The organism is Bacillus sp. 3a, assembly GCF_017161885.1.
GTDB classification, from domain to species: Bacteria; Bacillota; Bacilli; order Bacillales; family Bacillaceae; genus Bacillus; species Bacillus safensis.
Genome location: NZ_CP067376.1, coordinates 2,013,196 through 2,474,568 on the forward strand (window position 1 = coordinate 2,013,196; position 461,373 = coordinate 2,474,568).

The window sequence follows — 461,373 nt, forward strand, 5'->3', positions numbered from 1 at the left end:
TATCAACTGCTTAAACAAAAAGAAATGACGGCCTTTCATCTTTGCCGCAAGCTATTTCCTGTGATGTATGAAGAGGCCTTGTTTTTAACGATGTCTGAGACAGTCGGGCAGCTGGATGTGCTCTTAGAGGCTGGGCGAATTGAAGAAATGCAAAAAGACGGAATCGTCTATTACAGAGCAAACTAAGGAGTGAGACACATGGGGCGATTGACAGGAAAAAGGATTTGGATTACTGGCGCATCTGGGGGCATTGGTAAAAAAATGGCGTACTTGGCAGCAGAAGAAGGCGCAGAAGTCATTATTTCAGCAAGACGAGTGGAAAAGCTTACTAGTGTGAAAGAAAAAATTATGAGTGCTGGCGGGGTGTGTCACATCGCTCAGCTTGATGTCAGCCAGCTTGAGGACATTGATCGCGCGTATGAAGAAGTGGGGCCGGTCGATATTTTGGTCAACAATGCCGGCTTTGGCGTATTCGATCTCGTCGAAGATGCCTCCATAGAGGAAATGGTGTCGATGTTTGAGGTGAATGTGTTTGGCTTAATTGCCTGCACGAAAAAAGTCATCCCTGAGATGAAGCAAAGAGGGCAGGGACATATTATCAATATCGCATCCCAGGCAGGAAAGATTGCGACTCCCAAATCAGCTATTTATTCCGCATCAAAGCATGCCGTTCTTGGATTTTCAAACAGCCTCAGAATGGAGCTGGCAGACTCAGGCATTCACGTGACGACGGTCAACCCAGGACCAATTGCCACAGACTTCTTTACCATCGCTGACCGCAGCGGTGAATATGTGAAGAACGTTGATTTTATGATGCTGAGTGCGGACAAGGTGGCAGGGAAGGTCGTATCTGCCATGATGACGAAAAAGAGAGAGATTAATCTGCCTGGCTGGATGAACGCTGGCAGCAAATTGTATCAGTTATTCCCATTTTTATTTGAAAAAGCAGCACGAAAAGCGATGATGAAAAAATAACAAAAAAGAAACCGGTGTTGAACTGGTTTCTTTTTTTGAGGTATGGCTTCATTGTGACACTTTCTATATCCGTCTTGCCGCTTGCTGAAGCGGGTCCCATACACTGTTAAACGGCGGTGCATAGCTAATATCTAAATCTTCAAGATCTGTTATGGTCAGCTCTTGGTAAAGGGCAGTCGCCACGATATCGATCCGTTTATCTACACCGTTTCTGCCGATGATTTGGGCACCAAGCAAGGTATGGTCATCGCTTCTGTAAATCAGTTTCACTTTCATTTTCTCCGCTTCTGGGTAATACTTCGCGTGATCTGTACTATCAATGGTGATGACGGAGAAAGGAATGTCCGCCTCTTTTGCTTCTTTTTCTGATAAGCCTGTTCGTCCCGCTGTCACGTCCATAAATTTCATGACGGCTGTTCCAGTCACGCCTTGAAACGCCCGGTTTGTCCCTGTCATATGAAATCCTGCGATTCTCCCTTGTTTATTCGCAGTTGTGCCGAGCGGAATATAATCCAGTGATTTTTTGATGCGGTGATAGGTTGCTGCGCAATCACCGGCAGCATAAATGTCTTTTATATTGGTTTGCATGTATTGATTTACTGCAATAGCGCCATTTTGAAGACGCTTGATTCCGGTATGATGTAAAAAGGAGGTTTGCGGAGTGACACCGATGGCCATGATGACCATATCTGTTTGTATGGTTTGTTTGTCTGTGATAACAGCTGTGACATGTGACTTGCCTTCTAATTGCTGTACCGTTTCTCCAAGCGATACGTTAATGCCCTTGGCGTCAGCCTCTTCTTTAAGGTATTTTGCCATATCGGAGTCAAAGCCCGGGCCGAGTGCTGCTCCCCGCTGAATGATATGTACGTTTTTTCCGAGCGCTTTTAAATTTTCAGCCATTTCAAGGCCGATATATCCACCGCCAATGATCGTGACATGTGTGATGTCCTTTTTTAAATGGTCTAAAATGGACAGCGCATGCGGGATGGTTTTTAATACGTGTACGCCTTCTAATGGCTGTCTGTCTAAATCCAGTGTGACAGGGCTTGCTCCTGTCGCAATTAAGAGGCGGTCGTAGCTTTCTGTAAAGGGTTCTTTTGTTTTCGTATGATGACCCGACACTGTTTTTTGCTCTGGGTCAATGGAGGTCACTTCGTGTAAGCATCTGGCGTCAATTCCATATTTCTCACGAAAGGTTTCAGCACTGCGTGCGATCAGCTTTCTGTGATCATCAATGAGACCGCCGATCAAGTAGGGGAGTCCGCACTGTCCATATGAGAAAATCTCTCCTTTTTCAAAAGCAACAATGTATGCATTTGGATCCTCTCTATATATTTGCATAGCGCAGCTCATTCCAGCTGCATCTCCGCCAATCATCACATATTTCATTTAGTGTGCTCCCTTCTATCTATCGTACTGAATACTCTTATTTACCCTCATTTTCCTTTTTTTAATGCTTTTTTTTTTGCAAAACAAGCAAACTTTCGCTGAAAAATAAAGACAGCGCCTTCATTTTAAGCTACAATCGGATTATCGTCTTTTTGGGTTACGAGTTTAGTGAAGATTGGTGGGAAAGACTTTGAGTGACACGCGACTAGATTTTAATACGCTATACACGCGCCATACGAGAGAGGCCTGGGCAGCTCTTGGAGAATATATGCCGGTATCTGTTTCAGAAGAGGAAGCAAGAGCGCTGCAAGGGTTAAATGACTATTTATCGCTTGAAGAAGTTCGAGATATTTACATACCGCTTATTCGTTTTCTGACATTACATGTCTTTGCAGAAAAACAAAAAAACCAGCATGTGAATGCCTTTTTAAACTACCCGCATCATGCCAAAATTCCCTTTTTAATTGGAATTGCTGGAAGTGTAGCTGTCGGAAAAAGCACAACGGCTCGTATCATTGAAACGCTTTTATCGAGGCTTGGAGATGGGCTGAAGGTGAGTCTTGTGACAACAGATGGCTTTTTATATCCTCAAAAAGAATTAAAGGATCGAGGGCTGATGGAAAAGAAAGGCTTCCCGGAAAGCTATGATGTCAAAGCCCTGCTGTCTTTTTTGAATGAATTAAAATCAGGTAAACAAACTGTGCATGCCCCGGTATATTCGCATCTGACCTATGACCGGCTTGAAGGGGTGTATGAAACAGTAGAGGATGCGGATATTGTCATTATTGAAGGAATCAATGTGCTCCAATCACCAGCGCTGGATGATTTGAAGGATGAACCGCGTGTGTTTGTATCAGATTTCTTTGATTTTTCGATTTATGTAGACGCCGCTGAAACGCAAATTCAATCATGGTATAAAGAACGATTTCGTTTGCTAAGAGAAACAGCCTTCCAAGACCCTGAATCCTTCTTTCATCAATATAAAGATTTGACGGATGAAGAGGCAGATCAAATGGCAAGCACCATTTGGAATACCGTGAACCGCCCTAATTTATATCAAAATATTTTACCGACAAAATATCGGGCTGATCTCATTTTGAAAAAAGGGGATCAGCACAAGGTGGAAGAGATCGCCATCCGCCGGGTATAAAGAAAAAACCGCTCAAACGAGAGAGCGGTTTTTTTAATGATCTCCACTTACTTTAACAGCTATGGCTGCTGCCGATCGCTTTTTTAGACGGTAATATCCAATGAGCAAGAACGGAACGCCTGCGATGGTGATGATCGACAAGACCGTAAAAATGGAGAGGGGATGAGCTGCGCCAAAATAGTCAATGCACAGTCCGCCGACAAATGGTCCGATGACACTGCCGAGCTGAGAAAATCCCATCGCCCCAAAGTACGATCCCTTCACTTCAGGTTTTGCAATATTGTCTACAAAAAGATCCATCATCGCAAACAGCAGAACCTCCCCAATCGTAAACACGACAATGATGAAAGCAAGCATGCCGAGACTTTGTGAAAAAGCAATGGCAAACAAACTGCCGGCAAGAAGAATATTCCCGGTGGTCAGCGACAAAATGGTGGAGTAGCGCTTCGCAATCATGATGAGCGGATATTGTACGACAATGACAACCACTGCATTTAAAGATAAAAGATATCCAAACAGTTTAGGACCATCCTCAATCATAGGTGACGCTGATAAGTATTGAGGCAGCGTTGAGCTTAAATGCGAATACCCGAACGAACATAAGGTAACGCCGATGAGGATGATGCTAAAGACCGTATCTTTTTGGATAATGGAAAGGGCTTTTTTGACGCTGATTTGTTTCGTACTTTCTGGAGCAGCAACTGGATGCTTCTGAAATTGCCAGGCCAGTGTTAATCCATATAACAAATAAATGAAGGCAGCGACAAGAAATGGAAATGTTGTTTTCGATGATCCTAGATATAAGCCAAGCAGCGGGCCGAAGATCACCCCGATATTAATGGCCGTATACCGTAAATTAAAAACAAACAACCGAATACTTGATGGGGTGACATCGGATAAGAGTGCCTTAGACGTCGGTTCAAACAGTGCCCGGCACAGTCCATTTAAAGCGTTCATGAGAAAGAAGACCCAAATGGCATCTGCAAACGCAAAGCCAACAAAAACAAGTGTCCAGCCGAAGATGGATAGAAGCATGACCTTTTTCCTGCCGATTCGGTCAGAAACATAGCCGCCGTAAAAACTCGCCACGATCCCAATAAGGGAGCTGACGGCAATGATTAACCCAGCTGAAGAAGCTGAAGCCCCTTTGACTTGTGTCAAATAAACGGCCAAAAAAGGAATGCTCATGGACGTCGCCATTCGGCCGAATATGGTGCCGATGATGATCGTCCAACTAAGTGGATGTAAAGTACGTAAGTTATTTTTCATGATGTTTCTCCCCTGAGTGTTAAGATGTTCCAATCATACATGAAAAATTGTGCAAATTAAATACACAATTTGATGGAGGAGACATCCGTCATATGGCAGAGGAGCCTTTAATGGCCCCGCAAATTCGAAGTCTTGTTTTTTTCTCCCGGTGCTTCTATGTCTTTTAGTATGCTGATTCGTACGATCACTTAAAGACAATTTAATCAAGATCAATCGCGACAATTTGCTGCAAGGACAGGTGGAGAACATCTTCATCATTGACGATTTTTATGCGCTGCGTTTCATAATGAATGGTTTTCACCCAGCCCCAAAACTGCTGTTTCATACCTGCTGCAGCATATGTCACGCAAATCGCTTGATCCTCTGTAATCGACTGTGTGATCAAAAAATTCATTTCCTCTAACTGGTCAGGACTCAGCGAAGGAGGCGTGTATTCTTTTTTCTTCCGTTTTTGAGCAAGCAGCTGTTCACGGTGCTCTGGGAGCATCATTCGGCTTGATTCCCACATGATGTTGTATCCAGGTGTTAATTTATTGGGATTCATGGCTGTTCGCCTCCGTTATTTGTAATGTCCACCAATTTTTTCGGCGCGGTGATACGCCTGCCCTGCGCTTGTTAGTGACGAGGCGTGCAAGAGTGCAGCAGGTCCATACTTCATATGGATGGCATCAAATACTTTGCTGAGTCTGTCTTTTTTGAAATGGTGATCAAATAAACTCAGCTGATAGTGGCTGTCAGGCTGCAGCTGCGAGAGAGTAATACCTACACTGCGAATGGGCTGGCCGTCCCAGTGCTGCTGACATAGCTGAATAGCTGCGTCTGCAATATCTGTCCCGTATTGTGTGGGGGAATGGAGCTTGATTTGTCTATGAAATCCAGTCGGATGAGAAAAATCAGCGCCTCTTACGCCAACAGACACCGTTTGCCCAACATAATGCTTAAAGCGCGCACGTCTTGCCACTTCTTCACTCAATTCAAGAAGGGCGACTTTGATGTCCTCAAAGGACGCATAATCATGGGGAAGGGTCATATGATGCCCAACCGCTTTTTGCTGATCATGTGTGTGAAGAGTGACCGGGGAGGGATCGTGTCCTAAAGCTGTTCGCTGCAGAAGCTCCCCGTTGATTCCCCAGCGTTTTTTTAGCCGGTCTAACGGATAAGCAGCAAGCGTCCCGATGGTACTGATGCCCATTCGTTTTAAGTGGTGCTCCATCCGTTTGCCGACGCCAAATAATTTTCCAATCGGAAGCGGCCATAAATCAGCCGCAACCCGGTCTGCACGAAGTTCATAGATGCCAGATTTGTTTTTTTTAGCAAAATGGTCACAGGCCATTTTAGCGAGCACTTTATTAGGACCAATGCCAACACGTGCGTAAATGCCTGTCTGGTTCATAATGGTCGTTTGTATATTTTGAGCGATCTCGCGGGGTGAACCGAGAAGTGTCACACTTCCCGTAATATCGAGAAACTGTTCATCAATTGAATAGGGTTCGACAAGATCCGTGTATTGTTCAAGCAGTTCTGTCATCATGACAGAGACATCAAGGTAGCGCTGCATACGTGGACGTACGACGACGGCTTCAGGGCATTTCTCCTGTGCTTCCCATAATCTTGATGCATTTTGTACGCCCCGTTTTTTAGCGAGCGGGCAGGCCGCAAGTACGACCCCGCTTCGCCGCTCGGGATCTCCTGAGACGATGAGCGGCACATCCTTCAAATGGGGAGCCTCCACTTTTTCGACTGACGCATAAAACGACTGCATATCCACAAGCAGAATGGCTCGTTCATTCATGATTTTCACCTCTTAGAACATATGTTCTGTATACATTTTAACCGCCAGAAGGTGAAATTGATACTGGTAAATCATTCAAAGAGAAGAGTGTAAATCCATACAAAAAAGACGAAGTGTCTCCACTTCGTCTCATCTGGGTAAAATGAGCCATTTTAAGCATGTGCTAAGTTATTGGATGTTTGAAGCGGCTCAGAACGCAAACGATAGGCCGTTAGTTTTTTCTTAGGCTTATGGGTAAACTGCCGCACCACATCCACGTGGTCATCGTAATGATACAGATAAAGGGTTACATCATGCTTGCCAAGCTTTGTTTGCATGGTAAGCGGCGCCGGCCCTTCCTGCGGATGAAGAAAACGCTCTTCGTCACCAGGATAAATATAATAGCGTTCAATAAAGATCGCATCATTAAAATGTTGAATAATTTCGGATGTTTGCTGATCATCGAGTGGACGTCCTTGAAACGTCATCGTTGTTTGATCACTTGTTACTTTTGCATGCACCGCATAACGACTAAAAAGGCGTTCAACAACACCCGAAGGCAGCGAAGTGACAAGCAGCTTTAAAAGACTAAACACAACAAGTGAAGTAACAATCCAAACCAATATCATCATCTCCAATAAACGTTTGTTCCATTTCCTATATGAACCATCTTAACATAACAAAAGAATAAAACTTTCGCACAAAAAGTGAACTTTTTGAAATAAGTGTGAAGATTTAAAAGGAGATGACAGCGAAAGAACGAAGAACCAACAAAGCTGAAAGGAAAAAAGGCTGATACATCACCTTTACAAACAATTGATCAGACAGGTAGACTATTGAAACAGTTGATTTTTTGTGAAAAAAGAGCGGTACAGCTAAAAATGAAAAGGGGCGAGGCCATCATGATACGTCAAGTGAAGCCGTCAGATTTTTATGCGGTCACATCCGTCATTCAAAGCTGGTGGGGAGGCAGAGATTTACGAGCGAAATTGCCAAAGCTATTTTTCGAACATTTTCAGCAAACAAGTTTTGTCGTTGTTGAAAAAGGTGAACTGATCGGCTTTTTAGTCGGTTTTTTATCGCAATCGCATTCAGATGAAGCGTATATTCACTTTGTTGGGGTACATCCAGACCACCGGAAATTGAAGATTGGCAAAATTCTCTATCAAGCGTTTTATGAAGCGGCTGAAAAGGAAGGAAGAACAACGATTAAGGCTATTACAGCTCCTGTCAATAAAGTCTCGATTGCTTACCATACAAAGCTCGGTTTTCAGATAGAAAAGGGAGATAAAACAGTGGATGGTATTTCAGTTTTTTCAGATTACGACGGCATTCATGAAGACCGGGTGCTATTTGTGAAAAAGCTGGAGGCGAAAGCATGATCATCAGACTGGATCAAAAAAATGAAGAACAAGCGAAAGAGCTGTTACATATCCAATTGGCTGCATATCAGCGGGAGGCAGAACAAATTGGCTATCAAGATTTACCGCCCTTAAAAGAAACGGTTCAAGACATAATAGAAACAGATGAGATTTTCATAGGCTTTGAAAAAGAGGGGCATTTGTTAGGAATCGCTTCATATGAACTGCATGATGATCGGATCATCCTCAGCCGGTTAGCTGTGCACCCACAACATGTCAATCAAGGAATCGGGACAGCGCTCCTGCAATCCATTATCCAGTATCAAAAAACAATCGAGCTCACAACAGCAGAGGCAAATACACCAGCAATCAAGCTTTATGAAAAACTAGGGTTTAAACAGAAGGCCCGTTTGCAGGTGGAAAACAATCTGATGTTAACAAAGATGGAACGTTTGATGCTTCGAAAGGTGGAAGTGATTGAATACCAATCGAGCTGGCCAAAACAATTTCAAGATGAGCATGACAAGCTGAAAAAGATAGTCGGCGACAACTGGGTATATGGCCACCATATTGGCAGTACGTCAGTCATAGGAATGGCGGCTAAGCCAATTATTGATATCTTGCTAGAGGTGAAGCATATCAGCACCTTAGATGAGTGTAACCACCTGTTTCGCCAGCTTGGATATGAACCGCTCGGAGAAAATGGACTCAAGGGAAGACGTTTTTTTAGAAAAGGCGGCTTGAACCGAACACATCACGTTCACGCCTATGAAGCCGGACATGATGATGTAAAAAGGCATTTGGTGTTCCGAGATTATTTAAAAGCTGCACCTGATCGTGCCAAAGCCTATGCAGATAAAAAGCGTCAATTGGCAAAAGCCTATCCTGAAGATATGGCAAGTTATATCAAAGGAAAAGATGAGCTCATTAAAGAAATTGAACAAGAAGCGTACAATTGGTCAGACCAGTTAAAGACAAATGATCAGACATAAGAGCTAACAGGGCGTGAACATGTTTAATTGATGACTGATATGTTACAATGTAACAATCAACGAAAAAAGGATGTTCGGCATGTATATTCATATAACAGAACCAGCAGCAGCGTTCCTTACAAAACAACAAGCAGGGCATGAAACAAAAGAACTGCTCCTTCGATATGATTCAGATGGGTGCGGCTGTGCGGTAAGCGGTGTCCCAATGATTTGGCTCACAGGTGAAAGAACAGGCGAATGGGAAGAACTCAAGCATAATCAGCTCTTTAAGCTGTACATACACACAGCACAAAAGGTCTTTTTTGACGAGGAAATGACGATTGATTTTAACGAAAAAGCCAACACACTCATGTTGAAAAGTCCTCAACAAATACTCAGCCCGAGAATGGGTATACTTGTAAAGTAAGGTGGAAATGTAGTGGATCAAAAGCTAAAAGTGATACAAAATACGGCACAAAATAAAACATGGGTGTCGTTTTTAAATAACAATCATCCCTATAGCCTTTTGCACTGGTCAATAGGTGGAATGGATTCGGTGAAAAAGGACGTTTGGCTTCTTCAGGATGAAGTCACATTTGAAACAGAAGAATTTCCAACGCTCGAATTAGCAGTCAATTGGATCAAAGAGAATATGGACCAAGTAACAGATGTATTATAAAAGCCCTTTTTCGGAAGGGTTTTTTTCGTGCGTTCATCATCTCATCAAACCGCATGGCTGTCTAATCCGGAAAATGATCTTTTGGGAACGGAAAAAGCCGTTTTTCAACAAACAATTCGACAAAATGAGCAAGCTGGAAATAAAAAAATAATGGCTGTAAATGCCGAAAAATAGGCATTTGTAGCGTTAATTGCGGGATACCGAAAACTTTGCGAAAAATGACATTTCATATTTCTTCCATTCGAGGAAATGTGATAGAATACAACATGTATCGTATATGAGAAGGGAGGTGCTAAAGTGAATTGAAGCTCAAGCTGTCATCGCCTCAGGTTGGAATCAAAATAAACGAATGGTATAGGCAGATTTGCGGATTTCATGTGATGAAAGCAGAGAAGCTGAAGGCGGAGATCGAGCAGGAAATCCTGGAGATGGAGCAGGATCAAAACTTGTTATTGTTTTACCAGCTGATGGATTTTCGTCACAAGGTGATGCTTGAATATTTTGAACCGGCAAAGAAAGCCTCGAATGATGAAGAGATTAAGAATTTGCTAGAAACGATTGAACATTCACAAACGAAATTAACGGATATGCTTGAATACTATGTTCATTTTTTCACAGGAATGTTTGAATTTGAACAGAGAAACTATTTAAGTGCCATTGCTTATTACCGCTCAGCAGAAAAAAAGCTCAATCTCATATCAGATGATATAGAAAGAGCAGAATTTTACTTTAAATTAGCAGAAATTTACTACCACATGAAACAAACCCACTTTTCGATGCACTATGCCTTGCAAGCGTTAGATACGTATTCTGCTTACAGAACGTACACGCTGAGAATCATCCACTGTGAATTTGTCATTGGTGCAAACTATGATGATTTGAAATGCTATGAACATGCATTGCCCTACTTTAAAAATGCTCTAAAGCGAGCACGCTCAATTGGAAACCCTCGAGTCATAGGTTCGGCCCTTTTCAACTTAGGTAACTGTTATTATCAAATGAACGATCTTGCGGAAGCAAGCCGTTATCTGAAAGACTCTATTGAAGTGTTTGAAAAGGAGAATTTAACCCATCTTAATCGCTCTCTAGACCCACTATTTATGCTGACACAAATCCTGTTTAAACAAAAACAAATAGAAGAGTCGTTAACCCTCTATCAACAAGGTATTATGAAGGCCTGTGAATTAGAAGATGAAATTTACATCTGCAAATTTCAGTTCTTAAAAGCATTATACGTTGATGCAGACATAACAATCATAGACGATACATTAGACCTGCTCGAGGACAAGCGCTTATACCCAGATATTGAGGAATTGGCACTTGATGCGGCTCATTATTACAATGAGCTTGGACTGTTTGAAGTATCTACCCGGTTTTACGAAAGGAAAATTCAAGCCATATCAAAAATCCAAAATGGGGGTCATTTATATGAAAACGAGTTTGATAGTTCTTTTATTGGCAGCAACTGCAGGATTATCGGTCATGAGTCAGCAGCAATCGGAAGAGAGCCATATGGAGCTTGCGGGCAGACACCATACAACAGTGGTGACTATCGTATAAGTTAGCTCAAAAAGAGGGGACGAACTGCTGTTCATTCTCCTCTTTTATTTTCATTCAATTCAAATCTTTGAAGAAATGCTTGAATTTCTTGCTCATAAGCTTCCTTATTTTCGCTAAAAGACATTGCATGCGCACCGTGTGGCGCAATAAATAACTGTTTGTCGCCCTTTTTTCGTGCATATAACTGCTGACTTTGCTCACAGGGGATATAGTCGTCATGGCGGCTATGAATAAAAAGTACAGGTTCTTTCACCTGATCAATCACATCAAGAGGGGAAACTTGCCGGATGCGGTATCCGTCCCGCCATTTTAACACTTGATCACTTAGTGGAAGAATCCACTCTCCTGAAAGGCGAAAATCTGTTTTTAATCGATAAAGAAGCTGGTCCTCAAAAGAAGCAAAAGGGCAGTCTGCTATGTAAAAATTGGCGTTTGCTTCCGGCTTTGCAGCATATAACAAGGTCGTGACTGCACCCATTGATTCCCCGTGTATCCCAATGATGGCACTTTCTCCGAGTTTTTGTCTGAGCCACTTTACGATCTTTGCTAGATCTTCTTTTTCATAATATCCATAACTCGTGGTTTTTCCGCCGCTCATCCCATGTCTTCTATGATCATAAAGCATCACATTCCATCCGAGCTTTTGGAATAATTTCATATACTTAACGGAGTTAATCAAACTGACTGTAACACCGTGGCAAAGGACGATTGTGCGTGTTGTATGTGGATACGGCACAAAATAGCCATGGAGATCATAACCAAATGCTGAAGGAATACACACTTTCTCTTTTTTAAGCTGTTGAAATTCCTCATGATGATAATGGCCTCCATCTGATTCTCGTTTGATGAGCTCTTCAACCGTTAATTTTCGAATATACATCATTTTATTGGTGAAAAAAATGCCGACTGCAGCGAGTGGACATAATATGAAGGCAAATATAGCGATCCATTTCTTCATCTAGCCGATTCTTCCTTTCCGGAGTTTTTTCTATGACGATCATACCACATCTTGGGAGATTGGCGTGCCTCTTGCTCAGAAAATAAAACGGATGATACACTAAGTCAAAAGGAGAGAGGCACAATGAAAAAGACCAAACAAGATCAAGCGAAATTAAAGGATGGCATAAACGATGATGTCAAACAGCAGCTTCTTCAAATGAAGCAGAACCTTGCCGTCGAAACAGAAAAAAGAGAAGAACAAAAACGACAAGACCTCCTTCGGCAGCAGAAAGAAAAAGAAAAAAACAAAAGCTTTTCAGAGCTGCTAGATGAAAGCCATTTAGACTGGCGAAAGTATAAAAGCTAAAAAAGGGAGCAATGAAGCTCTCTTTTTTCAGTTCATCATCATTGAGATAGATCCACAGCAGAAACATAAGTGCTTAAAAGAAAAACACTTATGCCCTCTTCTCTTTTTATGAGAGAAAAATCCACTTTATCAGATGAACTGATCAAATAAGCTACAATCAGCTCCAGAAAAAAGGTGCATAAACGGAGCTGTGCAATAGAGGCTTCTCCACAGCCTGTTGAGCATCATACATACGCTAAAATAAAAAAATGTAGAAAAACGTAAGTTTTTCTACAATCTCAGAGATGATCTTTTTTCTTATTTGAACCGGTGCGCCTCATACACAAATGATTTTGTATAGTATGTCAATGCTTTGATTTCTTGATCACCTAAAGAACGTGCATTTGCTGCTGCTATATTTTCTTTTAACTGATCCACTGAGCTTGCACCAAATACAACGGAACTGACCGCAGAATGTTTCAGTATATACTGAATGGACAATTCAGTGAGTGATAGGTCATAAGCGACTTTCTTTAAAGAAGGAATGATCTGCTGAAGCTCTTCAAATGAATATTGAAGATAGCCGTTTTTTTGAATCGCTGCACTTGCTTGAGAAAGTGGCTTTTCAGTTAATAATCCTTTCGCTAAAGGACCTCTTGCGACGACACTAATGCTTTGTTCTTCAAGTAGAGAGAACCATTCTTCTGGGCGGCGGTCGAGTAAACTATATTGCATCATCACGCTTACGATATTGGACTTTTTGGCATATTCTTTAATGACATTTGGACGGATAGATGAAATGCCATAATAGCGAATTACGCCTTCCTCTACTAACTCTTCAAAAGCCTCAATCGTTTCATCAATGGGGTCATCAATCGTGCCTCCGTGCAATTGATATAAATCAATATAATCTGTTTGAAGCCGCTTGAGGCTTTGTTTTACTGCTTCCTTTATGTACGCTTTTGAAGGGTCCCAGTCCCAGCCCGGTTTGCCTTTTTCAAAGCGGTTGCCGCCTTTTGTCGCCAAAATCAAATCCTGCCGTCTGTTTTTAATGGCTTCCCCGACAATTTCCTCATTTGTCCCAAAATCATATAAATCGGCTGTATCCAAATAGTTAATTCCGAGATCAATGGCCTCATCTAATAAAGAGAGCGCTTTTTCTTTTTCCGTCCCAAGAGACATGCACCCTAGTGCCGCCTCGCTCACTAAGAGATCTGAGGTGCCAATTCGTCTTTTTTTCAATTCCATCACACTCCTATCCTTTCACATTAAGTGAAAAAAATCAGGAATTCAAGCTAGGTGATTTCAAATGGCGCATTGAAGCAAGCGTTTCGCTTTTCGCTTCTCTTAAATCATCTATGTTAAAATAAATGAAGTAAAAAGTGAAAGTAGAACGAGGAGCTGACAAAATTGAAGGACTTTGAAGAAAAAACATTATCGTCGAAAGAATTATACAGCGGAAAAATCATTGATTTGGTTCTTGAAGATGTAGAATTGCCTAATGGAAAACAAGGCAAACGCGAAATCATTAAACATCCTGGTGCAGTAGCCGTCATTGCACGTACAGACGAAAATAAAATCATCTTGGTCAAACAATACCGTAAAGCCCTAGAGAGAGCCATCGTTGAAATTCCGGCCGGAAAACTAGAAAAAGGGGAAGAGCCCGCACATACAGCATTAAGAGAATTAGAAGAAGAAACAGGATATACAACTCAGCAGCTTCAAAAGCTGACGGCCTTTTATACATCACCTGGTTTTGCAGATGAAATTGTTCACATCTATCTAGCAGATCAGCTAGTTCCGCTTGAAGAAAAAAGAGAGCTGGATGAAGATGAATTTGTCGAAGTCATGGAAGTTTCATTAGAAGAAGCCTTGCACCTCATTGAAGAGCAGCATATTTATGATGCAAAAACAGCCTATGCCATTCAGTACTTACAACTGCAAGAGGTACTTGAGTCAACAAAATGAAGGAATTTTTTGCAGACATCCATATCCATATTGGCAGAACAAGAACAGGCAGAGCTGTCAAAATTACAGGTGCAAGGTCACTGACAATTGATCAAATTCTTATTGAAGCAGCAGAAAGTAAAGGGATGGGGATGATTGGTGTGATTGATGCACAATCTCCAGAAGTCCTAGAAGAATTAATAGAAGGTGTAGAGGAAGGCAGGTACACTGAACTAAATGACGGCGGTTTATCATTTGGACAGACAGTGCTGCTTTTGGGCAGTGAATTAGAAATCAATGATGACCATTCAAAGGGTCCAATTCATGTGCTGGCATTTATGCCCACACTACACAAAATGTCTGAGTTTTCCGCATGGCTTTCGCTTCATATGAAAAATGTGCATTTGAGTTCACAGCGTCTCTATGTTGATGGGAAAACACTTCAGCGCAAGGTTAAGGAGCTGGGAGGTTTGTTTATTCCTGCTCATATTTTTACGCCGCATAAAAGTCTATACGGCAAAGGGGTCAACACTTCTTTAACGGAAGTATTTGATCCTGACCTTATTGATGCTGTTGAGCTTGGTCTTAGCTGTGATACGTCAATGGCGTCCCAGTTGAGTGAGCTGAACCGATATCCCTTTTTAACGAATTCAGATGCTCATTCTTTAGGGAAAATCGCGCGAGAATATACAAAAATCAAAATGGATCATGCCTCTTTTGCCGAATTCAAGCTAGCCCTTGAAGAAAAAGATGGCCGAGCTGTCACAGGAAATTATGGACTTGCTCCGCGGCTTGGGAAGTATTATCATACGACCTGCGAGAAATGCGGGGTTAGACCTCACGCACCAGATCAAAAAGAGTGCCATGTATGCGGACATACACGGATGACAAAAGGAGTAAGTGAACGTTTAGAAGAGCTTGCTGACCAAGAAAGTGAAAAAAGAACGAGACCTCCTTATGTTCATCAGCTTCCGCTTCAGTTTATTCCGGGAGTTGGACCTAAAACACTGGAGAAGCTAAAAGCCGTGTTTCACACAGAGATGAATATTTTACATCAAGCAACAGAACAAGAACTAAAAGCCGTTCTGCCAGAAAAGACAGCGGGCTACATCATCAAAGCAAGGAAGGGCGAAGTCGGACTCATCGCTGGTGGAGGCGGAGTGTACGGTAAGGTGGATATCAATCATGAGTCACATTAAATGGACATGTCACACATTTGAACAATTGTCAAAAGAGGATCTTTACTTGATTCTCATGGAAAGAGTCAACGTGTTTGTTGTTGAACAAACATGCCCTTACCCTGAAATTGATCACAGGGACCAAGAAGCGCTTCATCTCATCGCAAAAGAGAACGGCGTCATTGTGGCGTATTGCCGAATTTTCCAAAACGGGATCATGTACAAAGAGGCGTCCATCGGCCGCGTTCTTGTGACGCAGGCCGGCCGGAAAAAAGGCTATGGAAAGCTGCTGCTCATCAAGGCTTTAGAAAAGCTTAGTGAATTAGGTGAAACAAGTATCAAAATACAGGCGCAAGCCTACCTGAAGTCATTTTACGAATCATTTGGTTTCAAGGCCGTCTCAGATGTTTATGATGAAGATGGGATTCCGCATCTTGATATGGTGAAAACAGAAAGATAGACGTGTATACGTCTATCTTTTTTATGGAACATCGTGTATCATAACGTCAACGAAAGGGGTTTTGCCAAATGGGAAAAAGCAGAGCAAAGAAAACACGAGAGCATATCCAAAGGCAGCACAGCCGAAATCCAGAACTGTCGAGAGGAAACATGCCGCATTTTAGCACACACGAAAGGAAGACAAAAACAAAACGAGAAGCCTTGCAGCATATGATGAAAAAACATAAAGGACGAAATGCTTATGATCACTATCAAGAGGATCATAAGCATTTTTATTTTGCTTTTTTGTGACAACTAGATCAAATAAATGGAAAATTTTAAAAAATAGGACAAACGGTCGTTTCTTTTTGTCTAAAAATGTAGTTAAATGACAAAAAGAAACGAAAGGGAGAGTGAGTATCGTGAACGTCAAGTCATTTGGAGCAGGGCTTTGTATGGCAAGTGTGCTTGTGGCATCGGTCATGTTTGGCACGTCAGATATTTCTGCAAAGGAGCAAGCAAAAAAAGAGTACATGATCGGCTTTTCTTCTTCCGTTCAAGATAAAACACAAAAACAGCTTGTAGAAGAAGCTGGCGGGCATGTGAAAGAATCCATAGAGCAAATAGATATGATGAAAGTGTCATTGAATGAGACTTCGAAAAAGAAACTGAATGAAGCAAAAGAAGTGACCTTCATCGAGGAAGACCAAAAAGCAAAAACTAGCGGTCAAACTGTTCCATACGGCATCAAAAGCATCAAAGCACAAAAGGTACATAAACAAGGATACGCTGGACAGAATGTCAAAGTAGCCGTTCTTGACAGCGGCATCGACGGTAAACATGAGGATTTACATGTCACCGGCGGGGTGAGCTTTGTACCGGCAGAGTCTGATCCGCTTGTTGATCCCCATGAACATGGAACGCATGTGGCAGGCACAATTGCCGCATTAGATAATAAGGTAGGTGTCGTTGGTGTTGCGCCAAAAGCTTCTATCTATGCTGTCAAGGTGGCAGATGAAAATGGTGATGGCTACTATAGCTGGATCATAAAAGGGATTGAATGGGCCATTGAGAATGACATGGATGTCATCAATATTAGTATGGGGGGAGCAAGTGAATCTGAGGCGCTGAAAGAAGCGGTAGATCGAGCGTATGATAAAGGGATTCTCATTGTGGCTTCTGCAGGGAATGAAGGAAGCTATGGCTCTCTCAATACGATTGACTATCCGGCTAAATACAGCTCAGTGATGGCGGTTGCCTCTGTTGACCAAAAAAAGCAAAGAGCCTTTGATTCATCTGTTGGCGAGGAAATCGAAGTCTCAGCACCAGGCGTTTCAACGCTGAGCACCATTCCTCATAACGAATACGGCTACATGAGCGGAACGTCAATGGCATCACCGCATGTAGCGGGCGCTGCGGCTGTCATTCTATCAAAACATCCGAATCTGACAAACGATGAAGTACGCGAGAGATTGTCAAAAACGGCGACAAAGCTTGGAGAACCTTTTTATTATGGTGCCGGGCTTGTGAATGTACAAAAAGCCGCTCGATAAATGAAAAAGAGAAAGCAGTGAGCAGGCTGCTTTCTCTTTTTTCTTTCGATAAAACTGTCATGTTTCGTAATCTCTCTCATAGAATCTAGTAACCTTACTATTTGGGAGGAAGACACATGCGGAAAAAGTCTTGGAAGGAGCATCTTCTTCAGCACGTAAAAGATCATCTCTCGATTTATTTATTTGTCTCTGTACTCTTTTTAATGGGTGTGATCTTCGGGGCCATCATTGTCAATAGCATGACATTCAGCCAGAAAGAGGATTTATTCTATTATTTAAATCAATTTTTTGGTCAGCTGACAAATGAGAAAGCAGCAGAATCAAAAGAAATGTTTTTACAAAGCTTCCTGCATCATATGAAATATTTAGGCCTTATGTGGATTCTGGGAATCTCCATCGTTGGTCTGCCGCTTATCTTTCTTATGATCTTTTTAAAAGGAATTGTTGTTGGGTTTACTGTTGGTTTTCTCGTGAATCAAATGGGGCTGAGTGGATTTTTTCTCTCGTTCGTATCGGTGCTTCCGCAAAACATTTTGCTCATTCCAGCCTATTTAGTAATTGGCACTTGTGCGATTGCGTTTTCCATCCGTCTCATTGGACAGCTCTTCATGAAAAAAACCATCAGTCAAGCACCCGTCCAGTGGTTTGGCCGGTATGCATCTGTTCTGCTGATGATTTTAGCGCTTGCTGCACTTTCGTCTTTTTTTGAATCGTACATATCATTCATGCTGATGAAAAAGCTGGCAGGTGTTCTTTTATAATTGTTATTAATTAATAATCAATTTATTTATCAATTTAAAATGATTATAGTTGGCTCTCAGCACATCATTTGATATAATGATCAAGTAATGTGGCGTAGGAGGGAAAGTCAATGGAAAATAGGATTGATCGAATTAAGAAACAGCTTCATTCTTCCAGCTACAAGCTCACGCCACAGCGTGAAGCCACAGTAAGAGTACTGCTTGAGAATGAAGAAGACCATTTAAGTGCAGAAGATGTATACCTCCTCGTAAAAGAGAAGTCTCCTGAAATTGGTCTTGCTACTGTTTATCGGACGTTAGAATTGCTCACTGAACTGAAAGTTGTTGATAAAATTAACTTTGGAGACGGCGTTTCGCGATATGATCTTCGCAAAGAAGGAGCCGCTCACTTCCATCATCATCTTGTCTGCATGGAATGCGGAACAGTCGATGAGATAGAAGAAGATTTATTAGAAGATGTCGAAGAGATTATTGAACGTGACTGGAAATTTAAAATTAAGGATCATAGATTGACATTTCACGGCATTTGCCACCGGTGTCATGATGATGAATCCGGCAAATAATCCGAATTGGAACCTTTTCATTTAAGATGAAGAGGTTTTTTGCATTTTCGTTGTATATTCCTTGTCCCACCTGGCATATGCTGAAGTAATGAGAAGGTGAGAAAGGACTTGAGAATCATGGGAAAATGGCTCAAAACAACAGGTGAAGTGATCAAGGTATTTATCTTGTTCACTGGTTTTACCGTCCTGTTCTATTATGCTATGATATGGATAAATTCAGAATATGAAAGCTACCATCGTTATGATAAACCAGAGGGTGCAGCAATTAAAGTGATGGAAATGGATCAGCCGAATCAAGACAACTGGCAAGATCGATTGATTTATTTTTATCAAAACGGGGAGTAGAAATCATTGAACGATCAATTATCCGACTTTATTCATTTTATGACCGTAGAGAGAGGACTCTCTGAAAATACCATTGTTTCTTATAAAAGAGATTTACAGAACTACTTGTCTTTTTTAATGACACATGAACAGCTGACGGATATCAATGATGTCACGCGCCTGCATATCATTCATTATTTAAAGCAGCTAAAAGAGGAAGGGAAATCGAGCAAAACATCTGTACGGCATCTATCATCGATCCGTTCCTTTCATCAATTTCTGCTTCGGGAAAAAGTGACAACGGATGACCCGTCCTGGAATATTGAAACGCAAAAAACAGAGCGGACTTTACCGAAAGTTTTATCATTAGGGGAGGTCGAAAAGCTGCTTGATACACCAAATCAGCACACTCCCTTTGACTACCGAGACAAAGCGATGCTTGAGCTCTTATATGCAACAGGCATTCGCGTCAGTGAAATGCTGGATCTGACCCTTGCCGATGTACACCTCACAATGGGCTTTGTCCGCTGTTTTGGAAAAGGAAGAAAAGAGCGTATTGTGCCAATCGGTGAAGCTGCTGCAAGCGCGATTGAAGAATATCTTGAAAAGGGAAGAAGCAAGCTGTTAAAAAAACAGCCGTCCGATGCCCTATTTCTCAATCATCACGGGAAAAAAATGTCGCGCCAGGGCTTCTGGAAGAACTTAAAAAAACGAGCCATCGAAGCAGGGATTCAAAAGGAACTGACGCCTCATACGCTCAGACATTCATTTGCTACACACCTGCTTGAAAACGGTGCGGACTTAAGAGCCGTACAAGAGATGCTCGGACATGCCGATATCTCAACAACACAAATTTACACACATGTGACGAAAACAAGACTGAAAGATGTGTATCACAAATTCCATCCAAGGGCATAAGTAAAGCATGACACAGTGAACGGGTGTCATGCTTTTTCATGTTTACACCGTTTATGGTTGTCAACTGGCTTGTAAACGGTTTATACTTGAGATGTCTGACCTCTCACTGTTTGTAAGGTCAAAAGACAAGAATATTGAAGGAGGCGCTTTTTAATGCCTGATTATCAGTATAAACGTATTTTCCTCGTCGTCATGGATTCAGTAGGAATTGGGGAAGCACCAGATGCTGCTGATTTTAATGATGTAGGTGCAGATACACTTGGACATATTGCTGAAAAAATGAACGGGCTTCATATGCCGAATATGGCGAAGCTTGGGCTGAGTCATATTAAAGAAATCAAAGGAATTCCAGCGGATGAAAAACCGCTTGCGTATTATGGAAAAATGCAAGAAGCATCAAATGGTAAAGACACAATGACAGGACACTGGGAAATCATGGGTCTTTACATAGACACACCGTTCAAAGTCTTTCCAGACGGATTCCCAGATGAACTATTAAATGAACTAAAAGAAAAAACAGGCCGAGGTATTATTGGAAATAAACCTGCGTCTGGTACGGAAATTTTAGATGAGCTTGGCGAAGAGCACATGAAAACAGGTGATTTTATCGTTTATACATCTGCGGATTCTGTGCTGCAAATTGCTGCGCACGAAGAAGTTGTGCCATTAGATGAGCTTTACCGTATTTGTGAAATTGCCCGTGAACTTACATTAGATGAAAAATATATGGTTGGACGGATTATCGCTCGTCCGTTTGTCGGAGAGCCTGGCGCATTTGTTAGAACGCCAAACCGTCATGACTATGCGTTAAAACCATTTGACCGTACAGTCATGAATGAACTGAAAGATGATGGACTCGATGTCATTGCGATCGGAAAAATCTCTGATATTTATGACGGCGAGGGGATCACATCATCTCTTAGAACAAAATCAAACATGGATGGAATGGACAAGCTGGTCGATACACTTAAAACAGACTTTACAGGACTCAGCTTTTTAAACCTTGTTGATTTTGACGCTCTTTACGGACATAGAAGAGATCCAGAGGGTTATGGAAAAGCACTAGAGGAATTTGACGCACGTCTTCCTGAAGTGTTTGACCTGTTGAAAGAGGATGATCTTCTTGTGATCACAGCAGATCATGGAAATGACCCTGTTCATCACGGAACAGATCATACAAGAGAATATGTTCCGCTCATTGCTTACAGCAAAAAGCATCAGGAAGCAAATGAACTGCCAACAGCAAAAACGTTTGCTGATCTTGGGGCAACCGTTGCAGATAATTTCAAGATAGCGATGCCAAAATACGGAACAAGCTTTTTATCTAAACTCAAATAGGGGGAAATCTCGTGGGAGCACAGTTTTCAGAAGCGGCGGCATACATTAAACAAGCATCGACATATGTACCAACAGTTGGATTGATTTTAGGATCAGGGCTTGGCATTTTAGCAGATGAGATTGAAAATCCAATCAAAATAAAATATGAAGATATTCCTGGATTCCCTGTTTCAACAGTAGAGGGACATGCAGGGCAGCTCGTGATCGGAACGCTGAAAGGCACTGTCGTTTGCGCGATGCAAGGACGTTTTCATTTCTATGAAGGATATGATATGAAGCAAGTGACGTTTCCTGTCCGTGTGATGAAAGAAATTGGCATTGACACATGCATTGTCACAAATGCAGCCGGCGGAGTGAATACGTCATTCCGTCCAGGAGATCTCATGCTAATCACAGATCATATCAATATGATGGGGACCAATCCATTAATTGGCCCAAATGACAGTCAAGGCGTTCGTTTCCCTGATATGTCTGCACCGTACGATAAAGAATTGCTGGCACTTGCAGAAGAAACAGCCCAGCGTTTAGGCATATCTGTACAGCAAGGGGTTTATGCAGGGATGACAGGCCCTTCATATGAAACACCTGCTGAAGTTCGTTTCTTAAGAACACTTGGAGCAGATGCTGTTGGCATGTCGACTGTTCCAGAAGTTATTGTTGCGCGTCATGCAGGAATGAAAGTGCTTGGTATTTCATGCATTTCCAATGCGGCATCTGGTATTTTGGATCAGCCGCTGTCTCATGATGAAGTGATCGAAGTAACGGAAAAAGTGAAAGCAAGTTTTCTTGATTTAGTAAAAGATATTGTCAAACAACTTTCATAGCATGTGTCCAGAAGCCTTCTGCTACCCAAGCAGAAGGCTTTTTTATTTGTAATCATACGATCTCTGAATAAAACAGCCTGTATGAGGAAAAAATAGAAAGGATTACGATAATGGAGGTCTGCCACTTGAAACGTCATATATGTGCATTGTTTATTTTAATGATCCTTATCTCAATGGTTTCACCATCAGCGATAGCAAAAGAAAAGATTGAAAAACCAGGAGAAAAACAAACATCAGAATTGGCACACGAAGCCAAATCAGCGATCTTAATAGAACGAGACACGGGAAAGGTGCTTTACAACAAAAACAGCGATGAAAAGCTTGCACCCGCAAGTATGACCAAAATCATGACGATGCTTCTCATCATGGAAGCCATTGATCAGGGTAAACTGAAAATGACAGACAAGGTCAGAACGAGCGACTATGCAGCGTCCATGGGAGGGTCACAAATCTTCCTTGAACCAGGAGAAGAAATGACCGTGAAAGAAATGCTGAAAGGCATTGCGATTGCTTCAGGAAATGATGCTTCAGTTGCCATGGCAGAGCATATTGCAGGATCTGAAGAACAGTTCGTAGAGCAGATGAACAAAAGAGCGAAAGAGCTTGGCCTCACCTCAACAGTCTTTCAAAACCCAACAGGACTTCCTGAAAAAGACCATTACAGCACAGCTCACGATATGGCAATAATGGCAAAAGAGCTGTTGAAATACGAACAAATCACCAAATTCACAGGTGTCTACGAAGACTATCTCCGGCAAAACACAGATAAAAAATTCTGGCTTGTCAACACAAACCGTCTGATTAAATTTTATCCAGGTGTCGATGGGGTGAAAACAGGTTTTACAGGTGAAGCGAAATACTGTTTAACTGCATCTGCTAAAAAAGGTAACATGCGCGTCATTGCGGTTGTCTTCGGCGCAAGCACTCCGAAAGACAGAAACGCTCAGGTAGTCAAAATGTTAGATTACGCATTTAGTCAATATACGACTCATCCGCTTTACAAAAGAGGGCAAGATGTGGCGGAGGTCAAAGTGAGCAAAGGGAAAAAGAAAAACATTCAGCTCGTTACTTCTGAACCGATCTCCCTTTTAACGAAAAAAGGCGAAAATGTGGATCAGATCAAAAAAGAAATCAAATTGTCTCATGATGTCAAGGCTCCATTTTCAAAAGGAACGGAACTTGGTACGATCGTCTTGAAAAAAGATGGAAAAGTGCTGCATGAAAGTCCTGTAGAAGCAAAAGAAGGAATGGAAAAGGCAAGCGTTTGGACTTTCTTCAAACGGGCGATGGCTGATTTTGTAAAATGGAAATAAAAGGCGAAAGGCTGCTGTAATTGGCAGTCTTTTTGCTATGAGGAAAAAGAAAAGAACATCTAAATGTGACGAATGGTCACTAGTTTTGTCATGGTGAAGGATTTACTTCATACAAAAGAGAAACATTCATTATCCGAAATTAGAGCAAGGAGGAATAAAAAATGAGCCTTGGTATTGATTTTCAAGTAAAAGAGAGCGTACTTTGCATTCGGTTAACAGGAGAGCTCGATCATCACTCCGCAGAAACATTGAGACAAAAGGTGACGAATTATTTGGAAACAGAGGACATTCGCCACATTGTGCTGAATCTGGCTGATTTATCGTTTATGGACAGCTCTGGACTCGGAGTGATTTTAGGAAGATATAAAGAAATTAAGCAGCTTGGCGGGGAAATGGTCGTCTGTGCCATCTCGCCAGCAGTGAACCGGTTATTTGATATGTCTGGCTTGTTTAAAATTATTCGGATGGAGCCTTCTGAGCAAACGGCTTTGCAAACATTGGGGGTGGCATCATGAGAAATGAAATGAACCTGACTTTTTCGGCATTAAGCCAAAATGAATCGTTTGCGAGGGTGACAGTCGCGGCGTTTATCGCTCAGCTTGATCCGACTTTAGATGAATTAACAGAAATCAAGACCGTCGTATCTGAGGCAGTGACAAACTCCATCATCCATGGCTATGATGGGAATCCAGATGGCAAGGTGCACATCCATGTCACATTAGATGATCATGTCGTTTACCTCACCATCCGTGACGAAGGGATGGGTATTACAGATCTTGAGGAAGCAAGACAGCCGCTTTTCACCACAAAACCAGACTTAGAGCGCTCTGGAATGGGCTTTACCATCATGGAGAATTTTATGGATGATGTCATGGTGGACTCATCTCCAGAAATGGGCACGACCATCCGTTTAACAAAGCATCTATCAAAAAGCAAAGCGCTTTGTAATTAAAGGAGCTGCTCATATGGATGTGGAGGTAAAAAAGCAAGCTAAAAAAGCCCAGCTGTCAAATGATGAAGTCAAAGAGCTCATCAAAAAAAGCCAAGACGGTGATCAGCAAGCAAGAGACCTCCTCGTAGAAAAAAACATGCGTCTTGTTTGGTCCGTTGTTCAGCGCTTTTTAAATAGGGGATATGAACCAGATGATCTATTTCAGATTGGCTGTATTGGACTGCTGAAATCTGTTGATAAATTTGATTTGTCATATGATGTAAAATTTTCAACGTACGCCGTCCCCATGATCATTGGAGAAATTCAGCGATTCATTCGGGATGATGGAACGGTCAAAGTCAGCCGGTCATTAAAGGAACTCGGAAATAAAATTCGGCGGGCAAGGGATGAATTGTCTAAGTCTCATGGAAGAATGCCGACTGTTCAGGAAATTGCCGAATATCTTGATATCACACCAGAGGATGTCGTCCTCGCACAAGAAGCGGTGCGCTCCCCTTCATCCATTCATGAAACGGTGTATGAAAATGATGGGGATCCGATTACATTGCTTGATCAAATTGCCGATCATTCTGAGGAAAGATGGTTTGACAAAATCGCACTGAAAGAAGCGATCAAGGAATTAGAAGAACGGGAAAAACTCATTGTGTATTTAAGGTATTATAAAGACCAGACACAATCTGAGGTTGCAGAGAGACTTGGCATTTCACAAGTACAAGTCTCACGGCTTGAAAAGAAAATTTTAAAACAAATCCAAATGCAAATGGATCAAAAAGACAGCTAGCCAATTCGGCTGGCTTTTTTTGTGTGGTAATTACCGGTAAATCAAGTTCTATCAGTATGAGAACCATTTTTCACCACATACTATTTTTAACCCATCGTATAGGAAGTGACTTGGATGGACGGACAAATCTTTATTCGGCTGCGCCATCGAATCAAGACCGGTATTGATCAGCTCATTTATTTAGAGGATATCGCCCAAATCACTGGTGATGAGTTTGCTGTGCAAAAGCTTAGTAAAATGCCGGTGTATCATGTCAGCAAAAAGGATCGTCACATCGCCGTTCTTGATATCATGCATGTCGTCAAAACGATCAAAAAAACGTGGCCAGATATCGACATTCAAACCGTTGGCGGCTCTGAGGCCATTGTTGAAATTGATACAGGCAAACGCCAGCTTTCTCCCGTTTTATTTGTGTTTGTATGGCTCCTATTATTTGTTGGAGCGGCGCTTGCCATTATGAATTTCCACGAGGATGTCAGTATGCGGCTCGTTCATATCCGCCTATATGAAATGATCACAGGGAAAACGGTTGAGCATCCGTATTTATTACAAATTCCATATAGCTTTGGACTCGGTTTTGGCATGATTTTGTTTTTCAATCATGTATTTAAAAAGCGTTTAAATGAAGAACCAAGTCCGCTCGAAGTGGAAATGTTTAAATATCAGCTCGATCTCGATCATTATGTCGCACTCAATGAAAATAAAGAAACATTGAAGGATATCCATGATCGGTAAGTGGCTTTTTGTCGTACTCGTTGGACTTGGCGGCGGTTTAACGGTCGGAGCAGGATTTGTGGCTTTTCTTACAGTGCTTGGCATCATTCCCCGCTTAATGCAATTAACCAAAACGCAGCGCTTCATACAAGGATACGAGGCGGCTGTTATTAGCGGGGCGGTAGTTGGCGGCTGGGCCACCTTAAGTCAAATACATCTTCATTTAACCAAATGGCTGGCGATGCCGGTCGGTCTTTTATCAGGCATCTTCGTCGGCATGCTTGCAGCTGCACTCACTGAAGTATTAAATGTACTTCCTATATTAACGAAAAGAATTGGAATGGACGGGAAAATTGTTTTGCTGCTCATGGCCATCGTCTTAGGAAAGGTATTTGGATCACTATTTCATTGGCTTATTTATATTTAATCAATTGGAGGGAACAACACGTGTCGAGTTTAAAAGAGAACTATCCATCTAAGGTGAAAACATATCAGCCCAAACCTCCTTATGTCCTCAACTGCATTAAGGCGTTTTTAGTTGGCGGTTTAATCTGTCTGATAGGTGAGGGGCTGCAACATTTCTATATCCATTTTTTTGATTTTAACGAAAAGACAGCAGGGAACCCGACAGTGGCGACCCTCATTTTAATTTCTTCTCTATTAACGGGTATCGGTATTTACGATAGAATCGGCCAGTTTGCTGGAGCCGGATCAGCTGTCCCGGTGACAGGCTTTGCTAACAGTATGACAAGTGCTGCCCTTGAGCATAAAAGTGAAGGGCTTGTTTTAGGTGTTGCCACAAATATGTTTAAACTCGCTGGGAACGTTATTGTATTTGGTGTCGTTTCGGCATATGTCGTAGGGATCATTCGATACGTCTTGGAAAAGATGTTTTCGTAGGAGGAATGAAAGGTGAAACTAACAGGTAAACAATCTTGGGTATTTGAACACAAGCTTTATGTCAATGCAGAAGGAACTGCTGCAGGACCAAAAGAAAAAGAAGGCCCGATTGGTCATTTAATTGATAAAACGTACGATGAAATGCACTGTGATCAAAAGAACTGGGAAATGGCTGAAAGGAAGCTCATGGATGATGCGATATCAACCGCTTTATCAAAAGCAAATTTGCAAAAAAGCGATATTGATCTTTTGCTGGCTGGAGATTTACTCAACCAGAACGTCACAGCAAACTATGTGGCAAGAGAGCTGAAGATCCCGTTTCTCTGCTTGTTTGGGGCATGCTCGACTTCAATGGAATCGGTCGCCATTGCGTCAGCACTCATTGATGGCGGCTTTGCAAATAGAGCCATCGCAGCAACAAGCAGTCACAATGCGACGGCAGAACGCCAATTTCGTAATCCGACAGAATACGGGGGACAAAAGCCAGATACAGCAACAAGTACAGTAACTGGTGGCGGAGCCGTTATTATCAGCCAAGAACCCTCTCAAATTCAAATTACGAGCGCAACGGTAGGCAGGGTCATGGATCTTGGCATTACAGATCCATTTGATATGGGATCGGCCATGGCACCAGCAGCGGCAGACACCATCAAGCAGCATTTAGAAGACTTAGGCAGAACAGTAGATGATTACGATTTGATTCTAACTGGAGATTTATCAGGCATTGGTTCACCGATCTTAAAGGATCTCTTGAAAGAAGAAGGCATTCAGCTTGGGCGAAAGCACGATGATTGCGGTTTAATCATCTATACACCCGACCAAAACGTATTCGCTGGAGGCAGCGGCTGTGCTTGTTCAGCGGTTGTGACATTTAGTCATATTTTTCAAGAAATGAAAGCAGGGAATATGCAAAGAGTACTCGTTGTGGCAACCGGGGCGTTACTCAGCCCAATGATGGTTCAGCAAAAAGAGACCATTCCAACCATTGCGCACGGTGTCGTATTTGAACGTGCAGGAGGAGAGAGCTAATGGATTATCTTATCGCTTTTGTGGCAGGCGGACTTATTTGCGTCATTGGCCAGCTTTTGCTAGATGTACTCAAACTCACGCCTGCACATGTCATGACTACTTTTGTTGTGGCAGGTACTATTTTAGACGGATTCGGTATTTATGATAAATTTATTGAATTTGCAGGTGCGGGCGCAACCGTACCAATCGTCAGCTTTGGTCATAGCTTGCTTCATGGGGCCATGCATCAGGCAGACGTGCACGGATTCATTGGCATCGGTATCGGTATTTTTGAATTAACCTCTGCTGGAATATCAGCTGCGATTTTATTCTCATTTATTGTCGCACTTATCTTTAAACCGAAAGGATAACCGAATATGGGGCAAAGACGGAAAGTCATTTTAGTGACAGACGGAGATATATATGCTGCCAAAACCATTGAGCTTGCCGCTAAAAACGTCGGCGGACGATGTATTTCCAGCTCAAAAGGAAATCCAAGCAAACGGACAGGACCTGAACTTGTTCAGATGATTTTAAAAACGCCGTATGATCCAGTCTTTGTGATGTTTGATGATTCTGGTTTGACAGGTGAAGGAACAGGGGAGACGGCGATGAAACATGTGGCGCGCCACCCTGAAATCGAAGTCATTGGAGCGATTGCAGTTGCATCCAAAACGCACCAAGCCGAATGGACAAAGGTCCATGTCTCCATTGACAGGGAAGGTGAACTGACAGAATACGGTGTCGACAAACACGGTCTTCCCGAAATGGAGCCCCATAAAATGAGCGGTGATACAGTGTATTGTCTTGACTCCCTCAATCTTCCATTAGTTGTCGGTATTGGAGATATTGGCAAGATGGGACGGAAAGATGATCTGAGCAAGGGATCTCCAATCACGATGAAAGCAGTGGAATTAATATTAGAAAGGAGTGGTTTCCATGAAGAAAGACAAGGTAAACGTGTACCGAGACCCGAAGAAAAATGAAGATTACTTCAAGGAAAATGTCGGAATGGGTCTCAGCTTTGACCTTGGTGTTCGGAAAATTTATATACACGATCAGGAAATCCAGCTTTACTATGTAAACGGATTGTGTGATACACAGTATATTATCTACTTATTAAAAGAGCTAATCGAAATCAATGACAACGAACCTGAATCCGATGATCTTGCACATGTAGTCGAGAACCGCCTCGTCAATCAGCAGGTCTCCAAGGTAGAAACGTTGGATGAAGCAGTGGATCAAGTACTGTCTGGGCTTGTAGCAGTCGTTGTAGAAGGTGAAAACTACGCCTTTATCATTGATGTTAGAAGCTATCCTGGCAGAATGCCTGAGGAGCCGGATACAGAAAAGGTGGTCAGGGGAGCAAGGGACGGATTTGTTGAGAACATTATTGTGAATACAGCACTTATTCGAAGAAGAGTGCGGGATGAAAAGCTGAGATACAAAATGCTCAAAGTAGGCGAACGTTCAAAAGCGGATGTTTGTGTTTGCTATATTGAAGATATTGCAGACCCTGACTTAGTAGATATTATAGAAAAAGAAGTATCAGGAATCAAAGTCGATGGGCTGACGATGTCTGATAAAACGATTGAAGAATTTATAATTAAGCAAGGATATAATCCCTTTCCGCTAGTGCGTTACACCGAGCGTCCGGATGTCGCTGCTAACCACATATTAGAAGGGCATGTCATCATCATTACGGATACATCCCCTAGTGTCATCATTACACCAACCACTATTTTTCACCACGTTCAGCATGCAGAAGAATACCGCCAGGCGCCTGCCGTTGGTACGTTCCTAAGATGGGTACGCTTTTTAGGCATTTTATGTTCTACCTTTCTTTTGCCGATTTGGTTTCTTTTTATTCTCGAACCAAATCTCCTGCCTGACAATTTAAGCTATATTGGGTTTAACAAACCTTCTCATATCCCTGTCATTCTCCAAGTATTTCTTGCTGATTTCGGGGTGGAGTTTTTAAGGATGGCAGCCATTCATACGCCAACCGCATTGTCGACCGCCATGGGGTTGATAGCAGCTGTTTTAATTGGACAAATCGCTATTGATGTCGGTTTATTTACACCAGAGGTCATCTTATACGTCTCGCTGGCAGCGATCGGTACCTTTACAACGCCAAGCTATGAGCTGAGTGTCGCCAATAAAATTGTAAGACTCATCATCCTAGCACTAGTGGCGATCTTTAAGCTGAATGGACTCATCATTGGTTTTACGTTGTTAATCATTTATTTAACATCCATTCGTTCATTACAGACGCCTTATATGTGGCCGTTCATTCCTTTCAATGGAAAGGCTTTGTGGCAAGTGCTGATTCGGACGTCTGTTCCTGGCTCAAAAGTAAGGCCGAGCATCGTTCACCCTCAAAACAGATCAAAAATTCCGCCAAATTCTTAACGCTCATTGAAAGTGGCTGAAGATTGTGATATTGTATTTTTAACTTTGAGACACGGCAAAAGGCAGCTCACGCAGCTGCCTTTTTTCAGCCGAAGTGGAGAAAGAGGGAATGACATTGTATTTACACGGCACTTGCAGACAAAATGAACTCGGTCATTTAGAAATTGGTGGTGTTGATGCTGTTTCTTTAGCTGAAACGTATGGGACACCACTTTATGTATATGATGTGGCTTTAATACGGGAGCGCGCAAAAAGCTTTCAAAAAGCATTTATAGAAGAAGAATTAACGGCACAGGTAGCATATGCGAGTAAAGCATTTTCCTCCATCGCCATGTTTCAGCTTGCCAAAGAAGAAGGATTATCTCTTGATGTCGTATCAGGCGGTGAGCTTCACACAGCCATTTGCGCTGGATTCCCAGTAGAAAAAATTCATTTCCATGGCAATAATAAAAGCAGAGAAGAATTAAAAATGGCTTTAGAGCATGGGATCGGCTGTATTGTTGTGGATAATTTCTATGAAATGAAGCTCATTGAACAGCTTGGTCAAGAGCTGTCAAAAAAAGTGAAAGTATTGCTCCGCATCACGCCTGGTGTCGAAGCGCATACGCATGATTACATTACGACAGGTCAAGAGGATTCAAAATTTGGCTTTGATCTTCACAATGGACAAGCAGATGAAGCGGTGAAACAAGTGCTTGGGTCAGAAGTGATCGAGCTTTTAGGTGTTCATTGTCATATCGGTTCACAAATTTTTGATACGGCTGGTTTTGTCCTTGCAGCCGATAAAATCTTTTTGAAGCTGGATGAATGGAGAGAATCATTTGGTTTTATTTCTACGGTATTAAACTTAGGCGGCGGCTTTGGGATTCGTTATACAGAAGAGGATGAACCACTTCCTGCGACAGAATATGTCGAAAAAATTATCCAAGCTGTGAAAGAGAACGTGGCCCGCTACCAGTTCGATATGCCAGAGATTTGGATAGAACCAGGCCGTTCTCTTGTTGGAGATGCAGGGACGACTCTTTATACGATCGGATCATCAAAACATGTACCTGGCATCCGTGATTATGTAGCGATAGATGGCGGAATGAGTGATAACATTCGTCCAGCTTTATATCAAGCGAAATATGAAGCCGCAAGTGCCAACAAAATGAGCCAAACGCATGATCAAACGGTTTCAATTGCCGGGAAATGCTGTGAAAGCGGAGATATGCTCATTTGGGATATCGATCTGCCAGAATTATCACAAGGGGATTTATTAGCTGTCTTTTGTACCGGAGCTTACGGCTATAGTATGTCAAACAACTATAACCGTATCCCGCGCCCAGCTGTTGTGTTTGTAGAAGACGGGGAAGCGCAGCTTGTGGTTGAGCGTGAAACATATGAGGACATTGTGAAACTTGATTTACCGTATCAATCAAAAGTGAAATCATCTACTTAAAAAAAGCCGCCTGGAGTTCAGGCAGCTTTTTTTCATGAATTATTTTCCTCCAGTGAATACAGAAACGATCGCATTCCAAATGGAGACAAAGAAATCCCAAATCTTTTGAAGAAGGTTTTTCCCTTCATCCGATTCTATGAATTTAGTAATCTTGTCTTTTGCTTTATCAATTTGAGATCCTACTTGATTCCAATCGATATTGATGTTTTTCATTTTATCAAATAGCGAGACAAGCTGATCTTTTTGATCCTGCGTCAGATTTAAGTTCAAATCAGAAGCAGCCTGATCCACTTTTTCTTCTACTTCTTTTGTGGTTTTAGGGACACCGTTTTTTGCAATGTCATCTTTGATTTTTGCAATAAGGGCAGAAGCGTTATCTTTCCCGATAGAGTCACCCAATTTAGAAGTTGTCACAAGCTCTTCGTTTGCCACCTGCTTCACATCTTCTGGAATGGCTTTGTCGCTTGACACCTCATACGCTTTTAGTAAGCCCGTCAGAGCGGCTGTACCAGATACTTCAAATGGAGCAGTCACGACAACCTTGGCATCCTTGACACCTGCTGTCATTAAAGCATTTAAATACATCTCATCTGTAATGGTCTTGATGTTGTGTGTATCCACAGTGAGACCAGTACCTGATTTTTCAATAGTGATCGATGAAGATGATAATGCTCTCGTCCCGATAGAAGAACGAGGGATATACTTTCCTAAATATTCGTGCTCTTCTTTATTGGTTACTTCAATTTTTGTCGCATTTTCAGGTGGATTCAACTCGTCAAGCACCTTCTGGCGATCAGCCGGTGTTAAGTCTTGCCCGAGTGTGACGATGACATCGCCGACAGCTGCATCCGCTAAGCTGACTTTTGGCGCACCAATAAGGAAAAGGAGCGCTGCCATCATACCAAGCATCATTTTTTTAAACATGTTGACCTCCTTCAAGTCGAAAGCGTTCCTCTTTCAAGAGAAACTTTAGCTTTTGAGTACACGTAAAGTAGTGCACTCCATCATATAGACGTAACAAATCGGCTTGACGTTTCAATTTTCTTTTTAAGATGTGTTTCTGTTCCGATAAATGAAGACATGTCATTTAGTCAAATATCATTTTATTAGGAAAAAAGAATCAAGCAACCCTATTTTATCAATCATCAGCTAAGAGGTAAATGACAATCGAAGAGCAGGGGATGTTTAACATCACCGAAAATGTGCTATAATGAGCGTTGTTTAACTTGAAAGGAGAATGTGAAAAATGGCGAAAAAAGGATACATACAATTAACGAATGGAAAGAAAATTGAGTTTGAACTTTACCCAGAGGCTGCTCCAGGTACAGTAGCAAACTTTGAAAAATTAGCGAATGAAGGCTTCTACGATGGATTAAAATTCCACCGCGTGATCCCAGGCTTCGTCAGCCAAGGCGGCGACCCAAACGGTAATGGAACGGGTGGTCCTGGTTACACAATTAAATGTGAAACAGAAGGAAATCCACATCAGCACGAAAGAGGTTCATTATCAATGGCACATGCTGGTAAAGACACAGGCGGCAGCCAATTCTTTATCGTACATGACCCGCAGCCGCACTTAAACGGTGTTCACACGGTTTTTGGCAAGGTAACATCTGGTATCGAGGCTGTACTTGATATGGAGCAAGGGCAAGGCATGGAAAAAGTTGAAGTTGTAGATGCTTAATCTAAAACACCGCTTAATCGCGGTGTTTCAGCGTGTAGACAAACCCTTGCATTCGGTGTCAGGTCTGCGCTCCGGTACTCACGAATGTTAAATTCGCTCCGTTCCAGTGCTCGCCCTTCCTAGACTTCAAAGGTTTTCAAACACGCTGAAAAGAAGACAAAGGGCTAAAATCAAGTTCATTTTAGCCCTTTGTCAACAATAAAAGACACCGCTTAATCGCGGTGTTTTTTTATTTTGTTTGTGAGACGACTGTGATTTGTTTCGTTAGGCGGTAGGTGATGAACCAATACAAAATGGCTAAAGCGCTGATAGAGGCACCAAAGAGACATACTCCGCCCCAGCCATAGGTCGCGTATATACTGGTTGAAACAATTGAACCGGTCGCACTGCCGATGGAGTAAAAAATCATGTAAGCCGCAGTAAGCCGGCTTCTCGCCTCAGCCCGTACTGTAAAAATCATACTCTGGTTGGTCACATGAACTGCCTGCACAGATAGGTCAAGAATGATAATGCCAATGACTAATGCAATAAGTGAATGTTCAGTGAAACTGATGAAAAACCATGAAATGAATAATAGGACAAGGGCTATACCAGTTGTGAACTGTCCAAAACCTCGATCAGCAAGGCTGCCAGCCCGAGCAGCCCCTAACGCTCCGGCTGCTCCAGCAAGACCAAATGCGCCAATTGCAGTATGTGAAAGAGAGTATGGCGGAGTACTGAGAGGCAGTACGAGTGAAGTCCATAACGTACCAAAGACGATAAAAATCAGAAGAGCCAAAATCCCACGGATGCGCAGGATTCGTTCTTGTATGAACAATATAAACATTGAACGAAGCAGATGAACATAGGATAATGACTCTCTTTTGCTGTCATCACGCGGGAGCACTCGGAACAATACGCCAGTTAGGATAAGCATGATGACGGCAGAAACAAGATAAACAGACCTCCAGCCAGCAAAATCGGTTAATACACCAGCAAAGGTTCGAGCGAGAAGAATGCCGGTTACGATTCCACTTTGCACCAAGCCGACTATACGGCCGCGTTCTTCTGGAGCAGCCCAACTTGCTGCAAACGCAACGAGTACCTGAGTGACTACAGCGAGCAGTCCGACCACTGCTAATCCTAGAAATAGGACGGTGACGATAGGAGCGATGCCGACTAGAATGAGGGCAAGCACAGATAAAAGCATCTGACCAATGATGAGCCGGCGTCGATTCAACAGATCACCAAGCGGTACGATCAGTAGCAGCCCCGCCGCATAACAAAGCTGAGTAATCGTAATGACAATACCAATGGATGAATACGTGATACCGAACTCGTCTGCCAGTGAATCTAGTAACGGTTGTGCGAAGTATATGTTTGCCACAGCCATCCCGCACGCTGCTGCAAAAAGTAGTGCCATATAGTGACTCATCTTTGATTCAGGTTTTAATCGAAAATTCATATTAGGATGATCTCTTGTAGTCATTTTATCTTTAACCATTCATTGCATCCTCTCCTTTTTATACTAAAAAGTATAATATACCGATAAGTATAAAATGATTCCTGTTAAGGATAACCAACAAAATGTTTTGAAGTCAAGAGTTTAATCCAGTCATTCTAAGTTGATCTTGAAAGCAGAAAGACAGTTTGACAATTTTACATAAATAAAATAAAATTATAATGTACTGATTGGTAATAAAAAATGATATCCTTACAAATAAATGAATAATTGTTTTGGTGAAATGATTTTATTGTTGAAAAGAGGAATTGAGGATGGTTCGACAGCGTGAGTTTGATGAGGAAAAAGCGTTGGATGATGCAATGGTGCTTTTTTGGAAAAAGGGGTATAGAGCTACAACGTTAAGCGATTTGACTGCAAAAATGGGAATACAGCGGCCAAGCTTATACTCAGCCTTTGGAGATAAAGAGGAGTTATTTGAGGCTGCATTACGTAAATATACAAAGCAGCATGCAGCCCATATTCGAACAAAACTTCAAAACAATCAATCTGTAAAGGAAGCATTTCATACATTATTTACAGATGTAGTGGAAGAGGAATATAGAGATGGCCCGAGTAAAGGCTGTTTTTGCATTAATACGATAGTGGAGCTTGCTCCACACGAAGAGAAATTTGAAATTCTGACAAGAGAGCATCAGATGTATCTTTCGGTCATATTTGAAGAAAAGATTGTGCAAGGTATTCGCTCGGGTGAGCTTGAAAGCAGCTTGAATGCTAAAGCCTTAGCACAGACACTGGTCGTTTCTTTCATCGGGCTTACCGTCCTCATGAAGTCACGTCCAGAGCGTTCATTTGTAGATCATTCTGTAGCGACGATCCTATCCATTTTAAAATAAAATGGACAACACGCCATGACAGCTTCCGTGAAAAAATCATACAGCATAGTGAAAGCGTATTTGATCCATTACATCAAAATACGCTTTTTCTTATAGGGCAGTCATGCGCAGAATGTATTTTTATGATATGATAGGAGAACAAACATTCGATTTTCGGGGCGCCAGCACATCAGATGCAAATGAAGAAATCGGAAAGAAAGAAGGGGATACTTTGAAACCACTCACAAAAGAAGAGAAAAATCAAATGACGATGGCCATTCAGCGTTATTTTGCCGAAGAACGAGAAGAAGAGATTGGTGAATTAGCAGCCATTAATATACTAGAATTTATCACAAAAAACCTTGGAAGCTACTACTATAATCAAGGGGTTCGCGACAGCCGCAGCATCGCTGTTCAGCGGTCACAATTGTTAGAGGAAGACTTATTTGCACTCGAAAAAAGAATATAATGAAAAGCTTGCAGTATGGTGTGTGACGAACTAATAAACAGGAAAAAGACCCCCTTAATAAAGAACACATATTCGTATCATATGTAATGATTAAGAGGTGGAACCAAAAGGCCATCTGAATCGTTATATAAGTAACCATTAATGAAAATCAGCTTTTTTGGTTTTATTTCAATAAAAGAAGGAATAAAACATACAAATAGGCGAAGTGCAGATGATGGAGGTTCTAAATATGGGGAAAATTAAATTAAAAATGGCGATCTTATTTGTTTTACTGCTTTGTTTAGGCGCAGGTTATTTATACATGAATGGCATGAAAATTGAAGATGTGCCAACAGCCATTGGCGAAAGCTTAACAAATAATGATAAAGATTACACCATCTATGAATATACCATTACGAAAATTGATGGAGATGAATATTACGGTCAAGCGAAGAATGGCACAAAAATCATTTTTAATGGTAAGAAATTTGAAGATGATGTGGCCGATCTGAAAAAAGGCGATCGTATTAAAGCCTACTTTAGTAATGAAAAAAGAATAGATGGACTGATAAAAGTAGTAAAAGTCGTAAATTAACATGTCTCCTTTCCTATAAGGAGACTTTTTTTGTGAAGAAATCTTGATTGTTGCATTTGACAACAAGGATCGCTATAATAGCCCCTAAGGACAGCTAAATATCGATTGTATCCTTCGGGGCAGGGTGAAAATCCCGACCGACGGTAATAAAGCAAATGCTTTACAGCCCGTGACCCGTTAATTTATTAACGGTTGATTCAGTGAAAAGCTGAAGCCGACAGTGAAAGTCTGGATGGGAGAAGGATAAAGAAAGCTATGAACGAAAAATATTTGTTGATCATAGTCTTATTTCTGATGCAAAAAAACCACAGCCCCGGAATTTTTTCCGGGGCTTTCTGTATGATTTTGTCGTTAATAGACTGCATGCAGTGTTTATTAGGTGATCCCTCATCTACCTTGTATGGACCATAAAAAGCGACGAAGGTGCTCAATCGATCACATGTCCCTAACATCGCTTTTTTAAAAAGTGAGAAATACAAATGAAACGAAAGGGAGGATCACATGTTTACGGGGATAATTGAAGAAATTGGCACCGTTCAGTCATTAAGTAAAAAGTCAGCAGATGCCATGGAAATTGTCATTACATGCAGCCGTGTGCTGGAAGATGTTCAACTCGGAGACAGTATCGCCATTAATGGAGTATGTCTCACAGTCACTAGCTTCACAAAAGAACAGTTCGCGGCAGATGTGATGCCAGAGACGGTCAAAGCGACATCGCTGGATCAGCTGACAAAAGGCAGTCCAGTGAATTTAGAGAGAGCCATGTCCTCAAATGGACGATTTGGCGGCCACTTTGTCTCAGGCCATGTTGATGGAACGGCTGTCATTACCCGGATAGAAAAGAAGAGTAATGCCATTTACTATGATTTAAAGATGAACAAGACCCTCACAGATATGCTCACCCAAAAGGGTTCGATCGCAATAGATGGTGTCAGCTTGACCATTTTCGATTTGCGAGATTCACATGTCACAGTCTCTATTATTCCTCACACGCTTGAAGGAACTATTTTCCCGACTAAATCTATGGGGGATATCGTGAATATAGAGTGTGACATGATCGGTAAATACATTTATCGCTTTTTAACAAAAGAGCAGAGCGAAAAACAGCCATCTCGATTGACCCCATCATTTCTAAAAGAGCACGGATTCTAGGAGGCGATTGTATGTATCATTCCGTTGATGAGGCAGTAAATGCCCTTAAACAAGGAGAAATCATTATCGTAGTGGATGATGAAGACAGAGAAAATGAAGGAGACTTTGTGGCACTCGCTGAGCATGCCACACCTGAGGTGATTAACTTCATGGCATTACATGGAAGAGGCCTCATTTGTACGCCAGTCCATGCGTCGATCGCCAAACACCTGAATCTGCATCCAATGGTTGAACATAATACGGATGCACACCATACAGCGTTTACAGTAAGCATCGACCATGTGACAACGACGACTGGTATTAGTGCTTTTGAGCGCTCCACGACTATGCTGGCCATGTTAAATAAAGACGCAAAACCAGAAGAGTTTGCCCGTCCAGGACATGTTTTTCCGCTTATTGCAAAAGAGGGCGGCGTACTAGAAAGACCAGGTCATACAGAGGCGGCGGTTGATCTTGCTAAACTGGCAGGCTCAGAGCCAGCGGGTGTCATATGTGAAATTATGAATGCAGATGGATCAATGGCGCGCGTCCCTGAACTAAAGGAGATCCAAAAACAGCATGATTTAAAGATGCTGACAATCGAAGCATTACAGACATATTTAAACAACAATCGAACAGCCGCTATTGAAACAAAATAAAAATCACAAAAAAGGATGATCAACATATGAATACAATACAAGGTCATGTAGTAGCAGAAGGACTAAAATTTGCAATCGTTGTAGCGAGATTCAATGATTTTATTACAAGTAAACTGTTAGATGGAGCAGAAGATACATTACTCAGACACGGAGCAAATGGTGATGATATCGATGTTGTGTGGGTACCAGGCGCTTTTGAAATCCCGTACATGGCAAAAAAATTAGCAGAAACCAAAAAATATGATGCAGTCATCACACTTGGAACCGTGATCAGAGGCGCAACGACTCACTATGATTACGTTTGTAATGAAGCTGCTAAAGGAATTGCTCAGAGTGCTATGTCAACAGGGGTACCGATTATCTTTGGTGTACTCACAACAGAATCTATTGAACAAGCCATTGAAAGAGCTGGTACAAAAGCAGGAAATAAAGGCAGCGAATCGGCTGCAGCTGCTATTGAAATGGCGAATCTCAATCGAACGTTCTCTTAATTTAGTGAAAAAGAGTTTAAAAACGGTATAAAAATGTTTATAATGTGTGATGAGCAAATGAATCATAAGACATTTGCTGGAAATTAGGATAATTTGAATATTGAGGGGTATATATGTTAATTCGTTACAAGAGGTCTTTTGAAAAAATTGCCATGGGACTTCTGTCCTTTATGCCGGGTGAGAAAGACGTCAAACAGCTTCAGCAGACGATGAAGTCATATGAAATGGATGAAGATCGGCAGCTGTTCCTATGGAAAGATGGCGAGGATATTGTAGGTGCTATTGGTGTGTTGAAAACAGACGACCAAGTACAAATTGAGCATATTAGTGTGAATCCATCCCATCGTGATCAAGGAATCGGCAAGGAAATGGTTTTAGCCGTGGAAGAAATATTTAAAACCAAAACACTCATTCCAAATGAATTAACGCAAGGCTTCTTTCATAAGTGTCACAGCGAATCAAATTAAATATCACACATGTAAAAGCAGAGGCTACAGTCCTCTGCTTTTTTTACGTTCAATCTGCTTTTTTCGTTCCAGCAAAACTTCTGTCCGGTCACGGAGTCTATGTTTTTCGATTAAAAATGTATGGGATAAGTTGCTTTCCTGTCCAAAGAGCAGTCCTTCTTTTTGGGCCATTTCTTGGCATAAAGAAAGAAGTGCTTCATCTTTGATTGGCAGCATCACACTTTCATAGGGCATATCTTCATCCATTTTCTTTTTCAGCGTTCTCAGAAGCATCAGAAATGCCTCATCATCCAGACCGAGATTCGATAATACTGAACGGTTTGCTTCTAACAAATGAAGACTGTTAGAAATGAGCCGTTTTGCTCCTTTTCCATTTCCCCGCCTTTGATGATACAAGGCAACAGCGAGCTGGATGAGCCCGACCCAATATTCTTTGCGCTGCTCAGGGGGATCTTCTTTCCAATATTCCTCTAAAATTTCATGACACTCAAAATAATCTCTTGTCGTATGAAATTCGTGTAAAAAAGCCACGTACGCTTCAGGATACACAGCGGTCATCTCCTTTTCCACTCTCAGTCTAACATATCGAAAAGAAAAGAAGAAAGAGCGTCCCTTTAGTGAAAAGGACGCTCTGTTTCTTTAATAAACCCAAGCCGCGCCAACGATGATCAGCAAGATGAAAAGCACGACAATTAGCGCGAATCCTCCGCCGAAGTTATAGCCATCTCCCATAATGATACGGCCTCCTTTTTCATCAGTTCTGATTACAATGGTATTCTATGTATAAATGCCCTTATTGGTATGGGCGGATCCACTGTTTTTCTCGATTTGCCTAAGGCATCATGGCCGAAATTATATTGGACGAGAGCTTTATCCTGTCTTATACTAAAGGTTAGCCGGTGAAACGGTACTTAGAAGACAGTAGAAATGGTGAGAAAAAGATGCTGGAATATCAGGTGAAAATAGATTCGTTCGAGGGTCCTTTGGACTTGCTTTTACATTTAATTAACCGGTTGGAAATTGATATTTATGATATTCCCGTCGCTAAAATTACGGAGCAGTATTTATTATATGTCCACACGATGAGGGAGCTTGAGCTCGATGTTGCGAGTGAATATTTGGTCATGGCTGCAACCCTCCTGAGTATTAAAAGCAGAATGCTTCTTCCGAAACAAGAGGAAGAGCTGTTTGATGAAGACCTGCTCGAAGAGGAAGAAGACCCTCGAGAAGAGCTGATTGGCAAATTGATTGAATACCGCAAGTATAAAAATGCAGCACAAGAACTAAAGGAACGCGAAGAAGAAAGGCAAAATGCCTTTACAAAACCACCGAGTGATTTAAGCGAATTTGCAAAAGAATCAGAAGCGAAGGACACAAATTTACACGTAACGGTGTATGATATGTTAGGTGCGTTCCAAAAGGTATTAAATCGAAAGAAAATAACGAAACCAGCACCATCAAAGATTACAAGACAAGAAATCCCGATTGAAGACAAAATGAATGAGATTATGAACCATTTAAGAAAAACAAAAAAGCGGACCAATTTCATGACTCTATTTCAACATGATCAAAAGGAACACCTTGTCGTGACGTTTCTTGCTGTTCTCGAATTGATGAAAAGTCATCAAATCATGCTAGAGCAGGAAGGGAACTTTGAAGACATTTATATCATAGGGAGTGAAACGATTCATGACGCTTGATATCGTGAATTGGAAAGCCATCTTAGAAGCGCTGCTGTATGCAGCAGGTGACGAAGGCTTAACAAGAAAACAGCTCATGTCTGTTCTTGAAGTAGATGAGTCGGTATTACTCGACATTATGTCTTCCGTAAAGGAAGAATATCAAAAACAAGAACGAGGGATTGAGCTCATTGAATATGCAGATTCATATATGCTGCTGACGAAAAAAGAATACAGCATGTATTTAAAAAAATTAGTCGAGACACCATCCAAGGGTTTGTCACAGGCAGCGCTGGAGGTGCTTGCCATTGTTTCTTATAAACAGCCGATTACACGCAGTGAGGTAGAGGAGATCAGAGGAGTCAAATCAGAGCGGGTACTTCATAGCTTAGTAGCCAAAGCACTGCTCTGTGAAGTAGGACGTGCCGATGGTCCGGGACGAGCGATTCTGTATGGGACAACCCCTACCTTTTTAGAGCAATTTGGCTTAAAAGCTTTAGATGAATTACCGCCGCTTCCAGAGAATGTAGAAGCAGATGGAGTACAAGAAGAGGCCGATCTATTTTTTGAAAACTTCAATCAAACATTTGAAGACATAAAATAGTTCAAAAGAATGAAAAATGTATGATAAAATATAAAAAAGATTTTAGGTCTAAAATCTTTTGATGACAGATAAAATGGTGACAAAGCCATGAGGGGAAGGTAAACACGAAACAAATGGCACATATGAATGTAAAGGCTCAAGTTGATCAAGCAGGCGTCTTTTTATCAAAGGTTGCAATTGAAATGAATGGTTTTCTGAACGAAACCACCTTATCAAGCTTGAAACGATTAAACCCCGAAGCGGAAGCCTATTATTGTGACATATTGAGTACATTACGGAAGCTTGCAGTGTACAGCGAGGATGCAGCAGCAGTTTGCAGGAAAATGGGCCAGCAGCAGACATTCCCGCAGCAAGCCGCACAGCAGATGCTCCACCGTATTTATCATCAATGTATTGAAGAATTTTTCACGCCTAAAAAGGATACATGGTATGAAGACAGCCGTTCGGCCTATACAGGAAAAAGCAGCATTGTTTTTCACCATGAAGTATCCGCTGATATGAAACGATTATTTTCTTCATTAGAAAAAGACTTTTTAGCGATGAGAGAAGAGCTGGAATATACGACTTCTCATCAGCAAGTGAAAATGGTATAAGCAATTTGAAGAAGCGCCTCTATACGTAGAGGCGCTTTTTTTTATGGACGAGGCATCATAACTTTTTCAGCTGAGCATACACTTGTACAAAACGGACAAGGACGTGAATGAACATGCCCTATTTAAAAATTGGAACAGCAGTCCTTCTTCTATTTACACTCTTACTGCCTTTTTCCTCACATGCCAAAGCAGACATTTCATTATCAGTGAGTGCAAGAAGCGCCATTTTAATAGATGGACAGTCAGGCAGAGTCCTATTTGGAAAGGACGAGCACGAAAAAAGAAGAATCGCCAGTATTACAAAAATCATGACGGCTGTATTAGCCATTGAATCAGGAAAAATGAAAGATACTGTCAAAGTATCAAAACGTGCGATTCAGGCGGAGGGTTCATCCATTTATTTAAAGGAAGGGCAGAAGGTGAGCTTAGAAGATTTGACATACGGGCTCATGCTGCGTTCTGGAAATGATGCAGCTGTTGCCATTGCAGAGCATGTTGGCGGCAGCTTAGAAGGATTTATCTTTATGATGAACCAAAAGGCAGCTGAACTAGGAATGGAGAATACGAATTTTCAAAATCCGCACGGACTCGATGATCATAAAAATCATTATTCATCAGCCTATGACATGGCGATCCTAACAAAATACGCGATGAAACATAAACAATATCAAAAAATTGCCGGTACAACTTTCTATAAAGCGAAGACAATGGAAGGCTATTGGAAAAATAAAAACAAGCTGCTCACCGGTTTATACGAATATTCCACTGGAGGAAAAACAGGATATACAAAGCTTGCAAAACGAACACTTGTCTCCACCGCTGCAAAGGGTGATGCTCAGCTGATCGCTGTGACCATTAATGCACCTGACGACTGGAAGGATCATATTTCTATGTTTGAATATGCATTTGATCACTATAAAACGTATGTGCTTGCTGAAAAAGGAAGGCTTGCTTCGTTAAAAGGGACCTTTTACGAAAAAAAAGCGTTTATCAAGCGTGATGTGGACTATTTTTTAAATGAAGATGAGAAAAAACTTGTCAAAATTGAAACGGAAATGCTCACCCCTAAAAAGAAATGGAAAAAAAACGCCGAAGCCATCCCAGATGTTGTTGGAAAAATGACGATTTTATTAGATGGACAGGTGATCGAGCAATTACCGATTTTTTATGAAAATAAACGAAACCGCATGCCTCAAAAAAGCTTTCAAGAAATGTTTAAGTCTGTCTTTCAGACATCTATAGGCGGATCTTCATGGTCAATCTAATTTGGGTATTTCTCACTGTCATCGGTCTTGTCTATGCGATGTTTAATGGAACGATGCAGGAAGTGAACGAGGCTGTATTTAAAGGCTCAAAAGAAGCGGTTACCATTTCAATTGGTTTGATTAGTGTCCTCGTTTTTTGGCTCGGGCTCATGAAGATTGCCGAAGAGGCAGGGCTGTTAAATTTCTTTAGTAAATTGTGCCGGCCCTTTATTTCAAAGCTATTCCCGGATATTCCGCCTAATCATCCTGCGATGGGATATATTTTATCCAATCTCATGGCGAATTTCTTTGGTCTCGGGAATGCCGCTACACCGCTTGGAATTAAGGCGATGGAGCAGATGAAAGCATTAAACGGCGGAAAAAATGAGGCAAGCCGGTCTATGATTACATTTCTAGCGGTCAACACATCCTCTATCACACTTGTCCCAACAACCGTCATTGCAATAAGAATGACCTATGGGGCAGATCAGCCAACAGACATTGTAGGGCCAACCATTTTAGCAACACTCATTTCAGGAATCGGTGCAATTATCATCGATCGTTATTTCCACTATCGCAGAAGCAGGCGGGGGTGATCTTGTGGCATTTATTAACTGGCTGTCACTTGCTTTGATTCCACTGATCATCGCAGGAATTTTGATTGCTGGAACCATTAAAAAGGTACCAACCTATGAAACATTTGTGGAGGGAGGAAAAGAGGGCATTCAAATTGCCTTTTCAATCATTCCCTATTTAGTCGGTATGCTTGTAGCCATTACGATATTTCGTGCATCAGGTGCGCTTGATTTTGTTATGGGACTATTAAAACCAGTCTTTACAGCGATTGGTTTCCCGCCAGAAGTCGTGCCGCTTGCGTTTATTCGCCCGATATCAGGAACAGCTGCACTCGGAATGACATCTGACTTAATAGCGACGTACGGCCCAGATTCTTTTATTGGCCAGCTTGCAGCTGTCATGCAAGGGTCAACAGACACCACCCTTTACATTTTAACGGTCTATTTTGGAGCAGTCGGGATTAAAAAAATGGGAGATGCGCTGAAAGTAGGTTTGCTAGCAGATCTCATTGGTGTCATTGCCTCTGTGATTATCGTCAGTTTGTTATTTAGCGGCGCCTAATCAGGCGCTTTTTTGTATTTCATGGATGGAAAATCGCTTTTTAGCTGAAATTAGACAGACGAAACGCTTATTTTTCCACGAATGCTTGTTTGTTTTAAGTCAAGCAAGTAAGATAGTACATGAGGTGAAAGACAAATGGAACGTTTACAGAAAGTAATTGCACATGCCGGCGTCGCTTCAAGACGAAAGGCTGAAGAATTAATTAAAGAAGGACGAGTTACCGTTAATGGTCAAACAGTGACAGAGCTCGGAGTGAAGGTGGGCTCTTCAGATAAAATTGAAGTCAATGGATTAAAGCTTGAAAGAGAAGAACCGGTTTACTTTATGCTTTATAAACCGCGCGGCGTCATTTCGGCTGCCGAGGATGATAAAGGACGCAAGGTCGTCACAGATTTCTTTGATGATGTCCCGCAGCGCCTTTATCCAATCGGGCGGTTAGATTATGATACGAGCGGTTTGATTTTGATTACAAATGATGGGGAATTTGCCCATAAGCTCATGCACCCGAAATACGAAATTGATAAAACGTATGCAGCGAAGCTAAAAGGCATTCCATCAAAGGAACTGCTTAGAAAGCTAGAAAAAGGGATCATGTTAGATCATAAAAAAACAGCACCTGCTCGTGCGAAAATGCTTTCTATTGATAAACGAAAACAAACTTGTATTGTTCAATTAACCATTCACGAAGGCAGAAACAGACAGGTGCGCCGCATGTTTGAAGCGATTGGACATGATGTGTTAAAGCTAAAAAGAGAGCAATATTCGTTCCTTCATATTGAAGGTATGAGACCAGGAGACCGCAGAGAATTGTCTCCGCATGAAGTAAAGCGCCTGAGAGCAATTGCCGATCATGGGAAAAGCGCTTTTTAATTTTCACATAAACTTCAAAAAATGAAGAAGCATCAAAAGAAGGAGAATGCTATAATTTACCTGAATGTCTATGGGGAAGGGGTACTTCAGATGAAAAAAAGACGGTTTTTCATACGGACGGGCATTCTCCTCGTGATGCTTGCTGCACTATGTTATACAATGTATAACTCAGTATTTGCCAAACAGGATCGAGTCAAAGAAGGATCTATTGCGCCAAACTTTGTCCTTCAATCTGTCGATGGGGATCGGATTGAGTTAAAGGACTTAAAAGGCAAAGGTGTCTTTCTTAATTTTTGGGGTACATGGTGTGGTCCGTGTAAACAAGAATTTCCTTATATGGCGAATCAATATGAAGTGTTCAAGGATCGCGGTGTGGAAATTGTTGCAGTCAATGTTGCGGAATCCAAGATTGCCGTGAAAAATTTTATGGAATCCTATGGCGTGAATTTTCCTGTTGCCATGGACAAAGATCGTCAAGTGACAGAGGCATATGATATTACGCCGCTGCCAACCACATTTTTAATCAGTCCTGAAGGCAAGGTAATCAAAGTCATAAAGGGAACGATGACAGAACGTAATGTCTATGAATATATGAATTTGATTAAACCAAAGGGGTCATAGAATGAAAGAGGTAAAGTGCGAGTGTGGACATATTAATCCAATCGGTACTGTTCTATGTGAATCATGCGGGAATCCCATTGCGGCTAAAGAGAAAAACTCTTCAAAGCTGCTTGATATGAGATATGACGGCAGTGCAAGACGCTCGCAAACATACAACAAAACGATTGTTGATAAAGTATGGAACTTTTTTTCTTCTGTTAAAGTGGGTGTGTGGCTGATTGTCATTACACTGCTCGCTTCTTCGCTTGGAACGATTTTTCCGCAGGAGCGATTTATTCCGCCAGGTGCATCTGCTTCCACGTATTATGAAGAGCAATATGGATCGTTTGGCAAACTGTATTACACACTTGGATTCCATGATCTTTATAATTCTTGGTGGTTTTTAGCTCTTGTCGCATCAATCGGAATCTCCCTTGTCATTTGCAGTCTCGACCGCGTTATTCCTCTTTATCGAGCACTCAAAAACCAAGGGGTTATCAAAAAAGAAGGCTTTATGAGAAGACAGCGTCTGTTTAGCGAGACAGACAAAACATTAGATCAGCATACATATGAAGGCATCATAAGAGCAATGAAACAAAAGCGTTACCGCGTGCGAGAAGAAAATGGGCATATTTTAGCCGAAAAAGGACGTTTTTCACGCTGGGGACCTTACGTCAATCACATTGGACTAATCATCTTTCTCATTGGAGCGATGCTCCGGTTTGTCCCGGGCATGTACGTGGATGAAACGCTTTGGGTCAGAGAAGGGGAAACTGCACCAATTCCAGGTACGGATGGTCAATACTTCTTGAAAAATAATGCGTTTTCAATTGATCGCTATGAAACTGGAAATGAAAAAGAAGTGTTTGAGAATGCCATTGAAAAAGCTGGCGACGGTCAAGTGGTGAAAAGCTATAAAACGGATGCCATTTTATACAAACGTGAAGGAGAAGTTGTATTTGGTGAAAAGCCCAAGCTGAAGCAGGTAACAGAACACGATATCAAAGTGAATGAACCGCTCAAGTTTGACAATTTCTCCTTATATCAAGTGGATTTTAAACAAAATGAACTCGATCAAATGGTCTTTCAGCTGATTCGTAAAGATACAGAAAAATCTTTCGGTACAGTGAAGATTAATCTGCTGGAGCCTAAGTCAGAATATGATCTTGGTAGCGGTTACAAAGTCAAGGTGATGAGCTATCTGCCTGATTTTTATTTTGACGATGATGGAACGCCGAGTACGAAAACAAGGAATCCGAATAATCCTGCTTTCGTGTTTGAAATGATTTCTCCTGAAAAACCTAAAGGTGAAAAAAGCTTTGTCGCCATTCAAGAGACAGTAGAGGGTTCTGATAATAATTTATATAAAATGAAGTTTGATCGGGTTGAAACGAAAAACGTCACAGGGTTAACAGTTAGAAAGGATTTAACACTTGGCGTGCTCATAGTAGGCGGAATCATCTTCATGATTGGTGTCGTGCAGGGGATGTATTGGCAGCATAGAAGAATATGGCTGTCGGCAAAGGATGGAAAAGTATTGGTGGCAGGACATACAAACAAAAACTGGTTCGGCTTAAAGTCCGATCTTGGTGTGTTACTAAGCGGCAGTGGCATCAAACAGCCAGTTGATCAAAAAGAACTGCCTGATACAACAAGTATCAGCAAAAGCAAGGGGGAAGGATTAGATGGCGGCAGTCAGTGAAAATCTGTTATTTGCAGCTTTTCTATTTTATTTAGCGGCAGTTCCTTTTTTTGGTGGTGCCATTAAGGGAAAAAAGAAAGAAGAAGGAACGCGCAGGAATAAGGCGGCACTCATTGGTATTACGCTTACCATCATCGGTTTTTTGAGCCAGTTGGGCTATTTTATTTCAAGATGGATCGCATCTGGCCATGCACCAGTCAGTAATTTGTTTGAGTTCACAACGGCTTTTGGCATGATGCTGGTGCTTGCATTCATCATTTTATATTTTGTGTATCAAGTATCTGTACTTGGTTTATTCACCCTTCCAATCGCTTTATTGATTATTGCCTATGCAAGTATGTTCCCATCAGATATTTCACCGCTGATTCCTTCACTTCAAAGTAATTGGCTTTATATTCACGTGACAACAGCAGCACTTGGCCAAGCCATTTTAGCCATCAGCTTTGTGGCAGGTGTCATCTTTCTATTAAAGCATGTGGATCAAACAAAGCCAGGGAAGAAGACGTTTGGTTTAGAGCTTGTCATGTTTATGATTGTGGTCACACTTGCATTTATCGCTGTCACGTCTATCTTTAGAATGACAGGATATGAAGCGACATTTAATTGGATCGATAAAAATAAAGAAAAAAGTGAGATGGTCTATGAGCTGCCAGCTCTTGTCGGACCTCATAAAGGGGAGCTTATGACGGAAGATCGTTTGGAACCGTTTGTTGAGCTGCCGCCTGTTTTTTCAGGTAGAAAGGTCAATACGGTGTTATGGTCATTTGGCGTAGGGCTGATCATATACGGACTCGTTCGATTGATCATTCGCAAACGGCTGAGCGCACTGCTTCAACCGCTAGTGAAACAGGTGAACCTAGACTTAGTTGATGAAATTGGGTATAGGGCTGTTTCGATTGGTTTCCCTGTATTTGCGTTAGGCGGGCTGATCTTTGCCATGATCTGGGCGCAAATTGCATGGACTAGGTTTTGGGGCTGGGACCCGAAGGAAGTATGGGCATTGATTACGTTTCTCTTTTATGCTGCCTATCTTCATCTTCGCTTGTCGCGAGGCTGGCATGGTGAAAAGTCCGCATGGCTTGCTGTGATCGGCTTCGCCATTATTATGTTTAATCTCATCTTTGTCAACCTTGTCATTGCGGGGCTTCATTCTTACGCATAATACAAGGAAAAGCCAACTTTTATGATTCAATTCGGCTTTTTGTTAAAATGAATGTAACAACGGAGAAAGCAGGAGGACTGTCTAATGGAACACACAACTCAAACGAAAATATTAGTCGTAGATGATGAGGCAAGAATTCGCCGCCTTTTAAAAATGTATTTAGAACGTGAAAATTATGAAATCGATGAAGCGGAAAATGGAGATGAGGCGATTCAAAAAGGGCTTCAAACCGATTACGACCTCATTTTGCTCGATTTAATGATGCCTGGTACAGATGGAATCGAAGTGTGTAATCAAATTCGAGACAAAAAAGCGACTCCAATCATTATGCTGACGGCAAAAGGAGAAGAAGCAAACCGCGTTCAAGGATTTGAGGCAGGAACGGATGACTACATCGTCAAACCTTTCAGCCCGCGTGAAGTGGTTTTACGTGTAAAGGCATTGCTCAGAAGATCGTCTCAAACGTCTTATTTGAATACTGGGACAACAACAAAGGATGTTCTTGTGTTTTCTCATCTTTCTATTGACCATGATGCACATAGAGTGACGGCTGATGGCAAAGAAGTCAGCCTCACGCCGAAGGAATATGAGCTTTTATATTTCCTTGCAAAAACACCAGATAAGGTCTATGACAGAGAAAAGCTGCTAAAAGAAGTATGGCAATATGAATTCTTTGGAGACTTACGAACAGTTGATACTCATGTCAAACGACTTCGTGAAAAACTGAATAAAGTGTCACCAGAAGCAGCGAAAAAAATCGTAACTGTATGGGGTGTCGGGTACAAATTTGAGGTCGGCGCTGAATGAAACTGTGGAAAAGTGTTGTAGGAAAGCTATGGTTAACCATTCTTTTCCTCGTCTTGATCGTTTTATCTATTTTAACTGTGCTTCTTTTAGAGTTCATTGAGAATTATCATGTAGAAGAAGCAAAATCTGATTTAACACAAATGGCAAACAAAGTAGCGGTCATTTTAGAAAGCCATGAGGATCAATCGCTTGCAAGGTCGATTACATCAGAGCTCGCTGACAAATTGACGAGTATTGCGATCATCCAAGAGGACGGGCTAGAGTGGTATTCGTCTGAAAAAGACGGGAAGCTTCCTGCGATTACAAAGAAACAAATTGAAGCAGACAGCGATTTAAATCAAGCACTGAAAGATCGTAAAAAAATCAGTAAACGTGCAGAACCTGATGCAGGCAATCAAAAAGATGAACGGATTGTAGTCGGTGTTCCATATGAGGCGAACGGAAAAAAAGGCATGGTCTTTCTTTCTCAGTCACTCCTCGCTGTAGAACAAACAACGAAACATACGACACGCTACATCTTCTTAGCAGCCGGAATTGCCATTGTACTGACCACTATATTCGCTTTCTTCTTGTCAACACGTGTCACCTATCCTCTCAGAAAGATGAGAGAGGGTGCACAAGATTTGGCGAAAGGGAAATTTGATACAAAGATTCCTATTTTAACGCAAGATGAAATTGGAGAACTGGCGATCGCCTTTAATCAAATGGGGAAGCAGCTTAAATTCCATATCACAGCCTTAAATCAAGAAAAAGAACATTTATCTAATATTTTAAGCAGTATGGCTGATGGCGTCATCACCATCAATATTGATGGAACGATCTTGATGACAAATCCTCCAGCAGAACGATTTTTGCAGGCATGGTATTACGAGCAAAATATGAAGATCAAAGATGGAGATGAACTGCCGCCAGAAGCGCGCGAGCTATTTCATACAGCTGTCAGCACAGAAAAAGAGCAAATGATCGAAGTTACGCTACAAGGGCGCACCTGGGTTCTTCTTATGTCTCCGCTGTATAATCAGCAGGATGTCAGGGGAGCAGTTGCAGTCCTTCGTGATATGACGGAGGAACGAAGACTTGATAAACTGAGAAAAGACTTCATTGCCAATGTCAGTCATGAACTTCGTACACCAATTGCCATGCTGCAAGGGTACAGTGAAGCGATTGTAGATGATATTGCAGGATCAGAAGAAGAAAAGAAAGAGATTGCGCAAATTATCTATGATGAATCACTTCGAATGGGACGTCTTGTGAATGACCTTCTAGATCTAGCGAGAATGGAAGCAGGTCATATTACACTGAATCTTGAATCAACAGATACGGAAGAGCTGACTGAGAAGATCTACCGCAAGTTTCTCGGGATTGCGAAAGAAAAACAAATCGACCTTACGTATGATATTCAAGTGGATGAACCGAATTTTTTATTCGATCCAGATAAGATCGAGCAAGTGTTTACGAATCTCATTGATAATGCCATTCGTCATACACCAGAGGGCGGCGAGGTTCACTTCTCGGTTCAATCGGTGGAGAACGGACTGAAAATGGATGTAAAAGATTCGGGGAGCGGAATTCCGGAAGAGGATCTGCCCTTTATTTTCGAACGCTTCTATAAAGCCGATAAAGCAAGGACAAGAGGACGTTCTGGTACTGGACTTGGCCTTGCGATTGTGAAGAACATCGTCGAGGCACATCAAGGCTCTATACATGCTCATAGCAAAGCGGGTGCAGGTACACACTTCACATTCTATATTCCGAGAAAAAAGCAGGAACTCGTCTAATCTTGACGAAGAATCTTGTTACATGAGAAACACTTCTTTTCGTAAAGAAAATGAAGTGTTTTTTCTATTTTCAAATTTTTAAGGAGAAGTTAAACAAAAAGCCCTTCCCAAACTGTCGAACTTGTAATATATTTGTCATAAAGTTGTAATGTAACGTTTTATAAGAGTCACTCGACAAAAATAAGTGAACGGAGGGGTTTCCTATGCATGAAACCTTTCAAAAAATATATGATTCGTACCATCAAGATTTGTACCAGTTTTTATTTTACATGGTTAAAGATAAAAATCAGGCAGAGGATCTCGTACAGGAGGTTTACATTCGGGTACTTCACTCATATAAAACTTTTGAAGGAAGAAGCAGCGAGAAAACATGGCTGTTTTCAATTGCAAGGCATGTGGCGATTGACTGGTTTCGCAAGCAGCAAACCATTAGACAACGGGTACTCGGCACGTTTGATTGGGATAAGCAGGATGTAAAAGACCCAGACTTGCTCCCAGACGAACTGGCTGTACAGGATGAAAATACTAAAGAAATTTATGCCGCGCTTGATCACTGCACGATTGATCAAAGAGCTGTCATCATTTTAAGGTTTATCCAGGGCTACTCAATCATGGAGACGGCAAAGGCGCTAAAGTTCTCGGAAAGCAAAGTCAAAACAACGCAGCACCGAGGCCTGAAAGTGCTCCGAAAACATATGGAGCTTTTGAAGGAGGAGCTAGTGAATGAAAACGAACAGGTCCGATTGGAGCGAAGAACGAATCAAGGTGTTACTAAGTCAGCTTCCAAAGGTGGAGGACAACCGTTCATCTAAGCAGATATACCAGCAGGTGCTGATGGCAAGCGGGAAGAAAAAGAAAAGTGTCAAATGGATCGGTCCAGCGGTGGCAACCGTTGTGGTTTTATTTATGGCGTTTTTAATTTCTCCTCATTTATTTCAGCCGGCTGCTCAAGAACAGCATCAACAGATGAAAATGGAATCAAGTGCTGACAAAGGACAGGCAAATGCCACATTAGAGCCCGTCAAACAGGCAAATGGTACCACACACGTTGTTTCTCATGAAGACAAGCAAAAGTATATGACGGTTGCATACATAGATGAATCGACATCTCAAGTGGTTCCCATAAGTATTGAAAAAGAGAATGAACATGGCCATTTGCAGGAATTGATGAACACATATGAACAGGTGCAGCTGCCTGAAATGACAAAGCCTCTTCAATCTTATCTTGAGATGGTGGACCTTCGTGAAAATGGGAATACACTTGTTTTTCAGTTAAAAAATGATTTGTCCCTTGATACGATAAAGGAAGCCAATCGATTTAAAGATATGGTAAAAGAAACGCTCAAATGGAGCAGGTATAAACAAGTGGAGGTCAGGTCAGTCAAAGGTTCTCATCTTCAATTAGGGACTAGCAGCTTTGGCACGATATCAATTGATAAACAAACGAAGAAAGCTTATTACGTGTTAGAAAATAAGAGCGGGACTTTTTTGGTGCCCTCAAAAACACATTATTCTACTTATGAAGATGCGGTAGAGGCCATGAAACGCACGAGTGATTCTGGACTTGAACCATTAATTAAAGAAGAACCCATTAAAGAAGTGACATCAAAAGGTAAGCATGTAACCATCACGTTTGGAGCATCAGCACAATTATCGGACTCAATTGATCATACTCTACTCATTGAAGGTCTGCTGCTCACAGCAAAAGATTTTGGTTTTACAGATGTCACCATTCAATATGCAGGAACAGATCAAATAGGACCATATGAATTAAATGAACCAATAGAGGTACCGGCTCTGCCGAATCCAGTTGTCATCAAAGAACGTTAAAGGACGCAAGCATTTCATTGCGTTCTTTTTTGATGTATAGAAAATGATCTTCTTGCTGTATACTAAGCTGTCATGAAAAGAACCTCAAAGAAGGGGAGTCACTGATGAAAAGGTATTGCTTCATAGGTGCCAGCTGTTTTTTGCTCTTGATCTTAGCGCCATTTGCCCATGCACAGAAGACAACCGAATGGGTGGAACCAGTGAAAGGAGAAGTCACTGACTTGTTTGGGACAAGGGGCGGTTCGCATAAGGGATTAGATATAGCTGCGCCAGAAGGAGAATCCATTTTTGCTGCAAGTGAAGGTGTGGTCACGCGTTCGTATGTATCGGCTACATATGGAGAAGTTGTATTTATTCAGCATCCGAATGGATACGAAACTGTCTATGCTCATTTACACGAGCGTTTTGTGAAAAAGGGTGACCATGTACAAGCGGGACAGCCGATTGGCATAATTGGCAACACAGGGGCCTCCAGAGGCACTCATTTGCATTTTGAAGTACATCGTGGCAATTGGTCAGTCAGCAAAGAGGATGCAATAGATCCGCTCAAAATGATTGCTGTGGAACGCTTCCAAGAGCCGGCTCTTCATGTAAATGGACATGAAAAAAATACATATGTCATTAAACAAGGGGATACCCTTTGGTCGATAGCAAGGGCGCATGAAATGACTGTGGAACAATTGAAAAAGATCAATGAGCTGACCACTCACCTCATTCGAACAGGAGATCGTTTAATGGTTTCAACAAAATAAACCTCATGCAAAGCATGAGGTTTATCACTGTTTTTTATAGGTCAATCAGGCGGACAGAAAGAATATCCTGCACTTCAGTTAATTTTTTCACAATTTCGTCCTCTAGATGCTTGTCGAAAGAAAGCATCATAATGGCTTCGCCGCCTTTTTCTTTACGTCCCACCTGCATTGTTGCGATGTTGACATCATGGTCGCCTAAAATCTGTCCAACCTTTCCAATCACACCAGGTGCATCTGTATGCTGGATATAGACAAGGTGTCCATCTGGGTAAAAATCAATATTAAAGCCATTAATAGAAACGACGCGTTCCCCTAAATGCGGAATGTAAGTCGCTTTAAGAGTAAAGGTTGAAAGATCACCTTTGACTTCAATAGAAATACTGTTTTCGTAACCAGATTCGCTGGAAGAAATTTTTTCACTAAAGCTAATGCCTCGTTCTTTTGCGACCATTCCAGCATTTACTTCATTCACAGTCGAATCAACACGCTCTTTTAAAAACCCTGACAGGAGACTCTTTGTGATAAAGGATGTTTCGAGTTTTGAAATAGAGCCTTCGTAAGAAATGCCTACTTCTTTTACAGGTTCTCTCATGGATTGAGAGACAAGACGTCCAAGTTTTCCTGCAAATTGATGATAAGGCTGAATCTTTTTGAACTCGTCTTTTGTCATCGCTGGTAGATTAATAGATGACATGACAGGAAGGCCTTTTGCAAATTGAAGGACTTCTTCAGATACTTGCGCCGCTACATTTAATTGTGCTTCTTTTGTAGAGGCACCAAGATGCGGAGTTGCAATGACGTGTGGATGATCCACAAGCGGATTATTAGTTGGAGGTTCTACCTCGAATACATCGAGTGCAGCTCCTGCGACATGGCCGCTTTCAAGTGCCTCGAGAAGGTCAGCTTCGTCAATAATGCCGCCGCGCGCACAGTTTACAAGGCGAACACCTTTTTTCGTTTTTGCAATCGTTTCTTTATTGAGAAGTCCTCTTGTCTCTTTTGTTAATGGCGTATGTACCGTAATAATATCTGATACTTCGAGTACTTCATCAAGTGATTTCGCATTGACGCCAATTTTTTCTGCACGTTCTTTTGTGAGAAATGGGTCAAACACGTTGACTGTCATGCCAAATGCTCTTGCACGCTGGGCGATTTCACTTCCGATTCTGCCTAAACCGACAATCCCAAGAGATTTTCCGTAAAGCTCAGCACCAACATATGCACCTCTGTTCCATTCTTTTGATTTGACAGAAATATTGGCCTGCGGAATATGACGCATAAGTGATGAAATCATAGCGAACGTATGCTCAGCTGTCGAGATCGTATTACCGTTTGGTGCATTGATCACGATGACTCCATGCTTGGTCGCTTCATCAATGTCAATATTGTCTACTCCCACACCGGCCCGGCCGACAATTTTTAAGGAAGTCATTTTTTCATAAAGCTCTTTCGTTACTTTTGTGGCACTTCTGACAAGTAAGGCATCAAACGTGTGTAATTCATCTTCTGCTTCTGCTACATTTTTTTGGACAATTTCAACAAAATCTGATTCTAAAAGTGGTAGAAGACCATCATTGCTCATCTTATCTGAGACTAATACTCGAAACATCGTAAGATTTCCTCCTAAAATAAACGTCATAAATATCTGATAATTTACCATATTCCTTTTCACTGTGTCAATCAAATTAAAGCAGTAAAGTGAAAAAGAAAACACGAACATTTCTTTGTGTCTTTATAAAGAATGAACACCTTTAAACAAAAGATAACCAATTTTTGCGCATTTGTCATTAGAATTTTTGTGTTTTTTACGATTTCTTAAAACTGATGAATTTGCTCAGGATTTTTATCTGTACAAATGCTCATATATCATATATAATGATGTCGAATTGAATAATGATCAATCTTCGGGGCAGGGTGCAATTCCCTACCGGCGGTGATGAGCATAGTCTCTAAGCCCGCGAGCCTTTTTGGCAGGATTCGGTGTGATTCCGAAGCCGACAGTATAGTCTGGATGGGAGAAGATGGAGGTTCATAAACGTTGAAAACATTGATGTTCACACGTTTATTTGTCTAGCCCAATTTCCCCGCTCCTGTTTTCAAGGGCGGTTTTTTTGTGGCTAAAATGGAACAATCCTCTTTTCGAAAGATTTGATCGAAAAGGAGAGAGAATATTGAATCAAAGTAAAGTAAAGCGTTTAGTTGTTACCAGTATGCTCAGTAGTATTTCGTTTGTGTTAATTTTATTGGATTTTCCTTTCCCGGGTCTTCCAGCTTATTTGAAAATTGATTTCAGTGATATCCCGGCGATTATTGCAATTTTAATTTATGGACCGGGTGCAGGGATTGCTGTTGAGGCTTTAAAAAATGTACTGCATTACCTCATTCAAGGCAGTATGTCCGGCGTTCCAGTTGGGCAAGTCGCGAACTTCATTGCAGGCACACTATTTATCTTGCCAGTCGCCTTTATGTTTAAAAAAATCAAATCAGCAAAAGGGATGGCATGGTCTATGATCGCGGGTACATTGCTTATGACTGTGATGATGAGTATTTTAAATTACTTCTTATTCCTGCCAGCTTACACATGGTTCTTAAACGCGCCAGAACTATCTGATCATGCGCTCAAGACGACCATTACAGCAGGGATCTTACCATTTAACTTTATTAAAGGAATCATCATTACCATCGTGTTTAGCCTCATTTTTGTGAAAATGCGTCCATGGTTTGAAAATAAACGCCGACTTCAAAATAGTTAATATAAAAAAAGCCCCTGTATAAGGGGCTTTTAGATTGTTGACAAAGAGCTAAAATGATCTTTATTTTAGCTCTTTGTCTTCTTTTCAGCGTGATAGAAAACCTTTGCAGTCTAGGAAGGACGAGTACCGGAGCGGAGCGAATTGAATATTCGTGAGCACTGGAGCGCAGACCTGACACCGAATGCGAGGGTTTGTTTACATGCTGAAAGCCCCTGTATAAGGGGCTTTTATACTATTCATGCTTAAGCGGGTCACCATCGAAAGATTCGTCCGCAACTTTGATAGAATCTGTTGGACATCCTTCAAATGCATCAAGCATATCTTCTTCAAGTACTTCTGGAACTTCTACAGTCCCTTGGTTGTCATCAAGCGTAACAAATGCAATGCCTTCATCATCATAATCATAAATGTCTGGAGCAGCTGCACCGCATGCGCCGCAAGCAATACATGTGTCTTTGTCTACAATTGTATATTTTGCCATGTTAAAAAAATACCTCCCAGATTGTTCGATGGAACAAATGGTCTAACCTTTTTAGTTTCACCGATAAAAAACAATTTCCTCAAACCTTATTGTAATGATTTTAATTTCACATTTCAACTGTAAAGTGATTGAGAATGCTTATCACATAAGGGTTTGTTCATAACTTTCCCCCACAAATTGAGTTTAAACATTTCTTCTTCTATGAAATCTGTTAAAATAAAGGGAGAAAATATTCGAATTTTGTCAGGAAGACAGGTGCTTTGGCGAATGACTCTTCATTACTTGGATGTCATGTTAATGGACAGCGTATATAAATTGAACGGCGAACGCTCCATAAGTGCTGTCTACCATCTTTTTAAAGGAAAAAAATCATCACAAACCATACAGGATGCCAGTTTGTTTCAGCTTTCAAAGTATTTCGGCTGTTACCCGGGGTTTACGAGGGATCAGCTGAATCGCTCTACTATAAAGCTTGACGAAAAGCACTACATCAAAAAAACAGGGGAGACATTCATTGTTACAGATGCAGGACAGCAAATGCTAAACCAGTATTTCTCAGAAAAACCGATGCCAGCTTATTTTCATGGTGCCAAATATCATGATAAAGCAAAGGTGTTATGGATGAGGCTCTCGTTACTTGTACAAGTGCTGTCTCACCATCTGGCTGGATCGCATCAATATGTCCCAATACAAAGAGATGTATCTGTACAAAGCTGGACGAAATCCTTCTTAAAACAGCATCACGAGAAGAATAAGCTTTCGGAAGAGCTCCATCATGAACTCGAAAAGCTCCTTAGCCGTATAAGTGATCAAGAGGCGCTGATATTTGTTTATTCATTGACCTCAAATGAAAGAATTGGGCGTACGTATCAGCAAATGGCAGAGTGGCTAAAAGAAGATGTGTGGTATGTGTACCTGCTTTTTTGGAATGTCCTCCATTATTTTATTCATGCTGCCCAAAAAGGTGAGGCGCAGCTCATGCAAAAGCTCGTAGGTGACCTTGAATTCAAACGCGTGCTGACAACCTCTACGCACAAAACGCTCGAGCTTGTGCAAAAAGGCTTTGATATTGATCAAATTGCTCACATTCGCTCTTTAAAAAAGGCAACGATCGAAGACCATATTGTCGAGCTTTCCATACATGAACCGAGCTTCTCAATAGAGCCGTATGTGAGCGAAGAACAGCAGCAGACCATTCATGCAGTAGCCAGAGAGCTTCAGACAAATAAGATGAAGCTGATTAAAGAAAAACTCGAACATCCATTTACTTATTTTCAAATACGATTGGCTCTGACAAGGATGGTGAAAGCAAATGGATAAGCTTCATCAGACGCTCATGCGATATTTTGGTTACGACTCATTTAAAACGGGTCAAGAGGACATTATTCAAAGTGTACTGAATCAAAAGGATACGGTGGCCATGCTGCCTACTGGCGGCGGGAAATCCATCTGCTATCAAATTCCCGGCTATATGACAGATGGATTAGTTCTCATTATTTCGCCACTGTTATCGCTTATGGAGGATCAAGTCGAACGAATGAAAATGCGCGGAGAAAAACGAGTGGCGGCACTGAACAGCACATTGTCTTTTCAGGAGAGACGACATATCATTCGGCATTTGCCATCATATAAATTTTTATTCGTCGCCCCTGAGGCATTAATGTCAGAGGTACTGCTAGAACAGCTCAAATCGATGCATATTGGTCTGTTCGTCGTCGATGAAGCCCATTGTATATCCGAATGGGGGCATGATTTCCGTCCGGAATATTCCAAGCTGGGAGAATGGAGAGAAGCGTTAGGTCATCCTGTCGCCTTAGCACTGACGGCAACTGCAACAAAACAAACGCTAAAAGATACCGTACAAACGTTAAGATTGAAGCATCCAGACTTTCATATTCATTCTGTCAACCGGCCAAACATCGCATTAGTCAAAGAAGCGCACGAAACGAAAGAAGCAAAAGAAAAACGGGCCATTGAGCTTGTTGAATATCTGCAAGGTCCCGGTCTGATTTATTGCCCAACCCGGCAAATGACAGAAGATATGGCGCTCATTATGAAACAAAAAACCCATCAGCGTGTAGAGTATTACCATGGCGGAATGGATGCAGGAGACCGTATGCTTATTCAGCAGCAATTTATCAGCGGACAGCTTGATCTTATTTGTTGTACAAGTGCTTTTGGAATGGGAATTGATAAAGCGGATATACGATTTGTTATTCATATGAGCCCGCCGCAGTCAATTGAAGCATTTATGCAGGAAATTGGAAGAGCAGGACGGGACGGGAAAAAGAGTGTCAGCATTCTTTTATATACAGAAGAGGATGCGGACATTCAACAGCATTTAATACAAGCAGAGGGCTTTGATGAGCCAGAAATTGATTTCTTCTTAGCCAGGCTGACACAAATGCAGACAAATGATGAAAAGAAATTACGTGAACAATTAATGGAATCAGGGCTTCAGGAGACACGTGCAAGAATGCTGATCCATTATTACAGGATGTATCAGTCTGACGAGCCGCGTGTGCTCCTGATGAAACTGAAAGAGAAATTGCAGGACAGACAAACAGAAAAACTGAGAAAAGTGTGGCAATTTAAGGAGCGGATCACAGATCATGGCTGCTTTAGACAATCTCTGTTATCATACTTTTACGAACAGCTTGATCAAACAGAGAGCGCATCCTCTGGCAGCTGCTGCTCTTCTTGCGGACTTGACCTGTCTGATTATGAAAAAAAAGATCAACCATTGGAGCTGAATGAAATGAAACACTGGAAGACCGTGCTGGATCGTATGTTTCATCTGACAAAAGAGGCGCAGCATTGATTGAACAACATCGCCGGATCATCGAAAAATTAACCGATCGACAAGTGGTAGAACAGCTGTATTTCACGCAGCTGCTGATGCTGGTCATTTCCTATTTACTAGGTATATTTATGTTTGATCATTGGACAGATTTCACATCTCTTTGGGAGATCCAAGATGCGCGGATACTGACTTATGGAATTGGCGGCGCTGCGGTTGTGATCATTGTGGATGCGATTGTCATGAAGGTGTTTCCTGCTCATATGTATGATGATGGCGGATTAAATGAAAAAATGTTCAAAAACCGCAGCATCCCGCATATTGTTTGGTTAACCCTGCTCATCGCCTTTTCAGAGGAAATTCTATTCCGAGGGATCGTCCAGCAGCAATTTGGACTGGAAATTGCCAGTATTGTGTTTGCGCTCCTTCACTTTCGCTACTTATCAAAAATACTCTTGTTTATCCTTGTGGTTTCTATTAGTATTTTTTTAGGACTTTTATACGAGTGGACGGGGAATTTATTTGTTCCTGTCATGACCCATTTTGTCATTGACTTAGTCTTTGCTTGTCAAATTCGTTTGAAATATAGGGGGAGGGATGAACATGGAAGAAATGTCGAGAATGAAGAGAAAGAAGGAGCAGCTGACAAACATCCATGATGATGTAGAGGAAATTTTTGAAGAAGAAGTTCAGCCTTCAGATGACTCTCACTTTCCTACACGAGAAGATTTTCATGAATATAAAAAACAGCGCACGAAAAAGGTACGCAATCCATTGTTTACAACACTGGCTATTATCTTTCCTATTATCGTTGTCACAGTGTTCTTCCTTTTGATCTACTACACATCAAAGGAAATCAACCATAATAATAATCAAGATGTATATAATATTGATTCTACATCAAGTGCTGACACAGACCCAGTCCCGTCAGCACTTGTCGAAACGAAAAATGACTCAAGCGCTAATAAAGCGGATGCGTCTGATGATGAGAAGCAAAAGAAAGAGGAAGAAAAACAGCGATTGAAAGAAAAAGCTGAACAGAAGAAAAAAGAAAAAGCTGCTAAAGAGAAAGAAGAGCGTGAACAAGCAGCGAAAGAAAAAGAACGCGAGAGAGCTGAAGCTGCCAAAAAGCGTGAACAGCAGCAGCTAGCCTTGCAAAAGCAACAGGAAGAGAAAAAAAGAAAAGAAGCCGAAGAGAAAAAGAAGCAGGAAGAAAAGCCAGTCCGTGTCGTGCAGCACACTGTTGGTCCAGAGGAAAACCTGTATCGAATTTCAATGAAATATTACAAAAACCGTTCGGGTGAAGAGAAAATTAGAGCCTATAATCATTTAAAAGGTAACAGCGTGTACAGTGGTCAAGTGCTGAATATTCCACTAGAAAACTAATCACCTGACATGAACGAAGAAGCATGCACATACATATGTAGAAAAAAGGGACAGGGTGTATGTGATGACATTGCACACAATCAGCCGATATATGGATCAGCCGACACAGAAGATGATGGAAACATTGATCAAAAGAAAGCATAAATATGAGGGTTTTGCCAAGCAGTGCAAAAGATGGCAATGGACAGCCCTTCTATCGCTGGCTATTCTTTTGTTTTATTTTGTGATCACGGCAAATGCGGGAGGCAGCTCGCTTCAGCCGGAAGCCATGATTGCCACACTGCTTGGTCATGAAGTATTTCTGTTTTGGATCATGGCCGAGGTCTTTGCTTTTTACGCCTCTTATTACTATAAGAAAAAAGAAGAAAAGGCTGAGGATGAATATCATCGGCTTCGATGTGAAATTATACAAAAGAGCACAGACTTATGGCCGCAATCAAATCAGTGGAAAGAGCGCGAGGCGGTTTTTCACTATATGCAGAAGCAATTTGACATTAATCTCTATTATGAAAGTAAATAAATGAGAAAAAAAGACGTTTAACAGTTGAAACGTCTTTTTTCATTCAAGCGTCTTATGAAAGAAAGATATGTAAGGGAGCCATTTGTGATGAAATATGCCATCGGATTTACTGCCGCCATTGCGGCTGTTACAACAGGTGTGTGTGTAACGGCAAAAATGGTGAAAACGGCAAAACAAAACAACATCAAAAAGCATTACTTTACAATAGAAGCACTTCAATCAGACCGGCCTGCTGTCATTTTCTTTATTTCTGATACACACAGACGTCTCATCAGTGACACTTTATTAGCAGAAATCAGACAGGAAGAGCCAGATGTGATTATGATTGGCGGAGATTTAGCAGAAAAAGGTGTGCCCTACGCAAGGATTGAAGAAAATGTGAAACGTTTATCAAGAATTGCGCCGGTTTATTTTGTTTGGGGGAATAATGATCATGAGCTGCATCAGCAAAGGTTTAAAGAGATTCTTCATGCATACGATGTCACGACTTTGCAAAATGAAACGGCTGTATGGAATTTCAATGGCCAGCGAATTAAAATCGGAGGAATTGATGATATTCGGCTTGAAAAAGCAGATTATGAAGCGATACGGCCAGAGTTTGTGAAAGAAGATGTCAATATTCTCTTATCACACAATCCAGATGTACATCATTTGATGAGTGAAGAAGAGGGAATCGATCTTGTCCTGAGCGGTCATACGCATGGGGGACAGATCCGAATTGGGAAATTTGGACCGTATGAAAAAGGAAGAACAGGTCAGGTCAAAGGTGCGTTCTTTCTCATTAGTAATGGCTACGGAACAACAAAAATTCCCATGCGTCTCGGAGCAGAACCAGAAACCCATCTGATCTATTTAATGCCTCTAAAAACGCGTTAACTTGCGGCACCCTCAATATTTTCCATAAAAGTCACCGTAAGCATAGCTTCATGCTTGTCTTCCGTCTTGACACAGTGTAAACTGAATACAAAATTAAGAACCTATGACTCATCATCTCATATACTACAGTATGATGTGTGTTTAGAAGAGGCAGGAGGGAACGTTATGCGACTGGAGCGTCTGAATTATAATAAAATCAAAATTTTTCTCACACTAGATGACCTGACAGACCGAGGTCTTACGAAAGAAGACCTTTGGAAAGATTCGTTCAAAGTCCATCAGCTGTTTAAAGACATGATGAACGAAGCGAATCAGGAGCTCGGTTTTGAAGCGAATGGACCGATTGCTGTTGAAGTATTTTCTCTTCAGGCGCAGGGGATGGTCGTCATTGTCACAAAGAGTCAGCAGGAAGATGCTGATGATGAGTTTGATGAAGATTACATTGAGATGCAAGTCAAGCTCGACGAGAGTAAGCATGTGCTCTATCAATTTGCCTCGTTTGAAGATGTGATTCAACTGTCCCATAGTTTAAGTCGTATTGGACTTTTAGGGGGTACAGTTTACCATTATGAAGGTCAATATTATCTCAGCCTGGATGATGTTGGAGAATTATCTGCTGATACAGTCATTTCGATTTTAGCAGAGTTTGGTTCACCTACGACACTCACCATTCACCGGCTAAAAGAATATGGAAAAGTGATCATGCAAGACGATGCTGTGAAAACGATTCAAATGTATTTTTAATCACTTTTTTCTATTATATTTAATACTGTTGTGATGAAACAACAGTATTTTTTTATATCCTTTTTTATATTTATAAACGCTGATATTTTATTTTGATAAAAAACGCTTTTTACCTTTGCTTTACCAGTACGAAGGTGTATACTATTGCTTGAAAGGGAGCAGTAGATCATGAAAGATTTCTAGGGGGTTTATTTTAATGGCAGCCGATCAAAACGCCGCTCATAACGCAGAAGATAAGCTAGATGTTTTAAAGTCAACTCAAACCGTCATACATAAAGCGCTAGACAAATTAGGGTATCCGCAGGAAGTGTATGAATTGCTGAAGGAGCCAATTCGTCTATTAACGGTCAAAATTCCAGTACGTATGGACGATGGATCGGTGAAAATTTTCACTGGTTACCGTGCACAGCACAATGATGCTGTCGGTCCAACAAAAGGCGGAATCCGTTTCCACCCGAACGTTACGGAAAAAGAAGTAAAAGCGCTTTCAATTTGGATGAGTTTAAAATGTGGAATTGTGGATCTTCCTTATGGCGGAGGAAAAGGCGGTATTATCTGTGATCCAAGAGAAATGTCATTCAGAGAGCTTGAAAAACTAAGCCGCGGCTATGTTCGCGCCATCAGTCAAATCGTTGGACCAACAAAAGATGTTCCAGCACCAGACGTGTTTACGAACTCTCAAATTATGGCATGGATGATGGATGAATATTCTAGAATTGATGAATTTAACTCGCCAGGATTTATTACAGGAAAACCAATTGTTCTTGGAGGATCACACGGACGTGATACTGCAACAGCAAAAGGTGTGACGATCTGCATCAAAGAAGCGGCGAAGAAAAAAGGAATTGACATTAACGGAGCTCGTGTTGTCGTACAGGGATTCGGAAATGCAGGAAGCTACTTAGCTAAATTCATGTATGATGCTGGAGCAAAAATCGTAGGGATTTCAGATGCATACGGCGGATTATACGATGAAGATGGTCTAGACATTGACTACTTGCTTGACCGACGTGACAGCTTTGGAACCGTCACTAAACTATTTAACGATACAATTACAAACCAAGAGCTGCTTGAGCTGGATTGTGATATCTTAGTACCTGCAGCCATTGAAAACCAAATCACAGAAGATAATGCGGCAAACATTAAAGCCAAAATTGTCGTAGAAGCAGCAAATGGCCCAACGACACTGGAAGGAACTAAAATTCTTTCAGATCGTGGTGTACTGCTTGTTCCAGACGTACTTGCGAGTGCGGGTGGTGTAACTGTTTCTTACTTTGAATGGGTTCAGAATAACCAAGGGTTCTACTGGACTGAAGAAGAAGTTGAAACTCGTTTAGAAGATATGATGGTGAAATCATTTAATAATATTTATGAAATGGCGCAAAACCGCCGAATCGATATGCGTCTTGCTGCATATATGGTCGGTGTACGTAAAATGGCTGAAGCTTCTCGATTCAGAGGCTGGATTTAAGCGGCTGATTTGCATCGCGCCTTAAAATCTCCTATCCTTAAATAGGAGATTTTTTTATGGAATGGAACAAAGAATCAAACAGCCCAGCAATTGTTATTGCAGTGAAATGACAGGAGTGGAACAAATGAAACAAGAAAAAGCGATCATAATAGGAGGCGGCCCATGCGGGTTATCAGCTGCCATCGCGTTTAAGCAAATTGGGATTGATGCACTTGTGATTGAAAAGGGGAATGTCGTGAATAGTATTTATCATTACCCAACACATCAAACCTTTTTTAGTACAAGTGAAAAGCTTGAAATCGGTGATGTCGCTTTTATTACTGAGAACCGTAAGCCCGTTCGTATTCAGGCACTTTCTTATTACCGAGAGGTCGTCAGACGAAAAAAACTGCGTGTACATGCTTTTGAAAAAGTAAACGCCGTGACGAAACAAGATGGCCGTTTTACGGTGAATACATCAAAAGACAACTATTCATGTGATTACGTCGTCATTGCGACTGGCTACTATGATCATCCAAACTATATGAACGTCAAAGGAGAAGACCTTCCCCACGTATATCACTATTTTAAAGAAGGACATCCATATTTTGATAAAGATGTGACGGTGATCGGCGGAAAGAACTCCAGTGTGGATGCTGCGCTAGAACTTGTGAAATGCGGAAGCAGAGTCACTGTGCTGTATAGAGGAACTGAATATTCATCCAGCATCAAGCCTTGGATTTTACCAGAGTTTGAAGCGCTTGTCCGTAATGGAACAATTCGAATGGAGTTTGGTGCGCAGGTGAAAGAAATCACAGAAGAAGATGTGATCTTTACAAACCAGCAAAATCAAACGGATCGAGTGAAAAGTGACTATGTATTTGCTATGACTGGCTATCATCCAGATCATTCTTTCTTAGAAAAAATGGGTGTCACGATTGATCCAGAATCAGGCCGTCCAGCATTTGATGAACAGACGATGGAAACGAATGTTGAAGGTATTTTCATTGCGGGAGTCATTGCTGCTGGAAATAATGCCAATGAAATTTTCATTGAAAATGGAAGATTTCATGGCGGACTCATTGCAGAAGAAATCAACAAAAGAATCAACGGATAAAAAATGAACTGAATCCTTCAAAGGGGTTCGGTTCTTTTTTATATAAATTGGGATTATATAGAAAGGTATTTTTAGAAAAATAGGCCCGAGTCATATAAAAAAAGGGTAAATCATGGTACGATAATGAAGGATAATGTAGGGAAAGAGGTCTGGTTATGATCGCAATCATCTCAGCAGGTTTAGCTCCCGGCATCGCACTTTTAAGTTATTTTTATTTGAAAGATCAGTACGACAATGAGCCGGTTCACATGGTCATCAGATCTTTTATGCTAGGTGTCATACTTGTGTTTCCAACCATGTTTATTCAATATGTCCTTCAAGAGGAAAATATCGCAACAAATCCTATCTTGATTTCATTTGTGACGTCGGGCTTTTTAGAGGAATCATTAAAATGGTTTATTTTAATGGTCAGCGTTTATGCACATGCCCAGTTTGACGAACACTATGACGGAATTGTGTATGGAACGAGTGTCTCACTTGGTTTTGCAACACTTGAAAATATCCTTTACTTAGTCGGTCACGGGGTCGAATATGCGTTTACCCGTGCTTTATTACCTGTATCAAGTCACGCATTATTTGGTGTTGTGATGGGTTTTTATATCGGAAAAGCCCGCTTCTCTGATAAAAAAGAGCAGCGCAAATGGCTGATCCTTTCTTTAACGCTCCCTGTGCTGTTTCACGGCCTGTATGATTTCATTCTATTAGGGATGAAAAACTGGGGATATATCATGGTGCCGTTCATGATTTTTTTATGGTGGTTTGGTTTAAGGAAAGCAAAAAAAGCCCGTGCGGTAAAAATGGTGCAAATTTAATTTTGGAAAACGTCCTATTTGTTTATAGGGCGTTTTTTTGTCTTTTCCATCCAATTCTCTCCTGTGTTGAATGTATAAAAATAGGGATCGGAAGAAACATATATTCAAACATCAAAAGTACAGGAGGATCAAATATGGATAAAGCTCGTTTCATGAAACAAATTGTTCTTATCTTCTCAATCGTTCTTCTTGTGTCTTCACTTTTGACAGCCAGTAAAAGTGAAGCCTTCACCGCCCAAGTCATCCAGCGCGGGGCAACAGGAGAAGATGTAGTCGAGCTGCAAGCGCGGCTCCAATACAATGGTTTTTACAATGGCAAAATCGATGGCGTCTATGGCTGGGGAACGTACTGGGCCGTTCGCAACTTTCAAAGCCAATTTGGCATGAAGAAGGTCGATGGACTTGTAGGTGAGAAAACAAAAAGCTTATTAGTTCAAAAGACGAAATACTACAAAGAGTTTGTTCAAAAGCAGCTGCAGGAAGGGAACCAGTTTACCCATTATGGCGGGAAGCCTCTTGATCAGCAAACAAAGGCTCCTGCGCAAAGAAGCTCGCAAAAAAAGACAGCCCAAGGTACAAACGAAAATCAAAAAAGTCAAAGTGGATCATCTGGGAAGTCTGGCAATCAGTCAGGCAGCCAGCAGGGAAATCAAACACCAAAACAAACAGCAGCCAACATGCCTGGTGGTTTTTCTAGTAATGACATTCAGCTCTTGTCGCAAGCTGTGTACAGTGAAGCAAGAGGTGAGCCGTATGAAGGACAGGTGGCCATCGCGGCCGTTATCTTAAACCGTTTGAACAATCCGACCTTTCCAAATACGATCGCAGGAGTCATTTTTGAACCGCTTGCGTTTACTGCTGTAGCAGATGGGCAATTTTATATGACGCCAGATGAAACGGCAAAAAAAGCTGTATTTGATGCAATCAATGGCTGGGATCCATCTGAGAGCGCCATCTATTACTTTAATCCTGATACAGCAACAAGTCCATGGATTTGGGGAAGACCACAAATTAAACGAATCGGGAAACATATATTCTGCGAATAAAAAGAGGTGTAAATAAATGATCAGAGGAATATTGATTGCTATTTTAGGAATTGCTGTCATCTCAACAGGTTACTGGGGCTATAAAGAACATCAAGAAAAAGACGCCGTACTGCTTCATGCTGAGAACAACTACCAAAGAGCATTCCATGATTTAACGTATCAGGTGGATCAGCTGCATGACAAACTGGGCGCAACACTTGCGATGAACAGCCAAACATCCATCTCACCAGCACTTGCTGATGTATGGAGAATGTCATCAGAAGCGCATAACAATGTCAGCCAGCTCCCGCTTACATTGATGCCTTTTAATAAAACGGAAGAATTCCTGGCGAATGTCGGAGATTTTAGCTACAAATCATCAGTCAAATCTTTATCAGATGAACCATTGAATAAAGATACGCACAAAACCATTACAGCTCTATATAATCAAGCGTCAGATATCCAAAACGAACTTAGACAAGTGCAGCACCTCGTACTTAATAAAAACTTAAAATGGATGGATGTTGAAATGGCGCTCGCTGACGGCGATCGAAAGAACGACAACACCATCATTGACGGGCTGAAAACAGTCGAGAGAAATGCAGATGCATTTGCAGATGTCGATCTTGGGCCTACAAATGTGTCCACAGAAAAAGAAACACAAGGCTACAATCATTTAAAAGGCGATAAGATTTCAAAAAAAGAAGCGATCCGCATTGCACAGCAATTCACACCAGACCATAATCAACATTTTAAAGTGAGAAAAAGCGGCAGCAAAACCAATCGCGACGTGTACAGCTTATCGATGTCTGATCCAGACAGCCATGCAAACTTTTATCTAGATTTAACTGAAAAAGGAGGACACCCAGTCTACCTACTTCAGAATCGTGACGTGAAAAAACAGAAAATCAGTTTGAATGAGGCATCAGAAAAAGCACTCAGCTTCCTAAAGAAGCAAGGGTTTGACACAGAATCGTTCCATTTAGATGAAAGTGCACAATTTGATAATATCGGTGTATTTACCTATGTTCCTCTTCAGAAAAATGTTCTGCTTTATCCAGATAGTATACGCATGAAAGTCGCATTGGACGATGGTGAGGTTGTTGGGTTTTCAGCGAAGGATTACTTAACGAATCATAAAACACGAGACATTAAAGCACCTAAAATCTCGCAAAAAGAAGCGAAGAAAACATTAAATCAGCATGTAAAGATCGAAGATACTCATTTAGCGATTGTGCAAAATGATATGTCAGAGGAAGTTCTGTGCTATGAGTTCCTCGGAACGATAAAAAACGATACGTATCGCATGTTCATTAATGCAGATACTGGAAAAGAAGAGCGAGTAGATAAACTAAAAAACGCAGAACCTATATATAAAGACCTATAAAAAAGGAAACGAGGAAAAGGCTAATAAGTCTTTTCCTTTTGTTTTAGACATGGTTTAATATAGGAGAGGATACGATTTCACAGATGAAAAGAGTGATGAGGAATGTTACAAATAGGGGATGCAATCACAATTGAATATGTCAATGAGAACAAAGAAGTGAAAACAGCAAAATCGAAGGTTTTGGAAAATAATAACGATGATATTTGCATTAATTATCCAGCTGATAAAGAAACGGGACGCACCATCTACTTAAACCAGCAAACAGAAATCACCGTCTTCTTTTTTGACGAAAACCAAATTCCATACAAATGTACAAGCGAAGTCATCGGAAAAAGAAAAGAAGATATTCCGATGATTGTCATTTCCATTCCGCCAAAAGAAGAAATGATTCGCCTTCAGCGTAGAGAATATCTGAGAGTGGATACGATGGTCAAAGCTACTATCATGCAAACGGACGAAGAGGCCTTTGAGACGTTTATTGTAAATATGAGTGCTGGCGGCGTAGCAATCTCTGTTCCTGAGGGCGTGTCATTGAAAGAATATGGAGAAGTGGTCACAGAGTTTGAACTACCCCTAAAAGAGCCCGTGAAAATAAAAGCGGTTGCAGAGATGAATCGAGTATATGAAGATGAACAGTCTGGCAAAAAAAGAGCGATCATGGAGTTTTCAGAGATCACAAATGACCACCAGCAGCACATCATGAAATACTGCTTCCAGCAGCAGCTTTTAACACGTGTGAAAAAAGCATAAGAATAAAGGGTGTAAAAAGCTTCCATACTAGAGAGGAAAGAATCTAGCGTGGAGGCTTTTTGTATGAAGACAATGGAAAGATGGTTATTGAAAGTGGTGCTCATTCAGCTTGTTTTATTGCTCACCGTTCAGATCACACTTCATTTGACGAAAGGAGAACTTTTTTTGTCAAAAGTCGTGCAGTATGAGGGTGTGAACAACATGAGCATTGAAGAATGGATTGAAACGTTTAAGCAGAAGGATTGATAGAAAATTCCCCCGTTTGAGCGGTGATCGTGTTACAATTCATAAGGGAGATTCAATCAAGGAGAGGTATTATGAAAAAGAAATTATCTATTGCAATTGACGGTCCTGCAGCAGCAGGCAAAAGCACTGTGGCAAAAATTGTCGCAGCCAAAAAATCATATATTTATATTGATACAGGTGCTATGTACCGCGCGATTACACTTGCGGCACTCAATCAAGGTGTAGACCTTGAAGACGAACAGGCACTTGATTCATTACTGAAAAAAACGGTCATTGAACTAGTAACAACAGACGAGGGTCAAAAAGTCCATCTAAACAATACGGATGTCACAGAGGATATTCGCACAGACCGCGTAAGCAACCAAGTATCGGTTGTTGCAAAGCACAGAGCTGTTCGGGAAGAAATGGTCCGCAGGCAGCAAGAGCTTGGCAAACGAGGCGGCGTCGTTATGGACGGAAGAGACATAGGCACTCACGTACTTCCAGATGCTGAAGTGAAAATTTTCTTGCTTGCATCAGTAGAAGAAAGAGCAAAACGCCGCTTTGAAGAGAATCAGAAAAAAGGCTACGATGTCAATTACGATCAGCTGATCGAAGAGATTGCAAGACGCGATAAGCTTGATTCTGAGCGCGAAGTTTCACCTTTGAAGAAAGCAGATGACGCCATTGAGATTGACACCACTTCCCTTTCTATTCAAGAGGTGGCAGGGAAAATTTTAGATGCAGCAGACCGCGTGGAGAAACAGTAAGAAATTTTAGAAAACTTTTATAAGTTAGAGGTTTATCTCTTGACAAACAAGGTCTTTTATTAGAAGTTTATACTAATACTATTTTTATTGATCATTCAAGCAATTATATTGATTTGAATGTTTCTATAATACATATTCGGCTGGCAATCATCATGCTTAAGACACATATTCGCCCAGTCGTTTTAACTAAGCTGTGTAGGTTTGGACCAAGGAGGTTATCGAAATGACAGAGGAAATGAATCAAATCGATGTTCAGGTACCAGAGGTTGGAGATGTAGTGAAAGGGATTGTTTCTAAAGTTGAGGACAAGCATGTCAATGTAGATATCGTCAATGTGAAACAACCTGGTATCATCCCAATCAGTGAATTATCAAGTCTTCACGTTGAAAAAGCATCAGATGTCGTGAAAGATGGCGACGAGTTAGAGCTTAAAGTAACAAAGGTCGAAGACGATGCTTTGATTTTATCTAAACGTGCTGTTGATGCAGACCGCGCTTGGGAAGACCTAGAGAAAAAGTTTGACACAAAAGAGGTATTTGAAGCTGAAGTAAAAGACGTTGTAAAAGGTGGTCTTGTCGTTGACATTGGTGTGCGCGGATTTATTCCTGCATCTCTTGTAGAAGCACACTATGTAGAAGACTTCACAGATTACAAAGGGAAAACACTCTCACTTGTCGTGGTAGAACTTGACCGCGAAAAAAATCGCGTGATTCTCTCGCACCGTGCAGTCGTTGAGCAAGAGCAATTAGACAAAAAGCAAGACTTCCTGCAAAAGCTTGAAGTAGGCAGTGTGATTGATGGTAAAGTGCAGAGGCTTACTGATTTTGGTGCATTTGTTGACATTGGCGGCATTGATGGATTAGTTCACATTTCTCAACTATCCCATGCGCATGTTGAAAAGCCATCTGACGTAGTAGAAGAAGGACAAGAAGTCAAGGTCAAAGTACTTGCTGTTGATCGTGATAACGAACGTATCTCACTATCTATTAAAGAAACATTACCAGGACCTTGGAGCCAAATTGGTGAAAAGGTAAAACAAGGTGATGTGCTTGAAGGAACCGTTCAACGTCTTGTGAGCTTTGGTGCATTTGTTGAAATTCTGCCAGGTGTAGAAGGGCTTGTGCATATTTCCCAAATCTCTCATAAACATATCGGCACGCCGCAAGAAGTCCTTGAAGAAGGGCAGACTGTGAAAGTGAAAGTGCTTGATGTGAATGAAGACGAAGAGCGCATTTCACTAAGCATCCGTGATTTAGAAGAAAATCCTGAAAAACAAATCGAAGAGGATTATCGTCAATATCAGGCGAAAGAAGAAAACACAAGCGGATTCCAGCTTGGTGACCTGATCGGCGATAAACTCAATAAACTAAAATAATTTGGTGATCAAAATTGACGCGAGCAGAAAGAAAGAAGCAGCATATCGAGCATGCGCTGTCCACTGGCCAGCATGCAGCAACAGGTTTAGATGATGTTTCCTTCGTTCACGCCAGTTTACCAGATCTTGCGACATCACAAATTGATACACATACGACAATTGGCGGACTGACTTTCGGTTCGCCAATTTTTATCAATGCAATGACTGGCGGAGGCGGAGAATCCACCTATGAGATCAACCGCTCTTTATCGATCGCAGCGAAGGAGACCAATATCCCAGTAGCAGTTGGATCACAAATGGCTGCACTGAAAGATAAAGAAGAAAGACGAACATATGAAGTCGTTCGTAAAGTCAATCCGAATGGAATTGTATTTGCGAATTTAGGCAGTGAAGCGACAATGAAGCAAGCTCAAGAAGCAGTCAACATGCTCGAGGCAAATATGCTCCAAATTCATCTGAATGTCATCCAAGAGATTGTCATGCCTGAAGGCGATCGCGATTTCAGAGGGGCGCTTGAGCGGATTGCAGCTATCGTTGAATCTGTTGGTGTGCCTGTTGTTGTAAAAGAAGTCGGATTTGGCATGAGCAAGGAGACGGCAAGAAAGTTATTCCATGCTGGGGTTGCAGCCGTTGATGTAGGCGGATTTGGTGGAACGAACTTTTCTAAGATTGAAAATCTCCGCCGCCAAAAAGCACTTCGTTATTTTGATCAATGGGGAATTCCAACTGCAGCGAGTCTTGCTGAAGTACATACAGCCTTTCCGAATCAAACGATTTTAGCCTCCGGAGGTATTCAAGATGCTCTTGATGTAACCAAATCAATGGCTCTTGGCGCATCTGCTGCTGGTCTAGCTGGATTTTTCTTAAAATCATTGACCAGTGGAGGAGAAAGCGGCCTCATCGCAGATATCATGGAACTTCAAGAAGATATCAAGATGATGATGACAGTGCTTGGCGTGAAGACGATTGAAGAACTGAGACAGGCTCAAGTTGTGATCTCGGGGGAAACAAGTCATTGGCTCAAAGAAAGAGGCGTTGACACAACGTACTATAGTAAGAGAGGCATGTGATATCACATGCCTCAGCGCGTAGACAAACCCTCGCATTCGGTGCCGGTGCTCACGAATGTACAATTCGCTCCGCTCCGGTACTCGTCCTTCCTAGGGCTGCAAAGGTTTTCTATCACGCTGAAAAGAAGACAAAGGGCTAAAATAAACATCATTTTAGCCCTTTGTCAACAAATCTAAGGCATGTGATGATCACATGCCTTTTTTTATTGATTTCTTTTTCGAGCGCTTTCTGGACCTTCTAATGCTGTTGCACCCTTATGATGAATGGATTGATCGCGGTCAGATTCCACTCTTCTTGACGCCTTTAAACGCTTTTCCTGTCTATCTTTTCCCATCATGTATCCCTCCTCAGGTTATTAGGGTGTCACCTCTTGTTTATTTCATACAAAGCCGGTAACGATCCGCATGTTTAAAAATTGGGGATTTTCCCATAATGTAATTGAGGTGATGAGGCGTTGGAGGCTTTGTACTATTATTGGTCTATATGGTTCGTTTGGATTATGGTGACATTTATCATGGAAAAAAGTTTGTGGCGCACCGTGCTGGGCATCTGTGTACTTGTCCATATTATATTCAGTCATGTCATGATATCCGTTTTAGATATAAGCATCAATGCGGGTTTCTTGATGACTTTTTTATATGCATGTGCTGCTTTCGTCATATTCAGGCCTAGTTACCGAATGATGAAAATCATGCAATTGGGCTCGATGGTGAGCGCGTATGCCTTTTTTATGATATTTGCATTATATGACCCTGTTTGGTTCACGATAATAAAGGTGGATTGGGTCGTATTTGCCCTGCTGATCTTAATGTGTATGACATATGGACAGCCGTTAACGGAAAGAATCACCTTATGGATGATGTCAGTATGTCTTGGCGAAGCCCTTTATGCGCTGACGATTCACCGCCTCACATCATCAATTGTCATAGGGGATCTCTCTTTTCTTTCCTTCGTTGTACAAGGAGCCGTCTTCCTATTAGGTGTCGATCAGTTTGAAAAGCTCTTGAACGCCCGTTCATCAAGAAAATCAGTAAAAGGGGCTGCAAAATCAACATGACAGACTATACGTTTCCTGTGATTATTGGTGTCATCTTTGGGATGGCGGCCAGACTTTACATGTTAAGAACGGATTACCGGCAATACCCTACGTATATTCATGGACAAGTGATTCACATTGCACTTGGTTTTATTGCGTCAGGATTAGGTGCGATCATTATGCCTGCACTAATTCAGGAGGAATTTACAGCGATTACCTTTCTCACTTTGGCAGCCACGCAATTTCGAGATGTCCGAAATATGGAAAGAAATACGTTAACCCAAATGGATTCGTATGAGCTTGTCTCACGAGGCAGTACATATATAGAAGGCATTGCCATTGCCTTTGAAAGTCGAAATTATATTGCGATTCTCACTGCACTTATTACAACGACAGCCTGTATTTTCTTCTCGCTTGTTGTTGGAACAGTGGTCGGTATTCTTTGTTTTTTCATGGCAAAGCTATTAATGTCAGGCAGTCAATTAAAGGATATCGTCAGCATTCAAAAAGGGGAACTTCGCTTTGATGGGGCAGGGCTTTATGTGAATGATATATACATTATGAATATCGGGCTGCCTGAAAAGCAAAAGCTCATTTTAGAGCATGGGATGGGTTTTATTTTGACACCGAAAAATTTCAACTCTGCTACAACGATTGCTAACCTTGGACAGCGGCAAGCCATTTTATTTGATTTATCGAACGTGCTTGGTGTGTACCGCGATTCTGGTGAACCATCGCTCTGTCCACTCGCAAAACGTGATCTGAATACCGGTACACTTGGTGTGTTCATTTTACCGCAATGGCAGCGTGAAGATTTGGCTGTCCGTGTATTAGAAGAGGTGCCTATTTTAGAAAATGCCATAAGAATGCCGACAGATTTCATTAAAAAGAAAGTGAGGTAATAGGGCATGGCGAACACCATTGAACAATTTATATTGGCTGTGGCAACAACTAATAAAGAGCGGGTCATTGGCGGAACAGCGGTTTTTTTCTGTGAAAATAAAGAAGAGCTCGACATGTATGCCATGAATTTAGAGGCCATTTTAGATGGAATTGCACACGGCATTGGAGAAGATCTTTACTTGATTGTCAAACATTTTTAAGTTATTCATTGTGGTCTGATTAAAAATTGATATAATATATAAGTTGAACCCTTCATGTTTGAAGGGTTTATTTCATAAAACTGAATGAAAATTATAAATCCCGGTTGAAACATGATGATGAACATATTGAATCGCGGCTGGATTGAAAGGAAGGGTACTATGGGTAAACCTGTCGTAGCCATTGTTGGAAGGCCCAACGTTGGAAAATCTACAATTTTTAATCGAATCGCAGGCGAAAGAATATCGATTGTAGAAGACACACCTGGTGTAACAAGAGATCGAATCTATAGCTCTGCTGAATGGTTAAATTATGACTTTAATTTAATAGATACTGGTGGAATTGATATTGGAGATGAGCCATTCTTGGCGCAAATTCGCCATCAGGCAGAAATCGCAATGGACGAAGCGGATGTCATTATCTTTATGGTGAATGGCCGAGATGGTGTGACATCTGCGGATGAAGAAGTCGCAAAAATTTTATATCGCACGAAAAAGCCAGTTGTACTTGCTGTCAATAAACTGGACAACCCTGAAATGAGAAGCGACGTGTATGACTTTTATGCACTCGGATTTGGCGAGCCGTATCCGATTTCTGGAACACACGGATTAGGTCTTGGTGATCTGCTTGATGCAGTGGCAGAACATTTTAAGAATTTACCGGATACGCAATATGATGAAGAAGTTGTCCAGTTCTGCTTAATTGGCCGTCCGAATGTAGGGAAATCTTCTTTAGTGAATGCGATGCTCGGAGAAGACCGCGTTATTGTCAGCAACATCGCTGGTACAACAAGAGATGCTGTCGATACGATGTTTACGTACAATCAGCGTGACTTTGTCATTGTTGATACAGCAGGTATGAGGAAAAAAGGGAAAGTATATGAAACAACAGAGAAATACAGTGTACTTCGTGCATTAAAAGCCATTGACCGCTCTGACGTTGTCGCTGTTGTACTTGACGGCGAGGAAGGCATTATTGAGCAGGATAAACGAATTGCTGGATATGCACACGAAGCTGGTAAAGCTGTTGTCATCATTGTGAACAAATGGGATGCTGTTGAAAAAGATGAGCGTACGATGAAGGAATTTGAGCAAAACATCCGCGAGCATTTTCAATTCCTTGATTATGCACCTGTCTTGTTTATGTCTGCTCTTACGAAAAAGAGAATTCATACATTAATGCCGTCCATTATCACAGCAAGCGAAAACCATGCAATGCGCGTTCAAACCAATATTTTAAATGATATCATCATGGATGCGGTGGCGATGAATCCAACGCCGACCCATAACGGACAGCGCCTAAAGATTTACTATGCAACACAGGTGGCCATTAAGCCTCCTTCCTTCGTTGTGTTTGTCAACGATCCAGAGCTTATGCACTTTTCTTATGAGCGTTTCCTAGAAAACCGCATTCGAGATGCATTTGGTTTTGAAGGAACACCGATTAAAATATTTGCGAGAGCGAGAAAATAAAAAGGGTGAGCAGGATGAAGAAAATTTCAGTACTTGGAGCAGGCAGCTGGGGAACAGCTCTTGCGCTTGTATTAGCTGATAATCATCATGATGTACACATGTGGGGACATAGACAAGAGCTCATTGATCAAATCAATGAGAAACATGAAAATCATGATTACTTGCCAAATGTCGAACTGCCAGCGTCTATTCAGGCGACAACCGATATGAAGCAGGCTTTAGAGGGGACAGAGGCGGTTATTGTCGCTGTGCCAACAAAGGCCATTCGTGAGGTATTGAAGCAGGCAAATGAGCTGATCTCATCGAAGGTGCCATTTGTCCATGTCAGTAAGGGAATTGAACCAGATACACTTCTTAGAATTTCTCAAATGATTGAACAAGAAGTCCCATCTGAGAAAAGAGAGGCTGTCGTTGTCCTATCAGGACCGAGTCATGCAGAAGAAGTAGGTCTGCGTCATCCGACAACTGTCACTGTCTCGTCAGAAAACATTGAAGCAGCTCAATTTGTTCAAGATTTGTTCATGAACAATCATTTTAGAGTGTACACCAACCCTGATGTGATTGGGGTGGAAATTGGCGGCGCATTGAAAAATATCATTGCTCTTGCGGCTGGTATCACAGACGGACTTGGATATGGTGACAATGCAAAAGCGGCGCTTATCACAAGAGGACTTGCTGAAATCGCACGTCTTGGCACAAAAATGGGAGGGAATCCCCTTACATTTGCTGGATTAACAGGCGTTGGCGATTTGATCGTGACATGTACAAGTGTTCATTCGCGTAACTGGCGCTGCGGGAATTTACTCGGTAAAGGATATAAGCTCGAAGAAGTGCTTGAAAAAATGGGCATGGTTGTCGAAGGCGTCCGCACAACAAAAGGCGCTTATCAGCTCTCCAAAGAATACAAGGTCAGCATGCCGATCACAGAGGCTCTTTACGGCGTCCTGTTTGAAGGGAAAAAGGTGGACGATGCTGTAGAATCATTGATGGCACGTGTGAAAACACATGAGATGGAAGACCTTGTGAACATGTTTGAAAACCAAACAAAATAAAAGGAAAGACTGAACTTAGGCATGTAGAGGATGCAAGAAGGGGAAGACTTGCATAACATAGCAATGAAGTTTGAATAGAGCTTTGCCTCTACAGAATGAGGAAAATAGTCGATCCAATGACTGAAGCAGAGTCCCCCTCTTTGCTTCAGTTTTTTTATGCGCTTTTTTCTGAATGATTGGAAAAATGATTGATATTTACCTTATTTTTGGTTTAAAATGAAATATAAACGCTTACAATTCGTTCGTTTTGAAGGGGGACAGGCACGATGAGTTTTGCTTTAATCAAGATGTGGTTTGCGCTTGGTTCAATGGGGCTCATGTTTTTAGCCGTAGTAACCATTTATCTCAGCAGGTTTAAGCTGAAAAGCAAATTTCTTAAAATAACGGCCTCGACCGTTGCATACAGCTTGATGCTGATATCAGGTATCATTGTGTTTTTAGTTGTCTTTAGCGGACCGGTCAATGAATAAAGAAAAAGGAAGAATGTGATGATCAAAGCAAAAGTCAGTGTCACACTGTTAGCACTTATTTTATTAACAGGATGTCTGTATCCAGAAAATCGCAAAGCTGAGAACCGGGTGCCATACGAAGAGCAGCTGCAAAGTGTACAGACAGCGATTGAGGAATTTCAAAAAGCAACAAATGGTCTTTTGCCTATAGAAACGAAAGAAGCAGACACGCCGGTTTATCAGAAATATGTCATCGACTTTAAGCGCTTGTCACCAAGATATTTACACGATGTACCGTCTACATCTTATGAAGGCGGGGGCGAATATATTTATGTCCTCACAGACGTCGAAAAGAAACCCACTGTGAAACTGCTTGATGTCAAAATGACGCAGACCATCAATGAATTACGGCTTAGAATCAAGATATATCAAGATGAACATACATATCCGCCATACGGCAAAGTCGTATCAGCCAATTTATATACGTTAAATGAAAAAAAACTAGGATTAAAATCGCCCCCTGCGGTGATAAGTCCTGTGACAGGGAATTCCCTCCCATTACTGATTTCATCAAACGGTGACATCTATGTGGACTACCGCAGTGATTTTGCTCACATTTTGAAGAATACGAAGCAAAAGCTGAAACCAGGTGAAAACATTCAAGATGTATATTGGCAGGAAACCCCGTTTGTACCCGCGTTTTCTGTCCCATATACCATCAACAAAAAAGGTGAGCCTGCCTTTTTAGAAAAAAAGACGTCATAAACAAGAATGAACCTTTTTCCTCTGCATATAAATGAGGAGAAAGGTTTTTTTATGGCTAACTTACTCTCAAAACAAAAAGGTGTCATATTCAAATAGGACAACGTCATACACATATATTGTCCAGACACCTTTCAAGCACAGTTTGATTGAAGAATAGAGTATTTAATTTGAAAACGAGGATAGCAAGTCCGGGAGGGGATCACTTGGAAAAAGTCGATATTTTCAAGGATATCGCTGAACGAACAGGAGGCGATATATATTTAGGAGTCGTTGGCGCTGTTCGTACAGGGAAATCTACGTTTATTAAAAAGTTTATGGAGCTCGTGGTGCTCCCGAATATCAATAATGAGGCAGATCGTGCAAGAGCACAGGATGAATTGCCGCAAAGCGCAGCAGGAAAAACCATTATGACCACAGAGCCAAAATTTGTACCGAATCAAGCAGCATCAATTCACGTGAGTGACGGCCTTGATGTCAACATCAGGCTTGTCGATTGTGTGGGATACACTGTCCCTGGTGCGCGCGGGTATGAAGATGAAAATGGCCCAAGAATGATCAATACGCCGTGGTATGAAGAGCCAATCCCGTTTCATGAAGCAGCGGAAATTGGTACACGCAAGGTCATTCAAGAGCATTCAACAATAGGTGTAGTGATTACAACAGATGGTTCCATTGGAGAAATTCCAAGACATGATTATATTGAATCTGAAGAACGTGTAATTGATGAACTCAAAGAGGTTGGAAAGCCGTTTATTATGGTCATTAACTCTGTGAGGCCATATCATCCTGAAACAGAAGCGCTCCGGCAGGAACTTAGCCAAAAGTATGATATTCCAGTACTCGCCATGAGCGTAGAAAGTATGAGAGAGCAAGACGTACTCAGCGTTCTTCGTGAAGCATTATATGAATTCCCAGTTCTAGAGGTGAATGTGAACCTGCCAAGCTGGGTGATGGTGCTAAAAGAAGATCACTGGCTGAGAGAGAGCTATCAGGATTCAGTAAAGGAAACTGTAAAGGATATTAAAAGATTAAGAGATGTCGACCGTGTTGTTGGTCAATTCAGTGAATTTGATTTTATCGAAAGAGCGGGTTTAGCAGGAATTGAAATGGGTCAGGGGATTGCGGAGATTGACCTGTATGCGCCAGATGATCTATATGATCATATTTTAAAAGAAGTGGTTGGTGTAGAAATTAGAGGAAAAGACCATCTTCTAGAGCTCATGCAAGACTTTGCTCATGCTAAGACAGAATATGATCAAGTATCAGACGCATTAAAAATGGTGAAGCAGACTGGTTACGGGATTGCAGCGCCAGCGTTATCAGATATGAGTTTAGATGAGCCGGAAATCATTAGGCAGGGGTCAAGATTCGGCGTGAGATTAAAAGCGGTCGCTCCATCTATTCATATGATCAAAGTAGATGTAGAGAGCGAATTTGCACCGATTATCGGAACAGAAAAACAAAGTGAAGAGCTCGTCCGCTACTTAATGCAAGACTTTGAAGATGATCCGCTTTCGATCTGGAATTCAGATATATTTGGCCGTTCCCTCAGCTCCCTTGTCAGAGAAGGCATTCAAGCAAAGCTGTCTCTCATGCCGGAAAACGCAAGATATAAGCTGAAGGAAACGCTTGAAAGAATCATTAACGAAGGATCAGGCGGTTTGATCGCGATTATTTTATAGTAAGTGAGACCTCTCATTGATGGGGTCTTTTTTTTGCGTGTAGAATGAGTCATAAAAAGACAATTGTATAAAGATTAGTCAGATTCAGGCTGAAATTAGGAATATTCGTTCGCAAAAGTGCCCTTAATCCTTGACGAATAAGGATTCTTCCCTTTAAAATGCTTGATATGGTATTTCATATGTGTTAATCTACTTACAGAAAATCTTCACTTTGTTGGACAAACATTCCTTCAAAGAGATGTTTTCTAATGAAAAGCCATGTATAACGCTTTCTAGACGCTCTTTTTTTTCTGAAAAAGGGTATAGAAAGAAGATGAATTGTGAAGAAATGATAACAATCTACTGAATGCATATTTTTGGGAGGAGGTGAAAGGCATGAACAAGACAGAACTTATTAACGCGGTTGCTGAAGCAAGCGAGTTATCTAAAAAAGACGCGACAAAAGCAGTTGATTCTGTTTTTGATACAATTTTAGATGCACTTAAAAATGGTGACAAAATCCAACTTATTGGTTTTGGTAACTTTGAAGTACGTGAGCGTTCAGCTCGTAAAGGACGTAACCCACAAACTGGTGCAGAGATCGAAATCCCTGCAAGCAAAGTACCTGCTTTCAAACCAGGTAAAGCACTTAAAGACGCGGTGGCAGGTAAATAATCGTTATGTGTAATGATCCTGTTGAAGGAGTTATACATATACAGTTTCACACTGGTCTAGAAAAGCCCCTTTCATAAGGGGCTTTTCCTTTTGAATCAAAAGGTTCGTTTAGAACGCTCTCCTTTGCTTTTAGGATCTGAAGTGTGCTAGAATCTGAATGAAATGTAATCGCCTTTGGAGGATATAATACATGAGTGAAATAAATAAAGAATTAATTGAACACGCGGTACGCGATATATTAAAAGCAATCGGAGAAGATCCGGATCGTGAAGGACTTCTTGATACCCCAAAACGAGTCGCAAAAATGTATGAAGAAGTGTTCTCGGGATTAAATGAAGATCCAAAAGAACATTTTAAAACCATTTTTGGCGAAGACCACGAAGAACTCGTCCTTGTAAAAGATATTGCTTTCCATTCAATGTGTGAACACCACCTTGTGCCTTTCTACGGGAAAGCCCATGTTGCTTATATTCCGCGCGGAGGAAAAGTAACGGGACTTAGTAAGCTGGCAAGAGCTGTAGAAGCCGTGGCTAAACGCCCGCAGCTTCAGGAACGCATTACATCAACCATTGCAGATAGTATGGTGGAAACACTTAATCCGCATGGCGTGATGATTGTCGTTGAAGCAGAGCATATGTGTATGACGATGCGCGGAGTGAAAAAGCCAGGCGCTAAAACAGTGACATCAGCCGTCCGCGGCACATTTGCAAATGATGCAGCCGCAAGAGCCGAAGTGCTTTCCTTTATTAAAAACGACTAATTCAATAGATGGAAGGTGAACAAAATGAGTGAAAATAAAGCATCTGATTTTGTGGTGATTAAAGCCATTGATAATGGTGTAAATGTCATCGGCCTAACAAGAGGCTCTGATACAAGATTTCACCATTCCGAGAAACTCGATAAAGGTGAAGTGATCATTGCACAATTTACTGAGCATACGTCAGCGATCAAAGTAAGAGGCGATGCTGTCATTCAAACAAGCTTCGGCGAAATTCAAAGCGAAGCAAAGAAATAAAGAACTTGTAGCACTTGATAGCATAAAAGTGAGAGCTGATATGGTATAATAAATCTCTATACAATGTGCAGGTCTACATATGAAACTGTAATTTTTGGGACAAGGGTGATATCTTTGCAAGACATCTACGGAATTTTATCTAATCTAAATATAAAATTAAATAAAAAGCTTTCTCATCCTTATTTGGCGAAGCATTTACGCGCACCACTCATCGATGAAGATAAGCTCCTTCTTTTTCATGCAATGTTTGAAGAAGCTCAAATTGATGCAGAGAAAAAAGAAAATTATATTTTAACGGCGATGCTTGTGCAAATTGCCCTTGATACCCATGACGAAGTCACAACTGCTGCAGCCATCAAGCAAGACGAATTCAAAAATCGTCAGCTGACCATCCTGGCAGGAGACTATTTCAGCGGTCTCTATTATTCTCTTCTCTCTGACATGAAAGACATTTATATGATCCGCACGCTCGCTACGGCGATCAAAGAGATCAATGAACATAAAATTAGACTGTATGACCGGTCCATTCAAGATGCAGCGCACTTTTACAAAAGTGTAGCTACAGTTGAATCTGCGCTTTTCCAAAGGATTTCTGAGCATTTTCAATTAACGCATTGGAATGAGATTGCAAGTCGTTTTCTTGTTTATAAACGCTTCATGAAACAAGCAGAAAATGACAAACATTTAAAACTTTTTTTGAACGATCGTTATACGGACGCCTATTCGTGCTTTGACAATTTTGAGAATGAAGGCTATGAAAAGGCCAAACGAACGATCAAGGAGCATCTTGTTTCATCTCCGGTCGTTCAAAAAGAGCTATTAAATCGCTTGGATCATATGAAAAATGAGCCTGCGTACCATCAGAAAGTGGAAGAAGGGTAAGTCATGCAGCAATCAAAAGAACAGCGAGTACACGGTGTATTTGAAAAAATTTATAAAAACTATGATCAAATGAACTCTGTCATCAGCTTTAAACAGCATAAAAAATGGCGCGATAAAACAATGAAACTTATGAATGTGCAAAAAGGGTCTAAAGCATTAGATGTATGCTGCGGGACAGCCGATTGGACAATTGCGCTTGCAGATGCTGTTGGAGAAAAAGGCGAGGTCAAAGGCCTTGATTTCAGTAAAAACATGCTGAGTGTTGGAGAAACGAAGGTGAAGACTGGGGGCTACAAACAAATTGAATTGCTTCATGGCAATGCGATGGAGCTCCCTTTTGAGGACAACTCATTTGATTATGTCACCATCGGTTTTGGACTTAGAAACGTTCCTGATTATTTAACGGTGCTCAAGGAAATGACAAGAGTAGTGAAGCCTGGCGGAATGGTTGTCTGTCTGGAGACTTCACAGCCTGAGATGATCGGCTTTAAACAGGGCTACTACATCTATTTCAAATACATTATGCCGCTCTTTGGTAAATTGTTTGCCAAAAGCTATCAGGAGTATTCATGGCTTCAAGAATCAGCCAAAACGTTCCCTGGCATGAAAGAGCTGGCGGCTCTGTTCGAAGAGGCCGGGTTGTCTGATGTCTCGTATCATCCATTTACAGGCGGTGTAGCAGCAACACATATCGGAAAGAAGCTTTGAATAAACGATATTTGGGTGAAGATAATGAAATTAAAAGCAATGATCTCTTTTTTAAATCATGATATCGATATAATTGAAAAAGAGCTTGAACAAACAGTTCGCTCTGATTATGCATTATTAAGTGAAGCAGGTCTTCATTTGCTGCAAGCGGGCGGAAAACGAATCCGCCCCGTTTTTGTTCTCCTTTCAGGCATGTTTGGTGACTATGACATTAATAAAATTAAATATGTTGCCGTTGCCCTCGAGCTGATTCATATGGCATCACTTGTTCACGATGATGTTATTGATGATGCAGAACTGAGAAGAGGCAAACCAACGATAAAGGCAAAATGGGATAACAGAATTGCCATGTACACAGGGGATTATATGTTTGCGAGATCACTTGAATACATGACAAAAATCAATCACCCAATGGCACATGAAATTTTGTCAAAAATGGTCGTCGAGCTTTGTCTTGGTGAGATAGAGCAAGTGAAAGATAAATATAATATGGATCAAAACCTGCGTACATATTTAAGAAGAATCAAACGAAAAACAGCCTTGCTCATTGCAGGCAGCTGTCAATTAGGCGCCATTGCAGCAGGTACAGATGAAAAAACACATAAAGCCCTCTATTGGTTTGGATACTATGTCGGCATGTCCTATCAAATCATTGATGATGTCCTTGATTTCACATCAACTGAAGAAGAGCTGGGTAAGCCTGTCGGAGGAGACCTTTTACAAGGGAATGTCACACTCCCAGTCTTATATGCACTGAAAAATCCGACACTAGAAGGTCAATTGAAGCTGATCAATAGTGAAACGACGGAGAAGCAGCTGGAGCCTGTCATTGAAAGCCTCAAACAAACAGATGCGATCGACCGCTCGATTCGAGTGAGTGAAATGTATTTGAAAAAAGCTTTTGAACAGCTCGACAAACTTCCTCGAGGACGTGCGAGAACGTCACTCGCCTCCATTGCAAAATATATTGGGAAACGAAAATTCTAATCAACGTGATGTTGATTGGTTTTTTTGTGAAATTTTTTGTCAAAAATTGATTATTATAAAAAAAAATGATACGATCACTTTGTAACAATGTAAGCCTATACATACATAACGACGGGGTGGAAAACGTATATGGACAAAACATTTCTTATGGTCAAACCTGATGGTGTGGAAAGACAATTAATCGGTGACATTGTGTCAAGATTCGAAAAAAAGGGGCTTCAGCTTGTTGGTGCAAAACTAATGAGTATTCCAAAGGAAGTAGCAGAAACCCATTACGGAGAGCATAAAGAAAAACCGTTTTTCGGGGAATTGGTTGACTTTATTACGTCAGGACCTGTATTTGCAATGGTATGGCAAGGTGAACAGGTAGTAGACGTAACAAGACAGATTATCGGCAAAACAAATCCAAAGGAAGCGCTTCCAGGCACAATAAGAGGAGACTATGGGTTGACTGTTGGGAAAAACATTATCCATGGGTCAGACTCACCAGAAAGTGCTGAAAGAGAAATTAACTTATTCTTCAAACAAGAAGAACTCACAAGCTGGGATCAAACCATCTCAAGCTGGATTTATTAAGGTTCAAGCCAAGGTGTTCATCTAATGAGCACTTTGGCTTTTTTTATATTGAACTTTCTACACGAAATTTCTCATGAGAAGATACAAATTTTCGATAAAAACAGCTATACTAGGACAAAGATAGATGAGACAGGAGAGGACATTGATGGATTCATATCAAGTATTTGTTGGAAAATGGAAAAAACTAACCGGGGTTGATTTAAATTTATATAAAGAAGCACAAATGAAACGAAGATTAACCTCACTTTATGATAAAAAAGGATATAAAGATTTTGAAGCATTCGCGGCCGCGCTTGAAAAGGACAGAGCATTATTAGATGAGACGATGGACCGCATGACGATAAATGTGTCAGAATTTTACCGAAACTATCAGCGCTGGGAAGTACTTGATCAAAAAATCCTGCCGCTGCTTTCGAAAAATGGCGGCACCCTAAAGATTTGGAGTGCAGCATGTTCGACAGGAGAGGAGCCATATACACTCTCCATGCTGCTGTCAAGTCATCCTCTTGTGAAAGACTTCCAAATTATTGCAACTGATATTGATGATAAAGTTCTGCAGTCAGCTCAAAAAGGCAGATATCATGAACGCTCTCTGCAAGAGGTGCCAGATCATATCAAACAAAAATATTTCACAAAAGAAGATTCTTCATTTTACACTGTGAAGGATGAGGTTCGAAAGCATATTCAATTTAAGAAGCACAACCTTTTAGCAGATCCATATGAAAAACAGCTTGACCTCATCGTCTGCCGAAATGTACTGATTTACTTTACTGAAGAGGCAAAAGAAGAAATTTACTTAAAAATGAGCAGCAGTTTAAAACAAAATGGCGTATTATTTGTTGGTTCTACAGAGCAAATTTTTCACCCAGAAAAGTTTGGACTGACATCTGCTGATACTTTCTTTTATCAAAAGAAGGGTATGTAGCTGACTTTTTAGTAGCAAGTGTGTTATTATATTTTTACTTAAAAGCGTTAATGCGATGAAGGGAGATTGAGTCATGAGGTACTTAACAGCAGGTGAATCACATGGTCCACAACTGACCACAATTATTGAAGGAGTTCCAGCGGGACTTTACATAGAGCAGGATGACATCAATTATGAATTGGCTAGAAGACAAAAAGGTCATGGCCGCGGAAGAAGAATGCAGATTGAAAAAGACCAGGCGAAAGTGTTAAGTGGTGTTCGCCACGGAAGAACATTAGGTTCCCCAATCGCACTTGTTGTTGAAAACAACGACTGGAAGCATTGGACAAAGGTGATGGGGGCAGAGCCGATCACGGAAGAAGAAGAAAGTGAAATGAAGCGTCAAATCTCCCGTCCAAGACCAGGACATGCGGATTTAAATGGGGCGATCAAATATGGACACCGTGATATGAGAAACGTATTAGAGCGCTCATCAGCCCGCGAGACAACTGTTCGCGTAGCAGCAGGCGCAGTTGCCAAACAAATCTTGGCGCATCTAGGGATTAAAGTAGCTGGCCACGTTCTTGAAATTGGCGGAGTGAAAGCAGCTCATACAGCATATGAGTCTATTGAAGATTTGCAGAAGGTAACAGAAGAATCACCTGTTCGCTGCTATGACAGTGAAGCGGGTCAGAAAATGATGGATGCAATTGATGAAGCGAAGAAAAACGGCGATTCAATTGGCGGAATTGTTGAAGTCATCGTTGAAGGGATGCCGGTTGGGGTTGGCAGCTATGTTCATTACGACCGTAAATTGGACAGCAAGCTTGCTGGCGCTGTACTTAGTATCAACGCTTTTAAAGGGGTTGAATTCGGTATTGGCTTCGAGGCAGCCTCTAAAAATGGCAGTGAGGTCCATGATGAAATTATCTGGGATGAAGAAAAGGGCTATACGAGAAAAACAAATCGCCTAGGTGGTCTTGAAGGCGGAATGTCAACGGGTATGCCAATTGTCGTAAGAGGGGTTATGAAACCAATCCCAACGCTTTATAAGCCGCTTCAAAGCGTTGACATTGAAACAAAAGAACCTTTCTCTGCAAGTATTGAACGATCTGACAGCTGTGCTGTTCCTGCTGCAAGTGTTGTTGCAGAAGCAGTCGTTGCATGGGAAATTGCCAATGCAGTAGTAGAGCAGTTTGGCCTTGACCAAATCGACCGCATTAAAGAAAATGTTGAGAAAATGCGCCAGCTTCAGAGGGAATTTTAATGAAAACACTGGAAGTTAAGACGTCTTCAGCCACTTATCCTGTATTTATCGGTGATGGGATTAAACGCAATATCGTCGACTTGATAACTTCCACTGGGCATTCCTATACGAAGCTCTTAATCGTCACAGATGCAGCTGTTGATGCCATTTATGGTGATGAGATGGTTCGCTTACTTCAGCAGAAGTGGCCTGTGAACAAAGTGGTTGTGCCGAGCGGAGAGCAGTCGAAATCCTTTGCCGAATTTGAGCATATTCATACGAAAGCCATTCAATTTCAGCTTGATCGTTCCTCCTGCATCATTGCGCTGGGAGGCGGCGTAATTGGAGATTTGGCTGGCTTTGCTGCTGCCACTTATATGAGAGGCATTGACTTTATCCAAGTGCCGACGACGCTGCTGGCACATGATAGTGCAGTTGGCGGGAAAACAGGGATCAACCATCCGCTCGGTAAAAATTTAATCGGTGCGTTTCATCAGCCGAAAGCTGTGATCTATGATACTAGTATGCTTGAGACACTATCTCAAATTGAACAAAGATCAGGCTTTGCAGAAGTCATCAAACATGCACTGATTTCAAGTGAAGCATTTTTATCAGAACTCATGTCCATTCGTTCTTTGACGGATTTATCAAAAAGCGAGCTGGCACATATGCTGTATCAAGGCATTCAAGTCAAAGCGTCAATCGTTCAAGAAGATGAAAAAGAACAAGGAGTGCGTGCATTTTTGAATTTAGGCCATACACTCGGGCATGCCATTGAAGCAGAGTATGGATATGGCGCCATCACGCACGGAGATGCCATTGCAATCGGCATGCAGTTTGCGCTGTATGTGAGCGAAAAGCAGTTGGGGCTCAGCCTTAATCGTTTGGAACTAAAAGAATGGATGAAAGATCTCGGTTTCCCGGTCAAAGTCACACAAGATATTTCCACAAAAACTTTTGTTGACCGGATGATTGGAGATAAAAAGGCAAGGGGTGGAAGTGTTCAATTTGTTTTATTAAAACAGGTTGGAGACGTCACCTTGCAGTCTTTCACAAAAGATGAGCTGCACTACTGGCTCGAAGAATGGAAACGAGAGGAGGGATGTCTATGATGTTTCGCGGGATACGTGGGGCTACAACTGTGATAGAAGATACAGAAACAGAAGTGTTAAACAAAACGAAACAGCTGTTAGAAGCGATCATTTCAAGAAACCAAGTAGATCCAGAACGTGTCGTGCAGATCTTGATTTCAGCTACACAAGATATTCACTCCGTTTTTCCGGCAAAAGCACTTCGTCAGTTTGAAGGATGGACATATGTACCAGTTACTTGCATGCAGGAACTGGACATTGATGGCGGTTTAAAGCAATGTATTCGTGTCTTAATGACTGTCCAGACAGATACAAAGCAGGAAGACATACAGCATGTATACTTGGAAGAAGCTGTGACGCTTCGCCCTGATTTACAGTTGACAAAAAACAAGGAATTATAATACGATATGAACAGCCGAAGTTTACACACAGGTGTAAACGGCATTGCAAGCTTAGAGAAGATGAGAATGAGACTAGGGTAGTTGAGATGAGTAGAGTTGAGCAGAGATACGATACTTCTATTTAATCATACTGCCTAAAAGAGCAATCCTCTTTTAGGCTTATTTCGTATACTCATACAAACCCTCTATATGTCCCCTCATTCTCCTTAATCCCATTTAAGGAGTGTGCTTATGAATTCCCAATCAAACCTGACCCAATTTTTAAAGGACAGTGAGTCCTACAAAACGATCCCAATTGTTGAAACCATTACAGTCGATACGCTCTCACCGATTCAAATTGTTGAAAAACTCAAACAAGATATTGTGTATTTGCTAGAAAGCAAAGATGAGTCTTCCAGCTGGTCGAGATATTCCTTCATTGGATTGCACCCGTTTTTAACCTTACATGATGACCAAAACAAATACGTTGCACGTGACGCTGCTGGGCAGGAAGTCATGCAAAAGCAAGAGCTGAAAGAACTGCTGGATTGGATGAAAGAGCAATATCAAATCAAAACGCCAGATATTGATATCCCATTTACAGGCGGGGCTGTTGGGTACTTAAGCTACGATCTGATCCCAAACATTGAACCTTCTGTCAGGCCTCACCGCAGCGCATCGCTGGCAGAAAATTGCACATTATTTGTCTGCCAAACGATGATTGCCTTTGATCATGAAACAAATCATGTTCATTTTATCCAATACACTCAGCTCGCCGGACATGAAACAGAAGACGAAAAAATTCGAGCTTACAAAGAAAATCAAAAACAGCTTGAACAGATGATTCACAAGCTCCATTCAAAGGTTGATATGAAAGAACTGATTTTATCAGGGAATATGAATGAGCCGCCATCCTTTGAACATGTGACGTCAACCTATGAAAAAGCGCAATTTTTAAAAGACGTAGAAAAAATCAAAGAATACATTCGAGCGGGTGACATTTTTCAAGGCGTACTCTCGCAGCGATTTGATATCCCTGTATCAGTGAGTTCATTTGAGTTATACCGCGTGCTTCGGATTGTGAATCCATCTCCTTATATGTATTTTATGAAATTAAAAGATCGTGATTTAGTCGGTAGCTCGCCAGAACGATTAATCCATGCCAAAAATGGGCATTTAGAAATTCATCCTATTGCTGGCACAAGAAAACGAGGAACAACAAGAGAAGAGGATGCTGAACTAGCAAGAGAGCTGCTTGAAGATGAAAAGGAAAAAGCCGAGCATTACATGTTAGTGGATCTTGCTAGAAATGATGTAGGCCGTGTGGCAGAATACGGCAGTGTGTCCGTACCAACTTTTACAAAAGTAGTGAGCTTCTCTCATGTCATGCACATCATCTCCATTGTGACAGGAAAGCTAAAGCGGGATACACATCCAGTTGATGCGCTCATGTCCGCATTCCCAGCAGGCACATTAACAGGTGCCCCGAAAATAAGAGCGATGCAATTATTAAATGAAATGGAGCCTGAGCCAAGGGAAACGTATGGCGGCTGTATTGCTTATATTGGATTCGACGGCAATATCGACTCTTGTATTACGATTCGTACGATGAGTGTCAAAAATCATACCGCTTCTATACAAGCAGGCGCCGGCATTGTGGCTGATTCTGTCCCAGAAAATGAATGGGAAGAGACTTGTAACAAGGCAGGAGCACTTCTGAAAGCCATTCAGCTTGCGGAACATATTTTCTCAGAAAAGGAGAGTGTGCAGGATGAATCACCGACTATTAGCTCTTGTTAATGGAGGCTTTCTATCAGAAAATGAAGCAAATAAACTCATGCAAGATATGATGAGCGGCTTTTTAACAGATGCTGAAGTCGCTGCGAGTCTCTCGATTTTAGCGCATAGAGGAGAAACCGCTGAAGAAATGACGGGTTTTGTGAAAGCCATGCGGCAAAATGCAGCACCAATGGAACGAGCGCTTGATGTTGTAGATACTTGCGGCACAGGAGGCGATGGACTCTCCACCTTTAATATATCAACTGCCGCTGCCATTGTCGCTTCCGCTGCTGGAGCCAAAATCGCCAAACACGGAAATCGATCAGTTTCTTCTAAAAGCGGGAGTGCCGATGTACTAGAGTGTCTTGGGATTCATATTCAATCCACACCAGAAGAAACAAGAAGACAAATACAAGAGAAAAACATGGGCTTTTTATTTGCACCATTGTATCATTCATCTATGAAACAAGTAGCCGCAGTCCGCAAGCAGCTCGGCTTCCGGACGGTATTTAATCTCTTAGGCCCGCTTTGCCACCCAATGCAAGCCAAAAAGCAAATCATCGGTGTCTACTCAAAGGAAAAGGCAAAATTAATGGCAGAAGCCCTTGCACCATTAGAGCCAGATCATGTGCTGTTTGTTTGCGGAGAAGATGGACTGGATGAATTAACGATTACAGCAAATTCATATGTGATTGAACTCAAAAAAGATGTCATGACAGAATATACACTCAATCCAGAAGACTTTGGGCTGCAAAAAGGATATTTATCAGAAATTCAGGTCCAATCACCGGAAGAGAGTGCTAAATTGATTCAGAATATATTGAATCATCAAACAGAAGGGGCGCCGCTTCATATTACAGCCCTGAATGCTGGAGCCGCTTTATATGTCGCAGGGAAGTCAGAAAGCCTTATGGCCGGAACATTAAAAGCGATTGAAACGATTAAAAACGGCGCAGCCAAAGAACAATTGGCTCTTTTAAAACAAAAAACGAGAGAGGAAGAAATCTATGCTTAATCAAATCATTGCCCGCAAAAAAGAACATATTCAAACATTGCAGTTACCAGTAGATGGACACTTTGAAAGACGATCATTTAAAGAAGCACTCATGAATCCTCATCGCTCAATTGGTCTCATTGCGGAGGTGAAAAAAGCGTCTCCTTCCAAAGGAATCATTCAACCGAATTTTGATCCTTTACAAACAGCAAAAGCTTACGAAAAATCAAACGCTGATTGCTTATCTGTTTTAACGGATGAACCGTTCTTTCAAGGGAAAAACGAATACTTATCCCTCATTAAAAAACACGTAGATCGTCCAATTTTAAGAAAAGATTTCATCATTGACTCCATACAGGTAGAAGAGTCAAGACGTATAGGGGCAGATGCCATTTTATTAATTGGAGAAGTACTTGAGCCGCAAAAGCTGCAAGAGCTCTATGCTGAAGCGAAAGAGAAAGGCCTTGATGTCCTTGTCGAAGTACATGCAGCAGATACACTGGAAAATATTTTAAAGTTGTTCACTCCTGAAATCATTGGAGTGAACAACCGGAATTTAAATACATTTACAACAACAGTCGAACAAACAAAAGAGATCGCACCCCTTGTTCCAAAAGATGTTTTACTAGTGAGTGAGAGCGGTATTCAAACATTTGATGATCTGGCCTTTGTGAAGAAACATGGAGCGGGTGCAGTTCTTGTAGGAGAATCATTAATGAGAGAACAATCACAAGAAAAAGCCGTTCAGACATTGTTTGGAGAATGAACAGGATGAAGACTTATGTAAAATATTGCGGGGCAGTATCACAAGATGATGTGGAATGTATTGCGCAATCTCACGCAGATGCCATTGGATTTATTTTTGCTCCAAGTAAAAGACAAGTCCAGCCAGATCAAGTGAAACAATGGCTCATCCAAACAAAGTGTGAGAAAAAAATTGCCGGTGTATTTGTAAATGAAAAGATCGAAAAAGTGTGTGAGATCACAAAACATATACCTTTAGATATCGTACAGCTTCATGGAGATGAAACGCAGGATGACGCTAAAGAAATCAAACAACAAACAGGGGCTGTCGTTTGGAAAGTGTTCCACCACGAATCCAATATCACAAACACGCTTGAAAAAATGACGGCATTTACGCCTGTTGTCGATGGCTTCCTTATTGATGCGAAAGTAAAAGGGATGAGAGGCGGCTCTGGAACAGCTTTTGCTTGGGAGGCGGTGCCTGCATACGTTCAGCATGCAAAACGGCTGGAGAAAACTTGCATAATTGCAGGCGGCATCACACCAGAAACGATAGCAGAGCTCCTTGCCTATGGTCCAGAAGCGATCGATCTTTCAAGCGGAATAGAAGAAAACGGAAAGAAAAGCAGCGCTAAGATCGAAGCGCTCGAAGAAAGGATGTTAAATGATGTACGCATATCCAAATGAGATTGGCAGATACGGAGAATTCGGAGGGAAATTTGTCCCGGAAACGCTCATGCAGCCACTTGCAGAAATCGAGCAGGCATTTCGTGAATTAAAAGAAGACCCTGCTTTTCAAGCAGAATATGTTTCACTACTTCGAAACTATTCGGGCAGACCAACTGCGCTTACATATGCTGACCAATTATCAGCATACCTCGGCGGCGCAAAAATCTATTTAAAAAGAGAAGATTTAAACCACACGGGTGCTCATAAAATTAACAATGCGCTTGGTCAGGCCCTGCTTGCGAAAAAAATGGGGAAATCAAACATCATCGCAGAAACAGGCGCGGGCCAGCACGGAGTAGCTGCTGCAACGGTGGCCGCAAAGTTCGGGTTATCCTGCACGGTATTTATGGGAAAAGAAGATGTGGAAAGACAATCACTCAATGTCTTCCGAATGAAACTGCTTGGCGCTGAAGTCATACCTGTCACAAGCGGAAATGGCACACTAAAAGATGCAACCAACGAAGCCATCCGCTATTGGGTTCAGCACTGCAGTGATCATTTTTATATGATTGGCTCCGTTGTAGGCCCTCATCCGTATCCTCAAATCGTCAGCGAGTTCCAGCGCATGATTGGTGATGAAGCAAAAGAGCAGCTGCTTGAAAAAGAAGGAAGGCTTCCTCATAAAGTCATTGCCTGTGTTGGCGGCGGAAGTAATGCCATTGGAATGTACCGGGCATTTTTAGATGAAGAAGTAGATATCATTGGTGTAGAGGCAGCTGGAAAAGGAATCGATACGCCGCTCCATGCTGCAACCATCACGAAAGGAACCAAAGGTGTGATCCACGGGTCTTTGACATATTTAATTCAAGATGAATTTGGCCAAATTATTGAGCCATATTCTATTTCCGCTGGTTTAGATTATCCGGGAATTGGACCAGAACACGCCTATTTACATGCGAGCGGACGGGTTGAATATGTGAGTGCGACAGATCAAGAAGCACTAGCTGCACTAAAGCTGCTGACTGAAAAAGAAGGAATTCTGCCAGCAATTGAATCTGCACATGCGCTAGCCAAAGCGTTTGAGGTAAGCAAGACGATGGATGAAGACGAAATCGTCCTTGTCTGCCTGTCAGGAAGAGGCGATAAGGATGTGCATACATTAATGAACGTGCTCGAAAGTGAGGGGAAAACAAAATGATTAGATTTCAATTAGAGCAAGACGAAAAATTATTTATCCCATTTATCACAGCTGGAGATCCGTCAGAAGACATTACGATTGATTTAGCTATCTCCCTTCAAGCTGCCGGTGCACATGCGATTGAACTCGGTGTTCCTTATTCCGATCCATTAGCAGACGGTCCTGTCATTCAAAGAGCCTCCAAAAGAGCTCTAAATCATGGCATGAATATCGTAAAAGCGATAGAATTAGCAGGGAAGATGAAAAAAAACGGTGTAAAAATTCCTGTAATTCTATTTACGTATTATAATCCTGTGTTACAATTAGACACAGAATACTTTTTCGCTTTACTGCGCAAAAATCATATTTCGGGACTCTTAACACCCGACTTGCCGTTTGAAGAGAGCAGCGAGCTGCAAAAGAACTGTCAAACACATGACATTTCATATATTTCACTCGTTGCACCAACAAGCAAGGAACGATTAGTAAACATTGTAGAGCAGGCAGAAGGTTTTGTGTATTGTGTTTCATCTCTTGGTGTAACAGGTGTCAGACAATCTTTTGACGCGTCAATTACAGATTTTATTCAACAAGTGAAACAGCTGAGTCACATACCGGTTGCGGTTGGTTTTGGCATCTCAACAAGAGAGCAGGTAGACTCAATGAATAAACTGAGTGACGGTGTTGTTGTCGGAAGTGCACTTGTGAAAAAAATTGAAGAGCTTCAAGAACAATTGCTGGCAAGTGATACACGTCAAGAGGCTTTAAGAGAATTTGAAACATATGCAAAAACATTTAGTCCCCTCTATTCATTCAAATGAGGTGAAACATTTTGCAAATCAAAGATCAATTAAAACAGCTAAAACCGTATCAACCTGGGAAACCAATTGAAGAGGTCAAAAAAGAATATCAATTAGACAAAATTGTGAAATTGGCTTCAAATGAAAACCCTTTTGGATGTTCTGTACATGCAAGAGAGGCAATACAAGCTGAGCTCGAACATTTAGCGATTTATCCTGATGGGTACAGCGCAAGTTTAAGAACGGAGCTTGCTGAGTTTCTTCAAGTAAGTGAAAAACAATTAATTTTCGGGAACGGCTCAGATGAACTTGTGCAAATTATTGCGAGAGCTTTCCTTGACCAACATACAAATACCGTCATCCCATCCCCATCTTTTCCGCAATACCGTCACAATGCAGTGATTGAACATGCTGAAATTCGAGAAGTGCCTCTTTTAGAAGGCGGAGCTCACGATCTGAAGGGCATGCTGGATGCGATCGATGAAAACACGAAGGTTGTCTGGGTATGTAATCCAAATAACCCGACAGGAAATCATTTGTCAGAATCTGAGATTGTGGCGTTTTTAGACGAAGTGCCAGCTCACGTGCTTGTTGTTCTAGATGAAGCGTATTTTGAATACGTTCGTGCAGAAGATTTTCCAAACAGTTTATCTTTATTACACAATTATCAAAATGTCATTGTACTTCGAACGTTTTCTAAAGCATATGGACTTGCAGCGCTTCGAGTAGGCTACGGAATTGCATCAGAAGAGCTGATTACTGCCATTGAACCAGCGAGAGAACCGTTTAATACTAGCCGTATCGCTCAGGCAGCTGCTCGTGCAGCGATCAAAGATCAAGATTTCATACAATCATGCAGACAGAAAAACGAAGCGGGTCTCAAGCAATATCAAGATTTTGCAGACCGTTTTGGACTATATATCTATCCATCTCAAACAAACTTTGTGCTGATTGATTTTAAAAGAGATGCAGATGAATTGTTCAATGCATTATTGAAAAAAGGTTACATTGTTCGTTCCGGGAAAGCACTTGGTTTTCCGACTTCTTTACGTATTACCGTCGGAACAAAAGAGCAAAATGAAGACATTCTAAGTACACTTGCCGATTTACTGCAAGGCATTCGTGCGTAGCCTAACCATAAAGTCATATCCTAAGGCAGGATATGGCTTTCATTGTACCAACCTCAATACATATAAGCTGTTGAAATAAGTTGTTTAATTTTCGCGAAAAATCAGGTGATGAATATGAATGATGCAAACGAAACAATATTAATCGCTGGACTCGGTTTAATTGGGGGATCCATTGCACTCTCGATTAAAAAAGAGTATCCTCATAAAAAAATTGTAGGATTTGATGTTTCCAAAGAGCAAATGGTTGCTGCAACAAAGCTGGGAATTATTGATGCAACAGCTGATTCGTTTCTGGCTGGTTTAGAAGTATCTTCGACCATTATTTTGGCAACACCTGTCCAGCAAACAGTAAAAATGCTTAGTGATATTGCAGACTCTGGAATTGAAAGAGAGCTCACAATTACTGATGTCGGCAGCACAAAGCAAAAGGTCGTCCATTTTGCTGAAAAAGCGCTACCTGAGCAGTACCAATTTATTGGTGGACATCCAATGGCAGGCTCTCATAAGTCAGGTGTTATTGCAGCAAAAGACTTTTTATTTGAAAATGCGTTCTACATTTTAACGCCTGCAAAGGAAACAAACCGCCAAGCTGTTGATCGGTTGATGGATTTGCTAAAGGGGACAAATGCTCATTTCATCGAGATGACACCAGAAGAACATGATGCTGTGACAAGTGTAATTAGCCATTTTCCTCATATTGTTGCAGCCAGCCTTGTGCATCAAGCACATCATTTTGAAGAACAATTCCCACTTGTTAAACGGTTTGCTGCTGGAGGCTTTCGTGATATCACACGAATTGCTTCAAGCAATCCTGCAATGTGGCGGGATATCCTGCTGCACAATAAACACAAGATTTTAGACCGTTTTCATGAGTGGAAAAAAGAGATTAACCGCATTGAAACCTTCGTAGAGCAAGAAGATGCTGAAGGATTGTTCTCTTATTTTCAAGATGCAAAGGAATATCGTGATGGACTGCCTCTAAGGAAAAAAGGAGCCATTCCTGCTTTTTATGATCTGTATGTCGATGTTCCGGATCACCCTGGGGTCATATCGGAGATTACAGGGCATCTAGCAAGTGAAAATATTAGTATTACAAATATCCGTATTATTGAGACGCGGGAAGACATTAATGGGATTTTACGCATTAGTTTTCAAACAGACGACGACCGCAAGCGTGCAGAAATCTGTATAAAAAATAGAGCGAATTACGATACATTTTATGCTGACTGAGGTGACAAACATGAAAATTCATAAAAATGCTCCTATGAATGGAGAAATTCATATCCCAGGTGATAAATCTATTTCACATAGATCAGTGATGTTTGGTGCAATTGCTGAAGGGACCACAGTAGTGAAAAACTTTCTTCCTGGAGCTGACTGTTTAAGTACGATTGATTGCTTTAGAAAGATGGGCGTTGAAATTGAACAAAAAGGGACAGATGTTGTCATTCATGGTAAAGGACTGAAAGAGCTCAAGGAGCCGTCTGACATTCTTGATGTTGGCAATTCTGGTACAACCATTCGATTAATGATGGGAATATTAGCTGGTTGTGAGTTTCACAGTACACTAATTGGTGATGAGAGTATTGCCAAAAGACCAATGAAACGTGTGACGGGTCCGCTTAAACAACTAGGAGCCAAAATAGACGGCAGAGCAAATGGCGAGTATACACCACTGTCTATTCGTGGCGGTCATTTAAAAGGCATAACTTATGAGTCTCCGGTGGCAAGTGCACAAATTAAGTCGGCTGTCCTTTTAGCTGGGCTGCAAGCAGAGGGTACAACAACATTAACTGAACCACATAAATCAAGAGATCATACAGAAAGAATGCTCTCTATGTTTGGTGTAAAACTAGATGAAGATGAACAAAGTGTTTCCATTGAAGGCGGCCAGACATTAACAGCAACCGATATATTTGTTCCTGGAGACATCTCTTCAGCTGCATTTTTCCTTGTAGCTGGATCAATCGTTCCTAACAGCCGGATTGTCTTAAAAAATGTCGGGCTAAACAAAACAAGAACAGGTATTATTGATGTGCTGAAACTTATGGGTGCAAACCTTGAGATCAATGAAGTAGAAGCCAAAGGCGGAGAACCGTATGGTGATTTAACGATTTCTACTTCATCATTAAAAGGGATTGAAATTTCTGGTGACATGATTTCAAGACTCATCGATGAAATTCCGATTATTGCGCTTCTTGCGACCCAAGCAGAAGGAACAACGATCATTAAAGATGCTGCTGAGTTAAAAGTTAAAGAAACCAATCGAATTGATACAGTCGTATCAGAACTTAAAAAACTCGGTGCTGATATTGAAGCAACAGATGATGGTATGAAGATTCATGGTAAAACTACGCTTCAAGGCGGCGCAGTCGTCTCAAGCTACGGAGATCACCGTATCGGTATGATGCTGGGAATTGCCGCATGTGTGACAAAGCAAGCAATTGAGATTGAAGATACAGATGCTGTTCGTGTCTCATACCCGAATTTCTTTGAACACATTGAATATTTAACGAAAACAGTCTGAGGAGGTCCTCAGGCTTTTTCTTTCCTTTTGCATATTTGTCAGAAATATAGCATAGCTTGTCTCAAGGTGAAACCTTGAAAAAAAACATTTTGTCCGATAAAAATAGTGTCTGCAGTTTACAAATCATCAGTTTCGTATAGGATGAAATGAAAAACAGTCTTTAAAACACAAAAATGGGTTCATTTTAAAAGAGCAACATATTTGCTGGATGTGTACCTGTCGATTATGATATGAAGTAACAATAGTTTAGGTTTTTGGAAACAGAAAGGAACGGTTTGATTTGAATAGTTCATTACAAGAAGCCATAAAATTAGTTGAGGCGGGTGAGACTGAAAAAGGACTCCAAACACTTGCTCAAGCAGAGAAGCATTTGCATGATGAAGAAAAGGCGCAAGCGGCTCAATTATATTATGATTGGGGAGATATCGATAAAGCACGGAATCTCATCAGTGATTTACATGATTTATATCCAGAGGAAACAGGTTTAACGTGTTTTTATGCAGAGCTGTTGATTGACTCTGATGAGGAAGAGAAGGCGATTGCAGTATTAGAAACGATTCCTGAACATGATGATGCGTACCCAGAGAGTTTATTGTTAATGGCAGATTTGTATCAAATGCAAGGACTATTTGAAGTCAGTGAACAAAAGCTTTTAAAAGCGAAAGAACTACTTCCGAATGAAGCCATCATCGATTTTGCATTAGGTGAGTTGTATTTTTCTCAAGGCCTTTCAAAAAAAGCGGCCGACTATTTCTACAAAGTGGCAGATCAACAGCATGAGGTTGGCGGTGTCAATGTGTATCAGCGGCTCGCTGAATCGCTCAGCACAGCTGGAGAATTTGAGGATGCACTTGAATGGTACGAAAAGGCAGTAAAAGATCAAGCAGACCCGAATACTCTTTTTGGCTACGGATTTACAGCAATGAGGGCTGGCAGAACGAAAACAGCCATTCAGCAGCTTACAGAACTGAAAGATATTGATCCGTCCTATTCGTCACTTTATATGCCTTTAGCGAAAAGTTATGAGGAAGAAGGACTATATCACGAGGCTTTAGAGGTAGTAAAAGAGGGTATTAAAGTTGATGAGTATAACAAAGAATTATATTTATATGGTGCCAAGATTGATTTGAAAAATGGGGATTCAGAAGATGCGAAAAAACTGCTTCAAGAAGCACTTGCTCTCGATCCGGGTTATATTGAAGCAGTTCAAACATTGCTGGCGATTTATTTAAATGAAGATCTGTTTGATGAAATTCTGGATGTTATTAAAGAGGTTAAAAGCTTTGGGGAAGATGATCCAAAATGGAATTGGTATGCTGCATCTGCTTCTGTCGGGCGAGAAGAATACAAAGAAGCTGCCGAGTATTTCAAGCTTGCCCTGCCTGATTTTGATGAGGAGCGTGACTTTTTATATGAATACGCTTCGTTCCTTTTAGAAGAGGGCAGACAAAAAGAAGCATTGCCGTTATTACGCAAAGTTCTAGAGAAAGATGGCACGAATGAAGAAATTGAAGAAACGATTTTAAGAATTGAAGACGAAATTTCCTTATAGTTTGCAGGAATGAAGAACTGGTTTGTTGAATAATTCATGTATAGCAATTTAATTTACGATAGAGGAGGGAATAACATGCAGACCCCTGTTTCTGTCAATGAAAAAAAGGAATTTATCCGGTGGTTCTTAAACCATTATCAGCTAAAGCGAAGAGAGTGTGTTTGGATATTAAATTATTTAATGAGTCACGACTCTTTGATGGAAAAGGTTCATTTTGTAGAGCAAGCAGAATTTTGCCCAAGGGGAATCATCATGTCAACACACTGTGTGGATGAAGTTCCCTTTAGATTTTATAAAGAAAACATCATGACGACAGATGCTGAAAAATCATTTCATGATATTCGTTTGAATAAACAGCAGGATTTGTTTATTCAATTGAATTTCCGTTCTGCTTATCGTTCGCCGGAATATGCAGCTGTTCTTGAAACAAATCCTCATATTCCAAAGGATCTTTATGAGAACGAAAAAGATAAGGATCTTGCTGAGAAAGTGCTTGAGCATTCAATCGCAACTTTCCAAAAAGAACGGCTCATGAAAGAGATAGATGAAGCACTTGACCGTCATGATCAAGAAACATTTAATAAGCTGGCAAAAGAATTAAGCCTGTTGTCATAAACTGAACGAATAAGCCTTGCCCTACACAGGCAGGGCTTATGTCATGAAAGAGGGGAAATTGATGAGGTTTCAAGCAGAGGACGCGGATCGCTTTTTGCAATCCAAAGCTTACATTGATACCGCTATCATTCCATTAGTTGGGATTGATGCGGATCAAATGAAACAAACCGTGTCTTTAGGAGAGTTTACTATTCTTGTAGCAGATGAACTTGAAAGACAGTTAAAAGGGCGGGTTTTTCTTTTTCCGTCACATACATATTTGGAAGTGAGTGACCGGAAACAAGAAGATATACTCATAATGAAGCAGTCGCTCAAGGATCATTTTCAGCATGTCGTATTGATCACATCTGATCACCAGTGGAAAGAGCATACTGAGATCAGTGAATCGCTATTTTTGCTCAAGCCGGTTCCGCTGGAGCATTTGAAGGTTGAATTAAAGCAAAAAGTCATTCAAGACAGCGTAGAACAAATTTTGAACTTTTTGTTACAAAAATGGAACCCTTCATAAAAACCCTTACATTTGCATTGTACATAGCTTTTTAGGATGTTGACCTTGTGAATAGATTGATATATTATGAGGGTGTCCTAGTTTTATGAAATTTTTTCTAATTCAGTTATAAAGTAGCTGACGACCTGAGGGGGGGAGAAAAAAATGAGCGAGAAGAGACATGGAGTGTCCAGGCGTCAATTTTTGAATTACACGTTGACCGGCGTGGGGGGATTTATGGCCGCTGGAATGCTCATGCCTATGGTTCGCTTTGCGCTTGACCCTGTGCTAAAAGGAACAGAGGATCAGGATATGGTTCAAGTTGTCAGTGTAGATGAACTGACAAAGGAACCGAAGCGCTTTGACTTTAAAATTGATCAAGTAGATGCATGGTACGAGTCAAAGGAATCTAGGTCAGCATGGGTGTACAAAGAAGGGGATGAAATTGTCGCTTTATCGCCAATCTGTAAACATTTAGGATGTACAGTGAACTGGAACAGTGATCCGAAAAATCCAAACAAATTTTTCTGCCCGTGCCATTATGGGCTGTACGACAAGGATGGTACAAACGTACCCGGAACTCCACCGCTTGCACCGCTTGACCATTATAAGCAGCAAGTGAAGGACGGATACCTCTATCTTGGAAAAGCTGTGCCGAAAGGGGAAGGGTAACGATGCTTAACAAGATTTACGATTGGGTAGATGAGCGGCTGGACATTACACCAATATGGAGAGATATTGCGGATCACGAGGTGCCAGAGCACGTCAACCCAGCACATCATTTCTCCGCTTTTGTGTATTGTTTTGGCGGTTTAACGTTTTTTGTGACAGTCATTCAAGTCCTGTCGGGCATGTTTTTAACGATGTATTACGTGCCGGATATTAAAAATGCCTGGGAATCTGTCTATTATTTGCAAAATGAAGTGGCATTTGGCCAGATTGTCAGAGGGATGCACCACTGGGGTGCGAGTTTAGTCATTGTGATGATGTTTTTACATACGCTAAGGGTCTTTTTCCAAGGGGCGTATAAAAAGCCTAGAGAGCTGAACTGGATTGTTGGTGTGCTCATTTTCTTTGTGATGCTTGGACTTGGTTTTACAGGTTATCTTTTACCATGGGATATGAAGGCGCTGTTTGCGACGAAGGTTGGTCTTCAAATAGCAGAAGCAACACCTTTCATTGGTAAAGAGATCAAAACGCTGCTTGCAGGTCATCCTGACATTGTAGGGGCACAAACGCTGACGAGATTTTTCGCTATCCATGTCTTTTTCTTGCCAGCGGCATTATTTGGGCTGATGGCTGCCCACTTTATTATGATTCGTAAGCAAGGAATTTCTGGACCGCTATAAAATGCTGCGTTTGATGAATGTTCAATGAGGAGGGGATGACTTTGCATAGGGGAAAAGGGATGAAGTTTGTCGGAGATTCCAGAATACCGGCAGAAAGAAAACCTAACATACCTAAAGACTATTCCGAATATCCGGGAAAAACAGAAGCCTTTTGGCCGAACTTTCTTTTAAAGGAATGGCTTGTAGGTGCCGTTTTTTTAATTGGATTTCTTGTCCTAACTGTTGTTCATGCGCCTCCGCTTGAGCGGATGGCTGATCCAACAGATACTGGCTATATTCCGCTGCCAGACTGGTATTTCCTATTTTTGTACCAGTTATTAAAATATGAATTTGCTGCAGGAAACTTCACTGTCGTCGGCGCGATGATTATGCCTGGAATTGCGTTTGGTGCACTTTTGCTCGCACCATTTCTTGATTCAGGTCCAGAACGCAGACCGTATAGAAGACCAATTGCAGTCGGGATGATGATTCTTGCAGTCGGCGCAGCAACATATTTAACGTGGGAGTCTGTTGCAACTCATGATTGGGAAGCAGCGGCAAAACAAGGTGAGATTAAGAAAGAAGCAGAGATTGATACTTCAGCTGAAGAATATAAAATTTATCAAGAGCAGACATGTATCTCCTGCCACGGGGATAACATGCAGGGCGGAGCAGCTGGACCGTCACTCGTTGACAACGGTCTTTCGCCTGAGGAGATCGCTAAAATCGCTGTAGAAGGAAAAGGCAACATGCCGAAGGGTGTCTTTAAAGGCAGTGATGAAGAACTTGAGAAGCTCTCTAAATATTTATCTGAGGTCAAATCAAAATAATTCAGTTGTTTAAATGCAAGTACAAGGATATACTCAAAAGAGAAAAAGCTGGCGCTGTCAGCTTTTTTCTGATTTTAACAGATCGTGAGTGAAGAGACATATGAGATGGATTCAATATTTGCTAGCGACGCACTACATGCTTGTGCTGGTGCTTATGATCAATTTCCTTGGCACTGTGTACGGCTACTATTGGTATATTCCGCAGCTCGTAGAGACACCGGCTGTCTTTTTAGCTTTTGTACCAGACAGTCCAACGGCCAGCTTTTTCTTTTTATTTGTATTACTTGCGTTTTTGATGAAACGAAATGCTCCTTATTTTGAAGCACTTGCTCTTGTGACCTTGATTAAATATGGGTTATGGGCGGTAGGAATGAATATCTTTGTGCTTTTATCTGTTGATGATTTTCCGTGGGAAGGATACATGCTGATTGGGTCTCACTTTGCGATGGCGGTTCAGGCTGTATTGTTTGCGCCATATTATCGTTTTCAAATGCGTCATCTCGTGGTAGCAGGCATTTGGATCTTACATAATGATGTAATTGATTATGTATTTGGTATGATGCCCCGTTATTCTATGCTGTCTGCTTACTCAAACGAGATCGGCTACGTGACGTTTTGGCTAAGTATTGCGGTTCTTCTTGTTTCGTATTATCTCGTTCTATCGAAAAAATCGGTCAAGCTTGAACTCCCTTAACAATGTTGGTCTAACCTTGTCCTTTTCTTCATACGCTGTAAGGAGAAGGGCTAGGAGGGACTTGCATGAAACGAAAGCCAATCGCGATGATTCTATTATTTTTTCTCGTATTACAGCCAGCAGTTGTCAAAGGTGAGGAAACAGCTGCTAACACGCTGCAAGAATTAACGGAACTATCAGATTCCATCTTTCAATTAACGAGACAAGCTAAATATGATGAGGCGTTACAAGTCGCATTGTATGTTGAAAAGACATTTAAAGCTGAGAATTGGCGTGGAACTTTGACGAATACGCAGATTCGGCAAATTACACTTGGCTATCAAGATATGATAAAAGGGCTGCCGCAGGAAGAATTGAATGAGCGCGAAAAGCTTCGTTATGCCTCTCAATTTAGAATGCTGCTTGATGCGATCCAGTCGGATTCTGAGCCTCTTTGGGGTTCGCTGGAGAAGCCTATTATGGGCTCTTTTCCTACTTTGAAAAAAGAAGTAAAAGAGCCAGAATCGACGACATTTTATGAAACTTGGAATGAGCTGGTTTCTTTATACGATATGATCTATCCAAGTTTAACCATTGATATTTCGCCTGAAAAGCTGCAGACAATTAAGCAGCACATGGAAGTGATTGAGCAAGGTGAATTTTTAAAAGCATCAAGTGGGACAAAGCTTGAACGTCTCACGAAGCTGGAAGAGGATTTATCGAGTGTGTTTGCTCACGTCGATGAAGATGAAGCGGATCCATCGCTTTTATGGGTCATCTTAACAACCGGGAGTATCATTTTATTAACGTTAACGTATGTTGGATTTCGGAAATATCGTGCAGAAAAAGAAAAGAAGCAAAAACGTCAGGCTGATTATCCTAAATCATAAAAAAAGAAGCCCAAAACTGGTGCTTCTTTTTTAATGTGGATTGAGCGGCTTTTTGTGTTCATCTAATGTAAAGCCTTCACCGAGTACATCATGCACGTCACTGACAGATACAAACGCATGAGGATCGACTGAGGTCACGACGCTTTTAAGGTGGACAAGCTCGTTTTTCGGAACGACGCAATAAAGAACGTTGCGCTCCTGTTTCGTATAGGAACCGACCCCTTTTAAGATGGTGACACCGCGCTCCATTTCATCTGTGATTTTCTTTTGAATGATGTCATCTTTTTCAGAGATAATCATGGCGCCTTTGGCAGCGTAAGCGCCTTCTTGCATGAAGTCAATGACCTTCGCAGCAACAAACACTGCGACAAGTGTATACATCGCTTCTTTATAATTTAAGTAGGTCAAAGAGATGGTAATGACGCATGCGTCGAAGATGAACATTGTTCGTCCCATTGCCACCTGATAATGCTTGTTGATCAGTCTTGCAATGATGTCCACACCGCCTGTTGTACCGCCGAATTTAAAGATGATTCCGAGGCCTGTTCCGATAAATACACCTGCAAAGAGGGCGGCTAAGGCTAAATCGTGCTGGAGAGGCATATGTATTTGAAAGCGCTGGAAGATGGCAAGAAAGACAGAAAGACTCACTGTTCCTACAATTGTATAAGTAAACATCGTTCTGCCGAGCATTTTCCAGCCTATAAAAAAGATCGGAATGTTTAAGACAAGGTTTGAAATAGATGGGTCAATGTGAAATAGAAAATATAAAAGCAGTGTAATACCTGTAAATCCGCCTTCCGCCAAATTGTTCTGCATATTAAAATGAACAAGACCGAAAGAAAAAATCGCAGATCCTATTAAAATAAATACGATATTTTTAAGACGAATTTCTTTTAGCAAGAGACCACTCCTTTTTTTGCTTAGACAGCGATAATATTATATGGTATGGGAGAGAAACAAGCAAACTGAGTCTTAAACATTTGTCAAATATTTATGATTTCGCTAACATGTAAGAGATGGATAGGAGGATGAGCTTCATGACGAAAGAAAAAACGCTGCGTCACGTGCAGCAAGAAGTAGATGATTACATAGGACAATTTAAAGAAGGCTATTTCAGCCCGCTTGCCATGATGGCCCGCCTGACAGAAGAATTAGGGGAGCTGGCAAGAGAGGTTAACCATTACTATGGAGAAAAGCCGAAAAAAACAACGGAAACAGAAAAAAGCATGGAAGAAGAAATTGGCGATGTTTTGTTTGTGTTAACATGCCTTGCTAATTCACTTGATATTTCACTAGAAGAAGCACATGATCGTGTGATGCATAAATTCAACACAAGAGATAAAGACCGCTGGACGAAAAAAGAAGGGAAGTAGAGACGATGACGAACGAAACCATCAAAGTAGTAATCGCTGGAGCAAGAGGAAGAATGGGGATAGAGGCTGTGAAGCTGGCGGAAGAAACAGGCCATTTTGAGCTGGTGGCAGCACTTGATCACGCGCATGAAGGAAAAAAATTATCTGATGTGATTCATACGACATCTCATGCGCCAATTTATACGGATATTGATGTGTGTCTTTCAGAAACAACACCAGATGTATTAATTGATTTAACAACACCAGAAATCGGGAAAGTACATACAAAAAAAGCACTTGAACATGGCGTGCGTCCAGTCGTCGGAACAACTGGATTTTCAGAAGATGACCTAAAAGAGCTTCAGCAATTAACAGAAGAAAAGGGCATAGGCTGTATTATTGCACCAAACTTTGCTGTCGGTGCGGTCTTAATGATGAAATTTGCCAAAATGGCAGCGAATTATTTTCCTGACGTTGAAATCATTGAGCTTCACCATGATAAAAAACTAGATGCCCCAAGCGGTACGGGCTTAAAAACGGCTGAAATGATTGCAGAAGTAAGAGAAAGCAAAAAACAGGGACATCCAGAAGAGAAAGAATTAATCGAAGGTGCACGAGGAGCAGATTATGATGGTATCCGTCTGCACAGCGTGAGACTTCCTGGCATGATTGCACATCAAGAAGTGCTGTTTGGAATGGACGGACAGACGCTCACCATTCGTCATGATTCTTATAACCGTGCATCCTTTATGTCAGGCGTGAAGCTTTCAGTAGAGCAGGTCATGCACATTGATCAGCTCGTTTATGGTTTAGAAAATATCATCGACTAATAAGGAGTGGATTCCTGATGAACATTGCTTTAATCGCTCATGATAAGAAAAAAAGTGACATGATTCAGTTTACCACTGCGTACCGTGATATTTTGGCAGATCATACACTTTACGCAACAGGGACAACAGGTTTGAGAGTGAAAGAAGCGACGGGGCTTCCCATTCATCGTTTCCAATCAGGACCACTTGGGGGAGATCAGCAGATCGGTGCTTTAATTGCTGATAATGCAATGGATCTTGTGCTCTTTTTTAGAGACCCGCTAACTGCGCAGCCGCATGAACCGGATGTATCTGCACTCATCCGGCTTTGCGATGTGTATACCATTCCATTAGCCACCAATATGGGAACTGCTGAAATTTTAGTCAGGAATTTAAATAAAGGTACGTTTGATTTTCGAGATGTAGCAAAAAACGGAGGAACAAATGAAACGACTTGATATCCTTGCATTCGGTGCCCATAGCGATGATGTAGAGATCGGAATGGGCGGAACGATTGCAAAATACGTAAAAAAAGGGGCGCGCGTCGGGATTTGCGACTTGACCCAGGCTGAATTATCTTCAAATGGAACAGTCGAGAGCCGCAAAGAAGAAGCAAAAGCCGCCGCCGCTATTTTAGGTGTCAGAGCGAGAATCCAGCTTACACTGCCAGATAGAGGGCTTTATCTAAACGACGAAGCGATGAAGGAAATTGCGGGCGTGATTCGAACTTACAAACCGAAACTGATTTTCGCTCCGTACCACCAAGATCGGCATCCAGATCATGGTCATGCGGGCTCACTTGTAGAAGAGGCCGCTTTTTCTGCAGGTATACATAAATTTGAAGATTCATACAAGCAGCCAGCGCATAAAATAAGCCAAATGTATTATTACATGATTAATGGGCACCATCGTCCAGATTTTGTGATCGATATTTCTGAGGAAATGCACCAAAAAATTGATAGCCTGCATGCGTATAAAAGCCAATTTGTTAAATCGGCAAACTCAGTAGAGACACCTCTTGTGAACGGTTATATTGATTTTGTCAAAATGAGAGAGTCTATGTATGGAAGAGAAGTCAACAAAGCTTATGCAGAAGGGTTTATCACAAAGAAACCACTTTTGTTGGACGATGACTTACTTGGGGGGTAATTATGAAAAAACTGAAGGTCGGAATTACTTGTTATCCAAGTGTCGGCGGCTCAGGCATTATAGCCACGGAGCTTGGAAAACGTTTAGCTGAAAAAGGGCACGATGTTCATTTCATTACCTCTAGCATTCCGTTTAGGCTTAATAAAGTATATCCGAATATTTATTTTCATGAGGTGGATGTGAATCAATATGCAGTTTTTCAATATCCGCCTTATGACCTTGCGCTGGCAAGTAAATTGGCAGAAGTCGCAAAACGAGAAAAGCTTGATATTATTCATGCGCATTATGCAGTCCCGCACGCTGTCTGTGCGTTTCTAGCCAAACAAATGACTGGACACTCTGTGAAAGTCGTTACGACGCTTCATGGAACGGATATTACGGTTTTAGGCTATGACCCATCATTAAAAGAAGTGATTCGGTTCGCCATCGAATCATCAGATCGCGTAACAGCGGTATCGCATTCATTAGCTGCGCAGACATACGATCTCATTAAACCAGATAAAAAGATTGATACGATTCATAATTTTGTAGATGAACGGGTGTATTTGCGTGAAGATCACGATTTGCTAAAGACACATTATGGTCTTTTACCGAACGAAAAGGTCATCATTCATGTATCAAACTTTCGAAAGGTGAAACGGGTGCATGACGTGATTCATGTGTTTCAAAAGATTGTTGAACAGGTGCAGGCAAAGCTGCTGCTCATTGGTGATGGTCCTGAGAAATCGGTTGTATGTGAACTTGTGAAAAAATTAGGACTGACAGACCGTGTGTTATTTTTAGGCAAGCAAGAGAAGGTTGAGGAGCTATATTCAATAAGTGATTTGAAGCTGCTTCTTTCAGAGAAGGAGAGTTTTGGGCTTGTGCTTCTTGAAGCAATGGCGTGCGGTGTTCCTTGTATCGGTACGGATGTCGGCGGTATTCCAGAGGTCATTACACATGGAGAAACAGGGTTTCTTGTCCCGCTCGGCGATATAAACGGAGCAACAAAGCACGCAGTGTCTCTGCTGAAAGACGAAGCGCTTCATGAAAAAGTGTCAGCGGCAGCTCAGTCTAGTGTTCAGGCTCATTTCTCCTCTGATAAGATTGTGAGTGAATATGAGAAGCTTTACCTAGAATTGATCGAAGGTGATGATGAAGATGAATGAACCATTCACACATGCGATCCCTATATTACATACACTGCACGAACATGGGCATCAGGCTTACTTTGTCGGCGGAGCGGTGAGAGATGTTCTATTAGGACGGGAAATCGGTGATATCGATATTGCGACAGATGCAACACCTGATAAGGTTGAGTCTTTATTTGAAAAAACAGTAGATGTCGGTAAGGAGCATGGCACTGTCATTGTGTTGCATGATGGTGTCAGCTATGAGGTCACGACGTTTCGAACGGAATCAGAATATGAAGATTTTCGCAGACCGAAAGAAGTGGCGTTTATCACGTCGCTTAAGGAAGATCTTTTAAGAAGAGATTTAACGATTAATGCGATGGCCATGGATATAAATGGGGAAATTATTGATCATGTAGGTGGTAAACAGGATATTAAGCGGAAACGAATTCAAACTGTTGGAGATCCTGCGTGCCGCTTTCAAGAAGATGCGCTTCGCATGATGAGAGCTGTCCGTTTTTTAAGCCAGCTTGGCTTTGAACTCGCTGATGAAACGGCTGAAGCTATGAAAAAGGATAAGCATCTGCTTGCCAACATATCAGTTGAGCGCAAAAAGATTGAAATGGAGAAGCTTTTAAAAGGCCGTCATTGTGAGAAGGCCATTCAAGTACTCATTTCAACCAATTTATATGAAGAATTGCCAGGTCTTAAAGAGGAGCGTCTTCATGAATCCTTTCAAGCCTTTCCATATTACTTACTGGATGGACTAGAAGAGGTATGGGGGGCTTGCATTCATTTACTCGGCCTAGATGAAGCGGAGGCTGCGGCCTTCTTAAAAGAATGGAAGCTGTCAACTAAGCTTTTGAAAGAAGCAGTAGCCATTAGTAAATACGTTGATTGTGACTGGGATGCGGAAAACATGTTTGAAGCTGGTGAACACGTGCTCTTATCTAGTTTGAAGATCACACAGCTAAAACATGAGCGCCGCATTTTCTTTGATGAGCTGGAGGCAGCGAAGCGTTCTTATGATGCACTGCCGATTAAAAAGCTCCAAGACCTCGCTGTTTCAGGAAAAGATTTAATGGCATTTCGGCAAAAGACATCTGGGAAATGGATTGCAGAGGAGCTCAATTTTGTGAAAAAAGCCGTTTTGCAAAACCGTTTAGAAAACCGAAAAGAAGCCATAGAGGAGTGGCTTACAGCATGCGATCAGCAATTAGAAAACGATTAATTGAACTATTTACAGCATCCAGTGAGGATTTTGTCTCAAGTCAGCAGATTTGTGATGAACTTGGCTGCTCCCGAACTGCTGTGTGGAAGCATATGGAGGACTTGCGAAAAGAGGGGTATGAGGTAGAAGCAGTCAGAAGAAAAGGATACCGTCTGCTTCGTAAACCGGACAAAATTAGTGAGGACGAAATTCTGTTTGGTCTGGAAACAGAGAGCTTTGGCAGGCATATTTTCTTTCAGAAAGAAGTCGCTTCAACCCAGCTGATTGCCCATGATCTTGTCAATGAAGGTGCGCCCCACGGCACGATCGTTGTCAGCGATCATCAGACAAACGGAAAAGGGCGTCTTCAAAGAACGTGGCATTCACCAAACGGGACAGGCATTTGGATGAGTCTCATTCTCCGGCCTGAAATTCCGCTGCATAAAGCGCCGCAAATGACGCTTTTGGCATCTGTAGCCATCGCAGAAGCGATTGCGCAGCAAACAGGACTCAGTCCATCTATTAAATGGCCAAACGATATTTTGTTGAATGGAAAAAAGGTCGTTGGCATTCTGACTGAATTAAAAGCAGAAGCTGACCAGGTTCATGCGGTCATTATTGGACCGGGCATAAATGTGAACCAAACAGCTGATGACTTCCCGGATGACCTAAAGGATGTCGCCACAAGTCTGCGGATGGAACTGAATGAAAAAGTGGATCGTGCTGCACTTATACAACAGATCATGTCCACTTTTGAAAAAAGATATGATGATTATATGAAGCAAGGATTTGCGCCGATTAAACATTTATGGGAATCGTTTGCGATGACGATCGGTCGACATATTGTGGCCCGCACCGTCAATGGGCAATATACGGGGAAGGCGCTTGGCATCAATGAAGAAGGTGTTTTATTGCTTGAAACGGAGGACGGTATCCAAAAAATCTACTCCGCAGACATTGAGATCAAGTCAACTTGAGTGGAACACCCGGCACATTTTTGATATACTTCGTGTGGGCAGTATCTGCAAAGAACTGTACCTGTTATGAAGAAAAATTCGATAAATTTCTGCCTTGATCCTAAGGGACTTGGACAGAGGGATGATTCGCCGCACATGAGAAATCAAAGCATGTGATGTGAGGCAAGCCATCTCCTCTCCAGAATGAGGAGGAACAAATGAAGACAAAGCTAGATTTTTTCAAAATGAAAGAACAAAACGAACCTATTGTGATGCTGACCGCATACGACTATCCAGCTGCAAAGCAAGCGGAAAAAGCGGAAGTCGACATGATCTTAGTTGGTGATTCACTTGGGATGGTTGTACTTGGACTAGATTCCACAGTTCAAGTCACGCTGGATGATATGATCCATCACACAAAAGCAGTGAAAAGAGGCGCAAAAGACACATTTGTTGTGACTGATATGCCATTTATGTCTTACCATTATTCGTTAGAAGAAACAATGAAAAATGCTGCACGCATCATGCAAGAAAGTGGTGCCGATGCCTTAAAGCTAGAAGGCGGAGATGGAGTATTTGAATCCATTCAAGCTCTAACAAGAGGCGGAATTCCTGTCGTCAGTCATTTAGGCCTCACACCTCAATCAGTTGGTGTACTTGGCGGGTATAAAGTGCAAGGAAAAGACCACGAAAGTGCTCAAAAATTGATTGAAGACAGCTTGAAATGTGAGGAAGCCGGTGCAATCGCTCTTGTGCTGGAATGTGTACCTGGCGAACTGACAAAACGAATTACCGACATGCTGAAGATTCCTGTGATCGGAATTGGTGCAGGAGCTGAGGCAGACGGACAAGTTCTCGTTTACCATGATGTGGTAGGATACGGGGTGTCTAGAACACCTAAGTTTGTGAAACAATACGCGCAAATTGATACTGTTTTAGAAGAAGCGCTCATTCAATATACAAAAGAAGTAAAAGCACGCACATTTCCAGAGGACATGCACACGTTTCATATCAAAGAAGAAGTCCTTGATGGCTTATATGGGGGAATCAAAAAATGAACGTTGTCACCCATATTCACGAGCTAAAAGAGTTAATCAAGCAGCATCAAGAAAACCAGCATTCCATCGGCTTTGTTCCAACGATGGGTTTTCTTCATGAAGGACATCTGACGCTTGCGAAAGAGGCAAGAGGTCAAAATGACATTGTCGTGATGAGTATTTTTGTCAATCCGTTGCAATTTGGACCAAATGAAGACTTTGAATCCTATCCAAGGGATATGGAAAGAGACCAGCGTCTGGCAGAAGCAGCAGGGGTGGATATTTTATTTACACCTGATGTGAAGGAAATGTACCAAAATGAACCATCTATTACGATGACGGTTCAAAAGCGGACAGATGTCTTATGCGGAAAAAAACGTCCAGGACATTTTGACGGTGTTGTCACTGTGCTCACAAAGCTGTTTCATCTTGTGTCACCAACAAATGTCTACTTTGGACTAAAGGATGCACAGCAAGTCGCTGTGATCGATGCGATGATCAAGGATTTCTTCTTTGATCTTCACCTTGTATCTGTACCGACAGTCAGAGAAGAAGACGGTTTAGCGAAAAGCTCAAGGAATGTGTACTTGTCAGAAAAAGAAAGACAAGAAGCACCCGCTTTATACCGCGCATTAAAAAAAGGCCGGTCAGCTGTTGAAAAAGGTGAACGTGATGTCAGTCGTGTATATCAGCTGATTGAAGAGGAACTTGTTCAGACGTGCGGTGAAATTGATTATATTGAGATCTACTCATATCCAGAACTTGAGCCGCTTCAGCAGTTAGCAGGTCAAGTCATTATGGCGGTTGCGGTGAAATTCTCACGGGCAAGACTGATTGATAATGTGATTTTCCATGTTCCTGAAAGCGGTGAAAAACATGTATAGAACCTTTATGACATCTAAGCTTCATAAAGCAACGGTAACAGAAGCAAACTTACATTATGTAGGCAGTATTACGATTGACGAAGATTTACTTGATGCGGCAGGTATGATGGCAAATGAGAAAGTACAAATTGTCAATAATCATAATGGCGCAAGACTTGAAACATATATTATTCCCGGCGAAAGAAAGAGCGGTGTCATTTGTCTAAATGGGGCGGCGGCGAGACTCGTTCAGCCTGGGGATGAAGTCATTATTATCGCTTATGGGATGCTGTCAGAAGAAGAAGCTGAGACACATACACCAAAAGTGGTCGTGTTAAATAAACAAAATCAAATTGAACAAATGATTGGGCAAGAGCCTGCGAGAACGATTTTATAACGCAGGCTCCGTGGAAACAGAACAGTTTCAGAAGAGAGGCTGTTCTGTTTCATCTATTTTGTCCAGAGCGTGTTTCACTTCAGGGTGAAACGAGGAATTGAGGTGTCCATTTTATGACCGATCAAAGGTTTGTTGTCGTTGATATTGAAACCACCGGGAATTCACCTAAAAAGGGTGATAAAATCATTCAAATAGCTGCGGTGGTCATTGAAAATGGACAAATTGTCGAACGGTATTCAAAATATGTGAACCCGGGAAAAGCAATCCCAGGATTTATTGAACAGCTGACAGGCATTCAGCAGCACATGGTTGACGATGCGGTGTTTTTTGAGGACATTGCCCAAGAGGTGTATGATCTCATACAGGGTGCTTATTTTGTTGCGCACAATGTTCATTTTGACTTGAATTTTTTAAATGATGAACTAAAAGCATGCGGGAAAAATGAGCTGGATGTGCTAGCAATTGATACAGTTGAGATCTCTAGAATTCTTTATCCTGAGCTTGAAGGTTATAAGCTCACTGAATTAAGTGAAGAGCTCATGCTTCCACATGACCACCCGCATAGGGCGGATAGTGATGCGGAAGTTACTGCCATGTTATTTTTAACTTTATTACATCAATTAAAACATACACCGAAAAATGTGCTGAAGCAGCTGCGCAGATTATCCTCTTATCTCCTAAGTGATATAGGACTTTTAATTAAGCAGCTTGAAACAAACCATGCTAGCCGGGAAGATTCTTTAGTGGAAGTCGGCTCTTTTTCTGTAAAAGATGTCACCAATCCTATCAGTAGGGCGACACATTCAGTAGGCGAAGATGATAAACAGCTGTTTGAGGAGATCAAAAAGAAGCTTCCGCAAACGGTAGAAGGCTATGAGGTAAGAGAAGGCCAGCTTACAATGATGAATAAAGTGAGAGACGTGTTTCATGAAAGAGCTTATGCATTAATTGAAGCGGCGCCGGGTATTGGGAAAACGCTCGCTTACCTCATCCCAGCAGCTCTAGAAGCGAGGAAATCAGGAAAACCTGTCATTATTAGTACATATTCCATCCTTTTGCAGCAGCAAATGCTTCAGCGCGATGTGCCGATGTTGAATCAATTGCTCCCGTTTGAGCCTGCTGCCTGTGTATTTAAAGGTCGGGCGCATTATATTTGTTTAGATAAGTTTGAGCACGTGCTTCATGAGGAAGATGATAACTATGATGTCGTCTTAACGAAGGCGCAAATTTTAATGTGGCTCCTTGTAACAGAAACAGGTGATTTATCTGAACTGAATTTACCGTCAGGAGCTGCCAATATAAAAGACCGCATTTCCTGTGTGCATATGCCGTTTACATCGAAAAAGCGCCGTTTTAAAGACTATTGCTTTTATGAGCGCGCCAAAAAAAGGGCAAGAACAGCTGATTTAATTTTAACGAATCATCGTCTGCTTTTATCACAAACGGAGGCATCGTCTATCTTTCAGCATGCTGACGTATATGTGATAGACGAAGCCCATCAATTTGAGAAAACAGCCAATGAAACACTAGGGGATAGTGCGTCTTATATCCAGCTTCACGCGAAATTAACGCAGCTTGGCTCCTTGCAAGGCGGACTGTTAAAGAAACTGAAAAAGAGATTTCATCATGCAGGGTTACAGACAGACACCTTTATTGAAATGGATGAGTATCTCAATCAGCTTCAAATGGAAAGTGACGCTTTCTTTAGCACCGTCCATTCATTTGTGAAAAGGACAAAACCAAAAGCCGACATCAATCGTCTCATTCATAGAGTACGTCATCATTCAAAGCATGCTCAGTGGAAACGGATTAAAGAAACGGCAAGTAAGCTTTGTTCCTTGTTAATTGCTTGTGAGAAACTGTATGAACAGCAAAAAAATGAGCTTCTTCAAAAAAGTGATCAGCTGACAGAACACTTTGCCTTTGAAGCAGAGGAATACGACCAAGTTATGTCGTTTATGCATACTTTTTGCAGTACACTGTACCGGTTTATCTTTGAACCGAAAAACGATGAAACGGTTTGGATTGAAATTGATGCAAAAGGTGCCAAAAACGCAGTCTTTATGCATGCACAGCCGTTAGATACTGGGGAGCTTTTGGCTGATCGTTTCTTTATGAACAAAAAGAGTGTTGTCCTCACATCAGGGACACTCACCATCAATCACCGCTTTGATTATTGCTTGGAACGGTTTGGCCTGCAAGATTTTTATCCTCATCTTGTGCAAATTGATTCACCTTTTGAACTTGAAAAACAGCTTAAGGTCATTGTTCCAGCAGACATGCCGCCGATTACGAACCGTGATGAACGAGATTATGTAAAGCAGGCTGCGCAATATATTAAGGTCATGGAAAAGCAGCAGCATGCAAAAATATTGGTTTTGTTTAATTCACATGAGATGTTAAAAGCAGTCTATGAAGAGCTAAAAACAGAAGGGATGCAATCAGCTCTTTTTGCTCAAGGTTTGACAGGCGGAAGCCCCGTAAAATTAACGAAAATGTTCAAATTAGCAAAACAAGCCATTTTACTTGGTACGGGTAGTTTTTGGGAAGGTGTTGATTTTCCGGGCTCAGAGCTGACAACAGTCATCATGGCACGTCTTCCGTTCAGGCCGCCTGATTCTCCTCTCATTGAAGCCAAATGTGATGCAGCTAAAAAACAAGGGAAGAATCCGTTTAAAGCGGTCGCTTTACCAGAAGCTGTGTTAACCTTTAAGCAAGGAGCTGGACGCTTGCTGCGCTCTGAAAAAGACATAGGCACATTGCTGATTTTAGACCGCCGAGTGAAAACAGCTTCATACGGAAAACTATTTTTAGAATCACTCCCTCATGCGCCGGTTCACGAGATGTCAAAAGAGTCACTTGAGGCGTATATAGAAAACCTTAACAACGAAAAGCCGCTGTCATAAGCGGCCTTTAGCTGGTGTGGGTTTGGAGTTAATTTATCGTAACGGCTTTTTGTGTTCCGTTGTAAAAATAGTATCGGTTCCCGTGCAGAAAAGTATGACTAACAATATTTACGTACCGAGGAGGAATTAGAAGTGGAAAGTAAAATAGAGGTACTTTCAACTGTTCAAATTAAGCATTCAGAAGACCTATACAAAATCGTTGATTTATTGAACAGAACGCTTAAAAGAGAAGATCTCATGTTTGGATTAGCATTAGATCAAGAAGACCAAAATCAAGCGGTATTTACGATATATCGCACATAGGGGAAGCTTGACATGAAAAAAATAGTCTGGATTATTTCATCTGTAGTGGCTCTCGTTCTGCTTATTGGCATCATCAGCTTTACGTGGATTTATCAAATTGCCATGGGACAAAGAGAACAAGGGCATGAAGCAGCGATCGAACGAGCAAAAGAACAAGCAAACATCGTACAAGTGGAGCAAGTGGAAACCTTTGTCGGGAAAGAAAAACAATTTATTGTTGAAGGGAAAAACAAACAGAATGAAACGACCTACGTTTGGGTTCCTGCCAGCAAAAAAGAAAAAGTGATCGCAAAAAAAGCAAAAGAAGGCATTACCTCGAATCAAGCAGTACAAGCCGTTCAAAAGGAGAACACGGTCTCTAAGCTAAAAGAAGTCAAATTAGCGAGAGAAGGTGACGTACTTCTTTGGGAAGTGACATACTTAAATGAAAACAATCAATATAGCTTCAGCTATGTCGACTTCTCGACAGGACACGTGGAAAAAAATTTAACACCGTAGTTTCTCCTGTCTTGCGTTGACCATGCTGATTTAGAACGGTTATAATAAAATGTATGAAAAAAGATTCACACCTGTCTAAAGGTGAGTTTCTTTCTGGCTTTGGAGGGAATTATGTTGAAAACAACGATTAATCAAGTGTTCAAACACGTCGATCAAGAAGTAACCATCGGCGCATGGATTGCCAATAAACGTTCAAGCGGAAAAATTGCATTTTTGCAGCTGCGTGACGGGACAGGCTTTATTCAAGGAGTCGTAGTAAAAGCAGAAGTGGAAGAGGAAGTCTTTAAGCTTGCGAAATCAGTCACTCAAGAAACATCTGTCTATGTGACAGGTCAAGTGACAAAAGATGAGCGTTCACCGCTAGGTTTTGAATTGCAAGTGAAATCCATTGAAGTGATTCATGAAGCGACAGATTATCCAATTACACCAAAAGAGCATGGAACAGAATTCTTAATGGATCACCGTCATTTATGGCTTCGTTCTAAAAAACAGCATGCCATTATGAAAATCCGTAACGAAATTATTCGTGCTACATATGAATACTTCCATCAAGAAGGTTTCGTGAAAGTAGATCCGCCAATTTTAACTGGAAGTGCACCTGAAGGCACAACGGAACTGTTTGCTACGAAATATTTTGATGAAGATGCATACCTTTCTCAAAGTGGCCAGCTTTACATGGAAGCTGCAGCAATGGCACTCGGAAAAGTATTCTCATTTGGCCCAACATTTAGAGCTGAAAAATCTAAAACAAAACGTCATTTAATTGAGTTTTGGATGATCGAGCCGGAGATGGCTTTTGTCGAATTCAATGAAAACCTTGAGTATCAAGAAAATTATGTGACTCATGTTGTGCAAAGTGTACTTGAAAACTGTAAAGTGGAGCTGCAAACATTAGGCCGTGATACAGCAAAATTAGAAAATATCAAAGCACCATTCCCGCGCATCACTTACGATGAAGCGATTAAATTCTTGCAGGAAAAAGGCTTTGATGATATCGAATGGGGAGATGACTTCGGAGCGCCTCACGAAACTGCGATCGCCGAAAGCTATGATAAACCAGTGTTTATCACTCATTACCCAACATCATTAAAACCGTTTTATATGCAGCCAGCACCGGATCGTGAAGATGTTGTCCTTTGTGCAGACTTGATTGCACCAGAAGGCTACGGAGAGATTATTGGCGGTTCTGAGCGTGTTCATGATTTAGAGCTTCTTGAAGCAAGATTGAAAGAACATGGGCTTGATCAGGAAACTTACAAATGGTATACAGAATTAAGACAATACGGTTCTGTACCGCATTCAGGTTTTGGTCTTGGACTTGAACGTACAGTTGCTTGGATTAGCGGAGCGCCGCATGTGCGTGAAACCATTCCTTTCCCAAGATTATTAAACCGTTTATACCCTTAAGACGTGAAAGCCTCCAACAAATGGAGGCTTTTTCAAACGTCTTTTTAGAGAGGCACGTGAAATAAAACGTGATATACTTAAAGTGAAGAGGTGTATCCGATGAATAGGCAGCAATTTATTAATATGCAGCAAATGGGGTCGACAAGTTTGCCTAATTTGCTGATTGCTCATTATGAGCAGTTAGGACTGAATGAATCACAGATGATGGTGATGCTCAAGATTAAAATGAATGAAGAACAAGGCGTTTTCTTTCAAACATTTGAAGAGCTTTCTCAAGGCATGACCATTTCAGCGGAAGAGTGCGCGTATATGGTTCAGCATCTGATTCAAAAAGGATTTATCTCGATTCAGCCATTTGAAGACAGGTCTGGTATTCAGCATGACCGTTACTCGGTAGAACCTTTATGGGGCGTTCTGTATGACTTTTTAGAAACAAAACAGGCGAAAGAAGTTCAAAAACAACAGGTGCAGGCTGAAAAATCTTTATATGCTTTATTTGAAGATGAATTCGGCAGACCGCTGTCACCCCTTGAAGGAGAAACACTTTCGATCTGGATGGATCAAGACCATCATGATGCTGAGATGATACGGCTAGCACTAAGAGAAGCCGTTTTATCAGGGAAATTAAATTTCCGTTATATTGATCGAATTTTATTTGAGTGGAAAAAGAAAGGGCTGAAAACAGCGAAAGAAGCAAAAGAACATAGCCAGCACTTCCGTTCTCAGCAGAAAACGCCACCTTCAAACGAAGAGACGTCCACTTATAAACGACAAGTTCCTTTTTATAATTGGCTGGAACAATAACCAATAAAGGAGAAGGCATGTTATCAAAAAAACAAATCAATGAGTGTTTAGATATTATAGGAGATATGTTTCCAGAGGCTGAGTGTGAGCTTGTTCATGCCAACCCATTTGAGCTTGTGATTGCTGTTGCGCTCTCTGCTCAATGTACGGACGTGCTTGTAAACAAGGTCACCAAAACGTTATTTCAAAAATATAAAACACCAGAAGACTATTTAAGTGTACCGCTTGAAGAACTCCAGCAAGATATTCGCTCGATTGGTCTTTATCGAAATAAGGCTAAAAACATTCAAAAGTTGAGCAAAATGCTGATTGAAGAATATGGCGGTGAAGTACCAAAGGACCGGGACGAGCTTGTTAAGCTTCCTGGGGTTGGCCGGAAAACAGCAAATGTCGTCGTTTCAGTCGCTTTTGGGGTACCGGCAATAGCAGTAGATACACATGTAGAACGAGTCAGCAAGCGTCTAGGCATCTGCCGCTGGAAGGATTCTGTGCTTGAAGTAGAGCAAACCTTGATGAAAAAGGTGCCAAAAGAAGATTGGTCTGTGACGCATCACCGTCTGATCTTTTTTGGGAGATATCATTGTAAGGCGCAGCGGCCGCAGTGCGAATCGTGTCCACTTCTTGATATGTGCAGAGAAGGGCAGAAGAGGCTGAAAAAAGGATTGGTGAAGCTGGCATGAGCGGGGCAGCTGTTTTCACCTCATATGTCGAAAAGCTAAAAGAAAAAAAGGTAGAGATTAAAGGTGATCGAGTAGATATACTGAGAGCCAATCCGCTCGCATATGATCTATCTTCAGAAGTTTTAACAGACGAGTTTCCGTGGCAGGAAACTGAAGAATTTGTTCCTGTGATGTTTGAGCTGTGGGACGAATTAAAAGAAAAAATGCTTCCTCGTTTCCAAACAAGAAAATCCCGCTGTGAAGAAGATGATATGCTGCAAGGAATCGTCAGTATGATTGCGATGTTTTACTGGATCAAAGGGGAGAGTGTCCAAACGTTTGAATGGGAACATATCAAGCAAGAGACATTTCCTGTTGCTCCGATTAATTGGACGGAACGTTTAGAGTTCATTTTGCTAAAACCAACTCAATATCACTGCTTTATTCAATTGGACGAGCTATACACGGAATTAAAAAAGCAGTATGGAAAATATGAAGCACTAAAAAAAATCAGACAGCAGCGTTAAAAAAAGCACTTGCCTCCTATGGCAAGTGCTTTTTCATTATTCATCTTCTTTTCGAGAAGTAGCATTTGATTGCGAATTGGAACTTTGCGAGTTGGCTTTCTCATCATCTTTCTTTTTATCTTTATTATCAGTTTGCGAGTTGCTGTTCCCATTTGTACTGTCTGAGCCATTTTCTGAAGAACCATTATTTCCGTTTTCTGTATTTCCGCCTTGGTCCTGATCCTTATCCTTATCTTGATCTTTTTTGTCATCAGGCTTTTGCTCATCAGTGCCAGGGGGCTGATTTTTGTTATCGTCAGTTTGGTCTGTCTGCTCGTCGTCAGGCTGCTGCGGTTCTTCTTCTTTATTCTCATCATCCGCTTTTTCTTCCTCATCTGCGTCATCCTTAATGGTGAGGAAGGTAGAAGCCGCTTTACTCGTGACATCATCTACAGTGGCTGTCACTTGGAATTTATAAGTGGAGCCAGGCTTCACATCAGAGATGACCGCTTCTTTAGCAGAGCTGTTTTGAATATCTTTATAGCCGCCATTATCAACTGCTTGCTTGACATTAAATGTAGCATCAGCGTCGTCAGAATAGCCCCAAGTCAGTGTGATGGATTTTTTCTCTTCATCATACACTGCTTTTAAATCAGAAGGCTTGTCGGCTTCTTTCTTCTCATATGTGTCAGATACTTTTGTTGGAACCGTTCCTTTTACAAAGTATTCTGTTGTCTTCTTGTCACTTGGTGTATTCGGTCCGGCTAATTTTGCAGGATCGGATCCTTTTTCAACCGTAGCTTCAACGACACTGTCTGGTTTTTCAAATGAGCCGCTTCCATCATCAATTTGAGAAATCAATCGCTGGAAGACGATTTTGGCCACACGCTGCTCGTAATCATTCAGCCATATTTTTCCGTCTGCATCTTTTGAATTACCGATTCCAGTCCAAACGGCTGCTGTATATTGCGGCGTATAACCGACAAACCACGAATCTTTCGCACCGCCAGAAGGGATATTGTGTTTATTAATATCGTCTTGTGTGAAGTTCGTTGTACCTGTTTTACCAGCTACTTGAACGTTCGGTACTTGTGCAAGTGTACCAGTACCAGATTGGACAGCAGTTTTCAGCATATCTGTGATCATAAATGCTGTGTAATCACTCATTGCTGCTTTTGAGTCCGGCGTAAGGTCAAGCTTTGTCCCGTCATTAAATTCAACAGATGTGACAGCGTGCGGTTCATTATAGTATCCGTTATTACCGAATGCACTAAATGCACCTGCCATTTTTAATGAAGACACACCATCTCCAAATCCACCGATGGAATAAGATTCTGGAATATCAGAAGGTAAGTCCATGCCTAAATTATTAGCAAATTGAGCGGCATTGGCTGAACCAGCTTCTTGGAATGCTTTAAGTGCAGGGATGTTACGCGATTGTGCCAAAGCACTTCTCATCGACATTTTACCTAAATGTCTTCTGTCAAAGTTGTTAATCGGTGTACCATCTGAGTACGTATACGGTGCATCATCAATTTGCTGATATGTTGACCATTTTTTGTTTTCAATGACTGGACCGTAATCTAAGATCGGTTTGATTGTGGACCCTGGCTGGCGTTTTGCATCCGTCGCATAGTTAAAGCCGCCGGCTGGTACATCACGTCCACCGCCAATGGCGCGAATTTCACCATTTTTCGTATCAAGCAGGGTGACACCCGCCTGCATCCCTTTCGTAAATCCAACTGAATCTCCATTGATGATATCATTTAGGTGATCCTGTGCATTTCGATCAAGGGATGTATAGATTTTTAATCCATCAGTTGATGCATCCACTTTGGCTTTTTTCTGTACTTCTTCCATCACTTCTTCAATGTAGGCAGAGTACTTACTAGAGTTTTGGCTCTTATATTTACTAGCTGAAACAACTGTCTTGCTGACAGGGGTTGCTTTTGCAACGTCATATTCTTTTTCTGAAATGTAGCCTTGTTTTTTCATAAGGCTTAAAACGATATTACGGCGTTTTTCCGCTGCCTCGGGGTGTTTCACTGGGTTATAGGCAGAAGGACTCTGCGGCATACCTGCAAGTGTAGCAGCTTGTGCAACGGTTAGTTTATTTAAATCTGTGACTCCGAAAAATTGTTCAGCTGCTTTCCCAACACCATAAGCATAAGGAGAGAAGAAAATTCGGTTTAAATACATTTCTAAAATTTCATCTTTAGAGTATTTTTGCTCAAGCTGAATCGAGAGCCATACTTCCTGTACTTTCCGTTTTAACGTCTTTTGATTGGTTAGGAGGGAGTTTTTCACAACCTGCTGTGTAATGGTACTTCCGCCTTCAGCCCCAAAGCCGTCTTCAACGTTTGCGACAAGGGCACCGCCGATACGGATTGGATCAATCCCATGGTGCTTATAAAAACGTGCATCTTCAGTCGCAATAAATGCGTCTTTTACCACATCGGGTATATCTTTTATCGAGACATACGTTCTTTTTTCTGCACCAACTTCTGCAAACACTTTCTTGTCTTTATCATAAAGCTTTGAAGAGTATGGTGTTTTAAGCTTACTATCATCAATAGAAGGAGCGCTTGATGCAAAAACGGCAAAAGTTGTGATTCCGGCAACTAAACAAAGTAGACCGATCACGAGTAAAGATAAAAATATTTTTTTAAATAGACCTGCTTTCTTTTTGCCTTTTTTGTTCTTTTGCTTCTTATTGTTAACTTGACTTGCTTTACGTCGCTGTTCACGACTTGTAAATTGATCAGACATCACATCTCAACCTTTCGTGTTAAACCTTTTTCGAACGTAATTGCTGATTGCTTTCATCCGAAAAATGAAGTGTCTCCACTACTTTAATATAATCAATTCTTGGCGAATATCCAAGTGTCATTATGTGGCCAGCTTCCATTAATTCGTCTTTGCTAATGGATTTACGTCCGTTTTTCTTCTGCCGCTCCCAGAAGAAAAAGAGATCTGAAGCCGGCAAATAATAAACGGAGCCAAAAGCGGATATAATAACGAAACAAATGCCGCCTTGCTTTTCAACCTGTTTCATATGCTCAATTTGATGGTCGTGGAAATTTTTGAGCGGAAACGAGGTAGTGCTTTTGGTTTCCTTTGCTTCAAAATCGATATAGCGGCCTTTGTACACCCCGTTATAGTCTGTTGTGGATGATTGTTTAAAATAGGCTTCTTTAATGACAGCAGCACTTCTTTTTGGATAATCCACATTCACAATTTGAACTGGGGTAGGCTTTTTATGAATGACTGCGATCCCGTTGACCAAATAGTATTGGTTCGTTTCATTTAAATCAGCCTCAAGCGTCATCCCGCGGTTACTATAAGAGGATTCGCCGCTGATTCTTTTTTTTGTCCCAATTTGTTGAATGGGCTGATACGATTTTCCGTTTGGATACCGAATCATCAAGTTTCAGCCTCCTTTTAATGCATTTTGTATTGGAGAGATCACCATGTTGTCCCAAGAAGAGCACATCATCACTCAGCAAATTTTGCGTGAAACGAAAGCAAAAAATAAAGACAACCTGACGAGGACAAATGCTTACAAGCGCTTTTATGACCGGCATCCAGAGATGAAATGGTCGCTGCTCGCTTCCTTTGTCTCGAGAAATGCTGGGTGGTCCATGACAGATTTAAAGGGCGAGCTCTTCCATCCAGGTTTAACGGATCAGCAGGGGCACCTTTTTTTCACAGCATATGAAAGAGCGAATTGGCTGATCTTTTCGGATGCTTACCCTCAGCTTCTTTTGTACGAATGGTCTAAGCGATGCAGTAAACCTTTGTTTCATCTGCTGCCTTATTTCTCCGTGTCTCGTTTTATGAGTACTGAGTGGGAACGTTTCTGGCTAAAGCGTGACACAGAGCGTCTGCTTTATGCACTCATCATAAATGAACAATATACTATACAATCTCCTATTATACAAAATCCTCTTCTGAAAAAGAATGTTTTTCACTCGATTCAATATCTTTTCAGCGAGTGGGGACATTTCCAAACCGTTGTTTTTCCAACGGTGGACGGCCATTTGTACGGCTTAACCATACGGAAGTTTTCCAATGTAAAGGAGCGCATTACATTAGGTAAAAAACTAGCGAAACTATTATTTCGAGCCGATTTGTTTTCGGATTTTTATCATTTTTTGCATACCGTTCCGCATACGGGGTCTCGGTTTGATTTTGAGCCGTTTTTAGGGATCGCTAGAAGGTCAACGCCTTTTCTTCGGACGGTTTATCCGGTGATGACACATTCATTAGACGATCAAAGGGAAGATTGGTTTCAAAAGAAATTGAGTCCATCTTTATTTGAGGCAGAGCCGCTGCCAAAGCAGATTGATCTGACCGACTGGTATTTCCATAAAAAAAGACAGCTTCGTTTTCTTTTCTCATTAGAGCACTATTTTTTGCATAAATAAAAAGCAGGGGGTGCCTGCTTTTTTTTACGTAGATGGACGATTAGGACCGCCGAGCTTTTTATCAAGCTGATCTGGACTGTTTTCTTTCCCTTTTGGCTTTTGCTCTTTTGGTGCTGGCTGCTTTTTCATGAAATCTACCTCCTTTTGTCCTTAGAATTTACACAATCGGACGCAATCATACAAAGAAGGACAAGCATCTGTCGAAAAGGAAGAAATAGCGCTCATCTACACTTAGATTGGCGATTTGCTTCTAGTTTTGTCATGTGTGAAGGAGGGGGGAGAAAGAAAAGAGAATGTAACGAGAGACAATAAAGGAGGAATCTGATGATGAGCGAATTTGTATCAAAAGAATCCATTTTGCAGTTGTTAGAGGAAATCGAGCGGAAAATTGATGCGGTGGAGGAAGAGCTGTCTCTTGCTGTGAAGCAGACGAAACGTGCAGCGATAGAAGAGCAAGAACAAATGATTGACCGGCTTGAATCAGAAGTAAAGGACTGTGAAGTGAAGCTTCATACAGCCGAGTATAAACTGGCAGCAAGACCGGCATATCACGCCGGATAGCTTTTCTATTTGAGCAATAGGTAAACGTTTGATAGGATGGTTCATAGAGGTGAACACTTTGGATAATCAAACATTACTTGAACATACACAAAACTTGAGAATATGGATCGAAGAAGCGTATGAGCAGTACCAAAAGGGAAAGGCTGAAGAGGAGTACCCATCGTATGATTTTTATACGGATATTCAGCCGGCCGTTGTTACATTTGATCAGAAAATGGAGGAGTGGCTCACCGCTGCGATCTCGTTTATTGAGCAGGCCAAACCTAGATATTTACACCAAGAACAGCTTGAAGCCGTCAAAGAAAATGGTAAAGAGGTTGTCCTGCAATCTTATTTTGGTAAACAGCACGCACCCCGTGTAAAAAATTTAGTTGAGTCAGTGGTTTACACTCTGAACCTTTTAATAGAAGAAATCAAAAAGCGCAGCTAAAGACATGATGCTGCGTTTTTCTTATGGCTTCTTTAGGCACATCTTCTGCTCTTGGTCATAATATATGAGTGACATCAATATGTGTTGAGAGCGAGAGGAGCGAGATAGATGTTCCCTTATTCAAACCAGCAGCCTTATGAATTCAATCAATTCACGCAAAGGCCTTTTCCGTATCCAGAGATACAGCAGCAGCCTCCGCAGCCTCCAGACTATTTCATGCCGCCGTATCAAGGTGGAGGGGGAATGAATCAGGCACCATCTACTGTTTATCAGCCGCCTTATGGATACCAAGAAAACGTGCCGCTTATGCAGCCGCCTGAAGCGATGAATCCACCCCAAATGCAGCCGCCTCCAGGCATGATGCCCATGCAGCCGCCTATGAACCCTTATCCATTGCCAAGGCCGCAAAAACAGCAGCCATCTCAATTTAAAAGTGTGCTGTCACAATTCAAAAAGACGAATGGGCAATACGATTTTAACAAAATGTTTGATACAGCTGGCCAAATGATGAGTACAATGAATCAAGTAGGCTCATTGGCGAAAGGATTTACAAGCATTTTTAAAGCATAGCTAAACCCAATAGATTGAACTATTGGGTTGTTTGCTTTGGCGCAGACACATGAAGCGATTGATCTTTCCACACACTCTTCATTTTTGTCTCATCTATTTTTGCCGGCATTAAAATCGTTTTAGTAAAACTTGAATACGAGGTAGTCGTATTCGTTTTGATTTTTTCCTGTACTGATAAGTGTAAATATTGGGCTTTTACTTCTAGCGCAATGTCTCCTTCGACAAAATGGTCTGGAAATTGAATCTCGATATACACATTCTGTTCATCCTCTGTCACATCGGTCGTAATGGATGCAAGTGAATGCGATGTGGTCATGAGTGCCTCTGCACTATTTAAAATCTCGTGAAACGGGGAGGATGCAAAAAATTGTTCAATCGCTTCATATAGCATATCTTCATTTGCCAGCATTTCATGTTTTTTTTCGCCTTCATGTTTCATCTGAATCACCTCTCATCTACAGCCTATGCAGAGGGGGCTCAGGCGGTTATCAATTGATGAGAGGAAAAAATTATGATTAAATAGTGTTGAATGAAAGCAAGGTGTATGGGCGTAAAGTTTCATACACGAAATAGATTTAGGAAGCAAAGCTTGAAGGGAGCAAATTGACATTGCTGAAAAAATTATTCGGTTTCGGAAAAAACCAAGATGATGTAAAGGAAGAAGTCATTTATTCTCCAGTTGATGGAGAGTTAATGGATATGACTGATGTACCAGATCCCGTCTTTTCTCAAAAGATGATGGGAGACGGCGTAGCAGTAAAACCAAAAAGTGGGACGATTGTGTCTCCAGTAGAGGGTGAAATCATTCAGCTCTTCCATACAAAACATGCAATTGGCATTCGAACACTCTCGGGGCTTGAGCTTCTGATTCATATCGGACTTGAAACAGTTGGGTTAAATGGTGAAGGATTTGAAGCGCACATGAAAGAAGGGGACAAGGTGAAAATCGGGGATCCTCTTATTACGTGTGATTTAGAACTGATTGAAGAGAAAGCGTCAAGTACAGTGACACCGATTGTGATTATGAACGGTGACCTTATCGAACGACTTGATAAAGAACCAAAAGGCTCTGTAGAAAAGCAGACGTCCAAGCTCTTTACAGTGAAAATGAAATAGTTCATGAAAAAAACTACCCATTGATAGGGTAGTTTTTTATTGAGGTGAGAACATTAATCCTCCATTGGAACCCAGCCTTGACTCGCTTCCATGACAGACCACAATCCTTCTGGAATAAGGTACTTGTCTTTTTGGCTGCGTTTAATGACGGTTTCAATCTCTTGTTCTCTGCCTTCTTTAATTTTCTTTGCCCAATCTGGGTCGACGATCAGCTCTCGTGCGACAGCGATGAGAGGAATTCCTTGATTGTAAGCATGGAGTGCATCTTCAGCTGTAATGACGCTCCCTACTCCAATAAGCGGAAGAGCATCGCCGCAGCGTTCTTTTAGCAGTTCCATACGTGTCTTATTAGAATCTGCGCCTCGTCTTGCTTTAGAGCTAATCTCCATTAAAGAGATATGCAAATAATCGAGGCTTTTTGTTTTGAGAACATCCACTAATGTAAACGTCTCTGTCATTGTTAAACCAGGTGTTTCTGGTTCTTCAGGAGATAACCGGTATCCAAAGATAAACGGTTTAGCCGCATGCTCTTTGATGGCCTCTTTAACTGCATCTACAACAGCAATAGGGAAAGCTAGACGTTTTTCTTCGTTTCCTCCCCATTGATCTGTACGCTGATTGCTATGGGGTGAGTAAAATTGCTGTAATAAATAACCGTTTGCCCCGTGAATTTCCACGCCGTCAAACCCTGCTTGAACCGCTCGTCTTGCCGCTTCTTTAAAGGAGTCGATAATATGCGTAATTTCCTCTTCTTTTAAAGCGCGTGCAATTTGTTTTCCATCTTTAAACACATCACTTGGCGCAACCACATCACCGTTTGGAACTAAATGAGGGAGAGCCTGAGAGCCGCCGTGATGAATTTGAATGATGGCTTTTGTTCCTTTTGCCTGGATAGCTGAAGCCAGTTTTTTCAGGCCAGGGATATCTTCATCTCTTGCGATAGAAGGCTGTCCTTCAAATGCCTTCCCATCTGGAGTCACATTCGCACATGCTGTAATCACCATGCCCATTTCACTTGATCTAGCTGTAATGAAGTCAATTTCGTCTTTTGAAATGGTGCCGTCGTCATGAGAACCGAAGTGTGTCATTGGAGCAACCACTAACCGTCCATCAATAGAGGCGCCTCCTGGAAACGTAAATGGTTCAAATAAAGGCTTAAATTCGTTTTTCAATCTGATCATCTTCTTCCTTGATAAAATCATTTCACTTTAGAAGTGTAATAGATACTGTTACAACAGTTCAAAGTATTTGCTCATAAGTCCGCATCAAAAAATTGCCGCCTAGTCATGCAAACAAATATTCGGTACACTAGAATGAGAGGTGGACGCAATATGAAAAAGAAAACAATGAACGAACTGATAGAAGAATTAAAGAAAGACGAACAGGTAGAACATTGGCATGAAATTGAAGCAAAGCCTGCACAGACCTCACCCGTTCCTGAAAGAGTGGACGACAGGCTAAAAAAGGCGCTTGAAAAACGAGGCGTGAAAGAGCTGTATATTCATCAAAAAGAAGCCTTTGAACGAGTAATGGATGGTGAGCATGTAGTAACGGTTACACCAACAGCTTCAGGTAAAACGCTTTGCTATAATCTGCCTGTTCTTCAGTCGATTGCAGAAGACCAGACAAACCGCTCTCTTTATTTATTCCCAACAAAAGCGCTCGCACAGGATCAAAAGAGTGAACTTAACGAGATCATCCACGAGATGGATGTTCCGATTCATAGTGAAACATATGACGGGGACACCTCCCCGGCTATTCGGCAGCGAGTCAGACAAGCAGGACATATTGTCATCACAAACCCAGATATGCTGCATTCAGCTATTTTGCCTCATCATACGAAATGGGTCAGTTTATTTGAGAATTTGAAGTATATTGTCATTGATGAGCTTCATACATATCGAGGCGTTTTTGGCAGTCATGTGGCTAATGTGATTCGCAGGTTAAAACGAATTTGTGCATTTTATGGAAGTGATCCAATTTTCATTTGTACTTCCGCAACGATTGCAAATCCAAAAGAGCTGGCGCAGCAGCTCACAGGGAGCAAAGTGCATCTTATTGAACGAAACGGAGCGCCTAGCGGTAAAAAGAATTTTGTGTTTTATAACCCGCCGGTGGTGAATAAACCATTAAATATTAGACAAAGCGCTGCCACTGTCGTCAACCAATTGGCTAAAACATTTTTAAAAGAAAAAATTCAAACGATCGTTTTTGCTAGAAGCAGAGTACGAGTAGAAGTGATTTTAAGTCATATTCAAGAGCTTGTGAAAAAAGAAATCGGTCCAAAATCGATTCGCGGGTATCGCGGAGGCTATTTGCCAAAAGAGCGGCGCGTGATTGAAAAGGGGTTAAGAGAAGGAGACATTCTAGGTGTCGTGAGCACGAACGCACTAGAATTAGGGGTAGATATAGGTCAGCTAAAGGTATGCATTATGACGGGGTATCCTGGCAGTGTAGCAAGTACATGGCAGCAGGCAGGACGTGCTGGAAGGCGTCATGAGGAGGCGCTCATTATCATGGTGGCAAGTTCCTCACCCCTTGATCAATATATTGTCAGACACCCTGAATATTTCTTTAATAGACCGCCTGAAGCAGCCAGAATCAATCCTGAAAATCTCATTATTTTAGTGGATCACCTAAAATGTGCTTCCTACGAGCTGCCATTTCGGACGGATGAACAGTTTGGCGGCATGGAAGTAGAAGACATTTTGCAATACTTGCATGAGGAAGGGGTTCTTCATTTTACCGGGAACCGGTATTATTGGTCAGATCAATCGTTCCCAGCGCATGGCATTAGCCTGCGGTCTGCAAGCCAAGAAAATGTGGTAATTGTGGATCAATCCGACGTAGCGAATGTTCGGATTATTGGAGAGATGGATCGATTCAGTGCAATGACACTGCTTCATGATGAGGCGATTTATTTACATGAAGGGGTTCAGTATCAAGTAGAAAAGCTAGATTACGAGCATTTGAAGGCTTATGTGAAACAAGTAGATGTAGAATACTATACAGATGCGAATTTAGCTGTTCAGCTCAAGGTACTGGAAATCGATCAGACAACAGAGAAAGAAGCAGTATCTGTTCACTACGGTGATGTGACTGTCAACGCAATGCCTACGATATTTAAAAAAATCCGTCTGAGTACTGGTGAAAATATCGGGTCTGGACCGATTCACTTACCGGAAGAAGAAATTCATACGAGTGCGGCTTGGTTTGAATTACACGAGGCAGAGCGGAGATTTGAAGAGAAAACACTTGAACAGCTGCTGCTTGGCATCGCAAATGTTCTTCAGCACATTGTACCTGCTTTTGTGATGTGTGACCGCTCAGATATTCATGTTGTTTCACAAATTAAAGCGGCACATACCGGTAAACCGACAGTCTTTTTATATGACCACTACCCTGGCGGAATCGGCTTAAGCAAAGAAGTCCAAGCTCGTTTCGATGAAATAGCAGGTGCAGCCATTCAGCTGATAGAGCGGTGCCGCTGTGAGAACGGCTGTCCATCCTGCATTGGCATGGAAATGAAAGAGGTGAGCGGAAAAAGCAGCATTGTAGAATTGATGTCTGTATTTTAAGGGGAAGGAGGAAGATACATACTCATGTCTTTAAAAGGGAAATTAAATCGAATGAAGAAGCACCTATCGCACAACCAGGCAAACGAAAAACGGCCAAAACCAGTGGAAGGGCAACCTCTGCCTGTGACGGCCGAAAACATTCCATTTTTAAAGGAATGGGAGCAATTGGGTGCAGCTCCTTATCACTTTGAGGATTCTTTTTGTCTCATTCGAGAAGTCACCTATTCATTAGATGATAAGCATGGACTCTACTCGTTTGCGGAACTGCCAAAGATCATCGAGGCATGGAACAAAAGCAGCATCCAGCATTCTCTATCGGCTAAAGGTTACAAGCCGCATGAACTGTTTTTCTTTGATACAGAAACAACTGGATTATCTGGTGGAACGGGAAATATGATCTTCTTGCTAGGACATGCGCGGGTCTTTGCTGACAAAGTAGTGGTGAAACAGCACCTGCTCACAAATCCGGGAAATGAAGCGGCTCTTTATAAAAGCTTTCTCGATGAAGTGAACGTAGAATCGCTCGTTACATATAATGGAAAATCATTCGATTGGCCGCAAGTGAAAACGAGACATACTTTGCTGCGAGATCAAATCCCTGCGCTTCCAGAGTTTGGCCACTTTGATCTTCTGCATGGGTCAAGACGGTTGTGGAAGCATAAATATGAACGAATGGCGCTATCTGTGGTTGAAAAAGAAGAGCTGCACGTTCACCGGGAAGGAGACACACCGGGTTTTTTGGCACCGATGATCTATTTTCATTTTTTAAAGGAACAAAATCCGAAGCTCATTGAAGGGATTTTGACTCATAATGAATTAGACGTCCTTTCGTTAATTAGCCTCTACATTCATCTATCCAAAAAAATTCTATCTATGGATGCGGTAAAGGAGCACGATGAGAAATACGCACTGGCTAGGTGGCATCTCGCGCATCGTGATGTACAGGAAGCTACAAAGCATTTGCGGGAATTAACAGGTGCTGATTTTGAACATGCCAATCAGGCGGCTTTTGATCTCTCCTTACAATATAAACGTCTAAACGAGTGGGATGAAGCAGTTCGAATTTGGGAAACATTATTTGAATCAAGTGATGTCCATTTAGCATTAAAAGCGGGTATAGAGCTTGCGAAGTGTAAAGAGCATCGCCAAAAAGATGCAAGGTCAGCTCTTTCCATCACGGAATCTTTATTATCTTTCTCATCGTTAAGCGAGCGAGACACAAAAGAGCTTGAGAAGCGAAAAAAACGGCTATTGAGAAAAGTTGGGCAATGAAATATTATTACCCGGGAAAGCGCAAAAAATGACAACGTTCGGCTCTCGGCCGAAAATAAAAATTGTTTAGCACTTTTATTGTAGAAAGTCCGCGAATCCTGTAAAATAACGTTAGATATTGAATGAGGAGCGTATAGCATGTATAAGGGTCTTTTCTACTTGTTTTTTCTTGTGGTCATTTTGGTCGCTTTTGTGTTTTCAAACTATAAAGATATTTTTCTTGCCAACTTTTAAAATAGGTTAATGCATTAGTACATGTACACCTCTTAATTCATACATTGTTAATGTAAGAAAATAAAGGAGAGGGGAATGCTACATGTACCATCATCACCATCATTGCCATCCGAATGTTACACAGCCAATTGTTCATCCGACGAATCATTGCTGTACACACAGCGAGTCAACAACAATTGTGCCGCATATCCACCCGCAGCATGTGACAAATGTTCACCACCATAATTTCAAACATGTTCACTACTTCCCGCATACGTTTTCTCAGGTGGACCCGACAACACATCAACACTTTAACTGCGGTGGACCTTGCTGTAACAGATAAAGTGAATGGGACTTTTATAAGTCCCATTTTTTAAAAGCAGGTGAAAAAATGAAAATTATTGCTGTCACAGGGTACAAGCCGTTTGAGCTTGGGATATTCAAACAAGACGAGCCTGCACTTCAATACATAAAAGCGGAGCTTCAAAAAAGGCTGACAGCCCTTATCGAAGAAGGTCTGGAATGGGTTCTCATCTCAGGCCAGCTTGGGGCAGAAATTTGGACAGCCGAAGTGGTGTTTGAGCTTCAGGAGGAATATCCAGCGTTAAAACTTGCAGTCATAACGCCATTTTATGAACAGGAAGAGCGCTGGAATGAACAAAACAAAGAGTTGTATGAAGGAATTCTTGCACAGGCCGATTTTGTAGAAAGTGTCACGCATAGACCGTACGAAAGTCCGGCACAATTTAAACAAAAGAACCGCTTTTTTATTGAAAAAACAGATGGTCTTCTCGTCTTATATGATCCCGAGCATGAGGGATCGCCGAAGTATATGATCAGGGAGGCGGAAGCCTATACCGATTACCCGATTATGTACATCACGATGGATGATCTAAGAGCACAGGTTGAGGCGGAAGATCCGTTTTTTGATTAAAAGCAAGAGAAAATTTGACAACGTCACGTATTTCTGAAAAAATATACTATGAATTCACGATATGAGGTGAAAAAGATGCTTGCTGATAAAGTAAAGCTTTCTGCGAAAGAAATTTTAGAAAAAGAATTTAAAACAGGTGTCAGAGGGTACAAACAAGAAGAAGTCGATAAATTTTTAGATATGGTCATTAAAGACTATGAGACATTCAACCAAGAAATCGAAAAACTTCAACAAGAAAACCTTCACTTGTCAAAACAGCTTGAAGAAGCTGTTGAACAAGGGAAAAGACAGCCTGCACAGTCTAATACAACAAACTTTGATATTTTAAAAAGACTATCGAACCTTGAGAAACACGTATTCGGCAGCAAACTTTATGATTGAGTGTTGCTGAAAAAGCTTGTGTCAGATGTCATTGTCGTTTATAATAACGCTTATTGATTAACGTTCGGGTAATCGCTGTAATGCTATTTAAAGCATTGCAGAGGAAAGTCCATGCTCGCACGGTGCTGAGATGCCCGTAGTGTTCGTGCCTGGCGAAAAAATAAGCCAGGGCAGCCTGGGAAAGGCTGACGGCAGGAAAAATGCCTACGTCCTTTTTAGGATATGGCAAAGTATCCTTGAAAGTGCCACAGTGACGAAGTCTCACTAGAAATGGTGAGAGTGGAACGCGGTAAACCCCTCGAGCGAGAAACCCAAACTTGGTAGGGGAACTTTCTCAAAGGAACCAAACGGAGAGAAGGACAGAGAATTCTGTAGATAGATGATTACCACCTGAGTACGAGGCATTTGCCGTTTGCAGTACGATGGAACAAAACATGGCTTACAGAACGTTATATCCGTTATAATAAACATGATGAAACAAAGCTCTCCTATTTCAACATATGGAGAGCTTTTATCTTGAATACATAAAAGGACGAGAAAACAGGTGATAAATCAATGAAAACCTATACACTCATCGCAACAGCTCCAATGGGAATTGAAGCAATTGTTGCAAAAGAAGTAAGAGACCTTGGCTATGAGTGCACAGTCGACAACGGAAAAGTGATTTTCAAGGGGGATGCTCTTGCGATTTGCCGTGCAAACCTTTGGCTGCGTACAGCAGACCGGATCAAGGTACAAGTTGCTGAATTTTCGGCTAAAACATTTGATGAGCTTTTTGAACGGACGAAAGCGATTGACTGGGCCGCTTTTTTACCAAAAAACAGTACGTTTCCTGTCATCGGGAAATCTGTTAAATCTCAGCTTGCCAGTGTGCCGGACTGCCAGCGCATCGTCAAAAAAGCCATTGCGCAAAAGCTTAAATCCTCCTACAACATTCAGTCTGAATGGCTTGAAGAGACGGGACCTGAATATAAAATCGAGATCGCTCTTTTAAAAGATAAAGCGGTTCTTACGCTTGATACATCTGGTGTAGGTCTTCATAAACGCGGATACCGCATGGATCAAGGCGGAGCACCTATTAAAGAAACGCTTGCTGCTGCGCTCGTCTTATTAACGAACTGGACACCTGACCGTCCGTTTGTTGATCCTTTCTGCGGATCAGGAACAATCGCCATTGAAGCAGCGATGATAGGACAAAACATTGCCCCGGGATTTAACCGGGATTTTGCGTCTGAATCATGGGAATGGATCGGTGAAGACGTATGGAACAAAGCACGTGTGGAAGTAGAAGAAAAAGCAAACTATGATCAGCCGCTCCGCATTATTGCAAGTGACATCGACCATCGTATGGTAGATATCGCAAAAATGAATGCAGAAGAAGCAGGACTGAGTGAACTGATTGAGTTTAAACAAATGCAAGTAAAAGACTTTCAAACAAGAGAAGAGTACGGTGTGATTGTCGGAAATCCTCCTTACGGTGAACGACTGAGTGATAAACCAGCAGTTGAAAAAATGTATCAAGGAATGGGTGAAGCGTTTAAGAACCTAGATACATGGTCCATTTACATCTTAACGTCACACGAAAAATTCGAAGAGTGCTTCGGAAGAAAAGCGACGAAAAAGAGAAAACTGTTTAACGGATTTATTAAAACAGACTATTATCAATATTGGGGAAAACGCCCGCCTAGAAAGCAACCAACCGAATCGTAAGAAATGGCCGCACCGAAAGAAGGTGCGGCTTTTTTATGCTGAAAAGGTATAACTCTCGGCGAGACGGAATAAACTGAACTTGATTTTAAAAAAAGAGGTGTCTTCATGATTCATTATGATCAAATTCAGTTAATCCAAAAAGCACTCGCTTCGACTGCTCAAGAAATTGAAGGGCATGAAGGTGGACAATCTGCTCAGCTTACGGCAGCCATCGAAGATTTAGCGCTGGCTCAGGCATACATAGAACGTTCTGAGCATGCATTTTTAATGAAGGAAAGCTATCAGCATCGCCTGCGCTCATAAAAAAAGATTGTTTTTCCCCAGCGTAAATGGTACTATTGAATGTCTGAATGATTCAAAAGTTGGGGGTTGAAGCAGGTGACAGCATCTCGTTTGCCTTTTTCATTATCAAAAGAACACAATTTTTACGAAGAACTGGGCAACTGGATTGGTGATGTGTTTTATGACATTTTGCCAGAAAAGGGCTTTGATCTTCGAGATGAACAAATATTTATGGCTTTTCAACTAGAAAGAGCCTTTAAAGAAAAAAGTGTGATGTTTGCCGAAGCTGGGGTAGGCACAGGCAAAACCATCGTCTATCTATTATTTGCCGTCACATATGCAAGGTATACAGGGAAGCCTGCGATTATTGCATGTGCAGACGAAACGTTAATTGAACAGCTCGTTAAACAAGAAGGTGATATCTATAAAATTGCCAATCACCTTGATATTCAAATAGATGCGAGGTTAAGTAAATCGCATGATCAATATTTATGCTTAAAAAAGCTGGAGAAAACGATGCAGCGTGAAGATGATGAAAAGTGGCTCGATATTTATGAATCACTGCCTTCATTTGTTCATGAATCACATGGCATGCAAACCTTTTATCCGTATGGCGATCGAAAAGAGTATCCAGAGTTATCAAATGATGAATGGTCACGAATTGGCTATGACTCGTTTCAGGACTGCCTGACGTGCGATATGCGTCATCGCTGCGGTCTGAATTTATCAAGAGATCATTACCGGAAAGCGACAGATCTCATCATCTGTTCACATGATTTTTACATGGAGCATGTGTGGACGAAGGAATCCCGGAAACGTGAGGGTCAGCTTCCGCTGCTTCCTGAGCATAGCTCCGTCGTATTTGATGAGGGACATCTTCTCGAGTTTGCCGCACAAAAAGCGTTAACGTACCGAGTGAAGCAATCAACGCTCGAAACATTTTTGGAACGTCTTTTGCAAAACGACATACGCGAAGAATTTGCAGAGCTTGTTGAAGATGCACTTGCAACAAACGATGAGTTCTTTTATCTCTTAAAAACGCATGCAAAAGAAGTCAAAGGCTCGCACCGGCTTGAAATTGGGCGTGTCGATGAGGTGAAGCGTTCTGCAAGTGAATTGTGTGACTTGCTTGAAAAAATCGGAGAAGCGCTCGTGTTTGAATCTGAGATGTATACGATCGATCAATACGAATTATCTGTTGTGGAAGAATACATTGAACAAATGGCGTATTCTTTATCGCTTTATCAAAAAAATGCCATTAGCTGGCTGGAAAAACAGGAATTAGATACAACATTTGTTGTGATGCCGAAGACGGTCGCAGAGGTACTTGGCGAAAAAGTATTCTCGCAAAAAAGACCATATATTTTCTCTTCCGCTACATTGTCTGAGAATCAATCCTTTGATTATTTAGCTGAAAGTCTTGGGATTAAAGATTACTTATCAATGAGTGTCGCTTCGCCGTATGATTACGATGAACAAATGAAGATTTATTTCCATGGAATTCAGCAGCTCGCTGAGCAAGAGGCAAAAGCACAGCAAGTGATGACTCAGCTGAAAGAAAATGGAGGACGATCTCTGATTCTCTTCCCTTCATTTGATGAACTTCATTTCTTTAGAAAACAACTTGAAGCAGCAAATGAATCACTTCCGTTTGACGTATATTTTGAGGGAGACGAGGAAATCAGCACGATAGTTCAAAAGTTCCAAGCTGATGAGACATCCGTGTTATGCTCAGTTCATTTGTGGGAAGGGCTTGATATTCCAGGTGAATCATTAACGAATGTGATCATCTGGGGACTTCCTTATCCGCCGTATGATCCAGTATTTGAAGCGAAACGGAATGAAGCAAAAGATGCACATGCTGAAGTTGACCTTCCGTATATGCTGCTTCGCTTACGCCAAGGGATCGGAAGACTGATCCGGACAAGCCAAGACGCAGGAAGCATTCATATTTACTTTGATCGTAAGGAAGATACTAAGCTTCAAAGTAAAATTGAATCCGTCCTGCCAGTGAAGCCCATCATCACATCTTAAATAGGTGAAAACTTGCAAATGAGGAGGATACCACGGTGTATCCTCCTTTTTCATTGACAAAAGAACATTCATTGAAGTAGCCTTGAAACGTACATACATATTTTATTGATTGGGGGAACAAACGCATGAGTCTTGAAACAACTGAGAAAGCGTTTTATCAATTACTAGGGAAAATCGCTCATTATACAGAGGCGCTCCATTTACTTTATTGGGACTCTAGAACACAAGCACCTAAAAAAAGTGCGGATTTTAGAGCTGAAACGATCGGTCAATTATCAAGTGATATTTTTAATATGAAGACTTCTGATGAAATGAGAGATCTTCTTCTCGCATTAAACAAACATCGAGATGAGCTGTCAAAAGATACACAGAAGGCGCTCGAATTATCACAAAAAGAGTATGATGAAAACAGTAAAATTCCGAAAGAAGAATTTAAAGAATACTCGATTTTGCAATCAAAAGCGGAGCATGTATGGGTAGAAGCAAGGGAGAAATCAGACTTTTCACTCTTTGCACCATACTTAAAACAGCTTATTGACTTTAACAAGCGTTTTATCCAATATTGGGGCGTGAAAAAAACGCCTTATGATGTGCTGCTCAATAACTATGAGCCAGATATGACGGTTGAACAGCTTGATCAAAAATTTGGTGCACTTCGTGACGCTATTGTTCCTCTTGTGAAAAAAATCGAAGCCTCACCTAATAAGCCGGATACTTCATTTTTATCGAAAAGCTTCCCAATCGATAAACAAAAGGAATTGAGTCTCTTTTTCTTAAAAGAATTAGGATATGATTTTGACGCAGGCCGCCTTGATACAACAGTCCATCCATTTGCTGTAACGTTAAGCAGAGGTGACGTACGTGTGACGACTCGTTATGATGAGCATGATTTTCGAATGGCGATCTTTGGCACGATTCATGAATGTGGTCATGCGATTTATGAGCAAAACATTGATGAAGCACTGAGCGGAACACTTTTATGTGATGGGACTTCGATGGGTATCCATGAATCACAGTCTCTTTTCTTTGAGAACTTTATCGGCAGACACGAAGATTTCTGGAAAACGTATTATCAAAAGCTGCAAGAAGCTTCACCTGAGCAATTTAAAGATGTTTCTTTAGAAAACTTTGTGCATGCAGTGAATGAATCGAAGCCGACTTACATTCGAATTGAAGCCGATGAACTGACATATCCGCTTCACATTATCATCCGCTATGAAATTGAGAAAGCGATTTTCAATGAAGAAGTAGCAGTTGAAGATCTGCCTGCACTTTGGAATGAAAAATATCAAGCGTATCTTGGTATTACGCCTCCTAATGATGCACTCGGTATCTTGCAGGATGTTCACTGGTCTGATGGAAGCTTTGGCTATTTCCCTTCATATGCCCTTGGTTATATGTATGCAGCGCAATTAAAGCAGCAAATGATCAAAGATTTACCAAATTTTGATGAGCTCATTCAAACTGGGTCTTTTGCACCGATAAAAGAATGGCTGACGGAACATGTTCACCAGCATGGTAAACGGAAAAAGCCATCTGAAATCATTCAAGATGCAACAGGCGAAGAATTAAATGTTCAATATTTAATCGACTACTTAACGGATAAATATACGAAACTGTATTTATCATAAAAGAAGGGCACCCTTTCATGAGAGGGGTGCTTTTTTGATGCTTGAATATTCTAAAAACGAACATTTTGTTCTGATCTATTATTTAAGTTCGGTATTTTTCTAGAAAAGTGCTTTCCAAGCGTCTGAAATCTTGTTATAATTTGAACACTATAACACTCATATAATCGCGTGATGATGGCACGCAAGTTTCTACCGGACACCGATACGGTCCGACTATGAGTGAGCAAAATGAAACAGCTCTTGTTTGAGCTGAAGATCCGTTGATCGTTTTCGCATTGCTTGCTCCTCATGGACAGCAATGCTTTTTTTATGTCAAAAATTGAATGTTTGCCAATATGCTAGGGGGAAGAATGATGGAATTGTTACGTCAAAAAATTGAGAACGAAGGAATCGTTCTGTCAAATCAAGTGTTAAAGGTGGATGCTTTTTTAAATCATCAAATCGATCCTGTGTTAATGCATGAGATCGGGCAAGAGTTTGCTAGATTATTTAAGCATGATGGCATTACAAAAATCATCACCATTGAATCTTCTGGCATCGCACCTGCTGTGATGGCTGGGCTTGCTCTTCAAGTACCTGTTGTGTTTGCAAGAAAACGTCAATCACTCACATTAACGGATAATCTATTAACAGCCAGTGTGTACTCTTTTACAAAAAAAGTAGAAAGCAAGATTGCTGTCTCAAATACGCATCTTAGTGAAAATGATTGTGTGTTAATCATCGACGACTTTTTAGCGAATGGTGAAGCTGCGAAAGGACTTGCTGCAATTGCAAAGCAGGCGAAGGCAAAAGTAGCCGGATTTGGCATTGTCATTGAAAAATCATTCCAGCCTGGAAGAAATGCGCTTGTGCAAATGGGCTACCGCGTTGAGTCCCTCGCACGTATTGAATCACTTGAGGAAGGGAAAGTCACGTTTGTACGGGAGGTACAATCATGAGTGCCGCTAAAAAAGTCAAAACGCTCTCACTGGGTATTCAGCATGTGCTGGCGATGTATGCCGGTGCTGTTCTTGTGCCGCTCATTGTTGGAGATGCGCTCGGGCTCACGCCTGCACAGCTGACTTACTTAATCTCGGCGGATATTTTCATGTGCGGGGCTGCCACATTGCTTCAAGTATGGAAAAACCGCTTCTTTGGGATCGGTCTGCCTGTTGTATTAGGCTGTACATTTACTGCGGTTTCGCCTATGATTGCGATTGGCTCTAAGTATGGAATTTCGTCTATCTATGGAAGTATTATCGCTTCAGGTTGTATTATCATTCTTCTTTCCTTTTTCTTTGGAAAGCTTGTGAAATTTTTCCCGCCTGTTGTCACTGGTTCTGTCGTCACCATTATTGGTATCACCCTCATTCCTGTAGCAATGAACAATATGGCAGGAGGAGAAGGAAGTGCAGACTATGGTTCTTTTGAAAATCTAGGACTCGCTTTCCTTGTACTGTTTATCATTGTACTGCTCTATCGATTCACGAAAGGATTTATGAAGGCGATCGCCATTTTAATCGGTATTCTTCTTGGGACAGCAGTTGCTGCGTTTATGGGGAAAGTGGAAACAGCTGAGGTGGCAAACGCTCAGGTTTTCCGTATGATTGAGCCATTTTATTTTGGGATGCCGACCTTTGAATTTGCACCAATCATGACCATGACGTTAGTTGCGATTGTGTCATTAGTTGAATCAACAGGCGTTTATTTCGCATTAGGTGATTTAACAAACCGGTCATTAAAAGAGAAGGATTTGGCTAAAGGCTATCGGGCAGAGGGGATTGCTGTGTTATTAGGTGGAATCTTTAATGCTTTTCCGTACACAGCCTACTCGCAAAACGTTGGATTGATCCAGTTAACAGGCGTCAAGAAAAACCAAGTCATTGTCGTCACAGGGGCATTGCTCATGTTATTTGGTCTTTTTCCTAAAATCGCTGCCTTTACGACGATTATTCCAAAATCAGTTCTTGGCGGTGCAATGGTTGCCATGTTTGGCATGGTCATTGCATACGGTATTAAAATGCTCTCGCGCGTGGACTTTGCAAAGCAGGAGAACTTGCTGATCGTCGCTTGCTCCGTGGGAATCGGCTTAGGAGTTACTGTCGTACCGCAAATGTTTGAGCATCTGCCAGAATCGATTAAATTATTAACAAGTAACGGCATTGTGGCCGGAAGCTTTACCGCTATTTTGCTTCATATTATTTATCACATGATTCCTTTTAAAAAAGAAGCCGGGCATGACCTGGTAGAAGAACCTAAGCAATCTGTTATGTAAACCCCTCTCTTGGAGAGGGGTTCAGATGATGGACAAAGAGCTAAAATAACCTTTTATTTTAACTCTTTGTCTTCTTTTTAGCTTGATAAAAAACCTTTGAAGTCCTAGGATCCTAGGAAGGAGCGTGTGAGGGTTTGTCTACAAGCTGAAAGCCCGCATCTTTTGGATACGGGCTTTTTGTGATTAGCACTATTAATGTTGTACCGGCGGCATTGTTTCGTTAATGACTGCAAATGTATAGCCCCTTGCTTTTAGCTGTATAATCAGGCTATCTAAATAGTTTGTGGTAGAGGGTTGATCATGCATTAAAATAACCTTTGGTTCCCATGGTTTATTTTTCTCAAACATTTGCAATTGATTCAATACCTCTGGAACATATTGTGAGTTTTTATATCTCCAGTCAAGGCTATCAATCGTCCAGTCCCAGTAAATAAAGCCATTTTGGTTTAAACGTACTTTTTGATGATATGTTAAATTTGGAACACTGCCAAAGGGGGTTCTTACAAGACGGCTGTAGACGCCAGTAACAGAGGCAAGAATACGCTGAGCTTCTCTCATTTCATTTGCGGGAGACTCGCTGTTCTGATAAAAGAGGTTTATATCATGCGTCATGCCATGAAGACCTAATTGATGTCCTTCTTGATAAAGTCTTTTCACAGCTGATTGGTGTGCTTGGATTTGCGGTCCAAGCATGAAGAACGTCGCCTTCACGTGATGTGCTTTTAATACATTTAACAGCTGATTTGATGTAGCAGAAGGACCATCATCAAATGTTAAAAAGACCGTTTTATTCGTTGCCTGTTGGTTTGGATTGGTCTTAAAATGTGTATCCAATGTTCTTGTAGACTGATCTTTTGCTTTCAGACTGATGCTTGTGTCACGGAAGTCACTGCTGGCAACATTTTTTGCTTGCCCATTTGTCGCCTGCAAATGGGGTTTAGACATATCCCAGATAAAAAAGAGAAACAGTGTAAGAAGCACTAAACCAATTACCTTTGAGAGAAGTATCGTGTTGTAGGGTGTCTTTTTTTGGGAAACCTTTTTCATTACAATCACTCCAGTCAATTAAATTTAGAGCCGAACCATGTTGTTGATCCTTTCTTTTTTCACTGTTTTTCTTGGTACTCATATTGATTAAGTATATAGTGGAAAAAATCCTTTTTATATGGTTGTTACTTTGTGTTGATCAGCAAAAAAAGGTGATCCATTCATGTTTAAATAAAATCATTCCGAATAATGATCGAAACGTTAATATTTATACGCTAAGATAGCAGCAGATTTGACCATTAATTCAAAGCGAAAGGGAGATTCCTTATGAAAGTGTTGTATAATGACGATTTCATTGAAAAAAGGGTGCTCATGTGGAAAGTGGAGACAGAGGCGATTAATCTCAAAATCATAGAGAAAAGTTCTTACCACTACAAAATAAAGAAGAAACAAAAGAAATCAAAGTCAGTACAACTGAATCAGAGCTAAGTTTTTATGGATCAAAAGATAAAACCTGTCAAGCCTTACATTCGTCCGAGAATAGCAGCAGATTATTTTAAAAAGAATGAATGCGTGTATGGACGCATATTGTGCCCATATCGGCAAATTCTCGCTTACCGTACAACGACTAGAGAAGGATTTAAACAATATGTGTCCGGTTCAGAGGTTTGTAAAACTTGTTCTTTTCTAGATAACTGTACACAAAGTCAAAATCATACATGGAAAACACTATGTCCAGCGTAAACCCTTTATAATTAAAGTGAAAACCCCACTTTTATTTAAAGTAAAGGGGGGGTCTACGTTCTGAACACTTCTCTTTTAGAAGTGTTTTTTTGCATAAAAAAAGCAGGTTCGCTTGGCTTAGAACGAACCTGTGAAGGAGGAAAACTACATCATGTTTTCACCTATATTATCCAATATTTATCAATTGTCGTCAAGACAAAAAGTTAGCCGGAGGAAAATATTTTGACTGAATTGTGACGTTTTGGCATGTATATCCTTTTTTCGATAGGGGATATTAATCGGAAAAAGAGGTGAAGCCGATGGCGTACATTCTTTCTGTTGGAACGAGTCTGCCAAAACATCATGTGGATCAGAAAAAGGCGGCTGATTTTGCTAGATCCCAATTTAAACGATCGTTTAAAGATATCGACCGGCTGCTGAGAGCTTTTCAAAACGGAGAAATCGAGAGCAGACAGTTTGTGCAGCCAATTGAATGGTATCAGACGCACCACTCTTTTGAAGAGAAAAACAATCTCTATTTGGAAAAAGCATTGGCTCATGCAAAAGAAGCGGTCATACACTGTCTTCATGAGAGGACGTTTCTGAAAAAGCCGATTCCGTATGAAGAGATCGATGCATTGTTTTTTATTTCAAGCACCGGACTTTCGACACCAAGTCTTGATGCAAAACTGATGAACGTTCTTCCTTTTTCGCCTTATACGAAACGAGTGCCGATCTGGGGATTAGGGTGCGGAGGCGGAGCGGCAGGGTTGTCTCGGGCTTACGAATACATAAGGGCATTTCCAGAAGCAAAGGTGCTGGTTGTCGCCTGTGAACTGTGCAGTTTAACTTTCCAGCCGCAAGATCAATCAAAAAGCAATTTAATCGGGACATCTTTGTTCGGAGACGGGACAGCCGCGGTACTCTTAACTGGAGAAAAAGGTGTATCAGAATATACCCATCTCAAAACAGTCCCTAAAGTGATTGGTACACAATCCGTCACAATGAAAGAGTCTGAGGATGTGATGGGCTGGGAATTTACAAGTGACGGCTTTCGGGTTATTTTCTCCCGTGACATTCCTTCCATTATTTCCGGCTGGTTAAAAGAGCAGGTCGATCAATTTTTAGAGCAGCAAGGGTATTCGGCAGAAGATCTATCAGTTTTTCTTGCTCATCCTGGAGGAAAAAAAGTGATTGACGCCTATATTGAAAGTCTATCCTTACAAGAGGATCAACTTTTTTCATCAAAAGAAGTACTTAAACAACACGGAAATATGTCCTCTGCCACAGTTTTGTATGTGATCAAACATTATCTTGAACATCAATCTGCTGAAGCGGGAGATATGGGTCTTTGCGGAGCGCTTGGTCCGGGCTTTTCCTCAGAGCTGCTGCTCATGAAATGGGAGGAGGTCTTATCATGATCATTTGGCTCGTCATTGGTTTCTTCGTTTGTCAGCGGCTTATTGAAATGCTTGTGGCTAAAAGAAATGAAAAGAAAGTAAAAGCGATCGGTGCCATAGAATTTGGTGCTAGTCATTATCGTTATATGGTCGCAATGCATGCGGGCTTTTTTCTCTCACTCATGGTTGAGGTATGGGGGTTAAACAAGACGCCGTCGCGCTATTTTCTTGTGCTGCTCGTTTTTCTGCTGGCCACACAGGTGATTCGATACTGGGCATTATGTTCTCTTGGGACGTATTGGAATACAAAGATTTTAGTTGTACCAAATGCGATGATGGTGAAAAAAGGACCTTATCGCTGGTTAAAGCATCCTAACTATGTAGTGGTGGCGATTGAGCTTATGCTGATCCCGCTTTTGTTTAATGCTTATTTTACCGCCATTTTGTTCACATGTTTAAATGCATGGATGATGGCTGTGAGAATTCAAACAGAAGAGAAAGCGCTCAATCAGTATTTGTTAAATTAATATTGAAAATCATTATCAATTGTGATACACTTTCATTAATGATAAGCATTCTCAATCACGAAGGATGGACGGTGATCACATGACAATGGTTTTCTTACTCGGTACGGTCTGTGTATACAGCCTATTAATTGGCTTCGTATTAAAAGGTGTTTCTAAAAAATCTGCTTCCTGATCGCAGTCAATTGCGACTGATCGGGCAGCAGATTTTTTTTATTTCCTCAGATCAGAAGAAAAATCTCTTCATTTTGTGTAAAATGGTATCACATACATAACTGACTTTTCTAAAAACAAAGGGGTTTATCGTCATGGAAGACTTGTCTATTCGAGATTCGCTCGTTCAAACTACAGGTGCTTTATATCAAAGCCTTCTCAAAAGGGATGATCATGAACGCGCAGCCAAACTTGCATCGATTATCAAAAAGGAAGCAGAAGAAGAAGTGTATATCGCATTTACCGGTCACTATTCAGCTGGAAAGTCATCACTTGTGAATCATCTGCTTCATGATCACATCCTGCCAACGAGTCCAATTCCAACAAGTGCAAACTTGGTCGTCGTGAGGAAAGGGGAGAGTGAAGTAAAGCTTCACACCTCAGATGGCCGTTTTGCAAAAATGAGCGGTTCTTATGATAAAGAAGCAGTTCAGCGTTTTTGTAAGGATGGAGAACAGATTGAAATGGTGGAAATTAGCGGGGACTATAGAGGACTGGAAGAAAAGGTGGCAGTGATTGATACACCCGGAATTGATTCAACGGATCATGCTCACTTTTTATCTGCTGCGTCTATTCTTCATCAAGCAGATGCTCTTTTTTATGTCGTTCATTACAACCATGTTCATTCGGAGGAAAACATTCGTTTCATTCGCTCCATTAAAGAGAAAGTGCCAAATCTTTATTTCATCGTAAATCAAGTCGATCGACATGATGAGCATGAGACAGCGTTTGAAGACTACAAAAATCAAGTAGTTGATATGCTTCAAAAAGAAGGCATTGAAGAAGAACACCTATACTTTACATCTGTAACCGATGAGGCGCATCCAAGAAACGAAATGATTCGTTTAATTGAGAAACTGCAAGAATTACAAACATTGCCGAAAGCATCGCTTCGCGCCTATACCGAGCAGAAAATAGAGCACGTTTTAAAAGAACATATTGACTCATTAAAAGAAGAGCTGAAGGAAGAGGATCTTGATTTACAGCTTCAAGAAAAAAGAAAAGAAGTGAAGGAACTTGAAGCGAAAAGCAGCTTCATTGAAAATGGAGCAAAACAGTTAGAAGATGAAGTGTCTTCTGAAGTCGAGAACATTTTAAAAAATGCAAATCTAACCCCATTTAAAATGAGGGAGCTCGCAAGTGATTATATTGAATCAAAAGCACCTGGCTTTAAGGTAGGTCTGCTGTTCGCGAAAAATAAAACCGAGCAGGAAAAAGAAAAGCGGGCGAACGAGTTCTTAGCAGATGTCAAAGCAAGAATGAAAGCAGAAGTAGACTGGCATATTGCTGAACTGCTCAAAAAAGAAGTCAAGAAGCATCAGCTTGGTGAAGAATTATTAAATCAAGTGATGGCGTTTGAAACGCCTGTAGAAGAATCACTGCTTGAAAACGTGATCCATCACGGTGCGACATTTTCAAATGAATACGTTTTGCAATATGCAAAAGATGCTGGTGAAGCACTGAAAAGACAGACGAAACAAAAAGCAATACCATTGATTGAACAAATGACCGAGATGCTGAAAACCCAGCTCCTGAATGAAAAGGGAAAGCAGCAAGATAAATGGTTCCAGGCAGCACAGGAGCTCCAAGCGCTGGAGCAATGCATGGAAAAAAATGATCAAATCAGAAAAGATATTGAGCATGTATGGGATATATGGCAAAACGGAACAAATGAGCAGATCGAAGAAGATTGGTTTTATGTGAAAAAACACCGGATGCAGCATGACGAGCTAAATCAGAATCAAACATCAACTCATACGGAAGAAAGCGAAAATGAAAATCAGCAGCAGATAAAGCTTGATCAAATGCGACAATCACAGCATATCCCGACAGCGCAGTCGATTGACCAGTTTGAGCAGCTTTCTCAAATTTTAATGCCATTAAACGCGCTTCAATCTCAAAGAAAGTCCTTTGAAAAACGAACAAAGCGGCTGCAAGCGAAGGAATTTACACTCGCCTTATTCGGTGCTTTTAGCTCGGGGAAATCTTCGTTTGCCAATGCCCTTGTTGGGAGAAAGGTGCTGCCATCATCTCCTACACCAACGACGGCCACGATCAATAAGCTGACCCGGCCGACAGAAGACCATCCGCATGAAAGTGTGAAAGTGGTGTTTAAAACCGAGCAGGAAATATTAGAAGAGCTCGATCAAATTCTCGGTTATTCTATAACAGAAGAAAAGGGAGATACGTTTCAAGCGAAACTCGAGCGAACGCTGAAAAAAAGAGAGCTTGAACAGGATCACCGCATCATTGTTGACCATTTTTTAAACGCTCATGAAAAGTTCCGTGATTCGATTCAAAAACAAACGCCGCTCAATGTCACCCTTCAAGAATTAAAGCCATATGTGGCAGAAGAGGCTGTTTCTTGTGTGGTGAAGGAAGTGACGGTCTATTTAAGTACACCTTTAACAGATAAAGGACTGACGATTGTTGATACACCAGGCGCCAGCAGTATGAATAAACGTCACACAGAGATTGCCTTTCAATATATGAAGGATGCTGATGCCCTTCTTTATTTAACTTACTACCAGCATTCTTTCTCAAAAGCAGACCGGTCATTTTTACGTAAACTCGGGCTTGTAAAAGATTCATTTAGCATGGATAAAATGTTTTTTATTATCAATGCAGCTGACCTCGCAAAGGATCAAACAGAGCTTGAAACCGTCTTTGACTATGTGAAAAATGAGCTCACAAAAGAAGGCATCCGGCATCCAAACCTTCATCACGTATCCAGCAAGGAAGAGATCGAAGGAAAGGGACAGTCGCCTTATAACCAGTATGCACAGCTTAGAACACAGCTCGACTATTTTATTGAGGAAGAATTAACAAAAGATGCGATTGAGCTTCTGTATTTTGAAGCGAGTACATTATGTAGAACAGTTGACAAGCTGCATGCGACGCTGCATCAGTCGGAAGATGAAAAGCAAGCGGAAAAGAAAAAGATAAACACATCCTATGAAGCGATCGTTGATCAAATGAGCCATATTAAACGATCTAAGCTAGTGAAAGAAAGTGTGAAAAAGGACTTGCACGAACAGCTTTACCACATTGTTCAGCGCTTGTCACTTTATGCAAATGATCTGTTAAAGACAGCCTTTTATCCTGGAATATCTCAAGGGGACTTCAGACAGGAGTTGAAAAAAGCGCTTGAACAGGCGCTGAAGGATTATGAATTTGAATTTGTACAGGAGATAAAAGCGCTTGATATTCGAATGGAATCGTTTATCACTCAATATTTCAAAGAGGAGTGGGAGAAAGGGTTACAGGCTGCGTGTGCAGAAGATCCTTACTTTTCTCTCCGGCTGTCGCCGCCAGATGAGAAAAATGCCGAGCTGAAACAAATTGAAGTGGAAGCGGACCTGACGCCGTTTGAGCCGCTCTTAAAGAAGCAAAAATCAGCGAAAGCTTTCTTTGAACAGAACGGGAAGGCAGCGTTTATTGAAGCGATTCGAGATGTCCTTTTCCAATTAACGACGAAATGGGCAGATAAAGAAAAAGAAGAATTACAGAGCAGATACGATATGATGGTGAAGACCTTTACTGAAAGATATGAAACAGAAGCGCTTAAGCAGCTGAGTGAACAAAAACAAACATTTATCATGAGCTTAACGACAGATGCGAAAGAGCAGGCGATGATAGAACAAGTATACAAGCAAACAAATGAATGGAAGAACCAGTTGAAAACCATTTGATTCATGATAGACTATATAAAAAAGAAAGCAGTTGATAAAATGACGAGCGTACACGAAGAAATTTCCGCACATTCACAAAAACAGAATGCTCATATCAAGTCTTTTCTTGCGCTTGAGCAGAAAAGAGAGCAGGCAATAGAGACTGCTGTTTTGAAGTGTGAGCAAAACGAACCATTTACAACTGACGAGATCAATGAAATTACGTCGAAGATGAATGAGCTTGCACGAGGCGGAATTGTTCCGCTGCGTAAGCATGTCACGATTGATATGGTTAAGGAGTATGTCGAACGAAAACAGAAGTAAAGAGTAACTTTCTCATTTTTGGTCATCTTAACAAGTGAACCGAGAAAGGGGAATGATGATGGAAAAAAAGCAGCATGCAAAAAAGCAGGATGAGCGTCACCCTAAACAAAAAGAGATGCCGTCCTACGCAGAAGCAGAATCGAAAAAAATGCAATACGGTCAAAAGTAATCCAAAGGTGCCACTTCTTTCCCAAAAGAAGAAGGCGCCTTTTTTATGTCGAATTCTATGTTCTGTGATAGAATAGGAGTATTGTTTTGAAAAAGGGAGTTTATAAGAATGAATAAACACGTACTGCTTGTTGATGGCATGGCACTTCTGTTCAGATCGTTCTATGCAACGGCTGTCCATCGCAATTTTATGATAAATGATCACGGTGTCCCGACTAATGGAGTGAATGGCTATTTGAAGCATTTATTAACCGCTGTTCAGACATTTGAGCCAACTCATATTGTTTGCTGCTGGGATATGGGAAGCCAAACATACCGAAATGAATTGTTTCAAGATTATAAAGCAAATCGAGGAGAGGCACCTGTCGAGCTCATTCCACAATTCGATTTAGCAAAAGAAGCAACAGAAGAACTAGGAATTGTAAACGTTGGTATAAAGGGCTTTGAGGCAGATGATTGTATCGGCACGCTGGCGGCACTCTATCAGAATGAAGCACGTGTGACTGTCCTAACTGGGGACAGAGATTTGCTGCAGATATTGAATGAACAAGTGACGGTTGCTCTAATGCAAAAAGGGATCGGGAACTATAAACATTATACAAAAGCCTTATTTGAAGAGGAAATGGGTATCTCTCCAAAGGCGCTGATTGATATGAAAGCACTTATGGGGGATTCAAGTGACAATTATCCAGGCGTGAAAGGAATCGGAGAAAAAACAGCATTAAAATTTATTCAAACATATCAAACCATTGATGGATTATTAGAAAATGTTCATGAACTAACGGCTGCCCAGCAAAAGAAAATGCAAGCAGGATTAGAAGATTTGAAGCTCTCCCGTCTATTGGCAGAGATCAAATGTGATGTCCCGCTGAGCTGTCCAATTGATGAGACGAAGGTGAACATCAATCAAGAACGGGCTGCTGCCATGCTGCGATACCATCAAATCAAAGGGATTGAACCAATGGTGAATCGATTAAGTAAAATAGAGATCAGCTAAGCCGATCTCTCAGCGTATAGACAAACCCTCGCATTCGCCCGCAGGTCTGCGCTCCGGTGCTCACGAATGTCAAATTCGCTCCGCTCCGGTACTCGTCCTTCCTAGGGCTGCAAAGGTTTTCTATCACGCTGAAAAGAAGACAAAGGGCTAAAATAAAAATCATCTTAGCCCTTTGTTAGAGATCAGCTAAGCTGATCTCTAAGGTCATCTTTTTGTATTGCTTTTCTTCGCTCTATTTTCGAGCTGAGATAGTGGCTGCTTATCTTTTGTTTGCGCATCACCTTGAGGGGTTGTCCCATTTGTGACACGACCTTTATTTTCTTTATCCAATCAGTATCACCTCATACATTAGCATAACCGAAAAAAAGCGATTCATCCTTTAGAAAGGTGAATCGCTTTTCTAGCGAGCTGATCAGCTACTTGATTTTCCTTGCTTGGAATCCACTTAATGAAAAATAAATCAAACTGGCTTTGAAGCTCGATCATCTCTTTGATAAAATGCTGAAAGGCTGGATTTTTTGCAAATCCTGCATTGGCTACGCGGTCAACTACCTGTGAATCTGTTCGGAACGAAACGGAACGCAGTCCTTTTTTTACGCAGATTTTCATCCCTTCAATGAGGGCGGTAAATTCTGCTTCGTGATTACTCATGGATCCGAGAGGAATCGAGAAAGATTCTGCCTTTCCATCATATTTAATGAAAATGCCGATGCCAGAAGGACCTGGATTACCTGCGCTAGCACCATCAATGTATATTTCAGCTGGCAATTTATTTCACCCTTTCATCAAGCGGAACCATTTTTTTCGCTGCATACGCGTATGGTGTCGCAATCGCGGCGACGATAAATTTAATCACATAAGTCGTGATGAAGATTTCAATCCATACATGAAATGGATAGGTGCCAAGAAAGGCAATGGTTGTGAAGATCAGTGTATCAAGCAGCTGGCTGATCATCGTACTTCCAGCGTTTCGCATCCAGAGCGCACCATCGGAAGGAAATATCCGGCGAATAAACGAATATACATAAACATCTAACATTTGACTGATGATATAAGCAGCAAGACTGCCAAGTGCGACCCTTGGCATAAAGCCAAATATGGTTTCCAGCGATGTTTGAGAAATGTCAGATGGAGCGGGATGGAAAAGTAAAGCCTCTTGCATGACAACGGTTAGCGTTAAAAGGGTGGCAAAACCAATCCAGACAGCTTTTCTCGCTTCATTTTGTCCATATTTTTCATTCAATACGTCCGTTGCAAAGAATACACTGCCGTATAAAATGTTTCCAAGTGTTGCCGTTAAGCCAAACAATTCAACGGTTTTGACCACTTGTAAATTTGCAGCAACCGTCGCAAAGCCAATCCAGACGAAAAGGCCCATCTTGCCAAATCCTTTATAAAATAGAAGAACAATGATAAAATTAATGATCGCAAATAAGATCCAAATACCTAAATTAAACAAGTGACATGAACTTCCTTTCTCATTGTAAAATGTAACTTTTTGATTATAGCATAACGTATGTTTACCTTAAAAGCACGGGAAGGCGATGTGATCAATGAAATTAAGAGCACACTATACAATGAAAGTGAAATCGATTGGGTCCATTGCTTTTTTCCAAGAAGATTGGATGGAGCTAAAAGAGGCCTTGATTTTAGCCAAACATATCGATAAAAAAGAACCACAGTCCCTCCTATCATTTGAAGATGAAAAAGGGGCGATGTGGTCTATTAAAGAACTTGAAAAGCTAAATGAAGAACTAAAGCTTGAACCTGATCAGCTTCAGGTCTATTTTGATGCAAGTTTTCACAAAGAAACAGGCGACTCTGGTCTTGGGGTTGTCGTCTACTATAAGCTCGGAGAAGATGCTTATCGTTTGAGAAAAAATCAGCCCTTCAAAGGAATCACCAATAATGAAGCAGAGTATGCGGCTTTATTTGAGGCAGTCAAAGCATTAAAAGACCTTGGAGCAAGCAGAAATTCTGTCACGATTAGAGGCGATTCACTTGTTGTCATGAATCAATTAAAAGGAGAATGGCCTTGTTATGATGATATACATAACAAATGGCTCGACCGGATTGAATCGGCTTTAAAAGAGCTGAGGCTTACGCCAACCTATGAAGTCATCGATCGTAAACAAAATGCAGAAGCGGATCAGCTTGCAAGGCAGATGCTTGCAGACGTCCCAATCGAAAGTAAATTGAAATTAGAAGCAGACGGAGCTGAATAATGTGGATAAAAAAACAGCAGTACAAGAATTGACGGATCTCCAAGACACGTATTGTTCAGATTGTTTGATTAAGAAGCACTTCCGAAAAGAATATGGCAAAAAATACGCCCACTCCTTTTGTATTCAGCAATGCACAGTAGGAGAGAAAATAAAAGAATACGGACAGACGCTGCTTAAAAAGTAAGCCGCTGCCGCCCCGGTTTTCCCTGCTCAAACATCCGCTCATGAAAAAAAACGGATAGAATGTGTAAAAAAAGAACATATTCTGAAAAATGAGCCGATATAACTATAGAAAGTTTTGGTTGAGTTACTTTTTGACTAAGTGACGGATAATAGAGGAAAAGGGGAAGGCCGGCATGGATAATAAGGATTTCGAAACGGTATTACATCGAACATTTCAAGAGGTATACAGCGATCTAGAGCAGCTAGTAGATGTAGCAAAGAAGGGAAGACCTTTTCTCGAAAAAGATATTTCTGAAATTGAACAACGACTGAAGCAAAATATTTTAGCCATTGAAATTCAGCTGAAAATCAAATAAGAGAGGCATAAGCCTCTCTTTATTTTGTCGTTTCATCATTGATTTAGTTGTTTAAAGTTTTGTTACGTTTGCAGCTTGAGGTCCACGATTACCTTCAACGATTTCAAAAGAAACTTCTTGTCCTTCTTCTAAAGACTTGTAGCCGTCTCCTTCGATAGCTGTGAAGTGAACGAATACATCGTCTCCGCCTTCAACTTCAATGAAGCCGAAACCTTTTTCATTATTGAACCATTTTACTTTACCGTTTTGCATATTGCTTTTTCCTCCTAGTACTGTAGCACACCTTTTGGCATACTAAAAAAAATTTTCATCACCTAACGACTTTGCAGTTGTTAAATGATGGTTCCACTATACACCATCAAAAGTAAAGCGTCAAGCAGGGGAGCCAAATTTTGAGCAGAATGTTTGATTTTTTTGTTTTTTTGGTGAATAACAATGAAATATAAAACGTTCTTTTCGAAACCTAACATGCAGCTTGTCCGTATATAAAAAAAATACAGAAAGAGGTGCAATCATGAATCGTTATACACTTGAAGAATTTGTTCAGAATACGCAGCAAGAAGATAAAGGAGAAGGGGTCTTCGAACTTGAAACACCAAGACTTTTAGAAATTAATTTGACTGACACGATTTGGGCAAAAACGGGTTCCATGGTTTCCTATCGAGGGAAAATCAAATTTGAACGTGAGGGTGTTTTTGAGCACGGCGTTTCAAAGATGTTCAAAAAAATGCTCTCAGGAGAAGGCACCTCACTAATGAAGGCGACAGGTGATGGGAAATTATATGTGGCAGATCAAGGTAAAAAAATCTCGATTCTTCGTTTGGCTCAAGGAGAATCCATTTTTGTGAATGGAAACGATCTGCTCGCGTTTGAACCATCTGTCCGCTGGGATATCAAATTGATGAAAAAAGTGTCTGGCATGCTTGCAGGTGGATTATTTAATGTCAAATTAGAAGGGCCGGGCTTAGTAGCAATCACAAGTCATTATGAGCCGCTGACACTCATTGTTCAGCCGGGTGACTCAGTTTTTACAGATCCGAATGCGACTGTTGCGTGGTCAGGGGATTTAAAAACTGAATTTGTGACAGATGTTTCCTTTAAAACTTTTATTGGCAGGGGAAGCGGAGAGTCCATTCAAATGAAGTTTACCGGAAGCGGCTTTGTTGTCGTTCAGCCGTTTGAAGAAGTATACACAACAAATGGAAGTCAAGGATGAAGAAAAGGTGTCCGTCAATGACGGACACCTTTTTATGATAATGCGCGAGCATAAGTTTTGTTATTCATGATGAGATCTGACTGCTCGACGATATCTTCCAGAATGGTTTGAGAAGATTGTTTTAAGTGCAGTTTTTTCATGTTTTGTTTCATTGTTTCTAATTTTTCTTCATCCTGAAGCAAGTTGGTCACAGATTCTAAAATGTCTTCATGTCTGTTAATAACAATGGCAGCGCCATAATCCTCAAAGAAAAGAGCATTTTCCTTTTCTTGACCAGGGACAGGCTTGTAAAGAATGACCGGGACACCGATTGCAGTTGCTTCTGTTAAAGTAATGCCGCCTGGTTTTGTAATCATACAATCTGTTACTCTGAACAATTCATCAATTTGTTCCACATATCCAAGCGCCTTCAATTGATCTGGGTGTGCTTGTTCAAGTACGCTAAGCGATTGTTTCAGCGCGGCGTTCTTTCCGCATACAACAACAATTTGTACTTCACTGTCGAGAAGCAGCGCCTCACATAATTCCTTCACATTTTTTAGTACACCGTGAGCACCGGCCATGATGAGAAGAACTTTTTTATCTGATGATAATCCATATTTCTTATAGATCATCGATTTTGGCACGTCTGCTTCAAACTGTGGTCTAATAGGAATACCTGTCACCTTGACATCGCTTGGATGTGTGCCGATTTCCACTAATTTTTGTTTCACATAATCGGTTGCAACATAGTATCGGTCGATGTTTTCATGTACCCAAATCTTATGGAGACAAAAATCTGTCATGACATTAAAAGTCGGAATCACTTTACCTGTTTTGTTTCGGTATTCTGGTACCACAATCATTGGGAATGTAATAATGATGATGTCCGGATTGTGTAACTGAATTAATTCATCGAGACGCTTATTTCCCATTTTTAAATAAATGTTAAATTTGCGTTTATTGTAAATTTTATCTACACCGTAATAAAACAAGCGATAAAATTGTTTCCCAATGGAAAAGCTCTTCAAGTATAAATATTGAGTCACTTCTGACACAATGGGATTCGATTCTTGATACAAATTAGAAACTACAACATGTTCAAATCCTTGGGATTTGCATTCATCATACAGTGTTTTTGCTACCTGCATATGTCCATTTCCATAATTTGCGGTCAAGATTAATATTTTTTTATTGGTATTCAAGAATATTCACCTCAAATGTAATCAACAACAACAAAACTTCGTACGAAAACTATTAATCTCATAGGTCTACATATACATAAAGATAACATATAAACAGTTAGAGCATATCATTCGTTACGAAAGAATTAAACTAATTTTAAAAAACAAACAGATTCAATTGATAATGGAAGACAGAGCCATTTGTATTTTAACACATTTTGACGATTTATCATCAGACCACAGTCTATTTTATTCCCAAACGTATGGTGTTTCTTGATAAACATAATAATTAAGCCAATTCATAAACAATAAGGTTGCATGGGCTTTCCAGCGATTTACTGGGATTAATGTGTCACCATCTTCTATAAAATAGTGGACAGGTTTTTGGACTGTATCATGTTTCAACAAATCTCTTTCATATTCCTGCATCAATGTATCTGTATCATATTCAGGATGTCCAGTTAAAAATACTTGTTTATCATCATCTGAAACAATTAAACAAACACCCGCTTCTTCAGACATACTCAAGACTTTCAAATTCGGCGTGTTTTTTAATTGTTCTGTATTAATATCTGTATGCCTAGAATGTGGGACATAGTATACTTCATCAAAACCTCTGACTAATCTTTCTTTTTTCTCTTTCACAATATGCTCAAATACGCCAAATTTTTTCTCGGGAAGCTTGATTTTTTCAATCCCGTAATGGTGATATAAACCTGCCTGTGCACCCCAGCAAATATGAAGAGTAGACGTCACATTGGTTTTACTCCAGTCCAAAATGTCCTGCAGCTCTTTCCAATAAGAGACTTCTTCAAAAGGTAAGTGCTCGATTGGTGCGCCAGTGATGATCATTCCATCAAATTTTTTATGGCGAATCGATTCAAAGGTCGTATAAAATTCATCTAGATGCTCTCTCGACGTATTCTTCGGTGTATGTGTACTTGGAATCAAAAACGTAAAGTACACTTGTAAAGGAGAATTTCCGAGCATTCTCAGCAGCTGCGTTTCAGTTTGTATTTTTTTTGGCATTAAATTTAAGATCACGATATTCAAAGGACGGATATCTTGCTTGAATGCCCTTGTCTCATCCATGACGAAAATATTTTCGCTCTCTAGTATTTGTTTTGCCGGCAGATGAACTGGTATGTTAATAGGCAACTCGCCACCCCCTGAACCAAAGCTAATTTCACTTCATTATAGGAACTTTCTGGCGATATTTCAATGTTTCAATTATGTTACAATGAAAAATAGAGCAAAAAAAATGCTGTTTCTGTAAAAAAAGGAGGCCGTTTTGTTATGATCACAAAGCATTTATCAGATATTGACATTGCCCAAAAGGCTAAGCTGAGACCGATTCAAGACATCGCAGCAAAGCTGCAAATACATGACGAAGAATTAGAATGCTATGGTTTCACAAAAGCGAAAATTTCTTTGACTATTTTTGACCGTTTAAAGAAACAAAAAGAAGGACACGTGATTCTTGTCACTTCGATTAACCCTACGCCAGCAGGTGAGGGGAAATCCACCGTAACTGTCGGCCTTGGTCAAGCCTTCGAAAAAATTGGCAAAAAAGCGATCATTGCGATGCGTGAGCCATCATTAGGTCCTACAATGGGGATTAAAGGCGGAGCAGCGGGCGGAGGATATTCACAGGTGCTGCCAATGGAAGAAATCAATCTTCATTTTACAGGAGATTTTCATGCCATTACATCTGCACATAACGCCTTATCTGCATTTATTGATAACCATATCCATCACGGAAATGAACTCGGCATCGACACGCGGCGCATTGTGTGGAAGCGGGTGCTTGATTTAAACGATCGTGCATTAAGACAGGTCGTTGTCGGACTTGGCGGTCAGTTAAATGGGTATCCTAGAGAAGACGGATTTGATATTACAGTGGCTTCCGAAATGATGGCGGTCCTCTGTTTAGCAGAAGACTTAAACGACTTAAAAAAACGTCTTTCTTCTATTGTTGTTGCCTATAATCAAGAAGGCGAGCCAGTCACAGTGGGAGCACTTGGATATGAAGGTGTTCTGACGCTACTTTTAAAAGACGCACTCAAACCGAACCTTGTTCAAACGATTGAAGGAACCCCAGCCCTTGTCCATGGCGGTCCTTTTGCTAATATTGCACATGGATGCAATAGTTTAATTGCAACCAAAATGGCAGCAAAATTAGCTGATTATGTCGTAACAGAAGCTGGATTTGGTGCAGACCTTGGAGCAGAAAAGTTCCTGCACATTAAAACAAGAGCTGGTGATTTCAAACCTAGTGCAGTTGTCATTGTCGCAACAGTGAGAGCATTAAAGATGCATGGCGGAATGAAGAAAACCGAACTCAAAGAAGAGAATGCACACGCCGTATTAGAAGGTATACATAATTTAGAAAAGCATATTGAAACCGTGCAAGCTTTTGGTCTTCCATATATTGTGGCGGTAAACCGGTTTATAACGGATACAAAAGAAGAGATTCAAGCGATAGAAGATTGGTGCGGCAAACATGGCCATCCAGTCAAAGCCGTGAATGTATGGGAAGAAGGAGGCGAAGGCGGGACAGCTCTTGCCGAGGAACTAGCAGCACTCATTGAAAAGAAAAAGAACAACTTTACCTATTTGTATGAAGAGAACGATTCCATCGAAGAAAAGTTATCTAAAGTGGCCAAAGTGGTTTACGGGGCAGATGGGGTCACGCTCACAACTAAAGCAAGAAAGCAGCTGGCTGCCATTGAGGAAAACGGCTGGGCTCATTTGCCGGTTTGTATGGCAAAAACACAATATTCTCTTTCAGATGATCCAGCTTTAATCGGCAGACCTAAAGGCTTTACCATTACGATTCGAGAGTTAAAGCCATCTGTAGGAGCAGGGTTTATTGTAGCCTTAACCGGAAGCATTTTGACAATGCCTGGCTTACCTAAAAAACCTGCGGCTCTCGAAATGGATTTATTAGAAGACGGCAGTGTGACAGGACTCTTTTAAACGGGAGCATAAAAAGCGATTTTCTAAAAGAAGCATGTTACGATAGGAAAAAGTGAATCCTAGGAGGCTATGAGATGTCAATTTATGATATTCAGGTCAAGACCATTAACGGTCAGGAAAAATCGATGGCAGATTACAAAGGAAAAGTGCTCATTATTGTAAACACAGCAAGCAAATGTGGACTGACTCCTCAATTTAAACAATTACAAGAGCTATATGATCAATATCATGAAAAGGGCCTTGAAATTTTAGGATTTCCATGTAACCAATTTATGAACCAAGAGCCAGAAGGAGAAGAAGCCATTCAAGAGTTCTGTTCTTTGAATTATGGAGTGACTTTTCCTATGTTTGCGAAAGTAGATGTCAATGGCGAAGAGGCGCACCCGCTGTTCAAACATTTAACAAGTGAAGCGAAAGGTGTGCTTGGGACAAAAACAGTGAAATGGAATTTCACCAAATTTATCGTGGACCAAAACGGAGAAGTCACTGAACGGTTCTCTCCGAAAACACCACCAAAAGAATTAGAAAGCTCAATCATCGCTCTGCTTAACAAATAAGATGGTGACAGTCATGCAGCGAAAACAATTGGAGGCAGCAGCCTCCTTTGTTTCAGACAGGCTGAAGAATGAACCGACTGGACACGATGCGGCTCATGTTGCTCGTGTGCGCCAGCTTGCCGTTCGTATTGCAAATCAGGAAGGCGGCTCTCTTTTTATCATCGAGATGGCAGCGATTGTACATGATGTCATTGATGAAAAGCTGTCAAGTGAATGGAAGGTCACTGAAAAGCAGCTTGAGCATCAGCTCCTTTTGTGGGAATTGGACACGCGGGATATCCGCTATATCATGGACATTATTACAACGATGTCTTTTCGTCATCGGCATAAGCAGTTTAGGCCAATGACGTTAGAAGGGGCCATTGTTCAAGATGCGGATAGGCTGGATGCGATAGGAGCAAGCGGTATCGCTAGAGTGTTTACGTATGCTGGCGCAACAGGTGAGCCCCATTATACAAAGGACACTCAGCAAGGATCTGTGCTAAAGCATATGGAAGAAAAACTGCTCAAATTAAAAGACTTGATGAACACTCATGCAGGAAAGCAGCTTGCTGATGAGCGGCATGAATTGATGAGTTTATTTATCAAGAAGTGGAAAGAAGAATGCGGCCTTACAGATGAGTAGGGTCTTTATGTGTGTAAGGAGGATATATCAATGAAAATAACAGCAATAGAACCAACGCCAAGTCCGAATACCATGAAGGTGATTTTGACAGAAGCACTTGCCGGCGGTAAAAGCAACAACTACAAAAAGGATCAAAAAGACGAAGCACCAGAAATGATCAAGCGTATTTTAAGCATTGAAGGTGTAAAAGGGGTTTATCATGTTGCAGATTTCTTAGCAGTTGAGCGAAATGCAAAGTTTGACTGGCAGGGTATTTTACAACAGGTCAGAGAAGCCTTTGGACAAGAAACAGAAGGTCTTCAGGAAGGATCTCAGTCAGGTGATGACACATTTGGGGAAGTGAAAGTGTTTGTCCAAATGTTTAATGGGATTCCAATGCAGGTCAAACTGTCAGACGGTGAAAGAGAAGAACGGTTTGGCATGCCTGAACGTTTTCAAGCAGCCATTTTAAAGCTTAGAAGCAGCTCAGACAATGTCGTGTTTGAACGTGTGTGGAAAGAACACGGCGTTCGTTTTGGAGAATTTGCTGATATCGGTCAGGAAGTCACAGAGGAGCTGCAAGCAGCCTATGATGACGAGCGTTTAGCCCGATTAACAGAGGCGGTTATAGAAGGTCAGGAAGCTGTAGATAGACAGGTGAACCGAAAGGCATATGATGTAACAGAAGAGATGCTGCAAGAGGAAGATTGGAAAAAACGTTTTGCCCATTTAGAGCAAATGCAGCCAGAGCTAAAGGACATACCTGTTTTAATGAAAGCAATGGAGGATCCAAAAACGTCTATTCGCAGACAAGCGGTTGTGAATGCTGGCATGATTGAAGATCCTGCCATTCTGCCTATTTTATATAAGGGGCTCAAAGACAAAACAGTGACGGTCCGCAGAACGGCTGGCGACTGTATTTCTGACCTTGGTGACCCAAGTGCTATCGAAGCCATGATCGCAGCATTAAAGGACCCGAGTAAGCTCGTCCGCTGGCGTGCAGCTATGTTTCTTTATGAAGAAGGGGATGAAACGGCACTTGAAGCATTAAAAGAAGCAGAGCAAGACCCTGAGTTTGAAGTCAGTCTTCAAGTGAAAATGGCGATTGAGCGCATTGAGCATGGAGAAGAAGCAAAAGGCTCAGTATGGAAGCAAATGACAGAAAGTAGAAAGAATGCATCAGAATGATGAGAAAAATGAACAAGCTGCCAATGAAAAGCAGCTTGTTTTTCTAAAAAGGATAGACAGAAAAATTTTTTTAGAAAAATTATTTTGAATATTGTTGAAATATGCGAAAAAACTCTATATAGTAGTACCAATATAGAATATTGGAGGTCAGATTTTATGACACGAACCTTGCTGAGCGCTTGCTTCAGCAGCCATGTTAGTCATCAGTCATTCAGAGGTGGCTAAATAAACAGAAAATTTGTAAAATAAAATCAACTCAAAATCATGCAGTCAACAAGACTTGTAGTATAGGAGGCTTTTTAAACAGATGGCAGAACTACGCAGTAATATGATTAAACAAGGAATCGACAGAGCACCTCACCGAAGCTTACTAAGAGCGGCGGGGGTAAAGGATGAGGATTTCGGCAAGCCATTTATTGCCGTATGTAATTCCTATATTGATATTGTCCCAGGGCATGTCCATCTTCAGGAATTCGGGAAGATTGTGAAGGAAGCCATTCGTGAAGCTGGCGGGGTTCCATTTGAATTCAATACGATTGGCGTCGATGATGGAATTGCCATGGGTCATATCGGGATGAGATATTCATTGCCAAGCCGTGAAATCATTGCGGACTCTGTGGAAACCGTTGTATCTGCTCATTGGTTTGATGGAATGGTTTGTATTCCTAACTGCGATAAAATCACACCAGGAATGATGATGGCAGCGATGCGCGTGAATATCCCGACTGTCTTTGTGAGCGGGGGACCGATGGAAGCGGGTAGAACAAGTGATGGCAGAAAAATTTCTCTTTCTTCTGTATTTGAAGGCGTTGGTGCATACCAGTCAGGTAAAATCAATGAAGAGGAATTAAATGAATTAGAGCAGTTTGGCTGTCCAACCTGCGGATCTTGTTCAGGAATGTTTACAGCTAACTCAATGAACTGTTTAGCGGAAGCACTCGGGATCGCTCTTCCTGGAAATGGAACGATTTTGGCGACATCACCAGAACGAAGAGAATTTGCGAAGAAGTCTGCAAAACAACTCATGGAGCTTATCAAAAAAGATATTAAACCACGGGATATTGTCACTGAAAAAGCAATTGATAATGCATTTGCATTAGATATGGCACTTGGTGGTTCAACCAATACTGTTCTTCACACATTGGCGATTGCGAATGAAGCAGGTGTTGAATATTCACTTGAACGTATCAATGAAGTAGCAGAACGTGTGCCTCATTTATCAAAACTTGCTCCAGCTTCAGACGTTTATATTGAGGATTTACATGAAGCAGGCGGCGTTACAGCAGCACTAAATGAATTGTCTAAAAAAGAAGGAGCTCTTCATTTAGATACAATGACTGTCACTGCGAAAACGCTTGGCGAGAACATTGCGGGGCATGAGGTAAAAGATTATAACGTCATTTATCCAATTGACAAGCCATTTACTGAAAAAGGCGGCTTAGCCGTTTTATTTGGAAACCTTGCGCCAGATGGAGCCATCATTAAAACGGGCGGGGTACAAGACGGGATCACACGCCACGAGGGACCTGCCATCGTATTTGAATCCCAAGAAGAAGCCCTTGAAGGTATCATTAATAGAAAAGTAGAAGCAGGACATGTTGTCATCATTCGCTACGAAGGACCTAAAGGCGGACCTGGCATGCCTGAAATGCTTGCACCTACTTCACAAATTGTCGGCATGGGACTTGGACCAAAGGTTGCTTTAATTACAGACGGACGTTTTTCCGGCGCTTCTCGCGGATTGTCTATTGGACACGTCTCTCCAGAGGCAGCTGAGGGCGGCCCGCTTGCCTTTGTTGAAAATGGTGACCATGTCGTTGTCGATATCGAACAGCGCATTTTAAGCGTAGATGTTCCAGAGGAAGAATGGGAAAGAAGAAAAGCAAACTGGAAAGGCTTTGAGCCAAAAGTAAAAACGGGTTATCTTGCTAGATATTCAAAACTTGTGACATCAGCCAATACAGGCGGCATCATGAAAATTTAATCTGATATCGAACATTTGAAAATTGGCTCTCTCTATAGTATCCTTTATTCACAACATAAGGATTATAGAGGGGGCTTTTTTATGTCAATGGCATATGAAGAATATATGCGCCAGCTCGTTGAACCGATGCGTCAAGAGCTGACAAGTGCAGGATTTCAAGAACTAACAACGGAAGAAGAAGTAGAACAAACGATGCAAGAAGCAGAAGGAACGACATTTGTCGTTGTCAATTCTGTATGCGGGTGCGCTGCCGGCTTAGCACGCCCAGCTGCTACACAAGCTGTGATGAAGGCAGAAAAAACACCAGATCGAATTGTCACAGTTTTTGCTGGTCAGGACAGGGAAGCAACGGCAAAAATGAGAGAATACTTCACAGGAGAAGAGCCATCGTCTCCATCTATGGCACTTTTAAAAGGAAATGAACTCGTTCATTTTATTCCCCGTGACGAAATTGAAGGTCATGAAATGGAAGACATCATGAACAACGTCTTATCTGCATTCGAAAAACATTGCTAATACACATGTTGAAATGTCCTGTAAACAAATCAGGGCATTTTTTCTTGATCATGATGGAGGAACCGCATGCTTATCACAACAAGCTTTAGAGCAAATGAACAAACAATTGAAATAGCAAAAGCCCTTGCAGAGGATTTACATGGTGAGTATGTTGAAAGGCGCAAACAATCCGTCAAGCAGCTTGCGATGAAACGAGGAGACGTCCTTGTTGTGGGGAAGGAAAGATTCGAATGGTATCAGCCAAATGGTGAAAAGTTCTTCTTCCATCCAAGCTCAGCAATGTTCAGGGTGAAGCGGCTCATGCGCGGAGAAAAGGATCCTTTAATCGAAGCCACGCAGCTTCGGCCAGGCGATTCCTTTTTAGATTGTACGCTTGGCCTAGGATCAGATGCCATTACAGCCAGCTTGCGAGTAGGTCCGAATGGAAGGGTCATTGGTATCGAAAAGAATCCCATGACAGCATTGTTAGTCCGAGAAGGATTAAACACATGGGAGACAGGGGTAAGAGAGGCAGATGAAGCGATGAAACGGATATCTGTTGTAAGTGGAGACAGTATCGAGCAGCTAAAAAAGCTCTCTGATGAATCAATTGATGTCGTCTATTTTGACCCGATGTTTGAGGAGGCGATTCAAGAATCTGCAAGTATCGCTCCGCTCCGTCATGCGGCAGAGCATTACTTTGACCACGAAACAGCCGTCCAAGAAGCGCTGAGAGTGGCGAGAAAAAGAGTGGTTTTAAAAGATCATTGGAAAAGCACCCGATTTCTAGCAGACTCCTATCAATTTCACGTTTTAAAACGAAAAACAGCCCAATTTCATTATGGATATATTGAGAAAGAAAAAAGCCCTCGCTAAAGGTTCAGCTGTGCAGACAATTCTTTTTAATTCCTTGTCAAGCATCTAAAAAAGCCCTTATTCAGGGCTTTTAATCTGTAATCTCCATATAGACAAAATAAAATAATGTCAGCAAGGAAGCCGTAATAAAAAAACCTTCAAGCATACCCATTCCTCCCAAATTTTAGTCGCCTTTACTGCCATTGTAAACGTTTTATTATAAAAAAGAAAGTCTCAAATCGGTGACCAAATTGAATGACTGAAAATTCATTATATGCTAGAATAGCAGTATGATAACTTATGGAAGGAATTAGATATCATGAAGATGTGGATGAGAAAAACGCTTGTTGTGCTCTTTACGATTGCAACTTTTGGTTTAGTCTCTCCTCCGTCGGCTTTGATGACAGACAAGCCCTCTGAACTTTCTTCATCTGATAAAACGCCTTATACAGCTGTTTATGATACATCAGATGAATTGCGCAGCTGGGAACGAACGCAAGAGGAAAGCAAAGAGCAGATAGACCCCTTTGAGCAATATAAGCAAGAGGTGCTGTCAAGTGCAGAAAATCAATCCTTTCTCAAATTTGGCCGTAAAATCACACCTGTCATTGAGGACGAGTACAGAGAAGAAATTCAGCCGAAGATTGAACAAGTGTTAACCGACTATTTATCAAATTTCAAAGATGACGAAAAATTTCAAGATGTTGTGATAACTGATCAGCCTTCAAGCGGAAATGGCGAAAAAATCTTCCACATTTACAACCGCAAGACCGGAGAAGATTTGCTCCGTTTTCATGTCAGAAGAGATCAGCCGCCTCACAGCGGATATTGGTTTAACTTTCATTACCATACAGCAGAAGATGGATTCCAGACGCATCATGAACTCGGTAATATTTACTGGGATAAAAACACCCCGCCGAGCTGGATGAGCCACTAGAAGGAGATGTCATGCCAATTGAAAAAATATACAATGAACGAAATGGTGCAGATTACAAAACAAATGTTAAACGATCGCGGAGTGAAAATTGAAGATATCGCACACATTGTGCTGAAGCTCCAAGAAAAATATCATCCAAACCTTCCACTTAGTGTCTGTATTGAAAATGTTGAAAAAGTGCTGAATAAAAGAGAAATTGTCCATGCAGTTTTAACAGGACTTGCCCTTGATCAGCTTGCAGAAAAAAAGCTTTTGCCAGAACCTTTACAGCACTTAGTTGAAACAGATGAGCCGCTATATGGAATTGATGAGATTATTCCGCTTTCCATTGTCAATGTATATGGATCAATCGGTTTGACCAACTTCGGTTATTTAGATAAAGAGAAATTTGGTATTATTCGTGAATTAGATGAAGGCCGTCCAGGTGAAGTGCATACTTTCCTTGATGACCTAGTCGCTGCACTTGCCGCAGCAGCTGCAAGCCGCATTGCTCACTCACACCAAGATATTAAGGATGAAGAGCAGGAACGAGTGAATCAAGCATAAAAAGAAAAACATGTCTGCTCATCATGCAGGCGTGTTTTTTTGGTTTCAAGAAATGCTGAAATAAGGTAAACTACAACAAGAACATAAATAAAGGATGAAAAAAATGAAACAATACAAAGAGTTATGCCGTCATGTATTACAGCACGGGGATGAAAAAGGTGACAGAACGGGTACAGGTACAATCAGCACGTTCGGTTATCAGATGAGATTTGATTTACAGGAAGGGTTTCCTCTTTTAACCACAAAGAAATTACACCTGAAATCAATCATTCATGAGTTGCTTTGGTTTTTAAAAGGTGATACAAATGTCAAATATCTTCAAGAAAATGGTGTCCGGATTTGGAACGAATGGGCAGATGAAAATGGAGAGCTGGGCCGTGTGTACGGTGCACAGTGGAGATCATGGGCGAGCGGAGACGGCGAGACAGTGGATCAGATCGCAAAGCTGATTCATGATATTGAGCACAACCCGAATTCAAGACGACTGATCGTCAGTGCTTGGAACCCGGGGGAAATTGATCAAATGGCGCTGCCTCCTTGTCATTGTCTGTTTCAATTTTACGTATCAAACGGGAAGCTTTCCTGCCAGCTATATCAAAGATCGGCAGATATCTTTTTAGGCGTGCCATTTAATATCGCTTCATATGCTCTACTAACGATGATGATTGCCAAAGTCACAAATCTTGAGCCAGGAGAGTTTATTCATACACTCGGAGATGCTCATATTTACCAAAATCATCTTCCACAGGTGAAAATGCAGCTAGAGCGCGAGGAACGCACGCTTCCTACGCTTCGTATTACGAGAGATGTAAAAAGCATTTTTGATTTTACCTTTGATGATTTTGTGCTTGAGAACTATGATCCGCATCCGCATATTAAAGGAGAAGTCAGTGTATGATTTCCATGATTGTGGCGACAGGTAAAGATAGAGTCATTGGTCAAGATAATCAAATGCCTTGGCATTTACCAGTAGATTTAGCGTATTTTAAAAAAATCACAGGCGGTCATACGATTGTCATGGGCAGAAAAACCTTTGAATCGATTGGACGAGCGCTGCCTAACCGCCGAAACATTGTGCTGACCACAAGTTCTTCTTTTAAAGCAGAAGGATGCGAGGTTGTTCATTCAATTGCTGACATTTTGGCAATTGCGGAAAGCGAGACAGAGCTATTTATCATTGGCGGGTCTAAGCTGTATGAAGAAATGATGCCATATGCGGATCGTCTCTATATCACGCATATTCACCATGCGTTTGAAGGAGACCGGTATTTCCCGTATTACAATGAAGATGAATGGACGATTGTATCACGCGAAAAAGGCCATTGTGACGAAAAGAACCCCTACAATTATGAATTTGTCGTCTATGACAAAAAAGGATAAGTGAGTAGGAGGAGTACGGTTGTTTCGTTATTGGTTTTTAACGATTTATGTTGTTGTATCCTTTTTAAAAAGTATGAGGCATTTGTACGATCATGAATTAACAGATCCACGCATTTCCTATACGAAACGAATGCATCTCATTCATGAGCATGCAAAAAGGTTTGCCCGGGGGTGTATTGATCAATCAGGATCAGTCATGACCATTCATCAGCAAAAGAAGCTGCCAGATGGCCCGGTTATTTATGTCACAAAAGAGCTGAATCCAGTTACGACGACATTATTGATTGGCCACCTTGAGAAGCCATTTGCTTTTATGGCAAAGCGGAAGCTCTTTCGATATCCGATTTTAAAACAATGGCTCAAAAAAATGGCGGTTATTCATCAGAATCAAACGGATGAGGTCTTATTAGAAGAAGCAAAGGAAAGAGTCATGTCTGGGCAGAGTATCTTGCTTTCAGAAGCATATCGTCACATTGCAGAAGCGCTTGCTGAAGAATACGATTGTCCGCTTGTACCGATTGAAACTAGCGGAACGGATCGTCTTTTAACTGGGAAGATCGTGAAAAGACTGCGTCCTGTTAATGTGGATATTCATATTAAAGCTCCTGTCATGATCAGTGATTACGCACAAAAGCGTGCATAAAAAAAACCAGCATCCGAATAGTGGATGCTGGTTTTTTTCATGCAGCAGGAACGTTCACACAATAGAATAAAATACAGAAGAACATCGAGGCGCTGCCGCCGAGAACAAAGCTGTGCCAAATCGCATGATGATAGGGGATTTTCCGCCAAATATAAAAGATGGTTCCGACTGAATATAAAATGCCGCCTAACAGTAAGAGGCCAAATCCTGCACCTGTTAATTGGATATAAAGCGGTTTGATGGCAATGATGATCATCCAGCCCATTAATAAATAGACAAGGGTAGATACGATAATAAAGCGTTTGACGAAAAAGATTTTAAAGACAATCCCACCAGCAGCAAGCGCCCATACAATCGCAAGGAGTGTATAACCCAGTGCACCTTTTAGTGGTCCAAGTAAAAAGGGTGTATATGTACCAGCAATCAATACATAAATAGCCGAGTGGTCGAGAATTTCAAAAATATCTTTTGTTTTTTTGTGCCGAATGCTATGAAGCAGGGTTGAGCTTAAATAGAGCAGCAGCATGGATACACCAAATATCGAAAAGCTGATAATGTCTGTGACGGTGCCGTATTGAACAGCGAATAAGACGAGAAACACAATAGCTGGGATGGCTAAAATAACACCAATGCCATGTGTAATGGCGTTTGCAATTTCTTCTTTTACAGTAAACAATGGATGTCCTCCTTTTATTGAACCGGTATATAACCATCAAGCGACTTCAGGAATGAAAGACCTTCAAGTGTAATCTTCGTTCCGGCCCTGCCTTTTCCTTTCGTCACGTATGCTTTTTTCTCAAGATCATCTAAGCGGTTTCGCACCTGCTGAGGGGTCAGCGGGATGTCTCCTTGTTTGCTTAATTCAGACAAGATACGCCTGCTGGCTGCTTCTCCTTTTTCATTGAGAGATTTAATGGCTTCCAGCAAGAAAACAAACTCTTGTTTTTCCATTAGTGTGAGCTGGTGTTCTTCCTTTTTACCTTTCACGGCTGAGGGAAGGGGTGCTAACACAAAGGGCGGTAAATGATGTAAAAATACCGTGTGGCCCTCGAGTATGGACGCAGCGTAATGAACAATATTTTTGAGTTCTTGGACATTTCCTTCAAATGGATACTGCTGCAAGGCTTCCCAAACACTTGGATCAATATCAGGCGCCATGTTCAGCTTTTGAAAGAAAGCATTTGTTAACACAGGAATATCTGTTTTTCGTTCGGCTAAAGCTGGAAGGGCCAAATGAAGAACATTCAGACGATAAAACAGCTCGGGTAAAAAGGTAGAAGAAACCCTGAGTGCCTCTATTGATAAAGACGAAGAAGCGATTACTTTTGTTGCAGGTGACGTTTCTAGAAAGTGAATGACCTGGTGCTGCATAGAAATACTTAATGCACCGATTTCATCTAAATAAAGAATTTGATTGTTTTTTTCTGTGAAGGCTTTCTGTAAGGTTTCTTCATTCAAGATGGGGCAATACATGTGTGTCAGTGATGCGTGTGGAACAGATACGTTCGCCATTTCTTGGGCGAATAGCGTTTTGCCTGTGCCGATGTCTCCTGTTATCAAGACCGGCTGTTCGTTTTTCGAAAATTGTTTTGCCAGATGAATTGCATGCTTGATATCTTGATGATCTCCATAGATAGATGCGAATGATTGAGTGGCCATTGGGTGATTCCTTTCTTTGTGGTTCTAATTGGTTCAATTGTAACACCCAATTAAAACAAATGTACAGGAAAACGAAAAAGTTTATAAAATTTATGATGGATCGGTGATCTATTGGTTTATTTTTTGAATATTCATGTTATAATGACAAATTAAATAAGGTTAAAGAGAAAGGATCTTGTACATGAAACCGTTGCTCAAAGAAAATACGCTAATTCAAGTGAAAGACATCTTAAAAGCCCATCAAAATTTGAAGGATGTAGTCATTCATACACCACTTCAAAAAAATGAGCGACTTTCTGAACGATATGAATGCAATGTCTACTTAAAAAGAGAGGATCTTCAAGTAGTTCGTTCCTTTAAATTAAGAGGCGCTTTTAATAAAATGAGCCAGCTTCCAAAAGATAAACTAGAAAATGGCATTGTCTGTGCAAGTGCTGGAAATCACGCGCAGGGTGTTGCCTATTCTTGTAAATATTTAGGCATCCACGGGAAAATCTTTATGCCTGCTACGACGCCAAGGCAAAAAGTATCACAAGTGGAGCTGTTCGGAAAAGAATATGTTGAAATTATCTTAACCGGAGATACGTTTGATGATTCGTATCATGAAGCCGTAAAATGCGGAGATGAAGAGAAGCGCGAATTTATCCATCCGTTTGATGATCTGGATGTGATGGCAGGACAAGGAACGACTGCTGTCGAAATCTTAAATGATATCGAAGTGGAGCCTCACTTTTTATTTGCAAGTGTCGGAGGTGGAGGTCTGTTATCTGGTGTTGGTACATATATCAAAAATATCTCACCAGAAACCGAAATCATTGCAGTCGAACCGCTTGGCGCAGCTTCACTGCATGCCTCGCATGAGAAGGGCGAGGTTGTGACACTTGATTCGATTGATAAGTTTGTAGACGGAGCAGCGGTTCAGCGAATTGGCGAAAAGACGTTTACATCGCTTCAGTCTGTTGTCGATAAAATCAGTCTTGTACCAGAAGGGAAAGTATGTACAACGATTTTAGAGCTGTATAATCAATGTGCGATTGTAGCAGAACCGGCTGGCGCATTGCCGATCGCAGCATTAGATGCTCATCGCGAGGAGATCAAAGGGAAAAATGTTGTCTGTATTGTCAGTGGAGGAAATAATGACATCGGCAGAATGCAGGAAATCAAAGAACGCTCGATGATCTATGAAGGGCTTCAACATTACTTTATTGTCAATTTTCCGCAAAGAGCAGGAGCGCTTCGTGAATTTTTAGATGAAGTGTTAGGGCCAAATGATGATATCTCACGCTTTGAATATACGAAAAAGAATAACCGAAGCAAAGGTCCTGCGCTAGTCGGCATCGAATTGAAAGAAAGAGATGACTATGCAGCGCTGATTGAGCGGATGGATAAAAAAGGATTCCACTATGTTGAAGTGAATAAAGATCAAGATTTATTCCACCTATTTATTTAGGCTTAACAGATAATTGGAAAAGAGGATTGATCGTTTGTGCTGCTCAAAACAATATGTTTTAGACGGATGGATGGAGCTCAGATCAAGGTAACAGAAGTCCCTGTTCTAAAGGGAGATGAGACGTATCGTTTCATGCTCACCTTTAGACTTGAAGCTTTCTTGAAAAAAGTCTATGTATCTAAAGGAAAGAGAGCTGTGTACTCTTTCAGAGAGGATGTGAAACGTAACGTCAAGTGGAGCACATATGAACAGATCTATCAGGAGCCTACATTGAAACACAATGCGTAAGCAGAAATCTTTGTCAAAAGGGGGAAGCAGCCATTTTGAAATGGCCGCTGCTCAGTTTGGCAAGGATTTTTTTCATGACAAGAAGAAAATGTGACAATTTCAAAAACGTTAGGTCAGTTGTTTTCAAGTGTGCAGGAAATAAGGTAATATCATAAGTAAAGACTAAGACAGCAAGGATGAGACGATAGTGAAACAAATTAAAATTGTAACAGATTCAACTGTGGACCTTCCGCAAGAAAAAATCAATGATCTTTCCATTCACGTGATTCCGCTCAATATCTCCATTTCTGGAGTTGATTATATTGACCGAGTGAATATACAGCCAGATGAATTTATTGAAAAAATGGAGGCCGCTGAGGAACTGCCGAAAACGTCTCAACCTGCGATCGGTCAATTCGTCGAATTATATGAAAAGCTGACGGCAGATGGAAGCGAAGTGATCAGTATCCATTTAACTGGTGGAATGAGCGGTACTGTTCAAACTGCTGAAAGCGCTTCGAAAATGGTAGATGGAAATATCACGGTGATTGATTCGAATTTTATTTCCTATGGATTAGGATTTCAAGTCATCAAAGCAGCAGAACTAGCCAAAAAGGGTGCAAGCCGTGAAGATATTATCACAGAACTAGATAAAATCCGTCATCAAACAAAGCTATATGTCACGATCGATACATTAGAAAATCTCGTCAAAGGCGGCAGAATTGGAAGAGGAAAGGCGCTCATCGGCTCACTTCTTCACATCAAACCTATTGCCAGCTTAACAGACGGGGTATATACGCCAGAAGCGAATGTGAGAAGCTACTCTGCGCTTGTCCGCCATCTGACAAAACAGTATGTACAGGCGGTGAAGGGAAAAACAGTTCAAGCCATTGGGATCGCACATGCAGATGCATTAGAACTCGCTGAAAAGCTAAAAAAAGCGCTGCTTGATCACACACCTGAAGCACTGATTGACATCGCCTACACAACACCGATTATTTCGTGTCATACTGGAAAGGGCGCAATAGGCTTTACTTTTTATACCGATTGATAGAAAAAGGGGATGGACATATCATGTATAGAAAAAGGGGAGCCTTACTTGGTGCGCTTATGGTGGTAAGCGTGCTTCTTTTAGTCTCATGTTCAAATGGACAAATCAAGGATGCTTTAAATTATCAAATAGAGCCGTTTGAGTTTGAAAACCAAGATGGCCAAAAGGTGTCATTGGATGATTTAAAGGGGAAAGTATGGGTCGCTGATTTTATTTTCACAAGCTGTGAAACGATTTGTCCGCCGATGACTGCTCATATGACAGAGCTGCAAAAACGGTTAAAAGAAGAAAAATTGGATGCGCATATCATTTCCTTTAGCGTGGACCCAGAGGTCGATTCACCGAAAAAGCTAAAGGAATTTGCAAAAGCCTATCCATTGTCCTTTAAAAATTGGGATTTTCTCACTGGGTATTCACAGGCAGAAATTGAAAAATTCGCAATGAAAAGTTTTAAAACCATTGTAAAAAAACCTGAAGATGAAGACCAAGTGATTCATCAGTCCCTGTTTTTCCTTGTCAATCAAGATGGGAAAGTGATGAAAAACTATGATGGGGTGCAAAACACACCTTATGATGACATCATCAAGGACATCAAAACGCTGAACCGAAGCTAGCATAAGGATGTTCAAATGGGCGAAAACATGATACACTTTTTTAATCAGAAAAAGGAGGGACATCATCGTTTGAAGGCTCGTTTGATTTTGATTGTGATGTCTCTAGCTTTTGTTCTTTCTGCATGTTCCGCGCAAGAGGCTGGCATAAAGGATAAACTAGAAGACACACCAAAAGTAAAAGAACATATTACCATCGCAGCGGTTGGAGATTCCTTAACAGAAGGAATCGGAGATCAAGATAAAAAAGGCTATGCAGGCATGACCCGTGACAAGATAGAAGCAGTGGACGGCGTGCAGTCTGTCACATTAAAAAACTATGCCATTAAAGGCAGTAGAACAGTAGATTTATTAAAAAGATTAAAAGAAAAAAAGGTGCAGGACGGACTGAAAGACGCTGACTATATTTTCTTTACGATCGGCGGGAATGATCTCATGCATGTTGTCCGTCAAAATGTGCTTAATTTGACGTTTGCTCCTTTTCAAAAAGAGCAGGGTCCTTTTGAAGAGCGCTTTAAAACCATTCTTGCTCAACTGAGAGAACAGAATGCTCATGCGAAAATCATGTATGTCAGCATGTACAATCCTTTTAAATTCAGTTTGTCTGAGCTGCGAGATATTGATGAAGTCGTTCAAGACTGGAATGCCGCTGCCAAAAAGGAACTCAGAAAAGACGGCAATGCGGATATGGTCAATGTAGCAGATTTATTTGAAGAAGGTTCTGATGAAAAATTACTGGCAGAAGATGATTTCCACCCAAACCAAAAGGGGTACTCTCTTATGGCAAATCGTTTATTCTCCGAAGTGAAAAAAGAAGGACTGCCGAAGGAATAGGGTGAAACAGATGAAAAAATGGAAAAGCTTATTTTTTATTTTACTTGCAATCAATCTATTGATTGTGATTGGCTGCGGTATTTTGATGCTGCTGCCAGGCGGTCAATCCGCTTCAACCAAAGAAGTGAAAAGCGAATATGCTTTTAATATATCCAGCTCAAAGGAATCACTCACCAGCTTTGTGAATGATTATTTGAAAAATCAAGGATCAAATGATATGCCAGACTTTCATGTAGCAATCGATCAAGATGTGAAAGTAACAGGCGCAATTAAAGCTTTCTCTTCAACGATTGATGCAAACGTCTCATTTACGCCCACTGTTGAAGATAATGGTGATGTGCTTTTGAAAGTGGATGACTTTTCAATTGGACAATTGAGTATTCCGATTAGTTTTGTTTTAAGCTACATGGGTCAGTTCTATGAGCTGCCAGAGTTCGTTCATGTAAAACCGGATCAAAAAACGGTTGAAGTGCGTCTTTCAGAAATGCCGCTGACGAATGATATGTATGTGAAAGCAAACAAAATTGATCTACAGAACGATGAAATTGAATTTTCATATTATCATCCAAAGCAATAGAACGTGTGAGTCAGGAGTGTTATCATGAAGCGAGTCTATCAATATTTTAGTTTACTGTCGTTTTTATTTGCTGCATACTTCGGCATAACAGCTGCCAATGCTTTAAAAGCAGAAAATATCGATCAGTTTTACTTAAATATTGCCTACTGTGCATTATTTCTTGGCACAATGATTCTTGCTTTTGATTTTCAAAAGCAAGAAAAAGCTGAAGATGTCTCGTAAGGAGCCTTTTCCATTTTAGGAAAGGCTCTTTTTTATAGTTGCCGAGACAAGACCACCTTTGCCATAAGTTCAGGTTCTCCGTTCGCAAAACCATGAAGCAGGATCAGGTATGCACGCTTTGTTTGTAGATGAACTTTTGGGATATCAAGCAGTACACTTTGAGTGCCGGCAGCTTTCAATTCAAAATGATATTTATTTGGAGAGAAATGATGAATGTGGGTGCTGTTTACATAATCAAGCTCCTTCGATATGATCCCTTGGTCTCGTTCATATATATCTATAGAAGGAAGGTCCGGAGACAGCTGTACAAATGTAAGGGCTGACAGGTCTTCTTGTTTGATCAAAGGAATCTGCTGCTCAGTCAGCAGTGCAAAGCCTGCACGGGCACCTGTGATACATAATGTGTAGACCTCGCCGCTCTTAAATCGAATGCGGGAATGAAGAATTCTCTCATTTGTAGCCAGTTTGAACACTTCTATTTCATACATTCCCTCATCCCACTCCATATAAGCGGTCAAATGGCTGTAAGGCATTGGTTTCATTACCTGCTTCCGGTTCACATAAACAGCAAGCTCACTGAGATCTGGTGCAGCGTGAAATAATCGAATAAAGGCTTTTGATGAAGGGCTGCTTTGAAGATGCTCGTAGGTGTCAGCGAATGGCCGATATGGAAAGTCATGATAAAAGAGCTGCTGCATGTCATCAATCCCTTCTTTCTCATGCAATGGTGTTTTTTGTAGCGTATGCATGAAAAAGAAGATCTGTATAGGCAAAAGAAGCATAGAAAAAAGCCTGACGTATTCCGTCAGGCCGGCATGTTAAGAATGAGAAGAATATTGATGATATTCAGCTAGTTTAATGAACGTTTTTTCATCCTCAATTAAACCACAAACGCCGCACTGGACTTTCATTTGAGGACCTTGATAGCTCAAGTGAAAAGGAGACAGCTGTTCTCCTTCGTATCTTTCGACAACTGCTCCTGTTGCTGGATCTAGCTTGACAGGTTCTGAAAGCTGCTCAATGAGATTAAAGCGCGTTCTGTTTGTTTTACAGTTTGGACAAAGGTAAGGGCTTGTCATGGTTCATTCCACCTCTTTTTATCCGTAGCATGTCCTAAGCGCTAAAATCTATGCTTAATCCTTTTGACTTTTATCCAGCTTTTTAAATAATTTGATCATCGTTTTTAGTTCTTCGTCATCAAATGATTCAAATCGCTCCATAAAGTATTCTGTTTTCTTTTTCTCAAAATGCTCAGTAATTTCCTTACCCTTATCGGTTAAGTGGATTTTGATGATGCGGCGGTCCTCTTTTGAACGGATACGGGTGATCCAGCCTTTTTCTACGAGTGTGTCAGTCACAGCGGTAATATGACTTGCTGACACTCCAAGAATGGAAGCGAATTCCGTTACTTTTTTTGCACCTTGCTCACGGAGCAGGTTTAAAATAAGAAATTCATTCCGAGATAATTCGTTTTCGAGCAGGCTGTTAATTTCATAACGGATCTGCTTAAATACGGTTCTCAGTAAAGTGTCCATTTCGTACATCATTTGTTTTCTTTGTTCCAATCATTAAACCCCCATTATATTTTAAAGATACGACAGAATGCTTTCTTTTATTTTGGTATACAAGTCGTATCATTTTCATTATTTTTTATCATGTTATAATATGATGATACCATTTTTAAAATGAAGGGGGCACTAATATGTCTGAAAAACAAGAATTAGCCACATTTGCAGGAGGCTGCTTCTGGTGTATGGTTAAACCTTTTGATGAACAGCCGGGCATTATCAAAGTTGAATCAGGGTATACTGGCGGACATACAGTGAATCCGACCTATGAGGAAGTATGTACAAATACAACGGGTCATAGAGAAGCGGTTCAAATTACGTTTGACCCTGACGTGTTCCCATATGAGAAGCTGCTAGAGCTGTATTGGCAGCAAATAGACCCAACAGACGATGGCGGGCAATTTGGCGATAGAGGGGAATCTTACCGTACAGGTATTTATGTTCATCATGACGAGCAGCGAAAGCTAGCTGAAGCATCGAAAGAGCAGCTGAGCCAAAGCGGGATTTTCAAAAAGCCAATCGTTACAGAAATTTTAGACGCAGGTCCTTTTTATCCAGCAGAGGAATATCATCAGCATTATTATAAGAAAAACAAAATGCACTACGAACGATATCATGTCGGTTCGGGCAGAGCCGGTTTTATTGAGTCCCATTGGAGTGATAAATAATGGCAAATGAAAAAGAAAAGCGTATAAAAGAATTAAATCGCATGCAGTACGAAGTCACGCAAAATAATGGCACAGAGCCGCCATTTCAAAATGAATTTTGGGATCATAAAGAAGAAGGTATCTATGTGGATATCATTTCAGGAAAGCCGCTTTTTTCTTCTTTAGATAAGTTTGATGCCCACTGCGGATGGCCAAGTTTTACAAAACCGCTTGAAGAGGAAGAAGTAGCAGAGAAGGTTGATACGAGTCATGGAATGGTGCGGACAGAGGTTCGCAGTAAAACTGCTGATTCTCATCTAGGTCATGTTTTTCCTGATGGACCAGGGCCAAACGGTCTTCGGTATTGTATTAACTCAGCCGCTTTAAAGTTTATCCCAAAGGATGATCTTGAAAAAGAAGGCTACGGGGATTTGAAACATCTATTTGATTGATCCATTTAAAAATCGTCACATGGAAAGCAGCTGCTTCCGTGTGACGATTTTTTATTTTTTATGATGTGTACGATGTAATTGTTCGATGATGTGGAACAGCTTTTCTTTTGTAATGAGCGGTGCTTCTTTTGAGGTGTAATTCGTTAAGTCGACTTTTTGAAAGGCAGGGTGCAAATGTGGTCTCGGTAAAATGGCATAAAATTGTTCATGTTCAAACAGTGCATCTGCTTCGTGCGGAAATGTGAGCTCCTCGTGAAGCTTTTCGCCAGGTCTTTTTCCGACTACAAGAATATCCGGAGATTTAGCATTGATTTGATCGGCATATTCATGAAACGCTTTTAGGAGATCGGCAAGCTGTAAGGACTCCATCTTGAGTATGAAGGTTTCGCCGCCTTTCATCATGATTGCTGCTTGAAGTGTGAGGGAAACAGCCTCTTCAATGGACATAAAAAAACGTGTCATATGAGGATCAGTCACGGTCAAAGGTTTTTCATTTAATAGCTGCTGGAGCATGATCGGAATAACGGAACCTCTAGATCCAAGCACATTGCCAAAGCGTACAGAGCAAAACCTCGTTTTTTGATTCGGAATACTTTCGTTTGCTTGGAAAAATAGTTTTTCTGAAATCAATTTTGTTGCACCCATGGCATTCGTTGGAGAAACCGCTTTGTCAGTTGAAATGTTGACGACATGACTCACTTCATGTTCGAGAGCGGCTTCAATGACGTGCTGCCCGCCGATGATATTCGTTTGAACAGCTTCGAACGGATTATCTTCACAAGTGGGTACTTGTTTTAAGGCCGCTGCATGGAAAATGATATCCACACCCTTGACAAGCTGTCTCACGCGGCTTGCATCCCGGACGTCTCCTAAAGCGAATACGACCCCTGGATGATCTGCGTACTCATTTTTCATCATGTATTGTTTGCTGTCATCTTTACTGAAGACGATTATCTTCTTTGGAGAGCAACTTGTTAATTTATTCACGATTTGCCGGCCGATTGACCCCGTACCGCCTGTAACCAATATCGTTTTGTCACGAAAAAAGGTCTTCAAAGTCGTTTCTATCTGTTTGGACATATCTAATCCCCCAACTCTCATTTCTCTACTTTGCATCATATGTGAAAGAGCGGCATTCGTTTGAGGAAAAGAACCACTTCATGTATAAATTAGGTGAACAAATTATAACCATCTGCTTGTTGTCTTAATAGAATATGGAGAGATAAGAGATCAACTAGAAAAACGAGAGACCTGAATACTTCAGTACTGCGGTCAGCTCGGGCAGAGAAGAAAATTGTAGGGAGCTGTGCGCGAGGGGAGAAGAGAAGACATGTATAGGGGAAATCGTATTTTAGCCATGATACCTGCATTTAGAAGTCACGACAGCCAGCATGATGAACACATACGCATATTGGCAGAGAGGCCGCTTATCTATTGGACCATTCAGCCGTTACTGCAAATGATTGAATTAGATGAAGTCATCGTCTCCTCAGAGGATGTCAATACGCAAATCATTTCATCTCACTACGGAGCAAATGTGATTGAACTGCCAAGCACACATGTGACAGATCAAACGCCGTCACTGTTAGCTGTGAAGCATGCGCTTGCTTATTTAGAGCGGGAGGGAAAAACCTTTGATATTGTGCTGTATCTGCATCCAGCATCTCCTCTAAGACAGCCGGCAGATATCGAGAAGTGCTTGCAGCTTTTAGTGGAGGGGGGATATGACTGCACCGCATCTTTTACAGAGGCGTTAGAAAACCCAAATGAAACTTGGACACTGCATGAAAACAATGAAGCTACTTTATATAAGGACAATCATTACTTTTTCATGCCAAAGCATGAGCAGCCATATACGTATGGCCGGCTAAATGGTGCGGTATATGCTTTTCATGCTCATTATGCCAAAGAATGCATTCATTCCTTTTTAGAAGGATCTGTCGGAGCATATATGATGGATCACACGCAGTCGCTTGTGGTGAAACAGGAGGCAGACCGGAAAGAGGTAGAGAAAATCTTATTAGCTCGCCGAGATGCGGAAGATCATGCATAAGCTGGCATTCAACGAGAAAAAGCGCCCAGTTATAGGGCGCTTTCAGCGTGTAGACAAACCCTCGCATTCGGTGTCAGGTCTGCGCTCCGGTGCTCACGAATGTCAAATTCGCTCCGCTCCGGTACTCGCCCTTCCTACACTGCAAAGGCTTTCTATCACGCTGAAAAGAAGACAAAGGGCTAAAATCAAGAACATTTTAGCCCTTTGTCAACAATTTGAAAGCGCCCAGTTATAGGGCGCTTTTTACAATGTCATAAAGCCTTTGTGGCATCGTATCAAATGTATTCCAGCGAACGGCTTGCTCATAGTTGTTCAGTGCGGCCGCCTTTCTTTCACCTGCATTTGATCCATAGTATTCCACCTGTTTTATCAAATCATCCTCATCTTTGTAAAAAGCAAAGCTTGAAAAAGCAGGCGGTGGATGTAGATCCGTCAATTGAAAACTTCCAGTTGCAGCAATGTCAAATGCTCTGTTATTGAGGCTCATATTTTGAATCATGGCTTTGTTTTTGTTATACGCAAATTGAGCCGGCCTATGCGGATTCAGAACAATTGCTGTCTGCTGATAGATGTCCGCCATTTGCTGAGGACTCAGCCAATTCGTTATCAGTGTGAAATCACGATAATGTCTCCGTGATTTATTTAAGTGACGGTGCCATTCCTTACCTGCAACGAGAATACGCCATTTGTTTTGCTGCAAGAGTGTATCGATGGCTTTGATGCGGTTGGGATAAGGGTAGCCAATGAGAGCAATGTCATACGTGCACATCTCTTCTGGCGATTCATTTTTCTGAAAGACACGTGTATTTGCCGGAATGGGAAAGTAGTGCGTATTTAGAGCGCCTAATTGTTTATAAAATGGCAAAACCCCTTCATCAATCGTTAATATAAGCTGAACTTCATGTGCGCAAGCAGCTGACACATCTGTATAAAAGGGATCTTCTGTCATCCAAAGAACAATCGGGATTTTTTCTTGTTTGAATTGATGAAGTACATCTTTCGGAACATGATCACCGATCATCATCAAAACAAAATCCGGAGAAAATGTCCGGATTTTGTGCATGTTAGTGGGTAGAGATTCTCTATCAATCTTTACACATGAAAAGGGGGAATCAATGAAGCTTTCTTCTACCCATTGATCAAACATGTGATAGATTCCGCCGTAGCCAGAACTGATATAAAGAAGCTTCATGATGATCCTCTCACATTAAGATGTGAATGTAACACTTTCAACTTTATCTACATCTAATAGAGTCGTTGCTGAGCCTGTAGGTGTGACAGAGCTTTCTTGTGTAACAAATACAACGCCTGTTGAAGCATCGAATGATACAAATTGAACTGGCCCAATTAAATCTCCTGAGTCAGTGACAATGCTAATGACTGTTCCTGGTGCAAGTCTTGCAAAGATCCATCTTGCTGGCTGAGATACATCGAGTGTTGTAGCAGAATCTGAAGGTGATGCCTCAGCTGCCACTTCACTTAATAAATCGTTCAATTTTTCTTCCATTTGAACTCCTCCTTCTTCGAGATTAGCTGTTAATGCATGAGTAATTGGTTTGAAAAACACTTTCAATAGTTCCTTTTTTAATTCAGCACGCTTTTCGCTCATTTTTTCCCCATCCTTTCTTCATCAATTCAAACTCACCCCTATGTATATGCCGTTCATTTTTTTTGGCATAAGCAGAACGCTGATTCCTGATCTTTTTTTCATTTAATCACTTCACACATTTTTAAAAATGTTTTCAAATGCTGAGGCTAAATGAAGTGGCGCTCATACTCTAGTAAAGATTAAATGTGAAGAGAGAGGGATTATGAATGGAATTTGAACAATTATTAGATGGTTGGAACGAAGAATTACTAGAGTCGGAAGGAGTGCTTGAAGTCATCTTGATTTTACTTCTTCTTCGTCTTTTAGAAGAAAGTGGGGAAGAGAATGTGTCAGACATCAAAGAATTACTTCGTCCATGGCTTGAGCTTGGCATTCCAGTGCCGCGTGTTCATTTAGTCAATGGAGATGTACTTCAAAACGTGGTTGTCGTGCAATTGTTTGATACGGTTGCAGTCTTTAAAAACGCGACAAATCAGCTAAGAGTGAGTGTTCCTTATGTGAACATTGTCAGCTGGGGGGCTTTTTAATCTAATCAAAAAGGATAATGATCATGAAAGTATCGGTGATTTTAACAAGCTACAATAAACCAGATTTCATTGATCGTGTGCTAAAGAGTATGGTAGATCAAACGTATCCGCATTGGGAGCTTTTGATTATGGATGATGGCTCAGAAGAGGGCACCATTCAAAAGATCCAGCCCTATTTAAGTGATGAACGCATTCAGCTGTATTCGCACACAGTTCATCCGGCAAAACGGCTGTTAACCGCACGATATGCGACGCTTATTAATGAAGCATTAACCCGTATAACAGGTGAGCTCATTTGTTATTTAACCGATGATACCGTGTACCATAAAGATCGTTTGCTTAAAATGGTGGATGTTTTTCGGTCGAAGCCTCACATAGATATTGTGTATTCCTCGCAGCGGGTCGTGCATGTTGATCAGCATTTAGTGGAAACGATGAGTTTTATTCGAGAAGCAGATCAAATCTTAGAGCATGCGTCCTTTCAAGTGGACCATTGTTCGGTCATGCACAGAAGCTGCTTGCTTCCACTGATTTATGAAAAATACGGACAATATTGGGACGATGAGCCAAAGCACTGGCATCATGCAGATTCTGTATTTTGGATGAGGCTGAATCACTTCGCTGCGTTTTTTCCATTAAAAGATGTACTGGATACAACGTATAAAACGCCTCATTCCTTTCATCATCTGTTTTCGAGTATGCCGTATGATTTAATTGACGGAACGGTCATTGAAAAAGAAGGAGATTATTATCAAATCGCAGACGGGAAACTTCATGGAATTGAAAAACGCTGGATCAATGAAAAGAACAGGCGTGCGATCCGTGTTCCACTGTTATGTGAGATGAAATATGAAATGAAAGAGAAGCTGGCAGTACCCAATTATACAGTTGTCACCGCAGATTATGGGAAAACGTTCTTTTATATTGAAGATCAGAAAAAAAGACGGTTTGCTTCAAAACGTGACGTGCAATATTTTCAGTTTCACCCAAAGGAGATCTATACGATTTCAAATGATCAGCTCCAGGCATTTGAGGATGGCAGCATCATTCAAGCTTCTCCAGTTTTCAGTCCGCCAAACAGGCGCCTGTTTAAATGGAAACAAGATGTTTATTTACTTGTGCATCATACCTTTTGCCGAATTGATCCTGAGGTCGTGAAGCGATTTGCTTTTTATCATCAGCCGATTAAGCTGTACCCATCCCAATTTGCGTTTTTTCAGGAAGGAAAGCCGATTGTGCCGCTGTATAGGGAATCGCTGCAAGAATTCGATATGTCTCTTTATCAAACATCCGGACGAAAGCACTCCTCATAAGAGGGGTGCTTTTTTCGCAATGATTGCAGGAAGTAGAAAGGAAAAAGCGAAACATGAAAAGGACAGGAACCTTTAAGAACGATCAAGCCGCTGAAAACTTGGCAATTGATGCCGGTTTTTTGGCACTGAAAGTGAGGGGGAAAGAATGGGGAAGGTTGTCGAAAGAGCAGATTGGTTTGAATTGATTTTAGAAGCTATTGATGAAGCCATTCACGTTGTAGATGATCGAGGGATGACGATTTTTTACAATCATAATGCCGCTAAGTTTGACTGTTTACAAAAAGAAGAGGTGATTGGCAAGTACATCCTTGATGTGTATCCCTCTTTAACTGAAAAAACAAGTACGCTCATGCATGTGTTGCGAACAGGAAAGCCCATTTATCATTCGCTGCAAACCTATTTGAATAAAAATGGAGAAAGGATTGAAACAGTGAACACGACATTGCCTATTATCGAAGATAACGAGTTAATAGGCGCGGTCGAAGTCGCAAAAGATGTTTCAAAGCTGTCAGCCCTTTCCAATCGTTTAGGTCAAAAAAAGCGGACACAAGATGCGGCTGAGGCCGTACAAATGCATGATTTTGCTTCATTTTTAACAAATGATCCGCTTTTAAAAGAAATGCTTGAAAGGGCAAAAAAAGCAGCTGCTTATCCATCATCAGTTGTTGTCTACGGGGAAACAGGGACAGGAAAAGAAGTGCTCGTTCAAGCCATTGTCCATGAATCTGATCGAAAAAATCTAGTGTTCATTCCGCAAAACTGCGCAGCACTCCCAGAATCATTACTTGAAAGTTTATTGTTCGGATCTGTCAAAGGGAGCTATACGGGCGCGCTTGATCGCAAGGGACTTTTCGAATTAGCTGATGGGGGCACACTTTTTCTTGATGAACTGCAAGCGATGCCGCTCACGCTGCAGACGAAATTATTACGTGTGTTAGAAGATGGCGTTGTCCGCCGCATCGGTGATGCAAAGTCCATTCAAGTGGATGTTCGGCTCATTACTGCGCTCAATATGGACCCATTCGAAGCAGTGAAAAAGCAAATTTTAAGAGAAGATTTATTTTATAGACTGCATGTATCATCTTTTCATATCCCGCCGCTTCGTGAGAGAAAGCAAGATATCACGCTGCTATCCCGCCACTTCATTCAAACCTATCATCAGCAGTTTTCAAAAAACGTTACACGCCTTTCTGAAGAAACGGAACGATTGTTTATGGCGCACCACTGGCCTGGGAATGTCAGAGAATTAAAACATACAATAGAACATGCTGTGTTGATGATGCCAAAGGAAGCGGAAGAGATCATCCCTTTATACCTTCCGGCTCATTTACGTGAGCAAAAGCTGGAAAAAGAAACATCTGAATCCTCCTTAAAAAATCAAGTGTCTTCATTTGAACAAACATTGATTCAAGAAGCTTTACATCAGCATAATGGGAATATTAAAAAAACCGCCGCTGCTTTAAAAATCCCTCGACAAACGCTGCAATATAAATTAAAGAAATATGCAGATGCCGAAATATAGGCACAACATCCAATTGAATATGACGGGTAAAAGCTCCTTTTGTAAAGAATAGGGGCATTTTCCCATGTTGGCACATAACTTGCATAGTATAAAGTGAATGCTGATAGGGGGAATGGATATGAATCAGAAATTGTATGAACCGGCACGTCACTGGAAGGACATTGAGCTTTGGAAGGATGTACCTGAGGAAAAGTGGAACGACTGGATTTGGCAGCTGACGCATACCGTGAAAACGCTTGAGGATTTAGAAAAAATCGTAAACTTAACAGAAGAGGAACGAGAAGGGGTAAAGATTTCCACCAAAACCATTCCACTCAACATTACACCCTACTATGCCTCACTGATGAATCCAGACGATCCAAGATGTCCAATACGTATGCAATCTGTGCCAATTGCAGAAGAGCTTCATAAAACAAAATATGATCTGGAAGACCCGCTGCATGAAGATGAGGACTCACCTGTCCCAGGGCTCACGCACCGATATCCAGATCGTGTGCTGTTTCTTGTGACAAATCAGTGCTCCATGTACTGCCGTTATTGTACGAGAAGACGTTTTTCCGGCCAGATTGGTATGGGTGTGCCGAAAAAGCAGTTAGATGCTGCAATTGGATATATTAGAGAAACACCTGAGGTGCGGGATGTGTTAATTTCTGGCGGAGATGGGCTTTTAATCAATGATCAAGTGCTTGAATACATTTTGAAAAACTTACGAGATATTCCGCACGTTGAGATCATTCGGATTGGAACCCGCGCGCCGGTTGTCTTTCCGCAGCGTATTACAGATGAGCTGTGCGAGATTTTGAAAAAATATCACCCAGTTTGGCTGAACACCCATTTCAATACAAGTATTGAAATCACAAAAGAAGCAAAAGAAGCGTGCGAACGTCTCGTGAATGCCGGCGTTCCTGTAGGGAATCAGGCCGTCATCCTTGCAGGTATTAACGACAGTGTGCCGATTATGAAGAAGCTGATGCACGATCTTGTGAAGATTCGGGTCAGACCATATTATATTTATCAATGTGATTTATCTGAGGGCATTGGCCACTTTAGAACGCCGGTATCAAAAGGGCTTGAAATCATTGAGGGTTTAAGAGGACATACGAGTGGTTATGCAGTACCAAGCTTTGTTGTAGATGCGCCAGGAGGCGGAGGGAAAATTGCCTTACAGCCAAATTATTTATTATCGCAAAGCCCTGACAAAGTCGTCCTTCGTAACTTTGAAGGTGTCATCACCTCTTATCCAGAACCAGAGCATTACGTCGCAGGCCAGGCAGATGCGTATTTTAATGAAATTTATGAAGAGAAACAAGAACCGGCAATTGGTATTACCGCACTATTTGAGGATGAAGCGAGATCGTTTACGCCTGAGAATTTAAGCCGAATGAAACGTAGAGAAGCATATGAGACAAATCCTGAGCACGACACACTTAAAAACAAACGTGAGAAACGAGATGAATTAAAAGAGAAGAAATATCAAGCGCAGCTCAAAAAAGAACAAACCGTAAAGGAGGAGAAATAGCCTTGCTGACATGTGATTGGTGTGAGGAAAACAAAGCAAATGCGGAGCAGACAACAGTCTATTGGGAACTGATCACGGGCACACAATCAATTGAAATCATCGAAACGCCGTCCATTTCCTGCACGCACTGCGGGATGATCTATCAAAAGGATGAGACGGTCAAAGAGATTGAAGATCAATTAATTTTAGTGGATCAGACAAAACTTCCAGAAAAAATCTCCTACGAGGAATTAATGAGCATGGAGCGGTTATTAAAGCGAAATTACTTTGACTTTTCATCATAAGTTGTACCTCCGCCTATACAAGTCATCAAATTGCTGTATAATATAACAACAAAATAGTGTGTCGCGGAGGGAAAAACAGGTGAAGTCGTTTTACCATTATTTAATGAAGTTCAGACATCCAAAACCGAAAGATGAAATCAGCCATTTCGCAAATGCTGCGTATGAGGATCACAGCTTTCCTAAAGCTTCCACAGATTATCATGAGCTGTGCGCTTATTTAGAATTAAATGGTGATTATTTAAGCTCAATGACAACATTTGACGAAGCGTTTGAGCAATACGAAGTAGAAGTCAAAAAAAAATAACACACAACCGCTTATCCGAATGGAGAAGCGGTTTTTTCATGAGAAATAAAATGGCGTTTTGCATGGTGTGGTTGCCCATGCAGAATTCCTTGCGCCGGCATACGATACGTTAAGACCAAAAGTCGGGCAAGGGGGAGACAGAATGAAGGCGAAAGCACCAAAATATCAAGTAGGGGATATTGTCGTCGTTGTCATGTACGGCACAGTCGGAACGATTACAAAAGTCCATCAAATTGACCAGCACTATTTATATGAGGTCAATCATAATGAGGTGCTTTATTTTGAAACATCACTTCAGCTTTACGATGAGTATAGCGGAGTGATTGTCGATACAGAAAAGCTGGACATTGAATATGAGTTCCTCATTGGCGATGTTGTATATGTAAAAGATTACGGAAAAGAGCTATTTAAAATCATTGGTCATCGGACTGAAATTTGGCGCTACCTTGAAGATGGCTGGGAAGATGTCATTTACGAACTCACGAGGCTGAAAGACGGAGAGTGGCTGGAAACAGAAGAGGAAGATTTAACGCTTGTCCTAAGAAAATATGAGATGGACCAGTTTGTTCATCAGCTTCTTTTTGTGCATTACGTCGGAGAAACCTCAAAAGAGTTAGAAGAAGATATGGTCCAAACGGCTCTATTGCAGCTAGAAGAGAAACAAGAAAGCGAATCTTCACTTGAATTTCTGGCTGTATCTATAGTGGATGAGCTTCTTGATATTTATAACGATTATAAAATTCTCTATGAATTTTTCAAAGATCCAGAATATAAGGATATGATGGATTTTATTTTGGAAAGTTTACACGAACATTTTGGTTAAAGAAAGACTTGTCCTAACACGAATAAAAAATAAGGCACACAGAAAAATGCAATCACATAAAACCATCCCCTCAAGATACGGCCCATCACCTGATCAAAAGTTTCTCCATCTAATATGCTTAACCATTTCATTCTTTCAAGCCCCTTTTCTTTTTGTTTACTGCATTTATATGTATGGAATGAGCCATTATGACAAACTGTAATAAAAAACAGCCGGCGTTCATACATCATAAAAAAGGAGGCGGAATGCAATGAAAGAAGCAGATTTGGTGATTGATACAGAGGAAATTGCGGAGTTCTTCTACGTGGAGCTGATCAAAAGAGGGTACATACCTGCTGAGCTTGAAACATTTGAGCTGGCTGACATTACATTTGAATATATGCTGAAAAAAGCAATGATAGTTGAAGAAGAGGCGTGGTAGGCACTATACTTTGAAGAGATTCTGAAGAGAGAGGGAGGGGAATCCTTCGCGTGTACATCCTATTTCTTTTCATTTTATTTGGCGCCATTGCTGCGCTCATGGCATCTGGGGTTTTTCAAGATTTGGACAACCAGATTATCTTATGGTTTGAAAGCATCAGACTCCCTTTTTTAAATGATGTCATGCTCGCTTTGACGGACTTTGGCATCAGCGCGCTGCTCGTTCCAATCATGCTCATTTTTAGTGTGGTCTTGTTTATGTATAAGCGCTACTACTCTATCATGATGCTTTTTCTACTATATCTCACAGAAAAAACAATCAATCATGAATTAAAGGGGCTGTTTGCTAGAGAGCGTCCGGCCTTTGATCACCTTGTAGTTGAAACGTATTACAGCTTTCCGAGCGGACATTCGATGAATGCAGCCACCATCTACCCTTTTATTGCTTATCTATTAGTTGAAATGATCCCATGGCTGAAAGAAAGACAAAAAATCGTCTATTTGATCACAGGGCTTTGCGTTCTGGCCATTGGCATCAGCCGGATGTATATCGGGGTGCATTATTTGACAGATGTTGCAGGAGGCTTTGCGATAGGACTCGCTCTATTTCTCATTTGTAAAAAGATTGACGAAAGATTGCCTGTCATTCGACAAAAATAGAAGAAGGAAATGGACAGATCCCAGCCAATTTTATATAAAAGGGGAGGGATTTGAATGCAATTGACGTTGAGATTTTTTCAAAAGAAACCTTCAGCATTTCACTTAACCATTTATCAGACACCTGAATATGGCGCTGCAAGCGGGCATCAGCCTGTGTACCGGACAAAGATTGGCGGCAGAACACACCTTGATGTACTGGAAAAAGCATTCTCGACATTTAATGTACATGATACAGTCCCTAATGATTACAATGCGCGGTTTATCACAACAGGTGATATTGTTGTGATTGATGATAAGAAAAAGGGGAAGTGCTATTATCAGCTCTCTCCGGCAGGGTGGAAACGCAGTGAACGACTAATGACGATAGGTTAAATAGATAATGAATGATGCCAGCTTGAGATCCAGCTGGTATTTTCTTTTTTAAGCTCGATCGTTTATAATAAATAGGATAAAATACATAGTAAACGTAAGTGGAGGCTAAAAAATGAGTGTACATATTGGAGCAGAAAAAGGACAAATTGCAGAAACGGTATTGCTGCCAGGCGATCCGCTTCGTGCGAAATATATTGCAGATACATATTTAGAAGATGTTGAGTGCTATAACGAAGTGCGCGGAATGTATGGCTATACTGGAACCTATAAAGGGAAACGTGTTTCTGTACAGGGCACTGGAATGGGCGTACCGTCTATTTCAATTTATGTGAATGAACTCATTCAAAGCTATGATGTTCAAAACTTAATTCGCGTTGGATCTTGCGGAGCCATCAAAAGAGATGTTAATGTACGTGACGTCATTTTAGCCCAGACATCATCAACAGATTCACAAATGAATCGTGTGGCATTTGGACCGATTGATTATGCGCCATGTGCTGATTTTGGCCTGCTCAAGAAAGCCTACGACACAGCAGAAGCAAAAAATGTCGCTGTACGTGTTGGAAATGTATTTACAGCAGACCAATTTTACAATGAAAAACCACTTGAGCTCATGGCTCAATATGGTATCCTAGCGATCGAAATGGAGACAACCGCTCTTTATTCTCTTGCAGCAAAATTTGATCGAAAAGCGTTATCCATTTTGACTGTGAGTGACCACGTTCTAACAGGAGAAGAAACAACGGCTGAAGAGCGTCAAACAACGTTTGATGAAATGATCTTAATTGCGCTAGACTCCGTTTTATAATAGTATAAAGGGTGTGCTACAATGTAGCGCATCTTTATTTTTTTAGAAGAGCAAAAGGAAGGTATGTCATGAAGAAAAGCTACAAAATACTCTCAATCGCATCGATTCTTGGTTTGACAGCCGCGCTATCAGGCTGCCAGTTGCTGGATCAAAAAAGCGGTACATCTGAATCAAACAAAACAAACGAACAAAAAAACGCAGCAAGTTCATCTCCCCAGCACAACTCAAACGATAAGGCAGATTCATCGAATCAAGAGCTGACGTTAAAGAGTGAATATTTCAATGACATCAAGGTTGTGAGCGGTCTGAAAACCATTCAAAATCCTGAAAATGTGCTAGCACTTGTCAACAAAGAATATGCATTACCAGGAACCTATAAACCTTCTGATCTCGTTGTACCAAAAGTAGAATTCTCTTTTTCGGAAGATATTGAAAAGCGATATATCCGCAAAGAAGCAGCGGAAGCGCTTGAGAAGTTATTCAAAGGTGCAAAAAAGGAAAACTTCGAGCTTGCTGCAGTATCTGGCTATCGCTCCTATGACCGTCAAAAAGTCATTTTTGATAGTGAGGTCAAATTAAAAGGCAAAGAAAAAGCACAAGAAGCAGTCGCTTTACCAGGCGAAAGTGAACATCAAACAGGTTTAGCCATGGACATTTCCTCAAAAAGTGCCGGTTTTGAGATCTCTGAAAAGTTTGGTGAAACACCAGATGGCAAATGGGTGGCTAAAAACGCCTATAAATATGGCTTTATCATCCGCTATCCAAAAGGAAAAGAAGACATTACGAAATACGAATATGAGCCGTGGCATCTGCGCTATGTGGGAAAAGAAGCCGCAAAAGCGATGCATGATCATGATTTAACATTTGAAGAATACATGAACAAAGTAAAGAAAATCTAAACAAGTTAAAGGCCTCCCAGCTATTCGGGAGGCCTTCTCTTATTCTTCTTTTAAAAAAAGAACAATCCTGCTAATGCGAAGCCGGTAATGAAACCGAGGCCGATGCCATACGCTGCACCCCAGCCATAATATCCGCCCCAATAGCCAAAGCCAAAGCCTCCGCGAGACCCGCCGACTGGACGAATATAAACTTTGCGGTTTGTCACACGCTCAATGCGTCCGACGTGTACTCTGCCATTACGGTCAGTAATTCTAGCGACTTTCCCCATGTGCTGCTGACAAAGCTTGTAGTAGCGCTCCATGTTTTTCCTCCTTATGACAAAACTCTTTTCACTCTTATCCTATGCGAGAGACTTCATAGAGTTTGGACAAAACATATAGGAGATTCGCTCATTTTATACGGTACATTCAAATAGAATGTGGCTTAGCTGCTTTCGGTGTGCTTGAATGAGATCGTAGTGTGTTTGCAGTGTCTCGTAAAGAGAAGGCGGTATGTGTTCAGATAATTCCATCTCTGTCGGTTCCTCCTGCACCATATGTTCATCGAATGAAAGAATCTGAATGTCACGGAAGCCTGCTGCTGTTAACTGCTCCTTCCATTCTTCAAGCGACAAGAGCGAGTGAAAGCCGTAAAAATTTCGAACAGCTGCCAGCTCTTCAGGCGTAAGAGGGGCTTTTAACACAGCTTCATTTGCAATCAGTTGACTGCCAGGAGCAAGCACACGTTTGATTTCAGCTAGTGCATCAGGCAGCTTGGTAAAGCTTAAAACAGATTCACTGATGAGTAGAGAGAACGCTTGATCTGGAAAGGGCAGCTGCTCAATGGATGCCTCTAAAGCACGGATAGGCAGTTCCTCCCGTTTGAATCGCAGGTTCGCCTTTTCAATCATCAATGGATGCGTATCAATGGCCTCCACCTGATAACCAATATTTCCTAAATAGGCGGCGGTCTGTCCTGTACCGCATCCAGCGTCCAGTATTCGTGCATGAGGCGGCAGTTTTATATGCTCAATCATCGTTTTTGTTAACTCAATTCCGCCAGGATGGGCACCTGATACGCCAAAATAAGCAAGCATTTCTACATAATCACTCATATAATCCCTTCTTTCCTTATCCTGTTCCTCTCTAAAGATTATGCAATAGAGGGGCAAATGGCTTATCTTTTCAAATAGAAGTTGATCCTTTGGTTGACGGATGAAGCCTCGTCCTTGATAATAATGAAAGGAGATAAAGGTGGTGTTTTTTTGAAAAAACAAATGAAGTTCGTGGTAGCCATTCTCGTGACTGCTGCACTGTCCTCAGCGATTACATTTGTGATCACAAAACAAGGTGCTGTCAGCGTCTCAGGAGACGAGAAGTTTAGTAAACTCATGGCTGCGTATACGAAGGTAAAGGATGAGTATTACGAAAAAACGGATGATCAAAAACTAGTAGATGGTGCGATCCAAGGAATGATTGCATCACTTGATGATCCATACTCTACATATATGGATCAGGAGGAAGCCGAAGGATTTAATAATACCATTTCTTCTTCATTTGAAGGAATTGGTGCACAAGTTGAAGAGAAGGATGGACAAATTTTAATTGTTGCGCCGATTAAAGGCTCTCCTGCTGAAAAAGCTGGTTTGAAACCGCATGATCATATTTTAAAAGTGAATGGAAAAAGCACCAAAGGAATGTCGGTCAATAAAGCAGTCTCTCTCATTAGAGGGAAAAAAGGAACGGATGTTAAGCTGCATCTTAACCGTCAAGGAGTCGGCAATGTAGATGTGACCATCACAAGAGACACCATTCCGCTTGAAACGGTGTATGCAAAACTCACAAAAGACAAAATAGGAGAAATCCAAATTACGTCCTTTGCTGAAACCACATCGAAAGAGCTGGATAAAGCAATTGATGACCTTGAGAAAAAAGGGGCAAAAGGTTTTGTCATTGACCTGAGAGATAATCCAGGCGGCATCATGACAGAAGCCATTGAAATGAGCAATGACTTTATTGATAAAGGGAAAGTCATCATGCAGGTTGAAGAAAAAGGGAAGAAACAAGTGTACAAGGCTGAAAAAGAACGCAAAGTCCATCAGCCGGCAGTTGTCCTTGTAAATGGCGGTTCAGCCAGCGCTGCTGAAATCATGGCGGCGGCTCTGCACCAATCTTCAGGCATTCAAATTGTGGGTGAAAAGACGTTTGGCAAAGGAACTGTTCAAAATGCGCAAAACTATAATGATGGTTCTAGTGTCAAGTTAACCATTGCAAAATGGCTGACACCAGACGGTTCTTGGATTCACAAAAAAGGTATCGAACCACAGGTGAAAGCAGCTCTCCCAAGTTATGCAAAGCTGCCGTACTTAAGCCCGAAAAAATCATATGAGCTAAATGACAATGGAGATGAAGTCAAAGCAGCTCAAAAAATGTTCCAAGCGCTTGGCTACAAAGCAAAAGCAAACGGTGAGTACGATCAAGCATTCCAGTCTATCGTCAAAAGCTTCCAAACAGACAACGATCTCAAGGCAGACGGTATCCTGACAGGAGATACAACGACCGTTCTGATGACAAAGATCCAAGATAAGCTAAAGAACAACGATACACAAATGAAAAAAGCCATTGAAGTCTTGAAAAAAGAAATGAAATAAAAAAAGCAGTCCTCATCAGGGGACTGCTTTCAGATTGTAGAAAAACCCCACCTTTATTTTGAGTGAAGTGGGGTTTTTTGATAAAAACATATAGAGTTTTATGTTGAACACGGGTCTTTCCATGTCTAGTTTGTTTCCTTTTAAAATGCATGGCAGTGAAAGTAAGCATACTTTCTTTTTGATCCATGTAACGCTGTTAGGTGTTAATATTTGTATGAAAAAAGACTTTTTTGAACTTGACAAAATAATGTAATTATGCTATAATTTACTTTATTGTTTTTAGAATATATAATAGGATTCTCCTGGCCAGGAGAATCCTATTTTTTTGTTCTAAAATAAAGGAGTGTATTTGTATGAAGAAAGATGAGTCCAGTCTCACTTCGTTAATATCGGCTTTTGCCAGATCCTATCATAGTCAATTTGATACGCCTAAAATTTTTAATGATGATATAGCTAGAGAATTAATTTCTGAAAAAGAATTCAATGACATCAAAGAAAACATGGTTCAAGGCATACATTTCTTCAACAAATATATCGATCAATCAAAATTCGAAGGAAATACAGAAGAAATATTAAAATGGATTACACAAGTCCAGCTTTCTCCAATAACCTTATCACGTGCAGCGTATTGCGAAAAAGTATTGCTTCACGAGGTAGCGTTAGGATTAAAACAATATGTCATACTTGGTGCTGGATTAGATACTTTTAGTTTCCGACATCCAGAATTGGAAAACAGCTTAGAAATATTCGAAATTGATCATCCTACTACACAGGAATTTAAAAAGCAAAGATTGGACGAGGCTAAATTAAAAATCCCAAGTAATCTTCATTTTGTTTCTATGGACTTCACCAAAAATTTGTCCTATCAAAACCTAATAGTTCAAGGATTTGATAACAAAAAGACGTTCTTTAGTCTTCTAGGGGTTTCTTACTATTTAACGAAAGAGGAAGTGTCAAGCTTAATAGATTATTTATTCACCAAGGTTCCATCAGGAAGTTCAATCGTTTTTGATTATGCAGATGAAAAACTATTCGAAGAAAAAGGAACCTCTAATAGAGTTGAAAATATGGTGAAAATGGCTTCAATAGGCGGAGAACCGATGAAATCATGTTTTTCGTACTTTGAAATCGAAAAGGTGTTAGAGAAATCAGATTTACTCATTTATGAACATTTATCACCTGAAAAAATTAATGAACTGTATTTTAATAATAGAGAAGATTACCTATCAGCCTTTGAGACAATTCATTTTATTCATGCTGTAAAAAAATAATACTCGATCATGTACATTGGAATTGTGTTATACAAAAAATCTTGTAGACTTTGTCTACAAGATCAAAGCAGTCCTCATCGGGACTGCTTTTTCTTATCCTTACACTTCGTTTGTGATTGCTTCTGTTTTTTCATGATCCTTTTCAAATAGATCATTCATGACAGAATTGGATGTGACCTTGTTTTGGAAGAATGGATTCAAAATCAAGATGACAACGACGTTTGCTAGTAAACCAAGAAAACCTTCATAAAGACCAAACGTAACTTGTGAGATATTCGCTGTAAAGGTAACGATGATTCCAACGACTAAACCGGAAATCGTTGCTTCTCTCGATTGTTTTTTCCAGAACAAACTGATGGCAATAGCTGGGAAGATTTGAACCATTCCTGAAACACCAATGAGCTGAAGTGTGACAAGTGCAGTTGGGAACAGCATCCCGAATAAAAGAGCGAGCCCGATGACGATAAACACCATCGAACGTGTAATGATGGTCAATCTTTTAGGTGACACATTCGGATGAATTAAGTCACGGTATAAATTATTGGCAAATAAATTCGATGCGCCAATGGCCATGATGGAGCATGGAATGAGGGAAGCCAGTGCAATCGTTGAATATGCGAGCCCCTGCATCACGCCGCCATATGATGTTTGAATTAAATGAAGAAGAGCAAATCTTGGATTTGTATCTTCTGGTAAGACTAAAAAAGCAATAAATCCAAGGAAGATGACCAAAATCAATACAATATTATAAAGAGGCAAAAACATGCTGTTTTTACGGATGGCATCTGCGCTTTTGGCTGTAAAAACCCCAGTTGCTGCGTGTGCCCACATAAACAAAGCAAGAGCAGAAACGCCTGAAGCAGTAATGAACCATAAAATGCCCTTAGGACCGCCTTCAGGGATCGTTAGAAGCTGAGGCGCTTCTTTGGCTAACGTGTTCATCATCGGTGTCCAGCCGTTAAAATGAATAATTGGCAGTGAAACGACCATAAACAGCATGATCACCCAAACAAGAATATCCTTAATAATGGCTGTATATGTAGGACCTTTAATACCACTAAAAAATGTATAAAGTGCGACTAAAATAAACGAAATAATAACTACTGCATTCACATTAATATAATTCGTTCCAGCGACAGTTAACGTATCTTGAATTCCGCTCAGCTGAAGACAAATATAAGGAATCAGCATAAGTACTCCAACAATCGCAATCAAACTGGATAACAGCTTGCTGTCAAACCGCTCACGTGCATAATCGGCAAGTGTTGTAAGGTTGTGATTTTTCGCAACCGTCCATAGTTTCGGTAAAAAGAAATAAGCAATAAAATAAGCTAGGACTGAATAAGGAATAGCGAAAAAAGCGACGCTTCCAGCTGTATAGGCTGTACTTGTAAGCCCTAAAAAGGTATAAGCTGTATATAAGTCTGCGCCAACGAGGAACCAGACGAGCAGTCCGCCAAATTTTCTTCCGCCGACAGACCATTCTTCTACTGACTGTCTTGATGATTTGTCACGACCAGCGGCAAATCCGATGACCACGACGATGAAAATAATACTTGCAGTAATCAATAAAGCTGTTAAATTTCCTTGCATTAGTCAGTTCCTCCATTTGAATGTTGCATCTTATAAATGATAAATGTGCAAATTGGTGTGAGTACAATCCATAGCAAGAGCCAGAAGTGGAAAAAGGGCAGGCCGATGACAAATGGATGAATGCGATTCGCAAAAGGCAGCAATGCGAGCTGTCCGATGAATGGAATCGCGATTAGTAGTGCCAGCATCAATTTTTTGTTCATAATTTCCTCCTGAATATTTTGTAATTTCATAATAATAGCAGTTGTCAGATTAGATCACAAGACTATTTTCAGAAAAAACAATCATTTTGGTGAATATCATACTAATATAACGCTTTCATTTTTGAAAAAGGAGAAAGAGTGAAGTTGTAAAGAGGAGGAAGGTGAAAGAAAGTATGTAGAAATAATATTTAAAGCCAATAAAAAAGCCCCAGCATAAAGGCTGAGGCTTTGCCAATTTTTAAAGGAAATCAGAAACTTCTTCGATGTCGAAACGGTTGCTTTTATGAGCTTCTTTCGCTGCTTTACCAACTGAAATCAGCATAACCGGCTCGTAGCGGCCGCTTACATTGAATTCTTTGATGTACGCGTCTTTACTGAAACCACCCATTGCACATGTATCATAGCCCATTGCTTTGGCCGCAATCATTAATTGCATAGCAGCTAATGAAGCATTTGAATACGCTGCTTCGCGTGCATATTGCTTGCTTTGGTATGCGCCATTGATTTGAGTCATCAATGTTTCTTTAATGTCTTCAGTAATGAAGCCTTGTTCTGCCAGCTCACTGTAGATTTTTTCGCCATTTTGGTTAGCTTCAAGGTCACCTAGAACTGCAATAACAGCTGATGCCTGTGATACTTGCTTTTGGTTGTAAGCGATTGGAAGTAATTTTGCTTTTGCTTCAGCACTATGGAAAACAGTGAAATGCCAATGCTGAAGGTTCCAAGCAGATGGTGCTTTTGTTGTGATTTCAAGAAGCTCTGTTAACTCTTCTTTTGTCATTTCATGAGAAGTATCATACTCTTTTACTGAAGCTCTTTGTTTTAAGATGTCAATTGTTTTTTGATCGGTCGCCATATGGATATTTCCTCCCGTTTTTGCAAATAATATGGTACAATAACTAAAAAGTGAGAAACTTACTTATTGTAACTAGAGTTATTTTAAATTGTACACCGTTAGTTTGTCAAACAATCATGAAAAGAAAGGCTGAAATTTATGGAATTCCAATTATGTCCACACATTCAGCAAGCTTTTTTACTCCTAGGCAAAAGGTGGAACGGTCTCATTATACATGTATTGCTTGATGGACCAAAGCGTTTTAAAGACCTTACAGACACGATCCCGACGATCAGTCAAAAAATGCTCGCAGAGCGTTTAAAAGAGCTCGAGCAAGAAGGGATTATAGAGCGGACTGTCCTGCCTGAGACGCCTGTCAAAGTCATTTACAGTTTAACTGAAAAAGGGAATGCGTTACATGATGTGTTTCATGAGGTATCTCGGTGGGCAGGGGAGTATACAGACTCACACGGGAAAAAGGAGCAAGCCTAGTTTCAGGTTTGCCCAAACATTTTAACTCCTGATGAATATGCTGATGTTAGGCACATGACAAAGGAGGAGAAATGCATGTACCCTCATACTCCGTATTTTCGAGGCGGCGCCCCTGGCATTCCGCCATATGAATCCAGAGTCCCTTTGTTTTTTGGTTTTGGCGCTCCTTTAGTCGGCGGACTGCTTGGCGGATTTCTAGGAAGTGCGATTTTTAATTATCCCCGTCCATATTACCCGCCGCCACCACCGCCTGCTCCACCACCATATGGCGGCGGATATCCACCATACTATTAAGAAAAAAGAGTAAGCCTGCTTCCGTTCTTAAAGCAGGCTTTTTATAATGGAATATCAATTTCAGAAATTCCTGGATCATCATGCTTTAAAAACATAATTTCCAATATACCGTCTTGATACGACGCCTTCGTTCCTTTTCGTTTCACAGCAGCAGGGAGAACGACTTTCTTCTGCGTCCCTTCTTCAGGAAAATGATCAATAAACAGCAGATTGGCTGTATGTTTGATTTTGACTTTTTCTGTGTTCGGACGAGCAAGTTCAAATTTGACAAACACATGATCAGTCGTCTCGAACACTTCGACTTCTGGCTCTTTTTCTTTTTCGACATCAGTTTCTCTCGTTTTTTGATTTTGAGAAAGGGGGTCCTGAAATGGGAACTGAGCAGGATAATTGGAGCCGAATACACTTTCCATGACTTGATTGACATACTGCTCAACGTCTTTAGGATCTGAATTCTTTAAGGCTTCTTTTGAGAACTGCTTTTGAAAAGGGAATAATCGGTTCCAGTCGAACATGTGAATCATCCTTTCTAAATGCCCTGAATTAGTATATGCCCATTCGCCTGCGTGCGTGCTATAATATACGTTATTTAGAAAGGGATGGTTACATTGAACGAACAGCAATCAAAAGGTGTTCTCTACACGGCAGCATCTTTTACACTCTGGGGTTTATTCCCGTTATATTGGAAGCTGATGGAGCATATTTCGTCAGGCGAAATTTTAGCGCACAGAATTTTATGGTCATTTGTGTTTATGTGCGGTATTCTTTTGTATTTAAAACAAGTCCGCCCAGCAATGCAGACAGTGAAGGGTCTCATACTGGATGGTAAAGCATTTTTTTCATTACTTTTATCTGCTATTTTAATTTCGGTCAACTGGTATGTTTACATTTGGGCAGTCAATCATGGTCTTATGCTAGAAGCAAGTTTAGGGTACTATATTAATCCGCTTGTATCCGTTCTATTAGGCATTATTTTCTTAAAAGAACGACTAAATAAATTGCAAACCATTGCCATCCTCATTGCCGCATTTGGGGTGATCCTATCAACAGTTCAATACGGGTCATTTCCTGTCGTTGCTTTCTTATTAGCCCTTAGCTTCGGCTTTTATGGTTTGATTAAAAAAAGGATGAGCTTCACGAGCGCGATTGGTTTGACGATTGAAACGCTGCTTCTCGCACCGGCTGCACTTGTATACTTATTATTTTTCTTAAAAGAACCTGTTGTGACTATGAATCCTAACAGCTTCGGGTCGCTCGGTCTCTTATTTTTTGCAGGCGTTTTTACAGCCGTGCCGCTTCTTTTATTCTCAGAAGGCGCAAAAAGAATTCCACTTTATCAAGTGGGCATTTTGCAATACATTGCACCGACAATTACGCTGTTTTTAGGGCTGTTTGTCTATCACGAACACTTATCCGCAGCTAAAATTGTGACATTCCTTTGTATTTGGGTGGCGATTTTACTGTTTACCACCTCTCAATTACGCATGAAAAAAACAGCGAATTCTCATTAAGCCAAACGAGCAGTTTGCTTTTTTTTGCAGGCGGATCATGTCATAATAAGTTGTTACCAAAACTGTAGAGGTGATCATATGTCGTCAGCTCATGAGCTTGCAGCCGCCTATCAATCTTTATGGAAAAATCGTCAGCTTGATGTTGATGATATGTCTTCTTTACACGAGGCTATATGTGATGATTTACTTGATGCACGAACACATCCGCGGGCAAGGAAATCATTACACCAAAAGTATGTGCTTGCTGTGGAGAGAATTTTAGAAAGTGAGCTTAAGCATGATCATCAGCTGCAGCTGATCAGCTTACATACGAAAAAGCTGCGAGAATTAATTCAAAATGAAGGAAGGAACCACTCATGAAACCAATTCAAACGGAAGATGTCACTGCACATCTTGAATCGTTTTTAAATCGTCCAGTCTTCGTTCATCTTGAAACGACAACTGGTTCTTATTCAGCTCATGTAAATGAACAAAATATGACGGTTGTTGCGTATATCCGCAACGCGAAAGTCGTCTATTCACAGGCGAAAATAAAAGGACAAGGTCCATACCGTGTTGGAATGAAAACAGAAGATGGCTGGATTTACGCAGAAGGATTAACCGATTATGTGTTTGATGACCAAGGCCGCCTGCTATTAGCTGGACACTTGCCAGACGGCAAACTAGCGATCTCATTACAAATTAGTGAAACACCATTTCAGGTGTAGAAGAAAGGGTGACAAGTCATGAACGAACATGTACTAGTGATGCTGCCTCACCCCGATGATGAATCTTTTGGGGTTGCTGGTCTCATTGCACAAAGCAGAAAACGCGGAATTCCCGTCACATATGCATGCGGGACACTTGGAGAAATGGGCAGAAATATGGGAAGCCCAACATATGCGAACCGTGAAACACTTCCTGAATTAAGAAAACAGGAATTAATCAATGCCTGCAAAGAAATGGATATCACAGACTTACGTATGCTTGGCCTGCGTGATAAAACATTGGAATTTGAAGACGACGAGTATTTAGCAGATGTGATGGAAACCATCATTGATGAAGTCAAACCGACACTCATTGTGACGTTTTATCCAGGACACGGTGTACATCCTGATCATGATGCGACAGGTGAAGCTGTGATTCGTGCTCTTTACCGCAAGAAAAAAGAAGACCGTCCTGTCACATACTGCATGGCCATTACGAAAAATAGAGAAGAAGTACTTGGACATGCGGATATTGTGATTGATATTACAGATGTTGCAGATATCAAATTAAATGCACTGAGAGCGCATAGAACGCAAACAGAGGGCATGCTGAGAGAGCTTGAACAAAAGCTGAAAAACAAAGAACCAGTTGTCCAAAAATGGTTTGATGAAGAAATTTTCTGGACGTATCAATGGAATGACTAAACAAAAAAGCAGCTGATCTATGTCAGCTGCTTTTTTGTGTTGTATTTAGTGATTCGATACATGCCTGAGTTGACGTTTTTGAATCAATCTGAGACGGATAAAGAGGACGATGGCGCCTGCGGCAAGCCCGGCAATCAGTCCGATCCAATAACCAAACGCCCCAAAGGAGGTATATGTGCCAATGAGATAACCGGCAGGAAGACCAATGACCCAGTAAGAGACAAAAGCAGCAATCAGCGTATAATTCACATCTTTATAGCCGCGCAGAGCCCCTTGAATGGGTGCAGCAATCGCATCTGACAGCTGGAAAAAGATCGCGTAAATCAAAAAGTGCTGTGTCATTTGTAAAACAGCTGATTCAGCTGTATATAAACCAGCGATCTCTGGTCTGAATAGCAAGATGAGAGCCGCCGTACATAATGAGAATAATACCGCCGTTCCAATGCCGATATAGCTGTAGCTTTGCGCGTCTTTATACCTCTTAGCCCCCGCTTCAAACCCAACAACGATCGTTAATGCCATTGAGATACTAAGCGGTAAAATATAAAGAATAGAAGCAAAGTTCATCGCTGCTTGGTGACTGGCGATAGTAATGGTATCAAAGTGCCCCATTAATAGCGTCACTGCTGCAAAGATACTCGTTTCAAAAAAGATCGCAAACCCGATAGGAAGGCCAATTTTCAGTATTTGCCCTATACGGGAGATATTCATTCGGGGCAGTTTTTGAAACAAACGAAATGAGGCAAATGGTTCTGCTTTAATGACAATAAAAATACTCATGATGAAAATCGCCCAGTACGTCATTGCAGATGCAAGACCGGCACCCGCGCCCCCAAGCTTTGGAAAGCCAAAATTCCCAAAAATCAATACGTAATTTAAAACAAAGTTAATAGGAAGTGCTGTGAGCGTGATGAACATTGTCACACGTGTTTTCCCTAATGCATCAATAAATGACCTTAGCACCGAATAACCAAACAGCGGAATGATGCCAAAAGCAAGAAAGCTGAGAAAATGCCGGGCAATATCCTCTACAGAGTGCTCGAGTCCAAGTCCTCCTAGTATGTAAGGAACGCTGATCGTACCAATGACAATCACAGCGATACTTAAAAGAAAGGATAAATAAATCGCCTGAAAGACAGCCCGGGGAACATCTTCTTTATGCCCAGCGCCCATCAGCTGAGCCACAATCGGAGTAACGGCCATCAAAATCCCGGCAAGTCCCGTATAAACAGGTGTCCAAATACTAGAACCGATCGCAACACCCGCAAGGTCTTCTGCACTCACTTTTCCAGACATCACCGTGTCTAAGAAGGTAATAAGCGAAAGACCTGCTTGGGTGATTAAAATCGGAATCAAAATGGTTAAAAATAGTGTCAGCTTTGCTCGAATGCTATTCGTTTCTCTCATCATAAGTTCCTCTCTGAACAGAAATAACGAGAGGAATTATATCATGCTATGTAAAAAAATCAATTCTCCGTCGGATTATTTTTCTTAGATGGCTTCGTTTTTTTAAACATTTGGGCATAAATAAAAGAAAGACTGACAACACCTAAAATGCTGCAAGCATATTGGATGATTTTCTGAATGGTCATATTAAGCTCACCTCCATACAAATAGAATGTGCACAATTTGCTATTTTATAACAACAAGCGAAAGAAGGAGGGAAAAGATCAGATGATCCATCGGACGAACGAAGAAGTGATATTTAAAGCCGGGATGAGAACACATTTGATGAACATTATGAAGGATGCAAGTGACATCATTGATTCTCTTGATGAAACAGAGCAGTGTTTACTTTGTGATCTCGAAGCATTGCATGATCAGTTTAATGAAATGCATGCAGAGGCCTCGTCGTTTTATCTACAAGCGTATATGGAAGAATTCACACCAGGATTTGCTCAATTTTCTTTAGCCATTGAGAATTTATCAAAACAAAAGCATGGAGCACTCATTGTGATCCAAAGACGCGATGAGGTTGAGGATTTTATTCAAAAAGGGACAAACCTTCATGCGAAAATTAGCGCTTCCTTAATAGAAAGCATTTTCTACCCGGGAAATCCACTGCATGACGGTGCTCTTTTAGTCAAAGAAAATACACTTGTTTCTGCTGCAAATGTGCTGCCGCTTACATCGAAAAAAGTGAGTCCTTCGCTTGGCACAAGGCACAGGGCAGCGATCGGACTCTCTGGTATGACAGATGCACTTGTTCTTGTCGTATCAGAAGAAACGGGAAAAATGTCGTTTGCGAAAGAAGGCGTGCTTTACCCGCTTACCGTAAAAGATCCGGAAATAAGAAAATAAAAACGAACGCTGCATTCTTCATTCGGAAGGATGCTTTTTTATTTGCGGAGAAAAATCGACCAATTAAGTAAAAAGTCATTTGATACAGAAAAATTTGTCATGTAGAATAGAACTATGAAACTAGCAGTGTGCTTGTTTTGACAAATTTCTAAACGTCAACTTAAAAATTCCTTAAAAAATGTTTATAAATACAACAAACAGCCGATAGAAACGATATGGCTTTGTTTTTTAGCATTTTGAGTTGGCTGCTTTAGCCTATTTGTTATTGCCCAACGTCTTCATGTCGAGTAATATAATAGAAATAAAGATAAAATAGTGCAAGAGAAGCAGAACCATTAAATGCTAAACTCGAAACTAGTACATAAGTCTTGATGGACCAAATTACGAAAGGCGGAGATTTCTTTATGAAGAAAAAAGTAGTAACCGGCCTCACAGTTTCAGCGATCGCTGGCTCAGCTGTGTTTGCTGCACCGGCAGAAGCACAGACGATCAAGGTGAAAAGCGGTGACTCACTTTGGAAGATTGCCGAACAGTACAATACAACTATTTCGGAGCTTCAATCTCTTAATCAATTAAAAACGACAATGATTTTTGCAGGGCAAAGCTTAAAAATTCCTGGTGAAAAAAGCAAGAAATCCAGTTCATCAACAGGGTCAAAAGCAAAGAAATCAAGTGCTTCAACGACTTCCAGCTATACTGTAAAGCTTGGCGATTCTTTATGGCTGATTGCAAAAAATCATAAAATGTCAGTTGCAAGCTTAAAAAGCCTAAACAGCTTAAACAGCGACCTGATTCGTCCTGGTCAAAAGCTAAAGGTATCTGGCAGCACGAAGACGAGCGGAAGCCAGTCATCAAATTCAAACTCATCTTCAAATTCCAGCTCAAGCAATAAGACAACGAACTCAAATAGTTCATCATCTTCAAGTACATACAAGGTTAAATTAGGGGATTCACTTTGGAAAATTGCGAATTCGCTAAATATGTCGATTGGTGAAATCAAAACATTGAACGGACTAAAATCTGATATGATTTATCCGAATCAAGTATTGAAAGTAAAAGGGACGGCTGCATCAAAACCAAGTCAGTCAAAACCTACTACACCAAGCAATTCAAACAGTAACCAGTCTTCTAGCGGGAAAACAACCTCTTATACTGTAAAATCAGGTGATTCGTTATGGAAAATTGCGAATCAATTCAAAGTACAGGTTCAATCAATCCGCACAGCCAACAACTTAAAAAGTGATGTGCTTAGAATTGGACAAGTATTAAAAATTAATGGTGCAGCTTCCGGCTCAACTGGATCGAATGGCTCTACGTCTAACGGTTCAACAAAGCCAGTCGACAATAACAAAAATGATGTACCAATGAATGCAAAGATCACGACAATGATCCAAGAGGGGAAAAAGCTGACAGGCGTTCCTTACAGATGGGGTGGTAATACTCCAGCAGGATTTGACTGCAGCGGCTTTGTTTACTATCTCATTAACAAAGTTTCATCTGTATCCAGATTAAGCACAGCTGGCTACTGGAATATGATGACTCCTGTAAGCACACCACAAGTTGGAGATTTTGTTTATTTTACAACGTACAAAGCAGGCCCTTCTCATATGGGACTATACCTTGGCGGAGGAGATTTCCTTCATGCAAGTGACAATGGAGTAGGGATCTCGAACTTAAGCAACCCATATTGGAAAAAAGCCTACTTAGGTGCAAAACGTTTCTTCTAAAAAAAGCCGATTTTCGGCTTTTTTTGTTTGCCCGCTGCTGTGATTGTCCATACTGATAACAAAAGGGGGCAGTCATAAATGAAAAAGTCAGTGTGGATGATCGTGATATGTTTGATCTTTACCGCATCAGCATGTCATGCACCGCCGAAAAAAGAAACGACAGAAGAAACAAGCGAAGTTTCAGCACCTAAACAATCACCAGTTACGACGTCACTCATAAACGAAAGCGGGCAAAAAATAGGAAGCATTGAAATAAGAGAGTCCTCAGAAAATGGGCTGGATCTGCATGTGAAAGCGAAAGGGCTGCCGCCAGGTCCTCACGGTTTTCATATTCATGAAACAGGAATATGTGAAACGCCATATTTTGAAACGGCAGGAGCTCACTTTAATCCAACCCATAGAGAGCATGGTTTTGACAATCCAAAGGGGCACCATGCTGGAGATATGCCTAATTTAGAGGTAGGAGCAGATGGACAAATTGATGTGGTTGTGAACGTACCGGATGTGACGTTAAAGGGAGGCCCGAATCAATTAATCGATCAAAATGGGCGAAGCTTTATCATTCATGCAGAAGCAGATGATTATTTAAGTAACCCTTCTGGAAACTCAGGGAAACGCATTGCTTGCGGATCGATCACTAAAGAAATGGTAAAATAACAGAAGTCTAACCTTTATGTATTGAGTGCATAAAGGTTTTTTTAGTATACTTGGTGAGGAAAATGATCGAAGAGAGGAATTAATCATACATGTTTAACGAACAATCACTCCCAGAAGAAATTCAAGCAATGATTGAAGCAAAAGCAAAAGGGCTGGAAGAAGAATTTCGTCCACTTATTGGAACAGGCGGCTATGAATCACAGGATACTTCTATCATTCAAGATGCCATGATTGCATTAGCACTAGGAAAAAACGTTCTTTTAAAGGGGCCGACCGGCTCAGGTAAAACCAAACTAGCAGAAACATTATCCGCTTTCTTTCAGCAGCCGATGCACAGTGTGAACTGCTCGGTTGATCTTGATGCTGAAAGCTTAATTGGCTATAAAACCATTCACAATGATGGTCAGGTGGCTTCGATTGAATTCATTGAAGGGCCTGTGACAAAAGCAATGAAAAAAGGCCATCTTTTATATATTGATGAAATCAACATGGCGAAGCCAGAAACACTTCCTATTTTAAATGGTGTACTCGACTACAGAAAAATGATGACAAACCCATTTACAGGTGAGGTTGTTCGAGCAGAAGAAGGCTTTGGCGTCATTGCGGCAATCAATGAAGGATATGTCGGCACAGTACCTCTAAATGAAGCGTTAAAAAACCGTTTTGTTGTCATTGACGTTCCATATATTGGCGGCGGTATCCTGAAAGATGTACTGCAATCTCAATCTGTTTTAAAGGATGAGCGGTTAATTGATCAATTCGTTCAGCTCTCATCAGACCTCATTACACAAGCTCATAACGGACAGGTGAGTGAAGAAGCAGCATCCATCCGCGCACTCCTAGATACTTGTGATCTTGCGCAGTACATCCCGCCGCTTCGTGCCGTTGAACGAGGCATTGTTGAAAAGCTGGAAGATGACCGGGAAAAAGCAGCGGTAAGAAATATCGCTCAAACATTATTCGAGTGAGGTTCTGACTTTTGAAATTCATCAAATTTAATGACAGCAGAATCGATTCATTTTTATTTATGGAATTAACGGATTTAGCCAAAACGTTAGCAAAAAGTGATGATGTCGAGCTTGAATACGGTGTACAGTCCTACTATGAACCGTTTGAAAAGAAAATTTTCATCAGTCATTTTTGGGATGATCGTAAACAAGAAGATATGCTAGCAGGGCTGAAAAGTGATGTGTTCCTTCGTGCAGTAGGCACGGTTTATAGTGATCTTACGGTATTTCAGGAGATCATTCGCTTTGCTCATACATTATCCATTCCTGATGTATGTAAACAATTGTTTATGCTGTTTGAAGATATCCGGATCGAAGAGCGGATTAAACATGACCGCCCAGGAACAAAAAAGGTATTTAAACGAAGAAGAGAGCTGTACCGGCGTCACTTTAAGACACAATTAACGATTAACCAAGAACGAAGTATTTTAACAGATGCACTCTTTTGTGCGATTTATGTGAAGCTGACAGCTGATTCTCCGCTCGAAGAGATTCCGCCTCTTCATGAGCAGATCAACCCGATGATTCCGTTTATTGAGTCAAGTCTTGAACGTGTGTATGATGCGGGTTCAACAGCAGACATCGCAGTTATTGTAAAAGAATTAATGGAAGGCTTCGATGAGCTTCTTGAAAAGGATATGCTGAATACGTACTTTTTCTTCCCTGAATTGGACTATGAACAAGCGGCAAAAGAACCGCTGTTCCATGATTTAAAAAGAAAACCTACATTAAGTGAGGACATTAAAGTCGACCGAGAAAAAGAAGGCGATGAAGACATTCACCAAGAGTATATGGAAGTGTGGCATCGAGAAACCGAAGCGCCATCCAAAAGCTTCCTTCAATTTGATTTAGAGCACGGCGGTAAAAGTGATCTTGGTAAGGATGCAGCAAGAGAAGGCGATGACGGAGATCAGGCACTCGGCACTGTCCAGGGCTCTGCAAAGCAAACACACCGAAAAGATTATTCAAAGCTTGAAGCGCTGGAAGAGGCTGAAGGTGAAGAAAGCGGGTCAGATGGTTATGAGAATGGAAAAGAAAACAAATATGCGTTTCCAGTCATGATTTCACCAGATCCTCCTAAGCCAGAACAAATCGATGCATACAAGCAGCATGCGAAGGAAATTGAGCCTTATCAGAAACGCTTAAAACAAATGATCCAAAAAACACTTGAACATAAAAAATCATGGCCTAAAACAGACCTTCATGCAGGACGTCTCAGTAAAAAGCTGATTCGCTACTTTACAGAGTCTAACCCGCGTCTTTTCTATAAAAAACAGACACCGTCTTCTCAGATTGATGCTGTTTTCACCTTATTAGTAGACTGTTCAGCGAGCATGTTTGACAAGATGGATGAGACGAAAAAAGGCATTGTTCTCTTTCATGAAGCGTTAAAATCCGTGCAAGTCCCACATCAAATTGTTGGGTTTTGGGAAGATACAAACGACGCAACAGAAACAAGTCAGCCAAACTACTTCAACACAGTCGTGTCGTTCAAAGATTCTCTATTTGATGCAGGGCCTTCTATTATGTCTCTTGAGCCAGAAGAGGATAACCGGGATGGCTATGCGATTCGCCAAATGACAAAGATGATTTTAAAGAGAAGAGAAGAACAAAAGTTTCTGATTGTCTTTTCAGACGGAGAGCCAGCTGCGTTCAGCTACGAACAAAATGGGATTGTCGATACGCATGAAGCAGTTCTTGAAGCGAGGAAAAAGGGCATTGAGGTGATCAATGTGTTTTTATCCAATTCGCCGATAGAAGAAGCACAGATGAAAACCATTCAAGATATGTATGGCAAGTTCAGCATTTTTGTACCAGATGTCGATACATTGCCAGATGTTTTATATCCATTACTGAAGAAACTGCTGCATAAAAGCATTGGGGCATAAGCTTTTGCCCCTTTCTTTAAATTATTTTTCGGAATGATTTAAATTTTTTGTTTTTCTGTGAATTTTTTATCTTTAATTGAACAAAGAATGTAGAAAGTAATCCAAAACAGTGGTAGAATATTATTGGAAGCGTTTTATTACATAAATTTGGTCATTGTGTTCTGGAAGTTATATCGAGATAGTGTTCAATCACTTGATGATCAAAGTTGGGGGTAGTGTTCAAAATGTTTCAAAATGATGTGAAACAACCGTTGAGTTGGGAAGAATTTCATGGTCCGAACCTCGGCTATGTGCTCGAGCTCTACGATCAGTATGTCCAGGATCCTACTAGTGTTGATGAAGATCTAAGAGGCATATTTGATGAACTTGGTGCACCACCGAGTGAAATGAAGGAGGAAATTGGGAAAAAAGAAAATAGCGTAGTTACTTCTGAACAAATCCAAAAGATAGCATCAGTCGTTAAACTGGCAGAAGACATCAGAACGTATGGCCATTTAAATGCTTCCGTCAATCCTCTTCGCAAAGAAAAGGAATTACAAGAGCTGTTTCCTTTAAAGGAGTACGGTTTAACAGAAGAAGATGTCAAGAATATTCCGATTTCTATTATTAGTCCGGATGCACCAAAACACATTTCAAACGGCATAGAAGCCATTAACCATTTGAGAAATACGTATAAACGTACCATTTCATTTGAGTTTGATCACGTGCATGACTTCGAAGAGCGAAACTGGCTCTCAAAATCAATTGAATCTGGTGAACTATTTAAGAAAAAACCAGCAGATAAACTAGTTTCTGTATTCAAGAGATTAACAGAAGTTGAGCAGTTCGAGCAGTTTCTTCATAAAACATTTGTTGGGCAAAAGCGCTTCTCTATAGAAGGTTTAGACGCACTTGTCCCAGTACTTGATGAAATTATTTCAGAGTCTGTTACACAAGGGACTTCAAATATTAACATTGGAATGGCACACAGAGGCCGTTTAAATGTATTAGCACATGTGTTAGGAAAGCCATATGAGATCATTTTCTCGGAATTCCAGCATGCGCCAAATAAAGAGCTCGTTCCATCAGAAGGCTCTATTGGCATCAGCTACGGATGGACAGGGGATGTTAAGTACCATCTTGGAGCTGACCGTCAAATTAAAGACGAAGATACAAAGAGTGCGAGAGTCACGCTTGCTAATAACCCAAGCCACTTGGAGTTCATTGATCCAATCATTGAAGGAAGCACGCGTGCTGCTCAGGAATCACGTACTCAAAAAGGCTATCCAGTTCAAGACGTTGAAAAAGCGTTAGCCATCTTAATTCATGGGGATGCAGCATTCCCTGGAGAAGGAATTGTGGCAGAAACATTAAATTTAAGCCAACTTGTAGGCTATCAAGTGGGCGGAACCATCCATATTATTGCCAACAATATGATCGGGTTTACAACAGAAAGCAATGAATCTCGCTCGACGAAATATGCGAGTGACCTTGCAAAAGGATTTGAGATCCCTATTGTTCACGTCAATGCAGATGATCCAGAAGCGTGTTTAGCGGCTGTTCAGTTAGCAGTAGAATACCGCAAACGCTTCAAGAAGGATTTCCTTATTGACTTGATCGGTTACCGCAGATACGGTCATAACGAAATGGATGAGCCTTCTACAACTCAGCCAATGCTGTACGATGCGGTCAGAAAGCACAAAACGGTCAAGAATATCTTTGCAGATAAACTTGTCTCAGAAGGTCTTTTGACAAAAGAGCAGCGTGAAGAAATCGAGCAGGCTGTGACAGCAAAAATAGAAGAAGCTTATAAAAAGGTGCCTTCAAAGAAAGAGCATACGATTCAAGAAATCGAACTGCCAGAGCCTGTATCAAACGGCTTCCCAGCAGTGGATACATCAGTAGAATTTGATGTATTGCGAAAGCTGAATGAAGAATTGATCAGCTGGCCGAATGATTTCCAAGTATTTGGTAAGCTGAAGCGGATCCTTGAAAAACGTGCAAAAGTGTTTACAGATGACCGTAAAGTAGAATGGTCACTTGGGGAAGCACTCGCATTTGCATCTATATTAAAAGACGGTACGCCAATTCGAATGACCGGACAGGATTCAGAGCGTGGAACTTTTGCTCAAAGAAACCTTGTTCTTCACGACAGTCAAACGGGAGATGAATTTATTGCTCTTCATGAACTAAGTGATGCGAATGCATCGTTTACAGTTCATAACAGTCCACTGTCAGAAGGCTCAGTCATCGGGTTTGAATATGGTTATAATGTCTATTCTCCTGAAACGTTAGTGATTTGGGAAGCTCAATTCGGAGACTTCGCAAATGCGGCTCAAGTGTATTTCGATCAATTTATCTCAGCTGGTCGTGCAAAATGGGGACAAAAATCAGGTTTAGTCATGCTGCTGCCGCATGGATATGAAGGACAAGGTCCTGAGCATTCAAGTGGAAGAACAGAGCGCTTCCTGCAATCAGCTGCTGAGAATAACTGGACAGTTGCGAACCTGACAAGTGCAGCGCAATATTTCCATATTCTTAGAAGACAGGCGAAAATGCTGCTTCGTGAAGAGATTCGTCCGCTTGTGATTATGACACCGAAGAGTCTGCTTCGTAACCCGAACACATTGTCTGAAGTCCAAGAATTAACAGATGGACAGTTCCGTCCAGTTCTTGAACAGCCAGGTCTTGTACATGATCACGAAAAAGTATCGCGTCTCGTGCTATCTAGCGGGAAGGTATCCATTGATATTAGTGATCGTTTTACTCAAATGGAAGAGCCGAAAGATTGGCTTCACGTTGCAAGAGTGGAACAGCTATATCCGTTCCCAGCCAAAGATATTAAAGGAATTTTAACAAAGCTGACAAACTTAGAAGAAATCGTATGGGTGCAAGAAGAACCACAAAATATGGGAGCTTGGGGATACATTGAGCCATATTTACGTGAAATTGCGCCTGAAAAAGTAAAAGTACGTTACATCGGCCGAAGAAGACGTTCAAGTACGGCTGAGGGTGATCCCACTGTGCATAAAAAAGAACAAGAACGAATTGTATCTGATAGCTTGACTCGCAAAAACTAAGGGGGAAATGAAAAATGGCGGAAATTAAAGTACCTGAATTAGCGGAATCAATCTCGGAAGGAACGATTGCTCAATGGCTAAAGCAGCCGGGCGATTATGTGGAGCAGGGGGAGTACCTGCTAGAACTTGAAACAGATAAAGTCAATGTCGAACTGACTGCTGAAGAATCTGGTGTATTAAAAGAAGTGCTGAAAGATTCTGGTGACACTGTACAAGTTGGAGAGGTCATCGGAACGATTGCAGCAGGTGAAGCTGGCGGAAGCGAGTCCGCAGCTCCAGCACCTGAGCAAGCTTCTGCACCAGCTTCGAAAGAAGAACCGGCAGCTGCTCAAAAAGAAGAAGCAGTGAAAGAAGAGCCGAAAGCTGGTAATGGCAGAACCATCGCTTCTCCTGCAGCTAGAAAATTAGCGAGAGAGAAGGGATTAGACTTATCTGAGATTCCAACCGTAGATCCGCTGGGCAGGGTACGAAAGCAGGATGTCGCTTCTTATCAAAAGAATGAAGCACCTGCAAGTGCACCGAAAGCCGCGCCAAAAGCAAATGCTGCGGTGCAAACTGAACAACCAGGAAAGCCTATTGAACGTGAAAGAATGTCACGCCGCAGACAAACAATTGCAAAACGTTTAGTTGAAGTTCAACAAACGGCTGCGATGCTGACGACATTTAATGAAGTCGATATGACAGCGGTAATGGATTTAAGAAAGCGTCGTAAAGATGCCTTCCTAGAACAAAATGATGTCAAGCTTGGCTTCATGTCCTTCTTTACAAAAGCAGTTGTAGCAGCACTGAAGAAATATCCGCTGCTTAACGCAGAAATTCAAGGTGATGAGCTTGTCTTGAAAAAATTCTATGACATCGGCATCGCTGTTGCTGCAAACGAAGGACTTGTTGTACCGGTTGTCCGTGATGCAGACAGATTGTCATTTGCGGGGATTGAAAAAGAAATTGGTCATCTTGCGAAAAAAGCAAGAGATAACAAATTGTCTCTTAATGAGTTACAAGGTGGATCATTCACGATCACAAACGGCGGAACATTTGGTTCTCTGCTTTCAACTCCGATTTTAAACAGCCCGCAAGTTGGAATTTTAGGGATGCATAAAATTCAGCTTCGTCCGGTAGCGATTGATGAAGAACGTTTTGAGAACCGTCCGATGATGTATTTAGCTCTTTCTTATGACCACCGCATTGTCGATGGTAAAGAAGCAGTTGGATTCCTCGTTACGATTAAAAATCTGCTTGAAGATCCTGAGCAGCTATTACTTGAAGGATAATCTTCAATTATAAAAAGCTAGCACCTGTTAAGGTGCTAGCTTTTTTTCTTTTCACTGTCATGTTGTCCTCGTTTTGACCAATACGTCGCAAGCCAGGAACCAGATAAATTATGCCACACACTAAAAATCGCACTTGGTACGGCTGCGAGCGGTGAGAAGTGTGCTGTTGCTAGCGCTGCACCGAGCCCGGAGTTTTGCATGCCTACTTCGATCGAGATCGCTCTACGAGAAGGGATATCCATTCTGCACCACTTTGCGATCAGGTAACCAAATAAGAGACCAAGTGCATTATGTAATATAACAACGGCAAATATCAGCAATCCAGTTTGAAGAATTTGCTCTTTATTTGCACTGACAACCGCTGCAATGATCAACACAATTCCAGCAACAGATACAAGCGGCAATGCTTGAACTGCATAGTTTACTTGTTTTTTGAAAAATACCTTAACGATAACCCCTAAGATAATAGGAATTAGCACAACTTGGACAATCGACAAAAATAATGCCTCAGGTGATACAGGTAACCATGATCTTGCAAAAATATAGATAAAGAGAGGCGTTAAAAAGGGAGCAAGAAGGGTCGATATCGTTGTGACCGCTACGGATAATGCCATATTGCCTTTTGCCAAGAAGGTCATGACATTGGATGCTGTACCGCCTGGGCAGCAGCCGACAAGAATAACGCCTACTGCAATTTCAGACGGCAGCCGTAATCCGTAAGCTAATAGAAAGGCGATCAGCGGCATGAGTGTGTACTGCGCCAAAACCCCAATTAACACATAGAGAGGTTTACGAAAAAGCTCCTTAAAATCTTCACCAGATAACGTAAGCCCCATCCCAAACATAATGACACCTAGTAAAAAAGGGATATACGGTCCAATCTGAGAAAAGACGTCAGGAAAAGCAAATCCAAGACATGCAAAGATAATGACCCAGATTGCAAAGGTTCTTCCTGCAAATTGACTAATGGTTAAAAGAATGTTCATTCATTGCTTCATCTCACTTTCCTCACATATCCTTTCTATTTTAAACGAATTTTCTGAAAAAACAACCCATTCTTTATAAAGGTGTTAATAATAAAATTATGTAAACTAAAAATACCCCATATAAGCATTAGCCTATATGGAGCATCGTTTTAAAAAGGGGTCCATCTCACTTGCTGTGCTTGCTTAAGCCTAGCTTCTGGCTCACGCCAGTCGACTACATTCCACCAACGATCGACGTATTTCGCTTTTTCATTCAAATATTGAAGGTAGTAGGCGTGCTCCCATACATCAAGGGCTAGAAGGGGGATCACATCCCATTGTGACAAAAATTGATGGCGTTCTGCTTGTAAAATCTCTAATCGCTGAGATCTGGGCGCCCATACGAGAATGGCCCAGCCAACACCCTCTACTTGTTTGGCCGCTGCTGAAAATTGAGATTTAAATGCATCATAGCTGTCAAACGATTGTTCAATGAGACGAAGCATTTGTCCAGTGGGCTTTCGTTTTCCTGAAGGACTCATGGAAAACCAAAAAATACAATGTAAATAGTGCCCCGCACCATTGAAGGCAAGCTCCCGTTCCCAATGTTTGATCATTTTAAAATCATTGGTTCTTCTTGCATTTTTTAATGCAAGCTCAGCTTGGTTCAAACCATCTACATATGATTGGTGATGCTTCTGGTGATGCAAATACATAATTTCTTTTGATATAAACGGTTCTAGTGCATCATACCGGTAAGGGAGAGGAGGTAACTTGTGACTTCCAGCTGCTACCTCTCGCATGTCTTCTTGTGGGTTCAGGTCCTCAGCAATACGTTCTGCCAGTTCGTACCACTCTTGTTCACTGGAATGTTCATCATCCATTGAAAACCATAAATGGTCTACTTTCTGACGGATGTTGTCATCTTGAATCGCGGGTTGAATGGAGCTAAGCCACTCTTTAAGCTGCAAACGGTACTCTTCCTTATTCATTCTTACGCCTCATTTCTTCTAAAAATGTGGAACAAGCCATCATCGGAAAGACAAATGGGTAGCTATGATAAGTGATGTAAAATTGCTTTGGCAGGCCAATGCCTACTGGATAGTGCAAGGCTTCACTCGTATGCTGATGATGGATCAAAAATGAGATGGCTTTTAAAATCGTTTTGTCATCTGGCTTCTCATATTGTAAAAGTGCCTCTGCTGCCCAAGCCGTCTGAACCACTGTGCCAAACGGAAGGGGGACATACGTTTTTACCTCTGCACTTTTACACGATTCTCCGAAGCTGCCATCTTCTCGTTGAATCTGCTTTAAAAATCGGCATGCTTTTTGGACAGCAGGATGGGTGGAGGGGATGCCGGCCGCTTTTAGACCTGTTAATGCTGCCCACGTTCCATAAATATAGCAAACACCCCACCTGCCAAACCATGAACCATTTTTCTCTTGATGATCTAGGAGCCATTTGACACATTGATCTTTTTGCCTCTGAATAGGCGGTGACATGTTTTTCTCTTCAAGACCAATGAGATGAAGCACGCGGCCTGTAATATCGGGAGTCGATGGATCAATTGCTGCATCCTCCGCAGATTCAAGCGGCAGATGTCGAAGCAGGAAGTGATCTTGATTTTTTTCAAAGGCAGAGAATCCGCCGTCACGGTTTTGCATGGAAAGAAGCCAATGAAATCCTCGCTTCCACTGAACTGGTGCGTATGTTTTCGGAATGGCTTTTAATACAATTTGCGTATCATCACAATCAGGGTTATTCGTATTGATATCTGAAAAACCAAAGCCTCCCGGAGCAGCATGCCGGTTATGAATCGCCCAATCTGCTTTCTTCATTTGCTGCCGGTTCAATAAGTATGAGAAAGACTTTGTGATGACTGGGTCTTCTTGTTTTTTGCCAGCTTTTTGAGAAGCATAACTGACAAGCGCTGTATCCCAAACTGTGGATGTGGAATTTTCTGCATACATTCTGCCCTGACAGACAGTGACTAGCTTTTTCATGCCTTTGACTGCTTTTAAAATGAGATGATGTCCCGGCGAGTATCCAAGACTCATCAGTGCATAGACCATAAAAATACTTGCACTTAAATAGCTGTACAGTGTGCCATCTTTTTCGAGGCGGTCAAACATATATCGCTTTGCTGCTTCATATCCGAAAAAGTCCAGCCGGCTGTCAAGTGCTGTATACGATCGCATGTAAGTCAGAAAGTGATGAGTGGAACGTTCTTCTTTTGCCATAAACCAGTCAAATGGATTTTTAGTCATGTTTGCATCAAGGTGTGCTAGGCTTGGGAATTTCTCATGAGAGGTATATCGTTTGTTGAGTGCAATCATCATTGGCACAAAGTGAATTCTTGCATATGCACTAAGATGATAGAAGTGCAGCGGAAAGTATGTAGGGATGAGTAAAAAGGAAAGTGGTGCATAGAAATACGGCCAAGGGTGCATGCCGTTGACGGCGAGCATCCACTTTGTCATAAAGTGAACGTTCTTTAATCCGCCTTTTGATCGAATATATTGCGCTGCTTTTTCCATATGAGGCTCATCTTGTTGAAACCTGCCTGAAACAAGCATTCCGCAATAGCCCTGCACAGTGGCTGTTACATGTCCCGTTTGATCATGATACAAAGAAAAAGACCCATCCTCATTTTGTTTTTCGCGTATCGCTTCTGCTAATTGATGAACCAAAGCCTGATCCGAATCGCCGACAGCCTTTAACAGCATAATCAAAAAAGCATTTGTCATCATAGGACCTTCAAAGCAGAAAACAAAGGCACCATCTTCTCGTTGTCTTCGCTGCATTTGCATGTGCAATTCTTCAATAAATTCGTTTACTTTCAATTTAAAATCTTGCATATGCGGCCATGCTCCTTTCCTTTCATACTATATTCAGGAGCCGGCCTGTCACATGCAAACACAAAAAAAGCCGATGACAGGGTCACCGGCTCAGCGTGTAGACAAACCCTCGCATTCGGTGTCAGGTCTGCGCGCTGGTGCTCACGAATGTCAATTCGCTCCGCAAAAGTAGCCGTCCTTCCTAGACTGCAAAGGTTTTCTATCACGCTGAAAAGAAGACAAAGTGCTAAAATAAAAATCATTTTAGCACTTTGTCAACGATCTGAGCCGATGACAGGGTCACCGGCTTTCTTGACGTCATTAGTCTTGGAGGTTAATCCATACACTTTTGACTTCTGTATAGTTGTTAAGGGCATATGATCCCATTTCTCTGCCAAGACCTGATTGCTTATATCCTCCAAACGGGGAGGCGGCATCAAAGACATTATAGCAGTTGACCCAAATCGTTCCTGCTTCAAGACGTGCAGCGATATCATGGGCATGCTTTAAGTTTTCTGTCCAAAGTCCTGCTGCTAATCCATATTCAGACTGGTTGGCTCGTTCGACCACTTCATCAATGGAATCGTAAGGAATGGCAGATAAGACAGGTCCAAAGATTTCTTCTTTGGCAATGGTCATTTCATCTTCTACATCTTTAAAAATAGTAGGGGAGACGAAATAGCCAGCCTCATAAGGGCAATCGCCCCCGACAACGGCTGTTGCCCCTTCGGATTTACCTTTTTCAATATAGCCTAACACGCGTTCGTGCTGTTCTTTACTTACAAGAGGTCCAATTTGCGTATCTTGATGAAGACCAGCGCCTTGTTTGAGGGATCCTGCATATTTGGCCATTTGATCGACCACTTCATCATATTGGCTCCGGTGAACAAAGACTCTGGACCCTGCGCAGCATACTTGGCCTTGGTTAAACATGACGCCATTTAAAGCACCTGGAATGGCTTTCTTTAAATCGGCATCAGGTAAAATAATATTCGGTGATTTTCCGCCAAGCTCTAATGTGACCCTCTTAATGGTTTTAGCCGCTTTCTCCATAATTAATTTCCCAACACTTGTTGACCCTGTGAAGGCCAGCTTGTTCACGTCAGGATGATCAGTTAAGGCTTCTCCGGCTGTTTCGCCAAATCCAGGAACGATGTTAATCACGCCTTCTGGGAAGCCGGCTTTGTCCACTAATTCTGCTAAGTAAAGAGCAGAGAGTGGAGTTTGTTCGGCTGGCTTTAAAACGATGGTGCACCCTGTTGCAAGTGCGGCGCCCATTTTCCACATAGCCATGAGCAGCGGGAAGTTCCATGGGATGATTTGTCCTACAACCCCAACCGGCTCATGGCGGGTATAATTAAAATATCCTTGACTGACAGGAATGGTTTGTCCATTCATTTTTGTCGTCCAGCCCGCATAATAGCGCATGTGCTCAATAGCGAGGGGGATATCTGCATTTGTTGTTTCATTAATTGGTTTTCCGTTATCTAAAGTTTCTAGCTGTGCAAGCTCTTCCTGATTTTCTTCCATTAAATCAGCAAGCTTGAACATGAGGCGGGCGCGTTCAGCGGCAGACATTGAGCGCCAAGGACCATGAAAGGCTTTTTTTGCAGCTTTTACGGCCTCATCAATATCTTTTGCACCTGCTTCATAAACATCAATAAGGGTTTCGCCTGTGGCTGGGTTAGGAGTAGCAAAGGTTTTGTTATCGTGACTTGTGACAAACTGACCATTAATGTAGAGTTTTTTCGTCCCTTGGAGAAAAGATTCGAGTTTTGAACTAATTTGAAGTGTTGTAGAGCTCATAAATAAACAAACCTCCTTAAAGATATGGATTGTTTTCTGCGAGTTCTAGGTGGGAAAAGCGGACATGCAACTTAAATTGTATACGCACAAAGATGTAAACGTATACAATTATCATATTACACGACCTGTTTGAAAGCAATCCATAACACTCATTGCATTTCGCGAAAATTTGGCTACAATAAATGTATAGATGAAAAAAGGAGTTTTTAAATCATGATCCATCAAAACTGGCAAACGGCTCAAACGTTAAAACAAGTAAAATGTGTACATACAAATGCGAAAAAATATATGGTCGACCGGGCATTAACGGTTGGAAGCACATATGAAGTGAAAAATGAAACAGAAGAATTCCTGTTTGTCGTAGACAATACGGGTAAAGTAGGCGGGTATTACAAGGAGTATTTCGAAGATATTTCAGCTGAATGATTTTGTGGGTCATCACTCATACTAAGAAAAACAGTAAAGGGTGATGATGATTGAAAAAGCAGCAAAATGACGAGCAGAAAAATCAAAATGCATGGCATGAACACGAGGACGCTGATATGGCGATTACGCTTGAACAGATTTCCGATGTGTATGCCGAGGGAACGATTGATACACCAAAAGACGAATAGTCATTTAAAAACAGTGATTTGGCATAATCACTGTTTTTTTATTGGAATGATTCAGCATTTTTCTCGAAAAGAACTGAAACTTTTTTCCTGGTTTAACTGTCTAAATAAGTAGAGGAAAGAGCATCGGATCAAAAAGAAAAAGTTAAATGAAATTTAATCTATTCGTAATGGAATAACAACCATTTATAGCGTATTCTATAAGTGAGAATAAAACGTACCCACAGAGCCGTGTGGCCGTTTTGTCATAAAGGAATTTGATGCAGGAAGAGGGGGTTTACGTGGGTATTTTTTCTGTCAGTAAACAAAATGATAAGAAATTCGAATCCTTATTGATTGAAGGGGAAAGAATTGAGGCTGTTTACAGACTGCGTCACGACCAAATTTGCTTTACCAATAAACGACTGATCTTTGGCGATAACCGCGTATTTTCTAAGAAGAAAGTCAGGGTCTCCTTGCCGTATCGATCAATTGAAAGTTTTGCCATACAAGAAGCTGGCGTGTTTGATCAGGACACAGGTATGCTGCTTGTCACAAGCTCAAAAGTATTTGAACTCGACTTTTCCAAAGAGACGGATTTGAGTGATGTGCAAGCCATTTTGACAAAACATCTTTGCTGATCAATCTTGCGATTACATAGATCATATGCACTTTTCTCATTCTTCGTTCTTATTTTTATAGATCGCACATTGCTAAGCCCTTCCCATCTGATGGGAAGGGCTTTTTTCTGCTTAAGAGTTTGAATGATAGCAAAAAAGGATAAAGATGAAACAGATACAGAAAGGAGAATGAACAATGAAAGTATTAGTTGCAGGAGCAAATGGACATACAGGCAGACTTGTCGTTCGTTATTTAAAAGAAAAAGGACATGAACCGCTTGCTCTCATTCGAGATGAAAAACAAGCTGATGCACTAAAAGAACTTGGTGCAGCACCTGTCATCGGTGATCTTGAAAAAGATGTGACAGATGCTGTGAAACAAGCAGACGCTGTCATCTTTGCAGCTGGTTCAGGCTCAAAAACAGGTGCAGATAAGACCATTGCGGTCGATCAAGAAGGGGCAAAACGCCTCGTTGATACAGCGAAAAAAGAAAACATCCAGCATTTTGTTATGCTTAGTGCTTATAATGCAGATGATCCGAATCAAGGAAAAGGGCAAGGAAGTATGGAAACTTATTATGAAGCAAAAAGAAAAGCCGATGAGCACTTAAAACAGTCTGGTCTTTCCTATACGATTGTCCGCCCAGGTGCCCTGCTGCATGAGGAGAAGACAGGAAAGATTGAAGCTGCCGAACATATTCCAGATGATCAAAACATCGAAATTTCAAGAGAGGACGTAGCCATTGTTCTTGTGGAGAGCTTAACAGAATCCAATGTGAAAAATAAGTCCTTTGACTTGATTAAAGGCGATAAACCAATCGAAGAAGCACTTCGCCATCTGTAAGAAAAGAAAGCTGCTGCCAAAGAGGCGGCGGCTTTTTTGATGTTTTCTTTTCCCTTTCAGCGGGAAGGTAATGAGAAAGGAGTGATTGACCGTGGGCTTAACGAAAGAACAACAAGCTGATTTATACGAAAGATTGATTCAATTAAAAGAAGATGTGAAGGGATCAAAAAAGAAAGAAGAATCGATGCTCGTTGAATCGAGTGAGATTTCAAATGGTGTTGGTAATCATATCGCTGATCATGGGAGCATCTATTTAGACCGTATGACAGAACAAACGCTGGATCAGGTCGATGATCAGCTTGAAGGTGAAATCGATGCAGCACTGAAACGAATGGAAGACGGAACATATGGGATATGTGAGAAAACGGGAAAAGAGATCCCATACGAGCGTTTAAAAGCAGTTCCATATACACGTCATTCAATAGATGCAAAGAAAAATGAAGAAACCACTCAAGATCCAAACGAATTTGACCGTTCATTCTCCGATCAAATGCGCGATTTAACAAATAGAGAAACAATGGATCAGATGCATTCAGATACGTATGAAAGATTAGAGGAAGAGCAAGATGTTGATGTAGATGAGGAAAAATAGGATCATAAGCGAAGGTTAAATTTTTTCAGAATAATTTTTTCTTATGTACACATGAACAAATAACTTGTATACATGAGTATTTCATAGAAAAAAAGATCTCTTGAAATTTAATAAACTTTCGTGTAATATAGTTTAAAGGCTGCGATGCGCGTAATGTTAATTAAGTTTTAACCTTTAAGCTGTAATAGGGAGTTTTATATTGAAGCCGGAATGTCATGCCTCCTTAGCGAGGAAGACAGGAACGTTTCTGCAAACACCCACTTTGAGGAGTGGTGGTTTAAAACTTTCTTACTTAGATTACGGCATCCGCAGCTTTTCCTAGGATGATTCAAGCCATTTTCCATTTTGGAAAATGGCTTTTTATTTTGTGAAAAAACGAAATTGCACAGTCAGCAGGAAGAGGCATGAATGTATGTTAAAATAGACAAAACAAAAGACGGAGAGGGAATTGGATGTTAGAACAAGCAGAAGCACTCCTGAAACAATACTTTGGCTTTGACGCCTTTAGAGAGGGACAGAAACAAGCCATTGAATCGATTGTAAACAAACAGAAGGATACCGTCTGTATTATGCCGACAGGCGGGGGGAAATCGGTTTGCTACCAGATTCCTGCCTTGATGATGGAAGGAACAACGATCGTTGTATCCCCGCTAATTTCTTTAATGAAAGATCAAGTCGATGCGCTAAATGAGATGGGCATACGATCGTCCTTTTTAAACAGCACACTTTCCGCAGCTGAAATGAATAAAAGGCTGAAAAAATGTGAAGATGGGGAATATCAGCTGCTTTATATCACACCTGAACGTTTACAAAATGAACGTTTTTTTCAGCTGCTTGATCGGTTAACGATCCCTTTAATTGCAATTGATGAAGCACACTGTATATCTGAGTGGGGGCATGATTTTAGGCCGAGCTACCGCTTTATTCAAGAATGCTTAAATCGGCTGACAAAAAGGCCAGTGATTGTCGCATTAACGGCTACAGCCACGAAAAAGGTTCACCGAGATATATGTGAACAGCTTGGCATGAACGAAGAAGAAACCATTTTTACTGGTTTTGCTAGAGAAAATTTATCTTTTCAGGTGGTCAAAGGAGAAAATAGTGACCGCTTTATCACACATTATATGAAGAAAAATAAGCTTGAGTCCGGCATTATCTATACTGCTACAAGAAAAGAAGCCGAAAATATTTACAATCGGCTAAAGAAACAAAAGATCAAAGTGGGCATTTATCATGGCGGGTTAGATGACGATGTGAGAGAAGAGCAGCAAAACCTGTTTTTAAACGATGACATCCAGGTCATGGTCGCTACATCTGCATTTGGCATGGGAATTAATAAGTCAAATGTCCGTTTTGTGATTCATCATCAAATTCCAAGGGATATTGAAAGCTACTATCAAGAAGCTGGACGAGCCGGCAGAGACGGGCTCCAAAGTGAATGCATTTTACTATTTTCGCCGCAGGGCGTACGAATGCAGCGATTCCTCATTGAACAGTCAACAGAAGATGAAGTGCGCTTTCAGCATGAGCTGCTTAAACTTAGACAAATGGTCGATTACTGTCACACTGAGCAATGTCTGCAGCAATTTGTGATGGACTACTTTGATCAATCAGCAAGTGCCCCTTGCCAAAAATGCAGTAATTGTCTTGATGAAAGAGAGCGTGAAGAGGTCACTCGAGAAGCGCAAATGGTTTTATCGTGTACGGTTAGAATGAACGAGCGCTTTGGAAAAATGATGATTGCTCAAGTACTGGCAGGCTCTAAAAATAAAAAAGTGCTTGACCTCGGTTTCGACCGTCTTCCTACATACGCTTTAATGAAGCAGCAATCCGCCCAGCAAATTAGTGATTTCATCGAATTTTTAATTACAGAAGAGTATTTGCACATGTCTGAAGGAGCTTATCCAACATTAAAAGTGACACATAAAGGAAAGAAAGTGTTAGTCGGGCAAGAGGCTGTGTATAAAAAGCAGGCAGTTAAAAGAGAGGCGATTCAAGAAAACGATGCATTATTTGAGCAGCTGAGAGCGGTGAGAATGAAGCTGGCAAGAGAGCAGGGCGTTCCGCCATTTGTTGTATTTTCTGATCAAACCTTGAAGGAAATGTCAGCCGTTCAGCCTAAAACAGAAGAAGAACTTCTCAATATTAAGGGAATAGGCGCTCAAAAAAGAGAGAAATACGGGGATGTTTTTTTAGAAGAAATCCATTTATTTATAGAAAAAGAGAAAAATAAAAAGGTTGAAGAAGAAAAATAAATTTTTTTCGCTGCGTTTGGACACGTTTTCAACAGGAGGTTTCTGATCCTTTCAAAACCTTGATATGGCGGGTAATCGAGCTGTTTTGTGGTCTGATTTACCAATGGAGAGAGATGTTTCATGTAAAGGAACTGTAATCTAAAACATATCGTTTTGTTATTGAATTGACATTTACATATGTTACGATAGCACTCGTTAGCCGCCATAAAAAGCTAACAAGGGAGGATTTACTTTATGAAGAAGACTATTATGTCCTTGGTTGCTGTTGCAGCAATCTCTACAACAGCATTTGGAGCACAGCAAGCTTCTGCAAAGGAAATCACTGTGAAGAAAGGTGATACACTTTGGGGAATCTCTCAAAAAAATGATGTGTCTCTAAAGGACCTAAAGGGTTGGAACAATTTATCTACAGACATGATTTATGTAGGTGATAAATTGACAATCTCTTCAAAAGAGAAAACTCAGGAGCAGTATAAAGTCCAGAAGGGGGACAGCCTCTGGAAAATCGCTCAAAAATTCAATGTGTCAATTAGCGATATTAAGTCTTGGAATAACTTAAACTCAGATATAATTATGATTGGTTCAACACTAAGTGTTGCTGGTCAAAGCTCAGCTCCGGTAAGCTCAGAGCCTGTACAAAAACAGGAGCCTGTCCAAAAAGAGCAAACAACACAAAAAGCTGCTCCTAAACAGGAAGCACCGAAAAAAGCTGCTCCTAAACAGGAAACAGCTAAAGCAGAATCATCTTCTGCTAGTCAAAGTGTACAAAAAGAAATGACTGTAACGGCTACGGCTTATACAGCAAATGATGGTGGCATCTCAGGTATCACTGCAACAGGGGTAAACTTAAACAAAAACCCAAATGCGAAAGTGATTGCAGTAGATCCTAATGTCATTCCATTAGGAAGTAAGGTTTATGTTGAAGGCTACGGTGAAGCCATCGCAGCAGATACTGGCGGCGCAATTAAAGGTAACAAAATTGATGTACATGTACCAAGCAAATCCCAAGCAAAAAATTGGGGCGTAAAATCAGTCAAAGTGAAAGTACTTAACTAGTAACTTATTGTTTTTTGGAAAGAAAGCATCAGGTGGCGGCCTGATGCTTTTATTGTACCCTTTTTTTGGTCAAAAAAACACACATTTTTCAGAAAAATTTGCATTTTCGACAAAAAACAGCGTATATTCCATCATACACGCTGTTTTTTTGTCGTTAGCTGTCCACCCAATAAATTTCTCCGCTTTGTTCTTTCCAATTGATTTGGACATCAAATTGGTGCTTTTCATAAAAGTGAATCAATCGGTCCACGTGATTCCAATCTCTTTTGACGAGGTCACCTGTGATGACTGGGATGTTCTGCTCTCTTGCGATTTCTTTTAAATGCTTCATACAGATTGAACCGTATCCATTATCGGGAGGTCCTTTAATATCGGCAATATGAATCTTTCCTTCTTCAGGATATTCAGCAATTAAGGAAAAATCAGATTGTCCGCGAAAAGCTTTTTCACAATCGGTCAGCATGATTTTACATGTATCAGCATTTTCAATGGCAGAGACAATCATCCATTCATCTTCTTTCGCCTGATCAATGCCAATGATCTTTGCCTTTTTCGAAATATCTTTCATATTTTCTTGCATTCGATACATTTGGAACTGCAATTGCTGTAATTCTTGCTCTAACGCCTTCACATCTTTGGGTGTTTCCTGTAAGATTGACAAGTCCATTACTCCTTTCATATAAGAAATGATAAAAATCACATAAATTCCAATTTTAAAGGAAGTGGATGAATCTTTCAAGCCGTTAGAATGCCGATTATCGGCAAGTTTGTCTAAAATTCGACGAAGACAGCGAATTCATTGACTTTATAGAGAAAGTTAAATAACATACTCTTAGTCGGAACTAATAAAGAGAGGTTTTCAAACATGAACGAACAGAATCAAAAACCGAAAAATTTCACCGGCATTGTTGTCATTTTAACAATTGCCATAAACGGATTAATCGCTTTATTATTTTTAATGCCAAAAACAGATAAATTTAGTCATCTGGATATTACATTTCTGCCGTTACTGAATGCCGTGATGAACAGCTTTACGTTTATCTTCTTACTTTCAGCACTCATTATGATTAAACAAAAGAACATTAAAGCACATAGACGATTTATTTTTGCTGCATTTTCAACAACACTTGTCTTTTTAATTTCCTATGTGACATATCATTCAATGGCAGCTGATACACACTTCGGAGGAGAAGGGATCATCCGTCCGATTTACTTCTTTATTTTGATTACACATATTGTGCTCTCAGCTATTATTGTACCGCTTGCACTGATTACACTATTTAGAGGCGCACAGATGCAGGTCGAGCGTCACCGTAAAATTGCCCGCTGGACGATGCCGCTTTGGCTCTATGTTAGTCTCACTGGCGTCATTGTCTATATCATGATTTCTCCATATTACAGCTAACGTATGTCCAATTGGACATACGTTCTTTTATTTACAAGATGAAGTGCTTTGGATAGAATGGAAATTGGATATCCGACTAGCACGGTATCTTCCCATCTATAGATTCACATCATTTCTGGCCGTTTGCTCGTTTGGAGATCAACAATTGGACGAAACGGGGGTTATATGATGACTGAACAATTGCAGTATAAACCGGGGCTTGAAGACATTGTGGCAAGCGAAACGTCCATATCATACTTAGATGTGGAGCAAGAGGAAATTGTGATTCGCGGGTACGACCTCATTGAGCTGGCACAAAACAAGACATATTTAGAAACAGCCTATCTGCTTATTTATGGAAGATTACCAGATAAGATGGAATATCACCAATTTCAGCAAGATATATCCTCACAAACGAGCTTACATCCAACCATCCAAACCATTTTAACCAAGCTGCCAAAATCCACTCACCCTATGGATGCGATGAGAACGTGTTTATCTGCTCTTGCAGGGTATGATGACGCATTACATGATCGATCTGAAGCGTGCCAAAAAAGGCGTGCAGTTCGATTACTAGGACAGCTGCCGGCCATTGTTGCTGGAAGCTATTATATTCTCACAAAAGACGCCGCTATTTCTCCAGATCAGACCAAATCCTACACTGAAAACTTTTTATCCATGCTAACTGGACGCACCCCGACACAAGACGAAATTACTGCTTTTGACCAAACACTCACATTATATAGCGAACATGAGCTGCCGAATTCAACGTTTGCGGCTAGAGTGATTGCATCCACGCATTCTGACATGTATGGTGCTTTTACTGGAGCGATCTCTTCATTAAAAGGTGACCTCCACGGAGGAGCAAATGAAGCTGTCATGCACATGCTTCTTGAAGGAAAAACAACAGAAGGATTTCTTGCACTCATTGAACGAAAATTAGCCGCAAAAGAAAAAATGATGGGCTTTGGCCACAGAGTATACATGAGAAAAATGGACCCGCGAGCCGCTCTTTTAAAACGTTCATTGAAAACGCTTACCGAATCGAAGGGAGATACAACGCTATATGACATGTGTGTAGCAGGAGAGGCATATATGAAAGAGCAGAAAAACCTTTATCCAAATCTTGATTATTATGCTGCACCGATTTATTACGTGCTCGGAATCCCTATTTCACTTTATACACCCATTTTCTTTGCTGCAAGAGCTAGCGGATTAGCCGCACATGTCATTGAACAGCATTTGCATAATCGCATTTTTAGACCGAGAGTCCGGTATCTAGGGCCAAGAGGATTAAAGGTTTCAAATGATGATGGAAAAACGGGGGAATGAACATGAACAAAACAGCAGTCGCCAATCAAACAGATCAGCTATTAGTAGAAATCGCTGCCTATGCAGTAGACGGAGAAATTACGAGCAAAGAGGCCATTGAAACCGCGCGGTATGTGCTCATAGACACGCTCGGGTGCGGAATGCTGGCTCTTAATTTTCCAGAATGTACGAAGCACCTTGGACCTATCGTACCTGGAACTGTTGTGCCTAACGGAGCAAGAGTTCCTGGCACTTCGTTTGTGCTAGATCCCGTTCAAGCGGCTTTTGATATCGGCTGTATGATCCGCTGGTTAGATTATAATGACACGTGGCTTGCACAGGAGTGGGGGCATCCGTCAGATAACTTAGGCGGAATATTAGCTGTAAGTGATTATATCAGCAGAACACGCCTTGCAAACGGAGAAGAGCCGCTAACGATGAATGACGTACTGCATGCAATCGTCAAGGCGCATGAAATTCAAGGTGTCCTTGCTTTAGAAAATTGTCTAAATCGAAATGGATTGGACCATGTGTTATTTGTCAAAGTGGCAACAAGTGCAGTTGTGTGTGCAATGCTTGGCGGAACAAAGGAAGAGGTCCAGCATGTTTTATCACAAGCGTTTGTTGATAATTCCCCGCTTAGGACGTATCGCCACGCCCCAAACACAGGATCGAGGAAATCATGGGCAGCGGGGGATGCAACAAGCCGCGGAGTGAGGCTGGCAATGATGACACGTAAAGGGGAAATGGGTTATCAAACGCCCCTCAGTGCAGAGAAGTGGGGCTTTGAAGATGTTCTGATGAAAGGAAAACCACTTACGCTCGCCCAGCCCCTTGGATCATACGTCATAGAAAATGTTCTCTTCAAAATTGCTTATCCTGCTGAGTTCCATGCGCAGACTGCTGCAGAGGCGGCTGTGATGCTGCATGACGCTGTAAAAGATCGTTTAGATGAAATTGACCGGGTAGAGATTACGACACATGAGTCAGCGATTCGGATTATTGATAAGAAAGGACCGCTTTATAATCCGGCAGACCGTGATCATTGCTTGCAGTATATTACAGCTATTGGACTGATCTATGGTGAACTAACAGCTGACCATTATGAAGAAGAAACGGCGCAAAATCCAGCCATTGATCGTCTTCGTGATCGAATGATTGTGAAAGAGGATAAACGTTACACAGAGGATTATTTAGATCCGAAAAAGAGATCGATTGCAAACTGTGTACAAATTTTCTTTAAAAACGGGACGATGACAGACCGAATTGAAATTGAATACCCGCTCGGTCATCGCAGAAGAAGACAGGAAGGCATTCCGCTGCTTGAAAAGAAATGGCTCTATCATTTAAAGACAAGATTTCCACAAAAGCAAGTGGATCAAATTGTGTCACTCTGCCAAAATCCAAATCAATTAAAAACAACAACAGTGCCAGCATTTATGGACTTATTCGTCATATAAGGGGGAGCTAGCGTGTGGATCGTGAATGAAGAAAGAAGTCAGGCTGATTTAGCCGCAGCCTTTAAAGAACAAATGAACAAATCAGCTTTATTTCAAATTCCAGGCGTTCACGATGGAATGTCTGCGCTCTATGCGAAAAAAATGGGCTTTCAAGGGCTCTATTTATCAGGTGCCGCTTTTTGTGCCAGCAAAGGACTGCCTGATCTCGGCATGATCCATTCAACAGAAATGGCTGAAAAAGCGAAGGAGATTATTCGAGCTTCCCAGCTGCCGCTTTTGGTCGATATGGATACAGGTTATGGCGGTGTTTTAAATGCAGCAAGAGCGGCAAAAGAAATGGTTGAGAGCAAAGTGGCAGCTGTTCAAATTGAAGATCAGCAATTGCCGAAAAAATGCGGGCATTTAAACGGGAAATCACTCGTTCCAGTAGAAGAAATGGTCGCAAAAATCAAAGCCATCAAACAAGCGGCACCAACGCTTTTGGTGATTGCAAGAACCGATGCAAAGTCCGTAAATGGAATGGAGGATGTCATCCGCCGGGCCAATCTTTACGTAGAAGCAGGAGCTGATGCTATTTTTCCTGAGGCACTCATCACAGCAGAGGACTTCACGCATGCCTCAAACCATATTAAAGGTCCGCTCCTTGCAAACATGACGGAGTTTGGCAAGACGCCTTATTATCATGCAGACGAATTTTCTGTATTTGGCTTTCAAATGGTCATTTACCCTGTGTCATCACTTAGAGTTGCTGCAAAAGCGTATGAGCGTTTATTTACAGAAATCATGGAAAAGGGAACGCAGCAGGGGATACTTGGGGATATGCAAACGAGAAAAGAGCTGTATGAAACGATTCATTATGATGAATATGAGGAAATGGACCAGCATTTAGCAAAAACGATCCTGCCGGAAATTGGGAAAGAACAGCGATAAAATGAAAAGCACTTCCTATACGGAAGTGCTTTTTTTACGATGATGGTGTGGATGAAGAAGCCAATTTCATCTTTTCTTCAACTGTTTTCGTTTTTTCTTTTACTTTTTCAGCGTAAGTGAAGTCACCGTAGCAATACGGATAGCGGAAGTTATCTTTATTGCCGCCGCACGTATAGACCTCGGGGTTTCGTTTCACTTGCTTTTTGGAGTATTGCTTTGCCAGTTTCTCGGAATGTTTTCCCCCGTTTTTTGCAACAAAATCAATATAGCCGATTCCCATGTTATAGCTTTGAATAATGGTTTCCAAATCAACGCCTTTTTTCTTCCCATGCTTGTACATAGTCGAAAAATGATGGACTCCTTGTTTAATGCTTTTCTCAGGGTCATTGATTTCATTTCGTTTCAAACCAAGAGATTCAGAGGCCTGCATTGGATCTCCGCCCCTGCCTTTTGATTCTTGATACATCATACCGAGGATTAACCCGGTATACTGATCTAAATCTTGATCTCTTAACTCTGTTTCTACAAGCGGTTTGTAATCATCCAATCTCGACAAAACAATTGATTCCGTATCAATCGGCAGCTTTTTTAACTCCTTTTGATTAAAGGAGATGGCAATGGCTGCTAATACGAAAACAAAGAGAAAAATCGTGAAACAGCCTGAAATGGCAAAACATCCTGTTTTTTTCTTTTTCAAGGTCAGTTCACCCCTGTTTTGCCCCGCTTTTAAAAGGGAAGTACAGCCTTTTCATTATGCCATATCCTGTGCAGGATACCAAGTGAAAACCTTATAATCAATCATATCCAAACGTAAATTCAGGTCTTGTTTTCAGCCTGAAGCAGAAATAAACAAAACCGATAATCAGCCAAATCATGCCAATGATTAATGCATTTGTACTGATGCTCGTTAACAGCCAAATGCAAAACGCCGTCCCGCATAGAGGGATCACGGCATATCTCAATGTATTCAGAATACCTCTTTGTTTTTGTTTGACGAAAAAGTACGCAAAAACAGACAAATTCACAAAGGTAAATCCAATTAACGCGCCGAAGCTGATAAAGGAATAAATAACTTCAAGTTCGCCAACGACTGCGGTTAAGGAGAAAGCTCCGATTAACAAAATATTAAAAACAGGGGTTTTTAATCTCGGATGAATATACCCAAAGAAACGCTTTGGTAACGATTGATCTCTTCCCATTGCATATAAAAGCCTTGCTGCACTCGCATGTGACGATAAGGAGGAAGAAATGACAGCGACCATTGTGCCGGCTAAAAAGAACGAGTGAAGAAATGCGCCGCCCACAAATTCTGCAATTTCAAGTGAGGCTGCATCAGGATGTTTGAACTGCTGAAAATTTGGAAACACCTGCTGCAAAAAATAAGACGTCAAAGTAAACAGTACGCCTCCAATCGCAACTGTTAAGAAAATGGCAAGCGGAATCGTCTTTTTTGGTTTAATGGTTTCCTCAGACATAGTGGAAATGGCATCAAATCCCAGAAAGGAGAAACATAAAATGGTCGCTCCTGAAAAAATAAGCGCTGGATCTAAGCTCGCTGAATAAAAAGGCCGGGCTGACAATAACTCTCCACTGCCAGCGTTTTGCGTGAGCCCATAAATAACAAATCCAACAAAGGTGACAGCGACAATGACCTGAAATGTCACAAACAGCGCCGTAATGTTGGCTGTAAGCCGTATACCGATGACATTGACAGTCGTTATGGCGATAGCAAGTATGATGATCCAAATGTAATGAGGTACATCAGGAAAGGCTGCGGTTAAATAAGCACTTCCGATCGCAAAATTCACCATAGGCAGAAATAAATAATCCAGTAAAAGTGTCCAGCCCACAAGGAAGCCGACATGAGGATGAATACTTTTTTGCGCATATGTATAAGCAGATCCTGCTTTTGGAAAAGCTTTCACCATATTCCCATAGCTAAGCGCTGTCAATAGTAATGCCAGCAACGTAAATATATAAGCTGCAGCGACGTGTCCTTTCGTCAGCTGAGCAACAATGCCGTATGAATCAAATACGACAAGTGGATCCATATAAGCAAGCCCGATCACAACAAGTGGAAAGACAGTCAGGCTGCGTTTTAGTCTTGGCTCTTCAGTCAATTTGCCTATCAGCTCCTCTAAAAATGAATAAATAATGCTCATTTTAAAAAGAATGCTACCAAGTGTCAATGCTATTTGAATAAATCTTTTGTTTAAAGTGTGCCCGCTTTGCACGCCGGACGTTTTAGTATATGATGATACATAGAATAAGTCGTGATTTGACTAACAAGAAAGGTGAAGCGAAATGAAGGAAGAACTGAATACAAATCAAGAACAGGAACGGATGGAGCTGGATGAAGAAAGTTTATTTCTTGTCTCCCAAACGTTTAAAGCCTTATCTGATCCGACACGTATTCGTATTCTGCACCTCTTGTCTCAAGGTGAATACTCGGTAAATGATATCGCAGAAACGCTGAATCTCATGCAATCAACAGTTTCTCATCAGCTGCGCTTTTTAAAAAACCTTCGTCTCGTGAAATCTAGACGAGCAGGGACATCGATCTTTTACAGTCCTGAAGATCAGCATGTGATGGAAGTACTTGAACAAATGATTCATCATGCACAGCATGACTAATAAAAACCTTCCTATATGAGTAGGAAGGTTTTTACGCATGATGCATACGGGTTGATCGTTTACCTGCTTTCATCATTTGATAAGAAAAAACGACATAGTAAGCAGCTAACAGAAAAAAGCTGAGCATGGTCATGGCATCATCACTCACAATATGCTGATACAGTTCAACGACACCAATCTTTGTGAGCGAATGGTTCGTCAGCTCACCCAGCTTAAAACTAAGTCGAGATAAAAATAAACATAAAATGAAGCTTTCAATCCATTTACTCGTTTTCACGTAAAGACGGCCATTTTCTTCTTTCATGCGGATCGTCTCATAGGCATGAACGGCCAGACTGCTTCCAAAGAGCATACCAATAGCGGCATAGATGAAAATGCTGTGATTTTGCCAGCCTTCTAATAAGAGAATAAGGGCAGTGAGTCCAAATACATACATTCTCATCAAAAGACTGATCGGGCGCACAAGCTGATAGCGTCTCATTCGATTCATTCGAAAGATGATGCAGATCAGCATAATGCCCCCAATTATGAATAACTGCCACACGTGATGTGTCATGATGCAACCTCCTCCTGCATGTGCAGGGATGTAAACGAATGCTGGCTGTTCCTTATCTTTACCATTCTTTCATTTTTTATCAAATCAAAACCTACATTTATGAAAAAGAGGAAAAGCATGAAAATCGATCGTATTTTGTCTATTGTGATGCTGCTCATTAGCAAAAAGCAAATACAAGCGAAAGACCTTGCTGAACTTCACGAAGTGAGCGTAAGGACGATTTATCGCGATATTGAGACCATCAATCAAGCCGGGATTCCTATTGTGACAACACAAGGAGCAGGCGGTGGCATTTCGCTTGTTGACGACTATCGTTTAGAGAAAAAATTATTTACCGATGATGACATTGAGCTTATTTTAACTGCCCTTGAAAGCATGACGAGTGCATACTCCTTTAAAGAAAGTGAGCATGTACTGAAAAAAATCAAATCTCTCATTCCGCCACAAAGCGATGAAAGCGAGAAACAGAACCATGTCTTTATTGATTTAAGCTCATGGGGAAAAGACAGCCAGGCAGAAAAGAAGCTTCAGCTGATCCATACAGCTGCTTCCGCGCATCAATTCATTCAATTCACTTATCGCAACGCAAAAGGTGAAACACTTCCACGTAAAGTGGAGCCTTATACGCTTGTCTTAAAAGGAAGGCATTGGTACTTGTATGCGTTTTGTTGTGTGAAACATGATTTTCGTCTATTCAAGCTGACCAGAATGACAGGCCTCATCACCATTCCAGCATATTTCAGGCCGAAAAGAATCAAAAATGAAGAGAAGCCTTGGAATGACTCTTGGCATGAAGAACCTTCAGTCACAACCCTCACGCTCAGGTTAACGGAAGCATCAGTTGGCAAAGTGAAGGAATGGGTGGATGAGAACGAATTGATCATATGTTCAGACGGGACCTATCTGGCAGCATTGACTGTGCCGCAAGATGATTGGCTGCACAGTTTCCTATTCCATTTAGGACCGGACGTCGACATTGTTTCACCTCAGCACATCAAGGAAGCATTTGATCTCCAATTAAAACAATTTATGAAGCGATTAGAAACTTGACACACTGTTGTCAGGTTTCTTTTTATATGATGGGAGAAAAGGAGATGAGAATGTATGTACGATATCGTCACATTAGAGAAACAATGGATCAAAGGGTTGTCTGTTCGAACAACAAATGAAATAGAGAAAACAAAAGAGCGGAAGATTGCACCGCTTTGGCAGGATTTTTTTGCGCAGCAGCTACATGGGGGACAAGCTCCAGTCATAGGGCTTTATTCAGATTATGAAAAAGATGAACATGGTTCTTATTTATTTACAGCTGGGCAATTCGCGGATCAGCAGATCGAACATGTAAAAGAGATTCCTGCGTCCACCTATGCAAGATTTCAAACGAGAAAAGGACCGATTGAAGAGGTCGTGCTTGAAACATGGCACAAGATTTGGACGTGGGATCAGCGTCAATACCGCACTTATACAGGTGATTTTGAATGGTATGATGAAAGATCTATTGATCCAAAAGAAGCGCAAATTGATATTTATATTGCGGTTGATGAAAAAATGATTGCTAAAACTAATACCATTAGTTAATATAAAACTAACGATATTAGTTTTAGGAGGACAATCATGAGATTAACAACTTTTGACCGTCTGCACCAGCTTACATTGATGCCGCGATTATTTCCGGTAAATTGCTATGTCTTTGAGGAAGAGGAAGGACTCATCTTAATTGATGCTGCTTTAAAAATGGCGGCAAACTCGATCATCGAATTTGCCCGTAAAAAGAACAAACCAATTCATAAGATTATTCTCACTCATAGCCATATGGATCATATCGGCGCATTAGATGAGGTGAAGAAGGCTTTTCCAGAGGCAGTTGTCTATTTATCAAAACGTGATGCACGCCTTTTTGAAGGTGACTTTTCCTTGCTTCCTGATGAACCTCAGCAAAAAATTAAAGGCAGTTTTATGAAAAATATTCATACAAAACCAGATGTGCTTGTCGAAGAAGGAGATGAGATTGGGCCGCTCAAAGTGATTGCAACACCAGGGCATACACCCGGCAGCATTTCTTTATACGATGAAAGGTCAGGAGTTGTCATTGCAGGGGATGCACTTGTGACAAAAGGCGGCTTATCGGTTACGGGTGAGTTTCGGTGGAGCTTCCCGTTCCCGGCATTTGCCACATGGGATGCAGAAACCGCATTAAAAAGCGCTGAAAAATTACTAGCGCTGCGCATATCCTGTCTTGCTGCAGGACATGGTGACCTTATCATAGAGCCTCATGAAAAGCTTCAAGCTGCCGTTAAAAAAAGACAGCACCAGCTAAAAAAAGGAGGGCAGTAAACCGTGTCTCCAAGAATGGGAATTACACAAGAAAAAATTATGGATACAGCGGCTGCATTTGTTGATGAAGAGGGCTTCTCCGCTTTGACCATTGCTACATTGTCTAAAAGGCTGAATATTAGGCCGCCTTCTCTTTACAATCACGTATCCGGCCTTCATGAGATTCAGGCAGCACTCGCAGAAAAGGGGCTCTCCATGCTTTGTGAGGAAGGGATGCAAGTCACAGAGGGGCTAGAAAAAGAAGAAGCTGTTTTGGCCTTTGCCAGACAATATGTGCAATTTGTCCGAACACATCCCGGTCTTTATGAAGCTGCCTTTTCACATATGAACGAAAAAGAAGTACGACTTGCAGCAGAGCGCCTTGTTCAGTTTGTTCAATCCATTATGTCACGCTTTGGTGTAAAAGAAGAAGAAATGACGCATGTCGTCAGAGGACTGAGAAGCTTACTGCACGGCTTCGGTGATATTTCTAATAAAAAGGGATTTCAACGAAAAGAACAGCTTGAAGAAAGTGTGAGCTATGCGGTTCGGCTCTATATCACAGGTGTATTGCAAAAAGAAGATCTGTCTATTTGACAGGTCTTTTTTTATAGCAAATCGATATCATAAAGGAGTGTCCGTCTGGCACAATTTTTTAGCGAGAAAATCGAATAAAGATTTGACAGTTTTGTGAAACATGGTATGCTTATTATGTGAAATAATTCACATAGAGGAGTAGAGGCAGATGAAAAGAAAGCCTGTTTATGTGGAAACAACCATTCATGCACCTTTAGAGAAAGTATGGGAATATACGCAAAATCCAAAGCTTCATGAACAGTGGGATTTGCGCTTTTCAACCATTTCATTAAATGGACCCCAAGATGAACAGCCCCAAACTTTTTTGTATGAAAAGCATCTTGGTTTTGGGGTAAGTGTCACAGGGACAGGAGCATATCGAACTAGAATGATGGATGAACGGAATGAACGGGCATCCTCGCTTAAATTCAAATCGTCACACCCATTGTCTTTTATCAAAGAAGGCGGCGGCTATTGGAAATATGTGAAAACGAACGATCATATTGTGTTTCAAACGCAATTTGATTATGAACCGAAAGAAGGAAAAGGATGGGCGTGGGCAGATCGATTTCTTTTTCGCCCGATGATGGGGTTTATGACGGCCTTTAGTTTTGGCGCACTAAAGACGTGGCTTGAAAAGGGTACGCACCCTCGGTTGTTACTGGAGAGAACACTTGCCCATTATGGAATTTGTTTGCTGTTTGCCATCGTCTGGCTGTGCCAAGCGGTTATCCCTTTTTCACATTCTGCTTTTGATCATAGCACCGGATTTCGGTTGTTTTATGCCCTTATAGGCGTATCATGGCTGATACCTAAGCTATCAAAGAAATATTTGTTCATTCTCCAAAGTGTGTTTCTGCTGCTGATGCTTTGTATCGGGATTCTATCCCCCCAAACGACACTTCATGAGCCGCTTGTGATGAGTGCATTTTTGATTCTATCTATTGCAGGAATGATTAATTTAAAAGATTGTTTAGATGTATTTTCGATCAAACGAAAAAGGGGAGGTAGACGTGGTCGTTCATCGTCATCAAGTAAAGGATTACGATAAGCTTCATCCAAAATTAAAAGAGAGATACAACCGGGCGTTTACCGCTGAAGGCACTATGGAGGAAATAGGCGGCGGAACGAGGCTCATTCGATTTTTCTTCAAAATTGGTCCACTGTTTCGCTGTTTTTTCCCTGAGAGAGGAAAAAACATTCCTTTCAGGATTGAGAATAAACCCTTTATGACAAATAAGGGAGAGGAAGGCATGCACTGGTTTCGTACGTTTTATTTCCCAAAGAAGGAACGGCACTTTGATGCAGATATGATCATTGATCAGAAGAGTCATAAAGTACTAGACTATTTTGGAAAGCCTAGACTTCTTATGTCAGAGCTTCATTTTACAGTAACAAAGCATGGGTTCCTTCGCATTCAATCCGGCCGGCAGAAGCTGTTGATGTTAGGACGTGAGTGGCCGCTGCCTTCATGGCTTTACGGTGTGTCAGATGTCACAGAAGGCTACGAGGAGCACGCGGGTGTATATACCATTGATGTGCATGTGAAAAACCGATTGTTTGGGACCCTTTTTACATATAAAGGCCGGTTTACTGAAAGGGTCATGTCTCATGATGAATAAATGGCATTTGATATCAAGCCCCGTCTTCATGTGCTGTTTTATCGCCACCCGCTTGATGACAGGTCCGGCAGCAGAGTTATTTGTACTGATAGCCATTCTGTTTTTCCTTCCTGCAATTTTAGCCTTTTTTGTGAAGGAAGAGAGGGAAAGTAAGCCGGGGATAATGCTCGGCTTTTTAATGAAAGCCTTTCCATTAGCTGCTCTTTGTGCAACGGCTGCATTCATCTATCATTCTGCTTTGTTTGCATCGGGCTGGTTTTTGTATACGATTCTTTTGGCGTTATATGGCTTTACTCGTTTGCTGAAAAGGGGAATCTTTCCGCTTCATGAATGGATCATCGATGGTGCATGGATGTATCTCGCTTTAGGAGGGCTTTGGTTTTGGCTGTACACGGCAGATATACAGGTGATGACCTTTTCACCAATCATCGTGCTTTTGACCGCTATTCATTTTCATTACTCGGCTTTTTTTATCCCGCTTTTCTATGGATTATTAGGGAGACAGCGAGAAAAAGAGACAGCTTTATACAAAGCGGCAGGCTGGGTGATTTTGCTGTCGCCTGTGATGATTGCTGTTGGGATTAGCTTCTCCCGTCTATTTGATACGTTCAGCGTTACGCTATATGTCATTGCACTCTACTTGTACGGTATTCTTTGTATGATAACAAGGTTTCGATCGACTGTGGCAAAAGTGCTGATTGTGTTTTCTAGCTGCGTCTTAATGGGAACGATCGTGCTATCTCTTCTTTATTCCGCTGGCATGCTCATGCGCGTGACCTACATCAGCATTGATCAGATGATTTGGTTTCATGGCAGTATTAATGCCTTTTTTGTTATTTTACCAGGTTTGATTGGATGGCTGATCGAAGGGCCAAAGGATCAATTGAAGCAGAAGGACTTTCCGATATCAAAAGTGCATGGCCGTTTTCATTTGATCTCTTTTCAAAAGGAAAGAATGGGTGATCGAGAGAACCTCGGTTTAGTCGATTCACTTGATGATTTAAATGGAACGACATTTTCAGCTGATAGGGTGTCACCTGTGATTCGAAGGTTTTATGAGAATCCGATGGCATTTACGTTAAAAGCAGCAGTCTGTTTTCATTGGTGGGTGAGGCCGTTTGTTTTTTTACTTCAGCCAGTTTTTAAGAAAATAGGCCAGCTCTATTTGGGGACATCTCGTATCCCGTATGAAATGAAGGGGCGTCTGACTACATTTCAACATCCTAAAGAAGGGCGAAAGAATGTCAGGGCGTGGATCCGTTATAACGAAAAAGGGGAGCAGGTCTTTTTTGCACTTTATGCTCATCATCACGATGCAGCTGCGGGCTATATGAATATTGCGCTGCCGCTTCCATATTCTCAGATGACCGCGATTTTAAAACCTTTTAATGAAAAGGAAGACTTTCTCTTAAAAAGTGCATGTCCAAAAGGCAGTACCGGTGACGAAGGATTGTATTTGCATACACCTTTTATCACCATGAAACTGCCAATGGAAGAAAGCTTTCATATGAAGCCGGAGACAGATAAAAGTCTCACAGCGGTTCATCAAATGAAGCTATTCGGTATTCCCTTTTTAACGATTCATTATCAAATTGACAGCGGGAAGCCATCGTGTTAGTCAATGATGTCACATGGTTCACCGTGCCGAATGATGTTCACAATCGCTTGCCCATCACTCGGATGATGATCTGCATACTGGACTGGCAGCAGTGCAAAAAATACATAGTAGACTGAGAAGTAAGCAAATTGATAGAAAAATTGATGTTCTGGCAGGATATCATTGGCGATCATTGTATTCAGTATGAGAACACTGAGCAGGTTGCATAATGATCCGCCTAGGTAGACAAGAATATGCGAGAATCGGTTATTTTTCCTCATTTCTTCATAATGGCAAAATGCATCTAGAAAATAGATTCGTCTAATTTCAACAACACCTATTTTCAATACTTTTTTGCCTCTGCCAAGAGCAAAAGAAACCTTTGCGCCAAACATCCATGCGACCATAATATGGCCAAGCTGATGCAAGATGGCAACGATAGGAAGAATGACAAAAAACGACCAGCAAAATGTCCACATATCTGATAATGTAAACAAGTGTTAACCCCTCCCCAATATATTTGGGAGGAAGCAGTAGGATTATTTGCCATTTTACTGAATTCATTTTCAGGATGCAAATATTTAATACATGACGATAAAAACATTATGTAAACTAAAGGGTAGTTTTTGCGATGAATCGGCTTTTTGACTCACTTTTTTTACGAAATGAATGTGCTACAATGAAAAAAACAATAGATAACTCTAGTAAATGAACCTACCCTTGAATGAAGAGGAGAGAATCAGATGGCAGATATTGAACAGTTTTTGGCGTTAGATATTCGTGTTGGGACGATTATCGAAGCAGAATTCTTTGCAGAGGCAAGAGTACCTGCATTAAAACTCAAGATTGATTTTGGTGAAGAGGTTGGTCTAAAGCAATCCAGTGCTCAGCTGACAAAACGTTATACGGCTGAGAGTCTTATTGGCAGACAAATCGTAGCAGTCGTCAATTTTCCGCCAAGAAGAATTGCAGGATTCAAATCAGAAGTGCTTGTCTTAGGGGGCATGCCGTCAAAAGAAGACGTGGTTTTACTAGCCACAGATGAGCCTGTTGAAAATGGAACAAAAATAGGGTAATAAAAAAGACATCTTCCTGAGAAGATGTCTTTTGCGTATTGAGGCGGAATAACCACACGCCACATTCGTGTGTGTCTCAAGGAGACATGTTACCCGACTTACACAATTCAGCTCATCGCTTGATTAATATAGCATGAGGTGATCGGAATTGCAACCATTAAATGCTTTACTTCAGTTTTTCACGTCATTTCAGCAGAAAAATGACAAGAAATCAATTATTTGGATTATTTTTTCAAAAAATATTGAAAAGTCAGATCAGATTTTATAAAATGAATTCATCTTAGTTTGTTTAGTCGATAAACTAAGATGAATTCCAAGTGATGATCCGGTCATTAAAGGGGATGATTCCGTCATTCAAATCATTTGCTGTGTATGTGGGCTAAGCTGAAAGGATCAGATGTTCAGCTTCATTTTTACAACAAATTGAAAGCGCTTTATATTCTTTGTATTGACTGCTGCTGCCCTCCATCATCTGTTCATTAGAAGAGGCTAAGAGAAGAAGGGAGAAAGCTCATGGTAAGTGAGAATTTAAAAAAGATTCGTATGTCTGAAAAAGTAGGATATGCTTCAGGAGATTTCGCATGTAACTTAATTTATGCAACTGTCTCTACGTATCTATTATTTTTTTATACAGATGTGTATGGTTTATCAGCGGCGGCAGCAGGAACAATGTTTTTAGTTGTCCGCGCCATTGATGCGCTTGCAGATCCGTTTATTGGTGCATTGGTGGATCGAACGAACAGCCGTTTTGGCAGGTTTAGACCTTACTTGTTATTCGGTGCGTTTCCTTTTGTGGTACTTGCTATCCTTTGCTTTACAACACCTGATCTTTCTGAAATGGGTAAACTCGTTTATGCCTACATCACGTATGTTGGTTTATCGCTTACATACACATTCATCAATGTTCCTTATGGTGCTTTAACATCTGCAATGACAAGAAATAACCAAGAGGTTGTCAGTATTACGTCTGTTCGTATGCTTTTTGCTAATCTCGGAGGTCTAGTTGTTGCTTTTTTTGTTCCTTTTCTTGCGACTTTTTTGAGTGATACAACAGGAAATACAGCTCTCGGCTGGCAGATGACGATGGCTTTTCTCGGCGTTCTTGGCGGTGCATTACTTATTTTCTGTTTTAAAAGCACGAATGAACGTGTCACGCTTCAAAAGCCGGAGGAAAAAATTAAGTTCAGTGATATCTTTGTCCAGTTACGTGTCAATCGTCCGCTTGTTGTATTAAGCATTTTCTTTATTATTATTTTTGGCGTGAACTCGATCAGTAACTCTGTTGGGATCTATTATGTCACGTATAACCTCGGCAGAGAAGATTTAGTGAAATGGTACGGACTCATTGGCAGTCTGCCAGCTTTAATGGTGCTGCCGTTTATTCCAAAACTGCACAAGCTGTTAGGAAAGAAAAAGCTGCTGAATTATTCATTATTGCTGAATATCGTAGGTCTTCTTGCATTACTTGTGATACCGCCGAGTCAAATCACTTTAATACTGATTTTTAGGCTCGTTGCAGCTGCAGGAAGTATTACAGCCGGTGCTTACATGTGGGCGCTCATTCCTGAAACCGTTGAATATGGCGAATATAAAACAGGGAAAAGGATGGGCGGGCTCATCTATGCCATCATCGGATTCTTCTTTAAATTTGGGATGGCATTAGGCGGGATTGTGCCAGGGCTTGTACTCGATCGCTTTGGCTATGTTGCGAACCAAATGCAATCACCAGAAGCTTTACTTGGCATTTTAATCACGACAACGGTGATTCCTGTATGCTTACTGATTTTAGCGATGGTGGATATTAATTTTTATAACCTTGACGAAGAAAAACATAAAAAAGTCGTACGGGAGCTTGAGAATAGAGACAAAGTGTATATCGATCATATGGACGATTTTAAAATGTAGGTCTCTGAAAGAGGAGGAAGTTCAATGAAGATTACCAATCCAGTGCTCAAAGGGTTTAATCCTGATCCAAGTATTTGCCGTGTAGGAGAAGATTATTATATGGCTGTCTCTACATTTGAATGGTTTCCAGGGGTGCAAATTTATCATTCAAAGGATCTCGTCCATTGGCGTCTTGCTGCGCGTCCATTGCAAAAAACGTCGCAGCTGGATATGAAGGGGAATCCTGACTCTGGCGGGGTATGGGCGCCGTGCTTAAGCTATGCTGATGGGCAGTTTTGGCTTATTTATTCAGATATCAAAGTAGTGGATGGCCCATTTAAAGACGGTCATAATTATTTGGTCACGGCAAGCGAGGTGGACGGCGATTGGAGTGAACCGATCCTGCTCAACAGCTCCGGCTTTGATCCATCTTTATTCCATGATCACAGCGGGAAGAAATACGTCTTAAATATGCTGTGGGATCATAGGGAAAAGCATCATTCCTTTGCAGGTATTGCCTTGCAGGAATATAGTGTGGCTGAAAAGAAGCTCATCGGACAAAGGAAGGTCATTTTTAAAGGCACACCGATTAAATTGACAGAAGCGCCGCATCTGTACCGTATCGGTGACTACTACTATTTATTAACGGCAGAAGGAGGTACCCGGTATGAGCATGCAGCAACGATCGCCCGGTCCTCGCATATTGAAGGGCCATATGAGGTTCATCCTGATAACCCGATTTTAAGTGCCTTCCATTTGCCTGAACATCCGCTTCAAAAATGCGGGCATGCTTCAATCGTTCAAACGCATACAAATGAATGGTATCTCGCTCATCTCACTGGCCGCCCGATTCAATCAAGCAAGGAATCGATTTTTCAACAGAGAGGGTGGTGCCCTTTAGGAAGAGAAACAGCGATACAAAAGCTTGAATGGAAGGATGGATGGCCTTATGTTGTAGGCGGAAAAGAGGGGACGCTAGAGGTTGAAGCGCCAAAGATCGAAGAAAAGGTTTTTGCACCAACCTATCATACAGTCGATGAATTTAAAGAATCAACACTAAATAGACACTTCCAAACATTAAGAATTCCGTTTACCGATCAGATTGGTTCGTTAACGGAGGAACCTCAGCATTTAAGATTATTCGGCCGCGAATCTTTAACGTCTAAGTTTACCCAAGCATTTGTTGCAAGACGCTGGCAAAGCTTTTATTTTGAAGCAGAGACAGCTGTTTCGTTCTTCCCAGAAAACTTTCAGCAAGCCGCAGGTCTTGTGAATTATTATAATACGGAAAACTGGACAGCACTCCAGGTGACATATGATGAGGAACTTGGCCGCACGCTTGAACTATCCGTCTGTCAAAACCTTGCCTTTTCTCAGCCATTGACACATAAAATCATCATTCCTGACGAGGTCACTTATGTCTATTTAAAAGTGACCGTTCGGAAAGAGACATATAAATATTCTTATTCATTTGATCAGAAAGAGTGGAAGGAAATTGATGTACCGTTTGAATCCATTCATTTATCAGATGATTTCATTAGAGGTGGGGGATTTTTTACAGGGGCATTTGTCGGTATGCAGTGCCAAGATACGAGCGGCGAGCGTCTTCCTGCTGATTTTCACTATTTTCGCTATGAGGAAACAGACGAATAAAAAAAGACAACTCGCTACGAGCTGCCTCTTTTTGAAAAATATATAGATTAGGTTGTGAGGGTGGCATCTTGCAGAAAAGCTTCTATGACAAGAGATGTCATCCCCAATACTGGTGCATTGTGTCCTAATGATGAAGGGAGCAGCTCTACATGTGAGCTGAATTGCGTATCCATTCGCGAGGATACCTCCTCCTTAATCACATGTAGAACCGCCTGATGTGATTCGATCACTTTGTTTCTTAAAATAATGGCTTGCGGGTTAAAGGTATGCAGGACGTTTGTGAGACCGACACCAAGGTAAAAGCCAAAGTTGCGCAGGGCATTGAGCGTTTTCATATCATTTAACTTGGCCAGCTGTTCCAGATCTTGATGGGAGATGTGCTGATCATCTGTTTGAAGAGACTGAAACAAGGCCTTCTCAGAAGCATACAATTCCCAGCACCCACGGTTCCCGCAGCTACATGTCGGTCCGTTAAAATCGATTGTCATATGTCCCATTTCACCAGAAAAGCCATACGCTCCTCTGTATAAATGATGATTGATGATGATTCCGATCCCGATGCCAGTGCCGATGCTTGCATAGATCAAATGGTCATAATGTTTAGCGGCACCAAAGATTTTTTCACCATATGCACCGGCATTTGCTTCATTTTCAATGAAGATCGGTACTTGGAATGTCTCTTGCAGCGTGGTTTTCAGATCAACATTTTTCCATTTCGAATGAGGCGTAAACACGATTTGTTCACCTGCATCCACTAAACCATGTATGCATAGGCCGATGCCAATGAGCCCGTATGGAGAAGAGGGCATTTGTGTGATGAGCTGCTGTATTAATTCAATTAATTTACGTATCGTCACCTCAGGAGAGCTGGGTGGGAGCTTGATCTGCTCTTCGTAAAGAATAGACCCTTCAAGGTCAGTTAATATGCCATTGACGTAATCAACGCCGACATCGATTCCGATGGAACAGCCAGCACGCTTATTAAACATCAGTAAAACCGGTCTTCTCCCGCCGCTAGACTCACCTTGACCGATCTCATAGACAAGATGTTCTTTCATTAACGTACTTACTTGAGAGGAAACAGTCGATTTATTTAATCCAGTGCGTTCAGATAATTTTGCTCTCGAAATGGGCGCATGCTGGAGAATTTCTTTTAATAAAAGTTTTTGATTTATTTTTTTGACAAAGTTCTGATCAGCGATATCCACGTTATCCACTCCATTTGTTTCGTCTTTAGATTAAGTTGAGAAGAGCTGCTTTTTTTCGCATGTATTCGATAAGAAAGATGATTTTAACTTTATTATAACGAAAATATTTTTAAAAAACTAAAAAATATGGAAAATTCAAAGTGATTTTTTCATAGATTGATCATTAGTTTGTTGTATCAACTTACAAAGTGTACTCAGGAGGAATGAAGAATGGCCAAATCAAATATGAAAACATTATACAGTCTAGAAGGAATCGGCAAAATTCAATATGAAGGAAAACAATCAAAAAATCCACTCGCTTTTCAATACTATAATCCAAGCGAAGTGATTGGCGGAAAAACAATGAAAGACCACCTGCGTTTTTCAGTCGCTTATTGGCATACATTGACGGCTGATGGAACAGACATGTTTGGAACTGGCACGATGCAAAGAGCATGGGACTCCTATAGCGGAATGGATTTAGCAAAAGCTAGATTGGAAGTCGCTTTTCAGCTTTTTGACCTATTGGATGTTCCGTATTTTTCATTCCATGACCGTGACATTGCGCCAGAGGGAGAGACGCTTCAAGAGACGAATCAACAATTAGACATCATTTTAGAAAGAATGAAAGAATACATGAAGCAAAGCGGAGTAAAGCTGCTGTGGAACACAGCTAATATGTTTAAGCACCCTAGATTTGTTCACGGCGCTGCGACATCTTGTCATGCAGATGTCTTTGCCTACGCGGCCGCACAGGTTAAAAAAGGCATCGAAACCGCCAAAGAACTTGGTGCAGAAAATTATGTTTTCTGGGGTGGACGAGAAGGGTACGATACGCTGCTCAATACAGATATGAAAAGAGAGCTTGATCATATGGCGGCTTTCTTGCATATGGCTGTTGATTATGCAAAAGAAATTGGGTACACTGGCCAATTTTTAATCGAACCAAAGCCAAAGGAGCCAACCACTCATCAATACGACACAGATGCAGCGACATCCATCGCCTTTTTAAAACAATACGGATTAGATTCCCATTTTAAATTAAATATTGAGGCCAATCATGCGACACTGGCCGGTCATACGTTTGAGCATGAATTACGTGTCGCAAGAATTCATGGGCTGCTCGGTTCTGTTGATGCAAACCAGGGCAATTCGCTTCTTGGATGGGACACAGATGAATTTCCAACCGATCTGTATGCCACAACTCTTGCCATGTATGAAATTTTGCAAAATGGCGGTCTAGGGGCAGGCGGTCTTAATTTTGATGCAAAAGTGAGAAGAGCTTCCTTTGAACTTGAAGATATTTTATATGCTCATATTGCTGGGATGGATGCATTTGCAAAAGGACTGCGGGTCGCTCATAGACTCATAGAAGACCGTGTGTTTGAGGATGTGATAAAGCACCGGTATCGCAGCTTTTCTGAAGGAATTGGCCGTGACATTTCAGAAGGGAAGGCAAACTTTCATACATTAGAAGAATATGCGCTGAAACATCCTTTGATCAGAAACGAATCGGGAAGAGAGGAACAGCTGAAAGCCCGTTTAAATCAATACTTGTTAGAAGATTAATTGAAGGGGCTGACCTGTTTTGAAGGAGTGAAAACATGAAATATGTGATGGGAATTGATCTTGGAACGAGCGGGGTCAAGGCGATATTAGTGGATGAGAGCGGGAAGGTGTGCTGTGAAGCCTCTAAGCCGTACCGCCTCATTCAAGAGAAGCCTGGATATTGTGAGCAGCACCCCGAGGATTGGGTAAACCAGACAATGGCTGTGATGAAAGAACTGATGGCAAAGCAGCCTGTTCATTCAAGACAAGTTGAAGGCATCAGCTTTTCTGGCCAGATGCATGGATTAGTTCTATTAAATGAATCTCGCGAAGTGCTCCGCCCTGCAATTTTATGGAATGATACACGAACGACAGCACAATGTGCACACATGACAAAAAAGCTGGGAGACCGGCTGCAAAAGATCACAAAAAACCAGGCGTTAGAAGGATTCACACTGCCAAAATTATTATGGGTAAAGGAACATGAACCACATATTGATCAGCAAATCGACATGTTTTTACTCCCAAAAGATTATGTCAGATTTCGTTTAACTGGCGCTGTCCATATGGATTATTCTGATGCGGCTGGCACTTTGCTGTTAAATATCGGTGAACAGACGTGGAGTGAGGAGATTTGTCAGGCATTTGATATTTCTCCTCATATTTGCCCGCCGCTTGTCACATCAGAGGCGGAGGTTGGTACACTTTTGCCGCACATTGCACGTGATGTTGGGATGAAAGACGGCGCGAAGGTTTTTGCCGGCGGGGCAGATAATGCTTGCGGAGCAATTGGTGCTGGCATCTTGTCCTCTGACCGCACGTTATGCAGCATCGGCACATCTGGGGTGATTCTCTCCTACGAAGAGGATCATGAAAGGGAGCTTCAAGGGAATTTACATTTGTTTCATCATGCAAAAAAAGACGCTTTTTACACAATGGGTGTCACCCTCTCAGCAGGATATAGCCTTAACTGGGCAAAACACTTACTGGCTCCTGAGGAATCGTTTCAATCACTTTTAGAAGGTGCGGCTCATGTAGCGCCAGGAGCGAAAGGATTGCTTTTTACTCCCTATTTAGTCGGGGAAAGAACACCTCATGCGGATTCGACCATTCGCGGCAGCTTGATTGGATTAGACAGCAGGCATGAAAGGGCACATGTTGTCAGAGCTGTGTTAGAGGGAATTACCTTTTCGCTAAATGAATCTATCGCATTATTCCGGCAGGCAGGAAAAAACATAGATTCTATTGTGTCCATTGGCGGCGGTGCGAGAAGCCGGACTTGGCTTCAAATGCAAGCAGACATTTTTCAGGCTGAAGTCATCCAGTTAGACAATGAACAAGGGCCTGCTTTAGGTGCAGCCATGCTTGCTGCGGTTGGCTGCGGATGGTATCCGTCACTTGAAGTATGTGCTAATCAATTGATCCATCAAGCCGCTGTTTATGAGCCAGAGCAGCAGCATGCGGAAGTATATGCTGATCTATTTCATTTGTATCAAAGGATTTATACACAAACAAAAGATATCCATGCCGGGTTAAAGCAGTATCGTTCCATCTAACTGAGAAGGCTGCATGAAAGGAGGTGATGGGTTTTTCACCTTAGGGATGACAGAACAATACGGATGAAAAAAGGAGAGGGATTGAAAATGAATTTGAAAAGATTGAGGCTTTTGTTTGTGGTGTGTATTGGATTTGTGCTGACACTGACGGCTGTGCCAGCTGATGCGAAAACGATTTATAATAATGAAATGGGTACACATAGCGGATACGATTATGAATTATGGAAGGATTATGGAAACACCTCAATGACACTCAATAACGGCGGGGCATTTACTGCAGGCTGGAACAGTATCGGAAATGCTTTATTTCGGAAAGGAAAGAAGTTTGATTCCACTAAAACTCATCATCAGCTTGGCAACATCTCCATCAATTACAACGCAAACTTTAACCCAGGCGGGAATTCCTATTTATGTGTCTATGGCTGGACACAATCTCCATTAGCAGAATACTACATTGTTGATTCATGGGGCACATATCGTCCAACAGGAGCGTATAAAGGATCATTCTATGCAGATGGAGGCACATATGACATTTATGAAACGACCCGCGTTAATCAGCCTTCCATTATCGGGATCGCGACCTTCAAGCAATATTGGAGTGTACGACAAACAAAGCGTACAAGCGGAACGGTCTCCGTCAGTGCGCATTTTAATAAATGGGAAAGCTTAGGCATGCCAATGGGTAAAATGTATGAAACAGCATTTACTGTAGAAGGCTACCAGAGCAGCGGAAGTGCGAATGTGATGACCAACCAGCTGTTTATTGGACGATAAAAGCTTATAAAAAAGCCAGCAGTTTTTGCTGGCTTTTACTTTTTCTTTGATAATTTTTCAACTTCCACTCTGCCAGAAAAGAACGTCGCGCCGCCGCCCATATCTGCCAATCGATCAGGTGTTAATCCATTCACTAAATGCTTTTTGCCTTTTTGATCTGCCCATAAACCTTGACTGACCACAACACCAGATAATACATTTTGACCGACTGACACGACAAGCTCACACTCTCCTCGGTCGTTCAACACACGTACCATGTCACCATCTTCAATTTTTCTTTCCTTTGCATCCTGTTCATTCATGTGAAGCTTCGGAAATTTCTCTAGCTTTTGATGCTTTTCATGAAGTGAGAAGGTGGAATTCAGAAAATTATGGTTCGGTCCCGGTATAAAGGTAAGCGGATAATCGCTTTCCTGATAAAGGGGCACATAGGTTGGAAGTGCTGGATACCCGTCTTTTTTCATTTGTTCAGAATAAAGCTCAATTTTCCCGCTTGGGGTTTGAAGCTTTAATTCCTGGAAAGGTCCACGTTTCGCTTTGATCCATTTCTTTTCTTTTAATGCTTCGTATGAAATGTCCTCATAATGCGGATTTTCTGGATGATGAAGAGCTTGTTCCATCAGTTCAGCATCTGTCTCGCGGAAGGCTTCATCTTCAAAGCCCATCGCATGGGCAAGCAGGCGGAATACTTCAGTATTTGATTTGCTTTCTCCGTAGCGTTCTATCACAGGCTCCTGAATTTGAATATAATGATGCCAGTACGATGTATAAAAATCCTCGTTTTCAAAGGCTGATGTCGCTGGCAGGACAATGTCTGCATACGCCGCTGTTTCTGTCAGGAATAAATCATGAACCACTGTAAATAAATCCTCTCTCATCAAACCTTCTCTGACTTTATTCGCTTCTGGTGTCACAACCGCTGGGTTGCACGAGTAGATAAAGAGAGAATCAACGGAAGGCTCTGCGTTTGTCAGCACGCTGCCCAGCTGATTCATATTAAATGATCTAGGCGTTCGTTCTTTTAATAAATCCGGCCGCTGAAGAGCTGTCTCATTATAGCTGAGAAAAGAAGAGTTTGATTTCATCGCTCCGCCGCCCTTGTGCAGCCATTGACCAGTCAGGGCAGGGAGGCAGGAAATGGTTCTAATACTCATCCCGCCATTATCATGGTGCTGCAAACCATTCCCAATCCGAATAAGAGAGGGCGATGTCTCAGCGTACATTCTCGCAAGTGTAATGATGTCATCCTTAGGCACACCTGTGATGCGCTCAACTGTGTCTGGATCATATTGCTTTACATGCTCACGCAGCTCCTTATGGCCGACCGTGTAAGCCTCTAAAAATGCATCATCTGTACGTTCCTCTTTAAAAAGGACGTGCATGATGCCAAGGGCAAGTGCACTGTCAGTACCAGGCCGAAGCGGAATGAACCAATCTGCCATCCGGCCGGTTTGGTTCTTGTGAACATCAATTACGACAATCTTCGCTCCTTGCTTTCGTGCTTTTTGTGCCAAGGTGATTTGGTGCATATTTGTCGACACGGCATTGATGCCCCAAAAGATAAATAGTTTCGTATGAATGGTTTCTTCAGGATCTGTCCCAATGCTGGCACCCATTGTATATTTATAGCCAGTCGTTCCTGCTGACTGACAGATTGTCCGGTCTAACTGACTTGAACCAAGACGATAAAAAAAGCGGCGGTCCATTCCTTCTGCGTTGAGATTGCCCATGTTTCCATAGAAGCTGTAAGGCAGAATGCTTTCTGGTCCTTTTTCTTCGATCAGCTTTGTCCATTTTTGCCGAATGGTTTCAATGGCTTCTTCCCACGTAATCGGTGCAAACTGACCTTCGCCTTTTTGGCCAACACGTTTTAAAGGAGTGGTCAGTCTTTTTTCATCATATAAACGGGCTGTGACATTACGCACTTTGTTGCATATGTTTCCTTGTGTGACAGGGTGGTCCGGATCTCCCTGCACTTTCACGATCTTTCCATTTTCTTTATGTATTAAAAGACCGCACTGATCCGGGCAGTCTAACGAACAAACTGATTTGAATATCCCGTCTTTCATCGCTGTATAATCGGTCATGAGTTTTCGGCTTCCTTTCTGCAATCCGTTATCACTTTGTATGGATTTTATTTTAGCATGTTCGGAGGAGGAAGGTAAGAAAGAGATGATGAATTGAAGAAAATGAAAAAAAGCCCCTGAAAAGGGACTTTTAAAAACGGGTGACTTGTACAGGAAATTCTTTTACCCCAAAAACAAACGTGCTTTGAATAGGTTTTAGCTGATCTGCAATACAGGTGATGTCTTGAAACGTATGGAGTAAAACGTCAAGCGCAATGTTGCTTTCAAGCCGGGCAAGCGGTGCACCGAGACAAAAGTGAATGCCAAACCCAAAGCTCATATGTGGATTTGATTTCCGGTCAAGCCGAAACGTATCTGGATCTTCAAACTTCTGTTCATCCCGATTTGCTGAAGCAACCCAGCTGATGAGATAGTCTCCTTTTTTAATGTGCGCGCCTGCAATTTCAACATCTTCTGCAGCGATTCGGCCAATGGCTTGAACAGGGGGATAATACCGTAACGTTTCCTCAGTCAATTGAGGAATAAGAGAGGGGTCCTGCCGAACTGATTCAGCGATATGCGGCTGCTCTGTCAGCAGTCGTACGGCATTGGTTATTAAATTGGTCGTTGTCTCATTGCCTGCAACGAGTAATAGAATACAAAAGCCAAGCAGTTCATTCTCGGTTAAACGCTCTCCATCGATTTCCGCTTGAATGAGAAGCGAGATCAGGTCATCGGCAGGCGTTTCTTTTCGTTTTTTGATCAAATGAGCAAAATAAACGGACAGCTCCTCTTCAGCACGTTTCTGCATATCTACAACAGCCTGAATGGCTTCTTTTGATTCATCCTTAGCACCAGCCACAAGAGCATCAGAATGTTTTTTAATCAGCTCTCTGTCCTGCACCTCTGCACCGAGAAGCTCAGCGATGATCATCACTGGCAGGGGAGCTGCTAAATCTTGCACAATATCAAACGTACGTTGATCCTTAACTTGATTTAATAGATCATGTGTCAAGTCTTTGATCTTATCTTCTAATTGCTTGATCGCTTTTGGGGTGAACGCTTTATTCACAAGCGCTCTCATCTTTGTATGTTTTGGAGGATCCATCGTTAAAATACTTGTTTTAGACGTGCTTCTTCCTCGCTGTGAAGAGAACACTTTAGGCTGTTTTAGAACAGACTGGATATCCGAATATCGAAAGAGATCCCAGCACTTTCTTGTCTCATCATATCTAATATCACTCTCTGCACGCAGCTCATTGTAAATAGGGAATGGGAAAAGAAGGTCATCGGTAGAACGGATTTCTTTCATTGGAATCACATTGACATAGTTTTCTTTCACTTTCATTATGAACGCTCCTTTTTCACATGATTTCTCTTTCACGGTATCACCAGTAAAATATCATTTCAACGGACATGTTTTCTAAAATATGTCAATAGTCTAATCGAAAGATTCAAGCACATTCACTATATAGGAAAATAGAAAGTCATTAAAATGAGAGCGCTTTCTGAAAAATAGAATTGAAGTCACCGAAACCAAAAATAAATTGGTGAATCCAGTCGAACGAAAGGGTCCTATGATTCAAATGATCATAGTTCTTTTGATCTAAATTACTGTATTTGAAAAACACGGCTAACATACTTGCAGCAAGCTGTCCGCCGTGCATTCGGGACTTTTGAAAAGCGCTGGCTCTTTCTTGACACGATTTCTCATCATGTTACGATAACTTACGTGTGAAAAACACGAACAAAAAGCGAACAAGGGAGAGGATCAATATCATTGATCAAAAGAAAGTTGCTTTCATTGGAGCAGGCTCTATGGCGGAAGGAATGATTGCAGGGATTGTGCGATCAGGACAGATGCCGCTAGACCAAATTTACGCAACAAACAGACAAAATCAACTTCGATTGAATGAACTAACGAAACGATACGGAATCCAAACAGCCGCAATGGATTCATTTCCTTTTGAAGAAATGGATATGTTGATCCTGGCCATGAAGCCAAAGGATGCTGAAGCAGCCCTTGAATCATTAAAACCTCGTATTCAGCCAGATCAGCTCATCATGTCTGTCCTTGCAGGTGTCAAGCTATCGTATATTGAAGACATGCTGCATGAAGGCCAGCCTGTTATGAGGGTCATGCCAAATACATCAAGTACGATCGGGGCATCAGCGACTGCTTTATCTGCTGGACGTTACGTGAAAAACGACCATATGAGCATAAGCCAGGCTCTTTTATCTGAAATGGGCGAAGTCTATACCATTCAGGAAGAGCAAATGGATATTTTTACTGGAATTGCTGGAAGCGGGCCCGCCTACTTTTATTTCTTAATGGAAAGAATCGAAGAAGCAGGAGAAGAGGCAGGTTTATCAAAGGAATTGTCTCGCCAAATTGGCGCGCAGACACTCCTCGGTGCGGCAAAAATGCTGCAAGAAACAGAGGAAAATCCTTCTGTCCTAAGAGAGAAAATTACGTCACCAAATGGAACAACTGCTGCAGGACTGAATGCATTAGATGATTTTGGCGGGGGAGAAGCGATCAAGCAGGCTGTCAAACATGCTGCCAATCGATCAAAAGAGATAAGCAATCAGCAAAAACAAAAAGTATCTATATAAATAGAGCTCAGGTACAGGAGTGATTAGGTGTACGCAGATAAAGAGAGAAAACGAATTGTTGTGAAAATCGGAAGCAGCTCTCTTACTAGCTTTCAAGGTGAGATTAGTTTGAAAAAACTAGAAAACCTCGTCAATCAAATTGTGAAACTCAAAGATGAAGGACACGAAGTCATTTTGGTTTCATCTGGTGCGGTTGCAGCTGGTTACCGAAAACTAGGATTTATCGATAGACCCAAAACACTGCCGGAAAAGCAGGCATCTGCCTCAATTGGGCAAGGGCTTTTAATGGAATCATATTCTACTTTATTTTTATCACACGGTTATATTGCCTCACAGCTCTTAATTACAAGAAGTGATTTTTCTGATGAAACGCGCTATCAAAATGTGCGTAACACAATGAACGTGTTATTAGATCGAGGCATCATCCCAATTATTAATGAAAATGATACAGTGACGATCAATCGGTTGAAGTTTGGAGACAACGATACATTGTCTGCAAAAGTAGCTGGACTCATTGATGCGGATTTCCTTGCCATTTTATCTGATATTGATGGCTTGTATGAAGATAATCCTCATACAAATCCAAATGCGAAGAGAATTCTTGAAGTGACAGACATCACAGAAGACATCGAAGCAGCTGCTGGAGACGCAGGCAGCAGCGTAGGTACAGGCGGAATGAAATCAAAGCTCGATGCGTTTAAAATATCAATGGCCGCAGGGATCAACGGCTTTTTAGGAAAAGCAGATACGCCTGACATTTTAGACAAAGCCATCAATGGGACAGAGGACGGTACTTATTTTACCGCTGACGAAAATGTAGCGCCGCTCAATTATAAGAAGCAGTGGATTGCCTTTCATTCTGGACCAAAGGGTGAGATCGTGGTTCAAGAGAAAACACAGGAATTCCTCATGCACCGAGAGGGAAGCCTTGATTCTGATGGGATTGTCAACGTAAAAGGTTCGTTTAAAAAAGGCGATGTGGTCCGTATTTTAGATCAAGATGGAAGAGAAATAGGTCTTGGCATTGTGAATTATGCGTCAGATGAACTCGCACGTAAGAGTGATTTGTTACAAGATGAGATCGTGCATGTCGTCGATCTTGAAGCATTTGTTTGTCATTTAGATTTATCGATTCCAGTTTGTTAACCAAAAGGGAGGAATTCCATGACACTGACAGCTGAAGTTGTCACATCGGTCAAAGAAAAAGCGAAAAAAGCAAAGCATGTTTCAAAAAAACTAAGTTTACTTCAAACAGAGGAAAAGAATGACGCGCTTCTTAAAATGGCAGAAGCATTAGAGCAAAACAGCCGCTTTATTTTACAGGAGAATCAAAAGGACCTAGATGCTGGAAAAGAAAAGGGCTTCACAGAGGCACTCTTGGATCGATTACTGTTAAATGAAGAAAGAATTCATGAGTTTGCTGAAAGTTTGCGGCTCGTGACGAGATTAACAGATCCTGTTGGAGAAATATTGGATGAATGGACTCTTGATAACAGCTTACACGTAAAAAGCCGAAGAGTACCGCTCGGCGTGATCGGGATGATCTATGAAGCGAGACCGAACGTCACTGTCGATGCAGCAGGCCTTGCCTTAAAGGCAGGCAACTCAGTGATTTTAAAAGGCGGTTCCTCCGCTATTTCTTCCAACAAAGCCATTGTCAGTGTGATCCATGAAGCATTGGATCAAACAAAGATTCCTCGTGATGCGGTGCAATTAATTGAACAAACAGATCGTTCATCGGTTCAGGCGATGTTTCAACTAAAAGAATGGATCGATGTTTTAATTCCGCGTGGCGGAGCTTCCTTAATCAAAACAGTGGTGGAAGAATCCACTATCCCAGTGCTTGAAACAGGGACAGGAAACTGTCATGTCTTTATTGATCAAACCGCAAATGTGAAAAAAGCCATTGAAATTGTGATCAATGCAAAAACGAATCGTCCGGCTGTATGTAATGCACTTGAGACGCTGATCATTCATCGCGAATGGCTGAAAGAGAATGCAGCCTCATTAAATGAAGCTTTGCAGGAGCATCGTGTTACTGTACATGGCGACCAGGCAGCAGAGTCTTACTTTTCAAACGCGGTTCCTGCTGGAGAAGTGGATTGGACAGATGAGTATTTAAGTCTGGATCTTGCAGTAAAGGTAGTCGATTCAGTTGAGGAAGCAATCAGCCATATCGATCAGTACGGCACAAAACATTCAGAAGCGATCGTGACAGAAGATGAAAAAAATGCACTCACGTTTCTAAACGAAGTCGATGCGGCGGCTGTTTATCATAACGCATCGACTCGCTTTACAGACGGCGGTGCACTTGGCTATGGAGCTGAAATCGGCATCTCCACGCAAAAGCTGCACGCCAGAGGGCCGATGGGACTTCCTGCACTCACGACAACTAAGCTGCTTCTGTGTGGTGACGGTCAGATTAGAAGCTAGAAAGATTCAAGAAACACTACCTTTTTTATGAGGTAGTGTTTTTAACTTTATTTAAAAGAAATACACGTTATCCTACGTTTGCACAATTTTTCTTCATGATCTTCTCAAATTTAAAAAATTCAAATTCCTCAGGTGCTAAAGGTTCGTTGCCTTGAGGTGCTTCATAAGGTGCGTTTGGATCTGGATGGTGTAAGTGATAAAATTCAACTATTTGAAAGCCGCACTTATTGACATAAAAATGAATGTTGCGTTTTTCAAAGTATGGAGTCACAACCTCCCATACAATCGTTTCTGGATATTGCGCCTCGATGGCTTTCCATGCTGCCTGACCAATGCCCCGGCTGTGAAAGGATGATGAAATGTATAGCAAATCAACCGAGTTGTGATGTGTCTCTTGGTTGATTTTGATAACAACGCCGCCTGCCTTTTCACCATTTAGCATAATATGATAAACAATGTGTTCATTCGAATGAAAGGATTCATCAATCACTTCATCTGGAGGAATTGGTCCACCATGCGCATCGCCAAATGCATCGATCACGCCAGCTGTAAAAGCTTTCTGAAGCTCTTTTTTCATTGAAGGGAAGTCCTCTTTATTTGCTTGTGCTAATGTTACTTCATGTTGAGTTATTTTGTTCATTTTTTTATCCTTTCCATGCGTAGTGATGTTTCTGGATGTTATAATAAAGGATGGAGTTACTCCATAGTCAAGAAAGGAGCCTTCCTCATGATCAATGATGTGCAAAAAACGTTTTTCACTGGAGAATTTGCCAAGCTATTTGATGTCAAAAAAGATACGCTTCTGTATTATGATAAAATCGATTTATTTAAGCCGGCTGGTGTTCACGAAAATGGATACCGCTACTATACACTTGAGCAATTTGACCATTTTATTGCGATTCAATCCTTGCGGGCTGTTCAATTTCCGATCAAAGAGTTAAAACAATATTTCACAGAACCTTCCCGCGAGAGACTGCAAAGCCTAGCGGCCGACCAAATAAAAAAGGTCAAACAAGAGATTGAAAAACTTCAAGACATCCAGGCTTTTCTTATGCGGGTGATGGAGACGACACATGAATTAGCAAATGTCAAAATAGGGGAGGTCCTGTTTCAAGAGCTGCCAGAAGAACCCGTGGTACTAAGTGCATCAAACCCGATCGACTTCAATACACCTGTAGAAGAAATATCACGTATTGTAGGGGAATTTTTAAAGGGAGTTGGCATAAAAGGGGCTGCGGCAAATGGTTCTGTCTTAAAAAAGGAGCAGTTCCGTAAGCGGCACTATCATCAGTCAGATCAGCTGTTCTGCCGAATGGATGGCCCGGCGGCAGTCAAAAAACCTGGCGGGCTCTATGCGGTGATGTATGATCAAGGAACATTTGATGAGATCGAATCTGCTTATTCGCATTTGTTAGATGAAATCGAGAAAGAGGGCATGATGCTGGATGGAGATGTATTTGAGGAGTATTTACTTCATTCGCTCATGTCTAAAGATGAAGCAGAGTATATAACGAAGCTCAGTGTAAAAGTGAAGAAGCGAGTAGATGACAATTGAAAAGAGGATAGACAGCATGTGACATGCGTGTCTATCCTCTTTTTTTGATGTTATCCCACTTGATTTTCGGCAAATTGACTCATATATAAGTCTGCATAGAAGCCTTTTTGTTTTAAAAGTTCGCTGTGCGATCCTTTTTCAATGATGCTTCCATCCTTCATGACTAAAATAAGGTCTGCATCCTTGATTGTTGAAAGTCTGTGTGCAATCACGAAGCTCGTTCTGCCTTTCATCAATTCATTCATTGCTTTTTGAATATGCATCTCTGTCCGTGTATCTACACTGCTTGTTGCTTCATCTAATATCAAGATCTTTGGATCAGATAAAATGGCACGGGCGATGGTTAACAGCTGGCGCTGACCTTGAGACAGGTTGCCTGCATCTTCTGTTAACAGTGTGTCATATCCATCTGGAAGCGTGCGGATGAAATCATCTGCATAGGCATGTTTGGCGGCTTTGATGACATCCTCTTTGGAAACGTGCTGCCTGCCATAGGCAATGTTGTCGTAAATCGTTCCTTCAAAGAGCCATGTATCCTGAAGAACCATCGCAAATAATTCTCGTACTTGCTGACGGCTGAGGTCAGTTGTTTTGACACCGCCAATGCGTATGGAGCCTTGATCTAATTCGTAAAAACGCATTAAAAGGTTGATGATGGTTGTTTTTCCCGCACCTGTTGGTCCAACAATGGCAACAGTCTGTCCTTCTTGCACATCTAAATTCAAATCTTTAATAATCGGATGATCTTTTTCATATCCGAATTGAACTTGTTCAAAGCTCACATCACCTGAGAGTGAGGCAAGATCAATTGCAGCATCTTCTTCGGTACTTTCTTCTTCCTCATCGAGGATTTCAAACACCCTTTCAGCAGAAGCGATCGCTGATTGAACTAAGTTTGCGACACTTGATGCTTGCACAAGCGGCTGAGACATTTGCTGTGTGTATTGGATAAACGCCTGCACATCCCCGACACGAATATTCCCGTTAATGACAAGAATCCCGCCGGCTACACTGACTGCCACATAGCCAAGGTTCCCGATAAAGGTCATCATTGGCATCATTAAACCTGAAATGAACTGCGCTTTTCTTGAGGATTCATACAGCTTTTCATTTAATTGATCAAATGTATCGATCGCTTTCTTTTCGTAGCCATACGCACGAACTGTCTGATGTCCTGTGAACATCTCATTAATATGTCCATTGATCGTGCCAAGCTCTTTTTGCTGCGCTTTAAAATGCTTTTGAGAAAATGACGTAATGCCGCGAATCGCAAACAGGCTGAGTGGCAGCGTCAAACAAACAAGAAGCGTAAGCAGCGGACTGATGAAGAGCATCATCACGACAATCCCAATGACTGTAATCACAGATGTAATCACTTGGGTGAGCGCCTGCTGAAGCGATGTATTAATATTATCGATATCATTCATCACACGGCTTAGCGTGTCCCCGTGGGTTGTTTTATCAAAATAACGAAGGGGGAGACGTGTGAGCTTGTCATTTGCTTCCTGCCGTAATTCAGCAATGGTTTGTTGAGAGACACCAGCCATGACATATTGCTGAACGAATGAAAAGAGGGAAGCAACGACGTACAGCACGACAAGCAGCAAAAGAATTCGTGAAATGACATCAAATTGAACGCCTGTTCCATTCGTAAAGCTGTCAAATAGGGAAGAGGTGGCATCCCCAAGCAGCTTTGGACTAATGACGTTAAAGACAGTTGAACCAATCGCTGCAATAAAGACGATGATCAGCTGAAATTTCCTTGGTTTTAAGTAGCCTGTCAAACGTAGCAGTGTTTTCTTAAATTCCTTCGGTTTTGCGGCTGGCCCTTTAGGGTGGCCGCCTTTATGGCCCATGCCGGAAGACATTTTCTTACTCATCCTCGCTCACCTCCTGACCTTCCTGAGATGCGACAATCTCTTGGTATACAAGATTGTCCTTTAATAATTGTTCATGTGATCCGATACCTGCGATTTTCCCTTCATCAAGTACAATGATTTTATCACTATGCTTCACTGTACTGATTCGTTGAGCCACAATGATGAGGGCTGCATGAGCTTTTTCTGCTTCTAATGATGTTCGCAGCTTTGCATCTGTTTTGTAATCAAGTGCTGAAAAGCTATCGTCAAACAGATAGAATGATGGTTTTCGCACTAGCGCCCTTGCAATGGAAAGCCGCTGCTTTTGGCCGCCCGATAGATTGGAACCACCCTGATCAATTTCTGCATCAATTCCGCCATCTTTTTGCAAAACAAATTCTTCGGCCTGCGCAGTTCGCAGCGCCTGCCAGATGTCTTCATCGCTTGCATCCTGCTTGCCAAAGCGCACATTGTCGGCAATGGTTCCACTGAATAAAACAGCTTTTTGAGAGACATAGCCCATTTGGTTTCTCAGTTTCTCTTGTGGCAGCTCTCTAATATCTACACCATCTAGTGTAATCCGGCCTTCTGTCACTTCATAAAAGCGCGTCATCAGCTGGAGAAGTGTTGTTTTCCCAGAACCCGTACTTCCGATGATGGCTGTCGTTTCACCAGTTTTGGCTTCAAACGTGATACCTTGAACGGCTGGTTTCTCAGCATTTGAGTAATAAAATGACACATCCTCAAAGCGAATGGATTGAGCGGGCTCGTGAAGCTCAGTCATAGATTCTTCTTTATCTTTAATCTTTGGTTCCATGTTTAACACTTCATTCATGCGTTTAGCTGATGCTTGTGCTCTTGGGACCATAATAAAGCTCATCGACAGCATAATCAGTGCCATTAAAATCATCATCGCATATTGAATGAAGGCAATGAGATTCCCAACTTCCATTTCTCCGGCATCAATTCGGTTTGCACCAAGCCAGACAATGCCGATATTCGTGAAGTTCATGATGATCAGCATAAATGGAAACAAGTAAGCCATTAATCGGTTGACTTTAAGACCAGTGTCCTTATAGGACGTGTTGGCTTCTTGGAATCGCTCCTTTTCATCATCCACACGGTTAAATGCACGAATAACGCGGATGCCTGAAAGAGATTCCCGCATAATTAAATTCAGCCGGTCTGTTTTTTTCTGAAGCTGGCCAAATAGAGGGATGGCTTTTCTTGACACCAAATAAATGAATCCACCAAGAAGGGGGAGGGCTGCCAAAAAGATAAGAGACAGGACAGCATCTCTGGAAACAGCCAAAATAATTCCGCCCACAAGCATGAGCGGGGCCCGCGTCATCATTTGTAAAATCATAATCGTCACATCTTGGACTTGTTTCACATCATTTGTTGATCTAGTAATAAAGGAAGATGTGCCGATCTTTTGAAATTCTTCTAATGAAAATTGTTCGACATGCACAAACAGCTGTCTTCTCATATCACGGCCGAAGCCAAGTGCTGTCTTTGATGACAAGTAAGACTTCCAAATGGTGAGCAAAATGGCGAGTAAAGAACAAGCCACCATCCAGCCGCCAACCTTCCATATGTAAGCAATATCTCCCTGGACGATACCGACATCAACGATATCTGCTGTTAACGTCGGTAAATACAGCTGGAGCATACTGCTTAAAAAGGTGAGAATGACAATGGACACTACGGACAGCCGATACGGCTTTAAAAACGATAAAATTGATTTCATACGAATACCTTTCTTCCATATAGTCTTTTGTTCTGTAACCCATCATATACAAAGAGGGATTATTTCTACAAATGAAATGTCTTCTTTTAATGAATTATTTATATTGTTCAATTTTAGAAAAGAAATCCTTCACAAACACATAAAAATCATGGGCAGAAGGAGACATTTCGCGCGTTTTAGATGCAATAATGCCAACCGTTCGTCTCACTTGAGGAAAATCGATCGGAATTTTCACTGTAAATCGCGGTGTTGTTTCATAAAAGGCGCTTTCGGGTAATAAGGTAACACCCATACCTGCCGATACGAGACCTTTAATCGCATCCAAATCTTCTCCTTCAGATGAAATGGTAGGCTCATAGCCTGCCTGCTTGCAAGCATCAACCGCAATTTGTCTCAGCACATACCCTTCAGGAAATAACACGAAATGATCCCTTCTTAAATCACTTAAATGAATACTCCTTTGTCCGCTAAAGGGGTGGCTAACCGGTAAAAGGGCATATATGCTTTCGGAAAACAAAATATTTCCTTCTATTTGAGAATCGTTTGTCGGTACGGGTCCTAAAAAGGCGAGATCGATATCTCGATTTTTGACCGATTCAATGAGAAATTTATAGGATCCTTGACGAAGTAAAAAATCGACCTCTGGATATTCCTGCTTAAAGGCGGAGATGACAGAAGGGAGTACTTGGCTTGCTAGACTTGTAGGAAAGCCAATATTCACCGTTCCTTTGTGCGGATCTAAGTATTCATCAATTTGCTCTTTCGCATAATCAATGGCTTTGAGTGCAGTTCTGACATGATCTAAAAATTGTCTGCCGATCTTCGTTAATTTGATATTTCGTCCTTCTCGTTCGAATAAGGCCACTCCAAGCTCTTCTTCTAAATTCGCAATCTGCCGGCTGATGGCAGATTGGGCAACATGTAAGTTTTCAGCCGCTTCTGACACGTGTTCACGGTCGGCGACTTCTACAAAATAACGTAACTGACGAAGCTCCATTTTGCACTTCACACCCATCTATCTCAAAAAGAGATTGTTTTGATCTAAATTATATATTGTTTATATCAATTTGAAAACTTAAAATAAGTTACAGAGTTTGTGAGATTTTATTACTGTGAAAAAACGGATCTTTTAAACGGGGGAGAGAAACGATGACTTATAATCAACTACCACAACCACAAGGTCTCTACCGTCCTGAATTTGAACATGATGCATGTGGAATCGGACTGTACGCCCATTTAAAAGGGGAGGCGACACATAGCATCGTCAAAAAGGGATTACAAATGCTGTGCCAGCTTGATCATCGCGGCGGGCAAGGCAGTGATCCGTATACAGGTGATGGTGCCGGTTTAATGGTACAGCTGCCAGACGCTTTCTTTAGAAAGAACTGCAAAGAATTTGCACTTCCTGAAAAAGGCCGTTACGGGGTAGGAATGGTCTTCTTTTCAAAAGATGATGACGAAAAAACGCGTCAAGCCATCGAACAGAAAATCAACGGGTTCATTAAACAAGAAGGCCAAACATTAATTGGCTGGAGAACGGTTCCTGTCGATGCCGGAAAAATTGGTACTGTCGCAGCGAAGAGCTGTCCGGTTGTGAGACAGGTCTTTATCGGAGCAAACGACAACATCACAGATCGTTTGTCATTTGAACGAAAATTATATGTCATCCGTAAGCAGGCTGAGAACTGGGGAACAAGAGAGGAAAAGCAATTTTACTTTGTCAGCCTGTCGAGTCAAACCATCGTATACAAGGGGCTTTTAACATCAGATCAAGTCGATGCTTTTTATCTTGATCTACAGGATGAAACATTTGTTTCTGCATTTTCACTTGTTCATTCAAGATTTAGTACAAATACATTTCCTACATGGGAAAGAGCCCATCCAAACCGTTACTTAATTCACAACGGAGAAATCAACACATTAAGAGGAAACATCAATTGGATGAGAGCAAGAGAACAACAATTCGTATCTGAAGCCTTCGGAGACGATTTAGACAAGATTTTGCCAGTGCTGAATGCAGACGGAAGTGATTCATCCATTTTAGACAATGCCTTTGAATTCTTTGTGCTTGCAGGCCGTACACCTGCTCATACAGCAATGATGCTGATTCCTGAGCCTTGGACGGAAAACACGCACATGTCGAAAGAGAAACGGGCATTTTATGAATACCATAGTTCTCTCATGGAGCCGTGGGATGGACCAACAGCCATTTCCTTTACGGACGGGAAACAAATCGGGGCCATCTTAGACCGAAACGGATTGAGACCGGCAAGATATTATGTCACGAATGATGATCATATCATTTTCTCTTCTGAGGTTGGCGTAATTGACACAAATGAAGAAGATGTGAAGTATAAAGATCGGCTTGAGCCTGGTAAAATGCTGCTCATTGATCTAGAAGAAGGACGAATTATTTCTGACGAAGAAGTGAAATCGACCATTGCGAATGAACTGCCTTATCAAAAATGGCTCGATGAAGAAATGGTCCACGTCAATCGCTCGGAAGAAAATTCAGAAAATTCTAGTATAATGGATGATTTATTGACGCGTCAGCGTGCGTTCCATTATACGTATGAAGACATTCAAAAGTATTTAATTCCTTTACTAGAGGAAGGCAAGGACCCAATCGGTTCAATGGGAAGTGACACACCGCTTGCTGTGTTATCAGATCGTGCGCAGTCTCTTTTTCATTATTTTAAGCAGCTGTTTGCACAAGTCACGAACCCGCCGATTGATGCCATTCGTGAGCAGCTCGTGACATCAACCATGACTTGGTTAGGTGCCGAAGGCGATATTTTACATCCGAATGAATATTCATGCCGAAGAATTAAACTTTATACACCGGTCTTAACGAGCGGACAATTTAACGGCTTGAAAACGATTGTTCATAATGCCTTTAAAAGCAAAACAATCCATACACTTTTCACCGATGATTTAAAGCGCGGACTGGATGCGATGTTTGAAGAGGCGGAAAAAGCGATCAGAGAAGGTGTCTCTTTATTAATCCTTTCAGATCGTGAAATGACAGCACAAAAAGTACCGATTCCACCACTTCTTGCGCTAAGTGCACTTCATCAGCATCTTGTGCGTCAAGGTCTACGGACAAAGGTCAGTCTGATCGTTGAATCTGGAGAGGTGAGAGAGGTCCATCATTTTGCCGCACTAATTGGCTACGGCGCAGATGCGATTCACCCTTACCTTGTCTATGAAACGTACAAACAGCTGATTGCAGACGAAGCGATTTCGATCAGCTTTGATGAAGCTGTTACAAAGTTTGGTAAAAGCGTGACAGAAGGTGTCGTCAAAGTCATGTCCAAAGTGGGAATTTCCACTGTGCAGAGCTATAGAGGCGCGCAAATCTTTGAAGCAGTCGGGATTAGTGAAGACGTCATTCAAGCGTATTTCACAGGAACAGCTTCACAGCTTGGCGGGATTGATCTTGACACCATTGCTCATGAGGCAAAACTCCGCCATGAAGCAGGGTATCAAGCAGCAACTGACCAGACACTTGAATCAGGCAGTGAATTCCAGTGGAGAAAAAATGGAGAGCATCATGCCTTTAACCCAAAAACGATCCATACGCTCCAGTGGGCATGCCGTAATGAAGATTACGATCTATTTAAACAATATACAAAAGCAGCGGATGAAGAAAGAATCGGCTTCCTCAGAAACTTGTTTGCATTTCAGCCAAAACAAAAGCCGGTTCGTCTGGAAGAGGTTGAATCTGCTGAATCCATCGTGCGCCGCTTTAAGACAGGTGCCATGTCATTTGGGTCTTTAAGTAAAGAAGCGCATGAGGCACTTGCGATTGCAATGAACCGAATTGGCGGTAAAAGTAACAGCGGAGAAGGCGGAGAAGATCCTGCCCGCTTTACAGTAGATGAACACGGTGATGACCGCAGAAGTGCGATTAAACAAATCGCTTCTGGCCGATTTGGTGTAAAAAGTCATTACTTGGTCAATGCAGATGAACTGCAAATTAAAATGGCGCAAGGAGCAAAACCTGGAGAAGGCGGACAGCTGCCAGGAAATAAAGTGTATCCTTGGGTGGCCGATGTACGTGGTTCTACGCCAGGTGTCGGATTGATTTCACCACCGCCGCATCATGATATTTATTCCATTGAGGATTTGGCACAGCTGATTCATGATTTGAAAAACGCGAACCGTGATGCACGCATCAGTGTCAAGCTTGTATCTAAAGCCGGCGTTGGCACGATTGCAGCAGGTGTAGCAAAAGGAACTGCGGACGTCATTGTCATCAGTGGTTATGATGGCGGTACAGGAGCTTCACCGAAAACAAGTATTAAACACACAGGGCTTCCTTGGGAGCTTGGATTGGCAGAGGCGCATCAAACCCTTGTGTTAAATGGTCTACGCGAGAGAGTCGTTCTTGAAACAGACGGAAAGTTAATGACTGGCCGCGACGTTGTGATGGCTGCGATTTTAGGAGCAGAAGAATACGGCTTTGCGACAGCTCCACTTGTCGTGCTGGGCTGCGTGATGATGAGAGCATGTCATTTAGATACTTGCCCAGTCGGTGTTGCCACACAAAATCCAGAGCTTCGCAAAAAGTTCATGGGTAACCCTGATCACATTGTGAACTTCATGATGTTTATTGCAGAGGAAGTAAGAGAAATCTTAGCGGAACTTGGCTTTACATCAATGGATGAATTAATCGGACGTACGGACGTCCTGGCGGTCAGTGAACGAGCAAAAGCTCACTGGAAAGCAGGCCAGCTAAACCTTGAAACACTGCTTTATCAGCCAGAAGGAGCGCGGACATTCAGAACACCGCAAAATCATAAAATTGACGAATCGCTGGATATGAATGAAATTCTTCCTTATGTGCAAGAAGCGCTGAATCATCAAACACCGGTTGATCTATCATTGAACATTCGCAATATCAACCGTGTGGCCGGAACCATTACTGGCAGTGAAGTGTCTAAGCGCTGCGGGGAAGAGGGCTTGCCAGAGGATACGATCACACTCAGATTCACTGGTTCAGCTGGACAAAGCTTTGGCGCATTTGTGCCAAAGGGCATGTCTCTCTATTTAACAGGTGATTCAAATGACTATATCGGCAAAGGACTCTCAGGAGGCAAAATTGCTGTGAAAACGTCTGATCATTTTGTACAAAATGGACATGAAAACGTCATTGTAGGAAACGTTGCATTTTACGGTGCAACTAGCGGAAAAGCTTATATTAACGGCCGTGCTGGTGAACGATTTGCTGTTCGTAATTCAGGTGTACATGTGGTTGTTGAAGGAATTGGAGATCACGGCTGTGAATACATGACTGGCGGACGTGTCGTTATTTTAGGAGACGTTGGGAAAAACTTTGGTGCAGGTATGTCTGGCGGTGTGGCTTACATCCATACATCGGATGCGAAACAGTTCAAAAGAATGTGCAATATGGAAATGATCATGTTTGAAAAGCTCACAGATCATGAAGAAGAACAAGAAGTGAAGCAGATGATCAAGGAACACCTTGATTATACAAACAGCTCAAAAGCAGCAGCACTTCTTGAAAACTGGGAGCAAGAAAAGGATCAATTCATCAAAGTCATTCCAAGAAATTACAAAATGATGCTTCAAAGTATTGAAGAACAAAAACAAGCGGGCCTCAGTCATGAAGAAGCAGTGATGTTTGCCTTTGAAGCAAACACAAAACCGAAAAATCAAGAAACGGCAAACGGGCAAAAAGCAGCCCTCGCTCATTAAGAAAGGGGAGAGGACAATGGGCAAAGCAACAGGTTTTATGGATTATAAAAGAGAAAAGCCAAATGAACGTGACCCTCTCACTCGTCAAAATGACTGGAAAGAATATTCAGCTCCTTATACAGATGACGTATTGAAAAAGCAGGGCGCTAGATGTATGGATTGCGGAACACCGTTTTGTCAAATTGGGATGGAGATCAGGGGCGGCGTGTCTGGCTGCCCGATCTACAACTTAATTCCAGAATGGAATGATCTTGTCTATCGCGGGAGATGGAAGGAAGCACTCGAAAGACTGCAAAAAACAAATAATTTCCCAGAGTTTACTGGGAGAGTATGTCCTGCACCTTGTGAAGGGTCATGTACAGTCGCTATCAATGATCCGGCTGTTTCGATTAAAAATATCGAACGCACGATCATTGATAAAGGTTTTGAAAATGGATGGATCACACCAAGAATCCCTTCAAGCCGTACAGGGAAGAAAATTGCCATTGTCGGCTCAGGACCAGCAGGACTTGCAAGTGCTGATCAATTAAACCAAGCAGGGCACGCTGTCACAGTGTTCGAGCGTTCTGACCGTCTTGGCGGACTGCTGACATACGGGATTCCGAATATGAAGCTCGACAAAGAAGTGGTCGAGCGAAGAGTCAAACTTCTAAGACAAGAAGGCATTGACTTTGTGACGAACACAGAAATCGGCGTGGATATTACTGCTGATGAACTGAAAGAGCAGTTTGATGCAGTTATCCTTTGTACAGGTGCACAAAAGCAGCGTGACCTATTGATTGAAGGCCGGGAAGCAAAAGGGATTCACCTTGCGATGGATTATTTAACCCTTGCAACGAAAAGCATGCTTGATTCAGGATTTAAAGACAAAAACTTCATTGATGCAAAAGGAAAAGACGTGATTGTGATTGGCGGAGGAGATACAGGTGCGGACTGCGTGGCAACTGCACTTCGCCAAAAAGCAAAAAGTGTTGTTCAATTTGGGAAGCATCCAAAGCTTCCGGATACACGTGTAGGGGATAACATGTGGCCAGAACAGCCTTATGTCTTCTCGCTGGATTATGCTTATGAAGAAGCACAAGCAAAATTCGGAGAAGATCCGCGTCAATATTCAATTCAAACCACAAAAATTGTGGCAGATAAAAATGGGAAATTAAAAGAGCTTCATACCATTCAAATGGAAAAGGTGAAAAACGAACAAGGGAAGTTTGAATTTCATGAAATTCCAGGGACAGAAAAGGTATGGCCTGCTCAGCTCGTCTTTATTGCAATTGGTTTTGAGGGAACTGAACAGCCGCTTGTGAAACACTTTGGCGTGGACAGCAAAAACAATCGCATTGACGCAAAATATGGGGAATATACAACAAATGTAGAAGGCGTATTTGCAGCGGGAGATGCAAGACGCGGGCAAAGCTTGATTGTCTGGGCAATTAATGAAGGCAGACAAGTGGCGCACGAGGTAGACCGTTATTTAATGGGGAGTTCGGTTCTGCCAAAATAGGTCAAACAAAGGGTGTTACAATATAAAGAAAAGCCATGACCAACGTGTGGTCATGGCTTTTTAGGTATGGTTGATTAACACTTTTTTACGTTTAAGCTGCGATACGACTAAACAGAGGAAGACAATCAGAACAAAAAGGGAAATGGTCAAAAAGCCAAACGTATATGAGCCAGTCAATTCTTTTAAACTGCCAAGAATATTAGGTAGAAAGAATCCGCCAATGCCTCCAGCAGCCCCAACAATTCCGGTCACAATCCCAATTTCTTTATGAAATACTTGAGGCACCAGCTGAAAAACAGCGCCATTTCCCATCCCAAGGCACATCATCCCTACAAATAAAAGCGCAATGACCACAGGTAAAGCTGGAAGACTGCTCACGCCTCCTAAGCAGATGCCGATGATTCCGAATAATCCAAGCAGTACTTTCATTCCGCCTATTTTATCGGCAATGAGACCGCCCACAGGCCGAAAGAAGCTGCCTGCCGCCACGCAAAGTGTCACAAAATCACCAGCATGAATCTTCGAAACCCCATATTGATCCACAAAGAAAATACTGAGGAAACTGGAAAGCCCGACAAACCCTCCGAATGTGATCGCATAAAGCAAACAGAAAAACCAAGTCGATTTCACTTGAAATACTGAAAAGTACGACCGAATCGGCTGAGGAGCGGGCTGATTTGGTGCATCTTTTGCAGTGAAAATAAAAAACAAAAAGACAAGACTTAACGGAATCAAAGCGAGCCCCATTACGGCATGCCACCCGTAAATCTCCGCAAGTCTTGGACCAAATAAGGTGGAGATTAGTGTTCCACTATTCCCGGCGCCTGCAATCCCCATGGCTACTCCTTGTAAGTGAGGAGGATACCAGCGGCTTGCCATTGGCAAAGCAACAGCAAAACTTGCTCCTGCTACTCCAAGCAAAATCCCAATCAGTACAAGCTCTGAAAGGGTTGTACCAGCGATAAACCCCCAAATAAGCGGAATGGTCGTTAAAAGCATTCCTATCACTGCAGTCTTTTTAGGTCCTATTCGATCGGTGAATAAACCAAGCACAATCCGAAAAAAAGAACCAGATAGAATTGGAATGGCCACAATCATGCCTTTCTCTACGGTTGATAAAGCAAAATCTTGTGCAATAAAAGCACCCAGCGCCCCTAACAAAACCCAAATCATAAAGCTCACATCAAAATATAAAAAGGAACCAAACAATGTCTTAGGATGACCACTTGATTTTAATTCTGAGAGTTTCATAAAACGCCTCCTCTATTTTGAATTTTCTGACTTAAAGATAGCGAGTTCACTTATGTAATGAAAGTATTATGTGAGAAAAATTGACATGAATAAACACTTTTTTACAAGTGTATGCCATAATCAATCCATACAATGTATTGGAGCAAGAGGCTTAGAAAGGTTGATTTCAGATGGTAAAACGCAAACTTGTGTTTATCGGAAACGGCATGGCGAGTATGAAATGTATCGAAGAGATCATTCAAAAGCAGCCAGAACTTTATGCCATAACAGTCATTGGAAAAGAGAAGCACTCTGCCTACAATCGAATAAAACTTTCGTCGATTTTACAAAAAAGCGAATCATTCGCTGAAATTCAACTAAAGGAAAAAGAATGGTACACCGCGCATGACATCACATTGTACAAAGGAGAATCAGTTGTACATATCGATACAAATCGAAAGTGTGTCATGACAGATGCGCGCCGGGCAATTCCCTATGACAAGCTCGTCATTGCAACGGGTTCATCGCCGAATTTTCTTCCTATTCAGGGTGTGTCCAAAAAAGGGATATACGCTTTTCGGACAATTGATGATTATGAGGCCATTTGTGCGGATGCAATGCATTATCAACAAGCAGCAGTGATCGGAGGCGGCGTGCTTGGTGTGGAGGTAGCAGCTGGTCTGCAGATGGCGGGGCTTGAAACCACCATCATTCATTATACGGAGCGGCTGATGCAGCGCCAATTAGATGAAACAGCAGCCGGATTATTACAGCAAAAATTCATACGAAAAGGCATTCAGGTGAAAACAAATGCCCATACCATTGCATGCTTAGGCGGTGAGAGGGTAGAAGGCGTTCTATTGAAAAATGGCGATATCGTGGATGCTGATCTTGTTGTTTTTACAACAGGTATCCGTCCGAATATACAGCTTGCAGAGAATCATGGCATACACACGAGAAAAGCCATTGTTGTCAATGACGTGATGGAGACAAATATCCCGAATATTTATGCGATTGGAGAATGTGCAGAGCACCAAGGGATGGTGCATGGCCTTGTTCAGCCCATTTATGAACAAGCAAGCGTGCTCGCTAAGCATCTTTTAGGAGAAAAAATCACACATACACCAAAGCCCATTTACTCAACAAAATTAAAAGTACCTGATTTGCCGATTTATTCTGCTGGCTGTATTGAACATCATTCTCCGTTTATGTCAGCTGTGACTTATTTAGATGAAGAGCAAGAGGTGTATAAAAAATTCGTCTTTGAACGTCAGGCGCTGGCAGGTATTTTATTCGTCGGAGAGCTGGGGAATGCCGATCAGCTTTTGCAAGATGTAAAAGTGGGACGTGATAAAAGTGTGGTCATGAAAGCCCTTCATGAAAAGCAGTCATCCCCACTAGATTCATTAAAAATGGAAGACCTCGTCTGCCAATGTCAAACCGTTACAAAAGGGATGATTTTAAAAAGCATTTCGGTTCATCAGCTGACAAACTTAGACGAGGTGAAAAAACATACTGGGGCAGCAACTGGGTGCGGCGGCTGTCAAGAGCTCGTCCGTGCTTGCTGCCAGTTACCATCACATGATCAAACGGAATCGCAGGCCTTTTTTTGTCCATGTACAGAAGTAGAGGAGCAGACCATTTTTTCGTTTATTAAAAAACAGCAGCCGGTGAATGCTGAAGAAATAAAAAGACATTTTCAACGGAAAACGAATCACGGCTGCGGCATCTGCCGGCCGGCCATTCAATACTATCTCGAGCAATTTCAAGGATCGGTGGAAAAAATCGGCGCTGCTGAACAGGAAGACATGTTGATTCCTCAATTATATGGAGGCCGGCTTGATCTGGATTTTTTGAAAATCATTACGTCTTTGTTAGAGAACAGGCTGATTGAGCAGGCAGAGCTGACAAAGCATAAACGAATACGGCTCATCGGTGTGTCAAAACAGGCGGCACAAATCGTCAAAAATCATTGGCCAATTATGCCTAATGAGAAAAGAAGACTATCTCATATCCTTTCATGCGACTGTAACGATCCAGCTGTCACGTCACTTGTGATGGAGCTGGAAAGACAAGTGGAAGATACACTTTTACCAGCTGTCACCTCCATTCATATCACCGGTGCTTCTTGCACGTGTAAACTTGCTCCAATTGATGACATCTGTCTGAAAAAGCAGCTGGGTGAATGGAACATTTATATAGGAGGCCAGCTTTTTTACACCTTGGCTCATTCAAGTGAGCTTATTCCTTTCTTAAAAGCGCTGCTTGAAGAGTATAGAAAAAATGCTTACTTTCAAGAATCCATTGGCGATTGGCTGTCACGGCAAGGGAACATTTCTATTCGAGAAAAGTTACTTGATGAGGAAATAAGAGAAGAGCTCTGTGCGCAATTTGACCAAAGCAGACAAGGAAATGTAAGACATAAGGATGTGAAGGTATGAGTCAATCTTTTTTACAATATGCCCAGCAAAAATCAAAGCAGGAAGAACAAAAGCGAGTGTTCCCAGCCCAATGTCCTTTTTGCAGTATGCAGTGCAAAATGCAATTAATCGAGCAGCATGTGGAAGGGCGAACACGCTACCAAACGATTGGTGTACACAATCCAACTACGCACGGAAGACTTTGTATGAAAGGACAGCATGCCCACCAGCACGCGCTTCATAAAGATCGCCTGAATCACCCGCTGATCAAAAGAAACGGACAATTTGTAAAAGCGACATGGCAGGAGGCTCTCGAAGAAATCAAAACAAACATAGAATCCCTTCAGCTGTCGCATGGCCATGATGTGATCAGTGTGTACGGAAGCGCATCAATTACAAATGAGGAAGCGTACTTACTCGGGAAATTTGCAAGAGTGGCGCTGAAAACGAAATACATCGATTATAACGGCAGACTATGTATGTCTTCGGCAGCAACTGCCGCAAATCAAACATTCGGACTTGACCGTGGCCTGACCTTTCCTTTAAGCGACATCAAGCATGCACGGGTGTTGATATTGGTTGGAACGAATATAGCGGAATGTCAGCCAACCTTCCTGCCCTACATTGAAGAGGCAAAAAACAATGGCGCTTTTCTCATCGTCATTGATCCGCGCAAAACTCCGACAGCCCAATTAGCCGATTTACATGTCAGCCTCAAACCAGGGTCTGATGCCGCACTGGCAAACGGCATATTGCACATCATGCTGCATGAGCATTTAATCGATGAATCATTTATTCATCAACGAACATCAGGTTTCCAAAAACTAAAGGAGCACATCTCACGCATCTCCCTGCCAGACATTGCTGAGCAAACTGGCGTGACGATTGATGTGATGCAGAAAATAGCAAGGAAATTCGCGCAAGAAAAGACAGGCATGATTTTTACAGCAAGAGGCATTGAGCAGCAAATAGACGGTACAGCCTCTGTGCGTAATTTCCTGAATATTCTGCTTGTTACTGGGAAGATCGGCCGCTTTGGATGCGGCTATGGCGCAATAACCGGCCAGGGAAATGGCCAGGGAGCAAGAGAGCATGGGCAAAAAGCAGATCAGCTTCCAGGATATCGAGATATCTCAAACCCTGCTCACAGAAAAGAAATGGCTGAACGATGGAACATTGATGAAAAAGAACTTCCAGGAAAGGGCGTGTCTGCTTTTGAAATGTTTGAAAAAATGCAGGCAGGTGAAATCAAAGCGCTCTTTTTAATGTGCTCAAATCCTGTCCAATCAGGGCCAAACGCGCACTTGATTCAGCAAGCCATCAAGAACTTGTCCTTTTTTGTTGCCGTTGATTTATTTATGTCTGAGACAGCTGCGCTGGCAGATGTAATTTTACCGACTTCGTCATATTTAGAGGATGAAGGTACCGTGACAAACGTAGAGGGCCGCGTTACGCTTAGAGAAGCAACATATCCACTTAAACACCAAAGAAAGCACGATTGGCAAATCATTTGTGAAATAGCAGCTGTATTAGGCAAAGGAAGCCATTTTTCCTTTTCATCCGCAGAAGAGATCTTTGAGGAATTAAGAGCCGTAACGAAAGGTGCAAAGGCTGATTATTCAGGCATAACCTATGAAAGGCTGAGGAAGGAACAAGGCATAAGGTGGCCTTGTACTCATTTAGAAGATTCGGGAACTGAAAGATTATTTGAACATGCATTCTCACATTCTGACAGTTTAGCGAAGTTTGCCGTCGTCACACACGAAAAAAAGGCTGCAAAGGAACCCGTCAGTCAAGAATACCCTCTTTATTTAACGACCGGCAGGGTGATGGCTCATTACCAAACAGGCGTTCAAACAAGAAGGAGCACCTCTCTTGTTGCCAGACAGTTTGAAGCATATGCAGAGCTTCATCCTGATACAGCGAAAACGTATGGACTTCAGCACGGGGAGCTCGTGACCATCAAGTCAAAAAGAGGAAGTGTCATCATCAGATGCCGCATCTCAGACACCATTCGAAAAGATACCGTGTTTGTCCCATTTCATTGGAGCAAACATCAATCAATTAATCTATTAATTGATGATCAACTAGATCCGCACAGTAAAATGCCAGGCTTTAAATATTGTCCTGTACAGCTGTCAGCCTATGTGAATGAAAAACTATGTGAGAAATTTTAACATGTATTTTCCATCTATGTTTAGATTATGGTATTTTCTAAAAAATGATCACATGAGGGGTGTTTATTCATGAAAGAAAAACTCGTATTAGTGGGGAATGGTATGGCGGGCATTCGAAGCCTTGAAAACATTTTAAAAACAGACGGCGAACGCTTCGACATGACGGTATTTGGGAGTGAACCGCATCCTAACTATAACCGAATTCTTTTATCGAAAGTTCTTCAAGGAGATACGAAGGTCGAGGATATTACGTTAAACGATTGGAACTGGTATCAAGAGCATAATATTCAGCTGTTTACAAACGAGACCATTGTGAAGATTGATACAGAGAACCAAACAGTCACCAGTGATCAAGGACGGACCGTGAATTATGACCGATTGATTTTAGCAACAGGGTCCCTTCCATTCATCCTGCCAATTCCAGGGAGTGATAAAAAAGGCGTAACGGCTTTTCGTACATTGCAAGACACTGAGGAAATGGTCAATGCCTCTACCATGTACAAAAAAGCAGCAGTCATCGGAGGCGGACTCCTTGGGCTTGAAGCAGCACGCGGCCTATTAAACTTAGGCATGGAAGTGAATGTCATTCATCTCAGCTCTCATTTAATGGAACGCCAGCTAGACCCTATTGCAGGCCAGCTTCTTCAAAAAGCATTAGAAGAACAGGGGATGAAATTCCTGCTTGGAAAACAGACAAATGAGATTTTAGGAGATACAAGAGTAGAAGGATTATCATTTTCAGACGGCACTACACTTGAGACAGACCTAGTCGTCATGGCTGCGGGAATTAAACCAAGTAAAATGCTTGCAGAAATAAGCGGGCTTGAAGTGAACCGAGGTATTATTGTCAATGATTTCATGGAAACAAGTGTACCGGGCATTTATGCCGTCGGCGAATGTGTGGAACACAGGGGACAAACGTACGGATTAGTTGCTCCTTTATACGATCAAGCGGCTGTACTTGCCAAGCATGTATGCGGCTTGAACCCTGCTCCATATGAAGGCTCTGTTCTGTCAACACAGCTGAAAGTATCTGGAGTTGATGTATTTTCAGCTGGTGATTTTATTGAAAACGATGAGAAAAAGGCGATCAAAATTTTTGACGAACAAAAAGGCATCTATCAAAAACTCGTCTTCCAGCAAAACCGATTAGTAGGCGCCGTCATGTTTGGAGAAACAAGCGACGGACCTCGTTTATTCTCGTACATTAAAGAAGGAATAGATATGTCGGATATGGAGAAGGTATCTGTCTTAACCTCCAATGATTCGGCGCAAGAAAGCACGATTGACAGCATGGCAAACGACCATATCGTTTGCGGCTGTAATGGCGTGTCAAAAGGGCAGATTGTAGAAGCCATTCAGAAAGAAGGCTTAACAACGTTTCAGGAAGTCAAGCAATGTACAAGTGCCTCACGATCTTGCGGAGGCTGTCAGCCTGTTGTCGAAGAGATTCTTTGGCATACGCTAGGTGAGGATGCAAGCCGGACAGCCCAAAAAGAAACCATCTGCGCCTGCACCACTCTTTCACGAGATGAAGTCATTCATGAAATCAAAGAAAAAGGCTTGCAGCATGTCAAAGAAGTAATGAATGTACTTGACTGGAATACAGAAGAGGGCTGTTCAAAATGCCGACCTGCACTGAATTATTATTTAGGCATGCTTTATCCACTTGAATACAAAGATGAAAAGAGCTCACGCTTTGTAAATGAACGGATGCATGCCAATATTCAAAACGATGGTACCTATTCAGTTGTTCCGCGAATGTACGGCGGCGTCACCAATGCAAATGACTTGAGGAAAATAGCCGATGTCGTCGACAAATATGAAATACCGCTTGTGAAAATGACTGGCGGTCAGCGTATTGACCTTCTAGGTGTCAAAAAAGAAGATTTACCAAAAGTGTGGGCGGATCTAGATATGCCATCGGGTTATGCTTATGGGAAATCTTTAAGAACAGTTAAAACATGTGTTGGAGAACAATTTTGCAGGTTCGGCACGCAGGACTCCATGGCTCTTGGAATTGCACTTGAAAAGAAATTTGAAGGTCTTGCGACACCGCATAAAGTAAAAATGGCCGTCTCTGCTTGTCCGAGAAACTGTGCAGAGTCCGGAATTAAAGACCTCGGTATCGTGGGGATAGATGGAGGGTTTGAATTGTACGCCGGCGGAAATGGCGGCACACACCTGCGGGCTGGAGATTTATTAATGAAGGTCAGTACAGCAGAAGAAGTAGAGCAAATGGCCGCAGCATACCTTCAATATTACAGAGAAACGGCAAATTATTTAGAAAGAACCTCTGCTTGGGTTGAGCGACTTGGCTTAGAGCATATTCAATCAGTACTCCTAGATGATGAAAAACGAGCAGCCTTAATCGAAAGAATGGACATTGCGCTTTCAACATATGAAGAGCCTTGGCAGGAGCTTCGCGAGAGCCAAAAAGACACGAGACAATTATTTCAAAAAGCGACGGCTTCCGTATAAATCAATTGAAGGGATGAGATCATATGACAGTTTCAGTTGTTAAAGTTCACATTGGCACCCTATCAGATTTTCCGCTCCAGCTAGGGAAAACAGTTGAAGCCGGTACACTTGAATTAGCTGTTTTTCAAACCTCTAATAAGCAGTTCAAAGCCATTGAAAATCGCTGTCCACATAAAGGCGGCGTTCTGGCTGAAGGCATGGTCAGCGGCAATCACGTTTTCTGTCCAATGCATGATTGGAAAATTGATCTTTCATCAGGAAACGTACAAGCACCAGACCAGGGATGCGTTAAAACATATGAAACATTCGTTGAAGGGGACGATGTCTTTATTTTATTGCCTTCATAAATGGTTTAGATCCTTCCTTTCATGTAAATGCTGTATATAAATGCAGCAAGAAAGGAAGGAATTTTTGTGCCGTTCGTTAATATTTTGATTGAACTCTTAATCGGATTCTTCGCTTTATTTTTTATTACAAAATTATTAGGGAAAACACAATTTGCACAAATCACACCGTTTGATTTCATTTCTGCACTAATTTTAGGCGAAATGGTCGGAAACGCTATTTTTGATCCGGAAGTCAGGATTCAGCACATTTTATTTGCTGTTGCAGTATGGGGCGTTCTCATTTATACAGTTGAATGGCTTTCACAGCGCTTTAAATCCATTCGCGCTTTTTTAGAAGGAAGACCTACTCTTGTGATTGATAAGGGGAAGATTCACTACAACCGGTTGAAGAAAAATATGCTTGATATCAATCAGCTGCAGACACTGGTTCGCGCAAAAGGCCATTTTGCCCTGAATGAAATTGAATATGCTATTTTGGAAACGGACGGCTCTGTCAGCGTTCTTCCGAAAATGAAATACGCCCCAGCCACAGCCGAAGATGTGAACGTGAAGGGAAAAGAAGTGAAATTGCCTAGAACGTTTATTATTGACGGCGAAATTTTAAAAAAAGATCTTCAAGAAGCCGGCTTTGATGAATCCTGGCTGAATGAGCAATTAAAAAAGCAGCATATTTCCTCTTATCGAGACGTTCTATTTTGTGAATGGATTGAAAATGAAGGGATTTATGCGATGCAATATGAAAAGTCTAAAAAAACATCCACAACATAAAAACGTGGGTGTTTTTTTGTGCGTGTACGGAATAGGATCAAAAAGAATGTTTGATGAAAACGTTCACAAAATGAGGGGGAGATATGTGATGAAATTTAGAAACATATGGATGGTCATGGTCTTGTCTTTCTTTCTTTTTGACCCAGCTTCACTTCAAGCAGCAGAAGCCGGGCATAACCGTGTCCTTGTTGTTGATCAAAAGGGAAGCGGGACATACCGCACCGTTCAGTCTGCCATTGATGCGATTCCAGCAAACAATCAACAACCGGCAACGATCTATATTAAAAATGGCGTATATAAAGAAAAAATATTGCTTCCGCAAAATAAACCACACGTATCCTTTATTGGCGAAAACCAGCACAAGACGATTCTTACGTATGATGATACTAATGCAAGCACCGGCAGTACAACAAACAGTTCAAGCACAATGATTCGTGCAAACGATTTTTATGCAGAAAATATCACTTTTCAAAATACAGCTGGCAGACATGCGGGTCAGGCAGTTGCGCTGTATGTGTCTGGCGACCGGGCTGTGTTCAAACAAATACGTGTGTTAGGCTATCAAGATACACTTTATGCAACAGGCACAGGGCGGCAATATTACGAAAACTGCTATATTGAAGGCACGGTCGATTTTATTTTTGGATCAGCCACAGCTGTGTTTAAAAGAGCTGAAATAAAAAGTCTTGGAAATGGGTATATTACTGCAGCATCCACAACAGAAGCACAAAGGTACGGCTATGTATTCATAGATTCTACGTTGAAAAAGGGAACGGCAGCTGCGCAATCGGTTTATTTAGGACGTCCGTGGAGACCTTATTCGGCTGTGACATTCCTCCATACAAAAATGGATGACCATATAAAAGCCGAGGGATGGCATAACTGGGATAACCATGACAACGAAAGAACGGCAAGGTACAAAGAATTTGGATCGACAGGAGCAGGAAGCAGCCCAGCAAACCGCGTAAAATGGTCAACCATTTTAACCCAAAATGAAGCAAGTCAAATCACAGTTCAGGCTGTTCTTGGCGGAGCCGATGGCTGGAATCCAGAAAAGAGGTAAAGGGCTTGTCAGTTTTCGTCAAAGAAAGCTGACTTTTCTGTTTAAAAAACCTTTGAGAACAAACGTTCTTTTGTGTATAATGAACATATTCTTCTAAAATTGGCTGCAACAAAAAGGAGGGATTGCGTGAAGCGTTTTTCACAGCTCATGTTTTTACAAATATGTATCCTGTCGATTTTATTTCTCCCTTTTTCAGCGAAAGATGAACAACTCAAAGCTCGTGACGATTCACTTCAATGGATGACAGCTTTAGACGAATTCATACGAACAGCACCTGATTTAGAGGGCGCGATCTCTGGCATCAGCGTCCGCGATACTTCTGACACCTCTCTTCTTTATGAACATCAAGCCGATATTCGTCTTACTCCTGCTTCTAATATGAAACTGCTCACATCAGCCATCGCACTTGATATACTTGGAGAAACACACACATTCCCTACAGACATCTGGATGGATGGTTCTATTCAAAAGAAAACGCTACATGGCAGCCTTTATCTTCGTGGCACCGGCGATCCGACTTTATTAGAGGAGGATTTTGCAGCACTCGCCAAACAGGTCAAAAAGGCCGGAATACATACCATTCGCGGACAGCTTGCGGCAGATGATACTTGGTTTGATGACACGAGATACTCGATTGACCTTCCTTGGAGTGATGAGGATCAATATTACGGTGCACAAATTTCTGCTCTCACTGCTTCACCGAATCTAGATTATGATGCAGGGACCGTGATTCTCGAAGTAAAACCAGGGAAAAAAGCAGGACAGAAAGCCGCCTATGATATGATCCCGAAGACGGATGTCGCTCAAGTCATCAATCAAGTGAAAACCGTTCCAGAAGGCGGAAAAAAGAAAATTTCTTTTAAGCGCTCTCACGGAACCAACAAGATAACGTTGGCTGGAACCATTCCGGTTAAAGCAAGCTCATCTAAACAATGGGTAGCTTTATGGGATCCGTCCGCCTATGCTTTAGACTTAATGAAACGAGCGTTAAAGGCGGAAGGGATTCAAGTAAAGGGACCGCTGAAATCAAAACAAGTTCCTAAAAAAGCCAAAAAAATTGCTTCCCATACATCGATGCCATTATCAGAGCTACTTGTTCCTATGATGAAATTAAGCAACAATACCCATGCAGAAATTTTGCTAAAGGAACTAGGCAAAAAAGTGAAGAACAAAGGGAGCTTTGAAGCTGGGCTGGATGTCATGAATGAACGGCTTCCTGCGTTTGGCATCGATCCTTCGCTTGCAGTGCTGCGTGACGGATCGGGGATATCACCTATTAACCTTGTCTCCGCTAACCAGTTCACTTTATTTTTGACAAACATTCAAAAGGAAAAATGGTTTAAAACCTATGAACATGCGCTCCCTTTAGCAGGAGCAAGTGAACGAATGGTGGGGGGAACGTTAAGGAACAGATTGAAGGAACCAGCTACACTAGAAAAAGTACGTGCAAAAACAGGGTCGTTAACAACGGTCAGCACACTTTCTGGATATATTGACACGCAGGGCGGAAAAACGCTCGCTTTTTCCATCTTATTAAATCACCTTGTTGATGACGAAAAAGGGAAAGAGATAGAAGACCGTATTGTCAGCATACTTGCTGAGAATCTTTAGATTTAGAGAGAGAAGGAGAACCATCATGACGTTAGATAATAATCAATCTTTAGTAAAAACCATGTCCATTTTTCTCATCCCGCTTTTGCTAAGTAATATTTTGCAATCGATCGGACAATTAGTGTCAATTGTTCTTGTCGGAAGATGGATTGGAGAGGATGCAGTAGCTGCCATTTCTGCATTCTTTCCGCTTTTCTTTTTACTCGTTTCTTTTTCCATTGGCATTGGATCGGGGAGCTCGATCCTTATTGGACAAGCGTATGGAGCAAAAAATGAACAGAAATTAAAAGAAATTATTGGCACAACGCTTTCATTCACTTTTTTGATTGGGGTATCTTTAGCGATCATTGGAGGTTTTTTCGCAACTGATATCTTAAACCTCATGGGAACACCCGCTAATATCGTGGAGGAAAGTGCGGCATATGCTAGAATTCTATTCATCTCAATGCCGATCTTATTTCTTTATTTTGTTTATACGACCTTCTTGAGGGGAACAGGGGATTCGAAAACACCTTTTTATTTCTTAATGGTTAGTACGGCAACGAATATTTTGATGCTGCCCATTTTATTATTTGGCTGGCTGGGACTGCCAGCGTTCGGCTTATACGGCGCTGCGTATGCTTCTGTGATTTCAACAATTGTGACGTTTATCATTCTACATATCTACTTATATAAGACAAAGCATCCGCTTCGCATTGATGCATCGGTGAGAAAGCATTTATTAATGAAAGGGGATCTATTAAAAACGTTATTAAAGCTCAGTATCCCATCAAGCATTAATATGATCCTTATTTCTTTATCAGAAATTGCCGTTATTTCTTTCGTCAACGATTATGGATCACAGGCGACAGCTGCCTATGGTGTTGTCAATCAAGTCGTGAGTTATGTGCAGATGCCGGCAGTGAGTCTTGGCATTGCGGTCTCAATCTTTGCAGCACAATTCATTGGTGCAGGGAATATGAATCGACTGAAAGATGTCATTAAAATTGGGTTAGGACTTAACTTTGCCATAGGCGGATGTATCATTATTTTCGTTTATATTTTTGCACCGCAGATTTTATCTATCTTTTTAACAGATCCTAAGACGATAGACATTGCCTATAGTTTGGTCGTCATTACACTATGGAGCTATCTCATTTTTGGAACGGCCCAAATTGTTGCAGCCACAATGAGAGCAAGCGGGACAGTTCTTTGGCCAACGATCTTTAGTATTTGTTCCATTTGGCTTGTAGAAGTACCAGTCGCTTATGTGCTATCACACTATACATCCCTTGGCATTAAGGGAATATGGATTGGCTACCCTGCTGCGTTCTTTGTGAACTTACTCCTCCAATACAGCTACTATCAGCTCGTATGGAAGAAAAAACAAATTGTAGCGCTTGTTCAATCATAATGTGAAAGCGTAAAGCAGCATATACATACGAAGATCTCTCACTTTTAAGGAGGCCGGATCTTTTATGTTTTTGAATCAAAGAAGTGAACTAAGCTCGTACAATATCGGTGACTTTTCTTATGCCGGACCAGATTTCCAAGTGTTGACGTGGGGGGAAGGAACGACATTACATATTGGGAAGTTTTGTTCTATCGCAAACGAGGTGAAAATTTTTCTAGGCGGGGAACACCGTACTGATTGGGTCACAACGTACCCGTTTAATCAAATTTTTAAAGAAGCTGCCCATATTAAAGGACATCCCAAATCGAAGGGGGATGTTCATATTGGACATGACGTATGGATTGGATATGGTGCGACGATTATGTCAGGAGTATGTATAGGAAACGGGGCCGTGATCGGGGCAAATAGTGTGATCACAAAAGATGTGCCGCCATATGCAATTGCAGCAGGAAATCCCCAGCAGCTCATGAAATATCGATTTTCATCCGAAATAATCGAAAAACTGCAGTTATTAGAATGGTGGAATTTAGAGTTTTCAATCATCCAATCTATATTTCACCTTTTGCAATCCCATGATATTGAACGTTGTATAACTGTAATAGAAGATATAAAAAAGAAAGGCTGAGAAAGCCTTTCTTTTTTTGTTTAGCTAAGCCGTATGATGGTCAAGCTAGCACCTGCAGCACCTGCAGCACCGCCCCCGCCAACTAAAATAGCTGTGACAACTGCCCCAAAAAACTGCAGCGAAATGGTGCTTCCAGCTGTTATATTGACGATTAAAGTATTATTGAGAAACGAAGTAGAGATAACCGGTGATTGAACAGAACCAGACACAGTATCTCCATTTAAAAGCAAACGTGTATTAATTAAAAGAGCTGTGGTGGTATTAACTTGATACGTAATATAATATTTGCCAGTTTGCAAAACGGTAAAAACAGTGCTCGTTCCGTTTGCTGTAAAACCAGTAATGTTTTGAAAGTTTGGCAGAGGAATATTGGTTCCACCAGCTACAGTGATAATGGTAGGTCCAGAACTATTAGCAGCATAAAGTGCTGTATCCGTAAAACCACCTGTTCCAGTAGCCCCAGTGACACCAGTAACACCGGTCGCGCCAGTAGGTCCGGTTGATCCGGTGATACCTGTAGCGCCAGTACGACCAGTAGCCCCAGTGATACCCGTCGCACCCGTGATGCCTGTAGCGCCAGTAGGTCCGGTTGATCCGGTAATCCCCGTGGCACCAGTAGGACCAGTTGCCCCAGTGCTACCCGTGGCACCAGTAGATCCGGTGGATCCAGTAATCCCCGTGGCACCGGTAGGACCAGTTGATCCAGTACTACCCGTGGCTCCAGTAGGTCCGGTAGCTCCAGTGGTCCCCGTGGCACCGGTAGGACCAGTTGATCCAGTACTACCCGTGGCACCAGTAGGACCAGTTGCCCCAGTGCTACCCGTGGCACCAGTAGGCCCGGTAGCCCCAGTAATCCCCGTGGCACCAGTAGGTCCGGTAGCTCCAGTAATCCCCGTGGCACCAGTAGGTCCGGTAGCCCCAGTAATCCCCGTGGCACCAGTAGGTCCGGTAGCTCCAGTAATCCCCGTGGCACCAGTAGGTCCGGTAGCTCCAGTGATCCCTGTTGCGCCAGTAGGTCCAGTTGACCCAGTGCTACCCGTTGCGCCGGTAGGCCCGGTAGCTCCAGTAATCCCCGTGGCACCAGTAGGACCAGTTGGTCCAGTGCTACCCGTGGCACCAGTAGGTCCGGTAGCCCCAGTAATCCCCGTGGCACCAGTAGGTCCGGTAGCTCCAGTAATCCCCGTGGCACCAGTAGGTCCGGTAGCCCCAGTAATCCCCGTGGCACCAGTAGGTCCGGTAGCTCCAGTAATCCCCGTGGCACCAGTAGGTCCGGTAGCTCCAGTGATCCCTGTTGCGCCAGTAGGTCCAGTTGACCCAGTGCTACCCGTTGCGCCGGTAGGCCCGGTAGCTCCAGTAATCCCCGTGGCACCAGTAGGACCAGTTGGTCCAGTGCTACCCGTGGCACCCGTATCTCCAGTTGCTCCAGTGATCCCTGTAGGCCCGGTAGCTCCAGTAATCCCCGTGGCACCAGTAGGTCCGGTAGCCCCAGTAATCCCCGTGGCACCAGTAGGTCCGGTAGCTCCAGTAATCCCCGTGGCACCAGTAGGTCCGGTAGCTCCAGTGATCCCTGTTGCGCCAGTAGGTCCAGTTGACCCAGTGCTACCCGTTGCGCCGGTAGGCCCGGTAGCTCCAGTAATCCCCGTGGCACCAGTAGGACCAGTTGGTCCAGTGCTACCCGTGGCACCCGTATCTCCAGTTGCTCCAGTGATACCTGTAGGCCCGGTAGCTCCAGTAATCCCCGTGGCACCAGTAGGTCCAGTTGATCCGGTAATCCCCGTGGCACCAGTAGGTCCAGTTGATCCGGTAATCCCTGTTGCGCCAGTAGGCCCAGTTGATCCGGTGATACCTGTCACCCCAGTAGGACCAGTTGGTCCGGTAATCCCCGTGGCACCAGTAGGTCCAGTTGATCCGGTAATCCCCGTGGCACCGGTAGGTCCGGTAGCCCCAGTAATCCCAGTAGCCCCGGTATCTCCAGTAGCTCCGGTAATCCCCGTGGCACCAGTAGGACCAGTTGGTCCAGTGCTACCCGTGGCACCAGTAGATCCGGTTGATCCAGTACTACCCGTGGCACCGGTAGGTCCGGTAGCTCCAGTGATCCCCGTGGCGCCAGTAGGTCCAGTTGTTCCAGTGATCCCCGTTGCGCCAGTAGGCCCGGTAGCTCCAGTAATCCCAGTCGCACCGGTAGGACCAGTAGGTCCAGTGCTGCTCTGGTACCCGTATCTCCAGTTGATCCGGTAATCCCTGTGGTGCCGGTAGGCCCAGTAGGTCCAGTGATCCCCGTTGCGCCAGTTGGTCCAGTAGGTCCAGTGATCCCCGTGGCACCAGTAGGACCAGTTGGTCCAGTGCTACCCGTGGCACCCGTATCTCCAGTTGCTCCAGTGATACCTGTAGGCCCGGTAGCTCCAGTAATCCCCGTGGCACCAGTAGGTCCAGTTGATCCGGTAATCCCTGTTGCGCCAGTAGGCCCTGTTGATCCGGTGATACCTGTCACCCCAGTAGGTCCAGTTGACCCAGTGCTACCCGTGGCACCAGTAGGTCCGGTAGCTCCAGTGATCCCTGTTGCGCCAGTAGGTCCAGTTGACCCAGTGCTACCCGTTGCGCCGGTAGGCCCGGTAGCTCCAGTAATCCCCGTGGCACCAGTAGGTCCGGTAGCTCCAGTGATCCCCGTTGCGCCGGTAGGACCGGTAGCCCCAGTAATCCCCGTGGCACCAGTAGACCCGGTTGATCCGGTAATCCCCGTGGCACCAGTAGACCCGGTTGATCCGGTAATCCCCGTGGCACCAGTAGGTCCGGTAGCACCGGTAATCCCCGTTGCGCCGGTAGGCCCGGTAGCCCCAGTAATCCCCGTGGCACCGGTAGGACCGGTAGCCCCAGTAATCCCCGTGGCACCAGTAGGTCCGGTAGCTCCAGTAATCCCCGTGGCACCAGTAGGTCCGGTAGCCCCAGTGCTACCCGTTGCGCCGGTAGGCCCGGTAGCTCCAGTAATCCCCGTGGCACCAGTAGGACCAGTTGGTCCAGTGCTACCCGTGGCACCAGTAGGTCCGGTAGCTCCAGTGATCCCTGTTGCGCCAGTAGGTCCAGTTGACCCAGTGCTACCCGTTGCGCCGGTAGGCCCGGTAGCTCCAGTAATCCCCGTGGCACCAGTAGGTCCGGTAGCCCCAGTAATCCCCGTGGCACCAGTAGACCCGGTTGATCCGGTAATCCCCGTGGCACCAGTAGACCCGGTTGATCCGGTAATCCCCGTGGCACCAGTAGGTCCGGTAGCACCGGTAATCCCCGTTGCGCCGGTAGGCCCGGTAGCTCCAGTACTACCCGTGGCACCAGTAGGTCCGGTAGCTCCAGTGATCCCCGTTGCGCCGGTAGGACCGGTAGCCCCAGTAATCCCCGTGGCACCAGTAGGTCCGGTAGCTCCAGTAATCCCCGTGGCACCAGTAGGTCCGGTAGCTCCAGTGATCCCCGTTGCGCCGGTAGGACCGGTAGCCCCAGTAATCCCCGTGGCAGCCGGTAGCTCCAGTAATCCCGTGGAACAGTAGGTCCGGTAGCTCCAGTAATCCGTGTACCAGTAGGTCCGGTAGCTCCAGTGATCCCTGTTGCGCCAGTAGGTCCAGTTGACCCAGTGCTACCCGTTGCCGTAATCGGTAGCTCCAGTAATCCCGTGGCACCAGTAGGACCAGTTGGTCCAGTGTTACCGTGGCACCCGTATCTTGAAGTTGCTCCAGTGATACCTGTAGGCCCGGTAGCTCCAGTAATCCCCGTGGCACCAGTAGGTCCAGTTGATCCGGTAATCCCCGTGGCACCAGTAGGTCCGGTAGCTCCAGTAATCCCCGTGGCACCAGTAGGTCCGGTAGCTCCAGTGATCCCCGTGGCGCCAGTAGGTCCAGTTGTTCCAGTGATCCCCGTTGCGCCAGTAGGCCCGGTAGCTCCAGTAATCCCAGTCGCACCGGTAGGACCAGTAGGTCCAGTGCTGCCTGTAGTACCCGTATCTCCAGTTGATCCGGTAATCCCTGTAGGCCCGGTAGCTCCAGTAATCCCCGTGGCACCAGTAGGTCCAGTTGATCCGGTAATCCCCGTGGCACCAGTAGGTCCAGTTGATCCGGTAATCCCTGTTGCGCCAGTAGGCCCAGTTGATCCGGTGATACCTGTCACCCCAGTAGGACCAGTTGGTCCGGTAATCCCCGTGGCACCAGTAGGTCCAGTTGATCCGGTAATCCCCGTGGCACCGGTAGGTCCGGTAGCCCCAGTAATCCCAGTAGCCCCGGTATCTCCAGTAGCTCCGGTAATCCCCGTGGCACCAGTAGGACCAGTTGGTCCAGTGCTACCCGTGGCACCAGTAGATCCGGTTGATCCAGTACTACCCGTGGCACCGGTAGGTCCGGTAGCTCCAGTGATTCCCGTGGCGCCAGTAGGTCCAGTTGTTCCAGTGATCCCCGTTGCGCCAGTAGGCCCGGTAGCTCCAGTAATCCCAGTCGCACCGGTAGGACCAGTAGGTCCAGTGCTGCCTGTAGTACCCGTATCTCCAGTTGATCCGGTAATCCCTGTGGTGCCGGTAGGCCCAGTAGCTCCAGTGATCCCCGTTGCGCCAGTTGGTCCAGTAGGTCCAGTGATCCCCGTGGCACCAGTAGGACCAGTTGGTCCAGTGCTACCCGTGGCACCCGTATCTCCAGTTGCTCCAGTGATACCTGTAGGCCCGGTAGCTCCAGTAATCCCCGTGGCACCAGTAGGTCCAGTTGATCCGGTAATCCCTGTTGCGCCAGTAGGCCCTGTTGATCCGGTGATACCTGTCACCCCAGTAGGTCCAGTTGACCCAGTGCTACCCGTGGCACCAGTAGGTCCGGTAGCTCCAGTGATCCCTGTTGCGCCAGTAGGTCCAGTTGACCCAGTGCTACCCGTTGCGCCGGTAGGCCCGGTAGCTCCAGTAATCCCCGTGGCACCAGTAGGTCCGGTAGCTCCAGTGATCCCCGTTGCGCCGGTAGGACCGGTAGCCCCAGTAATCCCCGTGGCACCAGTAGACCCGGTTGATCCGGTAATCCCCGTGGCACCAGTAGACCCGGTTGATCCGGTAATCCCCGTGGCACCAGTAGGACCAGTTGGTCCAGTGCTACCCGTGGCACCCGTATCTCCAGTTGCTCCAGTGATACCTGTAGGCCCGGTAGCTCCAGTAATCCCCGTGGCACCAGTAGGTCCAGTTGATCCGGTAATCCCCGTGGCACCAGTAGGTCCAGTTGATCCGGTAATCCCTGTTGCGCCAGTAGGCCCAGTTGATCCGGTGATACCTGTCACCCCAGTAGGACCAGTTGGTCCGGTAATCCCCGTGGCACCAGTAGGTCCAGTTGATCCGGTAATCCCCGTGGCACCGGTAGCCCCAGTAATCCCAGTAGCCCCGGTATCTCCAGTAGCTCCGGTAATCCCCGTGGCACCAGTAGGCCCAGTTGGTCCAGTGATCCCCGTGGCACCAGTAGATCCGGTTGATCCAGTACTACCCGTGGCACCGGTAGGTCCGGTAGCTCCAGTGATCCCCGTGGCGCCAGTAGGTCCAGTTGGTCCAGTGATCCCCGTTGCGCCAGTAGGCCCGGTAGCTCCAGTAATCCCAGTCGCACCGGTAGGACCAGTAGGTCCAGTGCTGCCTGTAGTACCCGTATCTCCAGTTGATCCGGTAATCCCTGTGGTGCCGGTAGGCCCAGTAGCTCCAGTGATCCCCGTTGCGCCAGTTGGTCCAGTAGGTCCAGTGATCCCCGTGGCACCAGTAGGACCAGTTGATCCAGTACTACCCGTGGCACCCGTATCTCCAGTTGCTCCAGTGATACCTGTAGGCCCGGTAGCTCCAGTAATCCCCGTGGCACCAGTAGGTCCAGTTGATCCAGTAATCCCAGTAGCCCCGGTAGGACCTGTTGACCCAGTGATCCCAGTAGCCCCGGTAGGTCCAGTTGTTCCAGTGATCCCAGTAGCCCCGGTAGGTCCAGTTGTTCCAGTGATCCCTGTTGCGCCAGTAGGCCCGGTTGATCCAGTAATCCCAGTAGCACCAGTAGGTCCGGTTAATCCGGTGATCCCCGTGGCGCCGGTAGGACCAGTAGGTCCAGTGCTGCCTGTAGCCCCCGTATCTCCAGTAGCTCCAGTGATACCTGTAGCCCCAGTAGGTCCGGTTAATCCGGTGATCCCCGTGGCGCCGGTATCACCAGTTGGTCCAGTTCTACCAGTGGCACCAGTAGGCCCGGTTGATCCAGTAATCCCCGTGGCACCAGTAGGACCAGTAGGTCCAGTGATACCTGTAGCACCGGTATCTCCAGTTGATCCGGTAATCCCCGTGGCACCGGTATCTCCAGTTGATCCAGTACTACCCGTGGCACCAGTAGGCCCAGTTGGTCCAGTGCTGCCAGTGGCACCAGTAGATCCGGTAACCCCCGTGGCACCGGTAGGTCCGGTATCTCCAGTGATCCCCGTTGCGCCAGTAGGTCCGGTATCTCCAGTGATACCTGTAGCACCGGTAGACCCTGTTGCTCCAGTAATCCCAGTAGCACCAGTAGGTCCAGTTGACCCGGTAATCCCCGTGGCGCCGGTATCTCCAGTTGATCCGGTGATCCCCGTGGCACCAGTAGACCCGGTAGCTCCAGTACTACCCGTGGCACCAGTAGGCCCAGTTGGTCCAGTGCTGCCTGTAGTCCCAGTGATTCCCGTGGCACCGGTAGAACCAGTTGACCCAGTACTACCAGTGGCACCAGTAGGCCCGGTTGATCCGGTGATCCCCGTTGCACCGGTAGGTCCGGTATCTCCAGTGATCCCCGTTGCGCCAGTAGGTCCGGTATCTCCAGTGATACCTGTAGCACCGGTAGACCCTGTTGATCCAGTAATCCCAGTAGCACCAGTAGGTCCAGTTGACCCGGTAATCCCCGTGGCACCAGTAGACCCGGTAGCTCCAGTAATCCCCGTGGCACCAGTAGGTCCGGTATCTCCAGTGATCCCCGTTGCGCCAGTAGGTCCAGTTGACCCGGTAATCCCCGTGGCGCCGGTATCTCCAGTTGATCCAGTGATCCCCGTTGCACCAGTAGGTCCAGTTGACCCAGTACTACCTGTAGCACCGGTAGGTCCAGTTTCACCTGGTGCTGCTAAAAGTGTGTAATCTGGCGACGTATCTGGCGTACCTGAAGGTGGTGCAGAATCCACAATATACGTACCACCACCATAAGTGACCACTTGACCGACTGAATATGTTGGTGCCATAACAGGATCATAGGCTTCAATACCACTTAATCCGATCCCAGTAGGACCCGTAGGACCGGTTTCTCCAGAAGCAGCTAAAAGGGTATAGTCGGGGGAGAGTCCAGGTATTCCTGATGGAGCGTCAACATTGGCAATGTAAGTACTGCCATCAAACGTGACCACTTGCCCTGCATCGTAATCTTGTGATTGTGAGGGATTAAAAGGAAGGGCGCCGGTTAACCCGCCAGCAGGTCCAGTAGGTCCGGTTGGTCCAGGGGGACCTGCTGGGCCTGCCGGGCCTCTTGGTCCAGCTCTTTGATTTTGTTTTGATTGTTTTATTCCTTTTGCATTGTGGCAAGGTTGATTCCCTTGAGATATATTTTGTTTTGAATATTCTTGTTTAATGAATGGACAGTCTCTTTTTCGAGGACGGTCATGACGTGATCTTTTGTAATGAGGCTGTTCATGGTATTTACCGCAAAAGGGACATTTGTGTTCGAATTGATTGTACAAATTGCCCATCTCCTAGAATTGATATTTCATTCTATGTGCAAATTTTCAAATTGGAAGTAAAACCTAGAAAATCATCATTTCGAAAATCATCGAATCAAATCATTTAAATCTTTCATTGATTTGTGTTATGGTGTTGAAAGTATAAAATAGTATGATTTTTGACAGAAATGGGGACATCATATATGAGTCAATCAGTTTTACAAGGCAAAGCCTATTCCGTTTTAAATTTATCCTCAGTGACAGAAGGAGGTACCATTAAAGAATCTTTTGATCGTAGTATGGATTTAGCAAAGAAGGCGGAGAAGTGGGGTTATCATAGATACTGGCTGGCAGAACACCATAACATGGAAGGGGTAGCGAGCTCTGCAACGTCTGTTTTAATTGGATATATTGCGGGAGGAACCGAAAAAATTCGAGTAGGATCTGGCGGGATTATGCTGCCAAACCACTCTTCACTTGTCATTGCCGAACAATTTGGCACACTTGAGACATTGTATCCGGGGAGAATTGATTTAGGTCTTGGCAGAGCACCAGGGACAGATCAGTTAACAGCAAGAGCGCTTAGACGTAATCTTCATAACGGAGAAGATTTCCCTGAGCAGCTTGAAGAACTTCGTCAATATTTCAAACCGACCGGTCAGGTTAAAAAACATGTAAGAGCTGTTCCAGGAGAAGGCCTGGACATTCCAATTTGGCTCCTTGGTTCAAGCGGTTTTAGCGCTAGACTTGCAGGAGAACTTGGATTGCCATTTGCCTTTGCAGCACACTTCTCACCTAAAAATACAATTCCCGCATTAGAGTTGTACAGACAGTCATTTAGACCTTCTGATGTATTAAAAGAGCCTTATGCCATGGTCGGTGTGACGGTTTTTGCTGCAGATCAAACAGAACGGGCTGAATATTTGGCAACCTCTCATTATCAGCGGTTTTTAAGTCTCATTCGCAACACACCAGGAAAACTGAAGGCGCCTGTCGACAGCATGGACGGTCTTTGGAGTCCATATGAAAAGGCGATGGTGGATGAACAATTAAGCTCGACTATCATTGGGGATAAAGAAAAGGTGAAAACAGAATTAGAAGCCTTTATAGAAGCTACTCAAGCAGATGAAGTGATGATTAATTCGGATATGTTTGACCATCAAGAAAGAATGCGCTCGTATGAAATCATCGGAGAGATTTTTCAAGAGGCACAAGAAAAATAAACATAAAAAAGAACTGCACAGAGCAGTTCTTTTTTATTTAATCTTTTGTAAAAATGCGAAATGGTTGTCCAATTGGCAGAACAATACGGCCAAAATGTGTATTAAGAACAACAGCTGCAGAACCATAAAATGAAAGCAGAGAAATGATCAATTCTGCAATACCAGCCATGGTATGAGTCACATCATACATCACACCAAAAGTGCTAAGGGAAAGACCAATGAATAAGAAATCAATAAAGACGAAAATCAAAAATAACACTTTATGTGTTTCCATTGCACCAATCGTCATAAACAAGCTGAAAATCAAATAACCAATAAACGCAAAGCCTAGCTGTTTTGGATCTGCTGCTCCCGCAAGCGTTTTCCCAAAGACGCCGGCTTGAATGAGCCAAGTTGTTCCAACGCCCATCCAGAAAAGACCGAATGCGCCAAAAGCAGTGGCTCCAAAAATATTATGATGCTTTGAATCTTGTATGGACGCGATCAGCTGCGCGATTCCTCCAAGGAAGATAGCCCAAGGTAAAATAAGAGAAGTGCCATCTGTGATTCCTAGTTTTTGTGAGGACGCAACGAGCGTCACCATTGCTAAACCAAACAAACCAAGTGGTGTTGGGTCTGCAATTGATAATCGAATTGCTTGAACATTCTGTTTTTCCATAATGACCTCCTACAATTTGCACTTACAAAAGATACTCGAATTCGATAGAAACGTCAAGCTCTTTTTTAGTAGACACTTGCATCGTCTTCCAAATAAATCTATATTTAATACATATCAAATGTGATAGAAAAAGAGGGATAACATGAGTAAAGGCTTATCTGGAAAAACGATTGCCATTTGTGGAACAAGAAAAACAGAAGAAATGCGTACACTTGTCGAAAAACAAGGAGGACAAGCCGTTATTCGCTCTCTTCAAGGAACCGTATTTTTAGCCAAAGAGGATTTAAAGCCAGGCATAGAAACCTTTGTGAGACAAGGGGCCGACTGGGTGATCTTGACAACAGGCATCGGTACAGATACATTGATTGAGAGTGCAGAAGAGCTGCAGCTTGGTAAAGAATTTATGAACATTCTATCAAACGCACATATTGCTTCAAGAGGGTACAAAACCTTTGCTGCGCTGAAAAAACGCGGAATTCAGCCAGAGGTCTCTGATGAAGACGGAACGGTTCGTGACTTGATTTCAAAGCTTGAAGACAAGGAGTTTCAAGGAAAACGCGTGATGGTGCAGCTTCATGGTGAAAATGCACCAGCTCTCATTCAGTTTTTACATGACAAGGGGGCAGATGTTTTGCCGCTTTTACCATATCAGCACACACCTCCTGAACCAGAGGCAGCTGAAACGCTGCTGCAAGAAATGAAAGATGGACAAGTTCATGCCGTCTGTTTTACAACCGCTGTCCAGGTCCACGCTTTTTTCAAACTAGCCGCAGAGTGGGGCAGAAAAGAAGAATTGCAAGCATTATTCGAGCAGGATGTGCTTGCAGTAGCTGTCGGAAAAGTTACGGCTGAAGCTTTAAAAGAAGAAGGAATAGACCGAATTCTTGCCCCGTCACTTGAGAGAATGGGAGCAATGATTATAGAATTATCCCAATATATGAAAAAACAATCAGCACACATATAAAAAAAGCCTTTCACCAGGGGACTGACCCCCGTTTTTGAGACAGGGATCAAAACACCTTTATACAGCCAATTGCCGATAGTTGATCGGTGATTGGTTGTTTAGTTTCGTTTGAATACGAATGTTGTTATAATAATAAATGTATTCTTTGACAGTGCGTTCTACGATGGTGGTCGTAGTTCGATCAATGCTGTGAAGATAGAACGTTTCAGACTTTAGCGAGGAATGAAACGATTCGATGGAGGCATTATCAGCGGGCGTCCCTTTACGGGACATGCTCATGGTAATGCCTTTTATATGAACAGCTTTCTGATACTCGTAAGATGTATACACAGAACCTTGGTCGCTATGTAACACGCAGTTCTCAGGCAGTGCTGGGAGCTGATCAATTGTGTTTAAAATAAAGTCCGTGTCCTGCTTATCACCAATCGTAAAAGCAATCACTTCTCCATTATATAAATCCAATATACTGGAAAGGTACAATTGTTTCTGTCCATAAGGCAAATACGTGATGTCCGTTACTAGTTTTTCAAGAGGGCGATCAGACTGAAAGTTCCGATCCAGTATATTACCGGCCACGGCATAGGGCTGCCCATTCTTCTTACGCTTTTTCATTTTAACCCGGCACTGCCACTGGTTTTTCTGCATGATACGTTGAACAGTTTTATGGTTAATATGCAACCTCATTTTTAGTATGGCTGTGATTTTTCGATATCCATATCGATACTTGTGCTCTCGGCACAACGTGCCGATTTGTTCCTCTAGTTGTTTTTTAGAATGATTCTGAGTCAGATCTTTTTTCCATCTATAGTACGAAGCGCGAGAGATGCCTAAATGGACACAAATGTCCTGTACTGTCATCATTTTGCACAATTCTTCTACTAGTTTGATTGACGTTTCTTTATCAACTTCCTTTCCAATTCGTTGTACTTTTTTAAAACTTCATTCTGTTGACTCAGATAGCGATTTTCTGCCTGCAGTCTCTCTAATTCGGAAGAGTACTCGGGACCCTTTCCATAGGTATATTGTTTTCGGAACCGGTGTGTATCCCCAGCCTTATGCCACCTCACCCATGTCTGAACCTGCGTCTTATTCTTGATATTCAATTCCTGCATGATCTCTTTCATAGATACGCCTGCCAATCTCATTTCTACAGCCTTCTGCTTGACTTCAACCGGATAACTCACTCTTGTCCCCATAGAAAAAACACCTCCATGTTTTATTTCGGATTACAACGATCCGTTTTCAAACTTGAAGGTGTTTTTTATTTGTCTCATCTTATGGGGTCAGTCCCCCAGATCAGTGAAAGGCTTTTTTGTTAGATTGTCCGTTTTCGATTCGTCCGAATTTTTTTGAGTACAAAGTAGAGAACAATCAGGACGATGGCAATGACCATAATGGGGGTTGTATAAGCATGAGCAACACTTTGAATATGATCCCATTTCGTCCCAAGCTGCATGCCAAGATAGATAAATAAGATAGACCAAGGGATGGCAGCTAATCCTGTCAAGAAAACAAATTTCAAAAAAGGCATCTTGGCAATACCCGCTGGAATCGAGATGGCATGACGGACAACAGGGATAAAGCGGGCGGTAAAGACTACACCGGTTCCATACCGATCAAACCAGCGCTCTGCAGTCGCGATATGATGTTCATGGATGAATAAATACTTTCCATACTTTGTTAAAAAAGGTCGTCCGCCGTACAGACCGATCCAGTAAATAAAACACTGGGCGAGCGTACCACCGATGACGCCGGCAATCACAGCTCCTACAAAACCAATTGTGCCTGTTGATACCATATATCCGCCATAGGCAAGTACAATTTCACTCGGAATGATTTCAATCATCAGTCCAAGTGCAACACCCGCGTAACCTAGGCTTGTCAGCCAGGTTAAAATTTCATTAAACAAGGTTCCCATTCATTTCACTCTGCCTTTAAATACGAATTTTCTTCAAGCATCCTTATAAGAGCCTATGCTTGTTTTTCTTCTCTCATGAGTATGCTTTGCATATATGCTAGCATGGCTGGCCGCATATCATGACGCATTAATCCAAGTTCTGCCGCTGCCTTAAACGAGCCGAGCTTATCACCAACATCAAATCTCATCCCATCTAATTGTGTTGCATAAATGGGTGATTCATGTGCAATGATTTTCAGTGCATCTGTCAGCTGGATTTCGTTCCCGGTACCTCTCTCGATTCCTTGTAAAATAGGAAAAATCGATGGTGTTAACAGGTACCTGCCCATGACGGCTAAATCGGAAGGAGCTTCATGAATTGCTGGCTTTTCCACTAAGTCTGTGACTTCAAACACTTGACCGTCTATTCTAGCTGGTCTTATCATACCATACTTACTGACATCTAGACGATCCACTTGCTGGACGCCAATGACCTCTCTTTGTTTGTCTTCAAAGACTTCCATGAGCTGAGAGAGTGCAGGTCTTTCTGACACCATGACATCATCACCTAAAAGGACCGCAAAAGGATCATTGCCAATAAAATGACGTGCACATAATACCGCATGTCCAAGACCTAAGGGCTCCTTTTGACGAATATAATGAATATTGGCCATATCCGCAATATGTTTGATTTCAGCCAGCTGTTCTTCTTTCCCTTTTTCAAGCAACGTGTGTTCTAGCTCAATCGAACGGTCAAAGTGATCTTCAATCGATTTTTTATTTCTTCCTGTGATAATTAGTATATCTTCAATGCCTGATTGAACAGCCTCCTCAACTATGTATTGAATGGCGGGTTTGTCGATAATAGGCAGCATTTCCTTTGGCTGTGCTTTCGTTGCGGGTAAAAAACGTGTGCCTAATCCGGCTGCTGGTATGACGGCTTTTTTAATGTTCATTGAATCATCGCTCCATTTCTGATGGTTTATTTTCTGATGGAAAAACCCATAGGCGGCTTCCAGTAAAAGTGATCATCATGCCAAGAAGGGTACCAATCGCTTTACTAATGAATAATGAGAAACCTGCTTGCTGTATGACATATAAGACAACATAGGTGAGGAGGCACGCTGCGCCGTTGACTGTGGCCCACTTGATCCATTCCCACTTGTCAGCTTTCTTTTTCACTTGGAACGTCCATTTTCGATTCCAAACATAACTGTTCAGCATTCCTGCAGTATAGGACAGGCACTGGGCAAGAAAAGGGGGAACAAAGCAAGCAGTTAAAAAAAAGAAGAACAGAAAGTCAATCATCGTATTGCTAGCGCCTACAGTTAAAAATGCGGCATAGATCCGAATATTTTTCTTTGTCATCCGAAGGATCATCACCTCCTAGTGTTTGAGTGGGTGTATGAATACTGTACAAAAGTGAGTTGACGAATCAGTGAAGAAAAGATGAAAAAAACATGAACAAGCGATATCTGTTTTTTCACCAGCTCGTGATATAATTTGCTAGATGAAACGAACGGGTGGTGCACAAACATGTATTTAACAATCGCAGAAACAGCTGAATACTTGGAAGTATCAGAAGCGTATATTGAAAAATTAATCCAGCAAAAAAAGATTCGTTACGTATTTGACGGGGAATCTTATCTCATTTATCAAGGGCAGTTTCAAACGCATTTAAAGCAGCTCGAACAATATAAAGAGCTCGTCCAAGAGATCTTAAATGAACCGATTCCGGAAGATCCCGATGTAAAGGATGAAGATTAGAATATCTTTTCAATTTATTCAACATGGATTAATGGCCGTGGGTGATAGATAGAATAATCTCTATTTGAAAGAAGCAGAATGACCATTCATTAGCAGTAAAAGTAAGTGAAAATAATGGGGACAACTACTTTATGTGAAGCCGGTCAAAAAAAACGAAATGAACATTTTAGAAGCGACTGATGAACCGAAACAGCCTTATGAATTATGCCATCAATGGCACGAAAGACTACTCAGCTATTCATTACGGCCTATTGAATGGTATAACCTAGCTGTTCTCCATTCTCCTAAACAATTTTTACTCCCGCGATGATTTTTATGGAGAGGACGGACAGGCTTTTCAAGTAGAGGAGGATGTCGTCATCACCAAAAGCGAGAAAGCTCCAACATTACAAGCCGTTAGGCATAATTTGGTGTCTTTATTAGACTTTTCAATCACTAGATGGTTTCTTGAGGATGATGTGATCGATGCTTTGAAACAGCACGACCAGCAAAAAATCTTGGATTCTATTCAAAGTAGGTTTCATGAAACGGAGCATGCCGAAGTGAATGTTAGAGATCACGGCTGATGTTCTAGATACATTTGCCGCTGAATGGGTCAGGGAACTTTTGGATTACGAGGACGAAGAATTCCTTTACCCACTTTCGTGGGCAGCAGCCAGCAGTTTGCCAGGAGATGAGGGATTACACCATATATTAGAAAAATTGAAATCGATCAGTGAAAAAGAATTGCCGTTAGAGGCTTTTATTTGCCTGCATCGTTTCCGTTCTCACAAAATTTTGGATTGGATGGAGTCAAATTGCACCCATTTTCACGATCAGTGGGAAAGGCTGGCAGCCGTCAGCTGCCCAACCTGGGAGAGAATGAAATCTTGGCTAAACAAAGGAAGACCTTTCTGCTTCATTGCACTAGATACAATGGCAAACTGTGCAAAAGGGAATAGACCGCCTCTTGTGGAAAAATTTTCACCTAAAATTCTTAGAACTGATAAAAATGAAGTAGAAAAGATTTCACATGATGTTCATCAAAAAGATCCGGTTCCACGAGTGAAAATGAAAGTGTCCAACATCTTGGAGAACAAGCAAGACATATTTGAATAAGCCTTTTTATTGGCTGACTCCGGTTTGAACAATCTTCATGTGGCATTTAACTTGTACATCTGCATCAGGATAAATGCTTTTCCACTTTTCTGGTGTTACTGCTTTGTCTTTTGATCTATACCTCAGGCCCAGCCCAAGCGGATCTATGTTTTGCTTTTTAAAGGATTGAACAAGGTCTTGTCCTTGCTGAGCGACACGTTTTTCTACTTCTTTTTCAACATGGTCCAATATAGATGGTTTATCAATTTTTTTGGACTTCATGAATTCTTTTAATTCGCCTTTCAGCTTGATATCAATCGTGATATGGGGTTTTTTAGTGAGGTTTTCAGTTGGTTTTATATGATAAGACACCCGTGATTTGATATTTTCAATCACAACATGAGTCTTCCACTTATCATGAAAACGAAATTCATAAATGCCGTTTTTATGGTTTTCAATCATGGCTTTAAACGTAAACGTTTCTTCCGCCGGAATATGCCCCACCATTTTTTCTTGATCAAAAAGAGCGACACCCGAGACCTTTATAGCACTGCTTGTTTTTTTGATGTAAGGGAGGTATGCATCGACCCCTTTTGCCAGCATCTGATTCATAAAAATATGCTGATTGGTGACAGGTTCATTGCCATTTCGCATATTTTGGGCCAACATGTCAGAGAGATATACACCTATATTTAAGTTCGTTTGATTCATTTTTGTGTATAATAACTCTTCAACTTCTCCGCCTACAATCGCAAACACTTGGCGTGAACCAATGATAGGATCACGATAAATATAATTCATTAAATCGATCATGCCGACTTCTTTTGCTAACTTTTCACTGACTAAAATAACGAGCACCTGGCCCATGACTACTGGAAAAGGTGATTCTTCTGACACGAGAAATTGAATATTACTAATGGTGTTTGACTTTCCGCTTAATATTTGATAACTTCCTTGCTCTTGACTTTTAAAGACAGGGAAGACAAAGAAGCCCTTCATTTCTCCATCTTCCAATAAATCAAATCCTGCCGCCTGAGAGATATTTAATTCATCTAAAAGGCGGGGCTCTGCACAGCTGGTTAACAAAAGACTACACAACATGAGGCCCGTAAGTATATAACGTTTCATGCTCGTTTTTTCCCCCTCCTTTTTTTCAGCATCAGTCCAATGACCATACAGATAATCAATCCATAGATCAGAATGAATCCGCTAAATTCCACCCATTGATTAAAGGTTTCAAAAGAAGTTGCACTGGCAAAAAACGAAAACATGATCAGAATGAGGATGCTGAGCCCGATGTACGTGACGCGCTGGCTCGTATGAAGCATTTTTTTTGCCATTCGGCTCGCTGCCCATAATGGAATCGTGATATTAGGAATGATCAGAAGCAGCCAAAGAGACACTTCAATAAATTCAAAGCGCTGGATAAACGGAAGCTTCACAATGCTCGTTAACGTTAGCGTCGGCCATTTTGTTAATTTGAGCTGAGCACTTGAGTAATACGCTATAGAGACGAGAAAAGTGAGCAAATTTAAGCATGTCGTAAATAATACCCCCATGTGAGCAAATTTTTGAGATGTCTGAGCTTGTTTAATAAAGGGATAATAGACAAGCAGCGTGCCAAAACCAAACATGGATAAGGATGCATCTTTGACTCCCACGAGCATTTGCGAAAATGTATGATCAAACATTGGGAACATGAAACGAATGTGACTATATTTCATGGCATAAAAACAGATAAACGTCATCCAATACGTCAATACAACACTAAAAAATGCCCATCCAGCAATGGTTCTAAAGCCGCCAGTATGAATGTAATACACAAGCAGAAGCAGTACAGACGCAAACAAAAGACCAGGAATTTCTTTAAACAGCCATACATGGATCACATCCATGTAATGGATAAGAACGGTCAGCGACAAAGAAGCAAAATATAAGATATAAAGAATGTTGAATAATTGCCCAATCCATTTGCCAAATACATATTGCGCGATTTCACCAAATTCATCCGAAGGTGCCTTTTTAAACATTAAGTATATGAGAAAGATCATCACATTGACGCTCATGCCAGAAATCAAAATAGCGATCCATCCATCATTATTGATAGAACGAACAAGGTTTGTTTGAAAGTTTAAAATGCTGACACCGACTTGATTGGCATTGATGAGAAAAAACACAAAATAAGGGGATACTTGAAATTTCTCTTTGACAGAAGAAGAGCTCATGCCTTCACTTCCTTATTCATAAAAATCATTTTTCCCCTTGCGGCCTTGCTTCGGCTTAGAGCGATGGATGGTTTCATTTTGAGGACGTAAATTTTCCGGCCTTTTGTTCAAAAAACGGAGCTGAGGACGAATCAAACTGCCCTTTAAATCAGCAAGGCGCATTGGAAAAATAGGCTCTAAATACGGCCGGCCAATTGAAGTTAATTTCATTAAATGGGTGAGCAGAAAAGATCCCATCACAGCAATACCTAATGCGCCCCAAACCTGTGCTGCAACTAAAAAAGGAAATCTCAGCAGCCGAATGGTACTGCCCATTTTGTATATAGGCGTGACAAATGAGGCGAGAGCAGACAGGGCAACAATAATGAGTAAAATATTGCTCGTTAAGCCTGCTGCTACAGCAGCCTGTCCAATGACAATCCCTCCAACAATCCCGAGCGTCTGACCGACTTTAGCTGGGAGCCTTGAACCTGCTTCTCTTAGTAATTCAATCGAAATCTCTAAAAATAGTGCCTCAATGATCGGAGGAAATGGCACAAGATAGCGCGAGGAGACAATGGTTTCTAATAAATCCTTTGGGATCAGTTCATAATGAAAGGTTAAAACGGCGACATATAAAGGTGTCGCAAAAATGGAAAATATCACAGCAAATATGCGTAACAGCCTAAAGCAAGAAGCCGCAATCCATGACATATTGTAGTCTTCCATCGTGGAAAAATACTCAAGTAAAATAGTTGGGGCAAGCAAGACATGAGGCGAACCATCAACTAATATGGCAATTTTCCCTTCTGATAAGCCTGAAGACACGCGGTCGGGTCTTTCTGTATTCAAAAACAACGGAAAGATCGTATTGGATACATCATAAAGCATTTGAGCGAGGTAATTCGCATCTAAAATCTGATCATAATCAACGTCCTCAATTCGCTGAAGAACCGTTTCGATGTTTTCCGGGTTGGCGATTTCTTCAATATATAACACGGCAACTTTTGTTTGAGAGAGCGTACCAACCGTCTTTTCCTCAACTTTCAGGTTAGGCGTCGGCAGCCGCCGTCTGACCAAATTTAAATTGGTATCTAAAACCTCCACAAATGCTTCCTGTGCACTGATAATCCCAAATTCAATTTCAGGCGGACCTATTTGTCTGCCTTTCTTTTCTTCAATCGGCAAGAGAAGCGTTTTGCCCCAGTCTGTCTCAAGTCTAATCGCAATGCTGCCCCGGTGAAGGGCTTCTTGCACTTTTTGAAGATCGCTCGTGATGACAGCCTGCTCAATGGGAATTCGTTCTTTCAGCTCTTCAAGAGTGGGTGACAGGTGCAGTTGTTTGAGGGAGGGGAGAATTTGTTCATGTAGAAGATGTCCATTAATCAATGAACGAAAAAAGGAAATCCTATACAGAAAATCTCCATTTCGAGACAGCTCATTTGTAAAATCAGCAGAACGTGACAATGCTTCAAATACTGAATTCGGGTCCTTTTGTTGTTTGTTTTTCTTCAGCATTTGGACCAGCTCCTTCGGCGATTTGCCTCTATTATCTAACCGATTGTCTAAAGATATGCATGAAAAAAGCGTTCAGCTTGATGGGCTGGACGCTTTTTTTTCATATAGAACGGCTTCTAATAATAAATCAGCTAGATGGACGGCACGCATGCTCGGTGAGTGTCCTGAGCGTTTGATGCCTGCTGCCATTTGCAGCTGACAGCCTGGATTAGACGTAACGATGGCAGCGGCCTTTGTTTGAGTGGCTTCTGTCATTTTATGATCTAAAATTTGCATCGACATCTTTGGCTGCAAGATGTTGTAAATGCCAGCTGAGCCGCAGCACCGGCCCGAATCCTTCATTTCTTTAAATGATACACCTTGAATGGCCTTCATCAGCACCCTTGGTGCATGCTGTACACCCATTCCGTTCCGCAAATGACAAGAATCCTGATAGGTGATGACCTGCTCTGGCAAAGCAAGCGGCATGCGGCGGTGAAATTCCAGCTCCACTAAAATGTCTGATATATCCGTGATTTTCTTTGAGAAGGCTTCACTTCGCTTTTCAAAATCCGGATCATCGCAAAGCAAATGATCGTAATCACTTAAAAAAGCGCCACAACCGCCCGCATTCATGACTATGGCATCCGCATCTATCTCTTCAAACGCTTCAATATTCCGCTTTGCTAACTGTTTCGCTTGTTCTTTTTCACCGCTATGGCCATGGAGCGCTCCGCAGCACGTCTGAATAGGAGGGACGATGACGTCACAGCCTGCCAGCTGCAAAAGCTGGATGGTCGCTTCGTTTGTGCTGGAAAAAACGGTGTCCATTAAACAGCCAGTAAAAAAGGCGACCCGTTTTCTCGCTGGGCCGGCGGCTTTGTATTCCGTCAAACGGCTTTTTCGTTGACGCGGCACCTTTGGAAGCGCCTGTTCCATCAGACGTAAATGCGGTGGAAGCACCTTCAGCATGCCAGTTTTGCGGGCAGCCGTTTGCAGACCAGATGTTTGATAAAAACGAAGAAGTCCTGCTGCTTTCCGCATTCGGCTTTGTGAAGGAAAGAGACCTTTAAACACGACACGTCTTACAAGTTTGACAGGAATGGATTGTTTTTTGTGCTGCTGAATGATGTCTCTTGCATCTTCAAGTAACCGTCCATATTTAACGCCGGAAGGGCAGACCGGTTCACATGCACGGCAGCCAAGACAAAGATTCAGTGAATGCTCGACATCTTCATCTGGCTCAATGACGCCGTCTCTCACCGCCTTCATTAAAGCAATTCGGCCGCGGGGAGAGTGTGTTTCTTGTTGACCAGATTCAATATAAGTCGGACAGGAAGGAAGGCAGAATCCGCAGCGCATGCAATTGAGCAGCTCTTTTTCGTCCATTTGCTGCTGAAATGCTTGCTGAATCTCTGTTTGTTTAGAACTCATGAGACCACCACCCGCTTTCTTGCGGCTTTTCCGAACACTTTATCAGGGTTCATGATATTTTCCGGGTCTAGCGCATGTTTGATCGCTTTCATTGCCGCAATGCCTTCTTTTTTAACCTTCAGTTCTAAGTAAGGGGCTTTCATAAGACCCACGCCATGTTCACCCGTAATGGTGCCGCCAAGTGAGACTGCTTTTTCAAAAATGGCCTGAAAGGCTTCTTCCACCCGTTTCATTTCTTCTTCATTTCTTGCATCTGTTGCACAAGTAGGATGCAAATTGCCATCACCTGCATGACCAAATGTACAGATTTTCACTTTGTACTGCTTCGCAATGTCTTCGATCGCCCGCACCATGCTGGCAATTTCAGACCTAGGGACTGTAGCATCTTCTAAAATGGTCGTCGGGCTTAAGCGGGCGAGGGCAGATAAAGCGGATCGTCTCGCTGTTAAAAGTGCATTTGCCTCTTCTTCAGAATGAGCGATATTTACTTCTTTTGCACCGTGCTGCTGGCAAATTTTTGCGATGCTCTGCATATCACGGGCAACCGCCTCGGGATGGCCGTCTTGTTCGATTAACAGCACCGCTTGAACGTCAGTCGGCAAACCGATTTTTGCAAAGTCTTCAACGACTTCCAGAGTCGGCTGATCCATAAATTCTAATGTGGCGGGGATGATACGCTCTGCAATAATCGCCGACACTGAAGCGGCGGCTTCCTCTAAACTTTCATATAAGCAAAGCATCGTTTGTTTTGTTTCTGGAAGTGGCAAAAGCTTTAGCGTGGCTTCAGTGACAATCCCGAGCGTTCCTTCTGAACCTACGAACAAACGGGTCATATCATACCCGGCCACGTCCTTTGCAAGCTTGCCGCCTGTTTTGATGATGTCACCGTTTGGCAGAACGACTTCAAGTCCAAGTACATAATCCCTCGTCACTCCATACTTTAACCCCCGGAGACCACCTGAATTTTCATTAATATTTCCGCCTAATGTAGAGATTTTCATAGAGCTTGGATCAGGTGGATAGAAGAGGCCTTTCGCCTCTACTTGGCGAATAAATTCCTGTGTGATCAAACCAGGCTGCACCGTTGCTGTCAGGTTTTCTTCATCTATTTCTATTAATTGGTTCATTCTTGTAAACAGCAGCACAAGTCCGCCTTGAGTGGGACATGTGCCTGCACAAAGGTTCGTTCCTGATCCTCTTGGCACGATCGGTATGTTATACGAGGCGCAGAGCCGGACAATTTGCTGGATTTCCTCAGCCGTATGCGGGCTTACGATGACATCTGGCATATGCTGAAAATTTGGTGTTGCATCATAAGAGTAGGCAAGCCGATCGGCTTTACTGTCCTGCATGTAAGACGCGCCAACAATCTTTTTTAATTGATTTAAAAATTCAGAATGTAACATACGCATTCAACTCCTATTGATGAGACGTATCGTTTCTTTCAGTATAAAAAAAGAATCGCCTTATGCCTATGGACGATTCTACAAAATATCGGGCTGTTCACTTCGTTTTTTTGGATCATCATCTAATAGCATGAAGGCTAAATAAAAGAGCATGGCATCTTGCATGCGCTTTGGATCAAGTGTCGTTAACTCTTGGATTCGTTTTAGCCTGTAATGCAGTGTATTGATATGGACATGCATCGCTTCTGCGGTATATTTCAATGAGCAATCTGAGGTCATGAGTACCCGCAATGTTTTCACTAATTCAGGATAGGGGAAAAGAGGGGCGATCGTTCGATCGAGAAACACTTCTTTTGTTTCCTGACTGACTTCCTCCATAAAAAGTTCGAGCGTTAAATCTTCATCAAATACAATCGGGGTATCAGCATGGGCCATTTTTAATGCTCGAAAGGCTTGTTGAAACGATTGCTTCATCAAATGAGCAGCTGCTGGTTTTCCCGCTCCAATCAAAACCCCGGGCGAGCTCCGCGCCGTAAGGGAGGCATGGATGTGAAACAGGCGCTGCTGCAGGGCTTTACGATCATCTGCTGTTGTTTGCAGCATGAGTAAAAAGCGGCCATGCCCCCAGCGGACGATGATCTCCTGGCTGTTGAGATGCAGCGTTTCCTTCAATTCTTTGTATTGATTCTGCTTCATAAACGATTCATCCTGACAATCGATCAGAACAACTGCGCGCTCCTTGTTGATATCAAGCTGAAGCCGCGACGCTTTTTCAGTGAGATCAATCGCTGTCTCTGGCAGATGAAGCCAGTCGAATACAAACGCTTCGAGCTGACGTTCATCCGTTTCAGTTTCTTGAAAAAATTCATGTTCATGAATAAGCAGCTCGGTCATTTTTCTTAATATTTCGCCAAAAGGAGACACATGTACAGGATCTCCTGTCATTCCAATGACCCCGATGACCTCTTGCTTAAAATAAATAGGCAGATTGATGCCAGCTTTGACGCCTTTCATGTGCTGCTGGTCATCCTTTGTGAGAATTCGTTTCTGTCCTTCAAAAGATGTCAGATACGCTCCTTCATGAAATTGTCCAACGCGCGCTGGATCTGTGGCTGCAATGATGGTGCCGTTTGTTTGTGCGATGATGATTTCCTCAGTCAGCACCTTTTTAACCTCATCTACGATTTTTTCTGCCAGTGTCATTGTGAGCAAAACGTACCCCTCCGAGATGTTTCTTTTGACACTATCATACCATCATATGCTGGGACATATCTTTCTTTTCATGAGTTATGCTAAAATAATAAACACACATGAAGGAGAAGAAAGGAGACATAGCCATGTCACTGCAAAATCGCTTACAAGACTTACTGAAAGAAGGACAGGCGCTGACCGACTTTGAATATGATGAAGCGGCGCGCCGCAATTGGACATTAGAAGGAGCGAAAATAAAAGAAGAAGCCCGTTTTGGCGATGTATATATAGAGCGTGTAGACAAGGAATCAGAGAACATGATTCAAACAGAAAACGCCTCATTTCTAAACACACCGCTTACATATGTGAAAAAACATCAAAAAGAATTCATTTATATCGAATCCAAGTGGTTTGATGTCGTGAAAGTGGATGGCTTGGCCATTGAATGGGATGAAGTGTTTCAGACGTATACCGTCCTATTCGGTTTAAAACGTCCTAAAAAAGACACGAATATTCTAAAGGACATGCTATCGCCATTAAATGGTGCTCAGCTTCAATTTAATGGACAAGATGGCTTATTTGATGTGAATTTGCAGCTTCTTGAGCTTGAGAATATCCACGAAGATACGGCTTTCATTGACGTCATCTCGGCCGTGTATCGATTTTTATTCCGTATGATCGTGCAGCTTGAAATCAATGAATCAAAAAACGGCTCAAATTCCTGAGCCGTTTTTTTGTCCATTTATTCATTTGATGAAGGTGTGACAAACCGTACATCATGCTCTTTTCCATATTGAAGATAATCTTCATGTGGCTCCTGATTGGTCACGACGATATCAATCTCGTGCAAATCACAAAACGTGGTCAAGGCGTAATGATCGAATTTGCTATCATCCACTAATAAAAAGGTTTTGGCACTTTTTTGAACAAGCGTCTTTTTAATATCGGTTTCAAGCGGAGACGAATTCGTGACGCCGTGATCAATGGATAAACCAGTTGATGCGATAAAGGCTTTATTGACATTGTAAGCTTTTAAGCGCTCAACACTTTGATAACCAACGAAAGAATTCGTTTTCCTTTCAAGCATCCCGCCAGTGGAAAAGATGGTGAGATTTTCATAAGGCATCGCCTGTGTAATGAAATCGACATTATTGGTCACAATGGTCACCTGTTTCTCCGTCAAATAGGGGAGCATCTCAAACGTTGTCGTACCAGAATCAATAAAAATCATATCCCCGTTTTCCACAAAAGCGGCAGCTGTCTGACCGATCAATTGCTTTTTACTGAGCTGACGAATCTTTCGCTCCTGATACACCACTAACGTTGAGTGGTTCACAGCCACTCCGCCATACACTTTTTTGAGCACGCCGGACTCGACCAATGCCTGTACATCTCGGCGTATCGTGTTTTTTGAGACACCAAAATGCGCCACAAGCTCATCAAGTGAGGCAGATTCCCGGTCAAACACATACTCTTTGATTTGCTGAATCCGTTTTGTTTTTATCATACTTCATATCTCCAATCAATCCGAATGTCCTTTTTCCATTATACCAATAAATTCTCTTACATGGATTAGGTCAATTGATTCTCTTTTCTCCTTTGATATAAAAGCGTATGATAGAAAAAAGAACGAAACCAGAAAGGAACTTTCACTTCTATGAATCAATCAAACAACCCATTTTCAAAGCTTGCGAATTTTAGAGAAGTAGGGGGACTTCAAACAACAGATGGGATGGTGATCAAACAGGGAATGATTTATCGATCCGCAGACTTATCCCGTTTGTCGAAACAAGACATCGAGATATTCTCAGCACTCGGAATTCAAACCGTTTGTGACCTCCGTACAGCCCCAGAACGTAAATCACATCCGCCAAAGATCAAGGAACACGACAAAATCGTCCATATTCCGATGCAGCCTGACAGTAAGATGCCAAGTAAATGGACCATGTTTCGTATGCTGGTAACAGAAGGGAAGTCTCTCTCATTTACACCGATCATGAAAGAGTTATATCAAAGCATGCTGACAGAGCGTAAAGAAGAGATTCGGCAGCTGTTCACACTGCTTTCAGATCAAAGCCATTACCCGCTGATGCTTCACTGCACGAGTGGCAAGGACCGTACAGGTTTTTTATCTGCCCTGATTCAGTTGGTGGCAGGTGTACCGCTGGCTGTCGTTTTAAGTGAATACATGCGTTCCAATGAAGGCGTGCAAATGCTCGTCAGAAGGCAGGAACGATTTGTCCGATTGATGAGTTTATACCGGGTGTCAAAAGAACAAATTCAGCCGCTTGTCGGTGTGCAGCAAGATTATCTTGAAGATGTGCTGCACGAAATGCTGGAGACATACGGGAGTGCAGAGCGGTATTTAATTGAAGCCTGCAAAGTCCCTGAAGCTCATCTCAATGAAATGAAAAACATTCTGCTTACACCATCTGCTGGCATTCCATCACAAAAAGCGGAATAAACTTAAGATGAGGTGATGCAAAACATGCTGAAAAAGATCAGTATGACAGTTTTAACACTGATGTTGATGTTTGTATTTTTATTGATTCCTTCTAGCAGTCTAGCAGCTCGTGCAGTGCCAAAAGGGAAGCTTGAGAGCACAAGAGAGATGCGCGCGGTATGGATTGCATCGGTTTATAACTTAGATTGGCCCTCAAAGAAGGGGCTGCCCGTAGCAGAGCAGAAGCAAGAGTTTATTCGTTTGTTAGACGAAATCAAAGCGATGAATATGAATGCCGTCATTATGCAAATTAAACCAACAGCAGATGCCTTTTATCCTTCAGCATACGGGCCGTGGTCAGAATATTTGACTGGAACACAAGGGAAAGATCCGGGGTACGATCCGCTTGAGTTTATGATCGAAGAAGCTCATAAACGCGGCCTTGAATTTCACGCTTGGTTTAACCCTTACCGAATCACAATGAATCATACTGATCTCAGCCGTTTGTCTGCCGATCACCCTGCAAGACAACATCCTGATTGGACGATTGCGTATGGTAATCAGCTTTATTACAATCCTGGTATTCCTGAAACTCAGGACTTCATTATCGGCGGTATCGAAGAAGTTGTGAAAAACTACGATATTGATGCAGTGCATATGGATGATTATTTTTATCCATATAAAATAGCCGGTGTACCATTTCCAGATCAAGAAACGTATGAAACATATGGAAAAAAAGCATTTACACATATAGAAGATTGGCGAAGAGATAATGTGAATCAGCTGGTAAAGCAAATCAATGACACCATTAAGAAAGAAAAACCGTATGTGAAATTTGGTATTAGTCCATTCGGGGTATGGCGCAACATAAAAGATGACCCGACTGGTTCAAACACCACTGCAGGAATGACCAACTACGATGATTTATATGCTGATACAAGAGAGTGGATTCAGCAGCACGATATTGATTATGTTACTCCGCAAATTTACTGGAGCATCGGCTTTCAAGCTGCCGCTTATGATGTGCTGACGAAATGGTGGTCAAATGAGGTGAAAGGGGAGCCGGTTCACCTGTACATTGGGCAGGCGGCATATAAAATTAATCAAAACAGTGACCCTGCTTGGTCTGACCCGGAAGAATATTTTAGGCAGATTGAGCTGAACAGGCAGTCACAGCTTGTGCAGGGAAGCATGCATTTCAGCCTGAAGGATATCAATCGCAACCCTTTGAATGTAAAGGATCGATTGATAGAAGAGTCATACCGCAAACCAGCCCTCATTCCAGAAATGCCTTGGCTTCATCAGAAAGCACCTAAAAAACCAATCATTCAATCTGTGAAAAAGACAGCGGATGGTGCGGCTTTACAAATCAAAAATGATTCGCATTCTACCGTATCCTATTATGCGGTCTATCGATTAACAAATAAAGGAACATATGAATTGCTGCAAACGGTTAGAAAAGAAAAAGGCGCCATAACAACGATTAAAGACCTCCCAGTCAATCAAAAGAAAATGGATACTTACAAGATTACGGCTCTGAATCGTCTTCATCACGAAAGCAAGCCTTCTACAAAAATAGTGAAATAACAGAAAAAGCATGAGTGAGATTTTCTTCGTTCATGCTTTTTTTCTATTATTCTTGTTTTAATTTTCTGAATTCAATCAAGCTTGGCATGAAGCAGCTGCTTGATTAATAAATATGATAGAAAAGAGCTAAAGGGGGAAGCAAGATGGATTTTGAATTAACGAAAGAACAACAAATGATCCGCCAGATGGTCAAAGATTTCGCCAAAGCAGAAATTGCACCAATCGCTCAAACTATTGATAAACAGGCCGTATTCCCAGCCAAAACGTTTCAAAAAATGGGGGAGCTCGGCTTTATGGGCATCCCCTTTCCAGAGAAATACGGCGGCTCAGGAGGAGATACGATATCATATGCACTCGCTGTAGAAGAAATCGGAAAACAGTGTGCCAGTACAGGTCTTAGCTATGCCGCAGCCGTCTCCTTAGGCGCAAGCCCGCTTTATTACTTCGGTACAGAGGAGCAAAAGATGGACCACCTTGTCCCGCTGGCTTCTGGGACAGCACTTGGTTCCTTCGGATTAACAGAACCAAACGCAGGATCAGATGCAAAAGGGACGAAAACAAAAGCAGTCAGAGATGGACAAGAGTATGTCATTAGCGGGGAGAAGTGCTGGATCACAAACGCCAATTTTGCCAGAACCATTATCGTCACTGCTGTCTCGGATCAAGATGAAAACGGCCGCCCAATCATCTCCGCCTTTATTGTGGAGAAAGGGCAAAAAGGGCTGACCATTACAAATCCATATGACAAAATGGGCGTGCGCGGTTCAGATACAGCAGAAATCATTTTAGACGGTGTACGTGTACCAGCCCAGAATATTTTAGGAGACCCAGCGAAAGGCTTTAAGCAATTTTTATATACATTAGACGGGGGACGCATTTCAATTGCTGCGTTATCAGTTGGCATCGCACAAGCTGCACTAGATGCTTCGCTCTCGCATGCAAAAGAAAGAAAGCAATTTGGGCAGACCCTTTCTTCCTTCCAAGCGATTCAGTTTAAGCTGGCAGATATGGCGATGCAAATAGAACTCGCTAGACAAATGGTGTGGAAAGCCGCTTGGCTGAAAGATCACGGCAAGCCGTTTACAAAAGAAGCTGCCTATGCCAAGCTTTTCGCTTCTGAAATGGCGACAAAAGCAAGTCTTGATGCTGTCCAAATTCACGGAGGAACAGGCTACATGAAAGAAAGTGGTGTAGAACGGCTTGTGAGAGATGCCAAGCTGATGGAAATTGGAGAAGGGACCTCTGAAATTCAGCGTCTAGTCATCGCAAGACAACTGTTAGCGTAATTCGATAATGAAAACGCTTACCATCAATGGAGGAGGAAAGCCATGATGTCGATTCATCCACAAACGATCGGCTCCCTATTAAAAGAGAAAAGGGAGCAGCACCCAGCACATGAAGCCATTGTGTATCCAGAACGTTCTTTACGTTATTCATATGAAGCGTTTTATCGAGAAGTCAAGGAAACTGGGAAAGGTCTTATGGCATTAGGGGTTCAAAAAGGGGATCATATCGCCATCATGGCGCCCAATGTACCTGAATGGCTTATGCTGCAATTCGCCTGCGCGTCGATTGGAGCCGTTCTTGTCACCGTGAATACAAACTTTCAATCACAAGAACTCGCTTATTTACTCAAGCACTCTGATAGCAGCATGCTGTTTATCGTAGACGGGTTTAAAGAGACATCCTATGTCAAAATGCTTGATGAACTCATACCGGAGCTTCAAAACGCTCATCAAGGAGAGATCACATCCTCATCTTTTCCTTATTTAAAAAGTGTCGTCTATATAGGTGAGCACACGCCAAAGGGCATGCGCAGCTGGGACAGTATTCAAGCAGCTGCTAAAAGAACAGAGGATCATGAGTGGGAGAAACGAATGGATGAGCTTGCGCCTGATGATGTCATTAATATGCAATATACTTCAGGCACAACCGGCTATCCAAAAGGAGTCATGCTCAGCCATACAAACATTGTCTGCAATGCCAGCCAAATCGCAGATTGTATGAAGCTCACCCAAAAGGACCGAATGTGTATTCCTGTTCCTTTCTTTCATTGCTTTGGATCCGTTCTTGGCGTGCTTGCATGTCTCACAAAAGGAGGAACGATCATTCCAATTGAAACCTTCCACCCAGAGCGAGTTCTTCAAACCGTAGAAAAAGAGAAGTGCACCGTCCTTCACGGCGTCCCGACAATGTTCATTGCAGAGCTCGAACATCCGAATTTTCACCAATACGATCTGTCCACATTACGAACGGGCATTATGGCAGGATCTCTTTGCCCATCCCATGTGATGAAAGCCGTCATTGAACAAATGGGACTAAAGGAGCTCACGATTGCCTACGGCCAGACCGAAAGCTCTCCTGTCATTACCCAAACAAGAACGGATGATTCATTTGAAAGGCGGGTTCAAACGGTCGGCCGGGCGCTTCCTCACATTGAAGTGAAAATCACCGTTCCAGGCACGCCGGAGGAAGTACCAAGAGGAGAACAAGGAGAGCTGTGTACAAGAGGCTATCATGTGATGAAAGGCTACTATAAAAATGAAGAAGCCACAAATGAAGTGATTGATCAGGACGGCTGGCTTCATACGGGTGATTTAGCAGAGATGGATGAGGACGGCTATGTGAAAATCACAGGACGGCTGAAAGATATGATCATTAGAGGCGGGGAGAATGTTTACCCAAAAGAGATTGAGGATGTTCTTTACACTCATCCGGATATTCTTGATGCACAGGTCGTTGGTATACCTGACGAGACGTATGGAGAAGAAGCCGCCGCATTCATTCGGCTTAAACAAGGTAGGACGGTGACAATTGAGACACTCACCAGCTATTGTCAGTCGCAAATGGCACGCTACAAAATTCCTAAATATTTTTTCATCACTGACGAGTATCCAATGACCGCATCAGGGAAGATTCAAAAATTTCGTCTGAAAAAGCAGGCGCTTGATCTAATAAAGGAGTGAAGGCAGTGATGTTTCAAAAAGTACTGATTGCCAATCGAGGCGAAATTGCCCGGCGAATTATTCGAACGTGTAAAAGGCTCGGAATCCACACCGTCGCCGTTTATTCAGAAGCAGATCAGCATGCACTTCATGTGCAAGAAGCAGACAGCGCCTATCCGATTGGAGGCGCGAAAGTATCTGAAAGCTATTTAAACATGGAAGCCATCATTCGTGTAGCCAAACAGACAAATACAGAGGCCATCCACCCAGGATATGGCCTCTTATCAGAAAATGCAGCCTTTGCAGAACGCTGCCGCAGCGAAGGAATCGCCTTTATTGGCCCATCCGCACAAGTCATTCAGCGAATGGGGAATAAAATTGAAGCAAGAAAAACGATGGCTCAAGCAGGTATCCCCATTGTACCAGGCGTTTCAGCTCCGCTGCATGATGCAGAAGAAGGGGTCAGTCAAGCGCAGTCACTCGGTTATCCGATCATGCTCAAGGCATCAAGCGGGGGCGGAGGAATTGGCATGCAGCTCGTGCAAAATGACGAGGAGCTGTACAGGGCTTTTGAAGGGAATCAAAAAAGAGCGCAAAGCTTTTTCAACGATGGGACGCTGTATATGGAAAAGGTTATTGAAAACGCTCGGCACATTGAAATTCAGGTCCTTTTTGATTCCTTCGGTCATGGGGTTCACTTATTTGAGCGCGACTGCTCACTCCAGCGAAGACATCAAAAAATCATTGAAGAAGCACCAGCCGCCTGTCTTGATGAATCAGTAAGACATCAGATGGGGGAGATGGCCGTCAAAGCAGCCAAAGCGATTGGGTATGAAAATGCAGGAACGATTGAATGTTTAGTTGATCAGCATCAACACTTTTATTTCCTAGAAATGAACACAAGATTACAAGTAGAGCACCCTGTCACAGAAGAAATTACAGGCATTGACCTTGTCGAGGAACAGCTGAAAATCGCTGCATGTGAGCCGCTTTCCTTTAATCAGGAGGATATTCATCAAATCGGCCATGCCATCGAGGTTAGAATTTATGCGGAAGATCCCGTCACCTTTTATCCATCACCAGGAACGATCACTCGGCTTTCCACACCTGAAGCTCCGTATATCCGTCATGAGTCAAGCGTGACAAATGGAAGCATCATTACCCCTTTTTACGATCCAATGATTGCGAAAATGATCGTTTACGGTGAGATACGAAAACTTGCAATAGAACGATTAAAAGGGGCATTACAAGCATATGAAATAGAAGGGATCAAAACCAACTTACCGCTTTTAAGGGAAATGGCCGGATCTTCTGCATTCTTACAAGGCAGCATCACCACCGATTTTCTCATGAAAAAAAGGGAGGAAAACCGTTCATGAACACTGTCACAATTCAAATGGCCGGAAACTTGTGGAAGCTTCTTGTGAAACAAGGCGATGAAGTGCAAAAAGGACAGGAGGTTGCCATTTTAGAATCAATGAAAATGGAGATTCCGATCGTTGCTGAAGAGGGCGGGATCATCAGTAAAGTGTATAAGGGAGAGGGAGAGTTTGTCGATGAAGGAGAGGTTCTTTTAGAACTAACAGAATAGGAGGGAGCCAGATGGCATTACCAAAGAGTGTGCTTATCAGGGAGGTCGGCCCGCGGGACGGACTGCAAAATGAATCAGTCTGGCTGGACACAGGCGAGAAGCGAACGTGGATTGATCTGCTCGCAGCAGCCCAGCTCCCTTATATTGAAGTCACATCATTTGTTCATCCTAAATGGGTTCCAGCCTTAAAAGATGCCAAAGAACTCACCCAATCCTTTAACAAAAAAGACGACATCACCTATGCAGCACTCATTCCCAATGAAAAAGGCTTAGCTCATTTTTTTGAAGCCAATCTTGACACAGGCGCTATGTTCATCTCTTCGAGTGAAACACATAACAAGAAAAATATGAATCAATCCATCCACGAAACACTTCCTGTTATCAAACAAATGACAGCTGATTTAAAAGCAGCAGGAAAAAACACGCGCGCGTATATTTCCACCGTGTTTGGCTGCCCATATGAAAAACAAGTGCCAATGGATCAAGTCCTCCGGTTAACGGATATTTTGCTTTCTTATGGCATTGATGAAATATCTCTCGGTGACACCATCGGTGAAGCCCATCCGCTTCAAGTAGAAAGGCGCTTAGACATTTTACTCGAACGTTTTCCTGCTGATAAAATCGCTCTTCATTTTCATGATACGAAGGGGATGGCTCTTGCGAATATTTATACGGCATTAAAAGCAGGGATCACCATATTTGACTCCTCCAGCGGCGGGCTTGGCGGATGTCCCTATGCACCTGGCTCCAGCGGAAATGTGGCGACAGAAGATGTGGTGCATATGCTTCAAAAACTAGGAATTGAGACAAATATTCACCTTCCTGCATTAATTAAAGCGGCAGAATGGATTGAAGCAAAAGTAGATCGAACCCTGCCTAGTCACTGTTTACGCGCTTATCACTCTTAGACTATTTCATAAAGGATGAATAACATGACATCATTGGTCCATTTTTCGATACAAGATGAACAGATCGGCATCATGACCTTAAACAGGCCAGAACAAGCGAATTCCCTATCTGCTCCAATGCTGGAAGAGATCAATCAAATCATTCAAGAAATCAAACACGATGAAAGCATCCGCTGTCTTCTCATTACAGGAGCCGGTTCAAAAGTCTTTTGTGCTGGAGCAGATTTAAAAGAACGACGATTGATGACAGAAGCAGAAGCGAAAGGAGCTGTTCTTTCGATTCAGCAAACCTTTATCGAGATTGAATCTATTCCTGTACCTGTCATTGCAGTGATGAACGGACACGCACTAGGCGGAGGACTTGAGCTCGCGCTCGCTTGTGATCTCCGCATTGCACGAGCCGGAGCAAGACTCGGCCTGCCAGAAACAGGACTAGCTATCATACCAGGAGCCGGAGGGACGCAGCGGCTTCCGCGCCTCATTGGACTCGGTAAAGCAAAAGAACTTATTTTCACAGGCGCATCATTACAAGCAGAAGAAGCCATTCAAATCGGGCTGATTGAGCATATCTCTTTAGCAGATTCCCTCATGAACGATGCCATCTCTCTTGCAAAACAAATCATCAAAAATGGCCCGCTTGCCTTAAAAGAAGCGAAACAAGCGATTCAATCAAGCCTTGATCACGATTTGCATACAGGTTTGACAAAGGAATACGAAGCCTATCTACGGCTCATTGAGACAGAAGATCGAACAGAAGGACTTCAAGCCTTCCAAGAAAAACGAACGCCTCAATACAGAGGCAGGTAGCAAGAAAGGGGAATGGGTATGATCGAAGAATATGAACTAAAAAAACGGCAGATTCTGAAAGGCGGGGCAGACCGATACCATCAAAAAAACAAAGAAAAAGGAAAATTGTTTGTCCGTGACCGCCTCCAGTTGTTATTAGATGAGGATTCTTTCATTGAGGATGCCATGTTTGCCGAGTGTCAAAATGAACATTTACCAGCAGATGGTGTTATCACAGGGACAGGGCGGATGAATGGGCAAACTGTTTGCGTCATGGCAAATGATTCTACCGTCAAAGCAGGATCATGGGGCGTCAAAACGGTAGAAAAAATCATTAGAATCCAGGAAACAGCCGAAAAGCTCAACTGCCCAATGCTGTATTTAGTTGACTCTGCGGGTGCTAGAATCACCGATCAAATCGCCATGTTTCCAGGCAGAAGGGGTGCAGGCCGCATTTTTTATAACCAGGTGAAGCTGTCTGGACGTATTCCGCAAATTTGTTTACTATTTGGTCCTTCGGCAGCCGGAGGTGCTTACATTCCTGCTTTTTGTGACATCGTCGTCATGGTCGAAGGGAATGCCTCAATGTACTTAGGCTCACCGCGAATGGCCGAAATGGTGATTGGAGAGAAAGTATCACTTGAAGAAATGGGCGGAGCAAAAATGCATTGCAGCATTTCTGGATGCGGCGATATTTTAGCAAAAACCGAGGAAGAAGCCATTCAAATCGCCCGCACTTATTTAACTTACATGCCTGCCAACTATACAGAAAAACCAAAACGGGCAGCCGCAATCGCACCTAAACCATCAGAGATCACCATCCAAGACCTCATCCCTAAAGGGCAGAATACCCCTTTTGATATGTATCAGCTCATTGATTTACTCATTGATGAAGGATCATTTTTTGAAATCAAAAAACTGTTTGCCGCAGAATTGATCACAGGCTTTGGCCGCATGAATGGTCAGCCTGTCGGTCTTATTGCCAACCAGCCGAGGGTAAAAGGCGGCGTTTTATTCCATGACTCAGCCGACAAAGCGGCTAAGTTTATTCAGCTATGTGACGCCTTTCATATTCCACTCCTTTTCCTTGCCGATATACCGGGGTTTATGATCGGAACCAAAGTAGAACAAGCAGGCATTATCAGGCACGGGGCGAAAATGATCTCCGCCATGTCAGAGGCAACCGTTCCAAAAATATCCGTCATTGTTCGTAAAGCATATGGTGCAGGTTTATATGCTATGGCAGGACCGGCCTTTGAACCGGATTGCTGTCTCGCACTTCCATCAGCACAAATTGCTGTCATGGGGCCAGAAGCCGCTGTAAATGCTGTTTATGCGAATAAAATTGCCGAACTGCCTGCTGAGGAAAGAGCGGCATTTATTCAAGAGAAACGCAAGGAATACCAGGAAGATATGAATATATATGAGCTTGCCTCTGAAATGATTGTCGATGGGGTCATCCCATTTGCCCATTTGCGAGATGAGCTTTGTCATAGATTACAAGCCTATACCTCTAAAGAGATGACATTTACAAGACGAAAACACCCGGTTTATCCAGTCTAAAGGGGGGCTGCTTCATGATGAACCTACAACCAGCGTGGATACCCGAAGAGCAGATGATGAAACAAACACGCCTTTACAAATGGATGCATTCACTTGGTTTTTCTACTTATGATGCGTTCTATCAAGCTAGTATCGAGCGGACCGATTGGTTTTGGAGAGAAGCCGAAAAGGGGGTCGGCATCGTGTGGAAGGAGCCGTATGAAGCCGCATTAGGCCAAGATTCATTCATGTGGCCCAATTGGTATAAAGGCGGCCGGCTCAACGTGGTCGACACGGCTGTTGACAAATGGGCAGAGAATGAAGAAACCCAGCATCAACCAGCTGTGATGTGGAGAAATGAAGCGGGAGAAGAGAGGAGATGGACGTTCCTCGAACTTCAAGAAAAGGTTAATCGTCTCGCTGCTGGTTTTTTGAAGAAGGGGATTCAAAAAGGGGATGTGGCAGTCATTTATATGCCGATGCTTCCGGAAACAGCTGCCGTCATGCTTGCCTTTGCAAAGATTGGTGTCATCTTTAGCCCAGTCTTTTCCGGCTATGGAAGCGAGCCTCTTGCCGTACGTATTCGTGCATCAGGTGCAACCATTGTCGTCACAGGCTCTAGCGTGGCGCGCCGGGGAAAGACGATCAACATGCGTGAATGTGCGGCAGAAGCGATCGACAAAACCAAGACTGTCCAAACAGTCATTGTACATGCTTCCTCTCATACTGGATATAAAGAGGATATTCAGCTAAACGATTTGTTAAAAGAGGAACCACTGAGTAAAACGACTTATCTTTCAAATGAAGAGCCTCTTATGATCTTATACACGTCTGGAACAACCGGTACACCAAAAGGGGCTGTCCATACACACGCAGGCTTTCCTGTAAAAGCGGCTTTTGATGCCGGTCTTTGTATGGACGTTGCAAAAGGAGACCGTTTGTTTTGGCTCACAGACATGGGATGGATGATGGGGCCCTTTCTCGTCTTTGGCGGCTTGATCAATGGAGCTGCAATTGTTTTATATGACGGCGCCCCCGATTATCCAGATGAACAGCACCTTTGGTCATTCATCCACGAGCAAAAAGTCACCCATTTTGGACTTTCACCTACTTTTGTTCGTTCTGCGATGCAGCAAAACCTTTCAGACATTGAGCTGCCGCATGTGAAAGCCATCATATCTACAGGTGAACCGTGGAATGAAGCACCATGGCAATGGCTTTTTGACACCATTGGTCAAAAGCACATTCCAATCTTAAATTACTCAGGGGGAACAGAGGTTTCTGGCGGTATTGTAGGAAGTACGCTGCTTCGTCCAATCAAACCGATCCTTTTTAATGCGGCAATCTTAGGAATGGCGGCAGATGTGTATAATGAGGCAGGAGAGAGCGTTCTGAATGAGGTAGGGGAGCTTGTTGTGAAAAAGCCGTGGGTCGGCATGACATGTGGGTTTTGGAAAGATCCGGAGCGATATGAAGACACCTATTTTAGGCGATTTGATGGGGTGTGGACGCACGGTGATTGGGTGATGCAATCAGAGGATGGCGCATTCCATATCACGGGCAGATCGGATGATGTCATTAATACAGCAGGTAAACGCATTGGTCCAGCTGAAATTGAATCCATTCTTGTCGGGCATCCAGCCGTACATGAGGCTGCTGTGATTGGAGTAAAGGATGAGGTGAAGGGAGAAGCACTAGTTTGTTTCATAGTGGCCAGTTCACAGTCTTTCGAAGAAGCAGCACTCATTCAAGAGCTCAAAATACATGTTGGTTCATATGCGGGAAAAGCGCTCACACCAAAGGAAATTCATCTCATTTCAGCATTACCGAAAACAAGAAACGGAAAAATCGTCCGGCGTTTATTAAAAGGAGCTTATGAACAGCAGCCTTCACCAGATCTTTCGTCTCTAGATAATCCTGATGTGTATAACAGCATTTGCGAATACTTGAAAAGGAAACAAAGTCCATAAAAAAAAGACAGGAGAGCGTCCTGTCTTTTTTATTGCACATGAAAATTCGTGCCATCTGTTGTTTCTTTTACAATACCTGCCCGAATCACAAAATCACCGAAATGTTCATGTTCCGCGCGTTCTTTTGCATAGCGAGGGAGAAGAGAGCCAAGCTCGTTTAAAATGTCTTCTTCTCCTACATTTTCTCGGTACAGTTTACTTAATCTGCTGCCATCAAACGCAGCGCCAAGATACATGTTGTATTTACCAGGTGATTTCCCGATAAAGCCAATTTCACCAAGCGCATGACGGGCGCATCCATTTGGACATCCAGTCATACGAATCGTGATTTCTTTATCACTTAAGCCATTTTCTTCGACAATCTCTTCAATTTTGTCAATTAAGCGCGGGAGGTAGCGTTCTGCCTCTGCCATCGCTAAGCCGCATGTCGGAAGAGCAACACAGGCCATTGAACTGCGGCGCAGTGCAGAGTGCTGTTGTCCATCTGACAAACCAAACTCCTCAATGAGCTGCTCGATTTGTTTCTTTTTATGAGATGTGACGTTTCCAATGATCAAATTTTGATTCGCTGTTAAGCGGAAGTCACCTGTATGAATCTTTGCAATTTCACGAATGCCTGTCATCAGCGGATAATCATCGTAATCCGTGATACGTCCGCCTTCTACAAACATTGTATAATGCCATCTGCCATTAATGCCTTTTACCCAGCCATAGCGGTCACCGTTATGATCGAAGTGATAATCTCTTGCGTCTAATAGGGTAAATCCAAGGCGGCGCTCAAGCTCTTCTTTTACATTCTCAAGACCGAGGCGGTCCACTGTATATTTAAAGCGGGCATTTTTTCTCACCGAACGGTTTCCGTAGTCCCGCTGGATGGTGATCACTTGTTTGGCAATCTCTACAACTTGTTCCGGTGTACAAAAGCCAATTACTTTTGCAAGCTGAGGATAGGTCGCTGTATCACCATGAGTCATGCCCATTCCACCGCCAATCGCGACATTAAAACCGACTAATTGATCATTTTCAATAATCGCAATGAAGCCTAAATCCTGCGAAAAAACATCAATATCGTTAGCAGGAGGGACCGCCACACCAATCTTGAATTTTCTTGGCAAATAAAGTGGACCATACATCGGCTCAACCTCTGTATCAGGCGTTGCTGCTACCTTTTCCTCATCAAGCCAAATTTCATGGTACGCTCTTGTTTGTGGAAGCAGGTCATCACTTAATTTTTTGGCGAGCTCGTATACATCATGGTGCACTTCTGATTGATAAGGATTTGACGTACACATGACATTACGGTTCACATCGCCGCAAGCAGCGATCGTATCAAGCATAGTGGAATGAATGTCTTGAATGGTCTTTTTCATGTTCCATTTTAGAATACCGTGAAGCTGAAAGGTTTCACGAGTTGTCAGCTTTAACGTACCGTTTCCATATTTATGAGCAAGCTCATCCATTACAAGCCACTGTTTGGATGTAGCGATTCCGCCAGGCAGGCGGACGCGTAGCATAAATTGATAGGCAGGCTCAAGCTTTTGTTTTTGCCGTTCATTTCTCAGGTCACGATCATCCTGTAAATAACTGCCGTGATGCTTCATCAGACGGTTATCATCATCAGGAATACCCGCTGAAATCGGATCAAGCATCACTTCTTTTAATGTACCCCGTAAATAATCACTTTTTTCTTTGATTTCCTCTACGTCGCTCGGAGGTCCTTCCGGCGCTGTTAATGCTGTCTTCACCATGTAAGTAAAAGCTCCTTTCTTTCAAGCATTCAATCAATATACGTCACGCTGATAGCGTTTTTGCTGCTGCAAGTTGGCTAGATAGCTTTCTGCTTTCTCTTTGCTCATCGCACCTTCTTCTTGGATGATTGATAGAAGGGTATTATGAACATCATGCGCCATATGTTTTTCATCTCCGCAGACATATACATAGGCACCTTGCTCCAGCCATTCGAATAATTCTTTACTTTGTTTCTTCATTTGGTGCTGGACATATACTTTTTCCTCTGAATCTCTTGAAAAAGCCACATCCATTTTCGTTAACACACCATCTTTTAACCACTTTTGCCATTCGGTTTGATATAAGAAATCCGTCACAAAGTGCTGATCACCGAAGAACAACCATGACTTTCCGTCTGCACCGACTTCCTCGCGCTCTTGCATAAAGGAACGGAAAGGGGCGATGCCTGTGCCTGGTCCTACCATAATGATCGGTGCTTCAGGGTTTTCAGGAAGCTTAAAGTTTTGATTGTGCTGGATATAAACAGGCAGCTTATCACCTGGCTCTAAGCGCTCCGCACATAAGATTGAGCAGACACCTTGACGTTCTCTTCCGTGAGCATCATATCTCACAGCACCGATCGTCAAATGAACTTCTTCTTCATTTGCTTTCAGGCTGCTTGCAATGGAATAAAGGCGTGCCGGAATTTTTCTTAAAATGGCAGTGAAGTCTGCCGCTGTTCCTTCAAAAGGACCGAAATCACGAGCAGCATCTACTAAATCTCTTCCTGCTATATATGCTTTTAATTTTTCTTCGTTTCCTTCTTCTAAAAGGGCCTGCAAGGCTTCGCTTTTTGTAAAGGACACCATCTTTTGAAGAAGAGGTTTTGTCAATACGGTAATCTCAAAATGAGAGGTAAGTGCTTCTTTTAAAGGAAGCGTGTCGCCGTTTTTATGAACGGTTACGGCTTCCTCTGCATTCCATCCGCATGTTGCGATCAGTTCATCAACAAGCGCAGGATCATTTGTTGGATAAATACCAAGGCTGTCACCCGGCTCATAAACAAGTCCTGATCCTTCAAGAGAAAGCTCCAAATGACGGGTTTCTTTATTAGAGCCGCGGCCATTTAAGTTGATATTTTCAAGTACTTCAGCATAAAAAGGATTTGTTCTTGAGTATTCAGATGCTGCCGTTTGAGTGTTCGCTTCCGCTGATTCCTGCGGGGCTGCTGCAGCTCCGCCTTCGCTAAGTGATGATGCCACCCCTTGAAGCCATTCAGAAAACGGCTCATCATAATCAAGATCACAGTCCACTCGATCGAAAAGACGCGTTCCGCCAAGCTCTTTTAAGCGCTCATCAAATTCTTTACCTGTTTGACAGAAGAATTCGTAAGAGCTGTCACCAAGTGATAGGACAGAAAAGCTTAAATGATCAAGCTTTGGTGCACGTCTGCCGTGAACATATTCATGGAAAGAAAGGGCATTATCAGGCGGATCTCCCTCGCCATGTGTGCTGACGATAATCAGTAAATTGTTTATTTTTTTCAGACTATTTGGTTTAAAATCTGACATAGAAGAGAGCGTCACTTGAAAACCTTTCTCTTCAAGATGCTGAGCTGTCTTTTTTGCTAACCCTTCAGAATTGCCTGTTTGTGAGCCATAAAGGACGGTCACATCTTTGCTGACAGGCTGCGCTGGTGCTGCGGCAGAAGGAGAAGGGGCTAGGGCAGTATTTTCTGATCCGGCTAAAGCTGCCTGTGCTGATAAATAACCGGTAAGCCAAATTTTTTGCTGATCTGTTAAAGTCGGAAGCAGCTGATTAAGCAGTTCTGCCTGCTCCTGACTAAACGGACTGTTCAATACATGAAGTTGCAACGATATCCACCTCACAAGGAATATAAACATAGATTAATTCGATAGGAATTATATATATAGGTTCAATTTGAACTTTACCGAAAGTTTGCCATTAAGTAAAATATATAATATTGATCGTCATGATTAAGAGTTATAATACCTTTGCAAGGTGACAGAACTTGAAGGTGAATCGTTAAATTGTATAAAGCATCTTTAGAAAAATGGACCGTTTTGAATAATAAGCGATCGAAAGGAATAGAAAAGAGGTGTATGAAATTGATACTGCTAAAGTTTAAAAATATAAAATGTTTTCGGCTTGTCATCTTGATTTTTCTCATTTTATTAGTAGCGTGTCATTCTCCACAGGGCAATATAAAAGATTCATACAATAAAAATAAAACGACAGCACCTTTTTCAAAAAAAGGCATCCTGCTAAGAAAAGGGGAGACGAATTTACTTCTTATAAACAATAAAACGCCTCTAAAAAACGATGATTCATTGAATACACATCTTCTTATTGAAAAGTATAAAAATGATCTCATCGTTATGGATTTAACAAAAGTAGATTCTAAAGAGCTGTCACAGGGTCAAACGATTGAGGTTTGGTTTGATGAGTTACAAGAATCGTTTCCTCCTAAAGCAAAGGTCGAAAAATATAAAATCATGATGGATAAGTAGGGGAGCAGGGGGCAGATTCTTTCTATCATGAAAAAGGAGAAAAACCTTAGAGTTTTTCTCCTTTTTTCAAATTATGCTGTTGGAAGTCCCATCACGGCTTTCACTTCTAAATATTCCTCGATACCGAAGTCTCCCCATTCTCTTCCGATACCAGATTGCTTAAAGCCGCCAAACGGGGCAAAGTAATCTGTTTCGGCATTGTTAATGGTAATTTGACCGGCACGAATATGTTCAGCTACATATTTTAATGTTTTTTCATCTTTTCCAACCACATAGCCAGCAAGACCGTACACTGTATCATTGGCAATCTCAAGGGCATGATCCAAGTCTTGATATGTGATCACACTCATGACGGGTCCGAATATTTCCTCTTGCGCAATGGTCATATCATTTTTCACATTTGTGAAAATAGTATGCTTGGCGAAATATCCTTTGTCTAGTCCGTCCGGCTTACCAGTTCCCCCAGCAAGCAGGTGAGCACCTTCTTCAATTCCTTTTTCAATATAAGACTGCACGGTATCCCATTGCTTTTTGGAGACAAGCGGGCCAGTGGCGTGATCTTCTCGCGGATCACCAACTGTAAACTTCGGCAGGGCATTCAGCAGCGCTTTTTCAAATGCGTCTTTCATTGATTCAGGAATCAGCACACGTGTAGCTGCGGAACATACTTGACCTGTATTCATCGCAATATGATGAACGGCTGTTTCGGCTGCCTCATCCACATCTGCATCATCTAAGACGATAAGAGGGGATTTCCCGCCGAGCTCAAGAGCCACTTTCTTAATATTGTCTGCAGCATTTTCCATTATTTTAGCGCCGACAGCACCTGATCCCGTAAATGAAACAAAGTCAATATCAGGGTGGGAGCTAATGCCGTCACCAATGACATCACCAGTTCCGTTTACTAGGTTGAAGACGCCTTTCGGTACGCCAGCTTCATCAATGATGTCTGCAAGAATCATTGCGGCAAAAGGTGTAATTTCCGCAGGCTTTAAGACAACTGGCGATCCTGCTGCAATGGCACCCGCGATTTTAAGTGATGTTTGATTCGTTGGGAAATTCCAAGGTGTAATCAATCCGCTGACACCAATCGCTTCTTTTATAATGGTGTGTCCGCCGCGGTCCTCAGTAAATGTATACGATTTAAGTGCTTCCGCTGCTTTAGAAAAATGTTCATGTCCCATTTTGTAATGAACTTCTTCTGATACTTTCAGCGGTGCACCGAGCTCTTGTGTCATGACTTCAATTAGTTCATCCTTACGCTTTTCGTAGCCGCGCACAATGTTTTCCAGCATCTTTACGCGTTCATTTCGAGATGTTTTTGAGAAAGAAGGGAAGGCGGCACGAGCGGCTTTGACTGCCTTATCTAAATCTTCTTTTGTACCTAAACTAATGGTGCCAATGACTTCCTCTGTAGCAGGATTGATGACCTCCGTCGTTTCGTTTCCTGTTGATGCGATCCATTCTCCGTTAATAAAATGTTTCTCTTGATTTCTCATTCTGACATGTCTCCTTTTTATATGTGATTCAATTCAATATTCTGTTTTCAGGTGATATAAAACTGTACCCACTGTGAAAAATCTAAAACGATGCAACTGTAAAAGAAAAAGTTTCTGATATAATACGCAAAGTGGGACATATGTCCTTTTCAACATGAGGGCATCTATCTTTTAATGGAACTAGACTGAAAAAGAAGGAGCATTTGAACGAATGAAAGGTGTTATTTTCGCTTTATTAGGAGGCGCTTGTATTACACTGCAAGGCGTAGCAAACGCAAGAATCAGCCAGGATATCGGGACATGGCAGGCGGCAACCATCACGCAGCTGACCGGTTTTATGATCGCACTGATCATTTTACTGATCGTACGTGACGGACACTTCAGGGAATATCAAAAGGTGCAGCCGCTTTATTTAGTAGGCGGTGCATTTGCAGCCATTATTATTTTCAATGAAGTGACTGCGATTCAAATGATCGGTGTCACACTGACCATCGCTGCTTTACTCATTGCACAGCTTGCTTTCACCTTTGCAATCGATGCAAAAGGATGGTTTGGTGTACAGAAGAAGAAAATGAAATGGCAGCATTATGCAGGAATTCTATTGATGATCGCAGGCGTAATCATTTTAAAGCTATAAAGGAGGGCGTTAGATGGAGGAGCTTCATGATCAATCTCTATTTTCCTCTTATCTCAAAGCACATGAATTAGAAAACGTCTTTCATCAGAAACTCATATCACACGTCAGCTTATGGCGCTATGAGCAAGGTGAGCTGATTTGTTCAAAGGGCGATCAGAGGGAGCACTTGTACTTGTTAGTAAAAGGAAAATTAAAGATTTTCACCACCACAAAAGAAGGAAAGACCTTCATTCTTTGTTTTAAACATCCTCTTGAAGCGATTGGAGATATTGAATACGTTCAGCAGACTGATATGGTCAATACAGTGGAGGCTGTCACAGAAGTACATATGCTAAGGATTTCTCATCAAGCGCTCATGCGCCATGCGAAAGATGCCCCCCGCGTGTTAACCTTTTTACTAAAGGGCATCACAAACAAATTTTATACGAAATCAAACGATTTGAGCTTCCACCTTTTATACCCTGTAGAGGTCAGACTCGCAAGCTACTTATTGTCTGTGTTAACAGGGGATAACAGCGCGAGCGCACTTCGTCTTACTGATGCGGCGAGCTTAATTGGTACAAGCTACCGTCATATTAACCGGGTGATTCAGCAATTTTGTGAAAAAGGGCTGATAGAGAGGCGAAGAGGGAAGATTACGATTCTTGACCGGGAAGGACTCTTAGAAATAGCGGAGCGAAACATTTATGAATAGAAGAAATGAAGGGATTCAGACATGATCATAGGAATAGGATTAGCCATCACGGCTGGCGCACTCGTCAGCTTACAAACCATTTTTAACAGTAAGGTCAATGAGCAGACAGGCTCTTGGTCAACGACCACTCTCGTTCTAGGTATGGGCTTTATTGCTTCACTTTTGATGGGTCTTTTGCTAGAAGGAACCGGCATGTTTCAATTAAGACATATGGAAGCGTGGTACTGGATTAGCGGAGCCATTGGAGTAGGTGTGGTCATCTGCCTCGTTCAAAGCATCAAACGTCTCGGTCCGACTTATGGAATCTCGATTGTCCTGATTTCACAGCTCGGCTCCGCGCTTTTGTTCGATTCGCTTGGCTGGCTTGGGTTAGAAAAAGTGGAATTTTCTCCCGCAAAACTATTAGGTGTCATTGTGATTGTTGCGGGGATCCTGGTGTTTAAATTGACCAAATTGGAGTCAGCAGAAGAGGATCAATCAGAAGAAAAAGGGCTGCCACAAGAGTAAGCTGCCCTTTAGATCAACCGCCGCCATAGAACAGTTATCGCGGATAAACCATTTAAAAGGAGCCTTTTCATCAAAGGCTTTTTTTTCTGACCATAGGACCCCGTTTTATAGGCTTCCTTGTCCTTCGCGACAAGTATACTATAGGCAATTTTACGTTCTATTGCCTGAGTAAGTGATAGCGCAAAAGGGGCACTATCAATGACCAAAATTGACTCTGTATTTAAAAAACTAGACCTCGCATCTAAATTATATGTGCCAATAATACTTAAATAATCATCAATGACCATTGATTTCGCATGAATGGAATACGGGCCTTCATATTCGTACAAATGAACGCCTGTTTTCATCAGTTCCTTTTTCGTGCTTAAGTAACCTGCAAAAGCTAACGGATTTGGCGTCGCTGTAAGAGAATTCGTGACAACTGTCGTTTGAATCCCGCTGGCTAAGGGAGTGAGGCCGTCTTTCATGGGTCGTGTCGGGATGACATAAGGCGTCTGTATGAGCACAGAACGCTTTGCCCGGTGAGCTAGATCGTTTAGTTTTTTTAGCACAAGAGGACGCTTATTGAAGCGCTCCACAGGATTTGTAAAAAATGCAATCTGCTTTACTGAGGTGCCATCTGCTGCCCAATTAAAGGACGACATCACAAAAGGTTCTTTCGCATGCACTGCCTCCTGATAGGATCTAAGCAGTTTCTTTCTTAGTTTTAAGCCTTTCTTTGCTTTTTGTTTGGAGAACACAGCTTTTGTTCTTTTCGTAAAGTGATGATTCCATAAATAAACGAAGTATTGCTCCATTTCATCTAATACTTTTCCTTTTTTGTCGTTATAAAGCAGCACATCGCGGTCAAATGCAAAATCTTTCGGGGGCTGATCTGCAAAGTATTTATCACCGATATTTCTTCCGCCCATCACAGCCACTCGGCCATCTGCCATCAGCAGCTTATCATGAAGGCGGTTATGCCACGTCCATGGCTTAAATAACCGAAAGGGCTCATAAAAACGAATGGCCATGTTCGGGTGATTTGCCACGGCATACCGTAAATCTTTTAGCGGTCCACGCAAACTGTGGCAGATGCCGTCTAAAAGCAGCTGAACTTTCACCCCTCGATCAGCAGCTTCAATTAAAGCACCTAGTACCCATTCGGCTGTTTTTCCCTTTTGAATGGAATAATAACTTAGGCGGATCATCCTCTTTGCCTCACGAATCATTTGGATTCTGGCCTGACCAGACTCAAATCCATCGTCAAGAAGCATCACTTGATTTGTGCCCTGATCATCTCCTGAGATCGAAGAGGCTTTATAGATACAATGTTCTTTGCATGTTTTTTGGATCGGCAAATAAAACAAAACAAATGCGGTCAAAAAGACATAAACGACATAGAGAAGGATCAGATAAAACAAAAGATGAAGCATACGGATCAGCTCCTTTCACATAGACACAACTTTTCCTTAGTTTATGTCAAAAATAAAATTTCACTCATTTTCTCCTTTCATCTAAATACATGACAAAAGAATCATCTTGTTTTTATTGGGCATTTAATTATAGTATGAAATGAATAAGGGGGAATCGATTTGAATGAATCATTATTTAACATCCCAAGTGATGTATATCAAACGTTAAGTGAAACAGAACGATATTTACTCAATTATATTCACCAGCATTTAGAGGATATCTCCACCTTATCCATTGTCACTTTAAGCGAAAGAGCCAATGTATCAACGGCCACGATTGTCAGACTGATGAAAAAAATTGGCTATAACGGCTATACATCCTTTAAATATCGATTGAAACAAGAAAAGAAAATGACAGATGCAAGCGACCAGCTCAAAAATATTGATGAAGACATCAAACTAGCGATTCGGAAAAATGAAGAAGAGGTTTTAAAAACGATACAGCTGCAAAGTATTGGACAAATTGAAGATGCCGTTCAAAAAATACATAATGCAGACAAAATTTATATTTTCGGCAGAGGCTTCTCAGAGATGATCGCCAAAGAGATGACCATCAAATTACAGCTCATCGGGAAAACATGTGAAGTACACGACGATCCGAATATCATTCGGCTGAAATCGCGAGACATTGAAAAAAGTGAGCTTGCCATCTTTGTTTCATTAAATGGCGAAACAGCTGAGCTTGTTGAAGCGTGTCAAAACCTCAGTATGAAGCAAGTCACAACCATTACGGTTACGACAAGAATAGATTCTACATTAAGCAAAATATCAGATATGACACTAGTCGGATATAAAGGGGAACAATCTTTCTTCCCAGATTATGAAGTCAGATCCCGTCTGTCTCTTCATGTCATTGCCCGCATTTTACTTGACGCCTATGTGATCCGAATGAAATAACCAATAAGAAAGCCTTCGAGAGTTTGATCTGGAAGGCTTTTTCTCATGAAAACCTTTACACATTCTGAAAACATTTTCACTGAATCGTATGAGATACTTTCTTTAGAGAAAAGAAAGAAGGTGAAACCAATTGATTTATACCTGCACCTTAAATCCTGCTATTGACCTATATATTGCATTAAAAGAAATGCGGGCAAATGCAGTCAATCGCACAGAAGATGAAGATTATCAGCCGAATGGAAAAGGCGTGAACGTGTCAATTATGCTAAAGAAATATGGCTTCACCAGCACTGCATTAGGATTTATCGCTGGGTTTTCAGGCTCTTATATTGAACAATCTTTAAAGGATCTCTCCATTCAGACCGATTTTATCTCGGTTGAAGGCATCACACGCATTAATGTTTTTATCAATACGACAGAAGAATACAAGCTTGTGAATCAGGGCCCTGCAATTGAAAAAAAAGCGCTTCACGCCTTCCGTGAGAAAATTGCGGCTATCCCGCAGGGAGGCATCCTCATCATGTCAGGCAGTCTGCCAAAGGGCGTTCCTGCCAGCATTTTTTCAGAAGTAGCAGCTATTTGTCATCAACAGAAGGTCAAGTTCATTTTAGACACAAGCTCCGCAGCGGTTCTTGAGACGCTTCAATACAAACCGTATTTACTAAAACCGAATGAAGAAGAAATTGCTGCTTTTTTCGGTAAAACACATCCTTTGTCAGAAAAAGAACTCATTCAATCAGGAGAGAAACTCATTGAGATGGGTGCAGAGCAAGTGCTTATTTCCCGCGGGGGAGAAGGGGCTTTGTTCATTACGAAAGACGCCGTCTTAAAAGGAAACGCACCGACAGGCACTGTAGTAAATACAGCTTGCTCTGGAGATGCGATGCTCGCAGCCTTTCTTAGTAAACAGCTTGAAGGTCATTCATCTGAAGAGTGCTTACGTTACGGCATTGCAACTGGCGCATCTACTGCATTTTCTAAAGGCTTAAGTGATTTACATGACATTGATTCATTGATTGAGCAAGTACACATTCAGGAGAAATAAGGGGGAATAACACATGAGCCGTAAAAAAATTGTCGCTGCAACCGGCTGTCCAACAGGCATTGCACACACATTCATGGCAGCTGAAGCATTAAAAATCGCTGCCGAGCAACTAGGGGTCGACATCAAAGTCGAAACGCATGGTCAAGTAGGAATTGAAAACGCTTTAACTGATCAAGACATTCTGGAGGCCGATGGGGTCATTGTCGCAGCTGACAAAGATGTAAATACAGATCGTTTTCACGGCAAACCACTAATTGAAGTGCCTGTAGCGAAGGGTATCCGCACGCCAAATGAACTGATCCAAGGCATTATCAATGGAGATGCCCCCGTTCATCAAGTGAAAGGAAGAACTTCTGGAACGGAGAAACCATCTGCTCCTTCATCCTCTCAACATAAGTCGGCAAATAAATGGATACACACCATCTATAAGCACTTAATGAACGGTGTATCACACATGCTGCCATTTGTCGTTGGAGGCGGTGTCTTAATTGCCCTTTCTTTCTTATTTGGTATCTACTCTGCTGATCCTAAGCACGAAACGTATCATCCGTTTGCTGCCTATTTGAAAAGCATTGGCGGACTTGGCTTTAGTTTAATGGTGCCAATTTTAGCAGCATTTATCGCTGATTCGATCGCAAGACGCCCAGGGATGGTCGTTGGATTTATAGGTGGTCTCCTTGCAAACGATGGAGGCGCTGGATTCTTAGGTGGTATTATCGCAGGTTTTGCAGCAGGGTATATCATCGTACTTCTTCAATTCCTGCTTCAAAAATTACCTACATCACTTGACGGATTAAAATCAATTTTCATCTATCCTGTCATCGGAATTTTCTTAATTGGGGCTGTCATGACCCCGTTGTTAGTTCCAATCACAGGGCTAAATAATTCCTTAATGGACTTTCTCTCATCTGTACAATCCACAAATCCGCTGCTTTTAGGCTTAATTGTTGGAGCAATGTGTGGATTTGATATGGGCGGACCTTTTAACAAAGCAGCCTATGTCACAGGAACGGCTTTACTTGCAGAAGGTAACCTTTACTTCATGGCAGGTGTGTCAGCAGCATGTATCACACCGCCGCTTATCATTGCGATTGCTACAACGATTTTCCGAAAACATTTCACGCCACAAGAACGAAATGCAGGGGCAATCAACTATATTCTAGGAGCGACACATATTACAGAAGGAGCCATCCCATTTGCGGCCAAAAACCCGGTCGTTGTCCTGCCAATTATCATGTTTGGCTCGGCCATCTCTGCTATATTGACATATTTGTTTGGGGTACAGGTTCCAGCTCCGCATGGTGGATTCCTTGTTCTTCCGGTCGTCACAGGTGCATTCCAATGGGTGCTTTCCATACTAATCGGCTCACTCGTAGGTGCGATTCTCTACGGACTTTACCGTAAAAAAATAGACAACCCCGCAGTTTAAAAGGGAGGATGAGAAATGATGGAACATATCTATATGAATCTTCACGAAACAGCTTCTTCACAGGCTGGCGTGTTCGCAGCCATTGCTGACATTGCCTACAAAGCAGGTATTTGCACCTCACCAGAGGATGTCAAAAAAGGGTTAGCGGAAAGGGAAGCACTGAGTACAACCGGATTTCAAGATGGATTTGCCATTCCGCATACTCAAACAGAAGCCATCACGAAACCAGCACTTGTGATCGTCCGCACGGAAACAGGTATTGAATGGGACGCTTTTGATGGGAAGCCTTGCTTTTTCTTCTTATCCTTACTGATCCCTAAAAGTGAAGCAGGGACGACTCATTTAAAAGCTCTTTCAGCCCTTTCACGAGGCTTAATGGATGAAACGAAACGTCAAAAACTGCTGGAAACAAGAACAAATGAAGACATGCTTGCTGTATTAGAAACGGATATTTTAACTAGAGAGGATGTTTGATCATGCCTTTACTTTCAACAACACCAATGCTTGAGGCTGCGAAAAACGAAAAATACGGAATTGTGGCATTCAATGTGCACTCCTTTGACAGTATCTATTGGGTGCTCGAAACTGCCGCAGAATTAAAGTCACCTGTGATTTTGCAAACAACGGTTGGAACGGTTCAATCTCTTGGAGCAAAAGCGATTGCAGATACAGTGAAGGCGGCGGCTGATCAATATCAAATCCCAATCGGTCTTCACCTGGATCACTGTACAGACTTTGATGTAATTCTCACCTGTATCAGGGCTGGATATACATCCGTTATGATCGATGCATCTATGCACTCATACGAAGAAAATGTACGCCGCACAAAAGAAGTCGTGGATCTTGCCTTAAAAGTCGGTGTAAATGTCGAAGCAGAGCTAGGCAAGGTAGGCGGTGTAGAAGATGATATCGTCGTCGATGAAAAGGATGCTGAAAAAGCCGTTCCATCAGAATGCCGCCAATTTGTAGAAGAAACTAGGGTGCCTACTTTAGCGCCTGCGATTGGTACTGCCCATGGCATTTATAAAGGGGTGCCGGATATTGACTTTGCCCGCATTGAACAAATTGCAGCGCTGGTCGATGTACCACTTGTTCTGCACGGTGGTTCCGCTGTACCAGATGAGGATGTCAAGCGATGCGTTGCACTTGGTATGGCAAAGGTGAATGTCTCAACTGAACTGAAAAATGCGTATTCCGAAGCAATACGTGATCATTTCTCAAACGAACCTGAAAGCTTAGATCCGCGTATGTATTTACAAAAAGCAAAACAAGCAGCGAAAGACATGGTCCAATCGAAAATACGAATCGTTGGCAGTGAGGGCAAAGCCCATCCGTTATATCAATAAGAAAAAAAGCAGAGCCGCTATTGCTCTGCTTTTTCACATTATTCGTTTTCTTTCATTTCATTAGATGTGCGTACCCGTGCATTTCCCATAAAAACGACCGTAATCGCCGCAAGTGCAATCGGGAATAATGCAAGCAAAAATACGTACGTAATACTTTGTGACATCGCATCGATGACTTTATTTAAAATATCAGTCGGAATTTGTGAGCGGGCACCTTCTTGGAAAATAGCCTGTGGATCGCTTATTTGAGAAGGGGCTCCTTTCATTCCGCTAAAGGCATCAGCTAAACGATTTGTCAGCACATTGGTTTGAATCGTTCCGAAAATTGTTACACCGAGCGTCATTCCAAGTGATCTCATAAATGAATTGGTCGAGTTTGCACTGCCTCGGTAGCGCGGCTCAAGATCATTCATTGAAGCTGACGGCAGAAGGGAGAAGCTGAACCCGACGCCAAAGCCTGATATCATCATAAAGAGTGTGAGCCACAGTCTTGCTGTATCTGGTGACATATTGGCAAGCAGCAGCATCCCAGCGAAAAATGAAATGACAGAAATAGTCATAAGACGCCTGAAAGGCACTTTCGTCTGCATCGTTCCGCCAATCATACTGCCAATGACTGATCCAATCATCATCGGTGTTAAAATGAACCCTGCACTTGTCGCAGATTCACCGTACACAGCCTGCACGAAAATAGGAATAAAGACAGCAAGAATAATAAATGTCCCGCCATATAAAAACGCCAAAATTTGAGATGTTGCAAATAATCGATTTTTAAACATCCAAAATGAGATAATCGGCTCCTCAGCCTTACGCTCAACAATAAAGAAGATCGTACCGAACACAAGAAACACAGCAAAAAGTGTGAGGATTTGCACCGAATCCCAAGCATAAGATTTACCGCCAAGCTCAAGCGCGAACATTAAGCTGACAACCGCAACGACAAGTGTAATAGCACCTGACCAGTCGATTTTCTGCTTACGATGTTCAAGCGATTCCTGATAGTATCTGGCGATCAAGAAGACACTGACAATACCAATTGGCACATTAATATAGAAAACCCAATGCCAGCCGATCGAATCCGTAATAATAGCACCTAAAAGCGGTCCGAGTACACTTGATAAACCAAAGACTGCTCCAAACATACCAGACATTTTCCCGCGCTTTTCAGGCGGGAAGATGTCAAAGATAATCGTAAATGCGATCGGAAGAAGTGCACCGCCCCCAAGCCCTTGAATGGCTCGGTAAATAATGAGCTGATCCATCGTTTGTGCGATACCGCACAGCGCTGATCCAATTAAAAAGAAAATAAGTCCAAACAGAAAAAAACGCTTTCGACCATACATATCAGAAAGCTTTCCGTAAATAGGCATTCCCGCCATCACTGCCACCATATAAGAAGCCGTCACCCAAGCAAATTTATCAAAACTGCCTAAATCTGCTACGATGCTTCCCATTGCTGTTGCAACAATGGTATTGTCCATCGCTGCCATAAAAATCCCTAACAGCAAACCGATGACAACAAAGCGAGTGGATGCCTTGCCTTTATCCACATGATTCATTTCATTTACCTCCTGCTTACGTTCTCTCATTATTTTTGCTATGATCAACTTAACCATAAAGTAAGAGAACATTTATCTTGATGATCAAGATAAATTGATTTTAAAGGGAGGAGAACAAGTTGTCAATAAAGAACGAGGCTGAAGACAGAGCAGCCCAGATCATACATACAATGAGGCGCCTCGCCACACGAACCGTTTTGTTCCACCAAGCGGCCGCTCAATCGCTCGGCCTTTTTCCAACAGATCTCAAATCCGCCGATTTATTAAACGAACTCGGTCCTCTCACAGCAGGAGAATTAAGTGAAAAAACAGGTCTTAGCTCCGGTGCGGTCACAGCTCTTATTGACCGGCTTGAAAAAGCGGGCTACGCCAAAAGAGAAAAGGATCCAAAAGACAAACGAAGAGTCATCATTGTTCCTCTAACAGCGGGGAAATCACAGGTAAAAGAACTCTTTCGATCCTTATCAACATCAACGAAGGAACTCACAAATGAATACAAACCAGAAGAATTAGATTTAATTATTCAATTTATAACTGAAGCAGCAGATATCATGGAGCAAGAGCTGCAATTGCTGAAGTCTAAATCGTAAAAAGTACACTGATGCGGGTGTGCTTTTTCTAAGTGCATTCCTAATTCATGTATGGATTGCCTCGACTAGTGACATCTTCCTTACCATGGAAGTGCTCTATAACATTTTTTATAATGGAGTAGCTCAAAAAAATGTTCTATTTAAAAGATTGTTCTAAAAACGACATTATAATTGTTATGACAAAAGTGGAGCTAACGCATTCTATAGTGAGCTTTTCAATTGCAACAATGTCATTTACATAATAAGTATTGTTTTTGTGTCTTAATTCCTATTTAATGGCAAACTTTGTATTGGTAAAATTGACCTTGTCAATGAATAGGAAGGAGTGAATTCTTCTGGGCAAGATACTTGATGCAAAAGCACTAACCAGTGCCATGGACACAAGGGCAAAACACTATCAGGAACTCTGCGAACAAATGGTAGATTTAAAAAGGCATTACAAGGTGTAGCCAATCTCGGTGATGATTTCACTGGGAAAGGTGCAGATAATATTAAAAGTTTCTATAAAGAGCTTGCTGGAAAATGTAGACATGTTTATCAGCTTCATTGATAAACAAAAAGCCTTCATGAAGGTGTTTCTGGGACACTGGATGATACGAGCTTTGGCGGCGATACCTTTGTAGAAGAACACTTTTAGACAACGCAGTAATATGGGCATCAAGAATGCCAAAAGCATTGTAGGATCAAAAAAGGCACTCAAAACGATTTTTCAAGACATTGATGACCTCATTTCCCTAGAGGTATTTGATAGCCAAACCTTTGATGAAAAAATAGAAGATGCGGAAGATGAACGAAAAAAGACGGTCAAAGAACTAAGAGAGCTTGATCAAAATTTAAAAGATGAATATGCTTTGTCAGAGACAGAGCAGCAAGCTACAATGGCATTGTACGCTGAAATGATGAATGCGACAAATGACGGAAAAGCGATTTCGCCTATGAATTTTGACAAGAAAGCGTATCAAAATAGCGAAATCTACAAGGCAAAGAGCGATATTGAGAAGCAAACTTCTGAATATCTGAAAATCAAAAAAGAACAAGAAGAAGCCCGAAAGATTGCGAAGGAACAAGAAGCGCTCGCCAACCGCCCTTGGTATGAAAAAGCCCTCGATTATGGCGGAGCCATCGTGAATGAACTGACCGGCGTGAACGATGCAAAACGTGCCGCAACAGGCGTTGATCCAATCACAGGCGAGGAACTCACCGCGGGACAGCGAGTCGCGGCAGGCGGCATGGCAGCCGCAGGCTACATCCCAATCGTCGGCTGGGCAGGCCGCATTTTCAAAGGAGGAAAGGCTGTCTATAAAACGACCCAAGCCACATCAGCCGCAGTTAGGGCAGTCGATATCTACAAGACATCACAAAAATCCTTTGACGCCCTAAAAACATCTCAAAAAGGTTTATATGGACTCACCGCCACCAACGGATTCAGCGAAGCGATCACAGGCCGAGACATGTTTGGAAATAAGATCTCGAAAGAACAGCAGGAAGCGAGCATGAACGCGGCGCTTGGTATGCTTTTGCCGTTTGGAGCGAAAGGGTTTCATGGTAAAATGGGGATTAAGGGTACGGGTGAAATTGGTTGGAATATGTCAAAAGGTGGAGGAGAAATAAATGGAAGAAAGTATTCTCAGCATGCTTTGGAAAGAATGGCACCTGATATTCCTGAAGTACAAGCTACTTTAACAAGTAGAGCAATTAAAAAAGCTGAAGAATTAGGATTTAAACCACAAACAAAAGAATTTAGTGATTTCATCAAAAAATATGTTGATCCAAGAAATATTCCACCTTCAGTTATTGAAGACGCTATAATGAATACGAAAAAGATACCTGGTAATAGAAGCGGAACGTTTGTTCATGAAACAATGGATGTCAAAGTAATTATAAATGAAGCTGGCGATGTTATCACAGTTATACCGAAATAATTAATAAAAAGGATGAATACGAATGTTTATCAAGTATGATGAATATGATCTATTAGAACTTTTTCAAAGTGAGCTGGTGAGTATAACAGGCAATATAGATGATGGAGAATTAATCTATACTTACAAAGATGACCAAAATTTCAAGGTGATTTTAACTTTAGATGTATATAAGCAAACATGAGTAGTCTAAGTATTACATTTAATGATTCTATAGTATTTACAGGTGATTTAATAATGTAACAAGTATAAAAGATGACAATGCTATGGTAATAACGTGAAGAAGAGAAGCCAAAAGCAAATTTTATAAACAAGTTGGAGTGAGTTATAAAATAGCTTTATTATATTAGAAAGAAATATAAAACAATTATGATATTCTCTCAGATAAATCAGTAGGTGAAGTAGTTGATACTTCTAAAAATAATATTATTGTTATCATACCTTGACTGGCTATATGCCTTTCAAGGTTTTTGTGTTTATTGGCTTTCATACCGAGAAAAACCGTTAAAATGGGAATCTTTTTCCTGAGTGGTTCATCGTATGATAGAGACAAGCAAAACGAACGTATTGAGCACTCTAAGTACCTTGGTTGGTGTCCCCTTGGAGACGCGCCTCTCCCTTATCAATGGCGTATCTGGATACGGAACAAAAGTGTTGAGGAATGTGGCTATACGAGAGGGACATTCTGAGCCTGAATAGCAGCTGGTCTGCGGCAGCCGTATCGAGGACAGTTTTTCATTTCAATTGATGATTGACTGTAATTGGCATCCTCTCGGAGTGTAGTCATCATTTCAAAATCTATTTAAGCGAATAGCGTAAGGTGGTGTTTATTCAGCTAACAGTGTTCTGTTTCGAAAGAGACAATAAAGCAATCGAAAAGCATTGCAGCTTGATCAAAATAGCGAAATCTACAAGGCAAAGAGCGATATTGAGAAGCAAACTTCTGAATATCTGAAAATCAAAAAAGAACAAGAAGAAGCCCGAAAGATTGCGAAGGAACAAGAAGCGCTCGCCAACCGCCCTTGGTATGAAAAAGCCCTAGATTATGGCGGAACCATCGTGAATGAACTGACCGGCGTGAACGATGCAAAACGTGCCGCAACAGGCGTTGATCCAATCACAGGGGAGGAACTCACCGCAGGCCAGCGAGTCGCTGCAGGAGGAATGGCTGCAGCCGGCTACATCCCTATCGTCGGCTGGGCAGGACGCATTTTCAAAGGCGGGAAAGCTGTTTATAAAACCACCCAAGCCACATCAGCTGCAGTCAGAGCAGTCGACATTTACAAGACATCACAAAAATCCTTTGACGCCTTAAAAACATCTCAAAAAGGACTATATGGCCTCACTGCAACCAACGGATTCAGCGAAGCAATCACAGGCCGAGACATGTTTGGAAACAAGATCTCAAAAGAACAGCAGGAAGCAAGTATGAACGCGGCTTTGGGGATGCTTTTGCCGTTTGGGGCGAAAGGCTTTCGGGGGAAGATGGGAATTACGGGTAGGGAAAACGTTAAGTTCTCATCTAGCTTAGAAGATCATATAAGAAAAGTTGATCCCAATGTTCCAAGGAGAAGAGGAATTGGTGGGGCGCATAACAAAGATGAATTTATGAAAAATGATGTAAATATATTAAATGTTAAGAAGCATGATGCTTTGCCAGGAGTGGAAAAAATAACTTACCAAGTTCCTTCTTTAGATGCTAAAACAGGTCAAAAAATTGGATGGAAAGCAAAGCCATTTGATAAAACTGTTTATGATCCTAAGTTAATTTCTGATGAAGATTTTATTAAACGAGGAAAAGAAGCTGTAAATAATGCTTCTTCAAAAGGTGTTTTAGGGAGAGAATGGGAAGGTTATGATGGACAAGGTATAAAATGGAGAGGTTATACAGATAAGGATGGGGCAGTGACCTCGTTTTATACTGAATTATAGGTAGGAGGATTCAGATAGTATGTTAAAAAAAATTTTAGAAACTCAAATGTTAAGAGATGAACACTTTCCTGTGGTGGCTTTCTTCAATGCCATTACTGATGATAGCTTTGTAAATATTGTTCAGCATTTATCTACGGGAGTAGGTTATGGAATTAACGATGTGGATTGCACATTTCCAAATGATCTGGAACCCGACGAGGAGCCCTTTCATGGAGTACTATTTGCACTTCATGATGATGAGGTTATTGTTGATTATCAAACATTCTACTATTATCTTGAGCAAGCCTGTAACACGTACATTACAGAGTATCCTCAGGATAAGAAAACTATTAGCGAGGTGTTAAGGAAGGTTTTTGAAAAATATAGATTGGCCAATTGACAGAAGCAACCTCTGAAAATAGTTGAGCAACTAAGTATTGAAATTAGTAGAATGATTAAAGACAATTCTAATTGATAATTTATAGGCTGAATAATAAATTAGGACTTAAATTACTATCAAATTTATGAATAAGTTGGAGAATAATGAGAAGAAATATAAAACTCGAAGTCCCTGTATTCAACATTCATCCTTTAAGAATAACTGAATGTTGGATTGTACGTTATAATAATTTCAGGGAAATTGACCCTAAAAAGTTAGAAGCAGAAGATGATAGATGGTTTATGTTCACTGAAAGTTTATTACAACTTTATCATGAGAAATCATCAATAACATTGGATTTAGGGTGGTATCCTGATTTATCTTCTGATGGTAACTACCTTGTTCTAATAGTTAAAAATACAGATTGGGACAATCCTATTGAGGAATTCAGCTCGGATGACTATACCAAAGTGATTGATTTTATAGAATTTCATTTGAAAGAAATTACATCCAACTGGTGGAAATAAAATAGTAGGTACTTATTTACTAACAAATTAACATCGCTAGTTTCTTCAGTTTTACTCGTTTTTGATCAATTTTTGAGGCTGTAGGTACTCGAGAATGTGTTCTCAGAGTAATTACATAATTAGGGGATTCAATATGTTTAGAGAATTAGATATTCTTTTATCTGCTGATACAACAGTAGATTCATGGTATGATGACGGGTGTTTGATTGCTAGTGAGATACTCTCTGATTTTAGCCTAAATGACTGGGAAGAACTATCAAATCAGGTGCTTAATAAACCAATAGAGTGGCAGCGTAAAATTGCTTATTGTCTGGATAATGAGTGCAATGAATATGAGTTAATTATTTTAATAGATTTGTTGAATACTAATGATAAAGAATTATTTGAGATTTGTATTGATACATTGAGAAGCTTCCCAATTGAAGGTATTGAAGCATCCTCAAATTTTAATACGTGTAAATCATGTAATGGCTACTACTACGAATTCCCCAGTAAAAGTAGTTCTTCAAGACTTTCTTTCAAAAATGAATTCAAATTAGTTCATTTTTAATGAGATTACGCAAAAAAACCTTGATCTGCTTAATGCCCTCAAGGTTTTTTGTGTTATTGAACATCAAATTGAGAAAAAACCGACCAAAAGAGGGATGGGGACCCATCGTATGATAAAGACCAGCAAAACTAGGCGCTCACAGCTTTTATAGTGAGTTTTTTTGAATGAGGGGGATACTTTACATCTTTTTCTTTGATATAGATCAGAAATTCCTTTAAAGAAGTATAAATGTCAAACAGTGAAATAGCAGGACATTTATATAAAAGACTAATCGCCAAGCCATTTTAACGGCGAACTTCTTCATAAGAAAATGAAGTGGATACAATAAACAGAAAAACATCCTCTAATAATGCATAGAGAATGCTGCTCTGTTTAGAAGGGGGAAATAATTTTAATTTATTTGTTCAATCAGATTCACAAATTCGGGTTCAATATTCCCCTTTAATTTTAAAAAATGACCCACGAATCGTTCCAGCAAGTTTAGACTTCTGCCTAGCAAATTTAAATTTCCCTTCTAATTCCTTTGGTACTTCCATACCTTCAGAAAGCTTAAAACCAACAGCACGTTTTTTCGGGTCATCCACTGTATACAGGACGTTAATTGCAAGACCATCCTCATAAAAGACGTAAGTCCATTTGATATTTTCCACTTGAAAACTTGCCGTTTCTAAAGGTTTGGCTGCAAACTCTAGTTCACGTTCTTCTTTTAACACTCGGTTCACATAATCAAGGGTATCCTGACTTTCGCTGGCAGGTAATACTGTAAATTCATGCTTATATTTGTTCATAAAGTAACGAGCCTCATTAGCACGTAAGCCAGCAAGTGCTTCTGCTACAGGTGAAGACTCTAAACCAATCGTAGACACATTTTTAAAATCAACGATATAGGCCATTTCTATCCCTCCATATCCTTCTTATTTTCGTACAACAGGAATCCACATCTCACCAAGTAATAAGTCGTTTCGCTGCCCCATCTCTCCCACTGCATTTGGTCCACCAACATAGGCGAAATTCTTTGCTTCAGGCAAGACTTGACCAAATGCAATACCAGTAAGCGTTTGATGCAATTCATCAGCGGTTTTAGCTTCCCCTTTAACGATTAGATATTCCCCTTTAGGAAATTGAATTACTCTGTCCGCTTCTGGTAACGATTCCTCTGTCATGACCCCGACATAATGCATCAGCTTGTTATTTACCGCTTCGTTTACGATAAAAATATAGTCATTTGAGGCAATGGCTTTTAAGGTGTCAAGCTTACCTTCTTGTGTGACTGCTTGCCAAAAGTCTGCTTTTTCCTTCATGATGCCCGCATAGTCTGTGTAATGACTCTTAAGTTCAGTTCCTATACCTAACACGTGAAAGCTGTCTTTTTGTTCTAGTATATAATCTGCCATATTCAACACTTCCTTTTGAAAAATTGATCAAATGTTTTTTCTTTTCACTTGATAAATATATAATAGGCTTAAATCATGTCAAAAAATGATACTGTTTAGGGGGATCAGATGAAAAAAGTTGAACGGATTAATACCATCATGCGGTATATAAACAACCGCGCCAACTTTACAATTTCTGAAATCATGAGAGAATTTCATATCTCTCGTTCGACTGCAATTAGAGACATCAGAGAAATTGAAGCTATGGGGATGCCGCTTGTCGCTGAAGTCGGAAGGGACGGGGGGTATTTTGTGATGAACAATTCAGTCCTGCCAACTGTTCGTTTTACCGATAATGAGATTAAAGCTCTTTTTATTGCCTTTATGGCCACGAGAAACCAACAACTCCCTTATTTAAAGAGTCGCCAGTCTTTAGCTGAAAAATTACTAGGACTCATCTCAGAAACCCAGCAAGATGACCTTGTTCTGTTAAATCGCCTCTTGCTATTTGAAGGGACTAATCCGAATAATCCTGATCTGCTTGATTTGACAGATCTCCCTCATCCCATGTTAGAAAAATTAATCCAACTGCTTATTTTGGATCGATATTTACTGATAACCATGAGAGAGGAGAAAGTGATAAAGTCCTATCCTATTTACCTCTTGAACCTTTATCGTGAAAAAAGCCTTTGGCTGATTGAAGGCTTTGATTTAAAGGAAGAGAAGAAACGGATTTTGCCTGTCGACAACCTCACAGATGTTGAACCATGCTCTACAAATAATCGATTAAGCAGGAAAAAGATTTTAGAAAAACTAAGTAAGCAGGAGGAAGTAATCAACCTTGTCCTTGAACTTGGTCCAAAGGCAATTGCACAGTTCAAAAAATACCATCCTTTCAAAATGTCAATTTCTTATACGAATCCTTACCAAACTACAGCCATTTTAAAGACTTTTATCGATGTTAATCATTCAGAAGAAATAACGGAAATGATAAATTGGCTATTTTTCCTAGGCGATGATATCAAGGTCCGGGAAATGCCTGTAGAAATCTTGGAAAGTTTACAAGAGAGACTACTCTTATATTGTCCATAATCAATGCTGGTTAGACCTCTTACTAGATACATGAACGTGAGTCGTATCAAAAAATTCTTGCTCCAAGTTTCGAACAAAATCTCAATGAACCACCAATCTTATTTCCATCTTCTTTAGATCTCAGCTGTTGAAGAAAGATAAATATGCTTTGTCAGAGACGGATCAGCAAGCTTCAATGGCATTGTACACTGTAATGATTGCAACAAAATGACAAAACAGCGATTCCTATGGATTTTGACAAGAAAGACATTAAAAAACATAAAAGGGGGTAATTTTATTGAATTCTTATGATGAAGATCTAATAAAAGATTTGGAATTAAAAGACCTTCTTAAATATGTCAAAGTACATAAAAATCCAAAAATTTATTTAGACTTAATAGAACAAAAATTTGATTTTGCTGGTTCAAAAATAGATTGGTTACAAACCAATAAACATTATAGTAAGAGCTCAAATCATGAATCGTTACTTCCTGATGCTCTTCTATTTATAACCGAATTAAAAGAAAAATATTTAGATAATAACTTACAAGTAATTTACATAGGGGATAACCTTACAGAGTTTGGGTACCAGTTTGAATTAAAACATTTAAAAGAGTTACTAGTCTATTTTTTAGATATCCCACAGCACCACTACTTTATATCCTTAGAAGGCGATTGGTGTATTTGTATTTCATTTGAAAACGATTTGGATTTCGGATTTAGTTTAAACAAAAAATAATTTTGAGCGTCACATATAAGAAAAATAAAAGATGTTAAGAAATGAAAAAACCTTGACTGGCTCTATACCATTCTAGGTTTTTTGCGTTTATTGGTTCTCAAATTGTACAAGCCTGAAAGCACACTCAAATGGTGTGTTTTTCTTATGAAAAGAGAACACAATCGCTGCACAGCACGTGCTGAAGACATTTGGACTTCTTTGATGCATGTGAGTTGATTAGACTTATAAGCAAAGGGAAAGAAAGGAGGAATTCCAACTGTACTTAACCAAAAGGGGCACGATGTTACTATCGATGCTGCTTCATACGACATCTTATCTATCAATAGAAGATTTGCAGAATCGAATGAACGTTTCGACTCGAACCGTTTACGCTGAAATCAAGCGAATGAACAGCTGGCTGGAAACTCATCAGCTTAGTGGTGTGCAGCGAAAAGGCCAACTTGGCTATTATTTAAACCCTCATGAAAAAGAAGTCATTATTCAAAAAGCTGACACCATGCTTGTTGGTCACGATTATGAACCATGTGTAAAGGAACGAAGGGCTATCTTGCTTTTATCCATTGCATGCAGCGAGCATTGCCTAAGAATTGATGATTTTATGAAGATGACAAAGGTGAGCCGAAATACATTACTCGAGGATATGAAACAGCTAAAAGAAGCGCTTTCAAACCAGGAGATCACACTCCGCTATCAGGCAGCAAGCGGTTATGTCATTTCAGGTGACGAAAGGGCCATTCGATTGGCACTCAAACCTTATATACATTTCATTCGCACCATGATAAAAAACGAAAAAACGTTTCCGTCGTTTTGGTTAAAGGGACCTATTTCATCCAAACGGGTACACCATCTCCTCCAGCAGTCAGAACAAGAACTTAAGCTTGAATTTGCAGATGAGATGCTGGATCAGCTCTCTTTGGATCTCTTTTTTTACTTCAAGCGGATGAAGCTGGGGCATGCCGTACACATTTCAAACGAAGAAAAACGAACATTGCAGGAAACAGAGGAATGCTTGGCTGCTATTCGTTTCATGGCGCAGATTCAAAAAGAGGCCAGTCTCATTGTTCATGATGATGAGATCTATTTTCTTAGCACCTTATGGCTCAGTGCCAAAAAACAAAAACTTCCATCAATTAAAAAACCAGAAGAACATCTCATTCGCACCATCGCCAGACAAATGATCTTTGACTTTCAGCGATATGCTTGTATTTCCTTTCAAGAACCTAAAGCATTGGAGCAAAACTTAACAATGCATTTAATTCCAGCCTATTACAGGCTCATCTATCACATTGGTATGATCAACGAACTGACGGATTCTATAAAAAAAGCACAGCCAGAAGTGTTTGAAATCACTCAAAAAGTTGCATGTCATTTAGAAAAGGCGGCCTGTTCAAAGTTGAGTGACCATGAAATTGCATATCTCGCCATGCATTTTGGCAGCTGGATGAGAAGAGAAGGAATTTCATCCATTGTCAGGCGTTCTGTATACATTGTCTGCGGAGAAGGAATCGGCACAAGTAACATGCTGAAAACTCAGCTTCTCGAATTAATCGGCTACATTGAAGTACGCGGACTGTTATCAAAGCGTGCATATGAAGAATTAGCAGCAGTTGATGCAGAATTCGTTGTGTCCACAACACCTATTTCGTTTAAAGGAAAACCAGTTCATCTCGTTCATCCTATTTTAACTGCCTATGAGAAAAAAACATTACTTCAATACGGAAAAGGCTCAGAAACGAAGATTGACGAGAAGCATGTAAACGCTTTATTCAACATCATTCAGCAGCATACCATTGTACAAAATAAACAAGCACTGCTTCATGACATTCGGGAGCTGCTACATCCCACATATGTATCTTATCAGAAAGGGTGGAACCCAGTGTTAAATGATTTATTAACAGAACAAACCATCAAGCTCCACCAAACAGCAGACACATGGCAAGAGGCGATTACAAAAGCGGCGCAGCCTTTACTTGATCAAAATGCTATTAAACCAAGTTATGTAGAAGCCATGATACAGTCTGTTCATCAAAATGGTCCTTATATTGTCATTGCACCACAAGTGGCCATTCCACATGCAAGGCCCGAGGATGGCGTGAACAAATTGAGCATGACACTCATGTCATTCAAACAGCCCATTTCGTTTTCAAAGGATGGAAAAAAGCAGGTGCGGCTCGTCATTGTGTTAGCTGCTATTGACAGCATGAGCCACTTGAAAGCACTCAAACAGCTAACCATGCTGTTAAGTGAAGAGAAACGCACGAAACAATTGATTGAAGCAGAAGATTTAGCATCGGTTCAAAAACTAATTGATCAATTTTCACAACTATAAAGGGGGAGTAAGAAAATGAAAAAAATTCTTGTTGTGTGTGGAAACGGGTTAGGAAGCAGCTTTATTGTAGAAATGAATGTCAAAAAAGCGTTAGAAGAATTAGGTCTTAAAGCTGAAGTGGATCATACCGATCTCAGTACAAGTAAAAATGAACAAGCAGACCTTTATATCGGAGCAGCTGATATTATTGACCAGCTGAATGACGGCACAAGAAATGTGGCTGGCTTAAACAATTTGTTAGACCAGGAAGCCATTAAAGACGTCCTTCGTCAACACATTTAAGTCATGAAAAAGGGGGATTCACATCATGATAGAACTGATCATGAACGATATATTGGGCACACCTGCCATTCTCATCGGTTTGTTTGCACTAGCCGGTTTACTTTTGCAGAAAAAATCAGCTGCAGACACTGTGTCAGGCACCTTGAAAACAACCATGGGTTTCTTAATATTAGGGGCGGGCGCTACAGTCGTCTCTGATTCACTTGGGGTTTTTCGAAAGATGTTTGAAGCAGCCTTTCACATTCAAGGGGTTGTCCCAAATACAGATGCTATGGCCGCCATTGCTCAAAAGGAATTCGGTACACAGACAGCACTTATCATGATTTTTGGTATGCTGGTCAATTTGTTACTTGCAAGATTTACACCCTTTAAATATGTCTTTTTGACTGGTCACCACACGTTGTATATGGCGGCGATGCTCGCCGTCGTTCTCTCGACAGCCGGCATGCACGGGTGGCTGCTCATCTCCATTGGCTCAATGATATTAGGGGCAGCTATGGTCATTGCACCCGCAATCCTTCAACCGTTTACGAGGAAAGTCACTGGAAGCAATGATCTCGCGCTTGGGCACTTCAGTACTTTCGGTTATTTTACTGCGGGAATGATCGGCAAATGGGTTGGATCTCCAGAAAAATCAACGGAAACCATTCAAGTGCCTAAATCACTCGGTTTTCTAAGAGATACATCTGTTGCCATTTCGATTACGATGGCTTTACTGTTCTTTGCAATTGCACCGTTTGCAGGAATTCCTTATATAGAACAAATTAGCGGTGGCACGAACTTCGCTGTCTTCATTCTCATTCAGGCGATTACGTTTGCTGCTGGTGTGTACATTATTTTAGCAGGGGTACGGATGGCCATTGGCGAGATCGTGCCTGCGTTTAAAGGGATTGCCGATCGATTCGTGAAGGGGGCAAAGCCGGCACTTGATGCGCCAACCGTTTTTCCATTTGCGCCAAATGCGGTCATTATCGGTTTTTTATGCAGCTTTGCAGGAGGCATCGTATCCATTTTTCTTTTACCTTTGTTTGGTTTGACTGTCATTGTCCCTGGACTTGTCCCGCACTTTTTTTGCGGTGCTACAGCAGGCGTGTATGGCAATGCAACAGGAGGGGTTAGAGGTGCTGTCGCTGGGGCCTTTGTAAATGGATTGCTTCTTTCCTTTTTACCTGCCTGTTTATTACCTGTGTTAGGAGCCCTTGGCTTTGAAGGGACAACGTTTGGAGATACAGACTTTGGTATCATCGGAATCTTGATTGGATTGATCAAGTTTTTATTTCAGCTGTAAAAAGGAGGCGCCTGAGAATGACAGCCGTTTTTTCACCTTCATTGATGTGCATGGATCTAACGCACTTCCGTGAACAAATTCATCTTCTCAACACGAGAGCAGACCGGTACCATGTCGACGTGATGGATGGGCATTATGTGAAGAATATGACGTTATCACCCTTTTTCATTGAACAGCTTCGGAAACTGACAAATTTACCGATTGATGTTCATCTAATGGCCGAACATCCGCAGGAATTTTTAATCGATGCATGTATTGATGCAGGCGCAACGATGATTTGTTTACACCCAGAAGTCGTGCAAAAAGATGCCTTTCGAATCATCCGGCATATTCACCAAAGAAAATGTGATGTTGGCTTTGTTCTAAATCCCGCCACACCAGTTGCAGCATTAGATTCCTTTATTCATTTAATAGACAGAGTGACGATCATGACAATCGATCCAGGCTTTGCCGGACAGCCTTTTATTAAAGAAATGCTTCAAAAAATTAAACAGGTGAGAGATATCAAAAAGCACGGAGGATACTCGTTTTCAATTGAAGTAGACGGCTCTTGTAATGAGAGCACGTTCCGGCTGCTTGCTGAGGCTGGAAATGAAATTTACATCATCGGCACCTCAGGTTTATTTGGACTTCATAAAGAACTCGACACTGCTTGGGAAAGAATGAAGCAAATATTTGCAAAAGAAACAGCCTCAATCGAATCACGTTAGTAAAAGAGAGGATGAAAACCATCCTCTTTTTTACGCAAATTTTACTAAAACACAATTCATTCACCAGAACTTACCCAAAAACAAAATAAAAATCAAAAATTCATAATTGAAAGCGCTTTATTTATGTGTTATCCTTCAAATATCTTTAGTAAATATTTAGTCAAATAACGATGAGGAGTTTGCCTATGACCACACTCAAAGATATTGCTCATGATGCAAAAGTGTCCGTTTCCACTGTATCCCGTGTGTTAAATGGCGATCAAACGCTTGCCGTTTCACACGCAACGAGACAAAACATCCTCGACATTGCTAAGAAGTTAAACTATACCCCAGTGAGAGCAAGAAAAGCAGATCAAGCAGAAGAAATAAGCCCATCTGAATCCCCAGTCATCGGTGTCGTTGTCGCTCAATCCATTGACGAAGAATTAAATGATCCCTTTTTTTCATCGATCCGAAAAGGAATTGAAAAAGAATATGCCAAACAAGGCCTGTCCACTCTCCATACCTTTCGCCTAAGAAGCATGGATAAAGGGGCGATGCTAAAGGATATTGACGGCTTGATCGTCATTGGACGAATCAGCCCGGATACGGTTGAAAAAATGACAAATCGAATGGAACACATTGTTTTTATCAATCATTATGCGGATGAAGATTTGTATGATTGTGTACATGTGGATTTTGTCAGAGCGGCAGATCGCGCCATTCGTCATCTGCAATCTCTCGGCTATACACATCTAGGCTATATTGGCGGGAAAGAGCGGGAGCATTATTTTGAAGGTAATGCTGTGATTGAGGACGAAAGACAAACGACGTTTATGAAAAGAATGCAGGAGGCGGGCGCTCTTCATATGGAAGACATCCACATTGGTGAATACTCCATGCAAGAAGGCTATACGCTTATGCAGCAAGCGATCAAAAAGGGAAAACTGCCGCAAGCCTTTTTCATTGGAAGTGACTCGATGGCAATCGGCGCAATGCGCGCTCTGCATGAAGCCGGTCTACACGTACCTTCAGATGTATCCATTGTTGGGTTTAATGACATTGAAGCCGCGTCATTTTCAAGTCCGCCGCTTACGACCGTCAAAGTATATACAGAAGAAATGGGGGAAGTCGGTCTGAAGCTTTTGCTTGAGAGAATAAACGGAAGAAAACTTCCTCTAAAAGTCGTCGTGCCAACAACACTCATCGAGCGAGGCAGTACATGTCTCATCCATGAAAGGGGGTGAACCATAGATTTCAGCACACAAAAAAGAGACAAAAAAGCAGAAAGCAAGCTGCTTAGCATGATGGCCAGATCATGCTAAGAACAAGGCAGCCTGCCGGTATGCTCTCTTATCTCTTAGAAAAGAATAGAATTCCAGTATAATGGACTTCCTTTGTTTCCGCAACTGCATGAATTCTACCGATTATCGTCTGAATTTTCAGTGATTAAAAGGAGGAAACCATGAATAAAAAAATCATGCTGCTGACTGCTGCCATGTTCTTGACCATGATTTTGTCTGCTTGCGGTAATAACAGCTCATCTGAAGCAAATGGAAAGGTCACCTTGACGCTATTTTCAACGATGAGCAACAGCGGGGAAAGAAAAGCGTTTGAAGAAGTCATTCGCGAGTTTGAGAAGGAGCATCAACAGATTCGAATCGATGCTAATTTCCCAGGCAACAGCTATGAAGATATGATCCGCGTCAAAATGGGAGCAAACGATATGCCAGACCTGTTTGATACACATGGCTGGGCCAAACTGCGCTATAGCGAGTATGTGGCTGATTTAAAAGAGATGGATTGGGTCAAACAGCTTGATCCTTCACTCGACCAGATTTTAAAAGACCAAGATGGGAAAGTGTACGCTTATCCGCTGAATCAAGCAAAAGACGGGCTTAGCTTTAATGCCAATCTATTAAAGGAATATGGCATAGAAGTGCCTAGAACACTTGATGAATTAAAATCTGCTTTGCTGACAGTGAAAGAAAAGAGCAAAGGAGATGTTGTGCCGCTCTGGATACCAGGAGGAGATAACTCAAATATTGCCCAAGTCTTTGATGAGCTGGCGACGCCTTTATTAATCACCGATCAAAAGCATCAATACGGAAAAGAACTTGAAAACGGATCATTTGATTGGTCTCTCTATACCCCGCTTGCACAATTCATGAAAGATCTGAAGGATCAAGACCTTTTAAACAAGGATGTCCTGACAGCGAAACTCTCTCAAGCGCCTGAACTCATGGCACAAAACAAAATCGCCTTCACCTTTGTCGGAGGATCCTTAGGACCTGAAGCAACAGAGCTGAATTCATCGATCAAAGTAGGCACGATGCCTGTTCCAGCCATTCATAAAGGAGATGAACAAAGCTGGATTGGCGGAGAACGTTTTACTGTTGCTGCTTGGAAAGACTCTAAGCATCTAAAAGAAGCAAAACAATTCATCGATTTTTTAGCAAAACCTGAAAACGCAAAAAAAATCGCAGAGGGCACATCCTCTGAAACAGCTCTAAAACAAGTGAAAGCGAAAAACTATTACTCTACATTTTACGATCAATACAAACAGGTGAAGATTGAACCGTATTTCGATCGAAAATACTTACCAAGCGGAATGTGGGCGGTCATGGCAACAACCGGTCAAGAATTATTAGCAGGCTCCATCACACCAGAACAGTTATCAAAGAAAATGGAAGAGGAATATAAGCGTTTGAAAAAACAATAGCCGATGGATGCTGAAACAGGAGTGAAGCCAATGAATGACATCACAAAAGCAAAGCAGCCAGCCGCATTCACCTCTTTACCAAAAGAAAAGATGCAAAAACAACAGAATTCCTCACTTTGGTGGATGTACATGCCAGCTGTTCTCGTCGTCAGTACCTTTATCATTTATCCTTTTTTGAACGGCATTCAGCTTTCTTTTACGAATTGGAACGGTTTCTCACAAACTTATCAATGGATTGGTCTTGAGCAATATCAAAGACTGCTTCAGGATCAAGCGACATGGCTTGTTGTCAAAAACACGCTTCTCTATGGAATTGGGAGCACCATCTTGCAAAATATCATCGGACTTGGATATGCTCTTTTATTAAATCAAAGCTTAAAGATGAAAGCCATCACAAGAACGGTCATCTATTTACCTGTCATGATCAGCCCGATTGCGATGGGCTATATTTGGTATTTTGTGTTTGCTTACCAAGGCGGTGCCTTAAATGATGTGGTGACGCTTTTTGGATTCGATCAAATAAATGCGCTCGGCAATCCGGAATTAAACACATGGATCATTGTGCTTGTCAACACATATCAATTTGTGGGGATTGCGATGATCATTTATTTAGCAGGACTTCAAAGTATTCCTAAGGATTATTATGAAGCGGCTCAATTAGACGGCGCATCGAGCTTCCAGCAATTCAGGCGGATTACATTGCCGCTGCTTATGCCGTCGATCACCATTAATGTTGTGCTGAATGTCATTGGCGGGCTCAAGCTCTTTGATGTCATTGTAGCACTCACGGGCGGCGGACCTGGAGATTCCTCGCAATCCATGTCGACCTTTATGTATGATCTGTATTTCAAACGTCAGGATGCAGGCTATGCAGCGACGCAAGGGGTGTTCATGGCGGTCATCATCCTTGTCATTAGTGTCGCAGCGCTGATTTATTTCAAACGAAAGGAGACCGAGGTGTGATGGATAACGCCTATAAACGCAAGAAAAGATGGTACTCTGTCCTCGCACTATTGATCACATTGCTGCACCTCATTCCATTTTATATTTTGGTGACAACATCATTAAAGGGGATAGGAGATTTCAGTTCAAAATGGCTGTTTCCGAAAGCACTGCATCTTGAAAACTTCCGCACAGCATGGACAGAGGCTCAGCTTGGCCAGTCCTTTTTGAATACAGTGATCATTACGTTCAGTTCCGCTGTATTGCTCATTATCTTTGGATCTCTTGCAGCCTATCCGCTTGCAAGAAGGAACACAAAGCTGAATAAAGCAGTCTATGTTTTATTTATTGCCATTATGGTCATTCCACCGCTTACAGCCCTTGTCCCGCTCTATAAAATGGTCGTTCAAATCGGGATGATGAATACCTATCAAATTGCTATTTTAAATAATGTGGCTGCTTTTTTGCCGCTGACAATTTTCTTATACGCAGGCTTTATCCGGTCGACAATTCCAAAGGAGCTTGAAGAAGCTGCTCGTATTGATGGAGCAGGGACACTCAGAGTTTTTTTCACAGTCGTTTTTCCGCTTTTGAAGCCCATTACCGCTTCCGTATTAATCATTGCCTGCGTGTATATTTGGAACGACTATCAATTTGCTATCTTCTTTTTGCAAGATAAAGAGATGCATACACTCACAGTCGCCTTATCCCATTTTTTTGGTCAAAATCAGCATCAGCTTCAGCTCGTTGGGGCAGCTGCACTCATTGCGATGCTGCCAATGGTCACAATGTTTTTACTTTTGCAAAAATATTTTATCGCAGGGCTTTCACAAGGCTCTGTCAAAGGCTAGCCCAATATGGATGTAAAAAGGAGAGTCGTCTATGTCTAAAATTACATTTATCGGTGCAGGGAGTACCGTGTTTGCTAAAAATATATTAGGAGATTGTCTGTTTGTTCCCGCCCTTGCAGGGTTTGAATTTGCATTATATGATATCGACCACAACCGGTTGAAAGAATCAGAAACAATGCTGTCGCATTTAAAAGCAAATTACGATGCAAACGTGACCATCCAGTCCTATCACAACCGCAAAGAAGCCTTAAAGGATGCAAAATATGTCATCAATGCCATCCAAGTTGGAGGCTATCGGCCAAGTACTGTCATTGATTTTGAAATACCTAAAAAATACGGATTAAGACAAACGATCGCGGATACGGTAGGGATCGGCGGCATCTTCCGTTCCCTTCGGACGATTCCTGTCATGCTAGACTTTGCAAAGGATATGGAAGAGGTGTGTCCAAATGCTTTATTGTTAAATTACACGAATCCAATGGCCACACTGACTGGTACGATGCTTCGCTATACACAGATTCAAACGGTTGGTCTCTGTCATAGTGTGCAGGTGTGTACAAAGGACCTATTTGAATCTCTTGAAATGGAACATGAAGGCATTGAAGAAAAAATCGCCGGCATTAACCATATGGCATGGTTATTAGAGGTAAAACGAGACGGAAAAGACTTGTATCCAGAAATCAAAAGACGAGCAAAAGAAAAGCAGCAATCGCGGCATCATGATATGGTTCGTTTTGAACTGATGGATAAATTCGGCTACTATGTCACAGAATCCTCAGAGCACAATGCCGAATACCATCCATATTTCATCAAATCACGGTACCCTGAACTAATCGGTCAGTTTAACATTCCGCTCGATGAATACCCGAGACGCTGCGAGGAACAAATCAACAATTGGAATACAATGAAGCATGACCTTGTGGGAAACACACAGATCACACATACCCGCTCAAAAGAATATGGTTCCCGGATCATTGAAGCGATTGAAACGAACGTTCCCTTTAAATTTGGCGGAAATGTTCTGAACACTGGCGGGCTCATTGACAACCTGCCTGAAAAAGCTTGTGTAGAAGTACCGTGTGTGGCAGATCGAAGCGGCATCATGCCATGCTATGTCGGAGAAATACCTGAACAATTGGCAGGTCTCAATCGAACGAATATCAGCTCACAGCTGATGACCATTGAAGCAGCAATCAGCGGTAAAAAAGAACACATTTATCAAGCAGCTCTACTGGATCCACACACAAGCGCTGAATTATCAATTGACGACACCATTAAATTATGTGATGAACTCATTGAAGCACATGGAGAAATGCTGCCAAATTATATAGAACCAAATCAATATGCCGCATCAACCAAATAACAGAATGAACCAGTCTCTACCTGATGCACCGCGCATCAGGTTTTTGTTATGAAGCAAAAAGAGGATTGACTGAGGGCAATTTTAATATTATGATTTTTCTAAAGTTAATCAACAGTTAACCAAAAACACATCATGAGTTTTTGGCATTCTAGTGTCACATGTCACAAACAAACCAGTTTATCACAACGTAAACCAAAACTGCCGTTTGATTTGACAAAGAGTGTATACAGATGAATGCCCGTTAGATGAGACAATGACGATACATACACACCCTTTAAGCATGACATTCTTTAACAAAGAGGAGAGAGGGAACATGACCAAAACAGATGTACAAATGTTGAAAAATTATATTGGCGGACAATGGATTGAGGCAGAAACAAGTCAAACAGAGGCAGTGTATAACCCAGCTACTGGCAAAATCATCGCGGAAGTGCCGCTTTCAACAAAAACGGATGTTGAACGTGCGGTACAAGCAGCACAGAAAGCGTTTACCACTTGGTCTAAAACTGCTGTTCCCCGCCGTGCACGCATTTTATTTAAATACCAGCAGTTACTCGTTGAGAACTGGGATGAGCTGGCTGAACTCGTAACGATCGAAAACGGAAAAAGTGTAACAGAGGCAAAAGGAGAAGTACAGCGCGGGATTGAATGTGTGGAATTTGCTGCGGGCGCACCGACGTTAATGATGGGAAAACAGCTGCCAGATATTGCGACTGGACTTGAATCAGGCATGTACCGCTATCCAATTGGCGTCATCGGCGGCATTACGCCATTTAACTTTCCAATGATGGTTCCATGCTGGATGTTCCCGCTTGCAATTGCCTGCGGAAATACGTTTGTTTTAAAACCTTCAGAACGAACACCTATTCTTGCAGCACGGTTAGCAGAACTGTTTGAAGAAGCGGGTCTTCCAAAAGGTGTTCTCAACATTGTCAATGGAGCTCATGATGTCGTCAACGGCCTGCTTGAACATCAAAAGGTCAAAGCCATATCATTTGTCGGCTCTCAGCCAGTCGCTGAATATGTCTATAAAAAAGGAACGGAGCATGGCAAACGTGTCCAAGCACTTGCAGGCGCAAAGAATCACTCCATTGTCCTCAAAGATGCGGATTTAGACGCAGCAACGAAACAAATCATTGGGGCTGCCTTTGGATCAGCGGGAGAGCGCTGCATGGCCGCAGCCGTTGTCGCAGTGGAAGAAGAAGTGGCTGATGAGTTGATTCAAAAATTAGTGGATGAATCAAACGAGCTCGTCATTGGAAACGGGATCAATGAAGACGTCTTTCTTGGTCCAGTCATTCGAAAGGAACATAAAGAACGAACGCTTCAATACATCCAGTCAGGGATTGAAGAAGGAGCAAGCCTCATTCGTGATGGCCGGCAAGACCACGAAACAAATGGAGAAGGGTATTTCGTCGGACCGACAATCTTTGATCATGTCACAAATCAAATGAAAATTTGGCAGGACGAGATTTTCGCCCCAGTCTTATCAATTGTCCGTGTTTCTTCATTAGCAGAAGCAATCGACCTGTCCAATCAATCAAAATTTGCGAATGGTGCCTGCCTGTATACGGACAGCGCATCAAGCATAAGAGAATTTCGCGAAAACATCGAAGCGGGAATGCTCGGTGTAAACATCGGTGTACCCGCACCAATGGCATTCTTCCCTTTTTCCGGCTGGAAGGATTCTTTCTACGGAGACTTGCATGCCAATGGAACAGACGGAGTGGAGTTTTACACAAGAAAGAAAATGGTCACCGCTCGTTATATGTAAGCTATATGCAATGAATCATAAGGAGAAAAAATGCAGTCCCAGCATGGGAGACTGCATTTTTTGTTGTCTTCTAGTCAAAAAGTAAGGGTTTTCATTGTGATTCCAGCAAGGATTTGCAGTAGAAATCATTCTTTCTATTCATTCTTCATCAGTATCTATCAACATATTTTGAAATTGGGCCTAAACCCCAATATAAGGAAGATGAAAACAGGAGGAAATGAAACGATGAGGACGAGGATGAAGTGCGGCGTTGGTTTATTGATTTTTGCTTTGGTACTGAGCTTTTTACCGGTATATGATGCGAGTGCGGCAAGCACAACAATTGCAAAACGTGTAGGAAATGCAAACCCGCTCATAGACCACCACTTGGGCGCTGATCCGTTTGCGCTCACCTATAACGGAAGAGTGTACATTTATATGTCGAGTGATGACTATGAATATCACAGCAACGGAACGATTAAGGATAATTCTTTTGCCAATTTGAATAGGGTCTTCGTCATCTCTTCAGCAGATATGGTGAACTGGACAGATCATGGCGCGATTCCAGTAGCCGGGGCTAATGGAGCAAATGGCGGCAAAGGGATCGCTAAATGGGCAGGTGCTTCCTGGGCTCCATCAGCGGCGGTGAAAAAAATCAATGGGAAAGATAAATTTTTCCTTTATTTCGCGAACAGCGGCGGAGGGATTGGGGTTCTGACAGCAGACTCCCCAATCGGTCCATGGACAGATCCTATCGGAAAAGCGCTCGTCACACCAAATACACCAGGAATGTCCGGGGTTGTATGGCTGTTTGATCCAGCCGTTTTTGTAGATGATGACGGCACTGGTTATTTATATGCCGGTGGAGGCGTACCAGGCGGTTCTAATCCAACGCAGGGACAATGGGCCAATCCGAAAACAGCAAGAGTCTTAAAACTAGGGCCTGATATGACAAGTGTTGTGGGCAGCGCTTCGACCATTGATGCTCCTTTTATGTTTGAAGACTCAGGGATGCATAAGTATAACGGAACCTATTACTATTCCTATTGCATCAACTTTGGCGGCTCCCACCCAGCAGATAAACCACCTGGTGAGATCGGTTATATGACGAGCTCAAGTCCGATGGGTCCCTTTGGTCCCTTTACGTATAGAGGGCATTTCCTGAAAAATCCGGGTGCATTTTTCGGTGGAGGCGGTAACAACCATCATGCTGTGTTCAATTTTAAAAACGAGTGGTATGTCGTGTATCATACCCAAACAGTCAGCTCTGCTTTATACGGGGCAGGAAAAGGCTACAGATCTCCACATATAAATAAGCTCGTGCATAATGCTGACGGCTCCCTTCGAGAGGTAGCAGCCAATTTTGAAGGGGTCAAACAGCTTTCCAACCTGAATCCTTATCAGCGGGTAGAAGCTGAAACATTCGCATGGAATGGACGCATTTTGACAGAGGCATCTTCAGCTCCAGGCGGACCGGTCAATAACCAGCATGTCACAAACATTCAAAACGGAGATTGGGTGGCTGCCAGTAACGTCGATTTCGGATCAAACGGCGCAAGAACATTTAAAGCCAATGTAGCATCAAATGCAGGCGGAAAAATAGAAGTACGCCTCGGAAGCCCTGACGGCAGACTCGTTGGGACACTAAATGTCCCTTCCACAGGCGGAACAAACAATTGGCGAGAAGTAGAAACGACAGTAAACGGAGCAGCTGGCGTGCACAACGTATTTTTTGTCTTTACTGGAACAGGTTCAAACCTATTTCAGTTTGATTCCTGGCGGTTTACTCAATAACAAAGGATGACAAAATGATAGGAGAGTGGAAAAATTTGATGTCAATGATCAAAAAACCAATCTGTACTTTATTGATCTGCTTCACCATGCTGTCTGTCATGTTCATCGGACCTGGCGTCACTGAAGTTTCAGCAGCAGATGCCAATATTAATATCAATGCAGAAAGACAAGTGATTCGCGGCTTTGGCGGAATGAACCACCCGGCTTGGATTGGTGATTTGACCGCACCTCAAAGGGAAACCGCTTTTGGCAATGGGCAGAATCAATTAGGGTTTTCCATTCTAAGAATTTTTGTAGATGAGAACAGAAATAATTGGCACAGAGAGGTCGCCACAGCCAAAAGAGCAATAGAGCATGGAGCTTTAGTGATCGCTTCACCTTGGAATCCTCCAAGCCATATGGTCGAGACTTTCAACCGTAATGGTACAACTGCAAAGCGTCTGAGATACAATCAATACGCTGCATATGCTCAGCATCTGAACGATTTTGTGACGTATATGAAAAATAATGGCGTCAATCTCTATGCTATCTCAGTACAAAACGAGCCCGATTATGCACATGAATGGACATGGTGGACTCCTCAGGAAATCCTGCGTTTCATGAGAGAAAATGCCGGCTCCATTAATGCCCGCGTGATTGCACCAGAATCCTTTCAATACCTTAAAAATATATCAGATCCTATCTTAAATGATCCGCAGGCGCTAAGAAATATGGACATTCTCGGAGCCCATTTGTACGGAACCCAAATCAGCCAGCTTCCGTATCCTCTGTTCAAACAAAAAGGAGGGGGAAAGGAGCTTTGGATGACAGAGGTCTACTACCCGAATAGCGATAACAATTCAGCGGACCGCTGGCCTGAGGCATTAGGGGTTTCAGAGCATATTCACCATTCGATGGTAGAAGGGGACTTTCAGGCATATGTTTGGTGGTACATCCGCAGATCCTACGGCCCTATGAAGGAAGATGGCCTGATCAGTAAACGCGGTTACAACATGGCGCATTTCTCCAAGTTTGTACGCCCAGGATACGTCAGAATTGATGCAACGAAAAGTCCTGAACCAAATGTTTTCGTATCTGCCTACAAAGGAAACAATCAGGTCGTCATTGTCGCGATTAACAAAAACAATACAGGAGTCAATCAGCACTTTGTGATGCAAAATGGAACTGCTTCGCAAGCATCAAGATGGATTACGAGCAGCAACAGCAACCTTCAGCCGGGTACAGACTTAAATATATCAGGTAATCAATTTTGGGCTCATCTCCCGGCTCAAAGTGTGACAACATTTGTAGTCAAACGCTAAAAAATCAATTGAATCACCAAAAGCCAATTTTCTCATTTCAAAAGAAAATTGGCTTTTTTTATGCAAATAAGAAGTTGATTTTTTCACTATGTTCTTACATTGGGTATAATAATGGCAATGACTTCAGGAGAGTGATCAATGTATGCCAAAGCATCAAAGCAAAGTATTAATGATCGATGACGAAAAAGAAATTTTGGAATTAATCAACACAGTATTAACAAGAGAAGGCATTGATCGTGTCATAACAGCTTCAACTGCCCGTGAGGGGCTCACGAAATTTCATCAAGAACAGCCCGATCTTGTCATACTTGATATTATGCTGCCAGACGGTGAAGGCTATGATATTTGCAGACAAATCAGAGAGACCTCCCATGTTCCGATTATCTTTTTATCAGCAAAGGGAGAGGAAACAGACAAAATTGTAGGACTTGCCATCGGCGGGGATGACTACATTACAAAACCGTTCAGCCCAAAGGAAGTCGCCTACCGGGTGAAAGCGCAGCTGAGACGGCTCTCATACTTGCAGTCATCTCAAGCCGATCCCGTGATCAAAAAAGGGCCGTTTGAATTAAACGAGCAGCAAGCAGAACTGACGAAAAACGGCGCGGTCATTGAGCTCACGCCGAAAGAGCTTCTGCTGATGACCTACTTCTTGCAGCATCCGAACCGCATCATCAGTAAAGAAACGCTTTATCAAACTGTTTGGGGGGAAGACTTCTTCGGTTCTGACAATACGGTGATGGTTCATATCCGAAGACTTCGGGAAAAAATAGAAAATTCCCCGTCAACACCAGAGTTTCTCGTCACAGTCAAAGGGCTTGGCTATAAATTTGTTGTAAAGGATGCGTAAGGATGAAATGGCGATTAACAGGCAGATATATGGTCTCTGTCATTATCGTGACCATAATCACGGTCTTTATCAACTTATTCGTATTTATGATTTGGCTCGTACTTCAGGCAAACAGCCAGCATAACGAGGAAAATACGCCCGAAACCTTTACAAGATCATTTGAACAATACGTCTCTTTCTCTGATCAAGGGATAACCGTAAACAAAAAAGGGCAGAAAGCCTTAAAACAACAGAATGCATGGATTCAAATTTTAGACGAAAATGGACAGGACGTGTATCATGCGCAGGCACCTAAAGGATTAAAGCACAAATATACACCGATAGACATCGTGAACTTACATAAATATAAAGATAAGCAATTATTATCGACCATTTATGCTGGCGGAAAAAAAGTAAAGGGCAAAGAATACAGTTACTTTATCGGATTTAAAGATCCTTCCATTGGAAAATACCTATTCTCGTTTGACACGAAGGATTTAGTCACTAGATTCAATATCGGGACGATGATTTTATTATCAATTGATGCCATCATAGCATTACTCATTGGTTACTTATTCAGCCGGCAGCTCACAAAACCGCTCGGCCGTGCCATTCATAGCATCCAGCGGCTGGCAAACGGAGATTACACGACAAATCTGCCTGCTAAAGGAATTTATAAAGATGTCTTCTATAATGTCAATCACTTATCAGAGCAGCTCGCTTCAAGCAAAAAAGAAAAAGACAAACTAGAGCAAATGCGTGAAGAATGGATCAGCCATATTTCTCATGATATTAAAACGCCGCTCGCTTCTATTCAAGGCTATGCAGAAATCATGAAAGACCCAAAGTATCCTCTTTCAAAACAAGACATCAGACATTACGCGGGCATCATTGAGAATAAATCATTGTATATCAAAGATGTCATGGAGGATCTGAATTTAACGACAAGGCTGAAAAATAACGGCGTCATGCTCAATAAAGAGCTGGTCAACATCGTGTCACTGCTGCGGGAAACGTTAATTGATATTTTGAACGATTCAAGATATGCGGATCAGACGATTGAGCTTCAAACGAATGAAGACAAGCTCATGCTGAATATTGATAAAATCCTCATTCGAAGAGCGGTTACCAATCTGATTTTAAATGCCCTCGTTCACAATGATCCTGATGTGACGATCATTGTACAGCTTGAACAAAAAGAAAAAACCCATATCACGATTAAAGACAACGGCAGAGGAATAGAAGAGGCAGAGCTGGAAAAAGTGTTTGACCGCTATTACAGGGGGACGAATACAGGAGTTTCACATGCTGGCTCTGGTCTTGGGATGGCCATTGCAAAGGATATTATCGTCAAGCACGGCGGGGACATCACGATCCGCAGCAGTGTAGGAAAAGGAACAACAATTGATATCCAACTACCAGCATAAAAATAGACAAAAAAAAACGGTTCTGATCAACAACAGAACCGTTTTTTTACCTATTATTTATTCTGAAAATACTTTGATGCCTTTCACAATGTTCCAAATGAAGAAGTAGATGGCAACAAGGAATGTCACTGCATATGTCGCAATTAAGAAAGGCCCCGCATGGCTGATATCTTTCATACCAAGTAAACCTGAACCAAGGATGCCAATACCAAAAATCAAATAAGGTATGACATGCGTCCATAATGATTTTTTCGCATGATATTTCACTTCGTCCTGACCTAAGAAATAGACGATAATTGGGAACAAAAATGGTGCGAAAAAGATACTGAAGTAACATAATGATGACAAGACTTTATTTTCTCTCAAAACGTTTCACCTCTATGATTTATTGACTACAAACACATTGTACTACCTCAACCTTAATCCGTATTAATCTGAACCTTACAGCAACCTTAAAAATGTTTACCTTTTAAAATAATTTATAAACGACATAATATAATATAGGTATTTAAATCTATTTTACCGAAAAAATAGTTGACTTTGGTTTATCCTGTGTTTACAATAAAGTCGTAACCGATGCAGGAGTGTTACTGATATCATCAGGCACCACCAAGTCAGGTAAACATGTTGTACATTTGTACGTTGTTTGCTGAGATTTTGGTGTTTTTTTTATGCTTTTTTAGCAGTTTTAGGTAAGGTGGGATGAAGATGTTCACCGTCGTTAAAGTTTTAAACAATAATATCGTATTAGCTCTAACAGACACTCAAAATGAAGTAGTTGTTTTTGGTACAGGAATAGGCTTTAAGAAGAAAAAGGGTGATACACTTGATGAGAGCGCTGTCAGTAAGACATTTTATTCTGATCAGACGTCTCCATTAGAATCTCAACTTGCCGCTATCCCAACTGATATTCTTTTATTAACTGAAAAAATCATTCATATGGGCGAAGAGATGTTGAATAAAAAATTAGGTTCTAGCATGCTGTTTTCGCTATCTGATCATCTTACCTTTTCAATTCAAAGGCATCAAGAAAAATGGAATATGAAAACCCTATTGTATGGGAAATTCCACATCTATATTATCAAGAATATCAAATTGGGGAAAAAGCACTTAAAATTATTCAAAAAATGATGGGAATTACTTTTCATGATACAGAGGCTTCACTTATTGCCCTTCATTTTGTAAACGCTCAAATAGATGGTCAGTCTATGGGAGATACGATCAAAATGACCCATCTCACGAAGGAAATCGTTAAGATTATTCAAAACATTTTCGAGATGGTGTTAGATAAATCATCAATAGATTATTCGAGGTTTATCACTCATTTGAGATATTTTATTGTCAGACAAGAAACAAATCAACCGCCTCAGCAAATGGATGATTCATTAAAAGAATTAATTCAGGATCGGTATATGAAGAGCTATGCATGCGGTTTAATTATTAAAGAAATGTTAAAGCGGGAATTCAATTGGAATGTCACTGAAGACGAACTTGTTTTTCTAGTCATTCATATTGAAAGAATTACAAAGAAACATCAAAAGAATAAATGATTTCTTTTAGGCGTGTTATGAAAAAGCATTAACCTAAACAAATCTCCATTTAGAAGTCTTTCTAATGGTGGATTTTGTTTAGGTTTTTTTTGTGAAAATGAAGGGGTGAAGACATGGGAAACAAAGAATTGGCGCAAGAAATTATTAAATTAATCGGTGGAACCGGCAATATATCTCAAAGCTGGCATTGTATTACGAGGCTGAGATTTAATATCAACGATGAAAAACAGGTGAAAGTAGATGAACTGAAAACAGTAGACGGTGTGCTGGGAGCGCAATTCCAAAGCGGACAATTCCAAGTCATTATTGGAGCAAAGGTTGCAGAAGTCTATGAGGAAATCGACCATCTGATTGGAGAGAGCAGCAATGATTCTACTCCTGCTAAAAATACGTCAAAAATGAATCCAATCGAAGTCGTATTCGATGTCATTAGCGGGATTTTCACACCGATTTTGCCTGCGATTGTTGGTAGTGGATTGATAAAAGGGATCATGGCTTTGTTCGTTAGTTTAGGCTGGATGACGGAAAAAAGCTCTACCTATGCTGTACTTCAAATCTTTTCAAATGCTGTCTTTTACTTTTTACCTTTCCTCATTGCGTATTCTGCAGCGAAGAAATTTAAAACACGAGAATCTCTCGCGATGGCACTCGCTGGGATTTTATTGTATCCAACGATGGTGGAAGGTGCAGCAAAAGGGGCAGATCCACTTAGTTTTTTAGGATTGAGTATCCCATTAAATAATTATACTTCTTCTGTCTTACCAATTATTTTAGGAGTGCTGCTCCTTAGCTTTATTGATAAGTGGATAACGAAAGTGATTCCAAAATCCTTAAGTATTGTGTTTACACCGGTACTGAGTTTAATGATCACGGCGCCTCTTACACTAGCTTTCATAGCGCCTATTGGAAACGTTTTCGGTCAGTATTTAGAGATCTTTTTCACTTCTTTATTCCATTTTGCTGGACCGATTGCAGGTTTATTAATGGGAGGCCTCATGCCTTTAATTGTGCTAACTGGGATGCATTACGCATTCTTCCCAAGCACGTTTGCCAGCTTTGAAAAAGTTGGCTACGATATCATGCTGCTTCCGATGAACTTTATTGCCAATATGGCACAAGCAGGTGCCGTTTTAGGGGTCATCATTCGCACAAAACGAGTAGAAACAAGGTCTTTGGCGTTATCAACATTGCTGCCGAGTTTCTTTGGAATTACAGAACCAGCCATTTATGGCGTAACACTGAGACTGAAAAAGCCTTTCTATGCTTCATTAATAGGCGGCGCAGTTGGCGGATGTTTTTATGGTTTATTCTCAGTCAAAACGACAGCATTTTCAATTCCAGGTATTACATCTCTGCCAACCTATATTATGAAAGGCACAAATAATTTCCAGCTGGCTTTAATTGGAATAGCGCTGAGCTTTTTGGTCTCACTGCTTGCCACTATGTTTCTTGGCTTCAATGAACCTGCCACAAAGGATGAAGGGCAGCCGGAAAAACAGGGAAAGCCATCTAAATATCCAGAAAATGCAGTCAATCAACAAGCTGCCAGACAAGTAAATCCTTATGAAATACAAGCACCTATAACTGGTAAAGTCGTTCCTTTATCTGACGTAAATGATGCCGTCTTTTCAAGCGAAATGATGGGCAAGGGAGTAGCGATTATACCTGATAAGGGGGTGGTACAAGCGCCGTTTGCCGGAAAAGTAGTGACCGTTACACCTACTAAACATGCAATAGGTTTGGTTTCAGATGATGGGGTTGAATTATTAATACATGTAGGGATTGATACCGTCAGCCTAAATGGTCAATTCTTTGAGGTATTGGTGGAAGAAGGAGATGAAATCAACATCGGGGATCATTTATTATCATTTGATATAGAAGGAATTCAATCAAAAGGATTAGATGTCGTGACACCTATGATCGTCACTAATTCCTCGAAGTACCTGGATGTTATTTATACAGGTGACTCTTATGTCAACGCAGGAGAAAATAAACTCTTAATGCTCATTCATTAATCAAAATAGAAGGGATGATTGAAATGAAAGAATTAAAAAAAGGATTTTCAGATAATTTTCTATGGGGTGGCGCAACCGCTGCCAATCAAATAGAGGGTGCATATTTAGAAGGCGGAAAAGGGCTGTCAACTTCAGACTTCGCTGCATATAAAGATCCTTATGCACAAGGAAAAGTGAACAACTTTACATTCGATGTGAGTTCAGCTGAACTAAACAAGTACAAGGAAAGTCCTGATGCATTTGATTTCCCAAAAAGACGCGGAATTGATTTTTATCATCGTTATGAAGAAGATATTGCACTGTTTGCAGAAATGGGATTTAAAGTATTTCGTTTGTCTATCTCATGGGCAAGAATCTTTCCAACAGGCTTAGAGGACAAGCCGAATGAAGAAGGATTGGCTTTTTACGATAAAGTATTTGATGAATGTGCGAAATATGGAATTGAACCGCTAGTAACGATGTCTCATTATGAAATGCCGATTACTTTAACAGAAAAATATAATGGATGGATGAGTAGAGAGCTTGTCCCATTGTTCGAAAAATACGCACGTGCGATTTTAGAAAGATATAAAAACAAAGTGAAATATTGGATTACGTTTAATGAAATGAATATGAACCTCAATAGCCTTTATACAGGTGCTGGAATTTTAGAGGATCTAGTAGACCATAAATTACAAGCTGCTTACCAAGCATCTCATCATCAATTCGTGGCAAGTGCCTTAACAGTGAAGGCTGCGAAGGAAATCATTCCAGATGTCCAAATTGGCTGTATGATTAACCAGATTGAAGCCTATGCAAAAACAACAAAACCAGAGGATCAGCTGCAGGCAGTCAAATCGAATCAATTGAATATGTTCTATCCTGATGTTCAAGCTAGAGGCGAATATCCAACATACATGGTGAAATACTTTGCTGATAATCAAATCAAGCTGGATATTAAAGAGCAGGATGAACAAATTTTAAAAGAAGGCACGGTTGATTTTGTTGCGATCAGCTATTATATGTCCCATGTAGCAGAAGCACGTGAAGATGCAGCTGAGCTAGCGGGTACGTTTGACAGTCCGATTAAAAATGAACACTTGGAATTATCACAATGGGATTGGCCGATCGATCCAATGGGTCTGCGCATTTCATTAATTAAACTGTATGACAGATACCAAAAGCCTTTATTTGTTTGTGAAAATGGACTTGGTGCAAGGGATACATTGACACAAGACGGAAAAATACACGATGATTATCGAATTGATTATTTGAAAAAACATATTGAACAGATGAAAGAAGCCGTAAAAGAAGGTGTTGACTTAATGGGGTACACACCTTGGGGCTGCATTGACTTAATCAGCTGCGGAACATCTCAAATGACTAAACGCTATGGTTTGATCTATGTGGATCAAGACGACCTAGGAAATGGTACACTGAATCGTTACCGCAAAGACTCATTCTTCTGGTACAAAAATGTAATCGCATCAAATGGAGAAGACCTATAAAAGCAAATTGAATGATGTAAAACACCATCTCAGGGCGCCTTAACCGGCTGCATGCGATGGTGTTTTATTTTTTACGGAAACGTATCTTGACCTTGAAGTATAGTTCAACCTTTATAATGTAAATATAGAAAGACAAAATCACGAAAAAGGAGTAACGATGGAGTTGATGACTAGAGGAGAACTTGCCAAACAAACAGGAATAAGCCCTGCCGCAATTCGTTACTATGAAGAACACAACATTTTACCTGTCCCGAGACGCCGTTCGAACGGTTATAGACGATACACAGAAGATTATATTGTGAAAATTCAATTGATCAAAGATGCCAAATCATTGGGTTATTCACTAAAGGAAATAAAAGAAATATTGGAAATGCTGAGTCAAGACATAGAACTTGATACTTTAAAAAGAATTGTACATCAAAAACATGAAGAAATTGAAAAGAAAATTAACAGTCTCCGTCTCATACAAGACCTTTTATCTAACTTATTAAAGACTCCTGAGAAAGAAGTACAAGTGTATCTCAAATCATTTCGTATGATGAATCAGGATGACGAATAAACATATCTGCTTAAAGTAAAGGAGAGAAAACAAAATGAGTATCGACATTTTTAATGGAGAACGTTCTGAAGAAAGTATTCAATTTGAAACATTATTCACGTCCCAAAGTAATAAAGAGAGTTTTGCTAGTGTCGAAAAAACCAAAAATCTTCTGTCTCAAATAGAAAATATAAAGCCTTATGCAATCGGAGACGATGTGAAATTAAAGAGTGAGATAAAGGAGCAGACTTTCGAAGGAATGCAGGTTTTCACATTGAATGACCAAATGTCGCAAAAACAAAAGGTGATTTTATATATACATGGTGGTGCCTGGGTAAACCAGCCTCTCGATTTCCATTGGTGGTACATGGATAAAATGGCTAGGTCCCTTAACGCCAAAGTCATCGCTCCTATTTACCCTAAATTACCTCATTACAGCTACCAAGATACCTATCCAAAAATTCTAAATCTATATAAAGAAATACTAAAAACGGTTGAGAGTACCGATCAATTAACGATCATGGGTGATTCAGCGGGCGGAAATATCTCTCTTGGCCTTGCGCACCTCTTAAAGATGGAAGGTCTGCCGCAGCCGAAGGATATCATTTTATTATCTGCATGTGTTGATATGAGTTTAAGCAATCCTCTTATATTTGAATATGCCGATAAAGATCCCATTCTAGCGCCAGAAGGAATAGATGTCATTACAAAAATGTGGGCAGCAGATAAAAAGGTAACTGACCCATTAATCAGTCCGATTCACGGTGACTTTAACGGTCTTGCGAAGATCACTCATTTTATTGGAACACATGATATTTTATATCCAGATGCACTAAAGCTTGATGAAAAGCTAGCAGAACAAGGAATTGACATGAAAACCTTTGTTTATCCAGAAATGCTGCATGTATTTGTCGTCATGCCAATCCCTGAGGCACAAGACGCTCAGGAAAAAATCATTCAGGTGATAAATAGTTAGATTCTCTTTTCACATATCAAAATGCTCCGGCTTGAATATTTGAAAGCTTAGCGAAATGGGCTGCTTACTGAAAGCAGTCTTTTTCCATTCAACATGACATAACATTCGGAATGTCAATTCACCTCAGATTAAATATTCCTTAAATTCCAATTTTTGTTTACAATGTGCGGATTTCCTATTAATATGATACATATTCGGTTGTTCACCGGTTCATAAAGGAGAGTGACATGATGAGTGTTTTCTTTCTTCATCCCATGGCGCTAATCTTATTTACACTGCCTTTGTTATCTTTGGTATGGGGGATTGTTGGCTACTGCATCTTTAAGCGAGTTTACATCGTTCTTATCATCACATTTGCAGTCTCCACTATTTTCATATTTGCCTATACTGGGTTTGACATGTCAAATATGTATTGGGTCGTGGTCATGACCTTTTTATGCATGTGTACCTCTGTCATCACAAAAATCATTCGATATATGTATGCCCGCTATAAAAGAGCATAACGAAAAAGCTGATGGTCACAAAAATCAGCTTTTTTGTATCCATTCTTCATCTAGCGGAACCGCCCATTATCTGAAGTTTGGTATAATAGATCAGTATATTCAAAACGAGCATAGAAGGGCGAAGGGGACACAATGCACACATTTGATCTTACTCCAAAAGATGTAGAGTTAATAGACGAAGCAAAAAAGAAGATTACGAGCCTTTATGAAGAGGATAAACACCATGTAGGAGCCGCTATCCGCATGAAAACAGGAGAAATGATCTCGGCTGTCCATATAGAAGCGTATATCGGACGGGTAACGGTTTGTGCAGAAGCCATTGCAATTGGCAGTGCTTTATCGAATGGATATAAAGATTTTGATACAATAGTTGCCGTTCGACATCCATATTCAGATGAAGAGGATAGAAGATTGAGGGTCGTAAGCCCTTGCGGCATCTGCAGAGAGCTCATTTCAGATTTCGGACCAGAATGTTTTGTCATCATAGAAATAGATGGCGAACTAGTCAAAGTGAAAATCGGGGAACTGATTCCACTCAAATATACTAGAAGTTGATGTACGACCTAGACTTAGCAGGAAGAGGGACGCATCAAGCGTTCTCTTTGTTACATTCCAGATAACTGAAAAATCGCTCCACAAAATCAGCCCCATGTATGTTCTCCATATGCGCCGTGTTAAAAATATATTGTTCCATATGCTCAAGCCTGCGCAGGCTGCGTACCAGTACTTTCCGATCCTCGTCAGAAAGATGAGGGTCATGATTTATCTTCAGCAATGCCTGTTTGACACGCGCGGAGACCTTTTCAACATATAGATGGTTTTTGGAAGCTGGCGGAATACATTGCGACAGGTCACAGCCTGTAAAGCGAACACCGTCAAGAATGCAGTTTTCAAAGTTGGCGATCAGCTTTTGTTTACCATTTCCCTCAAACGTTATATCCACTAGCTTACCGGTAAAGGTACAATGAACAATATTCGCTGCTTGTAAAATGCGGTCATTAAACCTGCATTGATAAAATGTACAGTTGATAAACGCAGCATTTTCCAATGTCATTCCTCTCATATCACAGGAGGAAAATTCGCAATTCGTAAAAACAGCCTCGCCTTTAGCAATCCCAACAGAGCGCAAATCGGAACGAATAAACGTACAATGCTCAATCGTACTACCTGCAAAGAATCTCGCATTCGTCAGATCACACGTATTAAATACAAGATGACGCAGCTGACAGTTCCAAAATATAGGTGAATGAACATTCGAGTTATTGATGGTCGTTCCGCTTATCGTTTCATGTTCATACCTGACAATATCAGAAAATATTTCGTTGTCTACTGACATTCCAGACTCAAGCCTTCTCATTGTGATCACCTATCATTTCTTCAGAATCTTTTCCAATGATGAATACCTTCCAGCAAGTTCATTTCGGTTTCACTAAGCGGTTGGCACTGACAAGTTATTATATCATAAAGCTAGAAACATAAAGAGGGTGGTCATCGTTTTGAAAAGCGCTTATATCAAAATGTGTATTTCACATTCATTTTTTGATCATTACATTCTGCAAAAGCCTGTACATGTGGAAAGTCTGTCATACGATGGCGTGGAAAACGAGCAGAAAGTGATGACCTGATGGTCTCATGTCTATTGCATGGCTGACAGGTGCTATCATGGAGAAACTAAGAAGGATGATTTTTTTATTTGTTTCTATTTCTGTTCCCCAGAATAGATATCCGCAACGATTTTTAAAAAAGCCTTCAAAGCACGTGTTTTATATCGATCTTTCTTCACGACAATGCCGATTTTCCAGGGAATATATTGACTGCTAATTGGTTTTACACAAATGTCCTCTCTGTACATATCCGTTAAAGGACTTGGAAGGATCGCCACTCCAAGTTCATCACGAACTAATGTCAAAAGCAAATCCCATTGTGTTGTGCTGTAAGCGATGTTGGGAACAAAATGTTCCTTACGGCAGCTATCTACAATCACTTGACTCAACGCAAATGAAGAATCAAACAATATCCAGTTATCCTCTTTAAGCTGTTCGAGTGAGAGCTGTTGTTCATCTTTTAAAGCGTGATTTTTTGGTAAACAAGCCACAAACGGCGCTTCAAAAATGAGTTGTTCTTCTAATTCATGACTTTGCGCAGGTATGACAACAAAGGCAACATCTACTTCGCCTTTCTCAACGAGTTTTTCTACATGCAAGCCGCCCTCTTCAATCATTTCGAGTGTCACATTTGGATGCTTTTTAGTAAAAGCCTTTGCCACTTTGGAAAAGAAAAAGGTACCAATTATTTGTGGCAGACCGATCTTTAAATGGCCGCGAATATGCGTCTCGGTATCACCCAGCTCCATTTGCAACTCATTCATTTGCTGAAGCACCGCAATCGCTTTTTCATATACAAGCTGTCCTTCATCCGTTAACCTAAAAATTCGATTTGACCGATCGAAAAGGATGACACCCAGTTTTTTCTCTAATTTTTGAATGGTTTTAGTAAGGGAAGGCTGTGCGATAAAAAGCTTTTCACTTGCTCTTGAAAAACTTCCACATTCCGCAATTGTTTTAAAAATTTCAAAGTCCCGTATGTTCATTTTATCCTCCCATTATTCCAATAAGGCATACTCATTATGATGATGATATATTGTACATGATAAACGTTTATTTTTACACTGAGAATAAGGAGGGGGTAAGATGTCAACATGTAGAGTTGCTGTTGTGCAAGCTGCTTCTGTCATTATGGATAGAGAAGCATGTACTGAAAAAGCCATTTCGTTAACACTTGAGGCTGGAGAAAAAGGAGCCAATATTGTTGTATTCCCTGAAGCATTTATACCTGCTTATCCAAGAGGACTAGCATTTGGCGCCACTGTAGGAAGCCGTTCTCCAGAAGGAAGAAAGGACTGGCTTCGTTACTTAGAAAATTCAGTTCCAGTTCCTAGTCAAACGACAGACAGATTAGGAGAAGCAGCCCGCAAAGCTGGTGTCTACCTCGTCATTGGTGTCATTGAAAGAGATGATGAATCAAGCCGCGGGACTTTATATTGTTCCGTATTGTTTTTCGGACCAGATGGAGCCTTACTTGGAAAGCACCGTAAACTAAAGCCGACAGGCTCTGAACGACTCATATGGGGAGAGGGGGATGGCAGCACACTGCCGGTTTTCGATACACCGTATGGTAAAATAGGCGCTTTAATTTGCTGGGAAAACTATATGCCATTAGCTAGAGCAGCGATGTATGCAAAAGGCGTACAAATCTATATAGCCCCTACAGCAGATTCCAGGGAGCTATGGCAATCAACGATTCGCCATATTGCCGCAGAAGGCCGCTGCTTCGTTCTATCTTGTAATCAATATGTGAATAAAGAGATGTATCCTAAAGATTTAGCCTGCTATGATGAATTATCATCTTCTCCTGATGAAATGTGCCGAGGGGGAAGTGCAATCGTCGGTCCGTTAGGCGAATATATAAAAGAACCTGTCTATGGTCAAGAAGAGATACTGCTGGCAGATCTTGATTTGCGTGATATTTCTTCTAGTCAATTTGACTTCGATGTCGTAGGACATTATTCAAGACCTGATGTCTTCCAGCTCGTCGTCAATGAAGAGAAAAAAGAAAATGTAAAGTGGATAAATCGATGAAATCACACGAAAAAAAGAGCAGCCATCCAGCCGCTCTTTTTTCGTGTGTCAACCTTGATGAGTTTTTAATGGACCTTTTGTGATTTGAGAAAGCTCAGCATTAATATCAAAGATTTTAGCGTTGATGTCTGTTATTCCAAAGCTGGTTATTCTTTTAGAATGCATTTCAAGATAGTTTTCAGCTGCTTCTTTTGTTTCGAATAAGTAGATTCCGCCAGCCTCATTCTTCTCGGGATTCTCCGTCCATATTTTCCATATGAATCCGTCTTCCTCTTTTATACTTTTCGCTAAATCAGAAAACTCTTTTGCCATTTCATCACCGAAAGGGCCCTTCATCTTAAAATCCATCTGTAATAAATGTGCCATCGTCATTCTCCTTATGTCGAAGTTGTAAAATACAGTTCTCCCAGCACTTCTTTCATTTGATACTGCTGCTGGGGAAGTTCTTTCTTCATAAAAGACCGTACATCTGATTGGTCAACATCGTACATTACTTCAATTTCTTTAGAAAATAGAAGTTTTTCTTTTTCGAGCAGAATAGAAACAGCTGGGCGCTTTTTCGGTTCAAGTTCTTCAGTGTTTAAAGCTTGCTTTAATCCTTCAACATAGACTTCAAATGAGCGGCCACCCGTGATTTTGACTCCTTTATTTTCTTCGTTGACGAAGATGATCGTTGGGAAACCTCTAGCACCAAGGTCTCGAACAAGAGTAAAATCTTGATCTAATAATTCCTGGCCGCTAGGCAGCTCCGCTTCATGGACTATCACATCTCCGTTAAGTCCAAGGTCGTTGACGATATCAATTAACACCGTGATATCCGATATATTTTGATTGAAGGCAAATAGCGCTTCTCTTGCACGGCGTAAAAAAGTATAGGCTATTGCATCATCATGATGTTTTTGAATCACTTTGAACACGCGAGAGGGCGGGTAGGAGGATTGAACAGGATTGTCAATCATTAAGGAACCATCAATTGGCATGCGGGAATGTTCTCCAACCTCTCTCCAGTGACCAGCAACATCAGCAGGCTTATAAATTCCGTTTGCAGGATCAATTGGACCACCATGCCATTTCTCTAACAGTCCACCCAACACAGTCTGGAAATGAAAATAATGTCCATATTGCTCTTTCAATCGACGCAGGACAGGTTCAATTGCCCAGCAATGCGAACAAATTGGGTCTGTTACATAATAGAGCGTAATAGATTTTTTAGATTGTTGAAAATCAATCACCTGGATATCCTCTTCTTCACCTACACCACATACACCTGTTTCTATATCACAAAACATCTCATTGTTTTTCAATTTCATTTACCTCCTCAAATTATGCAGGAAACGCTATTCCCTATGTTTGTTTGAATCAATCATTTGCATTACAATTAGATCTTAAGACACAATGAGTAAGACCAACACCAATAATTTCTTCAATTTGTTGTTTATCCAACAGATTAATAGATGTGTTGAAAAAGGAGGAGAGATAAGATGACGCAGCCAAAGACAGACCCTCGGGTTCTGAGAACGCGTAAGTTAATCATGGAGTCTTTTATGAAACTTTCATCGAAAAAGGAATTTAAGGATATTACGATCAAAGATGTCACGGCAGAAGCCATGATCAACCGAGCGACGTTTTATTATCATTTTGAGGATAAATACGATTTGCTGGATAAAACGCTGTCAGAAGTATTATCGATTAATTTAGAAAGTATTCATTTCAATCATCGTAAACTAGATGAAGATACGATCATCAATATTTTTAAAGCATTAACGAATTTTCAACAATCTCTGCATAACCGCTGCCAAGTAGAATATGAAACTGAACTTGCTCCTATTGTGAGGGAACAGCTTGAAATCATTTTTTATCAATTGTTAATCAATCAATATACAAATGTCGAAAAGCAAATTCTGAAGGTCACAGCTGTTTTTTTAAGCTGGGGAATTCACGGAGCTTCTGTTGAGTGGAGAAAAAATAGTTCGCACATATCATCAGAGGAATTTATCAAATCAGCAGTGCCATATATTTTGTCAGGGATTGATTTTAAACAAGCAGATAGTTGATTTGACAATTTTCAAAGGCTTCACTAATATAAATGCTATAGCATATAAATTTCATAGAGGGTGTTTTACATGGAGTTACAAGATTTAATAGGCTATCTCGTTCATCGTACCGATCTCAAAATGACAAATTATTTTACAAACAGGTTAAAGCCTTATGGGGTCACTCCTGAACAATGGAGTATTATCAGTATTCTGAGCAGTGAAAAGGGGACTACTCAAAAAGAATTGGCAGAAGGAATTGATAAAAATCAAACCACTGTCGTCAGAATGATCCAATCAATGGAACGAAAAGGGCTTGTCAAAAAAATCTATAACGAACAAGACCGGCGCTCACATCACCTGCTTTTAACAGAAAAAGGGCACGAGGTCAAAAAGGCCATTCTTCCTGTCGTCATGGATGCACATCAAACGGTAACAAAGCAATTAAGCGATGAAGAGATTCAACAATTAAAATTACTTTTGAACAAATTATTTCATTCAGACTATGAATCTTGAAATGTCTAATCTGTAATGATCTATTTATGCCCAATATATGCTATGACATATAAATTGCATCAGCTGAAAATTTGTCCATTTGGACTGAGTGTTTCAGTCAAATAACTTAGAAAGATGTGATCACGATTTTCATACTTATTCTGCAAATGATATTGGCCGCTTTCTTTTTTGTAACAGGATCGAAAATTATATCAGGGAAAATGGCAGAAGAGTTCAAACGATTTGGTTTACCTGCTTTTTTTAATGTTTTAACCGGAGCCTTTGAGCTCATAGGCGCTGCTGGAATGCTGATCGGCATATGGATGCCAACAATAGCAATATTATCAGGCTTACTGTTAGGAGGCACGATGCTTGCAGCTGCCTTTACTCTGATCGTATTAGCCAAAGACCCCTTTAAAAAAGCACTCCCTGCAATTGTGTTATTCGCTCTCAGTATCGGGGTCAGCTTGTACCACATTCTTTAAGTTGATATCAGAATAAAACACAAAACCTAAACAAATCTCCATTATTCTAATGGCGGATTGTGTTTAGGTTTTTTTGCGATTGAATTGTTTTCGAAGAACTAGGCATGAGACAGCGAATACTGCGAAAGCGCCCGCTGATCCAGCAGCAAACACCAGCTCAAATTGTTCTGGTTTGGACTTGAATAACAAAGGGACAGAAAGAATGAGAGCGGCACCACTAAAACTCAATCCTAATATCAACATTGCCAATAATTTATTCATAGAAACACCTCTTACACTCAGAATTAGAACAATGGAAACGACTGATTCAAGAATCATTGTGATGATTCGACATCCTTTCACATTCCTAGTTGAAGTGTATCATATGGTGGCAGGCGATTGTAAAACACACAATTGTGAAATAAACTTTTTAAACGAACACTGTTCTTTACGAACAGTGTTCGTTATAATATAAATGTGATGTGGCTTTAAACGATTTCCATAAAGAAGAGGAGATGCATACGATGACGGCATTATCTAAGAAACAAAAGCAGATCGCTATTATTGGAGGAGGGCCTGGGGGGCTAACACTCGCCTTAATACTGCAAAATTACGGTATAAAAACAACCATCTATGAACGAGAAATGCATGACAAGAGTCTTGAAAGAGGAGGCTCACTGGATATTCATGAAGAAACAGGTCAAAAAGCTTTAAAAGAAGCAGGAGTTTATGAGGAATTTCAAAGGAACGCCCGCTATGAAGGAGAAGATTTCCGTTTACTTGATAAATCAGGAAGAATTTATTTAGATGAAGAAACGGAATCAGATCAAAAAGGAACCCGCCCAGAAATTGATCGTGGTGTTTTGTGCGAACTGCTGTTAGATCAAATGAATGCTGAAAACATCAAATATGGATATAAACTAGAAAGTTGCATTTCATTAGAAAGCGGCATGACGGAGCTTCATTTTGAAAACGGAGTTGTTGAGACAGTTGATCTTGTAATTGGGGCAGATGGTGCTTTTTCTCGTGTGCGTCCTCTGTTAACAGATATTGATATTGAATACGCCGGACTCACGATGCTGGAACTGAATATCCTCAACGTAGAGATGAACCACCCTGATTTAGCTGCATTTAATAAACGTGGTAAGATGTTTGCTTTAGCTGACCACAAAGGACTGATTGGTCAGTTAAACGGAGATGGACGAATCAAAGTGTATGCAAGCCTTATGGTAGAGCGTAACTGGATTGAGACTTGTGGTATTCCGTTTCATCAAGCGAAAGAAGCAAAAGAACAATTATTAGCGTTATTTAGTGATTGGGACGATCAGCTGAAAAATTATATTCGTTATGCCGAAGATGCCATCATTCCAAGACGGATTTATACGCTTCCTGTCGGTTTTAAATGGAACCGCCATAAAGGAGCAACGCTTATCGGTGATGCCGCTCATGTCATGTCGCCATTCGCAGGGGAGGGTGTAAACATGGCGATGTTTGATGCAATGGAGCTTGCACTTGCGATAGTTCGAAATCCTCATCATATTGAAAAGGCTATTGAAGAATACGAAGACAGGATGTACGAATATTCATCGGAGAAAGCTCGTGAATCTGAAAAAAGTTTAAAGCTGTGTTTTTCAAAAGATGCTGCAATCAAGCTTGCTGAAATGATGAATTCTTTTCAAGAAAACGGTGATTGATGCTCAATTTACTATTTGACTTTGACATGTTATAAAGAGATTATGAACAATTCAAATCGTCGTATTATAAGTCGTCGGTCTCGGCCGGCTAAAGAGCCCTTAAGCCGTGAACTCATTGTGAAAACTGCCTATGAGCTTCTAAAGGAGCAAGGATTAGAGGGCATGAGTATGCGTAAGGTGGCTAAAGCACTCGATACGGGACCTGCATCCTTGTATGTCTACGTGAACAATTTTCAAGAACTAAGTGCTTACGTATTGGATTATGGTCTCGGCCAAATGGTTTATCCAGATTCAGTGAATGGCACATGGAAAGAACAGTTATTTGACATATTGCATACTTATTTCCTACTGTTATTCGAAAAACCTGGTCTTGCTGAAATTTCTCTTTCCACCATCCCGCAAGGAACGAACTTTTTACAGTTGACCGAACTTATTCTCGCTGCATTGCATGAAGGCGGGATCAAATCTACATCTGCTGCATGGGGAGTAGACCTGTTACTGTTATACGTATCTTCCGTAGCATACGAAAAGGTCTCTTGGAAGAAACATGGCTCTTCGCAGATTTCAGATACAAAGAAAGCATTTCATGATGCAGACAAAACGCGGTTTCCTTTCATCCATAGCCTAAAAGAAGAAATGTTTGCAGGTGATACCGTATCAATGGAACGGTTCAGGTGGGGAATTGAAGTCATTTTGTATGGAATCCAGCAAGAAATCAATTAGAAAGGAGCACAAGCAAAAAGCAGTCAATGGCTGCTTTTTTTATATTTTCTTAACTTTTTCAACATATATAAAAAAATCTATATATTGTTTTTGTATATAAAAAATTATATAATCTAGTGGAATAAACAAATGAGGTGCTTAGGCATGGAAAATATAAAGAATTTATTAGAGAGCTATATTCCTTTAGCAAAATCTACGGCAAAAATGTTTGGACCAAATTGTGAAGTCGTTATTCATGATTTAACGAACCCACAAGCATCTGTCATGTTTACAGTCAATCATCATGTGACGGGAAGAAAAATCGGTCAATCATTTGATCATTTGGTAAAGACTGTTTTACAATCAGAAGATTTTAAAGAAGATTATCTTGCTGGGTATACATTTAAAACAGAAGACAACCGTACCATTCGTTCTTCGACTTCATTAATTCGTGATTCGAAGAAAAAGGTGATCGGGGCATTCTGTATCAATTTTGATGTTGAAGCATTGAATCAAATGCAGCAATTTATGGATACTTTTCTTTCTACAAAAGTTGAAGTTCAAGAGAATGAAACAACATCAAATGATGATCTTGAAAATGTGGAAGGAATCGTAGATCAATTGATTCAACAGATCATTCAAAACAGTGTCCACCCAGTTATGAAACGCCATGAAAAAATTGAATTAATAAGGTTCATGGATGAAAAGGGAATCTTTTTAATGAAAGGTTCGGTTGAGAAGGTCGCATCTATGTTAGGTATTTCTAAAGTCACCGTCTATAGCTATTTGGATGAAATCAAACATAAATCGAATGAAGGGGAAACGAAATGAAAAGCATCCTTGAGGTAGGAAATCTAAAATCCAACGGACATTATGCATTCGCAACCATTCATCAAAACACGGTCTATGTTTCAGGACAATTTGCCATCAATCCTGAAACGAGAGAAAAGGAATTCGGCACCATCGAAGAAGAGACATTACAAGCGCTTAAGAATGTGGAGATGATTGTAGAAGCAGCCGGAAGTAAAAAAGAAAAGATTTTGCGTATGACATTATACATTTCGGATATTCATTTATGGGACAAAGTAGATGCGGTTTATACTCAATTTTTTGGTGAACATCAACCAGCACGTACTGTTGTCCCAACGAATGAATTACATTTTGGTTTCAAGATTGAAATTGATGCTATTTCTTATATTTAGAATATTTTTTTGCCTATGATATATAAAAAAGTATATTTTGTATAAAAAATTATTCGAAGGGGCTGATGATTGATGAATCAATTGATTTGTAACGATTGTGGGAAAAAGTATGAGATGACACCAACTCTATGGAAATGTGATTGTAACGGCGTATTAAACCTGGTGAAAGATACCCCTAAAATAGATATGGAGGCTTGGAATCACTACCCAAACTCATTATGGCGTTATGTTGAAACCATGCCATTTTCAAAAGGTTCTAAGACTTGGGAATCTGTGACAATGGGTGAAGGTCAAACTCCGTTAATCGTTTTAGATCCTCATGAGCCAAACACTTATGTAAAAGTTGATTATATGATGCCTACGCTATCCTTTAAAGATCGAGGAGCTGCTGTTTTAATGACAAAGGCAAAGGAATTAGGGGTATCAAAAGTCATTGCGGATAGCAGCGGGAATGCAGGAACGGCGATTGCCGCTTATGCAGCTCGTTGCGAGATTGCATGTGACATCTATCTAAGCGATGAAACTTCACCTAAAAAGATCGCTCAAATAAAAGCCCATGGAGCAACGATTAAAGAAATTCTCGGTACACGAGAGGATATTGCAGCCGCGGCGCAAAAAGCAGTAGACGCCGAAAACGTTTTTTATGCAAGCCATGTGTATAATCCTTATTTTTTTGAAGGAACAAAAACATACGCCTATGAAATATATGAACAAATAAAAGGAGCACCTGATGCATTAATCATTCCGGTTGGAAATGGTACTCTCCTCCTAGGTGCATATTACGGTTTTAAAGAGTTATTTGAAAATGGTTTAATTCAAAAAATACCGAAAATCATTGCCATACAAGCGAAAAACTGTGCTCCTCTCGTGAAAGCTTATCAAAACGCGGAGGAATCAGCATCGCCTGTTACGAATACAGGAACTTTGGCAGAAGGTATAGCCATTGCTGCCCCGGCGCGCTCCAAACAAATTCTAGAAGCTGTACAAGATACCAATGGTACATTTATAGATATTGAAGAGGATGAGATATTGAATGCACGCTCTAAACTAAGTGAGAAAGGATTTTATGTGGAAGTGACATCTGCAGTCAATTTTGCTGGCTACATGAAATATAAAAAGGAAGCAAAAGAAACAATCGTCATACCTCTTTGTGGTGCAGGAATTAAATCAAAATAACCAGATATGACTAATACAACTGATCCGGAATTGGCCAAATGATGATATAGATAAAATGAACGCTCTCTATAAATAGAAGGGTATCTCAAAAGAGATGCTCTTTTTCATGCCTAAATGTACAATCCCTTTTGCCCAAAAGTACAATTTCAATCAATTATTTCATTACGTAGAATAAAGAGGTGAATATCATGAATTCGATGAAAAAGGAGAAAGTGAATGGCTAAATTTTTATATAACTTAGGAAACTTTGCTTTTACTAAGCCTAAACGAATGTTAATCGGTTGGTTACTTATTTTAGTAGCTGTTGTTGCAGCAACAATAGGGACAGGCGTTTCATTTAATGGAGATATGTCGATTCCAGGAACAAAATCTGAAAAAGCGATGGATCTCTTGGAAAAGAAGTTCCCAGCAGGTGATGATGAGGGAACGATTCGTCTAATATTTAAAGCACCTAAAGATGAAACTTTAGAAGCAAAGAAAGTGAAACATAAAATTAATGAGACGATAAAAGAAATTAAAAAGGATAAAGCAGTTAAGCAGGTGACCGATTTATATCAGACCTTTACGATAAGTAAAGATAAGAAAATAGGATATGCGGATATTACGTATCGAGTGAAATCGGATAAGGTAAAGGAATCCTCAAAAGAGAAAGTATTAAATAGCATAAAGATTTCAAAAGATGCAGGCATCCAAACGGAATTAGGCGGCTCCGTCACATTCTCTGAAATTGAAGTAGGTGGGATTTCTGAAATCATAGGGATTGTCTTCGCCTTCTTGATTTTAGCCTTTACATTTGCTTCACTTTTGATCGCAGGATTACCAATATTGACGGCTGTGATTGGGCTAGTAATAGGTGTGATGGTCATTTTAATCACCTCAAACTTTGTAGAAATGTCTGCATTTAGTCTCACATTAGCGGTGATGATTGGTCTTGCAGTAGGAATTGATTATGCACTGTTTATCATTTCAAGATATCGACAGCTGTTAGCAGAGGGCTACAATTTAAATGAGGCTGCGGCTAGAGCTGTGGGTACCGCAGGAAGTGCTGTATTATTTGCGGGCGTCACTGTTATTGTTGCATTATGTGGACTTGTATTAGTTGACATACCATTTCTAGGTATCATGGGCCTTGTGGGAGCCTTTATGGTACTATCTGTTATGCTTGTTTCTCTCACGATTGTTCCAGCTATACTAGGGCTTCTTGGAGATAAGGTGAGTCCTTCTAGGAAATATAAGTTATTTTCTAAATTACAGCCAAAAAAAGAGAAAAAAACAATGGGCTGGGCAAGATTTATTCAAAAGCATCCGGGTAAAATAATGATAGGTGTCATTTTATTGACAGGATTGATAAGCTGGCCAGCACTTCATATGGAGCTTGGTCTTCCAGACAACGGTATGAAAGGTAAAGAAACAACTGAACGTAAAGGATACGATCTTTTAGCAGAAGGATTTGGCAAGGGGTTTAATGGACCACTTGCCATCATCATAGATGCCTCTCAAGCAGATAAAACGATGAAGTCCAAGTCCATCGAGGAATCATCAAAATTGTTAGAAAAAATGGATGGTATCAAACAAATCACGCCGGCGATCCCTGATCCATCGGGTGAGTACGCAATGTTAACAATCTTACCTAGAAGTGGTCCGGAGGATAAAGAAACGAAGCAATTAGTGAAAGACATTCGAAATGAATCGAGTGTGACTGACACAAAGTTTCTTGTGACTGGTTCTACTGCCGTGAATATAGATATTTCAGATAGACTCAGTGAAGCATTGCCAAAATTTGCAGGAGTCATTATTGGATTTGCTTTTGTGTTAATGATTCTTGTATTTAGATCATTCCTTGTTCCATTAAAGGCTGTACTAGGGTTTTTAATGACATTAACTGCTACATTAGGTTTTGCTGTCTTTGTTTTACAGGATGGACACCTTGCCCCATTGTTTGGAATACCTGCAGCAGGACCGTTGTTAAACTTTATGCCTGTACTAGTGACAGGAATATTATTTGGTCTTGCAATGGATTATGAAGTATTTTTAGTTAGTAGAATGAGGGAAGAATTTCTTCTATCTCATGATGCAAAGAAATCTGTTATTTCTGGATTACAGCATAGTGGCAGGGTTGTAACTGCAGCAGGCTTAATTATGATTTTCGTTTTCGCAAGCTTTATTTTTGCTCAAGACTTGATTATTAAAACAATGGGATTAACATTGGCATTTGGGGTTTTATTCGATGCATTTGTCATTAGAATGACCTTTATCCCTGCTTGTATGATGCTATTAGGGCGGGCAAATTGGTACTTACCAAAATGGCTGGCTCAATTGCTTCCGCATATTGATATTGAAGGAGAGTCAATTGCCCAAAAGGAAAAGAAGATTATATAATGTATTCTTTTTAAATGTTAAAATCCTAATACCGCCATTGCCTCTTTAAAAGGCGGGCGGTATTTTTCGTGTTATGATGGGGTTTGGAAGGTGAGAGATTATGGTTAAGAAACGGATAGACCCATTTAATGAAATGATCTATTCCCGAATTCCCACGTTATTATGGGGCGTTCTTGTTTATGCTGCAGCGATGATTTTTCAGTTTTTAACAGCATCTTTATCGCTTTCAAGTTTGTTTTTTTCTGGCCTTATCGCGATCCATCTCATTTTGCACTGGTGGTCATTTTATTGGTTCAAGAAGAAGCCTTGGATTTATTTCTTCATCCAAGGAATCGTTATTTTATTTTGTGTTTTAGCTATGCAAGCTGCCTCTCCTGTTATTTTAATTGGTCTTTTACCGTTATTAATTGCTCAAAGCATCGGTGTATACTATCATACATTAAAGATTATTTTGACAGGACTTTGTTTTTATGTACTTTTTTTTCTAGCTCTTATTTTGGTTAATGATACAGATGATCTGACTGTCTACATTCCGATTTTATTTCTCATCCTTATTGTGGTCGTTGCATACTCTATCTTATTTTTTAGACAAGTAAAGGCTAGAATTCGAACTCAAACGTTTCTAAAGGAACTCGAACTCGCACATCAGCAGGTGGAGGAGTTAACCCTTGCTAATGAGCGTCAAAGAATGGCGAGAGATTTACATGATACCCTTGCACAAGGGCTTGCAGGCATTATTATGCAATTGGAAGCTGTTCAAGCACATTTAGAGAATCAAAATACCCAGCGTGCTCAAAGCATTATCAAGGGCTCAATGAGCCAAGCTCGAAAAACATTAGGTGAGGCACGAATGGTGATTGATGATCTTCGGAAGGATCGTCATGATCAATACGATTTAACTGAAACAGTGAAAAATGAAGTAAATCGATTTACGACAGCAACGAATATCCCAATTCGTACAAAGATATCTGTACCTCAGAATATGTCACCTTTTTTTATTGAACATACTGTTTACATGATAAAAGAATGCTTAACGAATGTTTCAAAACATGCCAAAGCAAGCCATGTCGAGTTAGTGATGGTACAACAAGGTGATCACATCCATTTGAAAATAGCAGACAATGGAGTGGGATTTGATGAGAAAAAACGAGAATCCACTTTTGGACATTACGGCATCATTGGTATGTCAGAACGTGTTCGGCTGCTTGGTGGAGAGATCCATTTGAAAAGTAAAAAAGATGAAGGTACACAAGTAATAGTGAACATACCTTTGAAAAAGGAGTAAATACAGTGTCTTATCGAATTGTGATTGTTGATGATCATTATGTTGTGAGAGAAGGATTAAAATTAATTCTTGAAACAGACGAAAGATTTGAAGTTGTTGGAGAAGCAGAAGATGGAGGAAAGGGGATAGATGTCATAAAAGAAAAATCCCCAGACCTTGTATTACTTGACCTCAACATGCCAATGATGAGCGGGCTTGATATGCTTAGAGAAATGCAGACTCTTCAAATAAAAGTTCCCGTACTCATTTTGACTACTTATAATGAAGAGAACTTAATGATTCAAGGGTTACAGCTTGGTGCAAAAGGCTACCTCTTAAAGGATGCCAGCAGAGAAAACTTATTTAATACAATTGAAGCGGCCATCAGAGGAGACATTTTACTTCAATCAAATGTGGCCTCAAAGGTATTTGAATCAACCGTACACAAAGAACCTCAAGAAAAATTGAAAACAGCCAACCACTTGCTTACCGAAAAAGAAATGCTCGTTTTGCAAGCAGTAGCTAGAGGGTTTCGGAGTAAGGAAATTGCATTTGATATGGGAATTTCCGAGAGAACTGTAAAAGCACATTTAACAAACATTTATCAAAAACTAAATGTGACATCAAGAGCTGAAGCAATTAAAACATCAATAGAATTAGGGATCATTCATTTTTAGATAATTGAACAAACAGGAGTGAAAGCCATTCTTGCAGAAAGCACTTTTGTACAAACCTATGAGCTTGGGAAATAATAAAGAGACTACTTTAGATAGTCTTTTTTTTAAAAGCATGGAGTTAGACTCTATAAAAGAAAGAAGGTATGTGGGCTTTGGTTGAAGAAGTCTAATAAACAATAAAGTAAGATTATAAACAAAGGAGAAACCTATGCAACATGATCTTCTGAATCAATTATTAAAGATAACAGATGAAGAGGAACTGATTCTACAAAACAGAAGAGAGATAAATAAAGACATTTATACCAATCAGTCTAATTTTATTATAGAAAGTCAAAAATTTCTCAATCAAGAGAGTATGATTACGGTTCGAAAACATACACGCTTTGTGGATTTTCCTAAACATAAACACGACTACATTGAGATTAATTATGTTTACAATGGAGAGTATAACCAAAAAGTAGGGAATCAAAGAATAAATTTGCAACAAGGGGAGCTGTTATTTTTAAACCAGCATATTGAGCATGAAACTCAAGCTTGTGCAGAAGAAGACATTATTATTAATTTTATCATTTTACCTCATTTTTTTGATTTTATCTTTTCGTTTTTAACGACTGAAAATAGAATTAGTAATTTCTTAATTAACAGTTTATATAACAGTACTCAAAATGGACAATTCCTTTACTTTAAAGTTTCAGAAGTAGAAAGCATTCAAGAATTAAAAAAAAATGATGATTGAAATTATGTCTCCTGCTTTTATGTCTGAATCCACCATTAAATTGTATATGGGTCTTTTAATGGTGGAGTTAATTAAACACGCTGATAAGGCCGAACATACAGAGGACAATCCTGTACAACATTATTTAATTGTTGAATCATTAAAGTATATTGATGAACATTTCCAGAGTGCATCACTGAATGAATTAGCCACAAAATTAAGCCAGCCCGCTTATGCTTTAAGTAAAGAGATTAAAAAAGCTACCAGCTTTACATTTAAAGAATTACTTCAAGAAAAACGTTTAAATAAAGCGAAAGAGTTACTGGAAAGTACAGATATGCCAATTGCCTCTGTTATAGATCAAGTTGGATATGATAATGTAAGTTATTTCTATCGGATTTTTAAAAACAAATATCATCAGACCCCAAAGCAATTCAGAGAACACTTAGCAAAAAGATAAGATGCTGCTAAATGTTCTTTTTTATTTTAAACAATTGCAAATAAGGACAATAAATAAATCATTTTAGACATTATTTTCTCCTTTTAGCTGACTTAATATAAAGACATAAGCGAACGCTTTCATGCAAAGGGTGATTAAAATGAAGAAATGTTGTTTAGCAGTTGATATTGGTGCTTCTAGTGGAAGATTAATAGCGGGTCATCTTGAAGATGAACGTTTAAATCTAAAAGAAATCCACCGTTTCGAGAATAAAATGGTCCAAAAAAATGGCCAGTTTTGCTGGGAGCTTGATCGATTATTTGAAGAAATAAAAAAGGGAATTCATCAATGTAGTGAAATGGGATTATCTCCAGAAAGTATCGGTGTTGATACATGGGCTGTAGACTTTGTTTTACTAGATGAATGGAACAAACCTTTAACAGATTTTGTTGCCTATCGCGATTCGAGAACAGACGGGATGATGGATGAGGTTTTTAAAACATTCATGAAGGAACGTCTGTATCTAGAGACAGGAATTCAATTTCAAAAATTTAATACGATTTATCAACTTTATTCAATCAAACAAAATCATCCGGAGATTTTAGAAAATGCAAAATCTTTTCTAATGGTTCCTGACTATTTTCATTATTTATTAAAATGTTAGTACCAAATGAACATTTAAAAGAGTTACAGGAAGATGGAAACTTTACAGAAAGATTAGCATTAATAGAGGAATTCAAAACGTATCCTTTCGGTGCAATCTGGGATTACTATTGTGAAAAAATGGGCGTGCCTTTAAAAGAAACATGGCTGGAAGAAGTGAAACAATATGAGCAAGATGTATTAACAAAAAGAAACCCTGTTTTAGCCTAAAAAATCATGAAAGACTAACTAGTAAATTTACAAAGAGATACAGTCAGGGGAAGGGTCTAATAGATCAATTCCCCTGTTTATATTACAAGGATTCCTTTTTAGATGAATAGGTTACAACTCAATGTTTTTTCCACTCTACGCGTGCTAATTGAAGGGAATCATATTCATCTCACATGGAGAATACACAATAAAATACTTATGAGAGAAGGGGCCTGCTTTTACTTTTCAGTCATCAGCCGACCAGGTAAATCTAAATATTCGTTAAGAGGAGGTTTTAAAATTGAAAGTGAGCTTATTTATTACATGTTTAATTGATACTTTCCAGCCGAATGTCGGTAAGGCAACAGTTGAGATACTTGAACACCTTGGTTGTGAAGTATCCTTTCCTACATCACAAGTATGTTGTGGCCAGCCCGCCTATAATAGTGGCTATGTTGCCGAAGCCAAGCAAGCAGCGAAAAATATGATCCAAACCTTTGAAGATGCAGAGTATATAGTAACTCCCTCTGGTTCTTGTGCAGCGATGTTCCACGAATATCCACATATATTCAAAGGAGATGTTCAATGGGAGGAGCGAGCAAGGCGTCTTGCTGAGAAAACGTATGAACTAACTCAATTTATCGTAGAGGTTTTAAAGGTTACAGATGTAGGGGCACGTTTAAAAGGGAAAGCGACCTATCATACATCTTGTCATATGACACGTTTGCTAGGTGTGAAGGAAGCACCTTTTACGCTGCTTTCTAATGTAAAAGAATTAGAAGTTGAGCATCTTCCCAACGCCCAAAATTGCTGTGGATTTGGTGGAACTTTTTCTGTGAAAATGATGCCAATATCTGAACAAATGGTAGACGAAAAAGTAGAAAGTGTTGAACAGACAGGTGCGGACTATTTAATTAGTGCAGATTGTGGATGTTTAATGAATATCGGAGGACGAATAGAACGTTTAGGAAAATCAGCGCAGGTACTGCATATTGCAGAGGTATTAAATAGCCGTTAATTCAAGGGGGGAACACGACATGAGCATGAAAATTAGTGATAAAAAATTTAATGAACGTATTGATAAAGGAATCCAAGATTCTACGATGCGTGAAGCTGTGTCTACAGCTCAAGAACGCCTGTATACACGTCGTTTGGCAGCTAGTGAAGAGCTTGGGAACTGGGAAGAATGGCGCGATTTAGGGGAGCAAATCCGTCAACACACGCTGGAGAATTTAGATTATTACTTAATGCAATTAAGTGAAAATGTTACAAAACGCGGGGGACATGTCTTTTTTGCGAAAACAAAAGAAGACGCCGCTCAATACATGAAGGAAGTTGCAGAAAAAAAACAAGCCAAGAAAGTCGTGAAATCCAAATCAATGGTAACCGAAGAAATCGAAATGAATAAAACTTTAGAAGACATAGGTTGTGAAGTGGTAGAAAGTGACCTTGGCGAATACATTTTGCAAATTGATGATCATGAACCACCTTCCCACATCGTAGCGCCAGCTCTTCATATGAAAAAAGAACAAATTCGTGATGTATTTCAAGAAAAACTAGGTTATGGAAAGTCGGAGGATCCTTACGAGATGACAAAATTTGTTCGTAAAATCCTGCGCGAAAAATTTCTTGAAGCAGAAATCGGTGTCACCGGTTGCAACTTTGCCGTTGCAAATACAGGATCAATTTGTTTAGTAACCAATGAAGGAAATGCGGATCTTGTAACTGCTATTCCAAAAACGCAAATCGCTGTAATGGGAATGGAACGTCTTGTACCAACAATGGAGGAGCTGGATGTACTCGTTGGATTGCTTTGCAGAAGTGCAGTAGGGCAAAAGCTAACAAGTTACATTACAACAGTAGGGCCTAAATATGAAGAAGAGGCAGATGGTCCAGAAGAATTTCACCTTGTTGTCGTTGATAACGGCCGTTCTGAAATCTTAGGGTCTGAGTTCCAACAAGTATTACAATGCATCCGTTGTGCGGCATGTATTAATGTATGTCCAGTATATCGTCATGTCGGAGGACATTCTTATGGCTCTATCTATCCGGGGCCAATTGGTGCAGTATTAAGTCCACTATTAGGTGGATATGACGATTATAAAGAACTGCCATATGCATCAACTCTTTGTGCAGCATGTACTGATGCTTGTCCAGTTAAAATTCCGCTACACGAACTACTTTTAAAACATCGTCAAGTAATTGTTGAAAAAGAAGGACGTGCTCCTCTCGGTGAGAAACTAGCGATGAAAATGTTTGGAATGGGAGCATCATCTGCTGCTCTATACAAACTAGGTACAAAAATGGCACCTACAGCTATGAAGCCCATTGTATCAGGAGATCGAGTCTCCAAAGGAATTGGCCCATTAAAAAATTGGACTGAAATTCGAGAATTCCCAGCTCCAAGTAAAGAACGTTTTCGAGACTGGTTTGACAATCATAAAAAAGGTGGTGAAAAGTAATGAGAGGAACAGCTCAAAATCAGGAAGTTTTTTTAAATCATGTGGCTAAACAACTGGGACGGGAAAGACGAATAAGTGGTGTTGTCCGACCAGAGTGGAAGAATAACGTAAATTGGAATGTAATGAAAGGTTATACAGAAAAGGAGTTAATCGCTACGTTCACAGAGCACTGCAGCAAAATTCATACCACTGTTTTTGAAACAACAAAAGATCACTTAGCTGAAGCTTTAAAGAAAATTGTTGCTGAACATGGCGGGGGGCCTGTAATGACAGCCCAAGATTCACGTTTCAAAGAATATGGCTTAACAGATTTACTTGAAAAAGAATGGCCGGAAGAAAATATAGAGGTACATGTATGGGATTCAAAAAGAGGACGTGAAGCGAATCATTCACTCGCCGAAAAAGCCAATATTGGTATTACATTCAGTGACTATGCACTTGCCGAGTCAGGAACAATTGTTGTAAAAACTCATGAGGGACAAGGGCGGGCACTTCACTTTTTGCCGACTGTCTATGTCACGATTATCCCGCGTGAAACGATTGTGGCACGTATTACACAGGCTGTTTCTGACCTAAACCAACGTGTGGAAAAGGGAGAAGCTGTTGCTTCTTGTATTCACTTTATTTCTGGACCAAGTAATTCTGCAGATATCGAAATGAATTTGGTCGTAGGTGTGCATGGACCTTTAAAAGCTTTTTATTTCATTGTGTAAGGTTGGTTGATATAAAAAATAGAGTTTCCATTTGGAATCTCTATTTTTTTCAAGGATTCCACGCAGGTCGTAAGAAATCTGGAATTGGCGGAGCAGATGGTAAACATGGGTTAGAAGAATTTTTACAAACTCATGTTGTTTATTTGCAGCATAACTCAAACAAAAAATAAGAGAAAGACAACTTAATATTCCATGAGATTTATCAATGTTCTTAGAGTATCTCAAGAGAGATGCTCTTTTTTTGACTGAATGTACACCCTTTTGCCTAAAAGTACAATTTCACTCAACGTCTAACTATTTTTTCATTTGTTCTTCACCCCAATAGCAAATCGCATCTAATACAGGGATCAATGATAATCCCTTTTCCGATAAACTATATTCTACTTTTGGAGGCACTTGAGGATATTCTTTACGATTAATTAACTGATCTGCTTCAAGCTCTTTTAGTGTATTGGTTAATGTTTTAAAAGAGATTGCCCCAAGCATTCGTTTCAACTGATTATAGCGAATAGGCGCATTGTTTGCATATAAAGCATACAGTACCGTCATCTTATATTTCCCACCAATTAATGATAAAGTGTACCCAAATCCAGTTTCTTTTAGATCAACATGAGCTGTAAAGGATTCTTTGGTCATTTCACACTCTCCTTTAGGTTAGTATCGCACTTTAATTACCGTACTTGTAGTACGTTATAGCATACAATAAAATGAATGTACATCAAAATATGATGAAAATAACAAAAAAGGGTGAATGAATCATGAAAACAATTGTCTATGCACATCCTTGGGATGGAAGCTATAATCATGCCATTTTGACTTCCATTACAGAAAATCTAGAAACAAAGAGAGAACCATTTCAAGTGATCGATTTATATAAAGATGGGTTTAATCCCGTTTTTTCAGCTGAGGAATTGAAGTATTTTCATAAAGGAGAAACGCCTGATCAATTAGTTAAGGATTATCAAAAGAAATTAAGTCAGTCAACTGAATTAATATTTATATTTCCTGTCTGGTGGTGGGATTTACCTGCAATTTTAAAAGGATTTATTGATAAAGTCATGTTAAGAGGTTTCGCATTCTTGGAAGATAAAAACACTGGGGCTTTAAAAGGTTTATTGACAAATATTAAAAAAACAACCGTGATCTCAACATCTACAACAGATAAGGATTATATAGAATCTGAAGGTGGGAATGCGATTCAAAGCGTTTTTATTAACAGAACTCTTGCTGACTTGGAAATTAAAAACGAAGACACCAAATGGATTCATTTTTCGAGAGTTAACTTAACAACAGATGAAAAGAGGAAAGTATTTTTAAACGAAATATCCCAAAGTATTTAATTTACTGTAGCAGCCAATATGGAAAGGCACAACCTTTACGACTGATTTAATTTATTGAGAAAGTGGTAGAGGTTGTGAAATTAAATATCGACACTCAAATATGTATTCTCATTTCCTAGTTTACATAATATATATTCTAGGAAGTTAAACAACCATTGAAATTCCCTTGTCTCAAAATTAAGTATACTTATCTTATTGAGACAAAATAGAAAAAATCAAAATCCAACGTTATTCGCGAGATTTTGATTCATCAAGATATTTAATGATTTTCGCAGGATTTCCACCAACCACCACATTTGCTGGAACATTTTTTGTCACAACGGCACCAGATGCAATGACAGCATTGTCGCCAATTGTGACACCTGGATTAATAATAGCACCGCCGCCAATCCATACATGGTTTCCAATGGTGACTGGTTTGCCGAATTCAATGCCCTTTGCACGTTCTATCGGGTCAAGCGGGTGTCCAGCCGTATAAATATGTACATTCGGACCTAATAAACAGTGATGTCCAATGGTAATTTTGCACACGTCTAATAACACTGCATCAAAATTTGCAAAAAAATGCTCACCAATCTCGATATTGTATCCGTAATCGCACTGCAGTCTTCCTTCAAAAACGACATCATTTCCGCAAGCGCCTAATAATTCCTTTAAAATGGATGTTCTTTTTTCTTGCTGATTGGTTTGCTGATATGCGTATGTCAATTGTCTCGCTCTTTCACGATCTGCGATCAGTGTTTGGTCACTAGATACATAATGTTCTCCTTGGATCATTTTTTCCTTTTCACTTTTCATGTTGATCTCCTCCTCCCTTCTATTTATACCAATGCGATATGATTACATCCTACCGCCCCCTTTATGTTTATTTTACCTTCTCATCATAACAATTGGGAAGGAATGATTTCTTTTGACTAGAATTGACCTTGTTCCTCCAGCAAGTTATTTACGAATCAGCAAGTCTCATTTATAATCGAGTAGATTTGTTCAATAACATATATCTTTAATTGTGAGGGATTAGATGGAATTAAAGTGGTATAAAGCAATTATTGTGATCTTTACGATGTCTGGGATCTCCATTTCTACATGGTTTTCACGGACACCGGAAGTGAGAGATTTATTACAAGCAAACACAGGAACAATGGGACTTATTTTACTCGGTTTATCCGTTGGTTCAATTGTTGGGCTTGTTCTTTCAAATGTATTCGTCCGCAAAAAAGGCGGCCGATTGGCGATTGTGATCAGTGCTTTTTTGATGTTCCTTGGATTTACTACTCTTGCCATTGGTTCAACGCTCTCTTCTATCTTTGTCGTCACCTCTGGTCTTTTTCTTTTTGGAGCAGGCTCTGGCATGTGCAATGTGGCGATGAACTTAGAAGGAACAGAGATTGAGTACAGCATCAAGAAAACCATTCTGCCTATATTGCACGCTTCCTTTAGCATTGGGACTTTAATTGGAGCAGGTGCTGGTATTCTTTTTATCCATCTAGGCATCTCTGTATTGATACACCTTCTCGCTATCGCCCTTCTATTCTTCCTCAGTATATTGATTTGTACACGGTTTATCCCGCATGGGACAGGAAAGGATCAGCATGAGAAGCAGACCGATACAGTTGAGTCTACTCAAACGGCATGGCTGAACAAACGAACGATATCTCTTGCGATGATCGCCTTATGTCTTGCGTTTGTCGAAGGCTCGGCCAATGATTGGATTCCACTTGCAATGGTGGATGGCTACCAAGTTTCACATTCCATGAGTACGGTCATCTATGCTTTGTTTTTGTGCGGCATGATTAGCGGCAGACTGATCAGCGGACGTTTGATCGATCGCTTTGGCAGAGTATTATTGCTAAGAGTTGCGATTTTATCAGCAGCTGCCGGCCTATTCTTAGTCATTTTGAAGATTTCACTTGTTGTATGTATGATATCAATCTTTTTATGGGGACTTGGCGCATCTTTAGGCTTTCCGCTAACTATTTCTGCAGCAGGCGATGATAGCCGGTACGCTGTCAAACGCGTTAGTATTGTGACCTTATCTGGTTACACAGCCTCCCTTTCCGGTCCTCCTATTTTAGGACTGCTTGCCAATCAAGTTGGACTGCTTCATGCCTTTATCTTTGTTCTAATTGCCATATGTATTGCAGGAATCTTTACTAAAGCTGTAGCAAAACCACATTCATTACAAGCGACTAAAAGTGTCTGATCCTTGATCATGGCACTTTTTTTAAATTTAAAAAATAAAATTGAAACCTTTCATGAAGTGAAACAGTCCTATAGATGTCGTGATGTTTATCGCTTTTTTAATGAGGGAAAGTAAAAAAATAAGACTTTTCAAATAACTGAAAACGTGGTAAGATCATGAAAATAACCAGGAAGGGGTGAGAAAAATGAAAAAAAATATGCTATTAAAATTAGGTGTTTTATGCATAGCACTTGCAAGTTTTCATTTGTTCTCAATGCCTCATTCCGTTCAGGTATACCATCATGCTAAGGTGGTTGCCGATCAAGAATCACATGAAATGAAAATCGTCCAGACAATGGGCGATGAAAAGAAACAAAAACATGTGAACGCAGTATTTGCCGCATTTACAGCACTGCTGATTATTGGCAGTATGACAGCTGGATTTGCACGCATCACTCATACTGATCGATTTGACCGGAAAAAGAAGCATTTACTTGCAGTGTTCTATCAATCTTCTTATTTCCGACAAGCTCGTGTTTAACCCAACCATCTAAATCAAAACAAAAATTGGGAGGTTTTACACGATGTTATTTTTCTTAAGAATTTTCATTCTAGGTCTTTTCTCTGTCACTTCACTTTCTCTTTTCGTCTACCAAGGAATTGAAGTAGTGCACGCCATTACAAGCATGTTTGGCAACCACGAGAGCTAAATGACCCGTATATAAAAGAACCCCCCTGCCAGTCGCAGGGGGGGTTTTCGTTTGCTTATTTATTGTCATCTGGTGCAGGTTCAGGTGTCAGAAGGACATGAGTCACTTCTCCCTGCTCTTCCTCATCTATAATAAATGATCCATTGCTATAGCGGTCATTTGCTCTTAAAGTAGAAATATCAAGTGGAATCGTTGTACCCTTTTCTGTATCTATCTCAAGTGTATCGTGCAGCGCTGCAGCGATCACAGCCACAATACGGTGCGGGTTTTTCTTTAATTCTCTCAGCATAAGAACTCCGCGTTTCGCTCTTGATGTTTTATCAAATTCAGAGAGGTTCATTCGCTTTACAGCCCCTCTTTGTGTCGTGAGCACAAGGACATCGTTTTTCGGATCAATGATCTGACCAGAGACTACCTCGTCCCCTTCCTTCAAGTTGATTCCTTTGACACCGGCCGCTCTCGGTCCAACAACACTTACTTCTTCTTCATCAAACCACAAACCGTAACCATTTTTCGTTGCAATAAACAATTCCTGCTGTCCTGTTGTGACATGAACATCAACGAGTTCATCGTCACCTTTTAGGTTTAAGGCAACAAGCGGTTTCGAATAACGCTGCGCTTTATATTGAAGAAGCTCTGTTTTCTTCACCATTCCGCCTTTCGTAAAGAATAACAGATATGATGTTTCATCAAATTCTTTTATTGGAATGGCTTTTTGAATTGATTCCTCGCGATCAATCGAAATGATATTCGTAATATGCTGCCCCATGTCTTTCCAGCGTATATCTGGCAGCTGGTGAACAGGACAATAAATGTAGCTTCCTTTATTCGTAAACAGCAGAAGAACATCCGTTGTATTCATTTCAAACTGATGAATCAAACGGTCAGTATCCTTCATGCCAAAGTCCTTACCGTTAGAGGCAGCATAGGAGCGCTGGCTTGTCCGTTTGATGTAACCATCCTTCGTGACTGTGACGTATACATCCTCTGATGCGATCATCACTTCAAGGTTAATCTTAATTTCTTCGATTTTTTCCTCAATAACGGATCTTCTCTCATCAGCATATGTCTTTTTGAGCTTTTTCAGGCTGTTTGTAATGACCTTCAGCAGCTTTTTCTCGTTCGCTAAAATGTCTTCAAGCTCTGCTATGCGCACATCTAGCTCTCTTGCTTCGTCTCTTAATTGCGTAATATCTGTATTCGTTAAACGATATAACTGGAGTGAAACAATCGCTTCTGATTGTGCTTCTGTAAAGTCATATTTCGCCATCAAGTTGTTCTTTGCATCACGCTTATCATTAGAGGAGCGGATGGTGGCAATAACTTCATCTAAGATGGAAAGTGCCTTAATTAAGCCGTCGACAATATGGTGGCGTTCCTTCGCTTTTCGAAGCTCGTACGCTGAGCGGTTCGTCACCACTTCTTTTTGATGGGCAATATATGCATCTAGTACAGTGGTGAGCGTCATTAATGTCGGTCTTCGATTATGTATCGCTACCATATTAAAGTTATATGGGATTTGCAGATCTGAGTTTTTATATAAGAAATTCAGCACACCATTTGCATCTGCTTCTTTTTTCAGCTCTACTACGATTCGAAGCCCAGTACGGTCTGTTTCATCTCGGACCTCTGAAATGCCTTCTACTTTTCTTTCAATTCGGAACTCGTCCATCTTTTTGACAAGATTGGCTTTATTCACTTCGTAAGGAATTTCTGTGATCACGATTTGCTGGCGTCCGCCGCGGATGGTTTCAATCTCCGCTTTGCCTCGAATCATAATCTTTCCTTTTCCTGTTTCATACGCCTTCTTAATACCGTCTACACCTTGAATGATACCGCCTGTTGGGAAATCTGGCCCTTTGATGACCGTCATTAAATCCTCAACCGTACAATGCGGCTGTTCGATTCGTTTAATAACGCCATCAATGACTTCTCCCAAGTGATGCGGCGGGATATCTGTGGCATACCCAGCTGAAATCCCTGTTGATCCATTCACGAGGAGGTTTGGGAACATCGCTGGTAATACAACGGGCTCTTTGCTTGTATCATCAAAGTTTGCGACAAATTCGACCGTTTCCTTGTCTAAGTCCTTTAAAAGCTCTGAAGCAATAGCAGACAGCCTTGCTTCCGTATATCGCATGGCAGCAGGCGGATCACCATCGATACTCCCGTTATTCCCATGCATCTCAATCAGTACATTTCGTACTTTCCACTCCTGACTCATTCTTACCATCGCTTCATAAACAGATGAGTCTCCGTGCGGGTGATAGTTACCAATCACGTTACCGACTGTTTTAGCGGCTTTACGGAAGTTTTTATCCTGCGTATTTCCTTCTGCATACATCGCATATAAAATTCTTCGTTGTACAGGTTTTAGTCCATCACGTGCATCTGGAAGCGCACGGTCTTGGATAATATATTTACTATAGCGGCCAAAGCGGTCGCCGATTACTTCTTCTAATGGTAAATCATGAAATCGTTCTTGTTGTGCCATGTTTAAACCTCCTCAGCTAGCGACAAGTTTTCATTTTCAAGAATGTTGCTTTCCTCATCAAGTCCAAAGGCGACATTCTTTTCAATCCATTTACGGCGTGGTTCTACTTTGTCACCCATTAGAGTTGTGACGCGGCGTTCCACACGTGCAGCATCATCAATTTTGACCCTGACAAGTGTTCTCGATTCTGGATTCATTGTCGTTTCCCATAGCTGGTCGGCATTCATTTCACCTAACCCTTTGTAGCGCTGAATCGTGTACCCTTTTCCAACTTTCTTCAATACGTCATCCATTTCTTCATCAGACCATGCGTACTCAATGATTTCTTTTTTCCCTGAGCCTTTGCTGACTTTATATAAAGGCGGGAGTGCAATAAACACTTTGCCATGCTCAATCAGCGGCTTCATATAGCGGTAGAAGAATGTTAAGAGAAGCACTTGAATATGCGCTCCATCCGTATCCGCATCTGTCATGATCACGATTTTGTCATAATTGATGTCTTCTACATTAAAATCGACACCGACGCCTCCACCAATTGCATGAATAATGGTGTTGATTTCTTCGTTTTTGAAAATATCAGCAAGCTTTGCTTTTTCTGTATTGATGACCTTTCCGCGCAGCGGTAGCACCGCCTGGAATTTACGGTCGCGCCCCTGTTTTGCTGACCCGCCCGCTGAGTCACCCTCTACTAGGTATAGTTCGTTTCTTGCTGGGTTTCTAGATTGGGCAGGTGTTAATTTTCCGCTCAGCGTGGCTTCAGACTTTTTCCGTTTCTTGCCGCTCCTTGCTTCTTCACGGGCTTTTCTAGCAGCCTCTCTTGCCTGCTGCGCTTTAATCGCTTTTTTCACGAGAAGAGTGGCTGTTTCCCGGTTTTCTTCAAGGAAATACGCAAGTTTTTCAGAAATGACAGCATCAACAGCTGAACGTGCCTCACTTGTCCCAAGCTTTCCTTTTGTCTGCCCTTCAAATTGAAGCAGTTCTTCAGGAATTCTGACAGAAATAATAGCAGACAGTCCTTCGCGAATATCAGTACCTTCTAAATTTTTGTCTTTTTCTTTTAAAAGAGCGACTTTGCGAGCATATTCGTTAAAGGCTCTCGTCATGGCCGTTTTGGCACCAGACTCATGTGTTCCGCCATCTTTTGTTCTGACGTTATTAACGAAGGAAAGGATATTTTCCGAATAGCCATCATTAAATTGAAAAGCAAAATCTACTTCAATGGACTGATGCTCTCCTTCAAATGAGACGACTTCACTCAGAACATCTTTTTCTTCATTTAAATAAGCAACAAAGGCTTCAATGCCTGTCTCATAATAAAACGTTTCTTGTACATCATGCCGTTCATCGATCAGCTCTATTTTTAACCCTTTTAATAAAAAGGCAGATTCTCTTAAACGCTCTGATAATGTATCGAAATTATAGGTCGTAACACTGAACATGGTAGGGTCCGGCTTAAAATGAATCAGTGTCCCCGTTTTTTTCGATTTTCCGATTTTTTCGAGTGATGTGACAGGTTTACCGCCGTTTTCAAAGCGCTGATGATAAATAAATCCGTCACGTTCAATTGTGACAGTGAGCCATTCTGACAGCGCGTTCACAACAGATGCCCCAACTCCGTGAAGTCCACCACTTGTTTTATATCCGCCTTGACCAAATTTTCCGCCTGCGTGCAGGACCGTTAAAATGATCTCGGGTGTCGGTTTTCCAAGCTTATGCATACCAGTAGGCATTCCACGCCCTTTATCTTGGACGGAAATGCTGTTATCTTTATGTATTTTGACAATGATATGATCTCCATGGCCAGCGAGCACTTCATCGACAGAGTTGTCTACAATCTCATAGACAAGGTGATGAAGACCGCGCGAATCCGTAGATCCAATATACATCCCTGGACGTTTACGGACCGCTTCAAGCCCCTCTAGCACCTGAATAGAATCATCGTTATAATCTACTTGCTGCTTTTTAACCAAATGCTTAATCCCCTTTCACTAACAAACATAACCGGCTAATCATCAAATGATCTCTCTAGATTTTAATGATGATCATGCTGCTCATTACTGTCCACTTTAATAAGCTGCATCATCATCATGCATGTGTCATTCACCAATACATGCTCTTTTGCACAGCTATGAGAATCATTCTACATTCTGCAATCAGAACTAGAAGTCCATTATAAACAAGACTGTTTCATAAGCCAAATGCAATCATATGATGGTTTTAGCAAAACAGAACAAATGTTCCATATTGATCTTATCGCTCTTTTTCTCGATATGCAAGGCCGCCGATATGTCCCTGTCGCCTTATTTTATCGCTTTCTTTCAGAATCGCAAATATATTTCTGCAACAAAAAAGCAAAAATCCTTGAAAAACCAAGGATTTTTGACGATTTAATGAGTTTTTGTCATCGCATGAGCCACCTTGATACATAAATCCATGATGGCGACCTTGCCATTTTCCTCAATCAGCCTTTTCGCTTCTTCGTGATATATGCCTTGCTGCGCCCAAAAAACAGGTGCGTCTATTTCGAGAAACTCTTCTGCCACCTCTGGTAAAAACTCTGAACGTCTAAAGACATTGACGATATCAACAGGCTCTTTTATATCTTTTAAAGAAGCGACTGCTTTCACACCGAGTGCTTCATCGATCGTTGGATTCACTGGGATCATCTCATACCCGGCATCCTGCATCGCCTTAGACACCATATAAGACGTCCGGTGCGGCTGATCTGATAATCCAACAACAGCAATTCGTTTACTGCTTTTTAATATACGGCCGATTTCTTCTTTCGTAGGATTGTTCATCAAGACACTCCTTTTCCTCCATTTTAGCGAATTTCTGCTTAAAAACAAAGCCGAATCCATCTGCTTTCGATTTTTTCAAAAAAAGTTCCCCATGTTTTTCACAAGATCATGTTAAAATGTAAGACAAGAGGGAGAATATAAAGGAGTTATGCAGATGTTAATTGCTTTGATGTTTATTTTGGCTTATCTTCTCGGCAGTATTCCATCCGGTCTCATTGTCGGGAAAGCTGCAAAGGGTATCGATATTCGTGAACATGGCAGCGGAAACCTAGGTGCGACGAATGCATTTCGTACACTTGGCGTAAAAGCAGGGTCTATTGTGATTACTGCTGATATCCTAAAAGGGACGCTTGCTTCAGCTTTACCGTTTTTCATGCAGCTGGACATCCATCCCTTATTAGCAGGAGTTGCTGCTGTTATCGGTCACAGCTTTCCTGTCTTTGCAAAATTTAAAGGGGGAAAAGCAGTCGCTACATCAGGCGGTGTGCTGCTATTTTATGCCCCATTCCTATTTATCACGATGATCGCTGCTTTTTTCTTATTTTTATACATTAGTAAATATGTTTCACTATCATCTATGCTGACCGGGATCTATACATTCATTTACAGCATATTCACCAAAGACCTATTCTTAATCATTGTTGTTGCCGTTCTTGCTGGCTTTGTGATCTACAGACACATCGCCAACCTCAAACGAATTCTCAACAAAACTGAACCGAAAATCAAATGGCTCTAGCCGTTTCATCCATTTAAATATGTGGTAAAAGTAAAGAAAAGCTGTTTTTGCATCCTGCATTTTAAAAACAGCATGACTTCAAAAAGGGGCGATCACATTGAAATTAACGATAAAAGAAGATGCACTCAATTGGTACAAGGATGAATTAGATTTAGAAAAAGGTGATCAAGTTCGCTTTTTTGTGAGATATGGCGGGTGCAGTAATGTACAAAAAGGCTTTTCTCTCGGCGTCGCAAAAGATGAACCTCAAAATGCCGGCGCAACCGCTGAAATAGAAGGTATTACTTTCTTTATTGAGGAAAGTGATATTTGGTACTTTGACAACCATGATCTGCATATTGATTATAACGAGTCCGTGAAAGAACCAGAATTTCATTATGAATAAACAAAAAAGATACCTCATCCCTCGGGTATCTTTTTTGTTTTACACTTCAATATACAGCCCATACTCCTGAATGTTCCCTAAAGATCGTTCCTTTTGCAGAATTCTTTTTTGCCGCTCACCGATCAAGTCAAAATGAGGAAACCCTGCGCGGTCATGAATCCATTCTTTTTTTAGTCCATGTCTTTCTCCCCACTCAACTAACCGCTTCATATCCTGACAGGCTGCTTTTGTGACAGTATTGGCATTTGGAAAACGGTCATCGAGCCAGTAGTGTGTTAAAAAAGCAACTTTTCCTTGCTGGACAGCTGATTTCCAAGCGTTTAAATCGCTTCGTTTAATACCAAAAGCCATAAATTAAACCTGCTTCTTCGACTGTTCATATACTTTATGCCAGGCAGGAAAGGCTTTTCTAAATTGAATAGGTCTAAAGGTGTCTTTATCCACACATATATGTGTGGTTGTCCCTGTAATCGCTGTTTGTCCATCAGGTTTTTGAATTTCATAGCCATACACCGTTTTGACACCATTATATTCTTCAATCCATGTATGAACGGTTGCTGTTTCACCATACAGCAAAGGTTTTTTATATTGAACCTGCAAGTCTATCACAGGTGCAAGAGCACCATCTGCTTCTAGCTGCGCATAGGAAAACCCTAATTCTTTAATCAATGCTGTTCTGCCGACTTCCATCCAAATTAAATAATTGGCATGATACACGATGCCCATTTGATCTGTTTCTGCATAACGGACTTCTATTTCTTTTTTGGATACATACACGTTTTCATCGCTCTCCTATCAAAACCTAAGGTCTGTCTCTGCCATTTTACCACATTCCAAATGGTTCTTCTAAAAAGAGGCAATAAAATAAACCAGGAATCCCTGGTTTATTCGGTATAGCCATTCTTTCTTGCCGCTTCTTCGTCCTTGATCTCAGAACGCATCGCGTCAATACTCATTTTGCGGTTTTCGTTTTTTTGTTTGATCATTTGCTTTTCTGTCTCTGTTGAAACGGACATCGCTGCTTCAGATTCATCGATATTGTCAAGTGTGTTCTCGATCATATCTTGCAGCTTTTCAACATTATCAGAACGATCATCTGGATTGGATTGATAGGACTCGTTATTCATGATGATTCCCCTCCTTATTCGCCCTTCGTCTGTATCACATCAGGCTGTTCATTTGATTTATTATGCATCTTTTTACCTTTATTCCGTTTGTATGCTACAGGTTTTGTCCCTAAATGGTCTGGTGTAAACTGCGCTTGTTTATCATGCTCTCTACCCATTATTCATCCCTCCCTCTTCTTTAGGATGAACGAAAACGGATAATTCATAACTTATTTCTGTCTAAATCGCTCTTCCAACTTTTCTTCAAGCTGGTTTAAAAATTCCTCATTGCTTAATAATTCTTTTTTATTTTCAAGCACAAGCTCTTCAAATGTGCGTCGTTTTCTTCTTCTCATTCCACTCACCTCCATATATGTATGATTACATTTTCGCCAAAACATTTAGAAAATAAGCAAAAGAGCTGAATCATTATAGATCCAGCTCTTTTTCAATTTCTTTTTTTGTCAGCATTTGATGCTTCACAGACATGATGCGTCCTTTTTCATCTAATATGTATGTCGTTGGGTATGAAAGCACCTGATATCTTGCTTGAATGCCTTTTTGGTCCAATAAAACAGGAAAGCTCACCTTTAATTCTTTTGTGAATGCTGCCACATGATCCACACTCTTTTCAGTGGTCGTTAAATTCACCGCTAGTACTTCAACTTGGTCATTTTCGCTCCTAATCGCGTCTAGATCCGGCATTTCCGTCCTGCACGGCTTACACCATGTCGCCCAGAAATTGACGAGCACCTTTTTCCCTCGGTAATCAGATAACGAGGCGGTTTTGCCGTCAAGGGTTTTCAGTTCAAAATCAGGGGCTTGATCCCCTTTTTCAAGACCGATTGCGGGCTCTTTTGGCCCAAATAAATTCCACGCAAGTAAACCAATCAACACAAGTAAAACAGCGCTTGCCATTCCTTTTTTCCACATGATTGATCCTCCACTATTTTAAAAAAGAAGAGAAAGCTGTTGGATCGCCTTCTCTTCTTTGCTGTATTAGTTGCTTGCCAATTTTTCGCGAAGTACCATTTGAAGGATACCGCCATGACGATAGTAGTCAATTTCGACTTCACTGTCAAAGCGAACCACCACTTCAAACGTTTTCTCGTTTCCATCTGTGTCAATTGCTTTCACAGTCACGAGATCACGTGGACGAACTGTTTCGTCAACATGAACTTCAAATGTTTCTGTTCCTGTTAGACCATGAGTTTCTGCACTTTCTCCATCTTTAAACTGCAGAGGAAGTACGCCCATGAAGACAAGGTTACTTCTGTGGATACGCTCAAAGCTTTCAGCTAGAACAAATTTAATTCCAAGAAGGTTTGTTCCTTTAGCAGCCCAGTCACGTGAAGAACCCATTCCGTAGTCTTTACCTGCTAAGATCGCAAGACCTGTTCCATCCTCTTTATAACGCATGCATGCATCATAAATCGATGTCACTTCACCAGTTGGCCAGTAAGTTGTATAACCGCCTTCTGTTCCTGGTGCAATTTGGTTCTTAATACGGATGTTTGCAAAAGTACCTCTCATCATGACATGGTGGTTACCACGGCGAGATCCATATGAGTTAAAGTCTCTAGGCGATACGCCTCTTTCTTGCAAGTATTTGCCCGCCGGTGTGTCCTTACCAATCGCTCCAGCAGGAGAAATATGGTCAGTTGTGACAGAGTCACCGAACTTCGCAACGACGCGCAAGCCTTTAAGCGGTTCAACTTTACCAGGTTCAACTGATAGGTTTTCAAAGAATGGCGGGTTTGCAATGTATGTGGAATCTTCATCCCATTTATACAATGCATCATCCGTCGTTTTAATTTCATTCCAGCGGTCATTGTTGTCAAAAACAGTTTCATACTCTGAACGGAATAGCTCAGGTGTGACAGTGCTCTTAACGACGCTGTTGATTTCATCCATTGATGGCCAAATGTCATTGAAATAAACGTTCTCGCCATTTTTATCGACACCGATAGGATCTTTTGTTAAATCAATATTCACCGTACCAGCAAGTGCATAAGCCACAACTAATGGTGGAGATGCAAGGTAGTTCCCTTTCACAAGCGGGTGAATACGACCTTCAAAGTTACGGTTACCTGATAAAACAGAAGTGATCAGCAGATCATTTTCAGAGACTGCATCTTCAATTTCTTTCTCAAGCGGTCCGGAGTTTCCGATACATGTTGTACAGCCATATCCAACAATGTTAAATCCAAGGTCTTTTAAATATGGAAGAAGTCCCGAATTCACAAGGTACCCTGTTACAACTTTAGAACCCGGCGCTAGTGACGTTTTCACATAGTTCGGCACTTTCATACCAAGCTCACTTGCTTTCTTCGCAACAAGACCTGCTCCGATTAACACGTACGGGTTCGATGTATTCGTACAGCTCGTAATCGCTGCAATCGCAATCGCACCTGTCTTCATCACAGCTTTTTCACCGTTTGCAAGATCAAATTCGATTTGTTTATCAAGCTCTGATTTATCTAAGCCAAACCCTTGGTTACCAGCTGGGCTTTCGATGTGTTTATGGAACGTCTCTTTCATTTGAGAAAGTGGAATCAAATCTTGTGGACGTTTAGGACCAGATAAGTTTGACTCAATTTTAGAAAGATCAATTTCCACAACATCAGTAAAAATTGGTTCTTCTGCATCTGGCGTATAGAATAAGCCATTTGCACGAGAATATTCTTCAACGATATTAATTTGCTCTTCATCACGTCCAGTAAGGCGCAGGTAAGCAAGCGCTTCTTCATCTACTGGGAAGAATCCGCAAGTAGCACCGTATTCTGGCGCCATGTTCGCAATTGTTGCACGATCTGCTAACGGCAATTGTGCAACACCAGGTCCGAAGAACTCAACGAACTTGTTCACTACGCCTTTTTCACGAAGGACTTGTGTGACTTTTAATGCAAGGTCAGTTGCAGTTGTTCCGTTTGGAAGCTCTCCAACTAATTTAGCACCAATCACTTCTGGTACTGGGAAGTATGAAGGCTGACCAAGCATACCAGCTTCCGCTTCGATACCGCCAACGCCCCATCCAAGTACACCGATACCGTTAATCATCGTTGTATGAGAGTCAGTTCCAACTAATGTATCTGGGTAAGTGATGATCTCGCCATCTTCTTCAATCGCATGAACAACACTTGCAAGATACTCTAAGTTCACTTGGTGAACAATTCCTGTTGCAGGCGGGACAGCTTGATAGTTATTAAACGCTTTCTTTGCCCAGCTAAGGAAGTTATAACGCTCTGCGTTACGTTCGAACTCTAAATCCATGTTAATGTTTAATGCATCTTCAGTTCCAGCTTTATCAACTTGTACTGAGTGGTCAATCACAAGGTCAACTGGAATTTCAGGGTTGATTTTATCCGGGTCCCCGCCTACATCTGCCATTGCTTTTCTTAAAGAAGCAAGGTCAACGACTGCTGGTACACCCGTGAAGTCTTGTAAAATAACACGAGAAGGTTTAAACGGAACATCAATTTCTTTTACCTCGGCAGTTCCCCATTTTGCCAAGTTTTCAACGTGTTCCTTCTTGATCACTCTACCGTCTACTTGGCGAAGCACTGATTCTAAAAGTACCTTAATGGAATAAGGCAGCTTAGAAACATTTCCGATTCCTTGTTTCTCTAGTGCTTCTAACGAATAATAGTGATACGTTTTCCCATTTGTCGAAAACGTTTTTCTAGATTGAAAAGCGTCTTGTTTAGCGACTTGCTGCTGTTTCGACATGTCCAAAATCCCCCTTTTGATGATCAAGATCAATTTCAATTCTCAGAAAAATCGTCGTATTTCACCACAATTTTCTCACAATTTCATCTTAAAACAAATTCATACATAAGTAAATAACAATGCTTTTATTAAATTCAATAAGTTTAACTTATCATTAGGAAATGATTACTCTTCATAAACGAAGCGGGGCGGGCTCATACTACAAATGAGGTGATAGAACATGACAAAACGCAAAGCTAATCATGTCATTAATGGCATGAACGCAGCCAAAAGCCAGGGTAATGGCGCAGGCTATACGGAAGATGATCAGCTCGTTTTAACAGAAGAACAAAGGCAAAACAATAAAAAACGTAAAAAGAATCAATAAGAAGGAGCCAAACATCATGACGAATAAAAACACAGGGAAAGACATCCGTCAAAACTCTCCTAAGGAACATCAAGGCGGTCAGCCTGAGCCGTTATCAGGCAGTAAAAAAGTGAAAAACCGCAACCATACAAGACAAAAGCACAATTCTCATCATGATATGTAATGATCCCCCTCTCATCCCGTGACCACACGGGATGTTTTAGGTCTTTCACACATTTCCATTTTCATCATATGATTTATTATGAGATGTGATGGAGGAGTGTTTATGGAGAATGAAAAGCAATCGAATTCCTCTGATTTTATTGAAATAGATGATTGGCTTAATGTTTTAATGGATGATCCATTTGCCTGGTATGATGAACACCTCCCAATTGATCTTTATGAAACAAGCCGTGATTATATTATCGAAATTGATGTCTCCACCTTATCGATCACTGATGTAAAGCTGACCTTCGCTGGACATGAGCTGACGTTGACTTACACAGTACAACATCCAAATGGTGAAGGCGAACAGCCAATTGAAAAAAGCGTGATGCTCCCTTTTTATTTAAACGACAAAGACATTGAAACAGATTATGAAAACCGAATCATATCGATAAAAATTAAAAAATGTTCCGACCATCCAAACGGTGCATTTTCCTTTCAAATCCCGCACTTCAAACATTAAGAGCCCACCTTTATATAGGTGGGCTCTCTTCCCGTTCGTTTCAAGTCAATACCTTTTGCGAACCACCATGGCCAAATAGTAGAGTCGCTATATGATAAAGTATTCTTTTTCTACTAATTGGTTTGGGTCATTCTAGTAAATGGGCGGCTATCAATGAAAAAGGGCGTTTATAGAGAAAATAGATATACATTTTTGTTATTTTCTTCTATCCTCTCTTCATGTAATATAAAATAGAGAGATAAGGGGTATAAGGAGTGAGAACATGTTAAGCGGCTGGTTTTTGTGGTTCATTTTATTTTGGGGTACAGTGATGATCGGATTACTCGCAATCGGTGGCTTTTTTATGTTTCGTAAATTTTTAAAACGATTGCCAAAGGAAGATGGGAAATCAGAGCTTGATTGGCAGGATGAATATATTCAAAAGAGCCTTCACCTATGGCGGGATGAGGACAAACAGCTGTTAAATGAACTCGTATTACCTGTTCCAGAGCTGTTTAGAGATGTTGCCAAAGAAAAAATTGCGGGTAAAATTGGTGAGCTGGCATTAAAAGAACAGGCTGCCAGTATTAATGTAGACTTAATCATTCGCGGCTACATTATGGCTACACCAAAGCGGGATCATAAATTTTTATTGAAGCGCCTTCAAGAAAAAAACATTGATCACTCGCCATATGAATCGTTATTAAAATAACCTCCTTTATTAAAAGGAGGTTTAATTCATTTGAATTTGCTGCGGATCTAATTGTTTAGACAGCTTTCTAAACGACAAATACATAGCAACCCGCCAAGGTACGATCATGCCAAAGGCAAGAATCCAAAACATCCCGCTTAATGAGCCATAATCAATAGAAGAACTTAGGATGGTCTTCATTCCGATACGAAGGACAAGAAGTCCAATGAGAATAAACACAAATGCTTTTGACCGCTTTAAGTAAATGTCATTGCCTCTAATTTCAAACTTCGATGTTTTAATTAAAAATATAGAGAAAAACATCCCCACTGTGATCGCTTCTAGAAATTCAGCTCCAGTTACCCGAAACATAGGAACAAAAAACATCAATGCGCCAGTGCTCATGAATATAGGAGGTAAAATAATTTTTTTCGCAGTTGCAGGTTTTGCAGATGACTTAATGCGAATAAACATGACGGCCACCGCCATACATACCGCAATTATAGAAGAGATCAAGATCATCATATCAAATCATTCCTTTATTCTTTAAGGTCAGCCTATGTATAATATACTCCAATTGACGAAAAAAAACCATTCGCCGCGACTGTAGAAAACGATTTCAAAAGCCTGTAAAGCCGCCAAACAATGATGAGAACATGATGATAATCCATGTGAGAAGATCAAAGAACAGCAAAATCCCTACCACAATCATAATGATTCCGCCAATTCGCATGATGAGCTGCTGACGTTTTCTGATCCACGCCATTTTCGTAATGAAAAAGGAGAGAATAAAAAACGGGACGGCAAAGCCCAATATATACGCAATCATATACATGACAGCCGACTCAGGATTGTTACTCGCCAGTGTGATGACAGCGGATAAAATAGGTCCTGTACAAGGTGTCCATCCAGCGGCAAAGCCCATTCCGATGAGAATGGATCCAAAAAAACCAGCAGGACGGTTTTTGAACTGGATTCTCTTTTCGCCCATAAGGAAAGAGGGCTTGAATACACCAAGAGTCATAAAACCAAAGAAAATAATGAGGATGGCTCCAATTTGACGAATCGCTTGATGATAATCATTGAAAAACTTCCCGACAAACGATGTCCCAAAGCCAATCGCAATAAATATAATAGAGAACCCAACTAAAAAGAATAAAGTATGAAGCAGACTTCTTCTTCTCAGCATCACCTTCTCGGATTTCACTTCATCTATACTAACGCCCGTAATATACGATAAAAAAGCTGGATAAAGCGGCAGACAGCACGGTGAAATAAAAGAAAGAAATCCTGCTCCAAATGCTAAAAAGTAATTCAAATCTGTCAAAAGAACACCCCCCCTTCTTACAATATACAATAAGAGATGACAAAATCATTTCATTTTTTTTACATCACCTCAATAAAGATGGTCTATTCTCTTAAAACCTTATATAATTTAATTTGACATCAAGATAATGAATCCTTTAAATTTGAAAATAAACCTTAAAATGGATATAATAGAATCGATTCTTTTTATCAAGATTTGCATGAAAGGAACATGACTTTGGTAAAAACATCATTATTAACTCAAATCGAAGAAAAAAGAGAAGAGCTGATGAAAGTTGTCTTGCATAATGGGATGACATCAACAGTGACCATCGAACATAGCCAGCAGCTAGATCATCTCCTCTTACAATATCAACGACACTTACACTCAAACTCAGCCAACTAATCATACTTCATGATATCAAACATGCCGCACCATTTTTAGAACAGTTGATATGTGTGACCATAAACGAAACAAAAACCTCTGACATAGGGGTTTTTTGTTTTTCACATGCTCTTGACGCCATAATAAAAACCACCTTCCCTGCTTCATTCATGCAAGTACAGTGGTTTTAAGCGTCTGATGAAGGTGAATTGAATAAAGAAAGGACAACGCTTGTCCATTCTTTAAAACCATGTTCCATCTATGATCATAATATCGTACGTATTATTTCGCTTGGTTGTTCATGGCTTTCATCATTTGATTGATTTTCTTCTGGGACGGTTTCATGCCCATTTGCATCATCATCATTCGAAGCATTTGTTCATTAATCGGTGGATTCTTTTTCAAATAGCTCATCATATACTTACGAGCAATAAAGAATCCGAGTGCAACTCCTGCAAGCAGTGCAACAACGCCTACAAGGATGACAACCCATAAATCCATAATTCTTCCTCCTTCATGTTGTCTCGTATAAAGTGTACTAAACAAAAGGCTATTATACAACATTTCACGTTCAATTTTATTTTTTTAAACAAAATTCCTCACTTTTACTGGATTGAGCCATCCGTGTTTCTTTGAACTAAAGTCCATCGCAAGAAAACAAGGGCTGATTTTTCTCAGCACTTCAAAAAACACCGCTTCTGCCTCATAACTGCCAGTGGCAGACATTTGAATATACCGGTCTTTAATAATAAATGCTGCAGTTCCTTTTCCATCTGGTAAGGAAGCGCTGTAAATCGAGCCTATTTGTGTATAGTGAATGTTCGTTAAGTTATTCATTAGACGCTGGTGCATATGAAAAGCAGGGATTCGTTTCGTCACATAATCCACTTGCTTCACAAGCATAACCAACTCATCGTCAGTGCGGTTCGTCCAGTGTAATGATTCAAACAAATGAAACAAAATCGATTCTCTGCCAAAATAGTGATGCGCAAATTCATCCTCAATCCAATAAATATAATAATGGCGTTCCATGTCTATCCCTTCCTTTCACATTTCGTCAATCTCATTTATTGCTTGTATTATACAAAAATGTGAAAGAAAGAATTGTCTATATATGAAGCAAGAAGAAACTAGTTTTGTCAAAAAAACAAGAAAAAAGAAAAAAGTTTGCAGAGCGGATGAAAATGCTCTGCAAACAGATAGCAAAAAAGCATGATGCTTGGAGTTCGTTTATTTATTCAGCTTCGCTTTCACACGGCTGACTACATTGCTGACAGTAAATCCGTATTTCTCGATAATGGTTTCTCCTGGTGCAGAAGCGCCAAATTTATCAATTGCAATCACGTCACCATCAAGGCCAGTGTAACGCTCCCAGCCAAGTGAAGCACCCATTTCAATCGCAATACGTGCACGTACTGCTTTAGGAAGAACAGATTCTTTGTATTCGTCTGACTGCTGATCGAAGCGATCCCATGCAGGAAGGCTGACAACAGATGCGCGGATACCTTCTTTTTCAAGTGCTTTTTGTGCTTCAATGGCTAAACCAACCTCAGATCCTGAAGCGAGAAGAAGTGCTTCTGGCTGTGCATCAGCTGCTTCAACCACAACGTATCCACCTTTTTCTACTCCCTCATATGCCTTCTCTGGTGCCTGGTCAATCGTTGGAAGGTTTTGACGAGTAAGAACTAGTGCTGTCGGTTTATCAGTTGAAGATACAGCTAGTTTCCACGCTGCAGCTGTTTCATTTCCATCTGCTGGGCGGATAACGGAAAGGTTAGGCATCGCACGCAGTGAAGCAAGCTGTTCAACCGGTTCATGCGTCGGACCATCTTCACCAACAGCGATACTATCATGAGTAAAGACGTAAGTGACTGGAAGTCCCATTAAGGCAGCAAGACGAATTGCTGGTCTTAAGTAATCTGAGAAAACAAAGAACGTTCCGCCGAATACACGAAGACCGCCGTGAAGTGCCATACCATTGAGCGCTGCACCCATTGCAAACTCTCTGACACCGAACCAAATGTTTTTGCCGGCATAATTATTTTTACCGAAATCATCCGTGTTTTTAATCGTTGTTTTATTTGATCCAGCAAGGTCAGCAGACCCACCAATAAAGAAAGGTACTTGCTTCGCAATGCCATTTAACACTTCGCCTGAAGATGCGCGGGAGGCAAGGCTTGAACCTGCTTCATAAACAGGAACCTCTTGATCCCAATTTTCAGGAAGCTTTCCTTCAATCGCAAGCTTCAGCTGTGCTGCCAGCTCTGGATATTCTTTTTCGTATTGCGCAAACAGTTCATTCCACGCTGCTTCTTTTTTCTGTCCAGCGTCTTTGACAGCTTCTTTAAAATGATCGTACACTTCAGAAGGTACATGGAAATCTTCTTCAAACGTCCAAGAGTAAGCTTCCTTCGTCAGCTTTGCTTCCTCGCTGCCAAGCGGTGCACCATGCACACCAGACGTTCCCGCACGGTTTGGCGATCCGAAACCGATCGTTGTTTTCACTTCGATTAATGTAGGTCTGTCTGTGCTTTGCTTCGCCTTTTCAATAGCAGCTGTTACTTCTTCGATGTTGTTGCCGTCTTTCACGTACAGAACTTCCCAGTTCATCGCTTCAAAACGATTCTTCACATTTTCAGAGAAGGAACGATCTAAGTCGCCATCTAAAGAAATGTCATTTGAATCGTAAAGAACGATTAAGCGGCCTAAGCCTAAATGACCAGCAAGTGAAGCTGCTTCAGAGGAAATTCCCTCCATTAAGTCTCCATCTCCGCAAATGCTGTATGTATAGTGGTCTACAACATGAAAGTTGTCTTTGTTATACGTTTCCGCAAGATGTCTTTCTGCAAGTGCCATTCCTACTGCCATAGCAATTCCCTGGCCTAGTGGACCCGTTGTCGCGTCTACGCCTTCTGTGTGTCCAAATTCAGGATGTCCAGGTGTTTTGCTTCCCCATTGGCGGAATTGCTTTAAATCGTCAATGCTCAGATTGTATCCGCTTAAATGAAGCATGCTGTATAGAAGCATAGAACCATGGCCCGCAGATAAAACAAAGCGGTCTCTGTTAAACCAATTTGGATTTTGCGGACTTACGTTTAAGTGATTCGTCCATAAAGCGTACGCCATTGGTGCAGCCCCCATCGGCATTCCTGGGTGACCGGAATTCGCTTTTTCAATTGCGTCTATGGAGAGAGTACGTATTGTTGCAATAGATTTCAATTCAATCGTTTCCATATAAATCCCCTTCCGTATCTTGTGTACACCATTATCATAAATCTACTGTCCTTTTTTCACAACTATTTCACGCTGAAAAAGAAGGATTTTGTCACATTTAGTTTATCGATCACCTAAAAAGTTATGCAAATATGAAAAAAGACGAGAATATTCTTCCCATCTTTTCAAAATTCAAGAAATCTCACAGCCTTAATGAAGGTTCTGATCTTTTTCTCTTTTTAATTTTTCTGGTGTAACATCGTTTCCTTCAGGGTCAACGATTTTAACAGTTTTAAGTGTATTTTTCATAGAAGAACGAAAAGCTTTCAAATACTCTTCTCTCAACTGCTTTTGTTCTGTTTTTTCAGCGTCTGATAAACCGGCCTCTTTCGACTTTTTTGAAAGCTCATTTATTCTTGCAAGCTGTTCTTTAGAAATCATGACAAACTCCTTTAAAGCATTTTCTCTACATACTACTAAATATCAATCATTTTGACAACAAATCACGCTTTAGGTGGTAAAGCTTTTTTCATATTCCTGATACCTTCTATGCACCGTTGCTTTTGAAATGTCAAAACCTAATGCCTGAAGAGTTGCGGCAATTTCGGCGAACGTCATGTTGTTTTTTCTTAATCGAACAATTTCTGAAATCGGTACTTCAATACGCTCACGGCCAGGTGCATGGTCCTGCTGCCTTAAATTCAGTTCAGGCTGATATCCGCGCTCAACAGCCCTTTTCATCCCCCGCTTGATTTTCAGGTTATGAATTTTCCGTTGGTACTCTTCGACGACTCCTACAATCTCGATGACCATTTCATCTGCTTCTGAAAGCTCAAGCTCTCCTCTATGAAACACGCTGTATACCTTTACGTTCTCTTTAAATAGACAATGAAGAAGCGCAATTTTTGCTTGTCCTCTTCCAAGACGTGTTTCATCTTGGATAAGAACGGCATCGATTGACTCTTCCTTCAGTGCAGCAAGCATTTCAAACACACCATCACGATCTAGATCGTATCCACTTGCTTTTTCTGTGATGACTTTGACCACATTCATCTTGTGCATGGCAGCTAAAGCCAGCAGTTCTTCTTCTTGTCTTTTCAGCGAGGTTTCCTGCTCTTCTTTCACAGTGCTTACTCTCGCATAAATGATTGCGTTCATGTCTAAAATCGACCTTTCTACTGTACTGTTGCAAGTTGATATACGACTGGATGCTCTTTTTTGACGGGTATGACAAGAATGTCGCCAGGCTGGATTTCAGTTGAAGCAAGATCATTGTGTTCTGTTACCCAGTCAATAAATGCATTTTTGTCGATTGATTTGCTGTCATTTACTTGATCAGCTAACCCCCAAAGAGTATCACCTGATTGAACCTCTATTTTAACATACTGATTTGAATCATTATGGCTTGTGACTGCAATAAGTGAGAGAAATATGCCAACGATGAATGAGAATACCCCAATAAAAATAATAGATTCTTTTAACCTCATAATGTCATCTCTCCTAATAGAATATGTGTTCGCTCTTTCTGTCTCTCATTATAAATACGAACAAATGTTTCTGTCAAACGTTTTTTCGAACCTATGTTTGTACTGTTAGGAAAAACATGCTATAATTTCTTTAAAATTGACGTTTTGAGGTGCAAAAGATGACGAAGCTATCAAAAAGACAACTCGATATCCTGAAATTCATCAAAGATGAAGTAAAAAGCAAGGGTTATCCCCCATCCGTCCGTGAAATTGGAGAAGCTGTCGGTCTAGCATCCAGTTCAACGGTCCATGGACATTTAGCTAGACTAGAAACAAAGGGCTTAATTAGAAGAGACCCGACAAAACCTAGAGCGATCGAAGTACTAGATGAAGAGGAAATGAATATTCCGAAGAGTGCTGTAATGAACGTTCCAGTCATCGGAAAAGTAACGGCAGGCCTTCCTATCACAGCTGTTGAGAATGTAGAAGAATACTTCCCTCTTCCAGAGACATTTGCTGCACCAGACGAACAAGTGTTTATGCTTGAAATTATGGGAGAAAGTATGATTGATGCAGGTATTTTGGACAAGGACTATGTCATTGTGCGTCAGCAAAGCACTGCTAACAATGGAGATATTGTGGTCGCCATGACAGAGGAAGATGAAGCGACAGTGAAACGTTTTTATAAAGAAGATACACACTTTAGATTACAGCCAGAAAATCCATCAATGGAACCGATTATTTTACAGAATGTGAGTATACTAGGTAAAGTGATTGGCGTATTTCGAAATATTCATTAAAAAAAGCCGGTATTCATCAGCTGCTGATGAGAACCGGCTTTTTCTTATGCACAAGAATAGGCAAGAATACTTGAGCTTGGGAAGGAACCAAATGTAAAGTTCGGCCATATAAAGCCAGTTGTTCGGCCAAAAGGCTGTGAGGAAAGAACGAACATTAAAAATACTTGGCCGTTTCTCAAAAGCACAATTGTCCATCTTCTATTACATCCTGCTGCAAATTGTACAGTTTGATGGCCTCCGCCTACACCTTGCCCAGATATAAACGACTGCATACTTTGAGGATGAGAGAGTGCTTGCTGATACTGCGAAATGATATGCTGCGGCGGTGCTGGCGGTGCTGAGTGTCCGCCTGAACCTTGCCCTGGTAAAGTACCTCCTCCTCCGATTGGAAACCCAGGAAACCCTCCACCCGAAGGAATACCAATAGATGGAAATCCTTGCATCTGCCTATCATATGAGTACCCATTCCACACACCTTCATACGGATGATACATAATAAACACCACTTTCCTTAGACATTCATCACGACAGTATATGTCATAAATAAAAAAGAGTGTTAAATGTCTAAATAGAAATTTTTCCAAAAGACGTTTCGTTCTTCTTTAGAACGGTTAAATAATGATTAAGAAGAAAAATAAAAAAATGAAAACTTTTTGTCTCCCTCAAACGTTATATAATTAGAAACAAAAGAAATAAAAAACATTTAGATTTAATACTTGTAATATCTCTGTAATTATTGTAACATTTGTAACATAAGAAGTTTTCATTGAGAAAAGGAGGCAATCGCCTTGAAAAAATTATTTGTTTTATTAACTGCTATTATGCTTATGATCTCATTACAAACAACAACATTGGCCGCTTCCAAGAAATCAGCCGCTTTGACAAATAAAGAAGCGTTACATATTGCCCTTGATGCAAGAGAACATTTTTGGAGTGCAATGTCAGGCTACAAAATTAAAGACCATTCTAATGTCAAATTAAAATCATTTACCTATAAAGATATGACGTACAACTATCTTTCTAAAACATTTGATACAAAGAAAAAATTAAACAGCTACCTATCTCAAGTTTTCACTCAAGATGCCATCAAACATGGTTTAAAAGATTATCAGTTCATTGTTCATAAAGGCAAAATGGCTGTTCCAGTCGGTGATGGAGACAACATGCTCAATTGGGAAAAAGCCACACCTAAACTTGTTTCTAAAAAACAAACGGTCCGCACATATGAATTTACCGTCCCAACACTTGATGGACGCAAAGTAAAACGAACTGTTACGTACGAAAAAGTACAAAAAAATTGGAAAGTCACACAAATTGACGCTGTCATCTAAATATAAAAACCAGGCCTTTCATCGGCCTGGTTTTTATATTGAAGAAAATTCAGTCATACGGTCCAGCGCGTGAGCAAGTGATGATGCCGTGCGAAATTCATTAAAAGGAAGCCCGAGCTGCACTGCTGTTTGGGCAATTTCTGGTCTAATCCCTGAAATGGTCGTCTCTACTCCAATTAACCGAAGTGACGTGACAAGATCAAAGATTTGATGAGCCACCATTGTATCAATCATGACAACACCCGATAAATCAATACATAAATGCTGAACACTTTTTTGTGAGCACTGTTTTAGCGTATTTTCTAAAATAATCTTTGCTCTCGCTGTGTCAATGTCACCTACTAATGGCAATAACGCAATCTGGCTTTTTAAGACAATTACCGGTGAGCTCAATTCATAAATCATATCTCTCTGAGCCACGAGTTTTTCGGTTGTATTTTTCACATATTGCTGGATAAACACATGGATTGAAATATTAAACGCTTCGGAAATTAAATCATACCAATAAAAGATGCGGTCAATATCAATTTCATCTTGACGCTGTTTGATAAATTCTTTTAAGTAATGCAGAACCACTCTTTGATTGGACATGTATTCTCTCACGACATAATCTAATGGTGTATTTAAATGCTTTGGGTCGCTGGCTAAGTCCTCAGACCATTTTTTAAATTCAGTATGTAAATACGTCTTATCTTCAATAATAGCTCGTATAAAATGCTGGTAATAATCTTGATTCTGCCGTTTTAGCTCTGCTATGATGCTGGAATCTGTTGAACGATATATGGATTCTGGATCATCGTCCTCAATTGATTCATACCATGTTTCAGTCAGCTTCTCTGCATGCTGCATAAAAAAATCGTATAATGCACGGTTCTTATCCATAAGCAAATGTCCCTTCACATTTTCTTCTTGTCAGTCTTTGTACCTTATAGATTGATTGTACCACTGAATCTTTTGACCCTGCTAGCTCGAATAGGCTCTGATGATAAACAAAAGAGCCCCCCGCTCTAGGGAGACTCTTTCCGATTTATTTCACAATGAATAATATTCTTTTCCCATCAGGAAACCCGCTGATTTGATGCCCGACCCATGAGCCTGCTCCCCTATTATCAGATGGACTGACATATTGTACGCTTGCGCCTTTTCCTCCCTCAAGACAAACTGCCATTGGCCATTCATCCCGGTCAAAGCCAGGTTTTGTCGGAATTCCTTTTAATGATTCTTGCCTGCGGGCATCTGCTCCATTTCGGTCAATGGTACACACATCTGAATGCCCTTTTCGAATGGCTTCTTGAATATGACTGCCTGTTTCAGGGTACCTTTCCTTTGGAAATTGAACGACATGATCATATCGATCAGCCCCTTTTGCTGCCTGCTTCTCTCCAAATCCACCTAACAACGTGCCCATCCATATCACAAAACATAAGGCGACAGCAGCGATCCAGCCTTTTCTCATCTTCAAAAGCTCGTGCCCTCCACAAATTTCTTATGAAATAAAGTTGACTTGAAGGAAATGAGTCATTTTTAATGTATGAGCGGCTGAGTGATGACATGAGAAAACATGAGCTGAAATCTGCCTAGCAACTAATCCATCAGAAAAAGCGAATGATCTCTTCAATTCGCCTTGTTCTATTTAGGATATTTCATCTACTCTATATAATGTTTCATTTTGTGAAGACATGCTTTTCATTTCGGACGGCTTCCCCTCTTCAACTGATGAGGATTGATCCTTATATTCTTCTGATGAGATCACTGTACCATGTGATTTGATCCAGCTAACCAATTCGCTGTTAGCTGATGACTGATTGTCTGGTAATAAAAAGTATTTCACTTTCCCTTGTTGAATAAGTGTTTTTAATTTGTTGACAGTCAGAATAGGATCTGTCCCATTAAAACCGCCTAAGGCCATGACATTCTCATCTTCATCAATGATATATGGCGCTGCGGTAACAGTCGTAAGTGTCGCAAATAAATACGTTTCTCCTGTTTGATGAGCCTTTAAATAAGTGAGTAACCCTTGATCGACACTAGATGTAAACATGTTCCCTCCTGATGAACTAGAGAGCTGGACACCTGCCTCTGGAAGTACAGCATTTCCTCCATATATTATTGGGGTGGCGGACCAGAAACCTGGAATCAGTAATAGCGTTGTCAAAGCAGTGATGAGTAGCCGTTTCATAATCAAATGTTTTTCTCTGTACATAAGCAATAGGATGGCGATAATCATCCCTGCAATAGCAATGGCATACATCCAAATACTACTGATTTGACTCGTATAGTTACTCAAAATATACCCTTGGAAGATAGCTGTAACAGCGATTGCTGCTGGAAGCAAATACGCAGATACTCCTTTGTTTACCGTAAATAACTCTCCCATCTTCTTAGCTCCTATGCCGCATAGTGCTGCAATGGGCGCGGCAAGCATAATGAGATAGTAATGGTGAAAGAAACCCGCAATACTAAAGAATCCGGCAGCAGGAATCAGCCATGCTGCCCAAAACATCGTTTGTTTCCATTCATTTAATTGCGTTTTTCTCTCCTTCCACCAGCTGATGATCATCCCTAAAAGCCCAAACAAAGCAAACGGCAGCATCCAGCTGATTTGACCTGACAATGCAGATTGAAATAAACGAAATACGCCGGGATTCCCAGTGCCATACATATTCATGCTTTGTTGACCTACAGCCCTTCCAGGCGGGGAACCTCCACCTGGACCATGCTGAGGTGGCGTCACTTGATTTTGGGATGGAGGCGGCTGATTTCTATTTGACTGATCCTCTGACGAATCGCCTAATCCCGAATTGTCTGGCATCACCATACCTGCTTGCTGGTTCATGTCACCAAAGGATTTCCCTGTCGTCTGTCCAAGCAGCCGTTCCGTGCCGTTATAACCAAAGGCAAGTTCTAACACTGAATTTGTTTGGCTGCTTCCCACATAAGGGCGCTCACTTTCAGATGTCATATCTACAGAAACTGCCCACGATAGAGATAAGCAGACTAATACGACCAAAGAGCATAGGAGAGAGAAAATTTTCTTTTTTAACGGTACGCGAGCAGCAATAAAATAGTAGAAAATAAATGCTGGAACGACCATAAACGCTTGCAGCATCTTCATATTAAATCCTACCGCTACCAAAGCGAAGGCAATAAGAAGCCAGCGCATCTTTCCGCTTTTTACAGCAAGCATTAAGAAATGCGTACCCGCAAGTAATGTAAAGACAAGCATACTGTCTATATTGTTCGTTCTGCTCACAGCTGCGGCAATTGGCGTGAGAGCCATAACGGCCGCTGACACCCTTGCAGCACCTTGACCGAAAGCCGGTTTTATCATGAGATAAAGAAGAAGAACAGACCCCACTCCAGCAAGTGCCTGCGGCAATATCACACTCCATGTATGAAAACCAAAAATAAGTGCACTGATGGTTTGAATCCATAAAACGACGGGGGGTTTATCAATTGATACGAAGCCAGTTGCATCAAATGAGGCATAAAAAAAGTGATGGAAGCTTTTGGACATACTTTTGACTGCAGCTAAATAATATTGATTGGCACTGTCATTCTGCCAAATTTGATAGGTGTAGAGAAATGCTGCAATAAGTAAAATCAACAACAAGATCATATCTATTTTTTTATTTATCACTAATATCTCTTCTTTCTTTTTCATTTATTTCATTCAGCATAGCTTTTAAATATGAAATAGTGATGAACAAAAAAAGAAACTTTTCTGTATTTAACGATAAAAGAAGCCTGTCCCCTGTTAAGGAAACAAGCTGAATGCTCTATTTTTTATTGCGCTTTCGCATAGTTTATAAACTCAACAAAGGCAGCTGTCGCTTTTGGACCGCCATTTATCGTTCCGTTTGAATACCCAGCGTTATGAACTCCAACGATTTGCTGGTTCTGATCCAGCATGGCAGAACCTGAATTTCCGCTGAATGTATCAATCGTATAGTACGCTAGATTCGTATCTTCTCTCGTCACAGGACCCGACATCTCCCACTGTGACACCTTGCCAGTCGATCTCATTTTATCACCAGGATATCCTGAGATTTTAATGGTTGTCCCAGTCAAGTTTGTCACCTGGCGGATAGATCGGTAGCCGACCGTATTGCCAATGTTCGTATCGGTTTTAATCACGGCAAAATCATATTGGCTTGCACCAGTATTAATATACCCGTTTGGCACATAGAATTCCGTCATTTTTGCAGAACCGTTCACCGCAGTACTATCATTCATACCAGGATATACAGTCCCTTTCTCACTATAGCTTCTCGATGCTGTATTGTACACGCAGTGTCCGTTTGTCAAAATTTTGTTAGGAGCAATGAGTGTTCCCGTACAGCTTGAGCCGCCAAATGTAATATAAGCAATCGAATTGTATGGTGCCACTCTTGTATTAGCTACTTTGGTTCTACCATCGTCTCCAATGACGACTTTCGTTTGAAAATCTTTTAAATATTTTGATAGTGGTTTTACTTTTTCGCCAACAGTAGAAGAAAGATCATCCACTTTGTCAAAGGATGAGGGGGCTTTCGTATCATTGTGGAAATCACTTGAAGAAATCACTTTACCATCAGAAGTCACCATGTCATAATCAGACGTTAGTACTGAATCCGATGCGGCATGGGCAAAACTAGGCACACTTAAAGCACCAAAAACGAGAAGAGAAGGGAGTAACATTTTCACCTTTTTCATCATATTCCTCCTTTATGTCCTATATCAAAAATCATACGATTGTTTCATATTGGAGTAAATGAGAGAATATTCTTATTTTTTACAAAATATTTCATTTCCAAATTAGGTGTTTTGTATCTTCCCAACCTTCATTCTATCGATCTCTTTCTATGAGAACAGAAAAAACCGCCTAATAGGCGGTCTTTCCTCTTTTTCAGCTCCACACATCTTTTACATATCTATTGTCATTTGCGAGGGCTGTCAGCCAATTTTCAGCTGTTTCTCTCGAGCATTGTTTCTCGTTTTGATAAAGATCGATCAGTGTAGCCTCTACATCTGGAGCCATGACTTTTCCGTCTCCGCACACGTACAGATAAGCACCTTGATCAAGCAATTCGATCAGCATGCCGCCGTCTTCTTTCAACAAATGCTGGACATATACTTTTTGCTCATCGTAACGAGAATAAGCACGATGGATATGGACAATGCCGTTTTGCGCTGCAAGCTTCATTTCATCAAAATACAGATCATCTTCCTGAGGGTGACGGCAGCCAAAATATAGGTGGGCTTCGCCTAGCTGCTTCCCTTCCTTCTGCCACACTTCTCTTGCCTGAACAAATCCTCTAAATGGAGCGATTCCTGTACCTGGTCCAATCATAATCATCGGTATGTCTGATGAAGGGGGCAGCTGGAATCCGTCTTGTGCTTCATGCAGGAAGCAGGCTACTTCTTCCCCTTCTTTCAGACCACATAAATAGGTTGATGCGACTCCGGCATATTCTCCGCTGCCGCTCCATGCTTTACCTTTGACAACTGCCACTGTGATACTGACTTTTTCTTCATCTACCTTTGGCGAGCTAGAGATCGAATAATAACGCGGCTTCAAACCTGGTAAAAGCGCCAAAAAGTGTACAAATGGCAGCTCACACGCTTCATATTGATCTAATAAATCCAGCATGGTTACTCGTTTCTTTAAGATGGCTTCTTGATATGCTTCACCAGCCATTTGTTCAAGTTCTACGCGGTGAGGCGGACATACCGTATGTGCTGCAAGCTCTCTTAGCTGTGTACGTGTCGCAGGATCTTGAAGCTCAACATGCGAGGCAAGTAATTCTTTGATTGGAATCGGCTGATCTAATGGTAAATGACTTGCCTCTTTATCAGATGAGAGCTTAATGCGCTGCTCTGGATCTAGTTTAAAGCGGCGGGTCACACGCTCAACGAGTGCATCACTATTTTTCGGCACAATCCCGATATGATCCCCTTCTTTGTATGCTTTGCCAGCAGGCAATTTCAGTTCAATATGTCTTGTCTGCCGCGTGCTTGTTTCTGATTGTAATTCTTCATTTTTCAATACAACAGCTGAAAAGGCATCATATATTTTAGCTACAGGACGCTCCACTAGCTCATTCGTATAAGAAACTGATAGGTTTGGTTTTTCCTTCCCCTTTTCTTGGAAGGTGAGCTTAAATTCTTTTGCAAGCTGTTCGAAGACTGTTTTCTGGAAGATTTCTTTATCCTCATCCATATCACCGCCTGCATCACCTTCTCCTAAATCAGCTACACGTTTGGCTCCTTTTCTTTCTAGAGCTTCATCAATTAGACGGGGGATCCGCTGGTACGTACTCGCCCAATTTCGATCTCCGCATCCAAAGACAGCAAATGTCACGTTTGATAAATCCTGCTCTTCATCCTGCGCCAGCCAATCCACAAATTGCTTCGCATTGTCAGGCGGATGTCCGTTGTATGAAGCGGTCACGATGAAGACAGCACCTGTATTTGGCAATTGGCGTGTAAAGTCATCAAGCGGCGCAGTGGTCACATCAAACCCTTTTGCTTTCCCATCTTCAGCCAATTCGTTCGCTATTTGCTTCGCCGTACCAAGATTTGATCCGTATAAAACTAGCAGCGGTGTACCGTGACTCGCCACTTTTGACTCATGAGATTTGGTGCTTTTCTTAGATTCTTCTTTCGGTGGTGCCATAAAGAATTGCTGGTTCCTTGGCCGCACTTTGATTTTAAAATCGTTAGGTTTAATTGTGAGAGATTCTTTTAAATCAAGCTCATAAGATGTGTGATCAATTAACTCTAAATTGTGCAGAACCATCGCGAGAACCATCGTAGCTTCATGCAGGGCGAACTGCATACCGATACATGCACGCTGTCCATTCCCAAAAGGCTTGTAGGCATGCTGCGGGATTTTCTCAGGATGTGTAAACCGCTCTGGTTTAAATTCTTCAGCATCCTCGCCCCATACCGCTGGATCACGGTGTAATTTAGGGAGCAGAACAGAGACACTTTGATTTTTTTGAATCGGATATTTTCCCCCGATTACTGTGTCCTCTTTCGCATAAAGAGAGAACGTAGGCGCTGTTGGCCAGAGGCGGAGAGCTTCATTTAACACCATACGAGTGTAGCTTAGCTTTTGCACCTGTTTAAATGCCGGAAGCCCGCCCTGCAGTACCTCATCTGCTTCTTGGACGGCTTTCTTTAATTTCTCTGGATTCTTCAGTAAGAAATAAATCGCAAATGATAGCAGCCCGCTTGTTGTTTCGTGGCCTGCAATTAAGAAGGTGATGATTTGATAACGGATATTTTCATCGGATAAACGTTCACCTGTTTCAGGGTCCTCTGCATGCAGCATAAGAGACAGTAAATCATCGCCCGCTTTATCTTGTTTTCTTCGTTCCTGAATAATGTCATCTACTAATTGCTTCATAAAATCGACATGCTGGTCAAATTCTTTTCTTCTTTTGATCATGAGTTTATCTGCAATTGGCAATCGACTAGACTGCTCCATTGCTTCATTTAAGCCTTTCAGCATGCTGTCGATAAACGGATGCTGATTTTCTTTATAAAAGCTGTTAAAGCGAAAATCAAAACCGCAAAGGCCGATCGTATCTAAAGTCAGCTTTGTCATATCCTCAGCTACTTCAATTTCTTCATCGCGGCCTGTTCTTTGCCATTTTTGCACAAGCTGTGTGGCAATATCGAGCATCATCTCATGATAGCCCTTCATGGCCTGCTGGCTGAATGCAGGCATCAAAATTTGATGAGCCTTTCTCCAGTTCGGTTCTTCTGTCCAGCTTGTAAATAGTCCGTCCCCTGCAAATGCTCTTACTTTACTCAGACTAGTTCCAATAAATTTATCAAAACGGCTTTCGTCACATACTTCTTTGACAAGTTCATGGCTGGAAACAAAAATACTTGTTGCATTTGAAAATTCAAACTGAAAGATCGGCCCTAATTCATCTGCCAGCCGCCAAAAGGTTTGAGCAAGCTCCCCCTTTTTTATATGGGGAATATTTTTAAAAGGTCCGTATGTTTTTGGTTTTGGAATGATTGATGTTTGCTTCATATGCCCACTCCCTTTATTTCTTTTAAGATGCAACGCTGATGGCACGCCATAAACATTGCTCAATTTCCTCCAAAAATTCAATCGTTGGCTCTATTTCTTCTGCAAGAATTTGTTTATGCAGCTGCACAAAAGCACCAAATACAATAGATAAAATGGTTCTGCCTGAGAGGTTTGGGTGAATCCCATCCTTTTTTCCTTCTTCAAAGATAAGGAATAGCTCATGTAACAAATGCTGCATTTTCTCTTTGCTCGTCTCGTCTAAGTAATGGGACCGTTTATCTATCTCTAAAAAATACAGCCCGCTTGGATTCTCCTTTGTAAATAAAACTAAGCAATAAAATACATGCTTAAAGTACGCCCGAATACTTAACTTTGGATCTGGACTGTTTGTGTTCATTTTTTCGATAAATGCCGAGAGGCTGCGCTGGTACAAAATATTGACGAGTGCCTCCTTGCTGTCGAAATAACGGTAAATGGTGCCCGCTCCGACGTTTGCTCTTTTTGAAATCATCGGCATTGTGGTGCCATCAAAGCCTCGTTCAATAAATAGTTCCAGCGAAGCCTTCATGATCTGTTCTTGTTTATCAGTCACTGCTGGCATTTCATCCCCTCCTTTTAAAACGTAGGAATGAACGTTCATTCCGCTTGTGGTATATTATATTAATATTCTAATTTCATCTATTTATACTTAAACATACTTATTTTACTCCGTCACTACATTTTCTGAAAATAATAATAATTGAGAAATGATACCTAGTCGCATGACATCCAAAGGACTTATAAAGATTGTCAAATGTGTGTCATGCAGGTGTCATCAGCACTACACATTCATTCCTGATCGATTGGAGAATGAATATGGTCGTCATATGTATCAATATATAAGCTGCCATTACTTGAACGGACAGCATAAACAATGTCCTTTAAGGACAGCTGCCTTTTTTTCAGCTCTTCTTCTATCCATTGCTCTGTTAATTGATTTTCTTGTATGTTTTTTTGGATGAGTTTCCCGTCCATGATGACTTCAATCGGCATGTAACGCTCTGCCTCCATGAATAAATGAAGGTCCTTCCGCGTGACTTTTTCAAACGAAGGGTATTTTTTCACTGACATATGCCCATCTGTTTCAATCATTGCAAATTCAACTTCGCTAATATCAAAGATGTCTTTTTCTCTCAGCTGCTGATTTAAATAATCAAGGGTATATCTCATCCCTTTCATATTTCCTTCAAGAATTTTTCCATTTTGTATGACAAGTGTTGGTTTACCCGCCATCAACCCTCTTATCTTCCGGCTTCTTAATGCAAGCAGGGAAATCACATAAATAATCATGACAAGTGACACAAAGGAAATCGTTGTGTGCTGAAGCGGGAGCGTTGTATTAAACGCCAGGTTCGCTGCAATTGAACCTAAGCTGATGGCTGCTATAAAATCAAAAATATTCATTTGCGCAATGGTTTGTTTCCCTAAAAGACGTGCTCCTCCAAATAAAATCGCAAAAGCAAACATCGTCCGAAGAATGACTTCAATATGGTCAGACATGCAAGTATCCACCTTTCAATTGCATCAAAAAAAGCCTTTTCCTTAGAAAAGACTCTTTGTTAGACTATGCATTTATTTCATCATTATTCAATTGGACAGTACCGCTTTGTTCAAATTGTGATCGCAGTTCAATAATTGAGCTATTCCTCACATGATCTGCTTCTTGCTCAAGAAGCCATGTATAAAATCTTGCTTGCTCCGCTGTCTGCAAAGCCTGCATATATTTTTGCGAGGTACGCTTCTCTGCAACGCGCTGCTTCATCCCGCGCATCTGCTTCCAGAATTGATAATAAGGGAGCTTGAGTTTTGTCATAAAGCCTTGATCATCCTCAATGACATACCCCTCTTCTTTAATTGTATTATCATGAGAGACAGCCTGATACCATTTATAAAAAGACGTCCAATCATGGAAAACAGCCACTTCCTGCTTGCAGGATATTCCAAGCTGTTCACTTAATCTTTTCACTTCAGCGAATGGTGCTTTTTCATAGCTTAACTGCCGCTTCACAATATCAAGTAAAATGAGTTGATCTTGTTCATATGTGATAATATGCGGATCTTTTTTTGGCAAAATGACTTCAAACACAAGAGATACATGGTGGTCACGGACATATGATTTAATGTAATCAGCCTGCACGTCACTGAAGGTCTTATTAAATAGCTCTTCGACCCATGAAGCATGCTGATTTTGTTTCACATGTGATGTATAGGATTTGGATGTAAACACCAATTCATCTTCCATTTCATTATACCCAACAGTTCCTAAGTATCCATTTGCTTTATCATATACGGTGACAGGGAATTGAAGATGGTTCACTAAATGCTGCATTCTTGTCTCCGGACGCTCATCAATGTTAAAAAATTTATTGTAGCTTCTAGACACAATCTGCTTAGAAACCATATTGACAAACAAACCTCTTGCTTTCACATTCACATCATCCCACTGCCGTTCACTAAAAGCCTTTTTCGTAAAATTAAAAGATGAAATATGGTGCGGAAGCTTTAATTCCTGTACGTATTCATGCTGATCTAAATGAGCTAAAAAATCATCCAGTGAAATATCTGGCTGAACAGCAGCCGATTGTTTTTTCTCAGACGCTCTGTAGACTGGATTGTCGATTTCATGAGTCTCAATCCCGTCAGGTGTGATTTTCAACACCCGCAGCTGCCCCCCAAATTCAACCTGACCTTCTAGGTTATAAGACCTTTCCGCTGCGTGAATAGGCAGTCTGTATAAATTGCGATGCCCGTGAATTTGGATGATATCCAGCCCAGCCGTATTTTGTACAAATAAGTGATCAATATCATCTGAATATTCTCCTACGCCGTGAATGAGCTGCTGTGTTGAGACATGCAGAAGTTCTTCTGGCAAATGAGCAAGCCCGCCATGTGTAACAAGAAATGTCTGATCATGGTACGTAAAATAAGTAAGCTGATGAAAGGTTCTGACAAACTTTCGTACTTCCTTCAAATCAAAGTTTGCTGCTTCAATTTCAGGCACAGTATGACGATTAAACATATTGCTTCTGACTTTTTCACCATGTGCAAACCGGTATAAATGCTGATCATGATTGCCTTCAATGACGATGACATTCCGGCATTCCCTATGGGCGAGCATCCATTCTAATACTTCTTTGTTTTCTATTCCTCTATCAAGCAAGTCACCTGCAAAGATATAAAGTTCGTTTTCTTTGATGTCTCCTTGCAAATAGGTGGTAAGTGCGGTGTAACAACCGTGAATATCTCCGAAAACATGAATGGCCTCATATTGATCAAAGGATCGAGGCTGATAAGTCATCACTTGCGGATAATCCTCCGGCTGCAAAACAGTCACCCATGATGGGACCTTTTCTGTTTTTAACCGCTCGTTCATTTGATACAAAACAGATTCCCGCACCACTTTGTGAGATTCACGTGAGCGATTTTGCAAAAGAGCTGTTTCAAGGGGGACCTGCGTGAAATCGACGACATACACCCTGTAACGATAAGATGTCGCTAAAGACTTATATTGAGAAATCGATTTACTTGAAATATGTGTCGCATCAATCACAGTAAAGTCTCCGCGCTCCATACGGGCTGTGAGTAGATCGAATAATAAAGACCAAACTTTGTGGTCATGCTTGCTTGAAATGTCTAGTTTCCCATTGACTGATAGCTGCGGCGGCTGAGTTAACAGCCGGATTTGATCCGCTGATAAAGTGTAAGGCTCTAAGCCTTGTTCTTTGATCCATGTTGATTTACCTACGCCTGGGAGACCTCGTAAAAGGACTAAAGTTCTCATATTGGTTCTCCTTTAATGAGTGATATTTTACCTATTATAGATAAATTATGGATAAATCTCAATCTTTTATTGATTATGGTAATATATAGGTAGAAAAGGAGGTTTTACGTATGTCTAATGGAGAGAATGTGGCATTCAACATGGGAGATCTTCTATTTCAAGTGTTCTCTCTTATATTCATTGCCTTTATTGTGACAATCATTGTCATCGCGTTTCGCATGATCAGAAGAAAACGAATGGAATTGAAAAAAATCGAGGCAAGATTAAACAAAGTAATTGAAAAAAACGATTTAAAAGAGTAAAAAATCCGGAAGTTAACCGGATTTTTTTGTTTTCATCACGATACCTTGACGCTGCTGCATCAAAAAGAAAAAGACGCCTAAAAGAACAAGCAGACCGCCAAGCATTTGAAGCAGCGTGACTTTCTCTCCAAGCAGCCATACAGCAAGGATCGTTGCCCCAACAGGTTCACCTAGAATACTCATTGAAATGGTAGTCGCATTAACATAAGTTAATAGCCAATTATTAATGACATGAGACATCGTGGGAATAATGGCGAGCAATAAAAAGATTCCCCACTCTTTACCCGGATAGCCTATAAATGGAGTTTGCTGAAGCAGGTTGAATAAAATTAAAAAAAGACCGGCAAAACCAAATACACAAAAACTATAAATCCAATGAGATATTTTTCTTACAGCCTGTTGGCCTATTAACAAATAACAAACAACAGCGATCACACTCAAAAAGGATAAAAGATCTCCTAAGATGGCTTCCTTGCTATGACCAATATCTCCCCAGCCTATCATGAGGGCACCAACAATCGCTGCACACATCGTCAATAGAGCAGACATCGTCGTTCGTTCACGGAAAATGAGGAATCCGCCTAATAAGGAGACCATTGGCTGAAGGGCGATAATAATGGTAGAGCTTGCCACTGTCGTCAGCTTCAGTGAGCCAAACCATAACACAAAATGGAGTCCTAAAAAGAAGCCTGACATACATAAGAAAAACCAGTCTCTGCGCTTTATCGAGAGAAATTCTTCTTTTCTTGGCAAGATAAACGGCAGCATGAGAGCCGCCGCAAAAATCATTCGATACATACTTAAAATAGCAGCAGGTGCATTTGACCATTTCACAATGATTGCAGAAAACGAAATGGCAATAATTGAAATCACAAGCGGCAGTGCAATTGATTTCGTTTGAGCAGTTGTCTTCATTTCCATTAGCAGCTTCCTTTACATCAGCAGTAGATGAGCAGTTCATCTTGTATGTCGTCATCTTACTATGTCCATTCACCTAGTGGCAAGATGATTTTTTAAAACTGGCGTGAGCTTTTTGGATGGAAAAAACGCCCTTTTCATAGGGCGTTATTGTTGTTTATTCTGAAATCAATTCACGAATTCTCTCTTCAATAGGTGTTAACGGCCGGCCTAGTAATGTTTCGAAATCTTGGCTTTCGACAGCTAAAGCACCATCGCGTATGCCGCTTTGAATGGCTTTGACAAATGGCACTGCTTCTTTTGGTACACCATTTGAAGCTAAAAAGTCTCCAAATGTGTCTACATCTATTTTTTCTACTTTGATTTCTTTTCCACTCACCTTACTAACAATTTGTGCAAGTTCACTATGCGTCCGAAGAGGTCCTGACAGTTCATATATCTCCTGATCATGTACGGGAAGTGTTAACGCATTTGCTGCCGCTTCTGCGTAGTCATTTCTTGTTGCCCAGCCAACCTTTCCTTCGCCAATAGGGCTTAAAAATGGTGCGCCGCTGACTGACGCCAGAATCGTATCTTTTTCGTTTTCAACATACCAGTTGTTTCTTAAAAATACATGAGGAATGCCAGAGGCCAAAATGGCTTCTTCTGTTTTGGCATGGTCATTTGCAAGGACAAGCTGACTCTCTCTTGCATTGACAACACTTGTATAAGCAATAAACCTCACATTTGCTGCTTTCGCCGCTTCAATTGCTGCTTTATGCTGCTCGACGCGGTCACCATCCGCTGTTGAAATGATCAACAGACGATCAATGCCCTTAAATGCTGATGTCAGGGTGTCTGGCTGAGTAAAATCTCCATGGCGTACATCCACCCCTGCATCCTTCAAATGTGCTGCTTTTTGCGGATTTCGAACACTGACTGAAATTTGTTCAGCCGGTACTTTTGTGAGCAAATGCTTGACGACGAGCGATCCAAGTTGTCCCGTTGCGCCTGTTACTAATAATTTCATTTGTTGACCTCCTCATTTTTCGTTCAACGGTGATGTGCATTCGTTATAACCGAAATGGTTACAACAAAGGTGTAAAAAAAGCTCTAAAGTACGAGCTTTTTTATTCCGCCTCTGTTAATAATTGCTGAATTGTCACTTGCTTTAGGTGATTCTCAAGTGCAGCTTGTGCTTCTTTTAGTTCATGACGCAGTCTCGTATCCATCGCTTGACCAATCGGGCATGCGATGACGGGCTGATGAAAGTTAAATAATTCTTCATCCTCGCTTACATCTACAGCACGGTACACATCTAACAGCGTGATGTCCTCAGCCGGTCTTTTTAAATAAGCACCGCCTACTCCGCGGCGAATTTCAATGAGACCCGCCCGTTTGAGCATTGCCATCATTTTTCGAACAATGGCTGGATTTGAATTCACGCTCTCTGCAATAAAATCACCTGTACACTCTTTTTGAACACCTGCAATAAATGACACAATATGAACAGCAATCGGATACCTGCTGCTAATTTGTTTCACAATCTTTCACCACCGTTGTAATCAATATAGTTACAATGAGTGATTTTGTCAATCAATAAACGGATTTTTCTTTCGATCCCAGTCCTCATATGCCATGATATCGTAGTTTTCTTCTGTATCAAGTTCAAGCGGGGCCATGCATTCAAGCAGATTCTCATCTGGGTCAAGAAAATAGATCGCTGCATGAAATTGCGGCGGATTATCGAGAACTAAAGGCTGCTTTTCTTCTGGAAAACCAAACATTGGGTGAATGCTGATCCCTTTTTCTATCAGCCAGGCTTTGATCTGTTCGATGCTGGATGTTTTAATTTGGAAGGCTACATGTCGAGTTGCTACGTGATATGGAATAGTGGACATATCTGCCTTCCATATGCCAAGCCAGCTCTTTCCTTTCTCAATCCATAAAAAGGCTACTCTTTCATTCTCATGAGCAAGCGTCAATCCCAATTTTTCATAAAACGCAATAGATGTCTTCAAGTCACTCACAGGTAAATGTGCTTCATACAGTCCTTTTATCATCATCAAAATCACTCCTTTTCTACCTTCTATTCTGCGGGAATTGATGAGATTCTGCTTCAGCAAAACGATGTATTTTATCTCCAACATTAGTTTGAGAGAACTTGTATGTTTGATCCATTACAGATGGGGGAAGGTGTTCAAATAAAAGAAAGGAGCGGTTCATATGCCTTGGACGATGAACGATTATCCAGCTTCATTTCAATCATTAGACAACGTCATTCGAAAAAAAGCGCTTGAGATTGCCAATAAAATGATTCAGGAAGGCTATGAGGAAAATAGAGCCATTCCCATTGCAATCAGTCAAGCGAAAGAGTGGAAAAAGAACGCAACGGAGAAAGAGGTAGAGAATTTTTCATCTCATGGTTCTGTCAAACCTTCAGAGAGCAGCAGCTCCGCAAGACCAGAGCTCATGGATCATGCGCAGCATGTAGTGAAACACGAGGAAGGCTGGGCGATTCAAACAGAGAAAGCGAAACGAGCAAGTGAGGTCAAAGAAACAAAACAAGAAGCAATTGACCGGGCAAAGGAGATTTCAGCTAATAAAGGAACTTCCGTTGTCATTCACCGAAAAGACGGGACGATTCAGGACGTGTTAAAGCCGCAATAAGACCGCTTGTCAGCGGTCTTGTTTTATGCATTCTTTTCTTTTTTCGCTGGTGTTTTTCTTTTCTTAGGCGCTGCTTTTTTCGCTTTGGCTGGTTTTGATCGGTCGATCGAAGCCTGTAGTGCGGCCATTAAATCTGTCACATTGGCTGCAGGATCTTTTTTGCCTGTCGTTTCTGGCTGAACGGTATGTTCTCCAGATATTTTATCGCCAATTAAATTCATCAGCTGTTCTCTGTATTCATCTTGATATGCTGCTGGATCGAATGTCGTGGTCAGCTGCTCGATTAAAAGGAGTGCTGTATCTAACTCTTTCTTGACAATGTTCTCCTCTTGGGGGATATTCGGCACATCTGATACTTGTCTAATTTCGTCAGGGAAATGAATGGTTTCCATCAGCAAAATATGTTCATAGCACCTTACGATTGCTAATTGCTCCTTTGAGCGGATCATAATTTTTGCGACACCAATTTTCCCCGATTCCTCTAAAGCTTTTCTTAATAATGAATAAGCCTTCGCTCCGCCGGTATCCGGTGATAAGAAGTAACTTCTTTCGTAATAGATTGGATCAATCTCCTCAATCTTTACAAAATCAATGATTTCAACGGCTTTTTCTTCATTTTCTTTTCGCAGCTTTTCCAGTTCTTCATCGTCCAATTCAATAAATTTATTTTTCGCATATTCATACGCCTTCACAATTTGTTCTGGCGCTACTTCTTCACCGCAATTGGCACATACTTTCTTGTAGTTAATGGGCGTGTGACACTCTTTATGCAGCTGTCTTAATTTAATGTCTTTGTTCTCTGTAGCGGTAAACAGCTTGACTGGAATATTGACCAATCCGAAACTAATGCCGCCTTTCCATACTGTATGCATCGCGATTCCTCCGTTCTTTTCTCCTTACTATGTAATGTTTTCATCAGACTTATGTATGTGAATGAAAATTTCATCCCACTCTAAGAACACATGATATAAGGAAGTGACATGCACAATGAAACCTATGCGATTAACACCTGCACATGATATACCTGCCGGTGCAGACTGGGTGTATGAATTAAAATATGATGGCTTTCGGGCTATTCTTGTATGGGAAGAAGACGGGATTCGTTTAGAAAGCAGGACCGGAAAACGGCTAAATAAGCAATTTCCTGAAGTGATGGATCAATGCGAACAATTAAGAGAACAATTTGCTCCTTTTTTACCGCTGACACTTGACGGAGAATTGGTCTTTTTACTGAGTGAACAGCAAAGCGAGTTTGCGAAAGTTCAGCAAAGAGGCAGGCTGAAAAACAAAGAAGCCATCCAAAGACAGGCTGAACGATTTCCATGTCATTTCATTGCATTCGATCTATTAAGCTGCAAAGGGAAACCTCTCGTTGATTCACCGTTGATGGAAAGAAAAAATCAGCTGCAGCAATTATTCCAAGAAGCAAAGCTCCCCTCATCAGTTCAACTTGAGCACCCTTCCCTTTTGCAGGTCATTCATACAGACCCAGACTCTGAATACATGAAAAACGTGATGACAACGTATTTAGCAGAAGGACTAGTAGCGAAAAAAAAGATGAGTAAATGGCATGACAATACTCGTTCAAAAGAATGGCTGAAAATGAAAAACTGGCGGTATGTCTCTGTCATTGTCACCCGTTTTGACAAAGAAAATGGCTATTTTCAAGGTTCCATTTATCAAGATTCGGCTCTCATCGAGGTTGTCCAATTCAAGCATGGTTTTTCTAAAGAAGAAGAACAAACGCTGCGTACACTATTTCAGACAAAAGGCCAGTTAACAGGAGGATCATTATACGAAATCCCTCCTTCTATCGTTGCCAGCATTGCTTGTATATCCTTTGATGGATCGGCGTTAAGAGAGCCGCGTTTTTCTTCCTTTTTACTAGATGCTGATCCAGCAGCATGTACATTTCAGCAAATGCTCAAACAGCTGTATCCGCTCCCTGCTGCTATAGACGTCACCCACCCTGAAAAACCGATTGTCCCGGCTCTTCAACTAAACAAGGCAGATTACTTACTTTATTTAAGACAAGCGGCTCCCTACCTTTTGCCCTTTTTACGTGAAAGGCGTCTTACTTTAATTCGGTATCCGCATGGCACTGGAGACGAATTCTTTTATCAAAAGTCGACACCTGATTATGCGCCGGATTTTGTTTTAACAGATGAAGTTGATGATATTTCTTATACGGTCTGTAATGATCCTCGTACGCTTCTTTGGCTTGGCAACCAGCTGGCGATGGAATTTCATATCCCTTTTGAGACAAGAGATACGGATCGACCGACAGAAATCGTCTTTGATCTAGACCCGCCATCTGTAAATGAGTTTCATCTAGCCATAGAAGCTGCTAAACGAATCAAAGCGCTTTTAGACGGGCTTTTTCTCACAGCCTTTATTAAAACAAGCGGAGGTAAAGGGCTTCAAGTCTATATTCCTTTAAAGAAAAACGCCTTCACATACGAAGAAACAAGACAATTCACCACGTTCATATGCCAATTTTTATGTGAGCAAGCACCGGATCTTTTTACTCTGGAACGTCTTAAGAAAAAACGCGGCAATCGCTTGTATTTAGACTACATTCAGCACGATGCTGGGAAAACAATCATCGCTCCGTATTCTCCAAGAGGAAATGAGCTTGGACTTGTTGCGACACCCCTTGAATGGGACGAACTCTATCATGATGAGCTTCATCCTTCTCTTTTTACGATGCCGGCTGTGATAGAGCGTTTAAAGGAAAAGGGCGATCCGTTCCGCCGCATGAGGCACCTTGTGAATGATGATGCTTTTAGACAAGTCTTACATCAGCTTGCACACATGTGACCATCTCATCAGATGGACATTTGCGGTCATGAAGCGTTACACTTATTCATTAGAGAGAAAGAAAGGGATGACTATTTTGACCGCACATTCATTTCGAAATACAGCTTTGATTTTCTTATGTCTTTCCGCAGGAATTGTGGATGTGATTGGCTATTTAAGCCTTGGGCATGTGTTTACAGCCAATATGACAGGTAATATTGTGCTGCTTGGCATTGCAGCAGGAAGTTCCTTGAAGTTAACAGCCCTTCATTCCATCATTGCTCTAAGTGGGTTCGTTTTAGGGGTTTTACTTGCAGTTGTGGTAGGCGGGAAGCATGAGAAAGCGTTTTGGCCAAAAGCCGTGACACGCATTTTTATCATAGAAGTGATGATTTTGCTTCTATTTGCTCTCATGACCATTTTCCCTTATACACAAGGTGCTTACTTTATGCTGATCATCCTTTTAAGTATGGCCATGGGCATGCAGACAGCAGCCGCTCGTAAATTGAATGTTGCTGGCATTTCCACAACCGTTCTCACAAGTACACTTGCTAACCTATTTGAAGATGCAGCCCAGCGTATATCATACCGGGAAAAAAGAAAGGCTCCTATCCAACATGTAAGCTTGATGCGAATAGGCTCTATTGTCTTCTACTGCCTAGGTGCAGCTATTGCTGCATACACAGATCGTTACGATCCGTTTATCATCATATGGCTGCCGATCATCATTCTAGGCATCATTGTGATAACTGCTGGATTGAAGCACTTTCACCAATTGAAATAGCCTCTCTTTAGATGGCTATTTCAATTATTGTGATCTTACACTAATAACTCCTGACATAAAAACCAGGAGGGCGTCCCATGATGAACGTTGAACCATATGGATATCCAGAAAATGTCCCGAATCCTCCGTACCCGGGAAAACCGCCTAAGCCAGAGAATACACCAGGGCTCAAATAATACCCGCCAAAGCCGATATGGGAACCAACCGGCCCAATATGTGCCCCACCTCCGCTAAAACCGCCTCCATGAAAACCACCATAAACCCGTGGATACATACAATCACCTGCCTTCGAATCAGACCTTATCTCATCATATGCATGACGGATGGGCGGTGCTCCTGCTTTTTCTTTCCTTCTATGTACATTAGACCAATTTGATAAAATTTGAATGAAAAGTCCTGCAAAAAATTAAATTAAGCAAAGAAAAGTGACCTTTTTAACTTGTTGCTCTGCCCTATGTTTATTTAGAATAATGGAGCAGGTAATAAATTTGCACACCCCCTTTGTTGCGAATTCTTCTTATTAAACGTTCTTGCAGCGTTTAATAAGAAGAGCCTATTAAAACACAAAAAACCCTTGCTGACGATCATCAACAAGGGCGAGAGAAAAAGATATTAACCACCAATGATTTTTTCTGCAACTTCGAATGAACCCGCAACGTTTTGCGATAGAACAGTCGCAGCGACCGCTAAACCGACAACGAATAATACTTTTAATCCTGTTTTCATCTTAAATCAACCCCATTCTTTTCATATGTAAATCCGCTTCTAAACTTTTGTTCAAGTAAAAAACAGACTGCTCATAAAGTGCTTGCTTTTCACAATATTTTGCTGCAAATTGTGATAGCTCTTTTACTTCATGATATTCATTCTTTTCTTCTAACTTTCTTAATTTCTCATCAATTTGCTGAAATCTTTGTGGCGCATGCGTTAAGTAAAGATCATGTACGATGCCTATTTTTAGCTGAAACACTTCATGAGAAGCATCTTTTATTCTGGCATATGCAGCCTCTATATATTGGCTTGCACGCTGCTTTTCACCAATCACACAGAGTTCCCGGCTGATCAGATACGTAGAATGGAAAAAGAAATCTGAATCATAATACTCTTGATGGGACAGTGCTTTTTCAAGATGACGTATCGATTCCTTCGGTTTATTCCAAAATGAATATAAAATGGCCACATTGTGATGAAGCTGAGCCAGCATAAAATCATCCTGCTCGCTTGTCAAAACTTCTTCTGCCAGACGATAATTCTCAAGCGCCTCTTCATACCGGCCGATCTCCGTTAGATTCGCTGCTATAAGAGAGTATGAAAGGGCCGTTCTTCTTTCATACTGCTTGTGCCGCTTATAGACGTGCAGCGCTCTGCGGATATAGCTTAATGAGAGCATGATATGACTGAGACGGTAATAAAGCCATGCCACTTTAAAATCGAAATCAGCACGTTCTATCTCACTTGGAATTTTATCTAAGAGCTTTTCAGCACTTTGATACATCTGCAATGCAACCTCATAATTACCTTGATGCTGCTCATACACACCCTCATAAAAATCAAAATAATAGGCAAGACGGTTAGACAGGTCATCTTCTTTTTTTCCATAATGACCCTCTATGCTTTTCGTTGAAACATTGCCCTTTTGCCCTCTTAAATTGTACATCAGAATGTGATGTCTCTTCTCAAGAAGAGAATAGTATATGAGGATATCCGCATCATCAATTTCCTCTACCGCTTGTTTCGCTTTGGCAAATAACCGTTCTGCCTCATCTGCATGATCTTTTTTGATTTCCATGTTCCAGTCATTTAATAGTGATGCCAATTCCGCAACAGGAACTTTGCTCATTCTACACCCCCAATCACCTTCAGCTGCAACACATATTTCACTAAATATGGAACTTCTATTAGCAATTGCTAATTAGTCCATTTGACATCATTTTAATATGAATCACTTGAATCTTCAATAACCGTTTCCATTGAAAGTGCGTTTCTTTCTCCTAGTCAATGATATTTGCGAAAAAATTCCGCCTTTTTTAAAAATAAACATCTTGAGATGAAATGAAAAAAGCGCAATGCCGAAGCCTTTCTAATCTTATGATGGTTCATAGCAGCTTTTCATTTATCCAATTTCTATATATAATATGATCAATCACTTACACGCCTCAGTAGCTCTAGAAGGGAAGAGCGGCGTAAAACAAATTGTAGCTGGCGGGTCGCAAGGCAAGGGTTTCAGAAGCACCGAAAAGCACATGAGCTGAGACAGGTGAAATTCCTGTCGGTGAAATTCCGTAGGGAAGCGTGTTGCCCCTAGCCTATGCTTACGAAAGGAGTGCGGGTTCGAATCCCGTCTGAGGCTTATGAGGTAGATGGATTGGGAGGATAAAATATCATGCATGTGTTTGAAGAATATATCAGCAAAATCGGTAACCCAGAGCTGAAGCAGCGCACTCAAGACATCTTACAATGGGTAGAAGACACATTCCCTCAATTAGAGCCAAGAATTGCTTGGAATCAGCCCATGTTCACAAATCACGGCACATTTATTATTGGGTTTAGCGTGGCAAAACATCACATTTCTGTCGCACCAGAAGCAAAAGGAATTGATCAATTTTCAGCTGACATTGTACAAGCTGGGTACGATCATGGGAAAAATCTGTTTCGCATGAAAGAAAGCTTGTCAGTTGATTATCCTCTCCTAAAAAAAATCATCGAATTTAATATCGAAGACAAAGCGGATTGTTCAACGTTTTGGCGAAAATAAACAGTACCCCGATCTCAGCGTTAGCAGATCGGGGTATTTTGCTGCAACAATATTATTTTGTTCTCTTCCCTACCAATTTTTGTTCAAGCCATTCATAACATGACAAAAGGGCATCAACGCTCTTTTGGCATATCGGCAAATATACAACGGCGACGGCTGTTAAACACGCTATAGCAGCTCCTGCTAAGACATCAAATGGATAATGAACACCTACCCAAATCCTTGAAAAACCAACAGTACACGCAATGATCAGCCAATAAAAATGGCGTTTATGAAACAGCCAAAAGATCACACAAATCGAAAAAATAAAGATGGTATGATCACTCGGAAACGAGTTATTCACTTCCTTTTGAATCAAAAGATTGACGTGGCTCATTTCTGCAAAGGGCTGCTGATTAAAATAAAACACCCCAGCGATTTTCCCAAGTAACTCGGCGAGTACGAAGGTCAGTCCGGCAGAAACGACCATCGCCCTATTGTACCTGCTGCGATTTTGAAACCATACGAACAGACACACGAGCGCTGCCAGCAGCACTGTATATTCAGCTAGTCCAATAAATATTGGATTCAAGTAACCATAATCGATACTGAGCTCATTCACCCGCCTAAATAAATCTTCATTAAGTCCCCGCATCTCATTTCATCCCTTTTTACTTGATTTACGATAAGGATAATTGAAATGAGATGTCTGCCTCCATCGATCGAACGAACAAACCATGGAATCATATGACATGTTTGTCACTTTGCTGTCACCTGAACATCGTGTACTAACTAAAAACTCATCAAAGGCTATTAAATCACAGGAACAAAACTGTTATAATAGAACATAAGTTTGCATTTTATCAAAAAGGGGTTACTGCATATGATCAAAACGGTAGACGGCAATATATTAGAGGCAAGCGAAGACATCATTTGTCACCAAGTGAACTGTAAAGGAGTCATGGGAGCTGGATTAGCAAAACAGATCAAAAGCAAATATCCGAATGTGTTCAAAGATTATAAACAGTTATGTACAGAACAAGGAGATGACTTGTTAAGCTCCGTTCAACTCATCACAACAAAAGACGGAAAAACAATTGCCAACTTATTTGCCCAAGCTGGATACGGAAGAACAAGAAAGCAAACAGACTACGATGCCTTACGCAGCTGCTTTCAACATCTAAAGGATACAGTGACACAATCACCTGAAGAGAAAAAACAAACGTCCATCGCCATTCCATACGGGATCGGCTGCGGATTGGCTGGCGGCGATTGGACGATTGTGGAAGAGATGATTGAAGAGGTGCTGGGTGATTGTGAGGTGACGGTTTATCGGTTTAGATAATGGAAATGAGGTTTTATGAAACATATATGAGAAATACCCTCCTTAAATTGGAGGGTATTGTGCGTTAGTTATCTTCTTTATTTTTTAAATAATTTAATACGGCTTCTTTATCTTCTTCATCGTCGGGTAAAAATCCGAACGTTTCATATTCCCAAACTGCGATTCTTTGCACATTGTCTATGCCTAATGAATAAACATCATCATATCCATACTCAATAGAGAATTTCTCTTTATAATCTAATTGTAGGGTAGCTGTTGTCCAAGCACCTAAATCATTTTGTATATATGCCTTTTTCAATGCTTCAAAAATTTCACTAAGTTCGTATAATAAGTGGATGTATGTTGACTTACTTACACTATATTTATGAGGAATTTGATGTCCATTAACATATTCATTTCCATTTTGTTCTTTAAAATAAAACACTATCTCAGCCGAATCATCAAGTATTTCTGCATACATCCAAACTTTATCCCAATCACATGGTATTAATTCATTAATTGATTCTGCTATTTTTTTATAATTTATTTCTAATTCTTCCATTGGGTTTTAACCTCCAGGTTGATTCTTAATAAATACTTGAGAATAACGTTCTCCAATTTTATACTCCACAGAGAAACTAACAGGTCGTAATGAATCTCCCTTATAGATAGGTTCAATGCTCACTGCTACTTGTTTAGGTGGATTTGAATTCAAGGCTTTCAACCACCGTTGCTCCATGGTGTACCATTTCCCGCCGCTTCGATTAATCTGTGAATTCATTGGAAGTAGGTTATCAATATCGCCTGATCCTTTAAAAATAGACGCAATTAAATGACCTCCATCATCATCTAATAATCGATCCGGCTTTCCTGAATTGGATTGGGCATATTGGTTTCTTTTAACCTCTCCGTATTTTAAATCACTTGCTTCGACTTTGACAATACGTCCGTAGTGGTCGGTTGTGTAGGTGTAGCCTTGCTTTGTTGAATAAACAACATTTGGTTTTAATACTTTTTTACGTTTCCATCTCACATAATGATCTCCGTAACTGACAACAGTCGGTGGTGATTTTGGTGCCGGTAATCGTCTGCCTGTTTTAGAGATACCGTATCCTGAATTGTTATCTAGGCGTTTTGCCATAGAGAGGAGTTTATTTTTGAGATTTTCTCCGTCAAACACGTTATACGGCAGCTTCGGGCCGCCAGCCATTTGAAACTTTGGTGAGTATGGCAATAGATTCGGAATAGAAACTCTGTCTAATGATTTTGCTCCTTGCTCAAGGCCTTTCTTCACCGTCGTTTTGGCTGCTGTTGTCCCCGTTTTTGTAATGGCACCTGCCCCTTTAGAACCAAAGACGATTTCTGCTAGAGAACCAGTTGCATAGGCGAACCAGTGAGATCGAGAATATGCATCACCATCGATGACTTCTTTTTGGAATGAGTCTGAAATTGACTTTCCAATCGCTTTCGATGTTTCAATTGGATGTGAAACTGCCGTTACGACCGATTCAACGGCACCTCCAGGATCTGTCACAAGATCATAGATGCCAACTACTGTATCTTTGGCCACATCATATAGACCAACTGCTGCTCCTTTTACAACATCAATAAACCCCTCTGATGCTTCTTCCTGCGCTTTGATCTGGAGAAGCTGGCTGTAATACATTTTTTGATCGTAAGAAAGATTCTCATATCCAATTTCGTCTACAATCTCAAAGTATTTTTCCTCTGATATACACGAAGGATCGTTGAGCTTTTCCTTCAATTCTTTGATTCTTCGTTTCTCTTTTTCTTCTTTTTTCACCTTTAAATATGCTTTCACCTGTGCATCGATTTTATCATGATTCTTGTACACATCTGTCTCATGAAATGCTTTTGAATCGTAATACATGGGCTGCGCATTTTTCCCTTTTCCTGTAGCAGCCATCATTTTTGCATAAAAGGTTGCAAGATGTTTCTCAATCGCTTCTGATTTTGCGTATTCTGTTTTTAGGGCATGATCTAATTTATGTACAGCATCAATTGCCTCTTTCCTTTTTTTATTCGCATCGTCTAAATGTTCATTGACCTCTTTACTTGAAAATACATTCAGTTCTATGAGATCACTGATGTCATCAAAAATAGTGGATAGGGCTTCTTTTTGTTCCTTGACCATATCTTTATTATTCTGAATGCCTTGTTTCAGTTGAGCGTCTAAGAAATGCTCATCAATAAATGTACTCCCGCCTAACGATTCATCATCAAGCTTTCCTTTTACCCCATCTAAAAAAGCTTTTTGCATATCAATAAAATCAAGATAAGTGTCTGTGTAAAGCGCAAGATCCTCATAAAAGGCTTTGATATTGTCTGCACCTTTTCCAGTAAATTCATCACCTAATCCCGACACACTTTTTAATGCTATTTTCACATGCTGCATTTCGTCTCGAAGCTCCTGATAGACTTTTGATCTTTGTTCGACAGCTGATAGTAAAGATGGAGCATCTAATATTTTCATATAAAAAAGACTCCTTTTATGGCGTATTCTTTTACTAGAATACCATAAGGAGTCTGACACTTTAATCCACTTTATCGTTTTTTAACCAATTACAACTTTAGGGAAAACATTTTTGTATTTCCTTGAATCATTCGATAGAGCAACGGGGAAAAGAAAAAGGATTGTAGATTAAGGATTTTAAAACGATGAAAATAAATGTTCAAATAAAAAAGAAGCCCCGAAAAGGGCTTTTTTCTAATGGAATTTATCATAACCGATACTTGATGTGTGTCCTCTGATAGCTTCTTCGTGGTTTTGTGAAAAAGCGAAATAACCCAGCGTGCTCAAAGTGCCAATAATGATGAGGGTTGCTACTACTGACTTAAATTTCATAAAGGCAATCGCTCCTTTTAATTAATTGTTGGAAGTAAAGAACCTTCTCATAGAAGTTCGACGCCTTGTCTCTATCTCCTACTGTTTTATACCTTCTAGCTGCATCTTTCGATAATTCTTCAAGAATTGCATACATACCTCTTTCGGTTAAATACTCGGTATCACTCAAGACATTATCATAATCATCTTTGACATAAAGCGCCTTATAAAATGTGAACACTTTAAGCATCACGTCATCATTTAATTTTTCAGCCAATTCTATGCCCTGGTTAAGAGCATATAACCCTAAATCGTTTTCCTTTTCATGAAAATACGACCGTACAAGCACACTTAAAGGATCGAGTATTCTGTTAAAATGCTCATATCCTCGCTCTTTAAAAGCATTGATTGAATCATTTAAATATTTTATTGAAGCAACAATTTCATCATTGTGGAAATAACTTAAAGCCAAATTATACAGCGCTGATCCTACTAATCTTTTGGTGTCGCTTTCCGTTGCTTTTTCTAGTGCATGTTCAAAATGAGGCTTTGCTTTTTCGGGGCAACCCATATCAATATAATTTAATCCAATGACAAAGGAACATTGTATCTGTCTAACAGTATAAGTTTCTTTTTCTCGATAACATTCTATTGCTTGGGCTATATGGTGCATGGACATGTGGTTTTGTTTCATGTGGTAATAGATTTCAGCCATCTTGTAATTGAACTCGGCACGTTCAATATCATCGCTTACAAGAGATAACTTTTTTTCTGCTCGTTTATAGAAGGTAATGGCGTTGAGGTATTCATAGTTTTCAAACTCATACATACCGTAGAAAAAATTAAAATAATAATCAAGTAAGCCTGTTAATTTCTCTTGATCCCTTTTGATCTTCATTGCTAATTCTCTAAAGTTGGCACGCTCTTTTCCATTTTCCAATGGATTCAAATAATCCAACATTAATTTATGTCGGAATTCCATGAGAGAGAAATATAATAATAAATCCTGGTTTTCCTCCATATCATCGAGCAAAGATTTTATTTCTTCTTTATATGCTTCGGCGTCCGGCACGTTAAATCTTTGAATATGGTAATACCATTCATTGATTTTCAACCCGACATGAGAAGAAAGTACTTTCTCCATAAGACCCTACCCCTTCCTTGCTATTCCCTATAATGACATATATTATCATTTTAAGAATCTTTCGACACCGAAAAGAAACCGCAAAATTTAGGGTGTTTTGATATAGTAAAGCCTTATTCGGGAGCAATTTTGACTAGCTAATATAAAAAAAGAGCCGAATTAATATGAACGGATCTTTTTAAAGTCATCACTATTAGATGTTTTGGTGTTCTTTCTTTTAATAAAGAAAACGACTGCTGTGATAATGACTACAGATATCACAACAAAATAGACCAGCTCCAATAATCGTATTCCAAGGCATATTTACTATCTCCTTTCATTAAGGATTAATGCCATCTAGTCCAAGTTTTAGAAGTTACATGATAGGCATTTCCTGACTATCTTTTCACAGCTGCCATCAACACCGTTGTTTTTTTCTTCTTTATCCAGGTAGTAGTAAACCGCCGCTAGAGCTCACGCTGTTGCTTACCTATATCCGCTGTTCCGGCCATTGAGTAGTCGGTGATCTCTCCCTTTTGAATCTGTTCCCAGATTTCATCAGGTGCTTTTGTCACAAGGACCCACGACCTTTCTCGATAACTTCACCGCCCATTTTTCAAAATCAGAGAGAGCAATGTACGATTCAACTACTTCCCCGACACCGCCTTGGAAATCATGCTGCTTGTCGATCTCAAGTGCATCCTTCTGGAACCCATAAGCGGCTTTTTCGATCTCCGCCGGCGTCATGTAATCTCCATGTGCATCCGCTACGTTTGGTTCATATACAATTCCATACACAAGACACTGTGCATCATCAGCCTTCGCAATGACCTTGATCTCTTTTTGAAAGTCTGGCTTTTTTTCTGATTTCATAAAAAAGAACTGCTTTTAATTAGCAGCCTTGTCTACATAAGAAACGTGTGTGATCTTTGCATTTATCAATTCGCGTGGCAATTCATTCACCTCCTTTCAAAAGAAAAAAGACCTTCTTTAGAAGAAGATCTTTAATCAAAATTTATGCTTTGGAGACCCTTAATTATTTTCTTTGTTAAATCGTTATATTTTTTTGATTCTATATAAGATATATTTTTTGCTTCTTGATAATTATGAACCGCTACATTTCTTAAGCGTGCCAAATCTCTAAAAGCATCAAAATAGCTTCTTTCCAAATAATTGTTTTCCACAAGATAACCCATTTTAGCAATAGGGGGCTGGCGCATTAGGTGGTCAACTTCTAATTTATTTAAAACAGAATTCAATTCATCTTCAACTAAAAGCCAGGACATAACTACTGCTAAATAAGGAGCTTCCTTAGCTATCTTATTGATTTTAGGATTTGAATTATTATCACCCACAGTAATAGAAGCGCCAAGATCATCACTTGAATTTTTAGAAGGGGACTCCTTATTTGTTGGAAAATCCTCAGCATCATAATTGCTAATTTCAGATTCTTCTAACTCTGACTCGACTTTTTGAAGGCCTTGACTAAATACCGCTTCAAAATCTTTATATTTAAGTGAAGCGAGCTTCCACTCAGCTATCTTCTCAATTAATTGAGTAACAGGCTTTCTCAAACAATAAACTGCTATTAAAACGATAATAGGCCAGGATAAAGATTTAATTATTGACGACCAAAACTCCAACCAATCCATAACTTCCCTCATTTCATAAAAGTAATGAGGATATTATACTATTTCATTCCATGTTTGTAAGTGCTTATCTCTTCTAAAAAATATTCTAAATTCCTATACTAATCCCATCGCAGTAAAATATTATTACTTTACTCTCAGTGGTTTTATCATTGCTTATATTTAGAGCTAGGTTTTGCCAATGTCTCTTGCCTTTTATGTTCATCAGTTATTTGAGATATTAGAAAGTTGCTAAAATAAAAAATGATGTGTGTTAACAATGTTATTATGAAACTCAGTTAAAGAGTTTATAGAATTAGTATGCATTTTCAAGTAAATAGCTCCAATAAAATTTGAGAAATTCCTGCCAGTGCACCAGTTGCAGCTTCCACTATTATTTTGTTTTGTGGATCACCCAACATATTTCCTGATATCAGATACAGTGTTATCCCTATAAATACAAAAACCTAGGTAATGCAACTGATCCCAACCCAAAACACAAAAGAATTTTGCATAGATTAAGGTCATAATATCTTTTAATTGTAAATCATGTTGTTTGAATAGAGTCTCACTTCTATTTTTTTAAAGAATCCTCACTTTGCAGCAAGTCAATTTCCTTTCAATATCAGATATCATTGTGGTTAGTCGTTGGTTTGGAGTGATATATGGCATTACAATTATGAATATACCCAACAAAGAAGTCATTAAGATCATCATACTCACTATATTCGTTCTAATTTGAAGGAAAATACCTAAACCAAATAACATATAAAATAATCCAAATATAATGCAAATAGCTTTTTCTTTTTTGCCCTAAGTTCTAATAATGTCTTTTCTCTCTCAAGGCGTTTAAGATCAGGTTTTTGTATCACTCCTCATAGTCTCTCAAATTTAATGTATTATCCATTTTAATAACCTCTTTACTTTTAATATAAAGTAAAGATATCACAAAACAGAATGAATATATAATAATTTTTAACATTACATACATTAATTTCATGTTAAATAATTCTCTCCTCTTCTAATCTCTTCTTTTCCTCAGCTGACAATCCTAGAATAACAGGATCAACCACAGACCAACCGCACAATGACAGTTCACTCTCTCTTTTGGAGAAAGTCTTGTATCTCTCGGAAACATACAACGCTCTCACTTTCTGGTATCTCAAATTCTTCATCGAGAGGAATGATCGTGCCGTCTAGCTTTCTATTAGAATTAGGAGCAATGCTTTTAAATTGCTTTAATGTCTCTTTAAAAAAAGAATCCCTGATCTTCATGTTCATACTCTCCTTGCCTAATAAGCACTACCTTAATCTTGGCTTGCTCTGCTTTTGTTGCACCTATATAGACCTCAGACATGTATTCGTCATTAGCGAATGCCTCAAACGCCCCCACACAAGCAAGGCTTTGTGTCTTAGCATTTTTACGGCCAACTTGCCAGTAAGCTTTTTTGAATCTCCTGTATCCCGTATCTTTATGTACCCAACCGTAAATATTACCAAAAATAAAAATCTGAATCGGTTCAGGTACAATATTTTCTGACCCTTTGTATGTTTAAATTGTGTCATCCAGAATAGGAATCGTCTTGCCTTCTCGTCATCAAAGAAATAAGGGAAATCTGCTCTTCCTTCTCTTGCAATATCTTTTAAAAAGCGTTCACAGGCCCATTGGTGTTTTTGACACGCCAAAATTTCCCCTGATATAACATCACGGGAATAACCAATCATAAATTGTTTAATTGTCATACATTAAATTCCTTTTCCGCTTCCGTCTTTTCTCTGATCTCCTGTGTTTTAGTGATTGCTAGTTTTGCACGGGCTGATGGAGTAAGACCAAAATCATTTGCAGCTGACTTCATTTGATCAAAGAAGTTCTTTTGTCTTTTCAATAATGGGTGTTCTTCTCCAGCATCATATATCGGTTGTCCCAAATTATCTCTGCCTATGATTTCTTTATTTATCATGATTCCATCTTCCTCTATCACCTTAGTAATAGAAATATATTGAGAATAGGCATTACAATAGGCGGCCAACATGCTGATATCCGCCTCCGTAATGATGTCCACTTCTTTTAATAACTCAGCAATCCGTTTAAATTCTTTCTTGTCGACTTTATCCAACCACGTTGGCGGTTTTATATTATCAGATCGCATTTTCATTTTCTTCTCATGCTCAGCCCGGGCGGCCAGCTCTTCCGTATTCTTTTTATTTGGGTTGCCCTGTATCAATTGAAGCGTCGCGGATTTTGCAGGCCTCGGCATGTCCTCACCTCATTTCACATCAAAAAAGTTGCATTTTTTGCTTGTTTTTTTCACCAAGCAGATACGATGGAATTAACAATAAAACCAGTCGCACCAAGCCCTCTCGGCATTTTCGCCGAGGGGGCTTTTCGTGTTTTTGGAAACTTTGAAAAGCGGTGTTTGTTTGCAGACGACGGCTCACCGATCTTCACGAAGCCGTTTTATAGGGATTTAATGCCGGGGGGTACTATGACCCTCGATTGCCATGAACCTTGTTGTGACAGCTATTACACAAGCTTTCGAGGTTATTTAAATCTAATCGTTTGTTCCAATCCTGTTTTAGCTCCACTATGTGATGAACCATGACAGCAGGAACGACACGATCTTGTTTTAAACAGCTTTGACAAAGGTAATTGTCTCGCATTAGAACAAGTTGTCTTGTCTGTTTCCATTCTCGTGATTTATAAAAACTTGTTGCTTGTTTATCTCGAACATGTTTGTTGTAATATTTCGCTTCTTGCTGCTTAGCATCAACATGAACAGGACAATAACCATCCCTTGTTAACTCCCTACACACTCGCACTATACATTCTCTCAATGGTTTAGGCCGCATCATCGACTCTCCTAAATTAAAGTTTAATAAAAAAACACTTGAGAAACCAAGTGTTTTATAAAAGATATTTAATTATTAGTGTCAAATATCATAGTTAAACATGAAGTCCTTCTCTGTCATAATTTCCAATATATTATTATTTGTCAATTTTAACATCAGGCTTTACATACGAGTAAAGTTCCGATAATCCATATTCTAAATTTGCAATTGACTTTGGATACCCACTTCTTTAATTTAATTTCTTTCAATATAGATAAGTAATTATAATTTTCTTTAGTAATTCCATAATCACTATCCTCATCCTTCAACCTGAAAAGTCCAATATCGGTAGTAATCAAGGGTAGCTTAAATTTAATAATATAATGTCGATATTCGTTATTATTTCAATCTTTTCAATTTTTCATCTTTAAAGAGTTTTGCTAAGTTAAAAAAGTATCTCAGGTCTGTCTCTTGTATACCCATCATATGTAAGGACATCATCATAAGTTAAAATCCATTAATCTGAAAGTCATTATACAATTTATGTATTACTCCGTTTTTAAACTTTTCTTCTTCATTAAAAGAATAACTGTCATTTCTTATACTTATATCAATTTTGTCTCCCTTAAATAAAATGTATTTTTCTTTAGTATTAATTTGGATATTCTTATTTTCTAAATATTTCTTTAATGGTGTTTCTTGTGTAACAACTTTTGTAAATTAATAATTCCTTTTTCCCTTAATTGATTTGGCAATTATCAATACTGGCAGTACTATGTAAGCTCACCAATTCAATATCTTTTTAATAATTGATCATCTTGAATCGTAAACTCTTTCAGAAAATCTATAACATCTGCATTTCTATTTCTTGAAATAAAATCTAAAATATTATTCTCAGAAACATCTAAAAATGTTGATAGAGATAATTGTGTTATTATAATCAGTCATGTCATAAATCATTATTGATACCCTCTCTTCACATTGAGAATCTTTGAATTCTTTATTTAACATTGTATTCAAAACTTCCCTTGAATGTAGTTTAGATTCGCAGAATAATAATTGAAATTCAACAATACAATAAGTATGATCATATCTGCAAAGCTACTAAAAAATCAATCCGAAGCGGAATCGAAGATATTCCAAATATATAAATAGCAGACAATATTGTAAAGAATAAAGACAATAAGTGACTTACAAAAATAGTTCCTAGCCCATGGACAGTTGATAATAGATATCTATATCTTCCAACAATATAGGTGCGTTTTTCTTCATTCAGTTCTAATAGGTTCCTATGCCATAAGTATTCAAAATAAAAATAATCCTTATTGCTATTATCCCCCAATTTTCTGGTTTGGGAAAATCATCTACCTCTTTGAGAGCATTTTCAAATACATGTGTTTTATTTGTAATCCAGTTTAACGCAAAATATAATTGGTGAATTATATAACCTAATGCTACGCCGAACACTCCTAAAGAAATAAATACACACTACTAATTTTCCCAGATCAAAAAATTAAATTTTGAAAGGATTTCATTATAGTAAAGTTGAGACCAAAAGTTACTATCCAAAATATTAACATCCATCCAGGTATGCCCCATCTTATTAAATATTTTGTTCAAAATTCAAACAATCACCTCCTACCTTTATATCGGCAAAAGATAACAAATAACACCGTTGGCAAAAATAAACGACTTCCTAAACGGAAGCCGCTCTCAATTTATTACCTAATACCATCATAACTGCTCTCAGACAAAATCTTTGCCAGATCGTGCCAAAATATGCCAAAATCAGGTTTTTGCCATCTTAACAGGCATTCATATGTAATCCTTAATAAAAAATTTAAAAATGTTACAATTTCTTCTGCTAATTTTTGATCTAGATGGAATTTTGCGTCGCAATATTACCTGCTTTTCTAATGGCATCAACCCAACCCTTACCTTTTTTAGGAATAATACCTTCATTCTGAAGATAATCCACATAGACCACAAAACCTTCCCCTTCTTTTGCACCTGAATCAACAGCTATATTCATTAATAGCTTTCTAGCTAATAGTACTCCCGCCGTATACAATTTATGAGACATACAATCTCTTATCTCTATGTAGACTTGTTCAATTTCTTTTGGAAGATGCTCCATATGATTTCCATATCGTGGTGAAGGGATTTGAATCCAACCATTTTTCAATTCAAAGTAAGTAGGTCTGTTGCAATTAGGACATATATAAATCTTTCCAAGCTGAACCCCATCAATGCCACTATCTAACACACAAGAATAACCTACATCTGGAGCAACTGTGGCATCACAGTGGGAACAGTGATATTTGCGTGGCTCCATTTTATCAAGATCAATCCATACACCGTATAAAATATTTAATCACCCCTTTTTTTAAAAGTTTAACATATCCACACAATCCACCAATTAACCATATCCAATATTGATAGTATCTGTAATGCGCTTTGTTCTCACTCTTGTATCTCACATCTTTTGTTTTCCTTATCAGCATAGCCCTAGTCCTTCATACAATAGCGTTGTTTTAAGGACATTACATAGCCACATTCCATGAATTCACTTCTCCTTTTTTATTTAATTTAAGCTGCCCCTGCTTGTTAGCCGCTATTTGATATTGAAGACAGACAGGAATGATTTACAGAAAATAAAAAAGCACCTCCTCATGGCGCTTTTTTTATAAACCTAAGTTTAGGTTAGTCTTCTTTTCAATACTCATTTATTGTGTTTTTATTAACTGTATATTATTCTACTAAATCATGGAGTCCTTTTTTATAAAGCGGCCTTCTCGCAACTACTTCTCTTTCTAAATAATTTGTTACCCTACTTAACGCTTTGGAAATTTTCGTAATTTCGCTAGATAAGCTAATTAAAAATTCATCCTCTGCTTTCTTTGAATTAATTTCACTAAGAAGATATCGAAGTTCTTCTTCAGAATTACGTAAATCCTTTATTGCATGAATTGATATTGAATTTGCTGGTTTATATTTTTTTAAAACATATTGCAAATATTCAGCGGGTAGCAATTGTTCTGGATCCTTAAGTAATCTTTCTTGGTTTCTAACACTACCTAGTATTTCTTCAAGTATTTCATTAGAAGTAGAAGTGTCCTGTGGCTCTTTTGGTTTAATGCTTTGATTAGCATCTCCTTGATACTTACTAATTAACTGATTTATGGACTTTTCAAGATCAGGCCACCATTTTTCAAAACTCATGTCCACAACATTATCAGGGAGAGCATTTTCTTCATTAGCACTATTAATATCTTTGACTAAATCTTTTACCTCTTTTTTATTAAAAAGAGTTGTTTGAAACTGACGAAGTGGTCCTTTATCAAGGTCTGAATTTTTCATGTCAATCAAAAGAGTCCAAACGTGTGAATTTTCTAAGGATTTCGATAATGCTCCAGCTTCAAAATTAATCCATGGTGCACCTATATTTTCTTTAGTTACAAAAAATACACCGTGGGCAGACTCTTCAAGATTCTTCGCAATCTCATGCCCCCACCGTGATCCTTTTTCTATATCCTCTGAAGAAAGAAAAGGTTTAACAAATTGTAATACTTGTGGAATCCATACACTAAATTCTGTTGCTACATCTTTGCTCAAATTACCAGACCAACTAAGAAAAACTTTCATACTTTCACCCCGATAAACAAATTAACAAGCAATTTTTATTATCGGTTAAATTTTAAGAATTTCAATATTTCGCGGAATTTGTCGAACGAAATACACTCTCTTATAAAAGCTTCTCAATCAACCTATCGCATAATACAATATTAAGCTTTTTTCTGTCATGCTGCGCCAATATTACGCCAATAAAACGCCAAAATAAAAAGCACCCTTAGGATGCCTATTTCAAGAGTTCTATTAATTTATCTCTTTTTTCTTTATCTAGCATATGATTAGTTTTAAGCCATGCTCGCATTAATAAATACATGCCGTCAGTGTTTACACCGATTTTCTTGTCATCACCTTGTTTATAAAGAATATCCACGTTTCCGTTTTCTTGAGTTATTGTAAAAAAAGGTTTTTCCGCAGTGTTGTGAATGCTAAAGTGATTTTTGTTCCACATTTTATCCCCTCCCTCTTTTTTATCGGCAGAAAGTGAACGTATGATACTATTTGCGAAAAATGATTTTATCTATTGTCTGTTTATTCACGATCCTAGGTATCATCAATTGTGGAGTTAAATTCATAACTTCAAATTTTTTTGGTCATATTTTGGTCAAGAACCAAAAATATTGTTCCGTTCATTTTTTGACCAAAATAAAAACCCCCTGAAGCCAATGGCTCCAAGGGGTTTTTATTATTAATACTGAGACATATACTGATCGCGTTCCCATGGGTGTACTTGAGTTCTAAACATATCCCATTCAATTTCTTTTGATTCGATGAAGTGCTCGAATAGGTGATCGCCTAGTGCGTTGATCATGACTTCGTTTGATTTTAGCAGCTCGAGTGCTTCTGCAAGTGTTGCAGGAAGGTCAGAGATGCCGTTTTCAAGGCGCTCTTCTTTGTCCATGACATAGATGTTTCTATCGATTGGTGCTGGTGCGTCTAGTTTGTTTTTGATTCCGTCTAGACCTGCTGCAAGTAATACGCTTAGTGCAAGGTATGGGTTTGCAGATGGGTCTACGCTGCGCACTTCTACGCGTGTGCTGATGCCGCGTGATGCCGGGATACGGATCAACGGGCTGCGGTTTTGTGCACTCCATGCCACATAGCAAGGTGCTTCATAGCCAGGTACAAGACGCTTGTAAGAGTTTACAGTTGGGTTTGTGACCGCTGTAAAGCTTGTTGCGTGCTTGACGATACCTGCGATAAAGTGTCTAGCAGTCTCGCTTAATTGTAAATCTGCTTTTTCATCAAAGAATGCGTTTTTACCATTTTTGAATAATGATAGGTTACAGTGCATACCAGATCCGTTTACACCGAACAATGGTTTTGGCATGAATGTCGCATGAAGACCATGCTTTCTCGCAATGGTTTTGACAACGAGTTTGAATGTTTGAATGTCGTCACAAGAACGGATCGCGCCTGCATATTTGAAATCAATTTCGTGCTGCCCTGGTGCTACTTCGTGGTGAGATGCTTCAATTTCAAAGCCCATTTCTTCAAGCTCTAGCACGATATCACGGCGGCAGTTTTCGCCTAGATCTGTTGGCGCAAGGTCAAAGTATCCGCCTTTATCGTTTAGTTCAAGCGTTGGCTCGCCTTTTTCATCTAATTTAAATAAGAAGAATTCTGGCTCAGGTCCAAGGTTGAAATCACTAAATCCTAGTTCTTCCATTTCCTTTAAGATACGCTTTAAGTTGTTACGCGGGTCTCCATCAAATGGTGTCCCGTCTGGCTTATAAATGTCACAAATAAAGCGTGCAACTTTACCTTTTTCTGCTGTCCAAGGGAAAATAACAAATGTGTTTAGATCTGGGTATAGGTACATATCTGATTCTTCGATACGTACGAATCCTTCAATAGATGAACCGTCAAACATACATTTGTTATCGAGAGCTTTTTCTAACTGGCTCACAGGAATCTCAACATTTTTAATCGTTCCGAGAATGTCTGTAAATTGCAGACGGATGTACTTTACGTTTTCCTCATTTACTAATTTTACGATATCTTCTCTTGTGTACTTTGCCATTTCGTAAAACTCCTCCCCTACAAAAGGTAAAATGTGTATAGCAATGCTTTTGCTAATTGGTTAACGGAAGAACCTTGACATATCCCCCTGCCTAAAGGTCGTTCCTTGTTGGAAACGTCCAGCCTGAATGAGTTCTTTCTTCAGTAGCTTCCTGAGTTCATCATCTGTCAAGTTGTGCTTAGCTGTAGCTTTTTCCTCCGTCTTTGTATCAGACGATGGATTTTCTGCCTCAGCTTTGGCAAAAAGTTTTTTGATTCCTGCCATGTTTACACCTTGTTCGATGAGGTTTTTAATTTCTAGTAATTTATCAACATCATGAAAAGAAAATAATCGGCGATTTCCATCACTTCTTGCTGGAAATACTAAACCATTTTCCTCATAATAGCGAATTTGTCTTGCAGATAATTCTGTTAGCTGCATGACAATCCCAATTGGGAATAAAGGCATTGAGCGGCGAATGTTATCACTCATCTCAACTGTCTCCTCCTCTTTGCTTAAATTTATTATATGTCATGTTATATTATGTGTCAACAAGATGTTAGGAATATTAACATGGATTTTTTTATTGAGCAGGCACTTCAATAAAACCCTGTTCCAATAAGGCATCGACAGCACTGCAAATTGCATTTTTCACATGGGCATACGTGAGTCCGCCTTGAACGTAGGCAGTATAAGGCGGTCTGATCGGACCATCGGCTGATAATTCAATACTGGCTCCTTGTACAAACGTGCCCGCTGCCATAATGACATCGTCCTCGTAGCCTGGCATATAGCTTGCATGTGGTGTGACGTGACTATTAATAGGAGATGCATACTGGATTGCCTGACAGAACGCAATCATTTTTTTAGGATCCCCAAATTCGACTGATTGAATCAAATCCGTTCTTTTCGCATTCCACGCCGGGTTTGTTTGGAATCCGAGCTTCTCAAGAAAACGAGCCGTAAACACTGCGCCCTTTAAACTTTGAGCTACAACATGCGGCGCCAAGAAAAAGCCTTGATACATTTCTTGGAGCGCATACAGCGATGCACCCGCTTCACTGCCGATGCCTGGAGATGTCATTCGATAAGAGCAAGCTTCTACCCATTTTTCTTTTCCTACGATGTAGCCGCCTGTTTTGGCAAGGCCTCCGCCTGGGTTTTTAATGAGTGAACCGGCCATGAGGTCAGCTCCGACATGACACGGCTCTTGTAATTCAGTAAATTCACCATAACAGTTATCTACGAACACAATGATTTCTTCATTAATCTCTTTCACAAATGAAATCATTTGCTCAATTTCTTCTATAGTAAAGGATGGTCTTGACGCATAGCCTTTTGAACGCTGGATACCGATCACTTTTGTTTTAGAGGAAATCGACTCTTTTACTTTCTCATAATCGACGGATCCATCTTGTCGTAAATCAATGGCTTTGTAGTCAATCTGGAAGTCTTTTAATGAGCCTGTCCCTTCTTTCCCGCGAATCCCGACAATTTCTTCTAGCGTATCGTATGGTTTTCCCGTCATATAGATCAATTCATCGCCAGGTCTCAGCACACCAAATAAGGCAATGGAAATTGCGTGTGTACCGGAAATAATTTGCGGACGCACAAGCCCGCTTTCTCCGCCGAAGACATCCGCATAAATCTTTTCTAATGTGTCTCTCCCCATATCATCGTAGCCATATCCAGTCGTCGGATTAAAGTGAGAGTCACTGACTTTGTGCTTTCGATAGCTTTCAAGCACCCGCCACTCATTTTGTTCGCTCGTTTGATCAATTTGCTGATGCACGTGTAAAATCTCTTGTTCTGTTTCTGCTGCTGCTTTTTCTAAAATACTGCCGTGTTTTAATGTGTGAAACATCTTGATTTAATTCCTTTCCAACATATACTTCTTGATTTGACCTAAAATGCTCTGATCCTCACCACTATATCCGGTGATGTCATATATCTCTGCTTCTTTTTGAAATTCTAGTGATTCCACAAGCGTTTCTGATTTTAATGCGGAAATGAGCTTGCCTTCATGCGCTGGAATCTTTACATGATATGGCTTTAAAAAGGCTTTTTTCAGCTCGGCCATAATATCCGCTTTTAACCTTTTTACATCTTCTTTGCGCTTAGCACTGATTAAGATGTGGCGATGCTTTGAAGATGGGATGAAATCTGGTCTAATTTGATCTTCCTTGTTATAAACAGTCAGCATCGGAATACGATCCGCTTCTAATTCTTCTAAAAGCTCATGAACCGTTCGTTCGTGCCCTTCATAATCCTCATTAGAAGAGTCGATGACATGAAGCAAATAATCGGCTTCCTTCACTTCTTCAAGGGTGGAACGAAATGCGGCAATCAGTGTGGTCGGAAGGTCTTGGATAAAGCCAACCGTATCCGAAATGAGCACACTGTAGCCAGATTCTAATGTCATCTTACGTGTCATTGGATCAAGTGTCGCAAACAGCAGGTCCTCTTCATGACTATCTGCTTCTGTTAATTGGTTAAACAAAGTTGATTTTCCGGCATTCGTATACCCGACAATGGCAATTTGGAACACACCATTTTTCTTTCGGCGCTCCCGGTATCTTGTTCGGTGTTCTTTGACTGCAGATAACTGCCCGTTAATTTCATGAATGCGGTTTCGAATATGGCGTCTGTCTGTTTCAAGTTTTGTTTCACCTGGACCTCTTGCGCCAATTCCGCCCCCTTGTCTTGAAAGGCTGATCCCTTGTCCACTTAGTCTCGGCAAGGCATACTGAAGCTGGGCAAGCTCTATTTGCAGCTTCCCCTCTCTTGTACGGGCTCTTTTTGCAAAGATATCTAAAATCAATTGTGTACGATCAATAATTTTTACATCTAAAGCAGTCGCCAAAGCTTTTAGCTGGCTTGGAGAAAGCTCGTCGTTAAAAATAATGACATCACATTCGAGTTCCTCGCAAAGCACCTCAAGTTCTTCTACTTTCCCTTTACCGATATATGTTGCACTGTCTTGTCTATTTCTCTTCTGCGTCATCACGCTGACAGCTTCACCGCCAGCCGTTTTAGTTAAGGAAGCTAATTCTTCCATTGAGTATTGAAAGCGTTCATCCGTTACATGCGGCAATTGGCAGCCGACAAGGATCGCTTTTTCAGTCATTTCATGTTCATTCAACGTTAGTTGTTTCCTTTCTGTACTTAAGTTTTCAGTAGTACCATCATACCAAACACATCACACGTATACCACTATTCGGATGGTTTATTTTAGTGACTCTTTATAAAAAGGATACGCCATTTCAAGAAGGCGTATCCTCTTTCATTTGAAGATCGTGACTTTTAATGGTCAGCAGATCTTTTTTATCATAATGATCCACAAGAAGCAGTCTCATCGCCTGGGTTCGTATGGCTTTTTCAATGGTGTTTCGCACAAACCGGCCGTTGCTGAATTTTGCCGGGCTTGTGGTACTTTTAATGTGCATTAAATAATCCCGCAGCTTCCATTCGGCTTCTTGTGTAAATACATATTCTCTGTCTGCCATCATTCGTTTTGCAATATCCATGAGCTGATCAACTGTATAATCAGGAAAGCTGATGTTGATTGGAAATCTTGATTGCAGGCCGGGGTTTAAAGAAAGAAAATGATCCATTTCCTTGGAGTAGCCAGCAAGAATGAGAATGAATTCGTGCTGTTTGTCCTCCATATGTTTTACAAGGGTATCAATCGCCTCTTTTCCAAAATCCTTTTCTCCTCCGCGTGCAAGAGAATAGGCTTCGTCAATGAACAAAATACCACCTAGTGATTTTTTAATTAAATCCCTTGTTTTTTGCGCTGTATGACCAATGTACTCACCAACTAGATCACCGCGTTCTGCTTCAATTAAGTGACCCTTTGAGAGCACATTCATTTCAAAGAAAAGCTTCCCGACAAGTCTTGCAACTGTGGTTTTTCCTGTGCCAGGATTTCCTTTGAACATCATATGAAGCGCTTGTTTTCCTACCTTTAACCCTTGTTCCTGCCGTTTTTGATTAACAAAAATCCAAGCATAAATCTCTTTTATGTTTCGTTTCATTTCATCCATACCGACAAGGCTGTTCATTTCACGCTCTATTTCCCGTAAGATGCTGTGTTTTGCCTCATTTTTCTGCAAGGCTTCTAGGTATTCTGCCTCTGAGTCTGCATCAACCAATACTTGCTTTTGTCCGTTAAGTATAATATTGATTTGGCCGTTGTTTTTATATGTGACAGCTCGCTCCAACGTATTCACCTCTCGCTCTTCTCTCTTTATTCTATTCGGGTGGAGCTGTAATCGTGACAATCGCCCGCTTAAGCCCAAGTTTGCTGTCAAAATGACCCGAGATACCGAATATTGTAGGGATTTCTGCGGTTTCCCAGGAAATGATGTGCTATTTCCATTGTATTCATCCCGTTTGGGCGGACAAACCAACAATTTGCTTTTTCTTAGAAAAATGTAGCTTTTTAATCACAAATGATGCAGAAAAGAGTCTCAATGATTTCCGCATTTTGTACAGGCAATTCTTCTATTTTCTCATAAAATAAAGACGAGGTGATGAATAGATGGTGAAAATTTTTATTGATCCTGGCCACGGAGGAACAGATTCTGGAGCTAGTGCTAATGGACTTTTGGAGAAAAATATAACACTTCAAATCGCGCTTTTGTTGAGAGACATTTTGATTAGTGAATATGATGGGGTTTCCGTCCGCTTAAGTCGTTCAACTGACCAATCCGTCACTTTGTCCCAGCGTACGAATGCGGCAAACAGCTGGGGGGCAGACTATTTCGTGTCTATTCATATTAATGCTGGCGGGGGGACAGGGTTTGAAAGCTATGTGTATCCTGGCGTTTCAGCACCGACCACCACGTATCGCAATGCCCTTCATGATGAAATTGTCCGCTCGGTTGATTTTGCTAACCGCGGCAAGAAAACTGCGAACTTCCACGTTCTTCGAGAAACTTCTATGCCCGCTATTTTAACAGAGAATGGTTTCATCGATACAGCAGCTGATGCTAATAAGCTCCGCAACGCAACCTTCCTTCAAGGCATCGCTCGCGCTCATGCGACTGGTCTAGAAGAAGCCTTTCAATTGAAAAAAAAAGCAAGTAATCTTTATAAAGTGCAGGCAGGAGCTTTCAAAGTGAAAGCCAATGCAGATGAATTAGCAGCAACACTTAAATCCAAAGGCTTTGACGCGTTTGTTGTATTAGACGGCGGTATGTTCCGAGTGCAGGCCGGGGCTTTCCGTACAAAGCAAAATGCAGATGATCTCGTCGCAAGATTGAAGCAGGCCGGTCACGACGCATTCGTTTTCCAATAAGCTGAAGCTGTTGTAACGAAACAAACCGGCTCAAGTCTTCTGCTGAGCCGGTTTGTTGTGTATTCATTTACGCTAAGATGTTAACGACAAATTGAGACCATGTTTCAAGACGATCGAAGTATTCAGGCTTTTTCAAATCGGCTGCTTTCATCCATTTTCCTGAGATTTGATCTGTTTCTTTTACTTCCACATGAGCACCCGGAGATAGCTCAAGCGCTGATAACAGTCCGATGTGCACACGGCCGACACTGTTGTCATCGTCATTGATTAAACCAAGGGTTTTCATTTCAAGTTTGTCTTCTTCTTGAATAGAAAGTTCTTCGTCCAGCTCACGATCTGTATTTTCTTTTAGAATCTCAGCAAAGTTTTTTCCTTCGATGAAATTCATATGCCCCCCAAAGCCAAGAGATAACTTATGATGTAAGCGAGTCTCTCCTCCGCCTTGAAGTCTTTCGTATACATACACTTCGTCCTCACGCTTAATCACGACATAAGGAATTGGCTGCTTGAAGTCAGGATTTTCTTCTGCATCGCCTCTTCGCATTTGCTCGAAGTGCTCTTCGATTTCTTTCATAATGGTGCTGATTGTTTTCTCTTCACTGTTCACACCATTAAACGCAAGTGTTTCGTTTTGAAACACGCGTACGCGTGGTGCTACTAAAATGATTTCGTCCATTTTTCCCATGTTCGGTAACCTCCAGTATGTAACTATCACATTGTTAGAAATGGCAAAAAGCCAAAACGAGTGATGCGTTTTGACTTTTACGCTTTCCTTATGATTCATCTCCAAAGAAGAAATCGTCATCTTTTAACGGCTCAACTGTTGCTTTTTTGTAGCCGTTCCCTTTCATTGAGAAGAAGTCATGCGACTTTGTTTTTGTATTGAGTCCATTCAATACAATAGGGTTGATCTCTTCTTCTTCAAAGTAAGGGGCAAATCCAAGGTTCATTAACGCTTTATTGGCATTGTAACGAATAAACTTTTTCACATCATGCGATAAATTGACTTGGTCATAAATATCTTCAGTGTAATGAAGTTCATTTTCATAAAGCTCGTTTAAAAGGTCAATAGAGAAATCATATAGCTCTTTTTGCACGTCAGGTGTTTGTTTGTTGTAAATTTCTTGTGCTAATAATCCAACGTACACACCGTGAATCGCTTCATCACGCAAAATTAAGTTGATGATTTCACCGCTTTGCATGAGCTTTCCTTGTCCATAGAAATAAAGCGGGTAGTAAAAACCACTATAAAATAGGAAGCTTTCTAAATAAACAGAAGCAACCATTGCTTTAAAGAGAGAAATAGGATCGTCTTTTTGAATCGAACGGTATAAACTGACAATCATATCTGCTTTCTTTTGCAGGAATTTATTCTTCTTGACCCATTCAAACACTTCACTGATCGTTTCAGTTGGTGCGAGTGTCATGAAGATATTTGAGTATGATTTCGCATGCACCGCATTTTCCATCATTGCCATAAAGTTGAGTACAGCTTTACGCTGATGGCCGTCCACATGTTCAGCAACAATCGGCATCCCTGTATTTCCTTGTTCTGTATCAAGTAAAGTCAGTCCAGCAAGTACCTTCATATACGTATCTCGCTCTTTTTCACCTAAATATTTCCATGTTAAGAGATCGCCGTTTAAGGAAATCTCTTCTGGAAGCCAGAACTGCTTTACATTTTGGTTGTAAAACATTTGTGTAAAATCGTCTTCGTGTTTTGACCAGTTGGCTGCATCATAAATTTTTGTCACGTTAAACTCTCCTTTAATCAAACAACACAAGAAAGACAGCCTTCCTGCCCTGTATCCTTCGTTCTTGCATAATAAAGTGTCTTAATGCCTTTATGGTGTGCATAAAGATCGATGCGGTTTAAATCACGCGTTGTCATCGTATCTTTTAAGAATAGTGTAAAGCTGATTCCTTGATCGACGTGCTGCTGAATCGTTGCAATCATATCGACCACTTTAAACATGTCCATATCGTATGCTTCTTTATAGAAGAACCAGTTTTGTGCTGAAAGACCTGGCATTGGGTAATAAGTTTTACTGTTGCCGTATGTTCTTTCTTCGATACGTTCCATAATTGGCATCACAGAGGCTGTTGCCGATTGAACATAAGAAATGGAACCTGTTGGTGCAATACATAAACGATAGCTGTGATACATGCCATGTTCCGCTACAAATTCTTTGAGTGCTGCCCAGTCTTCTTTTGTTGGAATGTGCATGCCTTCAAATAGTGCTGCTGCTTTTTCTGTTTTTGGTGTGAAATCATTCTCCACGTATTTATTGAAGTACTCACCAGTTGCGTAGCCAGAGCCTTCATAACGATGGAATGTTTCTCCTTTTTCTTTTGCAATCTCACTTGAGCGTTTAATTGAATAATAGTTCACCATCATAAAGAACGTATTTGCAAAATCTCTTGCTTCTTCACTTTCATAGGCAATTTGGTTTTGAGCTAAATACCCGTGAAGGTTCATCGCACCGAGTCCGATTGACTTCATCGCTTTGTTCGCTTTTCGAACAGCTGGTGCATTGCGAATGTCTGTTGTTTCAGACACAAGCGTTAGTGAGTCTGTTGCAAGTTTGACTGTTTTTTCGATCGATTTGTTTTTCATGACATTCATGATATTTAATGAACCAAGGTTACAAGAAATATCAAGGCCGATTTCATCTTCTTGATCATAGTC

At 41.3% G+C, this 461,373-nt stretch carries 477 protein-coding genes, 2 other RNA genes, 7 pseudogenes and 3 riboswitches (2 of these 489 cut by a window edge); of the genes and pseudogenes, 340 read left to right on the plus strand and 146 right to left on the minus strand.

Going from position 1 to position 461,373, the window contains the following annotated elements:
• Together JJ692_RS10205 and JJ692_RS10210 are read left to right on the plus strand one after the other, a co-directional pair.
• Positions 1-186: the final stretch of an MBL fold metallo-hydrolase gene (locus tag JJ692_RS10205; protein ID WP_025093016.1), read on the plus strand. The gene continues 765 nt to the left of window position 1, outside the view; 186 of the gene's 951 nt are visible here — the last part of the coding sequence; its start codon lies beyond the left edge, outside the window; the stop codon is at positions 184-186.
• A gap of 12 nt (positions 187-198) precedes the next feature.
• Positions 199-975: an SDR family NAD(P)-dependent oxidoreductase gene (locus JJ692_RS10210; protein WP_206533705.1), complete on the plus strand. Its 777-nt coding sequence runs from the start codon at positions 199-201 to the stop codon at positions 973-975.
• Positions 976-1,038: 63 nt separating this feature from the next.
• On the opposite strand, the gene JJ692_RS10215 is transcribed toward JJ692_RS10210, so the two are convergent.
• Positions 1,039-2,367: a CoA-disulfide reductase gene (locus JJ692_RS10215; RefSeq protein WP_206533706.1), complete on the minus strand. Its 1,329-nt coding sequence runs from the start codon at positions 2,365-2,367 to the stop codon at positions 1,039-1,041.
• Positions 2,368-2,557: 190 nt separating this feature from the next.
• Here JJ692_RS10215 and coaA point away from each other — a divergent pair, with 190 nt between their 5' ends.
• Positions 2,558-3,517 carry a type I pantothenate kinase gene (coaA, locus tag JJ692_RS10220; protein ID WP_024428044.1) on the plus strand — a complete coding sequence of 320 codons (960 nt, stop codon included), beginning with the start codon at positions 2,558-2,560 and terminating at the stop codon, positions 3,515-3,517.
• 33 nt (positions 3,518-3,550) lie between these two features.
• Here the strand turns inward: coaA and JJ692_RS10225 are convergent, their stop codons facing one another.
• The 4 genes from JJ692_RS10225 to JJ692_RS10240 form a co-directional block, all read right to left on the minus strand.
• Complete coding sequence (locus JJ692_RS10225) at positions 3,551-4,786, minus strand: MDR family MFS transporter (protein WP_206533707.1); 1,236 nt, start codon at positions 4,784-4,786, stop codon at positions 3,551-3,553.
• 199 nt (positions 4,787-4,985) lie between these two features.
• Complete coding sequence (locus JJ692_RS10230; protein WP_206533708.1) at positions 4,986-5,330, minus strand: YolD-like family protein; 345 nt, start codon at positions 5,328-5,330, stop codon at positions 4,986-4,988.
• A 15-nt stretch (positions 5,331-5,345) separates the two neighbouring features.
• Positions 5,346-6,578, minus strand: coding sequence for a DNA polymerase IV (locus JJ692_RS10235; RefSeq protein ID WP_206533709.1), 1,233 nt, complete (start codon positions 6,576-6,578; stop codon positions 5,346-5,348).
• 152 nt (positions 6,579-6,730) lie between these two features.
• Positions 6,731-7,180 carry a YfmQ family protein gene (locus JJ692_RS10240; RefSeq protein WP_024422888.1) on the minus strand — a complete coding sequence of 150 codons (450 nt, stop codon included), beginning with the start codon at positions 7,178-7,180 and terminating at the stop codon, positions 6,731-6,733.
• Between the two features lie 279 nt (positions 7,181-7,459).
• Here JJ692_RS10240 and JJ692_RS10245 point away from each other — a divergent pair, with 279 nt between their 5' ends.
• The 6 genes from JJ692_RS10245 to JJ692_RS10270 all read left to right on the plus strand — a co-directional run bounded on the left by JJ692_RS10245 (position 7,460) and on the right by JJ692_RS10270 (position 11,133).
• Positions 7,460-7,939: a GNAT family N-acetyltransferase gene (locus JJ692_RS10245; protein ID WP_024428048.1), complete on the plus strand. Its 480-nt coding sequence runs from the start codon at positions 7,460-7,462 to the stop codon at positions 7,937-7,939.
• A complete protein-coding gene (locus tag JJ692_RS10250) occupies positions 7,936-8,910 on the plus strand; it encodes a GNAT family N-acetyltransferase (protein WP_024422886.1) in 975 nt (324 codons plus the stop codon). The genes JJ692_RS10245 and JJ692_RS10250 overlap by 4 nt, the downstream gene beginning before the upstream one ends.
• Positions 8,911-8,989: 79 nt before the next feature.
• Positions 8,990-9,316, plus strand: a complete 327-nt coding sequence (locus JJ692_RS10255; RefSeq protein WP_024428050.1) for an iron-sulfur cluster biosynthesis family protein — start codon at positions 8,990-8,992, stop codon at positions 9,314-9,316.
• A gap of 12 nt (positions 9,317-9,328) precedes the next feature.
• A complete protein-coding gene (locus tag JJ692_RS10260) occupies positions 9,329-9,568 on the plus strand; it encodes a YqkC family protein (RefSeq protein WP_024422884.1) in 240 nt (79 codons plus the stop codon).
• Between the two features lie 27 nt (positions 9,569-9,595).
• Positions 9,596-9,742, plus strand: a complete 147-nt coding sequence (locus JJ692_RS10265; RefSeq protein ID WP_155762198.1) for a hypothetical protein — start codon at positions 9,596-9,598, stop codon at positions 9,740-9,742.
• Between the two features lie 128 nt (positions 9,743-9,870).
• Positions 9,871-11,133: a response regulator aspartate phosphatase gene (locus JJ692_RS10270; RefSeq protein WP_024428051.1), complete on the plus strand. Its 1,263-nt coding sequence runs from the start codon at positions 9,871-9,873 to the stop codon at positions 11,131-11,133.
• A 26-nt stretch (positions 11,134-11,159) separates the two neighbouring features.
• On the opposite strand, the gene JJ692_RS10275 is transcribed toward JJ692_RS10270, so the two are convergent.
• Positions 11,160-12,086: an alpha/beta hydrolase gene (locus JJ692_RS10275; RefSeq protein ID WP_206533710.1), complete on the minus strand. Its 927-nt coding sequence runs from the start codon at positions 12,084-12,086 to the stop codon at positions 11,160-11,162.
• A 123-nt stretch (positions 12,087-12,209) separates the two neighbouring features.
• On the opposite strand from JJ692_RS10275, the gene JJ692_RS10280 reads away from it, so the two are divergent.
• Positions 12,210-12,434 carry a YqkE family protein gene (locus JJ692_RS10280; RefSeq protein WP_024422881.1) on the plus strand — a complete coding sequence of 75 codons (225 nt, stop codon included), beginning with the start codon at positions 12,210-12,212 and terminating at the stop codon, positions 12,432-12,434.
• A gap of 297 nt (positions 12,435-12,731) precedes the next feature.
• Here JJ692_RS10280 and JJ692_RS10285 read toward each other — a convergent pair whose 3' ends face one another.
• Positions 12,732-13,655 (minus strand): aldo/keto reductase, encoded by a 924-nt coding sequence (locus JJ692_RS10285; protein ID WP_206533711.1) that lies wholly within the window; start codon positions 13,653-13,655, stop codon positions 12,732-12,734.
• A gap of 168 nt (positions 13,656-13,823) precedes the next feature.
• Between JJ692_RS10285 and JJ692_RS10290 the strand changes: the two genes are divergently transcribed.
• From JJ692_RS10290 to lysA, 23 genes are all read left to right on the plus strand, one after another.
• Complete coding sequence (locus JJ692_RS10290) at positions 13,824-14,381, plus strand: NUDIX hydrolase (RefSeq protein WP_206533712.1); 558 nt, start codon at positions 13,824-13,826, stop codon at positions 14,379-14,381.
• The gene (locus JJ692_RS10295) at positions 14,378-15,559 is read left to right on the plus strand and encodes a TIGR00375 family protein (protein ID WP_041109688.1); all 1,182 of its coding nucleotides are present in this window, start codon (positions 14,378-14,380) and stop codon (positions 15,557-15,559) included. Before JJ692_RS10290 ends, JJ692_RS10295 begins: the two co-directional genes overlap by 4 nt.
• Positions 15,546-15,998 carry a GNAT family N-acetyltransferase gene (locus JJ692_RS10300; protein ID WP_073206188.1) on the plus strand — a complete coding sequence of 151 codons (453 nt, stop codon included), beginning with the start codon at positions 15,546-15,548 and terminating at the stop codon, positions 15,996-15,998. Before JJ692_RS10295 ends, JJ692_RS10300 begins: the two co-directional genes overlap by 14 nt.
• Positions 15,999-16,066: 68 nt before the next feature.
• Positions 16,067-16,288: a hypothetical protein gene (locus tag JJ692_RS10305; RefSeq protein WP_151040033.1), complete on the plus strand. Its 222-nt coding sequence runs from the start codon at positions 16,067-16,069 to the stop codon at positions 16,286-16,288.
• 110 nt (positions 16,289-16,398) lie between these two features.
• Positions 16,399-17,529, plus strand: coding sequence for a S8 family peptidase (locus JJ692_RS10310; protein ID WP_172880488.1), 1,131 nt, complete (start codon positions 16,399-16,401; stop codon positions 17,527-17,529).
• Between the two features lie 116 nt (positions 17,530-17,645).
• Positions 17,646-18,290, plus strand: coding sequence for a stage II sporulation protein M (gene spoIIM / locus JJ692_RS10315; protein WP_024422873.1), 645 nt, complete (start codon positions 17,646-17,648; stop codon positions 18,288-18,290).
• A gap of 110 nt (positions 18,291-18,400) precedes the next feature.
• The gene (fur, locus tag JJ692_RS10320) at positions 18,401-18,853 is read left to right on the plus strand and encodes a ferric iron uptake transcriptional regulator (RefSeq protein ID WP_024422872.1); all 453 of its coding nucleotides are present in this window, start codon (positions 18,401-18,403) and stop codon (positions 18,851-18,853) included.
• A 117-nt stretch (positions 18,854-18,970) separates the two neighbouring features.
• Entirely contained in the window at positions 18,971-19,198 is a 228-nt protein-coding gene (locus JJ692_RS10325) for a YqzK family protein (RefSeq protein WP_024422871.1), read from the plus strand.
• Between the two features lie 6 nt (positions 19,199-19,204).
• Positions 19,205-20,095 carry a site-specific tyrosine recombinase XerD gene (gene xerD, locus JJ692_RS10330; protein ID WP_056767212.1) on the plus strand — a complete coding sequence of 297 codons (891 nt, stop codon included), beginning with the start codon at positions 19,205-19,207 and terminating at the stop codon, positions 20,093-20,095.
• Between the two features lie 153 nt (positions 20,096-20,248).
• Positions 20,249-21,433, plus strand: coding sequence for a phosphopentomutase (gene deoB / locus JJ692_RS10335; protein WP_206533713.1), 1,185 nt, complete (start codon positions 20,249-20,251; stop codon positions 21,431-21,433).
• An 11-nt stretch (positions 21,434-21,444) separates the two neighbouring features.
• On the plus strand, positions 21,445-22,257 hold the full coding sequence (locus JJ692_RS10340; protein WP_056767204.1) for a purine-nucleoside phosphorylase: 813 nt from the start codon (positions 21,445-21,447) through the stop codon (positions 22,255-22,257).
• 158 nt (positions 22,258-22,415) lie between these two features.
• Positions 22,416-23,570 (plus strand): D-alanyl-D-alanine carboxypeptidase family protein, encoded by a 1,155-nt coding sequence (locus tag JJ692_RS10345; protein WP_370880883.1) that lies wholly within the window; start codon positions 22,416-22,418, stop codon positions 23,568-23,570.
• Between the two features lie 161 nt (positions 23,571-23,731).
• The gene (gene spoIIAA / locus JJ692_RS10350; RefSeq protein ID WP_024422866.1) at positions 23,732-24,085 is read left to right on the plus strand and encodes an anti-sigma F factor antagonist; all 354 of its coding nucleotides are present in this window, start codon (positions 23,732-23,734) and stop codon (positions 24,083-24,085) included.
• Positions 24,082-24,522, plus strand: coding sequence for an anti-sigma F factor (spoIIAB, locus tag JJ692_RS10355; RefSeq protein WP_024422865.1), 441 nt, complete (start codon positions 24,082-24,084; stop codon positions 24,520-24,522). The genes spoIIAA and spoIIAB overlap by 4 nt, the downstream gene beginning before the upstream one ends.
• 13 nt (positions 24,523-24,535) lie before the next feature.
• Entirely contained in the window at positions 24,536-25,303 is a 768-nt protein-coding gene (gene sigF / locus JJ692_RS10360; RefSeq protein ID WP_024422864.1) for an RNA polymerase sporulation sigma factor SigF, read from the plus strand.
• Positions 25,304-25,417: 114 nt separating this feature from the next.
• Positions 25,418-26,038 (plus strand): stage V sporulation protein AA, encoded by a 621-nt coding sequence (locus JJ692_RS10365; protein WP_024422863.1) that lies wholly within the window; start codon positions 25,418-25,420, stop codon positions 26,036-26,038.
• On the plus strand, positions 26,028-26,444 hold the full coding sequence (locus JJ692_RS10370) for a stage V sporulation protein AB (RefSeq protein WP_024422862.1): 417 nt from the start codon (positions 26,028-26,030) through the stop codon (positions 26,442-26,444). Before JJ692_RS10365 ends, JJ692_RS10370 begins: the two co-directional genes overlap by 11 nt.
• Before the next feature lie 20 nt (positions 26,445-26,464).
• Positions 26,465-26,917, plus strand: coding sequence for a stage V sporulation protein AC (gene spoVAC, locus JJ692_RS10375; protein ID WP_024422861.1), 453 nt, complete (start codon positions 26,465-26,467; stop codon positions 26,915-26,917).
• A gap of 12 nt (positions 26,918-26,929) precedes the next feature.
• Positions 26,930-27,946, plus strand: a complete 1,017-nt coding sequence (gene spoVAD / locus JJ692_RS10380; protein WP_185853667.1) for a stage V sporulation protein AD — start codon at positions 26,930-26,932, stop codon at positions 27,944-27,946.
• Positions 27,946-28,296, plus strand: a complete 351-nt coding sequence (gene spoVAE, locus JJ692_RS10385; RefSeq protein WP_024422860.1) for a stage V sporulation protein AE — start codon at positions 27,946-27,948, stop codon at positions 28,294-28,296. The genes spoVAD and spoVAE overlap by 1 nt, the downstream gene beginning before the upstream one ends.
• Before the next feature lie 6 nt (positions 28,297-28,302).
• Complete coding sequence (gene spoVAEA, locus JJ692_RS10390; protein ID WP_024422859.1) at positions 28,303-28,911, plus strand: stage V sporulation protein SpoVABEA; 609 nt, start codon at positions 28,303-28,305, stop codon at positions 28,909-28,911.
• A complete protein-coding gene (locus JJ692_RS10395) occupies positions 28,865-30,337 on the plus strand; it encodes a spore germination protein (RefSeq protein ID WP_029708045.1) in 1,473 nt (490 codons plus the stop codon). The genes spoVAEA and JJ692_RS10395 overlap by 47 nt, the downstream gene beginning before the upstream one ends.
• Positions 30,338-30,452: 115 nt before the next feature.
• A complete protein-coding gene (lysA, locus tag JJ692_RS10400; protein ID WP_024428064.1) occupies positions 30,453-31,778 on the plus strand; it encodes a diaminopimelate decarboxylase in 1,326 nt (441 codons plus the stop codon).
• Between the two features lie 39 nt (positions 31,779-31,817).
• Here the strand turns inward: lysA and JJ692_RS10405 are convergent, their stop codons facing one another.
• On the minus strand, positions 31,818-32,702 hold the full coding sequence (locus tag JJ692_RS10405) for a DUF1002 domain-containing protein (protein ID WP_024422856.1): 885 nt from the start codon (positions 32,700-32,702) through the stop codon (positions 31,818-31,820).
• Positions 32,703-33,024: 322 nt separating this feature from the next.
• Here JJ692_RS10405 and JJ692_RS10410 point away from each other — a divergent pair, with 322 nt between their 5' ends.
• A complete protein-coding gene (locus tag JJ692_RS10410) occupies positions 33,025-33,462 on the plus strand; it encodes a peptidylprolyl isomerase (RefSeq protein ID WP_008359679.1) in 438 nt (145 codons plus the stop codon).
• Positions 33,463-33,691: 229 nt separating this feature from the next.
• On the opposite strand, the gene JJ692_RS10415 is transcribed toward JJ692_RS10410, so the two are convergent.
• Positions 33,692-34,930, minus strand: a complete 1,239-nt coding sequence (locus tag JJ692_RS10415; RefSeq protein WP_481747510.1) for an MFS transporter — start codon at positions 34,928-34,930, stop codon at positions 33,692-33,694.
• 287 nt (positions 34,931-35,217) lie between these two features.
• Between JJ692_RS10415 and JJ692_RS10420 the strand changes: the two genes are divergently transcribed.
• The 7 genes from JJ692_RS10420 (at position 35,218) to JJ692_RS10450 (ending at position 39,569) form a co-directional block, all read left to right on the plus strand.
• Positions 35,218-35,799, plus strand: a complete 582-nt coding sequence (locus JJ692_RS10420) for a TetR/AcrR family transcriptional regulator (RefSeq protein ID WP_206533715.1) — start codon at positions 35,218-35,220, stop codon at positions 35,797-35,799.
• Between the two features lie 112 nt (positions 35,800-35,911).
• Positions 35,912-36,247 (plus strand): DUF2164 domain-containing protein, encoded by a 336-nt coding sequence (locus JJ692_RS10425; RefSeq protein WP_241257930.1) that lies wholly within the window; start codon positions 35,912-35,914, stop codon positions 36,245-36,247.
• 229 nt (positions 36,248-36,476) lie between these two features.
• Positions 36,477-36,821 (plus strand): hypothetical protein, encoded by a 345-nt coding sequence (locus JJ692_RS10430; RefSeq protein ID WP_034623431.1) that lies wholly within the window; start codon positions 36,477-36,479, stop codon positions 36,819-36,821.
• Positions 36,822-36,927: 106 nt separating this feature from the next.
• Positions 36,928-37,069: riboswitch (FMN riboswitch) on the plus strand.
• 253 nt (positions 37,070-37,322) lie between these two features.
• Entirely contained in the window at positions 37,323-37,973 is a 651-nt protein-coding gene (ribE, locus tag JJ692_RS10435; RefSeq protein ID WP_206533716.1) for a riboflavin synthase, read from the plus strand.
• Between the two features lie 11 nt (positions 37,974-37,984).
• Positions 37,985-38,611 carry a 3,4-dihydroxy-2-butanone-4-phosphate synthase gene (gene ribB / locus JJ692_RS10440; RefSeq protein ID WP_080652974.1) on the plus strand — a complete coding sequence of 209 codons (627 nt, stop codon included), beginning with the start codon at positions 37,985-37,987 and terminating at the stop codon, positions 38,609-38,611.
• Positions 38,612-38,637: 26 nt separating this feature from the next.
• A complete protein-coding gene (gene ribH, locus JJ692_RS10445) occupies positions 38,638-39,102 on the plus strand; it encodes a 6,7-dimethyl-8-ribityllumazine synthase (RefSeq protein ID WP_029706184.1) in 465 nt (154 codons plus the stop codon).
• Between the two features lie 113 nt (positions 39,103-39,215).
• The gene (locus JJ692_RS10450; protein WP_024422850.1) at positions 39,216-39,569 is read left to right on the plus strand and encodes a GNAT family N-acetyltransferase; all 354 of its coding nucleotides are present in this window, start codon (positions 39,216-39,218) and stop codon (positions 39,567-39,569) included.
• 24 nt (positions 39,570-39,593) lie between these two features.
• On the opposite strand, the gene JJ692_RS10455 is transcribed toward JJ692_RS10450, so the two are convergent.
• Both JJ692_RS10455 and JJ692_RS10460 read right to left on the minus strand, forming a co-directional pair.
• Positions 39,594-40,118 carry a DUF309 domain-containing protein gene (locus JJ692_RS10455; RefSeq protein ID WP_024422849.1) on the minus strand — a complete coding sequence of 175 codons (525 nt, stop codon included), beginning with the start codon at positions 40,116-40,118 and terminating at the stop codon, positions 39,594-39,596.
• 90 nt (positions 40,119-40,208) lie between these two features.
• Positions 40,209-40,301 (minus strand): YjcZ family sporulation protein, encoded by a 93-nt coding sequence (locus tag JJ692_RS10460; protein ID WP_012010430.1) that lies wholly within the window; start codon positions 40,299-40,301, stop codon positions 40,209-40,211.
• Between the two features lie 209 nt (positions 40,302-40,510).
• Between JJ692_RS10460 and JJ692_RS10465 the strand changes: the two genes are divergently transcribed.
• The 15 genes from JJ692_RS10465 (at position 40,511) to JJ692_RS10535 (ending at position 54,327) form a co-directional block, all read left to right on the plus strand.
• Entirely contained in the window at positions 40,511-41,269 is a 759-nt protein-coding gene (locus JJ692_RS10465) for a segregation/condensation protein A (protein WP_024422848.1), read from the plus strand.
• Entirely contained in the window at positions 41,259-41,852 is a 594-nt protein-coding gene (scpB, locus tag JJ692_RS10470) for an SMC-Scp complex subunit ScpB (RefSeq protein ID WP_024422847.1), read from the plus strand. The genes JJ692_RS10465 and scpB overlap by 11 nt, the downstream gene beginning before the upstream one ends.
• 113 nt (positions 41,853-41,965) lie before the next feature.
• Positions 41,966-42,445 carry a YpuI family protein gene (locus JJ692_RS10475; RefSeq protein ID WP_206533717.1) on the plus strand — a complete coding sequence of 160 codons (480 nt, stop codon included), beginning with the start codon at positions 41,966-41,968 and terminating at the stop codon, positions 42,443-42,445.
• 113 nt (positions 42,446-42,558) lie between these two features.
• A complete protein-coding gene (locus JJ692_RS10480) occupies positions 42,559-43,710 on the plus strand; it encodes a D-alanyl-D-alanine carboxypeptidase family protein (protein WP_039179629.1) in 1,152 nt (383 codons plus the stop codon).
• Positions 43,698-44,285, plus strand: coding sequence for a nucleoside recognition domain-containing protein (locus tag JJ692_RS10485; protein ID WP_024422844.1), 588 nt, complete (start codon positions 43,698-43,700; stop codon positions 44,283-44,285). Before JJ692_RS10480 ends, JJ692_RS10485 begins: the two co-directional genes overlap by 13 nt.
• Before the next feature lie 4 nt (positions 44,286-44,289).
• The gene (locus JJ692_RS10490) at positions 44,290-44,826 is read left to right on the plus strand and encodes a spore maturation protein (RefSeq protein ID WP_024422843.1); all 537 of its coding nucleotides are present in this window, start codon (positions 44,290-44,292) and stop codon (positions 44,824-44,826) included.
• Between the two features lie 135 nt (positions 44,827-44,961).
• Positions 44,962-45,696, plus strand: coding sequence for a 23S rRNA pseudouridine(2605) synthase RluB (gene rluB / locus JJ692_RS10495; protein ID WP_024422842.1), 735 nt, complete (start codon positions 44,962-44,964; stop codon positions 45,694-45,696).
• 90 nt (positions 45,697-45,786) lie between these two features.
• Entirely contained in the window at positions 45,787-46,317 is a 531-nt protein-coding gene (gene resA, locus JJ692_RS10500; RefSeq protein WP_024422841.1) for a thiol-disulfide oxidoreductase ResA, read from the plus strand.
• A 1-nt stretch (position 46,318) separates the two neighbouring features.
• The gene (gene resB / locus JJ692_RS10505; RefSeq protein WP_122631058.1) at positions 46,319-47,998 is read left to right on the plus strand and encodes a cytochrome c biogenesis protein ResB; all 1,680 of its coding nucleotides are present in this window, start codon (positions 46,319-46,321) and stop codon (positions 47,996-47,998) included.
• Positions 47,982-49,160, plus strand: coding sequence for a c-type cytochrome biogenesis protein CcsB (gene ccsB / locus JJ692_RS10510; RefSeq protein ID WP_122631057.1), 1,179 nt, complete (start codon positions 47,982-47,984; stop codon positions 49,158-49,160). Before resB ends, ccsB begins: the two co-directional genes overlap by 17 nt.
• A gap of 84 nt (positions 49,161-49,244) precedes the next feature.
• Positions 49,245-49,967, plus strand: coding sequence for a response regulator transcription factor (locus JJ692_RS10515; RefSeq protein ID WP_003215596.1), 723 nt, complete (start codon positions 49,245-49,247; stop codon positions 49,965-49,967).
• Positions 49,964-51,745 (plus strand): ATP-binding protein, encoded by a 1,782-nt coding sequence (locus JJ692_RS10520; RefSeq protein WP_122631056.1) that lies wholly within the window; start codon positions 49,964-49,966, stop codon positions 51,743-51,745. Before JJ692_RS10515 ends, JJ692_RS10520 begins: the two co-directional genes overlap by 4 nt.
• Positions 51,746-51,948: 203 nt before the next feature.
• Positions 51,949-52,557 carry an RNA polymerase sigma factor SigX gene (gene sigX, locus JJ692_RS10525; RefSeq protein ID WP_024422837.1) on the plus strand — a complete coding sequence of 203 codons (609 nt, stop codon included), beginning with the start codon at positions 51,949-51,951 and terminating at the stop codon, positions 52,555-52,557.
• Positions 52,469-53,575: a sigma X negative regulator gene (locus tag JJ692_RS10530; protein ID WP_206533718.1), complete on the plus strand. Its 1,107-nt coding sequence runs from the start codon at positions 52,469-52,471 to the stop codon at positions 53,573-53,575. Before sigX ends, JJ692_RS10530 begins: the two co-directional genes overlap by 89 nt.
• A 104-nt stretch (positions 53,576-53,679) precedes the next feature.
• Entirely contained in the window at positions 53,680-54,327 is a 648-nt protein-coding gene (locus JJ692_RS10535) for a M23 family metallopeptidase (RefSeq protein WP_206533719.1), read from the plus strand.
• 34 nt (positions 54,328-54,361) lie between these two features.
• Here the strand turns inward: JJ692_RS10535 and serA are convergent, their stop codons facing one another.
• The gene (serA, locus tag JJ692_RS10540) at positions 54,362-55,936 is read right to left on the minus strand and encodes a phosphoglycerate dehydrogenase (protein ID WP_122631053.1); all 1,575 of its coding nucleotides are present in this window, start codon (positions 55,934-55,936) and stop codon (positions 54,362-54,364) included.
• A 287-nt stretch (positions 55,937-56,223) separates the two neighbouring features.
• A riboswitch (FMN riboswitch) is annotated at positions 56,224-56,354 on the plus strand.
• Positions 56,355-56,498: 144 nt separating this feature from the next.
• On the opposite strand from serA, the gene JJ692_RS10545 reads away from it, so the two are divergent.
• A complete protein-coding gene (locus JJ692_RS10545; protein ID WP_041109656.1) occupies positions 56,499-57,080 on the plus strand; it encodes a riboflavin transporter FmnP in 582 nt (193 codons plus the stop codon).
• A gap of 232 nt (positions 57,081-57,312) precedes the next feature.
• Here JJ692_RS10545 and JJ692_RS10550 read toward each other — a convergent pair whose 3' ends face one another.
• Complete coding sequence (locus tag JJ692_RS10550; protein ID WP_008361239.1) at positions 57,313-57,561, minus strand: ferredoxin; 249 nt, start codon at positions 57,559-57,561, stop codon at positions 57,313-57,315.
• A gap of 267 nt (positions 57,562-57,828) precedes the next feature.
• Between JJ692_RS10550 and JJ692_RS10555 the strand changes: the two genes are divergently transcribed.
• From JJ692_RS10555 to fni, 17 genes are all read left to right on the plus strand, one after another.
• Positions 57,829-58,881 carry a YpbB family protein gene (locus JJ692_RS10555; RefSeq protein ID WP_206533720.1) on the plus strand — a complete coding sequence of 351 codons (1,053 nt, stop codon included), beginning with the start codon at positions 57,829-57,831 and terminating at the stop codon, positions 58,879-58,881.
• Entirely contained in the window at positions 58,874-60,382 is a 1,509-nt protein-coding gene (locus tag JJ692_RS10560; RefSeq protein ID WP_206533721.1) for a RecQ family ATP-dependent DNA helicase, read from the plus strand. Before JJ692_RS10555 ends, JJ692_RS10560 begins: the two co-directional genes overlap by 8 nt.
• Positions 60,379-61,020 (plus strand): CPBP family intramembrane glutamic endopeptidase, encoded by a 642-nt coding sequence (locus tag JJ692_RS10565; RefSeq protein WP_206533722.1) that lies wholly within the window; start codon positions 60,379-60,381, stop codon positions 61,018-61,020. Before JJ692_RS10560 ends, JJ692_RS10565 begins: the two co-directional genes overlap by 4 nt.
• Positions 60,965-61,747 carry a LysM peptidoglycan-binding domain-containing protein gene (locus tag JJ692_RS10570; protein ID WP_206533723.1) on the plus strand — a complete coding sequence of 261 codons (783 nt, stop codon included), beginning with the start codon at positions 60,965-60,967 and terminating at the stop codon, positions 61,745-61,747. Before JJ692_RS10565 ends, JJ692_RS10570 begins: the two co-directional genes overlap by 56 nt.
• A gap of 64 nt (positions 61,748-61,811) precedes the next feature.
• Entirely contained in the window at positions 61,812-62,267 is a 456-nt protein-coding gene (locus tag JJ692_RS10575; RefSeq protein WP_206533724.1) for a DUF2663 family protein, read from the plus strand.
• Positions 62,268-62,354: 87 nt separating this feature from the next.
• The gene (locus tag JJ692_RS10580) at positions 62,355-63,143 is read left to right on the plus strand and encodes a metallophosphoesterase (RefSeq protein ID WP_024422827.1); all 789 of its coding nucleotides are present in this window, start codon (positions 62,355-62,357) and stop codon (positions 63,141-63,143) included.
• A 165-nt stretch (positions 63,144-63,308) separates the two neighbouring features.
• Positions 63,309-63,887 carry a genetic competence negative regulator gene (locus JJ692_RS10585; protein ID WP_024422826.1) on the plus strand — a complete coding sequence of 193 codons (579 nt, stop codon included), beginning with the start codon at positions 63,309-63,311 and terminating at the stop codon, positions 63,885-63,887.
• Positions 63,888-64,083: 196 nt separating this feature from the next.
• Complete coding sequence (locus tag JJ692_RS10590; protein ID WP_007500982.1) at positions 64,084-65,358, plus strand: Glu/Leu/Phe/Val family dehydrogenase; 1,275 nt, start codon at positions 64,084-64,086, stop codon at positions 65,356-65,358.
• 124 nt (positions 65,359-65,482) lie between these two features.
• Entirely contained in the window at positions 65,483-66,454 is a 972-nt protein-coding gene (locus tag JJ692_RS10595; RefSeq protein WP_024422825.1) for a YpdA family putative bacillithiol disulfide reductase, read from the plus strand.
• A 155-nt stretch (positions 66,455-66,609) separates the two neighbouring features.
• On the plus strand, positions 66,610-67,266 hold the full coding sequence (prsW, locus tag JJ692_RS10600) for a glutamic-type intramembrane protease PrsW (protein ID WP_024422824.1): 657 nt from the start codon (positions 66,610-66,612) through the stop codon (positions 67,264-67,266).
• A gap of 134 nt (positions 67,267-67,400) precedes the next feature.
• The gene (gene sleB, locus JJ692_RS10605; RefSeq protein ID WP_133744155.1) at positions 67,401-68,312 is read left to right on the plus strand and encodes a spore cortex-lytic enzyme; all 912 of its coding nucleotides are present in this window, start codon (positions 67,401-67,403) and stop codon (positions 68,310-68,312) included.
• 16 nt (positions 68,313-68,328) lie between these two features.
• The gene (gene ypeB / locus JJ692_RS10610) at positions 68,329-69,678 is read left to right on the plus strand and encodes a germination protein YpeB (protein ID WP_024422822.1); all 1,350 of its coding nucleotides are present in this window, start codon (positions 68,329-68,331) and stop codon (positions 69,676-69,678) included.
• Between the two features lie 102 nt (positions 69,679-69,780).
• Positions 69,781-70,428, plus strand: coding sequence for a flagellar brake protein (locus JJ692_RS10615; RefSeq protein ID WP_041117839.1), 648 nt, complete (start codon positions 69,781-69,783; stop codon positions 70,426-70,428).
• Between the two features lie 63 nt (positions 70,429-70,491).
• Positions 70,492-70,674: a DUF5359 family protein gene (locus tag JJ692_RS10620; RefSeq protein ID WP_024422820.1), complete on the plus strand. Its 183-nt coding sequence runs from the start codon at positions 70,492-70,494 to the stop codon at positions 70,672-70,674.
• 71 nt (positions 70,675-70,745) lie between these two features.
• Positions 70,746-71,423, plus strand: coding sequence for a (d)CMP kinase (gene cmk / locus JJ692_RS10625; protein WP_024428083.1), 678 nt, complete (start codon positions 70,746-70,748; stop codon positions 71,421-71,423).
• 223 nt (positions 71,424-71,646) lie between these two features.
• Positions 71,647-72,798, plus strand: coding sequence for a 30S ribosomal protein S1 (rpsA, locus tag JJ692_RS10630; RefSeq protein WP_056767151.1), 1,152 nt, complete (start codon positions 71,647-71,649; stop codon positions 72,796-72,798).
• 14 nt (positions 72,799-72,812) lie between these two features.
• Positions 72,813-73,868 carry a type 2 isopentenyl-diphosphate Delta-isomerase gene (fni, locus tag JJ692_RS10635; protein ID WP_122631047.1) on the plus strand — a complete coding sequence of 352 codons (1,056 nt, stop codon included), beginning with the start codon at positions 72,813-72,815 and terminating at the stop codon, positions 73,866-73,868.
• 203 nt (positions 73,869-74,071) lie between these two features.
• Here fni and JJ692_RS10640 read toward each other — a convergent pair whose 3' ends face one another.
• Positions 74,072-74,203: a YpzI family protein gene (locus JJ692_RS10640; RefSeq protein ID WP_073206119.1), complete on the minus strand. Its 132-nt coding sequence runs from the start codon at positions 74,201-74,203 to the stop codon at positions 74,072-74,074.
• A gap of 129 nt (positions 74,204-74,332) precedes the next feature.
• Here JJ692_RS10640 and JJ692_RS10645 point away from each other — a divergent pair, with 129 nt between their 5' ends.
• The 36 genes from JJ692_RS10645 (at position 74,333) to ypjB (ending at position 106,064) form a co-directional block, all read left to right on the plus strand.
• Positions 74,333-74,926 carry a YphA family membrane protein gene (locus JJ692_RS10645; RefSeq protein WP_459536347.1) on the plus strand — a complete coding sequence of 198 codons (594 nt, stop codon included), beginning with the start codon at positions 74,333-74,335 and terminating at the stop codon, positions 74,924-74,926.
• Positions 74,923-75,807 carry a YIEGIA family protein gene (locus JJ692_RS10650; RefSeq protein WP_024422816.1) on the plus strand — a complete coding sequence of 295 codons (885 nt, stop codon included), beginning with the start codon at positions 74,923-74,925 and terminating at the stop codon, positions 75,805-75,807. Before JJ692_RS10645 ends, JJ692_RS10650 begins: the two co-directional genes overlap by 4 nt.
• A gap of 6 nt (positions 75,808-75,813) precedes the next feature.
• Positions 75,814-76,008, plus strand: a complete 195-nt coding sequence (locus JJ692_RS10655) for a capping complex subunit for YIEGIA (protein WP_008344527.1) — start codon at positions 75,814-75,816, stop codon at positions 76,006-76,008.
• A gap of 159 nt (positions 76,009-76,167) precedes the next feature.
• Complete coding sequence (gene der / locus JJ692_RS10660; protein ID WP_024422815.1) at positions 76,168-77,478, plus strand: ribosome biogenesis GTPase Der; 1,311 nt, start codon at positions 76,168-76,170, stop codon at positions 77,476-77,478.
• Between the two features lie 14 nt (positions 77,479-77,492).
• Positions 77,493-78,530 carry an NAD(P)H-dependent glycerol-3-phosphate dehydrogenase gene (locus JJ692_RS10665; RefSeq protein WP_024428086.1) on the plus strand — a complete coding sequence of 346 codons (1,038 nt, stop codon included), beginning with the start codon at positions 77,493-77,495 and terminating at the stop codon, positions 78,528-78,530.
• Positions 78,531-78,796: 266 nt separating this feature from the next.
• Entirely contained in the window at positions 78,797-79,000 is a 204-nt protein-coding gene (locus JJ692_RS10670; protein ID WP_024422813.1) for a DUF2768 domain-containing protein, read from the plus strand.
• 18 nt (positions 79,001-79,018) lie between these two features.
• Positions 79,019-79,744 carry a hypothetical protein gene (locus tag JJ692_RS10675; RefSeq protein WP_024422812.1) on the plus strand — a complete coding sequence of 242 codons (726 nt, stop codon included), beginning with the start codon at positions 79,019-79,021 and terminating at the stop codon, positions 79,742-79,744.
• Between the two features lie 203 nt (positions 79,745-79,947).
• Positions 79,948-81,426: a stage IV sporulation protein A gene (spoIVA, locus tag JJ692_RS10680; RefSeq protein WP_008344534.1), complete on the plus strand. Its 1,479-nt coding sequence runs from the start codon at positions 79,948-79,950 to the stop codon at positions 81,424-81,426.
• A gap of 375 nt (positions 81,427-81,801) precedes the next feature.
• Entirely contained in the window at positions 81,802-82,080 is a 279-nt protein-coding gene (gene hbs, locus JJ692_RS10685) for a non-specific DNA-binding protein Hbs (RefSeq protein WP_003215863.1), read from the plus strand.
• Positions 82,081-82,270: 190 nt separating this feature from the next.
• The gene (folE, locus tag JJ692_RS10690; protein ID WP_003215789.1) at positions 82,271-82,840 is read left to right on the plus strand and encodes a GTP cyclohydrolase I FolE; all 570 of its coding nucleotides are present in this window, start codon (positions 82,271-82,273) and stop codon (positions 82,838-82,840) included.
• Between the two features lie 24 nt (positions 82,841-82,864).
• A complete protein-coding gene (mtrB, locus tag JJ692_RS10695) occupies positions 82,865-83,095 on the plus strand; it encodes a trp RNA-binding attenuation protein MtrB (protein WP_008344541.1) in 231 nt (76 codons plus the stop codon).
• A 114-nt stretch (positions 83,096-83,209) separates the two neighbouring features.
• Positions 83,210-83,977: a heptaprenyl diphosphate synthase component 1 gene (locus tag JJ692_RS10700; RefSeq protein ID WP_024422811.1), complete on the plus strand. Its 768-nt coding sequence runs from the start codon at positions 83,210-83,212 to the stop codon at positions 83,975-83,977.
• A 3-nt stretch (positions 83,978-83,980) separates the two neighbouring features.
• Complete coding sequence (locus tag JJ692_RS10705; protein WP_024422810.1) at positions 83,981-84,685, plus strand: demethylmenaquinone methyltransferase; 705 nt, start codon at positions 83,981-83,983, stop codon at positions 84,683-84,685.
• A 24-nt stretch (positions 84,686-84,709) separates the two neighbouring features.
• Positions 84,710-85,672 (plus strand): heptaprenyl diphosphate synthase component II, encoded by a 963-nt coding sequence (hepT, locus tag JJ692_RS10710; RefSeq protein WP_024422809.1) that lies wholly within the window; start codon positions 84,710-84,712, stop codon positions 85,670-85,672.
• Between the two features lie 129 nt (positions 85,673-85,801).
• Positions 85,802-86,248, plus strand: a complete 447-nt coding sequence (ndk, locus tag JJ692_RS10715) for a nucleoside-diphosphate kinase (RefSeq protein ID WP_024422808.1) — start codon at positions 85,802-85,804, stop codon at positions 86,246-86,248.
• A 145-nt stretch (positions 86,249-86,393) separates the two neighbouring features.
• The gene (locus JJ692_RS10720; RefSeq protein ID WP_034623453.1) at positions 86,394-87,173 is read left to right on the plus strand and encodes a CheR family methyltransferase; all 780 of its coding nucleotides are present in this window, start codon (positions 86,394-86,396) and stop codon (positions 87,171-87,173) included.
• A 73-nt stretch (positions 87,174-87,246) separates the two neighbouring features.
• On the plus strand, positions 87,247-88,419 hold the full coding sequence (gene aroC, locus JJ692_RS10725; RefSeq protein WP_024422806.1) for a chorismate synthase: 1,173 nt from the start codon (positions 87,247-87,249) through the stop codon (positions 88,417-88,419).
• Positions 88,419-89,510, plus strand: coding sequence for a 3-dehydroquinate synthase (gene aroB, locus JJ692_RS10730; RefSeq protein WP_122631045.1), 1,092 nt, complete (start codon positions 88,419-88,421; stop codon positions 89,508-89,510). The genes aroC and aroB overlap by 1 nt, the downstream gene beginning before the upstream one ends.
• Positions 89,507-89,890 carry a chorismate mutase gene (gene aroH, locus JJ692_RS10735; protein ID WP_024422804.1) on the plus strand — a complete coding sequence of 128 codons (384 nt, stop codon included), beginning with the start codon at positions 89,507-89,509 and terminating at the stop codon, positions 89,888-89,890. The genes aroB and aroH overlap by 4 nt, the downstream gene beginning before the upstream one ends.
• Before the next feature lie 231 nt (positions 89,891-90,121).
• Positions 90,122-91,669: an anthranilate synthase component I gene (gene trpE / locus JJ692_RS10740; protein WP_122631044.1), complete on the plus strand. Its 1,548-nt coding sequence runs from the start codon at positions 90,122-90,124 to the stop codon at positions 91,667-91,669.
• Complete coding sequence (trpD, locus tag JJ692_RS10745; RefSeq protein ID WP_206533725.1) at positions 91,641-92,663, plus strand: anthranilate phosphoribosyltransferase; 1,023 nt, start codon at positions 91,641-91,643, stop codon at positions 92,661-92,663. The genes trpE and trpD overlap by 29 nt, the downstream gene beginning before the upstream one ends.
• Entirely contained in the window at positions 92,656-93,408 is a 753-nt protein-coding gene (trpC, locus tag JJ692_RS10750; protein ID WP_025093058.1) for an indole-3-glycerol phosphate synthase TrpC, read from the plus strand. The genes trpD and trpC overlap by 8 nt, the downstream gene beginning before the upstream one ends.
• 5 nt (positions 93,409-93,413) lie before the next feature.
• Positions 93,414-94,073, plus strand: coding sequence for a phosphoribosylanthranilate isomerase (locus tag JJ692_RS10755; RefSeq protein ID WP_448814935.1), 660 nt, complete (start codon positions 93,414-93,416; stop codon positions 94,071-94,073).
• The gene (gene trpB / locus JJ692_RS10760; protein WP_151040008.1) at positions 94,054-95,253 is read left to right on the plus strand and encodes a tryptophan synthase subunit beta; all 1,200 of its coding nucleotides are present in this window, start codon (positions 94,054-94,056) and stop codon (positions 95,251-95,253) included. Before JJ692_RS10755 ends, trpB begins: the two co-directional genes overlap by 20 nt.
• On the plus strand, positions 95,250-96,053 hold the full coding sequence (gene trpA / locus JJ692_RS10765; protein WP_047203219.1) for a tryptophan synthase subunit alpha: 804 nt from the start codon (positions 95,250-95,252) through the stop codon (positions 96,051-96,053). Before trpB ends, trpA begins: the two co-directional genes overlap by 4 nt.
• 11 nt (positions 96,054-96,064) lie before the next feature.
• Positions 96,065-97,162, plus strand: a complete 1,098-nt coding sequence (gene hisC / locus JJ692_RS10770) for a histidinol-phosphate transaminase (protein WP_024422797.1) — start codon at positions 96,065-96,067, stop codon at positions 97,160-97,162.
• A 114-nt stretch (positions 97,163-97,276) separates the two neighbouring features.
• Positions 97,277-98,392, plus strand: coding sequence for a prephenate dehydrogenase (locus JJ692_RS10775; protein WP_198456957.1), 1,116 nt, complete (start codon positions 97,277-97,279; stop codon positions 98,390-98,392).
• 10 nt (positions 98,393-98,402) lie between these two features.
• A complete protein-coding gene (gene aroA / locus JJ692_RS10780) occupies positions 98,403-99,689 on the plus strand; it encodes a 3-phosphoshikimate 1-carboxyvinyltransferase (RefSeq protein WP_073206090.1) in 1,287 nt (428 codons plus the stop codon).
• 280 nt (positions 99,690-99,969) lie between these two features.
• Positions 99,970-101,241, plus strand: a complete 1,272-nt coding sequence (locus tag JJ692_RS10785; protein ID WP_206533727.1) for a tetratricopeptide repeat protein — start codon at positions 99,970-99,972, stop codon at positions 101,239-101,241.
• 75 nt (positions 101,242-101,316) lie between these two features.
• Entirely contained in the window at positions 101,317-101,856 is a 540-nt protein-coding gene (locus tag JJ692_RS10790; protein ID WP_008344562.1) for a ReoY family proteolytic degradation factor, read from the plus strand.
• 61 nt (positions 101,857-101,917) lie between these two features.
• Positions 101,918-102,364: a YpiF family protein gene (locus JJ692_RS10795; protein ID WP_103132003.1), complete on the plus strand. Its 447-nt coding sequence runs from the start codon at positions 101,918-101,920 to the stop codon at positions 102,362-102,364.
• Positions 102,365-102,508: 144 nt separating this feature from the next.
• Complete coding sequence (locus JJ692_RS10800) at positions 102,509-103,015, plus strand: ubiquinol-cytochrome c reductase iron-sulfur subunit (RefSeq protein ID WP_007500911.1); 507 nt, start codon at positions 102,509-102,511, stop codon at positions 103,013-103,015.
• A 2-nt stretch (positions 103,016-103,017) separates the two neighbouring features.
• The gene (gene qcrB / locus JJ692_RS10805) at positions 103,018-103,692 is read left to right on the plus strand and encodes a menaquinol-cytochrome c reductase cytochrome b subunit (RefSeq protein WP_003215804.1); all 675 of its coding nucleotides are present in this window, start codon (positions 103,018-103,020) and stop codon (positions 103,690-103,692) included.
• 41 nt (positions 103,693-103,733) lie between these two features.
• On the plus strand, positions 103,734-104,501 hold the full coding sequence (locus JJ692_RS10810; RefSeq protein ID WP_024422792.1) for a menaquinol-cytochrome c reductase cytochrome b/c subunit: 768 nt from the start codon (positions 103,734-103,736) through the stop codon (positions 104,499-104,501).
• 100 nt (positions 104,502-104,601) lie between these two features.
• Positions 104,602-105,195 (plus strand): lipoprotein heptaprenylglyceryl N-acetyltransferase LhaT, encoded by a 594-nt coding sequence (gene lhaT / locus JJ692_RS10815; protein WP_206533728.1) that lies wholly within the window; start codon positions 104,602-104,604, stop codon positions 105,193-105,195.
• 65 nt (positions 105,196-105,260) lie between these two features.
• Positions 105,261-106,064, plus strand: a complete 804-nt coding sequence (gene ypjB / locus JJ692_RS10820; protein ID WP_206533729.1) for a sporulation protein YpjB — start codon at positions 105,261-105,263, stop codon at positions 106,062-106,064.
• A 30-nt stretch (positions 106,065-106,094) separates the two neighbouring features.
• On the opposite strand, the gene JJ692_RS10825 is transcribed toward ypjB, so the two are convergent.
• Entirely contained in the window at positions 106,095-106,967 is an 873-nt protein-coding gene (locus JJ692_RS10825) for a YitT family protein (protein ID WP_024422789.1), read from the minus strand.
• Between the two features lie 137 nt (positions 106,968-107,104).
• Here JJ692_RS10825 and JJ692_RS10830 point away from each other — a divergent pair, with 137 nt between their 5' ends.
• The 17 genes from JJ692_RS10830 to JJ692_RS10910 all read left to right on the plus strand — a co-directional run bounded on the left by JJ692_RS10830 (position 107,105) and on the right by JJ692_RS10910 (position 122,056).
• Positions 107,105-107,440 (plus strand): nucleotide pyrophosphohydrolase, encoded by a 336-nt coding sequence (locus JJ692_RS10830; RefSeq protein ID WP_024422788.1) that lies wholly within the window; start codon positions 107,105-107,107, stop codon positions 107,438-107,440.
• Positions 107,441-107,445: 5 nt separating this feature from the next.
• Complete coding sequence (gene dapB / locus JJ692_RS10835) at positions 107,446-108,249, plus strand: 4-hydroxy-tetrahydrodipicolinate reductase (protein ID WP_024422787.1); 804 nt, start codon at positions 107,446-107,448, stop codon at positions 108,247-108,249.
• Between the two features lie 17 nt (positions 108,250-108,266).
• Entirely contained in the window at positions 108,267-108,686 is a 420-nt protein-coding gene (mgsA, locus tag JJ692_RS10840; RefSeq protein WP_024422786.1) for a methylglyoxal synthase, read from the plus strand.
• Positions 108,673-109,377 carry a bacillithiol biosynthesis deacetylase BshB1 gene (gene bshB1 / locus JJ692_RS10845; RefSeq protein ID WP_024422785.1) on the plus strand — a complete coding sequence of 235 codons (705 nt, stop codon included), beginning with the start codon at positions 108,673-108,675 and terminating at the stop codon, positions 109,375-109,377. The genes mgsA and bshB1 overlap by 14 nt, the downstream gene beginning before the upstream one ends.
• Before the next feature lie 2 nt (positions 109,378-109,379).
• Positions 109,380-110,525, plus strand: coding sequence for an N-acetyl-alpha-D-glucosaminyl L-malate synthase BshA (gene bshA / locus JJ692_RS10850; RefSeq protein WP_206533730.1), 1,146 nt, complete (start codon positions 109,380-109,382; stop codon positions 110,523-110,525).
• Complete coding sequence (locus tag JJ692_RS10855; protein ID WP_206533731.1) at positions 110,518-111,720, plus strand: CCA tRNA nucleotidyltransferase; 1,203 nt, start codon at positions 110,518-110,520, stop codon at positions 111,718-111,720. Before bshA ends, JJ692_RS10855 begins: the two co-directional genes overlap by 8 nt.
• Positions 111,693-112,676 carry a biotin--[acetyl-CoA-carboxylase] ligase gene (locus JJ692_RS10860; RefSeq protein WP_206533732.1) on the plus strand — a complete coding sequence of 328 codons (984 nt, stop codon included), beginning with the start codon at positions 111,693-111,695 and terminating at the stop codon, positions 112,674-112,676. Before JJ692_RS10855 ends, JJ692_RS10860 begins: the two co-directional genes overlap by 28 nt.
• Positions 112,677-112,873: 197 nt before the next feature.
• Entirely contained in the window at positions 112,874-113,713 is an 840-nt protein-coding gene (gene panB, locus JJ692_RS10865) for a 3-methyl-2-oxobutanoate hydroxymethyltransferase (RefSeq protein WP_044333241.1), read from the plus strand.
• Positions 113,710-114,576, plus strand: coding sequence for a pantoate--beta-alanine ligase (gene panC / locus JJ692_RS10870; RefSeq protein WP_206533733.1), 867 nt, complete (start codon positions 113,710-113,712; stop codon positions 114,574-114,576). The genes panB and panC overlap by 4 nt, the downstream gene beginning before the upstream one ends.
• Positions 114,569-114,952: an aspartate 1-decarboxylase gene (gene panD / locus JJ692_RS10875; RefSeq protein ID WP_206533734.1), complete on the plus strand. Its 384-nt coding sequence runs from the start codon at positions 114,569-114,571 to the stop codon at positions 114,950-114,952. Before panC ends, panD begins: the two co-directional genes overlap by 8 nt.
• A 113-nt stretch (positions 114,953-115,065) precedes the next feature.
• The gene (gene dinG, locus JJ692_RS10880) at positions 115,066-117,858 is read left to right on the plus strand and encodes an ATP-dependent DNA helicase DinG (RefSeq protein WP_122631033.1); all 2,793 of its coding nucleotides are present in this window, start codon (positions 115,066-115,068) and stop codon (positions 117,856-117,858) included.
• A 132-nt stretch (positions 117,859-117,990) separates the two neighbouring features.
• The gene (locus JJ692_RS10885; protein WP_065214698.1) at positions 117,991-118,161 is read left to right on the plus strand and encodes a YpmA family protein; all 171 of its coding nucleotides are present in this window, start codon (positions 117,991-117,993) and stop codon (positions 118,159-118,161) included.
• 12 nt (positions 118,162-118,173) lie between these two features.
• Positions 118,174-118,659, plus strand: coding sequence for a cell wall elongation/penicillin-binding protein regulator TseB (gene tseB, locus JJ692_RS10890; RefSeq protein ID WP_024422779.1), 486 nt, complete (start codon positions 118,174-118,176; stop codon positions 118,657-118,659).
• A gap of 114 nt (positions 118,660-118,773) precedes the next feature.
• Positions 118,774-120,066 (plus strand): asparagine--tRNA ligase, encoded by a 1,293-nt coding sequence (gene asnS / locus JJ692_RS10895; protein ID WP_024422778.1) that lies wholly within the window; start codon positions 118,774-118,776, stop codon positions 120,064-120,066.
• Between the two features lie 99 nt (positions 120,067-120,165).
• Positions 120,166-120,870, plus strand: a complete 705-nt coding sequence (locus tag JJ692_RS10900) for a DnaD domain-containing protein (protein WP_024422777.1) — start codon at positions 120,166-120,168, stop codon at positions 120,868-120,870.
• Between the two features lie 17 nt (positions 120,871-120,887).
• Entirely contained in the window at positions 120,888-121,550 is a 663-nt protein-coding gene (nth, locus tag JJ692_RS10905) for an endonuclease III (protein WP_024422776.1), read from the plus strand.
• Positions 121,547-122,056, plus strand: a complete 510-nt coding sequence (locus JJ692_RS10910; protein ID WP_024428110.1) for a YpoC family protein — start codon at positions 121,547-121,549, stop codon at positions 122,054-122,056. The genes nth and JJ692_RS10910 overlap by 4 nt, the downstream gene beginning before the upstream one ends.
• A gap of 36 nt (positions 122,057-122,092) precedes the next feature.
• Here JJ692_RS10910 and JJ692_RS10915 read toward each other — a convergent pair whose 3' ends face one another.
• Both JJ692_RS10915 and recU read right to left on the minus strand, forming a co-directional pair.
• Positions 122,093-124,804, minus strand: coding sequence for a PBP1A family penicillin-binding protein (locus JJ692_RS10915; protein WP_206533735.1), 2,712 nt, complete (start codon positions 124,802-124,804; stop codon positions 122,093-122,095).
• A gap of 19 nt (positions 124,805-124,823) precedes the next feature.
• Positions 124,824-125,459 carry a Holliday junction resolvase RecU gene (recU, locus tag JJ692_RS10920; RefSeq protein WP_044333249.1) on the minus strand — a complete coding sequence of 212 codons (636 nt, stop codon included), beginning with the start codon at positions 125,457-125,459 and terminating at the stop codon, positions 124,824-124,826.
• A gap of 46 nt (positions 125,460-125,505) precedes the next feature.
• On the opposite strand from recU, the gene JJ692_RS10925 reads away from it, so the two are divergent.
• Entirely contained in the window at positions 125,506-126,462 is a 957-nt protein-coding gene (locus JJ692_RS10925) for a DUF2515 domain-containing protein (protein ID WP_206533736.1), read from the plus strand.
• Between the two features lie 24 nt (positions 126,463-126,486).
• Here JJ692_RS10925 and sspM read toward each other — a convergent pair whose 3' ends face one another.
• Positions 126,487-126,591, minus strand: a complete 105-nt coding sequence (gene sspM, locus JJ692_RS10930; RefSeq protein ID WP_024422772.1) for an acid-soluble spore protein SspM — start codon at positions 126,589-126,591, stop codon at positions 126,487-126,489.
• A gap of 198 nt (positions 126,592-126,789) precedes the next feature.
• Between sspM and JJ692_RS10935 the strand changes: the two genes are divergently transcribed.
• The 3 genes from JJ692_RS10935 (at position 126,790) to JJ692_RS10945 (ending at position 128,023) form a co-directional block, all read left to right on the plus strand.
• Entirely contained in the window at positions 126,790-127,023 is a 234-nt protein-coding gene (locus tag JJ692_RS10935) for a DUF5446 family protein (protein WP_241257932.1), read from the plus strand.
• Between the two features lie 49 nt (positions 127,024-127,072).
• The gene (locus JJ692_RS10940; protein ID WP_224426683.1) at positions 127,073-127,453 is read left to right on the plus strand and encodes a YppE family protein; all 381 of its coding nucleotides are present in this window, start codon (positions 127,073-127,075) and stop codon (positions 127,451-127,453) included.
• Between the two features lie 108 nt (positions 127,454-127,561).
• Positions 127,562-128,023, plus strand: coding sequence for a YppG family protein (locus JJ692_RS10945; protein ID WP_241257934.1), 462 nt, complete (start codon positions 127,562-127,564; stop codon positions 128,021-128,023).
• 19 nt (positions 128,024-128,042) lie between these two features.
• Here JJ692_RS10945 and JJ692_RS10950 read toward each other — a convergent pair whose 3' ends face one another.
• Positions 128,043-128,462: an Hsp20/alpha crystallin family protein gene (locus tag JJ692_RS10950; protein ID WP_024422768.1), complete on the minus strand. Its 420-nt coding sequence runs from the start codon at positions 128,460-128,462 to the stop codon at positions 128,043-128,045.
• A 170-nt stretch (positions 128,463-128,632) separates the two neighbouring features.
• Here JJ692_RS10950 and JJ692_RS10955 point away from each other — a divergent pair, with 170 nt between their 5' ends.
• The gene (locus tag JJ692_RS10955; RefSeq protein WP_024422767.1) at positions 128,633-129,139 is read left to right on the plus strand and encodes a PTS sugar transporter subunit IIA; all 507 of its coding nucleotides are present in this window, start codon (positions 128,633-128,635) and stop codon (positions 129,137-129,139) included.
• Positions 129,140-129,192: 53 nt separating this feature from the next.
• Here the strand turns inward: JJ692_RS10955 and JJ692_RS10960 are convergent, their stop codons facing one another.
• Entirely contained in the window at positions 129,193-130,311 is a 1,119-nt protein-coding gene (locus JJ692_RS10960; protein ID WP_241257936.1) for an NADH-dependent flavin oxidoreductase, read from the minus strand.
• 159 nt (positions 130,312-130,470) lie between these two features.
• Here JJ692_RS10960 and JJ692_RS10965 point away from each other — a divergent pair, with 159 nt between their 5' ends.
• From JJ692_RS10965 to pbuX, 12 genes are all read left to right on the plus strand, one after another.
• The gene (locus JJ692_RS10965) at positions 130,471-132,717 is read left to right on the plus strand and encodes a DEAD/DEAH box helicase (RefSeq protein WP_206533739.1); all 2,247 of its coding nucleotides are present in this window, start codon (positions 130,471-130,473) and stop codon (positions 132,715-132,717) included.
• A gap of 24 nt (positions 132,718-132,741) precedes the next feature.
• Positions 132,742-133,989 carry a ribonuclease H-like domain-containing protein gene (locus JJ692_RS10970; protein ID WP_206533740.1) on the plus strand — a complete coding sequence of 416 codons (1,248 nt, stop codon included), beginning with the start codon at positions 132,742-132,744 and terminating at the stop codon, positions 133,987-133,989.
• 316 nt (positions 133,990-134,305) lie between these two features.
• A complete protein-coding gene (locus JJ692_RS10975) occupies positions 134,306-134,545 on the plus strand; it encodes a CotD family spore coat protein (protein WP_073206049.1) in 240 nt (79 codons plus the stop codon).
• A 48-nt stretch (positions 134,546-134,593) separates the two neighbouring features.
• A complete protein-coding gene (locus JJ692_RS10980) occupies positions 134,594-135,136 on the plus strand; it encodes an SLOG family protein (protein ID WP_029706022.1) in 543 nt (180 codons plus the stop codon).
• A 75-nt stretch (positions 135,137-135,211) separates the two neighbouring features.
• A complete protein-coding gene (gene gpsB / locus JJ692_RS10985; RefSeq protein ID WP_012010336.1) occupies positions 135,212-135,517 on the plus strand; it encodes a cell division regulator GpsB in 306 nt (101 codons plus the stop codon).
• A 60-nt stretch (positions 135,518-135,577) separates the two neighbouring features.
• An RNA gene (gene rnpB, locus JJ692_RS10990) (RNase P RNA component class B) lies at positions 135,578-135,964 on the plus strand.
• A gap of 108 nt (positions 135,965-136,072) precedes the next feature.
• Positions 136,073-137,227, plus strand: a complete 1,155-nt coding sequence (locus JJ692_RS10995) for a THUMP domain-containing class I SAM-dependent RNA methyltransferase (RefSeq protein WP_133744136.1) — start codon at positions 136,073-136,075, stop codon at positions 137,225-137,227.
• A gap of 105 nt (positions 137,228-137,332) precedes the next feature.
• Positions 137,333-137,530, plus strand: a complete 198-nt coding sequence (locus JJ692_RS11000) for a hypothetical protein (RefSeq protein ID WP_024422762.1) — start codon at positions 137,333-137,335, stop codon at positions 137,528-137,530.
• Between the two features lie 75 nt (positions 137,531-137,605).
• Positions 137,606-139,543, plus strand: coding sequence for an ATP-dependent DNA helicase (locus JJ692_RS11005; protein ID WP_163115418.1), 1,938 nt, complete (start codon positions 137,606-137,608; stop codon positions 139,541-139,543).
• 125 nt (positions 139,544-139,668) lie between these two features.
• Entirely contained in the window at positions 139,669-141,174 is a 1,506-nt protein-coding gene (locus tag JJ692_RS11010; protein WP_206533741.1) for a carboxypeptidase M32, read from the plus strand.
• Positions 141,175-141,310: 136 nt separating this feature from the next.
• Positions 141,311-141,410: riboswitch (purine riboswitch) on the plus strand.
• Positions 141,411-141,527: 117 nt separating this feature from the next.
• Complete coding sequence (gene xpt, locus JJ692_RS11015; protein WP_206533742.1) at positions 141,528-142,112, plus strand: xanthine phosphoribosyltransferase; 585 nt, start codon at positions 141,528-141,530, stop codon at positions 142,110-142,112.
• Positions 142,109-143,428 (plus strand): xanthine permease PbuX, encoded by a 1,320-nt coding sequence (gene pbuX, locus JJ692_RS11020; RefSeq protein ID WP_044333266.1) that lies wholly within the window; start codon positions 142,109-142,111, stop codon positions 143,426-143,428. Before xpt ends, pbuX begins: the two co-directional genes overlap by 4 nt.
• Before the next feature lie 192 nt (positions 143,429-143,620).
• Here the strand turns inward: pbuX and JJ692_RS11025 are convergent, their stop codons facing one another.
• Positions 143,621-144,475 carry a polysaccharide deacetylase family protein gene (locus JJ692_RS11025; RefSeq protein ID WP_206533743.1) on the minus strand — a complete coding sequence of 285 codons (855 nt, stop codon included), beginning with the start codon at positions 144,473-144,475 and terminating at the stop codon, positions 143,621-143,623.
• A gap of 435 nt (positions 144,476-144,910) precedes the next feature.
• Here JJ692_RS11025 and JJ692_RS11030 point away from each other — a divergent pair.
• The 7 genes and pseudogenes from JJ692_RS11030 to JJ692_RS11060 form a co-directional block, all read left to right on the plus strand.
• A pseudogene (locus JJ692_RS11030) lies at positions 144,911-145,135 on the plus strand (IS5/IS1182 family transposase); the annotation flags it as partial.
• Between the two features lie 323 nt (positions 145,136-145,458).
• Positions 145,459-146,559, plus strand: coding sequence for a type III polyketide synthase (locus JJ692_RS11035; RefSeq protein WP_206533744.1), 1,101 nt, complete (start codon positions 145,459-145,461; stop codon positions 146,557-146,559).
• Positions 146,556-147,065, plus strand: a complete 510-nt coding sequence (locus JJ692_RS11040; RefSeq protein WP_073206028.1) for an isoprenylcysteine carboxyl methyltransferase family protein — start codon at positions 146,556-146,558, stop codon at positions 147,063-147,065. The genes JJ692_RS11035 and JJ692_RS11040 overlap by 4 nt, the downstream gene beginning before the upstream one ends.
• An 85-nt stretch (positions 147,066-147,150) precedes the next feature.
• Positions 147,151-147,237, plus strand: a complete 87-nt coding sequence (locus JJ692_RS11045; protein WP_226340839.1) for a Fur-regulated basic protein FbpC — start codon at positions 147,151-147,153, stop codon at positions 147,235-147,237.
• 133 nt (positions 147,238-147,370) lie between these two features.
• Entirely contained in the window at positions 147,371-150,967 is a 3,597-nt protein-coding gene (gene dynA, locus JJ692_RS11050) for a dynamin GTPase (RefSeq protein WP_206533745.1), read from the plus strand.
• A 39-nt stretch (positions 150,968-151,006) separates the two neighbouring features.
• Positions 151,007-151,270: a YpbS family protein gene (locus tag JJ692_RS11055; RefSeq protein ID WP_122631023.1), complete on the plus strand. Its 264-nt coding sequence runs from the start codon at positions 151,007-151,009 to the stop codon at positions 151,268-151,270.
• A gap of 277 nt (positions 151,271-151,547) precedes the next feature.
• The gene (locus JJ692_RS11060) at positions 151,548-152,435 is read left to right on the plus strand and encodes a 5'-3' exonuclease (RefSeq protein WP_025093092.1); all 888 of its coding nucleotides are present in this window, start codon (positions 151,548-151,550) and stop codon (positions 152,433-152,435) included.
• A 204-nt stretch (positions 152,436-152,639) separates the two neighbouring features.
• On the opposite strand, the gene JJ692_RS11065 is transcribed toward JJ692_RS11060, so the two are convergent.
• From JJ692_RS11065 to JJ692_RS11075, 3 genes are read right to left on the minus strand one after another with little or no spacing between them, the layout of a single operon-like run.
• Positions 152,640-152,765, minus strand: a complete 126-nt coding sequence (locus tag JJ692_RS11065) for a hypothetical protein (protein ID WP_003215584.1) — start codon at positions 152,763-152,765, stop codon at positions 152,640-152,642.
• 42 nt (positions 152,766-152,807) lie between these two features.
• Positions 152,808-153,203: a reverse transcriptase-like protein gene (locus JJ692_RS11070; protein WP_122631020.1), complete on the minus strand. Its 396-nt coding sequence runs from the start codon at positions 153,201-153,203 to the stop codon at positions 152,808-152,810.
• A gap of 1 nt (position 153,204) precedes the next feature.
• The gene (locus tag JJ692_RS11075; RefSeq protein WP_206533746.1) at positions 153,205-153,894 is read right to left on the minus strand and encodes a queuosine precursor transporter; all 690 of its coding nucleotides are present in this window, start codon (positions 153,892-153,894) and stop codon (positions 153,205-153,207) included.
• Between the two features lie 94 nt (positions 153,895-153,988).
• On the opposite strand from JJ692_RS11075, the gene JJ692_RS11080 reads away from it, so the two are divergent.
• From JJ692_RS11080 to JJ692_RS11090, 3 genes are all read left to right on the plus strand, one after another.
• Positions 153,989-154,660: a ribonuclease H family protein gene (locus tag JJ692_RS11080; protein ID WP_024422749.1), complete on the plus strand. Its 672-nt coding sequence runs from the start codon at positions 153,989-153,991 to the stop codon at positions 154,658-154,660.
• Position 154,661: 1 nt separating this feature from the next.
• Positions 154,662-154,844: a zinc-finger domain-containing protein gene (locus JJ692_RS11085; RefSeq protein WP_024422748.1), complete on the plus strand. Its 183-nt coding sequence runs from the start codon at positions 154,662-154,664 to the stop codon at positions 154,842-154,844.
• Between the two features lie 172 nt (positions 154,845-155,016).
• Positions 155,017-155,199 carry a hypothetical protein gene (locus JJ692_RS11090; protein ID WP_008346368.1) on the plus strand — a complete coding sequence of 61 codons (183 nt, stop codon included), beginning with the start codon at positions 155,017-155,019 and terminating at the stop codon, positions 155,197-155,199.
• A 51-nt stretch (positions 155,200-155,250) separates the two neighbouring features.
• Here the strand turns inward: JJ692_RS11090 and cspD are convergent, their stop codons facing one another.
• Complete coding sequence (gene cspD, locus JJ692_RS11095) at positions 155,251-155,451, minus strand: cold-shock protein CspD (protein WP_024422747.1); 201 nt, start codon at positions 155,449-155,451, stop codon at positions 155,251-155,253.
• A 262-nt stretch (positions 155,452-155,713) separates the two neighbouring features.
• Between cspD and JJ692_RS11100 the strand changes: the two genes are divergently transcribed.
• Positions 155,714-156,415, plus strand: coding sequence for an AIM24 family protein (locus tag JJ692_RS11100; protein WP_206533747.1), 702 nt, complete (start codon positions 155,714-155,716; stop codon positions 156,413-156,415).
• Between the two features lie 32 nt (positions 156,416-156,447).
• Here the strand turns inward: JJ692_RS11100 and JJ692_RS11105 are convergent, their stop codons facing one another.
• Both JJ692_RS11105 and metA read right to left on the minus strand, forming a co-directional pair.
• Entirely contained in the window at positions 156,448-157,599 is a 1,152-nt protein-coding gene (locus JJ692_RS11105) for a diglucosyl diacylglycerol synthase (RefSeq protein WP_024422744.1), read from the minus strand.
• A 228-nt stretch (positions 157,600-157,827) separates the two neighbouring features.
• Positions 157,828-158,736 (minus strand): homoserine O-acetyltransferase MetA, encoded by a 909-nt coding sequence (gene metA, locus JJ692_RS11110; RefSeq protein ID WP_024428133.1) that lies wholly within the window; start codon positions 158,734-158,736, stop codon positions 157,828-157,830.
• Positions 158,737-158,874: 138 nt separating this feature from the next.
• On the opposite strand from metA, the gene JJ692_RS11115 reads away from it, so the two are divergent.
• The 12 genes from JJ692_RS11115 to JJ692_RS11170 all read left to right on the plus strand — a co-directional run bounded on the left by JJ692_RS11115 (position 158,875) and on the right by JJ692_RS11170 (position 169,746).
• The gene (locus JJ692_RS11115) at positions 158,875-160,557 is read left to right on the plus strand and encodes a formate--tetrahydrofolate ligase (RefSeq protein ID WP_206533748.1); all 1,683 of its coding nucleotides are present in this window, start codon (positions 158,875-158,877) and stop codon (positions 160,555-160,557) included.
• Between the two features lie 74 nt (positions 160,558-160,631).
• On the plus strand, positions 160,632-161,114 hold the full coding sequence (locus JJ692_RS11120) for a glutathione peroxidase (protein WP_025093096.1): 483 nt from the start codon (positions 160,632-160,634) through the stop codon (positions 161,112-161,114).
• 13 nt (positions 161,115-161,127) lie between these two features.
• The gene (locus tag JJ692_RS11125) at positions 161,128-161,739 is read left to right on the plus strand and encodes an HD domain-containing protein (protein ID WP_241257938.1); all 612 of its coding nucleotides are present in this window, start codon (positions 161,128-161,130) and stop codon (positions 161,737-161,739) included.
• A 30-nt stretch (positions 161,740-161,769) separates the two neighbouring features.
• A complete protein-coding gene (locus JJ692_RS11130; protein ID WP_206533750.1) occupies positions 161,770-162,906 on the plus strand; it encodes a conserved virulence factor C family protein in 1,137 nt (378 codons plus the stop codon).
• Between the two features lie 307 nt (positions 162,907-163,213).
• A complete protein-coding gene (gene ilvD, locus JJ692_RS11135) occupies positions 163,214-164,890 on the plus strand; it encodes a dihydroxy-acid dehydratase (RefSeq protein WP_024422739.1) in 1,677 nt (558 codons plus the stop codon).
• An 81-nt stretch (positions 164,891-164,971) separates the two neighbouring features.
• The gene (locus JJ692_RS11140; RefSeq protein WP_206533751.1) at positions 164,972-165,406 is read left to right on the plus strand and encodes a BrxA/BrxB family bacilliredoxin; all 435 of its coding nucleotides are present in this window, start codon (positions 164,972-164,974) and stop codon (positions 165,404-165,406) included.
• A gap of 66 nt (positions 165,407-165,472) precedes the next feature.
• Positions 165,473-166,261: a class I SAM-dependent methyltransferase gene (locus JJ692_RS11145; RefSeq protein WP_073205998.1), complete on the plus strand. Its 789-nt coding sequence runs from the start codon at positions 165,473-165,475 to the stop codon at positions 166,259-166,261.
• Positions 166,262-166,559: 298 nt separating this feature from the next.
• Positions 166,560-167,177 (plus strand): YpjP family protein, encoded by a 618-nt coding sequence (locus tag JJ692_RS11150; protein WP_073205996.1) that lies wholly within the window; start codon positions 166,560-166,562, stop codon positions 167,175-167,177.
• An 18-nt stretch (positions 167,178-167,195) separates the two neighbouring features.
• A complete protein-coding gene (locus tag JJ692_RS11155; RefSeq protein WP_024428140.1) occupies positions 167,196-167,723 on the plus strand; it encodes a phosphatidylglycerophosphatase A family protein in 528 nt (175 codons plus the stop codon).
• A gap of 103 nt (positions 167,724-167,826) precedes the next feature.
• Positions 167,827-168,621, plus strand: coding sequence for a thymidylate synthase (locus tag JJ692_RS11160; RefSeq protein WP_024422734.1), 795 nt, complete (start codon positions 167,827-167,829; stop codon positions 168,619-168,621).
• Complete coding sequence (locus JJ692_RS11165; RefSeq protein WP_206533752.1) at positions 168,618-169,103, plus strand: dihydrofolate reductase; 486 nt, start codon at positions 168,618-168,620, stop codon at positions 169,101-169,103. The genes JJ692_RS11160 and JJ692_RS11165 overlap by 4 nt, the downstream gene beginning before the upstream one ends.
• Before the next feature lie 19 nt (positions 169,104-169,122).
• The gene (locus tag JJ692_RS11170) at positions 169,123-169,746 is read left to right on the plus strand and encodes a lysophospholipid acyltransferase family protein (protein ID WP_206533753.1); all 624 of its coding nucleotides are present in this window, start codon (positions 169,123-169,125) and stop codon (positions 169,744-169,746) included.
• A 37-nt stretch (positions 169,747-169,783) separates the two neighbouring features.
• On the opposite strand, the gene trhA is transcribed toward JJ692_RS11170, so the two are convergent.
• Together trhA and JJ692_RS11180 are read right to left on the minus strand one after the other, a co-directional pair.
• Positions 169,784-170,422, minus strand: a complete 639-nt coding sequence (trhA, locus tag JJ692_RS11175; RefSeq protein ID WP_206533754.1) for a PAQR family membrane homeostasis protein TrhA — start codon at positions 170,420-170,422, stop codon at positions 169,784-169,786.
• Between the two features lie 14 nt (positions 170,423-170,436).
• The gene (locus tag JJ692_RS11180) at positions 170,437-171,405 is read right to left on the minus strand and encodes an AAA-type ATPase lid domain-containing protein (RefSeq protein ID WP_206533755.1); all 969 of its coding nucleotides are present in this window, start codon (positions 171,403-171,405) and stop codon (positions 170,437-170,439) included.
• Positions 171,406-171,586: 181 nt separating this feature from the next.
• Between JJ692_RS11180 and ilvA the strand changes: the two genes are divergently transcribed.
• The 7 genes from ilvA (at position 171,587) to ypmT (ending at position 176,417) form a co-directional block, all read left to right on the plus strand.
• A complete protein-coding gene (ilvA, locus tag JJ692_RS11185) occupies positions 171,587-172,855 on the plus strand; it encodes a threonine ammonia-lyase IlvA (RefSeq protein WP_025093104.1) in 1,269 nt (422 codons plus the stop codon).
• 36 nt (positions 172,856-172,891) lie between these two features.
• Positions 172,892-173,143, plus strand: coding sequence for a YpmP family protein (locus JJ692_RS11190; protein WP_024422728.1), 252 nt, complete (start codon positions 172,892-172,894; stop codon positions 173,141-173,143).
• A gap of 187 nt (positions 173,144-173,330) precedes the next feature.
• Complete coding sequence (locus JJ692_RS11195) at positions 173,331-174,173, plus strand: DegV family protein (protein ID WP_024422727.1); 843 nt, start codon at positions 173,331-173,333, stop codon at positions 174,171-174,173.
• Between the two features lie 23 nt (positions 174,174-174,196).
• Entirely contained in the window at positions 174,197-174,787 is a 591-nt protein-coding gene (locus JJ692_RS11200) for an SCO family protein (protein ID WP_206533756.1), read from the plus strand.
• 69 nt (positions 174,788-174,856) lie between these two features.
• Positions 174,857-175,618: an SGNH/GDSL hydrolase family protein gene (locus JJ692_RS11205; RefSeq protein WP_241257940.1), complete on the plus strand. Its 762-nt coding sequence runs from the start codon at positions 174,857-174,859 to the stop codon at positions 175,616-175,618.
• A gap of 10 nt (positions 175,619-175,628) precedes the next feature.
• A complete protein-coding gene (locus JJ692_RS11210) occupies positions 175,629-176,195 on the plus strand; it encodes a YpmS family protein (protein ID WP_024422724.1) in 567 nt (188 codons plus the stop codon).
• A 24-nt stretch (positions 176,196-176,219) separates the two neighbouring features.
• Complete coding sequence (ypmT, locus tag JJ692_RS11215; protein WP_024422723.1) at positions 176,220-176,417, plus strand: protein YpmT; 198 nt, start codon at positions 176,220-176,222, stop codon at positions 176,415-176,417.
• Between the two features lie 32 nt (positions 176,418-176,449).
• Here the strand turns inward: ypmT and JJ692_RS11220 are convergent, their stop codons facing one another.
• The 3 genes from JJ692_RS11220 to JJ692_RS11230 form a co-directional block, all read right to left on the minus strand.
• Positions 176,450-177,166: a DUF4397 domain-containing protein gene (locus tag JJ692_RS11220; RefSeq protein WP_241257942.1), complete on the minus strand. Its 717-nt coding sequence runs from the start codon at positions 177,164-177,166 to the stop codon at positions 176,450-176,452.
• Between the two features lie 69 nt (positions 177,167-177,235).
• Positions 177,236-177,496, minus strand: coding sequence for a DNA alkylation repair protein (locus JJ692_RS11225; protein ID WP_206533758.1), 261 nt, complete (start codon positions 177,494-177,496; stop codon positions 177,236-177,238).
• A gap of 54 nt (positions 177,497-177,550) precedes the next feature.
• Entirely contained in the window at positions 177,551-177,982 is a 432-nt protein-coding gene (locus JJ692_RS11230) for a MarR family transcriptional regulator (RefSeq protein ID WP_007500780.1), read from the minus strand.
• Positions 177,983-178,119: 137 nt separating this feature from the next.
• Between JJ692_RS11230 and msrA the strand changes: the two genes are divergently transcribed.
• Together msrA and msrB are read left to right on the plus strand one after the other, a co-directional pair.
• Positions 178,120-178,653 carry a peptide-methionine (S)-S-oxide reductase MsrA gene (msrA, locus tag JJ692_RS11235; RefSeq protein ID WP_024422720.1) on the plus strand — a complete coding sequence of 178 codons (534 nt, stop codon included), beginning with the start codon at positions 178,120-178,122 and terminating at the stop codon, positions 178,651-178,653.
• Positions 178,653-179,084, plus strand: coding sequence for a peptide-methionine (R)-S-oxide reductase MsrB (gene msrB, locus JJ692_RS11240; protein ID WP_024422719.1), 432 nt, complete (start codon positions 178,653-178,655; stop codon positions 179,082-179,084). The genes msrA and msrB overlap by 1 nt, the downstream gene beginning before the upstream one ends.
• A 51-nt stretch (positions 179,085-179,135) precedes the next feature.
• On the opposite strand, the gene JJ692_RS11245 is transcribed toward msrB, so the two are convergent.
• Positions 179,136-180,164, minus strand: coding sequence for an SDR family NAD(P)-dependent oxidoreductase (locus tag JJ692_RS11245; RefSeq protein WP_206533759.1), 1,029 nt, complete (start codon positions 180,162-180,164; stop codon positions 179,136-179,138).
• Between the two features lie 250 nt (positions 180,165-180,414).
• Between JJ692_RS11245 and JJ692_RS11250 the strand changes: the two genes are divergently transcribed.
• Positions 180,415-181,137 carry an acylneuraminate cytidylyltransferase family protein gene (locus JJ692_RS11250; protein ID WP_206533760.1) on the plus strand — a complete coding sequence of 241 codons (723 nt, stop codon included), beginning with the start codon at positions 180,415-180,417 and terminating at the stop codon, positions 181,135-181,137.
• Positions 181,138-181,366: 229 nt separating this feature from the next.
• Here the strand turns inward: JJ692_RS11250 and JJ692_RS11255 are convergent, their stop codons facing one another.
• Positions 181,367-182,329 carry a CgeB family protein gene (locus JJ692_RS11255; RefSeq protein ID WP_206533761.1) on the minus strand — a complete coding sequence of 321 codons (963 nt, stop codon included), beginning with the start codon at positions 182,327-182,329 and terminating at the stop codon, positions 181,367-181,369.
• Between the two features lie 15 nt (positions 182,330-182,344).
• On the minus strand, positions 182,345-182,746 hold the full coding sequence (locus JJ692_RS11260) for a hypothetical protein (RefSeq protein WP_024422714.1): 402 nt from the start codon (positions 182,744-182,746) through the stop codon (positions 182,345-182,347).
• Positions 182,747-182,952: 206 nt separating this feature from the next.
• Between JJ692_RS11260 and cgeC the strand changes: the two genes are divergently transcribed.
• From cgeC to JJ692_RS11320, 13 genes are all read left to right on the plus strand, one after another.
• Positions 182,953-183,273, plus strand: coding sequence for a spore maturation protein CgeC (cgeC, locus tag JJ692_RS11265; protein WP_024422713.1), 321 nt, complete (start codon positions 182,953-182,955; stop codon positions 183,271-183,273).
• Between the two features lie 17 nt (positions 183,274-183,290).
• Positions 183,291-184,586 (plus strand): glycosyltransferase family 2 protein, encoded by a 1,296-nt coding sequence (locus JJ692_RS11270; RefSeq protein WP_044335168.1) that lies wholly within the window; start codon positions 183,291-183,293, stop codon positions 184,584-184,586.
• A gap of 53 nt (positions 184,587-184,639) precedes the next feature.
• Positions 184,640-184,771: a hypothetical protein gene (locus JJ692_RS19150; protein WP_258011130.1), complete on the plus strand. Its 132-nt coding sequence runs from the start codon at positions 184,640-184,642 to the stop codon at positions 184,769-184,771.
• The gene (locus JJ692_RS11275) at positions 184,732-186,108 is read left to right on the plus strand and encodes a sigma-54 interaction domain-containing protein (protein ID WP_206533762.1); all 1,377 of its coding nucleotides are present in this window, start codon (positions 184,732-184,734) and stop codon (positions 186,106-186,108) included. The genes JJ692_RS19150 and JJ692_RS11275 overlap by 40 nt, the downstream gene beginning before the upstream one ends.
• Positions 186,109-186,226: 118 nt before the next feature.
• The gene (kamA, locus tag JJ692_RS11280) at positions 186,227-187,627 is read left to right on the plus strand and encodes a lysine 2,3-aminomutase (RefSeq protein ID WP_024428317.1); all 1,401 of its coding nucleotides are present in this window, start codon (positions 186,227-186,229) and stop codon (positions 187,625-187,627) included.
• Between the two features lie 2 nt (positions 187,628-187,629).
• On the plus strand, positions 187,630-187,911 hold the full coding sequence (locus JJ692_RS11285) for a YokU family protein (protein WP_024422710.1): 282 nt from the start codon (positions 187,630-187,632) through the stop codon (positions 187,909-187,911).
• Positions 187,912-187,990: 79 nt separating this feature from the next.
• Positions 187,991-188,215, plus strand: coding sequence for a YozE family protein (locus JJ692_RS11290; RefSeq protein WP_024422709.1), 225 nt, complete (start codon positions 187,991-187,993; stop codon positions 188,213-188,215).
• Positions 188,216-188,357: 142 nt separating this feature from the next.
• On the plus strand, positions 188,358-189,038 hold the full coding sequence (locus tag JJ692_RS11295; protein WP_024422708.1) for a hypothetical protein: 681 nt from the start codon (positions 188,358-188,360) through the stop codon (positions 189,036-189,038).
• 250 nt (positions 189,039-189,288) lie between these two features.
• Positions 189,289-189,459, plus strand: a complete 171-nt coding sequence (locus tag JJ692_RS11300) for a YozD family protein (RefSeq protein ID WP_065214722.1) — start codon at positions 189,289-189,291, stop codon at positions 189,457-189,459.
• A gap of 50 nt (positions 189,460-189,509) precedes the next feature.
• Complete coding sequence (locus tag JJ692_RS11305; RefSeq protein ID WP_185854486.1) at positions 189,510-190,118, plus strand: phosphatase PAP2 family protein; 609 nt, start codon at positions 189,510-189,512, stop codon at positions 190,116-190,118.
• A gap of 54 nt (positions 190,119-190,172) precedes the next feature.
• Positions 190,173-190,490 (plus strand): hypothetical protein, encoded by a 318-nt coding sequence (locus JJ692_RS11310; protein ID WP_024422706.1) that lies wholly within the window; start codon positions 190,173-190,175, stop codon positions 190,488-190,490.
• Between the two features lie 112 nt (positions 190,491-190,602).
• Complete coding sequence (gene deoD / locus JJ692_RS11315; RefSeq protein WP_012010274.1) at positions 190,603-191,298, plus strand: purine-nucleoside phosphorylase; 696 nt, start codon at positions 190,603-190,605, stop codon at positions 191,296-191,298.
• Positions 191,299-191,366: 68 nt separating this feature from the next.
• Positions 191,367-192,197: a M15 family metallopeptidase gene (locus tag JJ692_RS11320; protein WP_024422705.1), complete on the plus strand. Its 831-nt coding sequence runs from the start codon at positions 191,367-191,369 to the stop codon at positions 192,195-192,197.
• A gap of 50 nt (positions 192,198-192,247) precedes the next feature.
• On the opposite strand, the gene JJ692_RS11325 is transcribed toward JJ692_RS11320, so the two are convergent.
• Both JJ692_RS11325 and JJ692_RS11330 read right to left on the minus strand, forming a co-directional pair.
• A complete protein-coding gene (locus JJ692_RS11325) occupies positions 192,248-192,499 on the minus strand; it encodes a hypothetical protein (protein ID WP_024422704.1) in 252 nt (83 codons plus the stop codon).
• A gap of 93 nt (positions 192,500-192,592) precedes the next feature.
• A complete protein-coding gene (locus JJ692_RS11330) occupies positions 192,593-193,291 on the minus strand; it encodes a class I SAM-dependent methyltransferase (protein WP_024422703.1) in 699 nt (232 codons plus the stop codon).
• A 150-nt stretch (positions 193,292-193,441) separates the two neighbouring features.
• Between JJ692_RS11330 and JJ692_RS11335 the strand changes: the two genes are divergently transcribed.
• Both JJ692_RS11335 and JJ692_RS11340 read left to right on the plus strand, forming a co-directional pair.
• Complete coding sequence (locus JJ692_RS11335) at positions 193,442-194,827, plus strand: S41 family peptidase (protein ID WP_149126534.1); 1,386 nt, start codon at positions 193,442-193,444, stop codon at positions 194,825-194,827.
• A 353-nt stretch (positions 194,828-195,180) separates the two neighbouring features.
• Entirely contained in the window at positions 195,181-196,098 is a 918-nt protein-coding gene (locus tag JJ692_RS11340; protein ID WP_206533763.1) for a class I SAM-dependent methyltransferase, read from the plus strand.
• 99 nt (positions 196,099-196,197) lie between these two features.
• Here JJ692_RS11340 and JJ692_RS11345 read toward each other — a convergent pair whose 3' ends face one another.
• From JJ692_RS11345 to JJ692_RS11355, 3 genes are all read right to left on the minus strand, one after another.
• Positions 196,198-197,691 (minus strand): sodium:solute symporter family protein, encoded by a 1,494-nt coding sequence (locus JJ692_RS11345; RefSeq protein WP_172880755.1) that lies wholly within the window; start codon positions 197,689-197,691, stop codon positions 196,198-196,200.
• Positions 197,691-197,894, minus strand: a complete 204-nt coding sequence (locus tag JJ692_RS11350; protein WP_024422700.1) for a DUF3311 domain-containing protein — start codon at positions 197,892-197,894, stop codon at positions 197,691-197,693. Before JJ692_RS11350 ends, JJ692_RS11345 begins: the two co-directional genes overlap by 1 nt.
• Before the next feature lie 238 nt (positions 197,895-198,132).
• Positions 198,133-198,750, minus strand: a complete 618-nt coding sequence (locus JJ692_RS11355) for a nitroreductase family protein (protein ID WP_151039980.1) — start codon at positions 198,748-198,750, stop codon at positions 198,133-198,135.
• A gap of 138 nt (positions 198,751-198,888) precedes the next feature.
• On the opposite strand from JJ692_RS11355, the gene JJ692_RS11360 reads away from it, so the two are divergent.
• Positions 198,889-199,221 (plus strand): winged helix-turn-helix transcriptional regulator, encoded by a 333-nt coding sequence (locus JJ692_RS11360; protein ID WP_024422698.1) that lies wholly within the window; start codon positions 198,889-198,891, stop codon positions 199,219-199,221.
• Between the two features lie 75 nt (positions 199,222-199,296).
• Positions 199,297-199,515, plus strand: a complete 219-nt coding sequence (locus JJ692_RS11365; protein WP_024422697.1) for a hypothetical protein — start codon at positions 199,297-199,299, stop codon at positions 199,513-199,515.
• Positions 199,516-199,556: 41 nt separating this feature from the next.
• Here the strand turns inward: JJ692_RS11365 and JJ692_RS11370 are convergent, their stop codons facing one another.
• Complete coding sequence (locus JJ692_RS11370; RefSeq protein WP_206533764.1) at positions 199,557-200,030, minus strand: Hsp20/alpha crystallin family protein; 474 nt, start codon at positions 200,028-200,030, stop codon at positions 199,557-199,559.
• A gap of 84 nt (positions 200,031-200,114) precedes the next feature.
• On the opposite strand from JJ692_RS11370, the gene rarD reads away from it, so the two are divergent.
• From rarD to bshB2, 4 genes are all read left to right on the plus strand, one after another.
• Positions 200,115-201,026: an EamA family transporter RarD gene (gene rarD / locus JJ692_RS11375; protein ID WP_048239421.1), complete on the plus strand. Its 912-nt coding sequence runs from the start codon at positions 200,115-200,117 to the stop codon at positions 201,024-201,026.
• Between the two features lie 78 nt (positions 201,027-201,104).
• Entirely contained in the window at positions 201,105-201,386 is a 282-nt protein-coding gene (locus JJ692_RS11380) for a hypothetical protein (RefSeq protein ID WP_024428326.1), read from the plus strand.
• Complete coding sequence (locus JJ692_RS11385; protein WP_008359999.1) at positions 201,383-201,733, plus strand: YojF family protein; 351 nt, start codon at positions 201,383-201,385, stop codon at positions 201,731-201,733. The genes JJ692_RS11380 and JJ692_RS11385 overlap by 4 nt, the downstream gene beginning before the upstream one ends.
• 18 nt (positions 201,734-201,751) lie before the next feature.
• Positions 201,752-202,417, plus strand: a complete 666-nt coding sequence (gene bshB2, locus JJ692_RS11390) for a bacillithiol biosynthesis deacetylase BshB2 (protein ID WP_024422693.1) — start codon at positions 201,752-201,754, stop codon at positions 202,415-202,417.
• 45 nt (positions 202,418-202,462) lie between these two features.
• On the opposite strand, the gene JJ692_RS11395 is transcribed toward bshB2, so the two are convergent.
• Together JJ692_RS11395 and JJ692_RS19155 are read right to left on the minus strand one after the other, a co-directional pair.
• Positions 202,463-203,824 (minus strand): MATE family efflux transporter, encoded by a 1,362-nt coding sequence (locus JJ692_RS11395; RefSeq protein ID WP_206533765.1) that lies wholly within the window; start codon positions 203,822-203,824, stop codon positions 202,463-202,465.
• 59 nt (positions 203,825-203,883) lie between these two features.
• Complete coding sequence (locus JJ692_RS19155) at positions 203,884-204,009, minus strand: hypothetical protein (protein ID WP_008359993.1); 126 nt, start codon at positions 204,007-204,009, stop codon at positions 203,884-203,886.
• An 82-nt stretch (positions 204,010-204,091) separates the two neighbouring features.
• Between JJ692_RS19155 and cdaS the strand changes: the two genes are divergently transcribed.
• The 7 genes from cdaS (at position 204,092) to odhB (ending at position 214,328) form a co-directional block, all read left to right on the plus strand.
• A complete protein-coding gene (cdaS, locus tag JJ692_RS11400) occupies positions 204,092-204,718 on the plus strand; it encodes a sporulation-specific diadenylate cyclase CdaS (protein WP_024422691.1) in 627 nt (208 codons plus the stop codon).
• Between the two features lie 404 nt (positions 204,719-205,122).
• Entirely contained in the window at positions 205,123-206,445 is a 1,323-nt protein-coding gene (locus JJ692_RS11405; protein WP_024428330.1) for a C40 family peptidase, read from the plus strand.
• A 78-nt stretch (positions 206,446-206,523) separates the two neighbouring features.
• Positions 206,524-207,102, plus strand: coding sequence for a superoxide dismutase family protein (locus tag JJ692_RS11410; RefSeq protein WP_025093120.1), 579 nt, complete (start codon positions 206,524-206,526; stop codon positions 207,100-207,102).
• An 89-nt stretch (positions 207,103-207,191) separates the two neighbouring features.
• Positions 207,192-208,070, plus strand: coding sequence for an ATP-binding protein (locus JJ692_RS11415; RefSeq protein ID WP_024422689.1), 879 nt, complete (start codon positions 207,192-207,194; stop codon positions 208,068-208,070).
• Positions 208,071-208,081: 11 nt separating this feature from the next.
• Positions 208,082-209,998, plus strand: a complete 1,917-nt coding sequence (locus JJ692_RS11420; RefSeq protein ID WP_206533766.1) for a vWA domain-containing protein — start codon at positions 208,082-208,084, stop codon at positions 209,996-209,998.
• A gap of 224 nt (positions 209,999-210,222) precedes the next feature.
• The gene (gene sucA / locus JJ692_RS11425; protein ID WP_034280582.1) at positions 210,223-213,057 is read left to right on the plus strand and encodes a 2-oxoglutarate dehydrogenase E1 component; all 2,835 of its coding nucleotides are present in this window, start codon (positions 210,223-210,225) and stop codon (positions 213,055-213,057) included.
• A 14-nt stretch (positions 213,058-213,071) separates the two neighbouring features.
• Complete coding sequence (gene odhB, locus JJ692_RS11430) at positions 213,072-214,328, plus strand: 2-oxoglutarate dehydrogenase complex dihydrolipoyllysine-residue succinyltransferase (RefSeq protein ID WP_024422686.1); 1,257 nt, start codon at positions 213,072-213,074, stop codon at positions 214,326-214,328.
• A 35-nt stretch (positions 214,329-214,363) separates the two neighbouring features.
• On the opposite strand, the gene JJ692_RS11435 is transcribed toward odhB, so the two are convergent.
• From JJ692_RS11435 to JJ692_RS11450, 4 genes are all read right to left on the minus strand, one after another.
• On the minus strand, positions 214,364-215,314 hold the full coding sequence (locus JJ692_RS11435) for a bile acid:sodium symporter family protein (protein ID WP_024422685.1): 951 nt from the start codon (positions 215,312-215,314) through the stop codon (positions 214,364-214,366).
• Between the two features lie 149 nt (positions 215,315-215,463).
• Positions 215,464-216,285: a superoxide dismutase gene (locus JJ692_RS11440; RefSeq protein ID WP_206533767.1), complete on the minus strand. Its 822-nt coding sequence runs from the start codon at positions 216,283-216,285 to the stop codon at positions 215,464-215,466.
• Entirely contained in the window at positions 216,278-218,152 is a 1,875-nt protein-coding gene (locus tag JJ692_RS11445; RefSeq protein WP_206533768.1) for a terpene cyclase/mutase family protein, read from the minus strand. Before JJ692_RS11445 ends, JJ692_RS11440 begins: the two co-directional genes overlap by 8 nt.
• Positions 218,153-218,452: 300 nt before the next feature.
• On the minus strand, positions 218,453-219,937 hold the full coding sequence (locus JJ692_RS11450) for an aldehyde dehydrogenase family protein (protein ID WP_024422684.1): 1,485 nt from the start codon (positions 219,935-219,937) through the stop codon (positions 218,453-218,455).
• Positions 219,938-220,150: 213 nt separating this feature from the next.
• Between JJ692_RS11450 and JJ692_RS11455 the strand changes: the two genes are divergently transcribed.
• From JJ692_RS11455 to JJ692_RS11490, 8 genes are all read left to right on the plus strand, one after another.
• On the plus strand, positions 220,151-220,363 hold the full coding sequence (locus tag JJ692_RS11455; protein WP_024422683.1) for a DUF6501 family protein: 213 nt from the start codon (positions 220,151-220,153) through the stop codon (positions 220,361-220,363).
• Between the two features lie 50 nt (positions 220,364-220,413).
• Complete coding sequence (locus tag JJ692_RS11460; protein WP_075611524.1) at positions 220,414-220,551, plus strand: DUF4025 domain-containing protein; 138 nt, start codon at positions 220,414-220,416, stop codon at positions 220,549-220,551.
• Positions 220,552-220,829: 278 nt separating this feature from the next.
• Entirely contained in the window at positions 220,830-221,168 is a 339-nt protein-coding gene (locus JJ692_RS11465) for a PH domain-containing protein (RefSeq protein ID WP_024422682.1), read from the plus strand.
• Positions 221,169-221,343: 175 nt separating this feature from the next.
• Positions 221,344-221,991: an SDR family oxidoreductase gene (locus JJ692_RS11470; RefSeq protein ID WP_025093125.1), complete on the plus strand. Its 648-nt coding sequence runs from the start codon at positions 221,344-221,346 to the stop codon at positions 221,989-221,991.
• Between the two features lie 91 nt (positions 221,992-222,082).
• On the plus strand, positions 222,083-222,583 hold the full coding sequence (locus tag JJ692_RS11475) for a TraR/DksA family transcriptional regulator (protein WP_044332921.1): 501 nt from the start codon (positions 222,083-222,085) through the stop codon (positions 222,581-222,583).
• Positions 222,584-222,716: 133 nt separating this feature from the next.
• Positions 222,717-222,902, plus strand: a non-coding RNA gene (gene ssrS / locus JJ692_RS11480) — 6S RNA.
• Positions 222,903-223,035: 133 nt separating this feature from the next.
• A complete protein-coding gene (gene recQ / locus JJ692_RS11485) occupies positions 223,036-224,838 on the plus strand; it encodes a DNA helicase RecQ (protein ID WP_206533769.1) in 1,803 nt (600 codons plus the stop codon).
• Positions 224,839-225,072: 234 nt separating this feature from the next.
• Complete coding sequence (locus tag JJ692_RS11490; protein ID WP_024422678.1) at positions 225,073-225,894, plus strand: LysM peptidoglycan-binding and 3D domain-containing protein; 822 nt, start codon at positions 225,073-225,075, stop codon at positions 225,892-225,894.
• Between the two features lie 154 nt (positions 225,895-226,048).
• Here JJ692_RS11490 and JJ692_RS11495 read toward each other — a convergent pair whose 3' ends face one another.
• Positions 226,049-226,561 (minus strand): GNAT family protein, encoded by a 513-nt coding sequence (locus JJ692_RS11495; RefSeq protein ID WP_029708157.1) that lies wholly within the window; start codon positions 226,559-226,561, stop codon positions 226,049-226,051.
• Positions 226,562-226,759: 198 nt separating this feature from the next.
• Here JJ692_RS11495 and JJ692_RS11500 point away from each other — a divergent pair, with 198 nt between their 5' ends.
• The 4 genes from JJ692_RS11500 (at position 226,760) to prpB (ending at position 230,979) form a co-directional block, all read left to right on the plus strand.
• Complete coding sequence (locus JJ692_RS11500) at positions 226,760-227,299, plus strand: DUF420 domain-containing protein (RefSeq protein ID WP_024422676.1); 540 nt, start codon at positions 226,760-226,762, stop codon at positions 227,297-227,299.
• A 168-nt stretch (positions 227,300-227,467) separates the two neighbouring features.
• Positions 227,468-228,610, plus strand: a complete 1,143-nt coding sequence (mmgD, locus tag JJ692_RS11505) for a citrate synthase (RefSeq protein ID WP_073205944.1) — start codon at positions 227,468-227,470, stop codon at positions 228,608-228,610.
• 2 nt (positions 228,611-228,612) lie between these two features.
• Positions 228,613-230,049 (plus strand): bifunctional 2-methylcitrate dehydratase/aconitate hydratase, encoded by a 1,437-nt coding sequence (locus JJ692_RS11510; protein WP_277602648.1) that lies wholly within the window; start codon positions 228,613-228,615, stop codon positions 230,047-230,049.
• 12 nt (positions 230,050-230,061) lie between these two features.
• A complete protein-coding gene (gene prpB, locus JJ692_RS11515; RefSeq protein ID WP_206533770.1) occupies positions 230,062-230,979 on the plus strand; it encodes a methylisocitrate lyase in 918 nt (305 codons plus the stop codon).
• Positions 230,980-231,013: 34 nt separating this feature from the next.
• Here the strand turns inward: prpB and JJ692_RS11520 are convergent, their stop codons facing one another.
• Together JJ692_RS11520 and JJ692_RS11525 are read right to left on the minus strand one after the other, a co-directional pair.
• Entirely contained in the window at positions 231,014-231,676 is a 663-nt protein-coding gene (locus tag JJ692_RS11520; protein ID WP_024422672.1) for a lysozyme family protein, read from the minus strand.
• Between the two features lie 97 nt (positions 231,677-231,773).
• Complete coding sequence (locus JJ692_RS11525) at positions 231,774-233,099, minus strand: APC family permease (protein ID WP_171464319.1); 1,326 nt, start codon at positions 233,097-233,099, stop codon at positions 231,774-231,776.
• Between the two features lie 184 nt (positions 233,100-233,283).
• On the opposite strand from JJ692_RS11525, the gene czrA reads away from it, so the two are divergent.
• Positions 233,284-233,613 carry a Zn(II)-responsive metalloregulatory transcriptional repressor CzrA gene (czrA, locus tag JJ692_RS11530; RefSeq protein WP_024422670.1) on the plus strand — a complete coding sequence of 110 codons (330 nt, stop codon included), beginning with the start codon at positions 233,284-233,286 and terminating at the stop codon, positions 233,611-233,613.
• A 31-nt stretch (positions 233,614-233,644) separates the two neighbouring features.
• Here the strand turns inward: czrA and JJ692_RS11535 are convergent, their stop codons facing one another.
• Entirely contained in the window at positions 233,645-234,169 is a 525-nt protein-coding gene (locus JJ692_RS11535; protein WP_024428348.1) for a CcdC protein domain-containing protein, read from the minus strand.
• 117 nt (positions 234,170-234,286) lie between these two features.
• Between JJ692_RS11535 and JJ692_RS11540 the strand changes: the two genes are divergently transcribed.
• The 7 genes from JJ692_RS11540 to JJ692_RS11570 all read left to right on the plus strand — a co-directional run bounded on the left by JJ692_RS11540 (position 234,287) and on the right by JJ692_RS11570 (position 240,298).
• Positions 234,287-235,219 (plus strand): helix-turn-helix transcriptional regulator, encoded by a 933-nt coding sequence (locus JJ692_RS11540; RefSeq protein ID WP_044332934.1) that lies wholly within the window; start codon positions 234,287-234,289, stop codon positions 235,217-235,219.
• A gap of 54 nt (positions 235,220-235,273) precedes the next feature.
• A complete protein-coding gene (locus tag JJ692_RS11545) occupies positions 235,274-235,747 on the plus strand; it encodes a GyrI-like domain-containing protein (RefSeq protein ID WP_024428350.1) in 474 nt (157 codons plus the stop codon).
• Between the two features lie 36 nt (positions 235,748-235,783).
• Complete coding sequence (locus JJ692_RS11550) at positions 235,784-236,503, plus strand: MBL fold metallo-hydrolase (protein WP_024422666.1); 720 nt, start codon at positions 235,784-235,786, stop codon at positions 236,501-236,503.
• Positions 236,504-236,506: 3 nt separating this feature from the next.
• Positions 236,507-237,079 carry a TetR/AcrR family transcriptional regulator gene (locus tag JJ692_RS11555; protein WP_206533771.1) on the plus strand — a complete coding sequence of 191 codons (573 nt, stop codon included), beginning with the start codon at positions 236,507-236,509 and terminating at the stop codon, positions 237,077-237,079.
• Positions 237,080-237,227: 148 nt separating this feature from the next.
• On the plus strand, positions 237,228-238,109 hold the full coding sequence (locus JJ692_RS11560; RefSeq protein WP_034621360.1) for a membrane protein: 882 nt from the start codon (positions 237,228-237,230) through the stop codon (positions 238,107-238,109).
• Entirely contained in the window at positions 238,072-238,680 is a 609-nt protein-coding gene (locus tag JJ692_RS11565) for a DUF4166 domain-containing protein (protein ID WP_206533772.1), read from the plus strand. The genes JJ692_RS11560 and JJ692_RS11565 overlap by 38 nt, the downstream gene beginning before the upstream one ends.
• Positions 238,670-240,298 carry a YndJ family protein gene (locus tag JJ692_RS11570; RefSeq protein WP_241257946.1) on the plus strand — a complete coding sequence of 543 codons (1,629 nt, stop codon included), beginning with the start codon at positions 238,670-238,672 and terminating at the stop codon, positions 240,296-240,298. Before JJ692_RS11565 ends, JJ692_RS11570 begins: the two co-directional genes overlap by 11 nt.
• Here JJ692_RS11570 and JJ692_RS11575 read toward each other — a convergent pair.
• A complete protein-coding gene (locus JJ692_RS11575) occupies positions 240,295-240,774 on the minus strand; it encodes a hypothetical protein (RefSeq protein WP_024422662.1) in 480 nt (159 codons plus the stop codon). The two genes, JJ692_RS11570 and JJ692_RS11575, sit on opposite strands and share 4 nt — an antisense overlap.
• Positions 240,775-241,020: 246 nt before the next feature.
• On the opposite strand from JJ692_RS11575, the gene csaA reads away from it, so the two are divergent.
• The 3 genes from csaA (at position 241,021) to JJ692_RS11590 (ending at position 244,890) form a co-directional block, all read left to right on the plus strand.
• Positions 241,021-241,353 (plus strand): chaperone CsaA, encoded by a 333-nt coding sequence (csaA, locus tag JJ692_RS11580; protein ID WP_034621362.1) that lies wholly within the window; start codon positions 241,021-241,023, stop codon positions 241,351-241,353.
• Positions 241,354-241,866: 513 nt separating this feature from the next.
• Positions 241,867-243,258 carry an MFS transporter gene (locus tag JJ692_RS11585; protein WP_206533773.1) on the plus strand — a complete coding sequence of 464 codons (1,392 nt, stop codon included), beginning with the start codon at positions 241,867-241,869 and terminating at the stop codon, positions 243,256-243,258.
• Positions 243,259-243,282: 24 nt separating this feature from the next.
• Positions 243,283-244,890 carry a glycoside hydrolase family 43 protein gene (locus JJ692_RS11590; RefSeq protein WP_206533774.1) on the plus strand — a complete coding sequence of 536 codons (1,608 nt, stop codon included), beginning with the start codon at positions 243,283-243,285 and terminating at the stop codon, positions 244,888-244,890.
• A gap of 47 nt (positions 244,891-244,937) precedes the next feature.
• Here JJ692_RS11590 and xylR read toward each other — a convergent pair whose 3' ends face one another.
• On the minus strand, positions 244,938-246,098 hold the full coding sequence (xylR, locus tag JJ692_RS11595) for a transcriptional repressor XylR (RefSeq protein ID WP_024422659.1): 1,161 nt from the start codon (positions 246,096-246,098) through the stop codon (positions 244,938-244,940).
• A 210-nt stretch (positions 246,099-246,308) separates the two neighbouring features.
• Here xylR and xylA point away from each other — a divergent pair, with 210 nt between their 5' ends.
• From xylA to JJ692_RS11610, 3 genes are all read left to right on the plus strand, one after another.
• A complete protein-coding gene (xylA, locus tag JJ692_RS11600) occupies positions 246,309-247,646 on the plus strand; it encodes a xylose isomerase (RefSeq protein WP_206533775.1) in 1,338 nt (445 codons plus the stop codon).
• A 35-nt stretch (positions 247,647-247,681) separates the two neighbouring features.
• Complete coding sequence (gene xylB, locus JJ692_RS11605; protein ID WP_206533776.1) at positions 247,682-249,181, plus strand: xylulokinase; 1,500 nt, start codon at positions 247,682-247,684, stop codon at positions 249,179-249,181.
• A gap of 87 nt (positions 249,182-249,268) precedes the next feature.
• Positions 249,269-249,955, plus strand: coding sequence for a glycoside hydrolase family 11 protein (locus JJ692_RS11610; RefSeq protein WP_025093139.1), 687 nt, complete (start codon positions 249,269-249,271; stop codon positions 249,953-249,955).
• Between the two features lie 35 nt (positions 249,956-249,990).
• Here JJ692_RS11610 and JJ692_RS11615 read toward each other — a convergent pair whose 3' ends face one another.
• Together JJ692_RS11615 and JJ692_RS11620 are read right to left on the minus strand one after the other, a co-directional pair.
• On the minus strand, positions 249,991-252,042 hold the full coding sequence (locus JJ692_RS11615; RefSeq protein ID WP_149126547.1) for a molybdopterin oxidoreductase family protein: 2,052 nt from the start codon (positions 252,040-252,042) through the stop codon (positions 249,991-249,993).
• 130 nt (positions 252,043-252,172) lie between these two features.
• Positions 252,173-253,369: a cytochrome P450 gene (locus JJ692_RS11620; protein ID WP_206533777.1), complete on the minus strand. Its 1,197-nt coding sequence runs from the start codon at positions 253,367-253,369 to the stop codon at positions 252,173-252,175.
• A 470-nt stretch (positions 253,370-253,839) separates the two neighbouring features.
• On the opposite strand from JJ692_RS11620, the gene proC reads away from it, so the two are divergent.
• The 3 genes from proC to JJ692_RS11635 are packed head-to-tail and all read left to right on the plus strand — an operon-like array spanning position 253,840 to position 257,070.
• Positions 253,840-254,637: a pyrroline-5-carboxylate reductase gene (proC, locus tag JJ692_RS11625; RefSeq protein ID WP_024422653.1), complete on the plus strand. Its 798-nt coding sequence runs from the start codon at positions 253,840-253,842 to the stop codon at positions 254,635-254,637.
• A 27-nt stretch (positions 254,638-254,664) separates the two neighbouring features.
• Positions 254,665-255,783: a glutamate 5-kinase gene (proB, locus tag JJ692_RS11630; protein WP_024428364.1), complete on the plus strand. Its 1,119-nt coding sequence runs from the start codon at positions 254,665-254,667 to the stop codon at positions 255,781-255,783.
• A gap of 18 nt (positions 255,784-255,801) precedes the next feature.
• A complete protein-coding gene (locus JJ692_RS11635; protein WP_206533779.1) occupies positions 255,802-257,070 on the plus strand; it encodes a glutamate-5-semialdehyde dehydrogenase in 1,269 nt (422 codons plus the stop codon).
• A 67-nt stretch (positions 257,071-257,137) separates the two neighbouring features.
• Here the strand turns inward: JJ692_RS11635 and JJ692_RS11640 are convergent, their stop codons facing one another.
• On the minus strand, positions 257,138-257,710 hold the full coding sequence (locus JJ692_RS11640; RefSeq protein ID WP_206533780.1) for a GNAT family N-acetyltransferase: 573 nt from the start codon (positions 257,708-257,710) through the stop codon (positions 257,138-257,140).
• 87 nt (positions 257,711-257,797) lie between these two features.
• Between JJ692_RS11640 and JJ692_RS11645 the strand changes: the two genes are divergently transcribed.
• The gene (locus JJ692_RS11645; RefSeq protein WP_206533781.1) at positions 257,798-258,625 is read left to right on the plus strand and encodes a MerR family transcriptional regulator; all 828 of its coding nucleotides are present in this window, start codon (positions 257,798-257,800) and stop codon (positions 258,623-258,625) included.
• A 50-nt stretch (positions 258,626-258,675) separates the two neighbouring features.
• On the opposite strand, the gene JJ692_RS11650 is transcribed toward JJ692_RS11645, so the two are convergent.
• The 3 genes from JJ692_RS11650 to gltC form a co-directional block, all read right to left on the minus strand.
• A complete protein-coding gene (locus tag JJ692_RS11650; RefSeq protein ID WP_149126552.1) occupies positions 258,676-260,505 on the minus strand; it encodes an ABC transporter ATP-binding protein in 1,830 nt (609 codons plus the stop codon).
• Positions 260,498-262,234 carry an ABC transporter ATP-binding protein gene (locus JJ692_RS11655; RefSeq protein WP_149126553.1) on the minus strand — a complete coding sequence of 579 codons (1,737 nt, stop codon included), beginning with the start codon at positions 262,232-262,234 and terminating at the stop codon, positions 260,498-260,500. The genes JJ692_RS11650 and JJ692_RS11655 overlap by 8 nt, the downstream gene beginning before the upstream one ends.
• A 94-nt stretch (positions 262,235-262,328) precedes the next feature.
• Positions 262,329-263,231, minus strand: a complete 903-nt coding sequence (gltC, locus tag JJ692_RS11660) for a glutamate biosynthesis transcriptional regulator GltC (RefSeq protein ID WP_149126554.1) — start codon at positions 263,229-263,231, stop codon at positions 262,329-262,331.
• A 152-nt stretch (positions 263,232-263,383) separates the two neighbouring features.
• Here gltC and gltB point away from each other — a divergent pair, with 152 nt between their 5' ends.
• On the plus strand, positions 263,384-267,955 hold the full coding sequence (gene gltB, locus JJ692_RS11665; RefSeq protein ID WP_206533782.1) for a glutamate synthase large subunit: 4,572 nt from the start codon (positions 263,384-263,386) through the stop codon (positions 267,953-267,955).
• 16 nt (positions 267,956-267,971) lie between these two features.
• Positions 267,972-269,456, plus strand: coding sequence for a glutamate synthase small subunit (gltD, locus tag JJ692_RS11670; RefSeq protein WP_024428371.1), 1,485 nt, complete (start codon positions 267,972-267,974; stop codon positions 269,454-269,456).
• Between the two features lie 60 nt (positions 269,457-269,516).
• Here the strand turns inward: gltD and JJ692_RS11675 are convergent, their stop codons facing one another.
• A complete protein-coding gene (locus JJ692_RS11675; protein WP_025093149.1) occupies positions 269,517-270,707 on the minus strand; it encodes a nitrate/nitrite transporter in 1,191 nt (396 codons plus the stop codon).
• 170 nt (positions 270,708-270,877) lie between these two features.
• Between JJ692_RS11675 and JJ692_RS11680 the strand changes: the two genes are divergently transcribed.
• From JJ692_RS11680 to JJ692_RS11720, 9 genes are all read left to right on the plus strand, one after another.
• Complete coding sequence (locus tag JJ692_RS11680) at positions 270,878-273,127, plus strand: FAD-dependent oxidoreductase (protein WP_206533783.1); 2,250 nt, start codon at positions 270,878-270,880, stop codon at positions 273,125-273,127.
• Positions 273,124-275,283, plus strand: a complete 2,160-nt coding sequence (nasC, locus tag JJ692_RS11685) for an assimilatory nitrate reductase catalytic subunit NasC (RefSeq protein ID WP_073205901.1) — start codon at positions 273,124-273,126, stop codon at positions 275,281-275,283. The genes JJ692_RS11680 and nasC overlap by 4 nt, the downstream gene beginning before the upstream one ends.
• 69 nt (positions 275,284-275,352) lie before the next feature.
• Positions 275,353-277,764, plus strand: a complete 2,412-nt coding sequence (gene nirB / locus JJ692_RS11690; protein ID WP_073205898.1) for a nitrite reductase large subunit NirB — start codon at positions 275,353-275,355, stop codon at positions 277,762-277,764.
• Positions 277,765-277,787: 23 nt separating this feature from the next.
• Positions 277,788-278,111: a nitrite reductase small subunit NirD gene (gene nirD, locus JJ692_RS11695; protein WP_034621391.1), complete on the plus strand. Its 324-nt coding sequence runs from the start codon at positions 277,788-277,790 to the stop codon at positions 278,109-278,111.
• Between the two features lie 66 nt (positions 278,112-278,177).
• Positions 278,178-278,879, plus strand: a complete 702-nt coding sequence (locus JJ692_RS11700) for a DUF421 domain-containing protein (protein ID WP_024422641.1) — start codon at positions 278,178-278,180, stop codon at positions 278,877-278,879.
• A gap of 88 nt (positions 278,880-278,967) precedes the next feature.
• Positions 278,968-279,942 (plus strand): pectinesterase family protein, encoded by a 975-nt coding sequence (locus JJ692_RS11705; RefSeq protein ID WP_025093154.1) that lies wholly within the window; start codon positions 278,968-278,970, stop codon positions 279,940-279,942.
• A gap of 126 nt (positions 279,943-280,068) precedes the next feature.
• Complete coding sequence (dacB, locus tag JJ692_RS11710) at positions 280,069-281,553, plus strand: D-alanyl-D-alanine carboxypeptidase/D-alanyl-D-alanine endopeptidase (RefSeq protein ID WP_206533784.1); 1,485 nt, start codon at positions 280,069-280,071, stop codon at positions 281,551-281,553.
• 25 nt (positions 281,554-281,578) lie between these two features.
• Entirely contained in the window at positions 281,579-282,946 is a 1,368-nt protein-coding gene (locus JJ692_RS11715; RefSeq protein ID WP_206533785.1) for an MATE family efflux transporter, read from the plus strand.
• 64 nt (positions 282,947-283,010) lie between these two features.
• The gene (locus JJ692_RS11720) at positions 283,011-283,571 is read left to right on the plus strand and encodes a CatB-related O-acetyltransferase (RefSeq protein WP_024422637.1); all 561 of its coding nucleotides are present in this window, start codon (positions 283,011-283,013) and stop codon (positions 283,569-283,571) included.
• Between the two features lie 20 nt (positions 283,572-283,591).
• Here the strand turns inward: JJ692_RS11720 and JJ692_RS18955 are convergent, their stop codons facing one another.
• Genes JJ692_RS18955 through JJ692_RS11730 form a run of 3 tightly spaced genes read right to left on the minus strand, consistent with a single transcriptional unit; the run spans position 283,592 to position 291,278 of the window.
• Positions 283,592-285,523 carry a beta strand repeat-containing protein gene (locus JJ692_RS18955; protein WP_481747511.1) on the minus strand — a complete coding sequence of 644 codons (1,932 nt, stop codon included), beginning with the start codon at positions 285,521-285,523 and terminating at the stop codon, positions 283,592-283,594.
• Positions 285,421-286,062 (minus strand): collagen-like triple helix repeat-containing protein, encoded by a 642-nt coding sequence (locus JJ692_RS19310; RefSeq protein WP_481747500.1) that lies wholly within the window; start codon positions 286,060-286,062, stop codon positions 285,421-285,423. The genes JJ692_RS18955 and JJ692_RS19310 overlap by 103 nt, the downstream gene beginning before the upstream one ends.
• Positions 286,059-291,278 carry a hypothetical protein gene (locus tag JJ692_RS11730; protein WP_346986668.1) on the minus strand — a complete coding sequence of 1,740 codons (5,220 nt, stop codon included), beginning with the start codon at positions 291,276-291,278 and terminating at the stop codon, positions 286,059-286,061. Before JJ692_RS11730 ends, JJ692_RS19310 begins: the two co-directional genes overlap by 4 nt.
• A 182-nt stretch (positions 291,279-291,460) precedes the next feature.
• On the opposite strand from JJ692_RS11730, the gene JJ692_RS11735 reads away from it, so the two are divergent.
• Complete coding sequence (locus JJ692_RS11735) at positions 291,461-292,480, plus strand: LLM class flavin-dependent oxidoreductase (RefSeq protein WP_024427753.1); 1,020 nt, start codon at positions 291,461-291,463, stop codon at positions 292,478-292,480.
• Between the two features lie 37 nt (positions 292,481-292,517).
• Here JJ692_RS11735 and JJ692_RS11740 read toward each other — a convergent pair whose 3' ends face one another.
• Positions 292,518-293,138, minus strand: coding sequence for an acetate uptake transporter (locus JJ692_RS11740; RefSeq protein ID WP_025093160.1), 621 nt, complete (start codon positions 293,136-293,138; stop codon positions 292,518-292,520).
• Positions 293,139-293,280: 142 nt separating this feature from the next.
• Between JJ692_RS11740 and JJ692_RS11745 the strand changes: the two genes are divergently transcribed.
• Positions 293,281-294,102, plus strand: a complete 822-nt coding sequence (locus tag JJ692_RS11745; RefSeq protein WP_025093161.1) for a uroporphyrinogen-III synthase — start codon at positions 293,281-293,283, stop codon at positions 294,100-294,102.
• A gap of 57 nt (positions 294,103-294,159) precedes the next feature.
• On the opposite strand, the gene JJ692_RS11750 is transcribed toward JJ692_RS11745, so the two are convergent.
• The 4 genes from JJ692_RS11750 to JJ692_RS11765 form a co-directional block, all read right to left on the minus strand.
• A protein-coding gene (locus JJ692_RS11750) for an IS3 family transposase (RefSeq protein WP_206533786.1) occupies positions 294,160-295,298 on the minus strand; the annotation gives its coding sequence in 2 pieces (ribosomal slippage) (positions 294,160-295,037 and positions 295,037-295,298; 1,140 coding nt in all).
• 119 nt (positions 295,299-295,417) lie between these two features.
• A complete protein-coding gene (gene uptA, locus JJ692_RS11755; RefSeq protein ID WP_024425701.1) occupies positions 295,418-296,020 on the minus strand; it encodes an undecaprenyl phosphate transporter UptA in 603 nt (200 codons plus the stop codon).
• 53 nt (positions 296,021-296,073) lie between these two features.
• On the minus strand, positions 296,074-296,955 hold the full coding sequence (gene galU / locus JJ692_RS11760) for a UTP--glucose-1-phosphate uridylyltransferase GalU (protein WP_206533787.1): 882 nt from the start codon (positions 296,953-296,955) through the stop codon (positions 296,074-296,076).
• A 4-nt stretch (positions 296,956-296,959) separates the two neighbouring features.
• Complete coding sequence (locus tag JJ692_RS11765) at positions 296,960-297,367, minus strand: GtrA family protein (protein ID WP_073205885.1); 408 nt, start codon at positions 297,365-297,367, stop codon at positions 296,960-296,962.
• Between the two features lie 168 nt (positions 297,368-297,535).
• On the opposite strand from JJ692_RS11765, the gene JJ692_RS11770 reads away from it, so the two are divergent.
• Both JJ692_RS11770 and JJ692_RS18960 read left to right on the plus strand, forming a co-directional pair.
• Positions 297,536-297,766: an excisionase family DNA-binding protein gene (locus tag JJ692_RS11770; protein WP_039179160.1), complete on the plus strand. Its 231-nt coding sequence runs from the start codon at positions 297,536-297,538 to the stop codon at positions 297,764-297,766.
• A 546-nt stretch (positions 297,767-298,312) separates the two neighbouring features.
• Positions 298,313-298,864, plus strand: coding sequence for a hypothetical protein (locus tag JJ692_RS18960; RefSeq protein WP_225315522.1), 552 nt, complete (start codon positions 298,313-298,315; stop codon positions 298,862-298,864).
• 6 nt (positions 298,865-298,870) lie between these two features.
• On the opposite strand, the gene JJ692_RS11780 is transcribed toward JJ692_RS18960, so the two are convergent.
• The 6 genes from JJ692_RS11780 to JJ692_RS11805 form a co-directional block, all read right to left on the minus strand.
• Positions 298,871-299,971, minus strand: a complete 1,101-nt coding sequence (locus tag JJ692_RS11780) for a Ger(x)C family spore germination protein (RefSeq protein WP_185854469.1) — start codon at positions 299,969-299,971, stop codon at positions 298,871-298,873.
• On the minus strand, positions 299,968-301,068 hold the full coding sequence (locus tag JJ692_RS11785) for a GerAB/ArcD/ProY family transporter (protein WP_185854468.1): 1,101 nt from the start codon (positions 301,066-301,068) through the stop codon (positions 299,968-299,970). The genes JJ692_RS11780 and JJ692_RS11785 overlap by 4 nt, the downstream gene beginning before the upstream one ends.
• 12 nt (positions 301,069-301,080) lie before the next feature.
• Positions 301,081-302,565, minus strand: a complete 1,485-nt coding sequence (locus JJ692_RS11790) for a spore germination protein (RefSeq protein WP_029707952.1) — start codon at positions 302,563-302,565, stop codon at positions 301,081-301,083.
• A gap of 72 nt (positions 302,566-302,637) precedes the next feature.
• Positions 302,638-303,978 (minus strand): (Fe-S)-binding protein, encoded by a 1,341-nt coding sequence (locus JJ692_RS11795; protein WP_073205879.1) that lies wholly within the window; start codon positions 303,976-303,978, stop codon positions 302,638-302,640.
• On the minus strand, positions 303,975-305,384 hold the full coding sequence (glcD, locus tag JJ692_RS11800) for a glycolate oxidase subunit GlcD (protein ID WP_206533788.1): 1,410 nt from the start codon (positions 305,382-305,384) through the stop codon (positions 303,975-303,977). Before glcD ends, JJ692_RS11795 begins: the two co-directional genes overlap by 4 nt.
• 78 nt (positions 305,385-305,462) lie before the next feature.
• The gene (locus JJ692_RS11805; protein WP_206533789.1) at positions 305,463-306,596 is read right to left on the minus strand and encodes a CdaR family transcriptional regulator; all 1,134 of its coding nucleotides are present in this window, start codon (positions 306,594-306,596) and stop codon (positions 305,463-305,465) included.
• Positions 306,597-306,721: 125 nt separating this feature from the next.
• On the opposite strand from JJ692_RS11805, the gene JJ692_RS11810 reads away from it, so the two are divergent.
• Entirely contained in the window at positions 306,722-307,300 is a 579-nt protein-coding gene (locus JJ692_RS11810; RefSeq protein WP_206533790.1) for a branched-chain amino acid aminotransferase, read from the plus strand.
• Between the two features lie 17 nt (positions 307,301-307,317).
• Here the strand turns inward: JJ692_RS11810 and JJ692_RS11815 are convergent, their stop codons facing one another.
• Positions 307,318-308,082, minus strand: coding sequence for a DeoR/GlpR family DNA-binding transcription regulator (locus JJ692_RS11815; protein WP_206533791.1), 765 nt, complete (start codon positions 308,080-308,082; stop codon positions 307,318-307,320).
• A 150-nt stretch (positions 308,083-308,232) separates the two neighbouring features.
• Between JJ692_RS11815 and JJ692_RS11820 the strand changes: the two genes are divergently transcribed.
• From JJ692_RS11820 to JJ692_RS11865, 10 genes are all read left to right on the plus strand, one after another.
• Entirely contained in the window at positions 308,233-309,039 is an 807-nt protein-coding gene (locus JJ692_RS11820; protein ID WP_206533792.1) for a tyrosine-protein phosphatase, read from the plus strand.
• Positions 309,040-309,063: 24 nt separating this feature from the next.
• Entirely contained in the window at positions 309,064-310,605 is a 1,542-nt protein-coding gene (locus JJ692_RS11825; protein ID WP_206533793.1) for a glycoside hydrolase family 10-like protein, read from the plus strand.
• Between the two features lie 143 nt (positions 310,606-310,748).
• Positions 310,749-311,891 (plus strand): acyl-CoA dehydrogenase family protein, encoded by a 1,143-nt coding sequence (locus JJ692_RS11830; RefSeq protein WP_206533794.1) that lies wholly within the window; start codon positions 310,749-310,751, stop codon positions 311,889-311,891.
• A gap of 42 nt (positions 311,892-311,933) precedes the next feature.
• Positions 311,934-313,571, plus strand: coding sequence for an AMP-binding protein (locus JJ692_RS11835; protein WP_206533795.1), 1,638 nt, complete (start codon positions 311,934-311,936; stop codon positions 313,569-313,571).
• 8 nt (positions 313,572-313,579) lie between these two features.
• Positions 313,580-314,929 carry an acetyl-CoA carboxylase biotin carboxylase subunit gene (locus JJ692_RS11840; protein WP_206533796.1) on the plus strand — a complete coding sequence of 450 codons (1,350 nt, stop codon included), beginning with the start codon at positions 313,580-313,582 and terminating at the stop codon, positions 314,927-314,929.
• Entirely contained in the window at positions 314,926-315,141 is a 216-nt protein-coding gene (locus tag JJ692_RS11845) for an acetyl-CoA carboxylase biotin carboxyl carrier protein subunit (RefSeq protein ID WP_206533797.1), read from the plus strand. Before JJ692_RS11840 ends, JJ692_RS11845 begins: the two co-directional genes overlap by 4 nt.
• Before the next feature lie 11 nt (positions 315,142-315,152).
• Positions 315,153-316,049, plus strand: coding sequence for a hydroxymethylglutaryl-CoA lyase (locus JJ692_RS11850; RefSeq protein WP_172881161.1), 897 nt, complete (start codon positions 315,153-315,155; stop codon positions 316,047-316,049).
• Between the two features lie 24 nt (positions 316,050-316,073).
• The gene (locus JJ692_RS11855) at positions 316,074-316,856 is read left to right on the plus strand and encodes an enoyl-CoA hydratase (protein WP_206533798.1); all 783 of its coding nucleotides are present in this window, start codon (positions 316,074-316,076) and stop codon (positions 316,854-316,856) included.
• 18 nt (positions 316,857-316,874) lie between these two features.
• The gene (locus JJ692_RS11860; protein WP_206533799.1) at positions 316,875-318,398 is read left to right on the plus strand and encodes an acyl-CoA carboxylase subunit beta; all 1,524 of its coding nucleotides are present in this window, start codon (positions 316,875-316,877) and stop codon (positions 318,396-318,398) included.
• Positions 318,399-318,412: 14 nt separating this feature from the next.
• On the plus strand, positions 318,413-320,347 hold the full coding sequence (locus JJ692_RS11865) for an AMP-binding protein (RefSeq protein ID WP_206533800.1): 1,935 nt from the start codon (positions 318,413-318,415) through the stop codon (positions 320,345-320,347).
• A 29-nt stretch (positions 320,348-320,376) separates the two neighbouring features.
• On the opposite strand, the gene cysI is transcribed toward JJ692_RS11865, so the two are convergent.
• Both cysI and JJ692_RS11875 read right to left on the minus strand, forming a co-directional pair.
• Positions 320,377-322,095, minus strand: a complete 1,719-nt coding sequence (gene cysI, locus JJ692_RS11870; RefSeq protein WP_073205848.1) for an assimilatory sulfite reductase (NADPH) hemoprotein subunit — start codon at positions 322,093-322,095, stop codon at positions 320,377-320,379.
• 33 nt (positions 322,096-322,128) lie between these two features.
• A complete protein-coding gene (locus tag JJ692_RS11875) occupies positions 322,129-323,949 on the minus strand; it encodes an assimilatory sulfite reductase (NADPH) flavoprotein subunit (protein ID WP_206533801.1) in 1,821 nt (606 codons plus the stop codon).
• A 177-nt stretch (positions 323,950-324,126) separates the two neighbouring features.
• Between JJ692_RS11875 and JJ692_RS11880 the strand changes: the two genes are divergently transcribed.
• Entirely contained in the window at positions 324,127-324,606 is a 480-nt protein-coding gene (locus JJ692_RS11880) for a DUF3221 domain-containing protein (RefSeq protein WP_206533802.1), read from the plus strand.
• Positions 324,607-324,677: 71 nt separating this feature from the next.
• Here JJ692_RS11880 and JJ692_RS11885 read toward each other — a convergent pair whose 3' ends face one another.
• Positions 324,678-326,105 (minus strand): aldehyde dehydrogenase family protein, encoded by a 1,428-nt coding sequence (locus tag JJ692_RS11885; RefSeq protein WP_206533803.1) that lies wholly within the window; start codon positions 326,103-326,105, stop codon positions 324,678-324,680.
• A 211-nt stretch (positions 326,106-326,316) separates the two neighbouring features.
• Here JJ692_RS11885 and JJ692_RS11890 point away from each other — a divergent pair, with 211 nt between their 5' ends.
• The 3 genes from JJ692_RS11890 to JJ692_RS11900 are packed head-to-tail and all read left to right on the plus strand — an operon-like array spanning position 326,317 to position 327,943.
• On the plus strand, positions 326,317-326,742 hold the full coding sequence (locus tag JJ692_RS11890) for a DMT family transporter (RefSeq protein WP_024425673.1): 426 nt from the start codon (positions 326,317-326,319) through the stop codon (positions 326,740-326,742).
• A gap of 13 nt (positions 326,743-326,755) precedes the next feature.
• Positions 326,756-327,436, plus strand: coding sequence for a Crp/Fnr family transcriptional regulator (locus tag JJ692_RS11895; protein WP_206533804.1), 681 nt, complete (start codon positions 326,756-326,758; stop codon positions 327,434-327,436).
• A 21-nt stretch (positions 327,437-327,457) separates the two neighbouring features.
• Positions 327,458-327,943, plus strand: a complete 486-nt coding sequence (locus JJ692_RS11900; protein WP_025093180.1) for a DMT family transporter — start codon at positions 327,458-327,460, stop codon at positions 327,941-327,943.
• A gap of 8 nt (positions 327,944-327,951) precedes the next feature.
• On the opposite strand, the gene JJ692_RS11905 is transcribed toward JJ692_RS11900, so the two are convergent.
• Entirely contained in the window at positions 327,952-329,358 is a 1,407-nt protein-coding gene (locus JJ692_RS11905) for a phospholipase D-like domain-containing protein (protein ID WP_206533805.1), read from the minus strand.
• A 159-nt stretch (positions 329,359-329,517) separates the two neighbouring features.
• On the opposite strand from JJ692_RS11905, the gene JJ692_RS11910 reads away from it, so the two are divergent.
• From JJ692_RS11910 to JJ692_RS11930, 5 genes are all read left to right on the plus strand, one after another.
• The gene (locus tag JJ692_RS11910) at positions 329,518-330,294 is read left to right on the plus strand and encodes a MurR/RpiR family transcriptional regulator (protein WP_024425669.1); all 777 of its coding nucleotides are present in this window, start codon (positions 329,518-329,520) and stop codon (positions 330,292-330,294) included.
• A gap of 130 nt (positions 330,295-330,424) precedes the next feature.
• Positions 330,425-331,339: a 1-phosphofructokinase gene (gene pfkB, locus JJ692_RS11915; RefSeq protein ID WP_206533806.1), complete on the plus strand. Its 915-nt coding sequence runs from the start codon at positions 330,425-330,427 to the stop codon at positions 331,337-331,339.
• Positions 331,340-331,352: 13 nt separating this feature from the next.
• Positions 331,353-332,768, plus strand: coding sequence for a PTS fructose transporter subunit IIC (locus JJ692_RS11920; protein ID WP_206533807.1), 1,416 nt, complete (start codon positions 331,353-331,355; stop codon positions 332,766-332,768).
• A 15-nt stretch (positions 332,769-332,783) separates the two neighbouring features.
• Positions 332,784-333,242 (plus strand): PTS sugar transporter subunit IIA, encoded by a 459-nt coding sequence (locus JJ692_RS11925; RefSeq protein WP_024427781.1) that lies wholly within the window; start codon positions 332,784-332,786, stop codon positions 333,240-333,242.
• 2 nt (positions 333,243-333,244) lie between these two features.
• Positions 333,245-334,114 (plus strand): class II fructose-bisphosphate aldolase, encoded by an 870-nt coding sequence (locus tag JJ692_RS11930; protein ID WP_206533808.1) that lies wholly within the window; start codon positions 333,245-333,247, stop codon positions 334,112-334,114.
• A 38-nt stretch (positions 334,115-334,152) separates the two neighbouring features.
• Here the strand turns inward: JJ692_RS11930 and JJ692_RS11935 are convergent, their stop codons facing one another.
• Positions 334,153-335,673, minus strand: a complete 1,521-nt coding sequence (locus JJ692_RS11935; protein ID WP_056766947.1) for an MDR family MFS transporter — start codon at positions 335,671-335,673, stop codon at positions 334,153-334,155.
• A gap of 170 nt (positions 335,674-335,843) precedes the next feature.
• Between JJ692_RS11935 and JJ692_RS11940 the strand changes: the two genes are divergently transcribed.
• The 7 genes and pseudogenes from JJ692_RS11940 (at position 335,844) to JJ692_RS11970 (ending at position 341,549) form a co-directional block, all read left to right on the plus strand.
• Positions 335,844-336,263, plus strand: a complete 420-nt coding sequence (locus JJ692_RS11940) for a MarR family winged helix-turn-helix transcriptional regulator (protein ID WP_044335851.1) — start codon at positions 335,844-335,846, stop codon at positions 336,261-336,263.
• A 374-nt stretch (positions 336,264-336,637) separates the two neighbouring features.
• Positions 336,638-338,185: pseudogene (locus tag JJ692_RS11945) on the plus strand (ribonuclease YeeF family protein).
• A 22-nt stretch (positions 338,186-338,207) separates the two neighbouring features.
• Positions 338,208-338,463: pseudogene (locus tag JJ692_RS11950) on the plus strand (hypothetical protein).
• A gap of 613 nt (positions 338,464-339,076) precedes the next feature.
• Positions 339,077-340,114 (plus strand): annotated as a pseudogene (locus tag JJ692_RS19160) (CdiA family toxin C-terminal domain-containing protein); the annotation flags it as partial.
• A 19-nt stretch (positions 340,115-340,133) separates the two neighbouring features.
• Positions 340,134-340,493: a ribonuclease toxin immunity protein CdiI gene (gene cdiI, locus JJ692_RS11960; protein ID WP_226340878.1), complete on the plus strand. Its 360-nt coding sequence runs from the start codon at positions 340,134-340,136 to the stop codon at positions 340,491-340,493.
• A 143-nt stretch (positions 340,494-340,636) separates the two neighbouring features.
• Entirely contained in the window at positions 340,637-340,999 is a 363-nt protein-coding gene (locus JJ692_RS11965; RefSeq protein WP_206533809.1) for a hypothetical protein, read from the plus strand.
• Between the two features lie 133 nt (positions 341,000-341,132).
• Positions 341,133-341,549, plus strand: coding sequence for a hypothetical protein (locus JJ692_RS11970; protein WP_241257950.1), 417 nt, complete (start codon positions 341,133-341,135; stop codon positions 341,547-341,549).
• A gap of 428 nt (positions 341,550-341,977) precedes the next feature.
• Here the strand turns inward: JJ692_RS11970 and JJ692_RS11975 are convergent, their stop codons facing one another.
• Together JJ692_RS11975 and JJ692_RS11980 are read right to left on the minus strand one after the other, a co-directional pair.
• The gene (locus JJ692_RS11975) at positions 341,978-342,442 is read right to left on the minus strand and encodes a hypothetical protein (protein WP_024425197.1); all 465 of its coding nucleotides are present in this window, start codon (positions 342,440-342,442) and stop codon (positions 341,978-341,980) included.
• Between the two features lie 21 nt (positions 342,443-342,463).
• The gene (locus JJ692_RS11980; protein WP_206533810.1) at positions 342,464-342,943 is read right to left on the minus strand and encodes a GyrI-like domain-containing protein; all 480 of its coding nucleotides are present in this window, start codon (positions 342,941-342,943) and stop codon (positions 342,464-342,466) included.
• 108 nt (positions 342,944-343,051) lie between these two features.
• Here JJ692_RS11980 and JJ692_RS11985 point away from each other — a divergent pair, with 108 nt between their 5' ends.
• The 16 genes from JJ692_RS11985 to JJ692_RS12060 all read left to right on the plus strand — a co-directional run bounded on the left by JJ692_RS11985 (position 343,052) and on the right by JJ692_RS12060 (position 362,302).
• The gene (locus JJ692_RS11985) at positions 343,052-344,014 is read left to right on the plus strand and encodes a helix-turn-helix transcriptional regulator (protein WP_206533811.1); all 963 of its coding nucleotides are present in this window, start codon (positions 343,052-343,054) and stop codon (positions 344,012-344,014) included.
• A 277-nt stretch (positions 344,015-344,291) separates the two neighbouring features.
• Positions 344,292-344,732: a hypothetical protein gene (locus JJ692_RS11990; protein ID WP_024425194.1), complete on the plus strand. Its 441-nt coding sequence runs from the start codon at positions 344,292-344,294 to the stop codon at positions 344,730-344,732.
• A gap of 256 nt (positions 344,733-344,988) precedes the next feature.
• Positions 344,989-347,061 carry a BglG family transcription antiterminator gene (locus JJ692_RS11995; protein WP_206534467.1) on the plus strand — a complete coding sequence of 691 codons (2,073 nt, stop codon included), beginning with the start codon at positions 344,989-344,991 and terminating at the stop codon, positions 347,059-347,061.
• 15 nt (positions 347,062-347,076) lie between these two features.
• Positions 347,077-347,343 (plus strand): PTS sugar transporter subunit IIB, encoded by a 267-nt coding sequence (locus tag JJ692_RS12000; RefSeq protein ID WP_024425192.1) that lies wholly within the window; start codon positions 347,077-347,079, stop codon positions 347,341-347,343.
• A gap of 25 nt (positions 347,344-347,368) precedes the next feature.
• Positions 347,369-348,631, plus strand: coding sequence for a PTS ascorbate transporter subunit IIC (locus JJ692_RS12005; RefSeq protein ID WP_206533812.1), 1,263 nt, complete (start codon positions 347,369-347,371; stop codon positions 348,629-348,631).
• 17 nt (positions 348,632-348,648) lie between these two features.
• Positions 348,649-349,341 (plus strand): D-allulose 6-phosphate 3-epimerase, encoded by a 693-nt coding sequence (alsE, locus tag JJ692_RS12010; RefSeq protein WP_024425190.1) that lies wholly within the window; start codon positions 348,649-348,651, stop codon positions 349,339-349,341.
• A gap of 185 nt (positions 349,342-349,526) precedes the next feature.
• Positions 349,527-350,567, plus strand: a complete 1,041-nt coding sequence (locus JJ692_RS12015) for a LacI family DNA-binding transcriptional regulator (RefSeq protein WP_206533813.1) — start codon at positions 349,527-349,529, stop codon at positions 350,565-350,567.
• Between the two features lie 218 nt (positions 350,568-350,785).
• Positions 350,786-352,042, plus strand: a complete 1,257-nt coding sequence (locus JJ692_RS12020; protein WP_206533814.1) for an ABC transporter substrate-binding protein — start codon at positions 350,786-350,788, stop codon at positions 352,040-352,042.
• Positions 352,043-352,072: 30 nt separating this feature from the next.
• The gene (locus tag JJ692_RS12025) at positions 352,073-353,005 is read left to right on the plus strand and encodes a carbohydrate ABC transporter permease (RefSeq protein WP_024427131.1); all 933 of its coding nucleotides are present in this window, start codon (positions 352,073-352,075) and stop codon (positions 353,003-353,005) included.
• Positions 353,005-353,835 (plus strand): carbohydrate ABC transporter permease, encoded by an 831-nt coding sequence (locus JJ692_RS12030; RefSeq protein WP_024425187.1) that lies wholly within the window; start codon positions 353,005-353,007, stop codon positions 353,833-353,835. The genes JJ692_RS12025 and JJ692_RS12030 overlap by 1 nt, the downstream gene beginning before the upstream one ends.
• Positions 353,836-353,866: 31 nt before the next feature.
• Positions 353,867-355,198: an alpha-glucosidase/alpha-galactosidase gene (gene melA, locus JJ692_RS12035; RefSeq protein ID WP_206533815.1), complete on the plus strand. Its 1,332-nt coding sequence runs from the start codon at positions 353,867-353,869 to the stop codon at positions 355,196-355,198.
• 313 nt (positions 355,199-355,511) lie between these two features.
• The gene (locus JJ692_RS12040) at positions 355,512-356,972 is read left to right on the plus strand and encodes a CoA-acylating methylmalonate-semialdehyde dehydrogenase (protein WP_073205816.1); all 1,461 of its coding nucleotides are present in this window, start codon (positions 355,512-355,514) and stop codon (positions 356,970-356,972) included.
• A 225-nt stretch (positions 356,973-357,197) separates the two neighbouring features.
• Positions 357,198-358,745: a glycoside hydrolase family 43 protein gene (locus JJ692_RS12045; RefSeq protein WP_206533816.1), complete on the plus strand. Its 1,548-nt coding sequence runs from the start codon at positions 357,198-357,200 to the stop codon at positions 358,743-358,745.
• A 35-nt stretch (positions 358,746-358,780) separates the two neighbouring features.
• Positions 358,781-360,046 (plus strand): glucuronoarabinoxylan endo-1,4-beta-xylanase XynC, encoded by a 1,266-nt coding sequence (gene xynC, locus JJ692_RS12050; protein ID WP_073205813.1) that lies wholly within the window; start codon positions 358,781-358,783, stop codon positions 360,044-360,046.
• A gap of 142 nt (positions 360,047-360,188) precedes the next feature.
• On the plus strand, positions 360,189-360,896 hold the full coding sequence (locus tag JJ692_RS12055; RefSeq protein WP_024425182.1) for a response regulator transcription factor: 708 nt from the start codon (positions 360,189-360,191) through the stop codon (positions 360,894-360,896).
• Between the two features lie 2 nt (positions 360,897-360,898).
• Positions 360,899-362,302, plus strand: coding sequence for a sensor histidine kinase (locus tag JJ692_RS12060; RefSeq protein ID WP_185854450.1), 1,404 nt, complete (start codon positions 360,899-360,901; stop codon positions 362,300-362,302).
• A gap of 57 nt (positions 362,303-362,359) precedes the next feature.
• Here the strand turns inward: JJ692_RS12060 and JJ692_RS12065 are convergent, their stop codons facing one another.
• Positions 362,360-362,668 carry a magnetosome magnetite crystal formation protein family gene (locus JJ692_RS12065; RefSeq protein WP_025093214.1) on the minus strand — a complete coding sequence of 103 codons (309 nt, stop codon included), beginning with the start codon at positions 362,666-362,668 and terminating at the stop codon, positions 362,360-362,362.
• Positions 362,669-363,010: 342 nt separating this feature from the next.
• On the opposite strand from JJ692_RS12065, the gene JJ692_RS18975 reads away from it, so the two are divergent.
• The 8 genes from JJ692_RS18975 (at position 363,011) to JJ692_RS12100 (ending at position 369,926) form a co-directional block, all read left to right on the plus strand.
• Positions 363,011-363,433: a CAT RNA binding domain-containing protein gene (locus JJ692_RS18975; RefSeq protein ID WP_241257955.1), complete on the plus strand. Its 423-nt coding sequence runs from the start codon at positions 363,011-363,013 to the stop codon at positions 363,431-363,433.
• Complete coding sequence (locus JJ692_RS18980) at positions 363,337-363,852, plus strand: PRD domain-containing protein (RefSeq protein WP_241257957.1); 516 nt, start codon at positions 363,337-363,339, stop codon at positions 363,850-363,852. Before JJ692_RS18975 ends, JJ692_RS18980 begins: the two co-directional genes overlap by 97 nt.
• A gap of 113 nt (positions 363,853-363,965) precedes the next feature.
• Entirely contained in the window at positions 363,966-365,867 is a 1,902-nt protein-coding gene (locus tag JJ692_RS12075) for a beta-glucoside-specific PTS transporter subunit IIABC (protein WP_206533817.1), read from the plus strand.
• Between the two features lie 23 nt (positions 365,868-365,890).
• Positions 365,891-367,354 (plus strand): glycoside hydrolase family 1 protein, encoded by a 1,464-nt coding sequence (locus JJ692_RS12080; protein ID WP_206533818.1) that lies wholly within the window; start codon positions 365,891-365,893, stop codon positions 367,352-367,354.
• A 157-nt stretch (positions 367,355-367,511) separates the two neighbouring features.
• Positions 367,512-367,913, plus strand: a complete 402-nt coding sequence (locus tag JJ692_RS12085) for a MerR family transcriptional regulator (RefSeq protein ID WP_151863048.1) — start codon at positions 367,512-367,514, stop codon at positions 367,911-367,913.
• A 34-nt stretch (positions 367,914-367,947) separates the two neighbouring features.
• Complete coding sequence (locus JJ692_RS12090) at positions 367,948-368,868, plus strand: alpha/beta hydrolase fold domain-containing protein (protein ID WP_034622030.1); 921 nt, start codon at positions 367,948-367,950, stop codon at positions 368,866-368,868.
• Between the two features lie 230 nt (positions 368,869-369,098).
• Entirely contained in the window at positions 369,099-369,371 is a 273-nt protein-coding gene (locus tag JJ692_RS12095; RefSeq protein WP_024425174.1) for a DUF2651 family protein, read from the plus strand.
• A 132-nt stretch (positions 369,372-369,503) separates the two neighbouring features.
• Positions 369,504-369,926, plus strand: coding sequence for a cytidine deaminase (locus JJ692_RS12100; RefSeq protein ID WP_044334523.1), 423 nt, complete (start codon positions 369,504-369,506; stop codon positions 369,924-369,926).
• 34 nt (positions 369,927-369,960) lie between these two features.
• Here the strand turns inward: JJ692_RS12100 and JJ692_RS12105 are convergent, their stop codons facing one another.
• Together JJ692_RS12105 and JJ692_RS12110 are read right to left on the minus strand one after the other, a co-directional pair.
• The gene (locus JJ692_RS12105; protein WP_044334521.1) at positions 369,961-370,728 is read right to left on the minus strand and encodes a pentapeptide repeat-containing protein; all 768 of its coding nucleotides are present in this window, start codon (positions 370,726-370,728) and stop codon (positions 369,961-369,963) included.
• A gap of 342 nt (positions 370,729-371,070) precedes the next feature.
• Entirely contained in the window at positions 371,071-371,961 is an 891-nt protein-coding gene (locus JJ692_RS12110) for a LysR family transcriptional regulator (protein WP_044334519.1), read from the minus strand.
• Between the two features lie 100 nt (positions 371,962-372,061).
• On the opposite strand from JJ692_RS12110, the gene JJ692_RS12115 reads away from it, so the two are divergent.
• The gene (locus JJ692_RS12115) at positions 372,062-373,009 is read left to right on the plus strand and encodes a carbon-nitrogen hydrolase family protein (RefSeq protein WP_206533819.1); all 948 of its coding nucleotides are present in this window, start codon (positions 372,062-372,064) and stop codon (positions 373,007-373,009) included.
• A gap of 48 nt (positions 373,010-373,057) precedes the next feature.
• On the opposite strand, the gene JJ692_RS12120 is transcribed toward JJ692_RS12115, so the two are convergent.
• Together JJ692_RS12120 and JJ692_RS12125 are read right to left on the minus strand one after the other, a co-directional pair.
• On the minus strand, positions 373,058-373,375 hold the full coding sequence (locus tag JJ692_RS12120) for a monooxygenase (RefSeq protein WP_044334515.1): 318 nt from the start codon (positions 373,373-373,375) through the stop codon (positions 373,058-373,060).
• Positions 373,376-373,386: 11 nt separating this feature from the next.
• Positions 373,387-374,313, minus strand: coding sequence for a DsbA family protein (locus tag JJ692_RS12125; protein ID WP_044334513.1), 927 nt, complete (start codon positions 374,311-374,313; stop codon positions 373,387-373,389).
• 177 nt (positions 374,314-374,490) lie between these two features.
• Between JJ692_RS12125 and JJ692_RS12130 the strand changes: the two genes are divergently transcribed.
• The 3 genes from JJ692_RS12130 to JJ692_RS12140 all read left to right on the plus strand — a co-directional run bounded on the left by JJ692_RS12130 (position 374,491) and on the right by JJ692_RS12140 (position 376,022).
• Positions 374,491-375,063, plus strand: coding sequence for a TetR/AcrR family transcriptional regulator (locus JJ692_RS12130; protein WP_025093225.1), 573 nt, complete (start codon positions 374,491-374,493; stop codon positions 375,061-375,063).
• A 69-nt stretch (positions 375,064-375,132) separates the two neighbouring features.
• Positions 375,133-375,558 carry a MarR family winged helix-turn-helix transcriptional regulator gene (locus JJ692_RS12135; RefSeq protein WP_044334508.1) on the plus strand — a complete coding sequence of 142 codons (426 nt, stop codon included), beginning with the start codon at positions 375,133-375,135 and terminating at the stop codon, positions 375,556-375,558.
• Positions 375,559-375,674: 116 nt separating this feature from the next.
• Positions 375,675-376,022 (plus strand): DoxX family protein, encoded by a 348-nt coding sequence (locus JJ692_RS12140; protein WP_277602649.1) that lies wholly within the window; start codon positions 375,675-375,677, stop codon positions 376,020-376,022.
• A 63-nt stretch (positions 376,023-376,085) separates the two neighbouring features.
• Here the strand turns inward: JJ692_RS12140 and JJ692_RS12145 are convergent, their stop codons facing one another.
• Positions 376,086-376,283 carry a hypothetical protein gene (locus tag JJ692_RS12145; protein ID WP_056766646.1) on the minus strand — a complete coding sequence of 66 codons (198 nt, stop codon included), beginning with the start codon at positions 376,281-376,283 and terminating at the stop codon, positions 376,086-376,088.
• 242 nt (positions 376,284-376,525) lie between these two features.
• Here JJ692_RS12145 and JJ692_RS12150 point away from each other — a divergent pair, with 242 nt between their 5' ends.
• The 15 genes and pseudogenes from JJ692_RS12150 to JJ692_RS12215 all read left to right on the plus strand — a co-directional run bounded on the left by JJ692_RS12150 (position 376,526) and on the right by JJ692_RS12215 (position 390,276).
• Complete coding sequence (locus JJ692_RS12150; RefSeq protein WP_206533820.1) at positions 376,526-377,695, plus strand: FAD-dependent oxidoreductase; 1,170 nt, start codon at positions 376,526-376,528, stop codon at positions 377,693-377,695.
• Positions 377,696-377,737: 42 nt separating this feature from the next.
• Entirely contained in the window at positions 377,738-378,418 is a 681-nt protein-coding gene (locus tag JJ692_RS12155) for a TetR/AcrR family transcriptional regulator (RefSeq protein WP_044334502.1), read from the plus strand.
• Between the two features lie 144 nt (positions 378,419-378,562).
• Complete coding sequence (locus JJ692_RS12160) at positions 378,563-379,228, plus strand: helix-turn-helix transcriptional regulator (RefSeq protein ID WP_024425163.1); 666 nt, start codon at positions 378,563-378,565, stop codon at positions 379,226-379,228.
• Complete coding sequence (locus JJ692_RS12165) at positions 379,225-379,599, plus strand: RidA family protein (RefSeq protein WP_044334500.1); 375 nt, start codon at positions 379,225-379,227, stop codon at positions 379,597-379,599. Before JJ692_RS12160 ends, JJ692_RS12165 begins: the two co-directional genes overlap by 4 nt.
• Before the next feature lie 72 nt (positions 379,600-379,671).
• The gene (locus JJ692_RS12170) at positions 379,672-380,775 is read left to right on the plus strand and encodes a threonine synthase (RefSeq protein ID WP_206533821.1); all 1,104 of its coding nucleotides are present in this window, start codon (positions 379,672-379,674) and stop codon (positions 380,773-380,775) included.
• Positions 380,776-380,991: 216 nt separating this feature from the next.
• Positions 380,992-383,154, plus strand: coding sequence for an MMPL family transporter (locus JJ692_RS12175; protein ID WP_206533822.1), 2,163 nt, complete (start codon positions 380,992-380,994; stop codon positions 383,152-383,154).
• 100 nt (positions 383,155-383,254) lie between these two features.
• Positions 383,255-384,439, plus strand: a complete 1,185-nt coding sequence (locus JJ692_RS12180) for a sensor histidine kinase (protein WP_206533823.1) — start codon at positions 383,255-383,257, stop codon at positions 384,437-384,439.
• 5 nt (positions 384,440-384,444) lie between these two features.
• A complete protein-coding gene (locus JJ692_RS12185; protein ID WP_073205756.1) occupies positions 384,445-385,095 on the plus strand; it encodes a response regulator transcription factor in 651 nt (216 codons plus the stop codon).
• Between the two features lie 208 nt (positions 385,096-385,303).
• Entirely contained in the window at positions 385,304-385,831 is a 528-nt protein-coding gene (locus tag JJ692_RS18985) for an AraC family ligand binding domain-containing protein (RefSeq protein ID WP_241257959.1), read from the plus strand.
• Positions 385,821-386,270 carry a helix-turn-helix domain-containing protein gene (locus JJ692_RS18990; protein WP_241257960.1) on the plus strand — a complete coding sequence of 150 codons (450 nt, stop codon included), beginning with the start codon at positions 385,821-385,823 and terminating at the stop codon, positions 386,268-386,270. The genes JJ692_RS18985 and JJ692_RS18990 overlap by 11 nt, the downstream gene beginning before the upstream one ends.
• 139 nt (positions 386,271-386,409) lie before the next feature.
• Complete coding sequence (locus JJ692_RS12195; RefSeq protein ID WP_346986669.1) at positions 386,410-386,913, plus strand: FGGY family carbohydrate kinase; 504 nt, start codon at positions 386,410-386,412, stop codon at positions 386,911-386,913.
• Positions 386,892-387,122 (plus strand): annotated as a pseudogene (locus JJ692_RS12200) (L-rhamnose isomerase); the annotation flags it as partial. The gene JJ692_RS12195 and the pseudogene JJ692_RS12200, both read left to right, overlap by 22 nt.
• Before the next feature lie 280 nt (positions 387,123-387,402).
• Entirely contained in the window at positions 387,403-388,119 is a 717-nt protein-coding gene (locus JJ692_RS12205) for a (Fe-S)-binding protein (RefSeq protein WP_073205748.1), read from the plus strand.
• Between the two features lie 19 nt (positions 388,120-388,138).
• Complete coding sequence (locus JJ692_RS12210; RefSeq protein WP_044335345.1) at positions 388,139-389,563, plus strand: LutB/LldF family L-lactate oxidation iron-sulfur protein; 1,425 nt, start codon at positions 388,139-388,141, stop codon at positions 389,561-389,563.
• Complete coding sequence (locus tag JJ692_RS12215; RefSeq protein ID WP_073205744.1) at positions 389,563-390,276, plus strand: LutC/YkgG family protein; 714 nt, start codon at positions 389,563-389,565, stop codon at positions 390,274-390,276. The genes JJ692_RS12210 and JJ692_RS12215 overlap by 1 nt, the downstream gene beginning before the upstream one ends.
• A gap of 294 nt (positions 390,277-390,570) precedes the next feature.
• Here the strand turns inward: JJ692_RS12215 and JJ692_RS12220 are convergent, their stop codons facing one another.
• Complete coding sequence (locus tag JJ692_RS12220; protein WP_056766608.1) at positions 390,571-390,912, minus strand: winged helix-turn-helix transcriptional regulator; 342 nt, start codon at positions 390,910-390,912, stop codon at positions 390,571-390,573.
• A 122-nt stretch (positions 390,913-391,034) separates the two neighbouring features.
• Between JJ692_RS12220 and JJ692_RS12225 the strand changes: the two genes are divergently transcribed.
• Positions 391,035-391,616: an NAD(P)H-dependent oxidoreductase gene (locus tag JJ692_RS12225; protein WP_206533824.1), complete on the plus strand. Its 582-nt coding sequence runs from the start codon at positions 391,035-391,037 to the stop codon at positions 391,614-391,616.
• A gap of 228 nt (positions 391,617-391,844) precedes the next feature.
• Here JJ692_RS12225 and JJ692_RS12230 read toward each other — a convergent pair whose 3' ends face one another.
• A complete protein-coding gene (locus tag JJ692_RS12230) occupies positions 391,845-392,414 on the minus strand; it encodes a sugar O-acetyltransferase (RefSeq protein ID WP_206533825.1) in 570 nt (189 codons plus the stop codon).
• Between the two features lie 223 nt (positions 392,415-392,637).
• Between JJ692_RS12230 and JJ692_RS12235 the strand changes: the two genes are divergently transcribed.
• The 3 genes from JJ692_RS12235 (at position 392,638) to JJ692_RS19165 (ending at position 394,508) form a co-directional block, all read left to right on the plus strand.
• On the plus strand, positions 392,638-393,819 hold the full coding sequence (locus JJ692_RS12235) for an MFS transporter (RefSeq protein ID WP_073205737.1): 1,182 nt from the start codon (positions 392,638-392,640) through the stop codon (positions 393,817-393,819).
• Positions 393,820-394,003: 184 nt separating this feature from the next.
• Positions 394,004-394,339 carry a hypothetical protein gene (locus JJ692_RS12240; RefSeq protein ID WP_024425150.1) on the plus strand — a complete coding sequence of 112 codons (336 nt, stop codon included), beginning with the start codon at positions 394,004-394,006 and terminating at the stop codon, positions 394,337-394,339.
• A 43-nt stretch (positions 394,340-394,382) separates the two neighbouring features.
• Positions 394,383-394,508, plus strand: a complete 126-nt coding sequence (locus JJ692_RS19165; protein WP_254966705.1) for a hypothetical protein — start codon at positions 394,383-394,385, stop codon at positions 394,506-394,508.
• Between the two features lie 55 nt (positions 394,509-394,563).
• On the opposite strand, the gene parC is transcribed toward JJ692_RS19165, so the two are convergent.
• The 4 genes from parC to JJ692_RS19170 form a co-directional block, all read right to left on the minus strand.
• Positions 394,564-397,002 carry a DNA topoisomerase IV subunit A gene (gene parC, locus JJ692_RS12245; RefSeq protein ID WP_073205734.1) on the minus strand — a complete coding sequence of 813 codons (2,439 nt, stop codon included), beginning with the start codon at positions 397,000-397,002 and terminating at the stop codon, positions 394,564-394,566.
• Positions 397,003-397,004: 2 nt separating this feature from the next.
• Positions 397,005-398,972: a DNA topoisomerase IV subunit B gene (gene parE / locus JJ692_RS12250; protein WP_024425148.1), complete on the minus strand. Its 1,968-nt coding sequence runs from the start codon at positions 398,970-398,972 to the stop codon at positions 397,005-397,007.
• 417 nt (positions 398,973-399,389) lie between these two features.
• Entirely contained in the window at positions 399,390-399,803 is a 414-nt protein-coding gene (locus tag JJ692_RS12255; RefSeq protein ID WP_024425147.1) for a CoA-binding protein, read from the minus strand.
• Positions 399,754-399,882: a hypothetical protein gene (locus tag JJ692_RS19170; protein WP_254966706.1), complete on the minus strand. Its 129-nt coding sequence runs from the start codon at positions 399,880-399,882 to the stop codon at positions 399,754-399,756. Before JJ692_RS19170 ends, JJ692_RS12255 begins: the two co-directional genes overlap by 50 nt.
• A 75-nt stretch (positions 399,883-399,957) precedes the next feature.
• Here JJ692_RS19170 and plsY point away from each other — a divergent pair, with 75 nt between their 5' ends.
• Entirely contained in the window at positions 399,958-400,539 is a 582-nt protein-coding gene (gene plsY / locus JJ692_RS12260) for a glycerol-3-phosphate 1-O-acyltransferase PlsY (RefSeq protein WP_024425146.1), read from the plus strand.
• A gap of 97 nt (positions 400,540-400,636) precedes the next feature.
• The gene (locus tag JJ692_RS12265; RefSeq protein ID WP_024425145.1) at positions 400,637-400,924 is read left to right on the plus strand and encodes a HesB/YadR/YfhF family protein; all 288 of its coding nucleotides are present in this window, start codon (positions 400,637-400,639) and stop codon (positions 400,922-400,924) included.
• A 39-nt stretch (positions 400,925-400,963) separates the two neighbouring features.
• On the opposite strand, the gene JJ692_RS12270 is transcribed toward JJ692_RS12265, so the two are convergent.
• The 7 genes from JJ692_RS12270 to acnA all read right to left on the minus strand — a co-directional run bounded on the left by JJ692_RS12270 (position 400,964) and on the right by acnA (position 405,759).
• A complete protein-coding gene (locus JJ692_RS12270) occupies positions 400,964-401,275 on the minus strand; it encodes a hypothetical protein (protein ID WP_122631357.1) in 312 nt (103 codons plus the stop codon).
• A gap of 3 nt (positions 401,276-401,278) precedes the next feature.
• A complete protein-coding gene (locus JJ692_RS12275; protein ID WP_206533826.1) occupies positions 401,279-401,701 on the minus strand; it encodes an acyl-CoA thioesterase in 423 nt (140 codons plus the stop codon).
• Between the two features lie 107 nt (positions 401,702-401,808).
• The gene (tlp, locus tag JJ692_RS12280; protein WP_024427090.1) at positions 401,809-402,051 is read right to left on the minus strand and encodes a small acid-soluble spore protein Tlp; all 243 of its coding nucleotides are present in this window, start codon (positions 402,049-402,051) and stop codon (positions 401,809-401,811) included.
• 14 nt (positions 402,052-402,065) lie between these two features.
• Positions 402,066-402,209 (minus strand): acid-soluble spore protein N, encoded by a 144-nt coding sequence (locus JJ692_RS12285; protein ID WP_008357830.1) that lies wholly within the window; start codon positions 402,207-402,209, stop codon positions 402,066-402,068.
• Positions 402,210-402,260: 51 nt separating this feature from the next.
• Complete coding sequence (locus tag JJ692_RS12290) at positions 402,261-402,386, minus strand: FbpB family small basic protein (protein ID WP_003211002.1); 126 nt, start codon at positions 402,384-402,386, stop codon at positions 402,261-402,263.
• Between the two features lie 73 nt (positions 402,387-402,459).
• Positions 402,460-402,963, minus strand: coding sequence for a TlpA family protein disulfide reductase (locus JJ692_RS12295; RefSeq protein WP_024425141.1), 504 nt, complete (start codon positions 402,961-402,963; stop codon positions 402,460-402,462).
• Positions 402,964-403,029: 66 nt separating this feature from the next.
• Entirely contained in the window at positions 403,030-405,759 is a 2,730-nt protein-coding gene (acnA, locus tag JJ692_RS12300; protein WP_172881695.1) for an aconitate hydratase AcnA, read from the minus strand.
• 220 nt (positions 405,760-405,979) lie between these two features.
• Here acnA and sspO point away from each other — a divergent pair, with 220 nt between their 5' ends.
• The 4 genes from sspO (at position 405,980) to JJ692_RS12320 (ending at position 407,484) form a co-directional block, all read left to right on the plus strand.
• Entirely contained in the window at positions 405,980-406,126 is a 147-nt protein-coding gene (sspO, locus tag JJ692_RS12305) for a small acid-soluble spore protein SspO (protein ID WP_034283440.1), read from the plus strand.
• A gap of 16 nt (positions 406,127-406,142) precedes the next feature.
• Entirely contained in the window at positions 406,143-406,289 is a 147-nt protein-coding gene (locus JJ692_RS12310) for a small acid-soluble spore protein P (protein ID WP_003211331.1), read from the plus strand.
• Between the two features lie 102 nt (positions 406,290-406,391).
• Positions 406,392-406,793, plus strand: coding sequence for an Hsp20/alpha crystallin family protein (locus tag JJ692_RS12315; RefSeq protein ID WP_024425138.1), 402 nt, complete (start codon positions 406,392-406,394; stop codon positions 406,791-406,793).
• A 262-nt stretch (positions 406,794-407,055) separates the two neighbouring features.
• The gene (locus JJ692_RS12320; protein ID WP_206533827.1) at positions 407,056-407,484 is read left to right on the plus strand and encodes a DUF2621 domain-containing protein; all 429 of its coding nucleotides are present in this window, start codon (positions 407,056-407,058) and stop codon (positions 407,482-407,484) included.
• Positions 407,485-407,505: 21 nt separating this feature from the next.
• Here JJ692_RS12320 and JJ692_RS12325 read toward each other — a convergent pair whose 3' ends face one another.
• Both JJ692_RS12325 and JJ692_RS12330 read right to left on the minus strand, forming a co-directional pair.
• Positions 407,506-407,988 (minus strand): CcdC family protein, encoded by a 483-nt coding sequence (locus tag JJ692_RS12325; RefSeq protein WP_024425136.1) that lies wholly within the window; start codon positions 407,986-407,988, stop codon positions 407,506-407,508.
• 94 nt (positions 407,989-408,082) lie between these two features.
• A complete protein-coding gene (locus JJ692_RS12330) occupies positions 408,083-408,790 on the minus strand; it encodes a cytochrome c biogenesis CcdA family protein (RefSeq protein ID WP_024425135.1) in 708 nt (235 codons plus the stop codon).
• 210 nt (positions 408,791-409,000) lie between these two features.
• Here JJ692_RS12330 and JJ692_RS12335 point away from each other — a divergent pair, with 210 nt between their 5' ends.
• Positions 409,001-409,174: an aspartyl-phosphate phosphatase Spo0E family protein gene (locus JJ692_RS12335; protein WP_369810454.1), complete on the plus strand. Its 174-nt coding sequence runs from the start codon at positions 409,001-409,003 to the stop codon at positions 409,172-409,174.
• 261 nt (positions 409,175-409,435) lie between these two features.
• On the opposite strand, the gene JJ692_RS12340 is transcribed toward JJ692_RS12335, so the two are convergent.
• The 6 genes from JJ692_RS12340 to yneA form a co-directional block, all read right to left on the minus strand.
• Positions 409,436-409,654, minus strand: a complete 219-nt coding sequence (locus JJ692_RS12340) for a YneF family protein (RefSeq protein ID WP_003212379.1) — start codon at positions 409,652-409,654, stop codon at positions 409,436-409,438.
• Between the two features lie 84 nt (positions 409,655-409,738).
• Positions 409,739-410,185 (minus strand): sporulation inhibitor of replication protein SirA, encoded by a 447-nt coding sequence (sirA, locus tag JJ692_RS12345; RefSeq protein ID WP_024425134.1) that lies wholly within the window; start codon positions 410,183-410,185, stop codon positions 409,739-409,741.
• Between the two features lie 198 nt (positions 410,186-410,383).
• Positions 410,384-412,387: a transketolase gene (gene tkt / locus JJ692_RS12350; protein WP_024425133.1), complete on the minus strand. Its 2,004-nt coding sequence runs from the start codon at positions 412,385-412,387 to the stop codon at positions 410,384-410,386.
• A 189-nt stretch (positions 412,388-412,576) separates the two neighbouring features.
• Positions 412,577-412,807 (minus strand): DUF896 domain-containing protein, encoded by a 231-nt coding sequence (locus JJ692_RS12355; RefSeq protein WP_206533828.1) that lies wholly within the window; start codon positions 412,805-412,807, stop codon positions 412,577-412,579.
• A gap of 69 nt (positions 412,808-412,876) precedes the next feature.
• A complete protein-coding gene (locus JJ692_RS12360) occupies positions 412,877-413,524 on the minus strand; it encodes a YneB family resolvase-like protein (RefSeq protein ID WP_206533829.1) in 648 nt (215 codons plus the stop codon).
• A 17-nt stretch (positions 413,525-413,541) separates the two neighbouring features.
• On the minus strand, positions 413,542-413,853 hold the full coding sequence (gene yneA / locus JJ692_RS12365) for a cell division suppressor protein YneA (protein WP_024425130.1): 312 nt from the start codon (positions 413,851-413,853) through the stop codon (positions 413,542-413,544).
• A 158-nt stretch (positions 413,854-414,011) separates the two neighbouring features.
• Here yneA and lexA point away from each other — a divergent pair, with 158 nt between their 5' ends.
• Complete coding sequence (gene lexA / locus JJ692_RS12370; RefSeq protein ID WP_024425129.1) at positions 414,012-414,632, plus strand: transcriptional repressor LexA; 621 nt, start codon at positions 414,012-414,014, stop codon at positions 414,630-414,632.
• 44 nt (positions 414,633-414,676) lie between these two features.
• Here lexA and JJ692_RS12375 read toward each other — a convergent pair whose 3' ends face one another.
• Positions 414,677-415,126: a hypothetical protein gene (locus JJ692_RS12375; protein WP_073205718.1), complete on the minus strand. Its 450-nt coding sequence runs from the start codon at positions 415,124-415,126 to the stop codon at positions 414,677-414,679.
• 294 nt (positions 415,127-415,420) lie between these two features.
• On the opposite strand from JJ692_RS12375, the gene JJ692_RS12380 reads away from it, so the two are divergent.
• Positions 415,421-415,963, plus strand: coding sequence for an IseA DL-endopeptidase inhibitor family protein (locus tag JJ692_RS12380; protein ID WP_041109224.1), 543 nt, complete (start codon positions 415,421-415,423; stop codon positions 415,961-415,963).
• Between the two features lie 33 nt (positions 415,964-415,996).
• On the opposite strand, the gene JJ692_RS12385 is transcribed toward JJ692_RS12380, so the two are convergent.
• From JJ692_RS12385 to JJ692_RS12420, 8 genes are all read right to left on the minus strand, one after another.
• Positions 415,997-416,845: an STAS domain-containing protein gene (locus JJ692_RS12385; protein WP_103132493.1), complete on the minus strand. Its 849-nt coding sequence runs from the start codon at positions 416,843-416,845 to the stop codon at positions 415,997-415,999.
• A gap of 145 nt (positions 416,846-416,990) precedes the next feature.
• Positions 416,991-417,371, minus strand: coding sequence for a NucA/NucB deoxyribonuclease domain-containing protein (locus JJ692_RS12390; protein WP_044335941.1), 381 nt, complete (start codon positions 417,369-417,371; stop codon positions 416,991-416,993).
• A gap of 225 nt (positions 417,372-417,596) precedes the next feature.
• Positions 417,597-419,603 (minus strand): glycosyltransferase family 39 protein, encoded by a 2,007-nt coding sequence (locus JJ692_RS12395; RefSeq protein ID WP_103132511.1) that lies wholly within the window; start codon positions 419,601-419,603, stop codon positions 417,597-417,599.
• Between the two features lie 146 nt (positions 419,604-419,749).
• Positions 419,750-420,658: a trypsin-like serine peptidase gene (locus JJ692_RS12400; RefSeq protein WP_103132495.1), complete on the minus strand. Its 909-nt coding sequence runs from the start codon at positions 420,656-420,658 to the stop codon at positions 419,750-419,752.
• Positions 420,659-420,851: 193 nt separating this feature from the next.
• Positions 420,852-423,995 (minus strand): bifunctional cytochrome P450/NADPH--P450 reductase, encoded by a 3,144-nt coding sequence (locus JJ692_RS12405; RefSeq protein ID WP_103132496.1) that lies wholly within the window; start codon positions 423,993-423,995, stop codon positions 420,852-420,854.
• 22 nt (positions 423,996-424,017) lie between these two features.
• Complete coding sequence (locus JJ692_RS12410; RefSeq protein WP_041109214.1) at positions 424,018-424,596, minus strand: TetR/AcrR family transcriptional regulator; 579 nt, start codon at positions 424,594-424,596, stop codon at positions 424,018-424,020.
• A gap of 227 nt (positions 424,597-424,823) precedes the next feature.
• On the minus strand, positions 424,824-425,534 hold the full coding sequence (locus JJ692_RS12415; protein ID WP_044335586.1) for a DUF421 domain-containing protein: 711 nt from the start codon (positions 425,532-425,534) through the stop codon (positions 424,824-424,826).
• Positions 425,535-425,598: 64 nt separating this feature from the next.
• Complete coding sequence (locus JJ692_RS12420) at positions 425,599-427,815, minus strand: RNA ligase (protein ID WP_024425120.1); 2,217 nt, start codon at positions 427,813-427,815, stop codon at positions 425,599-425,601.
• Between the two features lie 110 nt (positions 427,816-427,925).
• Between JJ692_RS12420 and JJ692_RS12425 the strand changes: the two genes are divergently transcribed.
• Positions 427,926-428,117, plus strand: coding sequence for a TIGR00366 family protein (locus JJ692_RS12425; protein WP_044335590.1), 192 nt, complete (start codon positions 427,926-427,928; stop codon positions 428,115-428,117).
• A 12-nt stretch (positions 428,118-428,129) separates the two neighbouring features.
• On the opposite strand, the gene JJ692_RS12430 is transcribed toward JJ692_RS12425, so the two are convergent.
• The 4 genes from JJ692_RS12430 to JJ692_RS12445 form a co-directional block, all read right to left on the minus strand.
• Positions 428,130-429,038: a DMT family transporter gene (locus tag JJ692_RS12430; protein ID WP_103132498.1), complete on the minus strand. Its 909-nt coding sequence runs from the start codon at positions 429,036-429,038 to the stop codon at positions 428,130-428,132.
• A 154-nt stretch (positions 429,039-429,192) separates the two neighbouring features.
• Positions 429,193-430,044, minus strand: a complete 852-nt coding sequence (locus JJ692_RS12435; RefSeq protein ID WP_103132499.1) for an SDR family oxidoreductase — start codon at positions 430,042-430,044, stop codon at positions 429,193-429,195.
• A gap of 100 nt (positions 430,045-430,144) precedes the next feature.
• A complete protein-coding gene (locus JJ692_RS12440; RefSeq protein ID WP_103132500.1) occupies positions 430,145-430,558 on the minus strand; it encodes an Rrf2 family transcriptional regulator in 414 nt (137 codons plus the stop codon).
• A 48-nt stretch (positions 430,559-430,606) separates the two neighbouring features.
• Positions 430,607-431,080 carry a VOC family protein gene (locus tag JJ692_RS12445; RefSeq protein WP_052503034.1) on the minus strand — a complete coding sequence of 158 codons (474 nt, stop codon included), beginning with the start codon at positions 431,078-431,080 and terminating at the stop codon, positions 430,607-430,609.
• Between the two features lie 160 nt (positions 431,081-431,240).
• Here JJ692_RS12445 and JJ692_RS12450 point away from each other — a divergent pair, with 160 nt between their 5' ends.
• Positions 431,241-431,684 carry a DUF2188 domain-containing protein gene (locus JJ692_RS12450; protein WP_041109183.1) on the plus strand — a complete coding sequence of 148 codons (444 nt, stop codon included), beginning with the start codon at positions 431,241-431,243 and terminating at the stop codon, positions 431,682-431,684.
• A gap of 23 nt (positions 431,685-431,707) precedes the next feature.
• Here the strand turns inward: JJ692_RS12450 and ku are convergent, their stop codons facing one another.
• On the minus strand, positions 431,708-432,556 hold the full coding sequence (gene ku / locus JJ692_RS12455) for a non-homologous end joining protein Ku (RefSeq protein ID WP_024425113.1): 849 nt from the start codon (positions 432,554-432,556) through the stop codon (positions 431,708-431,710).
• A 115-nt stretch (positions 432,557-432,671) separates the two neighbouring features.
• On the opposite strand from ku, the gene JJ692_RS12460 reads away from it, so the two are divergent.
• Both JJ692_RS12460 and JJ692_RS12465 read left to right on the plus strand, forming a co-directional pair.
• Positions 432,672-434,504, plus strand: coding sequence for a DNA ligase D (locus JJ692_RS12460; protein WP_103132501.1), 1,833 nt, complete (start codon positions 432,672-432,674; stop codon positions 434,502-434,504).
• A gap of 67 nt (positions 434,505-434,571) precedes the next feature.
• A complete protein-coding gene (locus JJ692_RS12465) occupies positions 434,572-435,267 on the plus strand; it encodes a YoaK family protein (protein WP_133744056.1) in 696 nt (231 codons plus the stop codon).
• Positions 435,268-435,994: 727 nt separating this feature from the next.
• On the opposite strand, the gene JJ692_RS12470 is transcribed toward JJ692_RS12465, so the two are convergent.
• Positions 435,995-437,107, minus strand: coding sequence for a response regulator aspartate phosphatase (locus tag JJ692_RS12470; protein ID WP_039178848.1), 1,113 nt, complete (start codon positions 437,105-437,107; stop codon positions 435,995-435,997).
• Positions 437,108-437,650: 543 nt separating this feature from the next.
• Between JJ692_RS12470 and JJ692_RS12475 the strand changes: the two genes are divergently transcribed.
• Positions 437,651-438,022 (plus strand): iron chaperone, encoded by a 372-nt coding sequence (locus JJ692_RS12475; RefSeq protein WP_206533830.1) that lies wholly within the window; start codon positions 437,651-437,653, stop codon positions 438,020-438,022.
• Between the two features lie 52 nt (positions 438,023-438,074).
• On the opposite strand, the gene JJ692_RS12480 is transcribed toward JJ692_RS12475, so the two are convergent.
• Entirely contained in the window at positions 438,075-438,656 is a 582-nt protein-coding gene (locus JJ692_RS12480) for an undecaprenyl-diphosphatase (protein WP_206533831.1), read from the minus strand.
• A gap of 228 nt (positions 438,657-438,884) precedes the next feature.
• Between JJ692_RS12480 and JJ692_RS12485 the strand changes: the two genes are divergently transcribed.
• Positions 438,885-439,346: a macro domain-containing protein gene (locus JJ692_RS12485; protein ID WP_024425107.1), complete on the plus strand. Its 462-nt coding sequence runs from the start codon at positions 438,885-438,887 to the stop codon at positions 439,344-439,346.
• Between the two features lie 64 nt (positions 439,347-439,410).
• Here JJ692_RS12485 and JJ692_RS12490 read toward each other — a convergent pair whose 3' ends face one another.
• From JJ692_RS12490 to spoVK, 18 genes and pseudogenes are all read right to left on the minus strand, one after another.
• Positions 439,411-439,887: a TIGR01741 family protein gene (locus JJ692_RS12490; RefSeq protein ID WP_206533832.1), complete on the minus strand. Its 477-nt coding sequence runs from the start codon at positions 439,885-439,887 to the stop codon at positions 439,411-439,413.
• A gap of 6 nt (positions 439,888-439,893) precedes the next feature.
• Entirely contained in the window at positions 439,894-441,819 is a 1,926-nt protein-coding gene (locus JJ692_RS12495) for a T7SS effector LXG polymorphic toxin (protein ID WP_206533833.1), read from the minus strand.
• A gap of 361 nt (positions 441,820-442,180) precedes the next feature.
• Positions 442,181-443,314: a response regulator aspartate phosphatase gene (locus JJ692_RS12500; protein WP_206533834.1), complete on the minus strand. Its 1,134-nt coding sequence runs from the start codon at positions 443,312-443,314 to the stop codon at positions 442,181-442,183.
• A 455-nt stretch (positions 443,315-443,769) separates the two neighbouring features.
• A pseudogene (locus JJ692_RS12505) lies at positions 443,770-444,247 on the minus strand (XkdF-like putative serine protease domain-containing protein); the annotation flags it as partial.
• Positions 444,248-444,297: 50 nt separating this feature from the next.
• Positions 444,298-444,945, minus strand: coding sequence for a hypothetical protein (locus tag JJ692_RS12510; protein ID WP_087978145.1), 648 nt, complete (start codon positions 444,943-444,945; stop codon positions 444,298-444,300).
• A 1,071-nt stretch (positions 444,946-446,016) separates the two neighbouring features.
• On the minus strand, positions 446,017-446,196 hold the full coding sequence (locus JJ692_RS19315; RefSeq protein WP_206534480.1) for a hypothetical protein: 180 nt from the start codon (positions 446,194-446,196) through the stop codon (positions 446,017-446,019).
• Between the two features lie 34 nt (positions 446,197-446,230).
• Positions 446,231-446,664: pseudogene (locus tag JJ692_RS12520) on the minus strand (terminase large subunit domain-containing protein); the annotation flags it as partial.
• Positions 446,661-447,179: a phage terminase small subunit P27 family gene (locus tag JJ692_RS12525; RefSeq protein WP_087978146.1), complete on the minus strand. Its 519-nt coding sequence runs from the start codon at positions 447,177-447,179 to the stop codon at positions 446,661-446,663. The gene JJ692_RS12525 and the pseudogene JJ692_RS12520, both read right to left, overlap by 4 nt.
• A gap of 226 nt (positions 447,180-447,405) precedes the next feature.
• Positions 447,406-447,771 (minus strand): HNH endonuclease, encoded by a 366-nt coding sequence (locus JJ692_RS12530; protein ID WP_087978147.1) that lies wholly within the window; start codon positions 447,769-447,771, stop codon positions 447,406-447,408.
• 1,066 nt (positions 447,772-448,837) lie between these two features.
• Positions 448,838-449,092 (minus strand): BA5345 family protein, encoded by a 255-nt coding sequence (locus JJ692_RS19320; RefSeq protein WP_481747501.1) that lies wholly within the window; start codon positions 449,090-449,092, stop codon positions 448,838-448,840.
• A 534-nt stretch (positions 449,093-449,626) separates the two neighbouring features.
• Positions 449,627-450,016 carry a DUF4145 domain-containing protein gene (locus tag JJ692_RS12535; RefSeq protein ID WP_206533835.1) on the minus strand — a complete coding sequence of 130 codons (390 nt, stop codon included), beginning with the start codon at positions 450,014-450,016 and terminating at the stop codon, positions 449,627-449,629.
• Positions 450,017-450,501: 485 nt separating this feature from the next.
• Entirely contained in the window at positions 450,502-451,395 is an 894-nt protein-coding gene (locus JJ692_RS12540) for a TIR domain-containing protein (RefSeq protein ID WP_087978151.1), read from the minus strand.
• Positions 451,396-451,609: 214 nt separating this feature from the next.
• On the minus strand, positions 451,610-451,831 hold the full coding sequence (locus JJ692_RS12545; protein ID WP_087978152.1) for a hypothetical protein: 222 nt from the start codon (positions 451,829-451,831) through the stop codon (positions 451,610-451,612).
• Positions 451,832-452,068: 237 nt separating this feature from the next.
• On the minus strand, positions 452,069-453,403 hold the full coding sequence (glnA, locus tag JJ692_RS12550) for a type I glutamate--ammonia ligase (RefSeq protein WP_044330392.1): 1,335 nt from the start codon (positions 453,401-453,403) through the stop codon (positions 452,069-452,071).
• Positions 453,404-453,463: 60 nt separating this feature from the next.
• Complete coding sequence (locus JJ692_RS12555; protein ID WP_025093274.1) at positions 453,464-453,874, minus strand: MerR family transcriptional regulator; 411 nt, start codon at positions 453,872-453,874, stop codon at positions 453,464-453,466.
• A gap of 91 nt (positions 453,875-453,965) precedes the next feature.
• The gene (locus tag JJ692_RS12560) at positions 453,966-455,246 is read right to left on the minus strand and encodes a methionine gamma-lyase family protein (RefSeq protein ID WP_044330410.1); all 1,281 of its coding nucleotides are present in this window, start codon (positions 455,244-455,246) and stop codon (positions 453,966-453,968) included.
• A 6-nt stretch (positions 455,247-455,252) separates the two neighbouring features.
• Positions 455,253-456,524 (minus strand): GTPase HflX, encoded by a 1,272-nt coding sequence (gene hflX, locus JJ692_RS12565; RefSeq protein ID WP_073205654.1) that lies wholly within the window; start codon positions 456,522-456,524, stop codon positions 455,253-455,255.
• Between the two features lie 121 nt (positions 456,525-456,645).
• The gene (gene spoVK, locus JJ692_RS12570; protein WP_024424083.1) at positions 456,646-457,605 is read right to left on the minus strand and encodes a stage V sporulation protein K; all 960 of its coding nucleotides are present in this window, start codon (positions 457,603-457,605) and stop codon (positions 456,646-456,648) included.
• A gap of 320 nt (positions 457,606-457,925) precedes the next feature.
• Here spoVK and JJ692_RS12575 point away from each other — a divergent pair, with 320 nt between their 5' ends.
• Positions 457,926-458,684, plus strand: a complete 759-nt coding sequence (locus JJ692_RS12575) for an N-acetylmuramoyl-L-alanine amidase (protein WP_024427042.1) — start codon at positions 457,926-457,928, stop codon at positions 458,682-458,684.
• 67 nt (positions 458,685-458,751) lie between these two features.
• Here the strand turns inward: JJ692_RS12575 and JJ692_RS12580 are convergent, their stop codons facing one another.
• The 3 genes from JJ692_RS12580 to nrdE form a co-directional block, all read right to left on the minus strand.
• The gene (locus JJ692_RS12580) at positions 458,752-459,369 is read right to left on the minus strand and encodes a hypothetical protein (protein WP_206533836.1); all 618 of its coding nucleotides are present in this window, start codon (positions 459,367-459,369) and stop codon (positions 458,752-458,754) included.
• An 88-nt stretch (positions 459,370-459,457) separates the two neighbouring features.
• Positions 459,458-460,438 carry a class 1b ribonucleoside-diphosphate reductase subunit beta gene (nrdF, locus tag JJ692_RS12585; RefSeq protein ID WP_024424085.1) on the minus strand — a complete coding sequence of 327 codons (981 nt, stop codon included), beginning with the start codon at positions 460,436-460,438 and terminating at the stop codon, positions 459,458-459,460.
• Positions 460,439-460,455: 17 nt separating this feature from the next.
• Positions 460,456-461,373 carry the 3' portion of a class 1b ribonucleoside-diphosphate reductase subunit alpha gene (nrdE, locus tag JJ692_RS12590; RefSeq protein ID WP_044330425.1) on the minus strand. The gene runs 1,185 nt beyond the window's last position, so only the last 918 of its 2,103 coding nucleotides appear in the window; its start codon lies beyond the right edge, outside the window; the stop codon is at positions 460,456-460,458.

Bases quoted from the DNA above. Each gene is read 5' to 3' on its own strand.
- JJ692_RS12340 (WP_003212379.1), bottom strand. From the start codon at position 409,654: ATGGATTTATGGGTTGTCATCCTTGTAGGCGTTGTTGCACTGCTTGCA.
- JJ692_RS12295 (WP_024425141.1), bottom strand. From the start codon at position 402,963: ATGTGGAAAAAAGGAATGGCAAGCGCTGTTTTACTTGTGTTGATTGGT.
- deoD (WP_012010274.1), top strand. From the start codon at position 190,603: ATGAGTGTACATATTGGAGCAGAAAAAGGACAAATTGCAGAAACGGTA.
- JJ692_RS12220 (WP_056766608.1), bottom strand. From the start codon at position 390,912: ATGACCAAAGAATCCTTTACAGCTCATGTTGATCTAAAAGAAACTGGA.
- JJ692_RS10520 (WP_122631056.1), top strand. From the start codon at position 49,964: ATGAAACTGTGGAAAAGTGTTGTAGGAAAGCTATGGTTAACCATTCTT.
- JJ692_RS12475 (WP_206533830.1), top strand. From the start codon at position 437,651: ATGCATGTGTTTGAAGAATATATCAGCAAAATCGGTAACCCAGAGCTG.
- JJ692_RS12175 (WP_206533822.1), top strand. From the start codon at position 380,992: ATGGCTAAATTTTTATATAACTTAGGAAACTTTGCTTTTACTAAGCCT.
- yneA (WP_024425130.1), bottom strand. From the start codon at position 413,853: ATGAGGTTAAAAGAATCTATTATTTTTATTGGGGTATTCTCATTCATC.
- JJ692_RS11115 (WP_206533748.1), top strand. From the start codon at position 158,875: ATGATCACAAAGCATTTATCAGATATTGACATTGCCCAAAAGGCTAAG.
- der (WP_024422815.1), top strand. From the start codon at position 76,168: ATGGGTAAACCTGTCGTAGCCATTGTTGGAAGGCCCAACGTTGGAAAA.
- JJ692_RS10420 (WP_206533715.1), top strand. From the start codon at position 35,218: ATGGTTCGACAGCGTGAGTTTGATGAGGAAAAAGCGTTGGATGATGCA.
- JJ692_RS19315 (WP_206534480.1), bottom strand. From the start codon at position 446,196: ATGAAGATCAGGGATTCTTTTTTTAAAGAGACATTAAAGCAATTTAAA.
- JJ692_RS11395 (WP_206533765.1), bottom strand. From the start codon at position 203,824: ATGAGAGAAACGAATAGCATTCGAGCAAAGCTGACACTATTTTTAACC.
- JJ692_RS11045 (WP_226340839.1), top strand. From the start codon at position 147,151: ATGGTTTTCTTACTCGGTACGGTCTGTGTATACAGCCTATTAATTGGC.
- JJ692_RS10570 (WP_206533723.1), top strand. From the start codon at position 60,965: ATGGAAGAAATGTCGAGAATGAAGAGAAAGAAGGAGCAGCTGACAAAC.
- ribE (WP_206533716.1), top strand. From the start codon at position 37,323: ATGTTTACGGGGATAATTGAAGAAATTGGCACCGTTCAGTCATTAAGT.
- JJ692_RS12290 (WP_003211002.1), bottom strand. From the start codon at position 402,386: ATGAGAAGAAGAAAACGACGCACATTTGAAGAGCTTGTGCTTGAAAAT.
- JJ692_RS11350 (WP_024422700.1), bottom strand. From the start codon at position 197,894: ATGAACAAAAAATTGATGCTGGCACTACTAATCGCGATTCCATTCATC.
- JJ692_RS10325 (WP_024422871.1), top strand. From the start codon at position 18,971: ATGGGAAAATGGCTCAAAACAACAGGTGAAGTGATCAAGGTATTTATC.
- ribB (WP_080652974.1), top strand. From the start codon at position 37,985: ATGTATCATTCCGTTGATGAGGCAGTAAATGCCCTTAAACAAGGAGAA.
- gltC (WP_149126554.1), bottom strand. From the start codon at position 263,231: ATGGAGCTTCGTCAGTTACGTTATTTTGTAGAAGTCGCCGACCGTGAA.
- JJ692_RS19155 (WP_008359993.1), bottom strand. From the start codon at position 204,009: ATGACCATTCAGAAAATCATCCAATATGCTTGCAGCATTTTAGGTGTT.
- tseB (WP_024422779.1), top strand. From the start codon at position 118,174: ATGAAAAAAATAGTCTGGATTATTTCATCTGTAGTGGCTCTCGTTCTG.
- JJ692_RS11715 (WP_206533785.1), top strand. From the start codon at position 281,579: ATGACGTTAGATAATAATCAATCTTTAGTAAAAACCATGTCCATTTTT.
- JJ692_RS12130 (WP_025093225.1), top strand. From the start codon at position 374,491: ATGACGCAGCCAAAGACAGACCCTCGGGTTCTGAGAACGCGTAAGTTA.
- JJ692_RS12470 (WP_039178848.1), bottom strand. From the start codon at position 437,107: ATGAGCAAAGTTCCTGTTGCGGAATTGGCATCACTATTAAATGACTGG.
- parC (WP_073205734.1), bottom strand. From the start codon at position 397,002: ATGGCACAACAAGAACGATTTCATGATTTACCATTAGAAGAAGTAATC.
- qcrB (WP_003215804.1), top strand. From the start codon at position 103,018: ATGCTTAACAAGATTTACGATTGGGTAGATGAGCGGCTGGACATTACA.
- JJ692_RS11040 (WP_073206028.1), top strand. From the start codon at position 146,556: ATGATCATTTGGCTCGTCATTGGTTTCTTCGTTTGTCAGCGGCTTATT.
- JJ692_RS12180 (WP_206533823.1), top strand. From the start codon at position 383,255: ATGGTTAAGAAACGGATAGACCCATTTAATGAAATGATCTATTCCCGA.
- JJ692_RS11975 (WP_024425197.1), bottom strand. From the start codon at position 342,442: ATGGCCTATATCGTTGATTTTAAAAATGTGTCTACGATTGGTTTAGAG.
- JJ692_RS12090 (WP_034622030.1), top strand. From the start codon at position 367,948: ATGAGTATCGACATTTTTAATGGAGAACGTTCTGAAGAAAGTATTCAA.
- JJ692_RS12060 (WP_185854450.1), top strand. From the start codon at position 360,899: ATGAAATGGCGATTAACAGGCAGATATATGGTCTCTGTCATTATCGTG.
- JJ692_RS11925 (WP_024427781.1), top strand. From the start codon at position 332,784: ATGATGGAACATATCTATATGAATCTTCACGAAACAGCTTCTTCACAG.
- JJ692_RS11570 (WP_241257946.1), top strand. From the start codon at position 238,670: ATGATGAATAAATGGCATTTGATATCAAGCCCCGTCTTCATGTGCTGT.
- JJ692_RS12235 (WP_073205737.1), top strand. From the start codon at position 392,638: ATGGAATTAAAGTGGTATAAAGCAATTATTGTGATCTTTACGATGTCT.
- JJ692_RS12500 (WP_206533834.1), bottom strand. From the start codon at position 443,314: ATGGAGAAAGTACTTTCTTCTCATGTCGGGTTGAAAATCAATGAATGG.
- JJ692_RS11100 (WP_206533747.1), top strand. From the start codon at position 155,714: ATGAATCGTTATACACTTGAAGAATTTGTTCAGAATACGCAGCAAGAA.
- JJ692_RS11440 (WP_206533767.1), bottom strand. From the start codon at position 216,285: ATGAATAAGGAAGAGTACCGTTTGCAGCTTAAAGAGTGGCTTAGCTCC.
- JJ692_RS11245 (WP_206533759.1), bottom strand. From the start codon at position 180,164: ATGTCCAAACAGATAGAAACGACTTTGAAGACCTTTTTTCGTGACAAA.
- JJ692_RS12170 (WP_206533821.1), top strand. From the start codon at position 379,672: ATGAATCAATTGATTTGTAACGATTGTGGGAAAAAGTATGAGATGACA.
- JJ692_RS12095 (WP_024425174.1), top strand. From the start codon at position 369,099: ATGAGTGTTTTCTTTCTTCATCCCATGGCGCTAATCTTATTTACACTG.
- JJ692_RS11435 (WP_024422685.1), bottom strand. From the start codon at position 215,314: ATGAACATTCTTTTAACCATTAGTCAATTTGCAGGAAGAACCTTTGCA.
- JJ692_RS10245 (WP_024428048.1), top strand. From the start codon at position 7,460: ATGATACGTCAAGTGAAGCCGTCAGATTTTTATGCGGTCACATCCGTC.
- trpA (WP_047203219.1), top strand. From the start codon at position 95,250: ATGATTAGATTTCAATTAGAGCAAGACGAAAAATTATTTATCCCATTT.
- JJ692_RS12415 (WP_044335586.1), bottom strand. From the start codon at position 425,534: ATGTCTGACCATATTGAAGTCATTCTTCGGACGATGTTTGCTTTTGCG.
- tkt (WP_024425133.1), bottom strand. From the start codon at position 412,387: ATGGAAACGATTGAATTGAAATCTATTGCAACAATACGTACTCTCTCC.
- JJ692_RS12030 (WP_024425187.1), top strand. From the start codon at position 353,005: ATGGATAACGCCTATAAACGCAAGAAAAGATGGTACTCTGTCCTCGCA.
- JJ692_RS10620 (WP_024422820.1), top strand. From the start codon at position 70,492: ATGAAGACAATGGAAAGATGGTTATTGAAAGTGGTGCTCATTCAGCTT.
- JJ692_RS10965 (WP_206533739.1), top strand. From the start codon at position 130,471: ATGAAAAAGAAAACAATGAACGAACTGATAGAAGAATTAAAGAAAGAC.
- JJ692_RS12485 (WP_024425107.1), top strand. From the start codon at position 438,885: ATGATCAAAACGGTAGACGGCAATATATTAGAGGCAAGCGAAGACATC.
- ypjB (WP_206533729.1), top strand. From the start codon at position 105,261: ATGAAACGAAAGCCAATCGCGATGATTCTATTATTTTTTCTCGTATTA.
- JJ692_RS12085 (WP_151863048.1), top strand. From the start codon at position 367,512: ATGGAGTTGATGACTAGAGGAGAACTTGCCAAACAAACAGGAATAAGC.
- JJ692_RS12530 (WP_087978147.1), bottom strand. From the start codon at position 447,771: ATGCGGCCTAAACCATTGAGAGAATGTATAGTGCGAGTGTGTAGGGAG.
- resA (WP_024422841.1), top strand. From the start codon at position 45,787: ATGAAAAAAAGACGGTTTTTCATACGGACGGGCATTCTCCTCGTGATG.
- JJ692_RS11360 (WP_024422698.1), top strand. From the start codon at position 198,889: ATGGAATTCCAATTATGTCCACACATTCAGCAAGCTTTTTTACTCCTA.
- ypmT (WP_024422723.1), top strand. From the start codon at position 176,220: ATGAAGCGAGTCTATCAATATTTTAGTTTACTGTCGTTTTTATTTGCT.
- JJ692_RS10250 (WP_024422886.1), top strand. From the start codon at position 7,936: ATGATCATCAGACTGGATCAAAAAAATGAAGAACAAGCGAAAGAGCTG.
- JJ692_RS11545 (WP_024428350.1), top strand. From the start codon at position 235,274: ATGTACGATATCGTCACATTAGAGAAACAATGGATCAAAGGGTTGTCT.
- JJ692_RS11255 (WP_206533761.1), bottom strand. From the start codon at position 182,329: ATGAAGCTTCTTTATATCAGTTCTGGCTACGGCGGAATCTATCACATG.
- JJ692_RS10485 (WP_024422844.1), top strand. From the start codon at position 43,698: ATGGTCAATCTAATTTGGGTATTTCTCACTGTCATCGGTCTTGTCTAT.
- sucA (WP_034280582.1), top strand. From the start codon at position 210,223: ATGTTTCAAAATGATGTGAAACAACCGTTGAGTTGGGAAGAATTTCAT.
- cysI (WP_073205848.1), bottom strand. From the start codon at position 322,095: ATGGTGAAGACAGCATTAACAGCGCCGGAAGGACCTCCGAGCGACGTA.
- JJ692_RS11745 (WP_025093161.1), top strand. From the start codon at position 293,281: ATGAGTAAAGGCTTATCTGGAAAAACGATTGCCATTTGTGGAACAAGA.
- aroC (WP_024422806.1), top strand. From the start codon at position 87,247: ATGAGGTACTTAACAGCAGGTGAATCACATGGTCCACAACTGACCACA.
- JJ692_RS11655 (WP_149126553.1), bottom strand. From the start codon at position 262,234: ATGAAATCAATTTTATCGTTTTTAAAGCCGTATCGGCTGTCCGTAGTG.
- cspD (WP_024422747.1), bottom strand. From the start codon at position 155,451: ATGCAAAACGGTAAAGTAAAATGGTTCAATAATGAAAAAGGTTTCGGC.
- JJ692_RS11365 (WP_024422697.1), top strand. From the start codon at position 199,297: ATGTACCCTCATACTCCGTATTTTCGAGGCGGCGCCCCTGGCATTCCG.
- JJ692_RS10795 (WP_103132003.1), top strand. From the start codon at position 101,918: ATGAGGTTTCAAGCAGAGGACGCGGATCGCTTTTTGCAATCCAAAGCT.
- panC (WP_206533733.1), top strand. From the start codon at position 113,710: ATGAACGTTGTCACCCATATTCACGAGCTAAAAGAGTTAATCAAGCAG.
- JJ692_RS11610 (WP_025093139.1), top strand. From the start codon at position 249,269: ATGAATTTGAAAAGATTGAGGCTTTTGTTTGTGGTGTGTATTGGATTT.
- mmgD (WP_073205944.1), top strand. From the start codon at position 227,468: ATGACTGAACAATTGCAGTATAAACCGGGGCTTGAAGACATTGTGGCA.
- JJ692_RS11260 (WP_024422714.1), bottom strand. From the start codon at position 182,746: ATGAGCGAAAAGCGTGCTGAATTAAAAAAGGAACTATTGAAAGTGTTT.
- JJ692_RS12040 (WP_073205816.1), top strand. From the start codon at position 355,512: ATGACCAAAACAGATGTACAAATGTTGAAAAATTATATTGGCGGACAA.
- sspM (WP_024422772.1), bottom strand. From the start codon at position 126,591: ATGAAAAAGCAGCCAGCACCAAAAGAGCAAAAGCCAAAAGGGAAAGAA.
- JJ692_RS12560 (WP_044330410.1), bottom strand. From the start codon at position 455,246: ATGTTTCACACATTAAAACACGGCAGTATTTTAGAAAAAGCAGCAGCA.
- JJ692_RS11820 (WP_206533792.1), top strand. From the start codon at position 308,233: ATGAATCAATCAAACAACCCATTTTCAAAGCTTGCGAATTTTAGAGAA.
- nirB (WP_073205898.1), top strand. From the start codon at position 275,353: ATGAAAGAAAAACTCGTATTAGTGGGGAATGGTATGGCGGGCATTCGA.
- JJ692_RS11650 (WP_149126552.1), bottom strand. From the start codon at position 260,505: ATGAGTAAGAAAATGTCTTCCGGCATGGGCCATAAAGGCGGCCACCCT.
- JJ692_RS11150 (WP_073205996.1), top strand. From the start codon at position 166,560: ATGAAGATGTGGATGAGAAAAACGCTTGTTGTGCTCTTTACGATTGCA.
- JJ692_RS11225 (WP_206533758.1), bottom strand. From the start codon at position 177,496: ATGACAAGCCCTTACCTTTGTCCAAACTGTAAAACAAACAGAACGCGC.
- JJ692_RS11445 (WP_206533768.1), bottom strand. From the start codon at position 218,152: ATGCAAGATTTTAAATTGAAAGTAAACGAATTTATTGAAGAATTGCAC.
- dapB (WP_024422787.1), top strand. From the start codon at position 107,446: ATGACGAACGAAACCATCAAAGTAGTAATCGCTGGAGCAAGAGGAAGA.
- scpB (WP_024422847.1), top strand. From the start codon at position 41,259: ATGACGCTTGATATCGTGAATTGGAAAGCCATCTTAGAAGCGCTGCTG.
- JJ692_RS12355 (WP_206533828.1), bottom strand. From the start codon at position 412,807: ATGATTTCTAAAGAACAGCTTGCAAGAATAAATGAGCTTTCAAAAAAG.
- hbs (WP_003215863.1), top strand. From the start codon at position 81,802: ATGAACAAGACAGAACTTATTAACGCGGTTGCTGAAGCAAGCGAGTTA.
- JJ692_RS10790 (WP_008344562.1), top strand. From the start codon at position 101,317: ATGCAGACCCCTGTTTCTGTCAATGAAAAAAAGGAATTTATCCGGTGG.
- JJ692_RS10575 (WP_206533724.1), top strand. From the start codon at position 61,812: ATGACATTGCACACAATCAGCCGATATATGGATCAGCCGACACAGAAG.
- JJ692_RS18975 (WP_241257955.1), top strand. From the start codon at position 363,011: ATGTTCACCGTCGTTAAAGTTTTAAACAATAATATCGTATTAGCTCTA.
- JJ692_RS12120 (WP_044334515.1), bottom strand. From the start codon at position 373,375: ATGGCACATTTATTACAGATGGATTTTAAGATGAAGGGCCCTTTCGGT.
- JJ692_RS12160 (WP_024425163.1), top strand. From the start codon at position 378,563: ATGGAAAATATAAAGAATTTATTAGAGAGCTATATTCCTTTAGCAAAA.
- JJ692_RS12255 (WP_024425147.1), bottom strand. From the start codon at position 399,803: ATGAACAATCCTACGAAAGAAGAAATCGGCCGTATATTAAAAAGCAGT.
- JJ692_RS11970 (WP_241257950.1), top strand. From the start codon at position 341,133: ATGTTTAGAGAATTAGATATTCTTTTATCTGCTGATACAACAGTAGAT.
- sigX (WP_024422837.1), top strand. From the start codon at position 51,949: ATGCATGAAACCTTTCAAAAAATATATGATTCGTACCATCAAGATTTG.
- JJ692_RS11830 (WP_206533794.1), top strand. From the start codon at position 310,749: ATGGATTTTGAATTAACGAAAGAACAACAAATGATCCGCCAGATGGTC.
- sspO (WP_034283440.1), top strand. From the start codon at position 405,980: ATGACAAAACGCAAAGCTAATCATGTCATTAATGGCATGAACGCAGCC.
- JJ692_RS11310 (WP_024422706.1), top strand. From the start codon at position 190,173: ATGCAATTGACGTTGAGATTTTTTCAAAAGAAACCTTCAGCATTTCAC.
- panB (WP_044333241.1), top strand. From the start codon at position 112,874: ATGAAGACAAAGCTAGATTTTTTCAAAATGAAAGAACAAAACGAACCT.
- JJ692_RS10900 (WP_024422777.1), top strand. From the start codon at position 120,166: ATGAATAGGCAGCAATTTATTAATATGCAGCAAATGGGGTCGACAAGT.
- JJ692_RS12075 (WP_206533817.1), top strand. From the start codon at position 363,966: ATGGGAAACAAAGAATTGGCGCAAGAAATTATTAAATTAATCGGTGGA.
- JJ692_RS10370 (WP_024422862.1), top strand. From the start codon at position 26,028: ATGATCGGTAAGTGGCTTTTTGTCGTACTCGTTGGACTTGGCGGCGGT.
- JJ692_RS12105 (WP_044334521.1), bottom strand. From the start codon at position 370,728: ATGAGAAGGCTTGAGTCTGGAATGTCAGTAGACAACGAAATATTTTCT.
- JJ692_RS10555 (WP_206533720.1), top strand. From the start codon at position 57,829: ATGACTCTTCATTACTTGGATGTCATGTTAATGGACAGCGTATATAAA.
- JJ692_RS12115 (WP_206533819.1), top strand. From the start codon at position 372,062: ATGTCAACATGTAGAGTTGCTGTTGTGCAAGCTGCTTCTGTCATTATG.
- JJ692_RS12545 (WP_087978152.1), bottom strand. From the start codon at position 451,831: ATGTGGAACAAAAATCACTTTAGCATTCACAACACTGCGGAAAAACCT.
- JJ692_RS10950 (WP_024422768.1), bottom strand. From the start codon at position 128,462: ATGAAACATGAAGGCGAAAAAAAACATGAAATGCTGGCAAATGAAGAT.
- JJ692_RS11300 (WP_065214722.1), top strand. From the start codon at position 189,289: ATGAAAGAAGCAGATTTGGTGATTGATACAGAGGAAATTGCGGAGTTC.
- JJ692_RS10255 (WP_024428050.1), top strand. From the start codon at position 8,990: ATGTATATTCATATAACAGAACCAGCAGCAGCGTTCCTTACAAAACAA.
- JJ692_RS19150 (WP_258011130.1), top strand. From the start codon at position 184,640: ATGAAAAGGACAGGAACCTTTAAGAACGATCAAGCCGCTGAAAACTTG.
- JJ692_RS10995 (WP_133744136.1), top strand. From the start codon at position 136,073: ATGAAAACCTATACACTCATCGCAACAGCTCCAATGGGAATTGAAGCA.
- JJ692_RS12155 (WP_044334502.1), top strand. From the start codon at position 377,738: ATGAACAATTCAAATCGTCGTATTATAAGTCGTCGGTCTCGGCCGGCT.
- JJ692_RS12510 (WP_087978145.1), bottom strand. From the start codon at position 444,945: ATGGATTGGTTGGAGTTTTGGTCGTCAATAATTAAATCTTTATCCTGG.
- JJ692_RS11675 (WP_025093149.1), bottom strand. From the start codon at position 270,707: ATGAAACTCTCAGAATTAAAATCAAGTGGTCATCCTAAGACATTGTTT.
- JJ692_RS11490 (WP_024422678.1), top strand. From the start codon at position 225,073: ATGAAGAAGACTATTATGTCCTTGGTTGCTGTTGCAGCAATCTCTACA.
- JJ692_RS12240 (WP_024425150.1), top strand. From the start codon at position 394,004: ATGAAAAAAAATATGCTATTAAAATTAGGTGTTTTATGCATAGCACTT.
- JJ692_RS11810 (WP_206533790.1), top strand. From the start codon at position 306,722: ATGTCACTGCAAAATCGCTTACAAGACTTACTGAAAGAAGGACAGGCG.
- JJ692_RS10215 (WP_206533706.1), bottom strand. From the start codon at position 2,367: ATGAAATATGTGATGATTGGCGGAGATGCAGCTGGAATGAGCTGCGCT.
- JJ692_RS10535 (WP_206533719.1), top strand. From the start codon at position 53,680: ATGAAAAGGTATTGCTTCATAGGTGCCAGCTGTTTTTTGCTCTTGATC.
- JJ692_RS11025 (WP_206533743.1), bottom strand. From the start codon at position 144,475: ATGAAAAAGGTTTCCCAAAAAAAGACACCCTACAACACGATACTTCTC.
- JJ692_RS12000 (WP_024425192.1), top strand. From the start codon at position 347,077: ATGAAAAAAATTCTTGTTGTGTGTGGAAACGGGTTAGGAAGCAGCTTT.
- JJ692_RS11740 (WP_025093160.1), bottom strand. From the start codon at position 293,138: ATGGAAAAACAGAATGTTCAAGCAATTCGATTATCAATTGCAGACCCA.
- JJ692_RS11385 (WP_008359999.1), top strand. From the start codon at position 201,383: ATGAAACCAATTCAAACGGAAGATGTCACTGCACATCTTGAATCGTTT.
- JJ692_RS11930 (WP_206533808.1), top strand. From the start codon at position 333,245: ATGCCTTTACTTTCAACAACACCAATGCTTGAGGCTGCGAAAAACGAA.
- spoIIAB (WP_024422865.1), top strand. From the start codon at position 24,082: ATGAGAAATGAAATGAACCTGACTTTTTCGGCATTAAGCCAAAATGAA.
- JJ692_RS11845 (WP_206533797.1), top strand. From the start codon at position 314,926: ATGAACACTGTCACAATTCAAATGGCCGGAAACTTGTGGAAGCTTCTT.
- JJ692_RS11145 (WP_073205998.1), top strand. From the start codon at position 165,473: ATGCTTATCACAACAAGCTTTAGAGCAAATGAACAAACAATTGAAATA.
- JJ692_RS11250 (WP_206533760.1), top strand. From the start codon at position 180,415: ATGTATAGGGGAAATCGTATTTTAGCCATGATACCTGCATTTAGAAGT.
- JJ692_RS10430 (WP_034623431.1), top strand. From the start codon at position 36,477: ATGGGGAAAATTAAATTAAAAATGGCGATCTTATTTGTTTTACTGCTT.
- JJ692_RS10925 (WP_206533736.1), top strand. From the start codon at position 125,506: ATGTTGTCCCAAGAAGAGCACATCATCACTCAGCAAATTTTGCGTGAA.
- JJ692_RS11645 (WP_206533781.1), top strand. From the start codon at position 257,798: ATGATCAATGATGTGCAAAAAACGTTTTTCACTGGAGAATTTGCCAAG.
- serA (WP_122631053.1), bottom strand. From the start codon at position 55,936: ATGTTTCGAGTATTAGTCTCAGATAAGATGAGCAATGATGGTCTTCTA.
- czrA (WP_024422670.1), top strand. From the start codon at position 233,284: ATGAAGGAAGAACTGAATACAAATCAAGAACAGGAACGGATGGAGCTG.
- JJ692_RS11210 (WP_024422724.1), top strand. From the start codon at position 175,629: ATGAAAAAATGGAAAAGCTTATTTTTTATTTTACTTGCAATCAATCTA.
- JJ692_RS11200 (WP_206533756.1), top strand. From the start codon at position 174,197: ATGTATAGAAAAAGGGGAGCCTTACTTGGTGCGCTTATGGTGGTAAGC.
- JJ692_RS12540 (WP_087978151.1), bottom strand. From the start codon at position 451,395: ATGAAAGTTTTTCTTAGTTGGTCTGGTAATTTGAGCAAAGATGTAGCA.
- JJ692_RS12215 (WP_073205744.1), top strand. From the start codon at position 389,563: ATGAGAGGAACAGCTCAAAATCAGGAAGTTTTTTTAAATCATGTGGCT.
- odhB (WP_024422686.1), top strand. From the start codon at position 213,072: ATGGCGGAAATTAAAGTACCTGAATTAGCGGAATCAATCTCGGAAGGA.
- JJ692_RS12580 (WP_206533836.1), bottom strand. From the start codon at position 459,369: ATGGGAAAAATGGACGAAATCATTTTAGTAGCACCACGCGTACGCGTG.
- spoIIAA (WP_024422866.1), top strand. From the start codon at position 23,732: ATGAGCCTTGGTATTGATTTTCAAGTAAAAGAGAGCGTACTTTGCATT.
- JJ692_RS10595 (WP_024422825.1), top strand. From the start codon at position 65,483: ATGAAACAAGAAAAAGCGATCATAATAGGAGGCGGCCCATGCGGGTTA.
- JJ692_RS11840 (WP_206533796.1), top strand. From the start codon at position 313,580: ATGTTTCAAAAAGTACTGATTGCCAATCGAGGCGAAATTGCCCGGCGA.
- JJ692_RS10935 (WP_241257932.1), top strand. From the start codon at position 126,790: ATGAGCGAATTTGTATCAAAAGAATCCATTTTGCAGTTGTTAGAGGAA.
- rluB (WP_024422842.1), top strand. From the start codon at position 44,962: ATGGAACGTTTACAGAAAGTAATTGCACATGCCGGCGTCGCTTCAAGA.
- JJ692_RS12335 (WP_369810454.1), top strand. From the start codon at position 409,001: ATGACTTTGGTAAAAACATCATTATTAACTCAAATCGAAGAAAAAAGA.
- xylB (WP_206533776.1), top strand. From the start codon at position 247,682: ATGAAATATGTGATGGGAATTGATCTTGGAACGAGCGGGGTCAAGGCG.
- JJ692_RS11765 (WP_073205885.1), bottom strand. From the start codon at position 297,367: ATGACAAAGAAAAATATTCGGATCTATGCCGCATTTTTAACTGTAGGC.
- JJ692_RS11940 (WP_044335851.1), top strand. From the start codon at position 335,844: ATGAGGCGCCTCGCCACACGAACCGTTTTGTTCCACCAAGCGGCCGCT.
- JJ692_RS10305 (WP_151040033.1), top strand. From the start codon at position 16,067: ATGGGAAAAAGCAGAGCAAAGAAAACACGAGAGCATATCCAAAGGCAG.
- JJ692_RS10675 (WP_024422812.1), top strand. From the start codon at position 79,019: ATGATCAAAGCAAAAGTCAGTGTCACACTGTTAGCACTTATTTTATTA.
- JJ692_RS11125 (WP_241257938.1), top strand. From the start codon at position 161,128: ATGCAGCGAAAACAATTGGAGGCAGCAGCCTCCTTTGTTTCAGACAGG.
- JJ692_RS10585 (WP_024422826.1), top strand. From the start codon at position 63,309: ATGCGACTGGAGCGTCTGAATTATAATAAAATCAAAATTTTTCTCACA.
- JJ692_RS12425 (WP_044335590.1), top strand. From the start codon at position 427,926: ATGTCTAATGGAGAGAATGTGGCATTCAACATGGGAGATCTTCTATTT.
- JJ692_RS12495 (WP_206533833.1), bottom strand. From the start codon at position 441,819: ATGAAAATATTAGATGCTCCATCTTTACTATCAGCTGTCGAACAAAGA.
- JJ692_RS10365 (WP_024422863.1), top strand. From the start codon at position 25,418: ATGGACGGACAAATCTTTATTCGGCTGCGCCATCGAATCAAGACCGGT.
- melA (WP_206533815.1), top strand. From the start codon at position 353,867: ATGTCTAAAATTACATTTATCGGTGCAGGGAGTACCGTGTTTGCTAAA.
- JJ692_RS10665 (WP_024428086.1), top strand. From the start codon at position 77,493: ATGAAGAAAATTTCAGTACTTGGAGCAGGCAGCTGGGGAACAGCTCTT.
- JJ692_RS11270 (WP_044335168.1), top strand. From the start codon at position 183,291: ATGATCATGAAAGTATCGGTGATTTTAACAAGCTACAATAAACCAGAT.
- JJ692_RS10475 (WP_206533717.1), top strand. From the start codon at position 41,966: ATGGCACATATGAATGTAAAGGCTCAAGTTGATCAAGCAGGCGTCTTT.
- JJ692_RS10970 (WP_206533740.1), top strand. From the start codon at position 132,742: ATGTCTTTAAAAGGGAAATTAAATCGAATGAAGAAGCACCTATCGCAC.
- JJ692_RS11010 (WP_206533741.1), top strand. From the start codon at position 139,669: ATGAGTCTTGAAACAACTGAGAAAGCGTTTTATCAATTACTAGGGAAA.
- mgsA (WP_024422786.1), top strand. From the start codon at position 108,267: ATGAACATTGCTTTAATCGCTCATGATAAGAAAAAAAGTGACATGATT.
- JJ692_RS11090 (WP_008346368.1), top strand. From the start codon at position 155,017: ATGGATAATAAGGATTTCGAAACGGTATTACATCGAACATTTCAAGAG.
- JJ692_RS11680 (WP_206533783.1), top strand. From the start codon at position 270,878: ATGGTAAAACGCAAACTTGTGTTTATCGGAAACGGCATGGCGAGTATG.
- JJ692_RS12230 (WP_206533825.1), bottom strand. From the start codon at position 392,414: ATGAAAAGTGAAAAGGAAAAAATGATCCAAGGAGAACATTATGTATCT.
- JJ692_RS11855 (WP_206533798.1), top strand. From the start codon at position 316,074: ATGACATCATTGGTCCATTTTTCGATACAAGATGAACAGATCGGCATC.
- JJ692_RS12135 (WP_044334508.1), top strand. From the start codon at position 375,133: ATGGAGTTACAAGATTTAATAGGCTATCTCGTTCATCGTACCGATCTC.
- JJ692_RS11860 (WP_206533799.1), top strand. From the start codon at position 316,875: ATGATCGAAGAATATGAACTAAAAAAACGGCAGATTCTGAAAGGCGGG.
- JJ692_RS11885 (WP_206533803.1), bottom strand. From the start codon at position 326,105: ATGAGAAATCAAGAGAAACATTTTATTAACGGAGAATGGATCGCATCA.
- plsY (WP_024425146.1), top strand. From the start codon at position 399,958: ATGTTAATTGCTTTGATGTTTATTTTGGCTTATCTTCTCGGCAGTATT.
- JJ692_RS11890 (WP_024425673.1), top strand. From the start codon at position 326,317: ATGAAAGGTGTTATTTTCGCTTTATTAGGAGGCGCTTGTATTACACTG.
- recU (WP_044333249.1), bottom strand. From the start codon at position 125,459: ATGATTCGGTATCCAAACGGAAAATCGTATCAGCCCATTCAACAAATT.
- JJ692_RS12165 (WP_044334500.1), top strand. From the start codon at position 379,225: ATGAAAAGCATCCTTGAGGTAGGAAATCTAAAATCCAACGGACATTAT.
- glcD (WP_206533788.1), bottom strand. From the start codon at position 305,384: ATGTTACATTCTGAATTTTTAAATCAATTAAAAAAGATTGTTGGCGCG.
- JJ692_RS10395 (WP_029708045.1), top strand. From the start codon at position 28,865: ATGAAGAAAGACAAGGTAAACGTGTACCGAGACCCGAAGAAAAATGAA.
- JJ692_RS12325 (WP_024425136.1), bottom strand. From the start codon at position 407,988: ATGATGATCTTGATCTCTTCTATAATTGCGGTATGTATGGCGGTGGCC.
- JJ692_RS11920 (WP_206533807.1), top strand. From the start codon at position 331,353: ATGAGCCGTAAAAAAATTGTCGCTGCAACCGGCTGTCCAACAGGCATT.
- JJ692_RS10275 (WP_206533710.1), bottom strand. From the start codon at position 12,086: ATGAAGAAATGGATCGCTATATTTGCCTTCATATTATGTCCACTCGCT.
- JJ692_RS10515 (WP_003215596.1), top strand. From the start codon at position 49,245: ATGGAACACACAACTCAAACGAAAATATTAGTCGTAGATGATGAGGCA.
- JJ692_RS11080 (WP_024422749.1), top strand. From the start codon at position 153,989: ATGAAATTAAGAGCACACTATACAATGAAAGTGAAATCGATTGGGTCC.
- JJ692_RS11120 (WP_025093096.1), top strand. From the start codon at position 160,632: ATGTCAATTTATGATATTCAGGTCAAGACCATTAACGGTCAGGAAAAA.
- JJ692_RS11795 (WP_073205879.1), bottom strand. From the start codon at position 303,978: ATGAGTTCTAAACAAACAGAGATTCAGCAAGCATTTCAGCAGCAAATG.
- galU (WP_206533787.1), bottom strand. From the start codon at position 296,955: ATGAACATTAAAAAAGCCGTCATACCAGCAGCCGGATTAGGCACACGT.
- JJ692_RS11540 (WP_044332934.1), top strand. From the start codon at position 234,287: ATGAAAATCGATCGTATTTTGTCTATTGTGATGCTGCTCATTAGCAAA.
- JJ692_RS11380 (WP_024428326.1), top strand. From the start codon at position 201,105: ATGTCGTCAGCTCATGAGCTTGCAGCCGCCTATCAATCTTTATGGAAA.
- ndk (WP_024422808.1), top strand. From the start codon at position 85,802: ATGGACAAAACATTTCTTATGGTCAAACCTGATGGTGTGGAAAGACAA.
- JJ692_RS11895 (WP_206533804.1), top strand. From the start codon at position 326,756: ATGGAGGAGCTTCATGATCAATCTCTATTTTCCTCTTATCTCAAAGCA.
- JJ692_RS11815 (WP_206533791.1), bottom strand. From the start codon at position 308,082: ATGATAAAAACAAAACGGATTCAGCAAATCAAAGAGTATGTGTTTGAC.
- JJ692_RS10705 (WP_024422810.1), top strand. From the start codon at position 83,981: ATGCAGCAATCAAAAGAACAGCGAGTACACGGTGTATTTGAAAAAATT.
- fur (WP_024422872.1), top strand. From the start codon at position 18,401: ATGGAAAATAGGATTGATCGAATTAAGAAACAGCTTCATTCTTCCAGC.
- JJ692_RS11785 (WP_185854468.1), bottom strand. From the start codon at position 301,068: ATGAGCTCTTCTTCTGTCAAAGAGAAATTTCAAGTATCCCCTTATTTT.
- JJ692_RS10640 (WP_073206119.1), bottom strand. From the start codon at position 74,203: ATGGGAAAAGATAGACAGGAAAAGCGTTTAAAGGCGTCAAGAAGAGTG.
- JJ692_RS11980 (WP_206533810.1), bottom strand. From the start codon at position 342,943: ATGGCAGATTATATACTAGAACAAAAAGACAGCTTTCACGTGTTAGGT.
- JJ692_RS10860 (WP_206533732.1), top strand. From the start codon at position 111,693: ATGCGATCAGCAATTAGAAAACGATTAATTGAACTATTTACAGCATCC.
- panD (WP_206533734.1), top strand. From the start codon at position 114,569: ATGTATAGAACCTTTATGACATCTAAGCTTCATAAAGCAACGGTAACA.
- dinG (WP_122631033.1), top strand. From the start codon at position 115,066: ATGACCGATCAAAGGTTTGTTGTCGTTGATATTGAAACCACCGGGAAT.
- JJ692_RS12490 (WP_206533832.1), bottom strand. From the start codon at position 439,887: ATGGAAGAATTAGAAATAAATTATAAAAAAATAGCAGAATCAATTAAT.
- JJ692_RS10975 (WP_073206049.1), top strand. From the start codon at position 134,306: ATGTACCATCATCACCATCATTGCCATCCGAATGTTACACAGCCAATT.
- JJ692_RS11770 (WP_039179160.1), top strand. From the start codon at position 297,536: ATGTATTTAACAATCGCAGAAACAGCTGAATACTTGGAAGTATCAGAA.
- JJ692_RS11000 (WP_024422762.1), top strand. From the start codon at position 137,333: ATGATTCATTATGATCAAATTCAGTTAATCCAAAAAGCACTCGCTTCG.
- ku (WP_024425113.1), bottom strand. From the start codon at position 432,556: ATGCATACAGTATGGAAAGGCGGCATTAGTTTCGGATTGGTCAATATT.
- lhaT (WP_206533728.1), top strand. From the start codon at position 104,602: ATGAGATGGATTCAATATTTGCTAGCGACGCACTACATGCTTGTGCTG.
- JJ692_RS10345 (WP_370880883.1), top strand. From the start codon at position 22,416: ATGATCCTTATCTCAATGGTTTCACCATCAGCGATAGCAAAAGAAAAG.
- JJ692_RS10855 (WP_206533731.1), top strand. From the start codon at position 110,518: ATGAATGAACCATTCACACATGCGATCCCTATATTACATACACTGCAC.
- trpE (WP_122631044.1), top strand. From the start codon at position 90,122: ATGAATTCCCAATCAAACCTGACCCAATTTTTAAAGGACAGTGAGTCC.
- JJ692_RS10755 (WP_448814935.1), top strand. From the start codon at position 93,414: ATGAAGACTTATGTAAAATATTGCGGGGCAGTATCACAAGATGATGTG.
- JJ692_RS11825 (WP_206533793.1), top strand. From the start codon at position 309,064: ATGCTGAAAAAGATCAGTATGACAGTTTTAACACTGATGTTGATGTTT.
- JJ692_RS11220 (WP_241257942.1), bottom strand. From the start codon at position 177,166: ATGCATACGCTACAAAAAACACCATTGCATGAGAAAGAAGGGATTGAT.
- JJ692_RS11325 (WP_024422704.1), bottom strand. From the start codon at position 192,499: ATGGAGCGCTACTACAAGCTTTGTCAGCAGCACATGGGGAAAGTCGCT.
- JJ692_RS11590 (WP_206533774.1), top strand. From the start codon at position 243,283: ATGAAGATTACCAATCCAGTGCTCAAAGGGTTTAATCCTGATCCAAGT.
- folE (WP_003215789.1), top strand. From the start codon at position 82,271: ATGAGTGAAATAAATAAAGAATTAATTGAACACGCGGTACGCGATATA.
- tlp (WP_024427090.1), bottom strand. From the start codon at position 402,051: ATGAATAACGAGTCCTATCAATCCAATCCAGATGATCGTTCTGATAAT.
- JJ692_RS11495 (WP_029708157.1), bottom strand. From the start codon at position 226,561: ATGGACTTGTCAATCTTACAGGAAACACCCAAAGATGTGAAGGCGTTA.
- msrB (WP_024422719.1), top strand. From the start codon at position 178,653: ATGGCAAATGAAAAAGAAAAGCGTATAAAAGAATTAAATCGCATGCAG.
- nth (WP_024422776.1), top strand. From the start codon at position 120,888: ATGTTATCAAAAAAACAAATCAATGAGTGTTTAGATATTATAGGAGAT.
- JJ692_RS12480 (WP_206533831.1), bottom strand. From the start codon at position 438,656: ATGCGGGGACTTAATGAAGATTTATTTAGGCGGGTGAATGAGCTCAGT.
- JJ692_RS11965 (WP_206533809.1), top strand. From the start codon at position 340,637: ATGAGAAGAAATATAAAACTCGAAGTCCCTGTATTCAACATTCATCCT.
- JJ692_RS11900 (WP_025093180.1), top strand. From the start codon at position 327,458: ATGATCATAGGAATAGGATTAGCCATCACGGCTGGCGCACTCGTCAGC.
- acnA (WP_172881695.1), bottom strand. From the start codon at position 405,759: ATGTCGAAACAGCAGCAAGTCGCTAAACAAGACGCTTTTCAATCTAGA.
- spoVAEA (WP_024422859.1), top strand. From the start codon at position 28,303: ATGGGGCAAAGACGGAAAGTCATTTTAGTGACAGACGGAGATATATAT.
- gpsB (WP_012010336.1), top strand. From the start codon at position 135,212: ATGCTTGCTGATAAAGTAAAGCTTTCTGCGAAAGAAATTTTAGAAAAA.
- JJ692_RS10410 (WP_008359679.1), top strand. From the start codon at position 33,025: ATGGCGAAAAAAGGATACATACAATTAACGAATGGAAAGAAAATTGAG.
- trpD (WP_206533725.1), top strand. From the start codon at position 91,641: ATGAATCACCGACTATTAGCTCTTGTTAATGGAGGCTTTCTATCAGAA.
- JJ692_RS12575 (WP_024427042.1), top strand. From the start codon at position 457,926: ATGGTGAAAATTTTTATTGATCCTGGCCACGGAGGAACAGATTCTGGA.
- JJ692_RS10235 (WP_206533709.1), bottom strand. From the start codon at position 6,578: ATGAATGAACGAGCCATTCTGCTTGTGGATATGCAGTCGTTTTATGCG.
- JJ692_RS10480 (WP_039179629.1), top strand. From the start codon at position 42,559: ATGCCCTATTTAAAAATTGGAACAGCAGTCCTTCTTCTATTTACACTC.
- JJ692_RS10590 (WP_007500982.1), top strand. From the start codon at position 64,084: ATGGCAGCCGATCAAAACGCCGCTCATAACGCAGAAGATAAGCTAGAT.
- JJ692_RS10295 (WP_041109688.1), top strand. From the start codon at position 14,378: ATGAAGGAATTTTTTGCAGACATCCATATCCATATTGGCAGAACAAGA.
- JJ692_RS10425 (WP_241257930.1), top strand. From the start codon at position 35,912: ATGTATTTTTATGATATGATAGGAGAACAAACATTCGATTTTCGGGGC.
- cgeC (WP_024422713.1), top strand. From the start codon at position 182,953: ATGGAATTTGAACAATTATTAGATGGTTGGAACGAAGAATTACTAGAG.
- JJ692_RS18985 (WP_241257959.1), top strand. From the start codon at position 385,304: ATGCAACATGATCTTCTGAATCAATTATTAAAGATAACAGATGAAGAG.
- JJ692_RS11720 (WP_024422637.1), top strand. From the start codon at position 283,011: ATGTTTTTGAATCAAAGAAGTGAACTAAGCTCGTACAATATCGGTGAC.
- hepT (WP_024422809.1), top strand. From the start codon at position 84,710: ATGAAATTAAAAGCAATGATCTCTTTTTTAAATCATGATATCGATATA.
- rarD (WP_048239421.1), top strand. From the start codon at position 200,115: ATGGTTACATTGAACGAACAGCAATCAAAAGGTGTTCTCTACACGGCA.
- JJ692_RS11060 (WP_025093092.1), top strand. From the start codon at position 151,548: ATGAATAAACACGTACTGCTTGTTGATGGCATGGCACTTCTGTTCAGA.
- JJ692_RS10405 (WP_024422856.1), bottom strand. From the start codon at position 32,702: ATGTTTAAAAAAATGATGCTTGGTATGATGGCAGCGCTCCTTTTCCTT.
- JJ692_RS11550 (WP_024422666.1), top strand. From the start codon at position 235,784: ATGAGATTAACAACTTTTGACCGTCTGCACCAGCTTACATTGATGCCG.
- JJ692_RS10775 (WP_198456957.1), top strand. From the start codon at position 97,277: ATGAATGATGCAAACGAAACAATATTAATCGCTGGACTCGGTTTAATT.
- JJ692_RS12435 (WP_103132499.1), bottom strand. From the start codon at position 430,044: ATGAAATTATTAGTAACAGGCGCAACGGGACAACTTGGATCGCTCGTC.
- sirA (WP_024425134.1), bottom strand. From the start codon at position 410,185: ATGGAACGCCATTATTATATTTATTGGATTGAGGATGAATTTGCGCAT.
- JJ692_RS12555 (WP_025093274.1), bottom strand. From the start codon at position 453,874: ATGAGTGATAACATTCGCCGCTCAATGCCTTTATTCCCAATTGGGATT.
- JJ692_RS10225 (WP_206533707.1), bottom strand. From the start codon at position 4,786: ATGAAAAATAACTTACGTACTTTACATCCACTTAGTTGGACGATCATC.
- pbuX (WP_044333266.1), top strand. From the start codon at position 142,109: ATGAGTGCCGCTAAAAAAGTCAAAACGCTCTCACTGGGTATTCAGCAT.
- sleB (WP_133744155.1), top strand. From the start codon at position 67,401: ATGGATAAAGCTCGTTTCATGAAACAAATTGTTCTTATCTTCTCAATC.
- JJ692_RS11935 (WP_056766947.1), bottom strand. From the start codon at position 335,673: ATGAATCATGTGGATAAAGGCAAGGCATCCACTCGCTTTGTTGTCATC.
- csaA (WP_034621362.1), top strand. From the start codon at position 241,021: ATGGCAGATATTGAACAGTTTTTGGCGTTAGATATTCGTGTTGGGACG.
- alsE (WP_024425190.1), top strand. From the start codon at position 348,649: ATGACAGCCGTTTTTTCACCTTCATTGATGTGCATGGATCTAACGCAC.
- JJ692_RS11130 (WP_206533750.1), top strand. From the start codon at position 161,770: ATGAAAATAACAGCAATAGAACCAACGCCAAGTCCGAATACCATGAAG.
- JJ692_RS12150 (WP_206533820.1), top strand. From the start codon at position 376,526: ATGACGGCATTATCTAAGAAACAAAAGCAGATCGCTATTATTGGAGGA.
- JJ692_RS12015 (WP_206533813.1), top strand. From the start codon at position 349,527: ATGACCACACTCAAAGATATTGCTCATGATGCAAAAGTGTCCGTTTCC.
- JJ692_RS11055 (WP_122631023.1), top strand. From the start codon at position 151,007: ATGACGAGCGTACACGAAGAAATTTCCGCACATTCACAAAAACAGAAT.
- JJ692_RS12410 (WP_041109214.1), bottom strand. From the start codon at position 424,596: ATGCCAGCAGTGACTGATAAACAAGAACAGATCATGAAGGCTTCGCTG.
- JJ692_RS10530 (WP_206533718.1), top strand. From the start codon at position 52,469: ATGAAAACGAACAGGTCCGATTGGAGCGAAGAACGAATCAAGGTGTTA.
- trpC (WP_025093058.1), top strand. From the start codon at position 92,656: ATGCTTAATCAAATCATTGCCCGCAAAAAAGAACATATTCAAACATTG.
- JJ692_RS12450 (WP_041109183.1), top strand. From the start codon at position 431,241: ATGCCTTGGACGATGAACGATTATCCAGCTTCATTTCAATCATTAGAC.
- JJ692_RS12005 (WP_206533812.1), top strand. From the start codon at position 347,369: ATGATAGAACTGATCATGAACGATATATTGGGCACACCTGCCATTCTC.
- JJ692_RS11780 (WP_185854469.1), bottom strand. From the start codon at position 299,971: ATGAAACGTTATATACTTACGGGCCTCATGTTGTGTAGTCTTTTGTTA.
- ilvA (WP_025093104.1), top strand. From the start codon at position 171,587: ATGAAACCGTTGCTCAAAGAAAATACGCTAATTCAAGTGAAAGACATC.
- bshA (WP_206533730.1), top strand. From the start codon at position 109,380: ATGAAAAAACTGAAGGTCGGAATTACTTGTTATCCAAGTGTCGGCGGC.
- JJ692_RS11140 (WP_206533751.1), top strand. From the start codon at position 164,972: ATGTCAATGGCATATGAAGAATATATGCGCCAGCTCGTTGAACCGATG.
- JJ692_RS11985 (WP_206533811.1), top strand. From the start codon at position 343,052: ATGAAAAAAGTTGAACGGATTAATACCATCATGCGGTATATAAACAAC.
- JJ692_RS12210 (WP_044335345.1), top strand. From the start codon at position 388,139: ATGAGCATGAAAATTAGTGATAAAAAATTTAATGAACGTATTGATAAA.
- JJ692_RS11410 (WP_025093120.1), top strand. From the start codon at position 206,524: ATGAAAAAGTCAGTGTGGATGATCGTGATATGTTTGATCTTTACCGCA.
- cdaS (WP_024422691.1), top strand. From the start codon at position 204,092: ATGATCCATCGGACGAACGAAGAAGTGATATTTAAAGCCGGGATGAGA.
- JJ692_RS12100 (WP_044334523.1), top strand. From the start codon at position 369,504: ATGCACACATTTGATCTTACTCCAAAAGATGTAGAGTTAATAGACGAA.
- JJ692_RS18980 (WP_241257957.1), top strand. From the start codon at position 363,337: ATGGAATATGAAAACCCTATTGTATGGGAAATTCCACATCTATATTAT.
- JJ692_RS12390 (WP_044335941.1), bottom strand. From the start codon at position 417,371: ATGGGCACGTTGTTAGGTGGATTTGGAGAGAAGCAGGCAGCAAAAGGG.
- JJ692_RS12270 (WP_122631357.1), bottom strand. From the start codon at position 401,275: ATGGCTTTTGGTATTAAACGAAGCGATTTAAACGCTTGGAAATCAGCT.
- aroA (WP_073206090.1), top strand. From the start codon at position 98,403: ATGAAAATTCATAAAAATGCTCCTATGAATGGAGAAATTCATATCCCA.
- JJ692_RS18990 (WP_241257960.1), top strand. From the start codon at position 385,821: ATGATGATTGAAATTATGTCTCCTGCTTTTATGTCTGAATCCACCATT.
- JJ692_RS10945 (WP_241257934.1), top strand. From the start codon at position 127,562: ATGTTCCCTTATTCAAACCAGCAGCCTTATGAATTCAATCAATTCACG.
- JJ692_RS12405 (WP_103132496.1), bottom strand. From the start codon at position 423,995: ATGAAGCAAACATCAATCATTCCAAAACCAAAAACATACGGACCTTTT.
- JJ692_RS12055 (WP_024425182.1), top strand. From the start codon at position 360,189: ATGCCAAAGCATCAAAGCAAAGTATTAATGATCGATGACGAAAAAGAA.
- JJ692_RS11635 (WP_206533779.1), top strand. From the start codon at position 255,802: ATGACACTGACAGCTGAAGTTGTCACATCGGTCAAAGAAAAAGCGAAA.
- JJ692_RS10465 (WP_024422848.1), top strand. From the start codon at position 40,511: ATGCTGGAATATCAGGTGAAAATAGATTCGTTCGAGGGTCCTTTGGAC.
- nasC (WP_073205901.1), top strand. From the start codon at position 273,124: ATGAGTCAATCTTTTTTACAATATGCCCAGCAAAAATCAAAGCAGGAA.
- JJ692_RS11320 (WP_024422705.1), top strand. From the start codon at position 191,367: ATGAAGAAAAGCTACAAAATACTCTCAATCGCATCGATTCTTGGTTTG.
- JJ692_RS11275 (WP_206533762.1), top strand. From the start codon at position 184,732: ATGGGGAAGGTTGTCGAAAGAGCAGATTGGTTTGAATTGATTTTAGAA.
- ribH (WP_029706184.1), top strand. From the start codon at position 38,638: ATGAATACAATACAAGGTCATGTAGTAGCAGAAGGACTAAAATTTGCA.
- JJ692_RS10615 (WP_041117839.1), top strand. From the start codon at position 69,781: ATGTTACAAATAGGGGATGCAATCACAATTGAATATGTCAATGAGAAC.
- JJ692_RS10550 (WP_008361239.1), bottom strand. From the start codon at position 57,561: ATGGCAAAATATACAATTGTAGACAAAGACACATGTATTGCTTGCGGC.
- JJ692_RS12360 (WP_206533829.1), bottom strand. From the start codon at position 413,524: ATGAACGCAATCATTTATGCGAGAGTAAGCACTGTGAAAGAAGAGCAG.
- xpt (WP_206533742.1), top strand. From the start codon at position 141,528: ATGGAATTGTTACGTCAAAAAATTGAGAACGAAGGAATCGTTCTGTCA.
- JJ692_RS12420 (WP_024425120.1), bottom strand. From the start codon at position 427,815: ATGAGAACTTTAGTCCTTTTACGAGGTCTCCCAGGCGTAGGTAAATCA.
- JJ692_RS10980 (WP_029706022.1), top strand. From the start codon at position 134,594: ATGAAAATTATTGCTGTCACAGGGTACAAGCCGTTTGAGCTTGGGATA.
- JJ692_RS12080 (WP_206533818.1), top strand. From the start codon at position 365,891: ATGAAAGAATTAAAAAAAGGATTTTCAGATAATTTTCTATGGGGTGGC.
- JJ692_RS12400 (WP_103132495.1), bottom strand. From the start codon at position 420,658: ATGAAAAAGGTGAAAATGTTACTCCCTTCTCTTCTCGTTTTTGGTGCT.
- JJ692_RS10800 (WP_007500911.1), top strand. From the start codon at position 102,509: ATGAGCGAGAAGAGACATGGAGTGTCCAGGCGTCAATTTTTGAATTAC.
- JJ692_RS18960 (WP_225315522.1), top strand. From the start codon at position 298,313: ATGTTAGAGATCACGGCTGATGTTCTAGATACATTTGCCGCTGAATGG.
- JJ692_RS10560 (WP_206533721.1), top strand. From the start codon at position 58,874: ATGGATAAGCTTCATCAGACGCTCATGCGATATTTTGGTTACGACTCA.
- JJ692_RS11585 (WP_206533773.1), top strand. From the start codon at position 241,867: ATGGTAAGTGAGAATTTAAAAAAGATTCGTATGTCTGAAAAAGTAGGA.
- JJ692_RS11905 (WP_206533805.1), bottom strand. From the start codon at position 329,358: ATGCTTCATCTTTTGTTTTATCTGATCCTTCTCTATGTCGTTTATGTC.
- JJ692_RS11535 (WP_024428348.1), bottom strand. From the start codon at position 234,169: ATGACACATCACGTGTGGCAGTTATTCATAATTGGGGGCATTATGCTG.
- uptA (WP_024425701.1), bottom strand. From the start codon at position 296,020: ATGGGAACCTTGTTTAATGAAATTTTAACCTGGCTGACAAGCCTAGGT.
- spoVAE (WP_024422860.1), top strand. From the start codon at position 27,946: ATGGATTATCTTATCGCTTTTGTGGCAGGCGGACTTATTTGCGTCATT.
- JJ692_RS10580 (WP_024422827.1), top strand. From the start codon at position 62,355: ATGAAATATGCCATCGGATTTACTGCCGCCATTGCGGCTGTTACAACA.
- JJ692_RS10655 (WP_008344527.1), top strand. From the start codon at position 75,814: ATGGCGAACACCATTGAACAATTTATATTGGCTGTGGCAACAACTAAT.
- JJ692_RS10720 (WP_034623453.1), top strand. From the start codon at position 86,394: ATGGATTCATATCAAGTATTTGTTGGAAAATGGAAAAAACTAACCGGG.
- JJ692_RS19165 (WP_254966705.1), top strand. From the start codon at position 394,383: ATGTTATTTTTCTTAAGAATTTTCATTCTAGGTCTTTTCTCTGTCACT.
- JJ692_RS10910 (WP_024428110.1), top strand. From the start codon at position 121,547: ATGAGCGGGGCAGCTGTTTTCACCTCATATGTCGAAAAGCTAAAAGAA.
- JJ692_RS12045 (WP_206533816.1), top strand. From the start codon at position 357,198: ATGAGGACGAGGATGAAGTGCGGCGTTGGTTTATTGATTTTTGCTTTG.
- JJ692_RS11850 (WP_172881161.1), top strand. From the start codon at position 315,153: ATGGCATTACCAAAGAGTGTGCTTATCAGGGAGGTCGGCCCGCGGGAC.
- JJ692_RS11615 (WP_149126547.1), bottom strand. From the start codon at position 252,042: ATGACCGATTATACAGCGATGAAAGACGGGATATTCAAATCAGTTTGT.
- JJ692_RS12465 (WP_133744056.1), top strand. From the start codon at position 434,572: ATGACTATTTTGACCGCACATTCATTTCGAAATACAGCTTTGATTTTC.
- JJ692_RS12460 (WP_103132501.1), top strand. From the start codon at position 432,672: ATGAAACCTATGCGATTAACACCTGCACATGATATACCTGCCGGTGCA.
- JJ692_RS11295 (WP_024422708.1), top strand. From the start codon at position 188,358: ATGAAGGCGAAAGCACCAAAATATCAAGTAGGGGATATTGTCGTCGTT.
- prsW (WP_024422824.1), top strand. From the start codon at position 66,610: ATGATCGCAATCATCTCAGCAGGTTTAGCTCCCGGCATCGCACTTTTA.
- deoB (WP_206533713.1), top strand. From the start codon at position 20,249: ATGCCTGATTATCAGTATAAACGTATTTTCCTCGTCGTCATGGATTCA.
- JJ692_RS12285 (WP_008357830.1), bottom strand. From the start codon at position 402,209: ATGGGTAGAGAGCATGATAAACAAGCGCAGTTTACACCAGACCATTTA.
- JJ692_RS11620 (WP_206533777.1), bottom strand. From the start codon at position 253,369: ATGAAAGTGAAAGAAAACTATGTCAATGTGATTCCAATGAAAGAAATC.
- JJ692_RS11340 (WP_206533763.1), top strand. From the start codon at position 195,181: ATGAAGAAAGATGAGTCCAGTCTCACTTCGTTAATATCGGCTTTTGCC.
- ypeB (WP_024422822.1), top strand. From the start codon at position 68,329: ATGATCAGAGGAATATTGATTGCTATTTTAGGAATTGCTGTCATCTCA.
- JJ692_RS11370 (WP_206533764.1), bottom strand. From the start codon at position 200,030: ATGTTCGACTGGAACCGATTATTCCCTTTTCAAAAGCAGTTCTCAAAA.
- cdiI (WP_226340878.1), top strand. From the start codon at position 340,134: ATGTTAAAAAAAATTTTAGAAACTCAAATGTTAAGAGATGAACACTTT.
- JJ692_RS12025 (WP_024427131.1), top strand. From the start codon at position 352,073: ATGAATGACATCACAAAAGCAAAGCAGCCAGCCGCATTCACCTCTTTA.
- JJ692_RS11640 (WP_206533780.1), bottom strand. From the start codon at position 257,710: ATGAACAAAATAACTCAACATGAAGTAACATTAGCACAAGCAAATAAA.
- sigF (WP_024422864.1), top strand. From the start codon at position 24,536: ATGGATGTGGAGGTAAAAAAGCAAGCTAAAAAAGCCCAGCTGTCAAAT.
- JJ692_RS10915 (WP_206533735.1), bottom strand. From the start codon at position 124,804: ATGTCTGATCAATTTACAAGTCGTGAACAGCGACGTAAAGCAAGTCAA.
- JJ692_RS11345 (WP_172880755.1), bottom strand. From the start codon at position 197,691: ATGCAAGGAAATTTAACAGCTTTATTGATTACTGCAAGTATTATTTTC.
- lexA (WP_024425129.1), top strand. From the start codon at position 414,012: ATGACGAAGCTATCAAAAAGACAACTCGATATCCTGAAATTCATCAAA.
- resB (WP_122631058.1), top strand. From the start codon at position 46,319: ATGAAAGAGGTAAAGTGCGAGTGTGGACATATTAATCCAATCGGTACT.
- xylA (WP_206533775.1), top strand. From the start codon at position 246,309: ATGGCCAAATCAAATATGAAAACATTATACAGTCTAGAAGGAATCGGC.
- JJ692_RS12195 (WP_346986669.1), top strand. From the start codon at position 386,410: ATGAAGAAATGTTGTTTAGCAGTTGATATTGGTGCTTCTAGTGGAAGA.
- JJ692_RS11455 (WP_024422683.1), top strand. From the start codon at position 220,151: ATGATCCATCAAAACTGGCAAACGGCTCAAACGTTAAAACAAGTAAAA.
- JJ692_RS10210 (WP_206533705.1), top strand. From the start codon at position 199: ATGGGGCGATTGACAGGAAAAAGGATTTGGATTACTGGCGCATCTGGG.
- JJ692_RS10230 (WP_206533708.1), bottom strand. From the start codon at position 5,330: ATGAATCCCAATAAATTAACACCTGGATACAACATCATGTGGGAATCA.
- ilvD (WP_024422739.1), top strand. From the start codon at position 163,214: ATGGCAGAACTACGCAGTAATATGATTAAACAAGGAATCGACAGAGCA.
- JJ692_RS12385 (WP_103132493.1), bottom strand. From the start codon at position 416,845: ATGGATAAGAACCGTGCATTATACGATTTTTTTATGCAGCATGCAGAG.
- JJ692_RS11415 (WP_024422689.1), top strand. From the start codon at position 207,192: ATGTTTAACGAACAATCACTCCCAGAAGAAATTCAAGCAATGATTGAA.
- msrA (WP_024422720.1), top strand. From the start codon at position 178,120: ATGTCTGAAAAACAAGAATTAGCCACATTTGCAGGAGGCTGCTTCTGG.
- glnA (WP_044330392.1), bottom strand. From the start codon at position 453,403: ATGGCAAAGTACACAAGAGAAGATATCGTAAAATTAGTAAATGAGGAA.
- JJ692_RS12020 (WP_206533814.1), top strand. From the start codon at position 350,786: ATGAATAAAAAAATCATGCTGCTGACTGCTGCCATGTTCTTGACCATG.
- JJ692_RS11790 (WP_029707952.1), bottom strand. From the start codon at position 302,565: ATGCTGAAGAAAAACAAACAACAAAAGGACCCGAATTCAGTATTTGAA.
- cmk (WP_024428083.1), top strand. From the start codon at position 70,746: ATGAAAAAGAAATTATCTATTGCAATTGACGGTCCTGCAGCAGCAGGC.
- JJ692_RS11180 (WP_206533755.1), bottom strand. From the start codon at position 171,405: ATGGCCACTCAATCATTCGCATCTATCTATGGAGATCATCAAGATATC.
- JJ692_RS11470 (WP_025093125.1), top strand. From the start codon at position 221,344: ATGAAAGTATTAGTTGCAGGAGCAAATGGACATACAGGCAGACTTGTC.
- aroB (WP_122631045.1), top strand. From the start codon at position 88,419: ATGAAAACACTGGAAGTTAAGACGTCTTCAGCCACTTATCCTGTATTT.
- JJ692_RS12110 (WP_044334519.1), bottom strand. From the start codon at position 371,961: ATGAACATACGGGACTTTGAAATTTTTAAAACAATTGCGGAATGTGGA.
- rpsA (WP_056767151.1), top strand. From the start codon at position 71,647: ATGACAGAGGAAATGAATCAAATCGATGTTCAGGTACCAGAGGTTGGA.
- aroH (WP_024422804.1), top strand. From the start codon at position 89,507: ATGATGTTTCGCGGGATACGTGGGGCTACAACTGTGATAGAAGATACA.
- JJ692_RS12225 (WP_206533824.1), top strand. From the start codon at position 391,035: ATGAAAACAATTGTCTATGCACATCCTTGGGATGGAAGCTATAATCAT.
- JJ692_RS11560 (WP_034621360.1), top strand. From the start codon at position 237,228: ATGAAAAGAAAGCCTGTTTATGTGGAAACAACCATTCATGCACCTTTA.
- JJ692_RS11865 (WP_206533800.1), top strand. From the start codon at position 318,413: ATGATGAACCTACAACCAGCGTGGATACCCGAAGAGCAGATGATGAAA.
- gltD (WP_024428371.1), top strand. From the start codon at position 267,972: ATGGGCAAAGCAACAGGTTTTATGGATTATAAAAGAGAAAAGCCAAAT.
- dynA (WP_206533745.1), top strand. From the start codon at position 147,371: ATGGAAGACTTGTCTATTCGAGATTCGCTCGTTCAAACTACAGGTGCT.
- JJ692_RS10300 (WP_073206188.1), top strand. From the start codon at position 15,546: ATGAGTCACATTAAATGGACATGTCACACATTTGAACAATTGTCAAAA.
- JJ692_RS12315 (WP_024425138.1), top strand. From the start codon at position 406,392: ATGGAGAATGAAAAGCAATCGAATTCCTCTGATTTTATTGAAATAGAT.
- JJ692_RS10650 (WP_024422816.1), top strand. From the start codon at position 74,923: ATGACAGACTATACGTTTCCTGTGATTATTGGTGTCATCTTTGGGATG.
- JJ692_RS12375 (WP_073205718.1), bottom strand. From the start codon at position 415,126: ATGTATCATCCGTATGAAGGTGTGTGGAATGGGTACTCATATGATAGG.
- JJ692_RS11160 (WP_024422734.1), top strand. From the start codon at position 167,827: ATGAAACAATACAAAGAGTTATGCCGTCATGTATTACAGCACGGGGAT.
- JJ692_RS10460 (WP_012010430.1), bottom strand. From the start codon at position 40,301: ATGGGAGATGGCTATAACTTCGGCGGAGGATTCGCGCTAATTGTCGTG.
- gltB (WP_206533782.1), top strand. From the start codon at position 263,384: ATGACTTATAATCAACTACCACAACCACAAGGTCTCTACCGTCCTGAA.
- recQ (WP_206533769.1), top strand. From the start codon at position 223,036: ATGTTAGAACAAGCAGAAGCACTCCTGAAACAATACTTTGGCTTTGAC.
- trpB (WP_151040008.1), top strand. From the start codon at position 94,054: ATGTACGCATATCCAAATGAGATTGGCAGATACGGAGAATTCGGAGGG.
- JJ692_RS11510 (WP_277602648.1), top strand. From the start codon at position 228,613: ATGAACAAAACAGCAGTCGCCAATCAAACAGATCAGCTATTAGTAGAA.
- JJ692_RS10830 (WP_024422788.1), top strand. From the start codon at position 107,105: ATGACGAAAGAAAAAACGCTGCGTCACGTGCAGCAAGAAGTAGATGAT.
- JJ692_RS11735 (WP_024427753.1), top strand. From the start codon at position 291,461: ATGAGTCAATCAGTTTTACAAGGCAAAGCCTATTCCGTTTTAAATTTA.
- JJ692_RS12525 (WP_087978146.1), bottom strand. From the start codon at position 447,179: ATGCCGAGGCCTGCAAAATCCGCGACGCTTCAATTGATACAGGGCAAC.
- JJ692_RS12445 (WP_052503034.1), bottom strand. From the start codon at position 431,080: ATGATGATAAAAGGACTGTATGAAGCACATTTACCTGTGAGTGACTTG.
- JJ692_RS12310 (WP_003211331.1), top strand. From the start codon at position 406,143: ATGACGAATAAAAACACAGGGAAAGACATCCGTCAAAACTCTCCTAAG.
- JJ692_RS11705 (WP_025093154.1), top strand. From the start codon at position 278,968: ATGAAATTTAGAAACATATGGATGGTCATGGTCTTGTCTTTCTTTCTT.
- JJ692_RS11405 (WP_024428330.1), top strand. From the start codon at position 205,123: ATGAAGAAAAAAGTAGTAACCGGCCTCACAGTTTCAGCGATCGCTGGC.
- ccsB (WP_122631057.1), top strand. From the start codon at position 47,982: ATGGCGGCAGTCAGTGAAAATCTGTTATTTGCAGCTTTTCTATTTTAT.
- JJ692_RS10450 (WP_024422850.1), top strand. From the start codon at position 39,216: ATGTTAATTCGTTACAAGAGGTCTTTTGAAAAAATTGCCATGGGACTT.
- mtrB (WP_008344541.1), top strand. From the start codon at position 82,865: ATGAGTGAAAATAAAGCATCTGATTTTGTGGTGATTAAAGCCATTGAT.
- JJ692_RS12430 (WP_103132498.1), bottom strand. From the start codon at position 429,038: ATGGAAATGAAGACAACTGCTCAAACGAAATCAATTGCACTGCCGCTT.
- JJ692_RS11035 (WP_206533744.1), top strand. From the start codon at position 145,459: ATGGCGTACATTCTTTCTGTTGGAACGAGTCTGCCAAAACATCATGTG.
- bshB2 (WP_024422693.1), top strand. From the start codon at position 201,752: ATGAACGAACATGTACTAGTGATGCTGCCTCACCCCGATGATGAATCT.
- JJ692_RS11330 (WP_024422703.1), bottom strand. From the start codon at position 193,291: ATGAGTGATTATGTAGAAATGCTTGCTTATTTTGGCGTATCAGGTGCC.
- kamA (WP_024428317.1), top strand. From the start codon at position 186,227: ATGAATCAGAAATTGTATGAACCGGCACGTCACTGGAAGGACATTGAG.
- JJ692_RS12320 (WP_206533827.1), top strand. From the start codon at position 407,056: ATGTTAAGCGGCTGGTTTTTGTGGTTCATTTTATTTTGGGGTACAGTG.
- JJ692_RS10280 (WP_024422881.1), top strand. From the start codon at position 12,210: ATGAAAAAGACCAAACAAGATCAAGCGAAATTAAAGGATGGCATAAAC.
- JJ692_RS11500 (WP_024422676.1), top strand. From the start codon at position 226,760: ATGAACGAACAGAATCAAAAACCGAAAAATTTCACCGGCATTGTTGTC.
- proC (WP_024422653.1), top strand. From the start codon at position 253,840: ATGGCGGAAGGAATGATTGCAGGGATTGTGCGATCAGGACAGATGCCG.
- JJ692_RS11450 (WP_024422684.1), bottom strand. From the start codon at position 219,937: ATGAGCTCTACAACACTTCAAATTAGTTCAAAACTCGAATCTTTTCTC.
- spoIIM (WP_024422873.1), top strand. From the start codon at position 17,646: ATGCGGAAAAAGTCTTGGAAGGAGCATCTTCTTCAGCACGTAAAAGAT.
- JJ692_RS10670 (WP_024422813.1), top strand. From the start codon at position 78,797: ATGAGTTTTGCTTTAATCAAGATGTGGTTTGCGCTTGGTTCAATGGGG.
- JJ692_RS12145 (WP_056766646.1), bottom strand. From the start codon at position 376,283: ATGAATAAATTATTGGCAATGTTGATATTAGGATTGAGTTTTAGTGGT.
- nirD (WP_034621391.1), top strand. From the start codon at position 277,788: ATGACAGTTTCAGTTGTTAAAGTTCACATTGGCACCCTATCAGATTTT.
- JJ692_RS10415 (WP_481747510.1), bottom strand. From the start codon at position 34,930: ATGACTACAAGAGATCATCCTAATATGAATTTTCGATTAAAACCTGAA.
- JJ692_RS11165 (WP_206533752.1), top strand. From the start codon at position 168,618: ATGATTTCCATGATTGTGGCGACAGGTAAAGATAGAGTCATTGGTCAA.
- JJ692_RS11835 (WP_206533795.1), top strand. From the start codon at position 311,934: ATGATGTCGATTCATCCACAAACGATCGGCTCCCTATTAAAAGAGAAA.
- JJ692_RS11355 (WP_151039980.1), bottom strand. From the start codon at position 198,750: ATGGCGACCGATCAAAAAACAATTGACATCTTAAAACAAAGAGCTTCA.
- bshB1 (WP_024422785.1), top strand. From the start codon at position 108,673: ATGAAACGACTTGATATCCTTGCATTCGGTGCCCATAGCGATGATGTA.